The 431,235-nt window shown below is 59.0% G+C and carries 398 protein-coding genes, 3 tRNA genes, 11 pseudogenes and 2 riboswitches (1 of these 414 running past the window's edge); of the genes and pseudogenes, 236 read left to right on the top strand and 176 right to left on the bottom strand.

All coding sequences use genetic code 11. The features are described 5' to 3' along the window. The first annotated feature begins 351 nt into the window (after positions 1-351). From EV281_RS22150 to EV281_RS22135, 4 genes are all read left to right on the top strand, one after another. Complete coding sequence (locus EV281_RS22150; RefSeq protein ID WP_132656274.1) at positions 352-1,299, top strand: ornithine cyclodeaminase family protein; 948 nt, start codon at positions 352-354, stop codon at positions 1,297-1,299. 5 nt (positions 1,300-1,304) lie between these two features. Then, complete coding sequence (gene hrpB / locus EV281_RS22145; RefSeq protein ID WP_132656272.1) at positions 1,305-3,761, top strand: ATP-dependent helicase HrpB; 2,457 nt, start codon at positions 1,305-1,307, stop codon at positions 3,759-3,761. Positions 3,762-3,888: 127 nt separating this feature from the next. Further along, positions 3,889-5,199: an ActS/PrrB/RegB family redox-sensitive histidine kinase gene (locus EV281_RS22140; RefSeq protein WP_207896884.1), complete on the top strand. Its 1,311-nt coding sequence runs from the start codon at positions 3,889-3,891 to the stop codon at positions 5,197-5,199. A 67-nt stretch (positions 5,200-5,266) separates the two neighbouring features. Next, positions 5,267-5,845, top strand: coding sequence for an ActR/PrrA/RegA family redox response regulator transcription factor (locus EV281_RS22135; RefSeq protein ID WP_132656313.1), 579 nt, complete (start codon positions 5,267-5,269; stop codon positions 5,843-5,845). Here EV281_RS22135 and EV281_RS22130 read toward each other — a convergent pair whose 3' ends face one another. Next, positions 5,846-6,340 carry an MmcB family DNA repair protein gene (locus EV281_RS22130; protein ID WP_132656268.1) on the bottom strand — a complete coding sequence of 165 codons (495 nt, stop codon included), beginning with the start codon at positions 6,338-6,340 and terminating at the stop codon, positions 5,846-5,848. It abuts the gene before it with no gap. 181 nt (positions 6,341-6,521) lie between these two features. Between EV281_RS22130 and EV281_RS22125 the strand changes: the two genes are divergently transcribed. Then, the gene (locus tag EV281_RS22125; RefSeq protein WP_132656266.1) at positions 6,522-7,202 is read left to right on the top strand and encodes a L,D-transpeptidase; all 681 of its coding nucleotides are present in this window, start codon (positions 6,522-6,524) and stop codon (positions 7,200-7,202) included. A 79-nt stretch (positions 7,203-7,281) separates the two neighbouring features. On the opposite strand, the gene EV281_RS22120 is transcribed toward EV281_RS22125, so the two are convergent. The 6 genes from EV281_RS22120 to hslV all read right to left on the bottom strand — a co-directional run bounded on the left by EV281_RS22120 (position 7,282) and on the right by hslV (position 14,480). Further along, on the bottom strand, positions 7,282-9,453 hold the full coding sequence (locus tag EV281_RS22120; protein ID WP_132656264.1) for a malate synthase G: 2,172 nt from the start codon (positions 9,451-9,453) through the stop codon (positions 7,282-7,284). Between the two features lie 88 nt (positions 9,454-9,541). Continuing rightward, positions 9,542-10,954 carry a cytochrome P450 gene (locus EV281_RS22115; RefSeq protein WP_132656262.1) on the bottom strand — a complete coding sequence of 471 codons (1,413 nt, stop codon included), beginning with the start codon at positions 10,952-10,954 and terminating at the stop codon, positions 9,542-9,544. Positions 10,955-11,002: 48 nt separating this feature from the next. Then, positions 11,003-11,950: a DUF1402 family protein gene (locus EV281_RS22110; protein ID WP_132656260.1), complete on the bottom strand. Its 948-nt coding sequence runs from the start codon at positions 11,948-11,950 to the stop codon at positions 11,003-11,005. Positions 11,951-12,137: 187 nt separating this feature from the next. Continuing rightward, positions 12,138-13,445 carry an ATP-dependent protease ATPase subunit HslU gene (gene hslU, locus EV281_RS22105; protein WP_132656258.1) on the bottom strand — a complete coding sequence of 436 codons (1,308 nt, stop codon included), beginning with the start codon at positions 13,443-13,445 and terminating at the stop codon, positions 12,138-12,140. Continuing rightward, complete coding sequence (locus EV281_RS22100) at positions 13,442-13,966, bottom strand: GNAT family N-acetyltransferase (protein WP_132656256.1); 525 nt, start codon at positions 13,964-13,966, stop codon at positions 13,442-13,444. The genes hslU and EV281_RS22100 overlap by 4 nt, the downstream gene beginning before the upstream one ends. Beyond that, complete coding sequence (hslV, locus tag EV281_RS22095; protein ID WP_132656254.1) at positions 13,953-14,480, bottom strand: ATP-dependent protease subunit HslV; 528 nt, start codon at positions 14,478-14,480, stop codon at positions 13,953-13,955. The genes EV281_RS22100 and hslV overlap by 14 nt, the downstream gene beginning before the upstream one ends. Positions 14,481-14,657: 177 nt before the next feature. On the opposite strand from hslV, the gene hisB reads away from it, so the two are divergent. From hisB to coaA, 9 genes are all read left to right on the top strand, one after another. After that, on the top strand, positions 14,658-15,266 hold the full coding sequence (gene hisB / locus EV281_RS22090) for an imidazoleglycerol-phosphate dehydratase HisB (RefSeq protein ID WP_132656252.1): 609 nt from the start codon (positions 14,658-14,660) through the stop codon (positions 15,264-15,266). Positions 15,267-15,286: 20 nt separating this feature from the next. Then, on the top strand, positions 15,287-15,757 hold the full coding sequence (locus EV281_RS22085; protein WP_132656250.1) for a DUF2628 domain-containing protein: 471 nt from the start codon (positions 15,287-15,289) through the stop codon (positions 15,755-15,757). After that, positions 15,757-16,407, top strand: a complete 651-nt coding sequence (gene hisH, locus EV281_RS22080; RefSeq protein ID WP_132656248.1) for an imidazole glycerol phosphate synthase subunit HisH — start codon at positions 15,757-15,759, stop codon at positions 16,405-16,407. The genes EV281_RS22085 and hisH overlap by 1 nt, the downstream gene beginning before the upstream one ends. 68 nt (positions 16,408-16,475) lie before the next feature. Continuing rightward, positions 16,476-16,655: a hypothetical protein gene (locus tag EV281_RS22075; protein WP_132656246.1), complete on the top strand. Its 180-nt coding sequence runs from the start codon at positions 16,476-16,478 to the stop codon at positions 16,653-16,655. Beyond that, entirely contained in the window at positions 16,655-17,215 is a 561-nt protein-coding gene (locus tag EV281_RS22070; protein WP_132656244.1) for a hypothetical protein, read from the top strand. Before EV281_RS22075 ends, EV281_RS22070 begins: the two co-directional genes overlap by 1 nt. 5 nt (positions 17,216-17,220) lie before the next feature. After that, the gene (gene hisA, locus EV281_RS22065) at positions 17,221-17,967 is read left to right on the top strand and encodes a 1-(5-phosphoribosyl)-5-[(5-phosphoribosylamino)methylideneamino]imidazole-4-carboxamide isomerase (protein WP_132656242.1); all 747 of its coding nucleotides are present in this window, start codon (positions 17,221-17,223) and stop codon (positions 17,965-17,967) included. Next, positions 17,967-18,755, top strand: coding sequence for an imidazole glycerol phosphate synthase subunit HisF (gene hisF / locus EV281_RS22060; RefSeq protein WP_132656240.1), 789 nt, complete (start codon positions 17,967-17,969; stop codon positions 18,753-18,755). Before hisA ends, hisF begins: the two co-directional genes overlap by 1 nt. Positions 18,756-18,771: 16 nt before the next feature. Next, the gene (locus EV281_RS22055) at positions 18,772-19,095 is read left to right on the top strand and encodes a phosphoribosyl-ATP diphosphatase (RefSeq protein WP_132656238.1); all 324 of its coding nucleotides are present in this window, start codon (positions 18,772-18,774) and stop codon (positions 19,093-19,095) included. Continuing rightward, positions 19,092-20,087 (top strand): type I pantothenate kinase, encoded by a 996-nt coding sequence (coaA, locus tag EV281_RS22050; RefSeq protein ID WP_132656236.1) that lies wholly within the window; start codon positions 19,092-19,094, stop codon positions 20,085-20,087. The genes EV281_RS22055 and coaA overlap by 4 nt, the downstream gene beginning before the upstream one ends. A 12-nt stretch (positions 20,088-20,099) precedes the next feature. Here the strand turns inward: coaA and EV281_RS22045 are convergent, their stop codons facing one another. The 3 genes from EV281_RS22045 to EV281_RS22035 all read right to left on the bottom strand — a co-directional run bounded on the left by EV281_RS22045 (position 20,100) and on the right by EV281_RS22035 (position 22,883). Further along, positions 20,100-20,711 (bottom strand): alpha-ketoglutarate-dependent dioxygenase AlkB, encoded by a 612-nt coding sequence (locus tag EV281_RS22045; protein ID WP_132656234.1) that lies wholly within the window; start codon positions 20,709-20,711, stop codon positions 20,100-20,102. Between the two features lies 1 nt (position 20,712). Next, positions 20,713-21,150, bottom strand: a complete 438-nt coding sequence (gene arfB, locus EV281_RS22040; protein WP_132656232.1) for an alternative ribosome rescue aminoacyl-tRNA hydrolase ArfB — start codon at positions 21,148-21,150, stop codon at positions 20,713-20,715. 122 nt (positions 21,151-21,272) lie between these two features. Beyond that, positions 21,273-22,883 (bottom strand): phosphoenolpyruvate carboxykinase, encoded by a 1,611-nt coding sequence (locus tag EV281_RS22035; RefSeq protein WP_132656230.1) that lies wholly within the window; start codon positions 22,881-22,883, stop codon positions 21,273-21,275. 338 nt (positions 22,884-23,221) lie between these two features. Here EV281_RS22035 and EV281_RS22030 point away from each other — a divergent pair, with 338 nt between their 5' ends. From EV281_RS22030 to trxA (EV281_RS21975), 12 genes are all read left to right on the top strand, one after another. Then, on the top strand, positions 23,222-23,959 hold the full coding sequence (locus tag EV281_RS22030; RefSeq protein WP_207896885.1) for a response regulator transcription factor: 738 nt from the start codon (positions 23,222-23,224) through the stop codon (positions 23,957-23,959). Between the two features lie 75 nt (positions 23,960-24,034). Beyond that, positions 24,035-25,825 carry a sensor histidine kinase gene (locus EV281_RS22025; RefSeq protein ID WP_132656226.1) on the top strand — a complete coding sequence of 597 codons (1,791 nt, stop codon included), beginning with the start codon at positions 24,035-24,037 and terminating at the stop codon, positions 25,823-25,825. Further along, positions 25,822-26,262, top strand: a complete 441-nt coding sequence (locus EV281_RS22020; RefSeq protein ID WP_132656224.1) for a serine/threonine protein kinase — start codon at positions 25,822-25,824, stop codon at positions 26,260-26,262. The genes EV281_RS22025 and EV281_RS22020 overlap by 4 nt, the downstream gene beginning before the upstream one ends. 154 nt (positions 26,263-26,416) lie before the next feature. Continuing rightward, positions 26,417-26,818 (top strand): PTS sugar transporter subunit IIA, encoded by a 402-nt coding sequence (locus EV281_RS22015; RefSeq protein ID WP_007813746.1) that lies wholly within the window; start codon positions 26,417-26,419, stop codon positions 26,816-26,818. A 9-nt stretch (positions 26,819-26,827) separates the two neighbouring features. Then, positions 26,828-27,103: an HPr family phosphocarrier protein gene (locus tag EV281_RS22010; protein WP_132656222.1), complete on the top strand. Its 276-nt coding sequence runs from the start codon at positions 26,828-26,830 to the stop codon at positions 27,101-27,103. Between the two features lie 168 nt (positions 27,104-27,271). Continuing rightward, complete coding sequence (gene ahcY / locus EV281_RS22005) at positions 27,272-28,672, top strand: adenosylhomocysteinase (RefSeq protein ID WP_132656220.1); 1,401 nt, start codon at positions 27,272-27,274, stop codon at positions 28,670-28,672. Positions 28,673-28,874: 202 nt separating this feature from the next. After that, on the top strand, positions 28,875-31,460 hold the full coding sequence (locus EV281_RS22000; protein WP_132656218.1) for a PAS domain-containing sensor histidine kinase: 2,586 nt from the start codon (positions 28,875-28,877) through the stop codon (positions 31,458-31,460). After that, entirely contained in the window at positions 31,457-32,968 is a 1,512-nt protein-coding gene (tsaE, locus tag EV281_RS21995) for a tRNA (adenosine(37)-N6)-threonylcarbamoyltransferase complex ATPase subunit type 1 TsaE (protein ID WP_132656216.1), read from the top strand. The genes EV281_RS22000 and tsaE overlap by 4 nt, the downstream gene beginning before the upstream one ends. Positions 32,969-32,980: 12 nt before the next feature. Then, complete coding sequence (locus tag EV281_RS21990; protein ID WP_132656214.1) at positions 32,981-33,712, top strand: nucleotidyltransferase family protein; 732 nt, start codon at positions 32,981-32,983, stop codon at positions 33,710-33,712. A gap of 3 nt (positions 33,713-33,715) precedes the next feature. Then, complete coding sequence (addB, locus tag EV281_RS21985; RefSeq protein WP_132656212.1) at positions 33,716-36,901, top strand: double-strand break repair protein AddB; 3,186 nt, start codon at positions 33,716-33,718, stop codon at positions 36,899-36,901. Further along, positions 36,894-40,439, top strand: coding sequence for a double-strand break repair helicase AddA (gene addA, locus EV281_RS21980; RefSeq protein ID WP_132656210.1), 3,546 nt, complete (start codon positions 36,894-36,896; stop codon positions 40,437-40,439). Before addB ends, addA begins: the two co-directional genes overlap by 8 nt. Before the next feature lie 75 nt (positions 40,440-40,514). After that, entirely contained in the window at positions 40,515-40,835 is a 321-nt protein-coding gene (gene trxA / locus EV281_RS21975; protein WP_132656208.1) for a thioredoxin, read from the top strand. Between the two features lie 45 nt (positions 40,836-40,880). Here trxA (EV281_RS21975) and EV281_RS21970 read toward each other — a convergent pair whose 3' ends face one another. The 10 genes from EV281_RS21970 to EV281_RS21925 all read right to left on the bottom strand — a co-directional run bounded on the left by EV281_RS21970 (position 40,881) and on the right by EV281_RS21925 (position 50,902). Continuing rightward, positions 40,881-42,233: a folylpolyglutamate synthase/dihydrofolate synthase family protein gene (locus EV281_RS21970; protein WP_184327748.1), complete on the bottom strand. Its 1,353-nt coding sequence runs from the start codon at positions 42,231-42,233 to the stop codon at positions 40,881-40,883. Between the two features lie 31 nt (positions 42,234-42,264). Then, the gene (gene accD / locus EV281_RS21965) at positions 42,265-43,167 is read right to left on the bottom strand and encodes an acetyl-CoA carboxylase, carboxyltransferase subunit beta (RefSeq protein WP_132656204.1); all 903 of its coding nucleotides are present in this window, start codon (positions 43,165-43,167) and stop codon (positions 42,265-42,267) included. Between the two features lie 38 nt (positions 43,168-43,205). Beyond that, on the bottom strand, positions 43,206-44,045 hold the full coding sequence (gene trpA / locus EV281_RS21960; RefSeq protein ID WP_132656202.1) for a tryptophan synthase subunit alpha: 840 nt from the start codon (positions 44,043-44,045) through the stop codon (positions 43,206-43,208). A 6-nt stretch (positions 44,046-44,051) separates the two neighbouring features. Further along, positions 44,052-45,272: a tryptophan synthase subunit beta gene (trpB, locus tag EV281_RS21955; protein ID WP_132656200.1), complete on the bottom strand. Its 1,221-nt coding sequence runs from the start codon at positions 45,270-45,272 to the stop codon at positions 44,052-44,054. Positions 45,273-45,274: 2 nt separating this feature from the next. Next, positions 45,275-45,943 carry a phosphoribosylanthranilate isomerase gene (locus EV281_RS21950; protein WP_132656198.1) on the bottom strand — a complete coding sequence of 223 codons (669 nt, stop codon included), beginning with the start codon at positions 45,941-45,943 and terminating at the stop codon, positions 45,275-45,277. Between the two features lie 73 nt (positions 45,944-46,016). Continuing rightward, positions 46,017-46,775 (bottom strand): SprT family zinc-dependent metalloprotease, encoded by a 759-nt coding sequence (locus EV281_RS21945; protein ID WP_132656188.1) that lies wholly within the window; start codon positions 46,773-46,775, stop codon positions 46,017-46,019. Positions 46,776-46,863: 88 nt separating this feature from the next. Further along, complete coding sequence (locus EV281_RS21940) at positions 46,864-47,298, bottom strand: DUF2852 domain-containing protein (RefSeq protein ID WP_132656186.1); 435 nt, start codon at positions 47,296-47,298, stop codon at positions 46,864-46,866. Between the two features lie 144 nt (positions 47,299-47,442). Next, complete coding sequence (phaZ, locus tag EV281_RS21935) at positions 47,443-48,717, bottom strand: polyhydroxyalkanoate depolymerase (protein ID WP_132656311.1); 1,275 nt, start codon at positions 48,715-48,717, stop codon at positions 47,443-47,445. A gap of 207 nt (positions 48,718-48,924) precedes the next feature. After that, on the bottom strand, positions 48,925-49,767 hold the full coding sequence (locus EV281_RS21930) for a fumarylacetoacetate hydrolase family protein (protein ID WP_132656184.1): 843 nt from the start codon (positions 49,765-49,767) through the stop codon (positions 48,925-48,927). A gap of 181 nt (positions 49,768-49,948) precedes the next feature. Beyond that, positions 49,949-50,902: a glutathione S-transferase family protein gene (locus EV281_RS21925; protein ID WP_132656182.1), complete on the bottom strand. Its 954-nt coding sequence runs from the start codon at positions 50,900-50,902 to the stop codon at positions 49,949-49,951. Positions 50,903-51,093: 191 nt separating this feature from the next. Between EV281_RS21925 and EV281_RS21920 the strand changes: the two genes are divergently transcribed. After that, the gene (locus tag EV281_RS21920) at positions 51,094-51,690 is read left to right on the top strand and encodes a nitroreductase family protein (RefSeq protein WP_132656180.1); all 597 of its coding nucleotides are present in this window, start codon (positions 51,094-51,096) and stop codon (positions 51,688-51,690) included. 60 nt (positions 51,691-51,750) lie between these two features. On the opposite strand, the gene gyrB is transcribed toward EV281_RS21920, so the two are convergent. From gyrB to EV281_RS21895, 5 genes are all read right to left on the bottom strand, one after another. After that, the gene (gene gyrB / locus EV281_RS21915; RefSeq protein ID WP_132656178.1) at positions 51,751-54,186 is read right to left on the bottom strand and encodes a DNA topoisomerase (ATP-hydrolyzing) subunit B; all 2,436 of its coding nucleotides are present in this window, start codon (positions 54,184-54,186) and stop codon (positions 51,751-51,753) included. A 133-nt stretch (positions 54,187-54,319) separates the two neighbouring features. Continuing rightward, a complete protein-coding gene (locus EV281_RS21910; protein ID WP_132656176.1) occupies positions 54,320-54,697 on the bottom strand; it encodes a helix-turn-helix transcriptional regulator in 378 nt (125 codons plus the stop codon). Next, entirely contained in the window at positions 54,694-55,263 is a 570-nt protein-coding gene (locus EV281_RS21905) for a Smr/MutS family protein (RefSeq protein WP_132656174.1), read from the bottom strand. Before EV281_RS21905 ends, EV281_RS21910 begins: the two co-directional genes overlap by 4 nt. Next, positions 55,263-56,378, bottom strand: coding sequence for a murein transglycosylase A (locus EV281_RS21900; protein WP_132656172.1), 1,116 nt, complete (start codon positions 56,376-56,378; stop codon positions 55,263-55,265). The genes EV281_RS21905 and EV281_RS21900 overlap by 1 nt, the downstream gene beginning before the upstream one ends. Continuing rightward, a complete protein-coding gene (locus EV281_RS21895) occupies positions 56,371-57,075 on the bottom strand; it encodes a Tim44/TimA family putative adaptor protein (protein WP_132656170.1) in 705 nt (234 codons plus the stop codon). The genes EV281_RS21900 and EV281_RS21895 overlap by 8 nt, the downstream gene beginning before the upstream one ends. A 128-nt stretch (positions 57,076-57,203) precedes the next feature. Here EV281_RS21895 and EV281_RS21890 point away from each other — a divergent pair, with 128 nt between their 5' ends. After that, entirely contained in the window at positions 57,204-57,722 is a 519-nt protein-coding gene (locus tag EV281_RS21890) for an FxsA family protein (RefSeq protein ID WP_132656168.1), read from the top strand. Between the two features lie 95 nt (positions 57,723-57,817). Then, entirely contained in the window at positions 57,818-58,300 is a 483-nt protein-coding gene (secB, locus tag EV281_RS21885) for a protein-export chaperone SecB (RefSeq protein ID WP_132656166.1), read from the top strand. 57 nt (positions 58,301-58,357) lie between these two features. Here the strand turns inward: secB and dnaQ are convergent, their stop codons facing one another. Genes dnaQ through EV281_RS21860 form a run of 5 tightly spaced genes read right to left on the bottom strand, consistent with a single transcriptional unit; the run spans position 58,358 to position 61,983 of the window. Beyond that, positions 58,358-59,074, bottom strand: coding sequence for a DNA polymerase III subunit epsilon (gene dnaQ, locus EV281_RS21880; RefSeq protein WP_132656164.1), 717 nt, complete (start codon positions 59,072-59,074; stop codon positions 58,358-58,360). Next, positions 59,067-59,678 carry a dephospho-CoA kinase gene (coaE, locus tag EV281_RS21875; protein ID WP_132656162.1) on the bottom strand — a complete coding sequence of 204 codons (612 nt, stop codon included), beginning with the start codon at positions 59,676-59,678 and terminating at the stop codon, positions 59,067-59,069. Before coaE ends, dnaQ begins: the two co-directional genes overlap by 8 nt. Then, positions 59,678-60,535, bottom strand: coding sequence for a shikimate dehydrogenase (locus EV281_RS21870; protein WP_132656160.1), 858 nt, complete (start codon positions 60,533-60,535; stop codon positions 59,678-59,680). The genes coaE and EV281_RS21870 overlap by 1 nt, the downstream gene beginning before the upstream one ends. After that, positions 60,528-61,127: a Maf-like protein gene (locus EV281_RS21865; RefSeq protein ID WP_132656158.1), complete on the bottom strand. Its 600-nt coding sequence runs from the start codon at positions 61,125-61,127 to the stop codon at positions 60,528-60,530. The genes EV281_RS21870 and EV281_RS21865 overlap by 8 nt, the downstream gene beginning before the upstream one ends. A gap of 34 nt (positions 61,128-61,161) precedes the next feature. Further along, a complete protein-coding gene (locus EV281_RS21860) occupies positions 61,162-61,983 on the bottom strand; it encodes a pyruvate, water dikinase regulatory protein (RefSeq protein ID WP_132656156.1) in 822 nt (273 codons plus the stop codon). 402 nt (positions 61,984-62,385) lie between these two features. Here EV281_RS21860 and hemE point away from each other — a divergent pair, with 402 nt between their 5' ends. The 8 genes from hemE (at position 62,386) to EV281_RS21820 (ending at position 71,155) form a co-directional block, all read left to right on the top strand. Continuing rightward, on the top strand, positions 62,386-63,423 hold the full coding sequence (gene hemE / locus EV281_RS21855) for a uroporphyrinogen decarboxylase (RefSeq protein ID WP_132656154.1): 1,038 nt from the start codon (positions 62,386-62,388) through the stop codon (positions 63,421-63,423). Beyond that, positions 63,423-63,959, top strand: a complete 537-nt coding sequence (gene hemJ, locus EV281_RS21850) for a protoporphyrinogen oxidase HemJ (protein WP_132656152.1) — start codon at positions 63,423-63,425, stop codon at positions 63,957-63,959. The genes hemE and hemJ overlap by 1 nt, the downstream gene beginning before the upstream one ends. A 195-nt stretch (positions 63,960-64,154) precedes the next feature. Beyond that, the gene (gene rho / locus EV281_RS21845) at positions 64,155-65,420 is read left to right on the top strand and encodes a transcription termination factor Rho (protein WP_029868909.1); all 1,266 of its coding nucleotides are present in this window, start codon (positions 64,155-64,157) and stop codon (positions 65,418-65,420) included. 99 nt (positions 65,421-65,519) lie between these two features. Then, entirely contained in the window at positions 65,520-66,842 is a 1,323-nt protein-coding gene (mnmE, locus tag EV281_RS21840) for a tRNA uridine-5-carboxymethylaminomethyl(34) synthesis GTPase MnmE (protein ID WP_132656150.1), read from the top strand. 65 nt (positions 66,843-66,907) lie between these two features. After that, complete coding sequence (gene mnmG, locus EV281_RS21835) at positions 66,908-68,782, top strand: tRNA uridine-5-carboxymethylaminomethyl(34) synthesis enzyme MnmG (RefSeq protein ID WP_132656148.1); 1,875 nt, start codon at positions 66,908-66,910, stop codon at positions 68,780-68,782. Between the two features lie 27 nt (positions 68,783-68,809). Continuing rightward, the gene (rsmG, locus tag EV281_RS21830) at positions 68,810-69,427 is read left to right on the top strand and encodes a 16S rRNA (guanine(527)-N(7))-methyltransferase RsmG (protein ID WP_132656146.1); all 618 of its coding nucleotides are present in this window, start codon (positions 68,810-68,812) and stop codon (positions 69,425-69,427) included. Between the two features lie 19 nt (positions 69,428-69,446). Beyond that, positions 69,447-70,241: a ParA family protein gene (locus tag EV281_RS21825; RefSeq protein ID WP_132656144.1), complete on the top strand. Its 795-nt coding sequence runs from the start codon at positions 69,447-69,449 to the stop codon at positions 70,239-70,241. Between the two features lie 32 nt (positions 70,242-70,273). Beyond that, on the top strand, positions 70,274-71,155 hold the full coding sequence (locus EV281_RS21820) for a ParB/RepB/Spo0J family partition protein (protein WP_132656142.1): 882 nt from the start codon (positions 70,274-70,276) through the stop codon (positions 71,153-71,155). Here EV281_RS21820 and holA read toward each other — a convergent pair whose 3' ends face one another. The 3 genes from holA to leuS are packed head-to-tail and all read right to left on the bottom strand — an operon-like array spanning position 71,156 to position 75,350. Continuing rightward, complete coding sequence (gene holA, locus EV281_RS21815) at positions 71,156-72,196, bottom strand: DNA polymerase III subunit delta (RefSeq protein ID WP_132656140.1); 1,041 nt, start codon at positions 72,194-72,196, stop codon at positions 71,156-71,158. Positions 72,197-72,208: 12 nt separating this feature from the next. Next, on the bottom strand, positions 72,209-72,730 hold the full coding sequence (gene lptE / locus EV281_RS21810; protein ID WP_132656138.1) for an LPS assembly lipoprotein LptE: 522 nt from the start codon (positions 72,728-72,730) through the stop codon (positions 72,209-72,211). Then, positions 72,720-75,350 (bottom strand): leucine--tRNA ligase, encoded by a 2,631-nt coding sequence (gene leuS, locus EV281_RS21805; RefSeq protein WP_132656136.1) that lies wholly within the window; start codon positions 75,348-75,350, stop codon positions 72,720-72,722. Before leuS ends, lptE begins: the two co-directional genes overlap by 11 nt. 197 nt (positions 75,351-75,547) lie before the next feature. Between leuS and EV281_RS21800 the strand changes: the two genes are divergently transcribed. Then, positions 75,548-76,207 carry a YggS family pyridoxal phosphate-dependent enzyme gene (locus EV281_RS21800; protein WP_132656134.1) on the top strand — a complete coding sequence of 220 codons (660 nt, stop codon included), beginning with the start codon at positions 75,548-75,550 and terminating at the stop codon, positions 76,205-76,207. 418 nt (positions 76,208-76,625) lie between these two features. Beyond that, positions 76,626-77,561 (top strand): flagellin, encoded by a 936-nt coding sequence (locus EV281_RS21795; RefSeq protein WP_132656132.1) that lies wholly within the window; start codon positions 76,626-76,628, stop codon positions 77,559-77,561. A 68-nt stretch (positions 77,562-77,629) separates the two neighbouring features. Here the strand turns inward: EV281_RS21795 and EV281_RS21790 are convergent, their stop codons facing one another. Then, a complete protein-coding gene (locus tag EV281_RS21790) occupies positions 77,630-78,331 on the bottom strand; it encodes a DUF1013 domain-containing protein (protein WP_132656130.1) in 702 nt (233 codons plus the stop codon). Positions 78,332-78,565: 234 nt separating this feature from the next. Between EV281_RS21790 and acs the strand changes: the two genes are divergently transcribed. Next, the gene (acs, locus tag EV281_RS21785; protein ID WP_132656128.1) at positions 78,566-80,521 is read left to right on the top strand and encodes an acetate--CoA ligase; all 1,956 of its coding nucleotides are present in this window, start codon (positions 78,566-78,568) and stop codon (positions 80,519-80,521) included. 32 nt (positions 80,522-80,553) lie between these two features. On the opposite strand, the gene EV281_RS21780 is transcribed toward acs, so the two are convergent. Both EV281_RS21780 and EV281_RS21775 read right to left on the bottom strand, forming a co-directional pair. Then, positions 80,554-80,994: a thermonuclease family protein gene (locus EV281_RS21780; protein ID WP_132656126.1), complete on the bottom strand. Its 441-nt coding sequence runs from the start codon at positions 80,992-80,994 to the stop codon at positions 80,554-80,556. A 48-nt stretch (positions 80,995-81,042) separates the two neighbouring features. Further along, a complete protein-coding gene (locus EV281_RS21775; protein ID WP_132656124.1) occupies positions 81,043-81,267 on the bottom strand; it encodes a DUF1674 domain-containing protein in 225 nt (74 codons plus the stop codon). 111 nt (positions 81,268-81,378) lie between these two features. Between EV281_RS21775 and htpX the strand changes: the two genes are divergently transcribed. From htpX to purH, 4 genes are all read left to right on the top strand, one after another. Next, entirely contained in the window at positions 81,379-82,341 is a 963-nt protein-coding gene (gene htpX, locus EV281_RS21770; protein WP_132656122.1) for a zinc metalloprotease HtpX, read from the top strand. Further along, positions 82,332-83,723, top strand: a complete 1,392-nt coding sequence (locus EV281_RS21765) for an RsmB/NOP family class I SAM-dependent RNA methyltransferase (protein WP_132656120.1) — start codon at positions 82,332-82,334, stop codon at positions 83,721-83,723. Before htpX ends, EV281_RS21765 begins: the two co-directional genes overlap by 10 nt. 102 nt (positions 83,724-83,825) lie before the next feature. After that, positions 83,826-85,493: a heparinase II/III family protein gene (locus tag EV281_RS21760; RefSeq protein WP_132656118.1), complete on the top strand. Its 1,668-nt coding sequence runs from the start codon at positions 83,826-83,828 to the stop codon at positions 85,491-85,493. A gap of 92 nt (positions 85,494-85,585) precedes the next feature. Continuing rightward, entirely contained in the window at positions 85,586-87,202 is a 1,617-nt protein-coding gene (gene purH, locus EV281_RS21755; RefSeq protein WP_132656116.1) for a bifunctional phosphoribosylaminoimidazolecarboxamide formyltransferase/IMP cyclohydrolase, read from the top strand. 43 nt (positions 87,203-87,245) lie between these two features. Here purH and EV281_RS21750 read toward each other — a convergent pair whose 3' ends face one another. Together EV281_RS21750 and EV281_RS21745 are read right to left on the bottom strand one after the other, a co-directional pair. After that, positions 87,246-88,631 (bottom strand): MFS transporter, encoded by a 1,386-nt coding sequence (locus EV281_RS21750; RefSeq protein WP_245508329.1) that lies wholly within the window; start codon positions 88,629-88,631, stop codon positions 87,246-87,248. A 29-nt stretch (positions 88,632-88,660) separates the two neighbouring features. Then, positions 88,661-93,439 (bottom strand): NAD-glutamate dehydrogenase, encoded by a 4,779-nt coding sequence (locus EV281_RS21745; RefSeq protein WP_132656112.1) that lies wholly within the window; start codon positions 93,437-93,439, stop codon positions 88,661-88,663. A gap of 277 nt (positions 93,440-93,716) precedes the next feature. Between EV281_RS21745 and pdxY the strand changes: the two genes are divergently transcribed. The 3 genes from pdxY (at position 93,717) to EV281_RS21730 (ending at position 96,995) form a co-directional block, all read left to right on the top strand. Continuing rightward, entirely contained in the window at positions 93,717-94,592 is an 876-nt protein-coding gene (pdxY, locus tag EV281_RS21740) for a pyridoxal kinase PdxY (RefSeq protein ID WP_132656110.1), read from the top strand. Between the two features lie 60 nt (positions 94,593-94,652). Next, on the top strand, positions 94,653-95,300 hold the full coding sequence (locus tag EV281_RS21735; protein WP_132656108.1) for a carbonic anhydrase: 648 nt from the start codon (positions 94,653-94,655) through the stop codon (positions 95,298-95,300). Between the two features lie 84 nt (positions 95,301-95,384). Continuing rightward, positions 95,385-96,995 (top strand): GGDEF domain-containing protein, encoded by a 1,611-nt coding sequence (locus EV281_RS21730; protein ID WP_132656309.1) that lies wholly within the window; start codon positions 95,385-95,387, stop codon positions 96,993-96,995. A 63-nt stretch (positions 96,996-97,058) separates the two neighbouring features. Here EV281_RS21730 and EV281_RS21725 read toward each other — a convergent pair whose 3' ends face one another. From EV281_RS21725 to EV281_RS21715, 3 genes are all read right to left on the bottom strand, one after another. Beyond that, positions 97,059-97,880, bottom strand: a complete 822-nt coding sequence (locus EV281_RS21725; RefSeq protein WP_132656106.1) for a lytic transglycosylase domain-containing protein — start codon at positions 97,878-97,880, stop codon at positions 97,059-97,061. Positions 97,881-98,049: 169 nt separating this feature from the next. After that, a complete protein-coding gene (locus EV281_RS21720) occupies positions 98,050-99,084 on the bottom strand; it encodes an aspartate-semialdehyde dehydrogenase (protein ID WP_132656104.1) in 1,035 nt (344 codons plus the stop codon). Positions 99,085-99,197: 113 nt separating this feature from the next. Continuing rightward, the gene (locus tag EV281_RS21715; protein ID WP_132656102.1) at positions 99,198-99,428 is read right to left on the bottom strand and encodes a hypothetical protein; all 231 of its coding nucleotides are present in this window, start codon (positions 99,426-99,428) and stop codon (positions 99,198-99,200) included. A 69-nt stretch (positions 99,429-99,497) separates the two neighbouring features. Between EV281_RS21715 and EV281_RS21710 the strand changes: the two genes are divergently transcribed. The 5 genes from EV281_RS21710 (at position 99,498) to EV281_RS21690 (ending at position 105,818) form a co-directional block, all read left to right on the top strand. Then, complete coding sequence (locus EV281_RS21710) at positions 99,498-101,246, top strand: alkaline phosphatase (RefSeq protein WP_132656100.1); 1,749 nt, start codon at positions 99,498-99,500, stop codon at positions 101,244-101,246. Between the two features lie 81 nt (positions 101,247-101,327). Further along, positions 101,328-101,789, top strand: coding sequence for a hypothetical protein (locus tag EV281_RS21705; protein ID WP_132656098.1), 462 nt, complete (start codon positions 101,328-101,330; stop codon positions 101,787-101,789). A gap of 6 nt (positions 101,790-101,795) precedes the next feature. Then, positions 101,796-102,485 (top strand): ABC transporter ATP-binding protein, encoded by a 690-nt coding sequence (locus EV281_RS21700; protein ID WP_132656096.1) that lies wholly within the window; start codon positions 101,796-101,798, stop codon positions 102,483-102,485. Then, complete coding sequence (locus EV281_RS21695; protein WP_132656094.1) at positions 102,482-103,750, top strand: ABC transporter permease; 1,269 nt, start codon at positions 102,482-102,484, stop codon at positions 103,748-103,750. Before EV281_RS21700 ends, EV281_RS21695 begins: the two co-directional genes overlap by 4 nt. A 181-nt stretch (positions 103,751-103,931) precedes the next feature. Further along, entirely contained in the window at positions 103,932-105,818 is a 1,887-nt protein-coding gene (locus tag EV281_RS21690) for an MFS transporter (protein WP_132656092.1), read from the top strand. Positions 105,819-105,900: 82 nt separating this feature from the next. On the opposite strand, the gene lpxE is transcribed toward EV281_RS21690, so the two are convergent. Together lpxE and leuB are read right to left on the bottom strand one after the other, a co-directional pair. Next, positions 105,901-106,635 carry a lipid A 1-phosphatase LpxE gene (gene lpxE / locus EV281_RS21685; protein WP_184327723.1) on the bottom strand — a complete coding sequence of 245 codons (735 nt, stop codon included), beginning with the start codon at positions 106,633-106,635 and terminating at the stop codon, positions 105,901-105,903. Between the two features lie 185 nt (positions 106,636-106,820). Continuing rightward, a complete protein-coding gene (gene leuB, locus EV281_RS21680; protein ID WP_132656088.1) occupies positions 106,821-107,933 on the bottom strand; it encodes a 3-isopropylmalate dehydrogenase in 1,113 nt (370 codons plus the stop codon). Positions 107,934-108,112: 179 nt separating this feature from the next. Between leuB and EV281_RS21675 the strand changes: the two genes are divergently transcribed. Next, entirely contained in the window at positions 108,113-109,045 is a 933-nt protein-coding gene (locus EV281_RS21675; protein ID WP_132656086.1) for a pyridoxal-phosphate dependent enzyme, read from the top strand. Positions 109,046-109,106: 61 nt separating this feature from the next. On the opposite strand, the gene leuD is transcribed toward EV281_RS21675, so the two are convergent. The 3 genes from leuD to EV281_RS21660 all read right to left on the bottom strand — a co-directional run bounded on the left by leuD (position 109,107) and on the right by EV281_RS21660 (position 110,609). Further along, entirely contained in the window at positions 109,107-109,715 is a 609-nt protein-coding gene (gene leuD / locus EV281_RS21670; RefSeq protein WP_132656084.1) for a 3-isopropylmalate dehydratase small subunit, read from the bottom strand. A 132-nt stretch (positions 109,716-109,847) separates the two neighbouring features. Beyond that, positions 109,848-110,267 (bottom strand): VOC family protein, encoded by a 420-nt coding sequence (locus tag EV281_RS21665; RefSeq protein WP_132656082.1) that lies wholly within the window; start codon positions 110,265-110,267, stop codon positions 109,848-109,850. Between the two features lie 111 nt (positions 110,268-110,378). Further along, positions 110,379-110,609: a hypothetical protein gene (locus EV281_RS21660; RefSeq protein WP_007824784.1), complete on the bottom strand. Its 231-nt coding sequence runs from the start codon at positions 110,607-110,609 to the stop codon at positions 110,379-110,381. A 114-nt stretch (positions 110,610-110,723) separates the two neighbouring features. Here EV281_RS21660 and EV281_RS21655 point away from each other — a divergent pair, with 114 nt between their 5' ends. After that, the gene (locus tag EV281_RS21655) at positions 110,724-111,629 is read left to right on the top strand and encodes a CoA ester lyase (RefSeq protein WP_132656080.1); all 906 of its coding nucleotides are present in this window, start codon (positions 110,724-110,726) and stop codon (positions 111,627-111,629) included. Next, entirely contained in the window at positions 111,629-111,835 is a 207-nt protein-coding gene (locus tag EV281_RS21650; RefSeq protein ID WP_132656078.1) for a DUF1737 domain-containing protein, read from the top strand. Before EV281_RS21655 ends, EV281_RS21650 begins: the two co-directional genes overlap by 1 nt. Positions 111,836-111,886: 51 nt before the next feature. Here the strand turns inward: EV281_RS21650 and EV281_RS21645 are convergent, their stop codons facing one another. Continuing rightward, positions 111,887-112,324 carry a metallopeptidase family protein gene (locus tag EV281_RS21645; protein WP_132656076.1) on the bottom strand — a complete coding sequence of 146 codons (438 nt, stop codon included), beginning with the start codon at positions 112,322-112,324 and terminating at the stop codon, positions 111,887-111,889. A 162-nt stretch (positions 112,325-112,486) separates the two neighbouring features. Here EV281_RS21645 and EV281_RS31770 point away from each other — a divergent pair, with 162 nt between their 5' ends. The 5 genes and pseudogenes from EV281_RS31770 to bfr all read left to right on the top strand — a co-directional run bounded on the left by EV281_RS31770 (position 112,487) and on the right by bfr (position 119,294). Continuing rightward, complete coding sequence (locus tag EV281_RS31770) at positions 112,487-113,431, top strand: hypothetical protein (protein WP_245508328.1); 945 nt, start codon at positions 112,487-112,489, stop codon at positions 113,429-113,431. Beyond that, positions 113,343-114,890, top strand: coding sequence for a DNA polymerase Y family protein (locus EV281_RS21640; protein WP_281027200.1), 1,548 nt, complete (start codon positions 113,343-113,345; stop codon positions 114,888-114,890). The genes EV281_RS31770 and EV281_RS21640 overlap by 89 nt, the downstream gene beginning before the upstream one ends. Next, positions 114,887-118,360 (top strand): error-prone DNA polymerase, encoded by a 3,474-nt coding sequence (locus EV281_RS21635; protein WP_132656072.1) that lies wholly within the window; start codon positions 114,887-114,889, stop codon positions 118,358-118,360. The genes EV281_RS21640 and EV281_RS21635 overlap by 4 nt, the downstream gene beginning before the upstream one ends. A gap of 132 nt (positions 118,361-118,492) precedes the next feature. Beyond that, positions 118,493-118,843 (top strand): annotated as a pseudogene (locus EV281_RS31765) ((2Fe-2S)-binding protein). Beyond that, positions 118,809-119,294: a bacterioferritin gene (bfr, locus tag EV281_RS21625; protein WP_027512212.1), complete on the top strand. Its 486-nt coding sequence runs from the start codon at positions 118,809-118,811 to the stop codon at positions 119,292-119,294. Before EV281_RS31765 ends, bfr begins: the two are co-directional and overlap by 35 nt. Before the next feature lie 92 nt (positions 119,295-119,386). On the opposite strand, the gene EV281_RS21620 is transcribed toward bfr, so the two are convergent. The 6 genes from EV281_RS21620 to rsfS all read right to left on the bottom strand — a co-directional run bounded on the left by EV281_RS21620 (position 119,387) and on the right by rsfS (position 125,127). After that, entirely contained in the window at positions 119,387-119,920 is a 534-nt protein-coding gene (locus tag EV281_RS21620; protein ID WP_132656070.1) for an RNA pyrophosphohydrolase, read from the bottom strand. Between the two features lie 13 nt (positions 119,921-119,933). Then, complete coding sequence (locus EV281_RS21615; protein WP_132656068.1) at positions 119,934-121,133, bottom strand: divergent polysaccharide deacetylase family protein; 1,200 nt, start codon at positions 121,131-121,133, stop codon at positions 119,934-119,936. 76 nt (positions 121,134-121,209) lie between these two features. Beyond that, complete coding sequence (locus EV281_RS21610) at positions 121,210-122,532, bottom strand: S41 family peptidase (protein WP_132656066.1); 1,323 nt, start codon at positions 122,530-122,532, stop codon at positions 121,210-121,212. Beyond that, a complete protein-coding gene (locus EV281_RS21605) occupies positions 122,522-123,928 on the bottom strand; it encodes a murein hydrolase activator EnvC (RefSeq protein WP_132656307.1) in 1,407 nt (468 codons plus the stop codon). Before EV281_RS21605 ends, EV281_RS21610 begins: the two co-directional genes overlap by 11 nt. Positions 123,929-124,082: 154 nt before the next feature. Continuing rightward, a complete protein-coding gene (gene rlmH, locus EV281_RS21600) occupies positions 124,083-124,565 on the bottom strand; it encodes a 23S rRNA (pseudouridine(1915)-N(3))-methyltransferase RlmH (RefSeq protein WP_132656064.1) in 483 nt (160 codons plus the stop codon). Positions 124,566-124,683: 118 nt separating this feature from the next. After that, positions 124,684-125,127 (bottom strand): ribosome silencing factor, encoded by a 444-nt coding sequence (gene rsfS / locus EV281_RS21595; protein ID WP_132656062.1) that lies wholly within the window; start codon positions 125,125-125,127, stop codon positions 124,684-124,686. A 208-nt stretch (positions 125,128-125,335) separates the two neighbouring features. Between rsfS and EV281_RS21590 the strand changes: the two genes are divergently transcribed. Continuing rightward, positions 125,336-125,713, top strand: coding sequence for a winged helix-turn-helix domain-containing protein (locus EV281_RS21590; protein ID WP_132656060.1), 378 nt, complete (start codon positions 125,336-125,338; stop codon positions 125,711-125,713). On the opposite strand, the gene modC is transcribed toward EV281_RS21590, so the two are convergent. The 7 genes from modC to obgE form a co-directional block, all read right to left on the bottom strand. Continuing rightward, positions 125,714-126,784: a molybdenum ABC transporter ATP-binding protein gene (gene modC / locus EV281_RS21585; RefSeq protein ID WP_132656058.1), complete on the bottom strand. Its 1,071-nt coding sequence runs from the start codon at positions 126,782-126,784 to the stop codon at positions 125,714-125,716. After that, a complete protein-coding gene (gene modB, locus EV281_RS21580) occupies positions 126,781-127,482 on the bottom strand; it encodes a molybdate ABC transporter permease subunit (protein ID WP_132656056.1) in 702 nt (233 codons plus the stop codon). Before modB ends, modC begins: the two co-directional genes overlap by 4 nt. Before the next feature lie 74 nt (positions 127,483-127,556). Continuing rightward, on the bottom strand, positions 127,557-128,345 hold the full coding sequence (gene modA / locus EV281_RS21575; protein ID WP_132656054.1) for a molybdate ABC transporter substrate-binding protein: 789 nt from the start codon (positions 128,343-128,345) through the stop codon (positions 127,557-127,559). Positions 128,346-128,836: 491 nt separating this feature from the next. After that, positions 128,837-129,436, bottom strand: a complete 600-nt coding sequence (locus EV281_RS21570; protein WP_245508333.1) for a nicotinate-nucleotide adenylyltransferase — start codon at positions 129,434-129,436, stop codon at positions 128,837-128,839. A gap of 37 nt (positions 129,437-129,473) precedes the next feature. Beyond that, entirely contained in the window at positions 129,474-130,757 is a 1,284-nt protein-coding gene (locus tag EV281_RS21565) for a glutamate-5-semialdehyde dehydrogenase (RefSeq protein WP_132656050.1), read from the bottom strand. Next, the gene (gene proB / locus EV281_RS21560; protein ID WP_132656048.1) at positions 130,750-131,919 is read right to left on the bottom strand and encodes a glutamate 5-kinase; all 1,170 of its coding nucleotides are present in this window, start codon (positions 131,917-131,919) and stop codon (positions 130,750-130,752) included. Before proB ends, EV281_RS21565 begins: the two co-directional genes overlap by 8 nt. Then, positions 131,912-132,982 carry a GTPase ObgE gene (gene obgE / locus EV281_RS21555; RefSeq protein WP_132656046.1) on the bottom strand — a complete coding sequence of 357 codons (1,071 nt, stop codon included), beginning with the start codon at positions 132,980-132,982 and terminating at the stop codon, positions 131,912-131,914. Before obgE ends, proB begins: the two co-directional genes overlap by 8 nt. A gap of 83 nt (positions 132,983-133,065) precedes the next feature. Here obgE and EV281_RS21550 point away from each other — a divergent pair, with 83 nt between their 5' ends. Beyond that, entirely contained in the window at positions 133,066-133,932 is an 867-nt protein-coding gene (locus tag EV281_RS21550; protein WP_132656044.1) for an endonuclease/exonuclease/phosphatase family protein, read from the top strand. Between the two features lie 35 nt (positions 133,933-133,967). On the opposite strand, the gene EV281_RS21545 is transcribed toward EV281_RS21550, so the two are convergent. The 4 genes from EV281_RS21545 to rplU all read right to left on the bottom strand — a co-directional run bounded on the left by EV281_RS21545 (position 133,968) and on the right by rplU (position 135,955). Continuing rightward, entirely contained in the window at positions 133,968-134,555 is a 588-nt protein-coding gene (locus EV281_RS21545) for a GNAT family N-acetyltransferase (protein ID WP_132656042.1), read from the bottom strand. Next, entirely contained in the window at positions 134,552-135,208 is a 657-nt protein-coding gene (locus EV281_RS21540; protein ID WP_132656040.1) for a GNAT family protein, read from the bottom strand. The genes EV281_RS21545 and EV281_RS21540 overlap by 4 nt, the downstream gene beginning before the upstream one ends. 125 nt (positions 135,209-135,333) lie before the next feature. Then, positions 135,334-135,603, bottom strand: a complete 270-nt coding sequence (rpmA, locus tag EV281_RS21535; RefSeq protein ID WP_113429721.1) for a 50S ribosomal protein L27 — start codon at positions 135,601-135,603, stop codon at positions 135,334-135,336. A gap of 34 nt (positions 135,604-135,637) precedes the next feature. Continuing rightward, positions 135,638-135,955 carry a 50S ribosomal protein L21 gene (gene rplU, locus EV281_RS21530; RefSeq protein WP_007824851.1) on the bottom strand — a complete coding sequence of 106 codons (318 nt, stop codon included), beginning with the start codon at positions 135,953-135,955 and terminating at the stop codon, positions 135,638-135,640. A gap of 304 nt (positions 135,956-136,259) precedes the next feature. Between rplU and EV281_RS21525 the strand changes: the two genes are divergently transcribed. The 4 genes and pseudogenes from EV281_RS21525 (at position 136,260) to EV281_RS21510 (ending at position 138,977) form a co-directional block, all read left to right on the top strand. After that, positions 136,260-136,349 (top strand) — tRNA-Ser (locus tag EV281_RS21525). A 313-nt stretch (positions 136,350-136,662) separates the two neighbouring features. Further along, positions 136,663-136,784: pseudogene (locus EV281_RS21520) on the top strand (ATP-dependent DNA ligase); the annotation flags it as partial. A gap of 21 nt (positions 136,785-136,805) precedes the next feature. Continuing rightward, positions 136,806-138,437 carry a glycosyltransferase family 39 protein gene (locus tag EV281_RS21515; RefSeq protein ID WP_132656305.1) on the top strand — a complete coding sequence of 544 codons (1,632 nt, stop codon included), beginning with the start codon at positions 136,806-136,808 and terminating at the stop codon, positions 138,435-138,437. Between the two features lie 126 nt (positions 138,438-138,563). Continuing rightward, positions 138,564-138,977: a hypothetical protein gene (locus EV281_RS21510; RefSeq protein WP_132656038.1), complete on the top strand. Its 414-nt coding sequence runs from the start codon at positions 138,564-138,566 to the stop codon at positions 138,975-138,977. 213 nt (positions 138,978-139,190) lie between these two features. On the opposite strand, the gene EV281_RS21505 is transcribed toward EV281_RS21510, so the two are convergent. From EV281_RS21505 to EV281_RS21485, 5 genes and pseudogenes are all read right to left on the bottom strand, one after another. Continuing rightward, positions 139,191-140,888 (bottom strand): flotillin domain-containing protein, encoded by a 1,698-nt coding sequence (locus EV281_RS21505; protein ID WP_245508327.1) that lies wholly within the window; start codon positions 140,886-140,888, stop codon positions 139,191-139,193. Then, a pseudogene (locus EV281_RS21500) lies at positions 140,885-141,534 on the bottom strand (OB-fold-containig protein). Before EV281_RS21500 ends, EV281_RS21505 begins: the two are co-directional and overlap by 4 nt. Positions 141,535-141,540: 6 nt before the next feature. Then, complete coding sequence (locus EV281_RS21495) at positions 141,541-142,674, bottom strand: PspA/IM30 family protein (protein ID WP_132656036.1); 1,134 nt, start codon at positions 142,672-142,674, stop codon at positions 141,541-141,543. A 204-nt stretch (positions 142,675-142,878) separates the two neighbouring features. Then, positions 142,879-143,199 (bottom strand): hypothetical protein, encoded by a 321-nt coding sequence (locus tag EV281_RS21490; protein ID WP_132656034.1) that lies wholly within the window; start codon positions 143,197-143,199, stop codon positions 142,879-142,881. 78 nt (positions 143,200-143,277) lie between these two features. After that, positions 143,278-144,201, bottom strand: coding sequence for a LysR family transcriptional regulator (locus tag EV281_RS21485; protein WP_132656032.1), 924 nt, complete (start codon positions 144,199-144,201; stop codon positions 143,278-143,280). A 170-nt stretch (positions 144,202-144,371) separates the two neighbouring features. On the opposite strand from EV281_RS21485, the gene EV281_RS21480 reads away from it, so the two are divergent. Together EV281_RS21480 and EV281_RS21475 are read left to right on the top strand one after the other, a co-directional pair. After that, positions 144,372-145,901: an MFS transporter gene (locus EV281_RS21480; protein ID WP_132656030.1), complete on the top strand. Its 1,530-nt coding sequence runs from the start codon at positions 144,372-144,374 to the stop codon at positions 145,899-145,901. A gap of 177 nt (positions 145,902-146,078) precedes the next feature. After that, positions 146,079-146,333 carry a DUF2934 domain-containing protein gene (locus tag EV281_RS21475; protein ID WP_132656028.1) on the top strand — a complete coding sequence of 85 codons (255 nt, stop codon included), beginning with the start codon at positions 146,079-146,081 and terminating at the stop codon, positions 146,331-146,333. A 77-nt stretch (positions 146,334-146,410) separates the two neighbouring features. On the opposite strand, the gene EV281_RS21470 is transcribed toward EV281_RS21475, so the two are convergent. Together EV281_RS21470 and EV281_RS21465 are read right to left on the bottom strand one after the other, a co-directional pair. Next, positions 146,411-146,980, bottom strand: coding sequence for a GNAT family N-acetyltransferase (locus EV281_RS21470; protein ID WP_132656303.1), 570 nt, complete (start codon positions 146,978-146,980; stop codon positions 146,411-146,413). A 54-nt stretch (positions 146,981-147,034) separates the two neighbouring features. After that, on the bottom strand, positions 147,035-147,679 hold the full coding sequence (locus tag EV281_RS21465; protein ID WP_132656026.1) for a ThuA domain-containing protein: 645 nt from the start codon (positions 147,677-147,679) through the stop codon (positions 147,035-147,037). A 256-nt stretch (positions 147,680-147,935) separates the two neighbouring features. Between EV281_RS21465 and galE the strand changes: the two genes are divergently transcribed. Next, the gene (gene galE, locus EV281_RS21460; RefSeq protein ID WP_132656024.1) at positions 147,936-148,919 is read left to right on the top strand and encodes a UDP-glucose 4-epimerase GalE; all 984 of its coding nucleotides are present in this window, start codon (positions 147,936-147,938) and stop codon (positions 148,917-148,919) included. Next, positions 148,897-150,438 carry an alkaline phosphatase family protein gene (locus EV281_RS21455; protein WP_132656022.1) on the top strand — a complete coding sequence of 514 codons (1,542 nt, stop codon included), beginning with the start codon at positions 148,897-148,899 and terminating at the stop codon, positions 150,436-150,438. Before galE ends, EV281_RS21455 begins: the two co-directional genes overlap by 23 nt. Positions 150,439-150,445: 7 nt before the next feature. Here the strand turns inward: EV281_RS21455 and EV281_RS21450 are convergent, their stop codons facing one another. Next, a complete protein-coding gene (locus EV281_RS21450) occupies positions 150,446-150,949 on the bottom strand; it encodes a DUF1993 domain-containing protein (protein WP_132656020.1) in 504 nt (167 codons plus the stop codon). Positions 150,950-151,338: 389 nt separating this feature from the next. Between EV281_RS21450 and EV281_RS21445 the strand changes: the two genes are divergently transcribed. From EV281_RS21445 to EV281_RS21435, 3 genes are all read left to right on the top strand, one after another. Next, a complete protein-coding gene (locus EV281_RS21445) occupies positions 151,339-152,268 on the top strand; it encodes a sugar ABC transporter substrate-binding protein (protein WP_132656018.1) in 930 nt (309 codons plus the stop codon). A 69-nt stretch (positions 152,269-152,337) separates the two neighbouring features. Next, entirely contained in the window at positions 152,338-153,879 is a 1,542-nt protein-coding gene (locus EV281_RS21440; RefSeq protein ID WP_132656016.1) for a sugar ABC transporter ATP-binding protein, read from the top strand. Between the two features lie 33 nt (positions 153,880-153,912). Then, positions 153,913-154,938 (top strand): ABC transporter permease, encoded by a 1,026-nt coding sequence (locus tag EV281_RS21435; RefSeq protein WP_132656014.1) that lies wholly within the window; start codon positions 153,913-153,915, stop codon positions 154,936-154,938. 25 nt (positions 154,939-154,963) lie between these two features. Here the strand turns inward: EV281_RS21435 and EV281_RS21430 are convergent, their stop codons facing one another. After that, on the bottom strand, positions 154,964-155,233 hold the full coding sequence (locus tag EV281_RS21430; RefSeq protein ID WP_132656012.1) for a hypothetical protein: 270 nt from the start codon (positions 155,231-155,233) through the stop codon (positions 154,964-154,966). Beyond that, on the bottom strand, positions 155,226-155,525 hold the full coding sequence (locus tag EV281_RS21425) for an NUDIX hydrolase (protein WP_132656010.1): 300 nt from the start codon (positions 155,523-155,525) through the stop codon (positions 155,226-155,228). The genes EV281_RS21430 and EV281_RS21425 overlap by 8 nt, the downstream gene beginning before the upstream one ends. Before the next feature lie 211 nt (positions 155,526-155,736). On the opposite strand from EV281_RS21425, the gene EV281_RS21420 reads away from it, so the two are divergent. From EV281_RS21420 to opgC, 10 genes are all read left to right on the top strand, one after another. Then, positions 155,737-156,795 (top strand): dipeptidase, encoded by a 1,059-nt coding sequence (locus EV281_RS21420; RefSeq protein ID WP_132656008.1) that lies wholly within the window; start codon positions 155,737-155,739, stop codon positions 156,793-156,795. A gap of 45 nt (positions 156,796-156,840) precedes the next feature. Continuing rightward, entirely contained in the window at positions 156,841-158,481 is a 1,641-nt protein-coding gene (locus EV281_RS21415) for an ABC transporter substrate-binding protein (RefSeq protein WP_132656006.1), read from the top strand. A gap of 21 nt (positions 158,482-158,502) precedes the next feature. Next, positions 158,503-159,570 (top strand): ABC transporter permease, encoded by a 1,068-nt coding sequence (locus EV281_RS21410; RefSeq protein ID WP_132656004.1) that lies wholly within the window; start codon positions 158,503-158,505, stop codon positions 159,568-159,570. After that, on the top strand, positions 159,567-160,502 hold the full coding sequence (gene nikC, locus EV281_RS21405; protein ID WP_132656002.1) for a nickel transporter permease: 936 nt from the start codon (positions 159,567-159,569) through the stop codon (positions 160,500-160,502). The genes EV281_RS21410 and nikC overlap by 4 nt, the downstream gene beginning before the upstream one ends. After that, positions 160,499-161,332, top strand: coding sequence for an ABC transporter ATP-binding protein (locus EV281_RS21400; protein WP_132656000.1), 834 nt, complete (start codon positions 160,499-160,501; stop codon positions 161,330-161,332). Before nikC ends, EV281_RS21400 begins: the two co-directional genes overlap by 4 nt. Next, positions 161,329-162,078, top strand: a complete 750-nt coding sequence (locus EV281_RS21395; RefSeq protein WP_132655998.1) for an ABC transporter ATP-binding protein — start codon at positions 161,329-161,331, stop codon at positions 162,076-162,078. The genes EV281_RS21400 and EV281_RS21395 overlap by 4 nt, the downstream gene beginning before the upstream one ends. Before the next feature lie 161 nt (positions 162,079-162,239). Beyond that, positions 162,240-162,428 (top strand): hypothetical protein, encoded by a 189-nt coding sequence (locus EV281_RS31760; RefSeq protein ID WP_132655996.1) that lies wholly within the window; start codon positions 162,240-162,242, stop codon positions 162,426-162,428. A gap of 131 nt (positions 162,429-162,559) precedes the next feature. Then, on the top strand, positions 162,560-162,724 hold the full coding sequence (locus tag EV281_RS31245) for a hypothetical protein (RefSeq protein ID WP_165911939.1): 165 nt from the start codon (positions 162,560-162,562) through the stop codon (positions 162,722-162,724). 542 nt (positions 162,725-163,266) lie between these two features. Then, on the top strand, positions 163,267-171,783 hold the full coding sequence (locus EV281_RS21385; RefSeq protein ID WP_132655994.1) for a glucoamylase family protein: 8,517 nt from the start codon (positions 163,267-163,269) through the stop codon (positions 171,781-171,783). 102 nt (positions 171,784-171,885) lie between these two features. Beyond that, positions 171,886-173,115: an OpgC domain-containing protein gene (gene opgC, locus EV281_RS21380; RefSeq protein WP_132655992.1), complete on the top strand. Its 1,230-nt coding sequence runs from the start codon at positions 171,886-171,888 to the stop codon at positions 173,113-173,115. A 50-nt stretch (positions 173,116-173,165) separates the two neighbouring features. On the opposite strand, the gene EV281_RS21375 is transcribed toward opgC, so the two are convergent. After that, the gene (locus EV281_RS21375) at positions 173,166-174,131 is read right to left on the bottom strand and encodes a magnesium and cobalt transport protein CorA (protein WP_132655990.1); all 966 of its coding nucleotides are present in this window, start codon (positions 174,129-174,131) and stop codon (positions 173,166-173,168) included. Between the two features lie 418 nt (positions 174,132-174,549). Between EV281_RS21375 and EV281_RS21370 the strand changes: the two genes are divergently transcribed. Continuing rightward, positions 174,550-174,789 carry a hypothetical protein gene (locus EV281_RS21370; protein WP_132656301.1) on the top strand — a complete coding sequence of 80 codons (240 nt, stop codon included), beginning with the start codon at positions 174,550-174,552 and terminating at the stop codon, positions 174,787-174,789. A gap of 136 nt (positions 174,790-174,925) precedes the next feature. Here the strand turns inward: EV281_RS21370 and EV281_RS21365 are convergent, their stop codons facing one another. Beyond that, positions 174,926-176,689, bottom strand: a complete 1,764-nt coding sequence (locus EV281_RS21365) for a glucan ABC transporter ATP-binding protein/ permease (RefSeq protein WP_132655988.1) — start codon at positions 176,687-176,689, stop codon at positions 174,926-174,928. A gap of 316 nt (positions 176,690-177,005) precedes the next feature. On the opposite strand from EV281_RS21365, the gene EV281_RS21360 reads away from it, so the two are divergent. The 3 genes from EV281_RS21360 (at position 177,006) to EV281_RS21350 (ending at position 182,067) form a co-directional block, all read left to right on the top strand. After that, positions 177,006-177,746, top strand: coding sequence for a LuxR family transcriptional regulator (locus tag EV281_RS21360; protein WP_132655986.1), 741 nt, complete (start codon positions 177,006-177,008; stop codon positions 177,744-177,746). 117 nt (positions 177,747-177,863) lie between these two features. Continuing rightward, positions 177,864-181,328: a pyruvate carboxylase gene (gene pyc, locus EV281_RS21355; RefSeq protein WP_132655984.1), complete on the top strand. Its 3,465-nt coding sequence runs from the start codon at positions 177,864-177,866 to the stop codon at positions 181,326-181,328. A 169-nt stretch (positions 181,329-181,497) separates the two neighbouring features. Further along, positions 181,498-182,067 carry an NAD(P)H-dependent oxidoreductase gene (locus tag EV281_RS21350; protein ID WP_132655982.1) on the top strand — a complete coding sequence of 190 codons (570 nt, stop codon included), beginning with the start codon at positions 181,498-181,500 and terminating at the stop codon, positions 182,065-182,067. Positions 182,068-182,111: 44 nt separating this feature from the next. Here the strand turns inward: EV281_RS21350 and EV281_RS21345 are convergent, their stop codons facing one another. From EV281_RS21345 to EV281_RS21330, 4 genes and pseudogenes are all read right to left on the bottom strand, one after another. Next, positions 182,112-182,873, bottom strand: a complete 762-nt coding sequence (locus tag EV281_RS21345) for an amino acid ABC transporter ATP-binding protein (protein ID WP_132655980.1) — start codon at positions 182,871-182,873, stop codon at positions 182,112-182,114. Beyond that, entirely contained in the window at positions 182,870-183,550 is a 681-nt protein-coding gene (locus tag EV281_RS21340) for an amino acid ABC transporter permease (protein ID WP_132655978.1), read from the bottom strand. The genes EV281_RS21345 and EV281_RS21340 overlap by 4 nt, the downstream gene beginning before the upstream one ends. A gap of 103 nt (positions 183,551-183,653) precedes the next feature. Continuing rightward, on the bottom strand, positions 183,654-184,427 hold the full coding sequence (locus EV281_RS21335; protein WP_132655976.1) for an amino acid ABC transporter substrate-binding protein: 774 nt from the start codon (positions 184,425-184,427) through the stop codon (positions 183,654-183,656). Between the two features lie 151 nt (positions 184,428-184,578). Further along, positions 184,579-184,839: pseudogene (locus tag EV281_RS21330) on the bottom strand (EamA/RhaT family transporter); the annotation flags it as partial. A 144-nt stretch (positions 184,840-184,983) separates the two neighbouring features. Between EV281_RS21330 and EV281_RS21325 the strand changes: the two are divergent. From EV281_RS21325 to ispG, 3 genes are all read left to right on the top strand, one after another. Beyond that, entirely contained in the window at positions 184,984-185,760 is a 777-nt protein-coding gene (locus EV281_RS21325) for a DeoR/GlpR family DNA-binding transcription regulator (protein ID WP_132655974.1), read from the top strand. Positions 185,761-185,820: 60 nt separating this feature from the next. After that, on the top strand, positions 185,821-187,014 hold the full coding sequence (locus tag EV281_RS21320) for an MFS transporter (protein ID WP_132655972.1): 1,194 nt from the start codon (positions 185,821-185,823) through the stop codon (positions 187,012-187,014). Between the two features lie 95 nt (positions 187,015-187,109). Then, complete coding sequence (gene ispG, locus EV281_RS21315; RefSeq protein WP_132655970.1) at positions 187,110-188,357, top strand: flavodoxin-dependent (E)-4-hydroxy-3-methylbut-2-enyl-diphosphate synthase; 1,248 nt, start codon at positions 187,110-187,112, stop codon at positions 188,355-188,357. Positions 188,358-188,375: 18 nt separating this feature from the next. On the opposite strand, the gene EV281_RS21310 is transcribed toward ispG, so the two are convergent. Beyond that, complete coding sequence (locus tag EV281_RS21310) at positions 188,376-189,290, bottom strand: polyprenyl synthetase family protein (protein ID WP_132655968.1); 915 nt, start codon at positions 189,288-189,290, stop codon at positions 188,376-188,378. 133 nt (positions 189,291-189,423) lie between these two features. Here EV281_RS21310 and mtgA point away from each other — a divergent pair, with 133 nt between their 5' ends. From mtgA to EV281_RS21285, 5 genes are all read left to right on the top strand, one after another. Further along, on the top strand, positions 189,424-190,161 hold the full coding sequence (gene mtgA / locus EV281_RS21305; RefSeq protein ID WP_132655966.1) for a monofunctional biosynthetic peptidoglycan transglycosylase: 738 nt from the start codon (positions 189,424-189,426) through the stop codon (positions 190,159-190,161). A gap of 98 nt (positions 190,162-190,259) precedes the next feature. Continuing rightward, complete coding sequence (locus EV281_RS21300) at positions 190,260-190,982, top strand: DUF1868 domain-containing protein (protein WP_132656299.1); 723 nt, start codon at positions 190,260-190,262, stop codon at positions 190,980-190,982. Between the two features lie 12 nt (positions 190,983-190,994). Further along, a complete protein-coding gene (locus EV281_RS21295) occupies positions 190,995-191,642 on the top strand; it encodes a glutathione S-transferase family protein (protein WP_132655964.1) in 648 nt (215 codons plus the stop codon). Between the two features lie 156 nt (positions 191,643-191,798). Next, entirely contained in the window at positions 191,799-191,984 is a 186-nt protein-coding gene (rpmF, locus tag EV281_RS21290) for a 50S ribosomal protein L32 (RefSeq protein ID WP_026186748.1), read from the top strand. A 143-nt stretch (positions 191,985-192,127) separates the two neighbouring features. Then, positions 192,128-192,535 (top strand): hypothetical protein, encoded by a 408-nt coding sequence (locus EV281_RS21285; RefSeq protein WP_132655962.1) that lies wholly within the window; start codon positions 192,128-192,130, stop codon positions 192,533-192,535. On the opposite strand, the gene phaR is transcribed toward EV281_RS21285, so the two are convergent. Next, entirely contained in the window at positions 192,530-193,102 is a 573-nt protein-coding gene (gene phaR, locus EV281_RS21280; protein WP_132655960.1) for a polyhydroxyalkanoate synthesis repressor PhaR, read from the bottom strand. The genes EV281_RS21285 and phaR overlap by 6 nt on opposite strands. Before the next feature lie 233 nt (positions 193,103-193,335). Here phaR and EV281_RS21275 point away from each other — a divergent pair, with 233 nt between their 5' ends. Both EV281_RS21275 and EV281_RS21270 read left to right on the top strand, forming a co-directional pair. Next, positions 193,336-194,517, top strand: coding sequence for an acetyl-CoA C-acetyltransferase (locus EV281_RS21275; RefSeq protein ID WP_132655958.1), 1,182 nt, complete (start codon positions 193,336-193,338; stop codon positions 194,515-194,517). 63 nt (positions 194,518-194,580) lie between these two features. Further along, positions 194,581-195,306: a beta-ketoacyl-ACP reductase gene (locus tag EV281_RS21270; RefSeq protein WP_132655956.1), complete on the top strand. Its 726-nt coding sequence runs from the start codon at positions 194,581-194,583 to the stop codon at positions 195,304-195,306. Positions 195,307-195,451: 145 nt separating this feature from the next. On the opposite strand, the gene EV281_RS31240 is transcribed toward EV281_RS21270, so the two are convergent. The 3 genes from EV281_RS31240 to EV281_RS21260 all read right to left on the bottom strand — a co-directional run bounded on the left by EV281_RS31240 (position 195,452) and on the right by EV281_RS21260 (position 196,226). Further along, positions 195,452-195,598 carry a hypothetical protein gene (locus tag EV281_RS31240; RefSeq protein WP_165911938.1) on the bottom strand — a complete coding sequence of 49 codons (147 nt, stop codon included), beginning with the start codon at positions 195,596-195,598 and terminating at the stop codon, positions 195,452-195,454. Between the two features lie 192 nt (positions 195,599-195,790). After that, positions 195,791-196,045 (bottom strand): YMGG-like glycine zipper-containing protein, encoded by a 255-nt coding sequence (locus EV281_RS21265; protein WP_132655954.1) that lies wholly within the window; start codon positions 196,043-196,045, stop codon positions 195,791-195,793. A gap of 25 nt (positions 196,046-196,070) precedes the next feature. Continuing rightward, the gene (locus EV281_RS21260; protein ID WP_017962528.1) at positions 196,071-196,226 is read right to left on the bottom strand and encodes a DUF3309 family protein; all 156 of its coding nucleotides are present in this window, start codon (positions 196,224-196,226) and stop codon (positions 196,071-196,073) included. Between the two features lie 847 nt (positions 196,227-197,073). Between EV281_RS21260 and EV281_RS21255 the strand changes: the two genes are divergently transcribed. The 5 genes from EV281_RS21255 (at position 197,074) to EV281_RS21235 (ending at position 203,343) form a co-directional block, all read left to right on the top strand. Beyond that, entirely contained in the window at positions 197,074-200,190 is a 3,117-nt protein-coding gene (locus EV281_RS21255) for a helicase-related protein (RefSeq protein ID WP_132655952.1), read from the top strand. Between the two features lie 2 nt (positions 200,191-200,192). After that, positions 200,193-200,597, top strand: a complete 405-nt coding sequence (locus EV281_RS21250) for an RNA-binding S4 domain-containing protein (RefSeq protein WP_132655950.1) — start codon at positions 200,193-200,195, stop codon at positions 200,595-200,597. 195 nt (positions 200,598-200,792) lie between these two features. Then, the gene (gene fdxA / locus EV281_RS21245) at positions 200,793-201,131 is read left to right on the top strand and encodes a ferredoxin FdxA (RefSeq protein ID WP_132655948.1); all 339 of its coding nucleotides are present in this window, start codon (positions 200,793-200,795) and stop codon (positions 201,129-201,131) included. A gap of 397 nt (positions 201,132-201,528) precedes the next feature. Continuing rightward, positions 201,529-202,101 carry a CarD family transcriptional regulator gene (locus tag EV281_RS21240; protein WP_003543775.1) on the top strand — a complete coding sequence of 191 codons (573 nt, stop codon included), beginning with the start codon at positions 201,529-201,531 and terminating at the stop codon, positions 202,099-202,101. Positions 202,102-202,479: 378 nt separating this feature from the next. Then, positions 202,480-203,343, top strand: a complete 864-nt coding sequence (locus tag EV281_RS21235) for an RNA polymerase factor sigma-32 (RefSeq protein ID WP_007825441.1) — start codon at positions 202,480-202,482, stop codon at positions 203,341-203,343. A gap of 54 nt (positions 203,344-203,397) precedes the next feature. Here the strand turns inward: EV281_RS21235 and EV281_RS21230 are convergent, their stop codons facing one another. Together EV281_RS21230 and EV281_RS21225 are read right to left on the bottom strand one after the other, a co-directional pair. Beyond that, positions 203,398-204,942 carry a M48 family metalloprotease gene (locus EV281_RS21230; protein WP_132655946.1) on the bottom strand — a complete coding sequence of 515 codons (1,545 nt, stop codon included), beginning with the start codon at positions 204,940-204,942 and terminating at the stop codon, positions 203,398-203,400. Between the two features lie 384 nt (positions 204,943-205,326). Then, complete coding sequence (locus tag EV281_RS21225; protein WP_132655944.1) at positions 205,327-206,868, bottom strand: MDR family MFS transporter; 1,542 nt, start codon at positions 206,866-206,868, stop codon at positions 205,327-205,329. A 116-nt stretch (positions 206,869-206,984) separates the two neighbouring features. Between EV281_RS21225 and EV281_RS21220 the strand changes: the two genes are divergently transcribed. From EV281_RS21220 to EV281_RS21195, 6 genes and pseudogenes are all read left to right on the top strand, one after another. Continuing rightward, positions 206,985-207,512 carry a MarR family winged helix-turn-helix transcriptional regulator gene (locus tag EV281_RS21220; RefSeq protein WP_132655942.1) on the top strand — a complete coding sequence of 176 codons (528 nt, stop codon included), beginning with the start codon at positions 206,985-206,987 and terminating at the stop codon, positions 207,510-207,512. A gap of 4 nt (positions 207,513-207,516) precedes the next feature. Next, positions 207,517-207,712 (top strand): annotated as a pseudogene (locus EV281_RS31755) (OmpW family outer membrane protein); the annotation flags it as partial. Between the two features lie 60 nt (positions 207,713-207,772). Continuing rightward, entirely contained in the window at positions 207,773-208,429 is a 657-nt protein-coding gene (locus tag EV281_RS21210; RefSeq protein ID WP_245508326.1) for a thiamine diphosphokinase, read from the top strand. 3 nt (positions 208,430-208,432) lie between these two features. After that, complete coding sequence (locus tag EV281_RS21205) at positions 208,433-210,256, top strand: ABC-F family ATP-binding cassette domain-containing protein (RefSeq protein ID WP_132655938.1); 1,824 nt, start codon at positions 208,433-208,435, stop codon at positions 210,254-210,256. 105 nt (positions 210,257-210,361) lie between these two features. Then, positions 210,362-210,760 (top strand): VOC family protein, encoded by a 399-nt coding sequence (locus tag EV281_RS21200; protein WP_132655936.1) that lies wholly within the window; start codon positions 210,362-210,364, stop codon positions 210,758-210,760. Positions 210,761-210,914: 154 nt separating this feature from the next. Continuing rightward, positions 210,915-211,544, top strand: a complete 630-nt coding sequence (locus tag EV281_RS21195; protein ID WP_132655934.1) for a hypothetical protein — start codon at positions 210,915-210,917, stop codon at positions 211,542-211,544. A 65-nt stretch (positions 211,545-211,609) separates the two neighbouring features. On the opposite strand, the gene EV281_RS21190 is transcribed toward EV281_RS21195, so the two are convergent. Beyond that, entirely contained in the window at positions 211,610-213,448 is a 1,839-nt protein-coding gene (locus EV281_RS21190; protein WP_132655932.1) for an ABC transporter ATP-binding protein/permease, read from the bottom strand. 148 nt (positions 213,449-213,596) lie between these two features. Then, a riboswitch (SAM riboswitch) is annotated at positions 213,597-213,674 on the top strand. Between the two features lie 47 nt (positions 213,675-213,721). Between EV281_RS21190 and metA the strand changes: the two genes are divergently transcribed. The 6 genes from metA (at position 213,722) to EV281_RS21160 (ending at position 219,615) form a co-directional block, all read left to right on the top strand. Then, a complete protein-coding gene (gene metA, locus EV281_RS21185) occupies positions 213,722-214,645 on the top strand; it encodes a homoserine O-succinyltransferase (RefSeq protein WP_132655930.1) in 924 nt (307 codons plus the stop codon). A gap of 137 nt (positions 214,646-214,782) precedes the next feature. Then, entirely contained in the window at positions 214,783-215,805 is a 1,023-nt protein-coding gene (locus EV281_RS21180; protein ID WP_132655928.1) for an aldose epimerase family protein, read from the top strand. Positions 215,806-215,921: 116 nt separating this feature from the next. After that, positions 215,922-216,695: a GntR family transcriptional regulator gene (locus tag EV281_RS21175; RefSeq protein ID WP_132655926.1), complete on the top strand. Its 774-nt coding sequence runs from the start codon at positions 215,922-215,924 to the stop codon at positions 216,693-216,695. Continuing rightward, complete coding sequence (locus EV281_RS21170; protein ID WP_132655924.1) at positions 216,692-217,723, top strand: SIS domain-containing protein; 1,032 nt, start codon at positions 216,692-216,694, stop codon at positions 217,721-217,723. The genes EV281_RS21175 and EV281_RS21170 overlap by 4 nt, the downstream gene beginning before the upstream one ends. Then, positions 217,723-218,874, top strand: a complete 1,152-nt coding sequence (nagA, locus tag EV281_RS21165; RefSeq protein ID WP_132655922.1) for an N-acetylglucosamine-6-phosphate deacetylase — start codon at positions 217,723-217,725, stop codon at positions 218,872-218,874. Before EV281_RS21170 ends, nagA begins: the two co-directional genes overlap by 1 nt. 12 nt (positions 218,875-218,886) lie before the next feature. Further along, entirely contained in the window at positions 218,887-219,615 is a 729-nt protein-coding gene (locus tag EV281_RS21160) for an SIS domain-containing protein (protein ID WP_132655920.1), read from the top strand. A 118-nt stretch (positions 219,616-219,733) separates the two neighbouring features. Here EV281_RS21160 and efp read toward each other — a convergent pair whose 3' ends face one another. Next, complete coding sequence (gene efp / locus EV281_RS21155; protein ID WP_132655918.1) at positions 219,734-220,303, bottom strand: elongation factor P; 570 nt, start codon at positions 220,301-220,303, stop codon at positions 219,734-219,736. Positions 220,304-220,452: 149 nt separating this feature from the next. On the opposite strand from efp, the gene epmA reads away from it, so the two are divergent. The 9 genes from epmA to EV281_RS21110 all read left to right on the top strand — a co-directional run bounded on the left by epmA (position 220,453) and on the right by EV281_RS21110 (position 233,263). Then, positions 220,453-221,517: an EF-P lysine aminoacylase EpmA gene (gene epmA, locus EV281_RS21150; protein WP_132655916.1), complete on the top strand. Its 1,065-nt coding sequence runs from the start codon at positions 220,453-220,455 to the stop codon at positions 221,515-221,517. Next, entirely contained in the window at positions 221,514-222,566 is a 1,053-nt protein-coding gene (locus tag EV281_RS21145; protein ID WP_132655914.1) for a lysine-2,3-aminomutase-like protein, read from the top strand. Before epmA ends, EV281_RS21145 begins: the two co-directional genes overlap by 4 nt. 265 nt (positions 222,567-222,831) lie before the next feature. Next, positions 222,832-223,083: an acyl carrier protein gene (locus EV281_RS21140; protein ID WP_132655912.1), complete on the top strand. Its 252-nt coding sequence runs from the start codon at positions 222,832-222,834 to the stop codon at positions 223,081-223,083. Continuing rightward, a complete protein-coding gene (locus tag EV281_RS21135) occupies positions 223,083-224,264 on the top strand; it encodes an acyl-CoA dehydrogenase family protein (protein ID WP_132655910.1) in 1,182 nt (393 codons plus the stop codon). Before EV281_RS21140 ends, EV281_RS21135 begins: the two co-directional genes overlap by 1 nt. Before the next feature lie 4 nt (positions 224,265-224,268). After that, a complete protein-coding gene (locus tag EV281_RS21130; RefSeq protein ID WP_132655908.1) occupies positions 224,269-225,177 on the top strand; it encodes an amino acid--[acyl-carrier-protein] ligase in 909 nt (302 codons plus the stop codon). Continuing rightward, positions 225,168-226,148 (top strand): DUF1839 family protein, encoded by a 981-nt coding sequence (locus EV281_RS21125; protein ID WP_184327745.1) that lies wholly within the window; start codon positions 225,168-225,170, stop codon positions 226,146-226,148. The genes EV281_RS21130 and EV281_RS21125 overlap by 10 nt, the downstream gene beginning before the upstream one ends. A 16-nt stretch (positions 226,149-226,164) precedes the next feature. Beyond that, positions 226,165-228,639 carry a glycoside hydrolase family 2 protein gene (locus tag EV281_RS21120; protein WP_132655906.1) on the top strand — a complete coding sequence of 825 codons (2,475 nt, stop codon included), beginning with the start codon at positions 226,165-226,167 and terminating at the stop codon, positions 228,637-228,639. A 46-nt stretch (positions 228,640-228,685) separates the two neighbouring features. Next, a complete protein-coding gene (locus EV281_RS21115; protein ID WP_132656295.1) occupies positions 228,686-229,864 on the top strand; it encodes a glycosyltransferase family 4 protein in 1,179 nt (392 codons plus the stop codon). Between the two features lie 87 nt (positions 229,865-229,951). Beyond that, a complete protein-coding gene (locus tag EV281_RS21110) occupies positions 229,952-233,263 on the top strand; it encodes an alpha/beta fold hydrolase (protein WP_132655904.1) in 3,312 nt (1,103 codons plus the stop codon). A gap of 117 nt (positions 233,264-233,380) precedes the next feature. On the opposite strand, the gene EV281_RS21105 is transcribed toward EV281_RS21110, so the two are convergent. The 3 genes from EV281_RS21105 to EV281_RS21095 all read right to left on the bottom strand — a co-directional run bounded on the left by EV281_RS21105 (position 233,381) and on the right by EV281_RS21095 (position 235,866). Further along, positions 233,381-234,547, bottom strand: coding sequence for a glycosyltransferase family 4 protein (locus EV281_RS21105; RefSeq protein WP_132655902.1), 1,167 nt, complete (start codon positions 234,545-234,547; stop codon positions 233,381-233,383). 103 nt (positions 234,548-234,650) lie between these two features. Next, entirely contained in the window at positions 234,651-234,887 is a 237-nt protein-coding gene (locus tag EV281_RS21100) for an Lrp/AsnC ligand binding domain-containing protein (protein ID WP_007825394.1), read from the bottom strand. Between the two features lie 70 nt (positions 234,888-234,957). After that, a complete protein-coding gene (locus EV281_RS21095; protein WP_132655900.1) occupies positions 234,958-235,866 on the bottom strand; it encodes a LysR substrate-binding domain-containing protein in 909 nt (302 codons plus the stop codon). Positions 235,867-235,968: 102 nt separating this feature from the next. Between EV281_RS21095 and EV281_RS21090 the strand changes: the two genes are divergently transcribed. The 6 genes from EV281_RS21090 (at position 235,969) to EV281_RS21065 (ending at position 244,386) form a co-directional block, all read left to right on the top strand. After that, on the top strand, positions 235,969-237,375 hold the full coding sequence (locus EV281_RS21090) for a VOC family protein (RefSeq protein ID WP_132655898.1): 1,407 nt from the start codon (positions 235,969-235,971) through the stop codon (positions 237,373-237,375). A gap of 69 nt (positions 237,376-237,444) precedes the next feature. Then, positions 237,445-238,728: an FAD-binding oxidoreductase gene (locus EV281_RS21085; protein WP_132655896.1), complete on the top strand. Its 1,284-nt coding sequence runs from the start codon at positions 237,445-237,447 to the stop codon at positions 238,726-238,728. Positions 238,729-238,753: 25 nt separating this feature from the next. Then, a complete protein-coding gene (locus EV281_RS21080; RefSeq protein WP_132655894.1) occupies positions 238,754-240,292 on the top strand; it encodes an aldehyde dehydrogenase family protein in 1,539 nt (512 codons plus the stop codon). Between the two features lie 202 nt (positions 240,293-240,494). Beyond that, complete coding sequence (locus EV281_RS21075; protein WP_132655892.1) at positions 240,495-241,520, top strand: iron ABC transporter substrate-binding protein; 1,026 nt, start codon at positions 240,495-240,497, stop codon at positions 241,518-241,520. Between the two features lie 164 nt (positions 241,521-241,684). Continuing rightward, positions 241,685-243,352: an iron ABC transporter permease gene (locus tag EV281_RS21070; protein WP_132655890.1), complete on the top strand. Its 1,668-nt coding sequence runs from the start codon at positions 241,685-241,687 to the stop codon at positions 243,350-243,352. Further along, positions 243,349-244,386: an ABC transporter ATP-binding protein gene (locus EV281_RS21065; RefSeq protein WP_132655888.1), complete on the top strand. Its 1,038-nt coding sequence runs from the start codon at positions 243,349-243,351 to the stop codon at positions 244,384-244,386. The genes EV281_RS21070 and EV281_RS21065 overlap by 4 nt, the downstream gene beginning before the upstream one ends. Before the next feature lie 97 nt (positions 244,387-244,483). On the opposite strand, the gene EV281_RS21060 is transcribed toward EV281_RS21065, so the two are convergent. From EV281_RS21060 to EV281_RS21015, 10 genes are all read right to left on the bottom strand, one after another. Beyond that, on the bottom strand, positions 244,484-245,815 hold the full coding sequence (locus EV281_RS21060) for a glucoamylase family protein (RefSeq protein ID WP_132655886.1): 1,332 nt from the start codon (positions 245,813-245,815) through the stop codon (positions 244,484-244,486). Between the two features lie 254 nt (positions 245,816-246,069). Then, complete coding sequence (locus tag EV281_RS21055; protein ID WP_132655884.1) at positions 246,070-247,908, bottom strand: ABC transporter ATP-binding protein; 1,839 nt, start codon at positions 247,906-247,908, stop codon at positions 246,070-246,072. Positions 247,909-247,947: 39 nt separating this feature from the next. Continuing rightward, positions 247,948-248,703 (bottom strand): DUF1028 domain-containing protein, encoded by a 756-nt coding sequence (locus tag EV281_RS21050; RefSeq protein ID WP_132655882.1) that lies wholly within the window; start codon positions 248,701-248,703, stop codon positions 247,948-247,950. 3 nt (positions 248,704-248,706) lie between these two features. Continuing rightward, entirely contained in the window at positions 248,707-250,491 is a 1,785-nt protein-coding gene (locus tag EV281_RS21045; RefSeq protein WP_132655880.1) for a gamma-glutamyltransferase family protein, read from the bottom strand. Between the two features lie 21 nt (positions 250,492-250,512). Beyond that, complete coding sequence (locus EV281_RS21040) at positions 250,513-251,397, bottom strand: ABC transporter permease (RefSeq protein ID WP_132655878.1); 885 nt, start codon at positions 251,395-251,397, stop codon at positions 250,513-250,515. After that, positions 251,394-252,341: an ABC transporter permease gene (locus EV281_RS21035; protein ID WP_132655876.1), complete on the bottom strand. Its 948-nt coding sequence runs from the start codon at positions 252,339-252,341 to the stop codon at positions 251,394-251,396. The genes EV281_RS21040 and EV281_RS21035 overlap by 4 nt, the downstream gene beginning before the upstream one ends. Before the next feature lie 65 nt (positions 252,342-252,406). Continuing rightward, entirely contained in the window at positions 252,407-253,915 is a 1,509-nt protein-coding gene (locus EV281_RS21030; RefSeq protein ID WP_132655874.1) for an ABC transporter substrate-binding protein, read from the bottom strand. A gap of 81 nt (positions 253,916-253,996) precedes the next feature. Continuing rightward, entirely contained in the window at positions 253,997-254,710 is a 714-nt protein-coding gene (locus EV281_RS21025) for a FadR/GntR family transcriptional regulator (RefSeq protein WP_132655872.1), read from the bottom strand. Positions 254,711-254,905: 195 nt separating this feature from the next. Beyond that, positions 254,906-256,348 carry a M81 family metallopeptidase gene (locus EV281_RS21020; protein ID WP_132655870.1) on the bottom strand — a complete coding sequence of 481 codons (1,443 nt, stop codon included), beginning with the start codon at positions 256,346-256,348 and terminating at the stop codon, positions 254,906-254,908. An 8-nt stretch (positions 256,349-256,356) separates the two neighbouring features. After that, positions 256,357-257,490 carry an ROK family transcriptional regulator gene (locus EV281_RS21015; protein ID WP_132655868.1) on the bottom strand — a complete coding sequence of 378 codons (1,134 nt, stop codon included), beginning with the start codon at positions 257,488-257,490 and terminating at the stop codon, positions 256,357-256,359. Between the two features lie 52 nt (positions 257,491-257,542). On the opposite strand from EV281_RS21015, the gene EV281_RS21010 reads away from it, so the two are divergent. Both EV281_RS21010 and EV281_RS21000 read left to right on the top strand, forming a co-directional pair. Next, on the top strand, positions 257,543-258,088 hold the full coding sequence (locus EV281_RS21010) for an ABC transporter substrate-binding protein (protein ID WP_312862182.1): 546 nt from the start codon (positions 257,543-257,545) through the stop codon (positions 258,086-258,088). A gap of 185 nt (positions 258,089-258,273) precedes the next feature. Further along, on the top strand, positions 258,274-259,962 hold the full coding sequence (locus EV281_RS21000; protein ID WP_132655866.1) for an SbmA/BacA-like family transporter: 1,689 nt from the start codon (positions 258,274-258,276) through the stop codon (positions 259,960-259,962). 100 nt (positions 259,963-260,062) lie between these two features. Here the strand turns inward: EV281_RS21000 and EV281_RS20995 are convergent, their stop codons facing one another. The 3 genes from EV281_RS20995 to EV281_RS20985 form a co-directional block, all read right to left on the bottom strand. Continuing rightward, positions 260,063-261,382 (bottom strand): glucoamylase family protein, encoded by a 1,320-nt coding sequence (locus EV281_RS20995; protein ID WP_132655864.1) that lies wholly within the window; start codon positions 261,380-261,382, stop codon positions 260,063-260,065. Positions 261,383-261,480: 98 nt separating this feature from the next. Beyond that, positions 261,481-263,943: a phosphoketolase family protein gene (locus EV281_RS20990; protein ID WP_132655862.1), complete on the bottom strand. Its 2,463-nt coding sequence runs from the start codon at positions 263,941-263,943 to the stop codon at positions 261,481-261,483. Positions 263,944-264,029: 86 nt separating this feature from the next. Next, complete coding sequence (locus tag EV281_RS20985) at positions 264,030-264,701, bottom strand: CBS domain-containing protein (protein ID WP_132655860.1); 672 nt, start codon at positions 264,699-264,701, stop codon at positions 264,030-264,032. Between the two features lie 416 nt (positions 264,702-265,117). Between EV281_RS20985 and EV281_RS20980 the strand changes: the two are divergent. Then, positions 265,118-265,495: pseudogene (locus EV281_RS20980) on the top strand (helix-turn-helix domain-containing protein); the annotation flags it as partial. Between the two features lie 161 nt (positions 265,496-265,656). On the opposite strand, the gene EV281_RS20975 reads toward EV281_RS20980, so the two are convergent. Continuing rightward, positions 265,657-265,731 (bottom strand) — tRNA-Gly (locus EV281_RS20975). A 258-nt stretch (positions 265,732-265,989) separates the two neighbouring features. Between EV281_RS20975 and EV281_RS20970 the strand changes: the two genes are divergently transcribed. The 4 genes from EV281_RS20970 to EV281_RS20955 all read left to right on the top strand — a co-directional run bounded on the left by EV281_RS20970 (position 265,990) and on the right by EV281_RS20955 (position 268,500). After that, the gene (locus EV281_RS20970; protein WP_132655856.1) at positions 265,990-266,499 is read left to right on the top strand and encodes a prolyl-tRNA synthetase associated domain-containing protein; all 510 of its coding nucleotides are present in this window, start codon (positions 265,990-265,992) and stop codon (positions 266,497-266,499) included. Between the two features lie 56 nt (positions 266,500-266,555). Next, positions 266,556-267,527, top strand: a complete 972-nt coding sequence (trxA, locus tag EV281_RS20965) for a thioredoxin (protein WP_132655854.1) — start codon at positions 266,556-266,558, stop codon at positions 267,525-267,527. A gap of 101 nt (positions 267,528-267,628) precedes the next feature. After that, complete coding sequence (locus tag EV281_RS20960; RefSeq protein ID WP_132655852.1) at positions 267,629-268,300, top strand: LON peptidase substrate-binding domain-containing protein; 672 nt, start codon at positions 267,629-267,631, stop codon at positions 268,298-268,300. Positions 268,301-268,308: 8 nt separating this feature from the next. Next, a complete protein-coding gene (locus EV281_RS20955; RefSeq protein ID WP_132655850.1) occupies positions 268,309-268,500 on the top strand; it encodes a Trm112 family protein in 192 nt (63 codons plus the stop codon). A gap of 2 nt (positions 268,501-268,502) precedes the next feature. Here the strand turns inward: EV281_RS20955 and EV281_RS20950 are convergent, their stop codons facing one another. After that, positions 268,503-269,717: a ubiquinone biosynthesis hydroxylase gene (locus EV281_RS20950; protein ID WP_132655848.1), complete on the bottom strand. Its 1,215-nt coding sequence runs from the start codon at positions 269,715-269,717 to the stop codon at positions 268,503-268,505. 86 nt (positions 269,718-269,803) lie between these two features. Here EV281_RS20950 and tesB point away from each other — a divergent pair. The 6 genes and pseudogenes from tesB to EV281_RS20920 all read left to right on the top strand — a co-directional run bounded on the left by tesB (position 269,804) and on the right by EV281_RS20920 (position 277,381). Then, positions 269,804-270,689, top strand: a pseudogene (tesB, locus tag EV281_RS20945) (acyl-CoA thioesterase II). Positions 270,690-270,901: 212 nt separating this feature from the next. Then, positions 270,902-271,252, top strand: coding sequence for a P-II family nitrogen regulator (locus EV281_RS20940; protein WP_007814595.1), 351 nt, complete (start codon positions 270,902-270,904; stop codon positions 271,250-271,252). A gap of 30 nt (positions 271,253-271,282) precedes the next feature. Further along, on the top strand, positions 271,283-272,704 hold the full coding sequence (locus tag EV281_RS20935) for an ammonium transporter (protein WP_132655846.1): 1,422 nt from the start codon (positions 271,283-271,285) through the stop codon (positions 272,702-272,704). Positions 272,705-272,937: 233 nt separating this feature from the next. Then, positions 272,938-275,607 (top strand): DNA translocase FtsK, encoded by a 2,670-nt coding sequence (locus tag EV281_RS20930; protein ID WP_132655844.1) that lies wholly within the window; start codon positions 272,938-272,940, stop codon positions 275,605-275,607. A 134-nt stretch (positions 275,608-275,741) separates the two neighbouring features. Further along, positions 275,742-276,416 carry an outer membrane lipoprotein carrier protein LolA gene (locus tag EV281_RS20925; protein ID WP_132655842.1) on the top strand — a complete coding sequence of 225 codons (675 nt, stop codon included), beginning with the start codon at positions 275,742-275,744 and terminating at the stop codon, positions 276,414-276,416. Between the two features lie 161 nt (positions 276,417-276,577). Further along, on the top strand, positions 276,578-277,381 hold the full coding sequence (locus tag EV281_RS20920; RefSeq protein WP_132655840.1) for an exodeoxyribonuclease III: 804 nt from the start codon (positions 276,578-276,580) through the stop codon (positions 277,379-277,381). A gap of 6 nt (positions 277,382-277,387) precedes the next feature. Here the strand turns inward: EV281_RS20920 and EV281_RS20915 are convergent, their stop codons facing one another. Further along, positions 277,388-277,843, bottom strand: coding sequence for a cyclic nucleotide-binding domain-containing protein (locus tag EV281_RS20915; RefSeq protein ID WP_132655838.1), 456 nt, complete (start codon positions 277,841-277,843; stop codon positions 277,388-277,390). A gap of 1 nt (position 277,844) precedes the next feature. After that, a complete protein-coding gene (locus EV281_RS20910; RefSeq protein ID WP_007814583.1) occupies positions 277,845-278,528 on the bottom strand; it encodes a response regulator transcription factor in 684 nt (227 codons plus the stop codon). A 138-nt stretch (positions 278,529-278,666) separates the two neighbouring features. Here EV281_RS20910 and EV281_RS20905 point away from each other — a divergent pair, with 138 nt between their 5' ends. From EV281_RS20905 to EV281_RS20895, 3 genes are all read left to right on the top strand, one after another. Beyond that, positions 278,667-279,215 carry a L,D-transpeptidase family protein gene (locus EV281_RS20905; RefSeq protein WP_132655836.1) on the top strand — a complete coding sequence of 183 codons (549 nt, stop codon included), beginning with the start codon at positions 278,667-278,669 and terminating at the stop codon, positions 279,213-279,215. A 49-nt stretch (positions 279,216-279,264) separates the two neighbouring features. Further along, positions 279,265-279,534 (top strand): hypothetical protein, encoded by a 270-nt coding sequence (locus EV281_RS20900; RefSeq protein ID WP_132655834.1) that lies wholly within the window; start codon positions 279,265-279,267, stop codon positions 279,532-279,534. A 193-nt stretch (positions 279,535-279,727) separates the two neighbouring features. Further along, on the top strand, positions 279,728-280,558 hold the full coding sequence (locus EV281_RS20895) for an aldo/keto reductase (RefSeq protein ID WP_132655832.1): 831 nt from the start codon (positions 279,728-279,730) through the stop codon (positions 280,556-280,558). A gap of 150 nt (positions 280,559-280,708) precedes the next feature. Here EV281_RS20895 and leuC read toward each other — a convergent pair whose 3' ends face one another. The 9 genes from leuC to ffh form a co-directional block, all read right to left on the bottom strand. Continuing rightward, positions 280,709-282,118 carry a 3-isopropylmalate dehydratase large subunit gene (gene leuC, locus EV281_RS20890; protein ID WP_132655830.1) on the bottom strand — a complete coding sequence of 470 codons (1,410 nt, stop codon included), beginning with the start codon at positions 282,116-282,118 and terminating at the stop codon, positions 280,709-280,711. 242 nt (positions 282,119-282,360) lie between these two features. Continuing rightward, entirely contained in the window at positions 282,361-283,179 is an 819-nt protein-coding gene (locus EV281_RS20880) for an amino acid ABC transporter permease (protein WP_132655828.1), read from the bottom strand. An 18-nt stretch (positions 283,180-283,197) separates the two neighbouring features. Further along, positions 283,198-283,995, bottom strand: a complete 798-nt coding sequence (locus tag EV281_RS20875; protein ID WP_132655826.1) for a basic amino acid ABC transporter substrate-binding protein — start codon at positions 283,993-283,995, stop codon at positions 283,198-283,200. A 147-nt stretch (positions 283,996-284,142) separates the two neighbouring features. Further along, entirely contained in the window at positions 284,143-284,685 is a 543-nt protein-coding gene (rplS, locus tag EV281_RS20870) for a 50S ribosomal protein L19 (RefSeq protein WP_132655824.1), read from the bottom strand. A gap of 198 nt (positions 284,686-284,883) precedes the next feature. Beyond that, entirely contained in the window at positions 284,884-285,585 is a 702-nt protein-coding gene (gene trmD, locus EV281_RS20865) for a tRNA (guanosine(37)-N1)-methyltransferase TrmD (protein WP_132655822.1), read from the bottom strand. A gap of 5 nt (positions 285,586-285,590) precedes the next feature. Then, positions 285,591-286,160: a ribosome maturation factor RimM gene (rimM, locus tag EV281_RS20860; protein WP_132655820.1), complete on the bottom strand. Its 570-nt coding sequence runs from the start codon at positions 286,158-286,160 to the stop codon at positions 285,591-285,593. Positions 286,161-286,286: 126 nt separating this feature from the next. Beyond that, a complete protein-coding gene (gene rpsP / locus EV281_RS20855) occupies positions 286,287-286,655 on the bottom strand; it encodes a 30S ribosomal protein S16 (protein ID WP_132655818.1) in 369 nt (122 codons plus the stop codon). Positions 286,656-286,704: 49 nt separating this feature from the next. Beyond that, positions 286,705-287,013 carry a chorismate mutase gene (locus tag EV281_RS20850; protein ID WP_112564488.1) on the bottom strand — a complete coding sequence of 103 codons (309 nt, stop codon included), beginning with the start codon at positions 287,011-287,013 and terminating at the stop codon, positions 286,705-286,707. A gap of 16 nt (positions 287,014-287,029) precedes the next feature. Next, positions 287,030-288,613, bottom strand: coding sequence for a signal recognition particle protein (ffh, locus tag EV281_RS20845; RefSeq protein ID WP_132655816.1), 1,584 nt, complete (start codon positions 288,611-288,613; stop codon positions 287,030-287,032). A gap of 488 nt (positions 288,614-289,101) precedes the next feature. Here ffh and EV281_RS20840 point away from each other — a divergent pair. The 6 genes and pseudogenes from EV281_RS20840 (at position 289,102) to EV281_RS20815 (ending at position 294,517) form a co-directional block, all read left to right on the top strand. Then, a pseudogene (locus EV281_RS20840) lies at positions 289,102-289,349 on the top strand (hypothetical protein). Between the two features lie 141 nt (positions 289,350-289,490). Next, on the top strand, positions 289,491-290,393 hold the full coding sequence (gene dapF, locus EV281_RS20835; protein ID WP_132655814.1) for a diaminopimelate epimerase: 903 nt from the start codon (positions 289,491-289,493) through the stop codon (positions 290,391-290,393). Then, positions 290,390-291,664, top strand: a complete 1,275-nt coding sequence (gene mtaB / locus EV281_RS20830; RefSeq protein ID WP_132655812.1) for a tRNA (N(6)-L-threonylcarbamoyladenosine(37)-C(2))-methylthiotransferase MtaB — start codon at positions 290,390-290,392, stop codon at positions 291,662-291,664. The genes dapF and mtaB overlap by 4 nt, the downstream gene beginning before the upstream one ends. A gap of 15 nt (positions 291,665-291,679) precedes the next feature. Beyond that, positions 291,680-293,227: a signal recognition particle-docking protein FtsY gene (ftsY, locus tag EV281_RS20825; RefSeq protein WP_132655810.1), complete on the top strand. Its 1,548-nt coding sequence runs from the start codon at positions 291,680-291,682 to the stop codon at positions 293,225-293,227. A 61-nt stretch (positions 293,228-293,288) separates the two neighbouring features. Further along, the gene (locus tag EV281_RS20820) at positions 293,289-293,933 is read left to right on the top strand and encodes a septation protein A (RefSeq protein ID WP_132655808.1); all 645 of its coding nucleotides are present in this window, start codon (positions 293,289-293,291) and stop codon (positions 293,931-293,933) included. Continuing rightward, positions 293,930-294,517: a DUF2585 domain-containing protein gene (locus EV281_RS20815; protein ID WP_132655806.1), complete on the top strand. Its 588-nt coding sequence runs from the start codon at positions 293,930-293,932 to the stop codon at positions 294,515-294,517. Before EV281_RS20820 ends, EV281_RS20815 begins: the two co-directional genes overlap by 4 nt. Here the strand turns inward: EV281_RS20815 and EV281_RS20810 are convergent. The 5 genes from EV281_RS20810 to ccmA are packed head-to-tail and all read right to left on the bottom strand — an operon-like array spanning position 294,514 to position 297,402. After that, positions 294,514-295,122 (bottom strand): DsbE family thiol:disulfide interchange protein, encoded by a 609-nt coding sequence (locus tag EV281_RS20810; protein WP_132655804.1) that lies wholly within the window; start codon positions 295,120-295,122, stop codon positions 294,514-294,516. The two genes, EV281_RS20815 and EV281_RS20810, sit on opposite strands and share 4 nt — an antisense overlap. Beyond that, complete coding sequence (ccmD, locus tag EV281_RS20805; RefSeq protein ID WP_113299612.1) at positions 295,119-295,289, bottom strand: heme exporter protein CcmD; 171 nt, start codon at positions 295,287-295,289, stop codon at positions 295,119-295,121. The genes EV281_RS20810 and ccmD overlap by 4 nt, the downstream gene beginning before the upstream one ends. Positions 295,290-295,291: 2 nt before the next feature. Beyond that, a complete protein-coding gene (locus EV281_RS20800; RefSeq protein ID WP_132655802.1) occupies positions 295,292-296,053 on the bottom strand; it encodes a heme ABC transporter permease in 762 nt (253 codons plus the stop codon). A 48-nt stretch (positions 296,054-296,101) separates the two neighbouring features. Next, positions 296,102-296,761, bottom strand: a complete 660-nt coding sequence (gene ccmB, locus EV281_RS20795) for a heme exporter protein CcmB (protein WP_132655800.1) — start codon at positions 296,759-296,761, stop codon at positions 296,102-296,104. After that, the gene (gene ccmA / locus EV281_RS20790; RefSeq protein ID WP_132655798.1) at positions 296,758-297,402 is read right to left on the bottom strand and encodes a heme ABC exporter ATP-binding protein CcmA; all 645 of its coding nucleotides are present in this window, start codon (positions 297,400-297,402) and stop codon (positions 296,758-296,760) included. The genes ccmB and ccmA overlap by 4 nt, the downstream gene beginning before the upstream one ends. A 260-nt stretch (positions 297,403-297,662) precedes the next feature. Between ccmA and acnA the strand changes: the two genes are divergently transcribed. From acnA to EV281_RS20775, 3 genes are all read left to right on the top strand, one after another. Beyond that, positions 297,663-300,353: an aconitate hydratase AcnA gene (acnA, locus tag EV281_RS20785; RefSeq protein WP_132655796.1), complete on the top strand. Its 2,691-nt coding sequence runs from the start codon at positions 297,663-297,665 to the stop codon at positions 300,351-300,353. A gap of 236 nt (positions 300,354-300,589) precedes the next feature. Next, positions 300,590-301,330 (top strand): thioredoxin family protein, encoded by a 741-nt coding sequence (locus tag EV281_RS20780; RefSeq protein WP_132655794.1) that lies wholly within the window; start codon positions 300,590-300,592, stop codon positions 301,328-301,330. A gap of 273 nt (positions 301,331-301,603) precedes the next feature. Then, positions 301,604-302,005: a DUF2794 domain-containing protein gene (locus tag EV281_RS20775; RefSeq protein WP_132655792.1), complete on the top strand. Its 402-nt coding sequence runs from the start codon at positions 301,604-301,606 to the stop codon at positions 302,003-302,005. A gap of 6 nt (positions 302,006-302,011) precedes the next feature. Here the strand turns inward: EV281_RS20775 and EV281_RS20770 are convergent, their stop codons facing one another. The 4 genes from EV281_RS20770 to EV281_RS20755 all read right to left on the bottom strand — a co-directional run bounded on the left by EV281_RS20770 (position 302,012) and on the right by EV281_RS20755 (position 306,824). After that, positions 302,012-302,569 carry a GNAT family N-acetyltransferase gene (locus tag EV281_RS20770; protein ID WP_132655790.1) on the bottom strand — a complete coding sequence of 186 codons (558 nt, stop codon included), beginning with the start codon at positions 302,567-302,569 and terminating at the stop codon, positions 302,012-302,014. A gap of 108 nt (positions 302,570-302,677) precedes the next feature. After that, complete coding sequence (locus EV281_RS20765) at positions 302,678-303,406, bottom strand: Bax inhibitor-1/YccA family protein (protein ID WP_132655788.1); 729 nt, start codon at positions 303,404-303,406, stop codon at positions 302,678-302,680. A 173-nt stretch (positions 303,407-303,579) separates the two neighbouring features. Then, positions 303,580-306,120 carry an ABC transporter permease gene (locus EV281_RS20760; RefSeq protein WP_132655786.1) on the bottom strand — a complete coding sequence of 847 codons (2,541 nt, stop codon included), beginning with the start codon at positions 306,118-306,120 and terminating at the stop codon, positions 303,580-303,582. Further along, positions 306,117-306,824: an ABC transporter ATP-binding protein gene (locus EV281_RS20755; protein ID WP_132655784.1), complete on the bottom strand. Its 708-nt coding sequence runs from the start codon at positions 306,822-306,824 to the stop codon at positions 306,117-306,119. The genes EV281_RS20760 and EV281_RS20755 overlap by 4 nt, the downstream gene beginning before the upstream one ends. 72 nt (positions 306,825-306,896) lie before the next feature. Here EV281_RS20755 and EV281_RS20750 point away from each other — a divergent pair, with 72 nt between their 5' ends. Together EV281_RS20750 and thpR are read left to right on the top strand one after the other, a co-directional pair. Then, positions 306,897-307,541: an arylesterase gene (locus EV281_RS20750; protein ID WP_132655782.1), complete on the top strand. Its 645-nt coding sequence runs from the start codon at positions 306,897-306,899 to the stop codon at positions 307,539-307,541. A gap of 68 nt (positions 307,542-307,609) precedes the next feature. Beyond that, a complete protein-coding gene (thpR, locus tag EV281_RS20745; protein ID WP_132655780.1) occupies positions 307,610-308,203 on the top strand; it encodes an RNA 2',3'-cyclic phosphodiesterase in 594 nt (197 codons plus the stop codon). On the opposite strand, the gene EV281_RS20740 is transcribed toward thpR, so the two are convergent. Continuing rightward, positions 308,110-308,610, bottom strand: coding sequence for a low molecular weight protein-tyrosine-phosphatase (locus EV281_RS20740; RefSeq protein WP_132655778.1), 501 nt, complete (start codon positions 308,608-308,610; stop codon positions 308,110-308,112). The two genes, thpR and EV281_RS20740, sit on opposite strands and share 94 nt — an antisense overlap. A gap of 35 nt (positions 308,611-308,645) precedes the next feature. On the opposite strand from EV281_RS20740, the gene EV281_RS20735 reads away from it, so the two are divergent. Beyond that, positions 308,646-308,951, top strand: coding sequence for a 4a-hydroxytetrahydrobiopterin dehydratase (locus tag EV281_RS20735; protein ID WP_132655776.1), 306 nt, complete (start codon positions 308,646-308,648; stop codon positions 308,949-308,951). 63 nt (positions 308,952-309,014) lie between these two features. Next, positions 309,015-309,407 (top strand): YkvA family protein, encoded by a 393-nt coding sequence (locus EV281_RS20730; RefSeq protein WP_132655774.1) that lies wholly within the window; start codon positions 309,015-309,017, stop codon positions 309,405-309,407. 94 nt (positions 309,408-309,501) lie between these two features. Here EV281_RS20730 and EV281_RS31750 read toward each other — a convergent pair. Further along, positions 309,502-309,865: pseudogene (locus tag EV281_RS31750) on the bottom strand (sigma factor-like helix-turn-helix DNA-binding protein). A 339-nt stretch (positions 309,866-310,204) separates the two neighbouring features. Between EV281_RS31750 and EV281_RS20715 the strand changes: the two are divergent. The 5 genes from EV281_RS20715 to EV281_RS20695 all read left to right on the top strand — a co-directional run bounded on the left by EV281_RS20715 (position 310,205) and on the right by EV281_RS20695 (position 315,045). Beyond that, entirely contained in the window at positions 310,205-310,720 is a 516-nt protein-coding gene (locus EV281_RS20715) for an invasion associated locus B family protein (protein ID WP_132655770.1), read from the top strand. Between the two features lie 253 nt (positions 310,721-310,973). After that, positions 310,974-312,209, top strand: coding sequence for a 23S rRNA (adenine(2503)-C(2))-methyltransferase RlmN (gene rlmN, locus EV281_RS20710; protein WP_132655768.1), 1,236 nt, complete (start codon positions 310,974-310,976; stop codon positions 312,207-312,209). Between the two features lie 93 nt (positions 312,210-312,302). Then, the gene (locus EV281_RS20705) at positions 312,303-313,256 is read left to right on the top strand and encodes an ABC transporter substrate-binding protein (RefSeq protein WP_132655766.1); all 954 of its coding nucleotides are present in this window, start codon (positions 312,303-312,305) and stop codon (positions 313,254-313,256) included. Between the two features lie 119 nt (positions 313,257-313,375). Beyond that, a complete protein-coding gene (locus EV281_RS20700; protein WP_132655764.1) occupies positions 313,376-314,254 on the top strand; it encodes an ABC transporter permease in 879 nt (292 codons plus the stop codon). After that, positions 314,251-315,045, top strand: a complete 795-nt coding sequence (locus EV281_RS20695; protein WP_132655762.1) for an ABC transporter ATP-binding protein — start codon at positions 314,251-314,253, stop codon at positions 315,043-315,045. The genes EV281_RS20700 and EV281_RS20695 overlap by 4 nt, the downstream gene beginning before the upstream one ends. A gap of 69 nt (positions 315,046-315,114) precedes the next feature. Here the strand turns inward: EV281_RS20695 and EV281_RS20690 are convergent, their stop codons facing one another. Together EV281_RS20690 and EV281_RS20685 are read right to left on the bottom strand one after the other, a co-directional pair. Then, positions 315,115-315,756 (bottom strand): LysE family translocator, encoded by a 642-nt coding sequence (locus EV281_RS20690; protein ID WP_132655760.1) that lies wholly within the window; start codon positions 315,754-315,756, stop codon positions 315,115-315,117. Between the two features lie 85 nt (positions 315,757-315,841). Continuing rightward, positions 315,842-316,693, bottom strand: coding sequence for an SDR family NAD(P)-dependent oxidoreductase (locus EV281_RS20685; RefSeq protein WP_132655758.1), 852 nt, complete (start codon positions 316,691-316,693; stop codon positions 315,842-315,844). A 191-nt stretch (positions 316,694-316,884) separates the two neighbouring features. Between EV281_RS20685 and EV281_RS20680 the strand changes: the two genes are divergently transcribed. Together EV281_RS20680 and EV281_RS20675 are read left to right on the top strand one after the other, a co-directional pair. Then, complete coding sequence (locus EV281_RS20680) at positions 316,885-318,108, top strand: argininosuccinate synthase (protein ID WP_132655756.1); 1,224 nt, start codon at positions 316,885-316,887, stop codon at positions 318,106-318,108. 138 nt (positions 318,109-318,246) lie between these two features. Further along, a complete protein-coding gene (locus EV281_RS20675) occupies positions 318,247-318,888 on the top strand; it encodes a LysE family translocator (protein ID WP_132655754.1) in 642 nt (213 codons plus the stop codon). Here the strand turns inward: EV281_RS20675 and EV281_RS20670 are convergent, their stop codons facing one another. Further along, positions 318,889-319,335, bottom strand: a complete 447-nt coding sequence (locus EV281_RS20670; RefSeq protein WP_132655752.1) for a hypothetical protein — start codon at positions 319,333-319,335, stop codon at positions 318,889-318,891. A gap of 205 nt (positions 319,336-319,540) precedes the next feature. On the opposite strand from EV281_RS20670, the gene EV281_RS20665 reads away from it, so the two are divergent. From EV281_RS20665 to ppa, 4 genes are all read left to right on the top strand, one after another. Next, positions 319,541-321,631 carry a M3 family metallopeptidase gene (locus EV281_RS20665; protein WP_132655750.1) on the top strand — a complete coding sequence of 697 codons (2,091 nt, stop codon included), beginning with the start codon at positions 319,541-319,543 and terminating at the stop codon, positions 321,629-321,631. A 159-nt stretch (positions 321,632-321,790) separates the two neighbouring features. Beyond that, on the top strand, positions 321,791-323,611 hold the full coding sequence (gene typA / locus EV281_RS20660; RefSeq protein ID WP_132655748.1) for a translational GTPase TypA: 1,821 nt from the start codon (positions 321,791-321,793) through the stop codon (positions 323,609-323,611). Between the two features lie 199 nt (positions 323,612-323,810). Next, positions 323,811-324,317, top strand: a complete 507-nt coding sequence (locus tag EV281_RS20655; protein ID WP_132655746.1) for a GNAT family N-acetyltransferase — start codon at positions 323,811-323,813, stop codon at positions 324,315-324,317. Positions 324,318-324,465: 148 nt separating this feature from the next. Next, positions 324,466-325,002 (top strand): inorganic diphosphatase, encoded by a 537-nt coding sequence (gene ppa / locus EV281_RS20650; protein ID WP_132655744.1) that lies wholly within the window; start codon positions 324,466-324,468, stop codon positions 325,000-325,002. A gap of 3 nt (positions 325,003-325,005) precedes the next feature. On the opposite strand, the gene EV281_RS20645 is transcribed toward ppa, so the two are convergent. Further along, a complete protein-coding gene (locus EV281_RS20645) occupies positions 325,006-325,317 on the bottom strand; it encodes a DUF167 domain-containing protein (RefSeq protein WP_132655742.1) in 312 nt (103 codons plus the stop codon). Next, positions 325,314-325,646 carry a YggT family protein gene (locus tag EV281_RS20640; protein ID WP_132656293.1) on the bottom strand — a complete coding sequence of 111 codons (333 nt, stop codon included), beginning with the start codon at positions 325,644-325,646 and terminating at the stop codon, positions 325,314-325,316. The genes EV281_RS20645 and EV281_RS20640 overlap by 4 nt, the downstream gene beginning before the upstream one ends. Positions 325,647-325,754: 108 nt before the next feature. On the opposite strand from EV281_RS20640, the gene EV281_RS20635 reads away from it, so the two are divergent. Further along, complete coding sequence (locus tag EV281_RS20635; RefSeq protein ID WP_132655740.1) at positions 325,755-326,999, top strand: MFS transporter; 1,245 nt, start codon at positions 325,755-325,757, stop codon at positions 326,997-326,999. Here the strand turns inward: EV281_RS20635 and EV281_RS20630 are convergent. The 6 genes from EV281_RS20630 to hemC all read right to left on the bottom strand — a co-directional run bounded on the left by EV281_RS20630 (position 326,980) and on the right by hemC (position 332,812). Next, complete coding sequence (locus EV281_RS20630; RefSeq protein WP_132655738.1) at positions 326,980-327,726, bottom strand: glutamine amidotransferase; 747 nt, start codon at positions 327,724-327,726, stop codon at positions 326,980-326,982. The genes EV281_RS20635 and EV281_RS20630 overlap by 20 nt on opposite strands. Continuing rightward, the gene (locus tag EV281_RS20625; protein WP_132655737.1) at positions 327,713-328,198 is read right to left on the bottom strand and encodes a TerB family tellurite resistance protein; all 486 of its coding nucleotides are present in this window, start codon (positions 328,196-328,198) and stop codon (positions 327,713-327,715) included. The genes EV281_RS20630 and EV281_RS20625 overlap by 14 nt, the downstream gene beginning before the upstream one ends. An 18-nt stretch (positions 328,199-328,216) precedes the next feature. After that, positions 328,217-329,824, bottom strand: a complete 1,608-nt coding sequence (locus tag EV281_RS20620; protein WP_132655736.1) for a heme biosynthesis protein HemY — start codon at positions 329,822-329,824, stop codon at positions 328,217-328,219. Positions 329,825-329,826: 2 nt separating this feature from the next. After that, positions 329,827-331,101, bottom strand: coding sequence for a mitofilin family membrane protein (locus EV281_RS20615; RefSeq protein WP_184327705.1), 1,275 nt, complete (start codon positions 331,099-331,101; stop codon positions 329,827-329,829). Positions 331,102-331,169: 68 nt separating this feature from the next. Further along, on the bottom strand, positions 331,170-331,877 hold the full coding sequence (locus tag EV281_RS20610) for a uroporphyrinogen-III synthase (protein WP_132655732.1): 708 nt from the start codon (positions 331,875-331,877) through the stop codon (positions 331,170-331,172). A 5-nt stretch (positions 331,878-331,882) separates the two neighbouring features. Further along, on the bottom strand, positions 331,883-332,812 hold the full coding sequence (gene hemC, locus EV281_RS20605) for a hydroxymethylbilane synthase (RefSeq protein ID WP_132655730.1): 930 nt from the start codon (positions 332,810-332,812) through the stop codon (positions 331,883-331,885). Between the two features lie 72 nt (positions 332,813-332,884). On the opposite strand from hemC, the gene tsaD reads away from it, so the two are divergent. From tsaD to EV281_RS20580, 5 genes are read left to right on the top strand one after another with little or no spacing between them, the layout of a single operon-like run. Continuing rightward, positions 332,885-333,982 carry a tRNA (adenosine(37)-N6)-threonylcarbamoyltransferase complex transferase subunit TsaD gene (gene tsaD, locus EV281_RS20600; protein WP_132655728.1) on the top strand — a complete coding sequence of 366 codons (1,098 nt, stop codon included), beginning with the start codon at positions 332,885-332,887 and terminating at the stop codon, positions 333,980-333,982. Then, positions 333,979-334,962, top strand: a complete 984-nt coding sequence (locus tag EV281_RS20595) for an NAD(P)H-dependent glycerol-3-phosphate dehydrogenase (protein WP_132655727.1) — start codon at positions 333,979-333,981, stop codon at positions 334,960-334,962. The genes tsaD and EV281_RS20595 overlap by 4 nt, the downstream gene beginning before the upstream one ends. 9 nt (positions 334,963-334,971) lie before the next feature. Next, positions 334,972-335,265, top strand: a complete 294-nt coding sequence (locus tag EV281_RS20590) for a YciI-like protein (RefSeq protein ID WP_132655726.1) — start codon at positions 334,972-334,974, stop codon at positions 335,263-335,265. A gap of 5 nt (positions 335,266-335,270) precedes the next feature. Further along, positions 335,271-335,702, top strand: coding sequence for an EVE domain-containing protein (locus tag EV281_RS20585; protein ID WP_132655725.1), 432 nt, complete (start codon positions 335,271-335,273; stop codon positions 335,700-335,702). 6 nt (positions 335,703-335,708) lie between these two features. Further along, positions 335,709-336,356, top strand: coding sequence for a methyltransferase (locus EV281_RS20580; RefSeq protein ID WP_132655724.1), 648 nt, complete (start codon positions 335,709-335,711; stop codon positions 336,354-336,356). Here the strand turns inward: EV281_RS20580 and EV281_RS20575 are convergent. Beyond that, positions 336,353-336,847 carry a hypothetical protein gene (locus EV281_RS20575; RefSeq protein ID WP_132655722.1) on the bottom strand — a complete coding sequence of 165 codons (495 nt, stop codon included), beginning with the start codon at positions 336,845-336,847 and terminating at the stop codon, positions 336,353-336,355. The two genes, EV281_RS20580 and EV281_RS20575, sit on opposite strands and share 4 nt — an antisense overlap. A gap of 301 nt (positions 336,848-337,148) precedes the next feature. On the opposite strand from EV281_RS20575, the gene sdhC reads away from it, so the two are divergent. From sdhC to EV281_RS20485, 18 genes are all read left to right on the top strand, one after another. After that, a complete protein-coding gene (sdhC, locus tag EV281_RS20570) occupies positions 337,149-337,541 on the top strand; it encodes a succinate dehydrogenase, cytochrome b556 subunit (RefSeq protein WP_132655720.1) in 393 nt (130 codons plus the stop codon). A gap of 11 nt (positions 337,542-337,552) precedes the next feature. Further along, a complete protein-coding gene (sdhD, locus tag EV281_RS20565; RefSeq protein ID WP_132655718.1) occupies positions 337,553-337,933 on the top strand; it encodes a succinate dehydrogenase, hydrophobic membrane anchor protein in 381 nt (126 codons plus the stop codon). A 7-nt stretch (positions 337,934-337,940) separates the two neighbouring features. After that, positions 337,941-339,779 (top strand): succinate dehydrogenase flavoprotein subunit, encoded by a 1,839-nt coding sequence (gene sdhA / locus EV281_RS20560; RefSeq protein ID WP_165911937.1) that lies wholly within the window; start codon positions 337,941-337,943, stop codon positions 339,777-339,779. Between the two features lie 15 nt (positions 339,780-339,794). Continuing rightward, positions 339,795-340,574, top strand: coding sequence for a succinate dehydrogenase iron-sulfur subunit (locus tag EV281_RS20555; protein WP_007822372.1), 780 nt, complete (start codon positions 339,795-339,797; stop codon positions 340,572-340,574). 211 nt (positions 340,575-340,785) lie between these two features. Further along, positions 340,786-341,292 carry a protease inhibitor Inh/omp19 family protein gene (locus EV281_RS20550; RefSeq protein WP_132656291.1) on the top strand — a complete coding sequence of 169 codons (507 nt, stop codon included), beginning with the start codon at positions 340,786-340,788 and terminating at the stop codon, positions 341,290-341,292. Between the two features lie 48 nt (positions 341,293-341,340). Continuing rightward, positions 341,341-342,504, top strand: a complete 1,164-nt coding sequence (gene zapE, locus EV281_RS20545) for a cell division protein ZapE (protein WP_132655714.1) — start codon at positions 341,341-341,343, stop codon at positions 342,502-342,504. Positions 342,505-342,678: 174 nt separating this feature from the next. Then, entirely contained in the window at positions 342,679-343,641 is a 963-nt protein-coding gene (gene mdh, locus EV281_RS20540) for a malate dehydrogenase (RefSeq protein WP_132655712.1), read from the top strand. Between the two features lie 36 nt (positions 343,642-343,677). Next, positions 343,678-344,871: an ADP-forming succinate--CoA ligase subunit beta gene (gene sucC, locus EV281_RS20535; protein WP_132655710.1), complete on the top strand. Its 1,194-nt coding sequence runs from the start codon at positions 343,678-343,680 to the stop codon at positions 344,869-344,871. A gap of 8 nt (positions 344,872-344,879) precedes the next feature. Further along, complete coding sequence (locus EV281_RS20530; protein WP_132655708.1) at positions 344,880-345,371, top strand: DUF1579 family protein; 492 nt, start codon at positions 344,880-344,882, stop codon at positions 345,369-345,371. A gap of 13 nt (positions 345,372-345,384) precedes the next feature. Next, a complete protein-coding gene (sucD, locus tag EV281_RS20525; RefSeq protein ID WP_064707972.1) occupies positions 345,385-346,287 on the top strand; it encodes a succinate--CoA ligase subunit alpha in 903 nt (300 codons plus the stop codon). A gap of 167 nt (positions 346,288-346,454) precedes the next feature. Continuing rightward, positions 346,455-349,439 (top strand): 2-oxoglutarate dehydrogenase E1 component, encoded by a 2,985-nt coding sequence (locus EV281_RS20520; RefSeq protein ID WP_132655706.1) that lies wholly within the window; start codon positions 346,455-346,457, stop codon positions 349,437-349,439. A gap of 17 nt (positions 349,440-349,456) precedes the next feature. After that, positions 349,457-349,774 carry a YciI family protein gene (locus EV281_RS20515; protein ID WP_132655704.1) on the top strand — a complete coding sequence of 106 codons (318 nt, stop codon included), beginning with the start codon at positions 349,457-349,459 and terminating at the stop codon, positions 349,772-349,774. A gap of 31 nt (positions 349,775-349,805) precedes the next feature. Then, entirely contained in the window at positions 349,806-351,050 is a 1,245-nt protein-coding gene (odhB, locus tag EV281_RS20510; protein WP_132655702.1) for a 2-oxoglutarate dehydrogenase complex dihydrolipoyllysine-residue succinyltransferase, read from the top strand. A gap of 15 nt (positions 351,051-351,065) precedes the next feature. Beyond that, a complete protein-coding gene (locus tag EV281_RS20505; RefSeq protein WP_132655700.1) occupies positions 351,066-351,809 on the top strand; it encodes a DUF4241 domain-containing protein in 744 nt (247 codons plus the stop codon). 13 nt (positions 351,810-351,822) lie between these two features. Further along, positions 351,823-352,335: a hypothetical protein gene (locus EV281_RS20500; protein ID WP_245508325.1), complete on the top strand. Its 513-nt coding sequence runs from the start codon at positions 351,823-351,825 to the stop codon at positions 352,333-352,335. Beyond that, complete coding sequence (locus tag EV281_RS20495; protein WP_132655696.1) at positions 352,332-353,084, top strand: SDR family oxidoreductase; 753 nt, start codon at positions 352,332-352,334, stop codon at positions 353,082-353,084. The genes EV281_RS20500 and EV281_RS20495 overlap by 4 nt, the downstream gene beginning before the upstream one ends. 24 nt (positions 353,085-353,108) lie before the next feature. Further along, positions 353,109-354,512 (top strand): dihydrolipoyl dehydrogenase, encoded by a 1,404-nt coding sequence (gene lpdA, locus EV281_RS20490; RefSeq protein ID WP_132655694.1) that lies wholly within the window; start codon positions 353,109-353,111, stop codon positions 354,510-354,512. Positions 354,513-354,614: 102 nt separating this feature from the next. Further along, positions 354,615-355,115 carry a cytochrome b/b6 domain-containing protein gene (locus tag EV281_RS20485; protein ID WP_132655692.1) on the top strand — a complete coding sequence of 167 codons (501 nt, stop codon included), beginning with the start codon at positions 354,615-354,617 and terminating at the stop codon, positions 355,113-355,115. A 12-nt stretch (positions 355,116-355,127) separates the two neighbouring features. Here EV281_RS20485 and EV281_RS20480 read toward each other — a convergent pair whose 3' ends face one another. Continuing rightward, positions 355,128-356,204, bottom strand: a complete 1,077-nt coding sequence (locus tag EV281_RS20480; RefSeq protein WP_132655690.1) for a TraB/GumN family protein — start codon at positions 356,202-356,204, stop codon at positions 355,128-355,130. Between the two features lie 87 nt (positions 356,205-356,291). Continuing rightward, entirely contained in the window at positions 356,292-357,227 is a 936-nt protein-coding gene (locus EV281_RS20475) for a tyrosine recombinase XerC (protein ID WP_132655688.1), read from the bottom strand. Positions 357,228-357,370: 143 nt separating this feature from the next. Here EV281_RS20475 and EV281_RS20470 point away from each other — a divergent pair, with 143 nt between their 5' ends. The 9 genes from EV281_RS20470 (at position 357,371) to EV281_RS20430 (ending at position 366,404) form a co-directional block, all read left to right on the top strand. Further along, a complete protein-coding gene (locus EV281_RS20470) occupies positions 357,371-358,312 on the top strand; it encodes a GNAT family N-acetyltransferase (protein ID WP_132655686.1) in 942 nt (313 codons plus the stop codon). A 48-nt stretch (positions 358,313-358,360) separates the two neighbouring features. Beyond that, positions 358,361-360,577: a primosomal protein N' gene (locus tag EV281_RS20465; RefSeq protein ID WP_132655684.1), complete on the top strand. Its 2,217-nt coding sequence runs from the start codon at positions 358,361-358,363 to the stop codon at positions 360,575-360,577. Between the two features lie 77 nt (positions 360,578-360,654). Beyond that, positions 360,655-361,044, top strand: a complete 390-nt coding sequence (locus EV281_RS20460) for a DUF4345 domain-containing protein (protein WP_132655682.1) — start codon at positions 360,655-360,657, stop codon at positions 361,042-361,044. 255 nt (positions 361,045-361,299) lie between these two features. Next, positions 361,300-361,866 carry a F0F1 ATP synthase subunit delta gene (locus EV281_RS20455; RefSeq protein WP_132656289.1) on the top strand — a complete coding sequence of 189 codons (567 nt, stop codon included), beginning with the start codon at positions 361,300-361,302 and terminating at the stop codon, positions 361,864-361,866. After that, positions 361,866-363,395: a F0F1 ATP synthase subunit alpha gene (gene atpA, locus EV281_RS20450; RefSeq protein ID WP_132655680.1), complete on the top strand. Its 1,530-nt coding sequence runs from the start codon at positions 361,866-361,868 to the stop codon at positions 363,393-363,395. The genes EV281_RS20455 and atpA overlap by 1 nt, the downstream gene beginning before the upstream one ends. A gap of 28 nt (positions 363,396-363,423) precedes the next feature. Then, the gene (locus EV281_RS20445; RefSeq protein ID WP_132655678.1) at positions 363,424-364,308 is read left to right on the top strand and encodes a F0F1 ATP synthase subunit gamma; all 885 of its coding nucleotides are present in this window, start codon (positions 363,424-363,426) and stop codon (positions 364,306-364,308) included. Positions 364,309-364,330: 22 nt separating this feature from the next. Continuing rightward, the gene (atpD, locus tag EV281_RS20440; RefSeq protein ID WP_132655676.1) at positions 364,331-365,758 is read left to right on the top strand and encodes a F0F1 ATP synthase subunit beta; all 1,428 of its coding nucleotides are present in this window, start codon (positions 364,331-364,333) and stop codon (positions 365,756-365,758) included. Next, positions 365,758-365,997, top strand: a complete 240-nt coding sequence (locus EV281_RS20435; protein WP_132655674.1) for a hypothetical protein — start codon at positions 365,758-365,760, stop codon at positions 365,995-365,997. Before atpD ends, EV281_RS20435 begins: the two co-directional genes overlap by 1 nt. Then, positions 365,997-366,404, top strand: coding sequence for a F0F1 ATP synthase subunit epsilon (locus EV281_RS20430; RefSeq protein ID WP_132655672.1), 408 nt, complete (start codon positions 365,997-365,999; stop codon positions 366,402-366,404). The genes EV281_RS20435 and EV281_RS20430 overlap by 1 nt, the downstream gene beginning before the upstream one ends. Before the next feature lie 159 nt (positions 366,405-366,563). Here EV281_RS20430 and EV281_RS20425 read toward each other — a convergent pair whose 3' ends face one another. The 7 genes from EV281_RS20425 to EV281_RS20395 form a co-directional block, all read right to left on the bottom strand. Continuing rightward, on the bottom strand, positions 366,564-367,298 hold the full coding sequence (locus EV281_RS20425) for a sugar transferase (protein ID WP_132655670.1): 735 nt from the start codon (positions 367,296-367,298) through the stop codon (positions 366,564-366,566). A 162-nt stretch (positions 367,299-367,460) separates the two neighbouring features. Next, the gene (locus EV281_RS20420; RefSeq protein WP_132655668.1) at positions 367,461-368,675 is read right to left on the bottom strand and encodes an acyltransferase; all 1,215 of its coding nucleotides are present in this window, start codon (positions 368,673-368,675) and stop codon (positions 367,461-367,463) included. Positions 368,676-368,740: 65 nt separating this feature from the next. Further along, positions 368,741-369,745, bottom strand: coding sequence for an ABC transporter substrate-binding protein (locus EV281_RS20415; RefSeq protein ID WP_132655666.1), 1,005 nt, complete (start codon positions 369,743-369,745; stop codon positions 368,741-368,743). Positions 369,746-369,755: 10 nt separating this feature from the next. Then, positions 369,756-370,511, bottom strand: coding sequence for an ABC transporter ATP-binding protein (locus tag EV281_RS20410; protein ID WP_132655664.1), 756 nt, complete (start codon positions 370,509-370,511; stop codon positions 369,756-369,758). Then, a complete protein-coding gene (locus EV281_RS20405; protein ID WP_132655662.1) occupies positions 370,508-371,299 on the bottom strand; it encodes an ABC transporter permease in 792 nt (263 codons plus the stop codon). The genes EV281_RS20410 and EV281_RS20405 overlap by 4 nt, the downstream gene beginning before the upstream one ends. A 14-nt stretch (positions 371,300-371,313) precedes the next feature. After that, on the bottom strand, positions 371,314-371,922 hold the full coding sequence (locus EV281_RS20400; RefSeq protein WP_132655660.1) for a YkoF family thiamine/hydroxymethylpyrimidine-binding protein: 609 nt from the start codon (positions 371,920-371,922) through the stop codon (positions 371,314-371,316). Next, positions 371,913-372,026: riboswitch (TPP riboswitch) on the bottom strand. It overlaps the preceding gene by 10 nt. A gap of 250 nt (positions 372,027-372,276) precedes the next feature. Next, complete coding sequence (locus tag EV281_RS20395) at positions 372,277-372,852, bottom strand: NAD(P)H-dependent oxidoreductase (RefSeq protein WP_132655658.1); 576 nt, start codon at positions 372,850-372,852, stop codon at positions 372,277-372,279. Positions 372,853-372,932: 80 nt separating this feature from the next. Here EV281_RS20395 and soxR point away from each other — a divergent pair, with 80 nt between their 5' ends. The 9 genes from soxR to EV281_RS20350 all read left to right on the top strand — a co-directional run bounded on the left by soxR (position 372,933) and on the right by EV281_RS20350 (position 381,779). Beyond that, the gene (soxR, locus tag EV281_RS20390) at positions 372,933-373,397 is read left to right on the top strand and encodes a redox-sensitive transcriptional activator SoxR (RefSeq protein ID WP_132655656.1); all 465 of its coding nucleotides are present in this window, start codon (positions 372,933-372,935) and stop codon (positions 373,395-373,397) included. 89 nt (positions 373,398-373,486) lie between these two features. Then, the gene (locus EV281_RS20385; protein WP_132655654.1) at positions 373,487-374,257 is read left to right on the top strand and encodes an SDR family oxidoreductase; all 771 of its coding nucleotides are present in this window, start codon (positions 373,487-373,489) and stop codon (positions 374,255-374,257) included. A 101-nt stretch (positions 374,258-374,358) separates the two neighbouring features. Further along, positions 374,359-374,700, top strand: coding sequence for a metalloregulator ArsR/SmtB family transcription factor (locus EV281_RS20380; protein ID WP_132655652.1), 342 nt, complete (start codon positions 374,359-374,361; stop codon positions 374,698-374,700). A gap of 72 nt (positions 374,701-374,772) precedes the next feature. Then, on the top strand, positions 374,773-375,666 hold the full coding sequence (locus EV281_RS20375) for a LysR family transcriptional regulator (protein ID WP_132655650.1): 894 nt from the start codon (positions 374,773-374,775) through the stop codon (positions 375,664-375,666). A gap of 135 nt (positions 375,667-375,801) precedes the next feature. Then, the gene (locus EV281_RS20370) at positions 375,802-376,281 is read left to right on the top strand and encodes a formate dehydrogenase subunit gamma (RefSeq protein WP_132655648.1); all 480 of its coding nucleotides are present in this window, start codon (positions 375,802-375,804) and stop codon (positions 376,279-376,281) included. Next, a complete protein-coding gene (locus EV281_RS20365; RefSeq protein WP_132655646.1) occupies positions 376,278-377,834 on the top strand; it encodes an NADH-quinone oxidoreductase subunit NuoF in 1,557 nt (518 codons plus the stop codon). The genes EV281_RS20370 and EV281_RS20365 overlap by 4 nt, the downstream gene beginning before the upstream one ends. Positions 377,835-377,837: 3 nt before the next feature. Beyond that, positions 377,838-380,717 carry a formate dehydrogenase subunit alpha gene (gene fdhF, locus EV281_RS20360; protein WP_132655644.1) on the top strand — a complete coding sequence of 960 codons (2,880 nt, stop codon included), beginning with the start codon at positions 377,838-377,840 and terminating at the stop codon, positions 380,715-380,717. Further along, the gene (gene fdhD / locus EV281_RS20355) at positions 380,717-381,544 is read left to right on the top strand and encodes a formate dehydrogenase accessory sulfurtransferase FdhD (RefSeq protein ID WP_132655642.1); all 828 of its coding nucleotides are present in this window, start codon (positions 380,717-380,719) and stop codon (positions 381,542-381,544) included. The genes fdhF and fdhD overlap by 1 nt, the downstream gene beginning before the upstream one ends. Further along, positions 381,534-381,779: a formate dehydrogenase subunit delta gene (locus EV281_RS20350; RefSeq protein ID WP_132655640.1), complete on the top strand. Its 246-nt coding sequence runs from the start codon at positions 381,534-381,536 to the stop codon at positions 381,777-381,779. The genes fdhD and EV281_RS20350 overlap by 11 nt, the downstream gene beginning before the upstream one ends. Before the next feature lie 103 nt (positions 381,780-381,882). Here EV281_RS20350 and EV281_RS20345 read toward each other — a convergent pair whose 3' ends face one another. The 4 genes from EV281_RS20345 to rocF form a co-directional block, all read right to left on the bottom strand. Beyond that, positions 381,883-383,643, bottom strand: coding sequence for a methyl-accepting chemotaxis protein (locus EV281_RS20345; protein WP_132655638.1), 1,761 nt, complete (start codon positions 383,641-383,643; stop codon positions 381,883-381,885). A gap of 318 nt (positions 383,644-383,961) precedes the next feature. Next, positions 383,962-384,438, bottom strand: coding sequence for a chemotaxis protein CheW (locus EV281_RS20340; protein ID WP_029868938.1), 477 nt, complete (start codon positions 384,436-384,438; stop codon positions 383,962-383,964). 286 nt (positions 384,439-384,724) lie between these two features. Further along, the gene (rocD, locus tag EV281_RS20335; RefSeq protein WP_132655636.1) at positions 384,725-385,924 is read right to left on the bottom strand and encodes an ornithine--oxo-acid transaminase; all 1,200 of its coding nucleotides are present in this window, start codon (positions 385,922-385,924) and stop codon (positions 384,725-384,727) included. Positions 385,925-385,937: 13 nt separating this feature from the next. Continuing rightward, complete coding sequence (gene rocF / locus EV281_RS20330) at positions 385,938-386,873, bottom strand: arginase (protein WP_132655634.1); 936 nt, start codon at positions 386,871-386,873, stop codon at positions 385,938-385,940. Positions 386,874-387,004: 131 nt separating this feature from the next. Here rocF and EV281_RS20325 point away from each other — a divergent pair, with 131 nt between their 5' ends. Beyond that, the gene (locus EV281_RS20325; RefSeq protein ID WP_132655632.1) at positions 387,005-387,433 is read left to right on the top strand and encodes an Lrp/AsnC family transcriptional regulator; all 429 of its coding nucleotides are present in this window, start codon (positions 387,005-387,007) and stop codon (positions 387,431-387,433) included. Positions 387,434-387,450: 17 nt separating this feature from the next. Here EV281_RS20325 and EV281_RS20320 read toward each other — a convergent pair whose 3' ends face one another. The 3 genes from EV281_RS20320 to EV281_RS20310 all read right to left on the bottom strand — a co-directional run bounded on the left by EV281_RS20320 (position 387,451) and on the right by EV281_RS20310 (position 396,313). After that, positions 387,451-393,882, bottom strand: coding sequence for a translocation/assembly module TamB domain-containing protein (locus EV281_RS20320; RefSeq protein ID WP_132656287.1), 6,432 nt, complete (start codon positions 393,880-393,882; stop codon positions 387,451-387,453). 78 nt (positions 393,883-393,960) lie between these two features. Then, positions 393,961-395,886: an autotransporter assembly complex family protein gene (locus EV281_RS20315; RefSeq protein WP_132655630.1), complete on the bottom strand. Its 1,926-nt coding sequence runs from the start codon at positions 395,884-395,886 to the stop codon at positions 393,961-393,963. A gap of 172 nt (positions 395,887-396,058) precedes the next feature. Further along, the gene (locus EV281_RS20310; RefSeq protein WP_132655628.1) at positions 396,059-396,313 is read right to left on the bottom strand and encodes a YMGG-like glycine zipper-containing protein; all 255 of its coding nucleotides are present in this window, start codon (positions 396,311-396,313) and stop codon (positions 396,059-396,061) included. Positions 396,314-396,653: 340 nt separating this feature from the next. Between EV281_RS20310 and hemA the strand changes: the two genes are divergently transcribed. Then, complete coding sequence (gene hemA / locus EV281_RS20305; RefSeq protein WP_132656285.1) at positions 396,654-397,868, top strand: 5-aminolevulinate synthase; 1,215 nt, start codon at positions 396,654-396,656, stop codon at positions 397,866-397,868. Between the two features lie 33 nt (positions 397,869-397,901). On the opposite strand, the gene dxr is transcribed toward hemA, so the two are convergent. Continuing rightward, positions 397,902-399,077: a 1-deoxy-D-xylulose-5-phosphate reductoisomerase gene (gene dxr, locus EV281_RS20300; protein WP_132655626.1), complete on the bottom strand. Its 1,176-nt coding sequence runs from the start codon at positions 399,075-399,077 to the stop codon at positions 397,902-397,904. A gap of 377 nt (positions 399,078-399,454) precedes the next feature. On the opposite strand from dxr, the gene EV281_RS20295 reads away from it, so the two are divergent. The 4 genes from EV281_RS20295 (at position 399,455) to EV281_RS31740 (ending at position 401,340) form a co-directional block, all read left to right on the top strand. Beyond that, on the top strand, positions 399,455-400,102 hold the full coding sequence (locus EV281_RS20295) for a hypothetical protein (protein WP_132655624.1): 648 nt from the start codon (positions 399,455-399,457) through the stop codon (positions 400,100-400,102). 57 nt (positions 400,103-400,159) lie between these two features. Beyond that, positions 400,160-400,450 carry a BON domain-containing protein gene (locus EV281_RS20290; RefSeq protein WP_132656283.1) on the top strand — a complete coding sequence of 97 codons (291 nt, stop codon included), beginning with the start codon at positions 400,160-400,162 and terminating at the stop codon, positions 400,448-400,450. Positions 400,451-400,552: 102 nt separating this feature from the next. After that, positions 400,553-400,951, top strand: coding sequence for a methyltransferase domain-containing protein (locus tag EV281_RS31745; protein ID WP_245508324.1), 399 nt, complete (start codon positions 400,553-400,555; stop codon positions 400,949-400,951). After that, positions 400,840-401,340 carry a class I SAM-dependent methyltransferase gene (locus tag EV281_RS31740; protein ID WP_312862185.1) on the top strand — a complete coding sequence of 167 codons (501 nt, stop codon included), beginning with the start codon at positions 400,840-400,842 and terminating at the stop codon, positions 401,338-401,340. The genes EV281_RS31745 and EV281_RS31740 overlap by 112 nt, the downstream gene beginning before the upstream one ends. On the opposite strand, the gene EV281_RS31235 is transcribed toward EV281_RS31740, so the two are convergent. Together EV281_RS31235 and EV281_RS20280 are read right to left on the bottom strand one after the other, a co-directional pair. Continuing rightward, complete coding sequence (locus EV281_RS31235) at positions 401,341-401,502, bottom strand: hypothetical protein (protein ID WP_165911936.1); 162 nt, start codon at positions 401,500-401,502, stop codon at positions 401,341-401,343. A 104-nt stretch (positions 401,503-401,606) separates the two neighbouring features. After that, a complete protein-coding gene (locus tag EV281_RS20280; RefSeq protein ID WP_132655622.1) occupies positions 401,607-401,867 on the bottom strand; it encodes a hypothetical protein in 261 nt (86 codons plus the stop codon). Positions 401,868-402,011: 144 nt separating this feature from the next. Here EV281_RS20280 and EV281_RS20275 point away from each other — a divergent pair. After that, a pseudogene (locus EV281_RS20275) lies at positions 402,012-402,517 on the top strand (DUF2937 family protein). A 7-nt stretch (positions 402,518-402,524) separates the two neighbouring features. Here the strand turns inward: EV281_RS20275 and EV281_RS20270 are convergent. Together EV281_RS20270 and EV281_RS20265 are read right to left on the bottom strand one after the other, a co-directional pair. Next, positions 402,525-402,601, bottom strand: a tRNA-Arg gene (locus EV281_RS20270). A 72-nt stretch (positions 402,602-402,673) separates the two neighbouring features. Further along, on the bottom strand, positions 402,674-403,837 hold the full coding sequence (locus tag EV281_RS20265; protein WP_132655620.1) for a M20 aminoacylase family protein: 1,164 nt from the start codon (positions 403,835-403,837) through the stop codon (positions 402,674-402,676). Positions 403,838-403,993: 156 nt separating this feature from the next. Here EV281_RS20265 and EV281_RS20260 point away from each other — a divergent pair, with 156 nt between their 5' ends. Both EV281_RS20260 and EV281_RS20255 read left to right on the top strand, forming a co-directional pair. Beyond that, complete coding sequence (locus tag EV281_RS20260; RefSeq protein WP_132655618.1) at positions 403,994-405,127, top strand: D-alanyl-D-alanine carboxypeptidase family protein; 1,134 nt, start codon at positions 403,994-403,996, stop codon at positions 405,125-405,127. Between the two features lie 9 nt (positions 405,128-405,136). Continuing rightward, on the top strand, positions 405,137-406,288 hold the full coding sequence (locus EV281_RS20255) for a GTP-binding protein (protein WP_132655616.1): 1,152 nt from the start codon (positions 405,137-405,139) through the stop codon (positions 406,286-406,288). A gap of 12 nt (positions 406,289-406,300) precedes the next feature. On the opposite strand, the gene EV281_RS20250 is transcribed toward EV281_RS20255, so the two are convergent. The 5 genes from EV281_RS20250 to EV281_RS31230 all read right to left on the bottom strand — a co-directional run bounded on the left by EV281_RS20250 (position 406,301) and on the right by EV281_RS31230 (position 410,100). Further along, positions 406,301-406,525, bottom strand: coding sequence for a sulfurtransferase TusA family protein (locus tag EV281_RS20250; RefSeq protein WP_132655614.1), 225 nt, complete (start codon positions 406,523-406,525; stop codon positions 406,301-406,303). A 5-nt stretch (positions 406,526-406,530) separates the two neighbouring features. After that, positions 406,531-407,757, bottom strand: coding sequence for a murein L,D-transpeptidase family protein (locus EV281_RS20245; RefSeq protein WP_132655612.1), 1,227 nt, complete (start codon positions 407,755-407,757; stop codon positions 406,531-406,533). 193 nt (positions 407,758-407,950) lie between these two features. Then, complete coding sequence (locus EV281_RS20240) at positions 407,951-408,904, bottom strand: acetyl-CoA carboxylase carboxyltransferase subunit alpha (RefSeq protein WP_132655610.1); 954 nt, start codon at positions 408,902-408,904, stop codon at positions 407,951-407,953. 61 nt (positions 408,905-408,965) lie between these two features. Then, entirely contained in the window at positions 408,966-409,919 is a 954-nt protein-coding gene (gene xerD, locus EV281_RS20235) for a site-specific tyrosine recombinase XerD (protein WP_132655608.1), read from the bottom strand. Between the two features lie 4 nt (positions 409,920-409,923). Further along, positions 409,924-410,100: a hypothetical protein gene (locus EV281_RS31230; protein WP_165911935.1), complete on the bottom strand. Its 177-nt coding sequence runs from the start codon at positions 410,098-410,100 to the stop codon at positions 409,924-409,926. Positions 410,101-410,248: 148 nt separating this feature from the next. Here EV281_RS31230 and EV281_RS20230 point away from each other — a divergent pair, with 148 nt between their 5' ends. The 4 genes from EV281_RS20230 (at position 410,249) to EV281_RS20215 (ending at position 413,817) form a co-directional block, all read left to right on the top strand. After that, positions 410,249-410,839 carry a shikimate kinase gene (locus tag EV281_RS20230; RefSeq protein WP_132655606.1) on the top strand — a complete coding sequence of 197 codons (591 nt, stop codon included), beginning with the start codon at positions 410,249-410,251 and terminating at the stop codon, positions 410,837-410,839. After that, the gene (gene aroB, locus EV281_RS20225; protein ID WP_132655604.1) at positions 410,836-411,966 is read left to right on the top strand and encodes a 3-dehydroquinate synthase; all 1,131 of its coding nucleotides are present in this window, start codon (positions 410,836-410,838) and stop codon (positions 411,964-411,966) included. The genes EV281_RS20230 and aroB overlap by 4 nt, the downstream gene beginning before the upstream one ends. Further along, positions 411,966-413,276, top strand: coding sequence for an HlyC/CorC family transporter (locus EV281_RS20220; protein WP_184327656.1), 1,311 nt, complete (start codon positions 411,966-411,968; stop codon positions 413,274-413,276). Before aroB ends, EV281_RS20220 begins: the two co-directional genes overlap by 1 nt. A 61-nt stretch (positions 413,277-413,337) precedes the next feature. Continuing rightward, positions 413,338-413,817: a DUF2938 domain-containing protein gene (locus EV281_RS20215; RefSeq protein ID WP_132655600.1), complete on the top strand. Its 480-nt coding sequence runs from the start codon at positions 413,338-413,340 to the stop codon at positions 413,815-413,817. Between the two features lie 3 nt (positions 413,818-413,820). Here EV281_RS20215 and EV281_RS20210 read toward each other — a convergent pair whose 3' ends face one another. Further along, positions 413,821-414,102 (bottom strand): BolA family protein, encoded by a 282-nt coding sequence (locus tag EV281_RS20210; protein WP_132656281.1) that lies wholly within the window; start codon positions 414,100-414,102, stop codon positions 413,821-413,823. A gap of 105 nt (positions 414,103-414,207) precedes the next feature. On the opposite strand from EV281_RS20210, the gene EV281_RS20205 reads away from it, so the two are divergent. The 5 genes from EV281_RS20205 (at position 414,208) to EV281_RS20185 (ending at position 419,709) form a co-directional block, all read left to right on the top strand. Next, complete coding sequence (locus EV281_RS20205) at positions 414,208-414,828, top strand: J domain-containing protein (RefSeq protein WP_132655598.1); 621 nt, start codon at positions 414,208-414,210, stop codon at positions 414,826-414,828. 312 nt (positions 414,829-415,140) lie between these two features. Continuing rightward, the gene (cobS, locus tag EV281_RS20200; protein ID WP_112571788.1) at positions 415,141-416,133 is read left to right on the top strand and encodes a cobaltochelatase subunit CobS; all 993 of its coding nucleotides are present in this window, start codon (positions 415,141-415,143) and stop codon (positions 416,131-416,133) included. Positions 416,134-416,145: 12 nt separating this feature from the next. Further along, positions 416,146-418,047: a cobaltochelatase subunit CobT gene (gene cobT / locus EV281_RS20195; RefSeq protein ID WP_132655596.1), complete on the top strand. Its 1,902-nt coding sequence runs from the start codon at positions 416,146-416,148 to the stop codon at positions 418,045-418,047. 24 nt (positions 418,048-418,071) lie between these two features. Beyond that, the gene (locus EV281_RS20190; protein ID WP_132655594.1) at positions 418,072-419,070 is read left to right on the top strand and encodes an esterase-like activity of phytase family protein; all 999 of its coding nucleotides are present in this window, start codon (positions 418,072-418,074) and stop codon (positions 419,068-419,070) included. A gap of 75 nt (positions 419,071-419,145) precedes the next feature. After that, a complete protein-coding gene (locus tag EV281_RS20185; RefSeq protein WP_132655592.1) occupies positions 419,146-419,709 on the top strand; it encodes an AAA family ATPase in 564 nt (187 codons plus the stop codon). Positions 419,710-419,891: 182 nt separating this feature from the next. Here the strand turns inward: EV281_RS20185 and EV281_RS20180 are convergent, their stop codons facing one another. Next, positions 419,892-420,527: a VUT family protein gene (locus tag EV281_RS20180; RefSeq protein ID WP_132655590.1), complete on the bottom strand. Its 636-nt coding sequence runs from the start codon at positions 420,525-420,527 to the stop codon at positions 419,892-419,894. 125 nt (positions 420,528-420,652) lie between these two features. Further along, positions 420,653-420,955, bottom strand: a complete 303-nt coding sequence (gene rpmB / locus EV281_RS20175) for a 50S ribosomal protein L28 (RefSeq protein ID WP_112545549.1) — start codon at positions 420,953-420,955, stop codon at positions 420,653-420,655. Positions 420,956-421,197: 242 nt separating this feature from the next. Here rpmB and EV281_RS20170 point away from each other — a divergent pair, with 242 nt between their 5' ends. Together EV281_RS20170 and EV281_RS20165 are read left to right on the top strand one after the other, a co-directional pair. Further along, positions 421,198-421,980, top strand: coding sequence for a DUF3108 domain-containing protein (locus EV281_RS20170; protein WP_132655588.1), 783 nt, complete (start codon positions 421,198-421,200; stop codon positions 421,978-421,980). A gap of 32 nt (positions 421,981-422,012) precedes the next feature. Next, positions 422,013-422,905: pseudogene (locus EV281_RS20165) on the top strand (EamA family transporter). On the opposite strand, the gene EV281_RS20160 reads toward EV281_RS20165, so the two are convergent. After that, on the bottom strand, positions 422,902-423,324 hold the full coding sequence (locus EV281_RS20160) for a cupin domain-containing protein (RefSeq protein ID WP_132656279.1): 423 nt from the start codon (positions 423,322-423,324) through the stop codon (positions 422,902-422,904). The pseudogene EV281_RS20165 and the gene EV281_RS20160 sit on opposite strands and share 4 nt — an antisense overlap. A gap of 18 nt (positions 423,325-423,342) precedes the next feature. Then, positions 423,343-424,113, bottom strand: coding sequence for a hydroxyacylglutathione hydrolase (gloB, locus tag EV281_RS20155; protein ID WP_132655586.1), 771 nt, complete (start codon positions 424,111-424,113; stop codon positions 423,343-423,345). A gap of 53 nt (positions 424,114-424,166) precedes the next feature. On the opposite strand from gloB, the gene EV281_RS20150 reads away from it, so the two are divergent. The 4 genes from EV281_RS20150 (at position 424,167) to EV281_RS20135 (ending at position 427,532) form a co-directional block, all read left to right on the top strand. Further along, on the top strand, positions 424,167-424,943 hold the full coding sequence (locus EV281_RS20150) for a class I SAM-dependent methyltransferase (RefSeq protein ID WP_132655584.1): 777 nt from the start codon (positions 424,167-424,169) through the stop codon (positions 424,941-424,943). A gap of 146 nt (positions 424,944-425,089) precedes the next feature. Further along, the gene (gene hisC, locus EV281_RS20145) at positions 425,090-426,187 is read left to right on the top strand and encodes a histidinol-phosphate transaminase (RefSeq protein ID WP_184327655.1); all 1,098 of its coding nucleotides are present in this window, start codon (positions 425,090-425,092) and stop codon (positions 426,185-426,187) included. Further along, positions 426,184-427,110, top strand: coding sequence for a prephenate/arogenate dehydrogenase family protein (locus tag EV281_RS20140; RefSeq protein ID WP_132655580.1), 927 nt, complete (start codon positions 426,184-426,186; stop codon positions 427,108-427,110). Before hisC ends, EV281_RS20140 begins: the two co-directional genes overlap by 4 nt. A gap of 2 nt (positions 427,111-427,112) precedes the next feature. Next, positions 427,113-427,532: a GNAT family N-acetyltransferase gene (locus tag EV281_RS20135; RefSeq protein ID WP_132655578.1), complete on the top strand. Its 420-nt coding sequence runs from the start codon at positions 427,113-427,115 to the stop codon at positions 427,530-427,532. Here the strand turns inward: EV281_RS20135 and EV281_RS20130 are convergent. After that, positions 427,529-428,545: a DUF2125 domain-containing protein gene (locus EV281_RS20130; RefSeq protein ID WP_132655576.1), complete on the bottom strand. Its 1,017-nt coding sequence runs from the start codon at positions 428,543-428,545 to the stop codon at positions 427,529-427,531. The two genes, EV281_RS20135 and EV281_RS20130, sit on opposite strands and share 4 nt — an antisense overlap. Before the next feature lie 50 nt (positions 428,546-428,595). Here EV281_RS20130 and EV281_RS20125 point away from each other — a divergent pair, with 50 nt between their 5' ends. Then, entirely contained in the window at positions 428,596-429,129 is a 534-nt protein-coding gene (locus EV281_RS20125) for a gamma-glutamylcyclotransferase (RefSeq protein ID WP_132655574.1), read from the top strand. On the opposite strand, the gene EV281_RS20120 is transcribed toward EV281_RS20125, so the two are convergent. From EV281_RS20120 to EV281_RS20110, 3 genes are all read right to left on the bottom strand, one after another. Beyond that, the gene (locus EV281_RS20120) at positions 429,126-429,923 is read right to left on the bottom strand and encodes a 1-acyl-sn-glycerol-3-phosphate acyltransferase (protein ID WP_132655572.1); all 798 of its coding nucleotides are present in this window, start codon (positions 429,921-429,923) and stop codon (positions 429,126-429,128) included. The genes EV281_RS20125 and EV281_RS20120 overlap by 4 nt on opposite strands. Before the next feature lie 198 nt (positions 429,924-430,121). Then, on the bottom strand, positions 430,122-430,835 hold the full coding sequence (locus EV281_RS20115; protein ID WP_207896883.1) for a YdcF family protein: 714 nt from the start codon (positions 430,833-430,835) through the stop codon (positions 430,122-430,124). A gap of 65 nt (positions 430,836-430,900) precedes the next feature. Continuing rightward, positions 430,901-431,235: the end of an ABC transporter permease gene (locus EV281_RS20110; RefSeq protein WP_132655568.1), read on the bottom strand. It continues 688 nt past the right edge of the window; 335 of the gene's 1,023 nt are visible here — the last part of the coding sequence; its start codon lies beyond the right edge, outside the window — the gene reads right to left on this strand; it ends in the stop codon at positions 430,901-430,903.

Raw genomic sequence — 431,235 nt, 5'->3', positions numbered from 1 at the left:
TTGATTTCTTCAGAACGAGGAACTTCGTCGCCAGCAGCGCCGCCGCCCTCGTCAGTGAGTGGGCTTATAAGCCTACACCCGCAAAACAGTCAACACCACTCATCCAACTTTTTTGACATTTTTGTAACAGGTTGATTTTGCTGACAGTTTTACATGCTCCCGCTATTGGCGAGAGTCTGCCTGCCAAAATCACCCCGTTTCAGATCGGTTTTTCCGATCCCGGTCGATCAATGTCGTTTTCGGGTGCAGCCGTTATATGGGCATGCGCCTGCCCGATTTCCAGACCGCTTGCCTCGACCGATCCAATCGGTAGTTTGACAGGCACGTATCCATGCTTTTGCGGAGTTCAGAATGCTTGTCCTCGATGAAGACCAGACGCGGGCCGCCCTACCGTGGGCACAGCTTATCGATGCGATCGAAGCAATGTTCCGAAGCGATTGCGTCATGCCTGTGCGCCATCATCATGACATGGAGGTTCCGGGGGAAGAGAATGCCACGCTGTTGCTGATGCCGGCCTGGCTTCCCGGGCAGTATACGGGCATCAAGACCGTTTCGGTTTTTCCGGGCAACGTTCGCCGCGGCCTACCGGCGATCTTTGGAAGCTATCTGCTTTCGTCGGCGGCGACGGGACAGGTGTTGGCTCTCATCGACGGTGGAGAATTGACGGCACGGCGCACTGCCGCCACTTCGGCATTGGCATCGCGCTATCTCTCCCGGCCGGACGCCGAAGAGATGCTGGTCTGCGGCACGGGCCGGCTTTCCCTGAACCTCATGCAGGCACACGGGACGGTCAGACCGATCCAGCGTTACCGTATATGGGGACGAAATCGCGAAGCGGCGGAACGGGCTGCTGAGGACGCGCAGGCTCTTGGCCTGCAGACCGAAGTAGTGAGCAATCTTGAAGCGGCAGTAAAGACCGCCGACATCGTCTCGTGCGCAACGCTTTCCAGCGAGCCGCTTGTGTACGGCGATTGGCTGAAGCCGGGTGCCCATCTCGACCTCGTTGGCGCTTTCAAGCCCAGCATGCGCGAGAGCGATGACACCGCGGTGCTTCGCTCTGCCGTCTATGTCGATACGCGGGCGGGTGCGCTCAGCGAAGGTGGCGATATCGTCCAGCCGTTGAAGAACGGAGTGCTGAAAGAGAGCGACCTACGAGGGGAGCTCGCCGAGCTGATATCGGGAGCCCGTACAGGACGGGAGGATGCCCAGGAGATCACGCTCTTCAAGTCTGTCGGTGCGGCACTCGAGGATCTTGCCGGTGCCATTCTCGCCTATGAAATGATGACAGGACGAAAGTGAAGACCATGCCTTCCTTGCCGGAGCTTCCGGTTTCGCATGTGCTGCCGGACATCAGTGCCGCGCTTGGCGACGTGAAGCGGGCCGTGCTTTCAGCGCCACCCGGCGCCGGCAAAACGACGCTCGTGCCGCTCCATCTGCTGGATCAGGCATGGCGCGGCGACGGGAAGATCGTCCTGCTCGAACCACGCCGGCTGGCAGCGCGCGCCGCGGCAAGCCGAATGGCCTCTCTGCTTGGTGAGCAAGTCGGCGAAACGGTCGGCTATCGTATGCGCCTCGATAACCGGATTTCCGCGAAAACGCGGATCGAGGTCGTCACCGAGGGCGTCTTTGCCCGGATGATTCTCGATGATCCGGAGCTACGGGGTGTCTCGACTGTTATATTTGACGAATTCCACGAGCGTTCGCTGGATGCTGATTTCGGCCTTGCTCTGGCGCTCGATGTTCAATCTGCGCTTCGCAAAGATCTGCGTATCCTTGTGATGTCGGCAACGCTCGATGTCGAGCGGGTCGCAGCCCTGCTTGATCATCCACCCATCATCGAAAGCACGGGGCGAAGCTTCCTGATCGATATCCGCTATCAGGACCGGCCGGGCGGCGAGCGGATCGAAGATGCAATGGTGCGGGCAATTGCCGATTCTCACGCCAGCGAATCAGGATCGATTCTCGCCTTCCTGCCCGGCCAGGCGGAAATCACCCGAACAGCCGAGCGGCTGGAGGGGCGATTCGGCGCAGGAACGCTGATTGCGCCGCTCTATGGCAATCTCAGCCAAAAAGATCAGGACGCGGCGATCCGCCCTGCAGCAGCTGGCACCCGCAAGATCGTGCTCGCGACCTCGATTGCAGAAACCTCTATCACCATCGACGGTGTTCGGATCGTCATCGACAGCGGACTGCAGCGACTGCCGGTCTTCGAGGCATCGACAGGCATCACGCGACTTGAGACCGTGCGCGTGTCGCGCGCTTCAGCCGACCAGCGCGCGGGCCGTGCAGGGCGAACCGAGCCGGGCATCGCCATTCGCCTGTGGCACCAAGGCCAGACGGCCGCACTCCCGGCCTTCACGCCGCCGCAGATCCTTGCGAGCGATCTTTCGGGTCTCGTGCTCGATCTCGCCCATTGGGGCGTTCAGGATACGAAATCCCTCGCTTTCGTCGACCAGCCACCGGAGACGACGATCAGGGAAGCCCGGGCTTTGCTTGGACAGCTTGGTGCACTTGACAGGGACGGCGCGTTAACAGCACGCGGCAAGGTGATGCGCGATCTCGCATTGCCGCCGCGGCTGGCAGCCATGGTGGTTTCGGCTGGCGAATCCGGGCATGCCAAGGATGCGGCACTGATAGCCGTGCTGCTGACCGAGCAGGGGCTCGGCGGCACCAGCATCGATCTCGAAGATCGACTCCGGCGCTTCAAAGGCGAGAGAGGCGAAAGGGCCGAGGCATCGAGGCGGCTGGCAGGGCGGCTGGCGGAGGGACTCAACAAGACCTCGAGTGACGAGCCCGCTCTCGCTGGACGACTCCTGCTGCATGCGTTCCCAGATCGGATCGCCATTCAGCGCGGCGGCCGCGGACGCTATGTCATGGCGAACGGCCGGGGCACCGAGCTTGCGGAAACCGAACGATTGGCAGGCAGCCAGATGCTTGTGATTGCCGATCTGACGGGTCGGGCGGCCCAGGGCAGGATATTGGCCGCAGCAGAGGTTTCGAGAGCCGATATCGAGGCCGAATTGCCGGGCGAGATCCGCACGGACGACCAGACCTTTTTCGACCGTCAAAGCCGACAGGTGCGGGCGCGCCGTGCCACGAGATTAGGCGCCATCATTTTCGACGAGGCGCCACTTCCCCGCCCGTCGGGCGAGGCGGCGGTGCGGGCGCTTGCAGAGGGATTGCGTGAGCTGGGGCTTAGTGAGCTTCCCTTTTCCAAGGAAGCCCTGCAGCTTCGGGAGCGGATCGGCTTCCTGCACCGGTCGATCGGCGAACCGTGGCCTGACATGAGCGACGAGGCATTGCTCGATCGGATGGACGACTGGTTCGTTCCGTTCCAGACGGATGCACGCGGGCTTTCGGATATTTCCGCCTCGGGCCTCTCCAACGGCCTGATGGCGCTTGTGCCGCATGATCTGCAGCGGGATATTGCGCGGCTGGCGCCGACGCATTTCGAGGCGCCGACCGGGCAGCGCCATCCGATCCGGTATGACGGTGAGGAGCCGATGCTGACGATCCGCGTGCAGGAACTCTTCGGGCTCAAACAGCATCCGGCTGTCGCCGGCGGACGGCTCCCCTTGCTGCTGGAGCTTACTTCGCCGGCTCACAGGCCGATCCAGACGACGCGTGACCTGCCGGGTTTCTGGACGGGTTCCTGGAAAGACGTGCGGGCGGATATGAGGGGACGCTATCCCAAGCACCCATGGCCGGAAAAACCAGAGGATGCCCCGCCGACGACACGCGCAAAGCCCCGTGGTACATAATCTGTCTGCCAGCTGCATTGTGCTCTCCGAAATCGGAACCGCTTTTCGATAGCATTGTGCTTGGTTCAAAGAGTTAGAGCGTGCTGGTGCATCCGAATGGATGCACGATGCTCTAAAGGAGCATGCCGTGGTCGAGAAAACCGAGATCCAGACACAAGAAGACAGGCTCAGCAGCCGACGGCTGCGTTTGCAGACCTTGGTGCGATTGCGGTGGCTCGCAGTCACCGGCCAGGCAGTGACCGTCTTCATTGTTGCCTTCCTGTTGAAATTCCGCCTGCCGCTGGTCGCAAGCTGCTCGCTGATTGCAGCGCTCGCCTGGGTCAACTTCTATCTGACGATCCGCTATCCGCCGACGCACCGGCTGGAGCCACCCGCTGCTTTCGCGCTGTTGGGTTTCGATCTCCTGCAGCTTTGCGCGCTGCTCTTCATTACCGGCGGCCTTGCCAATCCGTTTGCGGCATTGGTCTGTGTGCCCGTCATCATTTCCTTCGCATCGCAGCCGATCCGCTACAGCACGGCGTTGATTGGCTTTGCGATGGTCTGCATTACCGTGCTTGCTTTCTCACCTTTCCCGCTCCCCTGGTTCGATGGGATGGAAATCAATGTGCACAATGTCATGCAGTTCGGCGTCTGGTGTTCGATCGCTTCGACCATGGCCTTTGCCGCCTTCTATGCCTACCGGGTTTCGATGGAAGCGAGCCAGCTTGCCGATGCGCTCGCGGCGACAGAGTTGGTGTTGCAGCGGGAAAAGCACCTCTCCCAACTCGACGGGCTTGCAGCTGCCGCGGCCCATGAGCTTGGCACGCCGCTTGCGACGATCAGCGTCGTCGCCAAGGAGATGGAGCGCGAGCTCAAGGATGACGACCGGTTTCGTGAAGATGTGCAGCTTCTGCGCAGCCAGAGCGAGCGTTGCCGCGATATCCTCCGCCGGCTGACGACACTCTCCTCCGAAGGCGAAGCGCATATGCGGCGCCTGCCCCTCTCCTCCATGATGGAAGAGATCGTGGCGCCGCACCGCGAATTCGGCATCAAGCTGGAGCTCATCGAAAAGAGCCCGCGAAAAGGTGAGCCGATAACCGACCGCAATGCCGGCATCATGTATGGGCTCGGCAATCTGATCGAAAATGCCGTCGACTACGCGCGGGAGAAGGTGACCGTCACTGTCGAGCACGATCACGAAAAGGTGCTCATCATCATCGAGGACGACGGCAACGGCTATGCGCCCGATATCCTGACGCGGATCGGCGAGCCCTATGTCACCAAACGGCAGAAGGAAGATACAGCCGGAGGCCTGGGACTGGGGCTTTTCATCGCCAAAACGCTGCTGGAGCGCTCCGGCGCATCGCTCGTTTTCGAGAATCGCGACCCGGAAAGTGCCGGTGCCCGCATTCGAATCGAATGGCCTCGCGTATTGATCGACGCAAATTCGACAAAATGACTTTGTCGGCATAAACAGGATATAGCGGTTGACGCATTTCGGACGTTCGACCGCCGGGACCGAAGCGATGACAGACCAGAACCACGAGATTTCCGCCGCTTCCAATGAGGAGCATATCGGGCCGGACCCGAGCCTGCTGATCGTCGATGACGACGGTCCCTTCCTGCGCCGTCTGGCTCGGGCAATGGAAGCACGCGGCTTTCACGTGGAAACGGCCGAATCGGTTGCGGAAGGCGTGGCGAAATCCCGAGGGCGGCCCCCGAAATATGCTGTGGTCGATTTGAGACTCGGCGACGGCAACGGTCTCGACGTCATCGAAGCTATCCGCCAACGGCGCGACGACACGCGAATCATCGTGCTGACGGGCTACGGAAATATCGCCACGGCGGTAACTGCTGTGAAGCTCGGGGCTGTGGATTACCTCGCAAAGCCGGCTGACGCCGACGATGTGTTTGCCGCGCTCACGCAGCGGCCGGGGGAGAAGGCCGAGTTACCGGAGAACCCCATGTCGGCGGATCGAGTCCGCTGGGAACATATCCAGCGCGTCTATGAAATGTGTGACCGCAACGTGTCGGAGACAGCACGCCGGCTCAACATGCACCGCCGGACGTTGCAGCGCATCCTCGCCAAGCGCGCTCCGAAATAACTAGACGTCATCCACATTGAACGGCTTGCCGTTTGCCCATTCGGCCATCATCAGCCGCTGTGCGGCAGCGCGCGAGAAGCTGAGTGTAACGGCTTTGCGGGTGGCAGGCGGCAGGCGATGTTCGGGTGCTTCACGCAGCATATGCGCACCGTAACCATCTGAAAGAAAAAGACCGCACTCTTCCGGGAAGATATCGAGAGGCACATCCTTGTGTGTCGCAAAGAATAGCCTGTCGCAATGCAGTCGGTAATCCGGCCATTTGCGATCGACCCTGAAATCCTCGATGGAGGTCTTGATCTCGATGATCCAGACCTCTCCCTTTTCCGAAAGCGTGATCAGATCGGCGCGCCGGCCGCTCGCCAGCGGCAGTTCCGGCAACACTGCATGGCGCATATCGTGGAGCAGGATCTGCATGCCACGGCGTACCATCATGGCCCTGTCCGATTGCCGGCCATCGATTAACGGATTGTTATTATAAACGCTCAAAATCGTCATGGATAACCATCAAGTGGGGTTGGCCGTTGTTGCAAAAAAGCCATGCGCTTTTAATTTGCGGCGCAGATGGATTTTGTCGCACAGCAGCAGCCTTGCAAAGGCAAAGTTAATCGAAAATAAACCATAAATAACGATGGTCGAAAGACTGTCCTTCCTGCCCCAAAACCTTCACGAGTCATCCATGCGCATCCGCAATGCATTCCCTGTATTTGGCCTGCTGGCGACCCTGGCCCTGGCCGGCTGTTCCACGACGTCCGAAACCGCATCCAACGACAAGGGCGCAGGTCCGACCGTTCAGACGGCACAAATTTTCAATGACGCCTACGGCGTAACGTCGGATGCCGGATACTCCTTGCCGGCAATTCCGATCGATCGAGTCAAGCCGGAATTCCGCCGCCAGATCGTCAGCTATCAAAGCGACGAGCGGCCCGGCACGATCATCGTCAACACGCGCGAGCGTCACCTCTATTATATCCTACCTGGCGGCAAGGCCGTCCGTTACGGCATCGGCGTCGGCAAGCAAGGCTTCGCATGGTCCGGCACGGCCTATGTCGCCTGGAAGCAGGAATGGCCGAACTGGCATCCGCCGAAGGAAATGGCCGTTCGTCGTCCTGAAATCGCCAAGTATGTCGAAGACGGCATGGGTCCAGGCCTTACCAATCCGCTCGGCGCACGCGCCATGTATCTCTTCAATGAGCAGGGCCAGGACACGCTTTTCCGCCTGCACGGCACTCCCGAATGGGCCTCGATCGGCACCGCTGCTTCGTCGGGCTGCATCCGCCTGATGAACCAGGACGTGATCGATCTCTACAGCCGCGTCCGTCCGGGCAAGACCACTTCCAAGGTCATCGTTATCCAGTAAGCTAAAGACTGAATTCGGTATAAAGAGGCCGCCGGGGGTTTTCGATCCGGCGGCCTTTTTGTATTTCGCTTCGTCTGGCTCAGGCGGTCTGCTTGGCCTTGAGCTCGATGCGGCGGCGATGCAGGACCGGCTCGGTATAGCCGTTCGGTTGCTCCCTGCCCTTCAGAACGAGATCGAGCGCTGCCTGGAAGGCAATCGAATCGTCGAAATGTCCGGCCATCTGCACGTAGGCCGAATCGCCGGCATTCTGCTGGTCGACAACGGCCGCCATACGCTTCATCGTTTCGATGATCTGCTCCTTGGTGACGACCTTGTGGTGCAGCCAGTTCGCCATATGCTGGGCAGAAATGCGCAGCGTTGCGCGGTCTTCCATAAGCCCAACATTGTTGATGTCGGGCACTTTCGAGCAGCCGATGCCCTGATCGACCCAGCGTACGACATAGCCGAGGATGCCCTGTGCATTGTTGTCGAGCTCGCGCTGGATTTCTTCCGGCGTCCAGTTCGGCCGCACGGCCACTGGCACAGAAAGGATATCCGATAGCTTGGCGCGAGCACGATCCTTCAGACCGTCCTGCACCCTGGCGACGTTGATCTGGTGATAGTGTGTGGCGTGCAGGGTGGCGGCCGTCGGCGACGGCACCCAGGCGGTATTGGCGCCAGCCTTCGGATGGGCGATCTTCTGCTCCAGCATGGCGGCCATCAGATCCGGCATGGCCCACATGCCCTTTCCGATCTGCGCATGGCCGGAGAGGCCGCATTCGAGCCCAATATCGACGTTCCAGTTTTCGTAGGCTCCGATCCAGGCAGCCTGCCTCATGTCGCCCTTGCGGATCATTGGACCGGCTTCCATCGAGGTATGGATTTCATCGCCGGTGCGATCCAGGAAGCCGGTATTGATGAAGACCACGCGTTCGCGGGCAGCGCGGATGCACTCCTTGAGATTGACCGTCGTGCGCCGCTCTTCGTCCATGATGCCCATCTTCATGGTGTTGCGCGGCATGCCCAACGCATCTTCGACGCGCGAGAAGATTTCGACGGCAAAGGCAACCTCTTCAGGGCCGTGCATCTTTGGTTTGACGACATACATGGAGCCGGCGCGCGAATTCTTGCGGCGTCCGGTCGGACCAACATCATAGAGCGCGATCAGGCCGGTGATGACAGCATCCATGATGCCTTCGGGAACTTCATTTCCAGCGCGATCGACGACCGCCGGATTGGTCATGAGGTGGCCGACATTGCGCACCAGCATCAGCGAACGGCGATGCAGTTCGAAAGTCCCGCCGCCCGGCGCCGTATAGGCGATATCCGGGTTGAGCTTGCGGATGAAGGTCGAGCCGCCCTTCGTCACTTCCTCCTGCAGGTCACCCTTCATTAGGCCGAGCCAATTGCGATAGACGACGACCTTGTCCTCGGCATCAACGGCGGCAACGGAATCCTCGCAGTCCATGATCGTGGTGATCGCCGATTCCAGCCAGACATCGGAGATATGCGCCGGATCGGTCTTGCCGATCGGCGTCGCGGCGTCGAGCACGATTTCGATATGGATGCCGTTATTCTTCAGGAGGATGTGCGTCGGGACGTTCGCATCGCCACGATAGCCGGCAAAATGTCCGGCATCTTTCAGCTCCAGAGCTTTACCATCGACGGCAGCGATCGCCAGAGCGCCGTTCCTGACGGCGAAGGAGCCGACATTCTTCCAGGAGCTGCCGTTAAGGGGAGCGGCGGAATCGAGAAAATTGCGAACCCAGGCAATGACCTTCTCGCCGCGCTTGGGATTATAGCCCTTGCCCTTTTCGGCGCCATCCGTTTCCGGAATGGCATCCGTGCCGTAGAGAGCATCATAGAGCGAGCCCCAGCGGGCGTTGGCGGCATTCAGCGCATAACGCGCGTTCATGACGGGAACGACGAGCTGCGGGCCGGCGATAGAGGCGATCTCGGCATCGACATTAGCAATCGAGACCTTGAAATCCGGCCCCTCCGGCAAGAGATAGCCGATGTCCTTGAGGAAGGATTGATAGGCGTCCATGTCCGTCGGTGCGCCGTTTTGACGATACCAATCGTCGACCTTCGCCTGCAGTTGGTCGCGCTTCAAAAGCAACGCGCGATTCTTCGGAGCCAGATCATGCACGATCGCTGCGAAATCGGCGAAGAACTTGTCTGCATCGATGGCGAGGCCCGGCAATGCTTCCTTCACGAGGAAATCATGTAGGACGGCTTCGATGAAGAGACCATTCTTTTCAATGCGGCTCATGCGGTGTCTCCCTTGCAGTGGCAGCTTTTTCATGCTGCCACTTTGCCCGGCTTTCACTCACAGTCAATTCAGCAACAATTCGAAAGATTTATGCAGGCTTGGAAACAGTTCGGCGCGTCACGCGCATCGGAAGGCCATTCTGCGGCTGCGTCGTCAGCTTCTGTACCGGCCACGGATTCGTCTGGTCGGTGGAATCGAAGCGATAGCGATGCATCAGAACGGCCAGCGCGATGACCGCTTCCTGAAGCGCGAAAGTGGCGCCAATGCAAACGCGCGGGCCGGCGCCGAAGGGCAGGAACTGGAAACGGCCAATGGCGGCACGATTTTCTGGCAGGAAACGTTCCGGCATATAAGCGCGCGGCCGATCCCAGTGGAGTTCGTGGCGATGCAAGGTCCAAGGCATGATGAGCACAGTAACGCCAGCTTCAATCTCCACCCGCTCACCCTTGGGGCTTGTCCAGGAATCGTCTGATATGGCGGCGCGATTGATCGAAGGAGCCGGCGGATAGAGGCGCAGCGCTTCTTCGAAGGCGGCATGGGTCTGCGGCATCAGATCCGGCCATTCGACCGGTTCGGCACCTGAGGCCAGAACCCTGTCGATTTCCTCCTCCATCGCTGCGCGGATATGCGGACTGTTGGATACGCAATAGAGGGTCCAGGCGAGCGCGCGGGCGGTCGTCTCATGGCCAGCACCGATGAAGGTCAGGATATTGTCTTCGATCTCTTCCTTGGTGAGGCCATCAGGACCGGCCTGCTCCAGAAGAAGGGTAAGAAAATCATTCGGCGCGGCGCTTCGATCGGCCTTCATCTTGGCAAGCCGCAGATCCATCGTGTTGCGCACGATGGCACGGAATTTGTCCAGCACCTTCTGGCCGCCGATGCGTGTCACACGTGGAACCCATGATGGCGCACGCAGCAAATCCATCGGATCGACGCGGCCCATGCGATGCAGGAGTTCATTCACGTCATCGGCGAAATGACCGCTTGACGTGACGATCTCGCCTGAGAACAGCGTGTCGGCAAGGATTGCGAAAGTCAGCTCGGTCATGTCGGTGCTGATATCAAAAATCGCGCCGGCCTCGCCGACAACGGCATATTTACGCGCGTAATCTTCCGACTGACGCAGCATCTGGCCGGCGAAACCCTTGGCGTGGCGAGGCGTGAAGACGGGAGCGACCGCTTTGCGTGATCGTTTCCAGACAGCGCCTTCAGCCGTCAGGAGACCGTCGCGCAGGATCGGGCGCAGCACGAGCTGGCGTATCTCCGACATGCAGTAATTATTGGCATTATCGACCAGTACATGCTTGATCAGGCCGGGATCGTTGACGATCAATGTTCTCTGGCCGAAGAAACTGGTGCGGATCCAGGGCAGCGTATAGGAAGGCTCGCCCCAGAGCTCCAGCGGGTTGCGGAGGATAGTTCTGATGATTTCGAGCCGCGACGGCGGCACGGTACGCGGCAAAGGTGCAGGCGGAACGAAGGGATCCGGACGCATGTCCATCAGCATAGCCTTTCCCGGAAAGGTCTCGTCTTCCCGGCAGGCGTGAAATTAGAGCAGGCCCTTGAGCTGGTCCAGCTTGTCGTTGATCAGCCAGCCGTAATAATTCTCTTCCGGCCAGACCATCGTGCCAGACGCACGGTTCTTGGCGGCAAGGGCGGCGGCGCGTTGGCGAGAATTGCCGACATTATAGAGCGTCGCGGTGATGCCCGGGTTGTCCGAAATATCCATGCCAGCGATCTCCTTGTAGTCGTCGATCGATCGGCGGATCGAGGCAGCAACGAAGGCGAGCGAAATATCGGGATTCATGATCGCCTTGTAGACCGAGCCGGCATTCTTCTCGTTGAGCTTCGGATAGCCGGAAACGCGAGATACCAGATCGGACAACATGAGCGCCGTCAGCGGATTGACCTGTCCGAGACCGAAAGTCTGGCCGGCATAAAAGGGTTGGAAGAAGACGGCGCTGAAACGATTGTTCGGGAAGCTCTTGCCACCAACAGTCTTGCCGCGGAAATCGCTTTCCCAAACATCTTCTCGGCAGGTCCAGAGTGTATAGGAATCGGCCTTGCCGTTACAGGCGGCAAATTCCGGCCGGTCGACGAAATCATCGACACTCTCGCCGTCATAAGCGAAACGGAAGCTCTCGCCGGCGTAGGAGGCGGCCTTGACATAATAGGCCTGAAGCCGGTCATAGGCATCGACATTATAGGTGTGCTCGCCGACGATCGCGCCGATGACGTGGATCGGGTTGATGCCGTAGGCATTCGAAACCTTCTTGATCTTCCCGAGGAGCTCATGGTCGGTCGACAGGAGGTCATAAACCTTCTCATATTTTACATCGAACGTCGTCTTGGTGCCCTTGGTGCGGCGGACCGAAGCGCCCGGGATATCCGGTTGTTCGGCATTACGATTGCCGGGCGGGACGACCTGCACCGCAAAGGCAGGGGCCGATCCCGCAATGGTCATGGCAATCACAAGGCTTGTCAAAAGGCGTCGCACGATCTGCTTTCCCGTCTTTCCCTGTCGTTTTTCGGGTAGCGGCTGACTGGACCAGAATCTTGTCCGAATAAAGCCGGCACAAAAACAAAGCAGGCCTTTCACTAAAAAGTAAAAGGCCCGCTGTCGAGAGTTCAGATCGTCAAAGATTTGGCATTGCCGTGCAAAGACGGAAAGCGATGTTTACCGATCACAGGATGAAGCGCGACAGATCCGTATTTTGCGCGAGATCCCCTACATGTTCCCGAACATAAGCGGCATCGATCTTCACATCCGTGCCGGCACGATCCGGTGCATTATAGGAAATGTCGTCCAGCACCCGCTCCATAACCGTCTGCAGGCGGCGGGCGCCGATATTCTCGACGGAGGAGTTCAGGTGGACGGCGACATCGGCAAGCGCATCAATCGCGTCATCGCTGAAGTCGAGCGTCAGGCTTTCGGTTTCCATCAGCGCTTTATATTGGCGGATGAGGCTCGCCTCGGTTTCCGTCAGGATGCGGCGGAAATCTTCCTTGTTGAGCGGACGCAACTCCACGCGGATCGGCAGACGGCCCTGCAATTCGGGCAGCAGGTCCGACGGCTTGGAAACGTGGAAAGCGCCGGAGGCGATGAAGAGGATGTGGTCGGTCTTCACCGGGCCGTATTTGGTCGAAACCGTCGTGCCTTCAACGAGCGGCAGTAGGTCTCGCTGAACGCCTTCGCGGGAAACGCCGGCACCGACACCGCCATCACGGGCGGCAATCTTGTCGATTTCGTCGAGGAAGACGATGCCGTCGTTCTCGACCGAGCGGACGGCTTCGCGCTGGATGACCTCGTTGTCGATCAGCTTGTCGGACTCATCGCGGATCAGATCCGTGTAAGAGGCTTTCACCGTGGTGCGAACCTTCTTGGTGCGGCCGCCCATTGCTTTGCCGAACATTTCCGACAGGTTCAGAACGCCGATATTGGCGCCCGGCATGCCAGGGATGTCGAATCCGCCCATGCCCGTGCCTGTATCGGCCACTTCGATATCGATTTCCTTGTCGTCCAGATCGCCGTTGCGCAGCTTCTTGCGGAAACTCTCGCGCGTCGCCGGCGAGGCTGTCGCACCGACCAGCGCATCAAGAACACGTTCTTCGGCGCTCATATGCGCCTTGGCCTGAACTTCGCTGCGCTTCTTTTCACGCACCAGGCCGATACCAACTTCGACGAGGTCGCGAATGATCTGCTCGACGTCGCGGCCGACATAACCGACTTCGGTGAACTTGGTGGCTTCGACCTTGATAAACGGTGCGCCGGCGAGTTTGGCGAGGCGGCGAGAGATTTCCGTCTTGCCGACGCCGGTCGGGCCGATCATCAGGATATTCTTCGGCATGACTTCATCACGCAGGCTCGGATCGAGCTGCTGGCGGCGCCAGCGGTTGCGGAGCGCAATCGCCACGGCGCGCTTGGCCTCATGCTGGCCGATAATGTAGCGGTCGAGTTCGGAAACGATCTCGCGGGGGGAAAAAGTGGTCATATCAAATCCGTTTCTTCGGGTGGGTCCATAACCATGAAATAGGCTGGGCCATATATTGATGTTCTCGTGTCGAAATGCCGGAAGCCTGCCTTTTCGTAAGCGCGGATCGCTCTTGCATTCGCGGGATCGGGATCGATTACGATCCTTGTCGCACCGGCAGCGAAAAGCTCGACAGCCATCTGCCTGACAATCGCGCTGCCGTGGCCCTTGCCCAGCAAATCCGCGTCGCCGATCGAGATATCCAGTCCAAGCGTGCCCTTCGGCTGGTCCTGATAAGGATGGCCCTCTTCAAGATGCGGATCGTAGCTCTGCAGGTAGGCGATCGGCGCTCCATCCAGTTCCACGATCATCGGCCGCGTTTCCACGCCCGTCATAGACTCCCTGATCGACGCAAGCTCCTTGTCGACAGCGCCCCACCATTCAGCAATGTGCGGCTCGCCGAGCCAGCGCGCCAGAAGCGGAAAGTCTTCGTCGGCTACATCACGGAATGTGTATCGGAGCGCGTTGTCAGCTTTCGGCATCCAGCGTTTCCACGATAACATTGTGGTTCGTGTAGACGCAGATGTCGGCAGCGATATCCAGCGCTCGGCGGGCAATCTCTTCAGCTGACTTGTCCGTGTCGGAAAGCGCAAGAGCTGCGGCAAGCGCGAAATTACCGCCCGAACCGATGGCCGCGACGCCGTGCTCCGGTTCCAGGACATCGCCGTTGCCGGTGATGGCGAGCGTCACCGACTTGTCGGCAACAAGCATCATAGCTTCGAGATTACGCAGATAACGATCGGTGCGCCAATCCTTGGCGAGTTCAACAGCAGCGCGCATCAGCTGGCCCGGATACTGTTCCAGCTTCTTTTCGAGCCTTTCCAGAAGCGTGAAGGCATCAGCGGTAGCGCCGGCAAAACCCGCGATCACTTCGCCCTTACCAATGCGGCGGACCTTGCGCGCGTTGCCCTTCATAACTGTCTGGCCGAGGCTGACTTGGCCATCGCCGGCCACCACGACCTTGCCGCCTTTTCGAACTGTGATAATTGTCGTCATCAAACACCTGTTGCCCCAACTCACGGGCGGTTCCAGCGGGCCGAACATCGGCCCTGTTGGACCCTATGTAAGTCGGCGCGCGGCGATTGCAAATGGCCTGCCTTTTCTGCCTTGCGCTTCTGGATATTTCACAATCCGCCTGATAAGGAACCACCTTGATTTCATGGAGAAAGCCTTATGGCCGAGACCGCAGCAAGCCGCACCGGCAGCGTTTCCCGCAAGACCAATGAGACGTCCATTTCCGTTTCCGTCAATCTCGACGGTACAGGCAAATCGACGATTTCGACGGGCGTCGGCTTCTTCGACCATATGCTGGACCAGCTGTCGCGACACTCGCTGATCGACATGGAAATCGAGTCCAAGGGTGACCTGCATATCGACGACCATCATACGGTCGAAGATACCGGCATCGCCATCGGCCAGGCGATCGCCAAGGCGCTCGGCGACCGCCGCGGCATTACCCGCTACGCTTCCATTGATCTAGCCATGGATGAGACGATGACGAAGGCTGCCGTCGATCTCTCGGGCCGTCCCTTCCTGGTTTGGAATGTTTCCTTCACAGCCCCGAAGATCGGCACTTTCGACACGGAACTGGTACGTGAATTCTTCCAGGCGCTCGCCCAGAATGCCGGGATCACGCTGCATATTCTCAACCACTACGGTGCCAACAACCACCATATTGCAGAGACATGCTTCAAGGCTGTCGCCCGCGTTCTGCGTACAGCGACAGAGATCGATCCGCGGCAGGCAGGCCGTGTTCCCTCGACCAAGGGCACGCTTGCCTGAGCCCCAGCAGGGAGCGACAGATGGCATCCAGCTATGTTTTTCTTGTTCCACCGGACGGACGGCGCGAGGACACACGCACGATCCGCGACGGCTTTGCCTTCTTGGCCTTCTTATTTCCGTGGATCTGGCTCCTGGCACACCGGCTCTGGTTCCATGCGATCATCGCTTTTGCACTTCAGGCAATTGGCGGCATGCTGACGGAAGAGCCGGGCTTCGGGCCAGCGGGAATGGCGCTCGCATTTGCGGTCAACCTGTTCGTCGGGCTCGAGGGGCAGAATTTCCGCATCCGCAATCTCGCGTTCCGCGGCTGGCGAGAGGATGCGGCGATCGGCGCGCCCTCACTCGAGCTTGCGGAAGAGATCTATTTTTCCAACATCGAGACCGGTGCCGATACGAAGGCGCCTGAATGGAACCAGGCTGCCGGCCTGCAGGCGCGGTCTGGACATTCCACGTCGCTCGGTCTCTTCGGCTTTGATGGAGGGCGCAAATAATGCGCGTCGCAATTATCGATTACGGCTCGGGCAATCTGCGCTCGGCGACGAAGGCTTTCGAACGTGCGGCCCGCGAAGCCGGCATCGAGGCGGAGATCAATCTCACCGACAAGGCGGAGATTGTCGCAGCGGCTGACCGTATCGTTCTGCCAGGCGTTGGCGCCTATGCCGATTGCCGCCATGGACTTGACGCTGTACCCGGCATGACGGAAGCCCTGCTCGAAGGCGTCGAGAAGAAGGCGCGGCCCTTCCTCGGCATCTGCGTCGGTATGCAACTCATGTCCTCGCGCGGTCTCGAAAAAACGACGACGCAGGGCTTTAGCTGGATTCGCGGTGACGTCGTCGAGATGACGCCTGCCGATCCGGAACTGAAAATCCCGCAGATCGGCTGGAATACATTAGATCTCCAGCACACCCACCCGCTTTTCGACGGTATTCCGACCGGGCCGGATGGATTGCATGCCTATTTCGTGCACTCTTATCATCTCGCTGCTGAAAATGCTGGTGACGTGATCGCCACCACAGACTATGGCGGGCCGATGACCGCCTTCGTCGGGCGGGACAATATGGCTGGTTCGCAGTTTCACCCCGAGAAGAGCCAGAGGCTCGGGCTGGCGCTGATCGCGAATTTCCTGCGCTGGGCGCCGTAAGGGCTGGCTTTTAATATCGGCGCCTTATTTCCCTTGTAATTGAAAAGCCAAGGACAGGAGCGCGCTCGATGCCGGCTTCGCAGAAATCAGGCAAGATCTTTTACATGCTGCGGCCTTCCAGAGAGGGACAGCCGCCTTTTGTCGATATCAAGCTGCCGGGCGGAACGACTATCCGGCAGGTCGACGAGGCGATCCATCGCAAAGCGCTCTCCAATGCCGCCAAGGCGCTCAAAGAGAGGCTCGATTGATGATGCATGAAAGCTTCCCCGGAAACGAGAATTCCATGTTGCGGTCGAACGGCAGCGTCAGCGCCGTGGATCTCGCCGAAGCGGTGCTGGAATTTTACATCGAAGGCGAAGACGATTTGATCGGCCTGCTCGCCTATGCACTCTATGAGCGCCAGAAGCGGGATTTCATCGTCAGCCATCGCAAGCGCAATGCCGGCCGTTCGCCGAACGAAGCAGAAATCGCGGCCGTGACAAGCAACTATCTCTCGGCCGATTTGCGCAACACGCTTCGCGATCGCGCATCGCTGATCCTTTCGAGCTATGCCGAGACCTATGTCGAGGCCATGGAACCGCAGATCCAGCTCGTCGCCACCAACAGCGAGGCGTTGCGCCAGGTGCGCGATATCGAAAAGTCTGTGAAAAGGCGCACTGGCTTCTGGCGCCAGGTCCGGGTCGGCTTCATCGTGACGTTGCTGCTGGTCGCGCTTTTCGCCGCGGCCACCATTGCCGCTGTCTTTTTCCGTTCGGATATCGTAGATGCGTGGAATGCACTGATAGTGCCCATGCTGTTACGGACTTGAGACGAATGATCCTTTTTCCCGCGATCGACTTGAAGGGCGGACAATGCGTTCGCCTGAAGCTCGGCGACATGCAACAGGCAACCGTCTACAACACCGATCCGGCCGCCCAGGCGAAATCCTTCGAAGAACAGGGATTCGAATGGCTGCATGTGGTCGATCTCGACGGCGCCTTTGCGGGACATTCGGCCAATGGCGACGCCGTCGAGGCGATTCTGAAGGCCACGAAGAACCCGGTTCAGCTCGGTGGCGGCATCCGCACGCTCGACCATATCGAAAGCTGGCTGTCGCGCGGGCTGCGCCGCGTGATCCTCGGCACCGTTGCGGTGCGCGACCCGGCGCTCGTCCTTGAAGCCTGCAAGAAGTTTCCGGGCCGCGTTGCTGTCGGTATCGACGCCAAGGGCGGCAAGGTAGCCGTCGAAGGCTGGGCTGAGGCATCCGAACTCGGCATCATCGAACTCGCGAAGAAATTCGAAGGCGCTGGCGTTGCCGCGATCATCTATACGGATATCGACCGCGACGGTATTCTGACGGGTATCAACTGGGCATCAACGCTGGAACTGGCGGGTGCCGTTTCCATCCCGGTTATCGCATCGGGCGGCCTTGCCTCGATCGACGATATCAAGCGCATGCTGCAGCCGGACGCCCGCAAGATCGAAGGCGCCATTTCCGGCCGTGCCCTCTACGACGGTCGGATCGATCCGAAAGAGGCGCTCGATCTCATCAAGGCTGAACGGGCGAAGGAGACTGCATAATGAGCCTGAAAGCCCGTGTCATCCCCTGCCTCGACGTCAAGGACGGCCGTGTCGTCAAGGGCGTCAACTTCCTCAACCTGGTCGATGCCGGCGATCCTGTCGAAGCGGCCAAGGCCTATGATGCGGCCGGTGCCGACGAACTTTGCTTCCTCGACATTACCGCCTCTTCGGACAACCGCGAGACGATTTTCGATGTCGTGGCGCGCACCGCCGAACAGTGCTTCATGCCGCTTACCGTCGGCGGTGGCGTTCGCACCATCGCCGATATCCGCAAGTTGCTGCTTTGCGGCGCCGACAAGGTCTCGATCAATTCAGCAGCTGTCAACAATCCGGATTTCGTCGCCGAAGCCGCCGATAAGTTCGGCGACCAGTGCATCGTCGTGTCGATCGATGCCAAGCGCCGGCTGACGCAACAGGTTGGCGGCGACAATCTCAGCGCCTGGGAAATCTACACACATGGCGGCCGCAACGCGACCGGTATCGATGCGGTGGAATTCGCCCAGAAGATGGTTGCCCGCGGCGCCGGCGAATTGCTTGTCACCTCCATGGACCGCGACGGCACGAAGATCGGCTACGATCTGGAGCTAACACGGGCGATAGCCGATTCCGTCCGCGTGCCCGTCATCGCCTCTGGCGGCGTGGGCGATCTTGACGATCTCGTGGCCGGCGTGAAGGAAGGCCATGCCAATGCGGTGCTCGCCGCATCAATCTTCCACTTCGGCACCTATTCCGTCGGCGAAGCAAAACGCTACATGTCCGAGCGCGGCATCGCGATGCGCCTCGACTGAGTTTGAAAGCAGGACCATGAGCGGATTTTCCCTTTCCGACCTCGAGCGGATCGTCGACGAGCGGGCGAAGGCCTCCCCGGACGAATCCTGGACCGCCAAGCTGGTGGCTGGCGGACAGCAGAAAGCAGCCAAGAAGCTAGGCGAAGAAGCGATTGAAGCGGTTATGGCGGCCGTCGCCAATGACCGCGATAACCTCACCTACGAAGCAGCCGACGTTCTCTATCACCTATTGGTCGTATTGAAGATTGCTGAAATACCGGTAGAGAATGTCATGACCGAACTTGCGCGGCGAACCGTGCAATCCGGCCTCAAGGAAAAGGCCAGCCGGCAGAGTTCATGAGTATCGCAACGCAGATTATCGGAGTGGCGGAAAAGGTGGATGACTTCCAGACCGCTTCTTATTCTCCCTATCATTTCTTCAGCTCGGACCAGTGGGCAAAGTTTCGTGCCGATACGCCGCTGACGCTGACAGGAGATGAGGTCAAGCGACTTCGCTCCATGGGCGACCCTATCGACCTTGATGAAGTCAGGCGCATTTATCTGTCGCTGTCACGCCTGCTTTCAGCGCATGTCGAATCCTCGCAGTTGCTGTTCAAGCAGCGCAACCGGTTCCTCAGCCTGTCGAATGTGACCAAGACGCCGTTCGTGATCGGCATTGCCGGATCGGTGGCCGTCGGCAAATCCACGACGGCGCGTATTCTGAAAGAATTGCTCGGACGCTGGCCTTCCAGCCCGAAGGTCGATCTTGTCACCACAGACGGTTTTCTTCATCCCAACGCTGTACTGAAGCGCGAGAACCTGATGCAGCGCAAGGGTTTTCCGGAAAGTTACGATACAGGCGCGATCCTGCGTTTCCTGTCGGCGATCAAGGCCGGCCTGCCGGATGTGAAGGCGCCTTCTTATTCGCACCTCGTCTACGACGTGCTGCCGGACGAATACAAGATCGTCGACCGGCCTGACATCCTCATCTTCGAGGGCATCAATGTCCTGCAGTCACGCGACCTGCCGGCCGACGGCAAGATCGTGCCGATGGTCTCCGACTTCTTCGACTTTTCGATCTATATCGACGCCGAGGAAACGCAGATCCACAACTGGTATGTAACGCGTTTTATGCGGCTCCGGGAAACGGCCTTCCGAGATCCGAATTCTTACTTCCATCGCTACGCATCGATCAGCGAGGAGGAAGCCATGGCGATCGCCGAGGACCTCTGGGCGAATATCAACCTGAAAAACCTGCGCCAGAACATTCTGCCGACGCGACCGCGTGCCGATCTCATCCTGCGCAAGGGCAAGGATCATCTGATCGAACAGGTGGCTCTGCGCAAGCTGTAGAATCTGAACGATTCAGGGGTTCACGCGGCGGAGCGTCAGGTTGATGCGGCCGCCGTTCTTCAAAAGCGTCGAGGTCGCCGGATAGATGCGGTCGACGCCGTGGAAGCAGAGCCGGCCTTCCCCGCCGAGAATGACGAGATCACCGCTCGACAGTTTGAGGGACATGGTCTTGTCGTTCCGGTTCAGTCCACCCACGCGAAACAGGCAGGCATTGCCGAGCGAAATCGAGACGACCGGTGCCTTTAGGTCACTCTCATCCTTATCCTGATGCAGGCCCATGCGCGCCTCATCCGAATAGAAATTGACGAGGCAGGCCTCCGGCTGCTTGTCGTAGCCCGATACGTCGTTCCAGATTTCCAGCAATTCCTGAGGGATCGCCGGCCACGGCTTGCCTGTCGCCGGATGCATCGGCTGATAGCGATAGCCGCGCTCCTTATCCGTCACCCAGCCGAGCGAACCGCAATTGGTCATGCGCACCGACATCGGCTTGCCGGTGCCAGGCATGACCGGCACGTAGAGCGGCGCTTCAGCGACGATCATCCTGATGATGCCGATCAACGCGTCCTGGCGGCTGCGATCCAGATATTCCGGAAGATGGCGGATGCCGCTTAGAAGCTCCCGCATGTCATTCGCTGCCGGCCGGGCGGCCGCGCATCTTCTTGACTTCCGAGCGGCCGGATTTTTCCTTCAGGCGCCGCTCGACCGAACCCTTGGTCGGCTTGGTCTTCTTGCGCGGCGGTGGTGGCGACTTGGCGGCCTCGAGGATCAATTCCTTCAGCCGCTCGCGCGCATCCTCGCGATTGCGCTCCTGGCTGCGGAAGCGGCTGGCCTCGATCATCAGCACGCCGTCCTTCGACATGCGCCGGCCGGCAAGCTTGATCGCATTGGCCTTCACCCGCTCGTTAAGCGAAGGCGAATTCGGAATGTTGAAGAAGAGTTGGACGGCGGTCGAGACCTTGTTGACATTCTGACCGCCAGGGCCACCTGCCAGAACGAACTGTTCCGTCAGCTCCCATCCTGCGATGGTGATCCTGTCGTTAATATAGAGCGCGTCGCTGGCCATACCGCCTTCTAGCGCAAAATGGCTGCAAATTGAAAGCGGATGAAATCCGGCGACTGGGCGACCGGAAACCCGGCGCTAGGAACACCGGGTTTCACGTGAATCGCCAAGGATTTATTGGCGAATTACTCGGCGGCGGCCTTGACACCTGGCGCTGCGTCGCGCACGCCGCCGTCGACATGATCCTCGAACTTGGCGAAGTTGGTGATGAACATGGAGACCAACTTTTCAGCCTGCGCGTCGTAGGCCGGCTTATCGGCCCAGGTCGAGCGCGGGTCGAGAATGCCCGTATCGAGGCCTTCGACCGCAACCGGAACGGCAAAGCCAAAATTCGGATCCGTACGGAGTTCAACCTTTGCGAGCTCGCCGGAGAGGGCCGCCGTCAGCAGTGCTCGGGTTGCCCTGATCGGCATGCGTTTGCCGGTACCGTAAGCACCGCCGGTCCAGCCGGTGTTTACGAGCCAGCATTCGACTCCGTGGCGCCGGATGAGCTCCTTCAGCAGATTGCCGTATTCGGCCGGATGGCGCGGCATGAAAGGTGCGCCGAAGCAAGTCGAGAAAGTCGCTTCCGGCTCCGTGACACCCTTTTCCGTGCCCGCCACCTTGGCAGTGTAGCCGGACAGGAAGTGGTACATGGCCTGATCCGGTGTCAGCTTGGCGATTGGCGGCATCACGCCGAAAGCATCAGCCGTCAGCATGATGATGGTCTTCGGATGACCGGCAAGGCCGGTTTCCGATGCGTTCGGAATGAAGTCCATCGGATAGGCGCAGCGGGTATTTTCCGTCAGCGACGCATCGTCAAAATCCGGCTCGCGCTTCTCGTCGAGGACGACGTTTTCAAGCACGGTGCCGAAACGTTGAGTGGTCGCATAGATTTCTGGCTCGGCTTCCGCCGACAGACGGATGGTCTTGGCGTAGCAGCCACCTTCGAAATTGAAGATGCCGTTTTCGCCCCAGCCATGCTCGTCGTCGCCGATCAGCGTGCGGGATGGGTCGGCCGAGAGCGTCGTCTTGCCCGTACCTGACAGGCCGAAAAAGACCGCAGCGTCACCTGCCGGGCCGACATTGGCCGAGCAGTGCATCGGCATGACGCCCTTGGCGGGCAGCAGGTAGTTCAGCACAGTGAAGACCGATTTCTTCATCTCGCCGGCATAGGAGGTGCCGGCGATCAGAACGATACCGTTGGTCAGATCGCATGCGATCACCGTTTCGGTGCGGCAGCCGTAGCGTTCCGGATCGGCCTTGAAGCTCGGCAGATCGATGATCGTCAGCTTCGGCGCAAAATCTGCAAGCGCATCGGCCTTCGGACGGATCAGCAGATTACGGATGAAGAGCGAGTGCCAGGCAAATTCGGTCACGACGCGCGTCGGCAGCGACTGGCCCGCGTCGGCCCCGCCGATGAGATCCTGCACGAAAAGATCCTTGCCGACGGCATGGGCCAACATGTCCTTATGCAGCAGGGCGAAATGCTCCGGCGACATCGGCTTGTTGTTGTCCCACCAGATCTGACCATCCGTATTCTCATCGCGGACGAAGAACTTGTCGCGCGGAGAACGGCCCGTGTGCTGGCCAGTGGTGGCTCGAAGAGCGCCCTGGGCTGTCAGTTCGGCCTCTCCTCGGCGAATCGCTTCCTCGTAGAGAAGAGCGGCGGAAAGGTTGTAACGGACGCTCCGTACGTCGCTGAAACCGATCGTCGCCAGCTCGATTGCCTGGTTGTGAACTCCGAACGTCTCCATAGCTTTTCCCTTCGCTGAGGCGCCTTGGCCGTTAAAATATGCGCGAAAGTAAGAGGAGAAATTTTAAATGGCAATAGATATAATTTCAGAAAATATAACAATATCAGATAATTAATCGATTTAAATCTGGAGAATTCATTTTAAATCGTTTGAAGGCGTCCTGTTGAAACAACTTGTCGCACGACTTACGATTGCGGCCTGATCAGCGCTGGCAATCTACCCCTTTATCTTTGCCACAATTTGTTCCACCTTTATCCTCCATAAGCGCAACCGGTCCTAAAGACCGCCTGGGGAGACGAAATCCGGGAGATTGCGCACTGATGACGGAGATGAATACCATGCCGACAATCGCGCTCGTTGACGACGACCGCAATATTCTCACTTCCGTGTCGATCGCACTGGAAGCCGAGGGATATAAGGTCGAGACCTATACGGATGGCGCTTCGGCGCTGGATGGTCTGCTTGCCCGCCCGCCGCAACTGGCGATCTTCGATATCAAGATGCCGCGTATGGACGGCATGGAGCTGCTTCGCCGCCTTCGCCAGAAGTCGGACATGCCGGTCATCTTCCTCACCTCCAAGGATGAAGAGATCGATGAGCTGTTCGGCCTGAAAATGGGCGCCGACGATTTCATTACCAAGCCGTTCTCCCAGCGCCTGCTGGTCGAGCGCGTTCGCGCCGTTCTGCGCCGCGCGTCGAGCCGAGAGGCGGCAGCGGCCGGCGGCGGCGCCGTCGTTGGCGCGCCGAAGGCCGGCGCGGTTCAGCAAGCCCGCTCACTCGAGCGCGGCCAGCTCGTCATGGACCAGGAGCGCCATACCTGCACCTGGAAGGGCGAGCCAGTCACCCTCACCGTTACCGAATTCCTAATCCTGCATTCGCTTGCGCAGCGGCCGGGTGTGGTGAAAAGCCGCGATGCCCTAATGGATGCCGCCTATGACGAACAGGTGTATGTTGATGACCGCACCATCGACAGCCACATCAAGCGGCTACGCAAGAAGTTCAAGATGGTCGATACGGACTTTGATATGATTGAAACGCTTTACGGAGTGGGCTACCGCTTCCGCGAAGCAGCCTGACGCCGAAAGGCGCAGCAAGAGACGATTGAGGGTGGCGGGCCTGCCAGGCTGGCCCCGCCCTCCGAAAGGGTGTCATTGGCACAGTTGGTGCAGGAAAGGGATCTGGATGATGCGGAGGGCGTAAGCACGCGCCGCGTCAAGGGCCGGCGTTGGTCGCATCCCTTCACCCTGATCCGCCGTATCTTCGGCAATGCCGTTTTCTCGAGCCTGACGCGCCGCATCGTCTTCTTCAACCTCGCGGCCCTGCTCGTTCTCGTCGGTGGTATTCTCTATCTCAACCAGTTTCGCGAGGGGCTGATTGACGCGCGCGTCGAAAGTCTGCTGACGCAGGGCGAAATCATCGCCGGTGCGGTTTCAGCTTCCGCTTCCGTCGATACGAATTCGATCACCATCGATCCGCAGAAACTGCTCGAGCTGCAGGCCGGCCAGAGCATTACGCCGGTGCCAAATGACGAGGATCTGGAATTCCCGATCGATCCGGAAAAGGTAGCGCCTGTTCTTCGTCGGCTGATCTCGCCGACCCGCACGCGCGCCCGCATCTTCGATGCCGATGCCAATCTGCTGCTCGATTCCCGTCACCTTTATTCTCGTGGGCAGGTTCTGCGTTTCGACCTGCCGCCGGTGGAGGAGGAAAAGCAGACTTGGGGCGAATGGTTCACCGCCCTCTTCAACAAGGCACTGCAGCCGGGCAATCTGCCTGTCTATAAGGAGGCGCCGGGCGGCGATGGATCTATCTATCCCGAAGTGATGAATGCACTGACGGGTGTGCGCGGCGCAGTCGTGCGCACGACGGAAAAGGGCGAGCTGATCGTTTCGGTCGCGGTGCCGATCCAGCGCTTCCGGGCCGTGCTCGGCGTATTGCTGCTGTCGACGCAGGCTGGCGATATCGACAATATCGTCCATGCCGAGCGTCTCGCCATCATGCGCGTCTTCGGCGTCGCGACGCTCGTGAACGTCCTCTTGTCGCTCGTTCTCTCCTCGACGATCGCCAATCCCTTGCGCCGCCTTTCGGCCGCCGCTATCCGGGTGCGTCGCGGCGCGAAGGAGCGCGAGGAAATCCCTGATTTTTCCGTACGTCAGGACGAGATCGGCAACCTTTCCATCGCGCTGCGCGAAATGACGACAGCTCTCTACGACCGTATCGATGCGATCGAAAGCTTTGCAGCCGACGTCAGCCATGAGCTGAAGAACCCGCTGACCTCGCTGCGCAGCGCCGTCGAAACCCTGCCGCTCGCCAAATCCGACGATTCCAAGAAGCGGCTAATGGACGTCATCCAGCACGATGTCCGCCGCCTCGACCGTCTGATTAGCGATATCTCGGATGCTTCTCGTCTCGATGCCGAGCTTGCGCGCGTCGATGCTGGCTCAGTGGATCTGGAAGTCTTTCTGCGCGACCTCATCGAGGTGTCGCGCCAGATCCGCAGCAACAAGAAGAAGGTCGAGATCGAATATGTCGTGGATCGCAAGTCGAACGTCAAGACGCGCTTCGTCGTCAAGGGACACGACCTGCGTATTGGACAGATCATCACTAACCTTATCGAGAACGCCCGCTCCTTCGTGCCGGAGCAGGACGGCAAGATCACTGTGCGTCTGGTCCGCACCCGCTCCCGTTGCGTCGTCTATATCGAAGACAACGGGCCGGGCATCCAGGCCGAGAATATCGACCGCATCTTCGAGCGCTTTTATACCGACCGGCCGGAATCCGAAGGCTTCGGCCAGAATTCCGGCCTCGGGCTTTCCATCAGCCGACAGATCGCCGAGGCGCATGGCGGCTCGTTACGGGCTGAAAACATCGTCGACGATGAAAGCGGCAAGCTGCTTGGCGCCCGCTTCATCCTTGCCCTTCCGGCCGATGCCTCGGCATGATCAACATCCACGCCACCGCAATTGTCATTGGAAAGACTGGGTTGCTGTTCACCGGCCCCTCAGGCTGGGGCAAGTCGATGACCGCTTTTATCTGCATGGCGGAGGCGCGAAGGCAGGGACTTTTCTCTGCCCTCGTGGCCGACGATCAGGTGTTTCTTTCGAAGCAGGACGGCGCACTTATTGCCACCTGCCCGCCTGCCATTGCCGGACTAATCGAATTGCGCGGAACCGGCATCATAAGGCATGACCATATTGTCCAGGCGGCGATGCACTTCGCGATCCTGCCAGGCAGCGCGACGGGTGAGAACAGGCTCCCTCCAGAGGGGGAAACCACCATCCTCGCCGAGGGTTTCGAGCTGCCTGTATTGCGGTTGTTGCCCCATCTCTCTCTGCCCCTTGCGGTGCTGATGGCAAAAGCGCCGGAAATCGGAAGCTGAGGTCTTCCGGACGGCCCTATACGGCCTATATATTTATATTTTTATCTTGCACTTCGGCTTTTGATCGCCAAGATGTGCCCCCACCGGTGGACGTAATTGCTGCGTTGCGATATTGGGGCCACCGTTTGCGTATGCCATTGGGAGCAGTAATATCATGATCGGACTTGTGCTTGTCACTCATGGCAAGCTGGCTGAAGAGTTTCGTCATGCCGTAGAGCACGTCGTCGGTCCTCAGAAATTCATCGAAACGGTCTGCATTGGACCGGAAGACGATATGGACCAAAGACGACAGGACATTCTCGAAGCTGTTTCCGGCGCAGACGATGGCCACGGCGTCGTCATTCTCACCGACATGTTCGGCGGCACACCTTCCAATCTCGCAATCTCTGTCATGAGCAGCGGCCACACCGAAGTTATCGCCGGCGTCAACCTGCCGATGCTGATCAAGCTTGCCGGCGTGCGCGGCGAAAACAATATGGAAAAGGCGCTCGCCGAGGCTTCCGAGGCAGGGCGCAAATACATCAATGTCGCGAGCCGGGTGCTGAGCGGAAAATAGAAAGCCTTCATGACGTCGCTCTCCCGGGAATTGCTCATCATCAACAAGCGCGGTCTGCACGCGCGTGCCTCCGCGAAATTCGTTCAGACCGTCGACGCCTTCGACGCGACGATCACCGTTTCCAAGGATGGTATGACGGTTGGCGGCACCTCCATCATGGGCCTGATGATGCTCGCGGCGAGCCCCGGCTCCAGCGTCGTCGTCTCTGCCACCGGCAACCAGGCCGCCGAAGCACTGGATGCGCTTGACCAGCTCATCCAAAACAAGTTCGGCGAAGAAATCTGATCTTCAGAGCCATATAAAGATATAAAGACTTCTTTATATCTCCGTTGCCATTCCGGTTGAAGCCTGCTAAACGGCGAACATGCTGTGCATTCCGCACGCGTTGATCCGTCGCGCGGTCACGTCGCGTCCTTGCGATGTTTTTGAGACGTTTTCAGCCTGGAGAACCCTATGAGCACTGAAAAAGACTATGTCGTCGCCGATATCGGCCTTGCAGATTTCGGCCGCAAGGAAATCACCATCGCCGAAACCGAAATGCCGGGCCTCATGGCCTCCCGTGCTGAATTCGGTGAATCCCAACCGCTGAAGGGCGCGCGCATCACCGGCTCGCTGCATATGACGATCCAGACCGCCGTTCTCATCGAGACATTGGTCGCCCTCGGCGCCGAAGTTCGCTGGGCTTCCTGCAACATTTTCTCGACCCAGGACCATGCCGCAGCGGCAATCGCCGCCGCCGGTATCCCGGTATTTGCCATCAAGGGTGAATCCCTCGTCGACTACTGGAACTACACCGACAAGATATTCCAGTGGGCTGATGGCGGCCTATCCAATATGATCCTCGACGATGGCGGCGACGCCACCATGTACATCCTGCTTGGCGCCCGCGCCGAAGCCGGTGAGGACGTTCTCTCGAACCCCCATTCCGAAGAAGAAGAAATTCTCTTCGCCCAGATCAAGAAGCGGCTGACAGCAACGCCTGGCTGGTTTACCAAGCAGCGCGATGCCATCAAGGGCGTCACCGAAGAAACCACCACGGGCGTCAATCGCCTCTATCAGCTCAGCCAGAAGGGCCTGCTGCCCTTCCCGGCAATCAACGTCAACGATTCCGTCACCAAGTCGAAGTTCGATAACAAGTATGGCTGCAAGGAATCGCTGGTCGACGGCATCCGCCGCGGCACCGACGTGATGATGGCCGGCAAGGTCGCCGTCGTCTGCGGTTACGGCGACGTCGGCAAAGGTTCTGCCGCATCGCTCTCCGGCGCCGGCGCCCGCGTCAAGGTCACGGAAGCCGATCCGATCTGCGCCCTGCAGGCCGCCATGGACGGCTATGAAGTCGTTCTGCTCGAGGATGTCGTTTCCTCCGCCGATATCTTCATCACCACGACCGGCAACAAGGACGTCATCCGGATCGATCACATGCGTCAGATGAAGGACATGGCGATCGTCGGCAATATCGGCCACTTCGACAACGAAATCGAAGTCGCGGCGCTGCGTAACCTCAAGTGGACCAACGTCAAACCGCAGGTCGACCTGATCGAGTTCCCGAAGGGCAACCGCATTATCCTTCTCTCCGAAGGCCGCCTCCTCAACCTCGGTAATGCAACAGGCCACCCATCCTTCGTCATGTCGGCCTCGTTCACCAACCAGACGCTGGCCCAGATCGAGCTCTTCACCAAGCCCGGTCAGTACGAGAACAAGGTCTACATCCTGCCGAAGCATCTGGACGAGAAGGTTGCGCGCCTTCACCTCGACAAGCTCGGCGTGAAGCTTACCCAGCTTAGCGAAGAGCAGGCTGCCTATATCGGCGTGAAGCCGCAGGGTCCGTTCAAGTCCGACCACTACAGATACTGATTTCACCTTCAATATCCACAAGATGTGGTAGCTCCGGCATTGACAAATGCCGGAGCTTATTTTTTGGACGATCTCTTTCCGACGATTCCCTAACGAAGTATTGTTTTGAGACTTGATTCGTGGCGTCGGAGCTCTCCGTTTTCCACGAAAATGGGATGTCTTGTCGTAATGCGGCACATTGAAGGACGGAGACATACCGCGGATGTCGGAAATGAAACACAGCCTGCCCGGCCAGGCGGAGGATAGCGCTCACGCCGCTGACCGCCCGCTTCAGGCAGGCCAAAAATATAAGATTGCCGCGGCCCCTGTGACCGCAAGGCAAAAACAATGGTCTTTGGCACGTATTGCAAAGCTATGCGCTGCCGGCACCGCTGTTGCCACTCCGGCATGGCCGGCTCTGACCCAGCCGGCGACCAATGTCGGCGCATCGGCGCATCTGTTTACCTCCTCGCAGGTCGTTGGTCTTTCCGTCGTCATCGGCGTGATTTCGGCTGCGCTGCTTTCGACGCTGTGGCTGGTGCGTCAGCGCGGCAATCTCGAAAATGAAAGCCGAGAAATCCGCTCTGCGCTTTCGGATGCTCAGCAGCGCATTTCGCAATATCAGGCGCTCATTGCCGACAAGAATCGGCGCATCGTCATCTGGGACGGCGTCGCCCGTCCGGAACTGCTCGGCCAGCTTCCGCCAGAAACCGGCGCGCCGCAGGACAATGAATTCCTTGCCTTCGGTCTCTGGCTGAAGGCGCGATCGGCTTCCGAGCTGGAGCGGGCAATCGGTCGTCTTCGCGAGCAGGCGGAAAGCTTCGACATGGTGGTCGAGACCATCCGTGACGAGGTGCTCGAGGCGCAGGGTCGGGTTTCCGGCGGCCGTGCTTTTGTCCGTTTTGTTGCACTCAACAATCTGCGGGCGGAACTGGCAGAACTGAAGATCGAGCGCGATCGACTGATGAGCTCGATTTCCGCCTTCCAAACCATGCTCGACGCCATCGACATGCCGGCCTGGCAGCGCGATACTGCCGGACGGCTGACCTGGGTAAACCATGCCTATGGCGATGCCGTCGAAGCGCAATCGCCTCATCAAGCCGTCACCGAAGGCCGTGAAATCCTGACGACGGTTGCCCGTGAGCGCATCCGCGCTACCGCAACGCCGGAATCGCCCTTCCATGATACGATTTCGACGGTCGTACGCGGCAACCGGACATTCTTCGACGTGGTCGATGTCAAGGTTCCCAGCGGTTCAGCGGGTATTGCTGTCGACGTCTCCGATGTCGAGGCTGTTCGGGCCGAGCTGGAGCGGACGCTGAAAAGCCATGCCGAGACGCTCGACCATCTGGCAACGCCCGTCGCCATCTTCGACGGCGATCGCCGATTGCAGTTCTACAATCAGGCCTTCGTTTCGCTTTGGGAGTTCGATATCGCTTTCCTCGAAAGCAAGCCCGACAATAGCGAACTTCTCGAACGCCTGCGCGCGGCCAAGAAACTGCCCGACCAGCTGAATTGGAAATCGTGGAAGGAAACGGCGCTTTCCGTCTATCGTTCGCTCGATACGCAATCCGATCTCTGGCACCTGCCGAACGGGCAGACGCTCCGCGTCTTTGCCACCGCGCATCCGCAGGGCGGTGCGACCTGGGTTTTCGAGAACCTGACCGAACAGGTCGATCTCGAAACGCGCTACAATACGCTGGTGAAAGTCCAGGGCGAAACGATTGACCATCTGTCGGAAGGTGTTGCCGTTTTTGGCCCCGATGGCCGCATCCGTCTCTCCAACCCGGCTTTCCGGGCGCTGTGGGGCGTTACCGAATCGGAAGCTAAACCCGGCACGCATATCCGCGCCATCGGCGAAGCCTGCGCGCCGTCCTATGACCAGCCGGACGGTTGGAAGACCTTTGCCGAGCTGATCACCAGCTTCGACGACGAACGCCGTTCCAGCCAGGGAACGCTCGAACTGCTGTCTGGCCTCGTCCTCGATTTTGCCGTCACCCCGCTCCCGAATGCTCAGACGATGCTGACCTTCGTCAACATGACCGACAGCGTTCGTGCCGAGAGGGCGCTGACAGAAAAGAACGAGGCTCTGCGAAAGGCAGACGAGCTGAAGAACGACTTCGTGCAGCACGTCTCCTACGAATTGCGCTCACCGTTGACGAACATCATCGGCTTTACCGATCTTCTGCGCACGCCGGGCGTCGGCCCGCTGAACGAACGGCAGGCCGAATATATCGACCATATCGCGACCTCGTCTTCGGTGCTGCTGACCCTTGTGAACGATATTCTCGATCTCGCGACCGTCGATGCCGGCATCATGCGGCTTAACTACGCGGAAATCGATCTCGCCGATCTCCTCGACGACGTTTCCATGCAGATCGCCGACCGGCTGCAGGAAAGCGGCGTCTCGCTTGAGATCACGGCACCCGCCTATCTCGGCTCGATCGTTGCCGATCCGCAACGGCTGAAGCAGATCCTGCTGAAGCTTCTCACCAATGCTGCCAATTTCTCACCTGAAGGCGCATCCATTTCGCTGGAATGCCGCCGGGAAGGTACGGATTTCGTCTTCTCCGTCCGGGATCGTGGCCCCGGCATTTCTCCGGAGATGGTCGCTACGGTCTTCGATCGCTTCGCGACCGGCGCCAAGAGCGGAAAACGCGGCGGAGCGGGCCTTGGCCTTTCGATCGTCGACAGCTTCGTCAGCCTGCATAATGGCGAGGTCAGCATCGACAGCGAGCCAGGTAAGGGAACGACAGTCACCTGCCGCATCCCTTCCATCAACCTGCCGCATTCCGTCGCCGCCGAATGACGCAAGGCGACGTCATCTCGCTTTTCCTGGAAAACGAGGCGGCAACCAACCGCCTCGGCAACGAACTCGCGCTTGCGCTGAAGGCCCGCGATTGCCTGGCGCTTTCAGGTGATCTCGGGGCGGGAAAGTCCTCGCTTGCGCGTGCCTTTCTGCGCACCATGGCCGACGATGATGGGCTGGAGATTCCAAGCCCGACTTTCACGCTGGTGCAATCCTACGAGCTGCGCATTCCGGTCTCACATTTCGACCTCTACAGGCTCGGCGATCCCTCGGAGCTGACGGAGCTCGGCTTTGAAGAAGCGCTCGAAAACGGCATCTGCCTCGTCGAGTGGCCCGAAATGGCAGAAGGTGAACTGCCTGAAACGTGCGTCTCGCTGCGACTAGAACATGAAGGCGCCGGCCGTCGCGCCACGCTCACGGCACCCGAAAAGACTGCAGCTCGTATCCGTCGTGTGCTGGCGATACGTAACTTCCTTGCCGATGCCGGCTACGGTGACGCGAAGCGACGGTTTCTTATCGGCGACGCATCGCTTCGCGCGTATGAATCGATCTATCCGAAGACGGGCGATCGCAAGATCCTGATGGACTGGCCGCCGTTGCCCGACGGTCCGCCCGTTCTGGACGGCAAGCCCTACCCCAAAGTCGCGCACCTTGCAGAAAATGCTTATCCTTTCGTGGCAATCGCTGACGCACTGCGCGCACGGGGTTTTGCAACACCGGAGATTTACAAGGTCGATTACGAGCAGGGCATTCTGCTGATCGAGGATCTCGGCACCGACGGTGTGCTCGATGACGACGGGAGGCCAATCGCCGAGCGTTATCGGCAAAGCGTCGCCTGCCTTGCCCATCTTCATTCGATGCAAATCCCGCATGATATCCCGGTTACAGCCACGCACACGCATCATATTCCGGACTTCGATCGCACGGCGATGAAGATGGAGGTGCGCCTGGTTCTAGACTGGCATATTGCCTGGAAGCGCGGCAGCCCACCCACAGATGCCGAGCGCGAGGAATATCTTGCGATCTGGGATCGCTTGATCGATGCGCTGCAATCAGCTGAAACGAACCTGCTGCTGCGCGATTTCCATTCGCCTAACATCATCTGGCGAGGACATGAAAACGGCATTCGCAAGATCGGCATTATCGACTTCCAGGATGCGATGATCGGACCGACCGCCTATGACCTCGCTTCCATCGTCCAAGACGCGCGCGTGACGATCGAACCGGATCTCTTCCGTCAGCTGATGGACGACTATCTTTCGCTCCGGCAGAGCCAAGGTGTTTTCGACGAGGTCGGATTCATGAAGGCATGGGCCATTATGTCGGCACAACGCAACTGCAAACTTGCGGGTCTCTGGGTGCGGCTCTTGCAGCGAGACGGCAAACCCGGCTATCTGCAACATATGCCACGCACGCTGTCTTACCTGAAGGTGGCGCTGCAACACGAGGCGCTTGCCCCCTTGCGTGAATGGTGCGCAAGGGCTGGAATAGTACCCGTCGAATCATAAGATCGAATCAGCATGACTATCAGACAAGCCATGGTACTGGCCGCGGGGCTCGGAATCCGGATGCGCCCGATTACCGACACGATTCCGAAGCCTCTGGTGAAGATCGGTGCAAAGCCGATGATCGACTATACGCTGGATTCATTGGTCGAAGCCGGCGTCGAGCGCGCTGCTGTCAATGTCCATCATTTCGCCGATCAGATGGAAGACCATCTGAGAAACTATCGTGGGCTCGATATCCTTATTTCCGACGAGCGCGATGCGCTGATGAACTCCGGCGGCGGCCTTAAAAAAGGGCTCAAGCTGCTCGATCGCGATTTGGTCTTCGTTATGAATGCCGACCTGTTCTGGATCGGCGAGCCCGGAGGGCAGCCAAGCAACTTAAGGCGCTTAGCCGGATTCTTCGATGTCGAGCAAATGGATATGGCGCTGCTCTGCGTGCGCATCGAAAACACGACAGGGCATAATGGCAAGAATGACTTCAGCCTTGGCGCCGACGGCCGGCTGACCCGCTACCGCGACGATCCTTCCAATCCGGTCGTCTATGCCGGTGCGATCGTCATGAGCCCTGCGCTGCTTGACGATGCGCCCGAAGATGCCTTCAACCTCAACATCTATTTCGACAAGGCGATCGCCCGCGGCAGGCTCTTCGGCATGTTGATGGACGGCCATTGGCTGACTGTTGGCACACCCGAGGCGATTGACGAAGCGGAGGAAACGATCCGGCGGTTCCGGACGTTTGCATAACGGATGGCGGGAAGGCACCAGCCACGCATTCTCACGATCCCGTCTGGCGTTCCTTTCCTGAGAACGCTGGCGGCATCGCTTTGCGATGGTCGCCTCACGCCGCTCTTCCGGCATGACCCTTCCGATCCGTTGTCACTTGCCAAGGTGACAATCTATTTGCCGACGCGACGCGCAGTGCGTGTCCTGCGCTCGGAATTCGTCGATCTGCTCGGGGGCCGATCGGCAATCCTGCCGATCATTCGCCCGCTTGGCGAGACGGATGACGATAGCGGCTATTTCGACGAGGCGCTGCCCGCAACGATCGATCTTGCCCAGCCGCTTTCCAATACCGCACGGCTTCTGGAACTGGCGCGGCTGATCCTCGCCTGGCGCAACAAGCTGCCTGAGATCGTTCGGCATATCCATTCGGAGTCACCGCTCGTCGCCCCCGCGAGCCCGGCCGATGCCATCTGGCTTGCCCGCAATCTGGCGGAACTGATCGATTCCATCGAAACCGAGGACCTTGCATGGAACGAGCTCGCAAAGCTCGATACCGGCGATTATGCAGCCTGGTGGCAGCTGACGGCCGAATTTCTTCAGATCGCCAGCGCCTTCTGGCCTGATCGCCTTGTCGAGCTCGGTCGTTCCTCGCCGGCGCGCCATCGTAATGCCATCCTGCGTGCCGAAGCCGGCCGGCTCTCAACCGTGAAGCCTGCGGGACCGATCATCATTGCCGGTTCGACCGGCTCCCTTCCTGCCACTGCCGACCTTATCCGTGCCGTGGCAGATCTGCGCGAGGGCGTGATCGTGTTGCCTGGCCTTGATCTTTCCATGCCGGAGGAACATTGGCGCCTGGTCGCCCCCGATCTTCTGCCGGGCCAGCGAGCGAACCCGGCAAGCCGCACACATCCCCAATATGGACTTGCTGTGCTGCTGAAGCGCCTGAAACTCACCCGCGAGGATGTGCAGCCGATCGAAGAGCCGGATTCTGACCTCCGGTTCCGTGCCGAGGTGCTCTCCCGCGCGCTCACGCCGTCGGAAGCAACGAGCGGATGGGGCGCTTGGAAAAGGGATCTGCCCGAGGGAGCGGTCACCAGCGCATTCGCGGATGTTTCAATGATCGAAGCGGCCAATGAACGCGAGGAAGCGACAGCGATTGCCGTTGCCCTGCGGCTTGCGCTCGAGCGGCCGGGCCAGGAGGGCGAAAGCCGGGCTGCGCTCATCACGCCAGATCGCAATCTTGCGCGCCGGGTTATGGCGGAGCTCTCTCGTTTCGGCATTCTGGCCGACGACTCGGCTGGTACGCCACTTTCGGCAACGCCGCAGGGCACGTTGCTGCAATTACTGCTGGAGGCGACGCTACGCCCCGGCGATCCCGTTGCCATCGTTTCGCTGCTCAAACATCCACTTGCCCGCTTCAGGCTGGAGCGAGACTTTCTGACCGCCGCCGTGGAGGCGCTGGAGGTTCTGGCGCTGCGCGGCGGTGTGGCGGAAGTGAATATCGGATCGCTCGAACCGTTGCTCGACCACCAGCTTGCGGAACAAGCGCTCGACAGGCATGCGCCGGTCTGGCGCAAATCGCTTCCCTCAGCGGCAATCGATATGGCTCGACAACTTGCCCGGCAGGTCCAACACGCCCTGGAGCCAGTCGCATCGGCGCTGGCGCGGCGAGACGGTTACGATGGCCAGACGAAAGGCATCACGCTCTCACAATGGGCCGAACGAACGGGGCGCGCGCTGGAAAGTGTCGCCGCCGATGAACAAGGCAATCTGGCGAGCCTCTGGTCCAGCGAGGCGGGCGATGCCCTGGCAGGCCTGCTCGCCGAAATTATCGATACCGACGGCCAGATGGAAGCGGATGGGCCGCAATGGATCGATATCATGCAGGCGCTATCGGCCGGACATGCCGTCAAACCCGGCGCACTCAGCCACCCGCGTCTCTTTATCTTCGGTACTCTGGAAGCCCGCCTGCAGAATGTCGACACGCTGATCCTCGGCAGCCTCAACGAGGGGTCATGGCCGGGGCAGACCGCCAACAACCCCTTCATCTCCCGCATGATGAAAACGGAGATCGGGCTGGAGCCGCCGGAGCGGCGTATTGGCCAGCTGGCGCATGATTTCGAGATGGCGAACGGCACGCGCCACCTCATCTATTCACGTGCGTTACGTCAAGGCTCGACACCGACCGTCGCCTCTCGATGGCTGCAGCGGCTCCTTGCTCTCGGCGGGGAGCGTTTCGAAGCGCAATTGCGCGAGCGTGGCGCACGTTTCGTCCATTGGGCGGGCCAGATCGATCATGGCGATAGCCAGAAACCGGCGCAAAGGCCCTCGCCCAGACCGCCGCTAGAGTTGCAGCCGAAATCCTATTCCTTCAGTGAAGTCGGCCGGCTGCGCCGCGACCCCTATGCGATCTATGCGCGGCGTGTGCTGCGGCTTGACCCTGTCGACGCCTTCAATCGCGATCCTGGCCCGGCAGAACGCGGCATACTCTACCATAAGATCATCGACCGCTTTGTCCGCGAGGGTCATATCGCCGGAACGACGCAAGCGGCAGAGGCGATGGAAGTCATTCTGACCGAGCTCTTCGACATGGAAAAGCTGCCGCCGCATATCGACGCCGTCTGGCGGCCACGCTTCCGCGAAGTCGCACGTGCCTTCCTCAAGTGGGAAGCCGGGCGTCAGCCCGATGTCCAGAAGCGGCTGACGGAAGTAAGAGGCGGAGTTGAGCTTGATGGGATTGATATCCGGCTCACAGGGGTGGCCGACCGCATCGATATCAAAGGACCTGATAGCGCCGATATCATTGATTACAAGACCGGCTATAACCCCTCACCGACACAGGCCCGCGCGTTGCTCGACCCGCAACTTGCCCTTGAGGCGGCGGCACTTCAGGCCGGTGCCTTCCGCGATGCAGGCAGCCTTGTTCCCAATGATCTTCTTTATGTTCGCCTGCGGCCGGGCACACGTTTTCTGGTCGACAAGGTCAACAATGAGGAAGCGAATAGCGACAAGGCAAAGTCAGCCATCCAACTCGCCGAGGAATCGATCGATCAACTGGTGAAATTCGTTACCCTGCTGCAGTCGGGCGAAAAGGGCTTTACCTCACGGCTAATTCCCGCCCAACAATTCGATTTTGGTGGTGACTACGACCATCTCGCCCGCGTTGCGGAATGGGCGACAGCTGACCCGGAAGGAGGCGGCGATGATTGATCCGACCGCGCTCCCGGGAGCCGATGATCCCGGCACCTGGATCAGCTGGACAACGATCCAGCAGGCGATTGCCTCCGACCCCGCACGTTCCGCCTGGGTTTCGGCCAATGCTGGCTCAGGCAAGACGCATGTCCTGACGCAGCGAGTCATCCGGCTGTTGCTCGCTGGGGCGCGGCCTTCCGCGATCCTTTGCCTCACTTATACCAAGGCTGCCGCTTCCGAGATGTCGAATCGCGTTTTCGAGCGGCTGGCTGAATGGGCGGTTCTTCCGGACGAGGAACTTGCCGAGCGCATTACCCAGATTGAAGGTCATGAGCCGGATTCCTTAAAGCTTGCGGAAGCACGACGCCTATTTGCCAAGGCGCTGGAAACACCGGGCGGACTGAAAATCCAGACGATTCACGCCTTCTGCGAAGCTCTGCTGCACCAGTTTCCGCTGGAAGCAAATGTCGCCGGCCATTTCTCGGTTCTCGACGATCGAGCGGCCGCGACGCTGCTCGCCGATGCACGCCGCTCCCTGCTGACGGCAACGGCACCGGAGAAGGATCGCGATCTTGCTGATGCCTTCGCTTATGTGCTCAATCTCGGCGATGAATCGGGGCTCGAAAACCTGCTCGCCGAGATCGTTGCCAACCGCAATGCGATCCGCCGCTTCACGCTCGCAGCCGAGCAGCATGGCAACGTCGACCAATGGCTGCGGCGGAAGCTCAGAATAGCGCCTGATGATACGGAAGAGGGATTAACCGAGCAATATTGGCCTCTGCCCAGCCTCACCGGCGCGGCGCTGGAACTCTACCTGTCGCTCGCCACGGGAAAGGGCGGAGCGAAGGCGCAGGACGTTGCTGAAGGGCTGAGGCGGGCGGCGCGAGAAAGCGACGCCACTGCCCGCTCGCAAATTCTGGAGAAGGTTTTCCTGACCGCGAAGGGCGAACCGAAGACGGACGGGCAATTCTTCGTCAAGGCAATGCTCGCTGAAGCGCCGCAGCTTGCCGACATGATCGCCTCCGCACGCGCGCATATCGTCAACTGCCGCGATAAGCTGAAGATGATGCGGATGTACACGGCAACCCACGCCGCTCTCGTACTCGCGGATCGCTTGAACCGTGATTACGAGGAATTGAAGAAGCAACGCAGCCATCTCGACTTCGAAGACCTGATCACCCGCACCGCCGACCTGCTCACCAAGAGCGGCGTCGGCCCGTGGATTCACTACAAGTTAGACCAAGGCATCGACCATATTCTTGTCGACGAGGCCCAGGATACCAGCCCCATCCAGTGGAGCGTCATCCAGTCTCTGGCGGAGGATTTCTTCTCCGGCGACAGTGCACGGCCCGTGGTTCGCACGTTGTTTGCTGTCGGCGACGAAAAGCAGTCGATCTATTCCTTCCAGGGAGCACGGCCTGAACGGTTTTCCGAGGAGAAGGAGCGAACGCAGCGCCGGGTACAGAACAGCGGCCGTGACTTCTCGACTGTCCGCCTGCCGCTCTCCTTCCGCTCAACATCCGACGTTCTCCACGCCGTCGATCATATCTTCACCCCGCCGGATAACGCCCGGGGTCTCGGCATGGAACCGGTCGTCCATCGTTCGAGCCGTATCGGCCACCCGGGCGCCGTCGATCTCTGGGACATGGTCGTGCCCGATGTCGTCATTAAGGACGAGGACTGGACCGCTCCGTTTGACGCCACGCCCGAAAGCGCCCCGGCCGCTATCCTGGCACGGCGCATCGCCCATACGATTGGCAACCTCGTTGGCCGCGAAACGATTATCGAGAAGGGCAAGGAGCGCTTCATCGAGGCCGGCGATATCCTCGTGCTGGTGCGCAAACGCGATGCATTCGTCAATGCGCTGACGCGCGAGCTGAAACGGCGCGGCGACATTCCGGTGGCCGGCGCCGACAGATTGGTGCTTACCAGCCATATCGCGGTACAGGACTTAATGGCGCTCGGCCGTTTTCTGCTCCTACCGGAAGATGATCTCTCGCTTGCCGCCGTCCTCAAGAGCCCGCTCTTCGATCTCGCGGAAGAAGATATTTTTGGAGTTGCCGCATTGCGCGGCGACAATGAAAGTGTCTGGCAGCATCTCCGCAAATATGCCGCCGACGGTAATGAACGGTTCCAATCAGCCGTCACGCGGATGGAGCTTTTTCTCGCCCAGTCCCGAAGCCTTTCGGTGCATGACTTCTATGCACGCGTTCTCGGCAGCCATGGCGGGCGGCGGCAATTCCTGGCGCGGCTCGGCACCGAAGTCAGCGATATCCTCGACGAATTCCTGACCTTTGCGCTCGATTACGAGACGTCAGCGCTTCCCGGCCTGCAGTCCTTCATATCGACGCTGGAACTCGAAGCTCCGGAAGTGAAGCGCGAGCAGGACAAAGGAAGAAACGAGGTGCGCATCATGACGGTGCACGCCTCTAAGGGTCTCGAAGCGCCGATCGTCTTCCTCGTTGACGGCGGCTCCAAGGCCTTTACTCACACGCATCTACCAAAGCTCAGGCTTATCGATGCCGGACCGGACGAACCGCCGATACCGGTCTGGATACCGGTCAGCGATCTCGGCAACTCGCTTACGCTGAGCGATGCGGCCCGTATCCAGCTTCTTGCTGAAGAGGAATATCGGCGCCTGCTCTATGTCGCGATGACGCGCGCCGCCGACCGGCTGATCGTCTGCGGTTATCGCGGCGTGCGGCTGAACAACGATACCTGGCACATGATGATTTCCACCGCGCTCAGCGGGGACCATCCGCACGTCCAGAAAGCGAGCTTCTCAGGTCCTGATGGAGAATGGGAAGGCGTCCGCTGGCGCGTGCCACAGGTTGAGCGCAGCTTCGAGCGGATGGATCGCAGCCAGGAACAGGCAACCGTCGAAACGGTCCCGCCGGTTCTGTTCCAGCCACTGCCACCACAGAAACAATTGCCGCGGCCGCTCAGTCCTTCCGGCGCCGGCACGATCATCGATGATGAGGCTGACGATCTGCTGGTCGTCTCGCCGCTCTTCGGCGACCAGGCAGGCAGCGATCGCTCTCTGGAAAAGGGCCGTTTCCTTCACAGGATGCTGCAGGCCCTGCCGGACATGCCAGCGGAGGAGCGGGCCGAGGCGGCGAAGCGTTATGCCGAACGCGCCGCACGGTTCTGGCCAGCCGCTGAGCGACAGGCTTTGATCGATTCGGTTGTGAAGCTTTTGCGGGACGAAAGGCTCCAGACTGTCTTCAGTATCCATGCGCAGGCCGAGATTTCGATCATGGGAACCTTGACGCTGGAAGGCCGTAAATATGCAGTTTCCGGCCGGATCGACCGGCTTGCCGTGTTGACCGACAGCGTCGTTATCATGGACTATAAGACGAACCGCGTACCGCCTGTGTCCGAAGAGAAGATCCCCTTTGCCCACAAGGCGCAGCTTGCGATCTATCGGGAAATCCTGAAGCCGCTTTATCCGGCCAAACGGATTGATTGCATGCTGGTTTATACGGAAAATGCCACCATCCATACGCTCAGTGAGCAGGCCCTGGCATCTGCACTTGCGGGACTCAACACAAAGTGAAATATCGGACATTGAAATTCCGGCACCGCACCCTCACATCTTGTCCAACAGCAAATCCCGGTAAAGGAGCAGCCTATGGCTACCGTTAAGGTCGATATCAACAATTTCCGGTCGGAGGTTCTGGAATCCGCAGAACCCGTCGTCGTCGATTTCTGGGCCGAATGGTGCGGTCCGTGCAAAATGATTGCTCCGAGCCTCGAGGAAATCGCCACGGAAATGGCCGGCAAAGTCAAGGTTGCCAAGCTCAACATCGATGAAAACCCGGAACTGGCGGCCCAGTTCGGCGTTCGCTCCATTCCGACGCTCGCAATCTTCAAGGGCGGCGAAGTTGCCGACATCTCCATCGGCGCAAAGCCGAAGACGGCGCTTTCCAGCTGGATTTCCAGCGCAGCCTAAACATCTCGACAGTTGGATGCGAAAGCCCGGCAAATGCCGGGCTTTTCATTTGGGGGGTGTCCCGTTTTCCGCCAGCACATCGCCGACGAGATACAGCGAGCCACCGATCAGAATGCGGGGCGGTGGGGCCGCCGGGTCAACGGCCGAGGCGATTGCATCCAGAGCGTCGGTCACGGATGACATGGGTTCTGCTACGAGGCCGGCATCGTAAGCGGTGTTGGCAAGAATGACCGGATCGATTGCCGCTTCGCTGCCGCGAATCGGCACGGAATAGACCTTTTCCACCAATCCGGCGAAAGCCTTGAAATAGCCGACCGGATCCTTGGTGTTGATCATGCCCGAGATCAGGAACAGCGGGCGGGGTTGACGCTCTTCGAAATTCGCCATGGCTTCGGCGATCACTTCACCGGCCCCTGGATTGTGGCCGCCATCGACCCAGATTTCTGATTTTGCGGGTGCATGGCTCAACAGCCTGCCCTTCGTCAGCTTCTGCAGACGGCCTGGCCATTCCACCGTCCCCATCGCTTTTTCCATCATCGGCTCGGTGACGGTGAAGCCAGCAGCCTTGACGGCACGGATGGCGGCAGCAGCGTTGGCATATTGATGACGGCCGGGGAGGCGCGGCAACGGCAGATCCGCGAGACCGAATTCATCCTGATAGATCAGCCGGCCGTATTCTTCATGCGCCATGAAATCCTGGCCGAAGGCAGCGCTCGGGCAGTTCAGCCGCTCGGCGGTCGACATCAGTACGTCGAGCGCCGCATCATACTCCTGATGCCCGATGACGACGGAATGGCCGCGCTTCATAATGCCGGCCTTTTCCGCAGCAATCAGCTCCACGCGATCACCGAGATGGGGCTGATGATCCAGTGAAATCGGCAGGATGACCGAAACAGCAGGATCCTCGATGACGTTCGTCGCATCGAAACGACCGCCGAGACCGACTTCGATGATCGCCACATCGGCGGGATGTTCGGAAAACAGAATGAACGTCACGGCCGTCAGGATTTCGAAGACGGTGATCTTCTCACCACCATTGGCCTTTACCACTCGTCTTAAAGCTTCGGCAAAGACGCCGTCGTCAACCAGTTGGCCACGCCCGCCAGCGACACCCAGACGGTAGCGCTCGTGCCAGTTTACGAGATGCGGGGACGTATGGACATGAACACTGTAGCCGCCAGCCTCCAGCAGTGCGCGGCAAAAGGCCGATGTCGAACCCTTGCCGTTGGTGCCAGCGATGTGAATTACGGGAGGAAGGAGGCGCTCGGGATTGCCGAGTGCCTCCATCAGGCGCCTGATGCGGTCCAACGAAAGATCGTAGCCCTTGGGATACAGCCCCATGAGCTTTTCGATCTCCTGTGCTGCCTCACTCGCCGCGATCTGGCCTCTGTCTGTAATCGGCCTCGCCCTATCTTGTGAGGTCTGCTGCTCAGGCGCTCGCCGCCAGAGCAATCACCCCATTGGCATCATTTGCAGCCGAAACCGGCTTCTTGGTCAGGATCTTCAGGAGACGCGCCAGCGTCTCGGGAATGTCGTGACGCTTGACGACCATGTCGACCACACCGTGTTCCAGCAGATATTCCGAGGTCTGGAAGCCCTCGGGGAGCTTTTCACGCAGCGTCTGTTCGATGACGCGCTTGCCGGCAAAACCGATTTCGGCGCCCGGTTCGGCCAAATGAATATCACCAAGCATGGCGTAGGATGCGGTCACGCCACCCGTGGTCGGGTTGGTCAGAACCACGATATAGGGTTGGCCGGCTTCCTTCAGCATGTCGACGGCAACCGTCGTGCGCGGAAGCTGCATCAGCGACATGATGCCTTCCTGCATGCGCGCGCCGCCCGAAGCCGGGAACATGACGAGCGGGCACTTTTCGGCGATCGCGCGTTCGAAGGCTTTGATGATCGCTTCGCCGGCGGCCATGCCGAGCGAGCCGCCAATGAAGTTGAATTCATGCACGACCGCGACGAGCTTCAGACCCTGTACGTTGCCAAGACCAGCGAGAATCGTATCCTCCTGCTCGGTCTTGAGGCGGCTGTCGCGCAGACGGTCGATATATTTCTTGGAATCACGGAACTTCAGCGGATCTTGAGCGACTTTCGGCTGCGGCAAGGCCTCGTATTCGCCATTGTCGAACAGGTCGGCAAGACGCGCCTTTGCCGGCATCTTCATGTGATAGCCGGAGGCGGGAATGACCCACTTGTTGCTTTCCAGGTCCTTGTGGAAGACCATCTCGCCCGTTTCCGGGCACTTGATCCAGAGGTTCTCCGGCACTTCGCGACGACCCAGCATGGAATTAATCCGCGGGCGAACGTAGTTAGTGATCCAGTTCAACTCGAATACTCCTATTGACTCGTGCCAATGTGGGGAAACTATTCGGCAGCAACAAGGCGCGCCGAACGCGTTCCTGTGGAAAGACCGCGAACCAGCGTCGCCACGGCCTGAACCGTATCAGCCGTCGCCTTTCCATCCGCTGTGAGGGTATTGGCTACCTGATTGACGATCGCGGTACCGACAACCACACCGTCGGCTGAGGCCCCGATGACTTTCGCATGCTCTGCCGTCTTGACGCCGAAGCCGACACAAACCGGCAAGTCGGTATGCTCCTTGATGCGCTTGACGGCGCCCGCGACCAGCGATGTGTCAGGCAGGGCGGAACCGGTAATGCCGGTCATCGAGACGTAATAAACAAAGCCGGACGTATTCTTCAGAACCGTCGGCAGGCGCTTTTCATCCGTCGTCGGCGTTGCAAGGCGAATGAAATTGATGCCCTTCTTCAACGCAGGAATGCAGAGTTCGTCATCCATTTCCGGCGGAAGGTCGACGACGATCAACCCATCGATGCCGGAAATCAGCGCATCATCGAGAAACTTCTCGACGCCGTAGATGTAGATAGGATTGTAGTAGCCCATCATGACGATCGGCGTCGTGTAGTTGGTCTTGCGGAAGTCGGCGGCAAGCTGCAGCGTCTTCTTCAGCGTCTGGCCGCCCTTCAGCGCGCGCTGGCCGGCGAGCTGGATTGCCGGGCCGTCAGCCATGGGGTCGGAAAAGGGCATTCCGAGTTCGATAATATCGGAGCCAGCCTCCGGCAGCGCCTTCATGATGCCGAGCGAGGTCTCGTAATCGGGATCGCCGCCCATGAAATAGGTTACGAGTGCCGGGCGACCTTCCGCCTTCAGATCGGCGAAGCGTTTATCCATACGTGCGGTCATGTTTCTTTACTCACCCATTCCCAGGATCTTGCCGACGGTGAAGATGTCCTTGTCGCCGCGGCCGGAGAGGTTCATCAAGATGATCTCGTCCTTGCCCATCTTGGGCGCGCGCTTGATGACTTCGGCAAGCGCGTGCGAAGGCTCGAGCGCCGGGATGATACCTTCGAGGCGCGTCAGCGTTTGGAAGGCTTCGAGCGCTTCATGATCCATGATCGGTACATATTCGGCACGACCGATATCGTTCAGCCATGAATGTTCCGGGCCGATGCCGGGATAATCGAGGCCAGCCGAGATCGAATGGCCTTCCTTGATCTGCCCGTCATTGTCCTGCAACAGATAGGTGCGGTTGCCGTGCAGAACACCGGGCGAGCCAGCGGTGATCGAAGCGCAGTGCTCATCGCCCTGCAAGCCCTTGCCGCCGGCCTCAACGCCGACGATCTTGACGTCCTTGTCATCGAGGAAGGGATGGAAGATGCCGATCGCATTCGAACCACCGCCAACTGCAGCAATAACGAGATCTGGCAGGCGGCCTTCGGCCTCGAGCATCTGCTGCTTGGCCTCCATGCCGATAACGGCCTGGAAATCGCGCACCATTTCCGGATAGGGGTGCGGGCCGGCAGCGGTGCCGATCAGATAGTAGGTACTGTCGACGTTGGTGACCCAATCTCGCAGAGCCTCGTTCATAGCGTCCTTCAGCGTGCCGCTGCCGGCAGTCACCGGCTTTACCTCGGCACCAAGCAGCTTCATGCGGAACACATTCGGTGCCTGACGCTCGACGTCGGTGGCGCCCATGTAGACGACACAGGGTAGGCCGAAGCGGGCGGCGACGGTGGCGGAAGCCACGCCATGCTGTCCGGCACCGGTCTCGGCGATGATACGCGTCTTGCCCATGCGCTTGGCGAGCAGGATCTGACCGATGCAATTGTTGATCTTGTGCGAACCGGTATGGTTCAGCTCTTCACGCTTGAAGTAGATCTTGGCACCACCGAGATGCTGGGTCAGGCGCTCAGCATAATAAAGCGGGCTCGGGCGGCCGATATAGTGGGTGCCGAGATGCTTCAGTTCCGCCTGGAATTCCGGATCGTCTTTCGCTTTGTTCCACTCTTCCTGCAGATCGAGGATCAAGGGCATCAGGGTTTCGGCCACGAAGCGGCCCCCGTAAATGCCGAAGCGGCCGTCTTCGTCCGGGCCGGCGCGGAAGGAATTCGGTTTAGGCGTCTCGTTCACTTTCAACTCCCTGAGGTCGTTTCAGGCATGCATGCCTGTTCAACCGCATCGAAAAACTCATCGATCATCTCTGGGCTCTTCACGCCCGGCGCACTTTCGACACCGGAGGCGGTATCGACACCCGGCGCCTTGGAGATTGCCAGCGCCTGGCCGACATTTGTCTTGTTGAGCCCGCCGGAAAGCATGTAGTCAACGCTTCCGTCAAGCCAGGTGAGCAGGCTCCAATCAAAGGAAACGCCGTTACCGCCCGGCAGTTCGGACCCTTTCGGCGGCTTGGCATCGAAAAGGAAACGATCTGCGATGCCTATATAGGCCTCGACACGCTTCAGGTCGTCGGCGCTACGAACCGCCAATGCCTTGATAACGGGGATGCCGTAGACTGCCTTAATGGACAGCACGCGCTCGGGACTCTCGCTGCCGTGAAGCTGCAGCATATCGGGACGCAAAAGCGCAACGATTTCGTCGAGATCATCATTGGTCGGATCGACCACGACAGCGACTATCTTAGCCTTGCCGCGCGCCGGCTCGGCAAGTTTGCCGGCAATATCGGGCTCGACGTAGCGCGGGCTCTTTTCGAAAAAATTGAAGCCGAGATGCGTCGCGCCGCGCTTCAGTGCGCGTTCGATGGCCTCAGGCGTCTTCAAACCGCAGATCTTGATATCTGGTCTCATGGCAGCGGAGTGACATGAAATGCGCGAAGAGTCGAGCCAATTTGCAAATGCCGGCCGCATTTAGCGGGTCCACTTAATCGAAGTCTATGGCGTGCAATTGGCTGCCATGACGCTTCAGCCAGGACTTCGCCTCTTCCATATGCGGGCAAAGTTTCTTGCAGAGCGCCCAGAAGTGCGGGCCGTGGTTCATTTCCTTGAGATGCGCGACCTCATGGGCAGCGAGATAATCGATCACGGAAGGCGGCGCCATAACGATGCGCCACGAGAAACTCAGGTTTCCTTCCGAGGAGCAGGAGCCCCAGCGGCTGCGGGTATCCTTCATCGAAATCGAGCGTATCGGCGCCTTGATGGAACCGGCATGCAAGCGTGACAATTTCTCGAGATCGGCGCGCGCTTCTTTTTTTAGGAAGGCGGCGATGCGCCTGCCGATATGTTCCGGCATGCCGCTGACGCGAAGTACTGCTTTACCGTCCATCATGACGGCCTCGGTCAGCCCACGTAGACTACCGGTGTGCTGAATACGATGTTTGACGCCCCGAAAGAGAATGTCGCCGCCATCGTACAGACCCGTATCGGTGGAAAATTTCGCAAGTTTGGTCAGCAGCCAGCCTTGGTGCCTGTCCAGGAAAGCATTGACTTCTCGAGCGGCAAGCCCCTTCGGCACCGTCATCTTCAACGCCCGGCCGCCTGGCTCGATACGCAGTGTGATCCGGGTTGCCCGGTCATGCTGCTTGATCGTGAGGGGCATCAGACGGCCGGCGACATCCAGCGTCCGCTTTTCGGGCGGAGCCGGTTTTTTCGTCGTACGACGGATCTTCGGGAGCGGAAACATAGGAGTTTTCTATACGATTCGGAGGAAATCCGGGCAAAGAAAAACCGGCATCGGAAGCGATGCCGGCCGTAGACTTTCTGTGTTTGCCTTACGGCGTCTGGTATTCGGCGACCGGACCATTGTCGTCGCGTCTGCCGTTCTTGCGCTCGCGCATGAAGCGGTCGAATTCTTCCTGATCCTTGGCGCGGCGAAGCTCGCGCAGGTAGGCATCGAATTCCTGACGCATTTCATCGAGCTTGCGGCGTTCCTCCTCGATGCGATCGAGCTCGGCCTTGCGCCAATCGTCGAAGGCGACGTTGCCCGTCGAGAAATGCGGGCGGTGACGGCCATGCGAACGGCGGCAGCCTGCAAAGAAGCCATCCGTCGCCTGGTTGACGTCACGCTTGAAGCCACGCAGCCGCTCGCCGAAGATGATATAGGCAAGCATGGCCAGCCCCAGAGGCCAGAAAACCATGAAGCCGAGGATCATCAGGGCAACGGTAGCCGGAGTCCAATCCGGGCGAAGCAATGCTGACTGGTTCATCGTGCGGTATCCTCGCGTTCAGCACCCGACACGATGCCGAGTGCTGAAAAAGCAGATGGTTACCGGTGAACCGGCCTTCAAGACGATTTCAGGTTAAATCGGACAAGGTCTTGAGTTGGCAGCATTAAATCAGCGTTTCCTAATTCAGGCTGATTTGCCGCCCTTGATGACACGCTGGACCGGCGGCTTCTTCGCGCGGGAATGCTGTCGCGTGAAGGAGACGATACGAGGCGCAATCTCGCGGCGGAAGCGGGAACCGTTGAAGACGCCGTAGTGGCCGACATCCGGCTGCAGGTAATGCATGCGCATCTCGTTAGGGATATTTACGCAGATGGTCTGTGCAGCCTGTGTCTGACCGACGCCCGAGATATCGTCGTTCTCGCCCTCGACCGTCAGCAAGGCGACGTTGTGGATCGCCGAAGGGTCGACGCGCTTGCCGCGATGCATAAGTTCACCCTTCGGCAGCGCATGCTTCATGAAGACCTGTTCAACGGTCTGCAGATAAAATTCCGCAGTCAGGTCCATGACGGCGAGATATTCGTCGTAAAAATCACGGTGCTTTTCGGGCTCGCCATCGTTCTTCACGAGATGCATGAAGAATTCCTTGTGGGCGATCAGGTGCCGGTCAAGGTTCATCGACATGAAGCCGGAAAGCTGCAGGAAGCCTGGATAGACAGGCCGCATGAAACCCGGCTGCGGCCAGGGGACATTCATGATGACATTATCGGCAAACCACTCGAGCGGCCGCTCCTTGGCAAGCTTGTTGACTGCCGTCGGATTGATGCGGGTGTCGATCGGACCGCCCATCAGGGTCATGGACGACGGCGCAAGCGGATCCTTGGCCTCTTCCATGATGGCGGCAGCGGCCAACACCGGCACGGAGGGCTGACAGACGGCGATAACATGCGTGTCATGGCCGAGGAAATGCAGCATCTCGACGACGTAATCGATGTAATCCGAGAGGTCGAAGGTGCCTTCGGTCATCGGCACCATGCGCGCGTCCAACCAGTCGGTGATGTAAATGTCAGCGCTCGGCAGCAGTGCCTCGACGGTGCCGCGCAGCAAGGTCGCGTAGTGGCCGGACATGGGTGCTACTATGAGAATGCGCGGATCACCACTGTGACCGGCTGGGACATCGCGGGAAAAGTGCAGGAGATTGCAGAAGGAACGCGCCCAAACCACTTCCTCGCGCACAACGACCTTCCTGCCGTCGACGAGGGTTTCGTCGAGCCCGAATTCCGGCTTGCCATAACGGCGCGTGGTGCGCTCGAACATTTCGAGACCGGCCGAAATGGTGCGCCCCATCGGGGTTTGCGAAAAGGGGTTCAGCGGATTGGCATAGGCAAAACGCATAATATCTGCTGCAGCGCGGAAGGGAGCCAGCGCTGCATGGTTCAATTCATAAAGCTGGTAGAACATGAAGGGCGCCACCTTTCTCTATCCCGCAAAGACGACGCCAATTGAAGGGCGCCGGACTCTTTCCGTTAACGCTGGCACATCAACGTAGGCTAGCAGGTTTTTGTTGCACAGCAACATAACATTACAGTCTGAAAGAAAAATGCCGGAAAATTGATCTCCGGCATTACCTTGTTGGATAAAGCTCAAGCTTTTCAGTAGGAGAAGCCGTTAACGGTCCGCTACAAAGAGCTGCTTCTGAGTGCCGAGCCCTTCGATGCCGAGTTCGACGACGTCGCCGTCCTTCAGATAACGCGGCGGCTTCATGCCCATCCCAACGCCAGGAGGCGTGCCGGTCGAGATGACATCGCCAGGCTGCAGGGACATGAATTGACTGAGATAAGAAACGATGAAGGCGACGCCGTAGACCATGGTCTTGGTGGAACCGTCCTGCATCGTCTGGCCGTTGACCTTGAGCCACATGCCAAGGTTCTGCGGATTGACAACTTCGTCCTTGGTCACGAGCCACGGACCGATCGGGCCGAAGGTGTCGCAGGACTTGCCCTTGGTCCACTGGCCGGAACGCTCGGTCTGGAAGGCGCGTTCGGAAACGTCGTTGGAGACGCAGTAGCCGGCGACATAATCCAGCGCTTCGGCTTCGCTAACATATTTCGCGGTCTTGCCGATGACGACACCGAGTTCGACTTCCCAGTCGGTCTTCTCCGAACCACGCGGGATCTGGACGTTGTCGTTCGGACCAACAATCGCCGATGTCGCCTTCATGAAGATGACGGGCTCTGGCGGCACGGTGGCGCCGGTTTCTGCTGCGTGGTCAGAATAGTTCAAACCGATGCAGATGAATTTGCCGGTGCCGGCAACGCAGGCGCCGATACGGCCGGCGGCTAGTTCGGGCAGGCTCTTCGGATCGAGGGCTGCGATTTTTGCAAGGCCTGCCGGCGTGATTGCCTCGCCGCCGATATCGGCGACATGGGCAGAAAGGTCACGGATCTTGCCATCGGCATCGAGCAGGGCCGGCTTTTCGCTGCCCGCTTCTCCAACGCGCATCAGCTTCATGAATATCCTCCTCATGGAAAGCGAGTGCGCCACCTATGAACGAATTATTCATCGGTGTCATTATGCCTTTCCGAGGAAGCGGTACGCCTGCTCAGAGAATTTCTGTTTTTCTTCAAAACGCAAAAATGCTCCAGCGCTTTATATTCGCGCAAAACCGCTGCGCACCTTTGCCGGAGCTGCTTTAAAAAATTTCAGCGAGTTGCGGTCCAACCGGGACAATGCGCGTGGGGTTGAGGCTCTCGATCGAATAATAACCGCGCTTGATGTGATCGAAATTCACGGTCTCGGCAATGCCGGGCCAATCCAGCATCCGCCGGCAGAAGGCCTTGAGGTTGGGGTAATCGGACAGACGCCGCAGGTTGCACTTGAAAAGCCCGTGATAGGCGACATCGAAACGCACGAGCGTAACGAACAGGCGGATATCGGCCTCCGTCGGGTGGTCAGCGAAGAGGAACTTGCGGTCTTCGAGCTGCGGTTCGATCCAGTCCAGGCAGCCGAAGACCTCGGCAAAGGCCTCCTCATAGGCAATCTGCGTCGTCGCAAAGCCGGTGCGGTAAACGCCATTGTTCAGTGACGGATAGATGCGCTCGTTGAAGACATCAATCGCATTGCGCCGAGCGGCCGGATAAAGATCGATGTTGCCGCGGGCGAGATCGCCAAAACCGCTGTTCAGCATGCGCAGAATATCGGACGATTCGTTGTTGACGATTGTCGCGCGTTTCTTGTCCCATAGAGCTGGGACCGTCGCTCGTCCGGTGAAATCGGCATCCGCCTTCGTGTAGATCTCGTGCATGTAGGTGGCGCCGTTCTCCTCATCTGCAGTCGCGCCGGGATAATCGCCAAAACGCCAGCCCTGCTTGGTGAGCGCCGGTTCGACAATCGAAACCGAGATGATATCTTCCAGCCCTTTGAGCTTGCGGCCGATCAGTGTGCGCGAAGCCCAGGGGCAAATATAGGCGACGTAGAGATGGTAGCGGCCGGCTTCCGCGGCAAAACCGCCCTCACCTGTCGGGCCTGCACTGCCGTCAGGCGTCACCCAGTTGCGGAAGCTCGATATCTGACGGACGAAGCCACCCTTCTCATCCTTTGCCTGGACCGGCTGCCAATCCTCGGTCCATTTGCCACTCACCAGCATGCCGCTTCTCCTGATCGATCGTATTTACGCCGCTTTACCGGGAGTTCTTCGCGCGCGTAAGGCCAGTTTCTGGAAACAGATCGTGCACCGGCTGCAATCAAACTGCGCTTGCCAAGCAAGCGGGTGCGGAAATATCACTAAAGTAATCTCTGCAATGGAATCCCATCCATCGCCAACTCCCGGAAGCCAGCATGACGAAAGCCAATAGCCGCGAATCCGAATATGCAATCGATCCGATGTTTCTCGACCGCTGGTCGCCTCGCGCCTTTACCGGCGAGATCATCGAAGAAGCCCAGCTTCTGACGCTGCTCGACGCTGCGCACTGGGCGCCATCATCGGCAAACATGCAGCCGTGGCGGTTCCTCTACGCATTGAAAGGCTCGAAGCATTGGGAAGAATTCGTGAGCCTGCTCGTCGAATCCAACCAGGAATGGGCGAAGAACGCTTCGGCATTGATCTTCGTGGTCTCGCGCAGCTTCACCGGCGCTCGCAGCGAGGGACGCCCAAGCTATACGCACTCTTTTGATGCCGGCGCCGCTTGGGGCCATCTTGCCATCCAGGCTCGCATTTCTGGCTTCTATGCCCATGGCATGGGCGGCATCAAACATGATGAAATCAAAGAAAAGCTCGAAGTGCCAGATGGTTATCGCGTCGAAGCTGGTATTGCCGTCGGACGCATTGCCGACAAGAGCACTCTCTCCGAACGGAATCGGGAGCGTGAATTTCCGAGCCAGCGCAAGCCACTCTCTGAAGTCGCCTTCAACGGTCGCTTCGTCGGCAAGGATTGATCACGAATAAAAAGCCCCGCTAGCCCGATGACTGCGAGGCTTTTCGTGACCGGTTTTCGGTCAGATATCAAGGTTTGCGACGCTCAGTGCGTTGTCCTGGATGAATTCGCGGCGCGGCTCGACTTCATCGCCCATCAGGCGGGCAAAAAGGCCGTCGGCATCAGTCGCATCGCTGACCTTGACCTGCAACAGCGAGCGGACGTTCGGATCGAGCGTCGTTTCCCAGAGCTGTTCGGCATTCATTTCACCGAGACCCTTGTAGCGCTGCATGGTCAGGCCCTTGCGGCCGCTGGCGAAAATAGCATCGAGAAGCGCGCGCGGGCCGGAAATTTCAACCTCGCCGTCGCGTCGGCTCAATGCCGGTGGCGTCTGGTAGATTTCCTTCAGACGCGGTGTGAGCTGGTCGATAAGGCGGGCATCTTGGGAACCGATCAGCGCCATGTCGAGCACGATGACTTCCTTGACGCCGCGAACCATGCGTTCCAAGCGTATACCGCCCTCGCTGGTGAGGTTGCCTTCCCAGCCGCGTTCTGTTTCCTCGGCGATAATATCGAGTCGCTTGGCGACTTCATTCGCCAGTTCCTGGGCACGATCCGCATTGCTGACGAGTTCGGCATTGAGGGCACCGGCGATAGCCGCTTGTTCGACGACGGCACGATTGTAGCGCGAATGCAGGTTATCGAGCAAGGCGCGCAGACGCAGGGCATCGTGAATGACCTCATTCAGATCCTGTCCGACGCGGACTTCGCCGCTCGAAAGCTTCAGCGCCGCATCTTCCAGACCTTGGCCGATCAGATAATCTTCCAGCGCTTTTTCATTCTTGACGTACTGCACCGACTTGCCGCGTGAAACCTTATAAAGTGGCGGCTGTGCGATATAGAGATGGCCGCGCTCGATCAGCTCGGGCATCTGGCGGAAGAAGAAGGTAAGCAGCAGCGTGCGAATATGGGCGCCGTCGACGTCGGCGTCCGTCATGATGATGATCTTGTGATAGCGCAGCTTTTCGGCGTTGAACTCATCCTTGCCGATGCCGGTGCCGAGTGCCGTGATCAGTGTGCCGATTTCTTGGCTCGACAGCATCTTGTCGAAACGGGCGCGCTCGACATTCAGAATCTTGCCGCGCAGCGGCAGGATTGCCTGATTTTCGCGCGAGCGCCCCTGCTTGGCCGAGCCGCCTGCCGAATCACCCTCAACGAGGAAGACTTCGGATTTGGCCGGATCGCGCTCGGAGCAGTCGGCGAGCTTGCCGGGCAGCGAAGCGATATCAAGTGCGCCTTTGCGACGCGTCAGTTCGCGCGCCTTGCGGGCGGCTTCGCGGGCGGCAGCAGCTTCCACCACCTTGCCGACAAGAACCTTGGCTTCAGCGGGATGTTCTTCGAGCCAAGTGCTCAGCGCTTCATTGACGAGGCTTTCGACGACCGGACGCACTTCGGAGGAAACGAGCTTGTCCTTGGTCTGCGACGAGAATTTCGGGTCCGGTACCTTTACCGACAGAACAGCGGTCAGGCCTTCGCGGCAATCGTCACCAGTGAGCGTCACCTTTTCCTTCTTGGTGATGCCAGAGGTATCGGCATAGGAGGTGATCTGGCGTGTCAACGCAGCGCGGAAACCGGCCATGTGCGTGCCACCATCGCGCTGGGGAATGTTGTTGGTGAAGCAGAGCACGTTCTCATGGTAGCTATCGTTCCACCACATAGCCACTTCGACGGTGATACCGTCCTTCTCGCCGCGGATCGCGACCGGCTTTTCAACAAGCGGCTTCTTGGCGCGATCGAGATAGGAGACGAAGGCCTCGAGGCCACCGTCATACATCATCTCTTCCTGTTTGATGTCGGAATGACGCTTGTCTGTCAGCAGGATACGGACGCCGGAGTTGAGGAAGGCCAGTTCACGCAGACGGTGCTCAAGCGTGCCATAGTCGAACTCCGTCATGGTGAAAGTTCCAGAGCTCGGCATAAAGCTGACTTCCGTGCCTGTCTCGTCGCCGGCTTCACCGGTTACCCTCAACGGTGCATCCGCAACTCCATGGGTGAAGCTCATCTCATGGATCTTGCCGTGACGACGGATCTTCAGCTTCAGCCAGACCGAAAGTGCGTTGACAACCGAAACGCCGACGCCATGCAGACCACCTGAAACCTTGTAGGAGTTCTGGTCGAACTTGCCGCCAGCATGCAGCTGGGTCATGATGACTTCGGCCGCCGACACGCCTTCACCGCTATGGATAGCTGTCGGAATGCCGCGGCCGTTATCCGTAACGGTTACAGAGCCGTCCGGATTGAGCGAAACGGTAACGAGATCGGCGTGGCCGGCCAGCGCTTCATCGATCGCGTTGTCGACGACTTCGTAGACCATGTGGTGAAGGCCCGAGCCGTCGTCGGTATCGCCGATATACATGCCGGGGCGCTTGCGCACGGCATCAAGGCCCTTCAGGACCTTGATGGAGTCTGCGCCATATTCGGTGTTTACGCCGTTTTCCGTCGCGGGTGCATCGGTCATTCTGTCGAGATTTTCCCTGTTGTAGTCAGCAACGGCGCGCCTTGCGAATCACCGGCTTTTTCAATGTCGAATATAGGTTTTTTGCAGCGAGTTCCCAATGGCAAGGCCCCAAAACAAGGCATAAAACAGGGGATTATGACGCTTTTCCGTCCCCTTTGCCGCCATTTTCAAGAAGCGCGGATAACTGGGCGATATCTGCGCTGTCAAGGCTGCGGATGCGCTTGGCCAGACGATTGGCAAATTCTGTGTGTTCAGACGGCAGGCCCGAGGTATCGACGACCACACGTGGGTCGGACGAGCCGGCAATGAGGAAGAGTTCTTCCGCCTCGTCCCAGATGATGTTGAAGTAGCCAGCGATACGCTGCAGGAGATCGAAGCTCGGCACGCCGCGTTTCCCATGCTCGAGCGCAGAGAGATAGGCGGGCGACACATTCAGGGCCGCAGCCATCTGCTTTTGCGTCACGCCCTTCCGGGCGCGTAGCTTGCGGACTGCTTCAGCAAACGGGGTCACGACTTTTCCCCGGCGCGGCGCGAGAGGCGGATATAGAGCGCTCCCTCGCCGCCATGATGCTGGGCCGCAGGCTCATAGGACGATATCAGAAAGCGGAATTCCGGCTTGGAGAACCAGAGCGGCACGGCGCGTTTCAAGACGCCTTCGCTGCCCATGGAGCTGCCTTTGCCGGTGATGACCAGAACATGCCGCATGCCGCGCTCATGGGCGCGAACCAGGAAATCAAGCAGGAAGGAGTGTGCCTCGCTCTGGACCATTCCGTGGAGATCAACGCGCGCTTCGAGCGCCAACTTCCCTTTGGCAATCTTGCGCTTGACCGGTCGCTCCAGCGGATGGTGGATGCCCGACGGCTGTTTTGCCGGAGTCGGCACTACGGACTGCTGCGAAAGAGGTGATATCGCCTTCTGCTTTTCGACCTTCTCCCGCTCAGCCGCCGCCTCGGCCTCGACCAGAAATGTATCGAGCGCAGTCAGTTCATCTGTCTTGCCGGGCATCGGCCGCGTACTGCGAGCCACCCTGCCCCATAGGATTCTCTCGTCCGAACTGAGCTTGCGGTCCTTCGCCATCAGCCGAACCTCGTCGCGGCCGCATTCGGAATGAGAATTGCGAAGTCCGCATCGTTGCGCACAGTCCCCGCCAATTCACCGGCAGCATGGCCCGACCCGGTGAAAATATCGCCGCGCGCCGGCCCGACAATTGCCGAACCGGTGTCAAGCGCGAGCATCAATCGCTGAAACGGCTTGCCACCATCAAGATGAGTCAGCCTTTCGGAGCGGATGAAGAACGGAAAGCCAAAAGTGTGGATCAGGCGGTCAACGGCAAGCGAACGTCCGGCAAGCAGCGGTACTTTTGCCGCAGCGATCGGCCCGGCACTCGGATCCTCCACCGCAGCTTCGCGGAAGAAAATATAGGATCGGTTATGCCAAAGGACTTCGTCGACCTTGTCGGGATGGGCAGCAAGCCAAGCGCGGATGGACTGCATGGAAACAGCCGCACGGTCGATCTCACCGCGATCGATCAGCAACTTGCCGATCGCCGAAAAGGGATGACCCGCTTTCGCAGCATAGGTGATGCGGCCGATTCTGCCATCGGCGTAACGCAGACGAGCCGCGCCCTGCACATGCACGAAAAAGAGATCGACTTTCGATCTCGCCCAAGCAATTTCGAGACCGCGACCTTCGAGACAGCCTTGGTCGATGGCACGGCGATCGGGGTAGGCGTCGATCAGACCATCACCAAGGCGTCCGAAAGCATAGGAACGTTCCAGGTCTGCTGGACGGTTTTGATCGTCAAGATCGATCAGATCGTCGGGACGACGGTAGATCGGAAAGCGAAAGTCCTCATCCGGTCTGTCGGCAACGTCGATTTCCGGTTCGTAGAATGCGGTGACAAACCCGCTCCCGCCATCTCTTCGGACGATCCGGAAGGCTTGGCAATGACTCTCGAAGAAGAGCCGCGCCGCCTCGGCCGACGACGGACGAAACTTTTCCGCCGCTTCCAGCAATGGAAGGAGGTCGGCTGACGTCAGGCCCAGCGACCCGGTACGATAAGGTTTCGTCTCGGAAATATGCCGGCGACAGGAGGCCATGACTTCAAAAAGAACGGAGGGATCGTCACTCCCCCAGCCTTCCAATGCGTCGAAACTGACTGCCTTGAGGGCGAAGTCCGCTACGTCACTCATGTTCCGATTCGGTCGCGACGAGTTTCCAGTTGGGATCGCGCGAGCGGGTATCGCGAGCGAAGGTCCAGAGATCGTTGACCTCGGCGACATTCTCGGCGTCGCCTTCGATCAGCACGTCGTTCTTGTCGTAGGTAGCGGAGATCAGCTGGCTGATGATGCGCACGGTGATCTGCGCCTCGCTGCCCTTGGTTTCGGCATGGGTGATCTCGGCCTTATCGATGCCGACGAAGGTGGATTTTATCTTCTCACCCTTGCTCTCGCGATCGTTGATTGCTGCATCGAAGCCGTCATAGACTTCACGGGAGAGAAGGTTCTTCAGGCTTTTACGGTCGCCATCGGCGAAAGCCATGACGATCATCTCGTAGGCCATGCGGGCGCCGTTCAGGAATTCCTTCGGGTCGAAGGAGGGATCAGCTCTGTTGAGCGCGCGCAGAGATTCATTCAGCGGCGTGCCGGCCGGTGCGAAAGCGTCGATGGCGGAGAAGTGGTCTTCCTCTTCCCCATTCACATCGCGCCGGGGCAGGGTTACGACCTTGCCGGCATCGGCGCTGTCGTTCTGCACGGCATCCCGTGGCGTATAGAGATCACGCGGCGGCTTCTCATTTCCTGTGCGGCGTCCGAGAACAGAACGAAGCTGAAAGAAAATCAGCACCGCCGCTACCAGAAAAAACAATGTAATGAAGTCGTTTGAACTCATATCCCGCCGCTGTCGCTGTTAACATCCCTGATTTCTACCCCCATATAGTCCGGCTATACGGATGATTCAAATCATGGCCGTTATCTTCACCAGTGCCAAGAGGAGCCCGAGCCGCTCGGGATAGAGAGATGCGTTTTTCCGTGCTGCCGGCCTTTGTTCTGCTGCTGCCGCTTGCAGAGATTGCCGGTTTCGTCATTGTCGGCCGTGCGGTCGGGCTTGCCGCAACGCTTGCCCTCGTCGTGCTGGGCTTTGTCGTCGGCTCCTTCCTCCTGCGCAGGCAGGGTATAGGCATCCTGCGTCGCATGTCTGCGGAGGGCCGTACCGGCGCCATGCCCGGGCGGGAACTACTCAATCCGGCGATGAATGTGATCGCCGCGCTGCTCTTCATCATCCCGGGTTTTCTCTCCGACATATTAGCGATTCTGCTCCTCATCCCCCAGGTTCGCAATCTGCTCTGGCGATCGATCGCGAAGCGCTTCGTCGTGGTCGACACGAGCGGTAACGGCTTCTCCGCATCCTCGCGTCCGGAATTTCGGAGCCGACCGGGCAAGTCTGGCGATTCAAAGGTAGTCGATCTCGATGAAGAGGACTATCATCGCGAACCGAACGAAAAGTCACCCTGGTCCGGCAAAAAGCTCGGCGACTGAGGCCGCCGCACGTTTCCTGCCCCGGAGGCCCAGGGTTGTAAGCCTATCCGCGAAATGTTAGATGGCGGCACTACCAATGCCCTCGAGGAACAGCCATGGCAGACGACAATAACAGCAACGGTGCAACAAGCCCGACACTCTCGATCCTTGCCCAATACGTCAAGGATCTCTCCTTCGAAAATCCGGGCGCACCGCGCTCTCTTCAGGCCCGTGACAAGGCGCCGGCGATCAACATCAATGTGAACGTCAATGCCAATCCGCTGTCCGAAACGGATTTCGACGTCGTGCTCTCGCTGATTGCTGAAGCCAAGGATGGTGACAAGACGGTATTCCACACCGAGCTGGTCTATGGCGGCGTGTTCCGCGTTGCGGGTTTCCCACAGGAGCATATGCTGCCGGTTCTCTTTATCGAGTGCCCGCGCATGCTTTTCCCGTTTGCCCGCCAGATTATCGCAGACGTGACGCGCAATGGCGGCTTCCCGCCGCTGATGATCGATCCGATCGATTTTGCGCAGATGTTCGCGCAGCGTGTTGCCGAAGAGCAGGCCCGTTCCAAAGTTCAGGCCGTTCCGAATTAAGTCGGGCTTACAGGCTCTCAAACTCGAATGCCCGGGCGAAACCCGGGCATTTTCATTTCAGGAGAACTGGTCGTATTTCGACCAGATCCCTTTCGACCCAAGCTTGGCGATCAAGGCGTCATGCGCCTGCACCTCCGCTTCGGTCAATCGTGGCGCCAGAGGCTTCGGCCGTTCCATGATGGCCGTCACCATGACTTCTTCCACCAGGTCGTCACCCTTGTTCTGGCTAGCCGATCCGACCACGCCGAGGCCGAGTGCAGCCTGTCGGCCGCCGATCATCTCGATATAGACTTCAGCCAAAAGTTCGGAGTCGAGCAGGGCTCCGTGCTTTGTCCGGTGCGAATTGTCGATGCCATAACGCCGGCAAAGGGCGTCGAGAGAATTCGGACCCATGGGATGCTTGCGCCGGGCAAGCGACAGCGTATCGACCACACGATCAGGCAGGATCGGGGGCAGGCCGAGGCGGGCAAGCTCAGCATTGACGAAGCCCATGTCGAAGGTCGCGTTATGGGCGATCCATTTGCCGTCACCGAAAAAGTCCAGGATCTGCTCGACGACGTCGGCAAAAGGAGGCTTGTCCTTCAAGAACTCGTCGGTGATGCCATGGACGGCCAGCGCATCCGGATGAACCTTCTGATCGCCGGGGTTTACGAAGAGATGGATCGTCCTGCCGGTCGGGAAATGATTGAGGAGTTCGATGCCGCCGATTTCGATGATGCGGTCCATGCGGTTATCGAGGCCGGTTGTTTCCGTATCGAAAATAATCTCACGCATGTGGGCCTTCTTCCTCCGCAATCCGCTTCTTCAATTCGGCTATGATATTTGCCACCTGTTTCCTTGCCGTCTCAATGCTATGGCTGCTGTCCACGATGTAGTCAGCGCGACGGCGTTTTTCCGCATCTGATATCTGGCGGGAGAGAATCATATTGAATTTTTCTTCCGTCATGTTCGGGCGCGCAAGCACCCTCTTGCGCTGAATCTGTGGATCGGCACTGACGACGACAACAGCATCGACCCTCTGCTCGGCGCCGGTTTCGAAAAGTAGGGGGATATCGAGGACAACCATCTCAGCCCCCGCTTCCTTCTCACGCTGCAGGAATTCGATTTCCCGTTTGCGCACCAGGGGATGAACGATCTGCTCCAGTCTTTTGAAACCGTCAGGATTCTGTGCCAGCTGTCGGCCAAGCTCCTGGCGGTCGACGGCACCGTTTTTCATCGTGCCGGGAAACGCGGCATCAACCAATGGGGCTGCCTCGCCAGCATAGAGATCATGGACAACCGCGTCTGAGTCGTTAACCGGGACACCAGCTTCGGCAAAAAGCTTCGCTGCCGTCGACTTGCCCATTCCGATGGAGCCGGTGAGGCCGATCTTCAGCATTAATGTTTTTCCATATCCGCAATGATCAAAGCCCGCAGGGTCTCGTCGACGACGGGCCGTTTGCCGAACCACTTTTCAAATCCCGGCACGGCCTGATGCAGCAGCATGCCGAGTCCATCGACAATGGCAAAACCTTGTTCCTCCGCCTGGGCGAGGATCGGGGTTTTCAGCGGCACGTAGACGATGTCGGTGACGACGGCATCCGGAGCCAGTGGCGAGAAATCGATCGCAGGTGCTGCCTCGCCGTCCATGCCGAGAGAGGTGGTGTTGATGAACAGCCCTGCCCCTTTCATCACTTCACCGAGGGCTGCCATCGGATGGGCTTGAACCTTCGGACCGAACCGGTCGGCCAGTTCCCGCGCCCGTTCGACCGTGCGATTGACGACGTGGATTTCCTTGAAGCCGCGGTCGCGGACCGCCTGGATGACGGCGCGGCTTGCGCCGCCGGCGCCGAAGATCACGGCCCTGTCGTGCCGGTCCCAGCCTGGATGCCGTTCATCGAGATTGGCGGTGAAGCCGCGGCCATCCGTGTTGGTGGCGAGAAGTTTTCCGTCCTCCAGCCACAGTGTATTCGAGGCGCCGAGTTCTTCTGAGAGTTCATCCGGCTGATCGGCCAGTTTGAAGGCCAATTCCTTGTGAGGGATCGTAACGTTGCCACCAATGAAGCCGGCGCTGCCGTCCTTCAGGGAGGCGATAAAATTCTCAAAGTTTTCCGGAGCGACCTCATGGGCGCGGTAGCTGCCCGGCAGACCGAGTGTCTTCAGCCAGTAACCGTGGATCAATGGCGAGCGCGAATGCCTGACGGGAAAGCCCGTGACAAACGCTTTCGGTCCCAGTGTTTCACGTGAATCATCCATCGATCGCATCCAGTTCCCGGAGTTTTGCAAGGAGTGGTAACATCGGCAGGCCGAGGATCGTGAAATAGTCGCCGTCGATCTTCTCGAACAGCTGGATCCCTTCCCCTTCGAGTTGATAGGCGCCGACGCTCGCCAGTGCCTTCGTGCCGACGCGCTCCAGATGGCGCGCAATGAAATCGTTTGTTAGCGGCCGCATGGTCAGCTCAGCGTGAGAAATATGCCGCCATAAGACCTCACCATCTCTGATGATTGTCACCGCGCTGTTCAAGCGATGTGTCTTACCCGCGAGGGTACGCAGATGATTGGCAGCATCAGCCATGTCTTGTGGTTTGTGAAAGACCTGCGAGACGAGGGACATCGTCTGATCCGAACCGATGGTCAGCGCACCGGTGAACTGCTGGCTGACATATCTCGCCTTTGCTTCCGCCAGTACGAGCGCCACTTCATCCGGCGTTGCACCCGATTTTTCCAAAGGCGCCTCGATTGCCCGCTCATCTATCTGGGCGGCATGCGCTTCGAATGTGAGGCCGGCATTTTCCATCAGCATACGCCGGAACGGACTCGACGATGCAAGAACGAGCTTCGGTTTCATCCAAGTCCTCGACAGCAATTCGGTTGTTCAGCGCTTAACGCAGCTTCGGTCGCAGGGCAACGATGGCTGCCGCCGTTTCTTCGATCGAACGCCTCGTTACATCGATCATCGGCCAATTATGCCGGGCACAGAGCGAGCGCGCATATTTCAGTTCCTCCGAGATTGCCGCGCGGTCGGTATAGTGCTCACGGTCGAAACCAGGTGTTGTTCCGAGCAGACGGTTTTCCCGAACTTGAGAGATCCGGTCGGTGGTGGCGATGAGACAGACGATCAGAGGCTTGGTTGCGGTCAGCAGACCCTCTGGGAGAGGCACACCGTAGACGATCGGTATATTGGCAGTTTTGATGCCGCGGTTTGCGAGATAGATGCTGGTCGGCGTTTTTGATGTGCGGCTGATGCCGACAATGACGACATCGGCCTCGTTATAATCCTCGTGCATCTGACCGTCGTCATGATCCATTGTGAAGTTTAGGGCTTCGATACGGGCGAAATATCCGGCATTCATGACATGTTGCGCGCCGACGCGGCGTCTTGACGGGGCGCCGAGATAGATCTGGAATGCGCCGATGACCGGCTCCAGGACGTTGACGGATGCAACCCCCATTTCCGCACAACGCTCGTCGATGAGGCTAGCAAGATCGCGGTCAACAATCGTGTAGAGCACGATGCCCGGTTCATTGTCGATTGCCTGGAGAACCGGCATCAGCTGCTTGCGATTCCGGATCAACGGATAGACGTGCTCGATTGGCTGGGCGGACTTGAATTGCGCCGATGCGGCTCGGCCGGCCGAGATCAGAGTCTCTCCGGTGGAGTCAGAAATCAAATGCAGATGAAAGAAGTTGGTTCTGTTCTCCACGCTATTTTCCGCTGCCTGTTGAAAAGACTGGATAGCGAAGAGCTAATGGGCGAGCCAGGATGGAGGCAAGGGAAAACATGCCCCCTTTTCCACATTCCGGATTTGGCGATGTCATCTTCTAGCTGCTTGTGGAGGATGTGGACCATGTCCAAAAGCTTTGCCGGAATTCACAACTTATCCACAAAGAGGATTTCAAATTGCACCAGACGAAGCTTCTAAAATCTTTATCAGATTTCGGCTTTCCTCGGCTTTTGAGATCATCCAGCAATTTTTGTACCTGCTACTCGCGTTCGCCGTGACAAATAGCGCTGTCGGTGGATCGATATTAATCCTTGATAGACACCGACTCTAAGAAATAGAAATCTTTTAAAATATCTTTGGATTTTTATAGGGAAGAAGCGCTTGAACAAAATGCGCCGGAAAATCATGCGGGTTCTCGACGGTGAAACACTGAGCCCACCTCCTCTCTGGCTGATGAGACAGGCAGGCCGCTATCTGCCGGAGTACAGAGAAACGCGCGCCAAGGCGGGAAGTTTCCTCGACCTCTGTTATTCGCCGGAACATGCCGTTGAGGTTACGCTCCAACCAATACGACGCTACGGCTTTGATGCTGCCATCCTGTTTTCCGATATTCTGGTGATCCCCGATGCGATGAAGCGCAACGTGCGCTTTACCGAAGGACACGGTCCGGAAATGGATCCGATTGATGAGGCGGGTATTGCGGGTCTCGATGGAGAGAATGTCGTCAATTACCTGCAGCCGGTCCTGGAGACCGTGAGGCGGCTGAGAAACGAGCTTCCAGCGGAGACGACGCTTCTCGGTTTCTGCGGAGCGCCGTGGACAGTGGCTACCTATATGATTGCCGGTCATGGCACGCCGGACCAGGCGCCTGCCCGTCTCTTTGCCTATAAGCATCCGCGTGCTTTCGAACATTTGCTGATGCTTCTTGCCGATGTTTCAGCTGACTACCTCGTGGCGCAGATTGATGCGGGTGCTGATGCAGTGCAGATCTTCGATTCTTGGGCCGGTGTTCTCGGTGAGAAGGAATTTGAAGCTTTTGCTGTCCGCCCCGTTGCCCGCATGATTGCTTCCATCAGGGCGCGTCGGCCACAGGCGCGGATCATCGCCTTCGCCAAGGGTGCAGGCTGCCTGCTCAAGACCTACCGGCAGAAGACGGGCGCGGATGCAATCGGGCTCGACTGGTCCGTCCCACTCACCTTTGCAGCCGAACTGCAGAAGGATGGACCAGTTCAAGGCAATCTCGATCCGATGCGTGTCGTTGCCGGTGGTCGTTCACTCGAGGAAGGTATCGACGATATTCTCCAGGTGCTTGGAAATGGACCGCTGATCTTCAATCTCGGTCATGGTATCACGCCACAGGCAGACCCGGAGAATGTACGACTGCTTGTCGAGCGCGTGCGCGGCACGGGAGTTTCGTGATGGAGAGGCAGGCCGATGAAAGGTCGGGCGCCTACGCCCGCCGGCGGGCGCATTTTGCGCTAATTTTCTTTGCACTTCTGGCCGTCGGGCTTTTCGTTTGGAACCCGGACAATCTCTATCTCTGGATCAAGGCGCTCCATATCATTGCCGTGATCTCGTGGATGGCTGGGCTTTTCTACATGCCGCGGCTTTTCATCTATCACACAGATGCAGAACCCGGCTCTGTTCAATCCGAAACCTTTAAGGTGATGGAGCGCCGGTTGCTCAGGATTATCATGAACCCGGCCATGATGCTGACCTGGATTTTTGGTCTTTATCTTGCCTGGTCCGTCTATGGTTTTCAGGGCGGCTGGTTGCACGCAAAGATTGCGCTGGTTGTCCTTCTGACCATCGTTCATGTCTTTTTCAGCAGGGCTGTGCGGGCGTTTGAACGGGATGAAAACCGTCGTTCGGCTCGCTATTGGCGCTTCATGAACGAGGCGCCGACTTTGCTCATGATCCTCATCGTGATCCTTGTTGTGGTAAAGCCTTTTTGAGGCGAGAGATGGTACAGCTTAAATTTCAGGGATTTTAAGCAACCCCCTTGCGGGGCGGGTCCCGACTCGCTATTTTCCGCCCATCTCATCTTCGTGGCATGTGTGTAGAGTTCAGTCGCCTGCGAGCCCTTCGCAGTACCGAATACGACCCAACATCGCCTTTCCCCTTCTAAAATAAAGAGTATTGGTCACTTCATGGCTGAAATGAAGCTTCAGGAACTTAAGAGTAAATCCCCGACTGATCTTCTGGCTTTTGCCGAATCGCTCGAGGTCGAGAATGCGAGCACTATGCGCAAGCAGGAGCTCATGTTTGCAATCCTCAAAGTTCTTGCCAGTCAGGACATCGAAATCATCGGCGAAGGCGTCGTTGAGGTCCTTCAGGATGGTTTCGGGTTTCTCCGTTCCGCAAATGCGAACTATTTGCCCGGCCCGGACGATATCTACATCTCCCCTTCGCAGATCCGCCGTTTCTCGCTGAAGACGGGCGATACGGTTGAGGGTCCGATCCGCGGTCCGAAAGAAGGCGAACGCTATTTTGCGCTTCTGAAGGTCAACACGATCAATTTCGACGATCCGGAAAAGATCCGTCACAAGGTCCACTTCGACAACCTGACGCCGCTTTATCCGAACGAGCGTTTCAAGATGGAACTCGATGTTCCAACCTCCAAGGATCTCTCGCCGCGCGTCATTGATCTCGTGGCACCTCTCGGCAAAGGACAACGTGGCCTGATCGTCGCTCCGCCGCGTACAGGTAAGACGGTTCTTCTGCAGAACATTGCTCATTCGATCACCGCGAACCATCCCGAATGCTATCTGATCGTTCTGCTGATCGATGAGCGCCCGGAAGAAGTCACGGATATGCAGCGCTCGGTCCGCGGCGAAGTCATTTCTTCCACATTCGACGAGCCAGCGGTGCGCCATGTCCAGGTCGCCGAGATGGTGATCGAAAAGGCCAAACGCCTTGTGGAACACGGCCGAGATGTCGTCATTCTGCTGGACTCCATTACCCGCCTTGGTCGTGCTTATAATACAGTGGTTCCCTCTTCGGGTAAGGTTCTGACTGGTGGTGTTGACGCGAATGCCCTGCAGCGCCCGAAGCGTTTCTTCGGTGCAGCACGCAATATCGAAGAAGGTGGTTCGCTGACCATTATTGCGACAGCGCTGATCGACACCGGAAGCCGTATGGACGAAGTCATCTTCGAAGAATTCAAGGGTACCGGTAACTCGGAAATCGTCCTCGATCGTAAGGTGGCCGACAAGCGTATCTTCCCGGCCATGGATATTCTCAAGTCCGGTACGCGTAAGGAAGATCTTCTTGTTCCACGGCAGGATCTTCAGAAGATTTTTGTCCTGCGTCGCATCCTCGCTCCGATGGGAACGACCGACGCGATTGAGTTCCTCATCGACAAGCTGAAGCAGACGAAGAATAATGGGGATTTCTTCGACTCGATGAATACTTGATTATTAGCCGGATCCCTCAGATTGAGGCTGGTGAGTCGTTATGCGACCGCCAGCCTTTTCTGTTTCGGATTGATTCGAAAACGAACTAGTAGGCAGAAGATGGAAATGTGGAACGATACCATATTTGCGCTTTCTAGTGGCGCTCCGCCGTCAGGCGTGTCTGTTGTTCGTGTCAGCGGTCCGCAGACCCGTCAGATACTGGAACGGTTAATCGGTGATGTCCCCTCACCACGATCGGCCGCCTACCGAACGATTCGTTCGCGGAACGATTTAGTCATCGACGCCGGATTGGTCCTCTTTTTTGCGGGTCCGGCCTCGTTCACTGGCGAAGACTCGGCGGAGTTCCAGGTCCACGGTTCTAAAGCTGTGATATCGGCCCTCTTGAGGGAGTTGGCGTCGTTCCCGCAGACCCGGCTGGCGATGGAAGGTGAATTCAGTCGGCGTGCTTTTGAAAACGGTAAGCTCGATCTCGTGGAAGTTGAGGGATTAGCGGACCTTATCGCAGCCGAAACTGAAATGCAGCGTCGTTTGGCGCTTGAACAGAGCAGAGGTGGCCTTTCGCGACTATATGATTCGTGGGCGGAACGAATTACACGTTCTCGCGCCCTGATAGAGGCCGAACTTGATTTTCCGGACGAAGACGACGTTCCCGGATCTGTTTCTGATCAGGTCTGGACATCGCTGGCTCAGCTCCGGAGCGAGGTGGAAGATCATTTGTCGCATGCCGACGTGGGCGAAGTCGTTCGCGATGGTTTCAGGGTAGTGATTGCCGGGGCGCCGAATGCGGGCAAATCAAGCTTGATGAACTGGTTTGCGCAAAGGGACGTGGCGATCGTTACTGAGATCGCTGGAACCACGCGTGATGTGCTCCATGTAGACATCAATCTGAATGGCTATCTGGTCAAGCTCTACGATACAGCCGGCCTGCGCGACACGGTTGATGTCGTAGAGAGAGAGGGTATCAGAAGAGCGCAGATGGCGCTGAACGATGCGGACCTTGTTCTCTTTCTGATCGACAAAGGAGCCCCGCAACCGGTCGATCCTGCCGACTTGGAACGCGCTTCATCGCATGTTATTGTTGGCACCAAGCACGATCTATATCCATCGACAGGATCGTATGGCCTTGAGATTTCCACAAAGACGGGCCAGGGTCTTCCGGAACTGAGGGATTATGTTTCATCGTTCATCGAACGGAAGTTTGGGGGATTATCCTTGTCCGTTCCGACACGAGAGCGGCACAGGGATTCGCTCTCGAAATGCTTGGCCGCCCTATCGCAAGCAATTGATCATAACGAGATGAGCCTAGAGATCAGGGCCGAATATTTGAGGCTTGCTGGTGATCATTTGGGGCACATTACCGGACATGTTGATGTCGAAGACCTTCTTGGTGTCATCTTTTCGGAGTTTTGTATCGGGAAATGATTCACGTGGAACAGTAAACCCTGTTCACTGTGAATGGTTTCACGTGAAACCTTTTGGAGTAGCGCATGAGCGCCAATAGTTATGATGTTATTGTGATCGGCGGCGGTCATGCGGGATCGGAAGCAGCGGCAGCGGCCGCAAGAATGGGTGCAAAAACTGCGTTGATCACGCATCGTCGCGACACGATCGGTGTCATGTCTTGCAATCCAGCCATTGGCGGGCTCGGTAAAGGACATTTGGTACGTGAGATCGACGCAATGGATGGTCTCATGGGCCGTGTTGCCGATGCAGCCGGCATCCAGTTTCGTATGTTGAATAAGAAGAAAGGTGCGGCAGTTCGCGGACCGCGGACCCAAGCTGATCGCAAACTCTATCGCCTCGCAATGCTTGGCGCCATTGAGGCGATCGACACCCTTGAAATAGTGGAGGGCGATGCGTTTGACCTCGATATTAGAGACAATCGAGTCGCAGGCGTAATAATGAAGGATGGAAGACTTTTCGCGAGCTCGTCCGTCGTTATCACGACAGGCACGTTCTTACGCGGTCTTATTCATATCGGAACTGAAAAGACTCCTGCTGGTCGAACGGGTGAGGCGCCTTCCCTCGGGCTTTCGGCGACACTTGCTCGGTTGGGTCTGAAACTGGGGCGGCTGAAGACCGGGACGCCGGCGCGTCTGAATGGAAAAACGGTCGACTGGGAGTCGGTGGGGCGTCAAGCGGCTGACGATGAGCTGATTCCCTTTTCTTTCATGACGGACCGCATTGTGAATCAACAAGTCGAATGCGGGGTTACGCGCACGACCGAGGCAACTCATCGGATCATCGTGGAGAATCTTCATAAATCGGCGATGTATTCCGGTCAGATCGAGGGTGTAGGCCCCCGCTATTGTCCGTCAATCGAGGACAAGCTTGTCAAGTTCGGTGAGCGTGACGGGCATCAAATCTTCCTGGAGCCAGAGGGATTAGATGATGATACGATTTATCCCAACGGCATTTCGACATCACTTCCAGCCGACGTGCAGGCTGCGTTTATCAGGACAATCCCGGGACTCGAACAGGTAGAGATCTTGCATCCCGGTTACGCGATTGAATACGATCATGTGGATCCGCGGGAGCTATCGGCGACACTAGAAGTCAAAAAGCTTCCAGGGCTTTTTCTTGCTGGTCAGATCAACGGCACCACCGGCTATGAAGAGGCCGGCGCGCAGGGGCTGGCGGCTGGTCTCAACGCAGCTCTATCAAGTAGCAACTCCGCTCCCTTCGTATTCAGCCGCACAAACTCCTACATTGGCGTTATGATTGATGATTTGACTTCGCAAGGTGTTACGGAGCCGTATCGAATGTTCACGTCGCGGGCCGAGTACCGATTGACCCTCCGGGCGGATAACGCTGACGCACGACTTACGCCAGCGGCAATTGAACTTGGATGCATTTCCGCGGACCGGCGCAAGCGATTCCTCGCATACCAGGGCGCGCTTCAGGATGCGAGAGCGCTGCTGCAATCTTTGTCAGTAACACCTAGTGAAGCACGTCGGGCCGGCCTCAATCTCAATCTGGATGGCCAACGGCGGACGGCCTATGAACTTCTCTCCTACCCTGTATATGGCTTCCAGGATTTGGGCAAAGTATGGGAAGGCTTGGGCTCTATTTCGAAAAAGGTAATGGAAGCCTTAGAGATCGAAGCAAGTTACTCCGTATATATGGATCGTCAGGCTGCTGCTATCGAGGTGCAGCGACGCGACGAGGCGCGCCTAATCCCGGTCGATTTCGATTACAGCGTCTTGTCGGGGCTTTCGAACGAACTGAAAATTAAGCTCAGCGTACAGAGGCCTGCAAATATCGCCCAGGCCCTTAAAGTGGAGGGCATGACACCGGCGGCGATTTCTCTCTTGCTGGTACATCTACGCCGCCACGACCGTACCGGTAAGCAAGTCGCATAATTGCTGCAGGGTTTGAGAGTCTCTCGGATGGAATTGAACGGACTACGTGTTTCACGTGAAACACAAGAGCGTTTGCAGCATTTCGCGGCGCTCTTCACAAAATGGGCCAAGACTATCAACCTTGTCGCTCCCTCCACGTTGGACGACATGTGGAACCGGCATATCGCGGATAGCGCACAGATATTCCAGATCTCCCCTCAGCCACAGACATGGGTCGATCTTGGAAGTGGTGGCGGGTTCCCCGGTGTGATTACCGCGATTTTTCTGGCGGAACAGCAGGCTGGCTGGGTCCATCTGGTTGAAAGCAATAATAAAAAGGCGGCATTCCTACGAACAGCCTTAAGGGAAACCGAGGCGCGGGGTGAGGTGCATGCCATTCGTATCGAAGATGCGTTTGCTATTGTCCCTTCCTGCGACGCTGTCTCCGCTCGGGCCCTCGCTGATCTCAACAAGCTGGTCGAATATGCATCGCCTTGGATGGTCGGCAATGGAAATAATCGTGCCTATTTTCATAAAGGTCGGGATTACCAGAGGGAAATTCAGAAAGCTCATAGTCGCTGGGCGTTCGATCTGGTAGAACACAATAGCGTCGTTGAGCGAGATTCTGTAATTCTCGAAATATCAAACCTTCGGCGCTTGGTTTAACAAAGCGGATATTGCGGCAATGGCTGGCGAACGTAATCGGATTATCACCATCGCAAATCAGAAGGGCGGCGTTGGCAAGACAACCACCGCAATTAATTTGGCTACCGCTCTTGCTGCCATCGGCGAGCGGGTGCTGATCATCGATCTTGACCCCCAGGGAAATGCAAGCACTGGTTTGGGTATCGATCGTCGCGATCGCAAGCTTTCCTCTTATGACCTGATGGTTGCAGACGCTGGTGTTGCTGAGACCGCTTTGGAGACGGCCGTTCCCAATCTGTTCATTGTTCCGTCGACGATGGATCTTCTCGGGGTGGAAATGGAGATCTCTCAGCAGAGCGATCGCGTCTTCAAGCTCAGAAAGGCCCTGTCTTCCGCCGAGGCCCTATCATTTTCTTACATTCTCCTGGACTGCCCGCCCTCTTTCAATCTCTTGACAATGAATGCTATGGCGGCTGCCCATTCCGTATTGGTGCCATTGCAATGCGAGTTCTTCGCGCTCGAGGGATTGAGTCAGCTTTTGGAGACTGTCAATCAGGTGCGCCGTACGGTCAACCCGCAGCTCGATATCCAGGGCATCGTGCTGACGATGTTCGATGCTCGTAACAATCTGGCGCAGCAGGTCGTCAATGATGTGCGCACTCACCTTGGGGAGAAAGTGTATCACACACTTATCCCGCGTAATGTTCGTGTTTCAGAGGCGCCCTCCTACGGCAAACCGGCGATTCTTTACGATCTCAAGTGTGCCGGCAGTCAAGCTTATTTGCAGCTCGCGTCAGAAGTCATCCAGCGGGAGCGGCAGAGATTGGCAGCTTGAAGAGTGCATGACATCGTGAGCGAGTTTTAAACATGAATGACGATACATCGAAAAGACGGCTTGGCCGCGGCCTTGCAGCCCTCATTGGTGAAATGGATCAGCCCGTTCCGGCAGATGCGGAACGGACTGCGGTCAGCGCCGACCGAATGATCCCCATCGAGTTCGTCACTCGCAATCCTCGCAACCCTCGCCGTTTCTTCGATGATGCCGAGCTTCACGACCTCGCGAGCTCGATTCGCCAGCACGGCATCGTTCAGCCGATCGTCGTCAGAACACTCGCGCGGGATCGCTATGAAATCATAGCCGGCGAAAGACGCTGGCGTGCCGCTCAGTTGGCGGGTTTGATCGAAATTCCTGTTATCATCAGGGATGTAGATGACAAAACGGCGCTGGAAATTGCGATCGTTGAGAACGTCCAACGTTCCGATCTCAATGCTCTCGAAGAAGCGCTGGGCTATGAGCAGCTCATCGCTGAGTATGGATATACTCAAAATGATCTCGGTGAGATCATCGGCAAGAGCCGCAGCCACGTCGCCAATTCTTTGCGCCTGTTGAAGCTGCCTGAGCCGGTCCGTGACATGCTGGCTGCTGGGAGTCTTTCCGCTGGTCATGCGCGCGCTTTGGTCTCCACGTCGGATCCCGCCGCACTCGCGCGCACAATCGTCTCCAAGGGTATGTCAGTACGCGATGCTGAGAAGCTCGCGCAGCACGACATCAAGGCGCAGTCCGAGCCACAGGCGCCCGTTCAGAAGAACCAGAAGGATTCCGATACATTGGCGCTGGAGCGGACGCTGTCGGATGCGCTTGGGCTTGATGTGTCCATTAATCACAAGACCTACGGCGGCCAGATCCGTATTTCCTATAAATCCTTGGAACAGCTCGAGGAGGTCTGCCGGCTTCTGGAGCGCCGCTGATCAAGCTTGGGAGCGTCTTCCTGACTGCAGTGTGGAAAGCAACGTTTGCATGGCGATGCTGTCTTCGAGGATTTGACGCTGTCTTGTTTGCAGGACAGCTGCCTGCAGACGTTTTGTCTCACGGGAGATAGCGTCGGCGCTCCAGTTTCTTAACGCCTGTTCCACAATTGGCTTGCGGCGGAAATGAAGATGTCTGCCCAGCGTCTGCATGATTTGTGTAGGTTGCAGTTTCTTCTCGTCCATTTCCGCACGCATCGTATCGAGAAGCTGGAATTGCCGAAGGCAGGCTTGAAGAACCAGAAAAACCGAGGTCTTGGAGCTGGTGATTTTCTGCATCGCATGCAGGAAGCTGTTGCCGTCACCACTCAATATCGCATCCACGGCATCATCGACGGAAATGGCGCTAGCGTCTCCAATTATTTCGGTAACGTGATGTTCATCGATCGTTCCCATGCCCCGGCAATAAAGAGCGAGTTTCCGAATCTCATTTCTGGAGGCAATTCTGTCTCCGCCGATCAACGCGACGAGCGCTTGTCTAGCGGCGGGGGTTATACCCAATCCTTCAGCGGAGAGCTCGCTGTCGATTACCGCGTTCAAGGCGCGGCCATCGTCGGCGTAGCAGGGGATAGCGACAGCGGTCCGCGCGGCCTCGACCGTTTTACGCAGGGCTGACCCCTTCTTCAGGTCGCCTGCTTCAACGATGATACTGGCTGCCTCCAGGGAAGTGCCGCCTAGAAAGGCGATAGCATCGATGAGATGTTTCTCGTTTGCAGCCCCCCTCACCCATATCAGTTTTTCACCGCCGAAAAGGCCAATGGACTGGGCTTCATCGACCAAGCGACCAGGCTCTCTCTGAAGATCGCTGACATCAAGCTTGGTGAGAGAGAAGGGATCGTTCTGATCGATACCCGTCTTTCCGGCGAGTATGCCAGCCCGCTCGGAAACGAGCCCGCGATCTGGACCATAGATCAGATAAATGCGATACTGGCGCGCAGATCTCTGCAGAAACCCTTCAAACTCATGAGATTTGATTTCCGCCACGCCGCCGCTCCCTTAGCGGCTGAGCGCGGCGGCCAGATCCGCTCCTACGAACTCGGCCGCCTGATTGGCGGCGCGATTTTCGGCATCGAGAATTGCTCTCTGCTTAGCGAATTCCTGGCTCGGAAAGTCAAGCAGAGACGTTGCAGAACGGCTGCCTGCCTTGATGATCCGATTGTCCTTCGTCGTCCGCAACGTATAGCTGACTGTCACCGTGGCACGTCCTGCACGGGACGTATCCGAGGACTGAACGAGCAAGGTGTCGGCAACATAGGACGAAACCTGCATATCAACCATATAATCGGGCTTCTCAGGTTCACCGGCACCGCGGGAGGCCAGGAAGATCAGATGGTTGCGAACTTCTTGCCCGACACGCGTACTTGCTTCGGAAAAGCCGACAGAGCCAAGCTTCGCTGTAACGCCCGTGCTTTCGGAATAGAGCGGCCGAACCTGACAAGCGGAAAGGAATGCCGTGGAGACGAGAATCGTTACGATGCCGGCGCGGCGCGCAAGCTTGCGGGCGAAATCAGACGACAATGTTTACAATCCTTTGTGGAACCACGATGATTTTTTTCGGTGCCTGACCGTTTAAGACATTCTTCACCGCGTCCAATTCCAGCACGGCTCCGGTGACGGCATTCTGATCTGCGTCGCGAGAAATTGTCAATTCGGCGCGCTTCTTGCCGTTGATCTGCACAGGAAGGATCACGTCGTTCTCCACGACGAGGGCTTCGTCATAGTGCGGCCAGGCCGTATTGGCGATCAGATCTTTGTTGCCGAGCGTCATCCAGCATTCTTCCGCCAAATGCGGGGTCATTGGTGCGACGATCTGAATCAGGATCTCGGCCGCGTCGCGGATCGCAGCCCGATAGGCTGCATCACCCTCGCCGGCTGCAATCTTCGTCAGTGGGCCCGCCAAGGCGTTGACGAGTTCGTAGATACGCGCGACAGCCTTGTTGAACCAGAGCCGGTCATAGTCGTTCTGGACCGCCTTCAGCGTCTTGTGGGCGAGCTGAGAAATTGCCAGCGCCTCGCCTTCTTTCGCCGGCTTCGGTTCCACGGCAGAGAGTACTTCGGCTGCTTCGGAAATCAGGCGCCACAGACGCTGTGTGAAGCGATGAGCACCTTCAACACCGGCTTCCGACCAGATCACGTCGCGCTCTGGTGGAGAATCCGACAGGACGAAGAAGCGGGCAGTGTCGGCGCCGTAGGATGCAATGATATCATCGGGATCCACGACATTTTTCTTCGACTTCGACATCTTTTCGATCGAGCCGATGGTGATTTCCTCGCCACCTTCCAGCAGATAGGCGCTGCGCTTTCCGTCGATCTCCTCGATGCGGATGTCGGCGGGCGAAACCCATTCGCGGTGCATGCCGGCACCACGGCTATAGGTTTCGTGGACCACCATGCCTTGAGTGAAGAGGCCCTTGAAAGGCTCCTTGACATCTACATGTCCGGTTTCACGCATCGCGCGGGTGAAGAAGCGCGAGTAGAGCAGATGCAGGATCGCGTGCTCGATACCGCCAATGTACTGGTCGACCGGCAGCCACCGATTGGCGGCAGCCGGGTCGGTCGGCTGCTTCTCCCAGGGTGCCGTGAAGCGGGTGAAGTACCAGCTCGAATCGACGAAGGTATCCATCGTATCCGTTTCACGGCGCGCATCCTTGCCGCATTGCGGGCAGGCGACGTGACGCCAGGTCGGGTGACGGTCCAGCGGGTTGCCGGGCTGGTCGAAGGTCACGTCTTGCGGCAGCTTTACCGGCAGGTCCTTCTTCTGAACCGGCACGACGCCGCAATCCTCGCAATGGATGACCGGGATCGGACAACCCCAGTAACGCTGGCGGGAAATGCCCCAGTCGCGCAGACGGAAGTTGACCTTGCGCTCGCCCTGCGGTGCATTGCCGAGCAGGGTGGAAGACAGCTTGTCGGCGACGATCTGGAAAGCTTCGTCTGTCGTCTTGCCATCAAGGAAGCGCGAGTTGATCATCAGGCCCTCGCCGTCGTATGCGACTTCGCCGACGGTGAAGGTTGCGGCATCGCCGTCTTTCGGCATGACGACCGGTACGACCGGCAGACCATATTTGCGTGCGAAATCCAGGTCTCGTTGGTCGCCGGAGGGGCAGCCGAAGATGGCGCCTGTGCCATAATCCATCAGAACGAAGTTGGCGACGTAGACCGGCAGCTCCCAGGATGGGTCGAGCGGGTGCTTCACGCGAATGCCGGTATCCATACCCCTCTTCTCGGCCGTCTCGAGCGCGGCAAGAGAGGTGCCAGCGCGGCGGCATTCCTCGCAAAAAGCCTCGATATCAGCATTTTTGCCCGCCATCTCCTTGGCAAGCGGATGATCGGCAGCGATCGCCAGGAAGGAAGCGCCGAACAGCGTATCGGGGCGCGTTGTGTAGACCGTCACCTCGGTTTCGCCGGCAGGCGCAGTTTCCGGAACGATTTCCCAGCGGATCGTCAGACCTTCGGAGCGGCCGATCCAGTTCTTCTGCATCAGGCGCACTTTTTCCGGCCACTGGTCGAGCGTGTCGAGCGCATCCAGCAGATCCTGGCTGAAATCGGTGATCTTGAAGAACCATTGCGTCAGCTCGCGTTGTTCTACCAGCGCGCCAGAGCGCCAGCCGCGGCCGTCGATGACCTGTTCGTTGGCGAGGACGGTATTGTCGACCGGGTCCCAATTAACCTTGGACTGCTTGCGATAGACGAGGCCCTTTTCCAGGAAATCCAGGAAGAGATGCTGTTGCTGCTGATAGTATTCAACATCGCAGGTGGCGAATTCGCGCGACCAGTCCAGCGACAGGCCCATGGCCTTCAGCTGCGCCTTCATCGAGCTGATGTTCTGATAAGTCCACGAGGCGGGGTGTACGCCGCGCTCCATCGCCGCATTTTCTGCCGGCATGCCGAAGGCGTCCCAGCCCATCGGATGGAGGACGTTGTAGCCGCGGGCGCGTTTGTAGCGCGCCACCACGTCGCCCATCGCATAGTTGCGAACATGGCCCATGTGGATACGGCCCGACGGATACGGGAACATCTCGAGGACGTAATATTTCTCGCGCGGATCGGAGTTGTCGGTCTCGAAGACCTTTTCCTCGTTCCATTTTTGCTGCCAGCGGGGCTCAGCATCGCGCGGATTGTAACGTTCGGTAGCCATAGTATCAGAATTTCCGGAAAATCAGGGGAGGTTGGTCGAGACCTTCACCATGAAACCAACCAAGCGTCAAGTTTTGCGGGCGCTTCAGGTGTTCGATCTCGGCTGTGGAGCGATTTCGTGGAGACAAGTCTTGGCAAGGCCACTGCGGGTGATTAGTGCATTGGCAGTGGAATTATGCGTGATGTCGGGGCAGAGCGATGGAACTTCAAGAGCGATTGAACGAAGTGCGGTCCAAGATCGCCGCAGCAGAGCGGGATGCCGGTCGCGCTGCACGCTCCGTCGAGCTCGTGGCTGTCTCAAAGACGTTTGAGGCCGATACCATTCGCCTGGCAATCGAGGCGGGCCAGCGCGTCTTCGGAGAAAACCGCGTTCAGGAAAGCCAGGGAAAATGGCCGGACCTGAAAAAAGAAATACCTGGTATCGAGCTACACCTCATCGGTCCGCTGCAATCCAATAAGGCTGCCGAAGCAGTTGCGCTCTTCGACGTCATCGAAACCGTCGACCGTGAAAAGATTGCCCGCGTCATAGCTGAGGAAATGAAGCGGCAGGACAAGGCGCTGCGTCTCTATGTGCAGGTCAACACTGGGCTCGAGCCACAGAAGGCCGGCATAGCGCCGGACGACGCAGCGGCTTTCGTAAATTTCTGCCGCGATGAGCTCGGCCTTGCCATCGAGGGGCTCATGTGTATCCCGCCGGCGGAAGAAAATCCCGGTCCGCACTTTGCCCTGCTCGCCAAGCTTGCCGAAAAATGCGGCGTCAAAAAGCTTTCGATGGGCATGTCCGGCGATTATGAAACTGCCATTGCGTTCGGCGCCACCAGCGTACGCGTTGGTTCGGCGATTTTCGGCGCACGTTAACGAATAGCGGAAGAGGCACTCTGCGAATCAGAAGGAGCCTTCATGATTCAAGTGGGTATCCAGCTGCCGTTGTTTGGAAAGCGATAATATTCATTAATACGAAGAAAAGTTTAAGGAGGCGATTTCTCTGGTTAACGCCAAACCGAGCAATCCTCGTGGTGATATTCTAAGCTTTTTTAATCATTGAAAAATTTTTGATGATCCCTCGCGCTTTTCCAAAGCCGATCGATTGCTGCCGCAAGCCCTAACGAGAGCTTAAATTAAATTTTCCGCAAGCCTAATTGAGGAATTATTAACTATGTTGGGTGCAACCATTCGTTAACGGCAATGACCCAGCTCTCTCGGGTTTTGCATGAAGCGTCGCCGTTACCGGACTTGTCCGGATGACCCCTTTCACTTCGATCGCGGAAAACGGAACATGACAAGCATCCTTACCAACAACGCTGCTATGGCAGCGCTGCAGACCCTGCGCGGCGTAAACGACAGCCTCAAGGACACTCAGGGCCGCGTTTCCTCCGGCTATCGCATCGACAAGGCTGCTGATAACGCTGCCTATTGGTCGATCGCAACGACCATGCGTTCGGACAACAAGGCTCTCTCGGCTGTTTCTGACGCTCTCGGCCTCGGTGCTGCCAAGGTCGACACTGCCTATACCGCCATGGACAACGCCATCGACGTCGTCACGGAAATCAAGGCAAAGATCGTCGCGGCCACGGAAAAGGGTGTCGACAAGACCAAAGTTCAGGAAGAAATCGATCAGCTGCAAGAGCAGCTCGTGAGCATTGCCCAGTCGGCATCTTTCTCCGGCGAAAACTGGGTTGCTGGCGCTTCGGGCACGAAGAGCGTCGTCTCCTCCTTCGTTCGCGACGGTTCGAATGCAGTTTCCGTCAAGATGACGGACTATGTGCTGAATGACGGCACGCTTGGCAATGTCCTGTTTGGGATGAACAGCAATGGCACGATCCAGACGACGAGCGGCATCATCGGCACTGCGTTCAACGGGACCTATGGCGGCACGGTTATTGTCATGCCATCGATCTACGCGCTCGATATCACCAGCTTCACGCAAGGCCAGCTCGATGGAGCGCTCTCAGGCGTAGAACTCGTGCTCCAGGCCATGACGAATGCAGGCTCGCAGCTCGGCTCGATTTCGACCAGAATTCAGTTGCAGGAAACCTTCGTCAGCGCACTGGGTGATTCTATCGACTCCGGTATCGGCCGCCTTGTCGACGCAGATATGGAAGAAGAATCCTCCAAGCTTTCCGCGCTGCAGACGCAACAGCAGCTTGCGATCCAGTCTCTCTCGATCGCGAATTCCTCTGCCCAAAATATTCTCTCGCTCTTCCGCAGCTAAAGGCAGGCGGGAGAACTCCAACAAAAAACCCCGCCATTGGCGGGGTTATTTTTCAGGATCTGACGATCTTAAAACTTATCGTCTTCATCCTCGTCTTTGGAGGTCGAGCGCAGCGAGCTCAGCTTCCGGAAGACGGCATCGGCATCGATTTCCTTTTCTTCCTCACGCTCGTAACTCGGCGTCAGGCGCTCGGTTTCCTGAGCGGACTGCAGCGTCGCGCCGAGTTCGGCAGCGGTCGGGAGCGGTCGGCCCTTGGAAGCCTTTTCCACTTCCAGGTCGAGATCGATCTGGCTGCAGAGGCCGAGCGTGACTGGGTCCATCGGTGCGAGGTTTGCGGAATTCCAGTGGGTGCGCTCGCGGATCTGCTCGATCGTCGATTTGGTGGTGCCGACGAGACGCGAGATCTGGGCATCCTTCAGTTCCGGATGGTTGCGAACCAGCCAGAGAATGGCGTTCGGGCGGTCCTGGCGCTTGGAAACCGGTGTATAGCGCGGGCCGCGGCGCTTGGATTCCGGCACGCGGACCTTCGGCTCCGAAAGCTTCAGCTTGTAGTTCGGGTTGCCCTCGGCACGAGCGATTTCGTCGCGGGAAAGCTGGCCGGTTGCGATCGGGTCCAGGCCCTTGATGCCTTGCGCGGCTTCACCATCGGCAATCGCCTTGACTTCGAGCGGATGCAGTTTGCAGAACTGAGCGATCTGGTCGAAAGACAGGGCTGTATTGTCGACGAGCCAGATGGCAGTCGCCTTCGGCATGAGCAGTTGTTGAGCCATGGATATAGTCCTTCTGTCGTCCGCGCCGGTGTCGCGGTCCGTGGATTGTCACCACAATGTCCGGGAAATATGGCGCTATATAATCGCACTGTCGCAGAATTGCAATTCTTCAGAAATGAAATGACCTTTGTCTAATTGCCGTCATCAGACTACCTGATATGAATTGCGCAATTCGAGTCCCGGCCGCTGCGTCGAAACCGTCGGCCGTTGCATAGCCTTGTGAGGAGGAGTTCCATGTCGGAGAAGATCTATCCGGTTTCCAAACCGGTGAAGACCCGTGCGCTGATCGATCAGGCGAAGTACGAGCAATGGTACGAGGAAAGCATTGAAAACCCCGACAAGTTCTGGGGCAAACACGGCAAGCGGATCGACTGGTTCAAGCCTTATACCAAGGTCAAGAATACATCCTTCACCGGAAAAGTCTCGATCAAGTGGTTCGAAGACGGCCAGACCAATGTTTCCTACAATTGCATCGACCGTCACCTGAAGACGAACGGCAACCAGACCGCCATCATCTTCGAAGGTGACAATCCCTATATCGACAAGAAGATCACCTATAACGAGCTCTACGAGCATGTCTGCCGCATGGCGAACGTCTTGAAGAAGCATGGTGTCAAGAAGGGTGATCGGGTCACCATCTACATGCCGATGATTCCGGAAGCGGCCTATGCGATGCTTGCTTGCGCGCGTATCGGTGCGGTGCATTCGGTCGTCTTCGGCGGCTTCTCGCCGGAAGCGCTGGCCGGCCGTATCGTTGACTGTGAATCCACGTTCGTCATCACCTGCGACGAAGGTATCCGGGGCGGAAAGCCGGTGCCGCTGAAAGACAATACGGATACGGCCATCCATATTGCCGCCCGTCAGCATGTGACGGTCAACAAGGTTCTTGTCGTGCGCCGCACCGGCGGCAAGACGGGTTGGGCGCCAGGCCGTGACCTCTGGTACCATCAGGAAATCGCCACGGTGAAGGCTGAATGCCCGCCGGTGAAGATGAAGGCCGAAGATCCGCTCTTCATTCTTTACACCTCGGGCTCGACGGGCAAGCCGAAGGGTGTCCTGCATACGACGGGCGGTTACCTCGTCTATGTGGCGATGACGCATGAATATGTCTTCGATTATCACCCCGGTGATATTTACTGGTGCACTGCCGACGTCGGCTGGGTCACCGGCCATTCCTATATCGTCTACGGGCCGCTCGCGAACTGTGCTACGACGTTGATGTTCGAAGGCGTGCCGAACTTCCCGGACCAGGGCCGCTTCTGGGAAATCATCGACAAGCACAAGGTCAATATCTTCTACACGGCACCGACGGCCATCCGCTCGCTCATGGGCGCCGGCGACCATTTCGTGACGCGCTCTTCCCGCGAAAGCCTGCGCCTGCTCGGCACCGTCGGCGAGCCGATCAATCCGGAAGCTTGGGAATGGTATTACAACGTTGTCGGAGATAAGCGCTGCCCTGTCATCGATACCTGGTGGCAGACGGAAACCGGCGGTCATATGATCACGCCGTTGCCGGGTGCCACCGATCTCAAGCCCGGTTCGGCCACGAAGCCCTTCTTCGGCGTCAAGCCGCAACTCGTCGACAATGAGGGTAAGGTGCTGGAAGGTGCCGCCGACGGTAATCTTTGCATCACCGATAGCTGGCCGGGCCAAATGCGCACGGTCTATGGCGACCACGAGCGCTTCATCCAAACCTATTTCTCCACTTACAAGGGCAAGTATTTCACGGGTGATGGCTGCCGTCGCGACGAGGACGGCTATTACTGGATCACGGGCCGCGTCGACGACGTTCTGAATGTATCCGGCCATCGCCTCGGTACGGCGGAAGTGGAATCCGCTCTCGTTTCGCACAATCTCGTCTCGGAAGCCGCCGTTGTGGGTTACCCGCATCCGATCAAGGGTCAGGGCATTTATTGTTACGTTACGCTCATGGCGGGCAATGAGGGGACGGATGAACTGCGTCAGCAACTCGTCAAGCATGTGCGTGCCGAAATTGGGCCGATCGCCGCACCCGACAAGATCCAGTTCGCCCCGGGCCTTCCGAAGACCCGTTCCGGCAAGATCATGCGCCGTATCCTGCGCAAGATTGCCGAGGATGATTTTGGTTCGCTCGGCGACACCTCGACGTTGGCAGATCCGGCCGTCGTGGACGATTTGATCGCCAATCGGCAGAACAAGGCTACGGCCTGAGTTTCGTGGCCGCTCTACTACCCAGGGCGGCCCTATTCTTCCGCACAGGGAATCCGTGGCTTGCGGCCACCATCGTAGGCGCGGACTAGGCCTCCTGTAAGAAGGTCCTGTGCGGGATTTCGTCCGTCTGCGAATGTGACGTTGGCGAGGATACGCCCGAAATATTTGTCGCCGCTGATTTCGGTCAGTTTGATATCCACGATGCCCGATGTCATCTGCTCCAGTGCGGAGCGCGCATCCAGGCCAGCTTTTCTGATCGCCGGGCAGCTCGAATGCATCTCCGGCGCATCGATGCCGCGGATGCGGACATAGACCTCCATCGTCTGCTGTGGCCAGGGTGTCGCGGCGACCAGCAGCGTATCTCCGTCGATGATCCGGATAATCCTGGCCGAAACCGGCCCGTCGATCTCGTCCCGCGCGGCAAGGGCCGGTACGGCTGAGAGGCACAAAAGGAAAATCGGGAATTTGAACATAAAAGGAATAAATTCCCATTATGCTCCCAAGTCAATAGGAATATTTGCTTAGAAATCGATCGCACGGCCATTGATTTCATAGTCGCCGAACCGGGAAGGTTCCGCCCCGCCCCGTCCGCCAATCTCCGGCGGCAGTTCCACAGGCTTGGCATTTTTACGGCGTTCTTCGGCTTCGGCCAGCGCACGCCTTGCGGCAGGGGAAAGCATCTTGCGTGGCGGCTCGGAACCCTCGGGCACCGGAACTTCTGCGTTGTCATTATCGGCCGTCTGCATACTGCTCTCCCGCCTGAAAATATTGAAAATGGCTGGCGAATAACCAAATGATAATGCGCCGGCGCCAGGATTTAAAGCATCGTGCCGCAATCAAGGAAATGGAGATCTCTCATGAACCTCATGCGTACTGCCATGTTGCTTGCCTTCATGACGGCGCTTTTCATGTTTGTCGGTTTTTTGATCGGCGGCCGAGGTGGAATGATAATCGCCTTTCTCATCGCCGCCGGCATGAATTTCTTCTCCTACTGGAATGCTGACCGAATGGTGCTGTCAGCCTATCGTGCCCAGGAGGTCGATGAGCGCAATGCCCCGGAATTTTACCGGATCGTGCGCGATCTCGCTCGTAACGCCGGTCTGCCAATGCCGAAGGTCTATCTCTACGACAACCCTCAGCCGAATGCTTTTGCAACTGGCCGCAACCCCGAAAATGCCGCGGTTGCCGCGTCGACCGGCTTGCTTGCTGCCCTTTCGCCGGAAGAGGTCGCAGGCGTGATGGCGCATGAGCTGGCCCACGTCCAGAACCGCGACACGCTGACGATGACAATCACCGCCACGCTTGCCGGTGCGATCTCCATGCTAGGCAATTTCGCGTTCTTCTTCGGCGGGAATCGCGAGAATAACAACAATCCCCTTGGTTTCGTCGGCGTGCTTGTCGCAATGATCGTCGCGCCACTTGCCGCCATGCTGGTGCAGATGGCGATCAGCCGTACGCGCGAATATTCGGCCGACAGGCGTGGAGCCGAGATCTGCGGCAATCCCTTGTGGCTGGCTTCAGCGCTTGGCAAGATTGCCCGCGGCGCGGCGCATGTGCCGAACTACGATGCGGAGCGTAATCCGGCTACAGCGCATATGTTCATCATCAACCCGCTCTCCGGCGAGCGTATGGACAACTTGTTTTCGACCCATCCGGACACCGAAAACCGTATCGCGGCCCTGCAAGAAATGGCGCGCGGAGGCTTCGACCTCTCGACGCCGCCGGTTCGCGCTGCTAATCCGACCCGCAAATCGCGCTCGGTCCCGAATACCGGTTCGGGCCGCGGTGACTCGCAACCGCCAAAGGGTCCGTGGTCTTGAATTCAGACGGCAGGAAGAAGCCAGCTCGCAAACCTAAACCTTCCGCAGAACGCTCAGCACCGGCACCGGTAAAACCCGGCCTGCTGGCGCGTGCCGCTGCCGCAAAGATCCTTGCCGCTGTCGTCGACAAGAAACTGCCGCTCGATGGCGCGCTCGATCATGAGCATGGAAATCCGGCTTACAAAGCGCTTGGGGAAAGCGACCGCGCGCTGGTGCGTGCGATCCTGAATACGACGCTCCGGCATCTGCCACGCATCGATGCGGCCATTGCCTCGCTTCTTGAAACGCCGCTGCCTGAAGGTGCTCGCGCGCTTCACCATCTGCTTGCCGTCGGCGCAGCGCAAATTCTCTACCTCGATGTTCCCGATCACTCGGCTGTCGACCTCGCTGTCGAGCAGGCCAATCAGGATCCGCGTAATCGGCGTTTTGCCAAGCTCGTCAACGCTGTTCTGCGTCGTGTCGGCCGTGAGAAAGAGCGCATCCTTGCAGATGTCGCAAACATTCCGCCCATGCCTGCCTGGTTCATCGAGCGACTCGCAAAAGCTTATGGAAAAGAGCCGGCGCTCGCTGTTTCCGAATCCCAGCTTGAGCCGGCGGCCATCGATATCACGGTGAAATCCGACGCAGAAGGTTGGGCTGGCCGTCTCAATGGCATCGTGCTTCCGACCGGCGGCGTGCGGCTTTCCGCTTTTGAAGGCAGCATTCCTTCGCTTGCCGGTTTCGAAGAAGGTGAATGGTGGGTCCAGGATACGGCTGCAAGCATCCCCGCAAAGCTCTTCGGTGATCTCACCGGCAAACGTGTAGCCGATTTGTGCGCCGCGCCAGGCGGCAAGACTGCGCAGCTCATCCTTGCCGGCGGTAAGGTGACAGCAATTGACCAATCTGAAAACCGGTTGAAGCGTCTGCGCTCAAATCTCGAGCGGCTTGGTCTGAAGGCTGAGACGATTGCGGTGGATCTTACGAAATTCGAATCGTCCGAGCGCTTCGACGCGATTCTTCTCGACGCGCCTTGCTCGTCGACGGGTACGACCCGCAGGCATCCCGACGTGCTCTGGACAAAGGGCGCCGAGGATATCGCCAAGCTCGCAGCACTGCAGGAACGTCTTCTGCGCCATGCCATTACGCTGCTGAACTCCGGCGGCTTGCTCGTCTTCTCCAACTGCTCGCTTGATCCGCAGGAAGGCGAGATGGTCGTGGCGCGCGTTCTCGAAGATGTGAGGAGCATTGAACGTGTGCCGATCGATGCAGGAAAATGGCCCGGTATGAGTCAGGCGATTACACCGCTGGGCGAGTTCCGCACGCTTCCTACAATGCTGGATATGCCTGATGGCTTTGCGTCGGGCCTCGATGGCTTCTACGCAGCCGTGCTTAGGCGTATTTGAGCACTATTATATTCTAATTTCATCACAAAATAATACATCGTGGCTAATGAAATCGGTTCTGATTCATTTATTCTTAACCACGAGGGTCAATAGACATTTGATATGCAGTCCGGTCGGCGTCTTGCGAGCATGTATGTTCGGGAAGCTTGGCGGCGCGGTACGCGCCGTGCCGCACTTCTGCGTTTGCGTTTCTCCCGCCATGCTGTCCCAGTGCCGGAGCGCCTGATCGTCGCGCCGACGGATCTGAGAGGCATCGATTCACATGTTGCAGAGGAAATCATAGACGGCCGTTTTCCGCTTGCCGGACGTATGCTGGAAACCGGCGGAAAATCCCCTTTCACGTTGACCCTTCCGTCACGCGCTTTCGCGATCAGGCTCCATAGCTTCGGCTGGCTGCGGCATATGCGGGCCAACAAGAGCGAACGCGGTTCGGCCGTCGCTCGTATGATCGTCGATAGTTGGCTCTCGATCCACGGAGGCCGTATTGAAGGTATCGCCTGGGAGACTGATGTCGTCTCGCAGCGTGTCATTGCCTGGTTGTCGCATTCTCCGGTCGTCCTGCAAAATGCCGATCGCGGTTTCTATCGACGTTTCATGAAATCGCTGGCTTTTCATATCCGCTACCTGCGCCGCATGGCGCCCTATTCGGCCGGCGAGGTCCGCTTTCGTCTCCGCATAGCACTCGCTACGGCCTCTGTCGCGATGCCGGTGCGTGCGTCGATAGTGCGGCGGGCAGCCCAGGCGCTCGATCGCGAATTCGATAGCCAGATTCTGCCTGATGGCGGCCATATCTCTCGTAACCCGCGTGTTGGGCTGGAGTTGCTGCTCGACCTGCTGCCGCTCCGGCAGACCTACGTCAATCTTGGCCATGATCTGCCGCAGAAGCTGATTTCGGGTATTGACCGCATGTATCCTGCGCTGCGCTTCTTCCGTCATCAGGACGGTGATCTCGCACTCTTCAACGGGGCCACTTCGACACTGGCGGATGAGTTGATGTCCGTGCTGCGTTATGACGAGACGGCGGGTCAGCCCTTCAAGGCGCTGCCGCATTCGCGCTACCAGCGGCTCGCGGCCGGCAAGACGGTGATCATCGCTGATACCGGACCGCCCTCGCCCCACTGTTTTAGAACGGCGCATGCCGGCAGTCTCTCCTTTGAAATGTCCTCCGGTCGCTACCGCTTCATCGTCAATTCAGGATCACCGAAATTCGCTGGCCAGCGATATGTGCAGATGGCGCGCACCACGGCCGCCCATTCCACCGTCGTTTTGAACGATACGTCCTCCAGCCGGTTTTCTCCCTCGGCTTTTCTGGCCCATATGATGACGGAGCCCGTAGAAACGGTCATCGCCGAGCGTTTGGAGACAGAGGATGGCCGTGAAGGCATCAAAGCGAGCCATGACGGCTATCTCGATGCCTTCGGCGTTATCCATGAGCGGGAGCTGACACTGAACGCCGCCGGCTCCATCGTCACCGGTATGGACCGTTTCGTTACCGATGACCGATATCACAGCGAGGGTCCGCTGCGGGCGGTTGCCCGCTTCCACATTCATCCGGCGATCGTGCCGCGGCAGAACGATACGGAATCGGTATTACTGACGGCGCCGGATGGCGAAAGCTGGCTGTTTTCCTCTCCGGGCAATGAAGTGCTGATCTCGGAAGATATTTTCTTTGCCGATAGCGCCGGCATCAGCAGCTCGGACCAGATCGAGATCGACTTCGATCTTGCGCAGAAACCCGAAATTCGCTGGTTTTTATCACGCAAGGGCTAGCGGCTGTTTGCGACGGCTCCAAGCTGTGCTAACGCGGCCCCGTCAAACGTCCCTCGCCCGGATGTCTCCCGAAGCCCGAACGGAGAAGGTTCATGGCCGTCATTTCCAAGAAAATCCCCGCCCCAGACAAGGTCGAGATCAAGACCGCGCTACTCTCTGTTTTCGACAAGAGCGGCATCATCGAACTTGCCCGCGCGCTTTCGGCGCGTGGCGTGCGTCTGCTGTCGACCGGCGGTACGTACAAGGCAATCGCGGCCGAAGGTCTTGCGGTGACCGACGTTTCCGAAGTGACACAGTTTCCGGAAATCATGGATGGCCGTGTAAAGACGCTGCATCCCAAGGTGCATGGCGGCCTCTTGGCGATCCGCGACGATGCCGAACACCAGGAAGCCATGAAGGCGCATGGCATTGACGGTATCGACCTGCTTGTCGTCAACCTCTATCCCTTCGAGGATGTGCGCGCTGCCGGTGGCGATTACCCGACGACGGTCGAGAATATTGATATTGGCGGTCCGGCGATGATTCGTGCTTCTGCCAAAAACCACGCTTATGTCACCGTTATCACCGATCCGGCCGATTATGCCGAGCTGACGGAGCAGCTTTCGGCCGATGCCGGTAAGACGGCCTATTCATTCCGTCAGCGTATGGCGGCCAAGGCCTATGCGCGTACGGCCGCTTACGACGCCGCGATCTCCAACTGGTTTGCTGAAGCGCTGTCCATCGATACGCCGCGCCACCGCACCATAGGCGGCGTGCTGAAGGAAGAGATGCGCTACGGCGAGAACCCGCACCAGAAGGCTGCTTTCTACGTGACCGGCGAAAGGCGCCCGGGCGTTTCGACGGCGGTTCTGCTGCAGGGCAAGCAGCTCTCCTATAACAATATCAACGACACCGATGCGGCTTATGAGCTGGTTGCCGAGTTCCTGCCGGAGAAGTCGCCGGCCTGCGCCATCATCAAACATGCCAATCCCTGCGGCGTTGCGACCGGACCGACGCTTCTCGAAGCCTATAAGCGGGCGCTTGCTTGCGACTCAGTCTCTGCTTTCGGTGGCATTATTGCCCTGAACCAGACTCTCGATGCCGAAACAGCCGAAGAGATCATTAAGCTCTTCACCGAGGTGATCATCGCTCCTGACGTCACCGACGAGGCAAAGGCGATCGTTGCGCGGAAGCCGAATCTGCGCCTGCTATCTGCAGGTGGCCTTCCGGATGCGCGTGCGGCGGGCATCACTGCCAAGACGGTTTCCGGCGGCCTGCTCGTCCAGAGCCGAGACAATGGGATGGTTGAAGACCTCGAGCTCGAGATCGTTACCAACCGTGCACCGACGGCACAGGAGCTGGAAGACATGAAGTTCGCCTTCAAGGTCGGCAAGCATGTGAAGTCGAATGCCGTCGTCTACGCCAAGAATGGACAGACAGCGGGCATCGGTGCCGGTCAGATGAGCCGCGTCGATTCCGCCCGTATTGCGGCGCTGAAGGCCGAAGAAGCCGCCAAGGCGCTCGGCCTTGCCGTTCCGATGACGCATGGTTCGGCGGTCGCCTCGGAGGCTTTCCTGCCCTTTGCCGACGGTCTGCTGTCGATGATCGCTGCCGGCGCCACCGCCGTCATTCAGCCCGGCGGCTCGATGCGTGACCAAGAGGTGATCGAGGCAGCAAACGAACACAATGTCGCGATGGTCTTTACCGGTATGCGCCACTTCCGCCACTGAGCGGAACGACCGGTTTGTCCCCGGGGTCTTGGGGCCGGGGACGTTACGTCCGGTCCGCCGGATAGGGTGTCCGGATCAACAACACCAGGCCTCCGGCCAGAAACAGGATCAGGGTCGACATGCCGAGATGCGCCGATCCCGTCAAATAAGTCATAATCGAAAACAGCAGCGTCGCCATGAAGCTTGTGGCCCGGCCGGAGAGCGCGTAGATGCCAAAATAGCGCCCGGCTTCCTCAAGGCTGACGCTGCGCGCCAGATAGGAGCGTGATGAGGCCTGGACCGGGCCAAAGGCTAGGCCGATCAATAAGCCGTAGAGGATATAGGCCTTTTCCGCTGCCGTGCCGAAAAGGCCGCCGCTGTCGGCATTCGAAAGTGGCATCAGGCCGAAGAAGGTGTAGCCAGGCCCGGTGGAAATGACACCGATCGTGGCCAGCAGCAGCATGCTGAGGCTGATGACGACGGTCATCTTCGAGCCGATGCCTTTGTCGATGCGGCCGGCAATCAGGCAGCCGAATATCGCCACGATGTTGAGGATGATGCCGTAAATGCCAATCTCGATCGTAGCCCAGCCGAACATGCCTGCCGCAAAAGCGCCGCCAAGGATCAGCAGGCCGTTGACACCATCCTGATAGATCATTCGGGCGATGAGAAACCTCAGGATGCTGTGACGCGTCTGCAGTTCGCCAAGCGTGTTGCGCAATTCCTGGAGACCGAAGCGTACGGCAAAGCTGAAAGGCAGGCCTTTGCGGGCATCCGGTGTGAAGAAGAACATCGGCAGGATAAAGATCAGATACCACACAGCCGAGATCGGACCGGTTATGCGCGCGTCCTCGCCCGTATGGGGATCGAGGCCGAAGAGTGGATCGAGCCCCAAAATGGTCTTGCCGTTTTCCGGGCTGCCGGCCAGCAGTGCGACGACCGCGATCAGCACGATCATACCGCCGAGATAACCGAGACCCCAAGCGGTGTTGGAAAGTTTGCCGACCTCGTCTTTGCTGACGAGGCGCGGCATCATGGAATCATTAAAAACGATCGAAAACTCCGCCGAAATCGAGGCGAGGATCATGAAGATGACCGGGTAGATGACCGGCGAGCCGGGAGCCGCGAACCATAGGCAGAAGAGGCTGACAATCTTGATGACGGCGAAAAAAGCGATCCAGGGTTTGCGCGCGCCGGATTGGTCGGCAATGGAGCCCAGTATGGGAGATAGGATGGCGATGATCACAGAGGAGATCGTCGCCATATTGCTCCACGTCGTCTGGGCAGCGATGGGATCATCCGTCAGCCGCGAGACGAAGTAGGGACCGAAAATAAACGTCGTTACCACAGTGAAGAAGGGCTGGGCTGCCCAATCGAAGAGCATCCAGCCCCATATGCCCTTCTCCGTGGCCTTCGGCGGCTGCGTACCTGTCCAGTCAATGCGATTCAAGCGTCCGCTCCTTTTTGGAGCGGACTGTCTCATCTCGCCCGGTCGCGCGCAAGATCAGTCAGTATGCCGGCGGCGACAGTAATGCGTGCGAGGTTTGGATCGGCGCCGTCACTGAGGCTTGTGAGCTCCTCGACGATGCGGTTGATCCGAATCCTGTCCTGCGCATGCCAAGCCTGAACCGGCTGTTTCTCCTTGCCGTGGTCCGCGAGTGCGGAGATCACGATATCGCGACGGGCACTGGCAATCTGATCGATGCTGCGGGCGAGCGCGAGGTTCTCGTAGTGATCCGAGGTGATAATGCGGTTGCCGGCAGCAAGCAGCCGGCCGACGCGGAAGGTCTGCGTGAAGGCAAAGTAGTTTTCGGCGGCACGCGTCAGCGCTTCACCGGTCCTGTCGGCGATCTGCATGATTTCCGGCACGAGGGCGAATGTCGAAAGAGCAGTGATTTCAGCGGCAAGCTTTTCTGGCAGGCCTGCTTGCCGATAATCCTGCCGGCGTGCAGCGGCATCGGCTCCAGCCTGATCGGCAAAGACAGGCTTGAGTTTTTTCAACGCCGCCTGCAGCCGGCTAATGATTCCGGCCAGATCGCCCCTGGTCATGCCGGTCTTCAGCAGCAGCCGCGTCAGTACCACGAAGCTGTTGCCGATCTCTTCATAGACCCTGTTCTGGACCTCACCTGAAATCTTGTTGTCCAAGGCATCCGTTTCAGCCCATAGCCGGTTGAGATCGAAGCCATCGCGAGCGACGATGGCGGCGCGCACGACCTCAGGAGCGGAGGCTGCGGTCGCATCCATCATGCTGACGACGAAACCCGGTCCGCCGCGGTTGATTGCCTCGTTTGCAAGCACGGTCGCGATGATTTCTCGTTTCAGCCGATGGCTGCCGATGTCGGATGCGTGGGATTTCTGCATTTTGGCAGGGAAGTAATTGAACAGTGTGCTGACGAAATACGGATCGTCGGGCAACTCGCTGGCGATTACTGCGTCGAAGAGTACGATCTTGGCGTAGGAAAGCAGCACGCCGATCTCCGGCCGCGTCAGCGGCTTGCCGGCGGTATAGCGCTCGGACAGGGAAGCCTCGTCGGGCAACGTTTCCACCTTGCGGTTCAACTGTCCGGCTGCTTCCAGCACGCTCATGAAGCGACCGAGCTCAAGGCCGTTTGCTGTTCCCTTGCGGACTGTCAGCGAGATTGCCAGAGATTGCAGGTAGTTGTTGCGGAGCACGAGGCCCGCTACTTCATCGGTCATGCTGCCGAGAAGCTGGTCGCGCTTGGCGCGGCTGAGGCGCTGTTCATGCATGGCGTTTGCCAGCGCGATCTTGATATTGACCTCAACGTCCGAGGTGTTGACGCCGGCAGAATTGTCGATGGCATCGGAATTGCTGCGTCCGCCCTTGAGGCCATAGGCAATGCGCCCCTTCTGGGTAACGCCGAGGTTGGCGCCTTCGCCGATCACCTTGGCGCGTACTTCGTCGGCCGTTACGCGGATTGGATCGTTGGCACGATCGCCGACGTCGGTATCGGTCTCTGATGCCGCCTTTACATAGGTGCCGATACCGCCGAACCAGAGAAGGTCGACGGGGCTCTTGAGGATCGCCGTCATGATCTCGAAAGGTGTGGCAACCGCCTTGTCGATACCAATGGCAGCCACGGCCTCCGGCGTCAGCGTGACCGACTTCGCAGAGCGTGAAATGATCATCGCGCCTTTAGACAGCACAGACTTGTCGAAATCCTGCCAGCTCGAACGTGGCAGATTGAAGAGGCGCTGGCGCTCGGCAAGCGTCTTTTCCATGTCCGGATCGGGATCAATGAAGATGTCACGATGATCGAAGGCGGCCAGCAGCCTGATCTTCGGCGAGAGCAGCATACCGTTGCCGAAAACATCACCCGACATGTCGCCAACGCCTGCTACCGTAAAGGGCGTCGTCTGAATGTCGATATCCATCTCACGGAAGTGACGTTTCACAGTTTCCCAAGCGCCGCGGGCGGTAATGCCCATCTTCTTATGGTCATAGCCAGCCGAGCCGCCCGATGCAAAGGCGTCGTCCAGCCAGAAGCCGGCTTCCTGAGCGAGGGCATTGGCGGTATCCGAGAAGGTTGCCGTGCCCTTATCGGCCGCGACGACGAAGTAAGGGTCATCGCCATCGAGCCGCACCGTATTATCGGGCGGGATGATGTCGGCGCCGGAAATGTTGTCGGTAATGGAGAGCAGCGTACGGATGTAGGTCTTATAAGCTTCCCTGCCCGCATTGAAGATCTCTTCGCGACTGCCGCCGACCGGCAGTTTCCTGGGATAGAATCCGCCCTTGGCACCGACAGGCACGATCACGGCGTTCTTGACCTGCTGCGCCTTCACGAGGCCCAGAACTTCGGTGCGGTAGTCTTCGGCGCGGTCCGACCAGCGCAGGCCGCCGCGGGCAACGCGGCCGAAGCGCAGATGCACGCCTTCCACTTCCACGCCATAGACGAAGATTTCGCGGAAGGGTTTCGGCTCCGGTAGACCGTCGACCAAATGCGGGTCGAGCTTGAAGGCGAGAATTGCCCTCGGTGTCCCATCGGCGTTACGCTGGAAATAATTGGTGCGCAGAGTCGCATCGACGATGTTGACGTAGCGTCGCAGGATACGGTCGTCATCCAGGCTCGGCACGTCGGCAAGTTTGGCTTCGATTGCCTGATGCAGTTCGGCAAGCTTCTTGATACGAGCCTTTTCCGACAGCTTCGTATCGAGTGTGTCGTGGAAGAGGCGGAAGATCGAGACGGCGATGGAAGGATATTTGTCGAGGGTGGTTGCGATATAATCCTGTGAATAGGCGATGCCGGCCTGGCGCAGATAGCGCGCATAGGCGCGCAGCACATTCACCTCGCGGGCCGAGAGGCCGGCCGACAGGATCAGCCGGTTGAAGCTGTCATTGTCGATCGTGTCGTTGAAAGCTGCAACGAAGGCTTCTTCAAGCGGTGCGCCAAAACGTGCGAGGTCAATGTCCGCGCCGCTGCGCGCTTCGAGTTCCATGTCGTGCAGCACCACGATGTTGATGGTGCCGTCGGCGGCCGGAACTTCGATATCGAAGGTCCGTTCGCTCAGGACGTTGAAACCGAGGTTTTCAAGCAGGGGCACGCGGCGCGACAGCGGCAGCTGCTCGCCGGAATGGAAGATCTTCAGAGACAGGATGCGGCCGCGTTCATCGTCCTGGCGATAGTAGAATTCGATGCGGATCGGTTCGCCGGCGGCGCATGCGGCGATGTCGGGGAGGTCGCCGACCGCTTCATTCGGCGTGAAGGCTTCCTGGAAGGCATTGCTGACGCCGAGCTTCGGCGCCTTGGGGCCGGCGAGCATCTCGAAGCGGCTGTCCCAGCGTGCGGTGATCTGGCGGATCGTCTCCTCAAGCTTGGCCTGATGGATACGCGGCGTCTTACCGCCCGAGCGGCCGATGATGAAGTGAACGCGAGCCACCCCACCTTCTGGGAAGGCGGGGTAGTAGGCCGAAACGCGGCCGTCGTAGACGGTTTTCAGATAAGTGCCGATCCGCTCTCGCACGATCGAGTCATATTCCTCGCGCGGCACGAAGACGATGACGGAGACGAAGCGGTCGAAATGGTCGATGCGCGGTAGCACTCGCACGCGCGGGCGATCGGCGAGGTCGTTGATCTGCTCGGCGAAGGTCGCAAGCAGCGGGGTATCGATTTGGAAAAGATCGTCACGCGGATAGGACTCTAGCGTGTTATCGAGCATGCGGCCCGAGTGGCTCATCGGGTCGAAGCCGAAATGCTCCTTCACCTTCTCGATCTTGGATCGCAGCAGCGGAATTTCAGAGGCCGAAGAGGTGTAGGCAGTTGACGTGAAAAGGCCGACAATGCGCAACTCCCCTGTCACGTTGCCCTGGGTGTCGAAGCGCTTGACGCCGACATAGTCCATATAGGCACGGCGGTGGACGATGGATTTCACATTGGCCTTGGTGACGATCAGGAAGTCCGGACCATCGAGGAAGGCGAGGATTTCGGGCGTCGTCGTGACGGCGTCCTTGCCGGTGCGCAGAACGAGAACTTCAGGATTGGAGAGAATGCCGAGGCCCGTTCCCTTGTCGCGTTCGACCTTCGCATCCGGGCCTTTGCCGGAATAGATGTAGTCGCGCATACCGAGGAAGGTGAAGTTCTCGTCACGCAGCCAGGTCAGGAAGGCGATTGCTTCGTCGCGATCGACCTTCTTGCGGCTGGCGTTATAGTTCGAAAGCTCTGAAATTACTTCATCGACCCGGGCAAGCATCGGCTTCCAATCGGAGACGGCAAGCTCTACCTGCTCGAGCACTGCCTTGATCCGCTTGATCAGATCGGTGGCCTGTGAGGGGCTGAGCGGTGATATATGAAGCTGGATGTGGCTGACCCGCTTAGCCGGGTCGCTCGGTACATCGGCGGAATAGAGTTCAGGGCCCTTGCCGTCCTCCAGGATCAGGATCGGATGAACTGCCATGCAGATGTCGCGATATGTGCTGGTCACCTCGCCCATGACGGATTCGTACAGGAAGGGCTTGTTGTGATCCGTCACCGAAAGGATGGAGACTGCGATGCCATCGGGGGCGACATCGGCGACCGTGTCGATGCTGACACGAGGTGTCTTGCGGTTCCAGGCGGTAATTTCGGCTGCCGAATGCACGGCGGAAAGCGCAAGCATTTCCGGTGTGTAGAGTTCGAGGTCGTCGCCGCTGGCCCGGCCGAAGAGGATTTCGGGGTCGAGATGGGGTTCGCCGGTTGTAGCCGCGATCTTGCGCGCGCTTTCGATCTGCTTTTCCCGTTTTGGATTGTTTCTGGCAGCCATGGATCATCCCCCCGATTTGTTTTGATATGGGCAAGTTAGCAGAAGGCTCTTCGAAAGAATCTTTAAAAAGGGGCTTCGAAAAGTAGTTTTCGTGCTTTTTTGACTATGCTGGCGAGAGATTTCGAAAGTTTTTGGGTCGTTTTGTGTCGATGGAGGGCAAAGCGTCCTTATCCGGCTTTTTCGCCCCGAGGCACATTTCCACGCTCGCGTGAAGAATGGTTGACAGCGCCTCGTCAAAAAGATCATCAACGGCGGTCAGAATTCGGATTCGGATGTCATGTCGGAAAACGCAGCAGGCGCAGTCATCGTCATCTCCAGCCATGTCGTGCGCGGATCGGTCGGAAATCGGGCCGCGGTCTTCGCGCTGGAAACGCTTGGCCATCAGGTCTGGGCGCTGCCCACGATCGTGCTGCCCTGGCACCCCGGTCACGGCCGATCGACACGACTCACTTTTGCAGAGGCCGATTTCGAGGCGGCGATCGACGATCTCATCCGTGCGCCGTGGATCGGCGAGGTCAAAGCCGTCCTGTCAGGCTACTTCGGCAATGCGGCCCAGGCTCGCTCCGTTGCGAAACTCGTTGCGTCCTTGCGTGAGAAGAATCCGGAGTTGCTTTATGTCTGCGATCCGGTCATGGGCGATCTCGGTGGTCTCTACGTGCCGGAAGCAACGGCCGAGGCGATCCGTGATCATTTGATACCGCTTGCTTCACTCGCAACGCCGAACCGTTACGAGCTCGCCTGGCTTTCGGGCGCTGCACTCGATGATAACGGAGCGGTCATGGAAGCTGCACTCGCGCTCGGCCCTTCACGCATGCTGGTCACGTCGGCGGTGCCGATGATGACGGGGAGCACCGGTAACCTCTATCTCTCCGGAAAGCATGCCCTGCTTGCCGAACATCGTGTCGTCGAGAACCCACCGAATGGCCTCGGCGATTTGCTCGCCGCCCTCTTCCTGTCCCGCTTGCTCTCGGGAATGGAGGACGAACAGGCGTTGCAGCTTGCCACGGCAAGCGTGTTCGAAGTGCTGGCGCGTGCCGTCAAGCGCGGCAGTAACGAACTGATGCTGGCAAGCGATGCTTCGAGCCTTTCGACGCCTATGGCAATGGTGCAAATGCGCCATCTCGTCCATCCTGTCCAACGACGAAAAAAATAGCTCTCATTCTATTGCAGCGCAGCAGTTGATCTTGGCTCGCGCACGCGTTAATCCAGGGGCATGATGAGCTTTCCCAACTCCCTTTTGGACGGTTATCGCAACTTCATGAGCGGGCGCTATGCCGACGCTCGCGACCGATATCGGCAGCTTGCGGAAAACGGGCAGAATCCGACGACGCTCGTCATTGCTTGTTGCGACTCGCGTGCGGCTCCAGAACTGATCTTCGATGCAGGGCCTGGTGAGCTGTTCGTCATCCGAAACGTTGCGAACATGGTGCCGCCATATGAACCGGACGGCCATTTTCACTCAACATCGGCGGCTCTCGAATTTGCCGTTCAGGCGCTGAAGGTCAAGAACATCGTCGTCATGGGCCATGGTCGCTGCGGCGGTATCCGCGCCGCGCTCGATCCCGATGCCGAGCCTTTGTCGCCGGGCGATTTCATCGGTCGCTGGATGTCGCTTGTTCGCCCCGCCGCCGAACAGATCGGCAGCAACAACGTCATGACAGCTGCCGAGCGGCAGACGGCGCTGGAGCGGGTCTCCATCCGCAACTCGATCAGCAATCTCAGGACTTTTCCTGATATCAAGGCGCTCGAGGAGGAAGGCAAGCTGGAGCTGCATGGCGCATGGTTCGATATCTCGACCGGCGAGCTCTGGGTGATGGATTCTGAGACACTCGACTTCATCCGTCCCGAAATCTTGGGATAGGCAGCTTTATCGGTTTTTTAAGATATTCCAATAAGCTCGCTTACAAGGTGCAACGCGCGCGGATTGGTCATGAATTTCGAATCAGTGAAATTCAAGAACACAAGCAGGGCAGTGTTGGTCGCTATCCTGCTGCCGTTCGTCTTCATGGTTGCCGAAGGAGTGGTGTTGATCCGCTCTTCGCTCATGCAATACCAGGCGCTCGAAAATGACCACCTCTTTGCGGATGTTCTTGCTCGTGGAGGATCAATTGCCGCTAATGAGATCCTAGCAGAACTGGTTGCGACGCGAATCTATGTTAACAATCCCGACGAGACGACCAAGGCGTCCATGAAGGAAAGGCGCAGCGCGCTCGACAGCGAACGCGCGCATTTCAACGCCAGCATTCCGCCTATCGGAACGCTCGATCTCGGCCTGCAGTCGCAGCTTTCCGATCTCCGCCTCGCCTATAGCCGCATCATCGCCACCCGTTCGGCGGTCGATCAGGGGTATTACGGCAAGGATGGCAACCCGGTTCACATCTATGGTCAGGCTGGGCTGAAGCAACTTGGCCTTGTCGAATCACTTTCGTCACGGATCCACGACCCCGTGCTGTTGCGCAAATCTAACGAGCTGATGAGCATCTTGCTGACCTATTATGGCGAGCGGCTGATCGGTAGCCTCGGGCAGCGTTACTTCGACCGCGCCGATTTCTCACCCATGTCGCATGGGCAGCTCGTCCAGGGCGAGATGATGCTCGGTAACGGCATGGATCGCCTGCGCTTCCAATCTTCTTCGTCCGTCGTGCGGGAAATTCTTGTCTATCGAGCCCAACCTGACGAGGTCTGGGCCGATACCCTCACCCAGGCCATGGTTTCCGGTGCGCTGCGGCCGGATAAAACGATCCGGGACAAATGGCTTGGTATCCAGAATGAGCGGCTGGATTTTCTGAGACAGAAGATCGATTCCGTCACCGACGACATCCATGTGACCGGGCAGAAGCTGTCGATGCGCTCGCATATTCACATGACAGTCGTGCTTGCGCTGTCATCCGGATTGGTGCTGCTTGTTGCCCTTATTGCAGTGCTTGCAGTTCGGGGCGTTCGTCTCGTCGCTCGTGTCACCGAAGAGCGTGAATTGCTTGTCAATGAGCTGCGCAATGCCGCCCAAACCGATCTTCTGACAGGCCTTTACAATCGCCGTGGTTTCGAAGCTGCCGCTTTAGCGCTCCTGACGCAAGCTGAGTATGGATCACGCTGGATTTCCGTCGTGCTATTCGATCTCGATCACTTCAAGAAGATCAACGACGCGCATGGCCATGATGCCGGCGATATAGTGCTGAAGCAGGTAGCCCGCATCGCACGGGAAAATTTCCGCTCCTTCGATCTTCTGGTTCGCCATGGAGGAGAGGAGTTTATGGCACTTCTTCCGGATTCGATGCCCGAGGATGCGGCCACCGTCGCGGAACGTGTCCGATTGGCCATCGAGGCTGCGGATATCGAGCTGCCGAGCGGCGAGCTTTTGCGAGTTACAGCGAGCTTTGGCTGCGCGGGTCGTGCAAATGCCACGAGCAACCGCAATTTCGATGATCTGGTGAAGCGCGCCGACCTGGCGCTTTATGCAGCCAAGGCTTCAGGACGCAATTGCGTCGTCGCCGGACCGGTCGTTCCCACGGCCTCCTCGCACGAGGGGCGACGTAATGCTGCCGACAGCACCTAGGATTTCTGCATATGAAAACGCCGCATTCTCATGCGGCGCTCACATTAGCTTCTTATTGTCTCTTCAATTGCCGTCGATCTGCTGGCCGATATAGGCGATTGCCTGCTGATAGACCGTCGCGGCATTCCAGCCCTGGATGGCAACGAAGTTCGGCTCGCCCGGCTGGTAACCGGCGCCGGCACGCCAACCATGGCCTTTGAGGAAATTGGCGGTCGACGCTAGGGCGTCGGCGCGGGATCCGACCATATCGATGCGGCCGTCACCGTCACCGTCGGCGCCGTAGCTTACGACGTTGCGCGGCAGGAATTGGGTCTGGCCAATTTCGCCGTGGGCAGCACCTCGGGCTTGCGGGCTGAGGTAGCCCTCTGAAACGAGCTGCAGGGCTGCATAAAGCTGATCGGTGAAATATTCCGAACGGCGGCAGTCATAAGCGAGGGTGGAGACGGCCGACATCGTATGCTGGTTACCCATATAGCTGCCAAAGCCGGTTTCCATGCCCCAGATGGCGATCAGCGGGCCGGCCGGAACGCCAAAACGGCGCTCGATAGAGGCAAAAAGCGGCTGGTTGGCGGCTTTCATCGAACGGCCACGAGAGATGACGGCAGCACCGCCGCGCTTCTTCATGAACTCGTCGAAGGACAGTTTGAAGCTCTTCTGGCCACGGTCGGCTGAAATCGTCGGCCTATTGTAGCTGACATTTGCGAAGGCGCGGTTGAGGACCGACTGGCTGACGCCGTTCGCTGCTGCCGTCTGCTTGAAGTCGGCAACCCAGGCATCAAAACCAGCACTGGTATTGCCGCATTGCGGGCCCTGCGCAAATGCCGGTACCGCATGGAGGACGCCCATTGCCGCGGCGGCCACCAGAAACAACTTTATCATGCGCATTATGAAACCCCGTTCTCGATCTGCCTAGTTTTTAAGCCGGGCAAGAGAATGCCAGCCACGCTCGATTTTGTCACGATCACCTTTTAGCGAGCGCTTATACGGCCGCATATGCCCGAAAAAGCCCCGCTCGTCGAGCAGGGCTTTAGCATTTGATGGTTCACAAATGGTATCAGGCTGCCTGCTTGCGCGGCTTGACGAGACCGCGGTTGACAAGCAGCTCGGCAATCTGGATGGCGTTGAGAGCGGCACCCTTGCGCAGGTTGTCGGAGACCACCCAGATGTTGAGGCCGTTCTCGACGGTTGCGTCCTCGCGGATGCGCGAAATGTAGGTCGCGTCTTCGCCAGCGGATTCGTAAGGCGTGATATAGCCGCCGTCCTCGCGCTTGTCGATGACAAGGCAGCCCGGTGCCTCGCGCAGTATGTCGCGCGCCTGATCGGCGGTGATCTCGTTTTCGAACTCGATGTTGACGGCTTCCGAATGGCCGATGAAGACGGGAACGCGCACGGCAGTGCAGGTCACCTTGATCTTCGGATCCAGCATCTTCTTGGTTTCAGCCAGAACCTTCCATTCTTCCTTCGTGTAGCCGTCTTCCATGAACACGTCGATGTGCGGGATGACGTTGAAAGCGATCCGCTTAGTGAACTTCTTATTTTCGATCGGGTCCGCAACGAAGACAGCACGCGTCTGATTGAAGAGCTCGTCCATGCCGTCCTTGCCGGCACCGGAAACCGACTGATAGGTCGAGACGACAACACGCTTGATCTTGGCGAAGTCATGCAGCGGCTTCAGCGCGACGACGAGCTGGGCGGTCGAGCAATTCGGGTTGGCGATGATGTTGCGCTTGGTAAAGAGCGAGATCGCGTCCGGGTTCACTTCCGGAACGATCAGCGGCACGTCGGCGTCGTAGCGCCAGGCCGAGGAATTGTCGATGACGACGCAGCCCTGCTGGCCGATCTTCGGAGAGACGCGCTTGGAAACTTCGCCGCCGGCCGACATCAGGCAAATATCGGTATCGGAGAAATCATAATTCTCCAGATTGGAGACTTTCAGTGTCCGGTCGCCGTAGGAAACCTCGGTGCCCTGGGAGCGGGCGGAGGCGAGTGCTACGACTTCATCAGCCGGGAAACCGCGCTCGGAGAGAATGTTGAGCATTTCCCGCCCGACATTTCCGGTCGCTCCGGCGATTGCAACTTTGAAACCCATTTCTCAAGCTCTCTTTCTCTTCTCTCCTCTTGTCCAGTGAGGGGGAAAGCTGCGACATCATCGCGGCTTCCTGTCCCCGGCCGGGCCGGGGAGAGAGCGGCAGGCCAGAGACGTCAGACGGTTTTCGTCGTCGTTTTGGCCTTGGTTTTGGAAGAAACCGGAATGGCAAAATCCAGCCTGGCAATTTGTGCCAGGTTATTGCGCTCAGCGATGGCGTGCTCGTGGCGAACCATGGATATTCCTTTTCCGTCGTTGCTCATAAAAGGTTTTCCACAGGAGTCAAGGTTTTTGCTCGTGCGATCGGTATAGGAGCACGGCACTGCAATGCTGCGGCGTTTTGTCATCCCCCTGTCACTGCCGGGCGGTATCCCGGCCACGTTGTAACGACTGCAACGAAAAACGGGGGTTTTTCCATGCGTATGCTTCTCGCTGCTTTCGCGGCCACCACCATTCTTGCCGGCGCTGCTCAGGCAGCTTCGATCTATCCGCTTGATCGTGCCACGATTCTTTGCGGCTCGCCATTCGATTTCAAGGTCGAGCTCTCCAAGCAGGTCAAGCCGGAAGACGTAAAGATCACGGTCAACGGCCAGGATTACAAAACTGTCCTCGGGGGCGAGGCCAAGTTTGTAGAACTGGAAAAGGGCAAGGACGACAAAGCTCTCGGTTCCGCGCTCATTCTGCGCGGCCTGAAGATCGCCGCTCCAGGCACCTACAAGATTGAAGTCGCCGCGGGCGACGAAAAGAAGGCCGTGACTTGGGATGTTTACGGCACGAGCACGCAGCCGAAGGCCAAGAACGTTATCTTCTTCCTCGGTGACGGCCTTTCCGTCGCTCACCGAACCGCCGCCCGCATCATGTCCAAGGGCATGACAGAGGGCAAGGTGAACGGCTATCTGAACATGGACGACCTCGACCATATGGCCTTCATCGGCACGTCTGCCACGGACTCAATTACTACCGATAGCGCCAACACCATGTCCGCCTATATGAGCGGCCATAAGGGTGCCATCAACTCGTTAGGCGTTTATGCCGACCGCACGCTCGACACGCTGGACGATCCGCGCGTCGAAACCCTCGGTGAAGCCCTTCGCCGTCAGACCGCCAAGTCGATCGGCGTGGTAACGACCTCGGAAGTGCAGGACGCGACCCCGGCTGCCGTCGTCTCCCACACTCGTCGCCGCGACGACAAGGCTGAGATCACCGGCATGCTGTTCGACGTCAAGCCGGATGTCATCCTCGGCGGCGGCTCGGCCTATTTCCTGCCGCAGGCAACTGCTGGCTCGAAGCGCAAGGACGACAAGGACTACGTGAAGATGTTCCAGGACGCCGGCTATAAGCTCGCAATCGACAAGACGGAACTTGCTGCGGCTGCTGGCGCCAATGACGGTAAGATCCTCGGCCTGTTCCATACCGGCAACATGGATACGACACTCGACCGCGAATTCCTGAAGAAGGGCACCGTCGGCAAGTTTCCTGCCCAGCCTGGCCTCGTCGAGATGACGAAGGTCGCGCTCGACACGCTTTCGAAGAATCCGGAAGGCTTCTTCCTGATGGTCGAAGGCGCCAATATCGACAAGATGACACATCCGCTCGATAACGAGCGCGCCGTCGTCGATACGATCGAGTTCGACAAGGCCGTCGGCCTTGCGAAGGAATTCGCCGCCAAGAACCCCGACACGCTGATCGTCGTTACCGGCGACCACACACACGGCATCACGATCGTCGGCACGGTCGATGACACGGTCGAAGGCACCGATATGCGTGAGAAGGTCGCTGGCCGCGGCTTCACCAATTATGTCGACGCCAACAATGATGGCTATCCGGATAATCTCGACGTTTCCAAGCGCCTCGCCATGTTCGTCTCGAACTATCCGGACCATTACGAAACCTTCCGCCCGAAACTGGACAACCCGTTCGCCCCCGCAGTCCAGAACGAGAAGAAGGAGTTCGTCGCCAACGAAGCCTACAAGGACATACCCGGCGCCGTCTTCGTCCAGGGCAATCTGCCGAAGAGCCAGGCTTCCGGCGCCCACACGGTCGATGACGTCATCCTGCAGGCGACCGGCCCCGGCTCTGAAGGCTTTAAGGGCTACATGGAACAGAGCGACGTCTACCGCGTGCTGGCCGATACCTTCGCTCTCGGCGCCAAGCAGACGAACTGATCCGTCAGGGCTTTGGCCCTCACTCTTCGCCAATCATGTTCCCGGCCTACGTGGCCGGGGATTCGCTTGCTGGAGACCGATATGGAAAAGCTTTCTTCCCTGCGCTTCACCCGTCGGGGGTTTATCGGGGCGTTGGGCCTCATGCCTTTTGCGGCTTCCGCTGCCCGCGCGGCCGATGCCTCGCTTACCTTCGACGAACTCTATGGCAAGTTCGGCGTCCTCGGGCTTGAGTTTTCCGACAAGGTAAAAACGCTTGCCGGCAGGGACATCAGCATGAAGGGCTTCATGGCACCGCCGCTGAAAGCAGAAGCGCAATTCTTCGTGTTGACCGAAGTGCCGATGTCGCTGTGCCCTTTCTGCTCCTGGGATGCTGATTGGCCTGACAATATCGTCGTCGTCTATCTTGGCGAGAAACAGACCTTCGTGCAGCCGAGCCAGACGATCGAAGTGCGTGGCACGCTCGAATATGGTTCCTGGAAGGATCCGGAAACTGGGTTTGTGAGCCTGCTGCGCATCCGCCAGGCCGAATATTCCACCGTTTGAGCATCGATGCTGGCCCTCGAAATCGAACAACTGATCATGACCTTTTCCGGCCTATCGGCGCCTGCGCTCGCTATCGATCATCTGTCGATTGATGCCGGCAGCCGTATCGCCGTGACCGGCGCCTCGGGTTCCGGCAAGAGCACCTTCGTCAACGTCGTCACCGGGCTGGAGCGGGTGCTCGAAGGCCGCATTCGCTGGAATGGCGAGGATATTGCTGCACTCTCTGAAACTCGCCGTGACCGGTTTCGCGCTGCCAATATCGGATTGGTCATGCAGGAGTTTCATCTTTTTCCTGGCCTTTCGGCCGTCGAAAACGTGCTGCTGCCCGCGCGTCTTGCCAACGCTGCCACGTCGGCGATCATCGAGCGCGCGCATGATCTCCTCAAGATCGTCGGCCTTGGCCGCGCCGGACAGAGGATTGAGACTATGTCGCGTGGCGAAATGCAGCGCGTCGCAATCGCTCGGGCGTTGTTGCGCAAACCCGGCGTCATCGTTGCCGACGAGCCGACGGCCAGTCTCGATGCTGAAAGTGGTGATGCCGTTGGCGATCTGCTTCTCGATCTCGCGATTGCTGAAGGCAGCACGCTGATCGTCGTGTCTCACGATCTTCGCCTTGCCAGCCGTCTCGATCGCCGCCTGACGTTTCGGTCTGGCCGCATCGTCGAGGATTCGACCATCAAGGGGCCGGCCGCATGATCCGCTTCATCCTCGCCGATCTTCGCCGTCTCTGGGCCGGTTCTCTGGTTGTCGTGCTGCTGGTGGCCATTGCGACCGCGCTCGGCGTCTCCGTCATTCTTGAGGAGCGGGCCCTGCGTCTTGGCAGCGCGCGTGCGGCCGACAAGTTCGATCTCGTGGTCGGCGCGGGTGGTAGTGAGACCCAGCTCGTGCTCTCTTCCGTCTTCCTGCAGCCATCCGCGCTGCCGCTGATGTCTGGCGATATTCTTGTGAAGCTTACCGCCGATCCGCGTGTCGAGTGGGCGGCCCCCGTCGGCTTCGGAGATTCGTTTTCCGGCCATCCGATCGTCGGCACGACACGGGCGTTGACCGAGAGGATCTCCGGCAGCTTTTCGGAGGGAAAGGTTTTCTCGAACGAAGGCGAGGCAGTTATCGGCTCTGCCGTCAATCTCGCAATCGGCAGTGAAATCAAGCCGATGCATGGTACGGTCGAAACGGGCGGCCATACGCATACGGAACTTGCCTATCAGGTCACCGGTCGCCTGCAGCCGACAGGTACTGCGTGGGATCGCGCTATCCTCGTTCCTATCCAGGCTGTCTGGCACATCCACGGGCTGGGAGCGGGTGAAGAACATGATGATCACGAAGAGCCTGGTGAAGCGGCACATGCGGAAGATGGGCATGAGCAGGGTCACCATCATGCCGAGCCCGATCCCCATGCGGGTCTGAACGAAAACTGGACAGCGGGAACGCCGGGTCTGCCAGCCATTCTCGTCAAGCCAAAGACCATTGCCGATGCCTATAAGCTACGGCAGGATTATCGCAACGGCACGACGATCGCGGTGTTTCCGGGCGAAGTGCTGACCAATCTCTATGCGACGCTCGGCGATGCGAAGCAGATTCTTGTTGCCGTCGCCTCCGGTGCGCAGGCGCTTGTCGCCGCCTCGCTGATCCTCGTGACGGTTATCCATATCGGCCAGCGTCGCCGCCAGATTGGCGCGCTGCGTGCCTTCGGGGCGCCCCGCGGTGCAATCTTCGGCATCGTCTGGCTGGAGTTTTTCACCCTGGTCGCGATCGGCATCGGCCTTGGCTTTGCGTTCGGCTATGGTGCCGCGCTTGCGCTTTCAGGCTTCTTCTCACAAAGCAGCGGCGTTGCCTTGCCAGTCGGCTTCACCCGCGAAGACAGGGTGCTCGCAACAGTCCTGCTCGCTTTCGCCGCCATCCTGGCTGCTTTGCCGGCAGTCCTTGCCTACAGACAATCTCCTGCCCAAGCGCTACGCGCCTGATCGTGATGGCCTCGCGCGCGCGCCTGCGTGCCGTTGCTTAGACTAAAGTCATAATCCCAAAGCATCCCTCTTTCTGACCTGCCTTTTCTGTCAAACTCTCATCAGGCGTGTCGTGGCTAGCAGCATACTTTGAGGAGGGTAGGCCGCGACCGTTGCTCATCACTTCTGTGGAGGACAGACAATGGCAAATGTCGCAAGCGTCGACGGTACGAAAGCCGGTCCGATGACAGGCGAGGAGAAGAAGGTCATCTTCGCCTCGTCGCTCGGCACGGTCTTCGAATGGTATGATTTCTATCTTTACGGTTCGCTCGCCACCTATATCGGCGCGACCTATTTCACCCAATATCCGGAAGCGACGCGTAACATCTTCACGCTGCTCGCTTTTGCTGCCGGCTTCCTGGTGCGTCCGTTCGGCGCGTTGGTCTTCGGCCGTCTCGGCGATCTCGTCGGCCGCAAATACACTTTCCTGGTGACCATTCTCATCATGGGTCTGTCGACCTTCCTGGTCGGCGTTCTGCCCGGTGCTGCCTCCATCGGCATTGCCGCGCCGATCATCCTGATCGGCCTGCGCCTGCTGCAGGGCCTAGCGCTCGGCGGCGAATACGGTGGTGCGGCCACTTACGTTGCCGAGCACGCGCCGCATGGCCGTCGCGGCTATTTCACATCCTGGATCCAGACGACGGCAACGCTCGGTCTCTTCCTGTCGCTGATCGTCATCGTCACGGTCCAGTCGATCATGGGCGCGCCCGCCTTTACAGCCTGGGGCTGGCGTATTCCGTTCCTCGTCTCCGTCGTCCTGCTCGGCATCTCCGTTTGGATCCGGTTGAAGATGAATGAATCGCCCGCCTTCCAGCGCATGAAGGCGGAAGGTAAGGGATCGAAGGCGCCGTTGACGGAAGCCTTCGGCCAGTGGCGGAATGCCAAGATCGCATTGATTGCGCTTCTCGGCGCTACCATGGGTCAGGCGGTCATTTGGTACGGCGGTCAGTTCTACGCCCTGTTCTTCCTTCAGAACGTGCTGAAGGTCGATCTGCAGTCGGCCAACATCATGGTGGCGATCGCCCTCTTCCTCGCCACGCCATTTTTCGTCATCTTCGGCGGATTGTCGGACAGGATCGGTCGCAAGCCGATCATCATGGCGGGCCTGCTGATTGCAGCGGTCACCTACTTCCCGTTGTTCAAGGCGATGACTTATACGGCAAATCCAGCTCTCTTTGAGGCGCAGGCGACGATCCGGGCAACGGTAACGGCCGATCCGGCGGATTGCAGATTCCAGTTCAATCCGACCGGCACCTCCAAGTTCACCAGTTCCTGCGATATCGCAACCGCGTTTCTGACCAAGAACTCGGTGCCTTATGACGTGGTGCCGGGGCCGGTTGGCCAGCCGGCAACCGTCAGGATCGGTGACCACACGATCACCAGCTTCGATGCCATCGCAGCCGGTGCCGATGCGGCCAAGACCAATGCGGCTTTCGAAAAGAGCGTCAATCTTGCTCTTCATGATGCTGGCTATCCGCTGAACCGCGGTGCGGCCAGGGTTGCCGATGCCAAGCTCGATGCCTTCATCGCCGCCAATCCCGAACTCGCTCTCAACGCCGATGCGATACGCGCCGGCCAGAAGGAAACACTGCCAGCCGACAAGCTCGTTGCCGGCAAGTTGCTGACGGCGGATGAGGCGAAAGGAATCACCGATATGGCCGTCTTCACGATCCCTGGCGGTGGGTCGTTCGCGATGGTGGCCGATCCTGCTCGCGTCAACTGGGTTGGTACGACTGCCATCCTGTTCGTGCTCGTGCTCTACGTGACGATGGTCTACGGCCCGATCGCGGCCCTGCTGGTCGAGCTCTTTCCGACCCGCATTCGCTATACCGGCATGTCGCTGCCCTATCATATCGGCAACGGCTGGTTTGGTGGCTTGCTGCCCGCAACAGCCTTTGCGATGAGCGCGGCTGCTGGCAACATTTATTACGGCCTCTGGTATCCAATCGTCTTCGCAGCAATCACGTTGGTTGTCGGCGTTCTGTTCCTGCCGGAAACGAAGAACCGTGATATTCACGCGATGGATTAAGGCGCACGGTTATCTTGAAAACAAAGCCCCGGCGCTCAAAAGGCGCCGGGTTTTTCATGCACTATTTCCTCATGCGCAATTTTTATGCATCTGGGAAGTATCGCTTGGACATCGGCCAGCCATCCGGCGCAAGTTTGAAAAGCAGGCCATAACGGGCGTAGACGATGGCCGTCAGCAGCGAGAACCAGGCACCGAAAGCAAGGCCGGCAATGACATCGCTTGGATAGTGCGCGCCGACCATGACACGCGTCATGCTGAGCCAGATCGCGCAGGCGATGAAGGGAACCCGGTAGCGCGGAAAGAGCAGGGCGAAGGCAGCGAAGAAGGCCCCCACCGTAGTCGAATGGCCTGATGGGAAACTCTCCAGTGCTGCATGGCCGGAGAAGGGTGTGAAGGAAAGCACGCCGAGATCCTGGAAATGTTCGGGGCGGGCGCGGCCGATCATCCGTTTCAGGAGATTTGCGAGCAGGCCGGAAAAGACGACGGTCGTGAAAAGATAAGCGCCGATCCAGCTCACATAGAGTGCCTGGGCCTTTGCTCTTGCGCTTTTTAAGAGCTTGTAACCAGCTCTGCCGTGGAAGAAGAGCAGGACGCTGGTGAGGATCAGCCAGGCGGAATTTCCAAAATCCGTCAACATTTCACCGAAACGTTGAATAGGCTCCGGTTGACGGCCGGCACCAATCGGGGCATCGAATATCAGCATGGAAAGGATGACGGCGTTCAGCGTAATGAAAAGGCATGCACGCCACCGCAATGATGGCATCGCACGGCGGCTTCTGCGCCGGCGCCTGTCCAAAGAGACTAAAAGTGCCCGCATTTATACTATCCGGATAACCCTAGGGGGTAACGAATAGGCAGAAAAAATGCACAAGATTACGACAGGCACTGTGTTTCGACAGATAATTTTGAGCAATCTTGATAACGACTACTCCAACTGTCCCTGCTTCAATAAAAGCCCTCCGCACCAAGTGCGAAGGGCCGAAAAGCGTTTCACGTGAAATATCAGGCAGAAAGAGCCTTGAATTCATCGAGGATGGCGTCACCCATCTCGACGGTGCCGACCTGGTGGCTGCCCGCGGCCATGATATCGCCGGTGCGAATGCCCTTGTCGAGCACGTTGGCGATCGCCTTTTCCAAATTGTCGGCTTCCGTGACCATGTTGAAGGAGTAGCGAAGGCACATGGCGAAGGAGGCGATCATGGCGATCGGGTTGGCAATGCCCTTGCCGGCAATGTCCGGTGCCGAGCCGTGCACCGGCTCATAGAGCGCCTTGCGCTTGCCGGTCTTGCCATCAGGTGCGCCAAGCGAGGCTGACGGCAGCATCCCGAGCGAACCTGTCAGCATGGCGGCAACGTCGGACAGCATGTCGCCGAAGAGGTTGTCGGTGACGATGACGTCGAATTGCTTCGGCTGGCGCACGAGCTGCATGCCGCCGGCATCGGCCAGCATGTGCTCCAGCTGCACGTCGGAATATTTCGCCTTATGCGTCTCGGTCACGACCTGGTTCCAGAGCACGCCAGACTTCATGACGTTGCGCTTTTCCATCGAGCAGACGCGATTGTTGCGGGTGCGGGCCATTTCAAAGGCAACACCGGCAATCCGCTCAATCTCGTAGGTATCGTAGACCTGCGTATCGATGCCGCGCTTCTGACCATTGCCGAGATCGATGATTTCCTTCGGCTCTCCGAAATAGACGCCGCCCGTCAGCTCGCGGATGATGAGGATATCGAGGCCTTCGACCAGCTCCGGCTTCAGCGATGAAGCGGAGGCGAGTGCGGGATAGCAGATTGCCGGGCGCAGGTTGGCGAAGAGTTCCAGATCCTTGCGCAGGCGCAGGAGGCCTGCTTCCGGGCGTACTTCGTACGGAACGCTATCCCACTTCGGACCACCGACAGCGCCGAAGAGCACGGCATCGGCGGCAAGTGCCTTCGTCATATCGTCTTCGGAGATTGCAGCACCATGCGCATCATAGGCGCAGCCGCCAACCAGGCCTTCGTCCGTGACGAAGCCGGCATTCATCGCCTCGTTCATGTAAGCAATGATCTTGCGGACTTCGCCCATGGCCTCGGGACCGATGCCGTCACCCGGCAGCAGGAAAAGATTGCGCGCTGTCATGAAACCCTCCGCGGAAAAACAAGCTGCGGCTTCTTAGACCTCGGAAATAGCCATTTCAAGCGAGAGAACGGGTGAATCGGTACGCTTGCCCCCGCGTCCTGTGATCCCTGACAAGGTTGCCCCGGTACCGGCAACCGGGCTAGAACGGCAGCGCTGTCTATTCTTTTTCGGATTCTCCCATGTCTTTCGCGCCACTTCATCTCGATACGCCCCTCATCCAGACGGCACCCGATTACAGCGCCAGCGGCAAGCCGCTCTGGCTGAAGCTCGATGCGCTGCAGCCCTCCGGCAGTTTCAAGCTGCGTGGCGTCGGCCGGCTTTGCCAGCATGAGGTTCAAAATGGTGCACGCGAGATTTTCTGTGCGTCCGGTGGTAATGCAGGCATTGCGGCAGCCTATGCCGGACGGGCGCTCGGTGTGCCTGTTACGATCGTGGTGCCCGAGACGACGGCGCCGGATGTGCGCCAGACGATTGCTGCAACGGGCGCCAATGTGCTGGTCCATGGATCTGTCTTTGACGAGGCCAATGCCCATGCGATTGCTCTCGCAGAAAGCCGCAAGGCAACCTATGTGCATCCCTTCGATCACCCGCTTCTTTGGGATGGCCATGGGACGCTGATCGACGAAGTCGTGGCGAAGGGCGCAAAGTTCGATTGCGTCATTACCAGCGTCGGCGGCGGCGGGTTGCTTGCCGGTATCGTCGAGGGACTGAAGCGGAACGGGCTTGCAGACGTGCCCGTCATTGCCGTCGAGACGGAGGGGGCCGCGTCGTTCCATGCCAGCCTGAAAGCCAATGAACGCATCTCTCTTCCGGCCATCACCTCGATTGCCACGTCGCTCGGGGCGCGGCAAGTGGCGCAGCACGTTTTCGACCTGCCGAAGCATCATCCGATCGAGAGCGTTCTCGTCAGCGATGCCGATGCTGTGGCCGCCTGCCGAAAATTTGCCGATGCGCAACGCATCCTAGTCGAGCCGGCCTGTGGCGCGGCTCTTGCCGTTGCCGATGTGCATGCCGATCTGCTGTCGCGTTTTGACAATCCGCTGATCGAAGTCTGCGGCGGCATCGGCGTGTCGCTCGAAAAACTGAATGCCTGGAAAGGGAGGTTTCTCTGACTTGCGAGCAAAGAAAAAGCCGGGCGAAAGCCCGGCTTGATCGATAGGCAATGCGTCAGGCCTAAGCAGCCCAGGGGTGCGAAACGGCGTTCTTCTTTTCGAATTCGTCGATTGCCTTGCCCTTTTCCATAGTCAGACCGATATCATCGAGGCCGTTCAGCAGGCAGTGGCGCTTGAATTCATCGAGATCGAATTTGATCGAGCCGCCATCCGGACCGGTGATTTCGAGGTTTTCGAGATCGACGGTCAGAACTGCGTTGGAGCCGCGCTCGGCGTCGTCCATCAGCTTGTCGAGGTCTTCCTGGCTGACCTTGATCGGCAGGATGCCGTTCTTGAAGCAGTTGTTGTAGAAGATGTCGGCGAAGCTGGTGGAGATCACGCAGCGGATGCCGAAGTCGAGCAGCGCCCACGGAGCGTGTTCGCGCGAGGAGCCGCAGCCGAAATTGTCGCCAGCAACCAGGATTTTGGCCTCGCGATAGGCCGGCTTATTCAGCACGAAATCCGGGTTTTCGGAACCATCTTCGTTATAACGGGCTTCGGCGAAAAGGCCTTTGCCAAGGCCAGTGCGCTTGATGGTCTTCAGATAGTCCTTCGGAATGATCATGTCGGTGTCGATGTTGACGACCGGCAGAGGGGCTGCGACGCCCGTGAGCTTCACGAATTTATCCATGACCAATGCTCCATTTCAGCAAAACGTACTTTCTGAATTTGCATCTATTCCAGTTTTCCGCCGAAATGAAGAAGAATCTTTCGCCAAAGGCGGCCACGCGTTTCGCGCGGCCTGCCGATTGCGCGAGCCTCTTTACTTGGACGGTGCGTTCAGACCCCAAAGGACGCCGAACGGATCGCGAAGCTGGCCGTAACGATCGCCCCAGAACATCAGCTCGACCGGCATGACCACCTCGGCGCCGGCAGCCACTGCCCGGTTCCACCAAGAATCGATATCATCGATGACAAGCTGGATGGCAAAACCTTCATGACCTTTGAAGGGATGGCCATATTCCGGGTAGGCATCCGACAGCATCAGCGAACTACCGTTGATGTACAGATGCACATGCATCGTACGGCCGCTTTCATCTGGCGGCACGATATAGGCTTCTTCAGCACCAAAGGCCTTCTTGTAAAATTCCGCAGCCTTAACCGCGCCGTCAACCGTGAGATAGGGAAGCAGGCCGTTCTTGACCGGCGGCATCTTGGTCTGGTTGTTCTCCATCGCATCCATGCTCGTCCTCCATTCGTTCTTAAAGTGCCGGCTGAATGCCCGGCTGCTTCAAGGACGTAGCATGCGAACGTGAGCCGACAATGTCGGCCAGGATTTTCAGCGATAAAGTGATCAGAGATCGATGATCGTGCCGCGGCCGTCGTTCCAGATGCGCATCTCGCGCTTGCCGTCAGCGCGAGCGCGGACGGGAGCGGGCTTCATCTTCATCGAAAGGGCGCGGCCGACCATGAGCACGGTCAGAATGCCGCCAACGGCGAGCGTGACCGAGAAGGTAAGAAGCAGCATGGCCACAAAAACGGTGGCGCCGGCCAGCATGAAGAAGATGGAGCGAATGTTCTGCATTGGTTTGAGACCTTTCTACGGAAAGGAATGTGGTCCTTCTTTTTCTTCTCTGCAAGGTAAGCATGGCTTTTTGTTGTCTTGCCGGGCTTTGCGAAGCTTGGCACTAATGGTCCCATGAGCCGAACACCACCTCTCCGTTCCCTGCGACTGCGCCGCTCGGTATTGAGCGTGCCCGCCATAAATACGCGTGCGCTTGAAAAGACCCATTCCCTTGATTGCGATGCGATTATTTTCGATCTGGAGGACTCCGTAGCGCCTGAGAAGAAGACGGAAGCACGCGATAATCTGAAGACGTTTTTTGCCGGGCCGCCGCTCGAGAGCAAGGAAAGGATCATTCGCATCAATTCTTTGTCATCCGGCTTTGGGCTGGCAGACCTGGAGCTGGTAAAGGCGCTGTCGCCTGATGCCGTTCTGCTTCCGAAAGTGGATGAGCCGCAGGATGTGATGGCTATCGGCGATCTGCTTGCCGAGGCCTATGCGCCGGAGGAACTCCGCATCTGGGCGATGATCGAGACGCCGCGCGGCGTGCTGAATGCTGCAGCGATTGCCGAATCCGGCCGCACGCCGGGATCTCGGCTCGATTGTCTCGTCGTCGGCCTCAACGACCTGCGCAAGGAGACGGGCGTTCTGCCGCAGACCGGACGGACTTATCTGGTGCCGTGGCTGATGCAGGTCATTCTGGCGGTCAAGGCCTACGGGCTCGATGCGCTGGACAGCGTCTTCAACGATTTCCGGGATGCCGATGGCTTCGACGCCGAATGCGGGCAGGGCCGCGGCATGGGTTTTGTGGGCAAGATGCTGATCCATCCAGCGCAGATCGAAGCCGCCAACCGGCAATTCGGGCCGAGTGAGGAAGAGATCGCGGAGGCGGAGGCCATTATTGCCGCCTTTGCCGACCCCGCCACCGAGGGGCTCAACGTCATCAATGCGAGTGGACGGATGATTGAGCGGCTGCATCTTGTCCAGGCGGAGGCTCTGGTCCATAAAGCTCGCCTGGTTTCTGCACGAAAGCCCGTCTAATGAAACTCTATCGCTTCCTGACCGGTCCCGACGACGCTTCCTTCTGCCACAAAGTGACGGCGGCGCTGAACAAGGGCTGGTTATTGTCTGGTTCGCCCACCTATGCCTTCAACGCTGCGACTGGCCAGATGCAATGCGGCCAGGCGGTCTTCAAGGAAGTCGAAGGCAAGGATTATCATCCGGACATGAAGCTATCCGAGCAATAGAGCCTTCCTGTTCCGGCAGAATGGTCCAATCTGACCAGGAAGGCTTTGGGATCAGCGTTGAGCAGCCTCTTCGGCGCTCGCCTCGATGCGCTCCATGTCGTCGTCGCTGAGGCCGAAATGGTGACCGATCTCATGGATTAGCACATGGGTGATGATATCACCCAGCGTCTCGTCGTTTTCTGCCCAGTAATCGAGGATCGGGCGGCGATAAAGGCGGATACGGTTCGGCATCTCACCGGTTTCCACGGTAAAGCGTTCCGAGATGCCGCGGCCCTCGAAAAGGCCGAGCAGGTCAAAGGGCGTTTCCAGCGCCATATCCTCGAAGATTTCGTCATCGGGGAAATCTTCGATCTCGATGGTCAGATTGGTCGTTAGCTTACGAAATTCGTCCGGCAGATGGCTGTAGGCCTCCATTGCCAGCGACTCGAAGGCGCTGATCGTCGGCGCGTGGCGGTCCCGCCAATCATCGCTCTGGTCTATGTGGGCCATGAATATTCCTTCCTTTGCCGGCCCATATAGAACCTTTATTGCCGATTTTCGAGTGCGGAATCAGAGGCAGGAATAAATTCTTATAAAATGGCGGTTGACTCTCTATTAGAGCTCTGGAATCTATAAGAACATAACAGGAACAAGATGAATGGAGTGGACGCCATGGCGCAGACCGCCCTGGCGCGCGAGCGGCTTTTTGCGCTCCGCGAAACCATCGCCCGATTGGAAGGCAAACCTGCACCGGCGCTTGCCGCGGCAGAACGGGAAGCTCTGGCTGAAGGACGAGAGCGGCGGCAGGAGCGCCCGCCCGCCCGTCTTTCTTTCGGTGTGGAACCATTCGATGAGGCACTAGAGGGCGGCTTACAGCTCGATGCAATTACCGAGTTCCGTGCAGCAGCGTCTCGCGATGCGGGGGCCGCAAGCGGCCTGGCGATGGCCGTTGCGGCACGCCTTCAGAGACAGGAGGAAGATGCCGGCAGGCAACTGCCGCTCCTCTGGATCGGCGATGCGGTCGGCACATTGGAGGCGGGTCGTCCTTATGCGCCGGGACTCAAAGATTTCGGGCTGGAGCCGGAACGGTTTTTCCACGCCGCGCCGCGCAAGCTGGAGGATGCGCTCTGGCTGGCGGAAGCTGCCATTGAAAGTGCAGCTTTCTCGGCCGTTGTTTTCGAAGTACGCGGCAATCCCCTGCATTTCGGCCTGACGGAAAGCCGCCGGCTCAGCCTCCGGGCACGTGCCGTCTGCTGTCCGCTTTTTCTTGTCCGCCAGGCTGGAGAGGAGGAGGCGAGCAGTGCTGCCTTCCGCCTGCATGTCGAACCGGCCCCGTCCGATCTGCGGCCGCTGCCGGACGGATCAAAACTTTCCGGCAGTATCGGCAATCCGATTTTCCGTCTCACGCTGGAGAAGAGCCGCAATCCGGCCCCGCTCTCCTTTCTTCTGGAGTGGAACCCCCATGAACGCGAATTTCTCCCCGTCGATGAACCAAGTTTCGCTCGTCCTCCAGGCGAACAGTCAGCGCATTCTGGCGCTCAGCTTTCCGCATCTGGCAACGGACCGCATCGCCCGCAGGCGATGGGGGCTCTCCTGGCGTTCGAAAGGGCGTCCTGAGGAGCCGCCACTCGTCTGTTCCGGCAAGCTCAACAATGCTATGCGGCTGACGGCACTGGATGAATTTGCCGAGAAGCTGGGATTGCGGAAGGAACAGGGCGTTGCCGAGGCGCGCGCCATGTATCCGGCACTCGATGTGGTGGAAGAAGACCCTGCAGCCGACCGCAGGCTGCTGGAAGGGATCGCCGACTGGTGCGACCGCTACACGCCGATGGTAGCGCTCGACGGCAAGGATGGGTTGTTTCTCGATATTACCGGCTGTGCCCATCTCTTTGGGGGTGAAAGCACGCTCCTGAGGGATATCCTGTCGCGGCTCTTCCATATGGGGCTCGATGCACGGGGAGCGATTTCCTCGTCTCCGGGTCTTTCCTGGGCCGTCTCCCGCTTCGGGCAGGGCGGAGTCGTGGAAGAGGAGGAGACGGAACGCATATTGATGCCGCTGCCTGTCGCAGCCTTACGGCTGGAAGAACAGTCCGTCGATGCCCTAAGAAAGCTCGGCCTCAAATATATCGGTGACGTCATTCATGCGCCGCGGGCACCGCTGACCCGCCGTTTCGGACCAATGCTGCTTCTGCGTCTCGATCAGGCGCTTGGCCGCGAGGAGGAGCCGATTTCACCCCGGCGTCCCGTCGCCAGCCTCTCGTCCGAGTGCCGTCTGGTCGAGCCGATTGGTACGGAAGAACAGATCCTTGCCGTCATCGGGCAGGTTGCCATATCGCTGAAACCCTCCCTGGAGGCGCGCGGCGTCGGCGGCCGGGTGTTCGAGCTGGTGCTGTTTCGTGTCGATGGCAGGGTTTTCCGCATTTCCGTCGGCGCTTCGCGGCCGCTTCGTGAACCAAAGCTAGTTGCAGGACTGTTTTCCGAGCAACTGCAGGTGATCTATGACGATATCGATGCCGGCTATGGCTTCGAAATCCTGCGTCTGAATGTCCTGCGGCATGACCCGTTCCGTGATGCGCAGGGTGACTTCGGAGGCGATCGGCAGGGGGAAATTTCGCTTTCGAGTTTTATCGATCGTGTTGCGGCGCGGCTTGGCCCGGATTGCCTCCAAAGCTTCCAGCTTCGCGAGAGCCATGTGCCGGAGCGTGCCGTGCTTACGGTGCCGGCAATGGAGAGCCTTCCGGCTCGGCGCAAGGTGGAGCAGGACAGTGCCCTTCCCTTCCGCGAGGAGCGCCCTCTGCGACTCTTTAAAACGCCGGAACCGGTAGAGGTTGCATTTGCCGAAGTGCCTGACGGTGCACCGCAGATTTTCCGCTGGCGACGTCTGCAGCATCAAGTGGCAAAGAGCGAGGGGCCGGAACGGATCGCCATGGAATGGTGGATCGATGGAGACGATGCCGAAACGCGGGATTATTTTCGGATCGAGGACGAGGCCGGACACCGCTTCTGGATCTATCGCCTGGGGCTCTTTCGTGAGAACCCCAATCCCCGCTGGTTCATGCACGGGGTTTTTGCATGAGACCCGAACCCGCATTTTTCGAGATCGGCGCGAAGACGAATTTCTCGTTCCTCGAAGGTGCTTCGAAACCTGAAGAGATGGTCGTGCAGGCCGCTTTTTTGAAGCTTGGCGGTCTCGGGATTGCTGACCGCAATTCGGTTGCCGGCGTGGTGCGGGCTCATGCGCAGGCACAGCAGCTTGTGGAGAGATACAAGAACAGGGATGCGATATTAGCCGAGGCAGAGAAGAAGGGAAAAACGGAGATCATTCTCGATCCTATCCGGGTTCAGCCGGGCGCCCGTCTCGTCTTTTCCGATGGAACGCCTGATATCCTTGCCTATCCACGGAACCGGAAAGGCTGGGCAAATCTCTGCCGCCTGCTCAGCGCCGGAAACCTGAAAGAGGAAGCCGTCAAGGGAACCTGCATCCTCACGGAAGCGGAGCTCATGAAATGGGGCGACGAGATGATGCTTGCCCTCATCCCGGATCGTATCGTTATAAATGACCCAGCCAAACAGGCGGCGCTCGAAGACTATCTGGAGCGGTTCCGCAAACGGTTCCGCAAGGCATTTTTCATGGCGTTGTCGCCAGCCTATGACGGCCGCGATCGGCAGGCCTTTGCGGTGCTTGCCATGCTTGCCGCCCGCAACCGAGTGCCGCTGATTGCAACCAATCAACCACTCTATCATCATCCTGAGCGCCGGCCGCTTTCGGATGTAGTCATCGCAATCCGGGAACACGTGCAGATATCGGAAGCCGGATTCCTTTTGGCGCCGAATGCCGAGCGCTTTCTCAAGGATTCACGTGAAATATCCAGGATATTTGGGGACTATCCCGACGCGATAGAGAACACGCAGGTCTTTTTCGACAAATTGATCTTTTCGCTGAATGAGCTGAAACATAATTATCCGCCTGAAAACGACCCCGGCGAGACGCCGCAGGAGACGCTTGAAAGACTGACGAGAGTGGGGGCGGCAAAACGCTATCCCGATGGCATTCCCAAGAAAGTAGCCAAGCAAATCGATTATGAACTGAATCTCATCAGCGAGAAAAATTACGCCTCCTATTTCCTGACGGTTCACAAGATCGTTCAACACGCTCGCTATGTGCTTGAAGTTTTGTGTCAGGGACGAGGGTCAGCTGCCAATTCGGTCATCTGTTATTGCCTTGAAATTACAGAGGTTAATCCTGAAGATTGTACGCTCCTTTTCGACCGTTTTATTTCTATGGATCGCCATGAGCCGCCGGATATCGACGTCGATTTCGAGCACGAGCGACGGGAAGAGGTTATTCAATCTATTTATGAAAGGTATGGCCGTGAGCATGCCGGTCTGGCGGCTGCTGTCACTAGCTATCGCACCCGTTCAGCAGGCCGTGAAGTCGCCAAGGCCTTCGGTCTGTCGGAAGATGTCCAATCGGCGATTAGTAGTCTTATCTGGGGTTGGTCAGAGGATAATCTCTCGGAGCGGGACGCGAAGGCGGCCGGCCTTGATATCAAAGACCCAGTAACACGGAACGTGCTGAAATATGCCTCCGAGCTTTTGAGTTTCCCACGGCACCTTACGCAGCATGTCGGTGGTTTCGTGATCACGCAGGATCGGCTTAATGAGGTGGTTCCGATCATGAAGACGGCTATGCCGGATCGCTACATGATCGAGTGGGATAAGGATGATCTCGACAATCTCAAAATTCTCAAGGTGGATGTTCTGGCGCTTGGCATGCTGACCTGTCTGCGAAGGGCTTTCACGCTGCTTGAGTTAAATTACCGGGTAAAAAAGACGCTCGCCGATCTCGGCCATAAGGATCATGGAGAGGAAGGCAAGCCGGTTTACAAGATGATGTGGCGAGCGGATACACTTGGTGTCTTCCAGATTGAAAGCCGGGCACAGATGAGCATGCTGCCGCGTCTTAAGCCCGATAAATTCTATGACCTTGTCATCGAAGTTGCCATCGTCCGGCCCGGCCCGATCCAGGGAAACATGGTCCATCCCTACCTAAAGCGTCGGGAAGACGATAAAAAGGGCATTCCGATCCAATATCCGAGTGAGAAACTGAAGACTGTTCTTGAAAGAACCCTTGGGGTTCCCCTGTTTCAGGAGCAGGCCATGCAGATCGCCATTACCGCAGCAGACTTTGAACCAGCAGAAGCAGATCGGCTCCGACGGTCGATGGCGACATTCAAGAGAACCGGCACAATTGATAGCTTCCAAAAACGGTTCGTGGATGGAATGCTCAAAAATGGTTATGACCATGAATTCGCGGAGCAATGTTTCAACCAGATCAAAGGCTTTGGCGAATATGGCTTCCCCGAAAGCCATGCGGCCTCCTTCGCCCTACTCGTCTATGCCTCCTCATGGCTGAAAGCCTATTATCCCGACGTCTTCTGCGCAGCGATGCTGAATTCGCAGCCGATGGGCTTTTATGCTCCGGCGCAGCTGGTACGGGATGCGCGCGAGCATGGGGTGAAGATCCTGCCGGCTGATATCAATCGCTCGGATTGGGAATGCACCCTTGAGGCAGCGGTTTTTGACCGGGCAAGTGTCGATTTCCGCCACGACGAAATGCGGGACATCATCAAGTCTCGCCATGCTGTGCGGCTTGGCCTTCTGCAGATCAAGGGCGTTTCCTCTAAAGATATGAAACAGCTCGTCGAGAACCGTGGCGAGGGTTACCATTCTGTACGTGACCTCTGGCTGCGCTCCGGCCTGCAGAAATCCGTCATCGAACGATTGGCAGATGCGGACGCCTTTCAATCCCTTAAACTGTCACGGCGCGAGGCGCTTTGGGCAGTGCGGGCACTGGATGTGAAGAGCGCGACTGAAGAGCTACCGCTTTTCGAGACGGTCCGTTACATCGATCTTCAGCCTGAACCGGCTGCGAACCTGCCGGACATGCTGCCGGGAGAACAGGTCATCGAGGATTACCGCTACCTGTCGCTATCTTTGAAAGGGCATCCTGTTTCCTTCCTGCGGGAAGAACTAGGCAGGGCAGGTGTGACACGCAATGTCGACCTGCTCCGCGTTGCGAATGGGACGCGAGTGACGATCGCGGGACTAGTGCTGGTGCGCCAGCAGCCGGGTTCGGCGAAAGGTGTGATCTTCATGACGCTGGAGGACGAGACCGGTGTTGCCAATGCCATCGTCTGGAAGAAAATCTTCGAACGATATCGCGCAGTGGTCATGGGCGCCCGACTTGTGAAAATCTACGGCAAATTACAAAGCCAAAGTGGCGTTATTCATACGGTCGTTGAACATATCGAGGATATGACCCCGCTGCTCGGCATTCTCCAGCGTGAGGCAAGGCGCTTTGGCGTCAGCGAGCATTCAGATGAGGTATTGCGTGCGACGCAGGATCATCGGCAGCAGAAAAGAACTGATGCACTGGCAAGGGATGGACTTGTCAGAAAGATTACGGATGGACGATCGCTGGAGAGGGATAGCGATCTAGCGGAGACTGCAAGCGTAATGCCGCGTGGGCGGAATTTCCACTGATGATCCCCGATATCCGGGAAAGCGATCTTTCTTAAAGAGTTAGATTAAGCTCATTGGGCTATGACGCCTAGCTGCGTAGCGGTGAACGGGTTCGGTCACGGATTTTTCTTGACAGTCTCAATCTTCTTTTGAATAAAATAAGATAGTAAGTGTCATGTTTGGAATGAAGACGTGCTCGTCTGCAGTTGCAATTACATAACCGACAAAGAGATCCGGGACGTCATCAACAATCTTCTCGATGAGGATTGCTGGCAGCTTATCGTGCCTGCGAAGGTCTATCATGCCATGGCCAAGCGCGGCCGTTGCTGCGGTTGCTTCCCTAACGTTGTCGATATCATCATCAAGACAACCGAAGATTATCATGCTCGCCGCCACTCGACGGAATCAGAGATATTTGATTTCATGTCCCGCCTGAGAGAATTCCACGAAGAAAACAGGAGAGCGGACATTGAAAGGCGACAAAAAAGTCATCGAGCGGCTTAACGAGGCCCTTTTTTTAGAGCTCGGTGCAGTCAACCAGTATTGGGTTCATTATCGCCTCCTTGAAGATTGGGGCTACACCAAGCTCGCCAAGAAAGAGCGCGCCGAATCGATCGAAGAAATGCACCATGCCGACCGTCTGGTCGCGCGCATCATCTTCCTCGAAGGCCATCCCAACCTGCAGACACTCGCGCCGCTGCGCATCGGTCAGAACGTCAAGGAAGTTCTGGAAGCCGATCTTGCCGGCGAATATGACGCCCGCACAGCTTACAAGAAGTCGCGCGATATCTGCCATGACGCCGGTGACTACGTTTCCATGAAGCTCTTCGAAGAGCTGCTCGCAGATGAAGAAGGCCATATCGACTTCCTCGAAACGCAGCTCGACCTGCTCGAGAAGATCGGCGAAGCCAAGTACGGTCAACTCAATGCAGACTCGGCCAACGAGGCCGAATAATTCGCCATCGGCAATGTTATATCAGCCGGTCGCCCCTGGGGCGGCCGGTTTCGTTTTGGGCGCATTGATGAAGACTTCAGCCGATGCGGTGATCAATCTTCCGGGATCAATCCGGAAAGGTGGCTGAATTCCGCTACGACCCGCTCATAAACGACGCGCTTGAAGGGAACGATCAGGCCGGGCAAGTCTTCCATCGGCTTCCATTCCCAGGCATCGAATTCCGGCTCGTGGCCGCCCGGCGGCGGATTGATGGCGATCTCGCTTTCATCGCCCTCGAAGCGGAACGCGAACCAGCGCTGGGTCTGGCCGCGATATTTGCCCCGCAGGCCGATGCCGATCAGCTGCGGCGGAAGGTCGTAATTGATCCAGTCTTGCGCCTCGGCAAGCAAGGTCACGGTCTTTATGCCGGTTTCCTCGTAAAGCTCGCGATAGGCTGCATCCAGCGGATCCTCACCTTTGTCGATACCGCCCTGCGGCATCTGCCACAGCTGGGGGGAGCCATCATACTCGGAATTGCCGTCGGGAATGCGCCGCCCGGCCCAGACAAGGCCCCGGCGGTTCAGGATCATCACGCCAACGCAGGGGCGATAGGGCAGATCCTCGGCTCTTATGGTCGCCTGGCTCATGGCTCTTCTCCGCTCAGGGATTCCTAGGGTCATTGACGAGTGCCGCAACGCCGACGATTTCGATGCCGCGCATGGTTGCTTCCTCGCTCCATTTGGAGATCGCGTCAATGCTCTCGTCGAAGGCCGAGGCAACGCCGATCGCCTGACCGTTGCGGCGGGCGATGCGCTCCAGTTCATCGAGTTTCTGCAGGATCGCGCTCACGTCAACCTGGCCGTCCAGCTGCAGGTCAGCGAAAGCGTAAGGAAGCTCCGTGCCCTTGGCGACCACAGCGGTCTTGGACTGCGCCGAAGTGCCGTCGTCGAGGAAGAGCAGGCCGCGCTTGCCGATATCCCGCATGATTGGCTCCAAGGCCTGGGGATCGGAGAGGAAGCGCCCGCCCAGATAATTCATGACGCCGGTATAATTGGTAATCTCGCCCATTGCCCGGTGCAGGTTTTCGATATTGCGCGCCACGGATTTCGATGTCAGCAGCGTACCCGGCCCCGGATCATTAGCTGGATAATCGAATGGTTCCAGTGGAATCTGTAGCATTATTTCGTGGCCGCCGCGCCGCGCATCCTGCATCCAACGCTGCAGGCTGTTGCCACTGGCGGCAAATGCAAAGGTGATCTCCTCCGGCAATTGCTGTATGGCGCGCTGCGTGCCTGTCTGGCTGAGGCCCAGGCCGCTGACGACGATCGCGATGCGTGTACCTCGCGTGCCGGACCATGGCCGCGCATACTGGTCCATTGGCCGTCGTCCATCCGGTCCGGTGATCGGCAGTCGACCGAAGGGCGTATCCTCAAGCAACGTTTCGTTGGGAATGGCGGCCATCCGCGGATCCTGGCCCATCTGCATGGCATCGACCAGGACCGGGCCGCTGCCATCGCGCGGACGAGGGCTGTATTTGGTGACGACGGAGCCGTCGCCGGTCACCATCCGTTCCACATTGGCACCCGATTGGGGTTCGGAGCGTGACATGCCGTTTGCGGCCTGACTGCCTGGTGTCCGCGGCTGCTGGATCGTATCGGTTGGCGGGGCGGCAGATCTGTCCTGCGATGCCGGAGGCTTCACCTGTTCCAGGCCATCACTTCGAAATGCCGTGTAAAGGGAAAAGCCGCCGATCGCGACAAGACAGATGCTCGCGGCAATCTGCCCGATCCGCAATATACCAGGACGCTTGCGCGCCGCCTTGCGGTTGCGGCCTAGAGGTGCATGCAAATCCGTTCCCAATTCCTTGCCCGCTCCAAAACCGGGAAACAGCAGAAAGCCTCAAGGCCGGGCGGTGCCCGGCCTTGAGAACAGTGAATTACTTGGCGACGACGGCCTTTTCCGGGTTCGGCGGGAAGGACGGATCGCTCTTGTTGCCGCGCAGCAGGTCAAGCGCGTAGTTGAGCTGGACGTCGTCCTTCGGATCCGGCGGGACGTAGGCAACGGAACCCGAACCTTCGTCCGTTTCGTTCTGACCCTTGATGTGGCCGCGCAGGGCGGATTCACCCTCGGTCACCATCTTGCCCTGGAGATCGGCCGGAAGGGGCTCTTCCACCTTGATGTCAGGCGTAATGCCGGTACCTTGGATCGAGCGGCCCGACGGCGTGTAGTAGAGCGCCGTCGTCAGACGCAGCGCCCCGTTCTCGCCGAGCGGGATGATCGTCTGGACCGAACCCTTGCCGAAGGACCGCGTGCCGAGCACCGTTGCGCGACGCAGGTCCTGCAGGGCGCCGGCGACGATTTCCGATGCAGAAGCCGAACCGCCGTTGATGAGAACGATCAGCGGCTTGCCATCTGTCAGGTCGCCCGGACCGGCGTTGAAGCGGCGGGTCTCATCCGGGTTGCGACCGCGGGTGGAAACCACTTCACCACGCTGCAGGAAGGCGTCGGAAACATTGATCGCCTGGTCGAGCAGACCGCCGGGGTTGAGACGCAGATCAAGGACAAAGCCCTTGAGCTTGTCGGCCGGAACGGTGGCCTTGATCTTCTGGATCGCCTTTTCGAGATCCGGATAGGTCTTCTCGGTGAAGGAGATGACACGCAGGTAGCCGACATCATCCTCGACGCGCGACTTGACGGCCTGGACGGCAACGACGTCGCGAATGATTGTCAGTTCGATCGGCTTATCAGCCCCCTTGCGGATGAGCGTCAGCTTGATCGGCGTGTTGACGGCGCCGCGCATCTTCTCGACGGCGTCTTCAAGCTTCAGGCCGCGGACGGACTGGCCGTCGATCTCGGAAATATAGTCGCCGGCGAGGACGCCAGCCTTGGCGGCGGGAGTATCATCGATCGGGGTGATGACCTTGACGAGTTCGTCTTCCATCGTGACTTCAATGCCGAGGCCGCCGAACTCACCCTTGGTCTGGGTGCGCATGTCTTCGGCGTCCTTCGCATTCATGTAGCTGGAATGCGGATCGAGCGAGGACAGCATACCATTGATGGCGCTTTCAATCAGCTTGTCCTCAGCCGGCGGCGTTACGTATTGCGCACGCACGCGTTCGAAGACGTCACCGAATACCGAAAGCTCCTTATAAGTCGATGCGCCAGCCGCCTCTGCAGGCACGCCTGCGGAGTAAATGACGCTCATCGCGGTCGCGCCCATCAGTGCGCCGACCAGAACAAGAGAAGCCCTACGAATCATTGCGTGCCTTTCCAGTGTCTTTGGCGGTCCACCACGGTCGGGAATCGACCGGTTTACCGTCCTTTCGAAACTCAATGTAAAGCGTCGGCCGATCTGTTTCCAGCGCCAATGCTGTTGCGCTTGCCACTCTTTTCGCACCCATCACAGCCAGAGGTTCGCCGGAGAAAACGAATTTTCCCTGACGGGTGCTGATCGTATCCATGCCTGAGAGAACCAGGTGGTATCCGTCGCCAGCGTCGAGGATGATCATCTGGCCATAGCTACGGAAGGCGCCGGCAAAAACCACCAGACCATCAGCAGGGGCCGTAACCACCGTCTCCGGATTGGTCGCGACCGTCATTCCCATGGCCTCGTGTCCGGTGCCATCGGCATCGCCGAACTGGCGCAGAATATCGCCTGCCACAGGCAACTCCAGCTTTGTCTTCAATTCTCCGAAGGGATATGCGGGCGCAATGCGGTTTTTATCGGGCACACCGCTGTCAGCCAAAGCCTTCGCCTGGGCACGCTGTTCGTCCGTCAGCAGCTTGCGGTTTTCTTCCGCTTGCCTTGCGGCTGCGGCGGCATCGCGCACCGAGGCGATTTCCGTTTCCATCGAGGCTACAAGGCTTTCGAGCGTCGTCGCCTTGCCCGCCAACTCCTGCGAACGATGCTTCTCGGCCTCCAGCTCGGCGGTGTTCGAGCGGCTGAGCTTGTCGTTTTCGGCAAGCAGCAGGTCCATGCGCCGTTCTTCCTCCAGGCTGTTTGCCATGGTGGCGGCGAAATCTTCCTTCTCCTTGGCGCTTGCCGTCTGCAGGGCCGAAAGATTGGCGAGATCGGCGGCGAGTTTTTCGGTCTCCTTGCGGATGCCAGGCACCACGGCGCCGAGCAGAATGGCACTACGAACAGAGCCGAGCGCATCTTCCGGTGTCACGAGAAGGGCAGGCGGCGGGTTTCTGCCCATGCGCTGGAGGGCAGCGAGAACCTCGGCAAGAAGCCCACGGCGCTCGTGTAGGGAGCGGCGGATGCCGTCTTCCTTCACGCCGAGCTCGGCGAGCTTCTTTTCGCTAGCGAGAATCTTGCCTTCTAGCGATTTACGGCGAGCGGCGGAATCGATCAGTGCCTGGCGTATGTTTGCCGTGCTCTTTTCCAGATTATCGATGCTGCTTTGAAGTTCAGTCACTTTGTCGGAGGACAGGCTTATCGTCTTCGACAGCTTATCGAGTTCGGCTCGGGTCTCATCGCGCTTTTTCGCAAGTTCGGCTGCGGGATCAGGCGGCGGCTGGTCGGAGGACGCTGCAGGTGCTGCCGGTTCGGCTGCGGGCGGCGTGGGGGCGTCCTGCGCCCGCACTGAAGACGAGTGGCCAGAAACGACAGTGACGGCCGCACTCAGCCCTGCGGCAATGGCCGGCAGGAACAGGCGTGATCGCTTGGAGGCAGCTCTCGTCATACGTTTGGGGTTTACTCGTTCAAAATCGCCCGGAACCTAAGCTGATTTGGGCCCGTTGGCCAGAAAGTTTGAAGGAGAACAGGCCAGGAGGCAAAACACGGCTGCGTGACCATTTCCGGCCGTATCAGACACGATGATAAGGATGCCCGGAGAGGATCGTTACGGCGCGATAAAGCTGCTCGGCAATAAGGGTTCGGACAATCTGGTGCGGCCACGTCATCTTGCCGAGGCAGAGTGTCATGTCGGCGCGGTCGTAGAGCGAGGGATCGAGGCCATCGGCGCCGCCGATCGCAATCGTCAGGTCGCGCTTGCCCTGATCGCGGTAGCCGCCGAGCAGATTGGCGAAGGCTTCGCTGTCCAGTGCCTTGCCGCGTTCGTCGAGAAGAACGAGAATGCTGCCGTCGGCAAGCGACTTCAGCAGCATGGCCGCTTCCTCGCGTTTGCGGGTCTCGGCGTTGGAGGCGCGGCTTTCGGCAACTTCGGCAATACGGGAAAATTCCAGGCCGACCGCAGGACCGGCCTTTGCAAAACGGTCGAAATAACGGGCCGCAAGATCCTTTTCGGGGCCGGACTTCAGCCGTCCCACCGCAAAAAGACCAATCCGCATTCATCCGCTCCTGCTCTGCCGCGCTTCGGAAGCGCAATGTGGATTTACCGGCCCGCCATCGAAAGCCGGCCTGGTCAGTTACCACACTTCAGGCGCCGGGCGGATGCCGAGCTGCCTGTCAGTGCCGCGTTTCCTCGTCCATATCTGGAGCCGCCCACATCTTTTCGATGTTGTAGAACTCGCGGATTTCGGGACGGAACACATGCACAATGATGTCACCGGTGTCGATCAGGATCCAATCACCGCCTTCCTGACCTTCGACGCGGGCCGTACCGAAGCCCTCGTCCTTGAGATCAGTCAGAAGATGATCGGCGATCGCCATGACATGCCTGTTCGAGCGGCCAGAGACGACAACCATGTAGTCTCCCAGCGCCGATTTTCCAGCAATGTTGATGGTGACGATATCTTCAGCTTTGGAATCCTCGAGGCTGACGAGGACGGCTTCCAGAGCACGGGCAGCGCCATCGGCGCCACGTTCCGAACCCTTCGGGACAACGACGAGCGTTTTTCCCTTGGCGTGTACTGTTGTCAGTGCTTTCCCTTTCCTGGAATGACAAACCATGCACAACACAAATCCGGCGCAACCGGATCATGGTTAAGATAGGCATCAAACCATTAACGTTTCAAGACGCGGCGCAGCGCGCGACGGCGGAAAGCCGTATTTGGCGTGACGAAATCGAGATTTCGACCCTTGGTCGACATGGAGCAGTTGTGTACAGCGTCTTCGGTCGAGCGTAAAGTAATGAAGACTTCTGCAAATTCCGATCGATATGACCGAAATCGCCAAAAATCCGCTTACGCCCGTCCTGCGAATCACGTTTCCCGATGACGATCGCCTCGGCCACGGCAAGATGGAACTGCTCGAACATATCCGCGAGACCGGTTCGATCTCCGCGGCAGGCCGCGCAATGGACATGTCCTATCGTCGCGCCTGGATGCTGGTTGCCGATATGAACCGCATGTTCAGGGCCCCGGTGGTGGAATCGCAGCGCGGCGGCCAGAAGGGCGGCGGTGCGGCGCTGACGCCTTTCGGCGAAGAGTTGCTGGCGCGCTTTCGCGAGATGGAAAAGACGGTGCGTAACAGCCTTGCTGAGGATCTCGCCTGGCTGCAGAACAACCGCAATCTTCAACAGAATGGTCGGGGCTGATCAGGCTTCCAGCGCAACCGTCTTGACGACGGCGAAAGCGGGCATGCCCTGGCGCAGGCCGAGGCGTTCGCAGGAGAGTGCGGTGATACGCGAAAGTACGGCGTCGCCGGCGCAATCGAGGCGGATTTCCACAGTACCATCCGCAGCCGGCGAAAGCTCGGCGATGGTGCCTGCCAGAATGTTGAGGGCGCTCAAGCCCTCCGGCTTCTGCGTCGCCAGCATGACGTCGCGCGCGGGGATGCGGATCCGCGCGGGCTTGCCGACAGTCGGCGCAATACCCGGAACATAAACTCGGCCGGATTTCAGCATGATCGTTGTGATCCGCTTGGCCGCATCGATGGTCTCGACCGCGCCCTCGAGCACAACGCTTGCCTCTCGTCGGTCTTCCGGGAGCAGCGAAGATCGACTGAGGACCTCCGTCGCAGGACCTGCCGCCTCCACCTTGCCGTCGCGCATGACCACGACCTGGTTTGCCAGGCGTGCGACCTCTGCAATCGAATGGCTGACATAGACGATGGGAATGTCCATGTCGTCACGTAGGCGCTCGAGATAGGGCAGGATTTCGGCCTTCCGTATTTCATCGAGCGCAGCCAGCGGTTCATCCATCAGGAGCAGGCGCGGCGAGGACAGCAATGCGCGGCCGATCGCGACGCGCTGTTTCTCGCCGCCCGAGAGTTTGGATGGGCTGCGGGCAAGGAGTTCGCCGATATCGAGCAGATCGACGACGCGGTCGAAATTTTCCGTGTGTACGGATTTCGGCGCGAACCAGCGTCCATAAAAGAGGTTTGTTCGGACGCTCAGGTGCGGAAAGAGCCGCGCTTCCTGGAAGACATAGCCGAAACGGCGGTGGTGGCGAGGAACGAAAATGCCTTTTGCCGTATCTGTCAGCGTTTCGCCATCGAGTAGGACCCGGCCTTCGGCCGGGCGGGTGAGGCCGGCGATGATGCGGATGAGCGAGGTCTTGCCGGAACCGGAGCGGCCGAAAAGCGCCGTCACGCCGCGCTCGGAGGTGAAGGCGGCGTCGAGGCTGAAGGCGCCGAGGCGATGTCTTGCTTCGACAATGAGCGTCATTCCGGATCGATCCTCTGACCGGCGAGATACGCGAGGAACTCCGAAGCAAGCAAAGCGAGCATTGAGATCACGATGGAAACGAGAGTTAGCCGCATGGCGCCGGCATCGCCGCCCGGCACCTGAGTGAACGTATAAATGGCGGCTGACAGCGTCTGGGTTTCGCCCGGGATGTTGGAAACAAAGGTGATGGTGGCGCCGAATTCGCCCATCGCTTTGGCAAAGCAGAGGATCATACCGGCGATGATGCCGGGAATGGTGAGCGGCAGCGTGACTGTCAGGAAGACCCAAATAGGGCTCGCGCCAAGCGTCCCAGCCGCTTCCTCCAGCTTGCGGTCCACGGCCTCGATAGACAGGCGGATGCTGCGGACCATCAAGGGAAAGCCCATGACGCCGCAGGCGAGCGCAGCGCCCGTCCACCGAAAGGACAGCACGATGCCGAGATATTGATCGAGCAGGCTGCCGATCGGGCCGCGGCGTCCGAAAAGGATAAGGAGAATGAAGCCGGTGACGACGGGCGGCAGAATCAACGGCAGGTGAACGATGCCATTCAGAAGCGACTTCCCCCAGAAGCGGCCGCGGGCGAGCAGCAGTGCAACAAAGATGCCAGGCAGGAGGCTCGCCATCATGGCGACGAAGGAAACGCGCAGGCTCAGCAGAATCGCCGTCCATTCCTCGTCGCGCAAACCGAACATATCCAAACGTCATCTTCTCCGAAACATAGAAGGCCGGCGATGCGAGCCTTCACGCTAAGCTGTAGCCGCTAATTGCGCAATTATTTCAGGATCGTGAAGCCTTGAGCGGTAAAGAAGGGGGCGGCCTTGTCCGACTTCAGGAAGTCGAGATAGGCGGCGGCGTCCGGGTTCTTACTCTCAGCAAGCAGGGCGATCGGATAAATGATTGGGGGGTGGGAGTCGGCCGGGAAGGTGCCGACGATCGCGACGCCTTTATCGGCGGCTGCGTCCGTCTGGTAGACGATGCCGTAAGGCGCTTCGCCGCGCGAAACGAAAGCGAGTGCGGCGCGCACACTCTCCGCATAGGCAACCTTGGCTTCTACAGACTTCCAGACGCCGAGCTTCTCGAGCGCGGTTTGACCATATTTGCCGGCCGGAACCGATTTCGGTTCGCCCATAGCGAGCCTGCCATCCCCGAGAAGGCCAGCAAGATCAAAGCCCGATTTGATTTCGACCGGCTTCTGCTTGCCGTTTTCAGCTACGAGGACGAGGCGATTGCCGAGCAGGTTGGAGCGCGTGTCCGCCTTGATCAGCTTCTTGTCGGCAACATAATCCATCCAGTTCAGGTCGGCGGAAATGAAGACATCGGCCGGAGCAGCGTTTTCGATCTGCTTGGCGAGCACACCGCTTGCCGCATAGGAGGCGACGGCTTCCTTGCCGCTTTCCCTTGCCCAGGCGGCATTGGCGGCGTCGAGCGCATCCTTCACGCTTGCAGCTGCGAAAACGGTGACCTTCTCGGCGGCTGCGGCTGGAGCAGAAAGTGCTGCTGCGCCAAGCCAGACGGTCGAAATCGCGGCAGCCAGTTTCATCCAGTGGCGGCGGTTACGCATGATCTTCTCTCCGGGTTCGAAATATTTAAACGGATATAACGACAGAGAAGGTTTGGCTAGGGTTGCGTTTCTTAAAATATAACGGTGGCTGGACGTGATTTGCCGCGCCGCATGCTCATGCATTCGCGAGATGCATGGCTCGCTTTGAGCCGGAAATCGCCGAGGCGAAAATGTGGCAGTTCCTGGTGGCAAATGGCAGGTCGAAAGAATGATAAGTTTGAATCGTCTGTTTTTGCTGATTAAAATGGCAGCGTGTCCAACTGTATTTCCGCGAGACTTGCGCTAAATGCATTGCTGCAATGCACCGATATATATTCACGTTCTGAACAAATGTGGTAAAACACAATCATCCGACGGCTTCTCCTCCTCCCATAGCCGTCCGATAGGATCGACAACACTCCTCCTCCCAGTTGTCGATCAAGTTTTAAGCCCGACGCACCTCCTCCCGCGTCGGGCTTTTTATTTTCAGCAAACTTTCCAGACGATTCGTTCTATTCCGCGGCTTTATGATGATCGCCGTTGCGGATGGCTGTCGAGCTCAAGGTCGAGCGAGGCCCGTGAATGAAAGTCCAGGCGGGCGCCGGCTTCTTCCAGAGAATGCGGGCATCGTCCTCGTCAATGCGGGCAAAGGCGAAGGTCTTGGCCATTTTCGAAGAGAGGTAAGAGAGGGTCGAGCCCGGCCGGTCGATGACGGCAATCGGGAAAGTGCGCGCGATATCCTGCCATTTCTGCCAGCGATGGAAGTTTTCCAGGCTGTCAGCGCCCATGATCCAGATGAAATGCACATGCGGATTGCGTGCTTTCACGCGGGCGAGCGTATTGGCTGTGTAGCTGACACCGAAGGACTGTTCGAAGGCTGTCACCTTGATATGCGGGTCGGAGGCGATGCTTTCGCTGCGGGCGATGCGCTCCGAAAGCGGTGCCAGGTGATTGCGGCTCTTCAGCGGATTGCCGGGTGTCACCATCCACCAGAGCTGATCCAGCCCCAGGCGGCGGATGGCAATTTCGGCGACCAGCGCATGGCCTTCATGCGGCGGATTGAAAGAACCGCCAAACAGACCGACGATCATGCCCCGTTCGCTATGCGGCATGCGGAGATAGTGCCGGTCTATCTGCTCTGTGTTCACGTCAGGGCCGCGTCTGTCCACTGCCGCGAACGCGGTATTTGAAAGAGGTGAGCTGCTCGACCCCGACAGGGCCACGCGCGTGCATTTTGCCGGTGGCAATGCCGATTTCCGCACCCATGCCGAATTCGCCGCCATCGGCAAACTGCGTGGAGGCATTGTGCAGCAGAATGGCCGAGTCGATCTCGGTGAAGAAACGCTCGACGACTTCAGGATCCTCCGCAAGCACGGCTTCCGTATGGTTGGACGAATATTTCTGGATATGGCCGATCGCACCGGAAATGCCGTCAACGACGGCAACGGAAATGACGGCATCCAGATATTCGGTCGACCAGTCTTCTTCGGTCGCAGTCTTCAGCCCGGGTATCACCTCGAGAACGGCTGCCGAAGCGCGGACTTCGCAACCGGCCTGACGCAAAACCTCGACCAGTGGCGCCAGATGCGTGCTGATCGCGGCGCGGTCAACCAGCAGGGTCTCAGCAGCGCCGCAGACGCCGGTGCGGCGCATCTTGGCGTTGACGATGATATTCTTCGCCATTTCGAGATCGGCGGAGGCATCGACATAGATATGGCAGAGGCCTTCCAGATGCGCGAAAACCGGTACGCGCGCCTCGCTCTGCACGCGGGCAACGAGGCTCTTGCCGCCGCGCGGCACGATGACGTCGATTGCGCCACCAAGCCCGCCCAGCATGGCGCCGACTGCAGCGCGGTCGGTGACGGGCACGAGCTGGATCGCATGTTCCGGCAGGCCAGCTGCCTTGAGGCCTTCCACCATGCAGGCGTGGATCGCAGCCGAGGAACGGCGCGAATCCGAACCGCAGCGCAGGATCACCGCATTGCCGGCCTTCAGGCAGAGCGCACCGGCATCGGCCGTGACGTTCGGTCGGCTTTCAAAGATGACGCCGATGACGCCAAGTGGCGTGCGGACACGTTCGATCTTCAGGCCATTCGGGCGATCCCAGGCGGCGATGACCTCGCCGACGGGATCGGCAAGAGCGGCAATCGCACGGATGCCCTCAGCCGTTTCCGTGACGCGCTTGTCGTTCAGCGTCAGGCGGTCGATGAAGGAGGCGAGCATGTCCGTACCCTCCACATCCTTCAAATCCTTGGCATTTTCCGAAAGGATATGGGCTCTGTTCGCCATGATGGCATCGGCCATGGCGTTCAGAGCCTTGTTCTTGGCATCGGTGGAAGCAAAGCCCAATGGTCGCGCGGCGGCCTTGGCCTTGCGGCCGATGTCGTTCATCAGCACGTCAATGTCAGGGCTTAGCGCAACCGTATCAAGCATAGCTTGCGTCCTTCTTCTGCCTTTCCGATTTCGAACCGATCTGCGCCGTCATGACCATATCGTCGCGATGGACCATGGCGGCGCGGCCGGGATAACCGAGGATCGCCTCGATGTCAGCCGACTTGCGGCCGGCGATCTGGCGGGCTTCCTCTGCGTCGTAGCTGACCAGCCCGCGGGCGATCTCGCGGCCGGAGGGGGCGATGATCGCAACCGTATCGCCGCGGGCGAAATTGCCGGAGACGCTGCGCACGCCGGCGGGAAGCAGGCTTTTGCTAGCGCCGAGCGCCGTGACTGCGCCTTCATCGAGATGCAGCATGCCGGCTGGCTGAAGCTGTCCGGCAATCCAGGTTTTGCGGGCGGTGACGGGCGTGCCCGAAGGCGCAAACCAGGAGTAGCGCGCACCGTTTTCGATTGCTGAAAGCGGGCTTTCCGTCTTGCCCGAGGCGATGATCATGGCGCAGCCGGAGGTCGTCGCGATCTTACCGGCATCGATCTTGGTGCGCATGCCGCCGCGCGAGAGTTCGGAGGCCGCGCCACCGGCCATTGCTTCGATCTCGGGGGTGATTTCCGCAATGGTTTCCAGGAATTGCGCGTTCGGATCGAGATGCGGCGGAGCGGTGTAGAGACCGTCTATATCGGAGAGAAGGACCAGCAAATCGGCGCCGGTCATGGTGGCGACGCGGGCGGCAAGGCGGTCGTTGTCGCCATAACGGATTTCGCTGGTTGCGACCGTGTCGTTCTCGTTGATGATCGGCACAGCGCCGATCTTCAGAAGCTGGTTGATGGTGGCGCGGGCGTTGAGGTAACGGCGACGCTCCTCCGTATCGCCGAGCGTCAGCAGGATCTGGCCGGCGACCGTATCGTCGCGTGAAAGGCTTTCCGACCAGGCGCGTGCCAGCGCGATCTGGCCGACCGCCGCTGCAGCCTGGCTTTCCTCCAGCTTCAGGGCGCCGGAGGGAAGATCGAGCACCGAGCGGCCGAGCGCGATAGCGCCTGACGATACGACGAGAATATCGACACCTTTGGACTTCAACCCCGCGATATCGGAGCACATGGCATCGAGCCAGGCTTTCTTCAGGCCGGTCTTGCGGTCCACCAGCAAAGCCGAACCGATCTTGATGACGATCCTTCGGTAACGATCCAGCGGTTTACGGCTACTCATCGCTCTCGTCCTCGTCGGTGAGGATCATGTCGCGATGGCGCAGCTTCGGCGTCTTGGCCGGCTTTTCCTCGGCATTGGCTTCAACGATGATGTCGCGCAGCGCGCGCAGCACTTCGGTCATACCGTTGGCGGTGACGGCCGAAATCAGAAAGGGTGTCTTGCCGCAGGCCTTGGCGAGTTCCTTGGCCTTCTTCTTCAGGGTCGCATCGTCGAGCACGTCGATCTGCGAAAGCGCAACGATCTCCGGCTTGTCAGCCAGCTCATTGCCATAGGCTTCGAGCTCGTGTTTGACCGTTCTATAGGCCTTCCCGACCTTTTCCTCCTGCGCGGAAACCAGATGCAATAACACGCGTGTGCGCTCGACATGGCCGAGGAAGCGGTCGCCGATACCGACACCTTCATGCGCGCCTTCGATAAGGCCGGGAATGTCGGCGAGGATGAATTCCTGACCGTCGATGGTGGCAACCCCGAGGTTCGGGTGCAGCGTTGTGAACGGATAGTTCGCAATCTTCGGACGGGCACGGGTCACTGAAGCAAGGAAGGTCGACTTGCCGGCGTTCGGCAGGCCGACGAGGCCGGCATCGGCGATCAGCTTCAGATGCAGCCAGATGGTCTTTTCTTCGCCAGGCAGACCGGGATTGGCCCAGTCCGGTGCCTGATTGACCGAAGACTTGAAATGGGCGTTTCCGAAGCCGCCATTGCCGCCCTTTGCGAGGCAGAAGCGCTGGCCTTCCTCCGTTAGGTCGCAGATCAGCGTTTCCTGGTCCTCTTCGAGGACCTGCGTGCCGACAGGCACCTTGAGCGTCACGTCGTCGCCATTGGCACCGGTGCGGTTCTTGCCCATACCGTGCATGCCGACCTTGGCCTTGAAGTGCTGCTGGTAGCGAAAATCGATCAGCGTATTGAGGCCATTGACGGCTTCTATCCAGACGTCGCCGCCGCGCCCGCCGTCGCCTCCGTCAGGCCCGCCGAACTCGATGAATTTCTCGCGGCGGAAGGAAACGCTGCCCGCGCCACCATCACCCGACCGGATATAGACCTTTGCTTCATCGAGAAATTTCATTTTACTTCCAGTACTCGGTGCGTTTGGGCGACCCCTCTTGGCCCATTCGATATAGGCGGTTCAGGCGGAGGTCAAAGAATATCGTGATTTTTGCGAGCTATAACATACAGTACGGCTTCGGTCTCGATGGCAGATACGATCTGGAACGCATCGCCAAAAGTCTCGACGGCGTTGATGTCATCGCCCTGCAGGAGGTGACGAGAGGCTTCATCCGGAACGATTATGCCGACATGCCCGGTATCATCGCGGCCCTGTTTCCCGACCATTTCTGGGTCTATGGACCAGCCTGCGACATGCATGTCGAGGCGCCGGAGGGCCAGATTCCCCTGCCGCGCGGCACCCGTTTCCAGTTCGGCAATATGGTTCTGTCGCGCTGGCCTATCCTGTCGACGCGAACGCTGCTTCTGCCGCGCAGCCGTACGGTCGACAAGATCAATTTGCAGCGCGGCGCAACGGAAGCCGTTATTGCCCTGCCGGGCGGCGCTGTCCGCGTCTATTCCGTCCATCTCGACCATGTTTCCGTCGACGAGCGTATCGCCCAGCTTCTCTACCTCGGCGATCGCGTCAACGCCTTCATTCAGGAAGGCGCCTCGCTCAGCGGTGCAAGCGAATTCGGACTTCCGGAGCCGCCGCTGCCGGAGAACTACATAATTATGGGCGATTTCAACATGGAGCCGGAATCGCAGGAATATTGCACCTTTGCCGGATCGATCGACCGGTTTCACGGTCGCACGGCGCGGATCGGCACGCCGATCGACGCCTTTGCGGCGCTCGGAGCCTATACGTCCGGAAGCTATAGCTGGATGGACCCGAAGGATTGCGGCAGGCGCATGCATCTTGATTACTGCTTCGTCAGTTGCGGTTTGAAGGATCGGCTGAAATCCGCCGCCGTCGATACGAGTTCCACGGGCTCCGACCACTTTCCCCTGCAGGTCGAGATCAGCGATTGAAAGGACGCCGCAGTTTACGCGGCGCCCTTCCCATGTCAGGCGACCTTTTGCTGCTGCAGCGCGCCGGGCTGCAGCACGGTTTCGATATGGGCGACCATCGTGTTGCGAGCGAAAGAATAGATTTCGCTGCAGCCGGTCATCCGGAAACCGAGCTTTTCCTGCAGCCGGAGCGATGCAGGATTGTCGGCAAAGACGCCCGAATGAACCGGCACGTCGGGCATGCGCCGCGAGAAACGCTCCAACGCTGCCTCTGCCGCCTCGCTCATATAGCCTTGCCGCCAGTAGTAGCGGTTCAGCCAGTAGCCAAGGTGCCAGCGGCCGTGACGAAGCTCGATCGACACATTGCCGATATGAACGTCGTCACTGCCAGTTATCGCCAAGTTCCAGTCAGGCATTACACCCGACGTGACCGGGATCAGCCAGTCCAGCGCATCCTGTCGGTCGAAGGGGGCGGGAACGCGGGCCAGCATTCTGGTGACCGCGAAATCGGAAAGCGATTCCGCAATCGCCGGAGCGTCGCTCAACCTGTGGGGGCGGAGCGTCAGCCTCGCGGTCGTGATGACCGGCGCGGGGCCGGGCATCATGGGCTTGGTCCTGGGCCTCTGCAGGGTAACGGCGTTCATGAGATTGCCCCCCAGCTTCTCAGCGACATCCAGGTCTTGCGGTCGAGCCGATACCATTCGACCGGCACGTTGCTGCCGAGCGCCAGCGAAGCGGCAAGGCCGGATCCCTGGAACTGGAAGCCGCACTTCTGGATGACCCGGCGCGAGGCGACGTTCATGACCCGGCAACGGGCGTCGATCTGTTCGACCTGCTGCCTTGTCCTGAACACCATATCGACGAGCGAATGGCATGCCTCGGTCATATAACCCTGGTTCCAATACGGCTCGCCCAGCCAATAGCCGATCTCGACAGTCCTCTCATCGGTGTGCGGTTCTACTCCGCAGCAGCCCATGAAGGCGCCATTCTCGGCCTTGGTGATGGCATAGACGCACTTGCCAATCTCGCCATTTCGCGTACGCCAAACAAAGTCGGCGGCATCATTGGCGGTATAGGGGTGCGGCATACGCGATACCATGGTGGCGACTTTGGCGTTGTTGGCGAGATGGGCAAGGGCGTCAATGTCTTCTTCATGGGGCGCGCGCATGACGAGCCTTTCCGATAACAAGACAGGGCAATCGGTCCTTAACCGCTCCGGCCTCAGCCGTTCCATGGAAGACCGCTGGTCTTCCCGGGATGACCGTGATTGGTCAACCCTTATCAATTCGCCTTGCATGTTCAGTCCTCCTGTTTGGACAAAGAAAAAGGGGAGATGGCGCCCCATCTCCCCTGTTTTCTGGACTGAACCTGGTACGGTCAGCCGGGTCGATGAGACGCCGGCTGTTTTTGAGCGCTACCGGCTTATTCCGCTGCTTCCGCTTTCGGCATTACAGACACGTACACGCGACCATTGGCCTTCGTTCGGTAGTCCACATTGCCAGCCGTAAGCGCAAAAATGGTATGATCCTTGCCGAGGCCGACATTGGCGCCCGGATGCCACTGGGTACCGCGCTGGCGAACGATGATGTTGCCAGCTACGACGTTCTCGCCGCCGAACTTCTTCACGCCGAGGCGCTTGGATTCGGAATCGCGACCGTTGCGCGAGGAACCGCCAGCTTTTTTATGTGCCATTGGAGTTCTCCTTTAAACCTGAAACCCGTTGATCTTACTTGGCGGCCACGATGTCCGTGATACGGACAACCGTGTGATGCTGGCGATGGCCGCGCGAACGCTTCGAATTCTGACGACGACGCTTCTTGAAGGCGATGACCTTCTTGCCGCGGGTCTGGTCGACGACTTCCGCCTTGACGGAGGCGCCGGCTACGAAGGGCGCACCGATCGCCGCGTCGGCGCCTTCGCCGATCACGAGAACTTCGGTGAATTCAATGGAGTCGCCAGCGGAGGCTTCAAGCTTCTCGATGGTCAGCACGTCATTGGCTGCCACGCGATACTGCTTACCGCCGGTCTTGATGACTGCGAACATTATTTTATCCTTTCATGTTCGATCCAGCTCTCCCCGCAAAAGGCAGGTGGCTGTCTTTTTATCAGTCGAAGTTAAGCAGGGATTTCAGGGAACTAGCCCGGAACTCTGGTCTGCCGGTGAAACCCCGCGCGAGCGCGAGGCGGGCAAGGGGCGGATTACTCCACTCCTATTGCGAAAGCGGGATACGCGAGTGACAAAAAGGTGTCAAGGCAAAAGGATGGAAAAGCTTGAGATTTCGGCTTGCCAGTCTGTCATTTGCTCGTTATGAGAACGCCCGCGCCGAACAAGCGCCGACCAAGACCGCGGAGAGGTGGCAGAGTGGTCGAATGCACCGCACTCGAAATGCGGCATACCTGCAAGGGTATCGTGGGTTCAAATCCCACCCTCTCCGCCATAACGCTTCAAGCACTTTATTTTCCATCAAGCTGCTGAAATATCTAATGGTTCGGGACCATCTGCTACCATGCGCAGCGATAGCCCAGCTTATGGTGCAACGGTGCGGCGGCTCTTCTGTTTTTGAACACCTCAGCGAAGCCCAAACACCGAATTCTCCGATAAAATCAACTTGTTGAAAATGTTTCTCATCTGACGTTGGGGATGTTTGACAGCCGCTTCGCTGATGTTCTTGTCATGTTCGCACGGAGGGATGGCATCGGTAATCAATCTGGGCGAATTGCTTTTCCAGGCAATGCTGGTGAACTGCCGGCATGACAAAGCCGCCCCGCAAGCCTTCCAAGCCGCTTCGCAGCCGGCCGTGCCGGCAGCAAAATTCCGCTCAGCCCAATCTTCCTCTCGATCCATGCCGGCGCATATCATACCGTGTCGGGCGTCAGCGAGGATACGATTTCAGATGACGGACGACGTGGAATTGAATCAGGTCGAAGGTCAGCAATATCGCCTGCAGATGGCTGGCAGGGAGACGGCTGCTCGTCGCTACCTGAGCCTCAACACGGCTATTCTGCTGGGGATTCTGATTATTGCGATCGTCTTCAGGTTCCACAAGATCACCTTGCCGCTGGTCGACGGCTTCAGCTGGCGCGAGACAAGTACTGCAATGATGGCCGACAATTTTCAGCAGCGCAGCTGGAACATCCTCTTTCCGGAGGTCAGTTGGACCGGGCCTGGGCCAAGCTATCAGGGCCGTGAGTTCCAGATCGTCAGCTATCTCACCGCCCTGCTCTACCAGCTCTTCGGCTGGCACGACTGGTTCGGCCGGGTGGTTGCGGCCTTCTTCGGGCTGGTGACGGTGTTTTCGCTGCACAGGCTAACGGCGCTATGCTGGGGTGAGATGCACGCCCACGCGGCGGCACTTGCCTACGCGCTGATGCCGGCGGCTATCATGATCGACAGCTCGTTTCTTCCTGATCCCGCAATGTTGGCGCTGGTGACTCTTGGTGTCTGGCTGTTCTCCAAATACTGGGCAGGGGGCAGCGGCTGGCTCTTGCCGCTCGCCACGGTCAGCTTCTCGCTCGGCGCGCTGTCGAAGCCACCAGGCATCGCCGCTGGCGCGGTCGTCTTCTATCTGATGGCCTGCTGGATTCTGGAGAAGAAACGAAAGCAGGCGACCTGGGTCTTCCTCTCGGGGGTTTTGAGCCTGGCCATTATTGGCGCTTATTTCAGCTGGGCGATTTATCTCGGCCGCAGCTATCCGCCGTTTCATGTCGCCGGCACTGGCGGCTATATCTGGGATGGCGGCTTCTGGACATATGTCAAAGACAGGTTCTACTTAAAATCCGCATGGAACACCTCTGTCCTATGGTTCTACGGATATCCGTTCATGATGCTGTTCGTGGTCGGTTTGTGGATGCCGCCAAGGCCTGCGGAAGACCTGAAGCAGCGCACTCTTTCGGCCATTCCCTATGTGTGGCTGGCTGCGGCCACGATTCTCTATCCGGCGGCGGCGGTAGAGATCACCAGCAACGTGTGGAACTTCCACATCTTCCATGTGCCGGTCGCGATGTTCTGCGGCCACGGCGCGCTTCTTCTGGCAACGCTTTCATCGAGAACAATTTTAACGCCGGCGGTCGTGCTTCGCTCGATCTGTATCACGGCGGTCCTGCTTGTCTGGTCCACCTTTCCCCTCGTCAGGGCGATGAAGAAGCCAGTCGCCATGAAGGGCATGCTGCTCGGCGAGGAACTGGCGCGGTTGGCGCGGCCGGGCGACCTCGTCGTCGCCATCGCACCCGAGGTCGGCGATCCTGTCGCAATCTACTACAGCAGGGCGCGCGGCTGGGTGTTCCCGCCTGGCGGAGGCGATGTCGAGTGGTCGAAATTCGTCGCGGATGATGCCACCGCGATCTCGCAGCTCGAGGAACTGCGCGCGCAAGGTGCAGATCTGTTCGGCGCGGCGAAGAACGCCACCGACAAGGAGAACCGGCTGTTCGTCGAGCATCATGAGGGGGTCATCAACTATCTGGACAGGACTGCAACCAAGCTTGTGGATTCGGATGATTTGCTGATCTACAGGATCACCCGTCCATGAGCGCTGCGACGCCGCTGCGGGCGCTGGAGCGTTGACACCCAAATTGCGTTATTGCCATTGTGAAATCCCGAACCAACAAGCGGTATTCAGTTGGAGTTCCGAAAGACTATATGGGAGACGCAAAAGGTGAAATTCACAGGGGTGCTAACCTTCGTCTTGCTGCTCGTATCTGGCGGAAGCGCAAACGCAGAACTCATATGCAAGCGGATTGGAGATGACCCCTACGGCCAGCAGGAGGCTCTGTTGGTCAAAGACTCCGCTGGGGTGTTTAGCTATAAAGCGTACGACGGCACCTTAGAGACCATCGAGCTTATATGCGCGTCGTTCTATGACGACAAAGCCAAACTCGGTATTCTATGCGGGCATGTCTTTGAACGTGAGGACGGCTTTACCACGGAGCATTATCTGATCCACTCGATATCGAGTTTTACGACGCTGACGCAGTCTAAGTTAATTGAGAACGCGAAGTCTCAATACGTTCGAAGCGATCATAAAGCGACCGTTACCCAGTACATGATTTCATGCGAGGGAAACCCGTAGATTAGCTCAGAAGCCATCGTCTCGTCGCGGCCCTCTGCGAGGTCATGCGTCGTCAACCACAATATAAGCCCACAGGCCACAGCTTCTGCCCTCGATCCGAATCAAGCGCGAGCACCTCGGCTGAAGCGCCGATAATCGGATGTGCCGGGATTGCGACGCGCCAAAGAAAGGGCGGGGGCAACCCGCCCTTCCGCTTCCAATTTCCGGTCAGTTTTAAAGACCGTCGATTTTAAGATCGGCATCGAGCAAAGTGGGTTCCGACTGGGTCACCGAACCGGACTGCAGGTTTCCAAGAAGAGAGGAAACGACATTGTCTCCGACGAAGCCCGCCTCTTTCAGCAATTGGTCGAGAATAGGCTTGTTCGCCTGGTAGTTCAGCAACTGGCCGGCAAGTCCATCGCCGAGCCCGATATTTCCGCCTTTAGCATCGCCGCCGCGTCCCAACATACCGCCGGTATCGAAGATGCGGATGTCGGAAATCTTCTCGATCGGCTTTACTGCCTCTGCCAGTGCTTGCGGAATGATGCGGATGCGCTCGCGCAGGATTTCGTAATCGATGATCGCTGCGCTCAACCGGTTGCGGGCCTCGTTCAACAAGGCTTCGCTTTCGGCTTCCGCTTTGCCGGTTTCCAGAATGCCTTTCGCCTTGATGACCGCAGCGTCTGCTTCTGCTATCGCAAGCGTCTTGATGGCGTCCGCCTGGTCGACGGCAGCCTGCTTTTCGGCCTCGGCGCCGACGGTTACGGCCGTTGCTTCGGTTTCGGCCTTCTTGCGGGCGTCGATGACGGCGATCTGGCGTTCGCGTTCGGCGATCTCGACGGCTTTTGCGGTCGAAACCTTTTCTTCTGCCGCGATGGCCAGGGCTCTTGCCTCTTCTGCCTTTGCCTTCGCCTCGGACTCTTCGCGGCTCTTTGTGGCGACGGCGATCGCGCTTTCCTGGGAAACGATCTGCAGGTCGCGCCGAGCTTCGGTATCGCGCTGCTGGACGGCGCGGGATGCGTCGATATTTGCGCTTTCGCGGGCCTGTTTGGCGAGAGCTTCACGCTCGGCAATCGCCTGTTCGGTGGTAATGCGAGCTTCCTCTTCCGCACGTTTTGCAGCCTGCTCCTGCTGGGCAGTTTCTGCACGCGTTGCGGCTGATTTGTTGGCGATATCACGCTCCTGGTTCAGTTCCGCCTCGCGTTTGGTGCGTTCAATCGCCAGCGACTGCTGGCGCGCCTCGAGATCCTTTTGGGCAATGGCCACTTCCGTATCGCGAACGATCTCGTTGCGTTCCTTCTTACGGCTTTCGGTAATGCGAGTCAGTGTTGCGAGACCCTGCGCGTCGAAGAAGTTGTTGGCATTGAAATGTTTGATGTCGGTTTGGTCCAGGCGGGTCAGAGAGACCGACTCCAGCTCAAGACCGTTCGATTGCAGGTCAGCACCGACGGCTTCCTGCACTGCCTTGACGAAATCCATGCGCTGCTCCTGCAGTGCATCGAGGTTCATTGTGGCTGCGACAGAGCGAAGACCGTCGACAAATTTCGCTTCAATCAAAACCCGCAGCTGTTCCGCATCATTGGTGCGATTGCCGAGGGTCTGCGCTGCGAGGGCTATCGACGAGGCGTCCGGTTTGACGCGGACATAGAACTCCGCACCGATATCGACCCGCATACGGTCCTTGGTGATGAGTGCATCACCTTCACCGCGCCGTACCTCGAGCCGCAGCGTTTTGAGATTGACGCGTGCTATCGACTGGAAGATCGGGAGGACGACCGAGCCTCCATCAAGTACGACCTTCTGACCGCCCAGACCGGTGCGCACATAAGCCTCGTCCCGGCTGGATCGGGTATAAAGCGTTGCGAAAACCAGGCCAATGCCCAGGATCAGAACCAAGCCGATAATGGCCGGCAACAACAGATCGAATATCATAGTATCTCCCCAGTATGTGTGTCTGGCGCCTTCAACACGTCTGACGGCGCTGTGATGGCTATGAAAACATTGGATTCGTGGTCAACAATGAGGACCTGAGCGCCGGTTGCCATCGAAGGTTCGTTCGGCGCAGCTTTAGCCCGGAATGTATGCCAATTGCCGTGCTGGTCCTTGATACGAATCCGGCCGGGCAGGCCGTGATCAAGCGGTCCGACAGTCACTTCGCCGGTCCTTCCGATGAATTCCGCGAGGTCGACGGCATAGGTTTCATCACGCGGCACGAGCCGCGCGACGATCCTCGTCAGGGACCGGACTTCTGGAATAGCGACGAGAAAGGCTGGCACCGCAGCCAGGAGCGGCGGCAAGGGCAACCAAATGGTTCGTGCTATCGCCTGAAGAACGAAGCCGTTTAGGCAAACATACCGAGGAACAGCATCAGCAGGACGAGAACCGGAACCCCGCCATAGTTGAGCCATGACAGGAGGCCCGACAATCCGCCGCCATGGTCGTCGGGCAATGCCTTTCCGATCAATTCGCTTAGCGAAAAGCCGATCAGCAGGCAGCACATTTCCAGCACGGTTAGCGCAGCCAGTATGATCGCAGCCACCGCAAAGGGGGCGGAGTGAGGATCGAGGAAAAGGTCCATCAGCGTTTAATTTTGACCTGCTTTGAGTTGTGCGAGCCGGGCTTCGATTGCCTGTTCGCGATGCAGGCGGTCAAGTTCCTCCAATTCCACACTTGCACCCTTCCCCTCGGAGGGAACTCCGGTGAGGCGGGAGACGGCTGCGGCTGCGCGCGATGCTCCGTCTGTCGATCGGGTTCGGCCGAATGCGGCTGCGGCAGCCTCAGGCAGGTGCTGGAGGCGATGCTTCAAAGCCGCGAGCTTTTCTTCCGCCTCGCGGCGCGTAGCCAGAATGGCGTGAAGCGCCTGCTGGCCCTCATCAAGCTGCGTTCTGACGGCCGATAGGGCATTGTCGAGTGCTGCGAGCTGCACCTCGAGATCGATCTGTCTTGCAACGCCTGCCTTCGCAAGATCGTCCCGACTTGTCGAGATGGCCGTACGGATCTTGTCATCGAGGGCGCGCCGATCAGCTTCTATCTCACTGCGCCGTGTCTGGATGCGATATTCTTCCGCTCGGGACTTACCGAGGTCCACGCGGGCCTCATCGGCCGCAGAATCGATGTCGCGAAGCGCCTGTTCGACGACGGCGATCTTGTTTATCCCTTCGGCTTTGTCGACTGCAGCATTCGCAAGTCCGGCGATAAGACGACCGACGCGCGACAATATCCCTTCACTTGTCATGATATTGATCTCCCTTCGGTTTGCATGCGGGGTGACGCCGATATCGATCTGATAGGCCCCGCCGTCGGCGACGAGTTGAGCCGCAAAAATGCTGATCGTCCCGTTCGAGTAGCCTGCCACGTCGTAAGGAACGACCATTCGGCCACGAACGGTAGCGAGCGACAGTGTTGTGGGTCCCTTTATCGAAAACAGTTTTTCATCCAGAGGCAGTCTTGCCGGTGTTATCGGATGGTTGCGATTGGCTGCGAAGTCGCGCAGTCCGAGGGTGACCAGCCTAGCCGGCAGACGGGTTTTCTCCCGGATCGTCTCATAAGCCAGTTCGTGAAGCGTAACGAGATTAGACCCGTCTTTTTCCGTCAGCATCTCGTCAAGCGCAGTGAACATTGCCGCATAAGCGGCGAAGGTCTCGTCGAGAGCGTGTTTTGCTTCAGGATCAGGCGAAAGATCGTAGCGCAAAATCGATGTATGTGCTGTTTGAGCCATGCCAGAAATACAAAGCACTGCTTTCGTGCTTTCAAGGAATATTTTCAGTCTTCGGTTGAAACTTATTTCCTGAAGAATCTGCAGGCGTGTATCTTAATCGCGCTGATTTTCGCTCTGCTTTGTAAGACGTTTCTCACGGATGACGGTAAAGCGGGTGGTCGACCTCTGGCTATCGGCATTCGTGAGGTAAGGGACGCTGACGATTCAGGTGCGAGTTGTCTTAGGCGTTTTGAGTATCGCTCCGAAGCGATAACCAATGAAGGCCATAAGGGCGAGAACGGCGATCGACCAGTATAAAGGCTCGCCGGGAAGCTGAACTTCGTAGACATCGAGATAGCTGTCGAACTTTCTTCCCCCATCAATGATGGACTTGGCCAGTTCCGGAGTGAAGTCTCCATCGGCCAGTGGCTCGCCATCGGGGGTGAAGATTGTATTTACCCCCGGAAGCCCGAGGAGGATCAAGCCGATCAATGCAAAGAATGCCGAACAAAGAATGGGAATGACCCAGTTCCTGATAAAACGCACTTTATTCCTCCCTGATTGCTGTCGCTATATGCAGTCATTTGTAATGGTGCAATCGTTCAGGGTTTCGAAAGATGGCGGCTATAGCTCTTCTTTCGCGTAATTCTCACACCGGTCGGAGAACAGTTTTTCGCTAAGGAAATCGACGAGGACGCGGACCTTGGGTGAGAGATGCCGGTTGGATGGCCAGAGGAGATGGAACTGGGCGGGGGCATCGATGTGGGCGTCCAGTACGGTTCGCAGCCTGCCATCGGCCAGCGGGTCGCGAGCGAGGAAATCCGGCATGCAGCCAATGCCCATTCCGCTAATGGTGGCTCCGCGCAGGGCTTCCATATTGTTGCATGTGAGCACGGTGCGGGTTCTGATTTCCGGATGGTCGGGTGAGAGGCTGAGCGGCCAAGGCTGCAGCTTTCCCGAATTCGGAAACCTGAACCGGACGCTCAGATGGCCTTCGAGATCACGGGGGCAATCCGGTGTGCCATGTTTCTCCAGATAGATCGGGGCCGCACATAGCAATAGCTGAAAAGGGCGAAGCGCGCGCGACATCAATCTCGAGTCCGGCAAGGTCCCGCTGCGGATCGCGACATCGACGCCTTCTTCGATCAGGTCGACTATACGGTCGTTGAAGTCGAGATCCAGTTCGATTTCCGGATAGAGGCTCACGAACTCCGGCAGAATCGGCAGGATCAGGTGATAGCTGACCAGCGGTACGCTGACGCGCAATCGGCCTCGAGGGGTGGCGACAGCCTGAGCGAGTGAAGCTTGCGCATCCTCCAGATCGTCGAGAATGCGGCGGCAGCGTTCATGAAACAGCCGCCCTTCTTCCGTCAATCGCAAACTCCGCGTTGAGCGCTGGAACAGACGAACACCGAGCTGCAATTCGAGCGCTGTGACAGCCTTTCCGACAGCGGAGGGTGAAAGGCCAAGCGCGCGGCTGGCAGCGACGAAACTCCCAAGGTCGGCTGTTCTGACGAAGGCTGCCAAGCCACTCAGTGGTTGATCCATTTACAGATCCATTCGAGCAGTTTCTTCCGTTATGACCGGAACAAACCGTAGGTTATCGAAGAATTATCCTCAATTTATGCTGCTTTCCGCATTCGAAGTCCAGGCGTTTCGACGCCTCTTCCGCACGCAGCTCCAAAGCGCGTCCTCATCCTCGAACCAGCGGATATCTCATGACCGTCACTCACAAGTTCAAGCCAACGAGTATTGCAGAAAAAATCTTCGTTCTAATCGCCGTGTGTTCCGCGGCTGCGGCTATGCCGCTCACCTTTACCGGGCCTGCTGTCGCCTTGCCGGCGATCAGTGCCGAGCTTGGCGGAAGTCCCATAGCCCATAACTGGGTCACCAATGCCTTCATGCTCACCTTCGGCAGTACGCTGATGGCCGCCGGCGCTTTGGCAGATAGTTATGGCCGCAAGCGCATCTTCCTATGCGGCCTTGCAGCCTTCATCCTGTTTTCCGGCGGGCTTGCCTTTTCGCCTGATATCGTCTGGTTCGACAGCCTTCGCGCACTGCAGGGTTTCGGCTCGGCCGCGGCCTTTTCCGGCGGGATGGCATCGCTGGCGCAGGAATTCGATGGAAAGGAGCGCATGCGCGCCTTCAGTCTCGTCGGCGCAAGTTTTGGCATTGGCCTGGCGTTCGGACCGATGGCGTCAGGCATGATGATCGAAGCCTTCGGCTGGCGCGCGATCTTCATACTCGTTGTCGGCCTCGCCATCATCGCCTTCGCTTTCGGGGCGATATTCCTGACGGAAACCCGCGACCCCGAGGCAAGGGGACTCGATTGGACGGGTGCGGTTAGCTTCACGCTGGCTTTGTCGCTTTTTACTTATGGCGTGCTGCGGGCGCCGGAAAGCGGCTGGAGTGACGTTCTCACGCTTGGGCTCCTTCTCGGTTCGGCGCTGCTAATGGCCCTCTTTTGCCTGATCGAGCACCTCGTGAAGCGACCGATGCTCGATCTGACGCTTTTCCGGTACCCTCGCTTTGTCGGTGTGCAGCTTTTGGCGGCCGCTCCCGCTTATGCATTCGTCGTCCTGCTTATCCTGCTGCCGGTGCGCCTCGTCGGTATCGAGCGCTTGAGTGCAGTTGCTGCCGGGCAGATGATGATCGCGCTTTCCGGCCCGCTTCTCATCCTGCCGATCGCGGCGGGATTGCTGACCCGATGGCTGTCGGCAGCGACGATCTGTAGCGTCGGTCTCATCATCTCGGCAGCTGGTCTTTTTTGGCTCGCCCATATTCCCGTCGGTTCGGATCATGTGGTGCTTATCGCACCTCTGCTAACGATCGGTATCGGCATCAGCCTGCCCTGGGGTCTCATGGATGGACTTGCGGTCAGCGTCGTGCCGAAGGAGCGGGCCGGTATGGCAACCGGAATTTTCAGCACGACCCGCGTTGCCGGTGAAGGCGTGGCGCTTGCCATCGTCAGCGCTGCCCTGTCCGCGCTGACGCGATCCTTTCTCGGATCAAGCCATGAAGCGACACAAGCAGCACAACGATTGGCAACCGGCGACCTGAAAGGCGCAGGCCAGGCCCTCGCTGGTATCGGCGAACTGGAACTCATCCATGCCTATAATAATGCCTTCAGCCTGCTTCTGTGGTTTCTGACCGGCATTACCATCCTGACGGCAATCGTCATTTTTACATTCATGGGGCGAGGTAGTGGCGAAACCGACGAGATGGCCGAAGAGTCTATCGCTGTTTGAACATATGAGGGCGGATGAATGTTTCCGCCCTTTTAACTATAGCTACTGAAATACTACTCTTCCCGACACAATTTATCCTGCGAAGTTACATGTGGCAGTAACGACTCCTAAAGTCCCAGCTGGCACCTTTATTCATATTGATATTGCGTATGCGTCTTTACCGGCTGAGGTTTTGCAATGAGTCGTAATCGAGATGATTGGGTTAGCCAACGGGCATATGCCATCTGGGAAGGGGAAGGCCGGCCGCATGGTCGGGGTGAAAGCCACTGGGCGCAGGCGCTCAGGGAATTCGAGCAGCTCGAAGCAACCAAGGCTTCAGCCGATGGGAGCGATCTCATCGAGAAGCTGAAGGCAGCGGGGCGGCTGATGCGAGTTTGTGAGGAGCCGGTCTTCGAAGTCAAGGACGAGCGGCAGCGGAAAGCAGTGCTTTAAGACAGGTCAGAAGAACGCGGCTTCGTGTCAGGAAAGGCATAAGGAGACCGCTTGCCACTTCCCGGAGCGACAAATAGTCAGCAGCATTCCAGGCGGACGATCGGTCTTGCCGGCAAGCGTCTTGTCACTTCCGTGAAGCCTGCATCGAGAAACATCGAAAGGGTTCCCGGATAGAGCTCGGCTCCGTTCGAAGCGCGGGCTTCTTGATCGACGGGATAGGCCTCGAGACATTCGGCGCCGTTCGCCTTTGCAAATTCGATGGCGTGTTCCAACAGCAAGCGCGAAAGGCCCTGGCGCCGGAATGGTTTGCGGACGATGAAGCAATTGATCGACCAGACCGGCCTATCATCGACCGGAGCGAAAGGTTTCGAACGGCGCAGCCGGTCGAATGCCGCGCGCGGCGCCACGCCGCACCATCCGGCTGGCTCGTTCTCGTGGCAGCCGAGAATGCCGGGCGGGCGCGGCTCAGCAATCAAGTTTCGGAACCAGCTGCGGTTTCCTTCGCCCCATCCCGCCTTGTACTCGGCATTCGGACGATACCAATAGGCGCACCGGCAATTCCGGCCACCGGAGCAATCGTCGAAGACCAATTCGATATCGACCAGGCGATCGGCGGTTGCCGGGAAGAAAGAGAAGCGATCCTGCATGCCGGGGAAAATATAGCGCGGGTGGACGATCGGCAAGCGACCGCCCCGCCGCTGCTACTGCCGGGCGGCCCATCCGAGACCGCGGCGCAGGATCAGCGGCATATAGGGATGGTCGAATTCGGCGGCGACATGGCCAAGTGCGGAATAGAACACGCGGCCCTCACCGAAATGCCGCTTGAACACGACGGGCATTGCGACATTGCGCGCGGCGGGATCGTACTGGCCGGTGAAGGTGGTCGTCGCGAGCACTTCGACCGAGGGATCGTAATGCAAATAATATTGCTCCGACCGATAGTCGAAGTCCGGGATATCTTCCATCAGCGGATCGTCCTGTCGTGTGACCGCTACCCGGAAATCAATGATATTGCCGGGATGGGCAACCCAGGTGACGCCTGAGACGTAGCGAAAAGGCGCACTTTCCTTGAAGGACGTGGCAAGGCAGCCATGGTGGCCACCGAGGCCGAGTCCGCCACGCACAGCTTCGACAAGGGAATCCGCATGCGGCTTTTCCAGTTTCTCACCGGTAATCACCGGCACCAGAAGATCGGCCCTGGCGAGTTGCGGTGAGCCGAAAATGCCAAGATCATTGGTGATCTCGACAGCAAAGCCGTCCTCACGCAGCAATTCCCCAACGATATTCGCGCAGGGTTCCGGCTCGTGGCCCGGCCAGCCGCCCCAGACAATGATCGCCTTTCTCATATTTCCTCCCAGATCTGATGCAGCGGGTTTTCGATGGCTCTTCGATCAAACGGCCAGATGGCGCTCATGGGTAATACCGCCAGTTACATAATGAATGTCCGCGAGCCGACAAGGCAATTGCCTTGTCAGCAGGCGCGTCCGTATACAAGGCCTCTCTAATCTTCTTCTTTTTGCAAATATGTAACCAAGATAACTTTTTACTGACGTGTAACTTGGCTAAGGTCTGTGCATCTGTGGCTTGCAAAAGGGTAGATGCATGGCAGGTGAAACCGTACTGGTCGTCGGCGGCGCTGGTTATATTGGCTCGCATACGTGCCTCGATCTGGCGAACAAGGGTTACAAGCCCGTCGTCTTCGACAACTTCTCCAACGGTCATCGCGAATTCGTCAAATGGGGGCCGGCAGAAGAGGGCGATATCCGCGATCGCGCAAGGCTCGATGAAGTGCTGGCGAAGCACAAGCCTTCGGCGATCCTGCATTTTGCAGCGCTGATCGAAGTCGGCGAATCGGTCAAGGATCCGGTCTCCTTCTACGAGAACAATGTCATCGGCACATTGACGCTGCTTTCAGCAGCACAGGCGGCCGGCATCAATGCCTTCGTCTTCTCTTCGACCTGCGCGACCTATGGTCTGCCGCAGAGCGTGCCGCTCGATGAGACGCATCGCCAGGTGCCGATCAATCCCTACGGCCGAACCAAGTACATCGTCGAGCAAGCGCTTGCCGATTACGACCACTACAAGAATCTCCGTTCCGTCGTACTGCGTTATTTCAATGCCGCGGGTGCTGATTTCGAAGGCCGGATCGGCGAATGGCACCAGCCGGAAACGCATGCAATCCCGCTGGCGATTGATGCCGCTCTTGGCCGTCGTCAGGGCTTCAAAGTGTTCGGCAGCGATTATGAAACACGTGACGGCACCTGCGTGCGCGACTATATCCATGTCCTCGATCTCGCCGATGCACATGTGCGCGCCGTCCAATATTTGCTCGATGGCGGCGAGTCCGTTGCGCTCAACCTCGGCACCGGCACCGGCACCACCGTGAAGGAACTGCTTGGCGCCATCGAAGACGTCTCCAATAAGCCGTTCCCGGTGGAATTTATCGGTCGTCGCGAAGGCGATTCGCATACGCTGGTTGCCAATAACGACAAGGCGCGGGACGTGCTCGGCTGGGTGCCGCAGTATGATCTCTCGCAGATTATTCAATCGGCCTGGAACTGGCATGCGAGATCAAATCACCACTGAACGCGGCGCGAGACCCAACGTTCTCATCATCACGGCGGATCAATGGCGTGGCGATTGCCTTTCGGCTGTCGGGCATGCCTGTGTCAGGACGCCGAATGTGGATGCACTGGCGAAAGAAGGGACGCTCTTCCGGCGGCATTATGCCGGTGCCGCGCCCTGTTCGCCGGCGCGGGCCACGCTTTATACCGGCCTTTACCAGATGAACCACCGGGTCTGCCGCAACGGATCACCGCTCGACCGGCGGTTCGATAATTTGGCCCTTGCGGCAAGGCGTGCGGGTTACGATCCGACGCTCTTCGGCTACACGGACACGGCGCCCGATCCCAGGGATATGGATGCCAATGATCCGCATCTCACAACCTATGAAGGTGTATTGCCTGGCTTCACGGTGCGCCAGCTCCTGCCGGAACATGAAAGACAATGGCTTTCCTGGCTGCGCTCCCGTGGCCATAAGGACGCTGTCAACCGTGATATCCATATTCCTGTCGGCGCTGAAGCGGGGGAAATCTCCGACGCGGCAACAGCCTATTCACGCGAAGAGACGCAGACTGCCTTCCTCACCGGCGAATTCATCCGTTGGATGAGCGAGCAGGATGCACCGTGGTTCGCGCATATCTCCTTTTTGCGGCCGCATCCGCCCTTCTCGGTGCCGGAGCCGTTCAATCGGATGTTCAAGCCGGGTGAAGGTCCGGCCTTCGCGCGTGCGGCAGATTGCGAGACGGAACGGCAAAGCCATCCCTATCTTGCCTATGCCATGCCGCGTGTCGGCAAGGGTAGTTTCATCCATGGGGCGGAAGGCCCACTCAGCGAATGGAATGCCGCCGATTTCGACGCGATCAGGTCTATCTACTATGGAATGATCGCCGAGGTGGATGATCAGCTCGGTCGCATTTGGCAGGCGCTGAAGGACGTGAGCGAATGGAATAACACGATCATCGTTTTCACGTCAGATCATGCGGAGATGGCGGGCGACCACTGGACGCTCGGCAAGGGCGGCTATTTCGACGGCGGCTATCATATTCCGCTTGTCATCCGCGATCCCGGTGCGGCTTCAGCCGGCGGCACCGTGCAGAATTTCACCAGCGCTGCCGATGTGTTCCCGACACTCTGCGATCGGCTCGGGATCAGACCGGCCAACGGCATCGATGGACGGTCGCTGACGTCCTTCCTCGATGGCAAGGTTCAGGCCTGGCGGGACGAAGCCTTCTGGGAGTTCGATTTCCGGGATATCGCCGATGGCGAAGCGGAGCAGCATTTCGGCCTTCGGTCGAACGAGCTGAATCTTGCCGTCATCCGTGATGAGCGGTTCAAATATGTGCATTTCGCCGCGCTGCCGGCGCTGCTCTTCGATCTCGTCAACGATCCGATGGAGTTGCGCAACCTTGCTGACGATCCGGCCTATGCCTCGGTACGGCTCGGTTATGCAGAACGGCTGCTGTCGCTTCGAGCGCGGCATCTCGATCAGACGCTTGCCTATACCGAACTGACGGAGAAAGGGCCGGTGACGCACCGGCCCTGATCGGGCATCAGAAATTTCCGAGGAAATCCCGCTTGCCAACCGGCGCACCCTGATTGCGCAGGATGGCATGAGCCGTCGTCACGTGGAAATAAAAGTTCGGCAGCGCGAAGAGCGCGACATATTCGATGCCCGGCACGACCGAACTATTGCGGCCAGGTATGGTGATATCCCTGACGTCGCTGCCTTCCAAAGCCTGCGGCGAGAAGCTGGCGAGATAGGCTTCCGTCTTTGCCATGCGCTCGCGCAGATCTGCGATCGTGGTTTCATTGTCTTCGAACTTCGGCGCGTCGGTTGCGGTCAGTCGGGAGAGTGCAAATTTGGCGCTGTCGCTGGCACGCTGATACTGGCCGGAAAGCGGCAGCATGTCCGGGGCGAGACGCGCGTTTACGAGAATGGTGGGATCGATCTTCTTTTCTTCGGCATAGGCTTCCGCCTTGTCGAGGTAGGTTTTCAGGCTGGCAATGCCGCGCTGGAACATGGGCACGGTAAGGCGATACATCGAAATGGACATTTGTCCTGTCTCCAAAAATCTCCAAACAGGCAGCCCGTGTGCGCGGGCTGTTCTGGCGCTGACTAGATGGGGATTTCTACGACGATCACAATAAGCACTTGTGACGGTTTCCCGTCCGTCATGGCCGGATTGCAACAGACCGATCCGCGCAGTCCATCGTGTTGCTCAGCCTTCCCCCTCTGTGATGGTGTCCGAATTCGGCAAAGAGGCTTGACGTCGTTTCGATAAAATGGAATGAATATTCCGCGAAACAAATTTTACGGTTTGTTTGTTCCGTTTTAATGGGGCCGCCACGGGAGAGGCGGCGCGGCTTTGAGGCCTGCGGACGGATGTCTGAGGCCCCGGCGTGAGGAGGGTGCAGCCGGGCACCGCTTTGTGGAGGAAATAAAATGAGAAAGCTTATCCTGGGCACTGCGATGGCGCTCGTCATGTCGGCGGCCGCTCATGCCGAAACGGTCGGCGTTTCGATGGCGAAATTCGACGACAATTTCTTGACCGTTTTGCGCAATGGTATGACCGATTATGCAAAGACCCTTAAAGGTGTCACCCTGCAGGTCGAAGACGCACAAAACGATGTTTCCAAGCAGCAGAGCCAGATCCAGAACTTCATCGCCTCAAAGGTCGATGCGATCATCGTCAACCCGGTCGATACCGATGCGACCACGGCGATGTCGAAGCTCGCCGCTGACGCCGGCATTCCGCTGGTTTATGTGAACCGCCAGCCGGTCAACGTCGATACGCTGCCAGACAAGCAGGCATTCGTTGCTTCCAACGAGCAGGAATCCGGCACGCTGGAAACCAAGGAAATCTGCCGAATCCTCGGTGGCAAGGGCAATGCCGTCGTCATCATGGGTGAGCTCTCCAACCAGGCCGCGCGCATGCGCACTCAGGACGTTCATGACGTGATCAAGACGGACGAATGCAAGGGATTGAAGATCGTCGAAGAGCAGACGGCAAACTGGGACCGCACCCAAGGTGCCGACCTGATGACCAACTGGCTCTCCAGCGGTATCGAGTTCGACGCCGTGATCTCCAATAACGACGAAATGGCGATCGGCGCCATCCAGGCGCTCAAGGCGGCCGGCAAGGACATGAGCAAGATCGTCATCGGCGGCGTCGACGCCACGCAGGACGCGCTTGCCGCCATGCAGGCGGGCGATCTCGACGTCACCGTCTTCCAGGACGCGGCCGGGCAGGGTAAGGGCGCGCTCGATACGGCGCTCGCGATTGCCAAGGGCGAAAAGGTCGAGAAGAAGGTCTACATTCCCTTCCAGCTCGTCACGCCTGCCAACGTCAAGGACTTCGTCGCCAAGAACTGAGGCAAATGCCAAGCAGGATGCGGGCTCTGCCCGCATCCTTTCCGCCTGTCCGTATCCGGAGGAGATGATATGGCCGTCAGCCCGACAACCATGGCCGCCGTGCGCGCAAGCGGCGCAATTCCGAATGCGGAATATCTCTTGAGCGCCGAGGGCGTTCGCAAGGAATTTCCTGGTGTCATCGCGCTTGACGACGTCCAGTTCCGGCTGAAACGGGCCTCCGTGCATGCGCTGATGGGCGAAAACGGCGCCGGCAAATCGACGCTGATGAAGATTCTGGCCGGCATCTACACGCCCGACAAGGGCGATATCCGCCTGAAAGGGGTCGAGATACGTCTGAAATCTCCGCTCGATGCGCTAGAGAACGGTATTGCCATGATCCATCAGGAACTGAACCTGATGCCATTCATGACAGTCGCGGAAAACATCTGGATTCGCCGCGAGCCCAAGAACCGTTTCGGCTTCGTCGATCACGGCGTGATGCATCGCATGACCGAAGAACTGTTTGACCGGCTCAATATCGCGATCGATCCCGATATCGAGGTCCGGTACCTTTCGGTCGCCAACCGGCAGATGGTCGAGATCGCCAAGGCGGTTTCCTACAATTCCGATGTCCTCATCATGGACGAACCGACCTCTGCGCTGACCGAGCGTGAAGTCGAGCATCTTTTCCGTATCATCCGCGATCTGAGAGCTCAGGGTATCGGCATCGTCTACATCACCCATAAGATGAATGAGCTCTTCGAGATCGCCGACGAGTTTTCCGTCTTCCGCGACGGCCGCTATATCGGCACGCATGCCTCGACCGAGGTCACTCGCGACGACATCATCCGCATGATGGTCGGGCGCGAAATCACCCAGATGTTCCCCAAGGAAGAGGTGCCGATCGGCGAGGTCGTGCTCTCCGTCAAGGATCTCTGCCTCAACAAGGTTTTCCGCGACGTTTCCTTTGACGTGAGAGCCGGCGAGATTCTCGGCGTGGCCGGTCTTGTCGGCTCCGGACGGTCGAACGTCGCTGAAACGCTTTTCGGGGTGACCCCGGCAAGCTCCGGCTCGATCGAGCTTTTCGGCAAGCCGGTGACGATCTCCTCGCCGACCGAGGCTATCCGCCACCAGATGGCGTTCCTGACAGAGGACCGGAAAGATACGGGGTGCTTGCTAATCCTCGATATTCTGGAGAATATGCAGATCGCCGTCCTGCAGGACAGATTTGTCAAGGCCGGCTTCGTGCAGCAGGGTGCCATCGAGGCGACCTGTGAAGACATGGCGAAAAGGCTGCGCGTGAAAACGCCCAATCTTTACGAGCGCGTCGAGAATCTCTCGGGCGGCAATCAGCAGAAGGTGCTGATCGGGCGCTGGCTGCTCACCCATCCGAAGATTCTGATCCTCGATGAGCCGACGCGCGGCATCGATGTCGGCGCCAAGGCGGAAATTCACCGGCTGGTCACCGAAATGGCGCGTAACGGCGTCGCGATCATCATGATCTCGTCGGAGATGCCGGAAGTGCTCGGCATGAGCGACCGCATCATGGTCATGCATGAAGGGCGCGTGACCGGTTTCCTCAATCGCGATGAAGCAACGCAGATCAAGGTGATGGAACTGGCTGCGCAGTGATGCGCGCCTGCGATCACTCAAGGGAGGTTTGACATGAATACTACGGCAGCAGAGAGTCCGGCTCCGCTCGCAACCCGGCCAAGGCGGCGGCGCATGCCGCCGGAGCTCAGCATCTTCCTCGTGCTTGTCGGCATCGCGCTGGTCTATGAGGTGCTGGGCTGGCTGTTCATCGGCCAGAGCTTCCTCCTGAATTCACAGCGCCTGACGATCATGATCCTGCAGGTCTCCGTCATCGGTATCATCGCCGTCGGCGTCACCCAGGTCATCATCACCGGCGGCATCGATCTTTCGTCGGGCTCGGTCGTCGGCATGACAGCGATGATCGCGACGAGCTTTGCCCAGTCCTCCACTTGGGGTCGGGCCGTTTTTCCCTCGCTGACAGACCTGCCGGCGCTCGTACCGATCATGATCGGCCTGTTGATCGGGGCGGTCGCCGGCCTCATAAACGGCTCGCTTATCGCCTACACGAAAATCCCGCCGTTCATCGCGACGCTCGGCATGTTCGTGTCGGCGAGAGGTGTTGCGAAGTGGTATACCAAGGGGCAGCCGGTTTCCGGGATTACCGAACAGTTCCATTTCATCGGAACCAAGGCATGGCCGGTCGTCGTCTTTCTCGTTGTCGCGATGATCTTCCATATTGCGCTGCGCTACACGCGCTACGGAAAGTTCACCTATGCGATCGGCGCGAATCCACAGGCCGCGCGCGTTTCCGGCATCAATATCGAGGCACATCTCGTCAAGGTCTACGTAATCGCCGGATTGCTTGCTGGTCTTGCCGGTATCGTCACCGCGGCGCGCGCAGAAACCGCGCAGGCCAGCATGGGTGTCGGGTATGAACTCGATGCGATCGCTGCGACCGTCATCGGCGGTACCTCGCTCACTGGCGGTGTCGGGCGCATCACCGGTACAGTCATCGGCACCGTCATCCTCGGTGTCATGACCTCCGGCTTCACTTTCCTCAGGATCGATGCCTACTACCAAGAGATCGTCAAAGGCGTCATCATCGTCGCGGCAGTGGTCGTCGACGTCTACAGACAGAAGAAGCGCACCAAGCACTGAACCGGAAAGGGGCCTCGGCCCCTGTTTATGGAGAATGGTAGGGATCACAATGAGGGCCGGATATCTCCAGGTGGCTCGTGAGTTTCTGGCGATCCCCGAGAATCATCTTGTGAAGAATATCGGCCGGGTAGAAGAGCGCGATTTCCAGCCCCTCAGCGAGTGCGTGATGGGTCGGTTCGGGCAGTTCTTCCTCACTTATACGCGCTTCAAAAACGGCAAGCAGGAAGGCAAAGGTTTCGCCTTTCGGTGAAACAAACCTTTTTCGCTCGAGTTCGATCAGATCGACGTCATCCAAAGGACACGCCAATCTCCTCCGATATCTCGCGGCGAAATGCGATTGAAAAATCCTCGCCTTCTTCAACCGTTCCACCCGGTAGAGACCAGCCCGCGTGCATGCCGCTTCTCTTCGCGAGCACGATTTGACCTCTGGCATTGTGGATGATGCCGATCGCTCCGCCCAACGCCCGACGGGAAAAGTGCTTGTGTTTCTGCGCCTTAAAATCGGCTTCCGGCAAGGGCTGGTCTGCCGCCGTCAGCTTGGCATCCGGGTATTGTCGAACAAATGCCTGGAAAACTTCGTCAATCATCTGGTTCTTTCAGATCATTGGCAGAAAAGACATTCTGCGATGATTGAGCCTGCGGAACGGGGTATGCAAGGTATCTGCGGCGCCGCCCTTTTGCACCGCAAAATTGCATGATTTCCACATTGCGCATTTGTAAAAAAATAGGTGGCGCTTTCCGCCAGCTTTTCTATTCTTGCCGCTTCGATCCGCCCGTTCGGGCAGCGCAGGAAAGCAGATGCAACTCGTATTCGACGGCCATAACGACGTTCTCCTTCGACTCTGGTCCCATGCGAAAGACGGAAATGATCCTGTCGCGGAATTCGCTGACGGTACGACTGCAGGCCATATAGACGCTCCGCGGTCAAAGGCCGGCGGACTGGCTGGTGGTCTTTGCGCCATCTACATTCCCTCGGGTGATCTGGTTTTTGCCGATCCTGATGCCAACGGCCATTATGCGACACCGCTCGCGACTCCTCTCGATCCGCTGCCTTCGCTCGCCATCGCCACTGAAATGGCGGCGATTGCGCTGAGGCTCGATCACGCCGGCGCCTGGCGTCTCTGCCGCTCGGTGAAGGATATCCGCAAGGCAATGGCCGACGGCATCTTCGCCGCGGTCATGCATATCGAAGGATGTGAGGCTATTGGGGCCGATCTTGCCGCGCTCGAGATCTTTTATGCCGCCGGTTTGCGTTCGCTCGGCCCGGTCTGGAGCCGGCACAATATCTTCGGTCATGGCGTACCCTTTGCCTTCCCGAGTTCGCCGGATACCGCGCCGGGCCTGACGGAAGCTGGCTTCGCGCTGGTGCGCGAGTGCAACCGCCTCGGCATCATGATCGACCTTGCCCATATTACCGAGAAAGGTTTCTGGGATGTCGAGAAGGCGAGCGACCAGCCGCTTGTTGCCAGCCATTCCAATGCGCACGCTTTGACGCCCGTCGCCCGCAATCTCACCGACAGGCAGCTCGATGCGATCCGCGAGCGCCGTGGCCTCGTTGGCGTAAATTATGCGACGGCTATGCTGCGTCCGGACGGCCGCTCCGATGCGGACACGCCGCTTTCCGACATGATCCGCCATATCGACTATCTGGTGAACCGCGTCGGAATCGATTGCGTAGCGCTCGGTTCGGACTTTGACGGCGCGACGATCCCGGAGGAAATCGGCGATGCCGCGGGTAATCAGAAGCTGATTGCCGCTCTCCGGCAAGCTGGCTATGGTGCGGAGGAATTGACGAAAATGGCCAGCGAAAACTGGCTTCGCATCTTGGCTAAGGCGTGGAGGGAAGAGGACGCTTAAAGCCAAATAAGACTTTGTAATCAATCAAGAACAGGGGAACAGACCATGATGATTACCAAACTGAACCGCAGCTTCCGCCTTCTTTCCGCCGGGGCTGCCCTTTCGCTCCTGACAGTGGCAGCACCTGCTGCCTTTGCAGAGACGCCGAAGGACACGCTCGTCGAAGGCTTCGCCATCGACGACATTATCTCGATGGACCCGGGCGAGGCTTTCGAGCTTTCGACAGCTGAGGTCACCAGCAACACCTATAGCCTTCTCGTCCGCCTCGACATGAACGACACATCGAAGGTCAAAGGCGACCTCGCCGACAGCTGGACCGTTTCCGATGACGGCCTGACCTATACGTTCAAGCTGAAGCCTGGTCTGAAGTTTGCTTCTGGCAACCCGATCACCGCTGAAGATGTTGCCTGGTCCTTCGAGCGTGCCGTCAAGCTCGATAAGAGCCCGGCCTTCATCCTCACCCAGTTCGGTCTGACCGGCGGCAACGTCACTGAAAAGGCAAAGGCCGTCGATCCCACGACTTTCACCTTCACCGTCGATAAGCCATACGCACCGAGCTTCGTGCTGAACTGCCTGACGGCGACCGTCGCTTCCGTCGTCGACAAGAAGCTGGTCATGGACCATGTGAAGTCCGTTACCGTCGATGCCGACCACAAGTACGACAACGACTTTGGCAATGAATGGCTGAAGACGAATTATGCCGGCTCCGGCGCCTATAAGCTGCGTGAATGGCGCGCCAATGAAGTCGTCGTCATGGAGCGCAACGACAACTATTACGGTGAGAAGGCAAAGCTTAACCGCGTCATTTACCGCTACATGAAGGAAAGTTCTGCCCAGCGCCTGGCGCTCGAAGCCGGCGATATCGACATTGCCCGTAACCTCGAGCCGGGCGACCTCGATGCCGTTTCCAAGAACGCGGATCTGGCGACCACGAATGCACCAAAGAGCACGATTTATTATGTCAGCCTCAACAGCAAGAACGAGAATCTGAAGAAGCCTGAGGTACAGGAAGCCTTCAAATATCTCGTCGACTATGACGCGATCGGTGCAACCCTCATCAAGGGTATCGGCGAGATTCATCAGACCTTCCTGCCGACCGGTCAGCTCGGCGCCCTGAACGACAATCCTTATAAACTTGACGTTGCCAAGGCAAAGGAACTGCTCGCCAAGGCCGGCCTGCCGGATGGCTTCTCGGTCACCATGGATGTGCGTAACACGCAGCCGGTCACCGGCATTGCCGAGTCGATGCAGCAGACGCTCGCCCAGGCCGGCGTAAAGATGGAAATCATTCCCGGTGACGGCAAGCAGACGCTGACCAAGTACCGCGCCCGTACGCACGACATGTATATCGGCCAGTGGGGCTCGGATTATTTCGACCCGAACTCCAATGCGGATACATTCACCTCCAATCCGGACAATTCCGATGCCGGCACGGTAAAGACGCTTGCATGGCGCAATACTTGGGAAGCACCTGAGCTCGACAAGGAGACGAAGGCTGCGTTGCTCGAACGCGACGCTGCAAAGCGCGCCGCCATGTACGAGGATGTCCAGAAGAAGTTCCTGGCCGACAGCCCCTTCGTCATCATCTTCCAGCAGATCGAAGTGGCCGGATATCGCAAGAACCTCAAGGATTTCAAACTGGGGCCGAGCTTCGATACGAACTATGTAGGTCCGATCTCGAAGTGATGAGCCGGCTAGGCTGATCCAGTGAGTATCGTCGAAACAAGACAGGAGGCGCGGCCCCGCAAGGGCCGTGCAGTTTCCTTTGCGAAGGCGGTTGGGCGTTTTTTCTTTGCCGCCGTAACCACCTATCTCGGCCTTCTGGCTGTTACCTTCTTCATCGGTCGCGTCGTACCGATCGATCCCGTGCTCGCCATTCTCGGCGATCGCGCGCCAACCCATGTGGTGGAACGCGTACGCCACGAAATGGGCTTCGACCTGCCGCTCTACGAGCAGTTCTATATCTACCTGAAAGGCATTCTCTCCGGCGATTTCGGCAATTCGGTGCTGACCACCAATCCGGTCATGGTCGATATTCGCCGCGTCTTCCCGGCGACGCTGGAGCTTGCGACCGTCGGCACGATCATCGGATCGGTCATCGGCGTGCCGCTCGGTGTGCTGGCAGCTGTGCGCCGCGGCAGCATCGCCGATCAGATCGTGCGCGTCATCGGCCTCGTCGGTTATTCGGTGCCGATCTTCTGGCTGGCTCTGATCTCGCTCGTCATCTTCTATGCGCAGCTGCGCTGGGTAGCCTTTCCCGGCCGCATCGACATCGTCTACGAATACAGTTTCACGCCGGTCACCGGTTTTTACCTGCTCGACAGCGCGTGGCAGGGGCAGTGGGACGTCTTTTATGACGTCTTCCGCCATATCATCCTGCCGGCCTCGCTGCTCGGCTATTTCTCACTTGCCTATATCAGCCGCATGACCCGCAGCTTCATGCTGAATGAGCTGTCGCAGGAATATGTGGTTGCCGCGCGCGCCAAGGGGCTTTCGGAAACGCGGGTGATTTGGGGCCATGCGCTAAGGAATGCCGCGGTGCCGCTGGTGACCGTCATTGCGCTTTCCTACGCTGGCCTGCTCGAAGGTTCCGTTCTGACCGAGACAGTCTTCTCCTGGCCCGGAATCGGCCTTTACATCACCAATTCGCTGCAAAGCGCCGATATGAACGCCGTGCTCGGCGGCACGATCGTCATCGGCACGGTCTTTGTCGGCATCAACCTCATCTCCGATCTTCTCTATCGGATACTTGACCCGAGGACGCGCAACCGATGACGGTTCCGACCACGCTTTCTACACCTATGAGCCGCCGCGATTGGCTGCTGTCAGACCGACCGCAGTCGCGCATGCAGGCGAGACTCGGCCGCGCCTATGTCACATGGCGGCAGTTTACCGCCAACCGGCTTGCTGTCGTCGGGCTGCTGATCATCGTGGCATTGCTGCTGATTGCCGCCTTTGCCGACGTCATCGCCACGCATAATCCCGTTGTCGGCGATCTCAAAAATGCGCGCCTGTTGCCGCCTGGCAGTGCCGGCTATCTGCTCGGCACTGACGATCAGGGCCGCGATATCTTCTCGCGCCTCGTTTACGGCTCGCGGCTGACGCTGCTCGTCGTGGTGCTGGTCGCCATCATCTCGGCGCCGATCGGTCTCATCGTCGGCACGGTATCGGGCTATGCCGGCGGATGGGTGGATGCGACGCTGATGCGCATCACCGATATCTTCCTCGCTTTCCCGAAGCTGGTGCTGGCGCTTGCCTTCGTCGCAGCACTCGGCCCCGGCATCCAGAACGCCATCATCGCCATTGCGATCACTTCCTGGCCGCCCTATGCGCGTATCGCGCGCGCCGAGACGCTGACAGTTCGCCGTTCCGATTACATCTCGGCGGTCAAGCTGATGGGCGCCTCTCCGCTGCGCATCATCGTGCGCCATATCATGCCGCTCTGCATCTCCTCGCTGATCGTGCGGGTGACGCTCGACATGGCGGGCATCATCCTGACGGCAGCCGGCCTCGGCTTCCTCGGCCTCGGCGCGCAGCCGCCGCTGCCGGAATGGGGCGCGATGATCGCCTCCGGCCGCCGCTTCATCCTCGACCAATGGTGGGTTGCGGCCATGCCCGGTGTCGCCATCCTCATCGTCAGCCTCGGCTTCAACCTTCTAGGTGATGGTCTGCGCGATGCGCTCGATCCGAAGGAGGCCGGTCAATGAGTTCGCTTCTGACTGTGAAGAACCTTCGTGTCAGCTATCCGACCCGCACTGGTGTCATCGAGGCCGTGCGCGGTGTTTCCTTCACACTCGGCAAGGAACGCCTCGGCATCGTCGGAGAATCCGGTTCAGGCAAATCGCAGACCGGTCGCGCCATCATGGGCCTGACGCCGAAACATGGCATCGTTACCGCTGATACGCTCGATTTCAGCGGCATCGATCTCCTGAAGGCCTCGGCTTCGGAACGGCGCAGGCTGCGCGGCAAACGTATCGCCATGATCCTGCAGGATCCGAAATATTCGCTCGATCCGGTCATGACCATCGGCAAGCAGATCTGCGAAACGCTGCGCACCCATGAGAAGGTCGGCAAAGGCGAGGCGCGTGACCGTGCGTTTTCCATGCTGGAGGCCGTGCAGATCCGTGATCCCGGTCGGGTCTTCGATCTCTACCCACATGAGGTTTCAGGCGGCATGGGCCAGCGCGCGATGATTGCCATGATGCTGATCGCCGGTCCGGAGCTGCTGATCGCCGACGAGCCGACATCCGCGCTCGATGTCACGGTTCAGCTCGATGTTCTCAGGATCATGGACCGGTTGGTATCCCAGCGCGGCATGGGCCTGATCTTCGTATCCCACGATTTGAGGCTCGTCTCCTCCTTCTGCGACCGTGTCATCGTCATGTATGCCGGGCGCATTGTCGAGGAGATCGCAGCATCCGAGCTTCGAAATGCGAAACATCCCTATACACAAGGCCTGCTCAATTGCATGCCGCAGATTGGTGAAAACAGGCATCCGCTGCCGGTTCTCGACCGCAAGCCGGAGTGGGCTGCATGAGTACGGCGTTATCTGTCGAACATCTCTGCGTCGTCTACGACCATTTTTACGCGCTGAAAGAGGTCAGCGTTTCCATTGAAAGTGGCGAATCCTTCGGCCTCGTCGGTGAATCCGGTTCGGGCAAGTCGACGCTGCTGCGGGCTGTCGCCGGGCTTGCGCCCGTCAGCGAGGGGACGGTCCGCGTTCATGGTGAGGCTGTAAAAGGTTCGAAGCGCAGCAAGGGCTTTTATCGAAGCGTTCAGATGGTCTTTCAAGACCCCTACGGTTCGCTGCATCCCCGCCAGACCGTTGACCGGCTGCTTCTTGAACCACTCGTGATCCACGGCATCGGTGACAGCGAAAAGCGCATTGCTCGTGCGCTTGATGAGGTAGGCCTTGGCAATGGCTTCCGCTTCCGCTATCCGCATCAGCTTTCCGGCGGCCAGAGACAGCGTGTGGCGATCGCCCGCGCGTTGATCGTCGAACCATCGATCCTGTTACTCGACGAGCCAACATCCGCGCTCGATGCCTCTGTCCAAGCTGAAGTTCTCAACCTTCTGGAACAGATCCGCCGCGACCGGAAACTGACCTTCGTCATGGTCAGTCATGATCTCGGCGTTGTCACCCATATGTGCGAGAGGCTTGCCGTGATGCGAGGGGGTGCTGTTGTTGAGCGGCTGACATCGGCCGAACTTGCAGGCGGCAAGGTTCATGAAGAGTATACGAGAAATCTCATGATCGCGAGCAAGGGATTCGTGAAGGCTTGAAAGTCAATGTTTTCAAGCTTTTGAAAAACCTCGTGCGGCGCGGCGTTAAGGATAACGCTTCCCTAAAACACGACCATTCGACTAGACTATTGACAGCTGCCTTAGTTCTGTCATGATCCCGTTAACGACCGTTAGCTTTCGTGATCGATGGAGGTTGAGGCATGTTCTTTCTCGGTGGGATGACCATGGGTTACCTCGATCCTCCTGTTAATGCCGATCGGAGGGAAACTACCTCCGTGAAAATACCGGCGGAAAAGGATCGCCGGTTGCTCGAAACATCCCCCAACGCACCCCAGAACGACTGTGCCATCGAGCGTTCCTGGATCTGGGCATGGCGCACGCTCTGCTGAGTACAAGTTTGGTTGGATTTTCTTTTCCATCTGCTCTGGACGGAAATTTATCTCTACCTACTTGATAGGGTATATAAGAAAATAAAAGCGAGTTGGTAGACCAGCCGCACACAAACAGACGGAGGCGACACATGGCAAATTTGGGTATGTCGAATACTCACGTGAACCAGTACGGATCCGTACCGGCGAAGAAGCCGGTCACCACGCGGCACAGAATTCAGACCGCGATCCATGCAACGTTTTTTACGGCGGCTTTCCTTTTCGTCGTCGCAATGGTCTTCGGCCTCGTCAGCTGATGCCGATGTGTATCGGGCGCTAACTTGTGGCGCTCGCCTGATCAATCGTTTCCCTGTCTGGAAAATTGGGGTGCAACAGCATTCTCCTGACGCTTTGGTGTCCAATTTGGAGAATGCTCAGGGGCGCACCCTGCGGTGATGGTCGGGTACCCCGATCCTCCTCACGAACCCTATTCCACGCAATCCAGCTTATCCGGAAAGTAGGCGTGAAGCGCTGATAACGCTGTCCATGCCGTGGATGCCATCCGTGCACTTTTTCATGCCGGCAGGCTGGACAACTTAGAAATAGTTCTCGCGACTTGAATTATCGTAAGCCTGTCCAACTTTCCCGAATGGCTTCGAAGGGAGGGAGCGGGCATCCGTGACCTCGCGAAATCACGGCATGAATATGGGTGGTCCCCTGCAGCAATGCTCTCGGCGCGCACCTTATTTTGTTTTCGCTGATCTCAATGAGGATCGTTCCGTTCATACGAGAGGCGTCACAAGCGGTGCAGAAAGCCCGTACAAATTCAATAATTTCGTCTGGATCCAGAACCGAATCTATGTCCATTGCCAATCCTCCTCCGAGCCTGCCCCGCGAGTCTGAGAAGAAGCAGATCGACTACGGTGATTCGATCCGATCAACCTATCTGTCCAATGAGGACATCAGGGCCGTGGGTGAAAGCGTCGCTTGTCGCACGGTGAGCGAGTTGCCGGGTTTCGCACCGTTCGATTTCTTCGCGCGCCATAGGGAGAACGAGAAGGAAATCCTGCGCGTCTACCGCACGACCGCGGCCGACGTCGAGGCCGGGGGGACAATCACGCCAGCCGCCGAATGGCTGTTGGACAACCATTACATCGTTGAAGAAGCTATCCAGGAGATCCGTCGTGACTTCCCGCGCCGCTTTTATCGTGAACTGCCCTTGACTGATATCGGCGATGTTGAGGTTCCGCGAACGCTTGCGCTGGCCTGGCTCTATGTCGCCCATACCCACAGCACCACCTCGCAGGAAAGCCTGACTGCACTCGTCGACGGCTTCCAGCAGCATGAGACGCTGAGAATCGGTGAGTTATGGGCTCTGCCGTCTCTGGTGCGGTACGTGCTGGTCGAGAACCTTCGCCGTATTTCAAGCCGTGTCGAGCGCAGCCGTCACATGCGCCGCCGCGCCAATGAGGCTGCCGACGAGCTAATCCGCTTGGCCGATACCGCAAAGGCTGCCGCCTATTTGGAGACCCTGGAAGAGCTTGCTGCGGACAACACATTCTCTACGCAGTTCCTCTACCGCTTGCGCGATGGCTCGCAGACTTCAAGCCAAGCGATCTCCTGGTTGGATCAGCGTTTGGAGCGGCTCGGGCGCGATAGCGAGGAAGCGACGATGACGGAGCATGGCCGCCTCTCCGCCGGCAACGTCACAATGGGCAACATCGTCAGGAGTCTACGTGAGATCAACGACGCGGAGTGGTCGGTGTGGGTCGAGCAGGTCAGCCATGTCGACAGGCTGCTCTGGAACCAATCCGACTACGGCGATCTCGATCCCGGTTCGCGCAATAGCTATCGTAAACAGATCGAAAAGCTGGCGAGGCGCTCGCCGTTGAGCGAGGTGCAAATCGCGCAGCTTGCCGTCGACATGGTGGCCGAGGTCCATCATTCTGGCGAGGCGCAACCGCGAGAACCCAATATCGGCTGCTTCATTATGGGCGCTGAACGCCCGAAGCTTGAAGCGCGCGCGGATTACCATCCAACGCCGGCGCAGCATGTCATCCGCGCGGTACGGAAGTTGAATTGGATGGCGATCGCCGTTCCGGTCGTGCTGATCACGATCATCGCCATGCTGGTCGTCGGCGGGTTCATGGTTGGTGCCGGCATGAGGCCGATCGAAATCGCTCTGCTGCTCATCCTATTTTCGCTGCCGGCCTCCGAGGGCGCGAGCGGCCTCTTCAACACCGTGCTTTCTTTTTTCGTCACGCCGGTGCGGCTCGTCGGTTATGAATTCAAGCGGGGCATCCCGGAGACCGCGCGCACACTTGTCGCCGTACCTTGTCTGATTTGCAATCGTGACAGTGTCGACGAGATGGTGCGCAATCTCGAGGTTCATTATCTCGCCAATCCACGTGGCGAAATCTATTTTGCATTGCTCGGCGACTGGCCGGACAGCGATATGGAAGAAAGCTCTGCTGATCTGGAGGTGCTGGAATATGCGCGCCGGGAGATTGCCAATCTATCGGCTCGCTATGCCTATGACGGTACGGTGCGCTTCCATCTCCTGCATCGCCGTCGCCTCTACAATCCATCCGAGGGTGTGTGGATGGGCTGGGAGCGCAAACGCGGCAAACTGCACGAGCTGAACCTGCTGCTGCGGGGCGACCGCGACACGACCTACCTGCCAAGCGCCAATACCGTACCTATCGGCGTCAAGTACGTCATGACGCTCGACGCCGATACCCGCCTGATGCGCGATACCGTTACCAAACTGGTCGGCAAGCTCTATCACCCGATCAACCGCCCGGTCATCAATCCGGATACTGGCCGAGTCGAAAGCGGCTATGGCATTTTGCAGCCGCGCGTGACGCCGTCGCTGACGACAGGCAAGGATGCTTCTGTCTTCCAGCGTGTCTTTTCGATCAACCGCGGTCTCGACCCCTATGTCTTCACAGTTTCGGATGTCTATCAGGACCTTGTCGGCGAAGGCACGTTCACCGGCAAGGGCCTCTATCATGTCGATGCCTTCGAGGCTTCACTGAAAGGTCGCATCGAGGAGAATTCGGTACTCAGTCACGATCTTCTCGAAGGGTCTATGGCGCGCTGCGCGCTCGTCACCGACCTTGAACTCATAGAGGATTTTCCTGTCCGCTATGAGGTTGAGGCTTCGCGGCAGCATCGCTGGGCTCGTGGCGACTGGCAGCTCCTGCCTTACATGCTCAATCCGAAACACCGGGTCACCGCGCTTGCGCGCTGGAAGATGTTCGATAATCTGCGCCGATCGCTGACACCGATCGCCTGGTTCTTCGCTTCCGTGCTCGGTTGGTGTCTGATGGAGCCGTCTGGCGCGCTGATCTGGCAGATCCTGCTGATCTTCTGCCTGTTCGTGGCCCCCACCCTGTCGCTTATCAAGGGCATCATTCCGCGCCGCAGCGATATCGTCGCTAGCGCCCATCTTCACACCGTCTGGCTGGATATTTCAGCGGCCAATGCGCAGGTGGCGCTGCGGATTGTCTTCATTGCCGACGCTGCCTGCATGATGGCCGATGCGATCGGCCGTTCGCTGTACCGTCTGTTCGTTAGCCATAAGCTGCTGTTGCAATGGCGCACCGCTGCCAGCGTCGGCGCCGGCAAGCAGGGTACAATCCTTTCCTATTATCGGACGATGTGGCATGCGCCGGTTCTGGCGATCCTTTCGGTTGCCGTTGCGGCACTGTCAGGCAACGATGCCTTCCTGGTTGGTGTTCCTTTCGCGCTATTATGGATCTGTTCGCCTGCCGTCGCCTGGTATGTGAGCCAGTCGGCAGAGACGGAAGATCGGCTTGACGTGTCCGAAGTCGTCTCCGGAGAGCTTCGCAAGATTGCGCGCCGCACCTGGCGCTATTTCGAGACCTTCACGACGGCGGAGCAGAACTACCTGCCGCCCGACAACGTTCAGGAAACGCCTCACATCATCGTGGCGACGCGCACATCGCCGACCAATATCGGCGTCTATCTGCTGTCGGTCGTTTCCGGCCGGCAGTTCGGGTGGTTCTCTTTTGAGGAAGCCATCGAGAGGCTGGAGAAGACCATCACGACGATCGATCGTATGGAGAAATTCCGTGGCCACCTCTTCAACTGGTATCACACGGACACGCTGCAGACACTTGGCCCCCGCTACGTCTCGGCCGTCGACAGTGGCAACCTTGCCGGCCACCTGATTGCCATTTCCTCAGCGTGCCGCAATTGGGCAGAAGCGCCCTCCGCGCATATCCAAGGCAATCTCGATGGCGTCGGCGATACGGCCGGTATCCTCGGCGAAGTACTGGCAGATCTTCCCGATGATCGCAAAACGGTGCGTCCTTTGCGCCGGCGCCTGGAAGAGCGCATTGCCGGCTTCCAGAATGCGCTTGTTGCGGTCAAGCGCGAGCATGAATTCGCCTCCATCCGAGTCATCAACCTTGCAGTCCTGGCACGCGACGTTCAGAAGCTCGCCGGCAATCTGCATCACGAGGTGAAATCCAAGCAGACGGAAGAAGTCACACTCTGGGCCGCCTCGCTGGTTAAAATCTGCGAGGCGCATATCTCGGACAGCACTTTCGACCTGTCGAATATCGATGATTTGCGCCCGCGGCTGATTGCGCTTCGCGACAAGGCACGCGATCTCGCCTTCTCGATGGATTTCGGCTTCCTCTACCGTGCGGAGCGCCGGCTGCTGTCGATCGGCTACCGTGTGGAAAGTGGTGATCTCGATGCGGCTTGCTACGACCTTCTCGCGTCTGAATGCCGTCTCACGTCGCTCTTCGGTATCGCGAAGGGCGACCTGCCGACGGAGCATTGGTACAAACTCGGCCGCCAAGTGGTGCCGGTCGGTTCGCGTGGGGCGCTGGTTTCCTGGTCCGGTTCGATGTTCGAATATCTGATGCCTTCGCTCGTCATCCAGGAGCGTGGCGGAGGCATTCTTAACCAGACCAACAATCTCGTCATCGTCGAGCAGATGAACTATGGCCGTAAGCTTGGTACGCCTTGGGGCATCTCGGAAGCGGCGTTCAATGCCCGCGATCATAACCTCAACTATCAGTACACGAACTTCGGTGTGCCGACGCTCGGCCTGAAGCGTGGTCTCGGCCACAATGCCGTTATCGCGCCCTATGCCTCACTGCTCGCCAGCCAATATTATCCCGAGGCGTCGCTTGAAAACCTGCAGAAACTTCGCAAGCTCGGCGCACTTGGTAAGTTCGGTTTCCATGACGCGGTCGATTTCACACCGACGCGCGTGCCTGAAGGCAAACAATGTGCTGTCGTCTACAACTACTATGCTCACCACCACGGCATGTCGATTGCTGCCGTCGCCAATGTCGCGTTCAACGGTTGTTTGCGTGAGCTCTTCCACTCCGATCCCGTCATCGAAGCGGCTGAACTGCTGCTTCAGGAAAAGGCTCCGCGCGATATCCCGATCATGAGCGGCAGGGACCAGTCCCACACGCCTGCTGCCATTCAGGATGAGCTGATGCGACCTGTCATCCGCACGATAGCCGATCCAGCGTCGCACGACCGCGCTCTCGTTTTCCTGTCCAACGGTCACTATTCCGTCATGCTAACGGCGACCGGTGCAGGTTACGCCCGCTGGAACGGTCTTTCCGTTTCCCGCTGGAAACCAGATCCGACCGAGGATCGCTGGGGCAATTTCATCTTCCTACGCGACGTGATGACCAATGAATGGTGGTCGGCGACATCGGAGCCGAAGAGTGTCGAGGGTGAGACGGTCAGAGTGGAATTCGCTGACGAGAAGGCCGTCTTCAACAAGGTGCTCGGTGAGCTCTCGAGCGAGGTCGAATGCATCGTCGCAACCGAACATGATGCGGAAGCCCGTCGCCTGACGCTGTTCAACCTGGGGGCGGAAGACCGTTTCATTGAAGTGACCTCCTATCTCGAACCGGTCATAACTTCCGATGATACGGACAATGCACATCCGGCATTCGCCCGCATGTTCGTCAAGACGGAGATCGACAAGCGTGGCGACGTCATCCGCGCCGAGCGCAACAAACGCGATCCGAATGAACCGAATATGAGCATTGCGCATCTGGTCGTCGATAGTGCCGGTGATACACGTCCTACAGAATTCGAAACCGAGCGGCGCAAGTTCCTCGGCCGCGGCCGTAACCTCGCAAATGCCGCCGCGTTCGATCCGGGCGCGAGACTTTCGGGCACTGATGGCTTCACGCTGGATCCTGTGCTGTCGCTTCGCCGAACCGTCCGCGTCCCGGCCGGAAAGAAAGTCAGCGTGATTTTCTGGACGATCGCAGCCCCGAGCCGTGCAGAGGTGGACAAGGCCGTCGATCGCTATCGTCATCCGGATGCTTTCAACCATGAGATCATCCAGGCTTGGACGCGCACGCAGGTGCAGATGCGCCATGTCGGCGTCAGCTCGCAGCAGGCGGCCGCCTTCCAGCATCTCGGCCGCTATCTCGTCTATCCGGATATGCAGCTTCGTGGCGATCAAACCGTTGTCCGAGCCGGCATGCAATCGCAGTCGGCGCTCTGGCCGCTGGCGATTTCGGGCGATTTCCCGATCTTCACGCTGCGCATTGACGACGACATGGATCTCGAAATCGCCCGCGAAGCGTTGTTGGCGCAGGAGTATCTGCGTTCACGCGGCGTAGCCGCAGATCTCGTTATCATGAACGAACGAGCTTCATCCTATGCGCAAGATATGCAGCATGCGCTGGACGCCATGTGCGAAACCGTGCGCCGTATGGGCCAGGCCGACGGCTTACGCCAGCATATTTTCGCAGTCCGCAAGGATTTGATGGAAGAGAGCACCTATCAGGCGCTGATCGCCGCCTCCCGCGTCACGTTGCATGCCAGGAATGGCAAGGTCATCGATCAGATCAACCGCGCTGTTTCGTTCTTTTCCTTGGGCAATGAGGCGCCGGACGATATGGAAAAGGCCGAGCGCTCGGCGATGCCGGTCAAACGGATAGCGCCTTTGCCGGCCCCAGCGCTCAAGACTGTCGCTATAGAGGAGGACGACCTCGACTTCTGGAATGGTATCGGCGGCTTTTCTCGTGACGGCCGTGAATATGTCGTGCGTCTACCGGGCGGCGATGCCACTCCGCAGCCATGGATCAATGTTATCTCCAACGAGCGGTTTGGCTTTCACGTATCGGCGGAAGGTGCCGGTTTCACGTGGAGCGTCAATTCACGCGATTACCAGCTCACCTCCTGGTCAAACGATGCGGTAATCAATCGACCTGGGGAGGCACTGTATATAGCGGATCTCCAGAGCGGTGCGGTCATGACCCCATTTGCGGTGTTGTCGCGCCGCAACGACATCCGCTTCGACGCGCGCCACGGTCTCGGCTATTCCATCTTCTCAAGTATTCAACATGAGATTGCGCTGGAGGTCACGCAGACGGTGCATGGCGAGAAGTCTGTGAAGATGCAGCGTCTGCATCTGCGGAACGACGGCCCGGCAAGGCGCAGCCTCCGGATTTATGGCTATGTCGAATGGATTCTCGGTAACAATCCGCAGAAGACTGCATCCTTTGTCCTCTCGAAGCGCGATGAGGAAACCGGTGCGCTGTTTGCAACCAATCCCTACAGTATCGATTATTCTGGCCGTACAGCCTTTTTCGCCGCGAGCGAGACAATCTCCGGCTTCTCGTCGAGCCGCCGCGAATTCATCGGCAAGACCGGCTCAATTCAGATGCCCGTCGCAGTGATGTCGGTAGCAGCGCTCTCAGGTTCCACGGACCTCGATGGCGATCCGGCGGCGATCCTCACTGTCGATATCGAACTCGGCGTGAACGAAGAGCGCGACGTCATCTTTTTTCTTGGCGATGCACCAACGGAAGAAGAGGCGCGCGCTATGCTGGCTGATATTCGCAACAGCTCGTTCGATGACGCTGTGCAGACGAATCGCGCCTTCTGGCAGGACTTCACCGGCAAGCTGCAGATATCGACGCCGGATCAGGGCATGAACAATCTCGTCAATACCTGGCTGCCCTATCAGAGCCTTGGCTGCCGCATCATGGCCCGCTCTGCCTTCTATCAGGCAAGCGGTGCCTTTGGTTTCCGTGATCAGCTGCAGGATACGCTCGCCTTCGTGCTGCAGGAGCCTGCGCTTGCACGGCGCCAGATCATTAATGCCGCCTCGCGCCAGTTCCGTGAGGGCGACGTGCAGCATTGGTGGCTGCCGGGAACGGGCGCCGGTGTGCGCACCATGATTTCCGACGATGTCGTCTGGCTCGCCTATGCCATCGATCATTATTGCAGCGTCAGCGGCGACAAGAGCGTGCTTGATGAGCAGCTTCCCTTCCTCGAAGGCCCCGCCCTTTTGGAGAGCCAGCACGACTTCTTCTACAAGCCGGAGATTTCGGAAGATACCGTCAGCATCTATGAGCATGCGGCGCTGGCACTCGATCTCGCCATCACCCGCAAGGGCAAGAACGGCCTTCCGCTCTTCCTCGGCGGCGACTGGAACGACGGCATGAACCGCGTCGGCATCGATGGCAAGGGCACGAGCGTCTGGCTCGGCTGGTTCCTTGCCGGTACGCTACGCTCTTTCATTCCCTATGCCGAGGAGCGGGGCGACCGGACCCGCGCCAAACGCTGGAAGACCCACCTCGTCGAACTCAAGAAGTCGCTGGAAAGCACTGCCTGGGATGGTGGACATTATCGTCGCGGCACGTTCGATGACGGTACGCCGCTCGGCTCAAAGGAAAACCTGGAATGCCTGATCGATTCGATCGCTCAGTCCTGGAGTGTGCTCTCGGGTGAGGGCGATCCGGAGCGGGCTGCCAAAGCGATGGATGCGGTGCTCGCCGAATTGGTGGACGAGGAGGCGCGGATCGTCCGCCTCTTCACGCCGCCTTTTGAGAAGTCACTAAAGGATCCGGGCTATATCAAGGCCTATCCGCCGGGCGTTCGCGAGAATGGTGGCCAATATACACATGCCGCGACCTGGGTGGTCATGGCACTGGCGGAGATGAAACGCGGCGATGATGCACTGCGCTGCTTCCAGATGCTCAACCCGATCACCCATTCGCTCGACAAGGCAGCGGCCGAGAAATATCGCGTCGAACCCTATGTCGTGGCGGCCGATGTCTATGGGCACGAACCCTATATCGGGCGCGGCGGCTGGACCTGGTACACGGGATCGGCCGGCTGGCTTTACCGTGCGGCAGTCGAAGGCATTCTCGGTACCCGGCTAAAGGGTGGAAAACTTTTTGTTGATCCGTCGCTGCCTTCCAATTGGGACGGGTTTGCGGCAGAGATTGAGCAGGCCGGAAACAAATACCGCATTTCGGTCTCAAAAGCGTCCAACGCTCAAGGCTACACTCTGTCCGTCAACGGCAGCGAAGTCGCCGATCCAAAAGAGGGGTATCCGGTCGGATAACAGCGTTCTCCACGCTGAATGTCCGGCGATTCGCACGGCCAGAGGGGGGGAACCCTTTTGGCCGGCGTAGCGTTTGCAAAATCGGATGACAGGAGAGACACGATGGCAAGCTTGCCGACCAAGGCCATTGGAGCACAAGGACGCTCCATCTCAGTGGCGGCGCCAAAGCGTGATACGAGACTCGATGTATTACGTGGGCTCGCACTCATCACAATCTTCATCAATCACGTTCCCGGACAGATTTTCGAATATATTACCACGAAGAATTTCGGCTTTTCCGACGCCGCTGAAGCCTTCGTGCTGATTTCGGGCATTGCGGTCGGTCTCGCTTACGGCTCGCGCTTCGAGCCCGGCAGGCGGCTGGAGATAGCGATCAAGGCAGCAAAGCGTGCCTTCACGCTCTATCTGGCACATATGATCACCACCTTCGTGACGCTGGCGCTCTTCATTTGCGGTGCCTGGTTGTTCCACCGGCCGGGGCTGTTGGTCGAGATCAATATTCTGGCGGTGCTAATGAACCTGAAGGAGGGCATTCCGGCCCTGCTGCTGCTCGGCCATCAGATCGGCTACAACAATATCCTTCCGATGTATGGCGCGTTGATGCTGATGGTACCGCTGATCCTGCTCCTGAACGAGAAGAGTACGCTGTTGGCGCTGGCTGTATCCGGCACCGTCTGGCTGATTGCCGGCATCTATCAGATCGCGCCGCAGAACATGCTGCTCGAGGGAGATTGGTTCCTCAACCCCTTCTCCTGGCAGTTCCTGTTCACGATCGGCATCGTCTCGATAATGCATGTCAAGCGCGGTGGCAAGCTTCCACGCCATCCGGTGCTCTTTGCGCTGGCATTGGCCTATGTCATCGTCTCGTTCGTCTGGGTCACGGCCCAGCTATGGGATATAGGAAACTATCTTGCCGCGCTCGGTCTACCGGCGGTGCTGACCGGTTTTGACAAGACCTTCCTGTCGCTGCCGCGCCTTCTGCATGTGCTGGCCCTCACCTATCTGGTGATCAATATTCCGGCGATATCGCAGGCTTTCCGCCGCCCGGCCGACCATCCGCTGACAATCCTCGGCCGACACTCGCTCAATATCTTCGTTGCCGGCACTATCCTTGCGATGGTAGGCCAGGTGCTGCTCTACATCACCAATCGCGATCAGGTCATCGGCCCGCTCTTCGTGCTTGTGGGTATCGCCGCCCAGTTCGCCTATGCCTATCATCTCGAATACAAGAGAGAGCAGGAAAAGGCTCGGCCCCTTGCCGTCGGGGCCATTCCGGTGGCGGTCCATGCCAGCAGAGCGACCGACACCTACGGCCAGGGCAAACGCAAATAGGCAAGAGCTTGCTTTGAGGCTTAATCTCGTCCTATGCGGCGCAGGCACCCTTAAAGCCAGTCCGATCTGCGGAAGCGCCAAAAGAGAATGGTACAGAGGCCTAAAATGATCGCGATGACGACGTAGTAGCCATATTCCGTCTTGAGCTCCGGCATGTTCTCGAAGTTCATGCCGTAGATGCCGGCAATGGCTGTCGGCACTGCTGCAATAGCAGCCCAGGCCGCAAGTTGTCGAGTGATCACGCCCTGACGCTGCTGCTCCAGGAGATTGCTCGCCTCGAAGACCGAGGTAATGACGTCCTTCAGACCGCTCGTCGTGGTCTCGACGCGCCGGACGTGGTCGTTCACATCCCTGAAGTATTTGCGCGTCTCCGTATCGATGCACGGCAGATCGAGATGGACCAGTTTTCCGCACACTTCCGACATCGGGCCGAGGACGCGCTGGAAGCGTATGATCTGGCGTCTCAATCGGAAGAGCCGTTTGATTTGATCGCGGCTTAGGAAAGCATCGAGCATACGCTGCTCCATTTCCAGCACATGATCCTCTATTGTCTGCACAACGGGGAGGTACCCGTCGACGATGAAATCCAGCACGCCGTGCAGCACATAGTCCGGGCCGTTCTTCAGCGTTTCGGGCGCTGCTTCAAGCTGCTTGCGCAGCGTGCTGTGGCCGCGATCGGAACCGTGTCTGACGGTGACGACATGGTGATCGCCGATGAAGATCGCCGTCTCTCCATATTCGATAGCGTCGCCATCCAGATGGGCGGTCTTGGTGATGAGGAAAAGTTGTCCATCGTAAATATCGAGCTTTGGAACCTGGATCGGGTTAAGGGCATCCTCTACGGCGAGGTGATGAAGCCCAAAGGTTTTCTGCAGAGCAAAGAGTTCCCGCTCATCGGGGTCGTGCAGACCAATCCATACGAATTCGTTTTTCGTCGTCGGAACAATGCCGTTTTCGATGTCGAAGGATTCCGCCCGCCGACCATCGCGGTACAAATATGATGCAACAATGCTCATTTACGCTCCGCTCAATCCTGCGTCTGCGATCCGGTCATCTCGCGACGCTTAGGCAAGAATGTGCAGTTACGGGCCAAGACGACAAGGCCTCGCGATCACTGCGAGATTTTGATTTTTAGCCATTTATCACGAATGGAACGGTTACCTGCGTCGATCCATTTGCGATCACAGAGGGCAATGCCACTGATATGGAGCACGAAGCCGTACTTCGAACTCAAGGACGCCAGCCGATATCCTCGCCAACAGCCGCCGGCACAGCGAAGTTTGCGACCTGCCACTCGACCTGATTTCCTCCGATCGCGACGCTTATGACATCCGCCGCAAATCGATTCCCGCTGACATCAATCGCTCAACTACCGCAATACAGACAGGGGCAACACCGAATGTCGGTTTGGCTATCCGAAGCGAAGGGCGCTTGATGGTTAGCCGGAACATTCCTCACGAATATTTTCTGCTCGATGCTACCAAGGCAGACGGTCCCGTGGTCGGCCATCTTCGCGCCAAACCAATCGGTTCCGTGGTTATCGACCCGAACGGTGGCCGCTATCGCTTTGTCGGCGTCGCCGCCAGAGACGACCGCGGCAGGCTCGAAGTCATGTCGCTCAAACCGGGCGAATGGATCGTTGCGCCTGATCTAGTTTACGAAAAAGCGGCCTAGAACATCCTAGGCATGGCCGCACTGGCAGGGCGAAGGGACACCGTCGGTATCCGCCGGTGTTACGCGTGGAATCTCACCCAACAAAAAGCCGGAAGAGCGATGCCCTTCCGGCTTTTCCTTGTCCCGCTCGAAGCCATTAGGCGGCTTCGGTCGTATGTGCCTTGCGGACTTCGTCGTCCGTCAGGATGCCACTGGCCCGCAACAGGGCAGCAAAGCGGCCGTTGGAGTGGCTGAGCTCCTCGAAGCTGCCGTTCTCGACGATGCGACCATTATCGAGGAACAGCACCATATCGGCTTCGCGGACCGTCGAGAGACGGTGGGCGATGATGAAGGTGGTGCGGTTCTGGCGCAGGTTGTCGATCGCAGCCTTGACACGGGCTTCCGTCTCGACGTCGAGCGCGGAGGTCGCTTCATCCAGCACCAGGATCGGCGCATCCTTTAGGATGGCGCGGGCGATCGCGATACGCTGACGCTCACCGCCGGAGAGCTTGTTGCCGCGCTCGCCGACATGGGTGTCGTACTGTTCGTCGCGGTTCTCGATGAAATCGGACGCGGCAGCGGCTTCGGCAGCACGGCGCATATCCTCTTCCGAAGCGTTTTCGCGGCCGAGGCGAATGTTGTCACTGATCGAGCGGTTCAGCAGGCCTGCATCCTGGAAGACGGTGGCGATATAGCGGCGCAACGACTTGCGCGTGACCTTGCTGATATCGATACCGTCGACAAGGATATGACCGCTTTGCGGATCGTAGACGCGCTGCAGCAGGTTAACGAGCGTCGTCTTGCCAGCGCCGGTTGGGCCAACGATCGCAACCGTCTGGCCGGCCTTTACCTTGAAGGAGACGTTGTGCAGGCCCTGAGAGCTGTTGGCGAAGCCGAAGGAGACGTCGTTGAACTCGACGTCACCCTTGACGTCCTTGATCTCGCCGTTGCCGGCAGGCTCCTCGCGTTCACGAACGGAATCTTCCAGAACGTAGAAGTCCTCCAGCTTCGAGCGTGCTTCGAAGATCTGCGTAGCGAACTGGCGCATGAGATCCAGGCGGGCAATCAGCAGGTTGGCAAAGCCGATGAAGGCAATGACATCGCCGACGCGCAGTTCGCCGTTCTGGACCAGCACGGTCCCGATGACGAGCACGACCATCATGGCGATCGTCGAGGCCATGCGGTTCAGCGCGCTAGCGAGAGCCCACCAGTCAAGCACCGGATACTGCGCCTGCAGCAGGCGATCGGCAAAGGACTTCAGCGCGCGAGTTTCAGCTTCGATGCGGTTGTAGCTGTGCAGCACCGAGACGTTGCTGATGGAATCGCTGACATGGCCGAAGACGGTATGGTAGTGGTTTTCGACCGAAGCCTGGCCATCCTTCGTGCGGCTCATGACCACGCGGCCGATGAGCCAGTAAGCGATGCCGAGCAGGATCAGGACAGCGGAGAGGCGATAGTCCATCGACATTGCCGTCGGGACGAGCAGGACAAGCGCAATTGCCGTCGAAAGATGGTTGCGCATAAATTCCAGCCACAGGCCAAACAAGGTTTCGCAGGCGCGCAGCAGCGTATGAAGTGCGTTGGACGTACCCCGCTGATGGTGCCAGGAAAGCGGCATGGAGATGATGCGGCCAAAGGCTTCCGTCAGAAGTGTCGCGCGGCGGCCATGGGCCAGCCTGTCGGCTTCGCGCGCGACGAGAACGAAGGCGATGGTGTTGAAGACGGCAAAAGCCGCCCACATCATAAGGATTGGCTTGACCTCGCCCTTGCCGGAAATCGCATCGATGATACGGCCGAACAGGATCGGCTCGGCGATGGTGATCGCCGCCAATACGATGTTCGCTATAACGACGAGGGATACGCGGAGCTTGTAGGCGCCAAGATAGCGCAGGGCTCTTGCATAGACCTTGAATAACGACACGTCGGAACCTCTTTTGCATCTGCGAAAAACGGGATGATGCGATGCTACGAAAAGCTACCTGAACCGACGATTAACGAGGCCTTCAGATTCGGAATCCGGCTTCGAAATTTGTGCATCCTGTCATCGGAAGTGCAACAAGTGACCATCGTTTCTAAATTGTTGCTTAGGCATACAGGGCGACAATTTCCGCTTGCATTACCTGGAGCGTCTAGCGCACCATCCAGTTCGTGAGTTGTAGCTTTTTAAAAAGACCGTTCAGCGGCGGGTTATAAAGCCTGCTCCGACGGCCTCGTTGATTCGGGCAAGGGGCGTTTTTGTGCAAATTCATTCTTTAATTCAATTCCTTATCATTCTCGAAGAAAGCTTCGACGCTGAAAGTGTGATCGGTGAACTCGAAAAGGTGATCCTCGCCGGCGGATTCGACTACTATGGACTGCTTCGTCATCCCAAGCATGGAGACAACCCATGGGGTGTGACCTTGGCCGGCCGCTGGCCAGAAAGCTGGCAGCACGTTTATGCCGCGAAGAAATACGTGCTTGTCGATCCGACCATACGGTATCTTGCGCATGCGCAACGCTCCTTCCGGTGGCGCGACAGTATGGCGGCGTTCAGGGATGATCCGCATTGGCGCCGCATGGAGCAGATGATGGTTGATGCCTATGGCCACGGGCTGGAAGACGGTTACATATTCCCAATCTATGGGCGAAACGGCATCCTTGGCAGCCTCAGCATTGGCGGCAAGCCGACCGAGCTTTCATCGGCAGAGATCTCGCTTTTCGAGACGATCGCCCGCAGGGCCTTCTGGCGGCTGCTTGATATGCGAGGTGAGGCCGCGGTGCTGGAAACAGTGCCGATCAGCGATACGCAGCTGACCCGGCGCGAAATGGAAATTCTGCATTATCTCGCCGAGGGTATGACCTCGATGGAGATCAGCAAGCATTTGAAGATCTCCAATCATACGGTCGACTGGTATATGAATGGCCTGCAGGACAAGCTAAAGGCCAAAAACCGGCAGCAGGCGGTGGCGCTTGCTTTTCGCTATGGCCTGATTACCTAGATTTTGAGAAATTCTGTTTCGCCATAACGGAGGAAATTGAACTTTCTGTAACAGCACGTTAAGAATTCTCTTCGCGGGTGCAGCATGGCCCGTTTTTCGTGCTTTGAGGAGAGTACATTGCCCATATCCAAGATCCTTGTTGCCAACCGTTCCGAAATTGCCATCCGCGTCTTCCGCGCGGCCAACGAGCTCGGCATAAAAACGGTCGCGATATGGGCAGAAGAGGACAAACTCGCGCTGCACCGGTTCAAGGCCGACGAGAGCTATCAAGTCGGACGCGGGCCTCATCTTGCCCGTGACCTTGGACCGATCGAAAGTTATCTCTCGATCGACGAAGTAATCCGCGTCGCCAAGCTTTCGGGCGCCGATGCCATTCACCCGGGTTATGGTCTGCTTTCTGAAAGTCCCGAGTTCGTCGATGCCTGCAATGCTGCGGGCATCACTTTCATCGGTCCGCGGGCCGATACGATGCGTCAGCTCGGCAATAAGGTCGCAGCGCGCAATCTCGCCATTTCCGTCGGCGTTCCGGTCGTGCCAGCCACCGAGCCGCTGCCCGATGATATGGCCGAAGTCGCCAAGATGGCGGCAGCCATAGGCTATCCCATCATGCTGAAGGCCTCCTGGGGCGGTGGCGGGCGCGGCATGCGCGTCATCCGCTCCGAAGCCGACCTCGCCCGTGAGGTGACGGAGGCCAAGCGCGAAGCGATGGCCGCCTTCGGCAAGGACGAGGTCTATCTCGAGAAGCTTGTCGAGCGCGCCCGTCATGTCGAAAGCCAGATCCTCGGCGATACGCATGGCAATGTCGTCCATCTCTTCGAGCGCGACTGCTCCATCCAGCGCCGTAACCAAAAGGTCGTCGAGCGTGCGCCCGCGCCCTATCTGTCGGACGCGCAGCGGCAGGAACTTGCTGCCTACTCGCTGAAGATCGCCGAAGCGACGAACTATGTTGGCGCCGGCACAGTCGAGTATCTGATGGATGCCGATACCGGCAAATTCTATTTCATCGAAGTCAATCCGCGCATCCAGGTCGAGCACACCGTTACCGAAGTCGTCACCGGCATCGATATCGTCAAGGCGCAGATCCACATCCTCGACGGCTTTGCGATCGGCACTGAAGAATCCGGCGTGCCGAAGCAGGCGGATATCCGGCTCAACGGCCACGCGCTGCAGTGCCGTATCACGACGGAAGACCCGGAGCACAATTTCATTCCGGATTATGGCCGTATCACCGCCTATCGTTCGGCATCGGGCTTCGGTATCCGCCTCGACGGCGGCACCTCCTATACCGGCGCAATCATCACCCGTTATTACGACCCGCTACTGGTCAAGGTGACGGCCTGGGCGCCCAATCCGCTCGAAGCCATTTCCCGCATGGACCGCGCCTTGCGGGAATTTCGCATCCGTGGTGTCGCCACGAACCTGACCTTCCTCGAAGCGATCATCACGCACCCGAAGTTCCAGGATAATAGCTACACGACGCGCTTCATCGACTCGACTCCGGAACTCTTCCAGCAGGTCAAACGCCAGGACCGTGCCACCAAGCTGCTTACCTACCTCGCGGACGTCACCGTCAACGGTCATCCTGAAGCGAAGGATCGTCCGCGCCCGTCAGAGGACGCCGCCAAACCGGTCGTGCCTTATGCAGACCACGGCAAGATTGCCGATGGTACGAAGCAACTGCTCGATCAGCTCGGACCAAAGAAATTCGGCGAGTGGATGCGCGATCAGAAACAGGTGCTGATAACCGACACGACGATGCGTGACGGTCACCAGTCGCTGCTTGCCACCCGCATGCGCACCTATGACATCTCCAGGATCGCCGGCACCTATGCACATGCGCTGCCGAACCTCTTGTCACTGGAATGCTGGGGTGGAGCCACCTTTGACGTATCCATGCGCTTCCTGACGGAAGACCCGTGGGAGCGCCTGGGACTGATCCGCGAGGCGGCTCCCAATCTGCTGCTGCAGATGCTGCTGCGCGGCGCAAATGGCGTCGGCTACAAGAACTATCCCGACAATGTCGTGAAATATTTCGTCCGCCAGGCCGCCAAGGGCGGCATTGATCTCTTCCGCGTCTTCGACTGCCTGAACTGGGTGGAAAATATGCGCGTGTCGATGGACGCTGTTGCCGAGGAGAACAAGCTCTGCGAAGCGGCGATCTGCTACACGGGCGATATCCTCAATTCGGCCAGGCCGAAATACGACCTCAAATATTATACGGATCTTGCCGTCCAGCTCGAAAAGGCGGGCGCTCATATCATTGCACTGAAGGATATGGCTGGCCTGTTGAAGCCGGCTGCGGCCAAAGTGCTCTTCAAGGCACTGCGTGAGGCGACCAGCCTGCCGATCCATTTCCATACGCATGATACGTCGGGCATTGCTGCTGCCACGGTTCTCGCTGCCGTGGATGCCGGTGTCGATGCCGTCGATGCTGCGATGGATGCGCTTTCGGGCAATACATCGCAGCCCTGCCTCGGCTCGATCGTCGAAGCGCTGCGAGGTTCAGAGCGCGATCCGGGCCTCGATCCTGAATGGATCCGCCGCATCTCCTTCTATTGGGAGGCGGTTCGCAATCAGTATGCGGCCTTCGAGAGCGACCTCAAGGGACCGGCTTCCGAAGTCTATCTGCACGAAATGCCCGGCGGCCAGTTCACCAATCTCAAGGAGCAAGCCCGTTCGCTGGGGCTGGAAACTCGTTGGCACCAAGTTGCCCAAGCCTATGCCGATGCCAACCAGATGTTTGGTGACATCGTCAAGGTGACGCCGTCTTCCAAGGTCGTCGGCGACATGGCACTGATGATGGTCAGCCAAGACCTGACAGTTGCCGATGTCGTCAGCCCGGATAGGGAAGTTTCCTTCCCGGAATCGGTGGTCTCGATGCTGAAAGGCGATCTGGGTCAGCCTCCGTCAGGATGGCCGGAAGCGCTTCAGAAGAAGGCGCTGAAGGGCGAGCAGCCGTACACGGTGCGCCCCGGTTCACTGCTTGAGGATGCCGATCTCGAGGCGGAGCGCAAGGCGATCGAAGCCAAGCTCGAGCGGGAGGTGAGCGACTTCGAGTTCGCCTCCTATCTCATGTATCCCAAGGTCTTTACCGATTTCGCACTGGCTGCGGACACCTATGGTCCGGTCTCGGTGCTGCCGACGCCCTCCTATTTCTACGGCCTCAAGGATGGTGAGGAACTGTTTGCCGACATCGAAAAAGGCAAGACGCTGGTCATCGTCAATCAGGCGATGAGTGGTACCGACAGTCAGGGCATGGTCACCGTCTTCTTCGAGCTCAACGGCCAGCCGCGCCGCATCAAGGTGCCGGATCGGGCGCATGGCGCCTCGGGGGCCGCGGCCCGGCGCAAGGCGGAAGCTGGCAATGCCGTCCATGTCGGCGCGCCGATGCCGGGCGTCATCTCGCGCGTCTTCGTTGCGCCCGGTCAGGTGGTCAATGCCGGCGACGTCCTCCTCTCCATCGAAGCGATGAAGATGGAAACGGCTTTGCATGCCGAGAAGGACGGTACGATCTCGGAAGTGCTGGTCAAGGCCGGCGACCAGATCGACGCCAAGGATCTGCTCGTCGTCTATGCCGGTTGAGTAGGGGACGGTTGTTTGTCTTCGATATCACCTGATTGTGTACGATCTGACGTCTAAAAAGCTGGTTTTTCTGAGAGTTAGCAGCCTTCTCGCCTTGCCGGGCGAGGAGGCTTTCTCATAGATGTCGGTTCCCGCCACCAGCCCCAAGAGCATTTAGGAAGACATCTCCATGAGCAAGTTGAGGATTGCCGTCATCGTCGGCAGCACACGTATAGGCCGCTTCGCCGAGTATCCCGCCAAGTGGATCGCCGAGCTCGTCAGCCAGCGCTCTGATCTTGAGGTCGAGGTTCTCGATCTTCTCGATTACCCCATGCATTTCTTTGGTGAAGCGCGCGCCACTACTGCGGAAAGCGAGACCGCCGAACGCTGGAAGAAGAAGCTGCGCGAATTCGACGGCTTCATCTTCACCGTGGCCGAATACAATCATGCGCCGACGGCTGTTTTGAAGAACGCGATCGATCTCGGCGAATTCATCCAGAAGCCGGTCGGCTTCGTCGGTTACGGCGGTGTCGGCGGCGCACGCGCGGTCGAGCATCTTCGCCTGGTCTTCGTCGAAATGAGCGCGGCTTCCGTCAAGACCGGAGTCCATATCGCATTCAGCGAATATCTTGCCGTTCTCAAGGACGGTAAGAGCCTAGGCGACTACGCGCATCTCAACGAAGCAGCCAAGAATCTGCTCGATCAGCTCACCTGGTGGGGCAATGCGCTGAAGGCAGCGCGCGCCGTCGCAACGGGCTGATCGAAATGCCAGCAATACCGGGATGGTCGCGACCCGGTATTGCTTCAGATATCGTAGGTATGGGCTGCGTTGATCGTCGAGATGAAGCGCTTGGTGCGCTCCCGCTCCGGCGAATTGAAGATCGCTCTGGCAGTGCCCGTTTCCACCACGCTGCCGGCTTCCAGAAAGACAACGTCATTGGCGATCTTGGAGGCGAGCCTGAGATCATGGGTCGCCATGACCATGGTCGTGCCTTCCCGGGCAAGCTGGCCCAACACATCGACCACTTCCGCCGAAAGCTCCGGATCAAGAGCCGATGTCGGCTCGTCGCATAGCAGGACACGGGGCGAGGGGGCCAGCGCGCGAGCGATCGCCACGCGCTGTTGCTGACCGCCCGAAAGTGTCGAGGGCCAGGCGTCGGTTTTATGCGCCATGCCGACCTTGGTCAGCAGTTCCATGGCGCGCTCGCGTGCCCTTTCCTTCGGCCATTTCAGGACCGTGACCAGACCTTCCATGACGTTTTCGATCGCTGTCTGATGCGGGAAGAGCTGAAAATTCTGAAAAACCATGCCGGTCTGGCGGCGGATCTTCTGGATCGCCTGCCAGCCCACACGCTTGCCGGGCGCGAAGGAGAGCGTCTCTTCGCCGAGGCGGATGGTGCCTGCGGTCGGGATCTCCAAGAGGTTGATGCAGCGAAGCAATGTGCTCTTGCCGCCGCCGGACGGGCCGACGAGGGCGGTGACACTGCCTTCCGGAATGCGGATGCTGATGTCCTTGAGGATGACGGCGTCGCCGAAGCGCTTTTCGATATTGGAGAGCTCGATCATGCATTTGCCTCCAGCATACCGCCGTAACGCGCGAAACGGCGTTCGAGCCGCTGCTGCAGCGCCGAGAGCACGGAACTCAGGACGAGATAGATCAGGGCCGCCTCGATATACAGGATCAGCGGCTCATAGGTGGTCGCGACGATGCGCTGTGCGGCCTGAAAGAGTTCCGGCACAGTGATGGCGGCTGCGAGCGAAGTGTCCTTGACCAGCGAGATGAAAGTGTTCGACAGCGGCGGCACGGCGACGCGAGCGGCCTGCGGCAGAATAGTGCGGCTCATGGCCTGACGCCAGCTCATGCCGATCGAATAGGCCGCCTCCCACTGGCCCTTCGGCACGGAGGAGATGACGGCACGTATAATCTCGGAACTGTAGGCGCCGATATTCAGCGTGAAGCCGATTAGGGCAGCCGGAAAGGCATCGAGTAAGATGCCGATGCTCGGCAGGCCATAGAAAATGACGAAGAGCTGGACGAGCAGCGGGGTGCCGCGGATGACCCAGACGTAGAAGCGGGCAATGACTGCAATCGGCGCCGGGCCGAAGAGACGGGCAATCGCGGTGATCAGGCCCAAGATCAGGCCGAAAGCGAAGGAAAGCAGCGTCAGGGGGATGGTGAAGATCAAACCAGCCCATAGGAGTGAGGGCAGCGATTCCACCATCAATTGGAGCCAGTGCGGCAAGGGCGAGTCCTCAAGAAAAGACGCGTCCGGCAAGGGCTCGCCGAACGCTTTTCCATGCAGCTATAGATGATATGGCGGCAGCGCGAAACCGCCGGGCCAAGGCTTATTTCGAAACGTCCTGGCCGAAGTATTTGTCGGCGATCTTCTGGTAGGTGCCGTCAGCCTTGATGTCGGCAAGCGCCTTATTGATCGCCTCGAGCAGTTCCGGCTCGCCTTTGCGGATGATGATACCGGAGTAATCGGCATTTTCCTGCTGGGCAACAATCTTCACCGGCGCGTCAGGTTTGTGCTTCTTGAAGTCCAGGAAAGAGAGGCTGTCGTTGATCGTCGCATCGGCGCGCTTCGTCAGGACGAGCTGGATCGACTGGTCGAAGCCGTCGGTGCCAACCAGTTCGGCGCCGGCTTCCGTGGCGATCTTGCCGAAATTGCTGGTCAGCGACTGAGCCGACTTCTTGCCCTTGAGATCGGCGAAGGACTTGATGCTGTCGTCGCCGTCGCGAACGATCAGAACAGCCTTGGACGCGATATAGGGTTCGGAAAAGTCGTATTTCTGCTTGCGCGCATCGGTGATGCCGACCTGGTTGATAACAGTGTCATAGCGGTTGGCGTCGAGGCCGGCGATCAGGCCATCCCACTTGCCTTCGACAAACTGGGCCTTCACGCCAAGCTTGGCCGCAACCGCTTCGCCGATTTCGACGTCGAAACCGACGAGCTTGCCGCTTTCGTCATGATAGGTGAACGGCGCGTAAGTGCCTTCCGTGCCGATCTTGAAGACCCCGGCAGACTTAATGGCGCTGAGATTTTCGCCGGCATGGGCGGGCAGAAGAGCTGCAGCCTGAATGAGGGCAGCGGCGGCGACGGTTTTCAACCAGTTCATTGTTCTTTCCATCCTTGGAAGAGGTGTTCAATCGCCGATACATCGCAGAAAATTGCGGCTACGGAAGCGTAGAAAACTGCAAATAAAAGCGGCAACTGCGAATATTTTTCTCAAGCTGCCATTCGAACACCGAATTCAGCTGAAACCGGTATCAGGCAGTGGCCCGATGGTGCAGTCTTTCGCTGACGATGATCAAACCGGCACCGAGGATCATGATGGCTCCGACGACGACATCATGCTCGGAATGTCGGCTCAGATAAAAGGGTGCAAGCACCGAGACCGGTGCCTGACGCATGCTTTCGAAAAGCGCGGACTGGACACAGCCGGCGATGACGCCCGTGCCGATGAGCATGCCGCGTTGCGTCAAGGTCGGGGTCTGCCAGGCGTAGATAACGGCCACGCCGGTCATGATGCGGACGGTCCATAGGCCACGTTTCGCCCTGGCAGTAGCGGCTTGTCTCAAAGCGTCAGAAATCGTGTAATCGCTCACATTGCATGCACGATTATCAGTGTTTATGCTTGATTGGGGGATTGGAAACACTGATCCGGTATAAACATGCAAGATTTCTTACTGCGAGAACGCCAGACGGTTATCTCCGAGAGGCTTAAGACGCATGGCCGCGTGCTGGCTACGGAATTGGCTCTCGAATTCGGCGTCTCGGAAGACACAGTGCGGCGTGACCTGCGCGAGATGGCGGCGGCGGGCCTCTGCGAGCGTGTCTATGGTGGGGCGTTGCCCGTTTCACCGGCGCGCGGGAGCCTAAGCCAGCGCATGAGATTTGCCGCTGACAGAAAGCAGGCTCTAGCGCGTGCGGCGGCGGGCGAAATTGCCGCCGGCATGACGGTTTTCTTTGACGCCGGCAGCACCAATCTGGCGGTCGCCAATGCCTTGCCGACTGATCTTCCGCTGACGGCTGCGACGAATGCGCCCGCGATCGCTGCAGCGCTGATCGAAAAGCCTCGAGTCAACGTCATCCTGATCGGCGGTCTGGTCGATCGCCAGACCGGAGGCTCGCTGGGCGCCAAGGCCCTGCGCGACATGGAGCAGATCTTGCCCGATCTCTGCATTCTCGGCGCCTGTGGTGTCGATCTGGAGGCAGGGCTGACGACCTTCGGCTTCGAGGATGCGGAGTTCAAGCGGTTCGCCACATCCAGGAGCAAGCGGGTCATGGTTGCGGCCACATCGGAGAAATTCGGTACAGCAGCGCCACATAGCGTTTTGCCTGTCGCGCATTGCGAGTGCCTTATCGTGGAGCATGACGCAGATGCCGTCATGCTTGGGGAATACCGTGCACGCGGGTGCCGGACGATCATTGCGGACAAGACGGTCTAAAGCCGTTCCGCCTGTTATGGGGATCGGGCAGGTAGCCTGATCAAGAGGAAAGACAAGGAAATGGACACTAATGTGAACGCGGCTCGAGGGGTACGGAGTGGCTTCATCACCAGAAGCAGGGTTGCGGTCTCGCTGCTCTTTCTCATGAATGGTTTCGTCGTCGGATGCTGGGCGCCGAAGATTCCTGACTTCGCAGAACGGCTAGCGCTCACAAAATTCGAGCTCGGGTTGATGATCCTCGTCTTCGGTCTCGGATCGCTGGTCATGATGCCGGTCGCCGGCGCGCAAATCGCCAAGCATGGCTCGCGCGTCGTCGTGCGGGTGCTGGCCCTCTGCGTATTGCCGATGCTCCTGGCACTGACACTGGCGCCCAATGTCATCGCCGGAGCGATTTCGCTCTTCCTGTTCGGCGGCTTCATAGGCGCGATGGACGTGGCGATGAATGCCAATGCGGTGGCCGTGGAAAAATCCATGCGCCGCGCCATTATGTCGTCCTGCCATGCCTTCTGGAGCCTTGGCGGCCTCATTGGTTCCGGTCTCGGCGGCCTGGTGATCTCCAAACTTGGCATTCTCGGCCATGCGGAACTGGCAACTGTTCTGGCTGCCATCTTTCTTGCCATCGCCTGGCCGATGATCCTGGCCGACCCGCCGCATCCCGAAGATAAGAAGGAAAAGACCCGGTTGCCGATGGTGCCGCTGCCATGGCTGCTCGGTCTGATGGCCCTGTTCTGCATGGTGCCGGAAGGCGCAGTGCTCGACTGGGGTGCGCTTTATCTTCGGCAGGAAATGGAGGCATCCGTCGCGCTGTCCGGCTTCGGCTTTGCAGCCTTCTCGGCGACCATGGCGATCATGCGCTTTGCCGGAGATCTGGTTCGCGACCGTCTTGGTGGTGTGAAAACACTACGCATCTGCACGCTGTTTGCGATCGCCGGCATGTTGCTCGCGAGCCTTGCACCGAATGCCGAGATCGCCATCCTTGGCTTTGCGCTCTGCGGCATCGGCATTTCCAACATGGTGCCGATCGCCTTTTCGGCGGCAGGCAATATTCCCGGCCTGAAGCCCGGTATCGGCATCTCCGTCGTTACGACGATGGGGTATTCTGGCATGCTGGTTGCACCCTCGGTCATCGGCTTCGTCGCCGAGCATGTCAGCTTTGCGGCCGTTTTCATGGCGCTGCCGGTGCTGCTACTGGTGGTTCTCGCCTTCTCCCGGCTCGCACATTATGCCGACGGCGTCTCCGGAGGCGGTCACTGAACCGCCTCCAAACAAAAGTGATATGCGGGGCGGTTGACAAGCTCGCAGGCTTGATCCACCTGAAAGGCTCTTTTTTCCGGGTGTAAGAGCTCTTCATGTCTGCTTTCGATTTCGATCCGAAACCGCGCCGCGCTTCCGTTGCCGTCGATGTCGGCGGCGTCATCGTCGGCGGCGGCGCGCCGGTCGTCGTGCAATCCATGACCAATACCGACACGGCTGATGTGGATTCTACGGTCGCCCAGGTGGCCGCCCTCCATCGTGCAGGCTCCGAGCTTGTCCGTATCACTGTGGACCGCGATGAGAGCGCAGCTGCCGTGCCGAAGATCCGTGAGCGCCTGCTGCGCCTCGGCATGGATGTGCCGCTGATCGGAGATTTCCACTATATCGGCCATAAGCTGCTCGCCGATCACCCGGCCTGCGCCGAAGCGCTGGCGAAATACCGCATCAATCCGGGTAATGTCGGCTTCAAGGACAAGAAGGACAAGCAGTTCGCTGAAATCATCGAGATGGCGATCCGCTACGACAAGCCAGTGCGTATTGGCGTCAACTGGGGTTCGCTCGACCAGGAATTGCTGACGCAGCTGATGGACAAGAACCAGTCCGAAGGCTCGCCGCTTTCGGCCCGGCAGGTAACGCGCGAGGCGATCGTGCAGTCGGCCCTGCTGTCTGCCCAACTCGCCGAAGAGATCGGTCTGCCGCGCAATCGTATCATCCTGTCGGCCAAGGTGAGCCAGGTTCAGGATTTGATTGCCGTCAACTCGATGCTTGCGGAACGCTCCAACCACGCGCTGCATCTCGGCTTGACCGAAGCCGGCATGGGCACGAAGGGCATCGTCGCCTCGTCGGCCGCCATGGGCTATGTGTTGCAGAACGGTATCGGCGATACGATCCGTATTTCGCTGACGCCGGAACCTGGCGGCGACCGCACCCGCGAGGTGCAGGTGGCGCAGGAATTGCTGCAGGTCATGGGCTTCCGTCAGTTCGTGCCGGTTGTTGCGGCCTGTCCGGGCTGCGGGCGTACGACCTCGACCGTCTTCCAGGAACTTGCGCAGAACATCCAGAACGACATTCGCAAGAACATGCCGGTCTGGCGCGAGAAATATCCGGGCGTGGAAGCGCTCAATGTCGCGGTCATGGGCTGCATCGTCAACGGACCAGGCGAAAGCAAACATGCCGATATCGGCATCTCCCTGCCTGGCACCGGTGAAACACCAGCCGCTCCCGTCTTCATCGACGGCAAGAAGGCTTTGACGCTGCGTGGCCCGAATATCGCCTCGGATTTCGAAGCGCTCGTCATCGACTATATCGAGAAGCGTTTCGGTCAGAAGACGGCAGCGGAGTAATCGTGCCGCCTTTCCGTCTCAGCTCTTGCGATCTGCGATGAAGCGGGCCGTCGCTTTCAGCATCGCAGCATGCTCGCCATAAGGGTGAAGCAGTTCCTCGGCATCCTCGACATGCTGGCGCAGCTGTTTTTCCGCCCACTCCATGCCATGAAGTGCAACGAGCGTTCCCTTGCCGCGGGCGGCATCCTTGCCGGTCGCCTTGCCCATCGTCTTGGTATCGGAGGTCAAGTCGAGGATATCGTCGGCAAGCTGGAAAGCGAGGCCGATCTTCTCGCCGAAACGGCGCAGACGCTGCCGCTCTTCCGAGGAAGCACCTGCAATGATGGCGCCGGCTTCGCAAGCAAAGCGGATCAAGGCGCCTGTTTTCATCGCCTGCAGGCGGATGATGCCGGTTTCATCGGGCGCGTGTTTTTCCGCTGCGAGATCGAGTATCTGGCCACCGGCCATGCCGCCGAGGCCTGCGGCGCGGGCAAGCGCCAAAACGAGCTCCGTCTTGCTCCGGTCCGGCAGATCCGTTTCCGGGGCAGCAATGATATCGAAGGCGTAGGTCAACAGACTGTCTCCGGCCAGAATGGCGGTCGCCTCGTCGAACTTGATATGCACCGTCGGTTTGCCACGGCGCAGGTCGTCATCGTCCATGGCCGGCAGGTCGTCGTGGACGAGCGAATAGCAGTGGATGCATTCAAGTGCCGCACCAACCCGCAGAGCTGCCTGCCTATTGCCGCCGAGAAGTGTGGCTGCTTCCACGACAAGGAAGGGGCGCAGACGCTTGCCGCCATTGAGCACAGCGTAATGCATGGCGTTGCGCAAAAGGTCGGGGCGGGCGATCTCATCTGAAAGAACGGTGGGAGAGAGCAGCGCGTCGAGCAGCGCCTCGATCTCGGTGGCGCTGTTTTTCAACCGTATCTCGAATGTTTCCCGTTTCGCGTCCATGCGCGCTCTTTGGCACGGCGGAACCGCTGCTGGCAACGGAATTGTAGATCACTGCACCAAGATTTCCGCTCCGCTCTGGCAATGCAGGTTTTCAGGCGGTATGACAACGGCAGGGCGAAAACGGACTGGGACATTGGATATAGTGCCGGAGACAATGGAGAGCGCCGAGGCGCCGGTTCGCCGGCGCTGGTTTGGAGACCGCCAGGTGCTGAAGGGCATCGTTCTTGCTGTGCTGGCCCTGCTGCTTTTGCCTTATGTCCTGATTTTTCTCTACCTGCTGCCTTTCATCCATCCGGTTTCGACGCTGATGCTGCGCGATCTCGTGCTTCTGCGTGGTTACGACCGGCAGTGGGTCTCGATCGACGACATCGCGCCAGTTCTCGTCCAGTCGGTCATGATGTCGGAAGACGGGCAATATTGTTTCCACGGTGGCGTCGACTGGGGCGAAATGCGTATGCTGGTGGAAGATACTCTAAAGGGCCAGGAGACGCGCGGCGGCAGCACCATTCCCATGCAGACGGCGAAGAATCTCTTCTTGTGGAATAGCCGCTCCTTCATTCGCAAGGGACTGGAGCTGCCGCTCGCAGTCGTTTCCGATTTTGTCTGGTCGAAGCGGCGGTTGATGGAGATCTATCTCAATATCGCCGAATGGGGGCCTGGCGTTTATGGTATCGAGGCGGCTTCGCAATATCATTTCAAGGTGCCGGCCTCGAAGCTGACGCGCCGGCAGGCATCGCTTTTGGCAGTTTCGCTGCCGAACCCGATCGGCCGCAATGCCGGAAAACCCGGCCGGGGCCTACGCCGACTGGCCGTCGTCATCGAACGGCGGGCACAGGGCTCCGGCGATTACATCAAGTGCATCTATGACTGACATCAGAACTTGTCGTTGGAAGCGGCAAGCGTCATCTGACATTCTTGGTTCTGCCATAAGGGCGAGCGCAGTACCAACGAGAGCCCTTGAGTCGCCCCATGACCACCACAATACTTTCGCCCGAGCTTCTCCAATATTCGAAGACCCATAATCCCGCTCCGCCAGCGCATTTAGGCACTCGTTATCGCCAGGTCGGGGGATTTTTACCGGAGCAGGGCAACACGATCGTCTGCCACCCGGTGAAAGGCTCGGAAACTCAGCAGGCCCTGATCGAGGCGCGTGAAAAATATCTGACGATGCCTGAGGCACCAAAGTTTCTCTTCACGCCGATCACAAGCCTCCACATGACGCTTTTCGACGGGGTAATCGAGACGGAGCGCAAGCAGGATCGCTGGCCTCATGATATTCCCCTCGATACGCCAATGAATGATATGACGGAGCTTTTGGCGGCTCGGCTCGAAGGCTTCTCCATGTTCGATCCTTTCAATGTCGCTATCGTTGAAGCCCGTCCTTCCGGTTTGCTGCTTGAGGGCGCAACAGAAGGTGACCGAAGGGTGATGCGCGCCTGGCGCGATGCATTCGCCAAACTCCTGGGTTTTCGTCAGCCCAACCATGAGGAGTATAAATTCCACATGACCTTCGCCTATGCGATCGAGCGGCTGGAAGATGAAGCATTGCCACGCTGGCAGGCGATGCTCAACGAAGTTGTTGAAGATATCCGCCGCGCTGCTCCTGTGCTGGAGTTCAACCCGCCGGCCTTCTGCGTGTACGAAGATCTGAACCATTTCCACGAACTGCTGATCTTCGATTTCGAACCCTGACAGGAACGCATCATGGACAAGCTTACGCTCTACATTGCCAACAAGAACTATTCGTCCTGGTCCTTCCGGCCATGGATGGCGCTGACGGGCGTCGGCATTGATTTTGAGGAAGTGCTGATCCCCTTCGATTATCCAAACGGCAATCCCAACATCAAGGCTGTCTCGCCGAGTGGCCATGTGCCGGTGCTGCAGCACGGCGTGCTGAAGATCTGGGAATCCTTCGCGATCATCGAATATGCGGCGGAGCTCTTTCCTGAAGCCGGATTGCTGCCTGGCGATCGTGGCGAGCGGGCGCTTGCCCGTTCGGTTTCCATGGAGATGATGTCGAGCTTCCGGGCGCTGCGCAGCGCTTGCCCGATGAACATCCGTCGGCCGAGGGGCAAGATCGCGCTGCCTGACGGGGTTTCGGCGGACATCAGCCGGATCGAGACGATCTGGCGCGATCTGCTGCAGACGTCCGGTGGGCCATTTCTTTTCGGTGAATTCAGCGGAGTGGACGCGATGTTTGCGCCTGTCGTCAACCGCTTCGACATTTATGATCTTGTCAGTCACGACGATATACTGGCCTATATAGGTACGATGAAGGTACATCCAGCCTGGCGGAAGTGGGAGGAAGCAGCCCGCGCCGAGCCCTGGATCGTGTCGGAAGACGAAGTTTGAACAGGGAATCATCGGCATCGCAAAAAATACATATGGGGACTGGTCAAGACCGCCCCTTGCATGTATAAGCGCGCAAAATTTCCGAAATCGCGACATGTCCGTTTCGGCCGCCAGTCTGGCCGTGGACATGTTTTGCCCGCAAGTGGAGTAAGAGAAATGGCTGTACCGAAGAGAAAAACGAGCCCGTCCAAGCGCGGCATGCGCCGTTCGGCTGATGCGCTGAAGGCTCCGACCTACGTCGAAGACAAAAACTCCGGCGAACTGCGCCGCCCGCACCATATCGATCTGAAGACCGGCATGTACCGTGGCCGTCAGGTTCTGACGCCGAAGGAAAACGCATAATTTCTTTGCGGTATTTCCGATAGCGTTCCAAAGGCTGGCTCGACGCCAGCCTTTTTCTTTTCAAGTTATTGCAATCTTCGATGCCTTGAAGCGGGGCAGCAATGTCAGGCAGTATTCCCGAGAGCCGGGGGAGATTGTTCTGTATGATGACCGTAACACCGCTGATGGTTATTCCGTTTATTCTTTACAATCTGGCGATGCTGGGTCTGATGGGCGGTGGCGGAATTCCCGCGCTCCAGCATGATGTAATCGTGCTGTCGATGCTTTCGGGCGCCATCTGGAGCATGGCGCTCGGCGATCTCTTCATCGTCGTGGCGCTTGTTGTTCTCTTCCTCGAGATCCTGAAGGCGACCCGGAACGGTTCCGGCAGTCTGATCAATCACACGCTGTCGATGCTGGTCTTCATCGTCTTCCTGGCCGAGTTTCTTCTCGTCCAGGATGCGGCGACCCAAGTCTTTTTCATTCTGATGACCATTTCGCTGATCGGCGTGGTCGGTGGCTTTGCGGTGTCAATCCGCAGCGCCGACCGGGACATCTCCATCGGCCTATAGGCTGTCGAGCTTGTTCTGCAGCGCGCGAAGCTGTTCCTTCAGTTCGTCGATGTCCTTGGCCTCGGCCTTGCGGGTTTCCTTGGGCGGTGGCGTCATGAAGGGCGAGAACATTTGTATGGCCTGCTGGAACATCTCGGTGTTCCGGCGCACCTGGTCCTCGATCATCTGCATGGGAAGCTGAAGGTTTTTCCCGAGCGGCGTTTCGCCGAAGGCGCGGTTCACTTGCTCGCGAATCTGTGACTGCTGCTCTGTGAAGGCGCGCATGGAATGCTCCAGGAAGCTTGGAACGACCATTTGCATTTGGTCACCATAATAGGTGATCAGCTGACGCAGGAAGGAAATAGGAAGGAGCGTGTTACCGGTTTTCGATTCCTGCTCGAAAATGATCTGGGTCAATACCGAATGTGTGATGTCGTCACCGCTTTTGGCGTCCTGAACGACAAATTCCTCCCCCTTCTTCACCATCTCCGCCAGGTCTTCCAGTGTCACATAGGTGCTGGTGCCTGTATTATAGAGGCGGCGATTGGCATATTTCTTGATTACGATTTGACCCTCGGTCTTCGCCATATCAGTCTCCCGAACCCCGTCTGATTGTATGGATACTCCTCCACCTGTGACTGTAGACGCAAAAGAAGGGCGGTGACAATCTCTTTGTGCGATGCGGCAAGCCCTTTCCCTGTACGGATAAATCCATTCGAGGGCACCGCAGCAAACGGTGGAAGAGTCTTGGCATTTGACTCGGGCCTGCAGCTTTGTCAGTTTCCGCTTATATGTGTGACGAGAAACGAGGAAACCATCCCATGAGCAGTTCATCCATCGTCATCGCCAGTGCAGCGCGCACCGCTGTCGGTTCGTTTAACGGTGCTTTCGGCACAATTCCTGCTCACGAGCTTGGCGCGGCTGCCGTCAAGGGCGCGCTGGAGCGGGCAAATGTTTCTCCAGAAGAGGTGGACGAGGTCATCCTTGGCCAGGTCCTGCAGGCCGGGGAGGGTCAGAATCCGGCCCGCCAGGCGGCGATGAAGGCCGGCGTTCCCAACGAGGCGACAGCCTGGAGCGTCAACCAACTTTGTGGTTCCGGCCTGCGTGCCGTCGCACTCGGCATGCAGCAGATTGCGCTTGGCGATGCGAAGATCATCGTCGCCGGCGGCCAGGAATCCATGTCGATGGCGCCGCACGCAGCGCATCTGCGCGGCGGGGTGAAGATGGGCGACATGAAGATGGTCGATACCATGATCAAGGATGGTCTGACCGACGCTTTCTATGGCTATCATATGGGCATTACCGCAGAGAATATCGCGCGCCAATGGCAGCTTTCGCGCGACGACCAGGACCAGTTTGCGGTCGGCTCGCAGAACAAGGCCGAGGCCGCGCAAAAGGCCGGGCGCTTCAGGGACGAAATCGTTCCTTTCGTCATTCAGGGACGCAAAGGCGATGTAACCGTCGATTCTGACGAATACATCCGCCACGGTGCCACGATGGAGGCGATGGCCAAGCTGCGGCCCGCCTTCGACAAGGACGGCACGGTGACTGCGGCAAATGCTTCCGGCCTCAACGATGGCGCTGCTGCGGCCCTGCTGATGAGCGAAGCGGAAGCGTCGCGACGCGGGATCCAACCCCTTGCCCGTATCGTTTCCTGGGCAACGGCCGGTGTCGATCCGCAAGTCATGGGAACCGGCCCGATCCCAGCCTCCCGCAAGGCGTTGGAAAAGGCCGGCTGGTCTGTTGGCGACCTCGATCTCGTCGAGGCCAATGAGGCATTTGCAGCTCAGGCCTGCGCCGTCAACAAGGATCTCGGCTGGGATCCTGGCATCGTCAATGTCAATGGCGGCGCGATCGCGATCGGTCATCCTATCGGCGCTTCGGGTGCGCGCGTCCTCAATACGCTGCTCTTCGAAATGAAGCGTCGCGGTGCCAAGAAGGGTCTGGCCACTCTGTGCATTGGCGGTGGCATGGGCGTCGCGATGTGCTTTGAGGCAATGTAAATAGCGTGCGATGCATATTGAGGCCCGCCTGAGAGCGGGGGAACAATAACAGGGGAGCGGAACATGAGCAGGGTGGCTCTGGTCACTGGGGGTACACGCGGCATCGGCGCGGCGATTTCGATGGCGCTCAAGAATGCCGGCTATAGGGTTGCCGCCAACTATGCCGGCAACGACGAAAAGGCGAGGGCATTTCACGATGTCACCGGCATTCCGGTCTTCAAGTGGGACGTGTCCGACTATGTCGCCTGTGGTGAGGGTATTGCGAAGGTTCAGGCTGAGCTTGGCCCGGTCGAGATCCTCGTCAACAATGCCGGCATCACGCGCGATGTGATGTTCCACAAGATGACACCGCAGCAGTGGCACGAAGTGATCAATACCAATCTCACCGGCCTCTTCAACATGACGCATCACGTCTGGAGCGGCATGCGCGACCAGAGCTTCGGACGCATCGTCAATATCTCCTCCATCAACGGCCAAAAGGGCCAGATGGGGCAAGCGAATTATTCAGCCGCCAAAGCCGGCGACCTCGGCTTCACGAAGGCCCTCGCCCAGGAGGGTGCTATCAAGAATATCACCGTCAATGCTATCTGCCCCGGCTATATCGGAACGGAGATGGTGCTTGCCGTGCCGGAAAAGGTGCTGAATGAGAAAATCATTCCGCAGATCCCGGTCGGGCGCCTCGGCGAACCGGAGGAGATCGCGCGCTGCGTGACCTTCCTCGTTTCCGATGATGCCGGTTTCATTACCGGTTCGACGCTGACGGCCAACGGCGGACAATTCTTCGTCTGAGCTTGCTTCCCCGCCTGCGGGTTGCCGGCGACGTCACAGGAACCTGCAACCGCACCACGGGCGGTAAGAGCAATTGTGTTGAGGGCGTAGAGCCAGCGAACGGCACTCAGACAGCTGCCGCTACGTTGCTTACGTTTTGATGGTATCAAGCGTTTGGATGATGCCGTCGATTGGTCTTGATGGGCACCTTCTGAACAGCGTGGTCTTGACCGCGAAGCGCAGCGATTGCCGTCGTGAGAAAGGCCGTGGCAATCAAGACGGCGACGGCAAAATTCAGCAGAATCTGAGCCATAGCGCGTTCCTTTTCATCTGTGGCAGACATATGTTCCACCCATACAATCTTGAAGGAAATATGCGCCCAGCCTCGGCGGCGTGGTAGATTTGACTTCAGCGACCAATCGTCAACGCCACGTTGACGATAAAAACGACGCAAGAAAACGGGCGCAGAAGCGCCCGTTCAAATTTCCGATGGACCGGGTGTCGATTAGCGGCAACGCGCCTCGTAGCGGCGACCGTAGCGGTCACGGTAGATGCAGTAGCCCTGGCGCTCGACTGAATGGCCGATGAGAGCGCCGGTCAGACCGCCAGCGACTGCGCCGACTGCTGCGCCACCCCAGCTGTTGCTAACGGCGCCGCCGATGATGGCGCCTGTGCCGGCGCCGATCGCCGTGCCCTGCTCCGTCGGGGTGCAGGAGGCGAGAGCGCCGATAAGGGCGCAGCTAAGAACGATCTTTTTCATGTCTAACTCCCCAGGTTGCCGGCCTTTAAATTCGGCCCATCAGTACAAGAATGATGATGATGACGAGAACTAACCCTAAACCACCGGAAGGTCCATAGCCCCAACCACGACTATAACCCCAATTTGGCAAGGCGCCGATCAATAGCAGAATAAGGATAATAAGAAGTATCGTGCCGAGCATGGTGTTTGTCCTGCCTCATCCTCATTTCAACTGGACTAGAAACACGCATCGTCGATTTTTGTTCCCGGCTAATCTCGCGGAAAATCACGGCGACGTTATCAGTCGTTTCTCCAGAGATGAGTTTAGCCGGTTCGCCAAAAGCCAAGTCGGCGAAGAATTCTGCCGTCTTTTGTTTCTATGGTTAAAAACCTATTTGAATACAATGGGTTGTGGTGAACAAAGCGGGAAAACAGTGATGTCTCCGATTCGTCAGCGATTCGTTCCGGCTTTGATCGTCCACCGGTTTGGGACCGGTCCGGGGCTAAGGCATCGTAAATTCGGCATGTAAAAGATTAACGCATTTGGTGCTTTAGGTCGGCTCCGTCGAGTCGGTAGAACTGCATCTTGGTGGCGACAGCAAAGGGCGCACAAGATCTCGCCGTGAACGAAAAGGGAATGTTTTGATATCAGCGATTCGTCTCTGATTCGTTCCGGCTTTGATCGAAGGGTTAATTTTGAGTCGGATCTTGCTGTCTTACAGTTCAGCGAGATGCCGTGATCGCGGTTGAAGGAATCTGCTTGCCGGTGGATCTTCCGATTCAGCATATAGTGTAAAAAAACGATTCAAAATCAATACTTAGCCGTGAACGAAAGCTGAATCTGCCTGAGTCAGCGATTCGTCTCCGATTCGTTCTCAGACTGTTCCGAATCTTAAATCAGGGACTTAGCAGACTGTGACTTCGATGCTCAATCCGAGCTCAATTTCAATTCTGCCCTTGCGTTTGAAGCTTCGGCTGTCCATGTGTTCTGTGCTTCACCCGCAGGAGCCGACTTGACCCGGGGCGCCGCCGCCTCACTTGCATGGACTATGACCCTGACTTCGCAGCCGATGATATTGAGCGGGCGCGGCGTGACCGCGGTGCTCGGGCCGACCAATACCGGCAAGACCCATTACGCGATCGAGCGCATGGTAGCGCACGGTACGGGCGTCATCGGCCTGCCGCTTCGCCTGCTGGCGCGTGAGGTCTATACGCGCGTAGTTGAAAAGGTGGGCGCCCAGAATGTGGCGCTGGTGACAGGCGAAGAAAAGATCTCGCCGCCGAATGCGCGCTTCTCCGTCTGCACGGTAGAGGCGATGCCGCGGGAAACCAAAGCCGCTTTCGTCGCTATCGATGAAGTGCAGCTCGCGGGGGACCTCGAGCGCGGCCATATCTTTACCGACCGTATCCTGCATCTTCGCGGCCGCGATGAGACGCTCCTGCTTGGCGCCGCCACGATGCGGCCGATCCTCCAGCAACTTCTGCCGGGACTAACGGTCACGGAGCGGCCTCGGCTTTCCCACCTTCTTTATGCCGGACAGAAGAAGATCACCCGACTACCGCAGCGCTCGGCGATCGTCGCCTTTTCGGCAGACGAGGTTTATGCGATCGCAGAGCTGATCCGGCGCCAGCGCGGCGGGGCTGCTGTCGTGCTCGGTGCGCTCAGCCCGCGGACCCGCAATGCGCAAGTGGCGCTCTATCAGGCTGGCGATGTCGAGTATCTCGTAGCCACCGATGCGATCGGCATGGGGCTTAACCTCGATGTCGATCATGTGGCCTTCGCGCAGGACCGAAAGTTCGACGGTTACCAGTTCCGAAATCTCAATCCGGGCGAACTTGGCCAGATCGCTGGGCGTGCCGGACGCCACGTGCGCGACGGAACCTTCGGTGTGACTGGGCAGGTATCGCCGTTCGACGAGGAGCTGGTGCAGCGCATTGAGGGCCACGAATTTGATAATATCAAGGTTCTGCAGTGGCGGACCAAGGATCTCGATTTTTCCTCGATACAATCTTTGCGAGCAAGCCTCGAGACTGGTCCGCGCGTGCCGGGTCTGACGCGGGCGCTGCCTGCGGTCGACCAGCAGGCACTCGATCATCTGTCGCGATATCCAGAAATCGTTGATCTCGCAGACACGCCGGCGCGCGTCGAAAAGCTCTGGGAGGCTTGCGCTCTACCGGATTATCGGCGCATAACGCCTGCGCAACATGCCGATCTTATCTCTACCCTCTTTTCCGATCTGGTGCGCTATGGCACGGTAAACGAGCAGTTTCTCGCGGAGCAAGTTCACCGCTCGGATCGGACAGATGGAGAAATTGACACGCTTTCGGCGCGAATCGCGCAGATAAGAACCTGGACCTATGTATCGAATCGGCCCGGCTGGCTTGCCGATCCGACACACTGGCAGGAAAAGACGCGGGAAATCGAAGATCGATTGTCCGATGCGTTACATGAAAGGTTGACGAAACGCTTTGTTGATCGCAGGACATCTGTGCTCATGAAGCGCCTGAGAGAGAATGCGATGCTGGAAGCTGAAATCAGTGTGAATGGCGATGTCTTTGTTGAAGGACATCATGTGGGGCAGTTGACCGGGTTCCGTTTTACACCTGTTGGTGGAACGGACGGACCGGATGCCAAGGCGGTTCAGGCTGCGTCGCAGAAGGCGCTCGCGCTCGAATTCGAAGCTCGTGCTGCACGCCTGCATGCGGCAGGCAATGCCGATCTGGCGATCGGCTCGGATGGACTGGTACGTTGGCTCGGCGACCCCGTCGGTCGTCTTTCCGGCAGCGATCATGTGATGCGTCCGCGCGTCATTCTGTTGGCTGACGAACAGCTCACGGGCAATGCGCGCGATCACGTCGCCGCTCGTATCGAGCGTTTCGTCAATCATCATATCAGCACGGTACTGAAGCCGCTCGACGATCTGTCGCGCGCTGAAGACCTGCAGGGTCTTGCCAAGGGGCTCGCCTTCCAGCTCGTCGAAAATCTCGGCGTGCTCTTCCGCCGCGACGTGACGGAAGAAGTGAAGTCGCTCGATCAGGATGCGCGCGCCTCCATGCGCCGCTATGGCATCCGCTTCGGCGCCTACCACATTTTTGTACCCGCGCTTCTGAAGCCGGCGCCGGCGGAGCTCATCACATTGCTTTGGGCGCTGAAGAACGATGGGCTCGACAAACCGGGGTATGGTGATCTCATTCCGGTGCTGGCCGCGGGCCGTACCTCCGTCGTTACCGATCCGAGCTTCGAGCGCATGTTCTACAAGCTCGCCGGCTTCCGGTTCCTCGGCAAGCGTGCGGTGCGCATCGACATTCTCGAGCGTCTGGCCGACCTCATCCGTCCGCTCTTGCAGTGGAAGCCGGGTCAGGCCAGCCGTCCGGAAGGCGCTTACGACGGTCGCCGCTTCACGACGACGACGGCGATGCTGTCCATTCTCGGCGCGACCCTGGAAGACATGGAGGAGATTCTTAAAGGTCTCGGCTATCGCGCTGACCCGGTGAAGGCCGACGAGGCCGCAGCATTCCTCGCGACACAGGATGCGGCATCGGCCCCTGCGGCAACGGCCGAAGCTCCGGCAGAGGAAGCCGCCGAAAAGGCCGACCATGACGATGCAGATGGCGCTTCTGAAGAGACGCCTGCCGCTGAGGCCGCGACTGCGGCAGTGGAAACGCCCGTCGCCGCCGAAGGCTCGACCGAGGCCGGCGAGGCTGAGGCTGCAGAACCGAAGCCTGTTCTCCTCTGGCGTCTTGGTGGCCGGAACGAGAATCAGCGCCAAGTGCGAGGTCATGGCGACCGCCGTGGTGGTCAGGGTCAGGGCGAGCGTCATGGCCAAGGTCAGGAGCGTGGCGACCGCAATCGCCGTCCTGGCGGTGGTGAAGGCGGCGAGGCTCGTGATGGCAACCGCCATAACAACCGCAACCGCGATGGTAACCGCGAAGGCGGCAATCGTGACGGAGGCAGGCCGCAGCACGCACGCAACGACCGCAACGAACAGCGCGGCGACCGCCAGGATCGCGGTGAACGCAAGGATCGCGGTGATCGCAACAATAACAACCGCGGCAATTCGCAGCCGCTGCGCTTCGAGGCCAAGCCGCCACGCAAGGAGAAGCCGATCGATCCGGATTCGCCCTTCGCCAAGCTCGCAGCGCTCAAGGAGCAGATGAAGAAGTAATCATGGGTGGGGAGATACAGCCAGGAAGCGGTTCGCGCCAGCGCATCGACAAATGGCTGTTCTTTACACGACTGGTGAAATCCCGCTCATTAGCGCAGAGCCATATCCAATCCGGCCATGTCAGCATCAATGGTGCGCGTTGTTTACAGCCGAGCCAGACGGTGAAGATCGGCGATCGCGTGGAACTGACGTTGGAGCGGCGGGACGTCATCGTCGTCGTCCGGCTGCCAGGCGACCGGCGTGGTCCATACGAGGAAGCGCGGCTTCTCTATGAGGACCTGTCACCGTCTCCGGATGAGGCAAAACGCCTCACCCCTTACGAGCAGGCAATCCGGGCTACCGGCTCCGGCAGACCGACGAAGAAGGAACGACGCGCAATCGACAAGTTGATGTCGGACGAGGATTAGAAAACTCTTCCTGCCTTCAGCCTTTCTAAGATCGTTTGTCCTTGAAATCCTGCTACAAAGCCGATACGTCACACACAACCTGCCGGGTAGCGTGCTTGCCTCCCAAGCTTGCCCACGCATCATCTCCGGCTATGGGGACAGGCGCGACGTTCCAGGTTGCCCGGCCCCGCCCGCATGGAAATCCTGGAGTTCTTCATGACCTATGTCGTGACCGACAATTGCATCCGCTGCAAATATACCGATTGTGTCGAAGTTTGCCCCGTCGACTGTTTCTATGAAGGCGAGAACTTCCTCGTCATACACCCGGACGAGTGCATCGATTGCGGCGTCTGCGAGCCGGAATGTCCCGCCGAGGCGATCAAGCCCGACACCGAGCCAGGCCTCGACAAGTGGCTGAAGATCAACGCCGAATATGCAAGCATCTGGCCGAATATCACTGTCAAGAAAGAGCCCATGGCCGAAGCCAAAGAGATGGATGGCCAGACAGAAAAATTCGAGAAATACTTCTCCGAAAAGCCCGGTAGCGGCGACTGATATTGTAGCTCGCTGCTGCCCATGAAGCCGGGTTCAGCGGCAGCTTAAACGTTTCAAATACGCGTGAGTTACATGGGCGCTATGTGTTGCCCACATGACTCACGTTAAGCAAATTATTGATTTCCTCATATTTTTGTGATAGCTTTCACACACTGTTCCATTTGTGGCATGACGCATGCCCAAAACCATCACGAAAGTAAAAACAAATCCGCACGCGGTTTCCGTGACATATCAATAACTTGAGCTGTCGGATCCCAAGATCGCGCGCGAGGATATCTTTTGCTTCTGTCTGGTGGAACCAGAGTGAAGTCACCCGACGGATCTAACCGTCTCATCCGGGCCTGACTGACCCGGCTCCGGCCATTGCCGGGAGCGTAACAGGGAGTTTTTGATTAGAATGACGACCCAGCAGAAAAAACCTTCTACCGCACGTCACGGCTTCAAGACTGGTGAATCGATCGTGTACCCCGCTCACGGCGTCGGTACCATCACCGCTATCGAAGAGCAAGAAGTCGCCGGCATGAAGCTTGAACTTTTCGTTATCGATTTCGAAAAGGACAAGATGCGTTTGAAGGTTCCGGTCGCAAAGGCCATGAGCATCGGCATGCGCAAGCTTTCCGAGACCGACTTTGTCGAGCGCGCTCTCAAAGTCGTGCAGGGCAAGGCTCGCGTGAAGCGCACTATGTGGTCCCGCCGTGCCCAGGAATATGATGCCAAGATCAATTCCGGCGACCTGATTTCCATCGCAGAGGTCGTTCGCGATCTCTACCGTGCTGAAAACCAGCCGGAGCAGTCCTATTCCGAGCGTCAGCTTTACGAAGCTGCGCTTGACCGTATGGCCCGCGAAATCGCTGCCGTCAACAAGATGTCCGAAACTGAAGCTGTCCGCCTCGTCGAGACCAATCTCAACAAAGGTCCGAAGCGTGGCAAGGCGATCGAGGAAGACGACTCGCAGGACGAAGCCGCTTAATAACGCATTGTTTTCTCTAATTAAAAAACCCGGCTTTCGAGCCGGGTTTTTTATTGGAACTTTTTTGCCGCTGCGACGTTCTAAGGCAATAATGCGGAATTAACCGGAGCCAATAAAGCTCGGTTTGAACTCCGCTAAGATGTCAGCGTTCGATGAGGAGCGGATCATGATTTCCAGAATTTGCCTTTCCGGCAATGCAGAGAAACAGATCCATTCCTGCCGCCTTACCGGCATACGATGAGAGATAGGGCCTCCTCCTGAAAAGTCCAGGAGCGAGGCCTTTATGCATTCAGGACCCCAGTTTGCTCCGGCGCAGCGATGTTTCGGAAACGATGTTTGCTTGTTCATTTTAGGCACGAGCTAATTCAGGAGAGCGATATGAAGAACATGTCTGCAGATCGGCGCATGATCAAAATAGCAATGGCGGCTCCCTATCTCGCCCGTGAAGAAGAGCACAATCTGGCCATCCGCTGGAAGGACCATGAAGACCGCGGCGCCCGCAACCAGATCGCTATGGCACATATGCGGCTTGTCATTTCCATGGCAGGCAAGTTCCGAAATTTCGGCCTGCCGATGAGCGATCTCGTGCAAGAAGGTTATGTCGGGCTTCTGGAAGCTGCAGCTCGCTTCGAACCGGCGCGCGATGTTCGTTTTTCCACCTATGCAAGCTGGTGGATCCGCGCCTCGATCCAGGACTATATCCTGCGCAATTGGTCAATCGTGCGCGGCGGCACGAGTTCGGCCCAGAAGGCATTGTTCTTCAATCTGCGCCGTCTGCGCGCCAAGCTCGCCAAGGGCGACACGCAGCTGACGCTGCAATCCATTCACCAGGAGATCGCAGCCGCCCTCGGTGTCAGCCTTGCCGACGTGCAGACCATGGATGCGCGCCTTTCCGGCAACGACGCATCGCTGCAGGCGCCTTCCGTCTCAGGGGATGCCGACAGCGCAGAAAAGATGGATTTCCTCGTCAGCGATGAGCCGCTGCCGGATGAGCAGGTCTCCAACATGATCGATGGCGAACGCCGCCGTGTATGGCTTGCATCTGCCCTCAAGCATCTCAATGAACGCGAAATGAAGATCATCAGCGCGCGTCGGCTGGCCGAAGATGGAGCGACACTTGAAGAGCTCGGCGCCGACCTCGGCATTTCCAAGGAGCGCGTGCGCCAGATCGAAAGCCGGGCAATGGAAAAGCTTCGCACCGCGCTCGTCAGTGCCGATCCGCATATGGCAGCCTATGCCTGACCAGGGATTACTCCCCAGCAGCACAAACTGGCCCGGTGTAAGCCGGGCTTTCTTTTATTCGGAGATGATTTTCACACGGTCGCCGGGAGAAACGGCAGCACCCGTCGGCAGAGCGTTGATGAGCTTGAAGAGATCGAGCTTTCGGTCGGTGCCCATCATGCGGGAGGCGAGCGTGGTGATATTCTCGCCGGGGCGGACCGTGACCACCCGAACGCGCAGCGGCTTCAGCGAAGCGGCTTCCTCTGGCGTCATACGGCGGAAGCTCGCGCGCAGGACGTCTGCCGTCGGCTCCAGCGATGGGCTGCCCTTCGGCACTGCCGTCAGAAAGCGGAAGATCTGGTTGTTGTTTCTGATGACGGTGACATCAAAATCCCAACGGTCAGCCGTGGCGCGTGCAGTCGCAGCTTCCATGCCATTGACGTTGATCGGCTGGATGCTTGCGGGATCGAGTCCGGTAACCCACCCGCTGGAGATATAATTCGTCAGGCTCTGGTTCTGATTGTCGGCGACGCCGTCGAAGCGGATAGCGATATCGTTAGGGCCGGTCGCCATGACCGCTTCGACCTTGTTGTCGATACTGAAGTCCGGCGGCACATCGAAACGAATGCCGAGGCCGCCATGCAGGAAGGTCTGGCCGCGCACATAACCTTCTTCCGGGCTGTCGCCATAAAGAAGACCATCGATGCCGTTGAGATAGTAATCTCGGCCCTTGTCTCCGACCGAGCCTTCCTGGCCGAAAGCGCGGGCGTGGTTGCGGGCAAGCTCGATGCGCTGGGCGGAATTCGGATGGCTCGACAGGAAATCCAGACTCTGGTCGGCTTCCGGATCGAACGACATGAAGCGGCTGTAGGCGGCCATGGAATCAAGGAAGCGGGCGGCGGCATAGGGATCGTAGCCGGCTTCGCCGAGCATGCGCACGCCGATGACGTCCGCCTGCAGTTCCTGCTGACGAGAGAAGGCGGCTAGGCGCAGCTTGCCGCGGGCAAGCGCCTGCTTGCCGGCAATATCGCTCGACAGAACTTCGGCGACGACGCGGCTCGCAATGACTTCAGCTTCCTCGCGCTTCTGGCGCTCGATCCCGTGGTTTGCGGTGACGTGCCCCATTTCGTGCGAAAGAACAGCTGCCACTTCCGAAGCATCGTTGGCGAGCGCCAGCAGGCCGCGCGTAACGTAGAGATAGCCGCCGGGCAGCGCGAAGGCGTTAATGGCGGGCGAGTTTAGGATGGTAATGCGATAGGACTGGCTCGGATTTTCCGATACCGCCGTCAGCGCGCCGGCGATGCGGGCAACGAGGCGCTCGGTCTTGGCGTCCTTGTATTCGCCGCCATAGCTCGCGACAATGCGCGGATGCTCGCGGGCGCCCATGGCGGCGCGCGGGTCGTTCTTCTGCACCTCATCGACGATCTGCGGGTTGGACGACGGGCCGACGGTCGGCTGATAGGACTGCTCGATCAGCGACTCACAGCCGTTCAGCGCGACGGCACAGGCCGAAAGCAACAGCAATCGGCGCGCCCAGCGGCGCGGCGAACGAAAGACATCACTGGGAAGCGCGGGCGATTTCCACGTCGTCATGCTGTCCAGTCTGTCTCTCCGCATCATTATAAGTCGCCGGTCTGCCGCATTTTCGGGCCGGCCGTTGCCAGGAAAATTCAATAGGCTTCCGCCTCGGTTCTCGCGCTGCACAATCGGCCGATCCAAGTCTTTGCTGTAGCTGATTTCCGCGTGGGTTGCATAGCGAGACTTCATCTAAATGTGGCGCCGTTGCATTTCGGCAATGCCCCGCCTGTCGAGGCACTTTCTCGCTCCAATGAAATTATGGCGAAAGTTCCATCGCAAGGGCAGATTCCGGCCACACTGCGGAAAAAATTGGTCAAGAGGTCGACTGACGCGACTAACTATAACGCTCGCGCGAGGAGTGCAATTAATAGTAGTGCTTTTGCTTCGGCTGAAATGATGAGGCGCGCGAAAGTCCCGCGCCTCAGTTTATTCCGCTGCAGCTTCGGCGACGCTGGCGTGGCCAGTCTTCTGTTCGCTTGCGCGGGGCAACTGAACAGGCTTCAGCATGATTGCTGCAACCAGACCTATGAGCGCGATGCCGCAGGAAGTCAGGAACAGCGGCGAGAAGGCGGCAGAATAGGCATCTGCGACGGCGTGACGACTAGCCTCGGGAAGTGCTGCCATCATTTTCGGTGTCAGTTCCTCGATATTTATCACACCGGGAATGGAGGCGCCGATCTTGCCGAGCTGCGAGGCGATGATCGCGCCGTAGATAGAAATGGCTATCGAAGCGCCGCCCATGCGCGATAGCGTGACTGAACCCGTCGCCGCGCCTACGTCGCGGGCCGGTGCGGCATTCTGCACGCCGATGACCGGAACCTGCTGGGCAAGGCCGATGCCGATGCCGTGCAGCAGCATGATCGCGCCGATGAAGACAATCGGGGTGCCGGCATGAACCTGAGAGATCAGCGCGAATGCCATGGCGCTGCAGGTCATGCTGGCGATGGCAAAGGGCTTGTAGCGGCCGGTCTTCGAAATAATGCGGCCGGCATTCAAAGAGCCGACGACGAGACCGCCTGTCAGGAGGATGAAAAGGAGACCGGCGCCCGAGGGTGAAAGACCTGTCGTCGTCTGCAGGAAGAGGGCTAGGTAATTCACCATGCCGATGGCGATTGCGCCGCCCATGATTGAGATCACCAACAACAGACTGAAGGTGGAGTTGCGGAACAGTTGCATTGGCACGATCGGTTCCGGTGCGCGGCGCTCGACTAAAACCCAGGTGACGGCGCAGACCGCGCCGAAGGCTATGATGCCGATGCTCTGCGGAGAGAGCAGCGCGCCGAAAAGTTCGCTGCTGTCGGTTGCCAGCACGATGCTGGTCGTCGTCAGAGCCAGGAGCAATGCACCAGCATAGTCGATCTTCGGACGACGATGCGGCTTGCGGTAGGGCAGCATGAAAGCAAGGCCGGTCAGCACGATGAAGCCGATCGGCACGTTGACGAGGAAGATCGAGCGCCAACCGAAGAGATCGCTCATCGTACCCCCGAGGACGGGGCCGATCGCGCCCGAGGCCATCAGCACGAGACTGGAATAGCTTTGGTAACGAGCGCGTTCGCGCGGCTCGAAGAGATCGGCATTGACGGCGAAGATCGAAACCATGATGCCGCCACCGCCAAAACCTTGCAGCACGCGGGCGGCAATCAGCGTGTTCATGGACACGGCGAAGCCGCAGACCGCCGAACCGATTGTGAAGATCGCGATTGCCGTCATCATCACATATTTGCGACCGAAAAGATCACCGAGCTTGCCATAGAGAGGCATGACGGCGCTGAGCGCCAGCAGATAGGCGGAGCCGACCCAGCCGAAACGGTCCAGATGGCCAAATTCCCCGACGATGGTCGGCAGTGCGGTGGAGACGATCTGGTTGTCCAGCGTCGCCATGAACATTGCGGTCATCAGAAAGAAAAAGAGGATGAGCCGCTTACGGGGGTCTGTCACGAGCGGCGCGGGGGCAAGTTGCATATCCATGGGAGGACCAATGTCGTTACGTCGAGGCTTTATGTGCTAATAGCACGTATTTGTCAATGGCATAATATTGACGTTAGCATATTCTATTTTCGATTCCGATCTGTTATGGTTCCGTCATGATTGAGACCCCGACCGAGACAAGAACCACAGAGCTTAAGGATGTTTCCATGGATAGCGTGCCGCGCATCGGCCGCACCATGACGCGCATGCGGATGATGACAGGCCGCCGGCTGATCGGCCGTCTGGCAATTCAGAGCGTGGCACCGGATCTGGAGCTCTCGCATCTCGATGTGCTTGATGCCGTGCGCCGCGCGCAGGAAAATGGCGAGGTGACCGTCGGTGCGATCGCCGAGATGTTGCGTATCGATCCGTCGCGGGCAAGCCGTGTTGTGTCCGATATGGTTGGCCGCAACGTTCTGCGCCGCGAGGCATCGCAGGCAGATGCGCGGCGCATCGTCGTTGTCATGACTCCGATTGGGGAGAAGCTACTAGCGGAAATCCAAGCTCAGAAGCTCTCTTTCGTCTCCGAAGTCGTGCGTGAGTGGCCCCAGGAAGAGATTGATAGTTTCTCGGTGTTGTTTGAGAAATTCATCAGTGGCTACGAAGCTATTTTCCTATCCCGCGACAAGGATACTCCAGGCTGAGGACGTGAAAAACACCTTCGGTGTCGCGTTGCAGGCAGGCTTCGAGCTACATGTTCGATGAACATCGGGGTGCGAACCTTGATGTGAAGAAGATTTTCTTGCGCCCGAATTTTTGATGCGATCGCGGCGGTGCCGATGTCAGCGGCAAGCCAAAGCTCGATCCCTGGCTGATCGGCGCCGATGTGACTTACCGCTTCTAAGAGAAAGGTGCCAGATATCCGGCGCCTCTTCCCCTTCACCCCCCGTTTGCGCTATGGGCAATGCCCATGAGCCAATCCACCTTCACCATTCTGCTTGGCGGCGCTTTGATCCTGACGGATCGTCTGCGCGACGCCGTGCGGGAAAGCCGGTTCATCGCGGCTGACGGCGGCATGCGCCATGCAGCCGCGCTTGGTGTTGTGCCGGAATTGTGGGTCGGCGATTTCGATTCGACGCCGCCCGATCTTGATGGTGCTTTTCCCAATGTGCCACGCCAGCCTTATCCAGCCGCAAAGGCTGCAACGGATGGTGAAATCGCCGTTTCCGCAGCGATCGAGCGTGGCGCTAAACGCTTGATCCTTGCCGGTGCGCTGGGCGGCGAACGCTCCGACCATGCGCTTCAGCATCTGCTTTATGGTGTCGAACTGGCGCAAGAAGGCTTCGACGTTCTTCTAACCTCGGGCAGCGAGGAAGCCGTGCCTCTGCTTCCCGGTTCGCTGGAGATCGATCTTCCGCCGGGTAGCCTGTTTTCCGTGCCGGGGTTCAGCGAACTCACCGGGCTTTTCATCGAGAATGCTCGCTATCCGCTCGCCGACTTCCATTTGCCCTTCGGCTCGTCACGCACCATTTCCAATGTCGCGGAAGGCCTCGTGCGCTTCTCGCTTGCCAGCGGCAGAGCCATCGTGCTCGCGCGGCCCTATGATCTTTCCGGAGTCTGATACTTGGCGCCTCCTATCCTGAAACTCGACGATATTTTCCTGAGCTTCGGCGGCACGCCGCTTCTGGCAGGCGCCGCCCTGCAGGTGGGGCCCGGCGACAAGATCTGCCTTGTCGGCCGCAACGGCTCGGGCAAATCGACGCTTCTGAAGATTGCTGCCGGTATTGTCGACGCGCAGTCGGGCGAAGTGTTCCGTCATCCGGCGTCCACGGTGCGTTATCTGGAGCAGGCGCCGGATTTTGCCGGCTTCGAGACTGTGCAGGCCTATGCTGAAGCCGGGCTCGGGCCGGGCGACGATCCCTACCGCGTCACCTACCTGCTCTCGCATCTCGGATTGACCGGCGAAGAAGACCCGAAGACCCTTTCCGGCGGTGAGGCGCGCCGCGCCGCGCTTGCACGCGTAATGGCGCCGGAGCCCGATATTCTGCTGCTCGACGAGCCAACCAACCATCTCGACCTGCCGACCATCGAATGGCTGGAAGGCGAATTGCAGAAGACGCGCAGCGCGCTGGTGCTGATTTCGCACGACCGCCGCTTCCTCGAAAAGGTATCGACGGCGACCGTCTGGCTCGATCGCGGTACATCGCGGCGTCTCGACAGAGGCTTTGCGTTTTTCGAGGCCTGGCGCGACCAGGTGCTGGAGGCCGAGGAACTGGAGCAGCATAAGCTCGGCAAGGCGATCGAGCGCGAGGAACACTGGCTGCGCTACGGCGTGACGGCGCGGCGCAAGCGCAACATGCGTCGTCTCGGCGAGTTGCAGACCATGCGCGCGCAATATCGCGGCCATAAGGGGCCGCAGGGAACCGTGCAGGCGACGACCTCAGACGCGCAGGAATCCGGCAAGCTGGTGATCGAGGCCGACAAGATCACCAAGAGCTATGACGACAGGCCAATCGTCGCGCCGTTCTCGGTCCGCGTACATCGGGGCGATTGCATTGGTCTCGTCGGACCTAACGGCGCCGGCAAGACCACGCTTCTGAAGATGCTGACCGGCCAGCTTGCGTCCGATAGCGGCACCGTAAAGCTCGGCACCAATCTCGAGATTGCCACCCTCGACCAAAAGCGCGAGGACCTCAACCCGGAGGACACGCTTGCCAACTACCTGACGGATGGGCGCGGCGAGAACCTCCTGGTCAACGGCGAGCAGCGGCATGTGACCGGCTATATGAAGGAATTCCTGTTCCAGCCGGAGCAGGCGCGCACGCCGATCAAAAATCTCTCCGGCGGCGAGCGCGCACGGCTGATGCTGGCGCGCATCCTGTCGCGACCGGCAAACCTGCTCATCCTTGATGAACCGACCAACGATCTCGACATCGAGACATTGGACTTGCTGCAAGAGATCGTCACCGGCTTTGCCGGTACCGTCATCCTCGTCAGCCACGACCGCGATTTCCTCGACCGGACGGTGACCTCGACAATCGCGCCTGCAAATCCGGAGGCGCCGGACGGGCGCTGGATCGAATATGCCGGCGGCTACTCGGACATGTTGGCACAGCGCAAGGGTGCGGCAGAAGAACGCCGTAGGGCGGAGAAGGTGGCGGAAAAGCCGAAGGCGCAGGAGGCCGCTGCCGCTTCTCCTTCTGCTTCTAAGGGCAAGCTCTCCTACAAACAAAAATTCGCGCTTGAAAACCTGCCGAAGGAAATGGCGAAAGCTGCGGCCGAAATCGCTAAGCGCGAGGAGAAAATGGCCGATCCAAATCTTTTCACTAGGGATCCGGCAACGTTCAATCGGTTGGCCTCGGAGATGGAGAAGCTGCGGGAAAGCATGACCAAAATGGAAGAGGAATGGCTGGAGCTTGAAATGCTGCGCGAGGAGCTGGAGGGCTGATCCAATAAAAATCTCCTGAAATGTCGGATCCGGCGGTTTCCCTCCGTCTTTGAGCCGAACGTGATCAACGGCATGGTGCCATCACGTCATAACGGAGATTTTTTCATGCGCATGATTTTTGTGAATCTGCCGGTCAAGAACCTCGGCAAGTCGAAGGAATTCTTCTCGGCACTCGGCTTTTCTTATAATCCTGCCTTCACCAACGACGATGCCGCCTGCATGATCGTTGAGGAAAATATTTATGTGATGCTGCTGACCCATGGCCATTTCCAGCAGTTCATCGAAGGCGATATTGCCGATACGTCCAGGGGCAAGGAAGTGCTGACCTGCCTTTCGGCCGGCAGCCGCGCCGAAGTGGACGATTACCTCAAGAAGGCGCTGGCAGCTGGCGGCAAGCCCTGGAAGCCGATCCTTGATATGGGACCGATGTATGGCTGCAGCTTCCAGGATCTCGACGGCCACGTCTGGGAAATCATGTACATGGATATGTCCCCGGCCGGCTAAACCGGTATTTTCACAAGATATTTATCGGGCCTCCCGCGGTTGCCGGAAGCCCGCTTCCTCACTTTTCCTTGATTGGCCCATGCTGCGTCAAGCGGCTTAGAGTGCCACTCCGGCAATAGGGATCGCGCCGACCAGGGCAAGAAGGAAGAGTCACATGTCTCGCAAATCCTATACCGGAATATTCATGGCGCTTGCCGCCAGCAGCTTCATCATGATCGGCTTTTCGCAGGCGGCGAGCGCTCAGGAAAACCAGCGCGTGCGTGTGCGCGGCACCATCGAGAGCCTCAACGGCGACATGCTGATCGTCAAGACCCGCGAAGGCAGCGATGCGACAGTCGCACTAAAATCGGGGTGGAAGGTCGCCGGCATCAAGAAGGCCTCGGTCGACGACATCAAGGTCGGCGATTTTGTAGGCGTGGCCTCGCTGCCGAAAGGCACTGGGCCCGACGGCGCAATCGAAGTGCTGATCTTCCCGGCCGCGATGAAGGGCACCGGCGAAGGCAGCCGCCCGTGGGATGTTCAGCCGAACAGCTCGATGACGAATGCGACCGTCAGCAATGCGGTCAAGGCCGTCGACGGCCATACGATCACGCTCACCTATCAGGGCAAGGAAAAGATCATCTCGATTGCCGACGGTACACCGATTGTCACATTTGCGGCGGCAACCAAGGATGACCTGAAGCCCGGCGCCGGCGTGATCGTCATGGCGGAGAAGGCGGCCGACGGCAACATCTCGGCCGCGCAAGTCACCATCGGCGTCAATGGCGTGATGCCGCCGATGTAGGATTTCCGGACTTTGTTTTCACGCAATTCCGGACACAGAACTGCAAAGACTATGCTGGAACTACTTTAGAGCGCCGGGGCGGCGGCCACGGCGCTCGATCCCGCTGACGCTGCAGGTGGTTCCTCGCTCGGCTTTGAAGGCAGAGCCAGCAAGTGCAGCGTGCGCGGATGCAGTGCTTCCATATAGGCTTCCGAACGTCCGATATAGATCATGCCGGTATCCGGCATCGTTGCGAGCAGCTTGGTCATCGTATGCTGCCACTCGGGTTCCATGCCTTCGAGCACTTCGTCGAAAACGGCCCAGCGCGGCTTGACGAGAAGCAGGCGGGCAAAACCGATGGCTTTCTGCTCGTCGCTATCAAGGATCTTGTCCCAGCGCGCCTTCGTATCGAGGCGTGCGATCAGTGAATGCAGGCCAGCGGCTTCAAGCGCGGCTTCGACCGCCGCATTATCATAGGTCTCAGGTTTTTCGGGGAAGGCGATCGCCTCGCGTAGCGAGCCGCCAGGAATATAGGCGACCTGCGGGATGAACAGCATGTCGGCGGCAGGCGGCAGCCCCATAGTGCCTTTGCCAGAGGGCCAGAGACCGGCCATCGCCTGGAAGAGCAGGCGGCGGTTCACGCTGTGATCACCGTTGATCATGACCTTTTCACCAGCCTTGATCGTCACGTCCGTCTCGCGCATCCGAAAGCCGCCACAGTCATCGATATCCTCGCCGAGCTTCGCGATAATGACGATATCCTTCAGTGTGAGGGTGTCGGGCGCGGTTTCCTCGTAGATGATGGCGTCCTTTACATCGAACCCGTCATCCATCTCCTGAAGCGCCTGGCGGAAATCGGTGACGCGCATCAGCGTGGCACGCCATTCGGCAATCGGGCCGAAGTTGGCGACATACCAGCGTAGCGCCGTATTGACCTGATTGAAGGCCCCGACCGATACCATCAATTGGCCGAAGGTGAGGCCGCCGGAGAAATAGGCGGGTGCCGCAACGATGATCGGAATAACGATAACCAGCCAGCCGTAACCTGCCGAGACCCATGTCAGGTTTGTGTTGGCCATGGCGAGACGCTTGATGACCGAGAGAACGTTGCTGATGTCGGCGTTGATGCGCTTGCGCTCGTTCTCCTCGCCGTGCGCCACCGTAATCGCCGGCATATTCTCATTGGCATGCATCAAAGCGAAGCGCAGTTCGGCTTCCTTGGAAAACCGGTCGGCGTTCAGCTTGACGAGCTTGCTGCCGACGACCTGGCTCAATACCGAGGCCGATGCGGCATAGAAGATCGCCGCCCAGACCATATAGCCGGGAATGGAGAAGCTATGGCCGCCCATACGGAAGATGAAGCCGCTTGAAAGCTCCCAAAGCACGCCGATGAAGCTTACAAGCAGGATGGTCGATTGCAGGAGACCAAGCGCAAGACCCGTGGTGCTTTCGGCGAGGTTGCGCGAGTCCTCGTGGAGGCGCTGGTCCGGATTGACGCCGATAATGCCGATGGCGGAGAGCTTCAGCGCACGCTTGCGCTTCAGCCACTGATCGACGAGATCGCGTGAGAGACCCTCACGCATGTAGAGCGCGGTCATCTGATTCAGCCAGGCCTGCAGCACGTTGAGCAGCAGCAATGCGCCGGCGATCATCACGAAGACTTCGAGCTGGCGGAAAAACTCGCCAAGATCACGGCGTTCGAGGGAATCGTAAAAGGGAGCGTTCCATTCGTTGAGAATCACCTGTCCATAGGCAGTCGCCAGGATGATGATGACAAGCGATGTCGCAAGCAGCAGCACCTTGCCGCGGACCTGCGAATTCCAGAATGCGGAGAACATCACTCCAAGCCGATATGTCAGGCTGAGATCATATCCTACGCGGTCCTGACTCTGGATGCCCCTCCCCCTTTTTACGTCGTTTGCCATTTCAAATTTCCAAATCCGCCCATCCTGACATTAATAACATGGGGGCGTTACTGGTCCATCAACAGATTCCACCATCTATAAAGAAAGCGTGATGGCTTTTGTAGCTATCTGCATTGACAGTTGATTCGCAGCCGGACTGGCGCTATCTAGGATACCTCGTGGTGATTTGGCCGGCCGGCTTGCAGCCACGTTAAATAAGTCGCTAAAGGGCCGCGTGCGGACCGGTAGCGATTCTTTCGCCGCCGGTTTTTTATTTTGATCGAGTTGACCGCAATGCCCATCAAAATCCCCGATACGCTGCCTGCCTTCGAAACGCTTGTGAACGAGGGCGTGCGGGTGATGACCGAAACCGTGGCGATCCGTCAGGATATCCGCCCGCTGCAGATCGGGCTGCTCAACCTCATGCCGAACAAGATCAAGACCGAGGTTCAGATGGCGCGCCTGGTGGGTGCTTCGCCGCTTCAGGTGGAATTCTCGCTGATCCGCGTCGGAAACCACAAGGCCAAGAATACGCCTGAAGAACATCTGCTCGCCTTCTACCAGACCTGGGAGGAAGTGAAGCATCGCAAGTTCGACGGCTTCATCATCACGGGTGCGCCGATCGAGACGCTTCCCTACGAGGATGTTACCTATTGGAAGGAAATGCAGCAGATTTTCGACTGGACGCAGACAAACGTCCACTCGACCATGAATGTCTGCTGGGGCGCGATGGCGGGCATCTATCATTTCCACGGCGTGCCCAAGTATGAACTGAAGGAAAAGGCTTTCGGCGTTTACCGCCACAACAACCTCAAGCCCTCCTCCGTCTATCTCAACGGTTTCTCTGATAATTTCGAGGTCCCGGTGTCGCGCTGGACCGAGGTGCGCCGCGCGGATATCGAGAAGGTCGACGGGCTTGAGATCCTGATGGAATCGAACGAGATGGGCGTCTGTCTCGTCCACGAGCCGAAGGGGCGGCGGCTCTATATCTTCAACCATGTCGAATATGATTCTACATCGCTTTCGGAGGAATATTTCCGCGATGTGAATGCCGGCGTGCCGATCAAGATGCCGCACAACTACTTCCCGCATAATGATCCGGCGCTTGCGCCGCAGAACCGCTGGCGCAGCCACGCGCATCTGCTTTTCGGCAACTGGATCAATGAGATCTACCAGACGACGCCCTACGATATCGAGGAGATCGGCTCGGACATCTGAGGGTCACCGGTTGGGTTTAGAAATGCGCCGCCGCATTTTTGCGGCGGCGTTTTGTTTTCCAGCCCCGCCCGGTTGCGGTTTGCGGGAAATGGGGGCAGTTTCCGGTTCCTGAACCTTGGGATGGAGTAGCGGCGATCATGGTGGACAAGTTGGAACGAGAAGTTTTCGGGCAGACGAGGGACGGGGAGACTGTTCATCGCGTCATCATCCGCGGCGGCGGATTGACGGTCAAGGTATTGAGCTGGGGTGCGGTCATCCAGGATGCAAGGCTCGAAGGGCATGATGCGCCGCTGGTGCTCGGCTTCGAGAATTTTGACGACTACCTCGACCATTCGCCTTTCTTCGGCGCGACGCCGGGACGCTGCGCTAACCGCATCGGCGACGGCAAGTTCACGCTCGATGGCAAGGACTACCAACTCGAGCTTAATGAGAACGGTGTCACCCATCTCCATGGCGGCAGCGATAATATCGGCAGGCTCGTCTGGACGATCGTCGAGTACGAGGCCGACCGTGTGGTGCTGAAGATTGTCGATCCCGATGGCCGCGCCGGCTATCCCGGTAACTGCACCATCCAGGCGACCTATCGTGTGCATGGGAACGGCGAGCTTTCCGTCAATTACGAAACGACGACGGACGCACCGACACTCGCCAATGTCTGCCAGCATTCGTATTTCAATCTCGACGGCCGCGAAGATGCGCTCGCACATGACATCATGATTGCCGCTGACCACTATCTGCCGACGAACGAGAAGCAGATCCCGACCGGTGAGATCCGTTCGGTCGCGGGGAATGAATTCGATTTCCGCGAGATGGCGCCGATGAAGCGTTTCGCCGGGCACGAGCAGGCGCTCTACGACCATAATTTCTGCTTTTCGAACGAGCGTACGGCCAAGCGATCCGTGGTACTTGCCCGAAGCCTGCATTCCGGTGTTTCACTGGAAGTGCGTACGACCGAGCCGGGCGTGCAGTTTTATGCCGGTTTCAAGCTCAGCGTACCGGTGCCTGGCCTCGACGGCCGCAGATACGGTCCGTTTGCCGGTTTTTGCCTGGAAACGCAGATCTGGCCGGACGCAATCAATCATCAGGGCTTCCCGAATGCCGTGCTGCGCCCCGGCGAAGTGCTGCGTCAGGAAACGGATTATATCTTCACGAAGAACTGAACTCGCTCGTCCAATCAGGATCAATGAAACCCTCGCTGCCGTCCCGCGAGGGTTTTTCTTTTGCCGATACGAATCTGGCTTGCCGTCTGGTTCTAAATAGGTTCTATTGTTGGGCCATGGATAGAACCAGTCTGATAGCGGAACTGAATGGCCGTGGGCTGCGGGATGAAGCAGCAACGGGACCGCTTTACAAGAGGTTGGCGCTGGCGTTGACCGGTCTCATCCAGGAAGGTCTCCTGAAGCCCGGCACGGCGCTGCCTGGCGAGCGCGATCTTGCGGAAGCCTTGAAGCTCGGGCGCGTAACCGTGCGGACAGCCTATCGCGATCTCATGACGTCAGGAGCACTGGAATCGCGCCACGGCAGCGGCACCTTCGTTTCCAGCAAGGTGGAGCGCATGGAGCAGCCGCTGTGGCGGCTTTCGTCCTTCTCAGCGGATATGCGTTCGCGCGGACGCTCGCCGGCGGCGAAGATCCTGTCGCGCACAGTCAATAACCCTTCTCCGGAAGAATCCTTTCTGCTCGGTCTTGGTGTGGATGAACCGGTCTTGCGGCTCGATCGCCTGCGCCTTGCCGACGGGCTGCCGCTCGCAATCGAGCGCGCCGTCGTGCCGGTCAAGTTTTTGGGCGAGGAAGCTGGCGGCGAAGGCTCGCTCTATGATGCGCTCGCTGCTCACGGTCACAAGCCGGTGCGCGCCATGCAGCGGCTGACCGCCGTCACGCTCGACCCTTCATCGGCCGCTATCTTGAACGTCAAGGTCGGGGCACCGGCCCTTCTGATCGAACGCGTTTCGCGCCTGGAAGACCAGCGCGTCGTTGAATACACCCGCTCGCATTATCGTGGTGACGCCTATGATTTCGTCGCTGAACTGAGAATTGGAGATGACCTATGAGTGAGAACCAGTCGCTGATGTTGCAGGAAGCGGGCCAGTCGCCCGAGGTGGTCGCCACGCTGCTCGAAAAGGAAAAACCGGTCTTCGCCGAAATCGCCCGGCTGTTCTCGTCCGCTCGCCCCAGCGTGGTGACAACGGCGGCGCGCGGTTCGTCGGATCATGCCGCGACCTTCTTCAAATATCTCTTTGAAATCACCTGCGGCGTGCCGGTCGCCTCGATCGGTCCGTCCATCGCTTCCGTTTATGGCGCTCCTCTGCATCTGAAGAGTGGCATCCACTTTACCGTCTCCCAGTCGGGTGCCAGCCCGGACATCGTTGCGCTGCAGGAAGCGGCCAAAAAAGGCGGGGCGACAACGATTGCCGTTGTCAACGTCATCGACAGTCCGCTCGCCAAGCAGGCCGATATCGTTCTCGGCCTCAATGCCGGTGCTGAAAAGAGCGTTGCGGCAACCAAGTCGTTCATCGCGTCGGTCGCCGCCCTTGCTGGCGTTACGGCGGCAATCGGTAACAAGGCTGAATTGCAGGCTGCTCTGGAGAAGCTGCCGGCTGCACTTTCTGCGACGTCCGGTATCGACACTACCAGAGCCGAAGATGTTTTGTTCAACGCCGCATCGCTTTACACCGGTGGCCGCGGCACGGCCTATGCCATTGCTCTCGAAGCAGCGCTGAAGGCCAAGGAGACGGCCGGCCTTCATGCAGAAGCCTTCTCGCTCGCCGAGCTGATGCATGGTCCGATGCGCCTCGTGCAACCGGGCTTTCCGATTGTTGGCTTCGTGCCCGAAGATGCCGCCTTCAACAATAACGTAAAGGCGCTGGAACGGCTGCAGAAACTCGGCGCGACGACCGTGCCCTTCTCGACAAAACCGCTTGCAGGCGTCAATTTGCAAGTTCCGACGACAGGCAACGGTCTTGTCGATCCCCTGGTTTCGCTGCTCGTCTATTATCGCCTGATCGAGTCCGTAACCCGCCGCAAGGGTTTCGATCCGGACAAGCCAGCAAATCTGCTGAAGGTGACGGAGACCGTCTGATGACCCGCAAGATCTTCACCGGTGCACGTATCTTCGATGGCGAGCGCTTTCATGACGAGCGGGCATTGATCGTCAAGGACGGCTGCGTCGAGGCGATCGTCGGCCGGAGCGATCTGCCTGAAGGCGAGATCGTGGCGCTTGACGGCGGCGTCCTGTCTGCCGGCTTCATCGATGCGCAAGTCAACGGCGGCGGCGGTCGTATGCTGAACGATGAACCGTCGCCGGACTCCATGTACATGATCGCCGATGGGCACCGCCCTTCCGGCACGACGGCACTGCTGCCGACGCTGATCACAGACACCGCCGACGCAACGGCTGCGGCGATCGAAGCGGCAAAAGTCGCCGTGAAGGCCAATCGCGGAGTCGCCGGCTTGCACCTCGAAGGCCCGCATCTGGCGCCGGCTCGCAAGGGCGCCCATCTTGCGGAACTGATGCGCCCTGTTGAGGGCAAGGATATCAAGGCCTTTATCACCGCGCGTGAGGCGATCGGGACCCTGCTTGTCACCATTGCTGCGGAGCAGATCACGGTCTCGCAGGTGCGCGAGCTCAGCGAAGCCGGCGTCATCGTCAGCATCGGCCATTCCGATAGCACCAGCGAAGTGGCAGAAGCCCGCTTCGATGCCGGCGCGCGGGGTGTGACGCATCTCTTCAATGCCATGAGCCAGTTGGCGCATCGCGCGCCAGGGCTCGTTGGGGCCGCGATCGACCATCCAGCAGTCTGGTGCGGCATCATTGCCGACGGACACCATGTCGATCCGAAGGCGCTGCGAACCGCACTGCGCGCCAAGCGCGGCGAGGGCAAGCTGTTCTTTGTGACTGATGCCATGTCGCTCGTCGGCTCGGAGAAGGATACCTTTACACTGAATGGCCGCACCGTGCGGCGCGAAAGAGGCGGATTCTGCTCGAAGCTGGTGCTTTCGGACGGTACACTGGCGGGCTCGGATGTCGATATGGCGTCAACGATCCGCTATGGCGTCACCTATCTGGAACTGACGCTTGCCGAAGCGTTGAGGATGGCAACGCTCTATCCGGCGCGTTTCCTGCGGCTTGCCGATCGAGGCCATCTTTCGCCGGGCGCGCGCGCCGATCTCGTGCATTTCGCTGATACAATCGAAGTGAAGGCGACTTGGCTTGGCGGCGAAGCGGCTTAAGGAGAGCAGCGGATGACTGCAATCACGGATGCCTATTTCTCCAATCTCATCGGTCGGCTGGACAATCTGAAGCAGGCACTTGCCGAACCGATGGCGCGGGCAGCGAAGGCGATCCTGGAGGCGGCTCGTGGCGACAAGCGCGTCTACGTCTTCGGCACCGGCCATTCGCATATGTTGGCGGAAGAGGTACATTATCGCGCTGGCGGGCTTGCCTTTACGGTGCCGGTCCTCGTCGGTTCGGCCATGCTGCACGAGGGCGCGGTCATCAGCTCGGTCTATGAACGTACCCAGGGCCTGGTGCGGCCGGTGCTGGAGCGTTACGGCATGCAGCCGGGCGATGTCATCATTATCGCCTCCAATTCCGGCGTGAACGCCGCGCCAATCGAAGCGGCCGATTTTGCGCGCGAGATCGGCGCAAAAGTCATCGCCATCACGTCCATTGCCTATTCGACGGCGATCGCCAATGGCCGTCGGCGGTTGGCCGATGTCGCTGACGTGGTATTGGACAACGGCTTGCCGCCGGGTGATGCCGTTCTCGACCTTGACGGAACGGGGCTTCGGGTTGGGCCTGTTTCAACGGCCGTCGGCGTGACTGTGATCAACGCCATTTTTGCGGAAGTCGCTTCCGAGCTTTCCAAATCTGGTGATGCGCCTGTCTATCTCAGTGCCAATATGCCAGGTGCTGCGGAAATCAACCAGAGGCTGGTCAAGAAGTACCGACCGCGCAATCCCCACCTTTAGCGCAAAAGAGGCCGGCATTTTGCCGGTCTAATCGCGTCGCTTCATCATCCCTGGTGCCAAACGAAAACGGCCCGAAGCGGGTGCTTCAGGCCGTTCGAATGTCTGGAAACCGATGCGATCAGTCCTTGGCGCGCTCGACGTAGGAATTGTCCTCGGTCGCGATGACGACGCGGGTACCGGCATCGATATGCGGCGGGACCGAGGTGCGGATGCCGTTGGAGAGGATGGCCGGCTTATAGGATGAGGATGCCGTCTGGCCCTTGACGACCGGCTCGGTCTCAACGATCTCCAGCGTAACGTGGCGCGGCAGTTCGAGTGCCAGTGGAACGCCTTCGTGGATCGACAGGACGCAGGTCATGCCTTCCTGGAGATAGGCCTTCTGGTCGCCCATGGTTTCGGCGCTGACGACCACCTGATCGTAGGTTGCCGGGTTCATGAAGTGGAAGCCTTCGCCGTCTTCATAGAGATACTGGAAGTTCACGTCTTCGACGAAGGCGCGCTCGACCTGCTCGGTCGTGCGCCAACGCTCGGAAACCTTCACGCCATCGACGATGCGGCGCATGTCGACCTGGGTGACCGGCGTGCCCTTGCCAGGGTGGAAATTCTGTGCAGTGAGAACGACGTAAAGTTTGCCGTCAACCTCGAGAACGTTGCCCTTGCGGACGGAAGAGGCGATGATCTTGACCATAAGACTTCCTTGTAAGTCGGCTTTCGGCGTCGTAGAGGACTGTCGGAATGGCCCTGAAGACGCAAAATGTTTTTCTTCGTGGGCGCACTAACCTAAAATCGCGGAAATAGCCACCCCATTCCGGCCGAATCCGGCAAGGAAAGCGTTGAATGACCCTCACGAGCGCCAAAGCGTCTCCCTGGTGGACACCATCAGTGCATGCCGATCGCCGTCCCTTCCTTATGGGGCGCAATGCGATCCAGGCGGCGCTGCGCGGGTACTTTGCGCGCGAGGACTTCATCGAGGTCGATACAGCCACGTTGCAGGTATCACCGGGCAACGAGGCGCATCTGCATGCCTTTGCCACACAGGCGCTGACGACGGACGGTCAAGCGGCGCCTTTTTACCTGCATACGTCGCCGGAATTTGCCTGCAAGAAGCTGCTGGCGGCCGGCGAGCAGCGCATTGCCTGCTTTGCACATGTCTATCGCAACCGCGAGCGCGGGCCGCTGCACCATCCAGAATTCACCATGCTCGAGTGGTACCGGGCGGCCGAAAGCTATGCGAGCCTGATGATGGACTGCGTGCGGATGCTGGCGCTCGCTGCCGAAACGGTAAAGACGGCGAAGCTCGTCTATCGCGGCACCGAGTGCGACCCCTTCGCCGGGCCGGAACGGATAAGCGTTGCCGAGGCTTTCAGCCGCCATGCCGGCATCGATCTTCTGGGATCGGTTTACGCCGACGGCTCTACGGATCGCGAGCACCTGGCCGCCGAAATGCGGCGGGTCGGCATGCGTGTCGCCGATGACGATCATTGGGCGGATCTCTTCAGCCGGGTGCTGGTGGAGAAGGTCGAACCGCATCTGGGCTTCGGCCGCGTCACCATACTCGACGAATATCCGGTTTCCGAAGCAGCGCTCGCACGGCCTTCGGCGCAGGACCCGCGCGTGGCTGAACGCTTCGAGCTCTATGCCTGCGGCGTCGAGCTCGCCAACGGTTTCGGGGAACTGACCAATGCCACCGAACAGCGCCGCCGCTTCGAGATCGAGATGGTGGAGAAGATGCGGGTCTATGGCGAAGCCTATCCCCTAGATGAGGATTTCCTGGCAGCGCTCGCCATCATGCCGGAAGCGAGCGGCATTGCACTCGGCTTCGACCGGCTGGTGATGCTGGCGACAGGTGCGACACGGATCGATCAGGTGCTCTGGGCGCCGGTTGCGGAGTATGGCCGGTGAACGTCCTACGTCCAATCAAGAACGTCGACGATCTCGTCGGGGCCGGAGTGATCGAAGAAGCCGAGCGACCGGCGCTCGATGAGGTTGCCGCGCGCTATGCCATCGCATTGACGCCAACTATCGCGAGGCTGATCGATCATTCCGATCCGGCCGATCCGATTGCCCGGCAATTCGTGCCCAATGCTGCAGAGCTTGTCGTGACGGCCGAAGAGCGGGCCGATCCTATCGGCGATCACGCCCATAGTCCCGTCGAAGGCATCGTGCATCGCTACCCGGACCGCGTGCTGTTGAAGGCGGTGCATGTGTGCCCCGTCTATTGCCGCTTCTGTTTCCGACGCGAAATGGTCGGGCCGCAGGGGCTCGGTACGCTCGATCCGGCGGCGCTGTCTGGAGCCTTCGACTACATAAGCGAGCACGAAGAGATCTGGGAGGTCATCTTGACCGGCGGCGATCCACTGGTGCTTTCGCCACGTCGCCTTGGCGAAATTCTCGGCCAACTTGCAACGATCGAGCATGTGAAGATCGTGCGTTTTCATACGCGGGTGCCTGTCGTCGATCCGCAGAAGATCGATGCGGATCTGATCGCGGCGCTGAAAGCGAGCGGCAAGACTGTTTATGTCGCGCTCCACGCCAACCATCCACGTGAACTGACGGCGGAAGCACGGGCGGCCTGCGCCCGCCTCGTGGATGCCGGAATCGTAATGGTCAGCCAGTCGGTGCTTCTGCGGGGCGTCAATGATGATCCTGATGTGCTGGCAGAACTGATGCGGGCCTTCGTCGAGACGCGCGTGAAGCCCTATTATCTGCATCATCCCGATCTTGCGCCCGGCACCAGCCATTTCCGTCTGTCTATAGACGAAGGACAAAAGATCGTCGCCTCGCTTCGCGGCCGCATCTCCGGCCTTTGCCAGCCTACCTATATTCTCGATATTCCCGGCGGCTACGGGAAGGCGGTGATCGGCGAGAGCGCAGTCAGGGCAACCGGTGAGGGGTGTTATTCGATTTCGGACTATCGCGGCAGCGAACATTCCTATCCACCCGCCAGTTAACGCAAAAGCGTGCGCTCAGCGTGCCATTTCTGCACTCGACACCGCGCTAGCCATTTGCGGCCGGTTTTCTCAGCCTGCTTCAAGCTGTTGATAGAAATCAAGTATCAGGCGTCGCGCTGGTATAATTCGTAAAATGCAAAGTATGAGTCTTGGTCATATTTAACTAATTACATTAGCGGAATGTTCTGTTTTCCCTACTAAAAGCACTCCCATGAAACGGCAATGAACGCCGGCTCAGGATCACTAAAAATCTGGAGTGAATGGGATGAACAAGACAATCCGCGACCTCGTGACCAAGTTCGGTAAGCTTCCTGTTCCGGTTGATCAGATTGCCGATGATGCGGATCTCTACGCTGCGGGTCTGACGTCCTTCGCCTCTGTGCAGCTCATGCTCGGCATCGAAGAGGCGTTCGACATCGAATTCCCCGACAATCTCCTGAACCGCAAGTCCTTCGCGAGCATCTCGGCAATCGCCAAGACTGTCGATCTCATCCGGGATAGCCGAAAGGTCGCCTGATGAACTTCCCGGTCAAGATCACGGAAGACAGCCTTGTCGCAAGGGCTGCCCGCGTCGCCGAAATTGCGGCAAAACATGCGGATGCCGTCGATTTCGAAGGCCGGTTCCCGCAGGAAGCCGTGGACGCGATGAAGGCCGAGCGCCTGCTCGGCATCCAGATTCCCCGTCACCTTGGTGGCGAGGCTGCTTCCACCACCGATATTGCCGAATTGTGCTCGATGCTCGGCCAGGCCTGCGCGGCAAGCGCGATGGTCTTTGCTATGCATCAGATCAAGCTTTCGAGCCTCGTCGAGCATGGCGCCGACAGCGAATGGCATAGTGCCTTCATGCGTCGGATCGTCGCCGAACAACTCCTGATCGCCTCCGCCACCACCGAGGGCGGCATAGGCGGCAACCTGCGCAACAGCATTTGCGCGATTGAAATCGATGGCGATACCTGCCGGCTGGAAAAGGACGCGACCGTCATTTCCTACGGCTCGCATGCCGATGCCATCCTCATTACCTCGCGCAGCCATCCGCAGGCCGCCTCTTCCGACCAGGTATTGACCGCTTTCCTCAGGGATCAGTACACGCTCGAAAAGACGCATGCCTGGAACACGCTTGGCATGCGCGGCACCTGCTCCGACGGTTTTCTCTTCAAGGGCGAAGCGCCGGCCGTACAGATCCTGCCGAAGCCTTTCGCTGAAATCGCTGCACAATCGATGCTCGCGTCCTCGCATCTGCTCTGGAGCGGTGTCTGGTATGGCATCGCGGTCGATGCCGTTTCCCGTGCGCAGGCATTCGTGCGCGCTGCCGCTCGCAAATCTCCCGATGCCACACCGCCCGGAGCACTTCGCCTCGCAGAGGTTTCCAACCTCCTGCAGATGGTGAAATCGAACGTCGTTGCAGGCCTCAAGGCCTATGAAGGTGCGAAGGCTGATGGCGACAAGCTCTCCTCGATGGGCTTTGCGGTGGCGATGAACAACGTGAAGATCGCCTCCTCGGAGACGATCCTGGAAATCGTCAATCATGCCATGCTGATCTGCGGCATCATGGGCTACAAGAACGGTACGCCCTTCAGCCTCGGTCGCCATCTGCGCGATGCCCATTCCGCGCAGCTCATGATCTCGAACGACCGCATCCTCGGCAATACGTCGAGCATGCTCCTCGTCCATAAGCAGGACACTAGCCTACTGGGGTAAAGTCATGGATATGCAGACATCGTTTCTGGACCGGCTCTTCGAGTCCGGCCTGCTGATCGATACGGGTGTTGACGGCCTTTATGGTCGCAGCGGCCAGTTCGAAGACGTGATCGCCGCCTTCGAACGGCTGATCGACAAATTCGGCGGCGCCGACGGCGCCGAGGCGATGCGTTTCCCGCCCGGCATGAACCGCGCGCTCTTCGAAAAGAGCGGCTACATGAAGAGCTTTCCGCAGCTTGCCGGCACGGTGCACAGCTTCTGCGGCAGCGAGCTCGACCATATGAGCCTGCTGCAGTGTATGGAAGTCGGCGAGGACTGGACCAAAGGTCAGGAAGCAACCGATATCGTGCTGACGCCGGCGGCCTGCTATCCGCTCTATCCGACCGTTGCCAAGCGCGGCAACCTGCCGGCCAAGGGCGGCCTCTTCGATCTTCAATCCTATTGCTTCCGCCATGAGCCCTCCAAGGATCCGGCCCGCCAGCAGCTCTTCCGCATGCGCGAATATGTCTGCATGGGTACCGAGCAGCATGTTAGCGATTTCCGTCAGAGCTGGATGGATCGCGGTGTGGAAATGATGAAGCAGGTCGGCCTCGATGTGACCATCGACGTCGCCAACGATCCGTTCTTCGGCCGCGCCGGCAAGATGATGGTCAACAACCAGCGTGACCAGAACCTGAAGTTCGAACTGCTGATCCCGATCACGTCGGCAGCAAAACCGACGGCTTGCATGAGCTTCAACTACCATCAGGATTCCTTCGGCTTGAAATGGGGCCTGAATCTCGAAGATGGCAGCGTGGCCCATACGGCCTGCGTCGGTTTCGGCCTGGAGCGCATCGCGCTCGCGCTCTTTCATACTCACGGCCTTGATGTTGAAACATGGCCGGCAAACGTGCGGAAAGTGCTGTGGGGCTGAGCGATTCCATGACATCGGTCTTTGCGGGTATCGATCCTGATACCTACAAACAACATGCGCTGCATTCCGGCGAGCGCATGTGGCCAGAGACCAATTGTTATATCGACCTCTGGATCGAGGTGCTGTCGACCTTTGGCGTTGCGCCGGAGGCCATGCTGGGTTTCACGCTGACACAGGATTTCGAGGGCGACCAGTTCACCTTCTTCAAGGTGCCGTTGGAAGATCTCGAAGCGCTCTATGGCATCCGCGCCACCGAACTGGCGATCTATGATCGCATTGAGCGGCATGTCGAGGTGCAGATCGCCCGCGGGCGGCTTTGCCTCATCGAGATGGATTCCTTCTACATGCCGGATACGCGCGGCACTGCCTACCGGCAGGAGCACGGCAAGACCACGGTTGCGATCAACCGCTTGGATTTCGCGGGCAAGCGCGTCGACTATTTCCACAACGCCGGCTATTTCCGCGTTGAGGGCGAGGACTTCGAGGGGCTGTTCCAGTCCCATTTGGCGGATGAGGACGCGCCGTTCCTGCCCTATACGGAGTTTGCCAAATTCCCGAAGAGCCCTGTCGGCGAGGCGTATCTGCGCGAAGTTTCCCGCCGGCTGCTCGGCTTCCATTTCGGTCGCCGTCCAAGTGCCAATCCGATCCGTGCCTTTGCGGAAGTCTTCCCGCTTCAGGTCGAAGCGGTGGCCGACAGGCCTTTTGGCTTCTTCCATAAATATGCGTTCAACACGCTGCGGCAGGTCGGGGCGAACTTCGAACTCGCGGCCGATCATCTGAGCTGGCTTTCGACCGGTGAATTTACCGCGGCGGTCGAAGAGGCGCGTCGGATCTCGGAAGTGGCGAAGTCGGTCCAGTTCCAGCTTGCCCGCGCTGTCACCCGCCGCAAGTTCGAGCCGTTGAAAGCAGCTCTTGATCCAGCTGCCGATGCATGGGATTCGATGATGGCATCGCTCGCAGGGCGAGCCTGAAGCCGGAGATCTGACCATGCGGGGGCGGTTGGCAAGTATCGGGGCTGAGGAAAGCCTGCTTTCCGAAGGCTGGAATCTGGTTCTGACGGAGCCTGACGCCTGCGCGACACCGCACGATATCCATCTTTCTGCGCAGTTCATTCCGGCGCCCGTTCCGGGCACGGTTGCTGGCGCGCTCGAACGAGCTGATCTTTTCGACCGGGAAAATCCACAGGCCCTGAACACCAAGGACGCCTGGTATCTGACCCGCCTCTTTGATGTGGAGCCGGGTGAGGCGATCCTACGCTTTCGGGGGCTGGCGACGATCTGCCATGTCTTCCTGAACGGCCAGGAAATCCTGTTTTCCGAGAGCATGTTCACCGCGCATGAGATTCCGGTGACCTTGACGGGCGGCGACGAATTGGCGCTCTGTTTCCGGGCGCTCGGGCCGCACCTTACCGAACCGGGACCACGTGCCCGCTGGCGACCGCAGATGATCACGCCACAGGGCCTCAAGAATGTCCGCGCGACTCTGCTCGGACATATGCCCGGCTGGTGCCCGGAAATTCATGCAATTGGGCCATGGCGTTCGATCTCGCTGGTGCGGCGAGGTGTGGCCTCGATCGACAATGTCTCGGTCCGCGCCGCGCTGGATGAAAACGGCGCGGGACGGCTCAGTGTCTCACTCCATACTGATGGCGAAGAGCCGGTCATGGCGCTGCGTTGCGCTGGCGTCGAACAGGGATTTGAGAAGATCGGCGAGCGACATTATTCGGCAATTCTCAAACTGCCGGATATCGAGGCGTGGTGGCCGCATACGCATGGTACGCCGCATCTGTATGACGTGACGTTGATTCTCGATGGCGAAGAGCACTCTATCGGCAAGACCGGTTTCCGGCGGATCGAGGCCGACCACGGCGCTGATGGCAATGATTTCGCACTTGTCGTCAACGGTGAGCGGATCTTCTGCCGCGGGGCCGTCTGGACGACGGCCGATATCGTGCGCCTGCCGGGCGAGCGGGCGGATTATGAGCCTTTTCTGCGATTGGCTGCCGAGGCCGGCATGAACATGATCCGCATCGGCGGGACCATGGCTTATGAGACACCCGAATTCTTCGAACTTTGCGATGAACTGGGACTGATGGTCTGGCAGGACTTTATGTTCGCGAATTTCGATTATCCGAAGAACGACAAGGCCTTTGTCGGCCATGTACATGCTGAGATCGAAGAGTTCCTGCATGGCGTGCAACTTTCGCCTTCGCTAACCGTGCTTTGCGGCGGTAGCGAAATTCACCAGCAGGCGGCGATGTTCGGCCTGCCGGCAGATTTCTGGAGCGGGCCCATCACGGACGAGATCATCCCGGCGATCTGCCAGCGCATGCGTCCCGATGTGCCCTATGTGCCGAACTCCCCCTATGGCGGCGCCATGCCTTTTTCACCCAATGCCGGTGTTACACATTACTACGGCGTCGGCGCCTATATGCGGCCTCTTGATGATGCGCGTCGTGCCGAATTGCGCTTTGCGGCTGAGAGCCTCGCCTTTGCGCATGTGCCGCAGCAGCGGACATTGCAGCGGCATCTCGACGTCCCGTCAGTTCACAATCCGCTCTGGAAAGAGCGCGTGCCGCGCGATCGCGGCGCTTCCTGGGATTTCGAGGACGTCAGAGACTTCTATCTAGGGCTTCTTTACGATCTCGATCCGGCCAAGCTCCGCCGCGAAGACCCCGAACGTTATCTCGACCTCTCGCGTGCCGTGACCGGCGAGGTTCTAGAAGAGACATTTGCCGAGTGGCGTCGCAAGGGATCCTCCTGCAACGGCGCGCTCGTCTGGACCCTGCAAGATCTTTTGCCGGGTGCCGGTTGGGGTGTCATCGATTCTACCGGTGAACCAAAGCCGGTTTGGCACGCGATGCGACGCGCCTTCCGGCCGGTTCAGGCAGTCTTTACCGATGAAGGCACGAACGGTCTCTATGTCCATATCATCAACGAAACGGACAAGGTCATTGCACTGGAACTCGACGTCGCCTGCCTGCGCGATGGGCGCCAGCAGGTGGCAAGCGGCAGCAAGGCTTTCAATCTCGGACCGAGGAGTGTGGAGCGCATTGCTTGCACCGATCTCTTTGGTGGCTTCTTCGATGCGACTTATGCGTTCCGTTTCGGCGCGCCGTCGCATGACGTGAGCGTCGCATGGCTGCGATCGGCCATGGATGGTGCATTGCTGGCGCAGGCTTTCCACTTTCCGCGCGGGCGGGCGAAGGCCTTCCACGATGCGACGATCGAGGCATCTTTCATTCGCGAGGGCGACGATTGGTTCATGACGCTTGTGTCCGACAAGCTCGCCCAGTCTGTGCATATCGATGTCGAAGGCTATCGCGCAGAAGAGGACTGGTTCCATCTGGCGCCAGGTCCCGCCAAGCGGGTGAAGTTGATCGCGGCTTCGAGCACGGACGCCGATGCGTTGCCCACGGGCGTAATCAGAAGCGTCGGCAGCTCGCGGCGCTTCTCGTTATGAGGACTAGAGAGCGGCGATGACGATACGAGTGCAGGCAGAAGAAGCGTTGCGAGGCGTCTATCGGAGTGTGCGCGGGCATCTGCTGCAGCGTCTCATCGTCAAATCACGGCATGCCTTCAATCCTGGCAGGCCGGTCGAAGTCGTCGGCTATCTATCGATGGTGGCGGGTGTAGGAGAATCCGCTCGGCTTTGTGCCGTTGCACTTTCCAAGGCAGGCCGGCAGATCATGCTTGCCGATGTCAGCACGCATCCTGACGAGGGCAAGCTAGTGGAATGGGCGCCGGCGCTCGCTTCCGACGGTCAGCCGGGAAGCCGGATATGGCACCTCAATCCGCCGATGCTGCCGCGCGCGATCCTGAAGATGGGTCTCGGCAATTTTGCCCGCGCCTTCAATATCGGCTACTGGGCTTGGGAGCTCGAAGTGGTGCCCGCCGAATGGCGCAATGCCATGCACTATATGAACGCCATCCTCGTACCCTCGGAATTCACTCGGCGGGCGATCGCGCCGCTTACCTCGGCTCCCGTCATCGTCGTGCCGCATCCGGTGTCCGAGCGGCCGGCGGCCGAGGGTATCCGGCAGAAATTCGGGATTGCCGAGGAAGCCTTCCTAGTGTCTTTCATCTTCAGCGGCGGCTCGTCGATCAACCGCAAGAATCCGCAGGCGGCTATCGAAGCCTTCAGGCAGTTCAGTGCCGAATGCCCCGATGCCTTCCTGCTGATGAAGGCGAGCGGCAGCCCGGCTCGCGATGAAGCGCTTCGCAGGCTCATGCAATCCGTCGAAGGCGATCGGAATATCAGGGTCATTACCGACAATCTGGCGAGCTCTGAGATCAACGGCATTATCAAAGAGTCCAACGTCTATCTTTCGCTGCACCGTTCGGAAGGGTTCGGCCTGACAGTCGCGGAAGCGATCATGCATCGCACGCCTGTTGTCTCCACCGCATGGTCGGGCACGGCTGATTTCTGCGACCCTGACAATACCTGGCTGGTCGAGCCCTTGCTCATCCCCGTGGTCGATGACCATCCAGAATTTGCCGATCTCAAGGATGCCGTCTGGGCCGATCCTTCGCCCGTGGCAGCCGCAGCGCTTCTTAAGGGCATCTATTCCGATCGCGAGGCCGCAAAGCGGAAAGCGGAAGGGGCTCGTGACTATCTGCTGCGCCATCTCGCAGAGCACAGCTATGACAAGGCGCTTTTGCGCCTCTCCGCGATGCAGGCGAGCTGAGCCGAGAGTGCCAGCCCCTTATTTTAACGGTTTCACTTTAGAGATGGCTTGTTCTCGGCCGCGGCGCGGCTTCTGGCGGATGGACGGATGTCGAAGGGCATAATTGCAAATTCAGTGATGAATGCAGCGGCGGGCATGCTGCTTCTGGTGACGGGGTTCGTGTCCTCGATCATAACCGCACGCCTGCTCGGGCCAGAGGCCAACGGTATCGTTGCCTTCTCGTTATGGCTCGTCGTCACCGGCGCCTCGATTGCCGAACTTGGCTCCAGTATCACCCTTTTGAAGACGCTCCCGCAGCTTTCGGCACAGGGCTACAACCTCGAACGGCGCAGGGGATTTGCCTCGATCCTTGTCACCTTCATGGTCTGTTCCACGCTGGTGCTGCTCGGGCTCTACGCAATGTTCTTCCTGACTTCGGAGGAGATGCACTGGGCGGACACCGCGCCATCGGTGGCGCTCGTGACTGGCATTCTCTTTTTCATTCAGGCGATCGGCTCCTTCGTCAAATTCTACCTCATCGGCGAAAAGCGGCTCGACACATTCTTTCGGTTGACGTTGATTGTGTCGATCTTCCAGCTTGCGGGCGTGGCGATCGGCGCCGTCTTCTACGGGGTGGAAGGTGTGCTTGTCGGCTATGCGCTCGGACAGCTCGTACTTTTCGTTGCAACCTTGCCAATTCTTTTTGCTCGGCGTGATCGCTGCGGCGTCTCGCTCAAATACCTGGCCTCTTCTTCCGTGATCCTGTCGATGCAGTTCATCATCGATTCGATCTTTCTCAACCGTATCGAACTGTTGTTCCTGCAGCAGTTCTGGTCGGTGGAAATGGTCGGCTTTTATGCGGCGGGCCTGTCGATCGCCAATATCGCGCTGCAGCTCCCGATCCAGATGAGCGGCAGCCTGCTGCCCTATTATTCGGAGCGGCGGCATACCAGCGCCGACTCGAAATTTCCGGTTGAAGCCTTCACCGCTGTTATCCGCAGCATGGCCTATATCGTGTTGCCCATGAGCCTCGGGCTGGCTGCGATCTCCAGCGAATTGGTGCATGTGGTCTTTGGCGAGGCCTTCGACCGAAGCGGCGGGGTCGTTGCCCTGCTTGCACTCGTCGCCCCGGCCTACACCTTCATGCAGGTTCTCAGCCTATACCTGCTTTCCATCGAGAAAGCCAATGTAAGGTTGAAAATCAGTGTGATAGGTGGCCTCCTCATGGTAGTGGGTTGTTTACTCATCGTACCTAGTCTGGCCGCCGAAGGTGCCGCGCTTGTGCGCATAGCCGTATTTGTTGCGATGTCGGTAATGATGGTCAGACAAACCGGATTCGGAGCTCAACTTTCGGGCCTTTATCTCAGCCTTACAAAGATTACTGTTGCCGCAGTGTTCTGCGCTTGCGGCGCGATTGTCGTGCTCGACCTTATTCACGGGCCGATTGGCCTTGTCCTCGCAATTATCGCAGGCACATTCACCTATTTTGCAGCGCTGAAGGTCTTTCGAGCCGTTCCGGCGGAGGATATTCAGGTGCTGCGTTCGATCCTTGATAAGATGCCTTCCCTGCTGCAGGGTTCCGCAAGACGCGCGGTCAATTTCATCGCCGCGCCTGCGCCCGAAGGAGACGTGAAAAAGCTTGAGAACGAGGAATTCTCGCGTGAGCCGGCAGAAGGCGCCGGCCGTGCTGCTGCTCTTCCTCTCGCCTTCGACGATGCGATCGGCCTCTTCATGCCGGAAAAGCCTGATGTCGCGAAACGCTCGGCTGCAGTTCTCTTCGTCAGCCCCTGGGGCTTTGAGGAAATGTGCACGCGAAAATTCTATCGTGTCGCGGCGGAGCATTTTTCCGACATTGGCGTCCCGAGCCTGCGTTTTGACTATACCGGCACGGGCGACGCCCTGGATTTCGGAGACCGGGCACCGAGCCTGGAAATCTGGAAGAACTCCATTCGCGCGGCAGCTGCAAAGCTGAAGGCTCTCAGCGGTTGCTCGCAAATCATCCTCATCGGCCAGGGTCTCGGCGGCACGCTTGCTCATCTGACCGGCCACACGATCGAGGGCGTCGACAGTGTCGTCTTGCTCGCACCGGTCTTGAGTGGCAGGGCGCATCTTCGCGAGATCAATATGTGGTCGCGGATCATCCATGCCGATTTGGGCCTCGGCGAGGAGCATGTGCCAAATGCGCAGGTGCAGATTGCCGGCCTGACCCTGCCGGATGAGATCGCTGCAGAGATCGGCAAACTCAAGATCAGTTCGCCACAGGACCTGGCGGCGCCAAACTACCTCATTCTCGAACGGCCGGTTCGCGTCGACGATACGGCCTTTGCTGACGAATTGAAGGCACTCGGCGGCAATGTCGAGCAGCGTGTTTTCGAAGGTTATGACGAGCTGGTCACCAATCCGCTTTTCGCCAGGACGCCGATGGCGGTCGTGAAGCTACTGACCGAATGGCTCGTCGAAACGACGACACTTGCAGCATCTGCCGATCACTCACCGCAATCGATCGAAAATCAGCTGCTCGTGGGTGACGGATTCGAGGAAATCCCGGTTCGCTTCGGCGCCTTCCAGCATCTCATCGGCGTCATTAGCCGGCCGCAGGGTGAGATCAAGGGGAATGCCGTTCTCTTCATGTCGACCGCCTATGATCGGCATGCCGGTTGGGGTCGTACGACTGTTGACATGGCGCGCGAGTTGGCGCGTCAGGGCGTTGTTTCGCTGCGTTTCGATTCCGCCAATGTCGGTGACAGCGTTCCGCGGCCGGATGCACCGGAGCAGGTTCTCTATTCCGCGACGCAGACCGAAGATGCGCTTGCCTCGCTCGATCTCCTGGAAGAATTCGCCGCCGGTCCGATCATGGTCGCGGGGCGCTGCAGCGGCGGTTATGTGGCGCTGCGCGCAGGTATCGAGGATGAGCGGCTAAAGGCGATCGTTTCCATCAATCCTTTCGTCTACTACTGGGATCCGGAGAAGCCGGTGCGGCGCGAGCATGTCGTCTCCGTTCCGCGCAGCGTCGATGATTATGGTCAGCGGATGATGCGGCTCGACACGGTCAAGCGGCTGTTCCGCGGCGAGGTCGACGTCTTCGCGGCGCTGCAGAACATCTTCATCGCGGTCGGCCGCCGGCTTTCGCCGCGCATCGCGCCGCTCGTCGAACTCCTCCCAGGTCGCCGCCATATTGCGCGGCAGGTGCGCCGCTCTTTCGCCGCGCTCGGCAAGCGGAAAGTGCCGCTGACGCTGATCTATAGCGAAGGCGATGTCGGTCTCGACCACATGTATTTCCACTTTGGTCCGCGCGGGCACAAGTTTGCACGGCACCCGAACGTGCGGTTGGTGATGCTGCAGGATGCCGATCACAATCTGACACCGCCGGAATCGCGCAAGCTGGTGCTGGACGAAATCGTCCGGCTGGCGAAGGCTTGAGAACTTCCTGATCTTCCAGAGCAACTCCAGCCAAAGCGTATAGTGTCTCTACGGCTGGAGTGGTGTAAAAACAAATGGATGGAGCATTTCCGTTGTTCGAGGAAGAACGGAAATGCTTTAAGCGCTGATGCCGATGGACCGGTAGAGGTCGATATAGCGCTCTGCGACGGTATCCCAGGAATAGGCGTCGGCGGCCTCCATGAGGTTCTTGCGCAGCGCGGCTCCCTCAGTGGCGGTTTTTCGGAAGGCTTCTTCGATCGCATCCGCGGCGGCTTCCGGCTTTGTGAAGTCGGTGAGGATGATCGCCTTATGCCGTGCAGCCAGCGAACGATAGGCTTCGTTGGAATTCAGGACCGGCTGCAGGCCGGCACTCATTGCTTCCAGCGCGACGAGGCCGAAGCCCTCATATTCCGAAGCGGAAGCGAAGAGAGATGCCTTGGCGATGATATCGCGGATCGTCTGGTTATCCGGCGAGATCGTGAGTGTGACTGATTTCTCCAGCGCTCTTGCAGCGATCTCCCGCCGGAGATCGGCTCCATTGAGATCAGACTCGGCACCGATAATGTCGAGGTGCCATTCCGGATTGCGTCTGTTTAGTGCGACCCCGGCATCCAGCAGGTGATCGAGCCGCTTGTTTACCGAAAAACGGCCGATCGTGACGATACGCCGCTTAGGCGTGCGCGAAGCGATATCGGCAAATTTGCCGATATCGGCGCCGTTTTCGATGGTGATGCCGTCCGGAGCGATCCGTATAAACTGGCTGAGATCGGAAGCGCTGCAGCATACGACCTGTCGATAAGCCATTGCCGACAGCCGTGTCAGCGTACTGAACCAGATCTTCTTGATGATCAGGAATTTCTTGGTGTGGAAGAAGCCGCCATGCGTCGTGACCACCATGGGCTTGCGGTGCAGGAAGCTGCCCCAGGCGAGCGCATCGTAGAAAAAGTCGATGGCATGGACGTGGATGAGGTCGGCATCGCCGATATGGCGAAAGACCTGTGGCGCGACCGGATAGCGGCTGGTGCCGGACCAGGGGATCCGGACGACCTCGATACTGTCGATGGTTTCGTGTGCTGGAAGCTTGTTTTGTGGAGCTGTGAAGAGCGAATCGAGCGTGACAACGCGAACCCGATATCCTCGTTTCAACGTCTGGCGAGCCAGATTGGCGACCACATCCTCCAGCCCGCCGCGGTTCGGCAGGAACTGCCGGACGACGTGCACGATAATGGGTGCGGCTTGCGGTTGCGCCTTGTTCTCAAAGGTCTCTATTGTGGAGACGGACATTTCCCACCTGTTTTTTGTGGGTATTATCAGCCATGTCCGTACTTAAGGGGTGGTTTATGAAGGCGCGCCGCTGCAGCCTTTATTAGCAAGAGGGTTAATCGCTTCAGAACGCCTTGAAGGTCAAGGTCGTCAGCGAACGGACGATGCCGGGGATATTGGCGATGTTGTCGTTGATGAATTTGCCGATATCCTGGCCTTCCTCGATATAGACCTTGAGCAGCAGATCGTAATTGCCTGACGTCGAGTAGAGCTCCGAGACCAGTTCGGTCTTGTAGATGGCGTCGGCGACTTCATAGGTTTTGCCGGGGGCGCATTGGAGCTGGACGAAGATCGGCTTCATGGGAATTTCCTGCATCGAATTCTGATGGCGCGCATAATGCTCGAAACCGCTGCTGCGATGCAAGCCTTCCTTATGTTTCAGAAGCCGACCCCGCTTCGGAGATGATCCAGTCGCGGAAGGCGGCAAGCGGGGCATAGTCGGCACGTTCCGGCGGAAAGGCGAGATAATAGCGCTCGCGGCTCTCCATCTCGCGATCGACGGCCGCGACAAGATCACCACGCTTCAACTCCTCCTGCATCAGGAAGGTCGGAAGCAGGGCGACGCCGAGGCCTGCGATTGCCGCCTGCGCCGCGGTGGCAAACTGGTCGAACAGCATGCCATGCACGCTTTCGAAGACGACACCGTTATCGGAAAACCAGCGCTCCCACGCGTCTGGGCGGGTTGTCAGATGCAGGAGCGGCACCGTCAGCAGATCTTCCGGCCGGGTGATCTCATTGCGCTTGAAGAAATCCGGACTGCAGGCAGGCAGAGTGCGCTCCGACATCAGGAAGGCGAGTTCGGCGCCCGGCCAGTGCGGATGGCCGAAATGGATGGCGGCATCAATCGAATCGAGGCGGAAATCGAAGGAGGATAGTCGGGTGACGAGATTGATCGTGACACCCGGGTTGTTTGAGAGGAAACGGCCAAGCCGCGGCGCCAGCCAGCGTGTGCCGAAAGTCGGCAGGATCGCGAGGTTCAACGTACCTCCGTGCGGATTGGCACGCAGGTTCAGGGAGGCGCTGGATATGCGCCGCAGCGCCTCGCGGATTTCGCGGGCGTAGGCGTCGCCGGCGAGGGTAAGACGTACAGTCTGGCGTTCGCGACGGAAGAGCTCGACGCCGAGCTGTTCCTCAAGCGCCTTGATCTGGCGGCTCACGGCGCTTTGCGTGAGGTCAAGTTCGCGGGCGGCGGAGGTTACGCTGCCTGTGCGAGCGACTGCCTCGAAGGCGGCCAGGTGAGCAGTCGAGGGCAGAAAGCGCCTTGGTGCAAGCATAATCATTCCATTTCAGAATGAGCTGTTTCCGAAACGTCGATATTCATCGCTTGAAGGCCCTTGTAAAGAAGTTCATCCTGCAAAATCGGAATGAACGCGGAGTTCTTCATGCCCGGCGCTTTCGTCTCCACGGACCGTATCCGTTCGCTTTTCACCGAAGCCATGTCGCAAATGTACCGGACGGAGGTGCCGCAATACGGCACGCTGATCGAGCTTGTGGGTGAGGTCAACGCCGAAGTGCTCGCAAGAGACCAGGAACTCAGCGAGCGGCTTCGGCGTGCAGGCGAACTTGAACGCATTGATGTCGAGCGCCACGGTGCGATCCGTCTCGGAACGACCGAGGAACTCTTCACGATCCGCCGGCTCTTTGCCGTCATGGGCATGCAGCCCGTCGGTTACTATGATCTCTCCGTCGCCGGCGTTCCCGTGCACTCCACCTGCTTTCGGCCGGTGGATGAAGCGGCGTTGAACGTCAATCCGTTCCGCGTCTTCACCTCGCTCCTGCGGCTCGAATTGATCGAGGACGAGGGGTTGCGCGCCGAAGCCGCTGATATCCTTGCCAAGCGGCAGATCTACTCGCCGCACGCCATCGAACTTATCGAGCAGCATGAGAAGGCGGGTGGACTGACGGAAGCGGAAGCGGCGGAATTCGTCGCCGAGGCGTTGGAAACCTTCCGCTGGCATGGCGAGGCGACCGTCAGTGCCGAGACCTACAAGCGCCTGCATGATGCCCATCGGCTCATTGCCGATGTCGTCAGTTTCAAGGGGCCGCATATCAACCATCTGACGCCGCGCACGCTTGATATCGATGAAGTGCAGCGCCGCATGCCGGAACGCGGCATCACGCCCAAGGCCGTCATCGAAGGCCCGCCACGGCGCAATTGCGATATCCTGCTGAGACAGACGAGTTTCAAGGCCCTTGAAGAACCCATTGCCTTTGCTGATGTTGCCGGGATCACGTCAGGCACACATACAGCCCGATTCGGCGAGATCGAGCAGCGTGGTGTCGCGCTGACGGCAAAGGGCCGGGCGCTCTATGATCAGCTGCTTGCGTCGGTGCGCGGTGAAGTGCAGGTCGGAGCATCCGGCGCCAAGGCCGGCGATTACGATGCCGAACTCGCCGAGCGCTTCAGGGCGCTTCCGGACAGCTGGGACGAGATGCGGCGCGACGGACTCGCTTTCTTCCACTATTCGGCGACTCCTGCCGGCATCGCAGCAAGAGGGCAGCTTCCTTCCGATCCGGACGCTCTGATCGCCAAGGGCTATCTTCGCTTTGATCCTGTCATCTATGAGGATTTCCTCCCCGTGAGCGCGGCAGGTATCTTCCAGTCGAACCTCGGCACGGACCAGCAGCAGAATTATGCGACGCGCTCGAACCGAGCGGCATTCGAGAAAGCGCTCGGCGCTGATGTGCAGGACGAACTCGTGCTTTATGCCGATCGGCAGGCTGCCTCACTCGACATGGCTATGGAAGAACTCGGCCTCTCCGGCCTCAAGTTGAAGACGGTCGCCTGATATTTGACCGCTTCCGCGAGCGCGGAGGCGGCGCTAGAGTACCGATTTCGATCCTGACTGGACTATCCGATGCTCGATGATCCTCGCTCCCACGGCTTATGGGAAAAGACTGCTCCTCAGCCGCCCGTCACGTCTGCGCTGGCCGGCGCTATAGAGGCCGATGTGGTCATCGTTGGCGGTGGCTATACAGGCCTTTCCTCCAGCCTTCATCTGGCAGAGGCGGGATCGCGCGTTGTGCTGCTGGAAGCGAAGGAGATCGGCTTTGGTGGGGCGGGCCGCAATGTCGGGCTGATCAATGCCGGCATGTGGGTCATGCCCGATGACCTGCCTGGCGTGCTCGGCCCTGTCTACGGCGAGCGGCTGCTCGATCTGCTGGGCAATGCGCCGCGACTGGTGATGGAGCTGATCGAGAAGCACGGCATCGCCTGCGAACTCGAAAAGCAGGGTACGCTGCATTGTGCCGTTGGTGCCGATGGCTTGAAGGAAGTCGAGGATCGCTACAAGCAATGGTCGGCGCGCGGGGCGCCCGTCATGCTGCTTGACGCAGACGAGACCGCGAAACGCATCGGAACGAATGCCTATGCCGGATCACTGCTCGATATGCGCGCCGGCACACTGCAGCCGCTTGCCTATGCGCGTGGGCTTGCTCACGCCGCGCAGAAGGCGGGCGTCGAGCTCTACACGGCGAGCCCGGTTATCGCGACGGAACGGCAGGGTAGCCGCTGGGTGGTGAAAACCGCGCGCGGGCAGGTGACCGCGAGCTGGATCATTGTCGCAACTGACGCCTACAGTATCGGCCCCTGGGAACAGGTGCGCAACGAGCAGGTTTTTCTGCCCTATTTCAATTTTGCCACCGTGCCGCTCGGCCATAATCTCCGCCAATCGATCCTGCCCAATCGCGAGGGTGTCTGGGATACGAAGGAAATCCTTTCGTCCTTCCGGATGGATCAGGCCGGTCGCCTCGTTTTCGGCAGCGTCGGGGCACTGCGCAATACCGGCCTCTCCGTCCACAAGGCGTGGGCCAAACGGTCGCTGAAACGGCTTTTCCCTGAGATCGGTGACGTCGAATTCGAATGCGAGTGGTATGGCCAGATCGGCATGACCGATAATGCGCTGCCGCGCTTCCACAAATTCGCTCCCAATGTCATCGGCTTTTCCGGCTATAATGGCCGCGGAATTGCGCCCGGTACAGTGTTTGGCCGCACATTGGCGGAGCACATCCTCGGCCGCATGACTGAGGCAGAACTGCCTCTGCCGCTGACCGATCCTCGCGAGCCGAGCTTCCGCGCGCTCAAGGAACTATGGTACGAAGCCGGCGCTCAGGTGGCCCATTTTGCCGATGCCCGTTTCTGAGAACAACAAGACTGGAACCACGACAATGACCATCGCCGTCCTCGATCTCGCTACCGAAACCGCCAAACTGCTCGCCGATCTCGGCGTAGATGCCAAAAGCTATACCGGCGGTACGCTTTCCGTCACCTCGCCGATCACAGGCAAAGAAATCGGCAAGCTGAAAGAGCATTCCGTTGGGGATGCCAAGGCCGCGATCGACGCGGCCCATAAAGCTTTCCTCGAATGGCGGGCCGTTCCGGCGCCGAAGCGCGGCGAATTGATCCGCCTGCTCGGCGAAGAGCTTCGCGCCTCCAAGGCGGCGCTTGGCCGGCTTGTCTCGATCGAAGTCGGCAAGATCACCTCCGAAGGCCTCGGTGAAGTGCAGGAGATGATCGATATCTGCGATTTCGCCGTCGGTCTCTCCCGTCAGCTCTACGGCCTGACGATCGCGACCGAACGTGCCGAACATCGCATGATGGAAAGCTGGCATCCGCTCGGCGCTGTCGGCATCATCTCGGCCTTCAACTTCCCTGTTGCCGTCTGGTCCTGGAATGCGGCTCTTGCCATCGTCTGCGGCAATTCCACAGTCTGGAAGCCCTCGGAAAAGACACCGCTGACGGCGCTCGCCGTGCAGGCGCTGTTCGAAAAAGCGCTGAAGCGGTTCGTGGCCGAAGGCGGCCAGGCACCGGCAAATCTCTCGACGCTTTTGATCGGCGGCCGCGAGATCGGCGAAGTGCTGGTCGATCATCCGAAGATCCCGCTCGTTTCGGCAACCGGCTCCACGGCCATGGGCCGTGCCGTCGGTCCGCGCCTATCGCAGCGTTTTGCCCGTGCGATCCTAGAACTCGGCGGCAACAATGCTGCGATCGTTTGCCCAACGGCCGATCTCGACCTGACACTTCGCGGGGTTGCTTTCGCGGCCATGGGTACGGCCGGCCAGCGCTGCACGACACTGCGCCGTCTCTTCGTGCATGAGAGCGTCTATGACCAACTCGTGCCGCGGCTGAAGAAAGCCTATGGCTCGGTGACGATCGGCAACCCGCTGGAGATCGGCACGCTGGTCGGTCCGCTAATCGATGGCCAAGCCTTTGACAAGATGCAGTCGGCGCTCGGGCAGGCAAAGGCTGCCGGCGGCGCTGTCGTCGGCGGTGAGCGCGTCGACAGCGGTTCGGCGGAAGCCTTCTACGTGCGCCCGGCACTCGTCGAAATGCCTGAGCAGACCGGTCCGGTCGAGCATGAAACCTTCGCGCCGATCCTCTATGTCATCAAGTATAGCGATTTCGACGCCGTTCTGGAGCTGCATAATGCCGTGCCGCAGGGTCTGTCGTCCTCGATCTTCACCAACAATATGCGCGAAGCCGAAACCTTCTTGTCCTCGCGCGGTTCCGATTGCGGCATCGCCAACGTCAATATCGGCCCGTCCGGTGCTGAAATCGGCGGTGCCTTCGGCGGCGAGAAGGAAACGGGCGGCGGTCGTGAATCGGGTTCGGACGCCTGGAAGGCTTACATGCGGCGCTCTACCAATACTGTCAATTATGGAAAGACCCTGCCGTTGGCGCAGGGCGTCAAGTTCGACGTCGAATAGGCTAACGCATTGGAATCTAATAGGCGACGCCTTACCAGCGTCGCTTTTTTTATGAGATTTGAATTTATTCCTCCGAAGATGAAAGATTGAGTCAAGATATTGTGAACTTATTTTTGATCGCGAAACTTGAAATATTCAGTCAACAAAAATATACGCCTGCCATCGCCCTTGGGGCTTGGGTGACATCATCATGGAGGCCATCTTGAAAATTGCTCTTAACCGTCTTTCCGGCGCGCTCGCGGTTGCCGCCTCGTTTCTCGCCGCCACCGCGCTGGCAAGCAGCGCCAATGCGCAGGCGTCCGAAGGTATCGTCGTCTACAATGCCCAGCACGAAAGCCTCGGCCGCGAATGGATCGACGCCTTTACCAAGGAGACCGGCATCAAGGTCACCATGCGTCAGGGCAGCGACATGCAGTTCGCCAATCAGATCATCCAGGAAGGTGATGCTTCGCCTGCCGACGTCTTCCTCACCGAAAATTCGCCGGCTATGACGCTGGTCGACGGTGCCGGCCTGTTCGCGCCGATCGAGAAGGATACGCTGGACCAAGTTCCGGAACAGTATCGCCCCGCCGACGGTATGTGGACCGGCATCGCCGCCCGGACGACAGTTTTTGCCTATGACAAGACGAAGCTGACGGAAGACAAGCTGCCGAAGTCGATGCTCGACCTTGCAGATCCGGCCTGGAAGGGCCGCTGGGGTGCGGCTCCTGCCGGCGCCGACTTCCAGGCCATCGTTGCCGCCCTCCTGCAATTGAAAGGCGAAGAGGCCACCAAGGCCTGGCTGAAGGGCCTTAAGAACAATGCCACCCCCTACAAGGGCAATAGCGTCGCCATGAAGGCCGTCAATGCCGGCGAAGTCGAAGGCGCGATCATCTATCACTATTACTGGTTCGGCGATCAGGCGAAGACCGGCGAGAACAGCAAGAATGTCGGCCTGCATTATTTCAAGAACCAGGATCCGGGCGCTTTCGTTTCTGTTTCGGGCGGCGGTATTCTGAAATCCACGCAGCACATGAAGGAAGCCCAGGCTTTCCTGAAGTACATCACCAGCAAGACCGGCCAGGCCGTTCTCAAGAACGGCGATTCCTATGAATATGCCATCGGCAAGGACGCTGCCTCCAACGACAAGCTCACTCCGCTGGCCGATCTCAATGCGCCGAAGGTTGAAGCTTCGACCCTCGACAGCAAGAAGGTTGTGGAACTGATGACGGCAGCCGGCCTCATCTAAGCCTGTCGCGCAAAACTGTGTCGCGGTTTGCGATAACGGCGAGCGTAAAACAAAGACTTAAAGCCTGGCAAGCGATCTGAAAGATCGCGGTGCGCTTTAAGTCTTTCTGCCGCAGTCTTCTTCGGTCTAAAACTATTGCTTTTGGCTCAAGAAAACCTTAGGGCATGACAAAATCCGGCAACCGCTCGTCAAAGGCGGTTGCCTTCCTTTTTCAGCGTGTGAAGGCATCGGCCTTGCTGCAGAACAATAGATTGCTCGTATCCGGCAATGACACGCCGGTGGCGCCAGGGGCCGCACGAATGGTTTTGCCGCGCGGGCGTATGCCGCACGCTTCCGTCGTTCTTCTCGCATCTGTTGTGGCGATCTTCAGCCTCGTTCCGCTCGGTTTCATCGCCTGGGTGACCTATGATGTCGGCTGGGAGACGGTAAAGACGCTTGTCTTCCGCCCACGCGTCGGCGAGCTTCTCGTCAATACTGTTCTCCTGGAATCAATTACCATTCCGCTGTCGATCGTGCTGGCTGTGACGCTCGCCTGGCTGACGGAGCGGACGGATATCCCGCTTGCGCGGCTCTGGGCGTGGCTTGCCATTGCGCCGCTGGCGGTGCCGGCCTTCGTGCATTCCTATGCCTGGGTGAGCCTGCTTCCGGGCATGTACGGGCTCCAGAGCGGCGTTTTTATTTCGGTTCTTGCCTATTATCCGTTCCTGTATCTGCCGGTCGCGGCGGCGTTGCGCCGGCTCGATCCGGCGATCGAGGATGCCGCTGCCTCGCTCGGTCTCGATCCGTGGCGCGTTTTCTTCCGCACGATCCTGCCGCAGCTTCGCCTGGCTATCTGCGGTGGTTCATTGTTGGTCGCGCTGCACCTGCTATCGGAATACGGGTTGTTCGTAATGATCCGCTTCGACACGTTCGCGACTGCGATCGTCGACCAGTTCCAGTCTTCCTATAATAGCCCGGCTTCCAACATGCTCGGCGGCGTGCTCGTCGCCTGCTGCCTGTTCCTGCTCGGCCTCGAAATCCTGCTGCGCGGCAATGAACGATATGCGCGCGTCGGCTCCGGCTCTGCGCGTCCAGCCGATCGCCGACGGCTCGGCTGGTTTGTGGTCCCGGCCCTCGTGTTGCCGATCATCCTGGCAGTGCTGACGCTTGGCGTGCCGCTGATCACGCTCGGCCGCTGGCTCTATCTCGGCGGGCTCGGCATCTGGCGCATCCAGGTCGTAAGTGCTTTCGTGCAGACGATTGTTCTTGCTATCGCTGGCGGGGTCCTGACGACGATTGCCGCGGCCCCGATGGCGTGGCTTTCGGTCCGCGCGCCGGGTCGGTTCCAGCGCATTCTCGAAGCCTGCCATTATTATGTCGGCTCACTGCCGGGTGTCGTCGTGGCGTTGGCGCTGGTTTCTATCACCGTTCGACTCATCCTGCCGCTCTACCAGACCTTCGCGACGCTGCTTGTCGCTTACGTGCTGCTCTTCCTGCCGCGTGCCATGGTCGGTCTGCGCGCCAGTATCGCGCAAGCGCCTGTCGAGCTCGAGCGGGCGGCAATGGGGCTTGGCCGTACGCCGGGACAGGCCGTGCGGCAGATCACCATGCGGCTTGCAGCACCTGGTGCTGCTGCGAGTGTAGCGCTTGCCGCCCTCGGCATCACCAACGAATTGACGGCGACACTGATGCTTTCGCCGAATGGCGTCGACACGCTGGCGACGAAATTCTGGTCGCTGACCAGCGAGATTGATTATGTTTCGGCAGCACCTTACGCCTTCATGATGGTCGTGCTGTCGTTTCCGCTCACCCTCATGCTCTATACCCAATCGAAACGGACTGCCGGCCAATGACGCTGCTTACGATCGACAATATCAGCAAGCGTTACGGCCCGGTTCAGGCACTGAAGGATATCTCGCTTGAAGTGCAGGCGGGCAGCCGCACGGCTGTCGTTGGTCCCTCCGGCTCCGGCAAGACGACGTTGCTGCGCATCATTGCCGGATTCGAGCAGCCTGATGTCGGCAGGGTGACGCTGGATGGCGAGGTTCTGGCTGACGGCCCGGCAAGCGTCCCCGCTCATAAGCGCGGTATTGGCATCGTCTCGCAGGATGGCGCGCTCTTTCCGCATCTGAGCGTGGCCGAGAATATCGGTTTTGGTTTCGAGCGCGGCGCGCCGGATCGCCAAAAGCGTATCATCGATCTCCTGGAAATGGTGGAGCTCGATCGCGGCATGCTGGAGCGTCGTCCACACCAGCTCTCGGGTGGCCAGCAGCAGCGCGTGGCGCTTGCCCGTGCGCTCGGCCGCCGGCCACGCCTCATGCTGCTCGACGAGCCTTTTTCGGCCCTGGATACCGGCCTCAGGGAAAATATGCGCAAGGCAGTCGCCCGCGTGCTGCACGCAGCGGGCATCACGGCAATCCTCGTAACGCACGATCAAGGCGAGGCCCTGTCATTTGCCGACCAGGTTGCGGTATTGCGGGAGGGCAAGCTCGTGCAGGCCGGCACGCCGCAAACGCTTTATCTCAAGCCGCGTGACCGCGAGACGGCGCTTTTCCTTGGGGATGCAGTCATGCTGCCCGCGATCATCAAGAACGGTTTTGCCGATTGCGCGCTCGGCAGCGTGCCCGTCGACGGAGCCCATCAGGGCAAGGCGGAAATCATGCTGAGGCCAGAGCAGATCCGCGTCGTTGTTGATGAGGCGAACGCGAAATATGGCGGGCGTGTCGTGGATGTGGAATTTGGCGGAGCAACCTGCACGGTAGCGGTGTCGCTCGCGGCTGTCGCCCTTCCGCCGATCCTGATCAAGACGTCAAGTGTGGCGCTGCCGACGCGAGGCGATCTTGTTCGCCTCGATATCGCGGGCAAAGCGCACGTTTTCGTCCGATGAATCCAGAGCATTGCCGTCTTCTCGAACACGGTAACGCTCTATCTCCTTTTTATGCAATTCCGGACGCAAAACCCTTACGCACTTTTGCTGAAATTGCTTAACCTGCCTTCAGAACCAGCTCTTCCGGTTCCTCTTCCGCCAGCCAGCCGCCGGTGAAACCGGCGCGCTCGAGGCCAAGGCGGATCACCGGGTTCTTGCGCATCAGCCTCCAGATAAAATCCGAGCGGGCATTCTCGACCGTCATGACGATGAGGCCCTGATCGATGGCGACAGTACGGTCGTCGACCCAACCCTCCGGCCGCTTGGTCTGGACCGTTGGATTGAAGCCACCGGGAAAGCCGCCTTCCAGGAGCAGGTTCGGATAGGTGGTCAGCAACGCCTTGGTGCCGTCTAGGGCTGCCTGCCGGTCGTAGGGCAGGCAGCCAAGTGCGGCCCAGGGCGCGATCGTGCCGTCATCAGGACCGAGCGGAGCGCCGCGGGCTGCATAACCCAACACCTTCGGGCTGCGGCCACCGCGCATGCGCCGCGTCGGCGGCGGACCATCGCAAGCGGTAAAGCCCCAGATATCCTTGCTGTAGCCGACGAACTGGCCGGGATTGCGTTCCGCGTAATCACGCTGCACGTTGATGACAACCTGCGTATTGCGAAAATAATCCCAGTTCCGCTCAAGCATCGGCTTGTCCTGGATGCCGCGGAAATCGATCCACGCATGGGAGAAGAGATGGATGAAGAGCGGTCCAGCGTAGAGATAGGGTTGCTCATTGAAGAGCATCCAGGAATAGCTTGCCGTGAAAGCGTCGTAGGACGACTGCGGAATCGGGTAGGTCGGGGATGCCAGCGCCAGCGTGTAGAGGATGATCGCTTCGTCAAAGCCATGATAGCGCCAGCGTAGGAAACCGGAAGAAGGCTTCCAGCCCATCGAGATGCAATCGCCCTTGTTCAGGGCCCAGCGCCAGTCGACGCGCTCGTAGATGAATTTTGCGAGCGCGCGGATCTCGGTTTCGGTTTCATCCTCGCCGTCGAAATATTGCGCAGCGGTCAGAATGCCCGCGACGAGCAGAGCGGTATCGATGGTCGAAAGCTCGCTGTTCCAGGCCCGATTGCCGGTATCCACATGCAGGAAGTGGTAGAAGAAGCCGCGATGCCCGGTCGCGTGACGTTCCGTGCCCTGCTTGGCGTTGGCGAAGAAGTGCAGTGTGTTGAACACACGCTCGGCGGCTTCTCCGCGGCTGATCCAGCCGCGCTCGACGCCAACCGGGTAGGAGGAAAGCCCGAAGCCGACCGCAGCGATGCTCGTCGGTACGCCAGGAATCGACGTATCCGGCACAAGGCCGTTTTCCGGATTGGAATATTTCAGGAAATACTTGAACGCTGAATGCTGCAGCCTGTCGATTAGCGCGGCATCAATGTCTTCAATCCGTTGCAGCATGTGCTCCTGCCCAACTGTTGTATCGTCCATGCTTCAACATGGTGGCTGCCCTCAGGCAAATCAAACCTTTTTGATTCGCAGGGATAAGAGAGCACAAACGACGACGGTTGGCGTTAATAATTCTCAGTGAAATAATATCTGGAATAAATAATATAAGCGATGCAGCAAAATGGATTAAACCGCATCCCTGGGGTGCAGCCCATTTCCTGCATTATTGTCTTTCGCGTTCTGTCGCCTAAGCCTCCCGGACTAAGTCAGGCGGCTTCCTCCATCCGTACCAAATGACCCGCTACGACCTCGCGGTACTGACGTTTGGGCGCGACGTAACCCAAGGGGCGGACAGGGCTTTTCAGTTCGTCGGTGCCAAGGTTGCGGCGAATGCCACGGCGGGCGGGATCTGGTACGGGAACCGCCGCCATGAGCTTCTTGGTGTAGGGGTGCTGCGGGTTGCGGAATAGCTCTTCGCGCGGTCCGATTTCGACAATCTCGCCGAGATACATGACCGCAACGCGGTGGCTGACGCGTTCGACCACGGCCATATCGTGAGAGATGAAGAGGAAGGCAAGGTTGAGGCTCTGCTGCAGGTCCATCAAGAGATTGCAGACTTGGGCTTTGATCGAGACGTCAAGGGCCGAGACGCTTTCATCCGCAACGATGACCTTCGGGTCGAGGGCAAGGGCACGCGCAATGCAAATGCGCTGGCGCTGGCCGCCTGAGAATTCATGCGGATAGCGCTTCATCATGTCCGCCTTCAGGCCGACACGCTCGAGCAGATCCGCGGCCCTCTCTCGGGCTTGGGCGCGAGTGCCGAGACCATGTTCGATAAAGGGTTCGGCGACGGCTGCTCCCACCGTCATGCGTGGATTCAGACTGGCGAAGGGGTCCTGAAAGATCATCTGAATGCTGCGGCGCATGTTGCGCAGTCTGCTTGCATCGAGGTTCAGCACATCATAACCATCGAGGCTGACGGAACCGGCATTGGGCTGCACTAGCCGGGTAATCGAGCGACCGGTCGTGGACTTGCCGCAACCCGATTCGCCGACAAGCGCCAGGGTTTCGCCCTGGAAGAGGTTGAAGGAGACATCTTCGACGGCGTGAATGGCGCCGGTCCTACGGCCGAAGAGACCGCCGCGAATATCGAAGCGCGTAACGAGGTTCTTCACTTCTAGGATCGGCGTCTTGTGGCAGTCTACGGTTTCGGCGACTTCGACTGGCTCGCTGCGCTCGCCAGTTGCCGTATCCACCACAGGGAAGCGCAACGGCCATTTGCGGCCATCCATGGAACCCAAACGCGGCACGGCGGAAAGCAGGGCGCGCGTATAGGGATGCTTTCCTCGGTTGAAAATGTCATCGGTCATGCCGGTTTCGACGGCCTCGCCGCGATACATGACGATCGTGCGGTCGGCGATTTCGGCGACCACGCCCATGTCATGAGTGATGAAGAGAACGGACATACCCTCCTCTTCCTGCAGGACCTTGATGAGATCGAGGATCTGGCCCTGAATCGTTACGTCGAGCGCTGTGGTCGGCTCGTCGGCGATCAGCAGTTTCGGCCGGGCGGCGAGCGCCATGGCGATCATGACGCGTTGGCGCATGCCGCCGGAAAACTGGTGCGGGTACTCGTCGAAGCGGGATGCGGCATTGGGAATGCGCACCTTCTCCAAAAGACGGATCGTTTCGGCTCGTGCATCGGCCTTGCTGATATCGCCGTGGCAGGTGAGCGCTTCGGAAATCTGCCTGCCTATAGTGAAGATCGGGTTCAGGCTAGTCATCGGCTCCTGGAAGATCATGGCGGCATCCTTGCCGCGCACGGCACGCATTTCCTTGTCGGAGAGCGAAAGGATATCGCGGCCGTTGAGGGCGATGCTGCCTTCGACGCGGCTTGAGCCCTTGGCGAGCAGGCGCATGATGGAAAGCGAGGTGACGCTCTTGCCGGAACCGCTCTCGCCGACGATGGCGACCGTTTCCGCCGGCATAACATCGAAGGAGACGTTGCGGACGACGGATTTCCATTCACCATCGGCAAGGAAAGACGTCGTCAGATTCCGGACGGAAAGAACCGGAGAGACGGATGCTGCTGGCTGATCACTCATATCGTTCCCTTATTCTTTTTGCGCCGGAGAGGCAGGCTTTCAGGTCTTCAAAGGCGTGGCGAAAGAGGCGGACGGCCGCCCTTCTGCAATACGCGCAGTTTCCAGCGCTGCGATCTTTTTATCGATCTCACGCCTGTCAATCATTCCATTTGGATCGGCCTTTGTCGCCATCGTCTCAGCGACATGCATGTAGGGTTCCTGGGCCACCGCATAGAGACGGCGCAGCTCCGCGAGCGGATCGGGATGATCGTCCGCGCGGACGCTCAGCCAAGGGTAATCCTGATCTCGATGGACAAGGAGGGCGGCGGACTGTTTGCCGCGCTTATCGCCGCCAGCATCCTCACCCGACTGCATGGCTTCGAGCAGGCGCTCGATGAAGGGCTTGTCCATTGCCCTCTTGTAGGTGGCGAGCGTCTCGGCAACGACTTCTGGGCCGGCCAGCATATTGCCGGCAACGGAGACATTGTCGTCGATCAGATGACCGGCCCAATCGATGCATTTGGCACCGGTGAAGGCGGCGTTGTGACCCCTGGCATCGATCAGATGAAGCTGGCGCTGGTCGCGGCCAGCATCGCGATCGGTCAGTTCCGCGATGATCTCGTCCGGCGTCCTGCCCTCGGCAAGCAGTGCAAGGCCGTCCGTGCCGTAAAGCGGACTGATGAAGGCCTGGGTGGCGACCGCGCCGATGCCGCCGCGGATATGCGGCACCAGCCCGCCAACCGCAAAGAAACGGGTGGCAACGGCGATGCCGAGATAGCCTGTGTCGGGATCGCGGGCGACGATGGACCAGGTCATCTCTTATCTCCCGATTGCATAGGCCTGCATGAGGCGCGGTGTGGCAGCGGCGCGCAGCAACCCATCGGCATCGCGGCGAGCGGCTGTCAGGCGGCCAATGGTCCAAGGCTCGGATACGGTGAGATTGTGGCCACGAGCGCGAAGATCGTTGAGCACATTGGTGCTGAAATTGCCTTCCACCATCAAGCCACCCGGCTCACGCGTGCGTGGATAGAAGGAGCCGGGGAAATGTGCGGTGTGGAAGAGCGGCTGATCGATCGCCGCCTGCAGGTTCATCTTATGATGCACATAACGCAGGAAGAAGGAGAGTTGCCACTGTTCCTGCTGGTCGCCGCCGGGGGTGCCGAAGGCGAGTGTGGGTCGGCCTTCGTAAAGGGCGAGAGAAGGCGTCAGCGTCGTGCGCGGGCGCTTGCCGGGAGCGAGTGACGTCGGCAAGCCGGGCTTCAGCCAGAACATCTGAGCGCGCGAATTCAGGCAGAAGCCGAGACCCGGAATGATCGGCGAGGACTGCAGCCAACCGCCCGAAGGCGTGACGGAGACCATGTTACCCTCCCGGTCGATGACATCGATATGGACGGTGTCACCGCGCTTCTCCGTCAGATGCGCCATCGTCGGTTCGTAGACGGCGCCGGTCTTGGAATCAGCGCCGAGCATTTGCATCGTCACGTCATATTGCTCTTCGAAGCCGGACAGCCTTCCAGGGCGCAGGTCGAAAGACGCTTCGCCCGTTATCAGCTTGCGGCGGGTGGCGGCGTAGGTGTCCGACAGAAGCTGACCGACGGGCACATCGGCGAATTTGGGATCGCCATAGTAGACCTCGCGGTCTGCGAAGGCGAGCTTCATGGCCTCAGTCACGGTATGGACGAAGTCGGCTCCGTCAGGCGCCATCGAAGCGATATCCATGCCCTTGAGGATGGAGAGCGTCTGCAGGAAGACCGGACCCTGGCCCCAAGGGCCGATCTTGGCGACGGTCCAGCCATGATAGTCATAGGTCTGCGGCTCCTCGATCGTTGCCGACCAGTTCGCCATGTCATCTGCGGTCAGGACCGCCTTGTGGCGGTTGCCGCTCGCATCCATCACTTCCGCGGTTTTTAGATAGTCTGCGATCTTCTCGGCAACGAAGCCGCGGTAGAAGGCGTCACGGGCAGCTTCGATCTGCGCCTCGCGGCCCTGCTTTACCTCGGACTCGGAAATGATGCGCTTCCAGGTTTCGGCCAGAACCGGGTTCTTGAAATTAGAATGCGGCTCCGGCACCGAGCCGCCCGGCACCCAAGTTTCGTAAGAGGTCGGCCATTCTTTCTCGAAGAATTCGGCAAGGCCCTTGATGGTGGCCGAGACACGAGGCAGCAGCGGATGGCCGTTCTGGGCATAATAGATTGCCGGCTCCAGCACGTCGCGCACGCTCATCCTGCCATAATCGCGTAACATCAGCATCCAGCCGTCGAACGAGCCGGGAATAACGGTCGCGAGCAGGCCATCGCCGGGGATCAGCTTCATGCCTTCGGACGTGTAGTGCTCGATGGTGGCGCCTGCCGGGACGGGCCCTTGGGCACAGATGACTTCGACCGTGTCTTTTTTCTTGGAATAGATGATGGCCGGCATGTCGCCGCCGGGTCCGACGAGATGCGGCTCAAGGATTTGCAAGGTGAAGCCGGTGGCGACTGCGGCATCGAAGGCGTTACCGCCCTTTTCCAGGATGCTCATGCCGACGGCAGATGCGATCCAGTGCGTCGAGGTGACGACGCCGAACGTACCCAGAATTTCGGGGCGGGTCGTGAATACGGTCATTTCATATGTCCTTTCGAGGGGTCACGCTTCGCGCGGGTCGAGTGCGTCGCGCAGGCCGTCGCCCAAGAGATTGAAACCAATAACGACGAGAAAAATGGCAATGCCGGGCCAGAGCGCCATCCAGGGCGCCTGGCTCAGGAAGTTCTTGGCGACATTCAGCATCGAGCCCCAGCTTGGCGCCGGCGGCTGCTGGCCGAGGCCGAGGAAGGAAAGGCTGGCTTCGGCGATGATGGCGGTCGCAATCGTCAGCGTTGCCTGCACGAGGATCGGCGCCAGGACATTCGGCAGGATATAGCGGGTGATGATGCTGAAGTGGCGCAACCCGATGGAGCGAGCACCTTCGATATATTCTTCGGTCTTGACCGCGAGAACCTGACCGCGCGTCAACCGCACGAAGATCGGCATGGCCGAAAGGCCGATCGCGATCATCGCGTTGGTAAGGCTCGGGCCAAGGAAGGCAGCGAGTGCAATTGCGGTAATGAGGAACGGCATCGCCAGGAAGGCTTCGGTGATGCGCGAGATCACCATATCGATCCAGCCGCCGAAATAGCCGGACACCAGACCGAAGGGCACGCCGACGAGGACCGCGATCGCCACCGAAAAGACGCCCGCCATCAACGAGGCCCGGGCGCCCCAGATCATGCGCGAGAGGATATCTCGGCCGATATCGTCAGTGCCGAGCCAATGGGCTGCGGACGGCGCCTTGCGGATCGCCGACCAGCTGGTTGCGATCGGATCGGGGAGCGGCAGAAGCGGTGCGATGATCGCAAGAAACGTGAAGAAGGCGATGATGGCGAGGCCGACAAGTGCACCCTTGTTGGCTTTCAGCTTGCGCCACGCGCGGTTCGGTGACCGCCGCTCGGCGGACGGAAGATGTGCTGCCGTAACCTGATCAATTGCGGTCATAGCGAGGCCCTCATGCGCGGATTGAGAAGCACGTAGAGCACGTCAGCGACGAGGTTCATGACGATGAACCCGATCGCGGTGCAGATCACGACTCCTTGGACAACCGCATAATCGCGGTTGAAGACGGCGTCGACGATGAGCTTCCCGAAGCCTGGGATGGTGAAGATCTGCTCGGTGAGGACCGCACCTGCCAGCAACTCTCCAAAGAGCAGGGCGCTCAGCGTGACGATGGGCAGGACGGCATTTCGGAAACTATGCTCCAACACCACAGACCTTTCCGAGAGCCCCTTTGCTCGGGCGGTACGAATATAGTCGGCGCTCAGGACGCTCAGCATGGCCGATCGAGTGTGGCGCATCAGCGTGGCGGCCAGCGCATTGCCGAGCACGACGGATGGCATGAGCATGGTTTCCATCGAACGCAGCGGGTTGGAGAAGAAGGGTTCGTAGCCTGAAGCCGGCAGCCAACCGAGATTTACCGAGACCAACAGGATCAGCATGATACCGAGCCAGAAATTCGGGATCGACAAGCCGGATAGCGCTATGATGTTGGCGATATAATCGATGGCGGTGTTCTTCTTGACGGCCGCCAGGATGCCCATCGGCACGCCGATGACGAAGGCGAAGATCATTGACATGATAGCGAGCTGGATGGTGACCGGCAGCTTTTCGGCCACGAGTTCCAGAACCGGCTGGTTGGTGCGCAGCGAAATGCCGAGATCGCCCTGGAGCGCCGAACCCAGCCAATAGAAATACTGGTAAGGGACGGGATCGTTGAAGTGATATTTTTCCCGCAGGAGTTCCAGCACTTGCGGGTCGCGCTCTTCGCCGGCCATGGCCAGAATAGGATCGCCTGGCAGAAGCTTCTGCAGCGAGAAGACGAAGACCGAAATGATCAGCAATGTTGGAATGGCGACCAGCAGCCGCTTGGCGATGTAACTGTACATAAGCGCGCTCCCGATAGCGTTAGGAGGACGCGGTAAGTTCTGCCGCATCCTCAAGATTTGGCGTATCAGCCGTCCTTTTTCACGCCGACTAGGCGGATCATGCCGTCAGGCGAGGGGATGAAGCCGGTGACATTCTTGTGGAATCCCCAGCTCCAAGACTGATGGCCGATAAAGATGATTGGCAGATCCTCGTTGAGGATCGCAGTCGCCGCATCATACTTCTGCTTGCGCACCGAATCATCGGTGGACTGGCGCGCCTCGTTCAAAAGCTTGTCGACGTCAGCATTGCAGTATTTGCTGTCGTTCAGACCGGCATTGCAGGTGACGAACTGCTGAATGTTACCATCAGGATCGACGCGGCCGGACCAGTCCGAGCGGCTGAGCTGATAGTTCCCGGCAGTCTGTTCGTTGAGCAGGGTCGCAAATTCGGTCGCCTTCAGGGTCACATCGAAGCCGGCTTCCGCGACCATCGACTGGATGATCTGCATCATCTGCATCGTGACCGGACCATTCGCGACCATGATCTCGACCGGAACACGGTCGTAACCTGCTGCCTTCACGAGAGACTTGGCCTTCTCGACGTCGCGGGCCGGTACCGGGATATTCTTGTCGAACCAGGGGCTGCTCGGCGGGAACGGCTGATTGCCGGCAACGGCGGTGCCGTCATAGACGATCTGCATAGCGGCCTCGCGATCGATTGCCAGCGAGAAAGCTTGTCTCAGGCGCTTGTCCTTGCCGAGTGGGTTATCGGCGCGGGCGCCATTGCCCACATTGGCGTAGATGCCGAGCCAGCCGGTGTTGACGATATCCTTGTAGACGAGGTTCGCGTCAGCCTTGATAGTCGCGGCGTCGGTTGCCGCAGGGCGCTCGATCATGTCGAGATCACCCGATTGCAGGTTGGCGAGGCGAACGGTCGTGTCTGGGATCGGCAGGTAGGTGACCTTGTCGATAAAGACGTTGTCCTTGTTCCAGTAGTCCTGGAACTTCTCCAGCACGATGCGGTCCTGCTGGACGCGTTCGACGAATTTGAACGGGCCGGCGCAGACCGGATGATCGCCGAACTTGGCGCCAAGCTCCTTGGCTGCTTTCGGCGAGACGATCATGCCTGCGCGGTCGGAAAGCTGGGCAAGGAGGGAGACATCAGGGCTCTTCAGCGTGAACTTGACTTCGTACTCGCCTGTAGCCTCGACCTTGGCGACGGAAGCGAGCTCGCTCTTGCGGCGGGATTCCGGCAGAGTGATGTTTCGCTCGATGGTCGCGACGACCGCCTCGGCATTGAACGGCGTCTCGTCCTGGAACTTCACGCCCTGGCGAAGCTTCATGGTGAGTTCCTTGCCGTCGGCCGACCAGCTCCACTCAGTCGCAAGCTGCGGCACGATCTTCAAATCCGGCGTAACGTCCACCAGCTTGTCGCACATTGCAGTATAGACGATGCGGCCTACGAAGGAGCGCGATTGGGCGGGATCGAGCACGTCGGCGTCATCCTGCAGACCGATCTTCAGCTCGACAGCAAAAGCGGGAAACGCGAAGAGCGCTGCCGCTACGCTGGTCGTTAGCAATCTGGTGAATTTCATTTTATTCTCCTCTGTTGTGTTCTTGTTTCACACTGCGTTTGAAGCCGTCGTTGTGGTTCCGCAGGTCTTCCTTGCCGCTATCTACTCCGCTGCCGTTTCACCATGGTCCAGCGAAGTGATGCGGATGAGACTTTCCTGAAGCGTCAGCAGATGTTGGCGCATGGCTTCGCCTGCTCTGGCCGGATCACGCGCAGCGATCGCGTCGACGATTGCCCGGTGCTGGCCGTACGTAACTTCACGCGTGCGGCTTATGCTGCGGGCGCGCTCGCGGATCGTTTGCCAGGCGGGATCCTGCCGGACGCGGTTGATGACATCGAAAATCGTCAGGAAGAATTGGTTGCCGGCGCATTGGGCGATCTGGCGATGTAGCGCGCCGTCCCATAGTTCGCGACCATCCGCGTCGGTGCTGCCGTAGATCTTCTCCACCAGATCATACATGCATTCGATTTCGGCGGCCTTGGCGCGCATGGCTGCAAGCTGGACGAGCTGCGGCTCGATGCGCAAACGTACCTCCATGATCTCCATGAAATCGGTTTCAGCAATAATGGAATCAACCTGGTTGCTCCATTCGTCCGGCCGCTTGCCGGCGAAGGTGCCGGAGCCCTGCCGGCGCCAGATCCGGCCTTCTGCCTCCAGTACTTCCAGTGCACGACGAATCGAACGGCGGCTGACGCCGAGCATTTCGGAGAGCGTACGTTCGGTGGGCAGTTTGCCGTCTGCGTCAAGACTGTCCGAACGGAGGAGAGCCCTCAGCTTCTCCAGCGCGTAATTTGAATTGCCTTGAGCGTTGTCCATAGTGGGATGAACCAATTTGATATTGGTTCAATGCAAACCAATTCCCTGGACTCGTCAAGCGCTTTTTTGTGCAAATAAATAGATGCCTGTTTTTTCGCCTTACAGCATGATTTCGCGGCGGATGCGAAGGTTGGATGCACTATTCCACGCACATCACTTACTTCGCGAGGCATTCGGTACCAAAGGGCAATTGGTTCAGCGATTTAGCGAACGCGCGGAGAGGAAGGTCTGCGGCTCGAAGTTGAAATCCTTATCGAAAGGATAAGTCGGGTGCTGTTTGCGCAGACGAGGTAGACGCTCGACGAACTGGTCAACCACGCCGGCTGAAAGCGCCATGAGGTTTGGGTTGGCAATCAGTGCCAGTTCCGGCGAGAGATAGCCTGACTTGACGACGATAATCTTGGCCCTGTGCGGATCGAGGCCGAGGCGGGTGAAATCGACAATATTGTGATAGGGGCGGCGCTTGGCGGACAGCACCAGATCGATACCACCGGTGGAGACGACGGCCTGGCGATCGGCTGCGTCGGCGGTCTCGTGCAGGAATTTTACGATGAAACGTGCTGTCACCGGTGTGCTGCCTTTGGTGTCGAGAGAGGCGCCGACGGTCAGTTCCAACATGGCGCCGATGCCAGCGGCATAGCAGGTATCCGTGGCCGCCTTGTCGGCGATGCCGGCGAAGACAACGCCGATGGCGCCCTTTGCGATCAGTTCGGCCAGAACCTCGGCCCGGTCACCCACGCCGCCGCCAGTCGGGTTGTCGCCGGATTCGGCGAGTACGACGGGGCCAGTGGGGCTGGCGATCGCCTTGGCAACGCATTCCTCGATCGAGCCGGTCTCACAGCCGAAGACGAATTTTTCGCGCACATCCCAGTAGGCCTTTGCCATGCGTTTCGCCTCGCGCTCGAGCACCGCGCGATCGGTGCCGGTCATGATGGCCGCAGCGGTGGCGCGAGGCTCGTCGGCCCAGACGTAGCCGACCATCAGCGAGGCATCCCAGACGCCATCGAGTGCATCGATGCCGGGCAGTTCTGCATAGAGGCTCTTTGCCGGTTCATCGACGGTGCTGGTGCGTTCGCCCGGCAGAACGACCGGAACCGGCGCCCAGAGTAGGATAGGCTTCACGCCGGTCTTCAGGCTCTTCACGAGCATCGAAACCGAGCGGCGCATCGTCTCTTCGACATCGATATGCGGCGCGGTGCGATAGGTGGAGTACATGTCAAGCGCATCAAGAATGCACTGGGTGACATTGCCGTGCAGGTCATAGCTTGCCGAGATCGTACATTCGTCGCCGACAAGCTCGCGGGCCGCTGTAATCCAGTCGCCTTCCGCATCTTCCATGCCTTCGACATACATGGCGCCATGCATGGCCAGATAGAGGCCGTCGAGCGGCAGAAGCGGCTTCAGGCGCTCCAGGAACTCGGCCTTGAAAGCTTCGTATGTGTGGCGCGCAACCGGGCCGCCGGCAATGGCGCGGGCATGGATCGTCGGCAGGAATTCGGCGTGATAATCTTTTAAAAACGCGAAATAGGGCGCGGCCAGCAGGCCCTCGCCGCGCACCACCCGAAAGTCCTTCTCGTCATTCAGGACAGGATTGTACGTGCTGCATTCGATGTGAATGCCACCGACGGCGATGCGCATGGGAGACCTCAGCTTATATTGGGACCAATCAGAAAATTATGGGCGGCGATGCTGGCAGCGCCCCGTGCCCAAACGTCGCTATCGACGCGGCGGGTGCGGATCGGTGTCTGGCCGGCATAACGCGGAAGAACATTGGCTTCGATCGCCTGTTGTACGACCGTGCCGAAGAGGCCGTCGAAGGAGCTATCGACATGGGTGATCAGGATCAGGCCGGGATCATTCATCTGGATCAGGTGCGAGATCGCGAGGCCGAGGGCGGCGCCGGCCTTATGGATGATGGCGATCGCCTCGGCGGTGCCTTGCGAGGCTTCCTCTTCCAGTTCCGATAGCGAAGTGCATTTCAGGCCGGCGGCCCGCGCCATCTCTTTGATCGCCTTCATCGAGGCAACGGTGTCGAGGCAGCCGCGCTTGCCGCAGCGGCAGGGCGCGCCGCCGGGCTCGATTGTCGCATGGGCGATTTCGCCCGCACCGCCATGATTGCCGCGATAGAGCTTGCCATCGATGAAATGGGCGCAGCCGATGCCGTCTCCGAGCGAAACGACCGAGAAATTCGGCGTGTCTCGGGCAATGCCGAAGAGCTTTTCGCTGACGGCCACGGCTTTGGCATCATTTTCGATGAAAGTATCGACGCCGCTCGCCTGACGGATCATTTCCGCCAGCGGCACGTCCTGCCAGCCGAGCAAGGTGGATTGCACGCAGGTCGCCTGTTTTTCGTCGACGAAGCCAGATAGCGCCACCCCGATGCCGGCAAGCTTAGAGCTCGCCTGCTGATGCGCCTTCAGGATGTCCGGCAGGCCATGAGCGATCGCATTGGCGATGGTCTTGGGATCGCGGGAATAGGGCAGCTGCTGGCGGGCGATGATATTGCCGTTAAGATCACTGAGGATCATCGGTACCGGATCTTCCAGAAGTGAGATGCCGATGAAGAAGGCGCATTCCGGCTTCAGGTCGAGCAGGACGGAGGGCCGGCCCTGACCATAGACTGTTTCCGTCTCATGCAGCACACCGCGATCGATCAGCTCGCGGGCAATGCCGCTCATCGCCGCTTTGCTGAGCCCGATCGCGGACGCAAGATCGGTCCGGCTGAGGGGGCCGGACTCGCTTATGACCCGCAGAAGCTCACGCTGCGATGAGTTGAACATTAAAACTCCTGACCCCTTGCCTGTGATTTCGCCCTGACAGTAAGTTCGGAAAATGAACCAATCAACCAAAATAAATTGGAAAATTGATCAAAGCCAACCGGATGGCCGGTTCCAAGAATCAAGAACCAATGGAAATCATTCGCAAGGGATTTTATTAGCACTCGCACGGTCGCGCCACGCTCGATGGAATCCGGGGGATCAGACCGCAACGTTTACCGCCGCCGTTTTGGATCCGATGTACGATAGTCTGCTTTCCCGTGCTAAGGATCTGAGCCTTCAGCCGGCGCTTGCTACCGACTGGTCAAGCAACGATGCCGGCATCGTCTGGACGTTCAAGCTGGGCCAGGGTGTCGAGTTCCACGATGGCACGCCCTTCGATGCCGATGCCGTCGTGAAGAATTTTACCCGCCATTCGATACCAAGTGCGGGTTTGCCGCCAGCGGCCGTCTGCGCACCTTCATCGACAGCGTCAGCGCCGTCGATATCTCGGCCTCAACATCTATATGTCGCTCTTTCCCGGCCTCGCGATCATGGTGACCGTACTCGGATTCAACATTCTCGGCGATGGCCTCGCGACCTGTTCGATCCGCGGAAATAGCAAATACATGCAGAGCGACGCGTCCTGCGCGGGATCGATTGTTCAGCAGTCGTGTCCCGTTTGGGAGCCTCTCCTGCTATGTGTCACTACCGCCAAAGAGAAGGCTCGCCCATCCACTCCCGCGCCGCTCTCTGTCGCACGTTTTTCGCGCTATAGTTCGTACCAACACAAGTTTGGGGGCGACAATGGGCCAGCAGCAAATTCCGCTCAAGTTGACGGCAATACGGTTCATCCGCGCGATCAAATTGTTCATGACATCCGATGTTGGCGGACGAGCCGGATTTCTTCTCGCTTCCCTGGTCGCCCTCTTCGGCGGCATCAGCGCTCTGAATGTCGTCAACAGTTTTGTCGGCCGGCACTTCATGACTGCGATCGCTGAAAGGCAGACTGCCGAATTTATTCGCCAGGCGATCCTCTACGCTGGCGCTTTTGCCGCTTCGACCCTCGTATCGGTGATTGCCCGCTTTGCCGAAGAACGACTGGCTTTGCTTTGGCGAGAGCACCTCACCCGTCGTGCAATCGGTGTTTATATGACCGACGGTACTTTCTACCGGCTCGGCATTCGGGGTAAAGTTGCGTATCCTGACCAGCGGATTGCCGAGGATGTCAAAGCATTCACGACGACGACGCTTTCCTTCCTGCTTATGCTGCTCAGCAGCGTGTTGACGATCTTCACCTTTTCGGGCGTGTTGTGGCTGATCAGTCCGCTTCTGTTCTTTACGGCGGTTGTCTATGCCGCCTTCGGATCGTTTATGACGATCGTGTTGGGACGACCTTTGATCGACCTGAACTATAACCAGCTCGACCGCGAAGCGGCCTTTCGGTCCGAACTGATCCGTGTGCGTGAAAACACGGAATCAATCATGATCGAGGGTTCCGAACAACGCCACACAGATCGGCTTCTCAAGCAGTTCGATAGCCTCGCCGCAAACTTCAGGCGGATAATCGCCATCAATCGCAACGTTGGTTTCTTCACCACCGGTTACAATTGGATGATACAGATCATTCCGGTCGTCATCATCGCGCCCGCGTTCATGCGTGGGGACATCGAATTTGGGGTCATCACGCAGTCGGCGGCAGCCTTTGCCATGCTCGTCGGTGCGCTCTCATTCATCGTCGCACAATTCAACTCGATCTCGAACTTCGCGACCGTCGTGGCGCGTCTCAGTTCCCTTTTGGAAGCGATCGAGGAAGCTAGCAGCCCGGCGGATATCGGTATCGAACTCGTCGAGGCTGAGGACAGCCTTGGCTATGAACACCTGACGCTGACGTCGCCGACAGGAGAGGTATTGGTGACGGATTTGTCGGTCCTCATCCCAACCGATACGCGGGTGATCGTTACGGGAGAAAGTGAGGTCGCGGCGTCCGCCTTATTCCGGACTACGGCAGGACTTAATACGTCAGGGACCGGGCGCATCGTCATCCCTCCCCGTCAACATGTGCGGTTTCTCGGTCAGCGGGCCTATTTGGGCCCGGGAACTCTGCGCCAAATCCTGGTATCCCCGGAGCGTTCGATCAAGGAAACGGATGGTCAGATCCTCGCTTTGCTGAGGAATCTCGGGCTCACACGCGATTTGATACCTAATGAGCTGGATAGCGAGCAAGACTGGACCACGTTGCTGTCGCCTCGCGAACAACGGCTCATTGCACTTGCAAGCGCGATCATGGCCACTCCGTCATATATTGTTCTAGAAAAAGCCGATGCCATCTTCGGTCACGAGCTTCTGTCCGCAATTCTCCGGCTTCTGGCGGAAAGAAGGATCGCGTGCGTCAACTTCGCCGAGCCGGATGCCCCGCGCTCATCCTACGATGCCGTTCTGGAATATGGTTCGGACGGCTCCTGGAGGTGGATCGATCAAAAACAGAAAGCCTGAGTGTCACGCAGTCTGGTTCTTTGAAACCTCGGTCGTCTGTAGCGTTGTTCGCCACAAGCCTGTTGTGCCTCAGGAAATTCGGGCGGATTCGGCACAGCCATCATAACCAGCCGCCTGAAAACCCCGCTCGTCTCAATCCGACCACCACCGGCTCGCAGCGACGCATAATGTTCCACAGCAAGCCGCTTCGGTAGTTTTCGATCATCAAGACAACCGGACCTTGGTCGATCCCGAAATGGTAAGGGCTGACCCACCATTCGTCGTTGTTGTCACCAGTCGTATATGTCTGGTTGAACGACGGCCTAAACCCATAAAGCCGTGTCATTCCAAGTTTCATGCGGGCAAAGTTTCGCACGGTCGGGATGACGATTTCCGGCGCAAATGGCAGCGAGGCAACCACCACCCAGGGGGATACCGTTCCATCATCTGGCCCATAGGGTGCGCCCCGGGCAACGTAGTCGAAGAATTCCCGATCGACGCCGTCTATATTTCTCTTGATCCAGCCAGGCCCATCGCTTGCCGTGAAGCCCCAGCAATGTTCGCCGTAGCCTTTAAAATTCAGCGGGTTGCGAATGGCATATTCCTGCTGGACGAAAGTGGCATGCCGGCTGTTCTGGAAATAGTCGCTTCGATGCTCGCGCATGAAATTGTCGCGAATGTCGCGAAAATCGATCCACATATGTGAAAGCTGATGCGTAAAGAGCGGGCCGGAATAGAGCAATTCGCGACCGAAGATATTCCGCCATTCGTAGCTCTCCGTGTAAGCCGTATAGCTTTCCGGCGGCAGAGGGTGGCTCGGCGAGCCGAGCCCGAGAATGTAAAGAAGCAGACCTTCGTCATAGCCCCGCCATCGATAGGGAATGAATCCACTTTCCGGTCGCCAGCCATGGGTGAGCGTGGCTCCGTGGTCGCGAGCCCAGTTCCAGTCCACGCGCTCGTACAGCGCCTTGGCAAGTGCGCGAACCTTCGCCTCGTCCTCGGTGTCCGCATCGAAATAAGCCGCGACGGTCAAAGCACCGGCGAACAGGAAAGCCGAGTCGATTGTTGACAATTCGCACTGCCAGACTCGTCGCCCCGTCTCAATGTCGAGGAAATGGTAGAAGAAACCCTTGTAGCCGGAGGCGTCAGGTTCCGGCCCCTGGTGGCAGGATATCAGGAATTCCAGTCGGCGTCGGGCGATCTTGGCGGCAAACTCGCGAATGACGACGCCGCGCTCCACTACGACAGGAATGGTGGCAAGAGCCATGCCGATGGCAGCGATGCTCGCTGGTGCGCCTGCCTGTGTCTTGTCTCGAACCAACCCGTTGTCCGGATTCGTGCATTGCAGATAGTAGAGCAGGGTCGTGAACTGAAGGCGACCGAGGTCCTCTTCCGTCGGCATTCGGTTCAATTCGAGATCGGTTGACAGTAATTCCGACATGATAAGGTAACCAGGGAGATCAGGAGATTTCGTCGGACAACCGGAGGCGGCCCTGGTCGGACGCCTGCCGGCATGATCGTTTACACGCGACGTGTCGCCTAGGCATTGTCTCCCTCTGTGGAAGTCGCCGCCTTCCCTTTCTCCGTGCTCTTGACGCCCCATTTCCAGCCGCTGATCTCGGGCATGTCATCACCATGCTTGTCGATATATTGCCGGTGCTCGATCAGCTTCCCGCGAATTGCCTGCTTGAAATAAGCGGCGCGCGCGCCAAGTTGCGGCAGCCGATCGATCACATCTTCGACGAGATGAAAGCGATCGAGCTGGTTCAGAACGACCATGTCGAACGGCGTCGTGGTCGTTCCCTCTTCCTTGTAGCCTCGGACATGCAGATTTTTATGGTTGGTTCGCCGATAGGTCAGCCGGTGGATCAACCAGGGATATCCGTGGAATGCGAAGATGATCGGCTTATCCTTTGTGAAGAACGCATCGAAGTCAGGATCCGAAAGCCCGTGGGGATGTTCACTCGAGGGCTGCAGCTTCATCAGATTGACGACATTGATGACCCGCACCTTCACCTGGGGAAGGTGCTCGCGGATCAACTGGACGGCGGAGAGCGTCTCCAGAGTGGGAACATCGCCGCAGCAGGCCATGACCACATCCGGTTCCGAGCCCTGGTCATTGCTGGCCCACTCCCAAATGCCGAGACCTTCGGCGCAGTGCTTGATCGCCTCGTCCATCGTGAGCCATTGCAGAGCAGGTTGCTTGCCTGCCACCACGACGTTCACATAGTTGCGGCTGCGCAGGCAATGATCGGTAACGGACAGCAGCGTATTGGCATCCGGCGGAAGATAGACCCGGATGACCTCCGCCTTCTTGTTGATCACATGGTCGATGAAGCCCGGATCCTGATGGGAAAACCCGTTGTGATCCTGCCTCCAGACATGCGAACTCAGGAAGTAGTTGAGCGAGGCGATCGGCCGCCGCCAGGGGATGTGATTGCACACTTTCAGCCATTTGGCATGCTGATTGAACATCGAGTCGATGATGTGAATGAACGCCTCGTAGCAGGAGAAAAAGCCGTGACGTCCGGTCAACAGATAGCCTTCAAGCCAGCCCTGGCATTGATGCTCGCTTAGGACCTCCATGACGCGGCCGTCGGGCGACAGGTGATCGTCCTCCGGGTAGATCTCGGCCATATAGCAGCGATCTGTCACCTCCAGCACGTCCTGCCAGCGATTGGAATTGTTCTCATCTGGGCTAAACAGCCGAAAGTTCTTGCTTTGAAGGTTCAGTTTCATCACATCGCGCAGGAACTTGCCCATGAGGCGAGCCGATTCCGCGGTCACTGATCCGGGCTTGGGAACAGAGACTGCATAATCGCGGAAATCCGGCATCTTCAAATCGCGCAGCAACAGACCACCGTTTGCGTGCGGATTGTCGCTCATCCGGCGATGTCCGGTCGGTGCCAGCGCGGCCAGTTCAGCACGCAATCTGCCATCGTCGTCAAAAAGTTCTTCAGGTTTGTAGGTCTTCATCCAGTGATGAAGCACCTTGATATGTTCCGGTTTGTCCATATCGCCCATCGGAACCTGGTGCGAGCGCCAGTAGTCTTCGCATTTCTTGCCGTCGATCTCCTCTGGGCAGGTCCAGCCCTTCGGCGTACGGAAGACGATCATCGGCCACGCTGGACGACTAACATTTCCTTTGTCCCGCGCTTCCGACCAGATCGCCTTGATCCTGGCAACGGCGGTGTCCATGGCTGCGGCAAGCTGCTGCTGAACCTTGTCGGGCTCATGACCTTCCACGAAAAGGGGCGCATATCCCATGCCCTCAAAGAACTTCACCAATTCCTGATTGGGAATACGGGCAAGGAAGCAGGGATTGGCGATCTTGTAGCCGTTGAGGTGCAGGATCGGCAGAACGCATCCGTCACGCGCCGGATTGAGAAATTTGTTGCCATGCCATCCGGTCGCAAGCGGCCCGGTTTCAGCCTCCCCGTCACCGACGACACAGGCCACGATCAGATCGGGATTATCGAAGGCAGCACCATAGGCGTGGCTGAGCGCATAGCCGAGCTCTCCACCTTCATGAATGCTTCCGGGTGTTTCGGGAGCCACGTGGCTTGGGATGCCGCCGGGAAAGCTGAACTGCTTGAACAGCCGCTTCATGCCTTCCTCGTCCTGGCCAATATTCGGGTAGAATTCGGTGTAGGTCCCTTCCAGATAGGCGTGTGCAACCAGTGACGGTCCGCCGTGGCCAGGGCCGATCACATAGATCATGTTGAGGTCGTCTCGCTTGATCACCCTATTAAGGTGCACATAGAGCATGTTCAGGCCTGGCGAGGTTCCCCAATGGCCGAGTAGCCGCGGCTTGATGTGTTCACGTGCGAGAGGCTTCTTGAGCAGGGGATTGTCGAGCAGATAGATCTGCCCAACCGACAGATAGTTCGATGCCCGCCAATAGGCGTCCATCAGGCGGAGTTCCTCAGCCGAAAGCGGGGTTTTCCCAGGCGACGCTGCCGAGGCTGTTTTGTTCATCACTGCCGTGTCAGGTGAAGCCATCTGAGCCTCCCAATCAAAATGACATTGCTGAATTTCGCCGGTCCGTTTCTTGAAGGCCGGTGCAGTCTCATGTCGATGCGGCTGTACTATTGAGGGGGAGATTCCGGGAAATGCTCCACCACGCCGCGGACACCGCGGACACCCTCCGCCAGAATCCGCGCAGCTCTCCGGCGCGCCGCCGTCTCGACGTTGCCCCAAAAATGTACGATCCCGTCTGCGACCGTGACGCTTACATCCGAGCCTTCCAAGCCGGTATTTTCGCAAAGCCGGACAAGAATGCTGCGGCGGATGGCCTCGTCGCCGGCTGCCGTGTCGTCCGGTTTAGCTGAGTAAATTACTTGCAGGAGATCGGCGCGGCTGACGACGCCGACGAGTTTTCCGTCCCGCAGGACCGGAATGCGCTTGATGCCGCGGTCCTGCATGAGTTCGGCAACACGGGAAAGGGGTGCATTTTCGTCGATCGTGACAGGATCGGGCGTCATGACGTCACCCACTCTCCACGCACATCGCTTTACAAAAGCGTTCGCCCTGTCATCAGGGCCAAGTCCCATATCCGTCTTCAGGGCGAATGCTCCGCTGGACAGTTCCGTACGACGGATCAGATCGCCTTCGCTGATGATACCCAGCAAGCGCCCACCGTCGTCAACGACAGGAACGCCGCTTACATGTTGGTCGGACATCAGCCTGGCCGCATGCCGAACGCTATTGTCAGGTGATACTGTGACAACCGTAGTCGTCATTACATCTTTGACGAGCATCTCGATCCACCGCAGGTCCGAACGATGGGAATCTTCTTTTGCCAATTCCGGAAGCGGGCGTAGGCAAACCGCGTTCGCGAAGAATCCTCCCAACAAAGCTCAAGAAGCCTAATCGGATACTACCGCATTTTGCATTGAGTTGGATCAATCGAAGGCCGCAAATTTGTCTACGGAAAGGTGACCGAAGGAGCAACGTGTGCCCTTCGCCATCGGCGCTCGTTGATGCTTGGCCTGCTTTTGTCCTGACGAAGCCTGTGTGATGGCGTCTCGCTGCGCGGCCGGTGGCAATACCAAGCGCACGTCATAAGGACGTTTAAGCTCCGGTAAGCGTAGGTGTTTTGCCCGACCTGAGAGATAGGTGACGTTTTGTACCGGAGAGATGGGTAACACTTTCCGTCTTTTAGCGGGAGGTGTTGATGCCGTGGACTTCGGTGATGGAGGAACGTCTACGATTTGTTGCCCGACTGCTGGAGGGCGAAGGCATGAGCGATGTGTGCCGGGAGTTCGGCATCTCGCGCAAGACCGGCTACAAGATTTTCAATCGCTACAAGGATGACGGCCTGGAGGCGCTGACGGACCGGTCTCGACGGCCGGTGCGTTACGCCAACCAGTTGCCCGAGCCGGTGGAGGCAATGATCGTGCGGCTCAGACAAGAGAAGCCGCATTGGGGTGCCAGGAAGATCAGAGAACTGCTGGTGAAGCGTCTGGCCGGCGATGTGCGCGTGCCGTCGAAGAGCACGGTGCATGCGGTGCTTGACCGGCACGGGCTGGTCGCTCATGCCCGCAAGCGGCACGACGGTATTTGGCTCGTCAGCTTCATGCACTATGATCTCGGATATATCGACCTGGAGCAGAGGACCTTGCAAACCATCGACAACCCGTTCGGCACGAGGTTGTCACCTATGTCTTAGGGACAATCTGTTACCTATGTCTCCGAGCTGGACAATTGGGAAACTGGAGCGGGCGAAGGGATTCGAACCCTCGACCCCAACCTTGGCAAGGTTGTGCTCTACCCCTGAGCTACACCCGCTCAAATCCGCACCGGTCCGGGGTAGTAAGTAGCGGACCGTGGGCGCCACCTTGCGGCGACGGGCGCTATATCGCCCAAACGATTTTCAAATGCAACAGGGAAATGACGGAAAAACGAAGAAAAGTTTTGATGGTGGAAAACCAGGTTCGGAAACGCCGCGAATGCAAGGCAAAGCGTCGGTCACGAAGATTGCCAAGCGCATGAGGCGGACGTAAGCAGACAATGCAATCTGCTTCTTTCTTGTCTGATGGAATGACGATGACCGAAAACAAGCCCAAGACTCGCCAGGATCTTTTCGCCTTTCTCGATGGTCTCGGCATAGCTCACAACACCAAAGATCATGCCCCCGTCTTCACCGTTGCCGAATCGGTGGCGCTGCGGGATGAAATTCCCGGCGGGCACACCAAAAACCTCTTCGTGAAGGACAAGAAAGATCAGTATTTCCTGCTGACGGTGGAGGAAAATGCCGTTGTCGACCTCAAGCAGGTCCATACCATCATCGGCGCCTCCGGCCGCGTGTCATTCGGTAAGCCTGAAAAGTTGATGGAATATCTGGGTGTCATTCCGGGGGCGGTTACCGCGTTCGGCGCGATCAACGATACCGGCAATAACGTTACGTTCGTACTCGATGCGGATCTGATGCACGACGACATCGTCAACTGCCATCCACTTTCCAACGATGCGACCACTTCGATCGGCAGCGCCGATCTGATACGATTCATGGAAGCGACGGGGCATAAGCCGCTTGTCTTGAAAGTGACGTCCTGACATACGATTTTATCGCTACAAGAGACGCCGGCAGATCGGCGCGGCGGGAGATATCTATGAGCGGCAGCGACAACCCCTATAACGGTTCTTTCGGCAACCAAATGTCGGCAACGGCAAGTTATGGTACAGCACCCCAGCCTGCGGCGGGCGGCAGCCATATCAAGGACACGACGACGGCGAATTTCGCGAAGGATGTTCTGGAGGAATCGCGCAATCAGCCGGTGCTGGTCGATTTCTGGGCGCCGTGGTGTGGTCCGTGCAAGCAGCTGACGCCGGTTCTGGAAAAGGTCGTCAATGAAGGTCAGGGCCGCGTCAAGCTGGTCAAGATGAACATCGACGATCATCCTTCGATCGCCGGTCAGCTCGGTATCCAGTCCATTCCGGCCGTCATCGCCTTCGTCAATGGCCGGCCGGCCGATGGTTTCATGGGAGCGGTGCCGGAAAGCCAGGTTCGCCAGTTCATAGATCGCCTCGCAGGTCCTGCGGACACTGGCCAAACCGCGGAAATCGAAGCGTATCTGGGGCAGGCTTCCGAAGCGCTGGCCGCTGGAGATATCGACGAAGCGGGTCAGCTTTATGGTGCGATCCTTCAGGCCGATCCGGAGAATGCGAAGGCGCTTGTCGGCATGGCCGAGTGCCTGATCGCAGCAGACCAGCATGGCGAGGCCCGTCAGTTGCTGAGCGAGCTGCCGGAAGAGGTTGGCAAGGATGCCGGCATCCAGGCCGTGCTGAAGAAGCTCGACCAGATCGAAGAAGCCCGCAAGCTCGGCGATCCCGTTGCCCTGGAGCGCGAGCTGGCATTGAACCCGGATCATCACGAAGCCCGCCTGAAACTCGCCAAGATCCTCAATGTCGAGGGCAAGCGCGAAGAAGCGGCCGAACACCTGCTTTTCATCATGCGCAAGGATCGCGCTTTTGATGATGATGGTGCGCGACGCCAGCTTCTGCAGTTCTTCGAGGTCTGGGGATTCAAGGATCCGGCAACTGTTTCGGCCCGCCGTAAGCTCTCCTCGATCCTGTTTTCCTGAGTTTGCGGCTTCACCCTTGCGTTTTCAGACAAGGGCACCACATTCCTCGTCAGAGCGGGCGTGTTGGACACGCCCGCCGCTAGAGTGCGGGACTAGTCTTCATGCAAGTGGGCAATGCGAGATATCTGAAGCCCGGTGATCTACCGGACGAGATTGTAGTTTTTCCTCTGACAGGTGCACTTCTCCTGCCTGCTGGACAATTGCCGCTCAATATCTTCGAGCCGCGTTACCTTGCAATGTTCGATGCAGCACTCGCGGGAAACCGTCTGATCGGTATGGTGCAACCGGCTCACGGCGAACATGAGGATAAGACACACGCCCCCGAGCTTGCGACGGTCGGCTGCCTCGGCCGGATCACGTCGTATGCCGAAACCGGCGATGGGCGTTATATTGTTTCGTTGACAGGCGTGTGCCGTTTCCGGCTTCTGGAGGAGAGGCCACACGGCCAGCCATTCCGCACCTTTCGCATCGCGCCGTTCATATCGGACCTTTCCAGCGAGAACGAAGAAGACGCCGTCGACCGCAACGCGCTGTTGACAGCCTTCAAGGCCTATCTCGACGCGAACAAGCTTGAGGCAGATTGGGAAAGCGTCGAGCGCGCCAGCAATCTTACGCTCGTCAATTCGCTGGCCATGATGTCACCCTTCGGCCCAGCTGAAAAACAGGCGCTATTGGAGGCGCCCGACCTCAAGACAAGGGCGGAAACGCTGATTGCCATCACCGAAATCGTGCTTGCCCGCGTTTTCGGCGATTCCGATACCGTGCTACAGTAGAGACCGCCATGGACGAAAAGCTGAGCCGAGTCGATCCCAAACTTCTCGACCTTCTTGTTTGCCCGCTAACCAAGGGTCGGCTTTCTTACGACCGCGAGCATAATGAACTCGTTTCGGAAAAGGCACGGCTTGCCTATCCGATCCGGGACGGCATCCCGATTATGCTGGTTTCGGAAGCGCGTAGTCTCGAAGACGAGTAAGGTCAGATCGTTTCGCCTGCAAGCAGCCGCGGATTGTCCTTGGCTGTCGTTCCTGCCGCTTGGCCGATGAAGAAGGATTTCAGACCGGGCAGGCGATCGACGATGCCGAGGCCGACGTCGCGAGCGATGCGGATCGGAGCCATGTCGTTGGAAAACAGCCGATTCAGTACATCGGTCGTGACGCCCATGCGGAAGGTGTCGAAGCGGCGCCAGCTCTGATAGCGCTCCAGAATGTTGATGGCACCGATATCGAGCCCAAGTCGATCGGCTTCAACGATGGTTTCGGCAAGTGCTGCCACGTCCTTGAAGCCGAGATTGAGGCCCTGGCCGGAGATCGGATGGATGCCGTGTGCTGCGTCACCGGCAAGTGCGAAGCGCGGCGCGACAAAAGAACGGGCGAGTGTCAGACCGAGTGGAAAGGCGCGCTTGTCGCCGACGACCTTGAGAGTGCCGAGCTTGTGGCCGAAGCGGCGCTCCAACTCCTCTTCGAAAACCAGATCATCAGCAGCGACGAGGCGGTTGGCGTCGTTCGTCCGCTCGGTCCAGACCAGCGACGACCGGTTGTTACGCAGCGGCAGGATGGCGAAGGGGCCGGACGGAAGAAAATGCTCTTCGGCGCAGCCATTATGCGGCCGTTCATGCTCAACTGTCGTCACGATGCCGGACTGGCCATAGTCCCAGGTCACGGTCTTGATGCCAGCAAAGTCCCGCAGCCTCGAGCGCACGCCGTCGCAGGCGACCAGCAGGCGCGATTGCAGGGTGCTACCGTCCGAAAGGCTGACTTCGATACTGGTGTCACCGGTTTTCAGCCCCGTGGCGCTGAGATCGTGGCGGATCTCGATGCCGAGCCGCTCGCACAATCCACGCAGTGCGCCGACCATCACCACATTTGGGATCATGTGCGCGAATGGCCGGCCGTCGGCCACTTCGCCATCGAAGGTCAAGAAGATCGGTCGCACGGGATCGGACATCCTGGAATCGGTGACGATCATCTTGTTGATCGGCTGCGCTTCGGGCTGGATTTCGTCCCAGATGCCAAAGACTTCGAGCATCTTCGTCGCGGCCGCGATGATGGCAGAAGCCCGCATATCCTTCTTCCAGACATGCTCGGGCGCAGCCTCAATGACGGCAACGTTGAGATGAGGTGCAGCCTGCTTGACCGCCACGGCCGCGGACAGGCCGACATAACCTCCGCCCACAACCAGCATGTCCAGCATAGCCCGCTCCTCTTACTTTCCACGATCAGATGCGATTTATATAGATCATCAGGTTACCACTTCCTACCGGCGAGACGTGAACAAAAATGACGGAGCAAACGGGCAAGCCTACCGCCATGGAAACATTGATTTCGACGCTCGATATCGAGCCGATCGAGGTCGATATCTTTCGTGGCCGCAGTCCACAGGTCGGCTGGCAGCGGGTGTTCGGCGGGCAGGTGATCGCGCAGGCACTGATGGCGGCGCAGCGCACGGTGGAAAGCGAGCGTTTCATTCACTCGCTACATGCCTATTTCATGCGGCCCGGTGATCCCTCCGTGCCGATCATCTATCAGGTCGAGCGCATTCGCGATGGATCGAGCTTCAATACGCGCCGGGCCGTGGCGATCCAGCACGGCAAGGCGATCTTTGCACTCTCGGCCTCATTCCAGCTGGAGGAGCCGGGCTTCGACCACCAGATTCCCATGCCGGCAGTGCCGATGCCGGAAACGCTGCTTGGCGAGCAGCAGATCAAGGAACAGTATCTCACCCATGCGCCGGCGGCGGTGCGCAAATATTGGGAGCGCGAAAGGCCGATCGAAATCCGACCTGTTTCGCTCAAACACTATTTGACGCGCGAGAAGCTCGAACCGCGGCAGGATGTCTGGGTGCGGGCAACCGGTCCCGTGCCGGACAGCCGGCTCTATCAGGCTGCCGTGCTTGCGTATCTTTCCGACATGACGCTGCTCGATGCATCGCTGCATGCCCACGGGACATCCATCTTCGACCAGAACCTGCAGGTCGCAAGCCTTGACCATGCCATGTGGTTCCACCGACCCGACAAGCTTGACGACTGGCTGCTCTATACGCAAGACAGTCCGTCTGCCTCAGGTGCCAGAGGATTAACCCGCGGTAGCCTGTTTTACACGTTCCGGTGTCCTGATCGCGTCGGTGGCGCAGGAGGGCTTGATTCGGAAAAAGGCAAATGAATAAAGAATAGGCATATTTATAAATTTGCGCGTTATTTGTGCGCTTATTGGCCAATCATTTGCCTGTTTATTGGCGTCTTGTCTTATATCCTTTACATTTCAATAGGTTAACGGTTCTCGCGAATCTGGCACATCCTTTGAATGTCTATCGCCGGTCGCTGTTGAAGAAACCGTCAGCGGCAAGGAGAGTCGGCTCCGCGCCGAGGATAACGAAGGATGGGAAACCAGATGAAAATTGTGATGGCCATTATCAAGCCGTTCAAGCTCGATGAGGTCCGCGAAGCCCTCACGGCGATCGGCATCCAGGGCCTGACTGTAACCGAAGTGAAGGGCTACGGTCGCCAGAAGGGGCACACCGAAATCTATCGCGGCACTGAATATGCGGTGAGCTTCCTGCCGAAGCTCAAGATCGAAATCGCTGTCGCATCCGAAATCGTCGACAAGGCGGTAGAGGCCATCGCAGCATCTGCCAAGACCGGCCAGATCGGTGACGGCAAAATCTTCGTCTACTCGATCGACCATGCCGTGCGCATCCGTACGGGCGAGACCGATTCAGAAGCGCTGTAAAACGAACGGCAGATCAAGGAGCTATTTCCAATGTCAATTTCGAAGTTTTCCTCCAACATCGCACGGGTAGGCGCCTTCTCGGCTGCTCTGCTGGCGCCGGTCGTTGCCTTCGCCCAGGAAGCCGCCCCAGCCGCTGCCGCTGCTGCGCCGGCCATGACGATGGAGAAGGGCGACAACACGTGGATGCTGATTTCCACGGTGCTCGTTCTCCTCATGACCATACCCGGTCTGGCGCTGTTCTACGGCGGTCTCGTCCGCGCCAAGAACATGCTGTCGGTTCTCATGCAGGTCTTCATGATCACGGCGGTCGTCATGATCATCTGGGTCACCTACGGCTATTCGCTCGCCTTCACGGACGGCGGCTCGCTGAACAGCTTTGTTGGTGGCTTCTCCAAGGCCTTCCTTGCCGGTGTGACGCCATCCTCGCTGGCTGAAACCTTCTCGAAGGGCGTTGCGATTCCGGAGCTCACCTTCATCTGCTTCCAGATGACCTTCGCCTGCATTACTCCGGCCCTGATCGTCGGCGCGTTCGCCGAACGTATCAAGTTCTCGGCCGTGATGCTCTTCGTCATCCTGTGGGTCACCGTCGTCTATTTCCCGATGGCGCACATGGTCTGGTTCTGGGGCGGCCCGAGCGCCTACACCGCTCCGGCTGGCTTCATCTACTCGCTCGGCGCAATCGATTTCGCCGGCGGTACGGTCGTTCACATCAATGCCGGTATCGCCGGCCTGATCGGGGCTATCATGCTCGGCAAGCGCACGGGCTATAAGAAGGAGATCATGGCACCGCACTCCATGACGCTCACCATGGTTGGCGCCTCGCTCCTGTGGGTCGGCTGGTTCGGCTTCAACGCCGGTTCCAACCTCGAAGCCAACGGTTACGCATCGCTCGCCATGATCAACACCTTCGTTGCAACGGCAGCTGCCGCTGTTTCCTGGTGCATCGTCGAAAGCTTCGCTCGCGGGAAGGCTTCGATGCTCGGTGCTGCCTCGGGTGCCGTTGCCGGCCTCGTCGCCGTTACCCCGGCTGCTGGTTTTGCCGGGCCAATGGGCTCGATCGTTCTCGGCCTCGTCGTCTCGCCGGTCTGCTACTTCTTCGTCGATGTCGTGAAGAACAAGTTCAACTATGACGACTCGCTCGATGTTTTCGGCGTCCATTGCATTGGCGGTATCCTCGGCGCCATCGGCACCGGTATCCTCGTCAATCCGGCCCTCGGCGGCGCCGGCATCGTTGATTACGGGACGCCGGACTTCGCCGCCACCTACGGCGGTACGGCATCGCAGGTGTTCAAGCAGTTCCAGGGCGTGCTGGTTACGATCGCATGGTCGGGCATCGGCTCGGCGATCCTCTACAAGATCGTCGACGTCATCATCGGGCTGCGCGTTACGGTCGAAGCCGAGCGCGAAGGTCTCGACCTTGCCACGCACGGCGAAGCCGCCTACCACGCCTAATCTAGATTTGCGGCGCCCGCACAAGGGCGCCGCTGAACAGCCCGTCGCGGCTATCTAACCATAAGCCGCTCTTGGCCCGGACCTTCCAAGGTTCGGGTCCTTTTCTTTTTAGTGATCCGACATATGCATGGTTAACATCGCTTTAACTCTACTTTGGTTAGGTGGAGCGGACGCATTTGGCGCGGCGAATCTTTGCGATTCGCGTGCCCACAGGCATTTGGACGGGTTAGAACATGGCAAGAAGTACGTCGCCGGCAATGGATGGCCGTCCTGACCGGTTCTCCTTCTCGGCATTCATGCTGCGGCAGATCCAGGCGCTGATCGGCTTTGCGGTCTTTCTGATGCTGGCGCTCGCGGTTGCGGCACTTGCGACATGGAATGTCACCGATCCCAGCTATTCCTATGCCACGAGTAACCTGCCCACCAATGTGCTGGGCTATAGCGGTGCAGCCTTCGCCGACGTTGCCATGCAGTTCCTGGGGTTGGCGAGCGTCGTTTCGATGCTGCCGATCGTTGCCTGGGCGCTGGCGCTGATTTCCGGTCGCCGTATCAGCCGCATCCCGGCGCGCGCCGGCGCCTGGCTTGCCGGTACTGTGCTTTCGTCCGCCGTTATCGGCTGTTTCCCGCCGCCGCTCACCTGGCCGATCCCGAACGGTATCGGCGGCGTCATCGGTGACATGATCCTGCGCTTTCCGGCTCTCTTCGTCGGCGCTTATCCAACCGGCGTCTTCGCCACCGCCGTCGGCTGCGTCTTCGCCGTCCCAACCGCGTGGATGATGCTCTTTGCGGCCGGTATCGTCGGCCGCAGCGAGCTCGATGAGGAGGAAGACGAACAAGAGGATTATGTCGATACGCGAAGCAAGGCACGTGTCGTCGGCGAAGAGGATGATGAAGACGACGAATCCCGCTGGATGGCCTTCAGCGGTGCCATCACCCATGCCTGGTACATGAATCAGGCCCGTTTCCGCCGGCTTTTCGGCATGGGCCCGCGCAAGCGCCGCCAGAGCGATTTCGAATCGCCCTACGATTTCAACGACGATGAATTCGGTACGCTGAACGAGCCCGTACGTGCCAAGCCTCTTACGCGCGGTGAACGGATGGATCCGTCTATGGAGTCACGCGCCGCATCGAGCCGCCGTGTCGTTTCGGCACCTTCCATCTCTCTCAATGACGATGAAGATGAGGATGACGATCCGCCGTTCGACACCGACATGCCGCCGCGTCCGGCCGATATCCTGCCTGACGACGATGATTGGATGATCCGCGCGCCGGCGAAATCAAATGCTAAGCCTGAACCGCGCGTCATTCCCGCTTCGGCCCGTCCGAAACCTGGCGCCCGCGTCGAACGCGAGGCGCAGGGTTCGTTCATCCGGCCGGAAGGTTTCCAGCTTCCTTCCATGCACCTGCTCGCAGAGCCGAAGAATGTAGTGCGCGATTCCACGCTTTCGGCCGATGCGCTGGAGCAGAATGCCCGCATGCTGGAAGGCGTGCTGGAGGATTTCGGCGTCAAGGGCGAGATCATCCATGTCCGCCCTGGCCCGGTCGTCACGCTTTATGAACTGGAGCCGGCGCCCGGCATCAAGTCGTCCCGCGTCATCGGCCTTGCTGACGATATCGCCCGTTCGATGAGCGCGATCGCCGCCCGTGTCGCCGTCGTGCCGGGTCGCAACGCGATTGGTATCGAATTGCCGAACCAGACGCGCGAAACCGTCTATCTGCGCGAACTGATCGGGTCCCGCGATTTCGAAGGTTCCAAGGCAAAGCTCGCGATGGCACTCGGCAAGACGATCGGCGGCGAGGCTGTCATCGCCGATCTTGCAAAAATGCCGCATCTGCTGGTGGCCGGTACGACCGGTTCGGGCAAGTCGGTTGCCATCAACACCATGATCCTGTCGCTGCTCTATCGCATGACGCCGGAACAGTGCCGTCTCATCATGATCGACCCGAAGATGCTTGAACTCTCAGTGTACGATGGCATTCCACATCTGCTTTCGCCCGTCGTCACCGATCCCAAGAAGGCCGTCGTTGCGCTGAAATGGACCGTCCGGGAGATGGAAGAGCGCTACAAGAAGATGTCGAAGATCGGCGTTCGCAATATCGACGGCTTCAATACGCGTGTCGAGCAGGCGCTTGCCAAGGGCGACACGATCTCGCGCACGGTACAGACCGGCTTCGATCGGCAGACCGGCGAGGCGGTTTACGAGACCGAAGAGTTCGACCTGCAGCCGATGCCCTATATCGTCGTCATCATAGACGAGATGGCCGACCTGATGATGGTCGCCGGCAAGGATATCGAAGGCGCGGTCCAGCGCCTCGCGCAGATGGCGCGTGCGGCCGGCATCCACGTCATCATGGCGACCCAGCGTCCTTCGGTCGACGTCATCACCGGCACGATCAAGGCAAACTTCCCGACCCGTATTTCCTTCCAAGTAACCTCGAAGATCGACAGTCGCACGATCCTCGGCGAGCAGGGCGCTGAACAGCTGCTCGGCATGGGCGACATGCTCTATATGGCGGGTGGCGGCCGTATCCAACGCGTTCACGGTCCTTTCGTATCTGACGTCGAAGTCGAAGAGATTGTCTCCTATCTGAAGACGCAAGGCTCGCCGCAATATCTCGATGCCATCACCGCCGATGACGACGAGGATGGCGATTATGGTGGCGGTCCGGCCGGCACGGCAAACCTTGCCGATTCGGAAGATCCTTATGATCAGGCTGTCGCCATCGTTCTGCGCGACGGCAAGGCATCCACGTCCTATGTTCAGCGCAGGCTCGGGATCGGCTATAACAGGGCCGCGTCGCTGATCGAGCGCATGGAGCAGGAGGGCATCATCGGCCCTGCCAACCATGCCGGCAAACGCGAGATTCTCGTGCCGACGGACGGGGATATCCTGGACCGCTGAGTAAAGAAAATTTGATGGCGCAGCCCGTACGGCGGAAACCTCGGGGCATATAATCTGTTACCTTTTACCGGGTGATTGCGCGCCTTGAAGACGCCGCCTTTCAACGGCATGCAGACCGCATACAGGAGGTTCACATGACCAACTCCGCATCCATCTTCTCCCGCCTACCGGTAACCCGCCGCGATGTTCTCGGCGCTTTTGCCGCTGCGGCCGTCGCAAGCGCCGTTCCGCTCTCTGCCTCCGCCCAGGCGGCCTCACCTGCCGCCAACAGCGCCACCGCGCAGGCCATTGCCGATCATTTCTCCGGTGTTGCCACGATGCAGGGCGAGTTCGTGCAGTTCGGTCCGCGCGGCGAACAGACCGGCGGCAAGTTCTTCATCGAGCGTCCCGGCAAGCTGCGCTTCAATTATGACGATCCGTCGCCGATGCGCGTCATTGCCGATGGCAAGAATGTCGCGATCGGCAATGTGAAACTGAAGACTTGGGATCTTTATCCGCTCTCCAAGACGCCGCTCAGTCTTCTGCTTGCACCGCATATCGATCTCTCGGCCGGCATGGTGAAAGGTGTGAAGGAAGAGTCCGATCTGACGACGATCTCGCTCGGCAACAATACTGTGTTCGGCAATTCGACCATCACAATGATGTTCGATCCCAAGACCTATGATTTGCGTCAATGGACGATCACCGACAACCAGGGCAAGGATACCTCGGTGATGATCTTCAACGTCAAGACCGGTGTTGCTTTTGACGAGCGCGTCTTCCGCGTGCCCTATGAGGATATCAAGGGCACTTCAGCGAACCGTGATTAGAGTGTTTAGTCTACGCATTGGGCTTTCCGAAAATCGATTCAGATCTTCGGGCCGATGCTACGGTGCTTTTCGGTTGATCGCCGGCCGCTTTTGTCTGCGGCCGGTTTTCTCGCTGACGCCTTTGCTCTAAAGCCTTTTCAGACGGATCTGAAAGGGCAGGCATGAGTTTCTCCATCACCACCTGGAACATCAATTCGGTGCGGCTGCGCATGCCGATCGTCGAGCAGTTGGTGCTGAAGCACCGGCCCGACATCCTCTGCCTGCAGGAAACCAAGGTTCCGAACGATCTCTTCCCGCTGGCACCGCTGCGTGCGATGGGCTACGAGCACATCATCGTTCACGGCCAGAAAGGCTACCATGGCGTCGCGATTGCCTCGCGGGTACCGCTGACCGAAGACCATCGGCAGGACTACTGCAATGTCGGCGATGCGCGCCATATTTCGGCAATCTTCGAGCGTGGCAACCGGCGTATCCGCCTGCATAATTTCTACGTTCCTGCCGGGGGTGACGAGCCTGACCGCTCGATCAATCCGAAATTCGGCCACAAGCTCGATTTCATCGAAGAGATGAAGAACCTGAAGGCCAGCGCCGAACCAAACACCTCAGCCATCCTCGTTGGTGATCTCAATATTGCACCGCTGGAACATGATGTCTGGTCGCACAAGCAGCTTCTAAAGATCGTCAGCCATACGCCGGTCGAAACCGACGGGCTCATCGAAGTGATGAAGCGCGGCGGCTGGCACGATCTCATGCGCCAGCATGTGCCTGCCAATGAGAAGCTCTATACGTGGTGGAGCTACCGCGCGAAGGATTGGGAAGCTGCCGACAAGGGCCGACGTCTCGACCACATCTGGTCTTCGCCCGACCTCGGTCCGCATCTGCAGCGCATCGAGGTGCTCAAGGAAGCGCGCGGCTGGGAGCGGCCATCCGATCATGTGCCGGTGACCGTGCATCTCGACCTCTGAGAAGCTTCAGCTGAATCGGTGAAACTGGCTTGCGGCTTGTGCCGCAAGATCGGCAATGCTGTCGCGGATGCGGCTTTCCATGAGGCGTGCCGCAGAGGGATATTCCTCGATCAGGCGATGGAACAGAGCGCGCGTGATGCGGATGATGGCGGTATCCTCGCGTGCGATCGCGGTGAACTTGCGCTCCACCAGCGTGATAAGGGCCAGCTCCGAAATCAACGCTCCCGCACCGGCGATTGCTTCAGTCCGTCCCATGCCATCTGCGCCCGTCACGCTGAGTTCGAGGCTACCGCTGGTGATCACATAGGCGCTTTCGGCGGGTGAACCCTGACGGAACAGCATCTGCCCGGCTGCAATCACGCGCCGGTCTGCGCCGAAAGCAATCAGGCGCAGCTGGTCGTCGTTCATGTCCTTGAAGAGCGGAAGCTGCGACAGCAGATGGATATCGTCGGAAAGAGACATTCTACGGGATGATCTTGTATCCGCCGTTTTCCGTCACAAGGATCTCGGCGTTGGATGGATCCCGCTCGATCTTCTGGCGCAGGCGGTAGACATGTGTTTCCAGCGTGTGAGTGGTGACGCCGGAATTGTAGCCCCAGACTTCTTCCAGCAGCACGTCGCGGGTCACGACCTTCTGTTCGGCGCGGTATAGATAGCGGATGATCGCCGCTTCCTTTTCCGTCAGGCGGATCTTCTGGCCGTTATCAGTCGTCAGCAGCTTCTGACTCGGCTTGAACAGATAAGGGCCGACGGTGAAAGTGGCATCTTCACTCTGTTCATGCTGGCGAAGCTGCACGCGGATGCGCGCGAGCAGCACGGCGAAGCGGAAGGGCTTGGTGACGTAGTCGTTGGCGCCGGCCTCGAGGCCGAGGATCGTGTCCGAATCCGTGTCGTGGCCGGTGAGCATGATGATCGGTGCCTTGAAGCCGCCTTTGCGGAGAAGCTTCACCGCCTCACGACCGTCCATATCCGGCAGGCCAACGTCCATGATCAGCAGATCGACCGGATTTGAGCGGGCGGCTTGCACGCCTTTGCCCGCGGTTGCTTCCTGCAGGACGGAGAATTCCTCATACAACGACAGTTGCTCCGTCAACGTCTGGCGAAGGTCGTCGTCGTCATCCACCAGAAGAATGGTGCGTGCGGTCATGCTGGTGAGTCCTTGCGTTTGTCAGATACTCCTACGCCAAATTCAACATTTGGCAAGGATTGGCGGTCTGTCGTTGCCGCGTAAGACTTCATATGGTTTCAATCGAAGCCCAAGGCAATTCAAGAACATGCGAGAAAAATGGAAAAAGCAAGGCGAGAGCGAATTGGCAGGCCCTCAACGCTCGTGGTGCGCGCCGCGCCCGGCAAACCAAGCAGAGCTATCGTTCGGTTTGGCCCGCTTACCTTACCCGCCGCGATCGGCCGAAGCGGCCGAACCGTGATGAAGCGGGAAGGCGACGGGGCAACGCCGATTGCTTCGATGCAAGTGCTTTACGGCTTTCGGCGCGGCGAACGAAATGGGCGTCTTGCCTCGTCACTGCCGATCAAGCGCATTCGTGCCGACATGCTCTGGTGCGATCAGCCCGCTGATGCGAACTACAACAGGCCGGTCAGGGCGCCGTTCAAGCCGAGCCATGAGGAGATGAAGCGGAAGGATGGGCTTTACGATATTTGTCTGGTGCTCGACTGGAACGTGACCTCACGGGCGCGCAATCGAGGCTCGGCAATCTTCTTCCATCTCATCCGGCCCGGCTATGAGCCGACCGCCGGCTGTGTCGCGGTCAGCGTCCGCGATATGCGCCGTATCCTGCCATTCCTGAGAAGGGGAACGACGGTGAGAGTGATATGACAGCCGACCCATCTTACAAGGCGTTTTGCGAAGTGGGGAGAGGCAGGTCTTGAAGTCGCGCATTGTTCTCGACCGTCCGCGCTATCCCAAAATCGTTTATCCGCTGGACCACGGCTATTTCGAGGGAACGAAGGCGGCCGATGGCGGTGGCGTCGATATCAGGCGCTGCAGCCAGCCGGAAGAGCATATCGTCGCCGATGTCTCTACGATCGATCTTCGCCAACAAGGACGCGGAGGCCAAGCTTTCATCGGCTGCACGGTAGAGGAATCGATATCGTCGCCGGCTTCCACAACAGCAGTCCGTTCAAAGGAACGCTGATCCGCCGGCCTTGAGAAGGAGCCGCTTCCCTTCCGCGGCAAGGGAGCGATTGTCTTCATCGGCCGGTATCCTATATGAATTTTCGACCGAACGCGCGGGCAGCAATGCGTTCAGGGAAAACCGCTTGCGGCTTCAATTCATGCCCATTCAATTCGTGTCTTTGGCCCACTCTTCAAACTTCCGGAGATATATTGTGACCGCTCAGCCCATCATCACTTTCCATGACGGACATTCCATTCCCCAGGTGGGTCTCGGCGTCTGGCAAACCCCGCAGGATATCGCGGCCCCGACCGTGCGCGCGGCCATTGCCGCCGGCTATCGCCATATCGATACGGCGTCCGGCTATGACAATGAAGAGGGTGTCGGCGAAGGCATCCGCCAGGCAGGCGTCGACCGCAGGGATATCTTTGTCACGACGAAGCTGCGCAATACCGACCAGGGATATGACAATGCACTGCGCGCCTTCGAGGTCAGCCTGAAGAAACTCGGTAGCGATTATATCGACCTTTATCTCATTCACTGGCCATCACCGCATCGCGGGCTTTATCGCGAAACCTGGAAGGCTTTCGTGCGCCTGAGGGAAGAAGGCCGCGTGCGATCCATCGGCGTGTCGAACTTCTATCCCGATCATCTCGACCACATCATCGGCGATACGGGCGTGGTTCCGGTCATCAACCAGATCGAGCTTCATCCCGACTTTCAGCAGAAGGCTGCGCAGGAAGCGCACAAGAAGCTGAGCATCGTTACAGAATCCTGGAGCCCGCTCGGTCAGGGTCGTTTCATTTCCAATCCGGTCATCGGCCAGATTGCTGCCAAACACAGCAAGACTCCGGCTCAGGTCATCATCCGCTGGCACATCGATACCGGCCTTGTCGTCATACCGAAGTCGGTGACACCGTCGCGTATCGAAGAGAACTTCGACGTCTTCGATTTCAAGCTGGATGGGGAAGACATGGCTGTGATCGCCAAACTCGACAGCGCCAGCGCTCGTATGGGTCCCGATCCTTACACCGCGACGTTCTAAGCTTTATACAAAATGACCCTCTGGGGGTACCAGAGGGTCATCCACAGCTGCAGCCGATCAATAATTGCAGCTCGAGCCGCCAAAACGGGAGGTGTCGCCTCGCCCGGTGCTGGAGCGCCGGGCTTTTTCATGCTGGTTATGCGAGAAGGATCACTTCCACTCGCGAATATCGACGAAGTGGCCGGCGATCGCAGCGGCTGCGGCCATGGCCGGCGAGACGAGGTGCGTGCGGCCCTTGAAGCCCTGACGGCCTTCGAAATTGCGGTTCGAGGTCGATGCGCAGCGTTCACCCGGCTTCAGGCGGTCGTCGTTCATGGCAAGGCACATGGAGCAGCCTGGCTCGCGCCAGTCGAAGCCGGCAGCCTTGAAGATCTTGTCGAGGCCTTCCGCTTCCGCCTGTTCCTTCACGAGGCCGGAGCCCGGAACGATCATGGCATTGACGGTCGCGGCAACAGTCTTGCCCTCGACAACCTTGGCGGCGGCGCGCAGGTCCTCGATACGGCCATTGGTGCAGGAGCCGATGAAGACGCGATCGACAGCGATGTCGGTCATCTTCGTACCAGGCTTCAGGCCCATATAGTCGAGCGCACGCCACTTGGAGGCACGCTTCGTCTCGTCCTGGATGTCGTCCGGATTCGGCACGATGCCCTGAACGGAGACGACGTCTTCCGGCGAAGAGCCCCAGGAGACGATCGGCGGCAGCTCGGCAGCGTTCAGCTTGACGATACGGTCGAAATGGGCGCCTTCGTCGGACTTCAGCGTCTTCCAATACGCGATCGCCTGTTCCAGCGCTTCACCCTTCGGGGCGCGCGGCTTGCCCTTTATATATTCGAAGGTGATTTCGTCAGGCGCAATCAGGCCAGCGCGGGCGCCGCCTTCGATCGACATATTGCAAATCGTCATGCGGCCTTCCATCGATAGCGAGCGGATCGCTTCGCCGGCATATTCGATGACATAACCGGTGCCGCCGGCCGTACCGATCTCGCCGATGATGGCAAGAACGATATCCTTGGCGGTGACGCCCGGCGGCAGCTGGCCGTCGACCTGCACCAGCATATTCTTGGCCTTCTTCTGAATCAGCGTCTGGGTGGCGAGAACGTGCTCGACTTCCGACGTGCCGATACCGTGGGCGAGCGAGCCGAAGGCGCCATGTGTGGAGGTGTGGCTATCACCGCAGACGATCGTCATGCCCGGCAGGGTGAAGCCTTGTTCCGGCCCGATGATGTGGACGATACCTTGGCGCTTGTCGTTCTCGGAGTAGTACTCGACGTTGAACTCGGCGGCATTCTTGGCGAGCTGCTCGACCTGGATACGGCTTTCCTCGTTCTTGATGCCGAGGTGGCGATCAGCGGAGGTCGGAACGTTGTGGTCGACGACGGCAAGCGTCTTTTCCGGCGCACGGACCTTGCGGCCAGACATGCGCAGACCTTCGAAAGCCTGCGGCGAGGTGACTTCATGGACCAGGTGACGGTCGATGTAGAGAAGACAGGTCCCGTCTTCCTGTTCGTCGACCAGATGGTCGGCCCAGATCTTATCGTAAAGGGTACGCGGTGCGCTCATGGCTAATGTCCGTTTTGGCTGGAGCATGGAATAAGGGATGTGGCGGACAGGCTCCGCCGGCCGTCATTCGATCAACGAAGTCGGCTGTTGAGCGCACCGGAAACGGACGCAAAGAAGCGTGCCGGCAGGCGGTAATGATCCTGCAGCACGAAAATATGCGCACCGATGCATCTGAACTTGGATTCCATGGCGCTGGATATAACGATTTTTGATCGAAACGGCAATTCGAATCGTGAGGCGTGCTAGCGCCGTGGCATCTGCTTCATCTTCTTCTCGATCCGACGCAGGAAGAGCGACAGACCGATCGTGAGGACCAGGTAAATATAGGTGACGATCGAATAGGTTTCGAAGAAGCGGAAGGAGCCGGAGGCATAGACCTTGCCCATCTGCGTGATGTCGGCAACGCCGAGGACGGAGACGAGAGACGAATCTTTAACCATCGAGACGAAGTCGTTGGAAAGCGGCGGAAAGATCACCCGGATAGCCTGCGGAAAGACGACGAGGCGGAAGCGGCGGTAGCGCGACAGGCCGAGCGACTTGGCCGCCTCGATCTGGCCGATATCGACCGACTGGAAACCGGCGCGGAAGATTTCGGCGACGAAGGAGGAATAGCCGATCATCAGCGCGATGATGGCGCGCCACATCAGCGACAGGTCGCGCACGAGGATCGGCTCGGTGACGCCGGCCTTCACCAGAGGCGTAATTGCGAAATTATAGGCCGCGACAAAACCCGGTGCACCGACGAAAGCAATATAGAAGAGCAGCACGAGGATTGGGACGCCCCTGATGATCTCGATATAGAAGCGGGCGATCTGACGTAGCACGATGCTGTCGGAGAGGCCAAGCAGCGCGATGCCGAGGCCGAGCACCGTTGCCAGAACGAAGGCGACGAGAGTCACGAACACGGTGATGCCGACACCATTCACCACTGTCCGGAAGACCTGCGTGTAGATATCGTTGGTGATGATGACGACAGCGAGGACGATGCCGATCAGAACAAGGACGACCAGCCACCAGGGACGGTCGTCCTTCTCGTGTCGCGGGGATGGTTGTGGCGCCATCTGCGATCGCTCAGCAGATCATTCGCCCATCTTGTAGTCGAGGAACCACTTCTTGTTCAGTGCATCGAAAGTGCCGTCTGCCTTCAGGCTGGCAATAGCCGCATTGACGGGAGCGACGAGATCGGAACCTTTCGGGAAGATGAAGCCGAAGTCCTCGGTGCCAAGCGGCTCACCGACGACCTTCAGGCCGCCATTCGAGGAGTCAACATAACCTTTGGCCGCGACGCTATCCGTCAGGACGAGATCGACGTCGCCGGTCTTTAAAGCCTGGACGGTCGCGCCGAAGGTTTCGAAGAGCTTGATACGCGGGTTTTGCTCGTTGCCGTCGAGGATTTCATAGACGGCGGTATAGAAGGGCGATGTACCGGGCTGCGCGCCGATCAGGCCGTCCTTGAAGGCGCCGAAGCTCTTGGCGTCGGTGAAGCGTTTCTCGTCGCCGCGCACCAGCATGAACTGCTGCGAGCGCATGTAAGGGTCGGAGAAGTCGACCTTCTGCTTGCGATCGTCCTTGATGGTGATGCCGGTCATGCCGATGTTATATTGGCCATCGGAGACAGCCTGGATCATCGCATCCCAGCTGGTGTTCTGATATTCGACCTTGAAATTCAGCCGCTTGGCGATCTCATTCATCGCATCATATTCCCAGCCGATCGCCTTGCCGGACTTGGGGTCGACGAACTGCAGCGGCGGATAGGCATTTTCAGTCACCACGACGACGGTCTTGCCGCCAAGGTCCGGCAGGCTGGCGGCGAAGGCTGCGATCGGCGAAAGCATGACGGCGGTCAGGCCGGCAAGAACGGTGCGGCGAAAGAACATGGTGTGGCTCCCCATTATTTGAACGGCGGAATTGTCATGGAAGATGCCGTCATGGCAAGGCTGCATGAGTTACGCACCAGCGCAAAAAAGAAAAGGCGGCCCAAAGACCGCCTTTTCCATGCAATGATTTTCGCTTTCGCGAGCTGCTTATTCGGCAGAGCCTTCAGCTGCGGCAGCGGCTGCTGCTTCTGCTGCTGCCTTTGCTTCAGCGGCCTCTGCTGCTGCCTTTTCGGCGGCGAGAGCCTGGGCTGCGGCAACCTTTTCAGCTTCGATACGTGCCTTTTCGTCGGCAACGGCCTGACGTTCGGCATCGTTGAGCTTACGGGCGCGGGTGCCGGTGTTCTCGACGATACGAGCCGACTTACCACGACGGTCGCGCAGGTAGTAGAGCTTGGCGCGGCGGACCTTACCGCGGCGAACGACTTCGACGCTTTCGATCAGCGGGGAGTAAACCGGGAATACGCGCTCGACGCCTTCGCCGTAAGAGATCTTGCGGACCGTGAAGTTTTCCTGCAGACCGCCGCCGGAGCGAGCGATGCAAACGCCTTCGTAGGCCTGAACGCGGGTACGGTTGCCTTCCGTAACCTTCACGTTGACTCGGACGGTATCGCCCGGGGAGAATTCGGGAAGCGTGCGCTTGGCTTCGATCTTGGCGGCCTGCTCGGCCTCAAGCTGCTGAATGATGTTCATCGTCTTAACCTTTGGTTCTTCTGAAACAGCCAGAGCGCTCACACTGTCCATCGGTCGATGCCTCCGGAGTTTGCCCTTGCAGGCGGGAGCGGATTCGCCATTCTTTGTTTGCTGGCAGACGGGGCTAACCCCATTTCCGCGTGGGCCATTACACGAAAGACTTCTGCTTGTCATCCCTTGGACGTCAAATTTGTGAAATCAACCTTCTTTTCCGGCCTTCTGAGCCGCGAGAAGATCGGGGCGTCTTTTTCTGGTTAGGGAAACCGCCTGTTCGTGGCGCCATTTCTCGATGGCGCCGTGATTGCCCGAAGTCAGGATCGCCGGAATCTCGCGGCCTTCCCACTCCTGCGGGCGCGTGTAGTGCGGATGCTCCAGAAGCCCGCCTTCGAAGCTCTCGTGCAGCCCGGACAGGTCGTTGCCCATGACGCCCGGCAGAATACGCACAATCGCGTCAAGCACGATCAACGCTGCCGGCTCGCCACCGGAAAGCACATAATCGCCGATCGAGACTTCCTCAAGTTCGCGCGCTTCGATCACCCGCTGATCGACGCCTTCGAAGCGGCCGCAGACAATGATCACCCCATCACCGGCAGCCAGCTCACGGACTCGCTCCTGCGTCAGCGGTTTGCCGCGCGGGCTCATCAGCAGGCGCGGGCGGTCGTCGTTTTCAGAGGCGCTGTCAATGGCACGGGCGAGCACATCGGGCTTCAGCACCATGCCGGCCCCGCCGCCAGCCGGCGTGTCATCGACAGTGCGGTGTTTGTCAGTGGTGAAGTCGCGGATCTGTACGGTATCGAGCGACCATTGTCCGCGTTCGACCGCCTTACCAGCGAGCGAAAAGCCCAGATGGCCCGGAAACATTTCCGGGTAGAGTGTCAGCACGGTCGCCCGGAAAGCCATGGCGCTTACTTCTTTTTCTTCGGCTTGCCAGGTGCCAGCCCCTTGAGGTCGTCGGGATCGTCGACGAGGCCGGCGGCAAGCGGGTCGATCAGCAGCTTGCCAGCCTCGAGGTCGATTTCCAGCACCGAAGCTTCCGAGAAGGGAATCAGGACCGGACGTTTGCCCGGACCCTTAAGCTCCAGCAGATCGCCGGCGCCGAAATCGAAGACGCCAGTCACCGTGCCGTAGCTGACGCCCTGGTCGTCGAAAGCTTCAAGTCCCTCCAGGTCGGCATAGAAGAACTCGTCGTCCTCCAGTTCCTCGTCCGAGAGGTTGTCGCGCTCAATATAGAGTTCCAGGCCGTTCAGCGCCTCGGCTGCGTTGCGGTCATTAATGCCTCGAAAGCGGACTACGACCATATTCTTCATCTCGCGCAGTTCAAGAATCTCGAAAATGCGCCCATCCATGCTGTGCAGGTGGCCGTAGTCGCCGAGCGCGGTCGGATCGGCTGTATAGGCCTTTACACGCACCTCGCCGCGAATGCCCTGGGCGCCACCGACGGTGGCCATCAGCACCGGGTTTTCAAGCTTGGTCATGGGTTCCTTCATTCGAACGCGGGCAAGAAGCTGAGATCACGCCTCTCATAAACGAAGTGCGCGGGAATGGAAACGGAAACGGGCGGCATGTCGCCATGCCGCCCGTTCAGATGAATTTGAAACCGATTATTCGGCGGAAGCAGCAGCTTCAGCGGCGTCAGCAGCCTTCTGAGCCTTCTCGGCAGCGCGCTCCTGAGCCTTCTTGCCCGGCTTTGCCTTTTCCGGGTTGTTGCGGGCTTCGCGCTTGGAGATGCCGGCTTCGTCAAGGAAACGCAGGACGCGGTCGGTCGGGAGTGCGCCCTGGTCGAGCCAGTGCTTGATGCGCTCGCCGTTCAGCTGAACGCGCTTTTCGTCGTCCTTGGCAAGCATCGGGTTCCAGGAACCGAGGTTCTCAAGGAAGCGGCCGTCGCGCGGGCTGCGGGCATCAGCGAGAACGACGTGGTAATACGGGCGCTTCTTGGAACCACCGCGTGCGAGACGAATTTTCAGTGCCATGTTCTTTACTCCTTAGGCTTTTCTTGACCGCTTCGTGAGGCGGTATGGTTCATTGTGCCGCGGCGTGGTCCGCAGCGATCTGCTCATGATGCCGGATGACTTCCTTGATGATGAAGTTCAGGAACTTCTCGGCGAAATCCGGGTCCAGATGCGCATCTTCGGCAAGCTGTCGAAGGCGGGCAATCTGGTATTCCTCGCGCGCCGGATCGGCCGGCGGCAGATTGTATTTTGCCTTCAGCACGCCGACCTCCTTGGTGCAGCGGAAACGTTCGGCAAGAACATGCACAAGTGCCGCATCGATGTTGTCGATCGATTGGCGATACTTGGCGAGCTGGGCTTTGACGTCTGGATCAATCATGGGGCAGGCGATCCTTTCATTTCTTCTTGGGCAATCCGGGCAGACCCGAGAAACCACCACCGAGGCCTGGCAGCTTTGCGCCGCCAAGGCCGGGCAATCCGCCCGGCAGGCCTCCGCCTAGACCGGGCATACCCCCACCCGGCTTTCCGAGACCCGCGGCTTCAGCCTGCTTCTGCAGAGCTTCCAGCTGCTTCGGGTCGCTATTCGAGAGATCGGGCATGCCGCCCATGCCGCCGAGGCCCCCCAGCCCCATCTTGCCGGCGAGGCCGCCCATCATCTGCTTCATCAGGCCGCCTTTGCCCTTGCCCCCCATCATCTTCATCATATCAGCCATCTGGCGATGCATTTTCAGAAGCTTGTTGATGTCGGCGGCATCGGTGCCGGAGCCGGCGGCGATGCGCTTCTTGCGCGAATGCTTGAGAAGGTCGGGATTGGAGCGCTCGGCCTTGGTCATCGAGGAAATGATGGCGAGCTGGCGCTTGAAGAGGCGGTCGTCGAGGCCAGCGGCAGCCATCTTGTCCTTCATGCCGCCCATGCCGGGCATCAGACCCATGATGCCGCCCATGCCGCCCATCTTCTGCATCTGCTTCAGCTGATCGGCGAGGTCGTTCAGGTCGAACTTGCCCTTGGCCATCTTGGCGGCCATTGCGGCCGCCTTCTCAGCGTCGATGTTCTCGGCCGCCTTCTCGACAAGCGAGACGATATCGCCCATGCCGAGGATACGGTCTGCAATACGGCGGGGGTGAAATTCCTCCAGCTCGCCCATCCGTTCGCCGACACCGATCAGCTTGATCGGCTTACCGGTGACGGCGCGCATGGAAAGAGCCGCGCCACCGCGGCCGTCACCGTCCATGCGGGTCAGAACAAGGCCGGTAATGCCGACGCGCTCATCGAAACTGCGGGCGAGGTTAACGGCGTCCTGACCGGTCAAGCTGTCAGCGACCAGCAGGATTTCGTGCGGGTTCGACTTCTTCTTGATATCGGCCATTTCGACCATCAAGGGTTCGTCTATATGAGTACGGCCGGCGGTGTCGAGAATGACGACGTCATGACCGCCGAGCTTGGCTGCCTGGACGGCGCGAGCGGCGATATCGGTCGGCGACTGGCCGGCAATGATCGGCAGCGTGTCGATATTGGCCTGGGCGCCGAGCTGGCGAAGCTGCTCCTGCGCGGCCGGGCGGCGCGTGTCGAGCGATGCCATCAGCACCTTCTTCTTCTCGCGCGTCGTCAGGCGGTTGGCGATCTTTGCGGTCGTCGTCGTTTTACCGGAGCCCTGCAGACCGACCATCATGATGACGACGGGGGCGGCGGCACGCAGATCGACGCCGACACCTTCGCCGCCGAGCATCTCGATCAGCTCGTCATGGACGATCTTGACGACCATCTGGCCGGGCTTGATCGACTTCAGGATCTCGGCGCCGACGGCCTTTTCGCGGACGCGATCAGTAAAGGAGCGGACGACTTCCAGCGAAACGTCGGCTTCCAAAAGCGCACGGCGAACCTCGCGCAGCGCCGCGGAAACATCACTTTCCGAAAGCGCGCCACGGCCTGTCAGTCCATTCAGGATGGAACCAAGACGGTCCTGGAGGTTCTCAAACATCGGCTCTTCCTTGCTACGTTTCGGGGAGATTTGGGATGTCCGAAACGTCGTGCTTTTCCTTGACGAAAACAAGACGCAAAGCCAAAAAGCACCCGAGGGCGCGACGCGCTGTCGGATGTTGACCTCCGGAATCCAGTCCCGGTCGGCGGCTCGGAGTCTGTTACTCGTCGCGGATTGGGCGCGATAAACAGGAAAGCGGCGGGAAAGTCAAGGCGAATGCGTCCGGAGCTGCCGCCGACGAATTTTTCCGAAGCCTAAGGCAAGCGCCTATGGGCAGATCCTGTCAGCCAAACGGTCGCGGCAAAGGCAGTACACACGCAATATCCCATCTTTTAAAAATTCGCCGCTGTTTCGAATTTTGAAGAAAAAATATGTCGATCAGCGCCCTGAATTCCCTCAAAAGGCCGGTTGCAAGATACTCCGCTTCTGATTCTACTTTCTATTTAAGTACATCCTGTAAAATGATTCGCGAATATCCTTGATGCCGAATGAATGGGCGGAGATATCAAATGATAAATCGGGATATCGAAAGCTGGGGCTGGCGCGTGCCCATACTATTGTCCTGAAGGAAGGCCTGAATCTGGCAAAAGCTGCACAGGATCTGGATCGCAAACGATCCCGTTTGTTCGTCTATGAGCTCAGAAAGGTCATCACCGCTGCCATCGTCGAAGCCCATGCGGCATCTCTCAGTTCCGATGCATGCTGCGCTGAATCTGGATTTGCCGGATTTCCATAGGCCATCAACGCTCACCCGTTCTGATTTCGCGGGGTCTCACCGCATGTGTCGGCAAGAGGGCAAACATCGCTCGGCGCTCACCCACTGGTAATCCCCGAGCATTTCCGCCATATACAGCCAAAACGTAGCGGAATTAGTCAAATGAGCAACACGGTCGAATTCGCGAAGATGAACGGGCTTGGCAACAAGATCCTGGTTGTCGACATGCGCGGTCGGACCGGCAAGGTGACGCCACAGGCTGCGATCGCGCTCAATGCTGATGCCGAGACTCAGTTCGATCAGATCATGGCGATCCATGATCCGAAGGCGGAGGGCACCGACGCCTATATCGATATCCTGAATTCCGATGGCACCAAGGCGCAGGCCTGTGGCAATGGCACGCGTTGCGTGGTGCAGGCTCTGGCTGCCGAAACCGGTAAGAAGGCCTTCACCTTCCAGACGGTTGCCGGCATCCTGAATGCGGTCGAGCACGAGGATGGGACGATCTCTGTCGATATGGGCCGGCCAGTCTTCGAGTGGAATCGCATTCCGCTCGCTGAGGAGTTCCATGACACGAGCCGTATCGAGCTGCAGATCGGGCCTATCGACAATCCGGTGCTGCATTCGCCTTCGGCCATGTCCATGGGCAATCCGCATGCGATCTTCTGGGTCGACCGCGATCCGATGAGCTTCGATCTCGAACGTTTCGGACCGCTGCTCGAAAACCATCCGATCTTCCCGGAAAAGGCCAATATCACGCTGGCGCAAGTGATCTCGGATTCGGCGCTGCGGACGCGCACCTGGGAACGCGGCGCGGGCCTGACGCTTGCCTGCGGATCGGCCGCCTGTGCCTCTGCCGTCAGCGCAGCGCGTACCGGCCGCACTGGCCGTAGGGTGACCATCGACGTTGCCTCCAGCCCGATCCGCCAGCCGTTGACGATCAACTGGCGCGAGGATGATCATGTCGTCATGACTGGTCCTGCCGAATGGGAATGGTCCGGCATCGTTGATCCGTCGACCGGCACGTGGTCGCGCGACGCCACGCTCGGAGCGCAAGCGCGGTGAGCGGCGTAGAGGTCATCACCTTCGGCTGCCGTCTCAATACCTATGAATCCGAAGTCATGAGATCGCAGGCGGAAGCGGCCGGGCTTAACAATGCTATTCTGGTCAATACCTGCGCTGTGACGGGCGAGGCTGTGCGCCAGGCCCGACAGGCAATCCGCCGCGCGCGTCGCGATAATCCACATGCCCGCATCATCGTTACCGGCTGCGCCGCCCAGACGGAGAAGCAGACCTTCGCAGAAATGCCCGAGGTTGATGCCGTGCTCGGCAACGAAGAGAAGCTGAAGGCAGCCTCTTATCGTGGACTTCCGGATTTCGGCGTTTCGGCGGAAGAGAAGCTGCGCGTCAACGACATCATGAGCGTGCGGCACACCGCACCACAGATGGTCAAGCACATCGACGGTCACGTGCGTGCTTTCATCCAGGTACAGAACGGCTGCGATCATCGCTGCACCTTCTGCATCATTCCCTATGGCCGCGGAAATTCGCGCTCGGTGCCGATGGGTGCAGTGGTCGATCAGGCACGCAATCTCGTCGAAAGCGGCTATCGCGAAATCGTCCTGACCGGCGTCGATGCCACGAGCTATGGCGCAGACCTTCCCGGCGAACCGACGCTCGGGTTGCTTGCAAAGACGCTGCTGAAGCAGGTGCCGGATATCCGTCGCCTGCGGCTCTCTTCGATCGATAGTATCGAGGCAGATCGTCACCTCATGGACCTCATCGCTGACGAACCGCGCTTCATGCCGCATCTTCATCTGTCCCTGCAGCATGGCGACGACCTGATCCTGAAGCGGATGAAACGCCGCCACCTGCGCGCCGATGCTCTTCGCTTCATCGAAGATGTGCGCCGCCTGCGGCCGGAGATGAGCTTCGGTGCCGACATGATCGCCGGCTTTCCGACCGAGACCGAGGATATGTTTGCGAATGCGGTACAGTTAGCGGAAGAGGCCGACATCGCGTATCTGCACGTCTTCCCCTACAGCCCGCGGGCCGGAACCCCTGCTGCGCGCATGCCGCAGCTCGACCGTTCGCTCATCAAGGATCGCGCGGCCCGGCTGCGCGCCACTGGACAGATGCTGCACCAGCGCCATCTGGACAAGATGGTCGGAACGCGGCAATGGCTGCTGGTAGAAAACAACGGTCTTGCCCATACCGAAAACTTCACGCTTGTCACTGTTCCCGGTCTTCGTCCGCGCGATATCGTCGAAGCGATGATCACCGGTCACAACGGCAAGCATCTCGACATGCAATTGACGGCTGCCGCGGCGGCCTGACTTCACGGACAGCTCATGGCGCTCAGTTTCATCAAAAAGGTCTTCACCTTCGGTAAGCCGGTGGAAGAACCTGTGCCGGAGGCCGTGGAAAAGGACCTGGAGCCGCGTTCGCGCGACGAGGACCTGCCGGTTGCTGCCGATCCGGTTTTGGCCGAAGAAATGGACACGGCTGGAGGTCCGGCGGCGGATGCCGGTGAGGGCCGGGCGACGGAACCAGAGCCCCTCGAGACTGAGCCGGGCCTGCTTCCGACCGCCGGTGATCTTGACGATGTGGGCGTCGTGCCATTGTCGCTCTTGGAAGCCGAGGCGGAAGCGAGCACCGATGACGTTGCGAAGGCGTCCCCCTCCGTCCCTGCCGGACATCTCCCCGGGGAAGATCGTTCGGAGAGTGACGTTGCCGTAGAAGCGGAAGGCAGAGTGGAGCCCACGGAGGTGTTTCCGGAAGAAATTCCGGAGACACCGGACACGACGGTCAATGGCGAACAGGATTCTCGACCCAAACCGATCTCCGCAGCGGAGGAGATGTCCGGCAGGACGGAGGAGGCCGCAGCCTCCGACGAACCGGCAGTAGATCCCATTCTTCCCAAAGGTTTCGCGACCGGACGGGTAGCTGAACCGGAACCGGTCGTCGCGTCACAGCCGAGGCTCTCCTGGTTCCAGCGCCTGCGCAACGGTCTGGCGCGCACGTCCTCGCAGCTCACCGCTCAGATCGCCGCACTCTTCACCAAGCGCAAGCTGGATGATGACACACTGCAGGATCTCGAGGATCTGCTGATCCAGGCCGATCTTGGTGTGGAGACCGCGATGCGGGTGACCGATACGCTCGCTTCGGAACGCTACGGCAAGGACGTGACCGGCGAGGATGTCAGCCGCATCATGGCGAGCGAAATCGCCAAGGTGCTGGCGCCGGTTGCCAAGCCCTTGCAGCTCGATCTTTCCCACAAGCCGCATGTCATTCTCGTCGTAGGCGTCAATGGCACTGGAAAAACGACGACAATCGGCAAACTGGCGGCCAAGCTTTCGGGTGCCGGACTCAAGGTCATGCTGGCGGCGGGCGATACGTTCCGTGCCGCTGCCATCGAGCAGTTGAAGATCTGGGCCGATCGCACCAGATCCGAATTCATCGGTACGAAGCTTGGTGCGGATGCCGCGGGCCTTGCCTATGACGCGTTCGAGCAGGCGAAAGCCAGGAAATGCGATGTACTGATCATCGACACGGCAGGCCGCCTGCAGAACAAGGCGGAGCTGATGGCTGAGCTTGAAAAGATCGTGCGTGTGCTCGGCAAGCTCGATCCGGATGCACCACATACTGTCCTTCAGACGCTCGATGCGACGACGGGTCAGAACGCGCTCAATCAGGTCGAGATCTTCCGTAACGTCGCCGGCGTCAGCGGGCTGATCATGACCAAGCTTGACGGTACGGCGCGCGGCGGCATTCTGGTGGCAATCTCCGCCAAGCACAAACTGCCGGTCTATTTCATCGGTGTCGGCGAAGGAGTTGATGATCTCGAACCATTCGAGGCCGAGGATTTTGCGCAGGCTATTGCCGGCATCGGCCAGTGATGCCACAGATTAGCCGTCGATGGCTCGCATGCATTGCAAGAAAAAGCAGGTTTGAAGAAGTATGACGACTGAAAGCGATATCACCCCCAGTGCCGCAGACCGGCATCATCCGCTTCTGAAACTGGCGCTGGAACTTGGACCGCTTCTGGTCTTCTTTTTTGCCAATCTGCGCGGCGAGTGGCTGGTTGCACGCTTTCCGACTTTGGCAGAGCTCGGTGGCCCGCTTTTCGTGGCGACCGGTCTTTTCATGGCGGCGACCATCATCTCACTCCTGGTGTCCAAGATCGTGCTCGGCCACCTGCCAATCATGCCCTTCGTTTCCGGCATCGTCGTGCTGATCTTCGGCTCGCTGTCGATTTGGCTGCAGAACGAAACCTTCATCAAGATGAAGCCGACGATCGTCAATGCGCTGTTCGGCTTTGCCCTGCTTGGTGGCCTTGCCTTTGGCAAATCGCTGCTTGGTTATGTCTTCAACGCAGCCTTCCAACTCGATGCCGAAGGCTGGCGCAAGCTGACAATCCGCTGGGGCATCTTCTTTCTTTTCCTCGCAGTGCTGAATGAAGTCGTCTGGCGCAATTTCTCGGATAATTTCTGGGTGGCCTTCAAGGTTTGGGGCACGATGCCGATCACCATCATCTTCACGATGGCGCAGATGCCGCTGGTGCTGAAGCACAGCATTCCAACCGAGGCGGAAAGCGAGAAGTGACCGTTATCGACGCAGCCGACCGGTCACGGAATCAGATATTCTGGTTTTCCGTCTGCCTCGCAGTCCTGGTCTTCCAGATCGTTGCCGAATATATGATGGGCCGGGTGCCGATCTGCACCTGCGGCTACGTCAAACTTTGGGAAGGCACAGTCAATTCCAGCGGCAATTCCCAGCATCTGTCCGACTGGTACACACCGTCACATATTATCCATGGCTTCCTGTTTTACGGGCTTGGGCATCTCCTGCTTCGCGGCAAGCCGCTCGCGGCGCGGTTGCTTCTGGCTATGCTGATCGAATCGGGCTGGGAGCTTCTGGAAAATTCACCTCTGATCATCGATCGCTATCGCACGGCGACGATCTCGCTCGATTATTACGGCGACAGCATTATCAATTCAGCCATGGATACGATCTTCATGGCTGTCGGCTTCTTCTTTGCCTCAAGAGCGCCGGTAGTGCTGACCATCGCTATTGCCATCTTCTTCGAGATTTTCACCGGCTACGTGATCCGGGACAATCTGACACTCAATGTGCTGATGTTGATCTGGCCGGTCGAGGCGATCAAGGTCTGGCAGGGCGGGGCTTAGGAAGCCGGCTTACCGAGCGCCTTTTCCATTGCCGGGAAAAGGCCTTCCTTCAGGCTGATATCGTCGAAGGGTCCGACGCGCTTGTAGATGATCGTACCGTCGGGCGCGACGAGATAGCTCTCCGGAATGCCGTAGACACCCCAGTCGATCGCCGCCTTGCCGTTCGGGTCGACGCCGATGGCGTGGTAGGGATTGCCGAGTTCGCCGAGGAAACGCAGGGCGTTCTCGTTCTTGTCCTTATAATTGATTGCGACGATGTTCAGCCGTCCATCCTCGGCTAATTGCTTGAGGAGAGGATGCTCGTCGCGGCATGGAATGCACCAGGAAGCGAAGACGTTGACGAGGGTGAGCTTGCCCTTGATCGCTTCATCCGTCAGCGCCGGCAGCTTAGAGCCCTCGAGCGGTGGCAGGTTCAGCGACGGTGCTTTCGTTCCGATCAAGGCGGAGGGGATTTCCGCGATATTCTTGCCGTGGAAATCCTGGTCGTAGAGCATTTTCGCTGCAGTCGCGGCAATGCCACCAAAAACGACAAGCGGAATCAGCGCAAGCGCATAGCGCCTGATGCCGCGGCTCTTTTGTTTATTCTCTTGGGCAGTCTCGGTCATTCGCCGTCCTTCGGTCGTGCGGAACGGCGGCGGATGCCGGCGGCTTCGAGCGCGGCCAATTCCTTCTGGCGGGCGCGCCCATCAGACCAGGTCCAGAGTGTCACCGCAATCGTCACGAGGGCGGCAAAGCCGTAGGAGCCGTAGACGTAGAAAGCGTAGGAGCCCATCTCTATTCCTCTTGGCCTGCCATACGGGCAGCCATGCGGCGCTGGGAGGCGATGCGACGGCGCCAGATCTCATTTCTCATCGCCATCAGATGCAGCGTGAAGAACAGCAGGGTGAAAGCGATCGCCATGATAAGCAGCGGACGCAGGAATTCCGGATCGATCGCGGGGCCGTCGAGACGCAGGACGCTTGCCGATTGATGCAACGTGTTCCACCAGTCGACGGAGAACTTAATGATCGGAATATTGACGAAGCCGACGAGGGTGAGGACCGCGGTAACGCGTGCAGCCTTTGAGGGCTCATCCATGGCGCGGTTCAAAGCGATCAGGCCGAGATACATCAGGAAGAGAATGAAGACCGAGGTCAACCGCGCATCCCACACCCACCATGTGCCCCACATGGGCTTACCCCAGAGAGAGCCGGTGACAAGCGCAAGCAAGGTGAAGGCAGCACCGAGCGGCGCCGCAGCTTTCGCCGATACGTCCGCCAGCGGATGGCGCCATACGAGCGTGCCGATCGCCGAAATGCTCATGATCGTGTAGCACATCATCGAAAGCCAGGCGGCAGGCACATGCACATACATGATGCGCACCGTTTCGCCCTGCTGGTAGTCGCCCTCGGTCGAGAAGCTCAGATAGAGCCCGACGATAAAACTGAGGGCGGTGATACCCGCCAGCCATGGAATGACGCGCGATGCCAGCGCCAGAAACCGCGTCGGGTTGGCAAGATCACTGAATTTGCTGATTGCAAAGCTCGTTTCGCTCATATCCGCTTCCTTACCTTTATCCGCCGGAAGCCGCAATCGAAGCGACGATCAATCCGCCGTGTTTCTGAGCGCAAGGGCGGCAGCTGCCGGACCGATGACCGCGAAGAAAAGCGTCAGGGCAATGAGGATCAGAAATGGTGGCAGGAAAGGTGATGGCCCAACGACCGCTGCATAGGTAGCGCTGACGCCGAAGATCAGCACGGGAATCGCCAGCGGCAGGATCAGCACCGACACAAGCAGGCCACCGCGCGGCAAGGCGACGGCGACGGCCGCGCCAACTGCGCCGATGAAGGTAATGGCGGGCGAGCCAACGAGGAGGGTGAGCATGGTCGCGCCGATCGCCGTCTCGTTCATGTTCATGAAGAGACCGAGCAATGGTGAGGCGATGACGAGCGGCAGGCTGGTTGCCGTCCAGTGCGCGGCGCATTTGATGAGCACGGTCAGTACTAGCGGCGTCTCCTGCATGAGCATCAGATCAAGGGAGCCGTCATCACGCTCCGCCTGAAACAGACGATCGAGCCCGAGAAGGGCCGCAAGCAACGCGCCAATCCAGACGATGGCTGGGCCGATGCGTGAAAGCAATGCAAGATCGGGACCGACGCCGAAGGGAATGACGGCGACGATCGTCAGGAAGAAGAGAATGCCGATCAATGCTCCACCGCCGGCACGAACGGAAAGTCTGAGGTCGCGAAGGAAAAGGGCGATCATCCCCATACTCCCTGGTCGACGCCCGCAAACCCAGTCATGCGCAACTCTCGCGCATTTTCGAGCCCAAGCGGCTGATGCGTCGCGGCAATCACGATGCCACCTTCCCGGCGGTGCGTCTCGATCAGCCCTGCAAACAATTTGTCTGCGCTGGCATCGAGTGCTGCGGTCGGCTCGTCGAGGATCCAGATTGGGCGATGTGCGACCAAGAGCTTGGCAAAGGCAAATCGGCGCTGCTGGCCGGCGGAGAGATAGCCGAAGGGAAGATGCGTGATGCCAGGTAGGCCCACCGCTTCTGCGGCTTCTTCGATGCTCAGGCCTGCGGTTTTGCCGGGTCCAAGGAAGGATCGCCAGAAGTCCAGATTTTCCGCAACCGTAAGTTCATTTTTCATCGCGTTGCGATGACCAAGGTAGTGGCTCGCTTCGGCTGCCGGGCCGGCTTCGCCACCGGGCGAATCAATGACTGTGACAGAGCCTTTTTCAGGCCTCAGCAGGCCCGCCACCACGCGCAATAAAGTGGATTTTCCTGATCCGTTTTTACCCGTCAGAATAAGTGCTTCGCCGGCCTGCAAGTGAAAGGAAACGTTAACGAAAATCAGATCTTCCCCGCGTCGGGCAGCCAGATTTTCAGCGGTAAGATGCATGCATCGGTTCTTTCTTCGTTGCGCTGCCAGCAGGCTCAAAAAATGTCCAATTTTGACCTTTGTCGCTATGGCAACTCTTTACGAAATTATCTATAAGACCTGCAACCACGCCAGCGGTCGGCGTGAATTTCATCCTTGCGCCGAACTTGGGGTTTTTTCCTCACGTGCGGACAGCGGAAATGGCCGTACCCGCATCCTGATGTGCATTAAGTGCATAGGCGTTCGCACGACTGTGTTGGCTATCAGAAACGGGGTCTCTCGTGTCTAAATCTCTTGACAGTTTCAATTGTCGGTCCACGCTTTCCGTTGGTGGAAAGGACTATGTCTACTACAGCCTGCCCAAGGCTGAGGCAAATGGCCTGCCCGGCGTATCGAAGCTCCCCTATTCGATGAAGGTGCTGCTGGAAAATCTGCTGCGCTTCGAAGATGGTCAGTCGGTCACCAAGGAACATATCCTTGCTGTTGCCGCATGGCTGAACAACAAGGGCGCCGTCGAGAACGAGATCGCCTATCGCCCGGCCCGTGTGCTGATGCAGGACTTCACAGGCGTTCCCGCTGTCGTCGATCTCGCTGCAATGCGCGATGCGATGGTTTCTCTCGGCGGCGATCCGGAAAAGATCAACCCGCTCGTTCCCGTCGATCTCGTCATCGACCACTCCGTCATCGTCGATGAATTCGGCACGCCGCAGGCTTTCGCCAAGAACGTCGAGCTGGAATATCAGCGCAACGGCGAGCGTTACCGCTTCCTGAAGTGGGGCCAGCAGGCATTCAAGAATTTCCGCGTCGTTCCTCCGGGCACCGGCATCTGTCACCAAGTCAACCTCGAATATCTCGGCCAGACCGTCTGGACGAAAGAAGAGGACGGCGAAACGATTGCCTATCCGGACACCTGCGTCGGCACCGACTCGCATACGACCATGATCAACGGTCTCGGCGTCCTCGGCTGGGGTGTCGGCGGCATTGAAGCTGAAGCCGCCATGCTCGGCCAGCCGGTCTCGATGCTCCTGCCTGAAGTCATCGGCTTCAAGCTGACCGGCAAGCTGAAGGAAGGTGTGACCGCGACCGACCTCGTTCTGACCGTGGTGCAGATGCTGCGCAAGAAGGGCGTCGTTTCCAAGTTCGTCGAATTCTTCGGTCCGGGCATGGACAACATGCCGCTCGCGGATCGCGCGACGATCGGCAACATGGGGCCAGAATATGGAGCGACTTGCGGCTTCTTCCCGGTCGATGGCGAAACCATCAACTACCTCACCATGTCCGGCCGCACGCATGACCGTATCGCGCTCGTCGAAGCCTATTCGAAGGCCCAGGGCATGTGGCGCGAAGGCGACGGTTCCGACCTCGTCTTTACCGACACGCTCGAACTCGACCTCGGTGACGTCGTCCCGTCGATGGCCGGCCCGAAGCGTCCGGAAGGCCGCATCGCTCTCGAAAACATCGCTGCTGGCTTTGCTGCTTCGATGGATGCCGACTACAAGAAGCCCGGCCAGCTTTCCAATCGCTACGCAGTCGAAGGTACGGATTTCGACCTCGGCCATGGTGACGTGGCTATTGCCGCCATCACATCCTGCACCAACACCTCCAACCCGTCGGTTCTGATCGCTGCCGGCCTTCTCGCTCGCAACGCCGTTGCCAAGGGTCTGAAGACCAAGCCGTGGGTCAAGACCTCGCTTGCTCCGGGATCGCAAGTCGTCGGCGAATATCTTGCCAAGTCCGGCCTACAGGCCGATCTCGATAAGCTCGGCTTCAACCTCGTCGGCTTCGGCTGCACGACCTGCATCGGTAATTCCGGTCCGCTGCCGGCGCCGATCTCCAAGACGATCAACGACAAGGGCCTCATCGTTTCCGGCGTGCTCTCGGGCAACCGTAACTTCGAAGGCCGTATTTCTCCTGACGTCCAGGCGAACTATCTCGCTTCGCCGCCCCTCGTCGTCGCCTACGCGCTTGCCGGTACGGTCCAGAAGGACCTGACGAAGGAGCCGATCGGTGAAGACCAGAACGGCAACCCTGTTTACCTCAAGGATATTTGGCCGACCTCGCACGAAGTGCAGGACTTCATCCAGAAGTACGTCACCCGCGAGCTCTACGAAACCAAGTATGCCGACGTCTTCAAGGGCGACGAGAACTGGCAGGCGGTCAACGTTCCTGCCGGCCAGACCTATGCTTGGGACGATCAGTCGACCTACGTCCAGAACCCGCCGTACTTCGTCGGCATGGGCAAGAAGGGCACCGGCACCTCCGACATCAAGGGCGCACGCATTCTGGGTCTCTTCGGGGACAAGATCACCACCGACCACATTTCTCCGGCCGGTTCGATCAAGGCTGCTTCGCCTGCTGGAGCTTACCTGCTCGGCCATGACGTCGCCGTGGCCGACTTCAACCAGTACGGCACGCGTCGCGGCAATCATGAAGTCATGATGCGCGGCACCTTCGCCAACATCCGCATCCGCAACTTCATGCTCGGTGCAAACGGCAAGGAAGGCGGCTACACTATCCACTATCCGTCCAAGGAAGAGACTTCGATCTACGATGCGGCCATGCAGTACAAGGCCGAGGGCGTTCCGCTCGTCATCTTCGCCGGCGTGGAATATGGCAACGGTTCTTCGCGTGACTGGGCTGCGAAGGGCACCAATCTGCTCGGCGTCAAGGCCGTCATCGCCCAGAGCTTCGAGCGTATCCATCGTTCGAACCTGGTCGGCATGGGCGTCATCCCCTTCGTCTTCGAAGAGGGCACGACCTGGCAGAGCCTCAACCTGAAGGGTGACGAACTCGTTACCATCGAAGGGCTCGAAAACATCAAGCCGCGCGAAAAGAAGATCGCCAAGATCACCTACGCCGACGGCACGGTGAAGGAAGTTCCGCTGCTGTCGCGCGTCGACACGCTTGATGAGGTCGTCTACCTCAACAATGGCGGTATTCTGCAGACGGTTCTGCGCGATCTCGCAGCCTGATTGTTAAGACACTCAGTCGATAATGACCGCCGGAAAGCCATTTTCCGGCGGTTTTTCTTTGCGGAAAACGCGGCTGCTTTCAAGCTCACGGCGATGTGTTTCGGCCGTCCTCAGCCAGGGGCACCGTCTCACCCGTTCGTGACTTTGCGTTTGGATCTGGAAGGATTATTCGTACGTTCATATCTCGGAGCCGGCGGTCAGGACTATTACCGGCGCTGAAAAAGAGGTGCTGGTGAATGTCCCCGCGTTTTTTGATCCCGCTGGTAGCCGGGCTTGCCTTTGCAGGTCCGCTCTTGGCCGAAGACGGCGCGCCGAAAGGCGTCGTTGAGCTGTTTACGTCGCAGGGCTGCGCCTCCTGTCCGCCGGCCGATGCCGCATTCCGCAAGCTCGTCAGCCAAGGCGATGTCATCGCACTCGCCTATCACGTCGATTACTGGAACTATCTCGGCTGGGCCGATACGCTGAGTTCGAAGGAAAATACCGAGCGTCAGTACGGTTATGCCCGCATGATGGGCCGCAGTAACGTCTATACACCACAGGTGATCGTCAACGGCCGTGACCATATTGCAGGCGCCGATCTCGCCGGCATCAACGGCAAGCTGGACAGCTACGCGGGTGAAGGCAAAGGTCTAATCGTGCCCGTCAGCGCGCGCATGCGCGGCGACGAACTGGAGATCAAACTTGGCGCCGGTCAGGGCAAGGCCAATGTCGTGATCGTCTATTTCGACAAGGAAAAAACGATCAACGTCGAGAAGGGCGAAAATAGTGGCCAGAAGATTTCCTACCTCCATAGTGTGACCGATGTGGAGACCGTCGGCATGTGGGACGGCAAGGCCACGACACTCACCCTTCCGGCGAGTGTGATGGAAAAACCGGATTTGGAGGGATCAGCGATTCTCTTGCAGTCTGCGACGCCGAACGGCGATCCGGGAGCAATCCTCGGCGCTGCCGTCGTCATGGCTGGAAAAAATATCTAGTAACTTCATCCGGTTACGGATGAATGTGAGGCGGCCCGGCCAAGCGTATTCGGGGCTGGGGTTAAGGTCGATACGCTCCGCCGGGCCCTTTGGCGCGCTGGCGCCAAACTGGAACCTATAGTTCTCTTGGAAATGAGGCGCTGTTTTGACTGAAATGCGGCACACCGGAGAAAGCCGGTTTCGTCCCCAGTGTGATGCTCTGCGCCCTTGCAATTTGCCGTGGCTTGGGCAAACTGTCATTCTCCTGTCACACGTGGAGGCCTCGGGAGTCTGATGACAGATACGCCGGATTTGCGACACGGCGAAAGCCGCTCCGTCGACAATAGCTCTTCAACCGTCGTTGATCTCAGGGAATACAGACAAAACAAAGAGCCGATGCCGGTGACATTTCATCGGCGGGAACTCGACCAGATTCTGTGGATCTATGGTCGCATGGTGGGCGAAGGCGAGTGGAAAGACTATGCCATCGACCATACCAAGGAGAAGGCGGTCTTCTCCGTCTTCAAGCGCTCAGGCGAAATGCCGCTTTTCCGCATCGAGAAGAATCCGAAGCTTGCCGGAAAGCAGGGCGCCTTTTCGGTGGTGAATATCAACGGCATGATCCTGAAGCGCGGCCATGAACTCGCACCGGTGCTGAAGGTCTTCGACAAGTCGTTGAAACTCGTCGATAAATAGACAAGTTCACCCCTTGAACAGCGAGCCGGGATAAGCCTCGGGATCGGGATGGGTTTCCGTTCCTTCGCCGAGTTCCCGCTGCATCAGCATCGTATCAAGCCAGCGGCCGTGCTTGTAGCCGGCGCCCTTCATCAGGCCAATCTCTTCGAAACCGAGCGAGCGGTGAAGCGCGATTGAAGCCGGGCTCGCGCCGCCGATGACTGCGGTCATCTGTCGGAAGCCGGACACAGTGCAGCGGGAGATCAGTTCTCCGAGCAACAGCTTGCCGATGCCCTTCCCGCGTGCCTCCGTGCCCAGATAGATCGAATCCTCGACCAGCCAGCGATAGGCCGGCCGCGTGCGGAAGGCCGAAGCATAGGCATAGCCGAGCAGGGCTCCGCCCTCGTCCACCGCGGCCATGTAAGGGTAGCCCTGCTCGCGGATGGCGGAGAAACGGCCTGCCATTTCCGTCTGCGTCGGTGGTACGATTTCGTAGCTGGACGTGCCGTTCAGCACGGACTCGCGATAGATATCGGTAATGGCGGGAAGATCGGAAGGAACGGCGTCGCGCAGAATAGGGGGCATTTCGGATCGATCGGCACGGTTGAAAGAGCTCTCGTTGAAGCATTCCAGCAGACCGGCCGCAACAAAAAAGGCGGCCGAAGCCGCCTTTTCCGTTTCAGTGTGAGCCGCTTATTTCCGGTTACCCATGAACTGCAGCAGGAACATGAACAGGTTGATGAAGTCGAGGTAGAGCGTCAGCGCGCCCATGATGGCCTTGCGGCCCGCGACGTCATAACCGTCTGCTTCATAGTACATCTCCTTGATCCGCTGTGTATCGTAGGCGGTGAGGCCTGCGAAGATCAGCACGCCGATCACGGAGACCGCGAACTGCAGGGCCGACGAAGCCAGGAAAATGTTGACCAGCGAAGCGATGATCAGGCCGAAGAGGCCCATGATCAGGAACGAACCCATCGCCGACAGGTCACGCTTGGTCGTGTAGCCGTAAAGCGACAACGCGCCGAAGGATGCGGCCGTCACGAAGAAGGTCTGCGTGATGCTTGACTGTGTGTAGATCAGGAAGATCGACGACAGGGACAGACCGACCAATGCGGCGTAGATCCAGAAGGTCGCCTGTGCCGCGGCCACGCTCATGCGGCTAATGCGGAAGCTCAAGTAGAACACGGCCCCAAGAGGCGCAAGGATCACGACCCAACGCAGGGGAGACTGGTACAGCATCACCCCGAACTGGGTGAGTTCGTTGCCCTGGACGGCGAAGGTGAATGAGAAATAAGCGGCCAAACCAGTGATCGCCAGGCCCAGCGCCATCAGGTTGTAGACCTTGAGCATATAAGCGCGGAGGCCTTGATCAATCACTTCGCCGGTTTGTGCACGGCTTTGGTAGTTACGAAGATCAGCCATAGTTTCCTCTTACAAGCTCCGATGGAAATACGGTGTCGGGTTCACGACCCGGGCGCCGCTGCGGAGCTTCAGCATGCCTGCTGACAATATGAGGCTTTCGACCTTTTCAGACAAGGCCTTTGCAATCGGCCGTTCGGTTAAATCGCCGTAAGGTGAATTGAGCCTCGCACCCATCAGAGTTCGCGCAAAACAGGTGCCGCTTTCTGTCCAAGGATGCGCCAGGTGCCGATCAGCCCTATGCCGACGGTCAAGACGAGCGCCGTGACGAGGGTAAGGCCCGCAACATCGGGCATGAAGCTCGAGGGTAGGTGCATGATGCGGCTGACGATGAACCAGGCGGCCACACCACCGGCAAAGAGCGCGAAGATGGCCGTCGCAACGCCGAGGATCAGATATTCGTAGCTGAAGGCACGGATTAGCATGGTTCTCGTCGCACCAAGCGTTTTCAGCACCACCGCATCATGGGTACGCGCCCGATTGCCGGCAGCGAGTGCGCCTGACAGCACGAGAACCGAAGCGATGAGGGCGACGGAGGCGGCAGCGCGGATTGCGGTCGCCAGCTCTCCGACCAGCTGGTTGACAATATCGATCGCGTCCTTGACGCGCACGCTCGTGATCGTCGGATAGGTATTTGTCACCGATTTCAGGATCGCGGCGTCCTCAGCCTCGGTCGCGGCGGGATCGGTCAGTGTCGCCAGCCATGCATGCGGTGCGCCGCGGAAGGTGTTCGGCGAGAAAACCATGACGAAGTTGATCGACAGCGATTCCCACTCGACCCGCCGCAGATTGGCGATCTTGGCGGTGATGTTACGTCCGAGCACGTTGACGGTGACGGTATCGCCGATCTTCAGACCGAGTTCTCGCGCCTCTTCGGCTGAGAAGGAAACGAGCGGTTCACCACTGTAATCCTTGGGCCACCATTGCCCCTCGACGAGCGCAGAACTCTCCGGCAGGCTCTCCTCATAGGTGATGCCGCGGTCGCCGTTCAGGACCCAGCGGCCGGCGGCCGGAACATCCATCTTCGTCACGTCCTGCCCATTGAAGGCGATGATGCGGCCGCGCAGCATCGGCACTTCCACCAGCTTGCCGTTCGGCGATTGGGTGTGGATCAGGTCGCGGAAGGCGTCGACCTCGGTGCTCTGGATATCGACGAAGAAGAAGTTCGGTGCGCCTTCACTCATACGGCCGGTCAGTTGCTGGCGCAGGTTGCCATCGATCAGCGTCAGCGTCACCAGCAGCGCAAGGCCAAGACCGAGCGACAGGACGACAGAGGGCGTCAGCGCGCCGGGGCGATGGATATTGCCGATCGCCAACCGGAGTGCCGGCGAGTTGACACGCGGGCTCCTGCGCGCCAGCCAGGCGATCAAAGCGGCGACGAGACGCAGGATGACGAAGGCGAATATGATCGCACCGACGAAGACAACGGCAATGAAGCGGTCATAGGCGGTCAGAATGGCAAGGCCGGCGAGTGCTGCCATGAAGAGCGCCGCCAACAGAACGTAGGGCCAGGAGGGCAGCTGGCGGGCTTCAAAACCCTGCTCGCGGAAGAGAGCGGTCGCGGGCACCTCGCGCGCATGGCCAAGCGGCAAAATCGCAAAGGCAAGCGTCGTCAGCATGCCGAAGACGGCAGCAAGCAGCAGCGCGCCCGGATAGAGGGTCGGATCGGTAGAGACCGGCAGGAATTGGGCGAGAAATTGCGCCGCCAGCATGGGCGATAGGGCGCCAACCACGAGGCCGACCAGGATGCCGCCTGTTGCGATGATGGCGATCTGAAACAGATAGATCCAGACCACGACGGCCGCCGGCGCACCCAGGCATTTGAAGGTCGCGATCGTCGTGCGCTTGGCATCGAGGAAGGCGCGCACGGCATTGGCGACGCCAACACCGCCCACGATCAGCGCAGTCAGCCCAACCAGCGTCAGGAACTGCGTGAAGCGGGTAATGTTTTCCGTCAGCGAAGGTGCTGCGCGATCGCTGGTGCGGATCGACCAGCCGGCCGAGGGGAATTCCTTGGTCGCACGCGCCTGGATGCCCCCCATGGTACTACGGTCCTCCAGCTTGACCTTGTAGGCATGTTCCACGAGGCTGCCGGTCTGAATCAGTCCAGATGCCTGAAGTGCGCGCTGGCTGACGAGCATGCGCGGGGCAAAACCAAAGCCTTCGGAGAGCGCGTCCGGTTCCGTCTTGACCGTGCCGGTGATGCTGAGCTTGACGTTGCCGAGCAGAAGCTCGTCGCCGATCTGCAGGCCCAGCCGTTCCAGAAGCAGCGGTGCGATGACGGCGCCGAAAGTGCCGCCTTCGCCGGCAAGCGTGGACGCGAGCGGATAGTTCGGTTCGGCTTCAAACGTGCCGTAGAGCGGATAGGCATCGTCGACGGCCTTAACCTCGACCAGCGCCTGGTCCGAACCATCGGGCTTGCGGGCCATCGAGCGCAGGCCAGTGGAAACCGAGACCTCGCCGAGGCCGCGGAGGAAATTCATCTCCTCCGGCGTTGCTTCGCGGTTGTTGAGCTCGAAGCGGACATCACCGGCCAGAAGCTCCTGTCCCTGCGAAGCGATCGTATCGGTAATCGACTGCGATACCGAATTGACGGCCGCGATTGCCGCGGTTCCGAGCGCGATACATGCGAGGAAGATGTAGAAGCCTCTGAGGCCGCCGCGCAGCTCGCGCAGGGCCAGACGGAAGGCGAGCGAGATGCGCGGGGTGACGATCATGCAATCGCCGCCTCGGATTGGCGGACGGCGCTATCGCCTTCGATGCGGCCGGAGCGGACACGGATCTGGCGTGAGCAGCGATTGGCAAGGCCGATATCGTGGGTCACGAGAAGCAGGGTCATGCCGCGTTCTGCTTGCTTGGAAAACAGGAGGTCGGCGATCTGCCGGCCGGTATCGGTATCGAGATTACCGGTCGGCTCATCGGCAATCAGCAGGGCAGGCGAAGGGGCGAGCGCACGGGCGATTGCCACGCGCTGCTGTTCGCCGCCGGAGAGCTGGCCGGGATAGTGCTTCAGACGCTCGCCAAGGCCGACGGATATCAATTCGCGCTGGGCGATCTCAAAGGGATTAGGAATATTGGCGAGCTCGAGGGGGACTGCGACATTTTCCAGCGCCGTCATATTGGCGATCAGGTGGAAGGACTGGAAAACGATGCCAATGTTGCGGCCGCGAAAATCGGCAACCTGATCCTCGCTCAGCGCATGCAGGGGCGTGCCGTTGATATTGATCTCGCCGCTGTCGAGCTTTTCGAGGCCCGCAAGCACCATCAGCAGCGTCGATTTGCCGGAGCCCGAGGGACCGACGATACCGACGGATTCACCGGCGCTGATCTCCAGATCGATGCCTTTCAGCACGTGGACCGAGGCGGCGGCATTGCCAAGCGTCAAATCGGCGTGTTTCAGATCGATGATGGTTTTGGCCAACAGAAATCGCCCTATATAGTTCCCTAACCGAATGGCCGTATAACGGCACCTAGCCAATCTAGGGAAAGCATTATGAGATTTAAAGTTGCCGCCCTTCACTTCGCTGTCATCGTCTTCTCCCTGATTTTCTCGACTTTTGCCGAAGCACGGACGATCACTCTGGTCGGTTTCGGCGACAGCCTGATGGCAGGCTACCAGCTGCCGCCAGGCGAAGGCTTTCCTGAAAAGCTGCAGACTGCGTTGAAGGCCAATGGGATCGATGTCTCGATCACCAATGCCGGTGTCTCGGGTGACACGACCACGGGCGGACTTGCGCGAATCGACTGGTCCATTCCCGACGGAACCGACGGCGTGATTCTCGAACTCGGCGCCAATGATGCTCTTCGCGGCATCCCACCGGAGCAGAGTGAAAAAAATCTCGACCAGATGATAAGCCGGTTAAAGGAGCGCGGCATCGCGGTGCTGCTCGCCGGCATGATGGCGCCACCGAATATGGGTGCGGATTATGCCGAACGCTTCAACCCGATCTACCAGCAACTTGCGGAAAAACACGGAGTTGAACTCTATCCATTTTTCCTTGATGGCGTGGTCCTCGACGCCGGTCTGAAGCTCGATGATGGCATGCATCCCAATTCCAAGGGCGTGGATGTGATGGTGGAGAAAATGGCGCCTGCTGTCACAAAATTCGTCGACACGATTTCTTCTTTGAAGAAATAGGGGCTTGCACAGGTTTGTAATGCGTGATTCCGTGTGAGCACCTGCAAAAGATTCGGGGAGTGCTCGTTATGCCGAGACTGTTTACCGCCCTCGAAATTCCGCGCAATGCGGCGATGAGCCTATCATTGTTACGCGGTGGTCTTCCCGGAGCACGATGGATCGATGTGGAGAATTACCACATAACACTTCGCTTTATCGGCGACGTCGATGGACGCACGGCCGACGAAATCGTCGAGCGTCTCGATCGCATCGACCGGCCGGAATTTCAGCTCCGGCTCGAAGGCATCGGCTCCTTCGGCTCCAAGAAACCGCATTCGATCTGGGCGGGAGTTTCTCCCTCGCCAGAAATGTATGCCCTGCAGGGCGAGATCGAGCGGATCTGCCAGCGCATCGGCCTGCCACCGGATCCGCGCAAGTTCACGCCGCATGTCACGCTGGCCCGGCTGAAATATTCTCGCGTCGACGATGTCGTCCATTACCTTGCTGGCCGCGGCAACTTTCAGACCTCGACCTTCACTGTGCCGCGCTTCGTGCTTCTGTCGTCGCGCGAGTCGGTCGGCGGCGGACCCTACCTCACCGAGGAGGTCTTCCCGCTCCACGAGCCGCTAACGGCGCCGAGCCTTTCGACCAGTGTGCTGCAGCCACTGAAGAGCCTCGCGTAAACGAACTCGAAGTCTTCCCGATCGCCATAATAGGGATCGGGAATATCTTCGCCGGTGGCGAGCGCGAAATCGCCGAAGAGATGGATGTTGTTTGCGTGCGGCGCTCGCCGACGTAATTCCACGACATTCGAATAGTCCATGGCGAGGATCAGATCGAAATCGTCAAAATCTTCAGGCAATATCTTCCGCGCGCGCTGCCCGGCAATATCGATGCCATGGGCGCTTGCGGTGGCGATCGAGCGTCGGTCGGGCAGCTCTCCCTGATGCCAGCCGCCGAGACCAGCGGAATCGATGCGGAAGGCATCGCCAAGGCCAGCCTTGCTCGCAATATGGTCGAGTATTCCCTCGGCAAGCGGAGAGCGGCAGATATTGCCCATGCAAACAAAAAGGAGGCTGATACGTTTCATCTCCGAGCCTTGCGGAAGGATGAAAGGACCATGGCATGAAAATGGAAAAACTGGAAAGATCGGTAATCGACCAATTGCTGGGTGACCTCGATGGCTGGACGCTTGACGGTGCAGCAAGCTCGATTTCCAAAACATTCAAGTTCGCGAATTTTGTAGAAGCTTTCGGTTTTATGGCGGAATCGGCGCTTGCCGCCGAGAAGCTCAACCATCATCCGGAATGGTTCAATGTCTATTCCCGCGTTGAGGTGAAGCTCAACACGCATGATGCCGGCGGGTTGACGGAGCTGGATTTCAAATTCGCCAAGGCCATGGATAAGGCCGCAGCACGGCGGGTTGGTTGAAAGTCCGATTGAATCGGCTTCGGCCGTCACCATATGTTCGAAGCGACCACAAGGGATATCGGGATGGACGAGGTCAAGTACGGAGAAATCCTGTTGCCAGGCGACGAGGATACGCAGAGCCGCCGCGAGAAGACGGTCCGGGAGAAGTTCTGGCCGACATTTCGCCGTGCCGTGCGGCAGATTCCATTTTCTCGCGACGTGGTTGCTGGCTTCTATTGCGCCCTCGATCCGCAGACGCCCGTCCGGGTGCGCGGTGTCCTTCTGGCGGCCCTTGCCTATTTCGTCATGCCAGCCGACCTTATCCCGGATATCTTCGCGGTGATCGGCTTCTCTGACGATATCGCCGTGTTGTCGGCAGCTTTCGCCATGGTGAGAGGCAATATCCGGCCAAGCCACTACGAGGCTGCTGACCGTATTCTTGAAGACCGTTCCGAAGAGGGCATGAAGACGATCTAAAGCGTGTCGCGATCTTTCAGACTCACTTCTCGTGCTTTAGATCGGTGCTTTACGCAACGTCGTTATCACAAAGCACCCTTCGCGCGACATCCGCCTAGACCTCCTCCCGCTCCAACAAGCTTCTCAGCTTGCCGAAGGCGAGCCTGATACGCGACTTCACCGCGCCCAGCGGCAGACTGGCCGCGTCGGCGATTTCGGAATGCGATGGCCGAGGAAGAAGGCAGCCTGGAGCAGCGCCCACTGCTCCCCAAGCAATTGGCTGACGGCCTCGCGCACCTATGCGTCACGGTGATCGTTGGACCGGTTCCTCGGCCTCGCCCGACGTCATTTTCCGGCGCATCAGCCATGACATCAGGCGCGGTGCGAAATAGTCGAAGAGAATGGAGATGCGGCCTCATCGCGCTGTTCGGCGGCGGCCTTTGCGAGGGCGGCGAACGCTGTCTTTCCTCGGCATCCATGTCACTTCACGCACTCCCTACGACACAGATTTCGTCCTGAATTTCCGCACCTTAATCAGGAGCAACGGATTTGAGAAAGGTCAAACTCTTGCCTGAATCTTTGTGTCTTAAATTCACCCCAAGCGATGGCTCAGCCCATTGCGCGACAGAGCGTGTCACTCGCGCTGCTGTCGGGTTCGAAAGTTGACAGTCGGGCGAAAATGAAACAGGCAGATACAATTCGCAGCTATTGTTGACCATTTGGTAACCTGAATTAAGTCAAAATAAAGCAGATCGTGATTATGCGCCGCCCGCAATGATCGCTTCGGGCCTTGAACCGCAAGAACCGGCAGGAATTCCATGTTCGTAAAAAGTATCGTATCCGCTCTCGCCCTCACAGTTACTATGACCGGAGTGGCGGCAGCGCAGCAGGCGGCAGCAGCACCGACCCGCATCCAGCAGTTCCAGGCATGGGGCGCCTATTCCTACAAGTCCGGCGCCTCCACCGTCTGCTACGTGCTTTCGGTGCCGACTGCCAAGCAGCCGGCGAGCGTCGACCACGGCGACAATTTCTTCATCGTGTCGCAGCGCCCCGGCCAGAACATCTCCTACGAGCCGCAGGCGATGATGGGCTATTCGCTGCAGGAAAACTCCAAGGTGAATGTTGTCATCGATAACAAGACTTTCGTGATGTTCACCAAGGACAAGGCAGCCTGGGTTGAAAACGCCGCGCAGGAGCCGGCGCTCGTCGCTGCCATGAAGACCGGTCATTCGATGACCGTCAACGCGACGTCGCGCAAGGGTACCGGCACCTCCTACAGCTATTCGCTCTCAGGTATTTCGGCCGCACTGAAGCAGATCGAAAGCTGCAAGTAAGCTGATTGCTGCAGCAATGTTTGAAGGCCGGCCTTGCGCCGGCCTTCGTCGTTTCCATCTATGGGACACCTCCATCTCCTGACGCAGGTCTAGTGACGTGGAGGGAAAATGATGCTAAAGCGGCGCGCAACTGCGGAAGGATGGCGATTTCATCGCCGCTCCGCCCATTCATTTCTGCAATCATGCGTCATCGGCCCGTAAGTCTTCCGGCTTTCCGGGATAGTTGCCATGTTGAGTTCGGGATTAGAAGATTATGTCCGTTATGGATGCGATGACCGTTGCCAAGCCCGCCGGGCTGACGCCTCTCGGCACTGACCTTTCGCCCAAACCCTCGCTGATCGGACTGACGCGCGAGGAGATGGGTGCGGCGCTGCGCGAAAAGGGCGTGCCGGACAAGCAGATAAAGATGCGCGTCTCGCAGCTCTGGAACTGGATCTATGTGCGCGGCGTCTCCGACTTCGATCATATGACGAATGTCGCCAAGGACATGCGTGAAATGCTGAAGCAGCATTTTACCATTGCCCGGCCTGAAATCGTCGAAGAGCAGATTTCCAATGATGGCACGCGCAAGTGGCTGCTGCGGTTTCCGCCGCGCGGTGCCGGCCGGCCCGTCGAGATCGAGGCAGTCTATATTCCCGAAGAAGGCCGCGGAACGCTCTGCATTTCCAGCCAGGTCGGCTGCACGCTCACCTGTTCCTTCTGTCACACGGGCACCCAGCGCTTGGTGCGCAACCTGACTGCCGAGGAAATCCTCTCCCAGCTTCTGCTCGCGCGTGATCGGCTGGGCGACTTCCCGGACCGCGACGTGCCTGTCGGCGCCGTCGTGCCTTCCGAAGGCCGCAAGGTCAGCAACATCGTGATGATGGGCATGGGGGAGCCGCTCTATAATTTCGATGCGGTCAAGCAGGCGCTGTTGATCGCCACGGATGGCGACGGCCTGTCGCTGTCCAAGCGTCGCGTGACACTTTCCACCTCGGGCGTCGTGCCCGAAATCCTGCGCACCGGTGAAGAAATCGGCGTCATGCTGGCGATCTCGCTGCATGCCGTGCGCGACGACCTGCGCGATATTCTCGTGCCGATCAACAAGAAGTATCCGCTGAAGGAGCTGATCGAAGCCTGCCGGAACTATCCGGGGCTGTCGAACGCACGTCGTATCACCTTTGAATATGTGATGCTGAAGGACGTCAATGACAGCCTGGAAGACGCAAAGGGGCTGATCCAGCTTCTGAAGGGCGTACCGGCAAAGATCAACCTCATTCCCTTCAACCCGTGGCCGGGCACCAACTATCAGTGCTCCGACTGGGCACAGATCGAGAAATTCGCGGATTTCATCAATTCGGCAGGTTACGCTTCGCCTATCCGTACGCCGCGTGGCCGCGACATTCTGGCGGCCTGTGGTCAGCTCAAGTCGGAATCCGAGCGCATGCGCAAGACCGAACGTCTCGCCTTCGAGGCGATGATGATCGCCAATCACGGCGCTGACGACTGATCAGCAAGTTTGATCATCATTACAATTCTCCGCGATTGATTATCGGGGTTACTTTTCCTAAAAGTGCCTCAAAAATCATCCTGGAGGACACTCATGCGCTCAATTCTTCTGGCTTTTGCCGCAACTTTGGCTCTGACGCTGCCAGCGAAGGCCGATAACGTCACCGTCGCCGTAACCGCGATCGTCGAACATCCGGCGCTCGATGCGGCTCGCAACGGAGTGCGCGATGCGCTGGCTGCGGCCGGTTACAAGGAGGGCGAAAACCTCAAGTTCGTTTTCGAATCCGCGCAGGGCAATCCCGCAACGGCAGCGCAGATCGCCCGCCAGTTCGCCGGCGATGAGCCCAATGTCATCGTGCCGATTTCCACGCCGTCCGCCCAGGCCGTCGTTTCTGCGACACGCGATATTCCTGTTGTCTTCACCGCCGTATCTGATCCGCTCGGCGCGCAGCTCGTGAAGAACATGGACAAGCCTGGCGGCAATGTGACCGGCCTTTCCGACATGTCGCCGGTCGGCGAGCATATTGCGCTCATCAAGGAAATCCTGCCGAACGTGAAGACGATCGGCTACCTCTACAATTCCGGTGAGGCCAACTCGGTCTCGCTGCTGGCGGCGCTGAAGGCCGAAGCCGCGAAGGCCGGCGTCACCGTCGTTGAATCGGCTGCAACCAAGTCCGCTGAGGTACAGGGTGCCGCCCGTGCGCTCGTCGGCCGCGCCGATGCGATCTACATTCCAACCGACAACACGATCATCTCCGCGCTCGAAGGCGCCGTTGCCGTTGCCGAAGAAAGCAAGCTGCCGCTCTTCACGGCCGACACGGATTCCGTTTCGCGCGGCTCGATCGCAGCCCTCGGCTTCAACTACTATGATGTCGGCAAGCAGACGGGTGAAATCGTCGTGCGCGTGCTGAAGGGCGAGAACCCGGGTGATATTGCCGTCAAGACGGCAGCCGGCAGCGACCTCGTGATCAACAAGTCTGCTGCTGCCAAGATGGGCGTCACCCTGCCGCAGAGCGTGCTTTCGCGCGCCAACAAGGTCATTGAATAATCGACTGACCCATCAACTTATTCACATTCAGCCGCTCCCGTTTGCACGGGGGCGGCTGTTTATATTACAAGGCTCCGGTTTCGCGACGGGCGGAACGGAAACAAAAGGGGCAGAAAGCCTTGAGCCAAATCGCATTCTGGGGGGCCGTCGAGCTCGGCCTGGTCTATTCCTTCGTCGCTCTCGGCGTTTATCTTGCCTTTCGCGTCCTCGATTTTCCTGATCTGACGGTGGACGGTTCCTTTCCGCTCGGTGCTGCCGTGACTGCGGTGCTGATTATCGCCGGTGTCAACGCTTGGCTTGCGGCTCTGATTGCGATGGCGGCGGGTTCTGCGGCCGGCATGGTGACGGCGCTCCTCAATGTGCGCTTCAAGATCCTGAACCTGCTCGCCTCGATCCTGACGATGATCGCGCTCTTTTCCGTCAATCTACGCGTGATGGGCAAGCCGAATGTCGCGCTCATCAACGCAGATACAATGATCAGCCCCTTCTTCGGCCACGGGCTCAGGGATTTCTACGTGCGGCCGCTCTTCGTCGGCGTTCTGGTTGTCATTGCCGTCATCGTCGTCTGGCGCTTCCTTGAAAGCGATGCCGGACTTGCGATGCGCGCGACGGGCGCCAATGCCCGCATGGCTCGAGCCCAGGGTGTCGATACCAGCCGGCAGATTTATCTTGGCATGGCGATTTCCAATGCGTTGGTGGCGCTTGGCGGTGCACTCTTTGCGCAGACCAATGGTTTTGCTGACGTGACCTCGGGTGTCGGCACGATTGTCGTCGGACTTGCCGCCGTCATCATCGGTGAGACGCTTCTCGGCCGCCGCGGGCTGCTGATTGCGCTTGTCGGATGCGTGTTCGGTTCGATCATCTACCGTATCGCCATCCAGCTTGCGCTTTCGAGTGACGTGATCGGCCTGCAGGCTTCCGACCTCAATATCGTAACGGCGGTTCTCGTGACTGTCGCACTCATTCTTCCCCGCCTTCGCGGAGGTGCCACATCATGATCAGCGTCAAGGACATCAAAGTCGTCTTCGGGCGTGGCACGCCGCTGCAGAAGCAGGCGCTGAACGGCGTCAGCCTCACCATCGAGCAAGGTTCCTTCGTTACCGTCATCGGCTCCAACGGCGCCGGCAAATCGACATTGCTTGGCGTACTTGCCGGCGATGTCATGCCGAGCGAGGGCTCGGTACTGATCGGGAAGACCGACGTGACGCGCAAGTCGACGGCGAAGCGAGCCGGCATGGTTGCGCGCGTGTTTCAGGACCCGCTGACCGGAAGCTGCGGTGCACTGTCGATCGAGGAAAACCTCGCGCTGGCTGCCCGACGTGGTGAAAAGCGCGGGCTCGGCTCTGCGCTCGGCGGCAGCAGGCGCGGCTATTTCAAGGAGCGGCTCGCCGAACTCAATCTCGGGCTGGAAAACCGGCTGAAAGATCGCATGGACCTTTTGTCCGGCGGGCAGCGACAGGCTGTTTCGCTGGTCATGGCGACGCTTGCGGGTTCTGAAGTGTTGCTGCTCGACGAGCATACGGCAGCACTCGATCCGGGCATGGCCGAATTCGTCATGAACCTTACCCAGAAGATCGTGTCGGAGCGCAAGCTGACCACCATGATGGTCACCCACTCTATGCGCCAGGCGCTGGATTACGGTCACCGTACGATCATGCTGCATGGCGGCGAGATCGTTCTCGATGTCGCAGGCGATAACAGGAAGAACCTGCAGGTCGAAGATCTGATCGCCATGTTCCGCAAGATGCGCGGACAGACGCTTGATGACGATGCGCTGCTGATCGGTTGATTAAACTGTCGCGATCTTCAGGATTCGCGACACTTTCAAGCCTTTGCGCGTGCCGCCGCAAGCGACACGTCAGCGGGCTTGGGTTAGCAGGATCTTGGCAGCGAAGACCGAGAAAACGCCGGCGAAGGTATAATCCATTCCGCGCAGCACCTTCCTGTTGTTCTGCAGCCAGCTCGACAGCCAGTCGGCGGCCATGACGACGGTCGCATTGACCGGCATGCCGATCAGGATGAAGCAGACGCCGAGGAACAGCAGCTTGTGCGTGACTGCCGGATCGTTGGCGCTGACGAACTGCGGCAGGAAGGTCATGAAGAAGATGATGACCTTCGGGTTCAAGAGATTGACCCAGAAGCCCGAGGAAATGTTCGAAAAGATCGTGCCTTTCGGACCCTCGACCTTGGCGACCGTCAACTTCGAGCCGAAGCGGATTGCCTGAACGGCGAGCCAGAAGAGGTAGGCGGCGCCGCCGGTCTTTAGGATCAGGAAGGCGGTCGGCGAGGCGGTAATCAGCGCCGAGATGCCGAAGGCGACCAGCATCGTATGCACGACGATGCCGAGGCTGGTGCCGAGCACTACAAAGAGCGCAGCTTTCTTGCCCTGCGCGAGCGCGCGGCTGATCGACAGCGTCATGTCAGGGCCGGGGGTTGCTGCCAGCAGCAGCGTGGCGGCGGCAAAGGCGACAAGCGTCGGAAAGCTCGGCAGAAAATCCATGGTCTACTCTGAAAGCCGGAAAAGATCTGATGATCTCTTATCCGGCTTTCAGAAAATTACCAATCAAACCTTGTGATGGCGCCGTTTACTTCTGTTCGAGGAAGGCCTTGAACTTATCGGCATAGTCCTTGTGCCAGCGCGACAGTGGCGGCCGGTTCTCGATGATATCGCCCACCGCCCAGGCCATGCGGCGCTCGTCGACAGGGCGGGCGACGTCATTGTCAGGGCAGAGGATATAGAAATCGCCGCGCTCAAGGCTTTCGACCATGAAATCGACCGTCTGTTCCGGCGTCCATGCACCAGCGGGTTTTTCGCTGCGGTCGCCCTTGGTGAGGCCGGTGAAGACAAAACCAGGGATTAGCAGATGCGCGGAAATGCCTGCGCCCGCAGTGTTACGCAGTTCATGTTCGAGCGCCTCGGTGAAAACCTTCACGCCAGCTTTCGAGATATTGTAGGCGGGATTGCCGGGCGGTGTCGTGATGCCCTGCTTGGAGCCGGTATTGATGATGAGGCCGGGTTCGTTATGGGCGATCATGCCGGGACCGAAGACGCGTGTGCCGTTGATGACACCGAGGAGGTTGACGGCGAGAATATTGTCCCAGTTGGCCTGCGCGCTGAAGATCGAGGTTTCCGAGCCGATGCCGGCATTGTTCATCAGCACGTGTACGCGGCCGAACCGCTGGATGACAGCGCGCTCAAGGGCTTCGATTTGCTCTTTCTGCGATACATCTGTCTCGACGGCCATGACGTGTTCCTGGCCAGCGATGGCCTCAAGCTCGGCGCGGGCGTTTGCGAGCTTCTCGCCGCGGAGATCGGCAATGACGACGCTCATGCCGGCCCTGGCGAAATGCTTTGCGGCAGCAAGGCCGATACCGGAAGCACCGCCGGTGACGACGGCAACATTGGATTGCTTGAAAATGTCTTGAATATTCGTCACGGGACTGGCCTCTCCTCGGAGCATTGTTCGGACGATGCCGAATATGGGCTCTGCTTTTGCGCTGTCAAACCTTATCGAGATACCGTTGCCTGCCTCGTTGCCCTTGCTTCATGCGTCAATCTCGCTAAAAGTGCCGCGATACCGGGCCTTGCGGGTTTGCCGCCGGCCTTCATGTAACGGACCTCATCACCATGGCATCATACAAAGACGTGAAGAAAGTCGTGCTCGCCTATTCAGGCGGTCTCGATACCTCGATCATCCTGAAGTGGCTGCAGACCGAACTCGGCGCTGAAGTCGTCACCTTCACGGCCGATCTCGGCCAGGGTGAAGAGCTGGAGCCGGCGCGAAAGAAGGCCGAGATGCTCGGCATCAAGGAGATCTATATCGAGGACGTGCGCGAAGAATTCGTGCGCGATTTCGTCTTCCCGATGTTCCGCGCCAATGCCGTCTATGAGGGCGTCTACCTGCTCGGCACCTCGATTGCCCGGCCGCTGATTTCCAAGCATCTCATCGATATTGCCCGGAAAACCGGCGCGGATGCGATCGCCCACGGCGCGACCGGCAAGGGCAATGACCAGGTTCGTTTCGAGCTTTCGGCCTATGCGCTGAATCCTGATATCAAGATCATCGCTCCATGGCGCGACTGGTCCTTCAAGAGCCGTACCGACCTGCTCGAATTTGCGGAGAAACATCAGATCCCGGTCGCAAAGGACAAGAAGGGCGAAGCTCCTTTCTCTGTTGATGCCAACCTGCTGCACTCTTCTTCCGAGGGTAAGGTTCTGGAAGATCCGGCGCAGGAAGCGCCCGAATATGTGCATATGCGCACCATCTCGCCGGAAGCCGCTCCCGACAAGGCGACCATCATCAAGGTTGGTTTCCGGAAGGGTGATGCCGTCTCGATCAACGGTGTCGAGATGTCTCCGGCGACGCTGCTCGCAACACTCAACAATTACGGCCGCGACAATGGCATTGGTCGCCTCGATCTCGTCGAGAACCGTTTCGTCGGCATGAAGTCGCGCGGTGTCTATGAAACGCCTGGAGGCACGATCCTGCTTGCTGCGCATCGCGCCATCGAGTCGATCACCCTCGATCGTGGCGCAGCTCATCTGAAGGATGAGCTGATGCCGCGTTACGCCGAGCTCATCTATTACGGCTTCTGGTTCTCGCCGGAGCGCGAAATGCTGCAGGCTCTGATCGACAAGAGCCAAGAGCATGTCGAAGGCGAAGTGACGCTGAAACTCTACAAGGGCAATGTCATGGTCGTCGGCCGCGAGAGCGAAAAGTCACTCTATTCCGACAAGCTCGTCACCTTCGAAGACGATCAGGGCGCCTATGACCAGAAGGATGCCGCCGGCTTCATCAAGCTCAACGCGCTGCGTCTGCGCACGCTCGGCAAGCGTAACCTGAAGAAGTAAGCCGCCTCAGACCGATCCCGAAAAGCCTGCCGGCTCTGTCGCGCGGGCTTTTTCTTTGCCGTTGATGCACCGTCGACGGATGGCTTGACGGGGCAAGGGCATGGCATAAGCTGCAGTTGTCACCACCGGAGCCTTTTCATGCCGCAGTCCCTGCTTCTCGGCGCCTTTCTGGCGGCGCTTTTCTATGTGCTCATTCCCGGTCCGGCCTTCCTGCAGCTTCTCGGCATCGGTGCCGGGCAGGGGCGCAAGGCAGGCGCCTTTTTCATGATGGGCCATCTCGTCGGCGATCTCGTCTGGTCGGGACTGGCGCTGGTTGCGATTGTCGGCGCCCGAACGATCGGCACGTTTGTCTTCGATCTGCTCGGGCTTGCCTGCGGTTTCTATCTCGCCTGGATCGGCTGGAGCGCCGTCAACGCCAAGCCGAAGGCTAATGGGCAGGCGCTGCTCGTTGTGGAACGGCCGTTCCGGCGCGGACTGATTTTCGGTGTCACCAATCCAAAGGGCTATCCGGTGGCGCTCGCCACCTTCACGGCGCTAGTTGCGGGATCGGCAAATGCGCTCGATTTCGAGGCCCTGCCGATGCTGCTCAGCGTCTCCTTCGTCGGCTTCATCACCGCTGATATCATCCTGATCGGCATTATCGGCGCCGGTGTCGTGCGCCGTTTCTATCGCGCTCATGAGCGGTTGATCGTGCGCTGCTCGGGTGTGCTCTTTATGGGCTTTGCCGTGCAGGCGCTTTGGCACGCCACACCCGGCCTGCTTGGCTGGCGCAGGGCCTGATCAGGCCTCGCTGACAAGGAAACCGACGACCGATTTCAGCGTCTGAACCTCATTCGGATCGCCAATCGACATGGCTATCTGAAGCTGGTTCTTGTAATAATCCAGGAAGTTGAAGCTTGTGCCATCAGTGACATTAGACAGATCAATGACGTTGCCGCGTGGATCGATAGCATGCATGGGCAACGGCTCGGATATTGCGGCAAATGTATTCTGGTCGATCAAGCCGCTGTCGAGCCTTTGGCGCGCATAGCTGCGCAATTCACCCGCACTCACGGCTGTGAAATCGATCGCCTGGCGGTTATCAAAATCTTCGATCTGGAACGAGCCCTGGGCGACGGTCGGCTTGGGCTCGACGGTAATATCAGCGGTCTTCGAACTTTTTGCGTTATTGTTCGTATTATTTTTGAATAGCAAACTCTGAGAAGACCGCAGGGAAAAAATTTCCATGCGCATGTCCTCTTACCTGAAGATCAAGGGGAAAGTAGCGTCCCGGGCCGATTCGCGTCAATCGTTAACGATTGGTTAATTTTTATGTATCAATTCTTGCCCACAAGATTTAGCGGGACGGGCAAAAGTCCGAGTCAGCCACATATCAATTCTGTGACCGCCTCCCTATATTATCAATTCACTTGCCGGCATAAAGGACTATCACATGTCTTCTTCTCCCTCCCAATTTAATCAGGCACTTGTCAACTGGAATGGCCTTCACGGTTTGCCGCGTTTTGACGCTGTGGCCGACGATGATTTCGCCGCTGCCTTCGAGGCGGCGCTTGCCTCGCACGAAAAAGAGATCGATGAGATCGCCGGGAGTAAGGAAGAGCCGACCTTCGACAATACGGTTGTGGCGCTCGAAATCGCCGGCGATGCGCTCTCGCGCGTTTCCGCTCTCTTCTGGAACCGGGCGGGTGCCCACACCAACGATGTCATTCAGGCGCTGGAGCGGGAGATCTCGCCGAAGATGTCGCGGCATTATTCAAAGATCGGCATGAATGCCGATCTCTTCAGACGCATCGATGCGCTCTGGGAGAAGCGGGAGAGTCTCGGCCTGACCGTGGAGCAAACACGCGTGCTGGAGCGACACTGGAAAGGTTTTGTCAAATCGGGCGCCAAGCTGCCGAAGACCGAGCAGGAGAAACTCGCCTCGATCAATGAAAAGCTCGCCGGCCTCAGCACGAGCTTCGGGCAGAACGTACTCGCGGACGAGAAAAACTGGTCGCTGATCCTCTCAAGCGAAGACGAACTTGGCGGCATTCCCGATTTCCTGCGTGACGCTATGGCGGCGGCTGCCCGTGAACGTGGCGAGGACGGTAAATATGCTGTGACCCTGTCGCGCTCCATCATCGAGCCCTTCCTGACTTTCTCGGAAAGGCGCGATCTTCGCGAACAAGCCTTCAAGGCCTGGGTGGCGCGTGGTGAAAATGCCGGCGAGACCGATAACCGCGGGATCATTCGTGAGACGCTTGCCCTGCGCGATGAAGTGGCGAAGCTCCTTGGATACGAGAATTTTGCGGAATTGAAGCTCGACAATACGATGGCAAAGACGCCCGAAGCCGTTAACGGCTTGTTGCGGGCCGTCTGGGCTAGGGCGGTGAAGCGTGCCCATGAGGAAGAAGCTGATATTGCCGGGTTGATCGCGGCCGAGGGCAAGAACCATGAGGTCATGCCTTGGGACTGGCGCCATTATGCCGAGAAAATCCGGGCGCAACGGTTCAATTTCTCAGAAGCGGAACTGAAGCCCTATCTGCAGCTCGAAAAGATCATCGATGCCTGCTTCGACGTCGCCGGCCGGTTGTTCGGCATTCGCGCCGTCGAGAAGAAGGGGATTGCCGCCTATCATCCCGATGTCCGGGTCTTCGAGATCCGCGACCGGGATGACAGGCTGGTTGGGCTCTTCCTCGGTGATTACTTCGCCCGCAGCTCGAAACGTTCGGGCGCCTGGATGAGCTCGTTCCAGTCACAGCACAAGCTGGCGCTGAAGAACGGCCATCAGGGCGAGCTGCCGATCATCTACAATGTCTGCAACTTCGCAAAGCCTGCGGAAGGCAAGCCGGCGCTGCTTTCGCTCGACGATGCGCGCACGTTGTTCCATGAATTCGGCCACGCACTGCATGGCATGCTGTCCAATGTCACCTATCCTTCGGTGTCTGGCACGGGCGTCTCGCGCGATTTCGTGGAGCTGCCGTCGCAGCTTTACGAGCACTGGCTGACGGTTCCCGCGATCCTTAAGGAATATGCCGTGCATTTCGAGACTGGAGAGCCGATGCCGCAGGCGCTGCTCGACAAGGTGCTTGCCGCCCGCACCTTCAATTCCGGCTTCAACACGGTGGAGTTCACCTCCTCGGCGCTGGTCGACATGGCTTTCCATACGCGCGACAAGGTGGATGATCCGATGGCGGTGCAGGCCGAGGTGCTCTCGGAGATCGGCATGCCGAAATCGATCGTCATGCGCCACGCAGCGCCGCATTTCCAGCATATCTTCTCTGGCGGCTATTCGGCCGGCTACTATTCCTACATGTGGTCGGAAGTGCTGGATGCCGATGCCTTTGCCGCCTTCGAAGAGACGGGCGACGCCTTCAACGGCGAAATGGCGAAGAAGCTTCGCGACAATATCTACTCCATCGGCGGCTCCGTTGACCCGGAAGATGCCTACAAGGCTTTCCGCGGCAAGCTGCCGAGCCCGGATGCGATGCTCGTCAAAAAGGGGCTTGCGACCTTCGAGGAATTGACAGGCAGCGACGCTTAAGACAGTTTGAGGACATAGAGCAAAGCGGCATGGTGGCAGCCACGCCGCAGCTTTCGCGTGCCACCCCCTTTCGCAATCGCGAAAAAAACGGTAAGAGCGCGCCACACATAAATGGCGCGTCCACTTGGCGTAGCGCCCCAGCCTCAGAGATTATGACATATGGCACTTCGCAACATCGCGATCATCGCGCACGTTGACCATGGCAAAACAACCCTCGTCGACGAGCTTCTGAAGCAGTCCGGCTCGTTTCGCGAGAACCAGCGCGTCATGGAGCGCGTGATGGACTCCAACGACATCGAAAAAGAGCGCGGCATCACGATTCTTGCCAAGGCGACCTCGATCGAGTGGAAAGACACGCGCATCAACATCGTCGACACGCCCGGCCACGCCGATTTCGGCGGTGAAGTCGAGCGCATTCTCTCGATGGTGGACGGCGCGATCGTTCTGGTCGACGCTGCTGAAGGCCCGATGCCGCAGACGAAGTTCGTTGTCGGCAAGGCGCTCAAGGTTGGCCTTCGTCCGATCGTTGCAATCAACAAGATCGACCGTCCGGACGCTCGCGCCGAAGAAGTCGTCAATGAAGTCTTCGACCTGTTTGCCGCTCTCGACGCAACCGACGAACAGCTCGACTTCCCGATCCTTTACGGTTCCGGTCGCGCCGGCTGGATGAACTTCGACCCGGCAGGCCCGACCGATGAAGGCCTCGCACCCCTGCTCGACCTCGTCGTCAAGCACGTGCCCGAGCCGAAGATCGAAGAAGGCCCGTTCCGCATGATCGGCACGATCCTTGAAGCCAACAACTTCCTTGGCCGCATCATCACCGGCCGTATTGCTTCCGGCTCGATCAAGCCGAACCAGGCCGTCAAGGTTCTCGGCCAGGACGGCAAGCTCATCGAGCAAGGCCGTATCTCCAAGATCCTCGCCTTCCGCGGTATCGAGCGCCAGCCGATCGAAGAGGCCCATGCAGGTGATATCGTCGCGATCGCCGGCCTCTCGAAGGGCACCGTAGCCGATACGTTCTGCGATCCATCTGTCACCGAAGCGCTGAAGGCTCAGCCGATCGATCCGCCGACCGTTACAATGTCCTTCATCGTCAATGACTCGCCGCTTGCGGGCACCGAAGGCGACAAGGTCACCAGCCGCGTCATCCGGGACCGTTTGTTCAAGGAAGCCGAAGGCAACGTTGCGCTGAAGATCGAAGAAAGCGCTGACAAGGATTCATTCTTCGTCTCCGGCCGCGGCGAACTTCAGCTCGCGGTTCTCATCGAAAACATGCGCCGTGAAGGCTTCGAGCTTGCTGTTTCGCGTCCGCGCGTCGTCATGCACAAGGATGATGCCGGTCAGCTTCTGGAGCCGATCGAAGAAGTCCTGATCGACGTGGATGAAGAACATTCCGGCGTCGTCGTTCAGAAGATGTCCGAGCGAAAGGCCGAAATGGTCGAGCTGCGTCCGTCGGGCGGCAACCGCGTTCGTCTCGTCTTCTACGCGCCGACCCGCGGCCTCATCGGCTACCAGTCGGAACTGCTGACGGATACGCGGGGCACGGCGATCATGAATCGCCTGTTCCATAGCTACCAGCCGTACAAGGGTGAGATCGGCGGCCGTGTGAACGGCGTGCTGCTCGCAAACGAAGCCGGCGAAGCCGTTGCCTATGCACTGTTCAACCTGGAAGACCGCGGCCCGATGATTATCGAGGCCGGCGAGAAGGTCTATATGGGCATGATTATCGGCATCCACACGCGCGACAACGACCTCGAGGTCAACGTGCTGAAGGGCAAGAAGCTGACCAATATCCGTGCTGCCGGCAAGGATGAAGCCGTGAAGCTGACTCCGCCGATCCGCATGACCCTGGAACGGGCTCTCTCCTGGATTCAAGAGGACGAGCTGGTCGAAGTGACGCCGAAGTCCATCCGCCTGCGCAAGATGTATCTCGACGCCAACGACCGCAAACGTTTCGAAAAGTCGAAGGCCTCTCTCTAAGAGCCTTGGATACCTGGTTTAGAACCCCGGCTTTCGCGCCGGGGTTTTTTATTGTGCGCCGCGCCGATTCCGGCTTGTGACAATCGTTAAAAAAGCGTTAAAATTTCTCTGTCGTCCACATATCAAGTCTGTGGGCAATCGATCACGATGCGGCTGCCGCATATGGTTAATCGCCTCCGACAGGACCAGAGTAAGCGTTATGAAGACGTTGTCGATCGATGTCCGGCGGGCCGAACCGCATGATGCCCGAGCCATTTCGGAAGCCCATCGGCTTTCCTGGCAGCATACTTATGCGGGCATCATTCCGCATCGCGCTCTGACCCAGATGATCGAACGCCGCGGAGAAAATTGGTGGCGCAAGGCGACACGCGGTCCTGCGACCTTGCTCGTTCTGGATGTCGCAGGAACGGTCGCAGGCTATGCGACTCTTGGGCTTAATCGCGCCCGTGCATTGCCGCAAGAAGGCGAAATCTACGAGCTTTACCTGCGCCCGGAATATCAGGGCATCGGCCTCGGCAAGCTGCTTTTCGGCGAAGCTCGGCGGCTTCTGAAGTCGCTTGGCTGCAACGGGATGGTCGTCTGGTGTCTGGAAGAAAACGAGACCGCCGCCAACTTCTATCGTGATCACGGCGGGATCGATTTCTGCGAAGGTATGGAAAATTTCGATCATAAGCAGATTAAAAAGATCGGCTTCGTTTGGAACTGATTGCAAGCGCCGAAGGTGCTGCATCTTTCATTAGAGAAATTATATATTCTAGCGCCTCGCGTATTAAGCATCGCTTGCGAGGCATGTTGCGTTGCGAGATGAAACCGATTAACTGGCTTCGAGCAATTCAACCTCGCGGGAGTTTCCTATGCGCATCGACGCCGTTTCAATCGGTAAGAATCCACCAGAAGACGTCAACGTTATCGTCGAGGTGCCGGTCGGCGGTCATCCGATCAAGTATGAAATGGACAAGGAAGCCGGCACGCTGGTTGTTGACCGTTTCCTCTACACACCGATGACCTATCCGGGTAACTACGGCTTCGTACCGCACACGCTTTCCGAAGATGGCGACCCGATCGACGTTCTGATCGCCAGCACCCGCCCGCTCGTTCCAGGCTGCGTCATCAACGTTCGTCCGATCGGCGTTCTGAAGATGGAAGACAATTCGGGCAAGGATGAGAAGATCATTGCCGTCCCGTCGCCGAAGCTGACGTTGCGCTACGAGAAGGTCAAGGATTATACCGACCTTCCGGAAATCACGCTGAAGCAGATCGAACACTTCTTCGAGCACTACAAGGATCTGGAGCCCGGCAAGTGGGTGAAGATCTACGGCTGGGGCGATTCCAAGGAAGCCGGCGCGCTCATCCTGGAAGCGATCGCGCGGGCCAAGAAGGAAAAAGCCTGATCTTCAGGCTGAGAGAGCTTCGAGCTTTCTGATCAAATCCTCCGGGTCGCCATCGATCCGGAGGATTTTATTACGCGACGTGTCGCCAGAGATGAGCTCGACGGAGGACTTGGCGATGCCGAGCGACTTGGCGATGAGTGCAATGAGCGCCTTGTTGGCTTTTCCCTTTTCCGGAGCGGCGGTCACGCGCGCCTTTAGCAGCATTCCGCCTTCGCCATCGGATTCGATACCGTCAATGGCATCCCGCCCGCCGTTCGGCGTCAGGCGGACAGCGAGCCGGATATGATCGTCAAATTTCTTCCATGTGCCGGTCAATAAAGGAGGACGCCGAAAGCCGGCGCTATGGTCGTCTTGATGAGAGAGCTGATGAAGAAGATGATCAGCAGAACGATAATCGGTGAGATATCGATGCCACCAAGATTAGGAAGAACGCGGCGTATCGGACGCAGAACTGGTTCGGTGAGGTTGTAGAGGAACGTGCCGATCTGGTTGACGAACTGATTATGGGAGTTGATCACGTTGAATGCGTAGAGCCAGGAGAAGATGGCGCTTCCGATCAATATCCAAGTATAAATATTTAATGCCAAAAGGATGGTTTGAAATAGGGCTGTCATCTCCGGCTCCAATTCGTTGTTGACAGACATGTAGACATTGGCGACTAAACGGGCAAGTGCTGTGCGCCGATGCACGGTGAATCATGTTTAACGGCCGCTTTTGCATGGCTTTGGCGCCCGTTTCCTCGGAAAAGCTTCATGTCGCTTTCGTCCACTGGAGATCGTTTTGCCGCGTTCCGGCATCCGTCCTACACGCGTTTTTTCTTCGCGCGGTTCCTGCTCTCCTTCTCGCAGCAGATCGTCAGCGTCGCCGTGGGCTGGCAGATGTATGACCAGACCGGTAGTGCCATCTATCTTGGTCTGATCGGGCTTGTGCAGTTCCTTCCGTCTCTGGTGCTGATCCTTGTCACCGGCTCGGTGGCCGATCGGCATAATCGACGCGCCATCGCTTCGATCTGCTCACTCGTCAGTGCGCTCTGCACGCTGGCGCTCCTGGGGATGACGATCACTGGCAGCTTTTCACCGATACCAGTCTTCGTCGTGCTGCTGATCTTCGGCATCGAGCGCGCCTTCATGGCGCCGGCTGTGCAGTCTCTTGCTCCGAATCTGGTGCCGGAAAAGGATCTCTCCAACGCAATCGCCTGGAATTCGTCTTCCTGGCAGTTGGCGGCCATCACCGGTCCCGTGCTCGGCGGTCTGCTCTATGGTGTTAGCGCTTCGACGGCCTATTGGGTTGCCGTCATCTTCTCCGCGCTTGGTGCGATCCTGCTCTACATGATTCCCAAGCCACCACAAAAGACGACAGGCGAGGCAAAGAACTGGGACATGATCCTCGGTGGTTTTCGCTACATAAGAGAGGAGAAGGTGGTGCTCGGAGCCATTTCACTCGACCTCTTCGCCGTCCTCCTCGGCGGTGCAACGGCGCTGATGCCGATCTTTGCGCGCGATATCCTGACCCTCGGGCCGTGGGGCCTCGGCCTGCTGCGATCGGCCCCTGGCGTCGGCGCCATCATCATGGCAATTTTCCTTGCCGCTTATCCGCTGAAGCATAAGGCCGGGATGTACATGTTCGTCGGTGTAGCCATCTTTGGCCTCGGTACAATTGTCTTCGGCCTGTCGACGAATACCGAAGTCTCCATTGCCGCACTCGCCATCATGGGCGCTGCGGACATGATCTCCGTCTACGTTCGTGAAAGCCTGATCGCGCTCTGGACGCCGGATCATCTGCGTGGCCGCGTCAACGCGGTCAACACGGTCTTCGTCGGCGCTTCCAACGAGCTCGGGGAATTCCGCGCGGGCACCATGGCTTCGGTTTTTGGCGCCGTCCCTGCCGTCATCATCGGTGGGATTGGCACGCTCGCCGTTGCCGCAATCTGGGCAATCGGATTCCCGAAACTGCGGAAGATCGATACGCTTGCCGCGCCTATGCGAGAAGTGGCGTAACGGCGGCCGTCTTGCCTTCGAAGACGATATCCAGGAAATCGTCGAGCCAGGCTCTGAGCGGCGCATCGAACAGCATCCGGCCTTCCAGATGCTCGCGCCCCTGCTGCGCATTCGGCAGAATGAAGCGGTGCGCCCCGTGGACAACCCAGCGGTGCATCATCACCCTTGTCAGTTCCGCATGGAACTGCAGACCCCAGGCGTTGTCGTCATAGCGGAAAGCCTGATTGGGATAGGCATCGCCGGATGCCAGCAGCTCGGCGCCATGCGGCAGTTCAAATCCCTCGCGGTGGAAGTGATAGACCATTTTCGGCCAGTGCATCAGCAATCGCCCCCTTTCTGTCGGATGCAGCGGGTACCAGCCGATCTCTGTCGACCCATCGCAATTAGCTGCAACCTTGCTGCCAAGCTGGCGGGCCAACATCTGTGCGCCGAGGCAGATGCCGAGATAGGGCCGGTTTTCCTTGAGCGGTACTTTCAGCCAGTCGATCTCCGTCTTAACGAATTCGTCGGGATCGTTGGCGCTCATTGGGCCGCCGAAAATCACTGCGCCTGCATGGCCGTCGAGCGTAGAGGGCAAGGCGTCGCCGAGTACCGGGCGGCGAATATCGAGATCGTAGCCCTTCTTGATGAGAAGCTGGCCGACTCGACCGGGGCTGGAGCGCTCCTGATGAAGAATGATGAGGATAGGGCGCCTGTCGCGCCTTATGCTTCTCTCAGTCAGCGTCATCCTGAACCACCCGTGCGTCCGTAACCCTTGCGGCCGCCTCCTGCCGCTTCTGAATACGCTCACGGGAAGAAACGCCCAGGAGATCGGCAATCCGCCAGATCACGTGGTCTTCCATTTCGCTGCGCTCGCCATCGGCATAGACGATATCCCAGAGAATACCGATGAGTTCCAGACGCTGTTCGGTATTGAGATGTCTCTTAAGATCAGAAGTGAAGCGGAAATAATCAACCGCCGAACTCTCGGCCTCCTGTCCCGCGGCCATCAGGGCATCGAGCTGTTTGCCGTCGAGTGCATATTGCTCCTTCAGGAGCTTGCGCAACCGCTTCTTCTCGCTGACCTTGATCTGGCCGTCGGCCTCCATGACCTGCATACAGAGCGCGGCAACCGCGATGCGCGGGTCATCCGGGGCGAAGCCTGATCTCGGGCGATCGGCGGTCAGATTCTGGAAGAATGCCTGAAATCGTTCAAACATGCGTTTTTTCGTTCCATTTCAGAAAAGGCGGAGCCGTGTCTTGGGTTCCGGTTCCACCTTGGGGTCTCGGACACCGGGATCATCCGGAAGGCCACCAAAGAAGGGTTTGGGTTCAGGCATGGGAGGGGTCGGCCGGGAAATGGACGGTTCGGCAGCTTTTGCCGGTGCGGGCGGCGGGCTCGCCGGGCGTACAGATTCGGCAATCGTCGCGGCACGTTCCAGCTCGATGATGCGGTGGTCGTTGACCACGCTTTCCGGGCGGGTTTCACGCAGCGGCGGCAGGGTTTTCAACGCGGTCTCGATAGCGGCCGTCGACCCTTCTTCGACAGGGCCCTCAAGCTGGCCAAAGGGTGCCTTCCATTCGAAGGCGTCGAGACGACCAGTCACCGGCGAAACCGGCAGCCATTTGTCGGAAACAAAACCATCGGCGACCCAAGAGGGATCGCGCGGCGCCTTCAGTGCCTGTGCCAGCCAATGGCGCACGCGGCCCTGATCTCCCGTCTCGGCCTCTTCGATATCCGCCAGCAGAAGGAAGGCTGCTTCCCGCGGTTCGATGCGGGCGGCGGCTTCGGCCTTGGCGCGGGCCTTAGCAAATTCCTGCGCATCGAGTGCCGCCTGGGCGACGACGAGAAGAGACTCAACGTTGTTCGGCCGCATGCTTTCCAGCCGCTCGGCGCGCTTTAGTCGATCGAGGGTGGAATCGCCGCTGCGGGCGCGGACATAGACGCGACCGATTTCGGGATGCGGCTTTGCCTTCCATGTCTGTTCGAGAATGGATGCGGCCTTGCGTATACCGCCTTCGCGGAAAAGCGCCTTGGCAGCGATGAGGGCGGCGGGCACGAAATCGGCCGACAATTTCAGCGCCTGCTGGGCATCGTCGCGGGCGCCGGAAGGGTCGCTTTCGAGCTTGTCATCGGCACGAGCGGTAAGAAGCACGGCATGCAGGCGATTGGCTTCGGCCTTTTCGACAACCTTGGCAGCCTTCTGTTGTTCCAGCAAGCGGATGGCGTCGTCCCAGCGACCGGACTGGCTGCGATATTCCAGCGTCGCCTGTGCTGCCCAAGGCAGGTAGGGGGCGTTGTCGGCCGCCTTTTCTGCATATTGGCGGGCGGCCTCGTTGGCACCGAGGCGTTTTGCCTCCAGGTAGAGACCGCGCAGACCGAGCTCACGCGTTTCCGGGTCGTTGGCCATCGCCTCGAACTTGGAGCGTGCCTCGGCGTAGCGGCCCTCGATAAGTGCCGCCTGCGCTTCCAGAAGATTAATCAGCGGCTCCTGATCTGCGCGAATGAGGCCGCGCGAGCGCGCCGCCATCTTGCGAGCGAGCAGCGCATTGCCTGCACCGGCAGCGATGAGGCCGGTCGACAGTGCCTGATAACCGCGGTCACGTTTGCGGGCGCGGAAATAGCGGGTCACCGAATGCGGCGAAGTCCAGACCAAGCGGACGAACCACCATGCCAGCATGACGGCTGCGACCAGCGCGATGATGGCACTCGCCGCAACGATCAGCTTGGTCTGATAAATCTGGCCTTCCCAGATCAGCGACAGATCGCCTGGACGATCGGCAAGCCAGGAGAAACCGTAGGCGAGGACGAGGACCAGGAGCGCGAAGATAACCAGGCGGACCATACTCATCCTTCCTTGCCGGTGCCGGAAACGGCCTTGGAGAGGGCACCGCCGACGAGATCCTCGACGCGGATGCGGGCCTCGAGCGACTGTTTGAACGCAGCGGAAGCCTGCTTGGCGACGGCAGGCAGGCTGTTCCACTCGGTTGCCGCACCGGGCAGATCGCCGTTCTTCACCTTGTCCTCCATGCGTGCGGCGATTGCTTCAACGCTTTCGCCTTCAACATTGCCGACGGGGCGGACTGACACGAGCGATTTGGCGCTCGACATAAGGCGGTCCGACCAGCTCTGATTGGGATCGGGCTGGTTGACGGATGCGACGATGGCGGTGGCGACATCGGGAACCTGACGGATCAGTTCGGCGCGCGAGGGCACACCGGTTTCGGCAAAGCTGCGCAGATCGGTTGCGGCCGGATCATCCGGCGCCACGCCGGCAAACGTATCGAGTTCGGCGATGAAGGGACCGCCGCGGTCGATTGCGGCCTTCAAGGCAGCAGCAGCGATGGCGCGGGCGACGGCCACATCCTCACGCGGTTCGTTCAGTTTCTTTTCGGCTTCGGCGAGACGGTTGGAAATATCGGCGCCGCTGGAGGCTTGCTGCTCGGTGGTTTGCGCAAGGCTCGTCTTCAGCTGATCGATCTCAGCAGTCAGATCTGCAATCTTCTGGTTGAGTGCCTCGACATCGGCAGAGCCGGTCGATGCGCCGGACGCCGGTGTCTGAGGGGCCGCTTCGAGAGCCGCGACACGCTTCTCGAGGGCGCTGTTATCGGCGGCCGACGGCGGATTGGCGGCAAGGCTTGCGAGCGATTGTTTGAGGCTTTCGATCTCGCCCGAGAGCTCGGCCATTTCGGCAGAGTTCGTCGGCGGAGGGGAGGAGCCAGGCAGATAACCGGCATATTGAATCGCCCCGGCTCCGAGGAGGGCGACAAGGCCGCCGAAGATGCCGGCGGCAATCAGGCCCGACGTGACTGCGCCCTTCTGTGGCGGAGGCGGCTGTACCGGTTGCGATGGCAGGGGCTCTTTTGCGGGAGGCTCTTCCTGTGCACCGGCGGCACGCTCGCTCTCATGTTCGGACAGCGGCTCCCCCCCTGATTCCGCTGCGGCTACGGTTTCGGCAACAGAGGTATCGTCGGACGTCTGTGCACCTTCTTCGGCAGGCTTTTCACGGTCAGTCGCCAAGGCGAAGTCCTGCGTGTCCAGGTCGATCGTGACCGGTTCATCGGAGCTCTTCGAGTGGCGTGGCGGATTTCCCGATACCATGAGGTCCTCATTATCCTGCATTGCAACGAAACTAGACAGGGATGGCAATTAAGGGAAGAGGTTAGATCAAATTTGGGCGGCTAAAGCCTTCAAAGCAGCGACAAAAGGCTTTTTTCATCCGGCATTGGCGAGATCTCCAGGGCTCCCTCCAAAACCGGTGGGACAGCTTCCGCAACGGTGTTGCTGAGGCAAATGAGACGGATTTTCGGCAGCTGCAGCAAAAGGGACTCTACCTGCGGGATATGAAAGAAATTTCCGGCCGTCTGGCGCGAGTAAAAAAGAACCGCTTCCGGCGCATTTTCTGTCAGGAGCAGTGCAACGGCCCCGGGATCGGGAGTAACGGGTTCCATCTGGTAACATTCGGTAATCGAGAAGTTCCGCCCGAGCTCCGTCAGCCGCATTTCGAAGGTCTCTGCGCGCGGACTGCCGGCGAGATAGAGAAGCCCGTCGGCATTGTTGGCCGCAATCAGCTCCGCCAGTTCGCGACCACTGCCCGACGACGCCGTGACAGAATGGAACCCCAGCTCGCGGGCCTGGTCGGCCGTTGCTTCGCCGACGGCAAAGAGACTGCGAGAAAGATGAGGCGTTAGAGCCTGGCCCAGGGACTGCAAGGCCCGCACTGCTTCGGCGCTCGTAATGGCGATCGCCCCACCGGTCGTTTCCAGAGCCTGCCGAGCGGCGGCGGTGTCGTGGACGGGACGGCTGAGCGGCAGCAACAGTGGCTCGTGGCCCAGCGCGCGCAAACGTTGAGCGGTTCGCTCGCCCGAATGTGCAGGGCGGGTGACGAGCACGCGCATGCGGGCTAGCTCCAGTCCTCGAAGAAGCTGCTGCCGGCTCTAGCGCGCACGTCCTGGCCGGCGCGGGTGCCGAGCGCCGCAGCATCACGGCGGTGGCCGTCGATGGTGATCGCGTGCTGGTGGCGGCCGTCTGGAGTGAGGATGAGGCCTGAGAAGCGGATCTGATCGCCTTCGCAGACCGCGTAGCCGCCAATCGGTGTACGACAGGAGCCGTCGAGGGCGGCAAGGAAGGCGCGCTCACAGGAGACCGTGTCGAAGGTCGGCGCATCGTTGATCGGTGCTAGCAGATCGTCGATCCTCGTGTCGCCGATGCGGCTTTCGATGCAGATCGCGCCCTGGGCGGGCGCCGGCGGGAAGCTGTCCGGGTCGAGAATATCTGTAATAACATCGACCTTGCCGAGCCGCTTGAGGCCGGCGAGCGCCAGAAGCGTCGCATCGACCTGGCCTTCCTGTAGCTTGCGCAGGCGCGTGTCCACAAGGCCCCGGAAGGTGATGACATTGATATCCGGCCGCATGCGGCGGATGAGCGCCTGACGGCGAAGCGAGGAGGAGCCAACGGTCGCGCCGTGCGGCAGGTCGATCAGCTTCGGCGCGGTGCGTCCGATAACCGCATCGCGAATATCCTCGCGCGGCAGATAGGCGGAGAGATGGAGACCTTCCGGCAGAGCTGTCGGCATGTCCTTGCTCGAATGCACAGCGAGATCGAGCTCGCCGGCGACGAGCTGCTGCTCCAGCTCTTCCGTGAAAAGTCCCTTGCCCCCGATCTGGGCTAGCGAACGATCGGTGATGCGATCACCCTTGGTCGTCAGCACGACGATTTCGAACATCTCCTCCGACAAATTATGGGCTGCCATCAGCCGGGCGCGGGCTTCGTGCGCCTGTGCGAGCGCCAGCGGGCTGCCGCGCGTGCCGATCCGGAAAGGTTTTGTTTGCATCCGCTTTGATCCGTTGTTACCGGAGGTCTCGTAAACGGGTTTAACCCCTATCGCAATCAACGAACAGGTTTCATGGCTTCCTTTCTGCGCATCCTCGGCATCGAGACAAGCTGCGACGAAACCGCGGCGGCAGTTGTCGAGCGCGATGCGGAAGGTCGCTCCAATATACTATCGGACGTCGTTCTTTCCCAGCTGGATGAGCACAGCGCCTATGGTGGCGTGGTGCCGGAGATCGCCGCCCGTGCCCATGTCGAGGCGCTCGATGAGCTGATTGACGAGGCCCTGAAGCGCGCCAATGTGTCGCTCTCCGACGTCGATGCGATTGCTGCGACGTCAGGCCCCGGTTTGATCGGTGGCTTGCTGGTGGGGCTTATGACTGGCAAGGCGATCGCCAAGGCCGCCGGCAAGCCGCTTTACGCCGTGAACCATCTCGAAGGCCACGCGCTGACGGCGCGGCTGACGGACGGGCTTTCCTTTCCCTATCTGATGCTGCTCGTTTCCGGCGGTCATACGCAGCTCATCCTCGTGCGCGGTATCGGCGAATATGAGCGCTGGGGCACGACGATCGACGATGCGCTGGGCGAGGCTTTCGACAAGACGGCAAAATTGCTCGGCCTTCCTTATCCCGGCGGGCCGGCGGTGGAGCGGATGGCGAAGGGGGGCAATGCCGATCGCTTCAATTTCCCGCGGCCGCTGGTCGGCGAGGCGCGGCTCGATTTTTCCTTCTCCGGCCTGAAGACGGCCGTACGACAGGCGGCGACCGAGATCGCGCCGCTGACGGATCAGGATATCGCCGATATCTGCGCCTCTTTCCAGAAGGCCGTTTCCCGTACGATGAAAGATCGCATTGGCCGCGGTCTGCAGCGGTTCAAGGCGGAATTCACGAATCTTCCGGAAAAACCGGCTCTGGTAGTAGCCGGAGGCGTCGCCGCCAACCTGGAAATCCGCGGCACATTGCAGGCGCTTTGCGACAAAAACGGGTTCCGCTTCATCGCGCCACCGCTGAGGCTCTGCACCGACAACGCGGTGATGATCGCTTGGGCCGGACTGGAGCGCATGGCAAAGGGCGTTGCGCCCGATGACCTTGATGTTCAGCCGCGTTCACGCTGGCCGCTCGATTCCAGTGCAGCGACCGTGCTCGGATCAGGAAAGCGGGGAGCCAAGGCATGAGCGAGCGCATTGCCGTCGTCGGATCGGGAGCTTTCGGCACGGCGCTTGCCGCCGTCATTGCCCTGACGGGGCGCAATTCCGCTATTCTCGTCGGCCGCGATCCGGCGCTGATCGAAGACCTCAAGGCGGAGCGATTGCACGATGCGGTTCTGCCCGGCATTCCGCTGCCGGAAACGCTGGAATTTTCTGCCGAAGCAGACGCGATCAGCAGCGCCGACATCGTGCTCTTCGCCATGCCCTCACAGGCGCAGACTGATGCCGCGAGGCACTATGGCCCTTATCTGGCCAGAGACGCCATCGTCGTCACCTGTGCGAAAGGCATCGAGCGGACAACCGGCATGCTTCTGACCGACATGCTGGAGCGGGAATTGCCCAATCATCCGATAGCCGTGCTCTCCGGTCCGGGCTTTGCCGCCGATATCGCCAAGGGATTGCCGACAGCCATGGCAATTGCGGCTGCCGATATGAAGGTTGCCGAACGGCTGGCGCAGGCGATCTCGGGCCGGACGTTCCGGCTTTATGCGTCGGCAGATCGGATCGGCGTGCAGCTCGGGGGCGCCTTGAAGAATGTGCTGGCGATTGCCTGCGGCATCGTCGAAGGCGGCGGTATCGGCGATTCGGCGCGTGCGGCGCTGATTGCCCGCGGACTTGCCGAGATGTCGCGCTTAATCGTTGCCAAGGGTGGCAATGCCGACACGGCGCGGGGGCTTTCCGGCCTCGGCGATCTGGTGCTGACGGCAACCAGCCATCAGTCACGTAACCTGCGTTTTGGTATTGCGCTCGGGCGCGGGGAAAAGGTTGATCCATCCCGTGGCGAGCTTGTGGAAGGTGCTTTTGCCGCCGCAGTGGCTTCGCGGCTTGCCGAAGAGCTTGGCGTCGAGATGCCGATCACCGATGCGGTCTCAGCAATCATCGAAGGCAAACTCGGTATAGCCGAAGCTATCGAACAATTGATGACACGTCCAATTACGACCGAATAGGAGACAGACATGCTTTTCGCCCTTCTCTGCAAGGACAAGCCCGGCCATTTCAGCGTGCGCATGGAAACGCGTCCGACCCATCTCGATTATCTCAACAAGCTGAATGCCGAAGGTAAGCTTGCTATGGCCGGCCCGTTTCTCGACGCCGAGGGTAATGCGAATGGCAGCCTCGTGATCGTCCATGCTGAAACCGCGGAAGAAGCCAAGGCGCTCGGTGCTGCCGACCCTTACGCACTGGCTGGTCTTTTTGAGAGTGTCGAAGCGAAGCCCTTCAACTGGGTCTTCAACAAGCCGGAGGCTTAAGCGGCATGGCGCACTGGCTTTATAAATCCGAGCCTGCGGCCTGGTCCTGGGAACAGCAGAAGGCGGCCGGCGAGAAGGGCACCGAATGGACCGGCGTGCGCAACTATCTGGCGCGCAACAACATGCGGGCCATGCAGATCGGCGACAAAGGCTTCTTCTACCATTCCAACGATGGATTGGAGATCGTCGGTATCGTCGAGGTCTGCGCGCTTTCTCATCCGGATTCCACCTCCAAGGACGACGATCGGTGGGATTGCGTCGATATCCGCGCCGTCATGGATGTGCCGAAGCCGGTAACGCTGAAGGATATCAAGGCAAACGAAAAACTATCCAAGATGTCGCTCGTCACCTCGATGCGGCTTTCCGTGCAACCGGTGACGGACGATGAATGGGCTGAAGTCTGCCGCATGGGCGGTTTCGATAATCCGCCACGCTGAGCAACCTTGAAGACCGATCCGGAAACCTTCATCCGCGCCAATACGAGCCTGCTTGCGCCGCCGCATGTGCCGGAGATCCGGCTCTATCTGGCGAGCGAAGTGCATGAGCTCTGGCTGAAGACGGAAGAGGAGCTGGAAGCAATTGGCTTGCCGCCGCCCTTCTGGGCATTCGCCTGGGCAGGCGGCCAAGGGCTGGCCCGCTATGTTCTCGATCACCCCGAAACGGTCCGCGGCAAACGCGTTCTCGATTTTGCGAGCGGTTCCGGACTGGTCGGAATTGCCGCAAGCAAGGCTGGAGCCGCCGAGGTTCTTGCTGCCGATATCGATCCGTGGTCGCAGACGGCAGTGCGGCTGAACGCGGCCGCCAATGCCGTCTCGCTCGCGTTCGACGGCGCCGATCTCATCGGGCGCGACGTCGGCGTGGATGTCGTGCTCGCGGGCGACGTCTTCTACGACAAGGCTTTTGCCGCAGCGCTGATACCGTGGTTCGAGGCGCTTGCGGCCGCCGGCAAGGACGTTCTGGTCGGTGATCCAGGGCGGGCCTATCTGCCGAAAGAGAGGCTGGAATTCTGCGCCGTCTATGAGGTGCCGGTTACCCGGGCGCTCGAAGACAGCGAGGTTAAAAGGACGACTGTCTGGCGCTTCAAACCCTAAGGCCTGATGACGCAGACATTGGCCTCATAGGAGCAGGGATCATCGGCAATGCCGATATCGATGACCTTGGCTTTTGGCGCGAGCTCGCGCGCAGGTTCAGCCACCCGATAATATCCGTCGCCGCCGACATAGGTGCCTCCATCAGTCTGGTAGGCATAGGATGACCCGGAATAGAGGCCGTTGCTCCCGTAGGGCGGATCATAGGTCTGGGGTTGCGAGGCAATGACGACGATATTGTTGCGGCCGTATCGATTTGCCGAAGGGTAATCAAAGCGTTTCAGCAAATGGCTGCGAGGGCGATAGCCGATGACGTTGCCGCGGGTGAAGTGCAGGCCGCTATCCCAGTGCGTACGTCTGCCGAGGAATAGGCCGTCGTTAAAGCCCTGGTGGCGCGAAAAACGATGGTCAAAATGGCGTTCTGCGGCCGTGGCAGGAAGCGTCACAAGCATAGTGAAAAGAGCCAGAGTGGCCTTGGACAGACTGGGAAACATGGACCAAACTCCGAAGCACTAACAAATCGTTAACGCCAGATTGCGCCAAAAGGCTGATCTTGTCCACGCAGGCGTTTGGTCAGCTTAAAAAATGAGCTAAAGATCTGAGTTTCGCGGCCATGAAAACTTCGCGGCAACGTGAATCGATTAAATTAAATGCAGGCAGCGATTATGCTTGTCGTCAGGGATTTCGGTGATTAAACGTCGGTTGATGCAACGCACACAGAATTTTGTCATTCGTGTGGTTGACTGAGAAAAGCCCCTGACATCAAGGGCAAAGAGAAGACGCCGCGAGGTTCTGATGGCGAATGTGACAAACCGGCCCCTGTCGCCGCATCTGCAAATTTATAAGCCAATCCCCACCATGGTCATGTCGATCGTTCACCGTATTACCGGTGGCGCACTTTATCTCGGCACGCTGCTGGTTGCGTGGTGGCTGATCGCCGCCGCTTCCGGCCAGGCCTATTACGACTGGGCCAACTGGGTGCTTGGCAGCATCATCGGCAAGCTCGTCCTGCTCGGTTATACCTGGGCCCTGCTCCATCACATGCTCGGCGGCTTTCGCCACCTGATGTGGGATCTTGGACACGGTTTCGAGAAGGAATTCTCCACCAAGCTCGCCATTGCCAATGTTATCGGATCGCTCTGCCTGACCGTCCTGGTCTGGGTGCTCGGCTTCATCATTCGCTTCTAAAGGTCGCACTCATGGATATGCGCACTCCTCTGGGCAAGGTTCGCGGCCTCGGCTCCGCCAAGGAAGGCACCGATCATTTCTGGCGCCAGCGCCTGACGGCTGTCTCCAACATCCCGCTCATCATTTTCTTCGTCATCTTTATGATCGTCTATGCCGGCGCGCCTTATGCCGATGTGGTTCGTGCTCTCTCGAACCCATTTGTCGCCGTCGTCATGGGTCTGATGGTCATCTCTGGCACTATTCACATGAAGCTCGGCATGCAGGTCATCATCGAAGACTACGTTCACGGCGAGATCGGCAAACTGCTGCTTCTGATGCTGAATACGTTCTTCGCGGTTCTGATCGCCGGCCTCTGTCTCTTCGCCATTCTGAAAATTGCATTCGTAGGATAACCGCATCATGGCAACGTCTTCACCCGCTCAGAATGGGAAGGCCTACAACTATGTCGACCATTCCTATGACGTGATCGTCGTCGGCGCCGGCGGCGCCGGCCTGCGTGCCACGCTCGGCATGGCCGAACAGGGCTTCCGCACCGCCTGTATCACCAAGGTATTCCCGACTCGCTCGCACACCGTTGCCGCCCAGGGCGGCATCGCCGCCTCGCTGCAGAACATGACGCCCGACAGCTGGCAGTGGCACCTGTACGACACCGTCAAGGGTTCCGACTGGCTCGGCGATGTGGACGCCATGCAGTACATGGTGATGGAAGCGCCGAAGGCCGTCTACGAACTTGAACATTATGGTGTGCCCTTCTCGCGCAACGAGGAAGGCAAGATCTACCAGCGCCCGTTCGGCGGCCACATGCAGAACTTCGGCGAAGGCCCGCCGGTGCAGCGCACCTGCGCTGTCGCCGACCGTACCGGCCACGCCATCCTGCACACGCTCTATGGCCAGTCGCTGCGCAACAACGCCGAATTCTTCGTTGAATATTTCGCGCTCGATCTCATCATGTCCGATGACGGCCGTTGCACCGGCGTCGTCGCCTGGTGCCTGGATGACGGCTCGATCCATCGCTTTGCCGCCAAAATGGTGGTGCTGGCGACCGGCGGTTACGGCCGCGCCTATTTCTCGGCGACCTCGGCTCACACCTGCACCGGCGACGGCGGTGGCATGGTGGCCCGTGCTGGCCTACCGCTGCAGGATATGGAATTCGTGCAGTTCCATCCGACCGGCATCTACGGCTCCGGCTGTCTGATCACCGAAGGCGCGCGCGGCGAAGGCGGTTATCTCGTCAATGCCGAAGGCGAGCGTTTCATGGAGCGCTATGCGCCATCGGCCAAGGACCTGGCCTCACGCGACGTCGTTTCGCGCTGCATGACGCTGGAAATTCGTGAAGGCCGTGGCGTCGGCAGGAACAAGGATCATATCTTCCTGCATCTCGATCATCTCGATCCGGCCGTTCTGCACGAGCGCCTCCCGGGTATTTCCGAGAGTGCCAAGATCTTTGCCGGCGTTGACGTGACCCGCGAACCAATCCCGGTTCTGCCGACCGTGCATTACAACATGGGCGGCATCCCGACGAACTTCTGGGGCGAAGTGTTGAATGCCGATAGTTCCAATCCAGGACGGGTTGCGCCTGGCCTGATGGCTGTCGGTGAAGCAGGCTGTGCGTCGGTTCACGGCGCCAACCGCCTGGGTTCCAATTCGCTGATCGACCTCGTGGTGTTCGGGCGTGCCGCTGCAATCCGAGCAGGTGAGGTTATCGACCGTAACGAACCAGTGCCGGCGCTCAACACGGCTGCATGTGACAAGATCATGGATCGTTTCGACGGTCTGCGTCACGCCAATGGCGGCACGCCGACCGCGGTGCTGCGCGAGAAGATGCAGCGCGCCATGCAGGAAGACGCAGCGGTGTTCCGTACGCAGGAATCGCTGGAATCAGGTTGCCGTCGTCTCTCGGAAATCTGGGGCGAGCTCAAGGACATCAAGGTCACCGACCGCTCGATGATCTGGAACTCCGATCTCGTCGAGACGCTGGAACTGCAGAACCTGATGGCCAACGCCATCACGACGATCTACGGCGCCGAAGCCCGTAAGGAAAGCCGCGGCTCGCATGCCCGTGAAGATTATACGTCAGGCCCCTTCGCAGGCCGCGACGACGCCAACTGGCGCAAGCACACGCTGGCCTGGGTGAACGAGGCGGGCGACGTGAAGCTCGATTACCGGCCTGTCCACACCGACCTCATCGCAGACGGCATCGATCCTCACAAGATCGAGCCGAAGGCCCGCGTATACTGATCAGAGGAACCTGACATGGTTGAACTCGCTCTTCCCAAGAATTCCCAGATGCGCGAAGGCAAGGTGTGGCCGAAGCCGGCGGGTGCCAAGAACACCCGTGAATTCCGCGTCTATCGCTGGAGCCCGGATGATGGCCAGAACCCGTCGATCGACACGTTCTACGTCGATGTCGACGATTGCGGCCCGATGGTTCTCGATGCGCTTCTCTATATCAAGAACAAGATCGATCCGACGCTGACGCTGCGCCGTTCCTGTCGTGAAGGCATCTGCGGTTCCTGTGCGATGAATATCGACGGCACGAATACCCTTGCCTGCACCAAGGGCATGGACGACATCAAGGGAACGGTGAAGATCTATCCGCTGCCGCATATGCCTGTGGTCAAGGACCTGGTTCCGGATCTCAGCAACTTTTATGCCCAGCATCGCTCTATCGAGCCCTGGCTGAAGACGGTTTCGCCGACGCCTGCCAAGGAATGGAAGCAGAGCCATGAGGATCGTCAGAAGCTCGACGGCCTCTATGAGTGCATCCTCTGCGCCTGCTGCTCGACCTCCTGTCCGAGCTATTGGTGGAATGGCGACCGTTACCTCGGTCCGGCCGTCCTGCTGCAGGCCTATCGCTGGCTGATCGATTCCAGAGACGAGGCGACCGGCGAACGCCTCGACAATCTCGAAGATCCGTTCCGCCTCTATCGTTGCCACACGATCATGAACTGCGCGCAGACCTGCCCAAAGGGCCTGAACCCGGCCAAGGCAATCGCTGAAATCAAGAAGATGATGGTCGAGCGTCGCGTATAACGAAATACAGGGCCGCCTCGAGCGGCCCGTTTTCTTTCACGGATCCTTGATTTACTGTCGATTGTGCCAATTTTGTCCCGCCGTTAGGGTTGGTTCCCGCCATGGCACAAATTCTCCGTGCGCCGGCTTGATTCAATACAGCCTTTCACGATAATTCCGCCGTGATTGCGCGCAAGCCTTAGGGCAAGAGTCGAAGATCAGGAGTGTGATGATGCAGTTGCGATATGTGGTGACGGGTTTGACGGCCGCTTTGGCCTTGGCAGGATGCCAACGCACCTCATATGATTACAGCAGTAATAGTGCGCCTCCGCCGCTGACCGCGCAGCCGGTTCCCTCCGTACAGGGCGGCCAACTACCTCCGCCGACCGGGCAGTTTCCTGCCGCACCAGCCTCGACGGCGCCGATGGGCGGTGTCCAGCAGGGTGGTGCCGCGCCGACTGCTGCCATGGACGTCACCAAGGAATCGATGGTCGGCAGCTGGCGTGTCAACGGCACCTGCGACATGTTCCTGACGCTTACCAATCTCGGCAGCGGCTCGCGTGGCGGTACGCGTGGTTGTGTGGGCGAGCTGACGGCCATGGGCTCTTGGGAAGTGTCCGGCAAGCAGGTTCTGCTCAAAGATCGCAGCGGCAACCAGATCGGTTCGGTCTACAAGGTTGCCGACAACAGCTTCAACGGTCAGACTTCGACCGGACAGCCGATCAACCTCAGCCGGTAAGACAATCCGGTGGGAGTCCGCCGGTTACGTATAGGCGGACGAGCCCTGATGCAGCCAATACCAGACTATTCGCACAGCGTTATCGAGCAGCTCAAATCGCTGGCCGCTTCGGGGACGCTACAGGCTGATTCTGCCCAGATGGATGTAGCCAAGTGCCTTGACCGGGTGCTTACTTCCCTTAAGCAGAAGCAGCCGGCGGCCAAGAGCAGTGCGCTCGGCTGGCTGTTTGCCTCCAAGAAGAAGGCCGAGCCCGGCATCAGGGGTCTCTATATCCATGGCAGCGTCGGGCGCGGCAAGACGATGCTCATGGACATGTTCTTTGCGATGGCGCCCTGCCGGAAGAAGCGGCGCGCGCATTTCCACGAATTCATGGCCGATGTTCACAATCGCATCGCCGCCCACCGGCAGAAGCTGAAGAATGGTGAGACAAAGCAGGCCGATCCGGTACCGCCGGTTGCCGCGGCCCTTTTCGAGGAGGCGGAGCTTCTGTGCTTCGACGAGTTCACGGTCACCGACATTGCCGATGCGATGATCCTGTCGCGGCTGTTTTCCGAGCTTTTCGAACGCGGTTGCGTGCTGGTGGCGACTTCGAATGTCGAGCCCGACAATCTCTACAAGGACGGCCTCAATCGTGGGCTTTTCCTGCCCTTCGTCGGCCTTCTCAAGAAGCATGTCGAAATCGTCACCCTCGATTCCGCGACCGACTACCGGATGGAAAAACTGAATAGCCAGCCGATCTATCTCGTTCCGATCGACGAGCGCACCGACATGGCGATGGACGCCTTGTGGACACAGGCACTGCATGGCCGCAAGGCGCAGTCGGTGGAAATCCCCATGAAGGGCCGGGCCATCCATGTACCACTTGCTGCAGACCGGATGGCGCGTTTCTCCTTCGCCGATCTCTGCGATAAGCCGCTAGGTGCAGCCGATTTTCTGGCCATCTCCGAACGCTTCGATACGATCTTTCTCGAGCACGTTCCCTTGCTTGGCCCGGAAAAGCGAAACCAGATCAAACGCTTTATCATTCTGATCGATACGCTCTACGATCACGGCATCCGTCTTTACGTTTCAGCCGCCGCCATGCCGGAGGATCTTCTCGTCGAAAGACAGGGGACCGAGGGCTTCGAATTCGACCGTACGGCATCGCGTCTCTTCGAAATGAGAAGTGCGGAGTATCTTGCTGCGCACCGTGAGCGGCGGGCTGCCGAATAACACTTTTCTGACAATTTATCTTACGTTTACGTAAGAATTTTAATATCTAAACGATTGAAATTCCTACATCAAAAATAATCGATTGCCATTTTTGGGCTTTAGGTCTATGCGATTGCGGCATTGGGCGATGCCCGCGCGTCGCCCGACGGATTTTGATCGCAAAGGAAAAGCGAAATGGCGCGTAACAAGATCGCACTCATCGGTTCTGGCATGATTGGTGGCACGCTGGCGCATCTCGCCGGCCTGAAGGAGCTGGGCGACATCGTCCTCTTCGACATTGCTGACGGCATTCCCCAGGGCAAGAGTCTCGACATCGCACAGTCCTCCCCGGTCGAGGGCTTCGACGCGAACCTGACTGGCGCCAGCGACTATTCCGCGATCGAAGGCGCCGATGTCTGCATCGTCACCGCCGGTGTTCCGCGCAAGCCGGGCATGAGTCGCGACGATCTTCTCGGCATCAATCTCAAGGTCATGGAGCAGGTCGGTGCCGGCATCAAGAAGTATGCCCCGAACGCTTTCGTCATCTGCATTACCAATCCGCTCGATGCCATGGTCTGGGCGCTGCAGAAGTTCTCAGGCCTTCCGGCCAACAAGGTCGTCGGCATGGCCGGCGTTCTCGACTCCTCGCGCTTCCGTCTTTTCCTTGCCAAGGAATTCAACGTTTCCGTTCAGGACGTCACGGCTTTCGTCCTCGGTGGTCACGGCGACACGATGGTGCCGCTCGCCCGTTACTCGACGGTTGCCGGCATTCCGCTGACCGACCTCGTCACCATGGGTTGGGTCACCAAGGAACGTCTCGAAGAAATCATCCAGCGCACCCGTGACGGCGGCGCCGAAATCGTCGGCCTGCTCAAGACCGGTTCCGCCTACTACGCTCCGGCCGCTTCGGCGATCGAAATGGCTGAATCCTACCTCAAGGACAAGAAGCGCGTTCTGCCCTGCGCGGCACACCTCTCCGGCCAGTACGGCGTCAAGGACATGTATGTCGGCGTGCCCACGGTCATCGGTGCCGGCGGTGTCGAGCGCATTATCGAGATCGACCTCAACAAGACCGAGAAGGAAGCCTTCGACAAGTCCGTCGGCGCCGTTGCCGGTCTCTGCGAGGCCTGCATCAACATCGCACCTGCCCTGAAGTAATCGGTGCGCTGACCCAATCGAAACAGGGATAAACCCATGAACATTCATGAATATCAGGCCAAGGCTCTGCTGAAGAGCTACGGCGCGCCGGTTGCGGAAGGCGTGGCTATCCTCAAGGCTGACGAAGCCGAGGCTGCCGCCAAGTCGCTTCCCGGCCCGCTTTACGTAGTCAAGAGCCAGATCCATGCCGGCGGCCGTGGCAAGGGTAAGTTCAAGGAACTTTCGCCTGAAGCCAAGGGCGGCGTGCGTCTCGCTCGCTCGATCGAAGACGTCGTTGCCAATGCCAAGGAAATGCTCGGCAACACGCTGGTAACCGCCCAGACCGGCCCGGCCGGCAAACAGGTCAATCGTCTCTACATCGAAGACGGCGCCGATATCTCTCGCGAGCTCTATTGCTCGCTGCTGGTCGATCGTTCGGTCGGCAAGGTTGCCTTCGTCGTTTCGACCGAAGGCGGCATGGACATCGAGGCTGTCGCCCATGACACACCTGAGAAGATCCACACGATTGCTATCGATCCGGCTGCAGGTGTCACCGCTGCCGACGTCGAGAAGATCTGCAAGGCGCTGGCTCTCGACGGCGCTGCCGCCGAAGATGCCAAGTCGCTCTTCCCGATCCTCTACAAGGCCTTCGACGAGAAGGACATGTCGCTTCTCGAAATCAACCCGCTGATCGTCATGACCAACGGCCACCTGCGCGTTCTCGACGCCAAGGTTTCCTTCGACGGCAACGCGCTCTTCCGCCATGACGACGTCAAGGCGCTGCGCGACGAGACCGAAGAAGACACCAAGGAAATCGAGGCCTCCAAGTGGGATCTCGCCTACGTGGCGCTCGACGGCAACATCGGCTGCATGGTCAACGGCGCAGGCCTTGCGATGGCGACGATGGATATCATCAAGCTCTACGGCAAGGAGCCGGCAAACTTCTGCGACGTCGGTGGTGGCGCCGGCAAGGAAAAGGTTGCTGCAGCCTTCAAGATCATTACGGCCGACCCGAAGGTCGAAGGCATTCTCGTCAATATCTTCGGCGGCATCATGAAGTGCGACGTCATTGCTGAGGGCGTTATTGCCGCTGTCAAGGAAGTCGGTCTCAAGGTTCCGCTCGTCGTTCGCCTCGAAGGCACCAATGTCGAGCTCGGCAAGAAGATCCTGAACGAGTCGGGTCTGGCGATCACGGCTGCCGACGATCTGGATGACGCGGCCAAGAAGATCGTCGCTGCGATCAACGGTTGAGAACGATCATGGCCTTTCAGTCCACGCCGTCCGCTGCTCATCTCCGCCTCGACGCTTTTGCCGGCGTCTGGGAAGGGGAAGAGCATGTTGCGGCTTCGGCCTGGACGAAGGAAGGCAAGGCCAGCGCTTCGCTCTCCGGCGAGGCGCTGTTCGGCGGATTCTTCCTCCAACAGTGCTATCGCCAGATGCGTGACGGCGAAGTTTCCTTCGAAGCCCGCAATGTTTTCGGCTTCGATGGTTCGGATCAGACTTACAAGCTCTACCAGTTCGACAGCGTGGGTTTTGCCCCGCCCTCGCCGGCGTCCGGCGAGTGGAACGGCAATGAACTCGTGCTGATGAAAGTTTCGCCGCGCGGCAGACAGCGCACCATATTCACATTTGAAAATGAAGACTGCTACCGGATGGGCGTCAGCTTTTCGCCTGCAGGCAGCGATACTTGGCAGGAGGTCGTCAGCGGCATCTATCGCCGCGCGTCCCTCACGTCTTCCAACCTCTCCTAAACAAAGGCCTCGCATGTCCATTCTCGTCAATAAAGACACCAAGGTTCTGGTTCAGGGCCTAACCGGCAAGACCGGCACGTTCCACACCGAACAGGCGCTCGCTTACTACGGCACCCAGATGGTCGGCGGTATCCACCCGAAGAAGGGTGGCGAAACCTGGACCGGCTCGAAGGGCGAAAGCCTGCCGATCTTCGCGACCGTTGCCGAGGGCAAGGAAAAGACAGGCGCAGACGCGACCGTCATCTACGTACCGCCGGCAGGTGCTGCCGACGCGATCATCGAGGCGATCGATGCCGAAATCCCGTTCATCACTTGCATCACCGAAGGCATTCCGGTCATGGATATGGTTCGCGTCAAGGCTCGCCTCGACCGCTCCAAGTCGCGCCTGCTCGGGCCGAACTGCCCGGGCATTCTGACGCCGGAAGAATGCAAGATCGGCATCATGCCGGGCTCGATCTTCCGCAAGGGTTCGGTCGGGATCGTTTCCCGTTCCGGCACGCTGACCTACGAAGCCGTCTTCCAGACCTCCAATGAAGGTCTCGGCCAGACGACGGCTGTCGGCATCGGCGGCGATCCGGTCAAGGGCACCGAATTCATCGACGTGCTGGAAATGTTCCTGGCCGACGAAGCCACGACCTCGATCATCATGATCGGCGAAATCGGCGGTTCGGCTGAAGAAGATGCAGCCCAGTTCCTCAAGGACGAAGCCAAGAAGGGCCGCAAGAAACCGATGGCCGGCTTCATCGCGGGCCGTACGGCACCGAAGGGTCGCACCATGGGCCACGCCGGTGCTGTGGTTTCCGGCGGCAAGGGCGATGCGGAATCGAAGATCGCGGCAATGGAATCGGCAGGCATCAAGGTGTCTCCGTCTCCGGCTCGCCTCGGCAAGACGCTGGTTGAAGTCCTCAAGGGCTAAACCAACCTATATACCCCGGGCGGAGGAACGGCATCCCGGCCTCCGCCCGGCTCGCCATTTCAATGCGGATGCGCCGCGGACAGGCGGCAATCGGAATGCGGCAGCCGGCGACGAAGCCGGCAAATTCATCTAAGTCAGGAGGCGGGCGGAAGCGTCCGCGTAACACCATGGCACGGCAAGAAGCCAACGAGCAATTTCAGATCACCTCGTTTCTGGATGGCGCCAACGCTGCCTATATCGAGCAGCTCTACGCCCGTTATGAAGACGATCCCAACTCGGTCGACGATCAGTGGCGTTCCTTCTTCAAGGCGTTGGAAGACGATCCTGTTGATGTGAAGAAGGCGGCCAAGGGCGCTTCCTGGCGCAAGAAGAACTGGCCGCTGCAGGCAAGCGGCGATCTCGTCTCTGCGCTCGATGGCGACTGGGGCATTGTCGAAAAAGTCATCGAGACCAAGGTGAAGGCGAAGGCCGAAGCCGCTGGCCAGCCGGTAGCTGCTGCCGACGTTTTGCAGGCGACGCGCGATTCCGTCCGCGCCATCATGATGATCCGCGCCTATCGCATGCGCGGTCACCTGCACGCCAAGCTCGATCCGCTCGGTATTGCCGCTCCGGTCGAGGATTATCACGAGCTTTCACCTGAAAATTACGGTTTCACCGCTGCCGATTACGATCGCAAGATCTTCATCGATAACGTGCTCGGCCTCGAATACGCGACCATCCGCGAGATGATCGAGATCCTCGAGCGCACCTATTGCTCGACCCTCGGCGTCGAATTCATGCACATTTCCAATCCGGAAGAAAAGGCGTGGATCCAGGAACGCATCGAAGGTCCGGACAAGGGTGTTGCCTTCTCGGTCGAAGGCAAGAAGGCGATCCTCGCCAAGCTCGTTGAAGCCGAAGGTTACGAGCAGTTCCTTGACGTCAAATTCAAGGGTACCAAGCGCTTCGGTCTCGACGGTGGCGAATCTCTGATCCCGGCGCTCGAACAGATCCTCAAGCGCGGGGGCTCTCTCGGCCTCAAGGAAGCCGTGTTCGGTATGGCCCATCGTGGCCGCCTCAACGTGCTTTCACAGGTCATGGGCAAGCCACATCGCGCCATCTTCCATGAGTTCAAAGGCGGTTCCTACGCACCTGACGAAGTCGAAGGGTCCGGCGACGTGAAGTACCATCTGGGTGCTTCTTCCGACCGCGAATTCGACGGCAACAAGGTGCACGTCTCGCTGACGGCAAATCCTTCACACCTCGAAATCGTCGATCCTGTCGTCATGGGCAAGGCCCGTGCCAAGCAGGACATGAGCGCTACCGTCTGGGACGGTGACATCATTCCGCTGTCCGAACGTTCCAAAGTTCTGCCGCTTCTGATCCATGGCGACGCAGCTTTTGCCGGCCAGGGCGTCATTGCCGAAATCCTCGGCTTGTCTGGCCTGCGTGGCCATCGTGTCGCCGGCACGATGCACGTCATCATCAATAACCAGATCGGCTTTACGACGAACCCGGCCTTCTCACGCTCGTCGCCCTATCCGTCCGACGTTGCCAAGATGATCGAAGCCCCGATCCTGCACGTCAACGGCGACGATCCGGAAGCCGTCGTCTACGCCGCGAAGATTGCAACCGAATTCCGCATGAAGTTCCACAAGCCCGTTGTGGTCGACATGTTCTGCTATCGTCGCTACGGCCATAACGAAGGCGATGAGCCGTCCTTTACGCAGCCGAAGATGTATAAGGTCATTCGCGGCCACAAAACGGTCCTGCAACTCTATGCAGAGCGTCTCGTTCGCGAAGGCCTCGTCACCGACGGTGAAGTCGAAAAGATGAAGGCCGACTGGCGTGCCCATCTCGAGCAGGAGTTCGAGGCCGGCCAGCACTACAAGCCGAACAAGGCCGACTGGCTGGACGGCGAGTGGTCCGGCCTGCGCACGGCAGACAATGCCGACGAACAGCGCCGTGGCAAGACCGCCGTGCCGATGAAGACGCTCAAGGATATCGGCCGCAAGCTGTCGGAAATCCCTGAAGGCTTCAATGCGCATCGCACGATCCAGCGCTTTATGGAAAACCGCGCCAACATGATCCAGAGCGGCGAAGGGCTCGACTGGGCAATGGCGGAAGCACTTGCCTTCGGTTCGCTTGTCGTCGAAGGCCACAAGATCCGCCTGTCCGGTCAGGATTGCGAACGCGGCACCTTCTCGCAGCGCCATTCGGTTCTCTACGATCAGGAAACCGAAGAACGCTACATCCCGCTCGCAAACCTGTCGCCGACGCAGGCCCGTTACGAAGTCATCAACTCGATGCTTTCGGAAGAAGCCGTTCTCGGCTTCGAATACGGTTACTCGCTTGCCCGCCCGAATGCGCTGACGCTCTGGGAAGCCCAGTTCGGCGACTTCGCAAACGGCGCCCAGGTCGTCTTCGACCAGTTCATCTCGTCGGGCGAACGCAAGTGGCTGCGTATGTCGGGCCTCGTCTGTCTGCTGCCGCACGGTTATGAAGGTCAGGGTCCGGAACACTCGTCTGCCCGTCTGGAGCGTTATCTCCAGCTCTGCGCGGAAGACAACATGCAGGTCGCCAACGTCACGACGCCGGCGAACTACTTCCACATCCTGCGCCGCCAGCTGAAGCGTGACTTCCGCAAGCCGCTGATCCTGATGACGCCGAAGTCGCTGCTGCGCCACAAGCGCGCCGTCTCGACGCTTGCCGAAATGGCCGGTGAATCCTCCTTCCACCGTCTCCTGTGGGACGATGCCGAGGTCATCAAGGACGGCCCGATCAAGCTGCAGAAGGATGCCAAGATCCGTCGCGTCGTAATCTGCACCGGCAAGGTCTATTACGATCTTCTGGAAGAGCGTGAAAAGCGCGGCATCGACGATATCTACCTGCTGCGCATCGAACAGCTCTATCCGTTCCCGGCCAAGGCGCTCATCAACGAGCTGTCGCGCTTCCGGAACGCAGAGATGGTCTGGTGTCAGGAAGAGCCGAAGAACATGGGCGCATGGTCGTTCATCGACCCATATCTGGAATGGGTCCTTGCCCATATCGATGCGAAGTACCAGCGCGTTCGCTATACAGGTCGCCCGGCTGCCGCTTCGCCGGCAACGGGTCTGATGTCCAAGCATCTGTCGCAGCTCGCCGCGTTCCTCGAGGATGCGCTGGGCGGCTAATAAAAAAGGGGTGCGCGATGGCATATTTTTTCATGAGACTCGTGCCACCGCGCCCCACGTTCCCGCATGACGGAACCGGGGAGGAAATGGCGGCGATGAAACGCCATGCCGAATACTGGCACCAGAACGCTCTTGCAGGATCGGCGATTGCCGTCGGTCCCGTCTTCGAGGAGGAAGGGGCCTTCGGCATCGCGATCGTCGAGGTTGCGGACCAGGCGGCAGCGCGGGCGCTTGCCGATGCGGACCCGATCATCACATCCGGCTTCGGTTTCCGTTTCGATGTCTCGCCAATGCCCTCCATCATTCTCCGGCCACAGGCCGGGACCGCTATCTAACACGATAACAAGCACAATCAGGATTTGAACAATGGCCACAGAAATCCGCGTTCCAACACTCGGTGAATCCGTCAGCGAGGCAACCGTCGGCACCTGGTTCAAGAAGGTCGGCGACGCCGTGAAGGCTGACGAGCCCATTCTCGAGCTTGAAACCGACAAGGTGACCATCGAGGTTCCGGCCCCAGCTTCCGGCACGCTTTCGGAAATCGTCGCCCAGGCTGGGGAAACCGTTGGTCTTGGCGCGCTTCTTGGCCAGATCGCTGAAGGTGCGGCTGCCGCTGCTGCTCCTGCTGCCGCAGCTCCGGCAGCAGCACCCGCCGCTCCGGCTCCGACGCCTGCTGCTTCTGCCGCACCGGCTGCCGCCGCTGCAGCTCCGGCCGCTGCCGTATCCTCCATGCCGCCGGCTCCGGCTGCTGCTAAGATGCTCGCAGAAAACAATCTCTCGGCCGATCAGGTCGACGGCAGCGGCAAACGCGGTCAGGTCCTGAAGGGTGATGTCATTGCTGCCGTCGCCAAGGCTGCCGTCGCTCCGGCAGCGCCTGCCGCACCGCGTGGTCCGTCGACGGTAGAGGATGCCGCCCGCGAAGAGCGCGTGAAGATGACGCGCCTGCGCCAGACGATCGCCAAGCGTCTCAAGGATGCGCAGAACACGGCAGCCATGCTGACCACCTACAACGAGGTGGACATGAAGGCCGTCATGGACCTGCGCAACAAGTACAAGGACGTCTTCGAAAAGAAGCATGGCGTGAAGCTCGGCTTCATGGGCTTCTTCACCAAAGCTGTCACGCACGCCCTGAAGGAGCTGCCGGCCGTCAACGCCGAGATCGACGGCACCGACATCATCTACAAGAACTACTGCCACGTCGGCATGGCCGTCGGCACCGACAAGGGCCTCGTCGTTCCTGTCATCCGTGACGCCGACCAGATGTCGATCGCCGAAATCGAGAAGGAACTTGGTCGCCTCGCCAAGGCAGCCCGTGACGGTTCGCTGTCGATGGCCGAAATGCAGGGCGGCACCTTCACCATCACCAATGGCGGCGTCTACGGTTCGCTGATGTCCTCGCCGATCCTGAACGCACCGCAGTCGGGCATTCTCGGCATGCACAAGATCCAGGAGCGCCCGGTCGCCATTGGCGGTCAGGTCGTCATCCGTCCGATGATGTATCTGGCGCTATCCTACGATCACCGCATAGTCGACGGCAAGGAAGCCGTGACCTTCCTCGTGCGCGTCAAGGAAAGCCTGGAAGATCCGGAACGTCTGGTCCTGGACCTCTAAGCGGAGCGATCTGCCATGCGAGACCGGATCATGCGAGCGGCGGGCGCAGTATTCTGCGCCATGGTTGCCTTCATACCGGTCTCGGCGCTTGCCTTCGATGTGAACAAGGCGAGCAGCAATTTCGATCTTGTATCATTGAGCGATGCGGAGCTTTCCACACGCGCCATCAAGACCGTTGATATGGGCAATGTCGAGCTGACTTCGGGCCGTATCGTTGCTGCCGATCCGTTGGCGCAGCCGGATCGGCCGGCCTTGGCGAAAACGGTTCCCATCGGCGATTATCCAGTGCGCCTCTATGAGGCCTTTGGACGGGTTGCGGCTGCAAGCATGCGTTTTGCCGATGGCAAGCCCGATCATTGGGAGCTTGCGACACTTCCCGGTCAGGATGTCGCTGCGCTGAAGGATGACGAGATCTTCGGCTATCCCGTCGATGCCGGCCTCGGCAGTTATATGGATGCCGATACGCTTGTGCTGATCGGGCAGCGTGAGCAGCAGGTGCAGACCCAGAAGCCGGATTCCGATGTAAATTATTATGACGATGTGGTCGCTTCGGAGCTCGATGCCAACAAGGGCGTCTATGATCTCCATCGGCCAATCAAAGGCAAGAAGGGCAATATCGCAATCTTCTGGAGCGGTTGGGGCGATGGCTTCTATCCGGTTTTCTGGGGATTGGACAAGGACGGGCGTCCGCTGGTGCTGCTGACGGATTTCCAGGTCACTGAGAATGCTGACGGCCGCAGGGAGCCGAACCATCAATGAGCGGGGCGGGGCTATGCTGACCAAGCGGAAGGGCGCAGTCGCGATGATGATCGCCGCGCTTGCCTGCGCGCCGGCTTCGGTCATCGCTGCCGAGTGCAGGCAGGCCAACGCAATCTATGCCGATCGCGATGGTGCCTATGAGCTGCGCTTTTCGCCGATAACATCTGAAGCCGCAACTTCCAGCCACCGGTTCAAGCTCAGTGCACTCAAGACCCCTGTCGTGATGGATGGTTACGTGATGCCGTCGGATGATCCGGAGCGGACCATGGGCATGGTGCTGTTCAACTGCCCGGATGGCGACGTCACGGGTGCCGACCTCGATGCCTGTACAGTGTGGCAGGGCTTTGTCTATCGCGCAGGTGCCGATGGCAGGCTCGACAACCTGCAGTCCGGTAATAGTCCTGCCGCGGAAAAAATTGTCTTTCCCGGTCTCGGCCCGGCGATCCGCCAATCTTCCGTCTGGGGTGACGGCAAGGCAAAGGTGGCGCCCTGGGACGTCCTCGATTTCAAGGGATGCGCACAATGACCGACAGCCCCGTTTTACTCGTTACCGGTGGTAGCCGCGGCATCGGCGCTGCAGCCTGCCTGGTTGCTGCCCGTCACGGCTGGCGTGTCGCGGTGAACTATGCCTCCAATGAGGACGCTGCAAATTCCGTCGTTTCCGAGATCAAGAAGGCCGGCGGCGACGCGATCGCCGTCAAGGGCGACGTTGGAAATGCCGCCGATATCGTCGCGATGTTCGAGGCGGTCGACAGATATTTCGGGCGGCTGGACGGGCTGGTGAACAATGCCGGTGTCGTTGATTACATTGCAAGGGTCGACGAAATGTCGGCCGCGCGCCTTGAACGGATGATGCGGATCAATGTGACCGGTTCCATCCTTTGCGCCGGCGAGGCTGTACGACGCATGTCGGCTGCCCATGGCGGGCAGGGCGGTGCGATTGTCAACATCTCCTCGATGGCCGCGGTGATCGGCGGGCCTGCGCAATATGTCGACTATGCCGCCTCCAAGGCAGCCATCGATGCTTTCACGGTCGGGCTTTCCAAGGAAGTCGCAGCTGAAGGCATCAGGGTGAACGCCATCCGGCCCGGCATCATCGAAACCGATATTCATGCCTCGGGCGGACAGCCGGACAAGCCAAAAGAAATGGCTTCATCGATCCCGATGAAGCGAACCGGACAGGCGGAAGAGGTAGCCGACGCGATCGTCTATCTGCTCTCGCCTTCGGCATCCTACATAACAGGCGCGATCCTCAACGTGAGCGGCGGGCGCTAGTCAATAACGCAAAAGGAAAAAGCAATGTCTTATGATGTGATCGTTATCGGAACCGGCCCTGGCGGCTATGTCGCGGCAATCAAGGCTGCGCAGCTTGGCCTCAAGGTCGCGGTCGTCGAAAAGCGCGCCACCTATGGCGGCACCTGCCTGAATATCGGCTGCATTCCCTCCAAGGCGCTGCTGCATGCTTCCGAAATGTTCCATGCAACCCATCACATGGATGAACTCGGCATCGAGGTCGCTGCTCCCAAGCTCAACCTCGACAAGATGCTGGCGCACAAGGACGCGACGGTAAAGTCCAACGTCGATGGCGTTGCCTTCCTGTTCAAGAAGAACAAGATCGACGCCTTCCATGGCACAGGCAAGATTGTCTCCGCCGGCAAGGTATCGGTGACCGCCGAAGACGGCACGGTTCAGGAAATCGAAGGCAAGAACATCGTCATCGCCACGGGCTCCGACGTGGCGGGCATTCCGGGCGTGAAGGTTGGTATCGATGAGAAGATCATCGTCTCCTCGACCGGCGCGATCGCTCTCGAGAAAGTGCCGGAAACGATGATCGTTGTCGGCGGTGGCGTCATCGGTCTCGAGCTCGGCTCGGTCTGGTCGCGTCTCGGCGCAAAGGTTACCGTCGTCGAATTTCTCGACAAGATTCTCGGCACGATGGATGCGGATGTTTCCAAGCAGTTCCAGCGCATGCTCGGCAAGCAGAGTATCGACATCAAGCTGAGCTCCAAGGTAACCGGCGTCGAGAAGGGTGACAACGGCGCCAAGGTGACCTTCGAATCGGTCGCGGGCGGTGCTGCCCAGACGCTCGAAGCCGATGTCGTTCTCATTTCCACGGGCCGTATTCCGTACACGGCCGGCCTCGGTCTCGAAGAGGCAGGCGTCAAGCTTGACAATCGCGGCCGCGTCGAAATCGACGGCCACTTCAAGACCAATGTCGAAGGCATTTATGCGATCGGCGACGTCGTGAAGGGTCCGATGCTGGCGCATAAGGCTGAAGACGAAGGTGTGGCTCTCGCCGAAATCCTCGCCGGGCAGCACGGCCATGTGAACTACGACGTGATTCCGAGCGTCGTCTACACTCAGCCGGAAGTCGCTTCCGTCGGCAAGACTGAAGAAGAGCTGAAGGCTGGAGGCGTCGCCTACAAGGTCGGCAAGTTCCCGTTCTCGGCGAACGGCCGCGCCCGCGCCATGCTGGCGACGGACGGTTTCGTCAAGATCCTGTCCGACAAGGAAACCGACCGCGTGCTCGGCGGCCACATTGTCGGCTTCGGCGCCGGCGAGATGATTCACGAGATCGCCGTGCTGATGGAGTTCGGTGGTTCCGCTGAAGACCTCGGCCGCACCTGCCATGCGCATCCGACCATGTCGGAGGCCGTGAAGGAAGCAGCGCTCGCCGCATTCTTCAAGCCGATCCATATGTAAGATTAAATATCAGCAATCATTCATAATGCCGCTTGCCTTCAGACGAGCGGCATTTTTATTTGTTAGGCAAGCTTTGCTAACTCTTTGACGAAAGCCAAGAATATGAATGATCGCGTCGTTGTCGGCTACAGCCTCCCTCAACGTTTCCTTCACTGGGCGACCGTGCTGCTGGTCCTCTACAATCTTCTTTTGCCCGATGGGATGAATGCCTGGTATCGGCTTGTCCGCCGTGGCGGGACGCCCTCGCCGGAACAAATCGCTTCGGCCAATATCCATGCCTATGTCGGCATTGCCATCCTGCTTGTGACGGTCCTCAGGCTCTGTCTGCGCTTCGTGCAGGGCGTGCCGCCTGAATCCGCAGGCGAGCCGGCAATCTTTCGCCTTGCCGCGCGGCTTGCGCATGCAAGCCTCTATGTGCTGCTGCTCGCCCTGCCCGTGTCAGGTATCGCGGTCTATTATCTCGGTGTGGAAGCATTGAGCTCGCTGCATGCCGATATCCTGAAGCTCATCCTGTGGATCGTCATTGTTGCGCATGTATTCGGCGCGCTGGTTCACCAGTTTTACTGGAAGACCGATGTTTTGCGGCGGATGACTATCGGTTAAAGACTAGCCCGGTCAGTTGACCGCCGTGACCGTGAAACCCTGCTGGCGCAGCAGTTCTATGACACCTTCCTTGCCGGGAAGGTGCAGGGCGCCAACGGCCATGAAGACGTTGCCGTGGGCGAGGATGGGTGTGGCGCGTTCGGCCATAACCTTATTGCGGTCAAGGATGACGCGTTGCTCGAAGGCGGCGTAGTCGCTGTCCTCGTCGCTGCCTTCGGGTGTGACGGTCTTCAGCATCGGCATCGTCATGCCGATATCGCCGGAGAGATAGATATCGGTCATGGTCTCAACGACATCGTTCATCCTGGCTCCGAGTTCCAGGGTTTCGATCAGCGACTTCAGATGAAATTCGACTGGTAGCTCCGCCATGGCCTGCAGCTGTTCGGCCAGCGTTTCCAGGCCCTTGACCTGCTTGCCTTCGGCCGCCGCATCGGCAGCGATCTTCTGATCGAGGAACTGCCCGCCTTTTGCCTTGCGGGCGATCTCGCAGGCGGGAAGTGCCACTGCGCTTGCGATCATCCAGGGGCGCATGCGGGAAACGGCCGATAACGGGATGCCGCGCTGCTTCAGACCGGTTTCGAGACGGGTGTAATCTTCAGGAGAAAGAAGCTTCTCGATCGTGGTGCCGTCCGTGAACATCATCAGGTCCGGTCTCATCAGAAGCGAGGCAGTGGCCTTCTTCTCATCGAGGATTTCGTCGGACTCGATGATGATCGTATCGGCGCCGTCATGGGCGGTTTGTGCGCGCGGCGGCAGGTTCAGGACGCGCGGATCGGTGACGTGCATGGTGCCGAGCAGCCAGGAGGCTTTGAGACCCGGTTTTTCGATCTTCCAGAAAATGCCTTTGCCGTTTGGCGTCGCATCCGCTTCCTTCACGGCGTCGGCGTAACGGGCGGGGTCCTTCTGCTGCAGTTCGGTCAGCAGATTCGCTCCGGTGCAATTATCCTCAGCAGCATCGGCCGTCGTGACGGAAAAGACGACGGAGAGCAGCGCGGCGACGAGCAGCATGTGGAAGGCTGCGAACAGCCAGAGCAGGATATTGCCCGGCTGCGCGATATGGAAAGTCCGGTGGCCGATAGAGATCGTCATGCTGGTAATCCGGTCACAAATGCCTCAAGTGTCATGCTGTACGCCGGGCTTGCGCATATTCCTTTAAGAGACAGTGTTAACGAAGGATTAAGCGCGCGGATGGGCCTTATCATACACTTCCAGAAGCCTTGACGCATCGACGCCGGTATAGACCTGGGTGGTGGAAAGGCTGGCGTGGCCGAGCAGTTCCTGAATGGTGCGCAGGTCGCCGCCGCCGGCCAGCAGATGGGTGGCGAAGGAATGGCGCAGCGCATGCGGGGTTGCGGAATCCGGCAGGCCGAAGGCACTGCGCAGTTTCTGCATGGCGCGCTGGATGATGGCGGGCTGTAGTCTGCCGCCGCGCGCGCCGCGAAAGAGCGGCTGGCCTTCGTCAAGATGAAAGGGGCAGAGCTGTCGGTATTTCTCGACGGCTTCAAGGACGATCGGCAGCAAAGGCACGAGGCGCGTCTTGTTGCCCTTGCCGGTAATGCGCAGCGTCGTCGTGCCGGCACTGATTTCGCTTGGCTTCACGTCGAGCGCCTCTGAAATGCGCAGGCCGCAGCCGTAAAGCAGTGTCATGACAGCCGCATCGCGAGCGGCAATCCATGGCTCGTCATGAAGTTGCGCGTCGTTACTGACAACGGTTATAGCCTGTCTATCAGAGAGTGGCTTCGGAAGAGATTTCGGTTGTTTCGGCGATCGCACAGCGCCAGCGCCCGCAGCGTTGACGAGGCCTTTGCGTTCCAGATAGCGCAAAAGGGAGCGAAGGCCGGCGAGATTGCGACCGAGTGAGCGGGCACCGGTTCCATCGCGGCGGCGGGCTGCCAGGAAAGCACGGAAGTCGGCGGGGCGCAGCGTCTCAATGTCGCGCAGCGTCGTGGGGCCGCCGAGATGACCGGTCAGAAAGGTCAGGAACTGGCGTGTGTCGCGCTCATAAGCATCGAGCGTATGCTCGGAAAGACGGCGTTCGCGTGTCAGATTTTCAAGCCAAGCGTTGCGCTCCGCCATCAGGTGTGGATCGGCGATGATCAGAAGTTCATTCACGGCCATGGCTCTTGAATTTGATTTCCATAACCCCAATTCTGAAACAGTGGCGTTATGGAATTGCTAATGCTTGCCAAGCCCTTGTCATGTATCGATCATAATTCACTGAGATAGCTTGTAGCTCCGTTAAGACAGGAATTTTTATGGCACGGCGCGACTCGATGACGGCTTTCGGACAGCTTGCGGAAGCGATCGCCTTGGTCTCGCACGGAAAACCCGGCCATATCGTCGATACGCTGATCGCCGAGCGCGGTCAGAAGATCGTCCGTCATCCGCTCTGGCCTGTCATGCGGCCGTTTCTCTACACATTGCTGCGCTATAACAGGGCGATCGAGTTCGCCAATGATGTCGCCAATATGCCTGGCTTCCAGTCGTTCGAATATATGAGCAACCTGCTGAAGCTCGATATCAATGTTAAGAATGCCGAGCGCATTCCGGCATCCGGCGGTTTCATTCTCGTCAGCAACCACCCAACCGGCATTGCTGACGGCGTGGCCGTATTCGATCTTTTGAAGACGCGCCGCCCGGATATGATGTTCTTCGCCAATCGGGATGCAGTGCGCGTCAATCCACGCTTTGCGGAAATCATTATTCCGGTCGAGTGGCGCGAGGAATTCAAGAGCAAGCTCAAAACACGAGAGACGCTGCAGCTGACCAATCACGCGGTAAAGGAAGGCAAGGCGACCGTGCTTTTCCCATCGGGCCGTATCGCCTACTGGGCAAACGGGCGCCTCAATGAGCGGCCGTGGAAGACATCTGCGGTTGGCCTTGCCCGCAAATACAGTCTGCCGATCCTTCCCGTTCACATGACGGCGCGCAATTCCGGCCTGTTTTACTGGTTCGCCAAATGGTCGACCGAGCTGCGCGACATGACGGTTTTTCACGAGCTTCTGAACAAGAAGGGTGACCGTTTTGATTTCGTTATCGGCAATCTCATTCCGGTTGAGCAGCTTGACGGCGATCTGAACGAGGTGACGAAGGCTCTGGAAAATCACACTATCCGCGACATGGCTGCAGATGGAGATGCGCAGTTCATACCTGTCTTCGATCCGTCTGCGCAACCGGCTGAATCCGTGGCCGTCTGACCTCTTTATGGTTCCAATTTTTTGTCGTTGCGGGCATGGTCTGCCGCAATGAGTACAGATTCGTCCGATCTCTTTGGCGCACTTTTCGAAGCCCCGCCCGTGAACCGCACGGTTCCGGTGCTGGTGCCGATGCCGGCGCCAAAACCCTATTCCTATTCAGTACCCGAAGGCATGGCGGTCGAACCCGGTTCAGTCGTGCAGGTGCCGCTTGGTCCGCGCCAGGTTATCGGTGTCGTGTGGGACGGTGGCGAGGATGGCGTCGATCCGAAGAAGCTCAGGCCTATTACCCATGTCTTCGACTGCCCGCCGCTCAACAAGGAAATGCGGGATTTCATCGACTGGGTGGCGGCTTACACGCTTTCTCCGCCGGGTCTGGTGGCGCGCATGGCGCTGAGGGCGCCGAATGCCTTCGAGCCGGAGCCAATGGTAGAAGGATTGCGCTTCGTCGGCGGCGAACCGGAACGGATGACACCGGCGCGCGCGCGCGTGCTCGATACCGCAGCGGACGGGCTCCCTTGGACACGCATCGGTCTTGCCCATGCGGCGGGCGTCTCTACCAGTGTCGTCGATGGGCTGATCGCACAGGGCATTTTCGAGACGATCTTCCTGCCGCCGCCGCCTGTCGTCGCTAGGCCCGATCCGGATTTTATCGGCTCCCGCCTCGACGGTCCGCAGAAAGATGCCGCCGAAGAAATCCTGGACGAAGTGCGCAAGGGCGAATTTGCAGTCTCGTTGATCGACGGCGTGACCGGATCAGGCAAGACCGAAGTCTATTTCGAGGCGATTGCCGAGACGCTGAGGCGTGGCAAGCAGGTGCTGATCCTGCTGCCGGAAATCGCGCTCACGGCGAGTTTCCTCGAACGCTTTCAGAATCGTTTTGGGGCGAAGCCTGCCGAGTGGCATTCCGATCTTGCGCCGCGGATGCGCGAAAAGGTCTGGCGGCAGGCGGTGACGGGTGAGGTGAGGGTCGTCGCGGGCGCGCGATCGGCGCTGTTTCTGCCTTTCGAGGATCTTGGGCTGATCATTGTCGATGAAGAGCACGACCCGGCCTACAAGCAGGAGGATCGCGTCTATTACAATGCGCGTGACATGGCGGTCGTACGGGCGCGGATCGGCGATTTCCCTGTCGTGCTCGTTTCGGCGACGCCATCGGTGGAAAGCCAGGTCAACGGCCAGAGTGGACGCTACAGCACGATACACCTGCCTACGCGTTTCGGCGATGCGGCTTTGCCTGACTTGCATCTGATCGACATGCGACGCCATGCGCCGGAGCGAGGCGGCTTTCTGTCGCCCGTGCTGATCAGGGCGATCGGCAAGACGGTGGAAAAGGGCGAGCAGGCGCTGCTCTTCCTCAATCGGCGCGGCTATGCGCCACTGACGCTTTGCCGTGTGTGCGGCCATCGTTTCCAGTGCCCGCGGTGTTCGAGCTGGCTGGTGGAGCATCGCTTCCGCCGGCAGCTGCAATGCCACCAGTGCGGTCATTCCGAGCCGACGCCGGAGGCCTGCCCGGAATGCGGAACGCTCGACCACCTCGTCGCCTGCGGGCCGGGTGTGGAGCGTATCGCAGAAGAAGTGGAGCGCCATTTTCCCGACGCGCGCACCATCGTGCTCTCCTCCGATATCATGGGTGGGGTGAAACGGCTGCGGCTGGAACTCGATGCCATCGCCAAGGGCGAGGCGGATATCGTCATCGGTACGCAGCTCGTTGCCAAGGGACATAACTTTCCGCTGATGACATTGGTCGGCATTGTCGATTCCGATCTTGGGCTGGCGAACGGCGATCCGCGTGCAGCGGAGCGGACGTTCCAGCTTCTTTCGCAGGTCACGGGCCGTGCCGGGCGAACCGGCCTCAAGAGCCACGGTTTGCTGCAGACCTATCAGCCGCAGCATCCAGTCATGCAGGCGATCGTCTCCGGCGATGCGCGCGCCTTCTACGACCGCGAAATCAGCGAGCGTGAGCGTGCGATCCTGCCGCCATTTGGCAGGCTCGCCTCAATTATCGTTTCGGCCGATACGCGTCATGATGCGGAGAACCATGCGCGTGGTATGCGCAATGCCGCACCGCAGGTTTCCGGCATTTCCGTTCTCGGCCCGGCAGAGGCGCCGCTGGCGCTGGTGCGTGGCCGTCATCGTTTCCGTCTGCTGGTCCATGGACGCCGCAATTCAGACATGCAGGCCTATCTGCGGGCGATGTTGTCGCAATCGCCGAAGGAGCGCGGCTCGGTTCAGGTACAGCTCGACATCGATCCGCAGAGCTTCCTGTAGATCGTTTTCACCCGGCGTTTCCGCAACCGGCCGATCATGGCATAAACGTAGAATCAGCTGATGATTGGGGTCGATGCATGGAGTTTGAATTTCCGACGGAATTTGGCGAGCAGCTTGCCTTCGGCGCGGCCGCCTTCACCGCCTTCGCGGGCTTCGTGATCATGTTCGCGCCCGGTCTTGCGATGCGGGCGTTCGGTCTGGCCGCGCGTGGCGAACGTTGTGAAGGCTTTAGCGAAGTCCGGTCGATGGGCGGCTTCTATCTCGGCCTCGGCCTCGGTGCGATCGTACTGGCCCAGCCTTTGATCTATACGGCCTTCGGAGCGGCGTTCGTGATGGCCGCTTTTGCCCGCATCATCTCCATCCTGTCAGACAAGGGGAACACGCTCCTCAATTGGTTACTTCTGGTTGTGCAGGCGCTTGTCGCGGCGCTGCCTCTGCTTTACGTATTTGGCTTCCTGCAGAGCTGATTAAACGTATTAAAGAATACGTCTCACAGGCTGCTTTCGGGCGTTTCGGCATTTTTGCCGGCAGAAAATCGAGCGAAACACGTATTCCGGCATTACGCGTGTTGCGAGTCCGAATATCCTATGTTAGACGGACCCCGAATTTCGGAAGAAGCAAGAGGCTTCTCTTGCGATTTCTGGGGGAAATCAAAACGAATTCAAAGTCATAAGTTCGGCGCCCGCCGAAAGTCCGGTTTTGAATTGAAATCAGGGAAATTTGTGCCCGTGGCAGACACGTCCCAGCTTACTTCTGGTGTTGCAGAGCGCTATGCCTCGTCGCTTTTCGAGCTGGCCCTTGAAGAAGGCGCCGTTGACAGCGTTACCGCCGATCTTGACCGATTCCAGACTATGCTGGATGAAAGCGAAGACCTGAAGCGCTTTGTTCTCAGCCCGGTTTTCTCCGCAGAAGATCAGCTCAAGGGGATCATCGCGATTAGCGAAAAGGCTGGCATTTCGGGCTTCTTCGCCAACTTCCTGAAGGTCGTGGCGCGTAACCGTCGTCTGTTTGCCCTGCCGGGCATGATCAAGGCCTTCCGCATCATTGCTGCCAACCAGCGTGGCGAAATTTCTGCCGAAGTCACTTCGGCCCATGCTCTGACAGCAGAGCAGGAAAATGAATTGAAGGCGGCGCTGAAGGGCGTCACCGGCAAAGACGTGGCAATTGCTGTCACGGTTGATCCGTCAATTCTTGGTGGTCTGATCGTCAAGGTCGGGTCCCGTCAGATTGATACGTCTCTTCGTACCAAACTCTCTACCCTTAAGCTTGCATTGAAAGAGGTCGGCTGATGGATATCCGCGCTGCGGAAATTTCCGCAATTCTTAAAGACCAGATCAAGAACTTCGGCAAAGAGGCAGAAGTCTCGGAAGTCGGCCAGGTTCTCTCCGTTGGTGACGGTATCGCTCGCGTTTATGGTCTGGACAACGTTCAGGCTGGTGAAATGGTCGAGTTCCCCGGCGGCATCCGCGGCATGGCGCTGAACCTTGAATCCGACAACGTCGGTGTCGTTATTTTCGGCTCCGACCGTGACATCAAGGAAGGCGACACCGTCAAGCGTACTGGCGCGATCGTTGACGTTCCGGTTGGTCCGGAACTGCTCGGCCGCGTCGTCGACGCTCTCGGTAACCCGATCGACGGCAAGGGCCCGATCAACGCGACCCGTCGTGCGCGCGTCGACGTCAAGGCTCCAGGCATCATTCCACGCAAGTCGGTTCATGAGCCGATGTCGACCGGCCTCAAGGCTATCGATGCTCTGATCCCAGTCGGCCGTGGCCAGCGTGAGCTCGTCATCGGCGACCGCCAGACCGGCAAGACCGCCATTATTCTCGACACGTTCCTGAACCAGAAGCCGATCCATGACAACGGCCCTGATCAGGACAAGCTTTTCTGCGTCTATGTTGCCATCGGCCAGAAGCGCTCGACTGTTGCCCAGTTCGTCAAGGTTCTGGAAGAGCGTGGCGCGCTGAAGTACTCGATCGTCGTTGCCGCTACGGCTTCCGATCCGGCTCCGATGCAGTATCTTGCTCCGTTCGCAGGTTGCGCAATGGGCGAATACTTCCGTGACAACGCCCAGCACGCGCTGATTGGTTACGACGACCTGTCCAAGCAGGCTGTTGCTTACCGCCAGATGTCGCTGCTGCTGCGCCGCCCGCCGGGTCGCGAAGCCTATCCGGGCGACGTTTTCTACCTGCACTCGCGTCTTCTTGAGCGCGCTGCAAAGATGAACGACGACAAGGGCGCCGGTTCGCTCACTGCTCTGCCGGTCATCGAAACACAGGGTAACGACGTTTCGGCCTTCATTCCGACCAACGTGATCTCGATCACCGATGGCCAGATCTTCCTCGAAACCGACCTGTTCTACCAGGGTATCCGCCCGGCCGTTAACGTCGGTCTGTCGGTTTCCCGCGTCGGTTCTTCGGCCCAGATCAAGGCGATGAAGCAGGTTGCCGGCTCGATCAAGGGCGAACTCGCCCAGTATCGTGAAATGGCCGCCTTCGCCCAGTTCGGCTCGGACCTCGATGCTGCAACGCAGCGCCTGCTGAACCGCGGTGCTCGCCTGACCGAACTCCTGAAGCAGCCGCAGTTCTCGCCGCTGAAGACGGAGGAGCAGGTCGCTGTGATCTTCGCAGGCGTCAACGGCTACCTCGACAAGCTGCCGGTTGCTCAGGTCGGCAGGTTCGAGCAGGGTCTGCTGTCCTACCTGCGTTCGGAAGGCTCTGCCATCCTGGATACGATCCGCACGGAAAAGGCTATCAGCGACGCGACGAGGGGTGCGCTGACCGCTGCTCTCGACAGCTTCGCCAAGTCTTTCCAGTAATCGGGCCCTAGGTTAGGACGGATAACGGATGCCTTCACTTAAGGATCTGAAAAACCGGATCGCCTCCGTCAAGGCGACGCAGAAGATCACCAAGGCGATGAAGATGGTCGCCGCGGCGAAGCTTCGGCGTGCGCAGGAGGCGGCCGAGGCCGCCCGGCCTTACTCGCAGCGTATGAATGCGGTCCTGGCGAACATCGCCAAGGCCGTTTCCGATGCGGATGGCGCGCCGGTCCTGATGACCGGTACCGGCAAGGACCAGGTTCACCTGCTCGTCGTTTGCACGGCCGAACGCGGCCTGTGCGGCGGCTTCAACTCGCAGATCGCCCGCTTTGCGCGCGATCATGTCCGCAAGCTCGTCGCTGAAGGCAAGACGGTGAAGATCTTCACCGTCGGCAAGAAGGGCTATGACATCCTGCGTCGCGAATTTGCGTCGATGATCGTCGAGCGCAAAGAACTGCGTGACGTCAAGAAGATCGGTTTCGAGAATGCCGACCAGATCGGCAAACGTATCATCGAGATGTTCGATGCCGGTGAATTTGACGTCTGCACGCTGTTCTACTCCGAGTTCAAGTCGGTGATCAGCCAGGTTCCGACCGCGCAGCAGCTCATTCCGGCAAAGGCTCCCGAAGCTGTCGCCGAGGATGCCGATCATGCCGGCGCTGTCTACGAATACGAGCCGGATCCGACGTCGATCCTTGACGATCTGATCCCGCGCAATGTCTCCGTCCAAATCTTTCGCGCTCTCCTCGAGAACGTCGCGGGCGAAATGGGCGCCAAGATGAGCGCGATGGACAATGCGACGCGCAACGCTGGTGAGATGATCAACAAGCTGACGCTCAATTACAACCGTCAGCGTCAGGCTCAGATCACCAAGGAACTGATTGAAATCATTTCGGGCGCGGAAGCGCTCTGAGTTAGGAAAAGAGGGTAAGAAAATGGCTGAGGCAGCTACCCGCTCTGTCGGCAAAGTCACCCAGGTTATCGGCGCCGTCGTCGACGTTGCTTTCGAAGGCGAACTGCCGGCGATTTTGAACGCGCTCGAAACCGACAACAACGGCAACCGTCTGGTTCTCGAAGTCGCTCAGCATCTGGGCGAAAACGAAGTCCGCACGATCGCCATGGACTCGTCTGAAGGTCTCGTTCGCGGCCAGCTGGTTACCGATACCGGCGCTCCGATCTCGGTTCCGGTTGGTGACGAAACCCTCGGCCGTATCATGAACGTCATCGGCGAGCCGGTCGACGAAGCAGGCCCGCTGAACACCGCTCACAAGCGCGCTATCCACCAGGACGCTCCGGCCTATGTCGAGCAGTCCACGGAAGCGCAGATCCTCGTCACCGGCATCAAGGTCGTTGATCTTCTCGCCCCCTATGCAAAGGGCGGCAAGATCGGTCTGTTCGGCGGTGCAGGCGTTGGCAAGACCGTTTTGATCATGGAACTGATCAACAACGTCGCCAAAGCGCATGGTGGTTACTCCGTCTTCGCAGGCGTGGGTGAACGTACCCGCGAAGGCAATGACCTTTACCACGAAATGATCGAATCGGGCGTCAACAAGCATGGCGGCGGCGAAGGCTCCAAGGCTGCACTCGTTTACGGCCAGATGAATGAACCGCCGGGCGCCCGCGCTCGCGTCGCTCTGACGGGTCTGACGGTTGCTGAACACTTCCGTGACCAGGGCCAGGACGTTCTGTTCTTCGTCGACAACATCTTCCGCTTCACGCAGGCTGGTTCGGAAGTGTCGGCTCTGCTTGGCCGTATTCCTTCGGCCGTGGGTTATCAGCCGACGCTCGCAACCGATATGGGCCAGATGCAGGAACGCATCACCACGACGACGACGGGCTCGATCACCTCGGTTCAGGCCATTTACGTTCCGGCCGACGACTTGACCGATCCGGCACCGGCAACCTCGTTCGCCCACCTGGACGCAACAACCGTTCTGTCGCGCTCGATCGCTGAAAAGGGTATCTACCCGGCTGTTGACCCACTCGACTCCACGTCGCGGATGCTCGACCCGATGGTCGTTGGCGAGGAGCACTACGAAGTTGCTCGTAAGGTTCAGTCGACGCTGCAGCGCTACAAGGCCCTGCAGGACATCATCGCCATCCTGGGCATGGACGAACTGTCTGAAGAAGACAAGCTGTCGGTTGCCCGCGCCCGCAAGATCGAGCGCTTCCTGTCGCAGCCGTTCTTCGTTGCAGAAGTCTTCACCGGTTCGCCGGGCAAGCTGGTTGCTCTCGAAGACACGATCAAGGGCTTCAAGGGTCTCGTGAACGGCGAATATGACCATCTGCCGGAAGCTGCTTTCTACATGGTCGGCTCGATCGACGAAGCCATCGAGAAGGCCAAGAAGCTCGCTGCTGCTTGATGAGCGACGCTCAGGACGAGATATTCTGCTGCGACGCCCTCAAGAGTGTCGTGGCAGAACTTCCTGAACCGGCGGCGCCGACCATCTACCGTGCCGATAACGGTGTGATGATGATGGTCGTCGGGTTGGCTCAGACCGAGGAAGGCCTTGGCTATCTCGACCAGGCGATAGTGCACTGCCCGTTCTGCGGGACCAAATTGCAAGATGCAAAAGCCATAGCCGAGAAGGTAAGTCACTGATGGCTGACAATTTCAACTTTGAGCTCGTTTCGCCGGAGCGTCTGCTGCTGTCGGAAATGGTGACCGAGGTCGTCATTCCTGCCACTGAAGGCGAAATGACGGTCATGGCCAACCATGCCCCGACGATGACGACCATCAAGCCGGGCATCGTAAGCGTTCGTTCCTCTTCCGGCTCGAAGCAGGATTACGTCGTGTTCGGCGGTTTCGCTGACGTCCTGCCCAGCGGCTGCACGCTGCTTGCTGAATCTGCCGTTCCGGTGGAAGAACTAAACAAGGACGAACTGACCCGTCGCATCGAAGCTGCGAAGAAGGAACTCGAGGATGTCGTGCATCACGAGCACAAGTCCAAGCTCGAGCACTTCATCATGGAGATGACCCGCCTGCAGGGCATGGTCGGTCAAGACTGATCGGTTCAGTCAGACATCATAGAGTGGATAGAAAGGCGGCCTTCAGGCCGCTTTTTTTGCGGAATGAGCTGCTCCTTATCGCCGCGAATGTTGCAAAACCAAGACAGGCCGTATTTCACCACCTGTCTTGATTGATTTAATTCGCGAAAATTCGGTATCTCAGAACCCGGTGCCGCCGCGCAGTTCGGACAGTAGCGTGCGGAACATGATCTTCATATCCAGCCAGATGCTGAAATTTCTAATGTAATAAATATCGCTGGCGATGCGCGCGCGCGCCTCTGCAGGGCGTTCCGTCGGACCGCGCCAGCCACGCGTTTGGGCGAGACCGGTGATACCCGGCCGCATCAGATGGCGATAATGATATTCCGGCACCAACTCCTCGTAGAGCATGCCGGCGGCGCGCATGTTGATGGCATGGCAGCGGGGACCGACGAGCGACATATCACCCTTTATGACGTTGAGGAGCTGTGGAAGCTCGTCGATGTTGGTCTTGCGCAGGAAGGCGCCGATCCGCGTCAGGCGCCGATCACCCTTGACAGTCTGTTCGACGCCGGTCGGATCGCAGAGATCCGACCGCATGGAGCGAAACTTATAGACCGTGATCTTGCTACCCTTCAGGCCCCAGCGAATCTGCCGGAAAAATACCGGCCCACCGTCATCGAGCACAATGAGAAGCGCGATCGTCAGAAAAACCGGAAGCAGGATGACCAACGCGCTCGTGGCACCGAAAATGTCGAAAGTTCTCTTCAGGCCGAGCTGAAGTCTCTTCCGGCCACCCAATGCGGCAAAGCTTTCGGGCTGGCGAATATTGGAATTCGCTGCATCGAGAGCTTTCATCTTCACTGTTTTTGCAGAGAAGGCCGTATCTAGAAGCTTCGAATTGAACACATTCATTAAGCAACGTCCGTGGAAATACTCGCCTATTGCGTCGCGCTGGCACAAATACATGGACGAGCTCGATTTGTCACCCGCTTCGTTAGTATTTTCGTAACCCTAAAAGAGCCAAATTAGGGAGTATTTGCCGATATCTTTATGATATTTTTGAGGGGTTGAAAATTAACTATATTGAGTAATAGCTGAATTACTACGCGTTATGCGTGCGGCGCGCCGTATTACCGGCAACTCAAGAAGAAAGTAGCTGAAGCTTGCGAGAAGAAAAGTGACCGCCGTCGCAAAGACGCAGCCGGTAAGCCAGTCGCGTACCGGATCGTCTTTACCGATGCCGAATATGGCGGGAGAGATCGTCTGCAGCGAGGTCAGAACGATGTCCTGCCAGATATAGATCCCGAATGAAATGGTGGCCGTGAAGCGTGTGAAGGCATTGTCGAGTAATGCTGCAAGCAGCACAGAACGCGAAAGGGCCAAAAGGGCGACGGCGGTCAGAACTGGAAACATCGGAAAGGCGTAGGGAATTCCGAGCCATCCGTAGGCATCCCAAGGTCCGCCTGTCGAAAGCGGCAGCAACAGGCCGGCTGCGGCAAGACAGGTCAACGCGATGATATCGAACCAGATCCGACGCTTTCGCGGCAGCAAGGTCTGGATGCCGGCTGAGAGCGCACCGAGCGCAAAAACGGCGAAGAAGCCGATGGGATTGTAGTTGGGCATCCACTCCTTCGCTCCGCCCTGCATGCCGTATTGCCAACCACGCTCAATCTCATCGGGAAGGGAAAATATCCGGAAAGCTTCATGGGCGAACAGCGTCACAACAATCATGCCAAGCCAGGCAAGCCGCGTGACGGGTGGAGAGCGGCGGCTTTCTGGAATAGCGAAAAGCCAGAGGAAACAAAGCGGCAGCAGCACATAGCTCGTCACTTCGAACGATATGGACCAAAGCGGGCCGTTCCCTTCGACAGGAAAGAAAGTACGCCAGTGCCATTGGCTCATAAAGCAAAGGCCGCTGGCATAGCGCAGAGTAAGTTCCGGTGTCAGCGCATGACCAAGTAACGTGATGCTGACGATGAAGCCCGCCGTCAAAGCTACCCAATAGCCGGGTACGATGCGGGCCGCGCGGCGTAGCGCATAGATGCGCAGATCGGGCATGGTATCGCCAGCATCAAGGGCGTGCCAGAACGGTAAGGCCAGCAAAAAGCCGCTGAGGATGAAGAAGATGGCGACGCCGAAATTGCCGAAGCGCAAGGCGGTCAGTATCGGTCGCAATCCTTCGCCGAGCTTGGTTAGGTCGATGCGCAGAATGAGATGATGGGTGAGTACCAGCAGGCAGGCGGCTGCACGCAAGAAATCTGCTCCGGCCACCCGGTCCTGCTGCTGCATATCATTCCCTCGCTCCTTGCCGGACTTTGCAGCGGAAAGCTGCCGCCGGCAAGGGCAGGATCATCTTAACCAAGCAGATCGTTGGTGTAATAGGCGGAAAAATCTGGCTTTTCCTTCAGCGCCGCGCCGTTCGCGTCAAGCAGGATGCCATGATCGAACAGGAAGGTACCGATTGCTTCTGCCTTGGCCGGATCGATGGTACCGATTGCGCCGTTTTCGCCCTTAAGGAAATGCCCCTCGACCAGTGCCTTCTGCGATGCCTTGACAAGGTCGGTATTGAGCAGTGCGCCGTTGCTACCCGCAATCAGCAGGTTGCAGGCCTCATCCGGATTATCGACCGAAAAGGCGTAACCCTTGAGTGTCGCCTGAATGAAGGCGCGGGCATTTTGCGGATTGGCTGCAAGATAAGCATCGCTGGAGGCGATTGCGGTCGTCTGCTCATCAGGAATGCCGTAATCGGTATAGCGCCAGCGGCCGACCTGCCGCTTTTCAAGCTGGGCGGCAATGCCTTCCCAAGTGTAGATCTCCAGCGTGAAATCCACCGCGCCGTTATCGAGCGCCTCATAGGCCGAGGTGCCGAGCGTGACGGCCTGGAATTTACCCTTGCCGCCGTCGTTGCGGATCATCGAGGAAACCAGCGCCTCTTCCCAGGCGCCGCCGAAGCCACCATAGGTCTTTCCGTCGAGATCTTTCGGGCTCTTGATGTCGTCGCGACCGCCCTTAAAAATCAGTCTGCCGGTTTCCGTCTGTACCACGGCATAGACGAGCTTCACATCCGCCCCGGCGACGCGCTGGGTAAAAGTCTCGATTTCTCCGCAGATGCCAAAATCGGCAACTCCATTTGCGACGAGAGTACCGGCGCTGGTGTCTGCATAGGGCAGAATCTCGACGTCGAGGCCCACGGCTTCATAAAAACCTTTGGCCTTGGCGACATAGATGCCGATGTGATTGGTGTTCGGTGTCCAGTCGAGCGCGATACGCACCTTGGCAGCGGACTGGGCCAGGGCGGCGCTGCCGGCCAGGCTTGCGGCCATGGCGGCAAAAAGGGTCTGTCGGCGGGTGAGAAGCATTGTGACCTCCTCAGGTTCTTTGCGGATGCAGCAGTGTTTGAAGAATTTCCATTTCGATCGCCTGAGCGGCCGGGGAGCCGATATCGGCGAGGGTGCGCGGCCTTTTCAGCGGCACCTCGAATTCCCTGACCACGGTCGCCGGGCGGGCGGAAAGCACATAGATGCGGTCGGACAGGAAAACGGCCTCCCGCACATCGTGGGTAATCAGCAGGGCCGTCCAGCGGTGATCGGTCCACATATCCTGCAGCCATTCCTGCATCTGGGTGCGGGTCAAGGCGTCGAGCGCCCCGAAGGGCTCGTCGAGCAACAGCATGTCCTGCCGCTGGATCACCGTGCGCAACAGAGCTGCGCGCTGGCGCATGCCGCCGGAAAGGGCGGCGGGATAGTGATTTTCGAAACCGGCAAGGCCGAAGCGCTCGAAGAGCGGGGCAGCAACGGCGCGCGCCTGGCTGCGTCGCATGCCGTGCACTTCCAGGCCAAGGATCGCGTTGTCGATGACGCTTCGCCACGGCATCAGCGCATCGCGCTGCGGCATGAAGGCGAAGGCATGTGCCGCTTGCGAAAGCGGGGTGTCTTCAAAGAGAATGTCACCTCCATCGGCGAGCAGCGCCTGTGTCAGCAGCCGGAGGATCGTCGACTTGCCGGAGCCGGATGGGCCGACGATCGAGACGAATTCACCTCTGGCAATATGAAGGGAAATGTCCTTCAGCACCTCCATGCCATCGAAGGACTTCGAGACATTCTTGAGTTCGAGCATCCCGCTCATCGGCGCTTCTCCGGAGGGGATTGCCAGGGCATGACGAAGCGCTGTGCCGCCAGTGTGAGGCCGAAGAGGCAGAGCGTCAGGAGAGCACTGACGATGACGGCGGCGAGCACAAGATCCGGCCGGAAATTGTTTTTGGCGTTGAGAATATAGATCCCGAGGCCACGGGCAGCGCCTGCATATTCGGCGAAGATGGCGCCAACCACGGCATAGGTGATCGAGATGCGCAGGCCGGCGAAGAAAAAGGGCATGGCGGAGGGAAGCCTCGCCAGGCGGAAGATGCGCCAGCGGCTTGCCTTCATCGAGCTCAGAAGCTCAGCAATATCCCGGTCCGTCGATTCATAGCCCTGCAGCAGAGCGACGAGCAGCGGAAAGAAGGTGACGAGGGCCACGAGCAGAAGTTTAGGCAGCAGACCGAAACCGAACCAGAGCACGACGAGAGGCGCGATTGCGACCAGTGGCAGCGTCTGGCTGACGATAAAGAGCGGCAGCATCGCGCGGCGCATGAAGGGTACGAAATCCATCAGAACTGACGAGGCAAGGGCGAAAGCCAGCGACAGGGCGAAACCGCCGAGTGTTGCGCTGAGCGTGGGCCAGGTATTGTCGAGCAGTGCCTGTCTGTTCAACCAGCCCTGCGTGATGATGCGGGAGGGCGAAGGCAGGATGGAGGGCTTGATGCCGGAGAGATCGACATAGATCTCCCAGATGGCGAGGAAAGCAAACACGGCAAGAATGGCGGGCAAGGCCCGCCTCAATGGCGCGAATGTCGATTCCGGTTTCGGTAAGGTCATTGCCGTCAGGCGTCTCAGGCTTTGCTCGGGCTGTTAGCGGATACCGTGATATCCAGCGTCACATGGCCTTCAGGATCGCCGAAGCGATAGAAGGCTTCATGGATGGTCGCGAAGATCGCGCCGGCATCACCACGCAGCTTGGTGCAGAAATTCTTGGAGCGGTCGAATGTGCCCGAACGCTTCAGGAAATCGATGCAGCCGTAGATCTCGTCCATGTGGGTGCCCGTTCCCATAACATAGAGAGAAAATTGGGCGACCGTCGGCTGCCCAGTCACAGTGGTGTCTCTGACCGCTGCGATTGCAGCTTCCACCCGCTCGGCGAGGGGTTCGGACCGGCTGAAAGACAGGCCGGCGCCGCAGATCGCATCATCCGGCCCGCCGGGGCAACCACGCGAGATGGCCGCCGACAAGACACAGTGCTCGCCGCTTGCCGCAGCCGAGACGAAAAGGTCGCACATGGCGGCAAACAAGACGTCGGGCGGGCCGACCATCAGCGTGGAAATATCGTCCGTCTCGATGCGAAGGCGATCGCGATAGGGATCGAGAGCCTTGATCGCGTCTAAGATGATGCCGACGAAATTGCCGGACATCGGATATAGAGACACTTGTGCGCCGGAAAACATTTAAACCTCGCTCCGCTGGCATTACCCAGATCAGCTTTGAAGGGTCCGGAGGCATGCGCCTCACATCTCAGCCCCGACAATACGGAGCTCCCCTGTGAAATTGTGGCGGAAGCTAGCACCGGGTGGCCCCTACCGCAACCGTAAAATTCCTATCCGGCTACACCGTCGGTACGAAGGTGCTGACTAAGCCGTCTCGGCCCACATTAATATTGTAGGCTATCAATCTATCCAGGCAGCTCCGTGGTCGAAGCTCGGAGATGCCTCGGGTGCGAAAGGGAAACACCCGGACGGAGGTCCTGTCCGGGTGTCCAGCCGGTTCCGTACCTGCCAGAAACGGAACCAGATGTCGTCGTCTCAGGCGGCTGCGCCGGCATAAGGACTATCGTTGCGGGCGGCGATTAGCGCCTCGGTCCACCATTGCAGCTGGGCCATCATGCGCGCGAGCCGGCGCAGGGCATCTTCCGGATCGTGAAGCCGGCCTTCATCGTCGAAACGGCGCCAAGGTGAATTGAAGCTCACGGCATCGCAAATTGTGACGGCGTGGAGCTCGGCAAAGACGAGGCGAAGCTGCTCGACCGCCCGCAGCCCGCCGGACACGCCGCCATAGCAGACAAAGGCAATCGGCTTGCCGTGCCAGGGCTCTGCGAAGAGATCGATGAGGAACTTCAGGGAGGCGGTGAAGCTGTGATTATATTCCGGGGTGACGAGAATGAAGCTATCGGCCCGGTTGAGATGGTCTGCCAGCCGTCTCGCCTCCGGATGATGCGGTATGTGCTCTCGCGGGAGCGAAAATGCCAGTGGGTCGATGATGTCGATTTTGAATTGCGGAAAGCGGGCCAGCTCTCTTGCAAGCCATTTGACCACCCGCTCGCAGATGCGTCCCTCGCGCGTGCTGCCGTAGATGACGGCAAGCCTCATGGGCTCCTGCATATATAGCTCCTTTTCACGTCGCTTTACGGCCTCAGGAGCGCAGTCTATAAAACCTCAACTAATATTGAGGTCAATAGGTCATGCAACAGAATCCGACATTCTCCTTGAGCAAGCTTCTGACAGTGGGTGAGGTGGCAGAGCGCAGCGGACTTGCGGTTTCCGCCCTGCATTTCTATGAGGCGAAGGGGCTGATCTCGAGCATCCGTACTCGCGGCAACCAGCGCCGCTATGGTCGCGATGTGCTGCGGCGCCTTGGTATCATCAAAGTGGCGCAGCGCGTCGGCATTCCGCTTGCCGAAATCCAGACTGCGTTCGAAACCCTGCCGCAGAGCCGCACACCAACCGTCGAGGATTGGCAGAGACTGTCGGCGCTCTGGAAGAACGATCTCGATGCCCGCATCAAGCGGCTGAGCCTGCTGCGCGATCATCTGACGAGCTGCATCGGCTGCGGGTGTCTCTCCATCGACGCCTGTCCGCTACGCAATCCTTTCGACATACTCGGCAAAGAAGGAACTGGTGCACGGCTTCTGGACCCGGATGTGTAGGCCGCTGGGCTTTCTTTTGGCCGATCTCCTCATATGTTAAGGCCGAATGGCGCAAGCAGCGGGGCCGGTCCCGCAAAGAGGAGAGCTTCGTGTTTCATCCCAAACTGTTCGAGAACCGCAATGTCGTTGTAACGGGCGCCGGCCGGGGTATCGGCCTGGAAATCGCCCGCCAGTTTCTCGATTGCGGGGCACGCGTTCTCGTCCACACCGGTCGCGGCGGAGAACGCGAACTGCCGGATTTTCTCCTGACGGCCGAATCGGAGCGCCGCGCCCTGCTGCTGCCGGCGGATTTCCTGCATCCGGGCGGCGCGGCAAAGTTCGCGGAGGAGGCGCTTGAATTCTTCGATGCCGTGCATGTCCTAGTCAACAATGCCGGTACGATGCACGGGCGTTTTCCGGCCGGAGAACTTACGGATATCGAGTACGAGACTATCGTGCGCCTCAACCAGACGTCGGTGGTGGAGTTGACGCGGGCTCTGCTTCCCGCGCTGCGGGCGGCGCAGGGTGCTGCCATCGTCAATACGGTTTCGATTTCGGCGTCGACCGGCGGAAGCCCTGGTTCTGCAATCTATTCCGCGTCGAAGGCTTTCGTTGCGACCTATTCCAAGGCGCTCGCCCGGGAGCTCGCGCCCGACGGTATTAGGGTCAATTGCGTCTCGCCAGGAACGATCGATACCGATTTCCATGCACGCTATTCATCGCGCGAAAAACTGGAACAGGCCCGCAAGTCTATCCCTCTGCAACGGCTCGGAACAGCGGAGGATTGTGCGCCAGCCTATCTCTTCCTGGCGGCTCCATCACTCTCAGGATATATCACCGGTCAAGTCTTGGAGATCAATGGCGGCCAGCTTATCTGCTGATTTGCTTGGACTTTTTTTGGTATTTCGTGACATTTGACCAATTCGCTTCTGCGAATATGATATTGTTCTGATCTACCTTATTACCTCCTTCCGAGAAGCAAATGCCATTGCCTAAACCGAAGCTGGGTATGACCGGCCAGGACTTGCAGAAGCTTGCTGACAAAGCCCACGAGGCGAGTGATCTCCTGAAGGCGTTAGCCCATCAGACACGACTGCTCATCCTCTGCATCCTGTCGGAAGGGGAAAAGACCGTCGGTGAGATCGAGGATATCCTTGGTATACAGCAGGCTATGGTGTCGCAGCAGCTTGCGCGGCTGAGGCTCGAAGGCCTAGTCAATACGCGGCGGGAAGGGCGGCTCGTCTATTACAGTATGGGCAATAAGAGCGTTCTGGATTTCCTCGAATCGCTTTTCAGTCTCTTCCAGGTTGCCGAGAAGAGCTGAGCCCGCAGACCTTGCGAAGCCGCCGACAAGCCGCAAAGATAGGCCGTGTCCCGAATTCGGTAGGGAGGCCGAATGATCGACAAGCTGGAATTCTTCATCGCACTTGCCAACGAGAAACATTTCGGTCGTGCGGCAGAGGAATGCGGTATCTCTCAACCCACGTTGTCGGCCGCCATTCGCCAGCTTGAAGATCAGCTTGGCGTTATGCTGGTACAGCGCGGTTCGCGCTTTCAAGGATTGACGCCGGAAGGACAGCGCGTGCTCGAATGGGCGCGGCGTATCGTCGGCGATACGCGTACCATGCGGGAGGAAATGCGCGCCGCGCGCAGAGGTCTTTCCGGCCATCTGCGTCTGGCTTCCATCCCGACCGCGCTCGCCATGTTGTCTCGGATCACCACCCCGTTCCAGGAACGGCATCCCGACGTCACCTTCTCCATCGTCTCGCGCAATTCGCTGCAGGTACTGAGCATGCTCGAAAATCTCGAGATTGATGCCGGGATTACCTATCTGGAAAATGAGCCGCTCGGGCGCGTCACGTCGGTGCCGCTCTACGCGGAACGCTACAATCTCATCACAGCCGCCGGCAGTCCGCTCTCGGATCGCGAGAGTGTGACATGGCGTGAAGTGGGCAATCTTCGGCTTTGTCTATTGACGGCCGACATGCAGAATCGGCGTATCATCAACCGGCATTTGACCGAAGCGGGGGCGACAGTCCATCCGACGCTTGAATCAAACTCGATGATCGTCCTCTTCTCACATGTGCGAACGGGCCGCTGGGCAAGTATCATGCCGCATAACGTCGCGAAATCATTTGGTTTTCCCGTTGAGATCCGGATGATTCCCATCGTCGAGCCTGAGGCCCACCATCTCGTTGGCCTCGTTGCTCCCTATCGCGAGCCCTTCACGCCGCTCGTCTCCGCCTTGTTGCATGAAGCAAGAAGACTCGTCGAAGATGCGGAACTTTGATAGAAAAAAACTATCAAGCAACGAGACTGCTTTATTGATTGCAATCTTCTTCCCTGAGACAGTTCCATAGAAATCGTAAGGACATGGGGAGGTTTTGCGGTTTCCTGACTATGCAAGCCGTAGGGAGGGCTGCTGATGAACATACGGATCGCCGAGGGCGATATTGCCGAGCGTGTTCGCTCGATCGTCGCCGGTCTTCGTTCCCTCGAAGGTCCGTTGCTTCCAATCCTCCATGAGATTCAGGACGCGTTCGGCTATGTGCCGCAGGCGGCCCTACCGGTCATTGCAGATGAGCTCAATATATCCCGTGCCGAAGTCCACGGCGTCGTGACCTTCTACCATGATTATCGCGACCACCCTGCCGGCCGACATGTGCTGAGGCTCTGTCGTGCCGAAGCCTGCCAATCGATGGGCGGCGCCGCGCTGGCCGAGCGAATCAAGGCCCTGCTCGGCATCGATTTCCACCAGACGACCCCTGACGGCAGCGTCACGCTGGAGCCTGTCTATTGTCTCGGTCTCTGTGCCTGCGCGCCATCCGCAATGTTCGACGGCGAAGTGTATGGCCGCCTAGATGATGAACTGGCGGCCGAACTCGTCGAGGAGGCACGCCGATGACCGTCAAGATTTATGTTCCGCGCGATGCTGCGGCGCTGTCACTCGGGGCCGAGAAAGTGGCAAAGGCGATTGCCCAAGAGATCGCTGCCCGCGGCCTCGATGCAACTGTCATTCGGAACGGCTCGCGCGGAATGTTCTGGCTCGAACCGCTGGTCGAGATCGAGCTTTCCGGAAAGCGGATCGGCTATGGGCCGGTCAAGGCGAAGGATGTTGCCGGTCTCTTCGACGCGGGATTGATGAAGGGCGGAGCACACGCGCTCTGTCTTGGGCAGGTCGAGGACCTCCCATTCCTGAAAGGCCAGACCCGTCTCACCTTCGCCCGTTGCGGCATTATCGATCCGCTTTCGCTCGAGGATTATGAAGCCCATGGCGGGCTTGCGGGTCTTCGCCGTGCGGTTTCGATGCAACCTGGAGATATTGTCAAGGAAGTCATCGATTCCGGTCTTCGTGGTCGTGGCGGCGCAGGTTTTCCGACGGGCGTCAAATGGAAGACGGTGCTTGATGCGCCTGGCCCTCGCAAATATATCGTCTGCAATGCAGATGAAGGTGACAGCGGTACATTTGCCGACCGGATGATCATGGAAGGTGATCCCTTCGTGCTGATCGAAGGCATGGCGATTGCCGGGCTTGCAACCGGTGCCACGAAAGGCTTCGTCTACATACGTTCGGAATATCCGCATGCCATTGCCACGATGACCAAGGCGGTGGAGGTTGCCCGCAAGACAGGTATTCTCGGCGCCTCGGTGTTCGGCTCGGGCAAGGCATTCGACATGGAAGTCCGGACGGGTGCGGGCGCTTATGTCTGCGGCGAAGAAACGGCGTTGCTGAACAGTCTTGAAGGCAAGCGCGGCGTCGTCCGCGCCAAGCCGCCGCTGCCGGCGCATAAAGGCCTGTTTGACTGCCCGACCGTCATCAACAATGTGATTTCGCTCGCCTCTGTGCCTGTGATCCTGGACAAGGGGGCTGCCTTTTATCGCGATTTCGGCATGGGCCGGTCGCGCGGCACTATTCCGCTGCAAATCGCCGGCAACGTGCAATATGGTGGCCTCTATGAAACCGCCTTCGGCCTTTCGCTCGGCGATATCGTCGAGAAGATTGGCGGCGGTACCGCATCCGGCCGGCCGGTAAAGGCGGTGCAAGTGGGCGGGCCGCTTGGCGCCTATTTTCCACGAGCGCTCTTCGATACGCCTTTCGATTATGAAGCCTTCGCCGCCAAGGACGGGCTGATTGGCCACGCCGGCCTCGTCATCTTCGACGATACAGCGGATATGCTGAAGCAGGCTCGCTTTGCGATGGAATTCTGTGCGGTGGAAAGCTGCGGCAAATGCACGCCCTGCCGCATCGGCTCGACACGCGGCGTCGAAACGGCCGACAAGATCGCGCAGGGCATCGAACCGGAAAAGAACCGCGAACTGCTCGCCGATCTTTGCAATACGATGAAATTCGGTTCGCTCTGTGCGCTCGGTGGCTTTACGCCCTATCCTGTCGTGAGCGCCATGACGCATTTTCCTGAAGATTTTGCTCCGACTCCTCTTATCGAAGCGGCGGAATAGACGATGTCTCTTGTTCACGAAATCGATTATGGAACGCCGGTCTCGAAATCCGAGACGATGGTGACGCTGACCATCGATGGTCGGCAGGTGACGGTTCCCGAGGGAACCTCGATCATGCGCGCCTCGATGGAGGCCGGCATTGAGGTGCCGAAGCTGTGCGCGACCGACATGATTGATGCCTTCGGTTCCTGCCGCCTCTGTCTCATCGAAATCGATGGCCGCAACGGAACGCCTGCCTCCTGCACCACGCCGGTGGCGTCAGGTATCATCGTCCACACGCAGACCGAGCGCCTGAAGAATATCCGCCGCGGCGTCATGGAGCTCTACATCTCTGACCATCCGCTCGACTGTCTGACCTGCGCGGCCAATGGTGACTGCGAGCTGCAGGATGTGGCGGGTGCCGTTGGTCTGCGCGACGTGCGTTACGGCTATGACGGCGACAACCACGTCAAGGCTCGAAACAATAGCGAGATCAATCTGAAATGGATGCCGAAGGACGAATCCAACCCGTACTTCACCTTTGATCCGTCAAAGTGCATCGTCTGTTCCCGCTGTGTGCGTGCCTGCGAAGAGGTGCAAGGCACCTTTGCGCTGACGATCGAGGGACGCGGTTTCGATTCCTGCGTTTCCCCCGGCATGCATGAGCAGTTCGTCGAGTCGGAATGCGTCTCCTGCGGCGCCTGCGTGCAGGCCTGCCCGACGGCGACGCTGACGGAAAAATCGGTCATCCGCATCGGCCAGCCGGAACATTCAGCCGTCACCACCTGCGCTTATTGCGGCGTCGGCTGTTCTTTTAAGGCGGAAATGCGCGGCGAAGAGCTGGTGCGCATGGTGCCGTGGAAGGATGGGCAAGCCAACCGCGGCCATTCCTGCGTCAAGGGCCGCTTTGCCTACGGCTATTCAACCCATAAGGACCGCATCCTCAATCCGATGATCCGCGAAAAGGTGACGGATCCCTGGCGCGAGGTGACGTGGGAGGAGGCCTATGCGCATGTCGCTTCCGAGTTTCGCCGCATCCAGTATCAGTATGGCCGCGATGCAATCGGCGGCATTACGTCGTCTCGCTGCACCAATGAAGAGACTTATCTTGTCCAGAAGCTGGTCCGTGCCGGTTTCGGAAACAACAATGTCGATACATGCGCTCGCGTCTGCCATTCGCCGACAGGCTATGGACTGGGTCAGGCTTTCGGCACCTCGGCCGGCACGCAGGATTTCGACAGTGTCGAGCAGTCCGATGTCGTCGTCATTATCGGCGCCAACCCGACCGATGGTCATCCGGTCTTCGCTTCGCGTCTCAAGAAGCGGCTGCGGCAGGGCGCCAAGCTTATTGTCATCGATCCGCGTCGCACCGATATCGTTCGCTCGCCGCACGTCGAGGCCTCCTTCCATCTGCCGCTGAAACCCGGCACTAACGTCGCTGTTATGACAGCGCTGGCGCATGTGATCGTGACTGAGGGGCTTTTTAACGAGAAGTTCATCCGTGAGCGCTGCGACTGGTCGGAATTCGAGGACTGGGCCGCTTTCGTCGCCGAGCCGCAACACAGCCCCGAGGCCGTGGAGAAATTCACCGGTGTCAAGCCGGAAGATGTGCGCGGCGCTGCCCGGCTCTATGCGACCGGCGGCAATGGCGCCATCTATTACGGTCTCGGCGTGACCGAACACAGCCAGGGCTCGACGACCGTCATGGCGATCGCCAACCTCGCCATGGCGACCGGCAATATCGGTCGTCCCGGCGTCGGCGTAAACCCGCTGCGTGGCCAGAACAATGTGCAGGGCTCTTGCGACATGGGTTCCTTCCCGCACGAGCTTCCGGGTTATCGTCATATCTCCGACGACGCGACGCGCGATATCTTTGAAAAGCTCTGGGGCGTGACAATCAGCAATGAGCCGGGCCTGCGCATCCCGAACATGCTGGATGCTGCCGTCGACGGTTCATTCAAGGGCATTTACATCCAGGGGGAAGACATCCTCCAGTCCGATCCGGATACCAAGCATGTCGCCGCCGGTCTTGCCGCCATGGAATGTGTCGTCGTGCAGGATCTTTTCCTCAATGAGACGGCGAACTATGCGCACGTCTTCCTGCCGGGCTCGACCTTCCTGGAAAAGGACGGCACCTTCACCAATGCAGAACGCCGTATCAACCGTGTGCGCAAGGTCATGACGCCGCGCAACGGCTATGCCGACTGGGAAGTGACGCAGAAGCTGGCGCAGGCGATGGGCCTCGACTGGCACTATGCGCATCCGTCCGAAATCATGGACGAGATTGCCGCGACGACGCCGAGTTTCGCTTTGGTCTCTTATGACTATCTCGAAAAGATCGGCTCGGTTCAGTGGCCCTGCAACGAAGCGCATCCGCTCGGGTCGCCGATCATGCATGTGGATGGCTTCGTGCGCGGCAAGGGCAAGTTCATCCGCACGGAATATGTGGCGACCGACGAGCGCACCGGTCCGCGCTTCCCGCTGCTTCTCACCACGGGCCGTATCCTCAGCCAGTATAATGTCGGGGCGCAAACGCGCCGTACCGACAACGTGATCTGGCATGCAGAAGACCGGCTGGAGATCCATCCACACGATGCCGAACAGCGCGGCATCCGCGATGGCGACTGGGTAAAGCTCGGCAGCCGCTCGGGCGATACGACGCTTCGCGCGCTGATCACCGACCGCGTGGCGCCCGGCGTCGTCTATACGACCTTCCACCATCCGGATACGCAGGCAAACGTGATTACGACAGACTTCTCCGACTGGGCGACGAACTGCCCGGAATACAAGGTGACGGCAGTCCAGGTCTCGCTCTCTAACGGTCCGTCCGACTGGCAGATCGAATATGACGAGCAGGCTCGCCAGTCTCGCCGCATCGCCGAAAAGATGGAGGCTGCCGAATAATGATTGCGAGGACGACCCGCATAGCAGTGAAGGAAGTCGTCCGCAAGGGCGGCGTCATGATGCGCGGCGAGCGTATCGTGCCCGAGGAAGTGCCGATCGCCTTTTCCTATGGCGGCAGTTCGCATGCGGTCATGATGGGCACGCCCGCCGATCTCGAAGATTTTGCTGTTGGCTTCAGCCTGACGGAAGGCATCATCACTGACCGCAGCCAGATCGCCGGTATCGAGCTCATCGAAGACGAGAAGGGCATCGATATCCAGGTGACGCTTGTCGACGATGTCGAAGATGCTTTGAGGCGGCGGCGGCGCAGCATGGCGGGACCTGTCGGTTGCGGCCTTTGCGGCATTGAATCGATCGAGCAGGCAGTTCGCACCGTGCCAGACGTTTCCAACGCCGAGATGTCGCTGTCGCATGCCGATATCGTGCGGGCGATTGCATCGCTCAACGAGTCCCAGCCGCTGCATCGCGAGACGCGGGCGGTTCATGGGGCGGGTTTCTATGTTTCTGGCAGGGGACTGATTGCCGTTCGTGAGGATGTCGGCCGGCACAATGCGCTCGACAAACTCTGCGGCGCAGTCGTTCGGGCAGGAGAGACGGGCTCTTCCGGTGCCGTCGCCGTCACCAGCCGCCTCTCCGTCGAAATGGTCCAGAAGACGGCGATCCTCGGCGCGCCCGTATTGATCGCCATTTCCGCGCCGACGGCACTTGCCATCGGCACTGCCGAGGAAGCCGGCATGACGCTTGTCGCCCTCGTGCGCGGCGAGGATTTCGAGATTTTCACCCACCCGCATCGTCTGTCGCCCGGAAACATTGCCGATGTCGCATGATACCAAGACCAAGCTTGTTTATATGGCAAACCAGATCGCAACCTTTTTCAAGACGCAGCCCGAAAGCGAAGCTGTGCAAGGGGTTGCGACGCATATCAATAAATTTTGGGAGCCGCGCATGCGGCGGCAACTCTTCGAAATCCTGGAAAAGGAAGATAACAGCCTCGACGCACTCGTGCTGAAGGCGGCGCCCCTGATCCGGAAACCGGAGCCGGCAGAACAGCCACTTCGATAAACCGACATTGGTGGGCGGTTCTTCGGGTTGCTGACCAAAGGCTATCATCAGTAAGAGCGCGTGCCGCTTTTGCGGCGGCACTCGCTATTCGACTGAAACTGGTTCAGAATTCTTCCCAGCTTTCGGCGACTGGAGCAGCTGCACCGTGGGCTCTCGGGACGCGGGCAACGAGATGCAGGGCCGGAGAGGCAGCTGGCTTTGCCGCGTGCCGCGTTGCGGCGATATTGCCGCCGGGGAGCTGAAACTGCGTGAGCAGCGTCCGCAATGCATCGGCTTCTGCGGCGAGATTATGACTGGCGGCTGTGCTCTCCTCCACCATCGCGGCGTTCTGTTGTGTTGCCTGGTCGAGCGTGTTGACGGCCTGATTGATCTCCTTGAGGCCGGTCGCCTGCTCCTTCGAGGACTCGACGATCGCCACGACGTTTGAATTGATGCTGGCGACCTGAACGACGATTTCCTCCAGCGCCTTGCCGGTTTGGCCGACCAGTCCCACGCCGTTTTTCACGAGTTCGCTCGATGTGTTGATTAGCGCCTTGATCTCCTTGGCCGCGCTCGCCGAGCGCTGGGCGAGTTCACGCACCTCTTGGGCGACGACGGCAAAGCCCTTGCCGGCTTCGCCGGCACGTGCTGCCTCGACGCCGGCATTGAGCGCCAGCAGGTTGGTCTGGAAGGCGATATCGTCGATCACGCCGATGATGTTGGTGATCTCGCGGGAGGACTGTTCGATCTGGTCCATCGCCGCGACCGCTTTGCGCACGACGGTGCCGGATTGTTCCGCGCCGTGCTTCGTCTGTGCAATGAGACGGCCGGCTTCTTCGGCACGATGGCTGGAATCGTTGACTGTGGTGGTGATCTCTTCCAGCGCAGCTGCCGTTTCCTCGACGGAGGCGGCCTGTTGTTCCGTTCGCTTGGAGAAAGAGTCTGCCGACGAGCCGATCTCCCGTGAACTATCGGCGATAGCGATGGCGTTCTCGCCGATGGTCTTGATCGTCCGGGAGAGTTTGTCGATCGTCGCGTTGAAATCGTGACGCAACTGCTCCATCGAAGGCACGAAAGCCGTGTCCAGAGTCCGAGTCAGATCGCCTTCGGAAAGCTGGCGCAAGGCGGTGCCGAGAAGGGCAATCGCGCTCATGCGTTGCGTCACGTCGGTTGCGAACTTCACAACTTTATAGATTCTGCCATCTGCATCGGCGATCGGATTGTAAGCTGCCTGGATCCAGATTTCCTTGCCGCCCTTGCCATAGCGTACGAATTCGTTGGCAATGAACTCGCCCTTCGCCAGCCGCGGCCAGAACCGCTTGTATTCGTCGCTGCGGGCATAGGCGGGATCGCAGAACATGCTGTGATGCTTGCCAACAATCTCCGACAGCGAATAGCCAAGACCATTGCAGAAGTTTTCGTTGGCCGTGAGTATGTCGCCTGTGGGAGTAAATTCGATCACGGCCTGCGAGCGCGAAATGGCATCGAGCTTGCCGGCGTCCTCGACGGCGCGTTTCTTGGCCTCGGTAATGTCGGAGGCGAATTTCACCACCTTGAAAGGTTTGCCGTGCTTGAGGACAGGGTTGTAGGAGGCCTGGATCCAGATCTCGCGACCGCCTTTTGCCAAGCGCTTGTAAGTGCCAGCGTCATATTCGCCGCGGCCGAGGCGGGTCCAGAAATCCCGGTAGCTGGTGGTTGCCGAATAGGCCGGTTCGCAGAACATGCTGTGGTGCTTGCCGGCGATCTCGTCCAGACTGTAATCAAGCGTCTTGCAGAAATTTTCGTTCGCCGTGAGAACATTTCCGGCCAGGTCGAATTCGATGATCGCCTGCGACCTGGAAATGGCATCAAGAACGTATTTTGAATCGGATGATAGACCAAACATTCCCGTCCCCTCTGAATATGGCGCGTCTGTTCGCGCTCACCTCTGAAATAGAAGACCAAACAGGCACGGGTTCGCGGCGTGGGAATGCAGCCGGGCGATGGCTGCCATTTCCGCCTATCAAAAATCGTATCGGGTTGATGCTTCACAACCGATGATGATCAGCGGTGGTAAATTTTCTGTATAAAAGCAGGTGCTAATAAATATATATTTTAGAGAGGAAATTACAGTTCGTCCATGTGTAGGAAGCGGTTAACAAAAAACCGCCCTTGTGAGGCGGTTCTTCATCTCAATTATTTTCCAAACTGCTTGGCGTGGCGATCAGGCCGCCAGCTCGTCCGTCTCGTTTTCCTTGAACATCTTTGCGAGGTTCAGGAAGCAGATCATGCCGTTTTCGGAAGCGATGATGCCTTCGCAGAAGGCGCGGTCGAAGGACGCGGTCACTTCGGGAACCGGCTGCACCTGGCTAGAAGAAATCGTCAAGATGTCGGAAACGCGGTCGACCAGCATGCCGATGACCATATTGTGGACTTCGGCGACGACAATGGCGCTGCGCTCATTAGCGACGGTGCTCTTCATGCCGAGCTTGTAGGCGAGGTCGATGATCGGGATGACCGAACCGCGCAGGTTCATGACACCGATGACGTCTGCCGGAGAATGCGGGATCGGTGTCGACGGTGCCCAGCCGCGGATTTCGCGGATGGTCGTGGTCTTCACGCAGAATTCCTGATCGTGCAGGCGGAAGGCAATGATTTCGAGCGTGTCGCCGCTGAAGCTAGTGGAGTTGATCGTGGCCATTAAATTCTTCCCAACTGTCGTAAGCCAGGGCAGAAGCGGATGCGCCACCATTGGCGCTGACGAGCTTTGCCTTCCGCCGTCATGTAATGCCTCCCATACGGCGAAGCATTACGACGGTTGTTTGTGAGCTTAGCGAAAGAGTGTTGCCCAAATCTAAATTGGGAGACGAGATAGCAAAGGTTTGAGCCGTTATTGAAAGCCTATGTTGCCGTATCTCTCTGTACCGTCGACCAAACACTGAGCAGGCTCGGGCGGCCGGACGCCGTCCTTGGTGTGCAAGAATTCATTAAGTGAGGACTTTTTCGATCTGCTCCATAGCCCAGTCAACCTGTTCGCGGGTGATGACGAGCGGCGGCGCAAAGCGAATCGTGTGGTCGTGCGTGTCCTTGGCGAGGAGCCCCAGATCTTTCAGCGCGTAGCAATATTGCCGCGCGCCGCCAGCTTCCGGCTCCAGTTCGACTGCCAGCATCAGGCCGCGACCGCGAACATCCTTGACGATGTTGGAGCGGATGGAGCGCAGGCCTTCAAGGAAATAGTCGCCCATTTTTTCGGCATTCTCGATCATCCCTTCCTCGACCAATACTTTCAGTGCCGCGCGGGCGACCGCACAGGCGAGCGGATTGCCGCCAAAGGTCGAACCGTGCTGACCCGGTTTGAGCACACCGAGCACTTCCGAATTCGAAAGTACTGCCGAGACCGGATAGAAGCCGCCCGAAAGCGCCTTGCCGATGAGCGTCACGTCGGCTTCGATACCCTCGTGCTCTTCGGCAAGCAGCTTGCCGGTGCGGCCGAGGCCCGTCTGGATCTCGTCGAGAATGAGCGTGACATTGTTTGCCGTGCAGAGTTCGCGCACGCGAGTGAAGTAACCGGATGGTGGAATGATGACGCCGGCTTCGCCTTGGATCGGTTCGATCAAAGCTGCGACGGTATTGGTATTGATAGCCGCCGCGAGAGCTTCAGCATCGCCGAAGGGAACGATGCGGAAGCCCGGCGTATACGGTCCGAAGCCGGTACGGGCGTCGGGATCGGTCGAGAAGCTGATGATGCTCAGCGTGCGGCCGTGGAAATTATTGGCGCAAACGATGATCTCCGCCATGCCTTCCGGCACGCCCTTCACCTCGTAACCCCATTTGCGGACCGCTTTGATGGCAGTCTCGACGGCTTCCGCGCCGGAGTTCATCGGCAGGATCTTATGGGAGCCGGTCAATGCCGCCAGTTCCTCGTAGAGATATCCGAGCTGGTCATTGCGGAAGGCGCGAGAGGTGAGTGTCAGGCGGCTGGCCTGTTCGACCATGGCGGCGAGAATCTTCGGATGGCAGTGGCCCTGATTGACGGCGGAATAGGCCGAGAGGCAATCGAGGTAGCGCTTGCCATCCGTATCCCAGACATGAACACCTTCACCTCGCGTCAGCACCACATCAAGCGGCTTGTAATTATTGGCTCCAAGACGCTGTTCGGAGGCAATGAGGTTTGACGAGATGTTCATGGCCGGTGCTCCCTTATGCGGCGCGTGTAGGACGATCGAAGATGCGGCGGCCGAAGAGACTTGCCGTCATCTCCACCATGATGCGGGCGCTCTTGCCGCGGTCATCAAGGAAAGGATTCAGTTCGACGAGATCGAGCGAGGAGACGAGACCGCTGTCAGACAGCATCTCCATGATCAGGTGCGCCTCGCGGAACGTCGCACCACCCGGGACGGTGGTGCCAACGCCAGGTGCAAAGTCGGGATCCAGGAAATCGACATCGAAACTGACATGCAGCAGGCCGTTCGCCTTCTCGACCGTTTCCAGGACCTGGCGAAGGATGACAGCCACGCCCTGTTCGTCGAGTGAGCGCATGTCGAAGACGTTGACGCCATGCTTGCGGATTTCCTGCCGTTCCGAAGCATCGACCGAACGGATACCAACCTGGAATACCTTCTTTGGATCGACCAGAGGACGGTCCTTTGGCAGGATTTCCGCAAGCTCCGCCAGACCACAGAAGAAGGCGACCGGCATGCCGTGAATGTTGCCCGACGGTGAGGTTTCGGGCGAATTGAAGTCCGAATGAGCATCGAGCCAGAGAACGAAGAGCGGCCGGCCCTGCTCGGCCGCATAACGTGCCATGCCGGAGACGCTGCCCATGGACAAGCTGTGGTCACCGCCGAGGATCAGCGGGAAACGGCCGGATTTCGCAGCGTCGTAGGTCGCCGCTTCGAGTGCGCGGGTAAAGGCACCAACGGTGCGAAGATTATGCGCCTTGGGATGGTTGGGAAGATCTCTGGCCGGCACGACATTGATGTCTCCTGCATCGATGACGTCGTGTCCAAGATCGATCAGCGCCTTGTCGACGCCTGCAATGCGCAATGCTGTCGGTCCCATGCCAGCGCCTCTGCGGCCCGAACCTTCCTCAAGGGGGACGCCGATGAGGGTGACAGATTGAGATTGTGCTTCCATTCCTAGGGCTCCGTTGTGAGGCCTGTTTTGGCCGATAGTGGAATAAAGTGGCGGCGGCAAATAGATGGAAAAGTGCCAGAAATGGACTATGATTACGCAAATTGATAAAGCCAATTTGACAAAGTGAAAACGTGGACGATCTCGACAATGAGCTTCTGAGTGCGCTTCGGCACAATGCACGAATCTCCGTGTCCTCGCTTGCTGCGTTGACGGGCGCCTCGCGAGCGACGGTTGCCGCGCGCATCGACCGGCTGGTCGAAAGCGGCACGATCGCCGGCTTTACCATCCGCACCGGCCATGAGACGCGTTCGGCCGGCGTTCGGGCGATCGTCATGATCGAGGTGCACGGCAAGCTTGCCGATAAGGTTGCAAACCAGCTCCGCGGCCTGCCTCAGGTGCGCGCGCTGCACAGCACCAACGGCAAATGGGATTTCGTTGCCGAACTCGAAGACCGCGACCTCGTCTCATTCGACGAGACGCTGCGCCGGATACGCCTTATCGATGGCATCAATACAACCGAAACCAACATTCTCCTGAAGACCAGCAAGGCAAGCTTCTAGGCTCCAGTCAGGCGGTCTCAGTATTCGTGCTCGTAGACGACACCGGCTTCACCTTCTCCCTGGCCGCCAGCACCAGCCCGAAGCTTCACGCCACGGCCGACATCGAGATTGATGATGGCCTTGGCACCGGATCCTTCGCTCTGCTGCAGCTCGAAATAGGTTCGTTCGTTAAGGTAGCGGCCGACGCTGACGCTCGTCTGGCCCTTCGCATTAGTGCTGATGTCGAGGTCGTCGACCCCGAGCTGGTTGCGCAGCCCTTCGAAGAGCGAAGTAGAGCGATTGCCGGCGAGTTGGCTGACGGCATCGGCGAGCTGGGCTATCTGCACCGGTGACAGGCGAGACATCGACTGGCCGAAGATGAGCTGCGCCAGCACCTCATCCTGAGGCAGAGCCGGTGAGGAGGAGAAGGTAATGGCAGGATCGGTCGCGAGGCCCGCGACATTTACCGTGAGCGTCGTGCTGCCCGAAGTCGACGTTGCCTCCATGTCGAGGGCTGGCGTCAGGTCACCTGCAAAGGTAATGCGGCTTCGATCGGAGAAATCGAGCCGGCGGTTGAGGATTGTCAGACGGCCGCGACGCATGGTGAAGGCGCCGACAACTTCAGGCACAGCGGCCGAGCCTCGGATGGTAATGTTGCCACCGACCTCCGCATCGATGCCGCGGCCGCGCACGAATATCTGTGAGGGCGCATCGAGCGCGATATCCAGCATGATTGTCGACGATTTTTCGCGCGGCGGCTGCTGGTTGCCCTTGTGTTTGAGCTGGGCCAGCACAGCGGGCGGCGCATGAATATGGCGGATATCGATTTCACTCAGCGATGTCGGCAACCTTTCCGGCACGGTGATCGAGGCCTTGTCGATGTGAAGCCTGCCGTTCAGCGTGGGATTGGAGAGCAGCGGTCCTCTGAGGCCGAGCGTGCCGTCGACCGTCGCGACAACCAGCGTACCATCGACATAGACCGCGTGGTCCAGACGGATGGAAAGATCAGCGGGGAAGTTGCCGCTGATGCCGACCGAGCCACTGGCCGAAATAGAGCCGCCGCTCGCCAGGCGGCCGTTCAGGCGGGAAATGACGGCCTGCTGGCCATTGAAGGTAATGGTCGCGCCGAGGCCCTCGATCGCAAGGTTGCGGCGAACGTCGATCAGCTTTGCGCCATCCGTGGCGAGCGTGCCGTTGATAACGGGGGCAGCCGTGGTGCCGCTGACCTCAAGGTTCACATTGGCGACGCCTTCGGCAACGAGACCTTGCTGGGCGAGCTGCGCGCCGAGAACGGCGAAGGGAAGGCTGCCGTTGAATCGCATCGACATGGCGCGGTTGCCCGTCATCGCGAGATTGCCACCGCCCCTTAGCGATAATCCGCCGTCGCCGGTAAGGTTGGCGTCGACCGTCAACCGGTTTTCGGCCAGCCTACCGTTTGCGCCGATGGTGAGCGGGGCAAGGCCGGCGCTCTTGGTCTGGCTCGTTTCGGCATTCTTCCAGTCGACCTTGAAATCGACCGAGGGAAGCGGAAGCGCTCCTGAAGCCGTGCCCGTTGCCGATATCGCGCCTGCCGCACCCAGATCGGGAACGAAGCCATTGGCGACTGCTGCCGGCAGATTGGCGACATCGGCCTTGACGTCGACGCCTGTGATGGTCGTGCCCGCTATCGCGAGATTGCCCGAGGCCTTCAAGGAAACGCCGCCGTTGCCGCTGAGATTGGCGTCGAAATCCAGGCGATCTCTATCGAGCTTACCGGAGGCGGAGAGCGCCAGGCCGGAGAGGCCGGCAGTTCTTGTCTGTCTCGTTTCAGCGTTTTTCCAGTCGATCTTGAAATCGGCTGATGGAGCCGTGAGCGACCCGGAGGCTGTGGCGGTCGCTGTAATGACGCCTCCGGCTCCAATATCTGGGACGAAGCCATTGGCGATGGCAGCCGGTAGATTGGTGATATCGGCCTTCGCATCAATGCCCTGGATCGTGGTGCCCGCCAGCGCGAGATTGCCGACCGCTTTCAGCGAAATACCGCCGTTGCCGCTGAGATTGGCGTCGAAATCCAGCCGATCTCTATCGAGCTTGCCGGAGGCGGCAAGTGCAAGGCCGGAGAGACCGGCAGTTCTTGTCTGTCTCGTTTCGGCGTTTTTCCAGTCGATCTTGAAATTGGCTGATGGAGCCGTGAGCGACCCGGAAGCCGTAGCGGTGGCAGTAATGACGCCTGCGGCTTCAATATCCGGGACGAAACCATTGGCGACGGCAGCCGGCAGATTGGCGATATCGGCTTTCGCATCAATACCCTGGATCGTTGTGCCGGTCAGCGCGAGATTGCCGACCGCTTTCAGCGAGACGCCGCCGTTGCCATTGAGATTGGTATCGAAATCCAGGCGGTTGCTGACATATTTGCCTGAAGCGGCAAGTGCCAGGCCGGATAAGCCGGCGGTCTTGGTTTGGAGGGTTGCCGCGTTCTCCCAGGCGAGCTTGAAATCGACCACAGGCTCTGTCGGAGTGCCGGAGGTGACGGCATTGCCGGAGATCGTGCCTTCAGCGCCGAGGCCGGGCACGAATCCGTTGGCGAGGTTTGCAGGCAGGCCGGCGATGTCGGCATTGACCGCGAGGTCACGAATGTCCGTGCCGTCGATCGTTGCGCCGCCGGTTGCTTTCAGTAGCGCGCCATTGCCACTACCGAGATTGGCATCGAAATCGACCCTGTTGTTTTCATATTTGCCGGTCGCTCTGGCGGAGAGATCGGTGAGCCCGTTGCTTTTCGTCTGGCGCGTTGCAGCATTCGCCCAGGCAAGATCGAAGGTGACAGCCGGTGTCGGCAGCGAGCCGGAGGCCGATGCCTTGCCGGAAATGGTGCCTTCGGCGCCGAGATCGGGGACGAAGCCGTTCGCAAGTCCCGCAGGAAAGTTGGCGAGATCGGCATCGACTTTCAGATTGCGGACCGTTGTTCCGGTAAGCTCGACATTGCCTGCCGTCTTCAGCGATAGGCCTTTCGGCCCGGTGAGGCTGGCATCAAAGTCGAGTTTCTGGTCTGCAAGACGGCCGGTCGCGGCAAGATTCAACCCGGTCAGACGTGCTGTCTTGACTTGCCGCGTCGTGACGTCCTGCCAGGTAAACTTGAATTCCCCAGCCGGAGCAGCCGGCGTCCCGGTGGCTGAGGCAGTGCCCGAAATCGTTCCGCCGGCGTCGAAATCCTGCACGAAACCATTGGCGATATTGGCGGGAACATTGGCAAGTTCGGCATCGACATTGATGTTGCCGACTGTGGTTCCGGTGATCGCGACATTCCCGAGCGCTTTCAGCGACAGCCCGCCCTTGCCGATGAGGGCAGTATCGAAATCGAGCTTGTTGTCCGCAAACCTGCCGGATGCATTGAGCGATAGGCCGGTGAGCTTAGCGCTCTTCGTCTGACTCGTTGCAGCATTTTTCCAAATAAGCTTAAAATCAGCCACAGGTGCGGCGGGCGTACCGGTTGCCTTGATTGTTCCCGACACAGCACCTTCAGCGGCAAGATTGGGGACGAAACCGTTGGCGATCTTTGCCGGCACGTTGACGATATCGGCATCGACGTTGAGTGTCGGGCCGTTCGGATCCGCAAGGCCGATGTCGCCCGCTGCCTTCAGGGAAAGGCCGTCGGCGCCGCCAATGCCGCCATCGAAATTCAGAATGTTGTTGGCGAAGGTTCCCGATGTCGAGATGCCGAGAGGGCCAATGCCGGCGCCCTTTGTATGGCTGGTGGCCGCATCCTTCCAGTCGAGCTTGAAATTGACTGTAGGGGCGGCCGGTGTCCCGGTTACGTTGACCGTCCCGGAAATGGTGCCGTCGGCGGCAAGATTGGGGACGAAACTGTTGGCAAGGCTCGCCGGCAGGTCGGTGATGACAGCATCGAGCTTCAGTGTCTCACCAGCGGAACCGGTGACCGATACCGAGCCGTTGCCCGTCTTAACCGTCAGGCCGCTCAGGCTGACAACTCCCTTGGTGACGTTGACTTGTGCGGGTGATGCCAGTTCGACCGGAATATTGTGCGGCTTTGCGGCGAAGCGATCGAGACTAAGGTCGATCATTCCGCCGGCAGACTGCACGTTTCCGGCCGCCTGCAGCGGGTTGCCGTCATAGCCTGCATCCAGGTTGAAGTCGGTGCGGGTCTGCTGCTGGACGAAATCAAGCACAATGCCGGTAAGCTTGTTGGTGCCGACGCCGAACTCATCGGCCCGTATCGTGCCATTGGCGGCAAAGGCCTTGATATCGCTAACGGTCATGTCGATCGTCGGTTTGGCAATTGTCAGCGTGTCGCGGCGAATGCCGCTACCGTTGGCAGCAACCTTGAGTGCGATCTTGCCGTCATTGCCTGTAATGTCGATGGAACCCTTGAGGTCGCCTTCCGCCTTCTGGCCGCCAAGGGCAGCAAGCAGGCTGATATCTGGGAAGTCGAAAGTCAGCGCGCCCGCCGGCGTCATGCCGGACGAGAGTGTGAGGTTGCCTGCCAGGCGGTTGCTGCCGACATCGGCGGTCAGTGCCGGGATCGAAATCGTTCCGTTTTCGGACTTGACGTCGCCATTGATGCCGATCGGCTGACGGTCGATCATGCCGGTCGCGGCAATCCTGCCCTGCGGCGCGGCAGGATCGGCGGTTCCGGTCAGGTCGATATTGAGATCGCCGAGCCTGCGATCGGCCATCTGCAGGCTGGCAGCTTTCACGTTGGCCGTGATTGCCAGAGCGGGAAGGCTGCCACTTGCCTTGATGCTGTAATCCGCCTGGCCGCTGGTGCCGGCCAGCAGCTTGTCGATATCGGGGAGCTTGCCGGCGAGATCGGCGGTCAGCACGTCGTCGTTAAGCGCGATATTGCCGGCCGCCTCTATGGTGGGGGACTTGAGTGTGATATTCGAAAGTGTCACCTTGGAAGGGATCGTTCCGGCGACCTGAGTTTCCAGATCGATCGGTGCATCGAATTTCTCGGCGACAGCCGGTGGCAGGGCAGCGGGCTGGACCGTAAATTTGGCATTGCCGGTCAGCGTATTGTCAGCCAGTCCATAGGAGCCATTGAGATCGGCGCCGATATTGGCGCTTTCAATCGTCGTGCCGTTAAAGCCGATGCCGTTGCGCGAGATCTGAAGCGGAGCGACAAGCGTAATCGGTCCCCGAACGGCACGGTTGAGGTTGGGTTCGGTGAATGTCGCGTCTCCGGCGACGAGCCGCAGTTGGATATCGCCGGCGCCGTTGGCAAGGTTGAAGGAATCGCTTTTGGCCGTCAGCTTGACGTTGCCGATATCGGCCTGTGGCATCGTGGCCGAATCCAGTGATCCACTGGCATTGATGCGCACGGCTTGCGCCTGCCCGGTCATCGCCAGATTGAGACCTGAAATCATGAAGCGCGCTTCGCCGTCCGCCAGCGGCCAGCGGAAATCGACTGGCCCCGAGGTGCCGAGCAGATTGGCATTGAGGCTGTTGTTGCCGGCAGGATCGAACATGCCAGATGCGGCGATGACGACGCTGCCGGTCGCTAGGTTGCCGGTCTGAATATCGATCTTGCCGCTGTTGTCGAAGGTTGCGGATACATCGATATTCGTCTGACCCGCAAAGAGCGGCCGGAACGCCATTGGAAGCAGAGAGCTCACATCGCCGCCGCCCTTGAGATCGAGATGATGCAGACCGTCGGGTGTGATTGCATGCTTGCCTTCGAGCGCGGCCCTTTGCTGGCCATCGAGCGCGGCCTGCAGCTTGCCGTTCCAGTCCGAAATCGGACCTTCGCCATTGAGCGCGATGTTGACGGCTGGGCTGCCAGGCAGGCCGAGAAAGCCTGCGAGCAGGCCGCCCTGCGGTTCGGCAAGTTGGGCATTCAACCGAAGATGACCATTTGCGGGAGTAAAAGCGACGTCGGCGGAGAGTTTCGCGTCGGGAATCTGATGGCGATTGACATTGATCAGCGCTTCGCCGCCATCGCCGTCGGCCCTGAGGCTGCCTGTTGCGGCAAGCGAGAAGGCGCGGCCAGTCAGCGGTGCCTGGAGAGAAATATCGGGCAAAGCGATATGTTCGACATCGATCTTCAGCGGCAGGCGGAAACCACCGCTGCTCTCTTCTTCGGGAGTCGCCGGCCTGGAGGGCAGGGTTCGCACCGGTCTGCGGCGCACATCGATAGAGGCGACGGAGACCTGTTCGGCGCGGAAGGAGCCAGTCAGCAGTGCAAGGGGATTCCAGTCGATGGCGACGCCGCGGATTTCTGCAAATGTGCCGCGCGTGTCGGACAGCGTAATTTCGGCTGCGCGCAGCCCACCCGTCAACAGGCCTTCGGGTTCGCGCACCGTTATCGTCATGTCGCGATTGGAAAGCGCGGAGGCGACGTTTTCGGTGATGATCCGGGCGCCGAACGACGTAAAGCCGAAGATCGCCAGTGCAATGACGGCAAGGATGATTGTCGCACCGAGGCCGTAGCCAATCAGCCGCATCACCCAGTTCATGATTTTCGCCAACATTTGCATAAGAGCGGACACTATCCCGTTTTCATGACAGCTCACAGGTCGGAAAACACTGTGAAATCTGCCTTCCTGATGACCGGCCTAGAATGACTGGCCTATGCCGGCATAAATTCCGTAATCCGTCCCACCATCGTACTTGTTCAGCGGGACGGCGAAATCAAGCCGGAGAGGTCCGAAAGGTGTTGCATAGCGGATACCGGCACCTGCACCCGCTCTGATATCGGAGAAATCAGGCGCAATGCTGTCCGAAACCGTGCCGACATCAATGAAAGGTACGACGCCGATCGTATCGGTGATCTTGATGCGCGCCTCGAAAGAGCCGGTCACATAGGAGCGGCCGCCGGTCGCGTCGTTATTCTCGTTATAAGGCGAAATTTCCTTATAGCCGTAACCGCGCACCGATCCGCCGCCGCCGGCAAAGAAACGCTGGGTGGCCGGAATGTCTTCAACACCGCCGCCACCGATCAGCGTGCCGGCTGCGAGCTTGCCGGCCAGAACGACGCCGTCTTCGGCGCCGAGGCCGAGATAGCCCGATATTGAACCCTCGAAGGCGGAGTAGATCGTACCGTTGAAGAATTCGTAGCCAGGTTTTGCCGAGAGCGTCGCGTGGTAGCCGCTGGTTGGATTGAATTTGTCATCGCGGGCATCGCGATCATAGGTGATCGGCAGCGTGAAGGTCAGATAGTTATTGTTGCCGAAGGCGTCGTCGTCATTCTCGAAGCTCAGTTCGCCGGCTGCGGAAATGGTGTCCTTGTCCGTCAGTTCGTAGGAGATGCCGAGCGAGGCAGTGATGAGCTTTGCATTATACGCATCGGGATTTTCCGTCTTGGCGACGATACCTGCTTTCAGAGTGGCTGACGGGTGGATAAAGCCCGGTTTCGTAAAGAGGATGCCGGCGGAATAATCGAGAGTGCCGAGGTCGGATGCTTCGCCGAGACGCGAGACGGCGCCCTCGATACGCAGCGATTCGGCCTCGCCAAACAGGTTACGGTGGCCCCAGTAGCCGTTGACGCCGAAGCCGTCGATCGTCGAATATTGCGCGCCGATGCCGAGGTAGCGTCGTTTGCCTTCGGAAACCTCGATCATCATCGGCAAAGTGCCGTCGGGGGCCAGCGCGTCGCCCTCGTGGATCGTAACGCTCGAGAAGACGCCAAGCGCGCGCAGGCGCTCGCCTGCTTTCCTCAGCGCCTCGGGCGAATAGGCCTCGCCCTTCTGCAGACGTGAGTAGCGCTGGATGAATTCCGGCTTGACCAATTTTTCGCCCGAGACGCCGACATCGCCGATCGGTGCAACCGGACCGCCTTCGGCAGCGAGAACGATATCGACGGTATTCGTTCTGTGATTGGCCACCACCCGACGCTCGGTCAGCTTGGCGAAGGGCCTGCCCTCGCTCTTCAACTGGTCGACGATCGTGTCGCCCGCCTTGATGATAGCGAGCGAGCCCGCCTGCTCACCCGGGCCGAGGTCGTAGTCAGCCGGATTGCGGTGCGCAGCATCGCCGCCGAACTGGACTTCGTTGACGGTAAAGACTGGGCCGGGCGCGATATCCACCTTGACTGTGATCGGTTTGGAGCGGTCGAAGCTTGGATTCGGTGGCAGGTCGTTGATGTTGCGGCCATCGATGGTGATGGTTACCACGCCGCCATAGCGCGCCTTTTCGTAGAGCGTGGCGATCAGTCTATCGCGGTCGTCGCGGGCTTTCACGACAACGCCCAGATCGCCCGAAACCGGACGGTCCTTGTCGCCTAAGAGACGGGAGCTGTTCTCCAGCGCCTCCTTGAGGTCGCGATCGGCTGTCCCGGTTTCGAGATCGACGTCATAGTGGACGGGATCGGGCACCTGTAGGTTCTCGTCCTCGTCCTTGCCGAATATGGTGATGCCAAAAAGCTTGAATGCGTAAGCGTTGCCCACGAGGATCGGCGAAAATGCAGTCGCCGCTGCGACCACCACCACGGCGCCTGCTCGATACGCAATACCGGTTCTCAGGCCTGTCCCTCTAATCCGCATCCGCCGCTTTTGGGTTACATTAAAATGAAGCTCTGCGTTCCCCAGCCAACGAGAAGCTTAGCGACAAAATCGCGCCACGTGTACCAATTTAAACTGACGCCGCACTAATTTAGTACAAAAAATCCCGGACAGGGGTCCGGGATTTCCATTTTTCCCATGCTGATTGCAGGTTTCAGCGGCAATCGTCGATATAGCGGCGACCGTAGCGGTCCCGGTAGTAGCACTGGCCGGGCTGTTCGGCGACCCTTCCAATGAGCGCGCCGGAAACGCCGCCGATCGCTGCGCCGACTGCCGCGCCGCGCACATCGCCGGTGACGACACCGCCGATGACGGCACCCGACGCTGCGCCGATACCGGCGCCCTGCTGTGTGGGTGTACAGCTTGCGATCGAAAGGCCGATCAATCCGAATACGAGGACTTTCTTCATCTCTTCTCTCCGAGGTTTTTTGGCGCCCCAGCGGGCGGAGGTCGTCCCTAACCTGTTTTTTCAGGTTAGCCCGGAAACTATGTCGCAAGAAGGACTTGTCCACCATTATCGGGCCTTTTTCGTAAGGCGCAGGTTTCTTTCCACGACTAAAAGCAGAACTCTTGGACATTCTTCGCCGGATTTGACGTCGATCAAGTTCCCTTGTTGCGGTTCGCGTATTTTTTATCTGGAATCATTCAAAAGTCTGCGCCTTTTGCCGCAGTTGATGCTAAAGCTGGGACCAAGGGTTGACGTGCGGTTGCCGCCTCAGCAAAAACAGCCGCACGAACTGGAGCATATGATGGATTTCGAAGCTTTTTTCAAAAGCGAGCTGGACGGACTTCACGCTGAGGGCCGTTACCGCGTTTTTGCCGATCTGGAACGCCACCGCGGTAATTTTCCGCGTGCGACCCGCCACACGGCGAATGGCGAACAGGAAGTGACCGTCTGGTGCTCCAACGACTATCTTGGCATGGGCCAGCACCCAAAGGTGATCGAGGCGATGAAAGAAGCCATCGATCACTGTGGCGCGGGTGCGGGAGGCACCCGGAATATCTCGGGCACCAACCATTACCACGTTCTCCTCGAGCAAGAGCTCGCCGATCTGCACGGCAAGGAAGCGGCACTGACCTTCACATCCGGCTATGTCTCAAACTGGGCAGCGCTCGGTACGCTCGGCGCCAAGATTCCCGGGCTCATCATCTTCTCTGATGCACTGAATCATGCCTCGATGATCGAGGGCATCCGCTACGCCAAATGCGATAAGGTGATCTGGAAGCATAATGACATCGCCGACCTCGAAGCCAAGTTGGCTGCTGCCGATCCCAGGGCGCCAAAGCTTATCGCCTTTGAATCGGTCTATTCGATGGATGGCGATATCGCGCCAATCAAGGAAATCTGCGATCTCGCTGATAAATATGGTGCGATGACCTATCTCGACGAAGTGCATGCCGTCGGCATGTACGGTCCGCGTGGTGGTGGTATTGCCGAGCGCGAAGGCTTGATGGATCGGATCACTGTCATCGAGGGCACGCTTGCCAAGGCCTTCGGGGTTATGGGCGGTTATATCGCCGCTTCCGCTGCACTCTGCGATTTCATCCGCTCGTTTGCGTCGGGCTTCATCTTCACGACGTCGCTGCCGCCGGCCCTCGCTGCCGGCTCGGTCGCGTCGATACGGCATCTGAAGGCGAGCCCCTTTGAGCGGGCGCGCCATCAGGACCGCGTGCGAAAGTTGCGCGCGCTGCTTGACCAGCAGGGCATTCCGCATATGCCGAACCCGAGCCACATCGTGCCGGTCATGGTTGGCGATGCCGCCAAGTGCAAGTGGATCTCGGATCTGCTGCTCGACAATTTCGGTGTCTATGTGCAGCCGATCAATTATCCGACGGTGCCGAAGAAGACCGAGCGCCTGCGCATCACGCCGACGCCACTGCATTCGGATGCCGATATCGAGCATCTCGTCGGCGCGCTGCATTCGCTCTGGTCGCGTTGCGCGCTCGCCCGTCACGTCGCTTGAAGCAACGTCGCCTGATTTTCCCAGACAAGCTTTTTACTGAATGAGCCCGGCAGCCCGCTGCCGGGCTTCTTTGTCTGCGGCGAAGACATCGTCCATCGATGTCGCCGCTGGCAGGCCAATGAGCTCGTCCATCACCTTCTCGGTGATTTCAGCCATGGCGAGGAAGGGCAAGCGGCCCTCGATGAAGGCTTCGAGCGCGACCTCCTTCGCGCCATTCAGTACTGCGCCCTGCACGCCGCCGCGCGTCATCGCCAGCCGTGCAAGCCGCAAAGCAGGGAAACGCATCTCATCCGGCGCTTCGAAATCCAGCCGTGCGAGCTTGGCGAAATCCAGTCGCTCGATCGGCAGATTGGCGCGGCGCGGGTGGGACAGTGCATAACCGATAGCGGTACGCATATCGGGCGCGCCGAGTTGGGCCAGTACGGAACCATCCGTATAGCCGACCATCGAATGGATGACCGACTGCGGGTGAACGATCACTTCCACCTGCTCGGGGTGCAGTCCAAAAAGGTGCTTCGCCTCGATCATCTCCAGCGCCTTGTTGAAGAGCGAAGCGCTGTCGATGGAAATCTTCAGGCCCATCGACCACCGTGGATGGGCGCGCGCCGTTTCTACCGTGACATTGGCCATTTCCTCCATCGAGGAGGTGCGGAAGGGGCCGCCTGATGCCGTCAGGATGACGCGTTCTACGGCGTGGCGCTGGTTTTCCTCCAGCACCTGAAAGATCGCGTTGTGTTCGCTGTCGACGGGCAAGAGCTTACCGCCGCCTTTTTTCACTGACTCGACGAAAAGATCGCCGGCAGAAACCAGGCATTCCTTATTGGCCAGCGCGATATCGGCGCCGTGGCGGGCCGCGGCAAGGGTAGGCGCAAGGCCGGCCGTGCCGACGATGGCTGCCATTATCCAGTCTGCCTCGCGGTCTGCGGCCTCCATCAGACCGGATTTGCCTGCAGCGACCGCGGTGCCGCTGCCCGAAAGCTCGCTCTTCAGCGATTCATAATGGCGATCATCTGCAATGACGGCGAGCCTCGCGCCCGATGACTTCGCCTGCCGGGCCAGCAATTCCACATTGCCGTTGCCGGTCAGGACGGAAATTTCGAAATTTTCTCGACCGCCCAGATGATCGACGACATTGAGCGTATTCCGGCCGATCGAGCCTGTCGAACCGAAGATACTCAGACGCCGAGGCGTGTTTTTGCTCGTCTGCATGCTCGATTTCGCAAGAAATTGCACATTTGCCACCGGCTCTACAGGGGATCTCGGGAGGCAGCAAGTGTGCGGTGCAGCAAATTTCAACTCTAAAGGAGTTTACATGCCCCAGCCATGATGTGATCCTGATAACGATCCCTACGGGATAATCATTTGCTGCGGCCGGTTACGACCGGAAGAGGCAAATCCGCTGGGCGCTGATGCGTCCGACGAACAACCGGCAGTTTTATGCCATCGGCCGCTGGCCAACAAAAATCGAAGACTAAGCCGGGATTGCCTGTCTGCGCATCCCTTGGTGCGTTCAATATAAGCGCTTCCACGTCCGTTCCGCGCCTATCGGTGCGCAGTCGGCGTGCAAGTTCAAACGATGCAATGTTATGACGAAAGTAAAGATTGCGTGCTTTGTTTTTGCCCTTTTGCCGTTGGCCAATCCGGTATTTGCCGATGACCTGGTGATCTGGTCGCCGGTGAAGGTGTCGACCCGTTCTTACAAGACGACGATCGGGTTTCGCCTACCGACGGAATGGGAGACGAGCGCCGGCGCGGATCTCGCGCTCGCCTCCAACAAGAGCGGAGCCCCGCTGCCGGATTCCGGCCAGGCGATGCTCTGGGGCAAGCTGGAGAAGGTGAGCGTTACGCCAGGCAGCCGGATGCAACAGGATGCGACAGTGCAGGTCGATACGTTGCGCGGCAGCGGTGCGCTGATGCTCAGCCGCTCGCGAAACTGGATTCTTTCGGATTCGCTCGACATGCAGACCACGCGCACCGTCAGTCTCGGCTACAATGCCCAAGACGTGCGTCAGGCGACGGTATCAGCCTCGCAAGCGGTCAAGCTGATCTATCCGTGGACTGGCACATCGATCTCGGCCGGCAGCAGCATCAGTGATGTCAGTGGCGACTTTTCCAGTACCGTTGCCGTCAGTCAAAACATCTTGCCCAATCTCGGGCTGAGTGCGTCGGTATCCGATCCGCTTTCGACGGGACGGACGGGAAATGTCAATCTGAACTATCAGCTGCGCTGGTAGGCGAAACCAAAACCCTCCGAGCCGCGTTTCTTCTCCGCCACCAAGGAGGACAGAATGATGGTCTTCAAGGAACAGACATTTCACGGCCATCAGCCCGAAGCTGAGGCCGAATATACCAATCGTGCGACATTGGAAGCTGCGATCGCCAATGCGCTGGCCGTCGCTGGCGGTATCGATGCAGCTGACGTCGAGGTTACAGCCGAAGGCGACGAGATCGTTTTGAGCGGCTATGTCGGTACGGTGGATGAAATAGAGCGAGCAACGGTCATCGCAAGAACAGTTGAAGGGGTTCACACCGTTCGGAACCGTATTCTACTTGCGGACCCGATAGCTAACGTTCGACATTAACCATTAACCGAACATTAACTATCTGTAAGTTTATCCGCACCGTCCCCTGACCTAGGTTTGGTCCTATTCCAGCCCGGAAAGTCAGGTATTTCGATGCACCAGATGGAAGTAATTAATCGGCGGACATGGAGCAGTCCGCTTTCCAGGCGCGACTATCGCAACAGTAGCGGCTTCATCAATGAAGGCGAGCGCATGGTGCTCGGCATCGGCCTTGCGAATGCCAAGGGCGGTAGGGTCCTCGATATCGGCGTCGGCGGCGGCCGTACGGCTGCGCTTCTCGCTGGGGAGGCCGGTGATTATGTCGGCATCGACTACACGCCCGAAATGGTGACGCTCGCGCGGTCGAACCATCCGGGCCTTCGTTTCGAAAATATGGACGCTCGCGATCTATCGGCTTTTGCCAAGGCTCCTTCGATCTCGTCGTCTTCAGCTATAATGGTATCGACTCCGTCGATACCGATGGCCGCAAATCGGTCATGCGGGAAGTCGCGCGTGTTCTGAAGGCCGGAGGCACATTCGCCTTTTCAACCTTCAATCGCAATTGGCATGGGTTTGGCGAAAAGCGCGCCCGCTCTTCGGTTGTCTGGTCCAACCACCCGGTGAAGCTGAGCTTCCGGCTTCTCAAACATGCAATGGGGCTGGTGCGGGAGCGCCGCCTCGCGCCGCTCGAACAGCGCGACGGCGAACATGCGATCTTGCTGCATCGCGCCCATGATTTCGGCATTATGGTCTATGCTACGACACCTGGCCAGTTGCGCTCGCAGCTTTCAGAAAATGGTTTTAACGGCGAGCCATTGCTCTTTTCGGTCGATGGCCGTCCGCTCGGTGGCGAGACGTTGCTAGACGAGGAATATTTCCACGTCGTGGCACGCAAGCTGTCGTTCAGCTGATCAGCCGGCAAAGCGTTCTGGCAGAAAACCGGCGGGAGCCTTCTCGCCGATAAGCCGATCGGTCTTCGGCGTTGTAACGGGGCCTTGCGGCTGATGGACGAGTGCCAGCAGCAGGCCACTGATGACAAAACCGATTGCAAGCAGAGCTATTCGAATACGCATGGCGGATACTCCCGTTTCACCGCTAAACGCGGAGAAAAAACCTAAGTTCCTCATGCTCAGGAACGATAACCCCGGCTGGGTTTCCAGCCGGGGTTTTCGTGCTCTTAGCGGCAGACGCGGGTTTCCTTGATTACGGTACGACCGTGGTGATGGATGCGTTCCGTGCGGGTAAAACAATCGTCCGAAATCCGGCGCGGCGGCAGGTGGTGGCGATAGTAAGGACGGTGGTAAGGATGGTCCATCATACGATGATAGCCGTATCCGCCGTTGTCCGTGGTGATGGTCACGCTGGCAGCCTGGGACGGCAGAGCGCCGGCAAAAATCGTAGCCGCAGCCAATGCGGAAGCGATGACAATATTCCTCATAACAAGCCTCTCTTTCCAAGTTGGTCGAGGGATCAACTCGAACGAAGCGTAATCAGTTCAATCACATAGCATTAACGATTGTGTCAGCGGCAACTTTTGTCCTTTCAGAATCGTTCTGGCGTGGGAACAGTTGGAGGCACCGTCATGGGCTCGATCGGAAGGGTCGCTACGCTGGTCGTCGGGCTTGCCGGCGGCACGTTTTTCTCCCAGGCGCCAGAATTTGCCCAGCAGTATCGCCAGCGTATCGGCGGGGCGATCGACGAGCTCAAGATCATCGTCGACGACTTCACGAAACAGGCCGCCGACCATCATCTCGACCGCCGGCAGGCGCTCGATATCTATGCCCGCTCCCCTGACGACTTTCTGCGTGATCGCGGCCTCTCGATGTGCCGTACGCTGGAGCGCTATGAGCGCCTCGTCACCCAGCAATCGAATCTCGGTGCCGCCTCGTTGATTGCAAAGCCTTTCGTGCTGTTGCGCGATGCCGATGAGGGAATAATTGCCAATGGCACGACTTCGTGCCAGGCGTGCCCGTCAGCTTCGCAGGTCTCGTCTGGGCAGCGATCGGATTTATCGGCGTATGGATCGTGGCGGCGCTGTTTGGGGCGGGCGCAAAGCGCGCCTTGCGGTGGCGGCCGCGTTATCGTTGAAAAGAAATGGTGATCCCGACGCGATTCGAACGCGTGACCCTCAGATTAGGAATCTGATGCTCTATCCTGCTGAGCTACGGGACCACTTGGATGCCATGCATACAAAAGGCTTGGCGTGAAGCCAAGCCTTTTCGACGCTCGCGATGTCGTTTCGTTTCAGGCGCCAAGGCGCTGTTCAGCGAGCCGCACCCAATACGAAATGCCGTGGGCGATGGCCTCGTCATTGAAGTCGTAAGCGGGATTGTGCAGGCCCGCGGTGTCGCCATTGCCGATAAAGATGAAGGCGCCGGGGCGGGCGTTCAGCATGTAGGAGAAATCCTCTCCGCCCATCATCGGATCGACCTCCGGATTGACATTGGCTTCGCCGGCAATATCGCTGGCGATGGCGACGGCGTGTTCCGTTTCATCCGCGTGGTTGAAGGTGACGGGATAATTGCGGTGGAAGTTGATATCGGCTTCCGCTGCGTGGGCAGCGCAGATGCCTGCCACGACTTCGCGGAGGCGTGCTTCGGCCTGGGCGCGCACTTCCTCGTCCAGGGTGCGGATCGTGCCGGCGAAGGTGGCGTCATTGGGAATGACGTTGTGGGCGAAGCCAGCATTGAACTTCGTGACGGAGACGACAACCGAGCGCAGCGGGTCGACGTTGCGAGAGGCGATCATTTGCAGGTTCGTGACGATCTGGGCGCCGATCGCGATCGGGTCGATCGTACGGTGCGGCTGTGCCGCATGGCCGCCGCGGCCCTTGATGGTGACGGTGAATTCGTCGGTTGCCGCCATGATAGGCCCCTTACGGGTGGCGAACTGGCCGACGGGCAGGCCCGGCAGATTGTGCATGCCATAGACCTCTTCTATGCCGAACCGCTCCATCATGCCGTCCTTGACCATCAGGTTGCCGCCGCCGCCGCCTTCTTCTGCCGGCTGGAAGATCACAGCGACATTGCCGTTGAAGTTGCGTGTCTCGGCGAGATACTTCGCAGCGCCAAGCAACATGGCTGTGTGGCCATCATGGCCGCAGGCGTGCATTTTTCCTGATATTTTCGATGCCCAGGGCTTGCCGGTGATTTCGGTTAGCGGCAGAGCGTCCATATCGGCGCGCAAACCCACCGTGCGGCTGCCTTCGCCCTTGCCTTTGATGAGGCCCACAACGCCGGTGCGGCCGATGCCGGTGACGATTTCGTCGACACCGAATTCCTTAAGCTTTTCAGCGACGAAGGCGGCCGTGTTTTCGACTGCGAAGAGAAGTTCTGGCCGGGCATGGATGTGACGCCGCCACTCTGCAACTTCATCCTGAAGTTCGGCGGCTCTATTCAGAATCGGCATTCTTGGCTTCCTGTAAATGAAATGCGTGGGGCCTGTCTGGAAGCATCACAAGGGCGTGATGCCTTGGAAATAACTTAGTCAATGACCTTTGCCATGTCATAGCCATATAGGGTAAATAGGGGAAGGTTTCGAGATAATTCCCTGAAGGACGAGCACTTGTCGACGCGCCACGATCGTTTGTTCGCCGCTTTGCGGCCCTTTTCTTTTATAGCGACAGCAACAGCGGTTTTTGTCTCGTCCGTTACACTTGCTCACGCCAATCCGCATATTCTCGTCGACGTGCAGACCGGCCGCGTACTGGAGCATGAAGAAGCCTTCCGCAAATGGTACCCGGCTTCGCTGACCAAGCTGATGACGGTCTATACGGTTTTCGATGCAATTCGCTCCGGCCAGATCAGCCTCGATACGCCCATCGTCATGAGCAAGCGCGCAGCCTCAGAGCCGCCAGCCAAAATGGGTTTCAAGCCAGGTCAGAAATTCACGCTCGACAGCGCATTGAAAATACTGATGGTGAAGTCGGCCAACGATATCGCCGTTGCGGTTGCAGAAGCGGTTGGCGGCACTCAGGAAGGTTTCGTCGTGCGCATGAACGCCGAGGCGGCGAAGCTTGGTATGACTGATTCACATTTCGTGAACCCGAACGGCCTGCCGGGCAAGGGTCAGTACACGACCGCCCGCGACCTTGCGATCCTGACTGTCGCGCTGCGCCGCGACTTCCCGCAATATGCGGGCTACTTCTCGCTCGAGGGCTTTACGACCGGCAAGCAAAACGTGCCCAATATCAATATGCTGATCGGCCGCTTTGCCGGTGCCGACGGTATGAAGACCGGCTTCATCTGCGCTTCCGGTTTCAACCAGATCGGTTCTGCAACGCGTAACGGCCGCACGTTGGTTTCCGTCGTTCTCGGCACCGACAGCCTGGCGGCGCGCGCCGATGCCACGGCGAACCTTCTGCAGAAAGGTTTTACGACACAATTTACGGCAAATGATACGCTGGGCTCACTCAGGCCCTATGGACCTGGTCAGGATCAGGTGAGCGATATCACTGCCGATATCTGCAGCGCCAAGGGCGCCAAGGTGCGCAGTGAGACGCGCGACGAGGTCGGACGCATGAAAGTGCAGTCGCCCTACATCCACGAGATGGATCACGAGCCGCAATTCGTATTCGCCGGCCTCATTCCGGGCCAGGATCCGCAGCCGGTCGCCCAGAATGACAAGTCGGCTAAGGGCGACGCGGTGGAAGCACTCGCCAATGTGCCGGTGCCGCTTCCGCGACCGACATCCTTCTAAGGAACAATCATGAGCACGTTTAGCGACAAGATTCCGGTCACCATCCTGACCGGCTTTCTCGGCGCCGGTAAATCGACGCTTCTGAACCGCATCCTCAAAGATCCCGACATGAAGGATGCGGCCGTCATCATCAATGAATTCGGCGATGTCGGCATCGATCATCTGCTCGTCGAAAGCTCCGGCGATTCCATCATCGAGCTTTCCGATGGCTGCCTCTGCTGCACCGTGCGCGGAGAACTGGTCGACACACTGGCGAATCTCATGGATGCGGTGCAGACCGGACGCGTGAAGCCAGTTCGCCGCGTGGTCATCGAAACCACAGGCCTTGCCGATCCGGCGCCCGTCATGCAGGCAATCATGGGCAATCCGATCATTGCGCAGAATTTCGAGCTCGATGGTGTCGTGACTGTCGTCGATGCGGTGAATGGCCTGCAGACCCTCGGCAATCATGAGGAAGCGCGCAAGCAGGCAGCGGTTGCTGATCGTTTGATCGTTTCAAAGCAGAGCATAGCAAGCGATACGGATACGGAGGCGCTGACCACACGTCTGCGTGGCCTCAATCCGCGTGCAGCTCTCATGGATGCCGACGGCGAAGAGGCTGGCTCTGCGCGTGTCCTGGTCAACGGACTCTATGATCCCGGCACAAAGATCGCTGATGTCCGCCGGTGGCTGCGTGATGAGGATGAGCATGAGGCACATCATCACGATCATCACCATGACCATGGGCATCACCACCATCATCATGGTCACGATCATCAGGATCCGCACGACGTCAACCGTCACGATGCGTCGATCCGCTCCTTCTCGATCATCGAGGAGACGGCGATCGATCCGATGGCGCTTGAAATGTTCATCGATCTCCTGCGCTCGGCGCATGGCGAAAAGCTTCTGCGCATGAAGGCGATCATCGCCACATCAGACCGGCCGGAGCGGCCCCTGGTGCTGCACGGCGTCCAAAGTATCTTTCACCCGCCGGTGCGGCTTGCGGCCTGGCCGGATCCTGAGGACCGGCGCACGCGCATGGTGCTGATCACCAAGGATCTGCCGGAGGCTTTCGTGAAAGATCTCTTCGATGCCTTCCTCGGCAAGCCGCGGATCGATACGCCGGATCGTGCTGTCCTCAGCGACAATCCGCTCGCCATTCCAGGCATGACAATCTAACCGGAAAGAGCTCTACCCTTTCCGGATCAGAAAGCGATGGCCGCGCTCGGTCTTTTCCGTGCTGACCAGTTCGTGGCCGTCTTCATTGCAGAAATGCGGGATATCGATGATGGCGAGTGGATCGCTGGTATCGACGAGGATCAGTGCGCCGCTCGGCATGGCCGTCAGCTTTTTGCGTGTTCTGATGACGGGGAGCGGGCACTTCAGCCCGCGCAGATCGTAGAGAACGGCGTCCAAGCCGATCAGTTCCTCGCCCAGAACTTCCAGAATGGCTTCTTGGTGGCGTCAGCAGTTTCTTGCGGTGCGAGCTCCGGTGCCGCATAGGCCAGGGGGTTTTGCATCGGCACCGGAATATTTGCCGGCAACGCTGCGGCAACGGCAGTCACTTGAGCCTGCGTCGCAGGTGTTGCGCCGTTTGCGGTCTTGGCAGCAACGCTCTGGGCGGACTGCTTGGCCATCAAGTCTTCGAGTTCGGCGACCTTGACCATGCGGCCCGCTTCGAGCGAGGTGCCGGTCGGGGCATAGGCGAGTTCGCGACCCTTGCGAAGCTTGGCGACGACGGCCTTGCGTTCGGCTTCCGTCGGGTCGTACCAGGCAAGGCCATCGTACTTCTTCAACGCTCTCTGGTAATCGGCATCATAGGTCTTGCCATAGGCGGCAAGGGCTGCCGTCAGCGCTGGCGGAGTCGACATGGCCGGGCACTTGCCGGCAGGATTGAAGCTGCCGCCATCGCTTACCTGCTGATTGAAGACATACTTCTTTTCACAGACATTCACTTCGGGCGGGCGTTTGGTGACTTCGAAGTTGTCGTAGCCAACCTTCAGCATCTTCCAGAAATCATAGTTCGGGTCGAGGCGGTGCTTGACCATATTCTCGGCCGTCATGCGGAAGGGGAAGGCCTGAAGCTGCACCGTTTCCTGACCACCCTTGAGCGCATCGCGGGCGAAGGCATAGATTTCCAAGACCTGCTGGTCGGTCATTGAATAGCAGCCTGACGACGAGCAGGCGCCGTGAATCATCAGGTCGCTGCCAGTGCGGCCGTTGACGGCATCATAGCGGTTCGGAAAGCCGGTGTTGATCGCCAGATAATATTTCGAATTTGGATTCAGGTTGGCGCGGGTGAGGTTGTAAAAACCTTCTGGAGCCTGACGATCGCCAGTCTTCACCTTCGGGCCGAGCTTGCCGGACCAGGCACAGATCTTGTAGTCGGCGATCTTGTCGAAGCGGTTGTCCGTCTTTGCCTTCCAGATCTCCAGCGCACCTTCTTCCTTGAAAATGCGGATCATGATCGGCGAGTTGCGATCCATGCCCTTGGCCGACATATCGGCAAGGATATGAGCGGGAAGCGGCTGCTCTACCTTGTTCTTGACGGTGGAGAGGTCGATGCCTTGGGCGGATTCCAATGCGTCGTTGCAGCCGGTCAGAGCCAGCGCCATGAGTGAAACATAGGCAAAATGACGTATGCGCATTCAATCAGCCCATCAACAATGCGACCCAACCCGCTTACGGAAACCGGGCATAGCGCGGAATCATAGGCGGCTTATACTTGATAAATCCTTACCAGCCTATGACTTGCGCGGACGTGTCCTGCAAGCGCAATGTTACAGATAACAATATTGTGGCCAAGATTTGGCCTCAATCTGCCGAGCCGACCTGTGGATTTTACAGATTTCGGCCCATGGCCAGGAATTTCTGGCGACGATCGTTGCGCAGCTGCTCGCCAGAGCGCGAGGCCATTTCGGCAAGCGCATTGGCGATGACGTCCCCGGTTGCGGCGATGACGCTGTCGGGATCGCGATGCGCACCGCCGAGCGGTTCGGGGATGATGCCGTCGATGACGCCGAGCCCTTTCAGGTCTTCGGCGGTGATTTTCATGTTAGTCGCGGCTTCCTTGGCGCGGGTGGAATCGCGCCATAGGATCGATGCGGCACCTTCCGGCGAGATGACGCTATAGATCGAATGTTCGAGCATGTAGACGCGGTTGCCGGTGGCAATCGCGATCGCGCCGCCCGAGCCACCTTCGCCGATGACGATCGAGATCAGCGGCACCTTGACGCCAAGGCACATCTCCGTCGATCGGGCGATGGCTTCGGCCTGACCGCGCTCCTCGGCGCCGACGCCCGGATAGGCACCTGCGGTATCGACGAGGGTGATGACCGGAAGCTGGAACCGATCCGCCATTTCGAGGATACGGATCGCCTTGCGGTAACCTTCCGGACGGGCGCTGCCGAAATTGTGCTTCAGGCGGCTCTTGGTGTCGTTGCCCTTTTCCTGGCCGATAACGGCAACCGGCTGGCCGCGGAAGCGGGCAAGACCGGCCTGGATGGCGGCATCCTCGGAAAACTTGCGGTCGCCGGCGAGCGGCGTGAATTCCTGGAAGAGCGTCTTGGCGTAATCGACGAAATGCGGACGCTGCGGATGCCGCGCGACCTGCGTCTTCTGCCAGGCGTTGAGCTTCGAATAGATCTCGACGATCGCCTCGCGGACGCGGACTTCGAGCCTGCCAATCTCGTCGGAGGTGTCGATGCTTTCATCTTCCGTCGCCAGCTTCTTAAGCTCGATGATCTTACCTTCGAGGTCCGAGATCGGCTTTTCGAAGTCGAGATAATTGTGCATGAGGTGCGTTTCCGTTCCTTGTGCGCGGGACAGTTTCCTGGTTCAGCCCTTGTCGCCGGTCCTATTCGTGCTTTTTCGCCTGTTTTGCAAGGGGGTGGTGCGTGTGGACGAGCTGCTGGAGCCGTTCTTCCAGAACATGTGTATAGATTTGTGTGGTCGAAATGTCTGAATGGCCGAGGAGTTCCTGCACCACGCGCAGGTCCGCGCCATTGGCCAGAAGGTGGCTGGCGAAGGCATGCCGCATCACATGCGGCGAAATCATTGAAGGCGTCAGGCCGGCGCGGATTGCGAGATTCTTGAGATCGCGGGCAAAGACCTGACGGGGCAGGTAACCTTCTTTCGAGGCGGCCGGAAAGAGCCACGGGCTGTCTTCGGGCTCTTTTGACGCCGCGTTTTCCGTGGCCAGCATGCGGCCATAGGATTTCAATGCGGCGATTGCCGATTGCGAGAGCGGTACCAAGCGTTCCTTGTTGCCTTTGCCACGGATCATGAGGAAGCGGCCCTCCTGATCGAGCACGCGGGCCGGAAGCGAGACGAGCTCGCTCACGCGCATGCCGGTGGCATAGAGCAATTCCAGCAGTGCCAGCATGCGCAGGCGATGAAGCTGGCCGGGCGCAGGGTCTGCGGCTTCTGTTTCCGCCTGAGTGAGCAGCTTCGTTACTTCCTCGACGCCCATTGTCTTCGGAAGAGCGCGGCCCTTCTTGGGCGCATCGAGAACGCCGGTCGGATCGTCGGTGCGCAGCCCTTCGGCATAGAGGAATTTGTAGAACTGGCGCATGGCGGCAAGCCGGCGCGCTTGCGAGGAGGGCTTGAAGCCCTGCACGGAGAGCGAGACAAGATAGGCGCCGAGATCAGCCGATGCCGCCTCGGTCAGACGGACGCTCCGGCCATGCAGAAATGAACGCAGATCGCCCAGATCGCGCTCGTAGGATTGCAATGTGTTGACTGCGGCGCCGCGCTCGGCGCTCATCATTTCGAGAAATGACTCTACATGGACACGGCCGAGATCCGTCATTGCGTCACTTCTTCGTGGTGTTGATCGTGCCGGTCGAAGGCGGGTTTACCCGCTCGGAAGGAATGCGGATAGTCACGTCGCGTTCCTGCGGCTCGACGAAGCTAACAAGGGCCCACATCGCTCCATAGATCAGTCCGGCGATGACCGCCAGGACGGACAGGAAACGGATCAGGGTCGGCATCCGACTACTCCTTAGAACTCTGCTTCTGTTATAAGAAGCATGTTTGCAAGTGCAAGAAGCGGCATTGGTGCCACGATTCCCTTGCCCGCGACTTGACGCTACACCCGCATTTGTCGATACCGTTTGCAAACAAAGTGTGAATGGACCGATGAGTGAACCCCCAGTTTCCGTTGCAGACAGCCTGAGAGACAGAGCTCGCGCCGCGCTCGGTTCACGCAATCTCATTCTGGTTGGTCTTATGGGGGCGGGAAAATCCTCGGTCGGCCGCCTCGTCGCTCATCAGCTCGGCATTCCTTTCGTCGATAGCGATGTTGAGATCGAGCGCGTTTCCCGCATGACGATCACGGAGCTTTTCGCGGCCTATGGGGAAGAAGAATTCCGGGCACTCGAAGCGCGGGTGATGAAGCGGCTCCTGAAGGGCGGTCCGCGGGTCGTCTCCACCGGCGGCGGCGCCTTCATCAATGACCGCACCCGCAGGCATATCAAGAAGGGCGGTCTTTCGATCTGGCTGAAGGCCGATCTCGACGTGCTCTGGGATCGGGTCAACAAGCGCGACACGCGTCCGCTGTTGAAGACCGAGAACCCGAAGCAGACGCTCGAAAACCTGATGAATGCCCGCTACCCCGTTTATGCCGAGGCCGATCTCACGGTCCTTTCGCGCGATGTGCGCAAGGAAATCATGGCCGATGAAGTGCTGCAGGCCGTCGTCGCGGCCCAGAAGGAAAGTGCAGTATCATGAATGCGATCACATCAGCTTCCGCCATCCGCAAGGTACATGTACCGCTTGGCCAGCGTGCCTATGACATTCTGATCGGGCAAGGGCTGATCGCCAGCGCCGGCGGCGAAATCGGCTCGCGCCTGAACGGCCGCAAGGCAGCTGTCATCACCGACGAGAATGTCGCGCCGCGTTATCTCGACGCTTTGAAGGCAAGTCTCGATGCCGCCGGCATCGCCTCGGCAGCGGTCGTGCTACCGGCCGGCGAGAAGACTAAGAGCTTCGAACATCTGATCAATGTCTGCGACAAGGTTCTGGAAGCCCGCGTCGAACGCAATGACTATGTCATTGCTCTTGGCGGCGGCGTTATCGGTGACCTTTCGGGCTTCGCAGCCGGCATCGTGCGGCGTGGCGTGCGTTTCGTGCAGGTGCCGACCTCGCTGCTCGCCCAGGTGGATTCGTCTGTCGGCGGCAAGACCGGCATCAACAGCCGTCACGGCAAGAACCTTGTCGGTGTTTTCCATCAGCCGGATCTCGTGCTTGCCGATACGGATGCGTTGAATTCGCTAAGCGAGCGTGAATTCCGCGCCGGTTATGCCGAGGTTGCCAAATATGGTCTGATTGACAAGCCGGATTTCTTTGCTTGGCTGGAGAGTAACTGGCAGGCGGTCTTTGCCGGGGGCTCGGCCCGTATCGAGGCCATTGCGGTGAGCTGCCAGGCGAAGGCGGATGTCGTCGTTGCTGACGAGCGCGAAAACGGCCAGCGGGCGCTGCTCAATCTCGGCCACACCTTTGGGCATGCGCTGGAGGCTGCCACCGGCTATGACAGCAGCCGGCTTGTTCACGGCGAGGGCGTTTCTATCGGCATGGTGCTCGCGCATGAATTTTCAGCACGCGTAAACCTTGCGAGCCCCGATGACGCGCGCCGCGTCGAAGCGCATCTGAAGGCGGTCGGTCTGCCAACCCGCATGTCGGAAATTCCCGGCACCCTCCCGCCCGCCGAAGTGCTGATGGATGCGATTGCCCAGGATAAGAAGGTTAAGGGCGGCAGGCTCACCTTCATTTTGACGCGTGGTATCGGTCAGTCCTTCGTCGCCGATGACGTACCGGCTTCCGAAGTGATCAGCTTTCTTAAGGAAAAACATCCCTGATGTCAGTCGAGGGCACCCTGGCGTTTTTGTCGGTCTACTGGCCGGAGATCGTTTCGATCGTGGCCCTGGTGTTGATGTCTGCCTTCTTTTCGGGATCCGAGACGGCGTTGACCGCTGTTTCGCGAAGCCGGATTCACACGCTGGAGGCCAATGGCGATGAGCGCGCCGGCCTTGTCAGAACACTCATCGAGCGTCGTGACCGGCTGATCGGGGCGCTGCTGATCGGCAACAACCTCGCCAATATTCTCTCCTCATCACTGGCGACGAGCGTGTTCCTTGGGATCTTCGGCAATTCCGGCGTGGCGCTTGCGACGCTTGCGATGACCATCATCCTGGTCATTTTTGCGGAAGTCCTTCCGAAGAGCTGGGCGATTTCGACACCGGAGCGTTTTGCGCTCAATGTCGCAATTCCGACCCGGCTTTTCGTCGCCGTCGTCGGCCCGATATCGTCTTTCGTCAACGCGATCGTTCGACGGATTCTAGGCCTCTTCGGCATCAACCTGTCACGCGAAGTCTCGATGCTGTCGGCGCACGAAGAGCTGCGCGGCGCCGTCAATCTGCTTCACCGCGAAGGCTCTGTCGTGAAGGCCGACCGCGACCGCCTTGGTGGCGTGCTTGACCTCGGCGAACTCGAGCTTTCCGACATTATGGTCCACCGTACCGCGATGCGGGCGATCAATGCGGACGATCCGCCGGAATCCGTCGTTCGGGCGATTCTGGAAAGCCCCTATACGCGCATGCCGCTGTGGCGCGGCACGATCGACAATATCATCGGCGTCGTGCACGCCAAGGATCTGCTGCGAGCGCTTGCCGAGCCGAATATGGAGCCGCAGCAGCTCGATATCGTAAAGATCGCCCAGAAGCCCTGGTTCGTGCCTGATAGCACCAATCTCGAAGACCAGCTCAATGCTTTCCTGCGCCGCAAGCAGCATTTTGCCGTCGTCGTCGACGAGTATGGCGAGGTTCAGGGCATTGTGACGCTTGAGGATATTCTGGAAGAAATCGTCGGCGATATCTCGGACGAGCATGATATCGACATGCAGGGAGTACGACAGGAGGCGGACGGTTCCATCGTTGTCGATGGTGGGGTGCCGATCCGCGATCTCAATCGTGCGCTGGACTGGAACCTGCCGGACGAGGAAGCGACGACAATTGCCGGTCTCGTCATCCATGAATCAATGACCATTCCCGAAGAGCGGCAGGCCTTCACCTTCTACGGCAAGCGCTTCGTCGTCATGAAGCGGGAGAAGAACCGCATCACGAAACTGCGCATCCGTCCCGCCGAAGAAGACGAGACGAAACCCGCCTGATCAGGATTTCCATTGCCGGCGGCTCGGAATCCCGATGCCGGTTCACTCCACAGGATCTGACATGTTCGACATTCTCTGGCGCTCCGTCGCCATCGGCATCGGGGCAACTATCCTCATGGATATCTGGGCGATCGTGCTCGCAATGATCGGCGTGACGCCATGGCCGAACTGGGCGCCGGCCGGTCGCTGGTTCTGGCATCTCGGTAAGGGCAAGGTCTTTCACGACAATATCGGCGACGCCAAACCCTATGCCAATGAATTGGCGCTCGGCTGGATCGGTCACTACGCAGTCGGAATTCTCTACGGCATCCTGCTGGCAATTTTCGTAGGTCCTGCCTGGTTTGCCGCGCCGACCTTTCTGCCGGCCTGGATTCTCGGGATCGTTACCGTCGGCGCCGGGTGGTTTCTGATGCAGCCGGGCCTCGGCCTCGGCTGGGCGGCCTCGAAGACGTCTAACCCCACGAAGGCCCGCGTGCTGAACCTGCTTGCTCACACCGTTTTCGGCTTCGGGCTCTACGCAACGGCCCTGATCATTCGGTAAGGTCTACCAACGCGTCGGTTCGCCCGGTGCTGCCGGCTCTACGGCCAGTGCGTGAAGCCCGGCGTCCAGTTCGGGCTTCAGCAGGTCGGTGATCGCCCGATGCCGTTGCAGGCGAGACATGCCGGCGAACTTTTCCGAGACGATGCGAATGCGCATATGCGTCTCGCCCATGCCCGTCATGCCTGGCTGGTGGCCGGCATGCAGATGGCTTTCGTTAATGACGGCGAGACGCTCGGGCGCAAATGCCGCCTTGAGCTTCTCTTCGATGCTGGTCTGGAGTGTCATCGCCGGGTCTTTCGAGTTCAAGAAAAAGGTTCCCACCAAGCCAGCAACATTCCCGTTTGTCAATTCTTGTTGTCATCAATCAGCAGCCCCATAATTAGCGCCGTCATGAGACTTGATTCCAAATATTTCGATCGCATCCGAACACGCCGCAAGCGGGAGCAGGAGGCCGAGCAGGCACCTCCAACCTGCCAGTGGGACGGCTGCGACAAAAAAGGCACGCATCGCGCTCCCGTGGGACGCAATGCGGAAGGCCAGTTCTTTTTGTTCTGTTTCGAACACGTCAAGGACTACAACAAGGGATACAACTATTTCTCCGGCCTATCGGACGGCGAGATCGCGCGTTATCAAAAGGAGGCGATCACCGGTCATCGCCCTACCTGGACGGTCGGCGTCAACAAGGATGCCAAGAACAGCCCGTTGCATTCGGAAGTCCGCTCGGGTGCTTATACGCGCGTGCGCGATCCCTTCGGCTTCGTGAAGGAGAATGGCGGCAAAGGCAGCGGCCCACGCTTTCCGCAGGCCCGCAAGCTGAAATCGCTGGAAGCCAAGGCTTTCGATACGATGGGACTTGCCGCGAACGCCACTTCCGCAGAGATCAAGAGCAAGTACAAGGAATTGGTCAAGAAACATCATCCTGATGCGAATGGCGGCGACCGCGGCTCGGAAGAGCGGTTCCGCGCCGTCATCCAGGCGTACCAATTATTGAAGCAGAACGGTTTTTGTTAGTTCCCGTCCTTGCTCTTGAGCTTCAATCGGGTATGGTCCAAATCGGCTGAGGCCGCAGGCAACCGCGGCATGGTTTTTCGTGTTTTCCTGACACCGCCCCGGCCAACCTTCCGGACGTGGCGTTTCTTGTCCGGGACTCTTTCAAGAATGCTCGTCAGCGGTCATTATCCCGCCGAGGTTTCGTTTCAGTCCCGGAGAAGTATCGCCGACGTTCCGACCCTGGACGAACGCGGAAGAAGAGACTGCGGCACCATGGTTGCTTAATGGCTGAGATAGTGTGGCCGGGTGGCCGTCACCCGCCTTGGAGACATGATGAGCAAGATTGACCTTGATATTTCCGAACTGCCCGACACCACCGTTTCGGTCCGGGAGGTTTTCGGCATCGATTCCGACATTCGCGTTCCCGCTTATAGCAAGGGCGATGCCTATGTTCCGGATCTCGATCCCGACTATCTCTTTGACCGCGAGACGACGCTCGCGATCCTTGCGGGCTTTGCCCACAACCGACGCGTGATGATTTCCGGCTACCACGGTACGGGTAAGTCTTCGCATATCGAGCAGGTCGCCGCCCGCCTCAACTGGCCTTGCGTGCGTATCAACCTCGACAGCCATGTCAGCCGTATCGATCTCGTCGGTAAGGATGCGATCGTCGTGAAGGACGGGCTGCAGGTCACCGAATTCAAGGATGGCATCCTGCCCTGGGCCTACCAGCATAATGTCGCGCTCGTCTTCGACGAATATGATGCCGGCCGCCCGGATGTCATGTTCGTCATTCAGCGCGTGCTCGAATCGTCGGGCCGTCTGACACTGCTCGACCAGAGCCGCGTTATCCGTCCTCACCCGGCTTTCCGTCTGTTTGCGACCGCCAATACAATCGGTCTCGGCGACACGACCGGCCTCTATCACGGCACGCAGCAGATCAACCAGGCGCAGATGGACCGGTGGTCGATCGTCTCGACGCTGAACTATCTGCCGCATGATCACGAAGTGAATATCATTGCCGCCAAGGTGAAGAGCTTCGGCAAGGATAAGGAAGGCCGCGAGACGGTTTCCAAGATGGTTCGTGTTGCCGATCTGACGCGCGCTTCGTTCATGAACGGCGATCTCTCGACCGTCATGAGCCCGCGTACCGTCATCACCTGGGCCGAGAATGCCGAAATCTTTGGCGATATCGCCTTCGCCTTCCGTGTCACCTTCCTGAACAAGTGTGACGAGCTGGAGCGTCCGCTGGTGGCCGAGCACTATCAGCGCGCCTTTGGCGTGGAACTGAAGGAAAGTGCTGCCAACATCGTTCTGGGGGCTTAAGGCCAGTCGATCATGGCATCTCGTGGTGACAATTCGAAAGCAAAGCCCGGCGCGCCTGTCGATGTCGAGCCGTTGCGGCGGGCCATAACTGGCTGCGTGCGCGCCATCGCGGGCGATGACCAGGTCGAAGTGGCCTTCGCCAATGAGCGTCCCGGCATGACGGGCGAGCGTATCCGCCTGCCGGAGCTTTCCAAGCGGCCGACGGCGCATGAGCTCGCGGTGACGCGTGGTCTTGGCGATTCCATGGCTCTGCGTATCGCCTGTCACGACGAGAGGGTCCATTCCAGCATGGCGCCGCAGGGCTCCGATGCCCGCGCGATCTTCGATGCCGTCGAGCAGGCGCGCGTAGAATCGATCGGTTCGCTCCGCATGGAAGGCATGGCCGCCAACCTGCGCTCGATGACCGAGGAGAAATACGCCAAGGCGAATTTCACCGGTATCGAACGGCAGGAAGACGCGCCGATCGGCGAAGCTGTCGCCATGATGGTGCGCGAGAAGCTCACCGGCCAGAGGCCACCGGCTTCGGCTGGAAAGGTTCTCGATCTCTGGCGTTCCTTCATCGAGGAAAAGGCGGGCAGCGAGCTCGACAATCTCTCCGGCGTCATCAACGACCAGCAGGCCTTCTCGAAAGTCATCCGCAATATGCTCTCGGCCATGGAAATGGCTGAAGAATATGGCGACGATGACAGCGATCCGGATGCTGACGATCAGTCCAATGAGGACGATCAGCCGACAGGCGACGAGCAGAACGAGGACGAGGTCGACGAGGATGCCGGCAGTGATGCCGCCCCTGTCGAGGACAGCGAAGTTGCCGACGAGCAGCTGGAGGACGGCGAGACGGAAGGCGCCGAAATCTCCGACGACGACATGATGGAAGAGGGTGATGACGATTCCGAGACGCCGGGCGAAACCCGCCGTCCTAATACACCCTTTGCCGATTTCAATGAAAAAGTCGATTACCACGTCTATACGGAGGAATTCGACGAGATCATCACGGCCGAAGAGCTGTGCGATGCCGCCGAGCTGGAGCGCCTACGCGCCTTCCTCGACAAGCAGCTGGCGCATCTTCAGGGTGCGGTCGGCCGTCTTGCCAATCGTCTGCAGCGCAAACTGATGGCGCAACAGAACCGCTCCTGGGATTTCGATCTCGAGGAAGGCTACCTCGATACGGCGCGTCTGCAGCGCATCATCATCGATCCGACACAGCCGCTCTCTTTCAAGATGGAACGCGATACGCAGTTCCGCGATACGGTCGTGACGCTGCTGATCGACAATTCCGGCTCCATGCGTGGCCGCCCGATCACGGTTGCCGCCACCTGCGCGGATATTCTGGCGCGCACGCTAGAGCGTTGCGGCGTCAAGGTCGAGATCCTCGGCTTCACGACCAAGGCCTGGAAGGGTGGTCAGGCGCGTGAGAACTGGCTTGCGAACGGCAAACCGCAGACGCCCGGTCGCCTCAACGACCTGCGCCACATCATCTACAAGTCGGCCGATGCGCCGTGGCGTCGGGCACGCACCAATCTCGGCCTGATGATGCGCGAAGGCCTGCTCAAGGAAAATATCGACGGCGAGGCGCTGATCTGGGCGCATAACCGTCTGCTGGCACGGCGCGAACAGCGCCGCATCCTGATGATGATCTCGGATGGTGCGCCGGTCGACGATTCCACGCTGTCGGTCAATCCGGGCAATTATCTGGAGCGGCATCTGCGTGCTGTGATCGAACAGATCGAGACACGGTCCCCGGTTGAGCTTCTGGCAATCGGTATCGGGCATGACGTGACGCGTTACTATCGCCGTGCCGTGACGATCGTCGATGCTGACGAACTTGCGGGTGCGATGACCGAACAGCTAGCCGAACTGTTCGAAGACCATGCCGCTCAGCCGCGCGGTAGCCGTCTGCGCCGCGCCGGCTGATACAACCTCGGAGAAACGATCCGTATGGCATTCGAAAACCTGTCTCGCGCGGCTTTGGTTGTGCTTAGCCTCGCGACGGGAATGTCGAACGCTTCTGCAGGCGAGGCTGCGAAGATCATCAGCCGCCAGATTTCGGATTTCCATATTGGTCGCAATGAGACCAGGTTCGGCCCGCTGGAGTTTGTCGGCGGCCTGGAGATGGTGTCGAGCAATTCGCTCTTCGGCTCGCTCTCTTCCATTCGCATGCGCCCTGACGGCAAGAGTTTTATCGGTGTGCTCGATACCGGGCACTGGCTGACCGGCAGCATCGAGCGCGATGCCAAGGGCAGATTGTTGGGCCTTTCGGGAGTCGAGATCACGCCTATGCGGGATCGCGTCGGCCGGCTCCATGAGGGCAAGGGGCAGATGGACGCCGAAGGCCTCGCCCTGGATGGCGACCGGATTCTTGTTTCCTTCGAGCAGGACCATCGTGTCGACGTCTATCCGGACCCTGGCTTTCTCGTTTCGCCCTCGGTTGCGACAATCGACATACTTATTCCCCAAGATGAGATGAGGGCCAATCGCGGTATCGAAACCATGGTCGTCGCGCCCCGATCCAGCCCGCTCAAAGGCGCCCCCGTGATAGTGACTGAACGCAGCCTCAATGAAGACGGCAACCGCCTTGCGGCCATTCTTGCCGGGCCGTTGAAAGGTCAATTCGCCGTAGCAAGGGATGGCAGTTTCGATGTGACCGATGGTGCTTTCGTGCCCGGCGGCGACCTTCTGCTGCTGGAGCGGCGCTTCAATATGTCCGAAGGCATCGGCATGCGCATTCGTCGTATCAAGGGTCGGGACATCAAGCCCGGTGCCGTCGTAAGCGGCGACCTGCTGGTCGAGGGTAACTTCAATTACAATATCGACAATATGGAAGGACTCGATGCCTTCCAGGCTGCGGATGGTACGACGCATATCATTCTGGTGTCCGACGACAATCACTCCATCCTTCAGCGCAATCTGATGCTGGAATTCCGGCTGGTCGATTGAGCGGCCGTCGAACGACTGTCATAACTCTGCGCTATCCGTCCGTCCCTTCGCGGATGTCACCCTTTCAGAGAGCGTATCATGCACATCCATATCACAGGAGCCTCGGGCTCCGGCACGTCCACGCTTGGCCTGGCGGTGGCCGAAACGCTCGGTATCCGTCATCTCGACACCGACCATTTCTTCTGGATGCCGACCGATCCACCCTTCACGACGAAGCGCGAGGCCGGGGCTCGCGTCGCGATGCTCCGGCAAGAGGCGCAGCCTGACGCCGACTGGGTGCTGTCAGGCTCGGCGCTGAGCTGGGGCACGGAATTCGAGCCGCTTTACGATCTGGTCGTCTTCCTGACAATCGATCCCATCGCACGTATGGAACGTATCCGCAGGCGTGAGGAGGAGCGCTACGGCGAACGGATCGGACCCGGCGGCGACATGGAGGTCAAAAGCCGCGAATTTATGGAATGGGCGGAGAGCTACGATACGGCGGGACCGGAGCGCCGCAGCCTTATTGCGCATAAGGAGTGGCTGAAGGTAGTGGCGAAACCGATCCTGCGGCTCGATTCCTCGCGGCCTGTTGGAGAACTTGTTGCGGAAGTGCTTCGCCACCCGGCCGTCATTGCAGGGCGGGCGCGCAGGTTGTGATTCCTCCGGTTGCGATCGCCGATAAACCTGCATGAACTGACTGCAGAAAGGTCTGCAGTCAGTTCACCAGCATTCATGGCCAGAGCGTTTTCCTGGATCGCTCGGCCAAAAATGATGCCCGCCAACGGCGTAAGATCCGGGGACTTGGCGATTTCGGTCCGTTCAAGGGTCGCTGGGCGACTTTACCGTGCCGCAACCGGCTGCATGGGGCGCAGAACGTTCATGAGCGCGCCATAGGGCAGCAGCATAATAAGGCCGACCAGCATCTTCACCACGAAGTCGCCAAGTGCCCAGGAGATCCAGCGCGGAGCTTCTGTCGAGAGAACTCCAAGGATCGGTGCGATTTCCAGTGCGAAGGGCTCATTCGGGCCGAGGAAGACGAATAAGGCTGCGAATGACAGCGAGAAGAACATTACCGTATCCAGTGCCGAGCCGATCAGCGAGCCGATGAGCGGCGCGCGCCACCACGTCTGGCGGCGGAGGCGATTGAAGACGGCGATATCGAGAAGCTGGCCGCCGAGATAGGCAGAGCCGGAAGCGATCGCGATGCGCGGCACCGAGGAGAAGAAGGACAGCGCCACACCGACGACAAAACCGGCAAAAACCACCTTGCGGGCAGCCTGCGGGCCGAACTGGCGGTTCGTCAGATCTGTGATCAAGAAGGCGATCGGATAAGAGAAGGCGCCCCAGGTCAGAATGTCGGCGAGATTGATGCCGGCAATCGTAGCGTTCAGCGGAAACTGGACGAGGAAATTGGAGGCGACGACGACGAGCGTCATCAGGGCGACATAGGCCAACGTATAGCGGGTCTTCAGCATTTTTTTATCCTGGGTGATGCCACCAGTTGGAGTAAAATTTAGGCCTAAAGGCTGGCAAAGCAAAAGGCCTGTCCGGATGTTATCCGTGCAAGCCTTTTGAAGCTTTCGAAAGACGTCGTCGAAGCTTAGGCTGCTACAGCAGCGGCTTCAGCGGTCTTCTTGACAATCTGACGGCGCAGCAGACGAGCGCGCATCGAAAGTTCGTTTTCGCTAGCCTTCAGCAGGAAGGCATCGAGGCCGCCACGGTGCTCGACGGAACGAAGAGCAGCAGCCGAAACGCGAAGACGGTAACGCTGACCGAGCGCGTCGGAGATCAGCGTAACCTGGCACAGGTTCGGGAGGAACCGGCGCTTGGTCTTGTTGTTGGCATGGCTGACATTGTTACCAGTCAGGACTGCCTTGCCGGTCAATTCGCACATGCGGGACATGGAACACCTATTCTTGTTTTTCTCGGGCCATTGGATGACAATCCGGCAACAACCAGCTGCGCAATCCATCAGGCCATGATTGGAAAGTTGCGGTTCTATAGTCAGACAGGCCGCGCCCGTCAAGCCAAACCTTGGCCTTTCCCGCAATTCTGTCAAAAAGCTGCTGTTTTCTTCGTGATGCGGCAGGAGTATAGACCGCAGTGCAAGGGCGCAAGCGGCCCCGGCAAGACAAGGCTCTCACTATGGCTCATTTTGGTAGACGGATACTAGTCTCGACATTTGCGGCGCTCCTGGCCTTGCCGGCTGGTGCAAACGAAATTCAGCACCGTACGGAATACAAAGTGGCTCTGGCTGGCTTGACGATTGCGCGGGCGGCCTTCCTGACAAAGATCGAAGACGATCACAGCTACAATATCAACGGTGATATCAAGTCGGCCGGTCTTGCCGATCTCGTGACCGACATCCTGGCCAAGACCAGCGTCACTGGTGTTGTGCGCAACGACCGACTGCAAGCGGCGAAATACGTTCTCTATTACAAGACCGGCAAGAAGGCGCGGACGTACGAAGTCAGTTACCGCAACGGCAATATCGTTTCGGCCACCACGACACCTGAGCCACGCCGGCCGAAGGAATGGATCCCGGTAACACAGAGCGATATGCGCTCCGTGCTTGATCCGATCTCGGGCCTCATCTTCACCGGCGATACCGATGTCTGCTCGCAGAAGCTGCCGATCTTTGATGGCGAGACGCGGATGGATCTCGTGCTTTCGCCGAAGGGCGACGAAGATTTCTCGACCGATGGCTTCAAGGGCAAGGCGACTGTCTGCGGCGTGCGCTTCATTCCGCGCTCCGGCTATAAGAAAGGCCGCAAGGATCTCGTCTACCTCAGCAAGAGCAATCGTATGGAAATCTGGTTTGCCAAAGCTGAGGCGGCAAATGTATATGCACCAGTCTATGTCCGCATTCCCACGGAATACGGAACTGTGACGATCACAGCTGTGAAATATAGCAGCGTGAATAGCTGACGGAGCCTTTGCAGTCTCCGCGAGGGGGACGGGTGAGGCTTCGAGCAACGTTGATCGGTTTTACGGCCATTCTCATGTGGTCGTTTCTGGCGCTTTTTACTGCCGCGTCGGGCAAGGTGCCGCCGTTCCAACTTTCGGCCATCTGCTTTGCCATCGGCAGCGTTCCCGGCATTCTCGTGCTCGTCTTAAACCCATCACGGATCGCGCTGCTGAAGCAGCCGGCGAAGGTCTGGATCACAGGCATTGCGGGCCTGTTTGGCTATCATTTCCTCTATTTCACGGCACTCAGAAACGCGCCAGCGGTTGAAGCGGGGCTTATCGCCTATCTCTGGCCACTGCTGATCGTCGTCGGTTCGGCACTGCTGCCGGGCGAGAGGCTGCGCTGGTATCACGTCGTCGGCGCTTTGGCTGGGCTTTGCGGCACCTCCTGATCGTTGGGCGCAACGGCATCGATTTCGATGGCGCCTATGCGATCGGTTATGGCGCGGCCTTTCTCTGCGCCTTCACATGGTCCGGCTATTCGCTGCTGACGCGGCGTTTCGATGCCGTGTCGACCGACGTCGTCACCGGCTTTTGCCTCGCAACGTCAGTGCTTTCGCTGTTTTGCCATCTGGGGCTTGAGACGACGGTCTGGCCGGAAACAGGTTTCGAATGGATTGCGGTGGTTGGCCTCGGTCTGTTGCCGGTCGGTGCGGCCTTCTATGCCTGGGATTATGGGGTCAAGAACGGCGATATCCAGATTCTCGGCTCAGCAAGCTATGCCGCGCCGCTGCTATCAACGCTGATCCTGACTGTCTTCGGAATTGCCGAGCCGAGCTGGCGCATTGCGCTTGCCTGCCTGCTGATTACCGGCGGCGCGGTGCTGGCCGCGCAAGAAATGTTCCGCCGCAAGCCGCAAATGCAGCCGGTGGCGGAGCAGATTTAAGCGCCCGGTTCCCAACCCGGCGGCGCCATTTCGAATTTCGAGAATTCGAAGCCTGGCGCCACTGTGCAGCCGACCAGGGTGTAGTCACCCAGCGTTTCGGCCGATTGCCACCAGTTGGCTGGAATGATCGCCTGCGGTCGCTCGCCGCCGGCAATGTTCGTGCCAAGTGTCAGCGTTTCGCTATGGCTGCCGTCTTCGGAGCAGTGCAGTGCGAGCGGCGCGCCGGCATAGTAGTGCCAGACTTCCGCCGCGTCGTGGACACGGTGCCAGTGCGAGCGCTGCCCCTTGGTTAGCAAGTAATAGATCGCCGTCGAATGGCCGCGCTCGCCGCCATTCTCGTCGCGGAAGGTCTGGATATACCAGCCGCCCTCCGGATGCGGCTGCATGCCAAGTTCGCGGATGATCTCCTCGGGAGACAGGTTGCTGGCGGCCATGCTTTAGAAATTGTCCTTGCGCTTGCGGATCTCGGCGAAAACCTCTTCGTTCGTCTTGCCTTCCATCAGCAGGTTGCGGCGGATGGCGGGATCGGCCGCGCGCAGGAAGGGATTGGTTTCCTTTTCGAGCGCCAGCGTGGTCGGAATGGTGAATTTGCCTTCGGCGCACAGCGCCTCGATTTCCGCCGTGCGGTCTTTGAGACGCTGGTTGTCAGGATCGATGGTGACCGCGAAGCGGGCATTGGAGAGCGTATATTCGTGGCCGAAATAGACCGCGGTTTCGTCCGGCAGGACGGCAAGCTTCTGCAGCGAATGCCACATGTCTGCGGCCGGACGTTCGAACAGGCGCCCGCAGCCGAGTGCGAAGAGCGTGTCGGCAGCAAAGAGTAATTTGTCGTCGACGAAATGGTAGCAGATATGGCCTGCCGTATGGCCGGGCGTTTCGATGACGTTGACCGTATGGTCGCCGAAGAGGAAGCTGTCGCCGTCCCCCATCGTCTTGTCGAGGCCGGGGATGACAACCGCCTCGTTGACTGGGCCGATGATCTCGAGGCCGTATTGTTCCTTCAAGGCGAGATTGCCTTCCACGTGGTCGATGTGGTGGTGGGTCGTGAAGATATGGGTGATGTTCCAGCCGCGACGTACGGCAGCAGCTTCGACGGCGGCCGCATCGGGGGCGTCGATCGAGGCAGTCTGACCTGTCTCCGGATCATGGACCAGAACGCCGAAATTGTCGCTGCGGCAGAGAAAAACTTCTAACTCCAAAGGTTTCATTGCTCAAATAATCCCTTATCCTCGAACTGACCGGGAATGTAGAGGTTCCGGCCTTGAAGTCCAACCGGTCATTGATAACATTTGAGATAATGCACGCCGATATCGTCGATCTTCGTCAATTCTATCATTCCGAGCTTGGGCGCATGGCCGAGCATTCGATCGCCATGGCGCTATCGTCGCTCTGGGTCCGGCTGCCCCAGGAGCGACTTGTCGGCATCGGTTATGCCGTGCCGTTTCTCGACCGTTTCCAGGCCGATACGGAACGCACTTTCGCCTTCATGCCGGCGGGGCAGGGGGCTGTGAACTGGCCTGTTGGCTCGCTCTCTTCCACGGCACTCATCTTCGACGAAGAATTGCCGCTGCCGGATTCCTCGATCGACCGCGTGCTGATGGTGCATTCCCTGGAATTTGCCGAAAGTCCGCGCGAGACGCTGAAGGAACTCTGGCGGGTGCTGGCTCCGGGCGGACGGCTCGTTATCGTCGTGCCGAACCGGCGCGGTGTCTGGGCGCGCATGGAGCATACGCCCTTTGGCTCCGGCCGACCGTATTCTCGCGGCCAGCTCACCCATCTCTTGCGTGAGACCAACTTTACGCCGGGCGCCACAGCCGAAGCGTTGTTCTTCCCGCCATCGAAGCTGCGAGCTGTGCTGCGCTTGCGCAGCGGCTTCGAGCGGATTGGCCGAACCCTGTGGCCGGCTTTTTCCGGCGTCATCATCGTCGAGGCACAGAAGCGGCTCTACCAGGGCCTGCCGGTAGCCGCCCGCGCCTCCCGCCGCGTCTTCGTGCCTGTGCTTGCACCGCACGGGGTGCCGACAACACGCAGTCTCTAGAGCATTTCCTGGTTAGAATGCTGTAACCTGACCAGAAAATGCTCTAGGCGCTGCAGCCCTCGACAAAAACGCCATTCGGCTTTAATGCCACTCAAGTCTTTCGCCGGCTTTTCGGCGATTTCCGAGGTTGATCCATGAGCGTTGAGATGAGCAAGCCCGTTCCGCGTCCCGGTATTCTGGATATCGCAGCCTATGTACCGGGCAAGGAACATGCGCCGGGTGTCGCTCGCGTCTACAAGCTCTCCTCTAACGAGACGCCCCTCGGCCCAAGCCCCAAGGCGATCGAGGCCTTCAAGGCGGCCGCAGGCAATCTCGAGCGTTATCCTGATGGACAGGCGCTTGAACTGCGCGAGGCGATCGCCTCAGTGCACGGCCTCAACCCGGCAAACATCCTGTGCGGCAACGGCTCCGACGAGTTGCTCGGACTGCTCTGCCACGTTTATCTTGGTGCCGGCGACGAAGGCATCATCACTGAGCACGGCTTCCTCGTCTATAAGATTCAGATCATGGGTGCCGGCGCCACACCCGTCGTGGCCAAGGAAAAGGACCATACGGTCGATGTCGATGCGATCCTTGCTGCGGTGACAGACAAGACGAAGATCGTCTTCATTGCCAATCCGGGCAATCCCACTGGTACTTATATTCCGGTCAGCGAAATCCGCCGCCTGCAGGCTGGCCTGCCGAAGCATGTCATCCTCGTGCTCGATGCGGCCTACGCGGAATATGTTCGCCGCAACGATTACGAAGCGGGCATAGAAGTGGTTTCCTCGAATGCCAACGTCGTCATGACCCGCACCTTTTCAAAGGTCTATGGCCTTGCGGCACTGCGTGTCGGCTGGATGTATGCGCCGGCCGAGATTATCGACGCGCTGAACCGTGTGCGCGGACCTTTCAACATGAATGCGCCGGCAATCGCGGCAGGTGCCGCGGCGATCCGAGACCAGTCCTTTGTTCAGGAGGCCGTTTCCTATAATCACCTGTGGATCGAGAAGCTGACGAGCGCATTCGAGGCGATCGGCCTGAAGGTCACGCCGTCCGTCGCCAACTTCGTTCTCATCCATTTTCCCGAGGCCGACGGCAGGCGGGCGACGGATGCAGATGAGTTCCTGACGAGCCGCGGCTACATCCTGCGTGCGGTTCGCGGCTATGGCTTTCCGAATTCATTGCGCATGAGCATCGGCCCGGAAGAGGCTAATCGCGGCGTTATCGAGGCGCTCACCGAGTTCATGGGACACAAGGCATGACAGTGCAGTTCAACCGCATCACCCTGATCGGTATCGGCCTGATCGGCTCCTCGTTGGCTCACGACATCAAGCGATTGAATCTTGCTAAAGAAGTCGTGGTCGCCACGCGCAGCGCCGAGACGCTGAAGCGCGCCGAAGAGCTGGAACTTGGCGATCGTTATACGACCTCCTCGGCCGAGGCGGTAAAGGATGCCGATCTCGTTATCGTGTCGGTGCCGGTCGGCGCCTCCGAAAGCGTGGCGAAAGAGATTTCCGGAACCTTGAAACCCGGTGCGATCGTCACTGACGTCGGCTCCACCAAGGCTTCCGTTATCGCGCAGATGCAGCCGCACATGCCTGACAACGTGCACTTCATTGCCGGCCATCCGCTCGCAGGTACGGAGAAATCGGGGCCGGATGCCGGTTTCCCCGGGCTGTTTCAGGGACGCTGGTGCATTCTAACGCCGATCGAAGGCACCGATCCGGTGGCGCTGAAGACGCTTCGCAGCTTCTGGGAAGCGCTCGGCTCCAAGGTCGATGAAATGGATGCGCAGCATCACGACCGGGTGCTGGCGATCGTCTCTCATCTGCCGCATCTCATCGCTTACAATATTGTCGGCACGGCAGACGATCTGGAGACAGTGACGGAATCGGAAGTCATCAAATATTCGGCCTCTGGTTTCCGCGACTTCACGCGCCTTGCGGCGTCCGATCCAACGATGTGGCGCGACGTCTGCCTGCATAACCGCGATGCTATCCTGGAAATGCTGGCGCGCTTCTCGGAAGACCTTGCCTATCTGCAGCGGGCAATCCGTTGGGGTGAAGGCGACAAGATCTTCGAACTCTTTACCCGCACCCGCGCCATTCGTCGTTCGATCGTTCAGGCAGGGCAGGACGTGGATGCACCGGATTTCGGCCGCCCGCATCCGCTGGAAAAGAAATAGTCATGGTGGAGATCGCGAAGCCAGGCCGGACGGACATGGAATGGCTGCTTCGCGAAGACAATCATGTCGGCGAGGAATGGGTTTCTCGCTGCATCGATCTCGGCGAATATCTTGTTGCCCGTGAGTGGGGCGAGATCATCGGCTTCCTGCGCTTTTCCCGCTTCTGGGGCAGGATTCCGTATATGGAAATGATCTGTGTGCTGGATGGCCATCGCCGATCCGGAGTCGGGACGGCGCTGTTTCTTGCTTGGGAAAAGGAGATGCGCGAGCGCGGCGCACGTCTCCTGATGACGTCGAGTGAATGCGACGAAAGCCGGCCGCAGGACTGGCATCGCCGCAATGGCTTTTCCGAAACCGGTTCTATCGAGCTGCCGGGCATCCAGACGGTGCCGGAAGTCTTCTTCCTTAAAAAGCTCGTTTAGATTGGCGGAATCTTGCCGAGCGGAATGAAGCCGCTAACCGTCGCATTGCCGTGATCGACGACGAGATCAACCGAAACCTTGTCGCCGCCGCCCGCAAGGGCTTTCAACATCTTGGTTGCGGTGTCGACGGTCGAAGCCATATTGGGGAAAGTCTCCTTGAGGCTTTTGCCCCAGGGGCCGAGCTGCTCGATCTCCAGCTTGAATTTGCCCGAGAGGAAGCCGTTTTCGTCGAAGGCGAAGGGGCCGGAAACGGTCATCACCTTGCCATCGCCAATATCGGCGACAATGCGGCGAAGCTCACCCTGCGAGCCGTGGATGCCCTGCTTGTCGGTGCCGTCGATCATCCCCGCCTTGCCAGTCAGCGTGAGGTCGGCGCTGGCGGAGAATTTTGGGAAGACTTGCGGCCAATTCTTGACCACGGCGTTGGAGTTTTCGACGGAGATAACGCCGTCGAGGTCCGCCCCGTTCTGCCGAAGCTGAATTTCGGTGCGTTCAGCATCGAAATTGACCGTCTGCCCGGTAAATGAGGAAATAGCCACGGCCTTCAGCCCATCAATGACGGTCGAGGTGCGATCGATCCCATGCGCCTTGGTGACGAGGCTCGATTGCATATTGTCCCATTGGGCATTGACCGTCAGACCTTGCGCCGTGCGGATCTCGGCCGGTGCGTCGAGTTCCCAGACGATATGGCCTGGGGCGTAGACCTGAGCGGCGGAGCGGAGCGCGCCGAAGGTCGCGGAGATACCGTTGACATTGTCATCCACATCCACCTTCGAGCAGAACAAGCCGATGCGGAAGGGGAAGCCGCGGAATTCGATATCGGAGCATTCGCCGCTGACGGCTGCATCTGCGCGCGGCGCGATCGCTGTCAGCACCGTCTGTTTCAATGCGGAGGCGGCATAGAACCAGCCGCCTGCATAAAGAGCAATCACCAGGAGGATCGCGCCGCCCAGCAACCAGAATTTCCTACCGCTGCTGTATTGGCCGCTGCCGGATTGGCTTGACGCTGCCATGATGTTCTCCAATGGTGAGAGCGAAATCTGATTTTGATCTGGCGTGCGATATGGACGAATTTTGGGTATTTGGCTACGGCTCGTTGATGTGGAATCCGGGCTTCGAATTCGTCGAGCGATCGCAGGCCCTGGTTTACGGCTACAGGCGCTCGCTCTGTGTCCGTTCTTTCGTCCACCGCGGCAGCCGTGAAAATCCCGGTCTGGTTCTTGGCCTGGACAGGGGCGGGGCCTGCCGCGGCGTGGCATTTCGAGTGGCATCGGAAAAATGGGATGAGGTGATTGAGTATCTGCGCGCCCGCGAACTCGTTACCAATGTCTATCTCGAACGGCACCTGTCGCTGCAGCTTGCCGATGGCCGCAGCGCGCGGGCCGTCGCCTATGTCGTCGACCGTGCCCATGAACAATATGCCGGCGCGTTGGATGCGTTTGCCGCGGCGCGGGTCGTCAACGTCTCGGTTGGCCAGTCCGGTCCGAACGATGCGTATGTTTTTAATACACTCGCGCATCTCAAGGAAATGGGCATTCGCGACCAGTGGCTGGAACAGGTGGTCGAGGAAGTGACGCGGCTGCGCGCGGCAGCTTAGGCAGTGGCAGCCTTCACCTTCCGCAGTTCAGCCAGCCTCTCCATAGCGGTCGGTGGCAACGGCACATGCGGATTGCGCTCCACCGTATCGATCAGCAGTTGATCGCTGGCGCGTTCCGTCACGTCGATCAGGTGGGCGAAGAAGGCGTCGGGATCCATGCCAGGCATGATCGGCGGCAGGATCTGCACTTTGAAATGACCGGGATAGCGCATGGCGCTGCGGCGCGGCCAGAACAGGCCGGGATGCATGACGACGGGTACGACCGGGAGCTGCAGGTCGCGATACATGCGGGCGATGCCGTATTTGTAGACCGGTTCGGCTCCTGGCGGGCGTCGTGTGCCCTCGGGATAGATGATGAGCTGACGGCCGGTGGCAAGCTCTTCCTTGGTGCGCTTCAGCACTTCGACCATCACCTTGCCGCGGGCGCCGCGGTCGACGGGGATCATGCGCTGCTTCTTGGCGTACCAGCCGAAGAGCGGGATCCACATGAGCTCGCGCTTCAGGATGTAGACCGGATCGTCGAGGTTGGGCAGCAGCGCATAAGTATCCCAGAAGGACTGATGCTTCGGTGAAATGATGTAGCTGCCATGCGGCAGGTTCTCGAGCCCCTCGATCTCAAAGGTCGTTCCGACGATCACCCGCATCAGCCAGTGGTTCGAGCGCGCCCAGTTCTTGGGAACGCTGTAGGCGAGTTTGCGCGGAATGATGAAGTAGATGGGGGAGAGCACGATCATCCTGACGATCAGGTTGGCGTAGAAGATCGTATTGAACAGAACGGAACGCAGGGCGATCATGAAACTTTCCCGAGGCACGGTCACGTCGACCGACCTACACGATATTGTCCGTCATAAAAAGCGCCTGATTGCCGCTAGAGCGTCCTTTGTGCGTCCATTCGGACGCACAAAGGACGCTCTAAACTCTTTGAATCTACGCATCAGGCTTTCTGAAAATCGATTCTGATTTTCAGGCCGATGCTGTAGTGCCCAAAAGCCTCAGCTCTGGCTGGCCAGGCTGGCGGAACGCAGGCCGGTATGGCGCAGGCCAACGATGTTGCGCGCACTTGCCAGCAGCACCTTGGCATATTCAGCCAGCATGACGCGTAAGGCGTTCGGATCGGTGAACCAATCGCTCGTCTTCAGATCGGAATTGACAACGGGATAAGGAATGAACTGGATGTCGGGGTCCACATAGGCAAGCTCGGCGAGGCTGCGCGGCATATGATAGTTGTTGGTGACGACCAAGATGCTCCTGTAGCCCCTGGCGTGAATCCAGTTTGAGGCTTCCTCGGCATTGCCGATCGTATCGAGCGCGTCGTAACCGATGTCGACGCAGCAGGAGAAGAGATCGGCGGAGCCTTGTGTCATCCTGCGGATCTGGTTTGGCGTGGTGGAAGGATGCGCCCCGGATATCAGCAGCCGCTTGCCGGCGCCTTTCTGCAGAAGTTCGACAGCCTGGTCGATGCGCTGATAGCCGCCAGTCAGCACGATGATCGCATCCGCCCGTGGCTCGGCAGGTGGCTTTAAGGTGGTCACCGAATCAGCAAAGCGCAAAAAGCCGACGAAAATCAGTGCTGCGACCAGAACGCAGGAAAAGCCCACCCAGCGCAAAACGCGGCGGATTGGGCCGCGCCGCGATGGGACATTCGCGGGGCGTTCAAGCTCCGGGTCCGGGCGAATCGGATTGCGTGTCGTATGGCCCATCGTCATGAATCGTGATTATACGCTGATTGCGGCGCAGAACAGACGCTTTCGTGGCAAAACGGCATGGCGCATTAATTCGGGATACCGTCCGCACGCGTCGGATCGGAGCGCAAGGTATCGATTTCATAGATCGTGCGCATAACGGTGAGCCGTGCGGTTAAGGTTGTCAGGAGCGCGATCACGATCATCGTCGCGAAGATGCCGAGATAGCCGAGCGCGCCAACTGAAAAGGTGCCGAACAGAGCCGTCGCCTGATCGGTCTCGGGTGTGGCTATCGTCCTGCTCTGCAAGAAGCCGGCGCCTGCGAAAAAGAGGGCGGCCAGTGCGCTGCCGATCGCTGAGCCCTTGAGGCTGATCTTCAGGAAATGCTTCTGGAATTCCGTCGCAACGAAGGAGCTTTCGGCAC

Origin of the sequence: Rhizobium sp. BK418 (assembly GCF_004341105.1) — a bacterium.
Taxonomy (GTDB): Bacteria; Pseudomonadota; Alphaproteobacteria; order Rhizobiales; family Rhizobiaceae; genus Rhizobium.
Note: the sequence above shows the minus strand (reverse complement) of the source record. Positions and strands in the feature narration are given on the sequence as shown.

Excerpts from the sequence above, each read along its gene's own strand:
- EV281_RS21445 (WP_132656018.1), top strand. The coding sequence starts at position 151,339 with ATGAGAAAGCTTATCCTGGGCACTGCGATGGCGCTCGTCATGTCGGCG.
- EV281_RS22030 (WP_207896885.1), top strand. The coding sequence starts at position 23,222 with ATGCCGACAATCGCGCTCGTTGACGACGACCGCAATATTCTCACTTCC.
- EV281_RS22135 (WP_132656313.1), top strand. The coding sequence starts at position 5,267 with ATGACAGACCAGAACCACGAGATTTCCGCCGCTTCCAATGAGGAGCAT.
- EV281_RS20395 (WP_132655658.1), bottom strand. The coding sequence starts at position 372,852 with ATGCAGGAGCCCATGAGGCTTGCCGTCATCTACGGCAGCACGCGCGAG.
- EV281_RS20135 (WP_132655578.1), top strand. The coding sequence starts at position 427,113 with ATGGTGGAGATCGCGAAGCCAGGCCGGACGGACATGGAATGGCTGCTT.
- trpA (WP_132656202.1), bottom strand. The coding sequence starts at position 44,045 with ATGACCGCACGTATGGATAAACGCTTCGCCGATCTGAAGGCGGAAGGT.
- EV281_RS21945 (WP_132656188.1), bottom strand. The coding sequence starts at position 46,775 with ATGTTTCCGCTCCCGAAGATCCGTCGTACGACGAAAAAACCGGCTCCG.
- hemJ (WP_132656152.1), top strand. The coding sequence starts at position 63,423 with ATGGAGAGGCAGGCCGATGAAAGGTCGGGCGCCTACGCCCGCCGGCGG.
- EV281_RS20590 (WP_132655726.1), top strand. The coding sequence starts at position 334,972 with ATGCTTTTCGCCCTTCTCTGCAAGGACAAGCCCGGCCATTTCAGCGTG.
- leuC (WP_132655830.1), bottom strand. The coding sequence starts at position 282,118 with ATGAGCGCACCGCGTACCCTTTACGATAAGATCTGGGCCGACCATCTG.
- rimM (WP_132655820.1), bottom strand. The coding sequence starts at position 286,160 with ATGACCAAGCTTGAAAACCCGGTGCTGATGGCCACCGTCGGTGGCGCC.
- EV281_RS21495 (WP_132656036.1), bottom strand. The coding sequence starts at position 142,674 with ATGGCTCAAACAGCACATACATCGATTTTGCGCTACGATCTTTCGCCT.
- EV281_RS20280 (WP_132655622.1), bottom strand. The coding sequence starts at position 401,867 with ATGAGGAATATTGTCATCGCTTCCGCATTGGCTGCGGCTACGATTTTT.
- hisH (WP_132656248.1), top strand. The coding sequence starts at position 15,757 with ATGCGCGTCGCAATTATCGATTACGGCTCGGGCAATCTGCGCTCGGCG.
- rlmH (WP_132656064.1), bottom strand. The coding sequence starts at position 124,565 with ATGCGGATTGGTCTTTTTGCGGTGGGACGGCTGAAGTCCGGCCCCGAA.
- EV281_RS21160 (WP_132655920.1), top strand. The coding sequence starts at position 218,887 with ATGACTGCAATCACGGATGCCTATTTCTCCAATCTCATCGGTCGGCTG.
- leuB (WP_132656088.1), bottom strand. The coding sequence starts at position 107,933 with ATGACAGCGCGCAATCTTTTCCTGCTGCCGGGTGACGGCATCGGTCCC.
- EV281_RS20515 (WP_132655704.1), top strand. The coding sequence starts at position 349,457 with ATGGCATATTTTTTCATGAGACTCGTGCCACCGCGCCCCACGTTCCCG.
- EV281_RS20985 (WP_132655860.1), bottom strand. The coding sequence starts at position 264,701 with ATGCTCGTCAAAGATGTAATGACGACTACGGTTGTCACAGTATCACCT.
- dxr (WP_132655626.1), bottom strand. The coding sequence starts at position 399,077 with ATGCAGACGAGCAAAAACACGCCTCGGCGTCTGAGTATCTTCGGTTCG.
- EV281_RS20970 (WP_132655856.1), top strand. The coding sequence starts at position 265,990 with ATGACCGAAAACAAGCCCAAGACTCGCCAGGATCTTTTCGCCTTTCTC.
- mnmG (WP_132656148.1), top strand. The coding sequence starts at position 66,908 with ATGAGCGCCAATAGTTATGATGTTATTGTGATCGGCGGCGGTCATGCG.
- EV281_RS20505 (WP_132655700.1), top strand. The coding sequence starts at position 351,066 with ATGCGAGACCGGATCATGCGAGCGGCGGGCGCAGTATTCTGCGCCATG.
- EV281_RS22085 (WP_132656250.1), top strand. The coding sequence starts at position 15,287 with ATGGCATCCAGCTATGTTTTTCTTGTTCCACCGGACGGACGGCGCGAG.
- EV281_RS21570 (WP_245508333.1), bottom strand. The coding sequence starts at position 129,436 with ATGCCGCATAGCGAACGGGGCATGATCGTCGGTCTGTTTGGCGGTTCT.
- gloB (WP_132655586.1), bottom strand. The coding sequence starts at position 424,113 with ATGAAACCTTTGGAGTTAGAAGTTTTTCTCTGCCGCAGCGACAATTTC.
- EV281_RS21130 (WP_132655908.1), top strand. The coding sequence starts at position 224,269 with ATGGATATGCAGACATCGTTTCTGGACCGGCTCTTCGAGTCCGGCCTG.
- hslU (WP_132656258.1), bottom strand. The coding sequence starts at position 13,445 with ATGACCACTTTTTCCCCCCGCGAGATCGTTTCCGAACTCGACCGCTAC.
- EV281_RS20210 (WP_132656281.1), bottom strand. The coding sequence starts at position 414,102 with ATGACACTCCAGACCAGCATCGAAGAGAAGCTCAAGGCGGCATTTGCG.
- EV281_RS20880 (WP_132655828.1), bottom strand. The coding sequence starts at position 283,179 with ATGGCGCCACAACCATCCCCGCGACACGAGAAGGACGACCGTCCCTGG.
- phaZ (WP_132656311.1), bottom strand. The coding sequence starts at position 48,717 with ATGTTCTACCAGCTTTATGAATTGAACCATGCAGCGCTGGCTCCCTTC.
- EV281_RS20410 (WP_132655664.1), bottom strand. The coding sequence starts at position 370,511 with ATGAGCGGGATGCTCGAACTCAAGAATGTCTCGAAGTCCTTCGATGGC.
- EV281_RS20875 (WP_132655826.1), bottom strand. The coding sequence starts at position 283,995 with ATGTTCTTTCGCCGCACCGTTCTTGCCGGCCTGACCGCCGTCATGCTT.
- EV281_RS22045 (WP_132656234.1), bottom strand. The coding sequence starts at position 20,711 with ATGCGGGAGCTTCTAAGCGGCATCCGCCATCTTCCGGAATATCTGGAT.
- ahcY (WP_132656220.1), top strand. The coding sequence starts at position 27,272 with ATGAGCACTGAAAAAGACTATGTCGTCGCCGATATCGGCCTTGCAGAT.
- EV281_RS20670 (WP_132655752.1), bottom strand. The coding sequence starts at position 319,335 with ATGGAAATTTTTTCCCTGCGGTCTTCTCAGAGTTTGCTATTCAAAAAT.
- EV281_RS22100 (WP_132656256.1), bottom strand. The coding sequence starts at position 13,966 with ATGCCGAAAGCTGACAACGCGCTCCGATACACATTCCGTGATGTAGCC.
- tsaD (WP_132655728.1), top strand. The coding sequence starts at position 332,885 with ATGGCTTCCTTTCTGCGCATCCTCGGCATCGAGACAAGCTGCGACGAA.
- sdhA (WP_165911937.1), top strand. The coding sequence starts at position 337,941 with ATGGCAACGTCTTCACCCGCTCAGAATGGGAAGGCCTACAACTATGTC.
- EV281_RS21010 (WP_312862182.1), top strand. The coding sequence starts at position 257,543 with ATGAACCAATCAACCAAAATAAATTGGAAAATTGATCAAAGCCAACCG.
- EV281_RS21505 (WP_245508327.1), bottom strand. The coding sequence starts at position 140,888 with ATGATATTCGATCTGTTGTTGCCGGCCATTATCGGCTTGGTTCTGATC.
- EV281_RS20695 (WP_132655762.1), top strand. The coding sequence starts at position 314,251 with ATGATCAGCGTCAAGGACATCAAAGTCGTCTTCGGGCGTGGCACGCCG.
- cobS (WP_112571788.1), top strand. The coding sequence starts at position 415,141 with ATGAGCAAGATTGACCTTGATATTTCCGAACTGCCCGACACCACCGTT.
- EV281_RS21635 (WP_132656072.1), top strand. The coding sequence starts at position 114,887 with ATGAGACCCGAACCCGCATTTTTCGAGATCGGCGCGAAGACGAATTTC.
- efp (WP_132655918.1), bottom strand. The coding sequence starts at position 220,303 with ATGGTCAAGATCATCGCCTCTTCCGTCCGCAAGGGCAACGTTCTCGAG.
- rlmN (WP_132655768.1), top strand. The coding sequence starts at position 310,974 with ATGTCCGTTATGGATGCGATGACCGTTGCCAAGCCCGCCGGGCTGACG.
- EV281_RS21920 (WP_132656180.1), top strand. The coding sequence starts at position 51,094 with ATGACGAAAGCCAATAGCCGCGAATCCGAATATGCAATCGATCCGATG.
- mnmE (WP_132656150.1), top strand. The coding sequence starts at position 65,520 with ATGGAAATGTGGAACGATACCATATTTGCGCTTTCTAGTGGCGCTCCG.
- EV281_RS20290 (WP_132656283.1), top strand. The coding sequence starts at position 400,160 with ATGGTCTTCAAGGAACAGACATTTCACGGCCATCAGCCCGAAGCTGAG.
- EV281_RS20400 (WP_132655660.1), bottom strand. The coding sequence starts at position 371,922 with ATGTTTTCCGGCGCACAAGTGTCTCTATATCCGATGTCCGGCAATTTC.
- EV281_RS20265 (WP_132655620.1), bottom strand. The coding sequence starts at position 403,837 with ATGCCGATTCTGAATAGAGCCGCCGAACTTCAGGATGAAGTTGCAGAG.
- ftsY (WP_132655810.1), top strand. The coding sequence starts at position 291,680 with ATGGCGCTCAGTTTCATCAAAAAGGTCTTCACCTTCGGTAAGCCGGTG.
- EV281_RS21055 (WP_132655884.1), bottom strand. The coding sequence starts at position 247,908 with ATGAGTGATCAGCCAGCAGCATCCGTCTCTCCGGTTCTTTCCGTCCGG.
- EV281_RS20770 (WP_132655790.1), bottom strand. The coding sequence starts at position 302,569 with ATGCCCCCTATTCTGCGCGACGCCGTTCCTTCCGATCTTCCCGCCATT.
- hisB (WP_132656252.1), top strand. The coding sequence starts at position 14,658 with ATGGCCGAGACCGCAGCAAGCCGCACCGGCAGCGTTTCCCGCAAGACC.
- modA (WP_132656054.1), bottom strand. The coding sequence starts at position 128,345 with ATGCGTAACCGCCGCCACTGGATGAAACTGGCTGCCGCGATTTCGACC.
- metA (WP_132655930.1), top strand. The coding sequence starts at position 213,722 with ATGCCCATCAAAATCCCCGATACGCTGCCTGCCTTCGAAACGCTTGTG.
- EV281_RS20820 (WP_132655808.1), top strand. The coding sequence starts at position 293,289 with ATGACGACTGAAAGCGATATCACCCCCAGTGCCGCAGACCGGCATCAT.
- htpX (WP_132656122.1), top strand. The coding sequence starts at position 81,379 with ATGAACCTCATGCGTACTGCCATGTTGCTTGCCTTCATGACGGCGCTT.
- EV281_RS20665 (WP_132655750.1), top strand. The coding sequence starts at position 319,541 with ATGTCTTCTTCTCCCTCCCAATTTAATCAGGCACTTGTCAACTGGAAT.
- EV281_RS20220 (WP_184327656.1), top strand. The coding sequence starts at position 411,966 with ATGTCAGTCGAGGGCACCCTGGCGTTTTTGTCGGTCTACTGGCCGGAG.
- EV281_RS21675 (WP_132656086.1), top strand. The coding sequence starts at position 108,113 with ATGTCTTTCGCGCCACTTCATCTCGATACGCCCCTCATCCAGACGGCA.
- EV281_RS21475 (WP_132656028.1), top strand. The coding sequence starts at position 146,079 with ATGAGTCGTAATCGAGATGATTGGGTTAGCCAACGGGCATATGCCATC.
- EV281_RS21905 (WP_132656174.1), bottom strand. The coding sequence starts at position 55,263 with ATGGCGAAGGACCGCAAGCTCAGTTCGGACGAGAGAATCCTATGGGGC.
- EV281_RS20140 (WP_132655580.1), top strand. The coding sequence starts at position 426,184 with ATGACAGTGCAGTTCAACCGCATCACCCTGATCGGTATCGGCCTGATC.
- EV281_RS20130 (WP_132655576.1), bottom strand. The coding sequence starts at position 428,545 with ATGGCAGCGTCAAGCCAATCCGGCAGCGGCCAATACAGCAGCGGTAGG.
- rocF (WP_132655634.1), bottom strand. The coding sequence starts at position 386,873 with ATGGAAGCACAATCTCAATCTGTCACCCTCATCGGCGTCCCCCTTGAG.
- proB (WP_132656048.1), bottom strand. The coding sequence starts at position 131,919 with ATGAGTAGCCGTAAACCGCTGGATCGTTACCGAAGGATCGTCATCAAG.
- EV281_RS22070 (WP_132656244.1), top strand. The coding sequence starts at position 16,655 with ATGATGCATGAAAGCTTCCCCGGAAACGAGAATTCCATGTTGCGGTCG.
- EV281_RS20905 (WP_132655836.1), top strand. The coding sequence starts at position 278,667 with ATGGAAAAAGCAAGGCGAGAGCGAATTGGCAGGCCCTCAACGCTCGTG.
- EV281_RS21120 (WP_132655906.1), top strand. The coding sequence starts at position 226,165 with ATGCGGGGGCGGTTGGCAAGTATCGGGGCTGAGGAAAGCCTGCTTTCC.
- EV281_RS20205 (WP_132655598.1), top strand. The coding sequence starts at position 414,208 with ATGAGACTTGATTCCAAATATTTCGATCGCATCCGAACACGCCGCAAG.
- fdhF (WP_132655644.1), top strand. The coding sequence starts at position 377,838 with ATGTCTCTTGTTCACGAAATCGATTATGGAACGCCGGTCTCGAAATCC.
- EV281_RS21325 (WP_132655974.1), top strand. The coding sequence starts at position 184,984 with ATGCAAGATTTCTTACTGCGAGAACGCCAGACGGTTATCTCCGAGAGG.
- atpD (WP_132655676.1), top strand. The coding sequence starts at position 364,331 with ATGGCTGAGGCAGCTACCCGCTCTGTCGGCAAAGTCACCCAGGTTATC.
- EV281_RS22150 (WP_132656274.1), top strand. The coding sequence starts at position 352 with ATGCTTGTCCTCGATGAAGACCAGACGCGGGCCGCCCTACCGTGGGCA.
- rplS (WP_132655824.1), bottom strand. The coding sequence starts at position 284,685 with ATGAACATCATTCAGCAGCTTGAGGCCGAGCAGGCCGCCAAGATCGAA.
- EV281_RS22125 (WP_132656266.1), top strand. The coding sequence starts at position 6,522 with ATGCGCATCCGCAATGCATTCCCTGTATTTGGCCTGCTGGCGACCCTG.
- EV281_RS20615 (WP_184327705.1), bottom strand. The coding sequence starts at position 331,101 with ATGCAGGATAATGAGGACCTCATGGTATCGGGAAATCCGCCACGCCAC.
- EV281_RS20240 (WP_132655610.1), bottom strand. The coding sequence starts at position 408,904 with ATGCACAATTATCTCGACTTCGAAAAGCCGATCTCGGACCTCGAAGGT.
- EV281_RS20115 (WP_207896883.1), bottom strand. The coding sequence starts at position 430,835 with ATGACGATGGGCCATACGACACGCAATCCGATTCGCCCGGACCCGGAG.
- cobT (WP_132655596.1), top strand. The coding sequence starts at position 416,146 with ATGGCATCTCGTGGTGACAATTCGAAAGCAAAGCCCGGCGCGCCTGTC.
- EV281_RS20435 (WP_132655674.1), top strand. The coding sequence starts at position 365,758 with ATGAGCGACGCTCAGGACGAGATATTCTGCTGCGACGCCCTCAAGAGT.
- EV281_RS20120 (WP_132655572.1), bottom strand. The coding sequence starts at position 429,923 with ATGATCGCCCTGCGTTCCGTTCTGTTCAATACGATCTTCTACGCCAAC.
- EV281_RS22020 (WP_132656224.1), top strand. The coding sequence starts at position 25,822 with ATGATCAACATCCACGCCACCGCAATTGTCATTGGAAAGACTGGGTTG.
- EV281_RS21590 (WP_132656060.1), top strand. The coding sequence starts at position 125,336 with ATGACCGAAATCGCCAAAAATCCGCTTACGCCCGTCCTGCGAATCACG.
- EV281_RS21455 (WP_132656022.1), top strand. The coding sequence starts at position 148,897 with ATGCGAGATCAAATCACCACTGAACGCGGCGCGAGACCCAACGTTCTC.
- EV281_RS21370 (WP_132656301.1), top strand. The coding sequence starts at position 174,550 with ATGGTTAGCCGGAACATTCCTCACGAATATTTTCTGCTCGATGCTACC.
- EV281_RS31235 (WP_165911936.1), bottom strand. The coding sequence starts at position 401,502 with ATGCGTATTCGAATAGCTCTGCTTGCAATCGGTTTTGTCATCAGTGGC.
- EV281_RS21070 (WP_132655890.1), top strand. The coding sequence starts at position 241,685 with ATGACAAAATCCGGCAACCGCTCGTCAAAGGCGGTTGCCTTCCTTTTT.
- EV281_RS22130 (WP_132656268.1), bottom strand. The coding sequence starts at position 6,340 with ATGACGATTTTGAGCGTTTATAATAACAATCCGTTAATCGATGGCCGG.
- EV281_RS20810 (WP_132655804.1), bottom strand. The coding sequence starts at position 295,122 with ATGACCGAGACTGCCCAAGAGAATAAACAAAAGAGCCGCGGCATCAGG.
- EV281_RS20230 (WP_132655606.1), top strand. The coding sequence starts at position 410,249 with ATGAGTGAACCCCCAGTTTCCGTTGCAGACAGCCTGAGAGACAGAGCT.
- EV281_RS20315 (WP_132655630.1), bottom strand. The coding sequence starts at position 395,886 with ATGCGGATTAGAGGGACAGGCCTGAGAACCGGTATTGCGTATCGAGCA.
- EV281_RS20715 (WP_132655770.1), top strand. The coding sequence starts at position 310,205 with ATGTTCGTAAAAAGTATCGTATCCGCTCTCGCCCTCACAGTTACTATG.
- EV281_RS31230 (WP_165911935.1), bottom strand. The coding sequence starts at position 410,100 with ATGCCGACCCTGATCCGTTTCCTGTCCGTCCTGGCGGTCATCGCCGGA.
- EV281_RS21695 (WP_132656094.1), top strand. The coding sequence starts at position 102,482 with ATGATCCGCTTCATCCTCGCCGATCTTCGCCGTCTCTGGGCCGGTTCT.
- EV281_RS21650 (WP_132656078.1), top strand. The coding sequence starts at position 111,629 with ATGAAACTCTATCGCTTCCTGACCGGTCCCGACGACGCTTCCTTCTGC.
- EV281_RS20910 (WP_007814583.1), bottom strand. The coding sequence starts at position 278,528 with ATGACCGCACGCACCATTCTTCTGGTGGATGACGACGACGACCTTCGC.
- EV281_RS20555 (WP_007822372.1), top strand. The coding sequence starts at position 339,795 with ATGGTTGAACTCGCTCTTCCCAAGAATTCCCAGATGCGCGAAGGCAAG.
- EV281_RS21700 (WP_132656096.1), top strand. The coding sequence starts at position 101,796 with ATGCTGGCCCTCGAAATCGAACAACTGATCATGACCTTTTCCGGCCTA.
- EV281_RS20930 (WP_132655844.1), top strand. The coding sequence starts at position 272,938 with ATGGCAAGAAGTACGTCGCCGGCAATGGATGGCCGTCCTGACCGGTTC.
- EV281_RS21080 (WP_132655894.1), top strand. The coding sequence starts at position 238,754 with ATGACCATCGCCGTCCTCGATCTCGCTACCGAAACCGCCAAACTGCTC.
- EV281_RS21090 (WP_132655898.1), top strand. The coding sequence starts at position 235,969 with ATGCCCGGCGCTTTCGTCTCCACGGACCGTATCCGTTCGCTTTTCACC.
- EV281_RS21020 (WP_132655870.1), bottom strand. The coding sequence starts at position 256,348 with ATGCGCATCGCCGTCGGTGGCATTCACATCGAATGCAGCACGTACAAT.
- EV281_RS21645 (WP_132656076.1), bottom strand. The coding sequence starts at position 112,324 with ATGGCCCACATAGACCAGAGCGATGATTGGCGGGACCGCCACGCGCCG.
- EV281_RS21225 (WP_132655944.1), bottom strand. The coding sequence starts at position 206,868 with ATGGATATGCAACTTGCCCCCGCGCCGCTCGTGACAGACCCCCGTAAG.
- EV281_RS21400 (WP_132656000.1), top strand. The coding sequence starts at position 160,499 with ATGAGTTCGCTTCTGACTGTGAAGAACCTTCGTGTCAGCTATCCGACC.
- EV281_RS21040 (WP_132655878.1), bottom strand. The coding sequence starts at position 251,397 with ATGACCGCAATTGATCAGGTTACGGCAGCACATCTTCCGTCCGCCGAG.
- pdxY (WP_132656110.1), top strand. The coding sequence starts at position 93,717 with ATGTCGGAAAACGCAGCAGGCGCAGTCATCGTCATCTCCAGCCATGTC.
- rpmB (WP_112545549.1), bottom strand. The coding sequence starts at position 420,955 with ATGTCCCGCATGTGCGAATTGACCGGCAAGGCAGTCCTGACTGGTAAC.
- atpA (WP_132655680.1), top strand. The coding sequence starts at position 361,866 with ATGGATATCCGCGCTGCGGAAATTTCCGCAATTCTTAAAGACCAGATC.
- fdxA (WP_132655948.1), top strand. The coding sequence starts at position 200,793 with ATGACCTATGTCGTGACCGACAATTGCATCCGCTGCAAATATACCGAT.
- EV281_RS20730 (WP_132655774.1), top strand. The coding sequence starts at position 309,015 with ATGGACGAGGTCAAGTACGGAGAAATCCTGTTGCCAGGCGACGAGGAT.
- EV281_RS21230 (WP_132655946.1), bottom strand. The coding sequence starts at position 204,942 with ATGATGCGGAGAGACAGACTGGACAGCATGACGACGTGGAAATCGCCC.
- lpxE (WP_184327723.1), bottom strand. The coding sequence starts at position 106,635 with ATGCGGGCACTTTTAGTCTCTTTGGACAGGCGCCGGCGCAGAAGCCGC.
- EV281_RS20320 (WP_132656287.1), bottom strand. The coding sequence starts at position 393,882 with ATGCAAATGTTGGCGAAAATCATGAACTGGGTGATGCGGCTGATTGGC.
- EV281_RS21545 (WP_132656042.1), bottom strand. The coding sequence starts at position 134,555 with ATGAACGCCGTTACCCTGCAGAGGCCCAGGACCAAGCCCATGATGCCC.
- EV281_RS21180 (WP_132655928.1), top strand. The coding sequence starts at position 214,783 with ATGGTGGACAAGTTGGAACGAGAAGTTTTCGGGCAGACGAGGGACGGG.
- EV281_RS21865 (WP_132656158.1), bottom strand. The coding sequence starts at position 61,127 with ATGAAACCGAAGCTCGTTCTTGCATCGTCGAGTCCGTTCCGGCGTATG.
- EV281_RS21775 (WP_132656124.1), bottom strand. The coding sequence starts at position 81,267 with ATGCAGACGGCCGATAATGACAACGCAGAAGTTCCGGTGCCCGAGGGT.
- leuS (WP_132656136.1), bottom strand. The coding sequence starts at position 75,350 with ATGGCTACCGAACGTTACAATCCGCGCGATGCTGAGCCCCGCTGGCAG.
- EV281_RS20500 (WP_245508325.1), top strand. The coding sequence starts at position 351,823 with ATGCTGACCAAGCGGAAGGGCGCAGTCGCGATGATGATCGCCGCGCTT.
- EV281_RS20995 (WP_132655864.1), bottom strand. The coding sequence starts at position 261,382 with ATGTCGGAATTACTGTCAACCGATCTCGAATTGAACCGAATGCCGACG.
- EV281_RS20780 (WP_132655794.1), top strand. The coding sequence starts at position 300,590 with ATGTCCCCGCGTTTTTTGATCCCGCTGGTAGCCGGGCTTGCCTTTGCA.
- EV281_RS21265 (WP_132655954.1), bottom strand. The coding sequence starts at position 196,045 with ATGAAAAAGATCGTTCTTAGCTGCGCCCTTATCGGCGCTCTCGCCTCC.
- opgC (WP_132655992.1), top strand. The coding sequence starts at position 171,886 with ATGGCAAGCTTGCCGACCAAGGCCATTGGAGCACAAGGACGCTCCATC.
- EV281_RS20405 (WP_132655662.1), bottom strand. The coding sequence starts at position 371,299 with ATGACCTTACCGAAACCGGAATCGACATTCGCGCCATTGAGGCGGGCC.
- rsfS (WP_132656062.1), bottom strand. The coding sequence starts at position 125,127 with ATGGTTTGTCATTCCAGGAAAGGGAAAGCACTGACAACAGTACACGCC.
- EV281_RS21300 (WP_132656299.1), top strand. The coding sequence starts at position 190,260 with ATGACCACCACAATACTTTCGCCCGAGCTTCTCCAATATTCGAAGACC.
- EV281_RS21000 (WP_132655866.1), top strand. The coding sequence starts at position 258,274 with ATGGGCCAGCAGCAAATTCCGCTCAAGTTGACGGCAATACGGTTCATC.
- EV281_RS22075 (WP_132656246.1), top strand. The coding sequence starts at position 16,476 with ATGCCGGCTTCGCAGAAATCAGGCAAGATCTTTTACATGCTGCGGCCT.
- EV281_RS20380 (WP_132655652.1), top strand. The coding sequence starts at position 374,359 with ATGCCATTGCCTAAACCGAAGCTGGGTATGACCGGCCAGGACTTGCAG.
- EV281_RS21060 (WP_132655886.1), bottom strand. The coding sequence starts at position 245,815 with ATGCTGCAACGGATTGAAGACATTGATGCCGCGCTAATCGACAGGCTG.
- modC (WP_132656058.1), bottom strand. The coding sequence starts at position 126,784 with ATGACGCTCATTGTCGAAGCAAGACATCGCCTCGGCGCCTTCAGCCTC.
- EV281_RS20630 (WP_132655738.1), bottom strand. The coding sequence starts at position 327,726 with ATGACGCTGACTGAGAGAAGCATAAGGCGCGACAGGCGCCCTATCCTC.
- EV281_RS20245 (WP_132655612.1), bottom strand. The coding sequence starts at position 407,757 with ATGCGCATACGTCATTTTGCCTATGTTTCACTCATGGCGCTGGCTCTG.
- EV281_RS20935 (WP_132655846.1), top strand. The coding sequence starts at position 271,283 with ATGTCAATTTCGAAGTTTTCCTCCAACATCGCACGGGTAGGCGCCTTC.
- EV281_RS20740 (WP_132655778.1), bottom strand. The coding sequence starts at position 308,610 with ATGAAACGTATCAGCCTCCTTTTTGTTTGCATGGGCAATATCTGCCGC.
- ffh (WP_132655816.1), bottom strand. The coding sequence starts at position 288,613 with ATGTTTGAGAACCTCCAGGACCGTCTTGGTTCCATCCTGAATGGACTG.
- ccmB (WP_132655800.1), bottom strand. The coding sequence starts at position 296,761 with ATGATCGCCCTTTTCCTTCGCGACCTCAGACTTTCCGTTCGTGCCGGC.
- EV281_RS20470 (WP_132655686.1), top strand. The coding sequence starts at position 357,371 with ATGGCACGGCGCGACTCGATGACGGCTTTCGGACAGCTTGCGGAAGCG.
- EV281_RS20370 (WP_132655648.1), top strand. The coding sequence starts at position 375,802 with ATGAACATACGGATCGCCGAGGGCGATATTGCCGAGCGTGTTCGCTCG.
- aroB (WP_132655604.1), top strand. The coding sequence starts at position 410,836 with ATGAATGCGATCACATCAGCTTCCGCCATCCGCAAGGTACATGTACCG.
- EV281_RS31245 (WP_165911939.1), top strand. The coding sequence starts at position 162,560 with ATGGCAAATTTGGGTATGTCGAATACTCACGTGAACCAGTACGGATCC.
- ispG (WP_132655970.1), top strand. The coding sequence starts at position 187,110 with ATGTCTGCTTTCGATTTCGATCCGAAACCGCGCCGCGCTTCCGTTGCC.
- EV281_RS20425 (WP_132655670.1), bottom strand. The coding sequence starts at position 367,298 with ATGAATGTGTTCAATTCGAAGCTTCTAGATACGGCCTTCTCTGCAAAA.
- phaR (WP_132655960.1), bottom strand. The coding sequence starts at position 193,102 with ATGGCGAAGACCGAGGGTCAAATCGTAATCAAGAAATATGCCAATCGC.
- EV281_RS21135 (WP_132655910.1), top strand. The coding sequence starts at position 223,083 with ATGAACTTCCCGGTCAAGATCACGGAAGACAGCCTTGTCGCAAGGGCT.
- EV281_RS20485 (WP_132655692.1), top strand. The coding sequence starts at position 354,615 with ATGAATGATCGCGTCGTTGTCGGCTACAGCCTCCCTCAACGTTTCCTT.
- EV281_RS20690 (WP_132655760.1), bottom strand. The coding sequence starts at position 315,756 with ATGGATTTTCTGCCGAGCTTTCCGACGCTTGTCGCCTTTGCCGCCGCC.
- secB (WP_132656166.1), top strand. The coding sequence starts at position 57,818 with ATGGCAGACGACAATAACAGCAACGGTGCAACAAGCCCGACACTCTCG.
- EV281_RS21210 (WP_245508326.1), top strand. The coding sequence starts at position 207,773 with ATGCCCATGAGCCAATCCACCTTCACCATTCTGCTTGGCGGCGCTTTG.
- EV281_RS21415 (WP_132656006.1), top strand. The coding sequence starts at position 156,841 with ATGATGATTACCAAACTGAACCGCAGCTTCCGCCTTCTTTCCGCCGGG.
- EV281_RS20595 (WP_132655727.1), top strand. The coding sequence starts at position 333,979 with ATGAGCGAGCGCATTGCCGTCGTCGGATCGGGAGCTTTCGGCACGGCG.
- fdhD (WP_132655642.1), top strand. The coding sequence starts at position 380,717 with ATGATTGCGAGGACGACCCGCATAGCAGTGAAGGAAGTCGTCCGCAAG.
- EV281_RS20480 (WP_132655690.1), bottom strand. The coding sequence starts at position 356,204 with ATGACGATCTCTATCGGCCACCGGACTTTCCATATCGCGCAGCCGGGC.
- EV281_RS21610 (WP_132656066.1), bottom strand. The coding sequence starts at position 122,532 with ATGATTCGTAGGGCTTCTCTTGTTCTGGTCGGCGCACTGATGGGCGCG.
- EV281_RS21465 (WP_132656026.1), bottom strand. The coding sequence starts at position 147,679 with ATGAGAAAGGCGATCATTGTCTGGGGCGGCTGGCCGGGCCACGAGCCG.
- EV281_RS20920 (WP_132655840.1), top strand. The coding sequence starts at position 276,578 with ATGAGTTTCTCCATCACCACCTGGAACATCAATTCGGTGCGGCTGCGC.
- EV281_RS20170 (WP_132655588.1), top strand. The coding sequence starts at position 421,198 with ATGGCTCATTTTGGTAGACGGATACTAGTCTCGACATTTGCGGCGCTC.
- EV281_RS21335 (WP_132655976.1), bottom strand. The coding sequence starts at position 184,427 with ATGAACTGGTTGAAAACCGTCGCCGCCGCTGCCCTCATTCAGGCTGCA.
- EV281_RS20310 (WP_132655628.1), bottom strand. The coding sequence starts at position 396,313 with ATGAAGAAAGTCCTCGTATTCGGATTGATCGGCCTTTCGATCGCAAGC.
- addB (WP_132656212.1), top strand. The coding sequence starts at position 33,716 with ATGGCGGGAAGGCACCAGCCACGCATTCTCACGATCCCGTCTGGCGTT.
- EV281_RS20760 (WP_132655786.1), bottom strand. The coding sequence starts at position 306,120 with ATGATCGTCACCCCGCGCATCTCGCTCGCCTTCCGTCTGGCCCTGCGC.
- EV281_RS21435 (WP_132656014.1), top strand. The coding sequence starts at position 153,913 with ATGAATACTACGGCAGCAGAGAGTCCGGCTCCGCTCGCAACCCGGCCA.
- EV281_RS21480 (WP_132656030.1), top strand. The coding sequence starts at position 144,372 with ATGACCGTCACTCACAAGTTCAAGCCAACGAGTATTGCAGAAAAAATC.
- EV281_RS21790 (WP_132656130.1), bottom strand. The coding sequence starts at position 78,331 with ATGGCTCAACAACTGCTCATGCCGAAGGCGACTGCCATCTGGCTCGTC.
- EV281_RS20610 (WP_132655732.1), bottom strand. The coding sequence starts at position 331,877 with ATGCGCGTGCTCGTCACCCGCCCTGCACATTCGGGCGAGCGAACCGCT.
- EV281_RS20850 (WP_112564488.1), bottom strand. The coding sequence starts at position 287,013 with ATGATTGATCCAGACGTCAAAGCCCAGCTCGCCAAGTATCGCCAATCG.
- EV281_RS20365 (WP_132655646.1), top strand. The coding sequence starts at position 376,278 with ATGACCGTCAAGATTTATGTTCCGCGCGATGCTGCGGCGCTGTCACTC.
- EV281_RS20350 (WP_132655640.1), top strand. The coding sequence starts at position 381,534 with ATGTCGCATGATACCAAGACCAAGCTTGTTTATATGGCAAACCAGATC.
- EV281_RS20295 (WP_132655624.1), top strand. The coding sequence starts at position 399,455 with ATGACGAAAGTAAAGATTGCGTGCTTTGTTTTTGCCCTTTTGCCGTTG.
- EV281_RS21940 (WP_132656186.1), bottom strand. The coding sequence starts at position 47,298 with ATGAACCAGTCAGCATTGCTTCGCCCGGATTGGACTCCGGCTACCGTT.
- EV281_RS21720 (WP_132656104.1), bottom strand. The coding sequence starts at position 99,084 with ATGGGTTTCAAAGTTGCAATCGCCGGAGCGACCGGAAATGTCGGGCGG.
- EV281_RS21050 (WP_132655882.1), bottom strand. The coding sequence starts at position 248,703 with ATGACCTGGTCCATCGTCGCCCGCGATCCCGACACAGGCTATCTCGGC.
- EV281_RS21870 (WP_132656160.1), bottom strand. The coding sequence starts at position 60,535 with ATGGATGATTCACGTGAAACACTGGGACCGAAAGCGTTTGTCACGGGC.
- EV281_RS21035 (WP_132655876.1), bottom strand. The coding sequence starts at position 252,341 with ATGTACAGTTACATCGCCAAGCGGCTGCTGGTCGCCATTCCAACATTG.
- EV281_RS21220 (WP_132655942.1), top strand. The coding sequence starts at position 206,985 with ATGATTGAGACCCCGACCGAGACAAGAACCACAGAGCTTAAGGATGTT.
- EV281_RS21350 (WP_132655982.1), top strand. The coding sequence starts at position 181,498 with ATGAGCAAGTTGAGGATTGCCGTCATCGTCGGCAGCACACGTATAGGC.
- EV281_RS31240 (WP_165911938.1), bottom strand. The coding sequence starts at position 195,598 with ATGGCTCAGATTCTGCTGAATTTTGCCGTCGCCGTCTTGATTGCCACG.
- EV281_RS21385 (WP_132655994.1), top strand. The coding sequence starts at position 163,267 with ATGTCCATTGCCAATCCTCCTCCGAGCCTGCCCCGCGAGTCTGAGAAG.
- EV281_RS21420 (WP_132656008.1), top strand. The coding sequence starts at position 155,737 with ATGCAACTCGTATTCGACGGCCATAACGACGTTCTCCTTCGACTCTGG.
- hemC (WP_132655730.1), bottom strand. The coding sequence starts at position 332,812 with ATGCAAACAAAACCTTTCCGGATCGGCACGCGCGGCAGCCCGCTGGCG.
- tsaE (WP_132656216.1), top strand. The coding sequence starts at position 31,457 with ATGACGCAAGGCGACGTCATCTCGCTTTTCCTGGAAAACGAGGCGGCA.
- EV281_RS21705 (WP_132656098.1), top strand. The coding sequence starts at position 101,328 with ATGGAAAAGCTTTCTTCCCTGCGCTTCACCCGTCGGGGGTTTATCGGG.
- dapF (WP_132655814.1), top strand. The coding sequence starts at position 289,491 with ATGAGCAACACGGTCGAATTCGCGAAGATGAACGGGCTTGGCAACAAG.
- hisF (WP_132656240.1), top strand. The coding sequence starts at position 17,967 with ATGAGCCTGAAAGCCCGTGTCATCCCCTGCCTCGACGTCAAGGACGGC.
- trmD (WP_132655822.1), bottom strand. The coding sequence starts at position 285,585 with ATGGCTTTCCGGGCGACCGTGCTGACACTCTACCCGGAAATGTTTCCG.
- EV281_RS22120 (WP_132656264.1), bottom strand. The coding sequence starts at position 9,453 with ATGAGCCGCATTGAAAAGAATGGTCTCTTCATCGAAGCCGTCCTACAT.
- EV281_RS21540 (WP_132656040.1), bottom strand. The coding sequence starts at position 135,208 with ATGCAAGGCGAATTGATAAGGGTTGACCAATCACGGTCATCCCGGGAA.
- EV281_RS21450 (WP_132656020.1), bottom strand. The coding sequence starts at position 150,949 with ATGTCCATTTCGATGTATCGCCTTACCGTGCCCATGTTCCAGCGCGGC.
- rpsP (WP_132655818.1), bottom strand. The coding sequence starts at position 286,655 with ATGGCACTGAAAATTCGTCTCGCACGCGGTGGTTCCAAGAAGCGCCCG.
- EV281_RS20375 (WP_132655650.1), top strand. The coding sequence starts at position 374,773 with ATGATCGACAAGCTGGAATTCTTCATCGCACTTGCCAACGAGAAACAT.
- EV281_RS20675 (WP_132655754.1), top strand. The coding sequence starts at position 318,247 with ATGCCGCAGTCCCTGCTTCTCGGCGCCTTTCTGGCGGCGCTTTTCTAT.
- EV281_RS21930 (WP_132656184.1), bottom strand. The coding sequence starts at position 49,767 with ATGAAGCTGATGCGCGTTGGAGAAGCGGGCAGCGAAAAGCCGGCCCTG.
- EV281_RS21515 (WP_132656305.1), top strand. The coding sequence starts at position 136,806 with ATGACGGACGACGTGGAATTGAATCAGGTCGAAGGTCAGCAATATCGC.
- EV281_RS21105 (WP_132655902.1), bottom strand. The coding sequence starts at position 234,547 with ATGTCCGTCTCCACAATAGAGACCTTTGAGAACAAGGCGCAACCGCAA.
- EV281_RS21175 (WP_132655926.1), top strand. The coding sequence starts at position 215,922 with ATGGATAGAACCAGTCTGATAGCGGAACTGAATGGCCGTGGGCTGCGG.
- EV281_RS22000 (WP_132656218.1), top strand. The coding sequence starts at position 28,875 with ATGTCGGAAATGAAACACAGCCTGCCCGGCCAGGCGGAGGATAGCGCT.
- coaA (WP_132656236.1), top strand. The coding sequence starts at position 19,092 with ATGAGTATCGCAACGCAGATTATCGGAGTGGCGGAAAAGGTGGATGAC.
- EV281_RS21395 (WP_132655998.1), top strand. The coding sequence starts at position 161,329 with ATGAGTACGGCGTTATCTGTCGAACATCTCTGCGTCGTCTACGACCAT.
- EV281_RS21235 (WP_007825441.1), top strand. The coding sequence starts at position 202,480 with ATGAAGAACATGTCTGCAGATCGGCGCATGATCAAAATAGCAATGGCG.
- EV281_RS20445 (WP_132655678.1), top strand. The coding sequence starts at position 363,424 with ATGCCTTCACTTAAGGATCTGAAAAACCGGATCGCCTCCGTCAAGGCG.
- EV281_RS20955 (WP_132655850.1), top strand. The coding sequence starts at position 268,309 with ATGGACGAAAAGCTGAGCCGAGTCGATCCCAAACTTCTCGACCTTCTT.
- EV281_RS21690 (WP_132656092.1), top strand. The coding sequence starts at position 103,932 with ATGGCAAATGTCGCAAGCGTCGACGGTACGAAAGCCGGTCCGATGACA.
- EV281_RS20915 (WP_132655838.1), bottom strand. The coding sequence starts at position 277,843 with ATGTCTCTTTCCGACGATATCCATCTGCTGTCGCAGCTTCCGCTCTTC.
- EV281_RS21735 (WP_132656108.1), top strand. The coding sequence starts at position 94,653 with ATGATGAGCTTTCCCAACTCCCTTTTGGACGGTTATCGCAACTTCATG.
- EV281_RS20950 (WP_132655848.1), bottom strand. The coding sequence starts at position 269,717 with ATGCTGGACATGCTGGTTGTGGGCGGAGGTTATGTCGGCCTGTCCGCG.
- EV281_RS20530 (WP_132655708.1), top strand. The coding sequence starts at position 344,880 with ATGGCCTTTCAGTCCACGCCGTCCGCTGCTCATCTCCGCCTCGACGCT.
- lpdA (WP_132655694.1), top strand. The coding sequence starts at position 353,109 with ATGTCTTATGATGTGATCGTTATCGGAACCGGCCCTGGCGGCTATGTC.
- EV281_RS20625 (WP_132655737.1), bottom strand. The coding sequence starts at position 328,198 with ATGTTTGAACGATTTCAGGCATTCTTCCAGAATCTGACCGCCGATCGC.
- EV281_RS21170 (WP_132655924.1), top strand. The coding sequence starts at position 216,692 with ATGAGTGAGAACCAGTCGCTGATGTTGCAGGAAGCGGGCCAGTCGCCC.
- EV281_RS21990 (WP_132656214.1), top strand. The coding sequence starts at position 32,981 with ATGACTATCAGACAAGCCATGGTACTGGCCGCGGGGCTCGGAATCCGG.
- nikC (WP_132656002.1), top strand. The coding sequence starts at position 159,567 with ATGACGGTTCCGACCACGCTTTCTACACCTATGAGCCGCCGCGATTGG.
- sdhD (WP_132655718.1), top strand. The coding sequence starts at position 337,553 with ATGGATATGCGCACTCCTCTGGGCAAGGTTCGCGGCCTCGGCTCCGCC.
- EV281_RS20585 (WP_132655725.1), top strand. The coding sequence starts at position 335,271 with ATGGCGCACTGGCTTTATAAATCCGAGCCTGCGGCCTGGTCCTGGGAA.
- EV281_RS21110 (WP_132655904.1), top strand. The coding sequence starts at position 229,952 with ATGTCGAAGGGCATAATTGCAAATTCAGTGATGAATGCAGCGGCGGGC.
- EV281_RS21925 (WP_132656182.1), bottom strand. The coding sequence starts at position 50,902 with ATGCTGGTGAGTGGCAAATGGACCGAGGATTGGCAGCCGGTCCAGGCA.
- EV281_RS21320 (WP_132655972.1), top strand. The coding sequence starts at position 185,821 with ATGGACACTAATGTGAACGCGGCTCGAGGGGTACGGAGTGGCTTCATC.
- EV281_RS21270 (WP_132655956.1), top strand. The coding sequence starts at position 194,581 with ATGAGCAGGGTGGCTCTGGTCACTGGGGGTACACGCGGCATCGGCGCG.
- EV281_RS21745 (WP_132656112.1), bottom strand. The coding sequence starts at position 93,439 with ATGGCTGCCAGAAACAATCCAAAACGGGAAAAGCAGATCGAAAGCGCG.
- EV281_RS20460 (WP_132655682.1), top strand. The coding sequence starts at position 360,655 with ATGGAGTTTGAATTTCCGACGGAATTTGGCGAGCAGCTTGCCTTCGGC.
- EV281_RS22115 (WP_132656262.1), bottom strand. The coding sequence starts at position 10,954 with ATGGACATGCGTCCGGATCCCTTCGTTCCGCCTGCACCTTTGCCGCGT.
- EV281_RS21425 (WP_132656010.1), bottom strand. The coding sequence starts at position 155,525 with ATGATTGACGAAGTTTTCCAGGCATTTGTTCGACAATACCCGGATGCC.
- EV281_RS20680 (WP_132655756.1), top strand. The coding sequence starts at position 316,885 with ATGGCATCATACAAAGACGTGAAGAAAGTCGTGCTCGCCTATTCAGGC.
- EV281_RS20940 (WP_007814595.1), top strand. The coding sequence starts at position 270,902 with ATGGGAAACCAGATGAAAATTGTGATGGCCATTATCAAGCCGTTCAAG.
- EV281_RS20255 (WP_132655616.1), top strand. The coding sequence starts at position 405,137 with ATGAGCACGTTTAGCGACAAGATTCCGGTCACCATCCTGACCGGCTTT.
- EV281_RS31745 (WP_245508324.1), top strand. The coding sequence starts at position 400,553 with ATGGAAGTAATTAATCGGCGGACATGGAGCAGTCCGCTTTCCAGGCGC.
- EV281_RS21030 (WP_132655874.1), bottom strand. The coding sequence starts at position 253,915 with ATGAAATTCACCAGATTGCTAACGACCAGCGTAGCGGCAGCGCTCTTC.
- EV281_RS21100 (WP_007825394.1), bottom strand. The coding sequence starts at position 234,887 with ATGAAGCCGATCTTCGTCCAGCTCCAATGCGCCCCCGGCAAAACCTAT.
- EV281_RS21375 (WP_132655990.1), bottom strand. The coding sequence starts at position 174,131 with ATGAGCATTGTTGCATCATATTTGTACCGCGATGGTCGGCGGGCGGAA.
- typA (WP_132655748.1), top strand. The coding sequence starts at position 321,791 with ATGGCACTTCGCAACATCGCGATCATCGCGCACGTTGACCATGGCAAA.
- EV281_RS21295 (WP_132655964.1), top strand. The coding sequence starts at position 190,995 with ATGGACAAGCTTACGCTCTACATTGCCAACAAGAACTATTCGTCCTGG.
- EV281_RS20430 (WP_132655672.1), top strand. The coding sequence starts at position 365,997 with ATGGCTGACAATTTCAACTTTGAGCTCGTTTCGCCGGAGCGTCTGCTG.
- EV281_RS21710 (WP_132656100.1), top strand. The coding sequence starts at position 99,498 with ATGCGTATGCTTCTCGCTGCTTTCGCGGCCACCACCATTCTTGCCGGC.
- rocD (WP_132655636.1), bottom strand. The coding sequence starts at position 385,924 with ATGAACATCTCGTCAAACCTCATTGCCTCCGAACAGCGTCTTGGAGCC.
- EV281_RS20635 (WP_132655740.1), top strand. The coding sequence starts at position 325,755 with ATGTCGCTTTCGTCCACTGGAGATCGTTTTGCCGCGTTCCGGCATCCG.
- EV281_RS21620 (WP_132656070.1), bottom strand. The coding sequence starts at position 119,920 with ATGAGCCAGGCGACCATAAGAGCCGAGGATCTGCCCTATCGCCCCTGC.
- EV281_RS20190 (WP_132655594.1), top strand. The coding sequence starts at position 418,072 with ATGGCATTCGAAAACCTGTCTCGCGCGGCTTTGGTTGTGCTTAGCCTC.
- EV281_RS20800 (WP_132655802.1), bottom strand. The coding sequence starts at position 296,053 with ATGAGCGAAACGAGCTTTGCAATCAGCAAATTCAGTGATCTTGCCAAC.
- EV281_RS21260 (WP_017962528.1), bottom strand. The coding sequence starts at position 196,226 with ATGCTCGGCACGATACTTCTTATTATCCTTATTCTGCTATTGATCGGC.
- EV281_RS20575 (WP_132655722.1), bottom strand. The coding sequence starts at position 336,847 with ATGTTTCCCAGTCTGTCCAAGGCCACTCTGGCTCTTTTCACTATGCTT.
- EV281_RS21565 (WP_132656050.1), bottom strand. The coding sequence starts at position 130,757 with ATGCTTGATACGGTTGCGCTAAGCCCTGACATTGACGTGCTGATGAAC.
- sucD (WP_064707972.1), top strand. The coding sequence starts at position 345,385 with ATGTCCATTCTCGTCAATAAAGACACCAAGGTTCTGGTTCAGGGCCTA.
- hemA (WP_132656285.1), top strand. The coding sequence starts at position 396,654 with ATGGATTTCGAAGCTTTTTTCAAAAGCGAGCTGGACGGACTTCACGCT.
- EV281_RS20340 (WP_029868938.1), bottom strand. The coding sequence starts at position 384,438 with ATGGCCACGATCAACTCCACTAGCTTCAGCGGCGACACGCTCGAAATC.
- EV281_RS21065 (WP_132655888.1), top strand. The coding sequence starts at position 243,349 with ATGACGCTGCTTACGATCGACAATATCAGCAAGCGTTACGGCCCGGTT.
- EV281_RS21345 (WP_132655980.1), bottom strand. The coding sequence starts at position 182,873 with ATGATCGAGCTCTCCAATATCGAAAAGCGCTTCGGCGACGCCGTCATC.
- EV281_RS20775 (WP_132655792.1), top strand. The coding sequence starts at position 301,604 with ATGACAGATACGCCGGATTTGCGACACGGCGAAAGCCGCTCCGTCGAC.
- epmA (WP_132655916.1), top strand. The coding sequence starts at position 220,453 with ATGACCCTCACGAGCGCCAAAGCGTCTCCCTGGTGGACACCATCAGTG.
- rplU (WP_007824851.1), bottom strand. The coding sequence starts at position 135,955 with ATGTTCGCAGTCATCAAGACCGGCGGTAAGCAGTATCGCGTGGCAGCC.
- EV281_RS20495 (WP_132655696.1), top strand. The coding sequence starts at position 352,332 with ATGACCGACAGCCCCGTTTTACTCGTTACCGGTGGTAGCCGCGGCATC.
- EV281_RS20765 (WP_132655788.1), bottom strand. The coding sequence starts at position 303,406 with ATGGCTGATCTTCGTAACTACCAAAGCCGTGCACAAACCGGCGAAGTG.
- EV281_RS20655 (WP_132655746.1), top strand. The coding sequence starts at position 323,811 with ATGAAGACGTTGTCGATCGATGTCCGGCGGGCCGAACCGCATGATGCC.
- ccmA (WP_132655798.1), bottom strand. The coding sequence starts at position 297,402 with ATGCATCTTACCGCTGAAAATCTGGCTGCCCGACGCGGGGAAGATCTG.
- rpmF (WP_026186748.1), top strand. The coding sequence starts at position 191,799 with ATGGCTGTACCGAAGAGAAAAACGAGCCCGTCCAAGCGCGGCATGCGC.
- trxA (WP_132656208.1), top strand. The coding sequence starts at position 40,515 with ATGGCTACCGTTAAGGTCGATATCAACAATTTCCGGTCGGAGGTTCTG.
- EV281_RS21095 (WP_132655900.1), bottom strand. The coding sequence starts at position 235,866 with ATGATTATGCTTGCACCAAGGCGCTTTCTGCCCTCGACTGCTCACCTG.
- EV281_RS21310 (WP_132655968.1), bottom strand. The coding sequence starts at position 189,290 with ATGGACGCGAAACGGGAAACATTCGAGATACGGTTGAAAAACAGCGCC.
- EV281_RS21085 (WP_132655896.1), top strand. The coding sequence starts at position 237,445 with ATGCTCGATGATCCTCGCTCCCACGGCTTATGGGAAAAGACTGCTCCT.
- EV281_RS21485 (WP_132656032.1), bottom strand. The coding sequence starts at position 144,201 with ATGGATCAACCACTGAGTGGCTTGGCAGCCTTCGTCAGAACAGCCGAC.
- EV281_RS21045 (WP_132655880.1), bottom strand. The coding sequence starts at position 250,491 with ATGACCGTATTCACGACCCGCCCCGAAATTCTGGGTACGTTCGGCGTC.
- sucC (WP_132655710.1), top strand. The coding sequence starts at position 343,678 with ATGAACATTCATGAATATCAGGCCAAGGCTCTGCTGAAGAGCTACGGC.
- acs (WP_132656128.1), top strand. The coding sequence starts at position 78,566 with ATGTCGGAGAAGATCTATCCGGTTTCCAAACCGGTGAAGACCCGTGCG.
- EV281_RS21715 (WP_132656102.1), bottom strand. The coding sequence starts at position 99,428 with ATGACAAAACGCCGCAGCATTGCAGTGCCGTGCTCCTATACCGATCGC.
- EV281_RS20960 (WP_132655852.1), top strand. The coding sequence starts at position 267,629 with ATGCAAGTGGGCAATGCGAGATATCTGAAGCCCGGTGATCTACCGGAC.
- xerD (WP_132655608.1), bottom strand. The coding sequence starts at position 409,919 with ATGACGGATCTCGGCCGTGTCCATGTAGAGTCATTTCTCGAAATGATG.
- EV281_RS20180 (WP_132655590.1), bottom strand. The coding sequence starts at position 420,527 with ATGCTGAAGACCCGCTATACGTTGGCCTATGTCGCCCTGATGACGCTC.
- nagA (WP_132655922.1), top strand. The coding sequence starts at position 217,723 with ATGACCCGCAAGATCTTCACCGGTGCACGTATCTTCGATGGCGAGCGC.
- EV281_RS20705 (WP_132655766.1), top strand. The coding sequence starts at position 312,303 with ATGCGCTCAATTCTTCTGGCTTTTGCCGCAACTTTGGCTCTGACGCTG.
- EV281_RS21950 (WP_132656198.1), bottom strand. The coding sequence starts at position 45,943 with ATGAGACCAGATATCAAGATCTGCGGTTTGAAGACGCCTGAGGCCATC.
- EV281_RS21285 (WP_132655962.1), top strand. The coding sequence starts at position 192,128 with ATGATGACCGTAACACCGCTGATGGTTATTCCGTTTATTCTTTACAAT.
- EV281_RS21725 (WP_132656106.1), bottom strand. The coding sequence starts at position 97,880 with ATGCGCATGATAAAGTTGTTTCTGGTGGCCGCCGCGGCAATGGGCGTC.
- mdh (WP_132655712.1), top strand. The coding sequence starts at position 342,679 with ATGGCGCGTAACAAGATCGCACTCATCGGTTCTGGCATGATTGGTGGC.
- EV281_RS21140 (WP_132655912.1), top strand. The coding sequence starts at position 222,832 with ATGAACAAGACAATCCGCGACCTCGTGACCAAGTTCGGTAAGCTTCCT.
- arfB (WP_132656232.1), bottom strand. The coding sequence starts at position 21,150 with ATGGCCAGCGACGCGCTCTATATTAACGACAGGATCACCATCGCAGGA.
- EV281_RS21760 (WP_132656118.1), top strand. The coding sequence starts at position 83,826 with ATGCAGTCCGGTCGGCGTCTTGCGAGCATGTATGTTCGGGAAGCTTGG.
- EV281_RS21190 (WP_132655932.1), bottom strand. The coding sequence starts at position 213,448 with ATGGCAAACGACGTAAAAAGGGGGAGGGGCATCCAGAGTCAGGACCGC.
- hisC (WP_184327655.1), top strand. The coding sequence starts at position 425,090 with ATGAGCAAGCCCGTTCCGCGTCCCGGTATTCTGGATATCGCAGCCTAT.
- EV281_RS21900 (WP_132656172.1), bottom strand. The coding sequence starts at position 56,378 with ATGAGTGACGTAGCGGACTTCGCCCTCAAGGCAGTCAGTTTCGACGCA.
- EV281_RS20620 (WP_132655736.1), bottom strand. The coding sequence starts at position 329,824 with ATGGTCCGCCTGGTTATCTTCGCGCTCCTGGTCCTCGTCCTCGCCTAC.
- soxR (WP_132655656.1), top strand. The coding sequence starts at position 372,933 with ATGCAACAGAATCCGACATTCTCCTTGAGCAAGCTTCTGACAGTGGGT.
- EV281_RS21470 (WP_132656303.1), bottom strand. The coding sequence starts at position 146,980 with ATGCAGGATCGCTTCTCTTTCTTCCCGGCAACCGCCGATCGCCTGGTC.
- EV281_RS22010 (WP_132656222.1), top strand. The coding sequence starts at position 26,828 with ATGACGTCGCTCTCCCGGGAATTGCTCATCATCAACAAGCGCGGTCTG.
- EV281_RS20925 (WP_132655842.1), top strand. The coding sequence starts at position 275,742 with ATGACCAACTCCGCATCCATCTTCTCCCGCCTACCGGTAACCCGCCGC.
- EV281_RS20990 (WP_132655862.1), bottom strand. The coding sequence starts at position 263,943 with ATGGCTTCACCTGACACGGCAGTGATGAACAAAACAGCCTCGGCAGCG.
- EV281_RS21780 (WP_132656126.1), bottom strand. The coding sequence starts at position 80,994 with ATGTTCAAATTCCCGATTTTCCTTTTGTGCCTCTCAGCCGTACCGGCC.
- EV281_RS20345 (WP_132655638.1), bottom strand. The coding sequence starts at position 383,643 with ATGTTTGGTCTATCATCCGATTCAAAATACGTTCTTGATGCCATTTCC.
- EV281_RS21025 (WP_132655872.1), bottom strand. The coding sequence starts at position 254,710 with ATGGACAACGCTCAAGGCAATTCAAATTACGCGCTGGAGAAGCTGAGG.
- zapE (WP_132655714.1), top strand. The coding sequence starts at position 341,341 with ATGCAGCCAATACCAGACTATTCGCACAGCGTTATCGAGCAGCTCAAA.
- EV281_RS20465 (WP_132655684.1), top strand. The coding sequence starts at position 358,361 with ATGAGTACAGATTCGTCCGATCTCTTTGGCGCACTTTTCGAAGCCCCG.
- EV281_RS21660 (WP_007824784.1), bottom strand. The coding sequence starts at position 110,609 with ATGCAGAACATTCGCTCCATCTTCTTCATGCTGGCCGGCGCCACCGTT.
- hisA (WP_132656242.1), top strand. The coding sequence starts at position 17,221 with ATGATCCTTTTTCCCGCGATCGACTTGAAGGGCGGACAATGCGTTCGC.
- EV281_RS21665 (WP_132656082.1), bottom strand. The coding sequence starts at position 110,267 with ATGGATGCGATGGAGAACAACCAGACCAAGATGCCGCCGGTCAAGAAC.
- EV281_RS21240 (WP_003543775.1), top strand. The coding sequence starts at position 201,529 with ATGACGACCCAGCAGAAAAAACCTTCTACCGCACGTCACGGCTTCAAG.
- coaE (WP_132656162.1), bottom strand. The coding sequence starts at position 59,678 with ATGCTGAAGATCGGCCTCACCGGCTCCATCGGAATGGGCAAGTCGACG.
- thpR (WP_132655780.1), top strand. The coding sequence starts at position 307,610 with ATGCCGAGACTGTTTACCGCCCTCGAAATTCCGCGCAATGCGGCGATG.
- EV281_RS20640 (WP_132656293.1), bottom strand. The coding sequence starts at position 325,646 with ATGTCTGTCAACAACGAATTGGAGCCGGAGATGACAGCCCTATTTCAA.
- EV281_RS21795 (WP_132656132.1), top strand. The coding sequence starts at position 76,626 with ATGACAAGCATCCTTACCAACAACGCTGCTATGGCAGCGCTGCAGACC.
- sdhC (WP_132655720.1), top strand. The coding sequence starts at position 337,149 with ATGGCGAATGTGACAAACCGGCCCCTGTCGCCGCATCTGCAAATTTAT.
- EV281_RS21890 (WP_132656168.1), top strand. The coding sequence starts at position 57,204 with ATGCGTTTTTCCGTGCTGCCGGCCTTTGTTCTGCTGCTGCCGCTTGCA.
- EV281_RS20215 (WP_132655600.1), top strand. The coding sequence starts at position 413,338 with ATGTTCGACATTCTCTGGCGCTCCGTCGCCATCGGCATCGGGGCAACT.
- galE (WP_132656024.1), top strand. The coding sequence starts at position 147,936 with ATGGCAGGTGAAACCGTACTGGTCGTCGGCGGCGCTGGTTATATTGGC.
- EV281_RS21825 (WP_132656144.1), top strand. The coding sequence starts at position 69,447 with ATGGCTGGCGAACGTAATCGGATTATCACCATCGCAAATCAGAAGGGC.
- leuD (WP_132656084.1), bottom strand. The coding sequence starts at position 109,715 with ATGGATAAATTCGTGAAGCTCACGGGCGTCGCAGCCCCTCTGCCGGTC.
- gyrB (WP_132656178.1), bottom strand. The coding sequence starts at position 54,186 with ATGACCGATGCACCCGCGACGGAAAACGGCGTAAACACCGAATATGGC.
- EV281_RS20415 (WP_132655666.1), bottom strand. The coding sequence starts at position 369,745 with ATGCTTCTCACCCGCCGACAGACCCTTTTTGCCGCCATGGCCGCAAGC.
- rpmA (WP_113429721.1), bottom strand. The coding sequence starts at position 135,603 with ATGGCACATAAAAAAGCTGGCGGTTCCTCGCGCAACGGTCGCGATTCC.
- EV281_RS21895 (WP_132656170.1), bottom strand. The coding sequence starts at position 57,075 with ATGAGTTCAAACGACTTCATTACATTGTTTTTTCTGGTAGCGGCGGTG.
- EV281_RS22035 (WP_132656230.1), bottom strand. The coding sequence starts at position 22,883 with ATGGAGACGTTCGGAGTTCACAACCAGGCAATCGAGCTGGCGACGATC.
- EV281_RS31760 (WP_132655996.1), top strand. The coding sequence starts at position 162,240 with ATGTTCTTTCTCGGTGGGATGACCATGGGTTACCTCGATCCTCCTGTT.
- EV281_RS21195 (WP_132655934.1), top strand. The coding sequence starts at position 210,915 with ATGTCTCGCAAATCCTATACCGGAATATTCATGGCGCTTGCCGCCAGC.
- EV281_RS21250 (WP_132655950.1), top strand. The coding sequence starts at position 200,193 with ATGGGTGGGGAGATACAGCCAGGAAGCGGTTCGCGCCAGCGCATCGAC.
- EV281_RS21655 (WP_132656080.1), top strand. The coding sequence starts at position 110,724 with ATGAGCCGAACACCACCTCTCCGTTCCCTGCGACTGCGCCGCTCGGTA.
- EV281_RS22015 (WP_007813746.1), top strand. The coding sequence starts at position 26,417 with ATGATCGGACTTGTGCTTGTCACTCATGGCAAGCTGGCTGAAGAGTTT.
- purH (WP_132656116.1), top strand. The coding sequence starts at position 85,586 with ATGGCCGTCATTTCCAAGAAAATCCCCGCCCCAGACAAGGTCGAGATC.
- ccmD (WP_113299612.1), bottom strand. The coding sequence starts at position 295,289 with ATGGGCTCCTACGCTTTCTACGTCTACGGCTCCTACGGCTTTGCCGCC.
- addA (WP_132656210.1), top strand. The coding sequence starts at position 36,894 with ATGATTGATCCGACCGCGCTCCCGGGAGCCGATGATCCCGGCACCTGG.
- EV281_RS21800 (WP_132656134.1), top strand. The coding sequence starts at position 75,548 with ATGGAACTTCAAGAGCGATTGAACGAAGTGCGGTCCAAGATCGCCGCA.
- dnaQ (WP_132656164.1), bottom strand. The coding sequence starts at position 59,074 with ATGCGTGAGATTATTTTCGATACGGAAACAACCGGCCTCGATAACCGC.
- EV281_RS21275 (WP_132655958.1), top strand. The coding sequence starts at position 193,336 with ATGAGCAGTTCATCCATCGTCATCGCCAGTGCAGCGCGCACCGCTGTC.
- rsmG (WP_132656146.1), top strand. The coding sequence starts at position 68,810 with ATGGAATTGAACGGACTACGTGTTTCACGTGAAACACAAGAGCGTTTG.
- hrpB (WP_132656272.1), top strand. The coding sequence starts at position 1,305 with ATGCCTTCCTTGCCGGAGCTTCCGGTTTCGCATGTGCTGCCGGACATC.
- odhB (WP_132655702.1), top strand. The coding sequence starts at position 349,806 with ATGGCCACAGAAATCCGCGTTCCAACACTCGGTGAATCCGTCAGCGAG.
- EV281_RS20420 (WP_132655668.1), bottom strand. The coding sequence starts at position 368,675 with ATGCAGCAGCAGGACCGGGTGGCCGGAGCAGATTTCTTGCGTGCAGCC.
- obgE (WP_132656046.1), bottom strand. The coding sequence starts at position 132,982 with ATGAAATTTCTCGATGAAGCAAAGGTCTATATCCGGTCGGGTGATGGT.
- ppa (WP_132655744.1), top strand. The coding sequence starts at position 324,466 with ATGCGCATCGACGCCGTTTCAATCGGTAAGAATCCACCAGAAGACGTC.
- EV281_RS20125 (WP_132655574.1), top strand. The coding sequence starts at position 428,596 with ATGGACGAATTTTGGGTATTTGGCTACGGCTCGTTGATGTGGAATCCG.
- EV281_RS20520 (WP_132655706.1), top strand. The coding sequence starts at position 346,455 with ATGGCACGGCAAGAAGCCAACGAGCAATTTCAGATCACCTCGTTTCTG.
- hslV (WP_132656254.1), bottom strand. The coding sequence starts at position 14,480 with ATGACGACAATTATCACAGTTCGAAAAGGCGGCAAGGTCGTGGTGGCC.
- EV281_RS20550 (WP_132656291.1), top strand. The coding sequence starts at position 340,786 with ATGCAGTTGCGATATGTGGTGACGGGTTTGACGGCCGCTTTGGCCTTG.
- EV281_RS21820 (WP_132656142.1), top strand. The coding sequence starts at position 70,274 with ATGAATGACGATACATCGAAAAGACGGCTTGGCCGCGGCCTTGCAGCC.
- trxA (WP_132655854.1), top strand. The coding sequence starts at position 266,556 with ATGAGCGGCAGCGACAACCCCTATAACGGTTCTTTCGGCAACCAAATG.
- rho (WP_029868909.1), top strand. The coding sequence starts at position 64,155 with ATGGCTGAAATGAAGCTTCAGGAACTTAAGAGTAAATCCCCGACTGAT.
- EV281_RS20735 (WP_132655776.1), top strand. The coding sequence starts at position 308,646 with ATGAAAATGGAAAAACTGGAAAGATCGGTAATCGACCAATTGCTGGGT.
- EV281_RS21440 (WP_132656016.1), top strand. The coding sequence starts at position 152,338 with ATGGCCGTCAGCCCGACAACCATGGCCGCCGTGCGCGCAAGCGGCGCA.
- EV281_RS21255 (WP_132655952.1), top strand. The coding sequence starts at position 197,074 with ATGACCCTGACTTCGCAGCCGATGATATTGAGCGGGCGCGGCGTGACC.
- EV281_RS31770 (WP_245508328.1), top strand. The coding sequence starts at position 112,487 with ATGGCGCAGACCGCCCTGGCGCGCGAGCGGCTTTTTGCGCTCCGCGAA.
- EV281_RS22055 (WP_132656238.1), top strand. The coding sequence starts at position 18,772 with ATGAGCGGATTTTCCCTTTCCGACCTCGAGCGGATCGTCGACGAGCGG.
- EV281_RS21200 (WP_132655936.1), top strand. The coding sequence starts at position 210,362 with ATGCGCATGATTTTTGTGAATCTGCCGGTCAAGAACCTCGGCAAGTCG.
- EV281_RS20750 (WP_132655782.1), top strand. The coding sequence starts at position 306,897 with ATGAGATTTAAAGTTGCCGCCCTTCACTTCGCTGTCATCGTCTTCTCC.
- EV281_RS21015 (WP_132655868.1), bottom strand. The coding sequence starts at position 257,490 with ATGTTCAACTCATCGCAGCGTGAGCTTCTGCGGGTCATAAGCGAGTCC.